Below are 453,206 nucleotides of genomic sequence, written 5' to 3' on the forward strand. Positions count from 1 at the left end.
CACTCATTGGCTATGGACATACAACAACGAAAGACCAAACATGGGGATCGGCGGGATAACCCCGATACAAAAACTGAAGGCAGCTTAGATTCTACTGACGCGCCCCTCTAAAAATGGGGAGATTACCATGCGGGCTAAAGTCTCCTCGCGCTCTTCATAGAGAAGCGGACGATTGGCTGACGTCCCCTTTGTTTCAACAGGTTACCTCAGAATGAAGTCGTCGGTGTCTGCGACGAACTCCGTCGGCCACACTTGTAACCGTTTGACGTGTGGTGATCACGTAAACTCATCATCTATTCCACAGCAACACACATTCAGTCTCGCCATTTTTGGGTAGTCCCATTTAGGATGGATTAACCAAATTCACACAATATCTAGAGTTGTTCACTAAGAAGTGAGCAAGATTTTGCTTACGTTTTCTCTTTGTTTACCATCTGTTAATCGAATCTTTCCATTAGTGGTCCATCAAATTTTAATTGTGTGGAATTGGAAAAATGAAACAAGATTTGCTGCTGAATGCGCGTACGGTTGTAGGTGAGGCGGAGGCGATGGGCTTCCGAAAAACAGCTCAAGCGATGAGGAGTGTGATTAGGGATTTTCTTACTGAAGAGACGTCACAGCTACCAAAAGTTGGGATTGATCTCAGCGCTTTTTACACCTCTGGGTCCTAATGCGATTTTAGCAATATGTTAACTATTGGAGTGCACAAATTCTCCCTGGCTCAATTTAAAGTTGTCTGGGGAGACAGATGAAAGAACATAATTGGTTAATGTCGGTTATCGCGGATTTAAGTGCATATGCGGATGATCAGAAGATAGTAGGGCTTGTCGAAGGTCTTCAAGTTGTTGTTCATGAATACGCTAAAGAGGCTGAGTTAGGTGCCTCCGATAAAGCAGCATTGATGAGGCAATTAGCAGGTTCGAACAAAGCAATTGCAAACATCTGATCTGTCAGATCGCTTGCTCAAGCAGGTAATCGATCACGAAGTTCGTAGTATTTGTCGAGAGCCTTGGTCCGCAATGGACTTGTCGCGCTTTGGTTCCGCCCAAGTGCTCGTTTAAGCCACCTTACGCTTGAATTCGATGGGGCTTTTGCAGCCCAATGCTGAGTGACGGCGGCGTGGATTGTAGAAGCCATTGATGTATTCGAAGATCGCCATCTCTACCTTGCCCCGTGTCTGCCAAGGATGCCGCCAGATCAGTTCAGCTTTGATGGTCTTGAAGAATGTCTCGACGGCTGCATTGTCGTAACAGATTCCCTTCGCAGAAATCGATACCTTAAAGCCATGTTGACTCAGGATCTTCGGATAGTCGTGAGAACAATATTGGCTACCACGATCCGTGTGGTGGATGCAGCCTCTTGGTGGGGCACGGAATTGTAACCTAGACGAACCAGCGGGACACTTTTGGGGTTACTTTAGCTTGTCTCTGAGAGCTTCGTAAGGGGTCTGGCCGTTGTGCGCGCCGTGTGGCCTTGCGAAGTTGTAAAACCGCTCCCATTCGTCGAGCTTGGCTTCGAGATCGACGTCTCCTTTGTAACTGAGAAGCTGATAGAATTCCTGCTGATCAGATCGGTGAGAGCGCTCCACTTTCCCGTTGAGCTGTGGCGTTCCACGTTTGATGTAGGTGTCTCGAATGCCTTTGTCTTCAACATGCCAATGGAATTTGGCTTGGAATTCGTGGCCATTGTCAGTCCGAACTTCGCGAATGCGGAACGGGAACTTCTCAATGATATGATCAATGAAGTCGATCGCGTTTGCCTGCGTGTACTTTTCGTAGATCTTAAGTGCCCTGACACGTGTCGCATCGTCGATCGCTGTGTATTGGAACCGGCGCACCATCTCGCCGTGGTTCCCCTTAAAGGTCAGGAACTTGACGTCTACTTGGATGTGGTGACCTGGAACCTGCTTCTGATATCGCTTGGTGTGAAGCTTTCGCATGCGAGTGCCTCTGGGCGGTCGATTGAGGCCGTTGCGCCTGAGAATGCGGTAGACCCCAGCATCCGAAATCTTGATGTCGTGATAGCGCGCCAAGTAACAGACGATCCGGATCGGCCCAAGGTGATACTTTCGGCGCAGATACAAAATCTTCTCGACGATCTCAGGCGGCGTATGATTGGCAAGATTCTTCGGAATTGACTTGGCGTTCTTCAACCCAGATTCACCATGCTTTTGATATGCTTCGCGCCATCTGTAAAAGCTGGACCTGCCAACCCCGAAATACCGGCAAGCCTTACGGGCATTGCCGATCTTCTCGGCATGTTGGAGCACTCTAAGCTTGCGTTGAATGTCGCGTTCGTCGTTCGTCATGAAAACTTCCTCCACCCCAAATCGGGGAATTTACAGGAAGTGTCCCGAGAGTCCGTACATATCTACAAGAATTGAATCAGTCACTCGTCCGCCAATCAAGAAAGAGTTTTTCAACAAAATCTACCCATGGTGCCCAAATGCTGCAACATGCACGAATGGCCACGAAGCACTGAAAGCCGCGATCCGTGGCGGCGAGGACGGCCCATTGTTACCATTCATCACCATCCTCTTCGCGGCAGCGCAGCTTCCCTGAATCGGTCGTTCGCCGAACAGCCGACCGAATCGTAGAAAAGTACAGTGATCCCGTTTACCAAAATCGCGCAGCTTGTTCTTCTTTCGATGAAACGGACTGTCCCGAGGCACTTTCTTTCCTTGGTTTGTACGAAGTAAACAATGTTTCTGAATTCGAAGGAATATTCGCTCGGGCAGCACACGACACAGACCCTGACGCAGCATATGGGGATTGTGACATTACCTGACTAAGGGATTCCCCAAACCGAAGGGAACCCCTTTGCTATCTGCAATGCTCGCGATTTCCTCAAAGGAAGGAAACAACCCGCGATGCTCAACAACAACAGCAATCCGCTCGCTGGGAGCGGAACCGATGTTACGGCGATCGGTTCGTCAAAGCTCCCGTTCGCAAATAGGCTTAGATCACCGTCAATCGCAGAAAAGACCGCATTTTGATACGGGCCACCGGACTGGAGGGATCCAAAGGTAATCTCGACCATGTCGGTGAGTTCATAATACAAAATTGCCGCACCCGTGGCATCTGACTCTGAGTAGTTGGTACCAAGACCATCAAACCGGACGCTTTCGCTCAAGTCCGTTGCGACCAGCGCCTGAGAGGAGGTGCCCGTTGCATAAGACACCAGACCGTCGTCGCGCCGAACGCTGAAATATTCAGATTGTGATGCCTCGCCATCAACATCGTAAATCGCAAATTCAAGGTTCGACAGGGTCAAAGTTTCAAGAAAACTGCCGGAGAGGCTAGCCGTACCGTCAAAGAACTCCATCGTCATGGTCAGGCCGTTTTCTTCACCGTTGATGCCATTTCCGTAATACAGAAACCCCAGATCTTCCTGCGGGCCGCCAAAGCTGTTGTTGTAATCAGGAATGAACCCAGCGTCGCCAAAGTAGTTTTCAGCATTAGGGTCATTCTGTTCGGCAAAATGTGTTTCGCCAATGATTGTTGTTGTGATGCGGGCATCAACCGTTTGACCGTTCTCAGTGGCAACATCCCTGAAGTAAATTGTGCTGCTGCCTGCTGTCGGGCCGAGCAGGCTTTGGCCTGATGTCTGGCCAATCATCTGATCGAAAGTCAGCGTCGTTGCTTGCGCTGCCATGGGCAAGAATGCCATTAGTGCGCCAGTGAGAAAGTGTTTTGCCACCGAAAAGTTAGTGAGTGTGTTGAGAACGAGTTTCATGGTTAAGGGCTCCTATGTGCGACGGCTTGATTGCCGTTGTGTTTAGCTACGACGGAACCCAGGAATGCGCTTGGTCGCGCTGGGATAGATGCACTCTCAATAGAGGGAAGACCTTGCACTTTTGGGCAAGAGTTGTCTCAAAAGGATAGGCCGTTACGGGCGTCGAGAAATGTCGAATCAGTGAGAAATTTCTAATTCAATATGCCGTCAGTTGCATTGCGAAAGTACCGCAGGCGACGATTATCCTGAGCAGCCCCACTTGAGTGGTCCAAATCGAAAGTTAGTGCATGATTGGCCTTTGGTCCATCAAGACGATGGCTTCAGGCCCAGGCGGGCGGTAGGGGTAGACCACTTCAAAGGGGAAGGCTCAATCCCTTGTTCGGAGGGTTAAAGCTTTTTGGGCTATGAAAGTGTGGCTGATAAGGTAAAGGGCGCAATACCGGTCAGAAGTATCTAACTCTCAGCTGGCATAGGCGATGAACACCGTCTAGCTAATTGAGGCGCGCATCAATGATGGGATTTCGGGATTTCTGGCGGGGCTCATTGGAACTGGGGCTACACGCATAGCGAAAGCTGGCGTTACCAAAATCGCTAGACTTTAACAGCAAGAAACAATCACATTCGTCCACCTTGAAATCGATCCGTTCCCCCACAGAAATCATTTCGGTCTGATCGGCAAAACTAATTAGGAGGCTGCCGCCGGACAGGCCGTTCACACCCAACATCAGCTTGGGTTCGGAGAGCCAGTAGGCGCGGTTGCTGTCGGTGACATCGATGTCTTTGGCCACCACGTAACCGGTGAGCAGTTCTTCACGGATCTGCTGCAATGCGCTCTCCTTGGCCTCAATCGCGGCTTTGGCGCCCTCCAAAAGCTTGGCGTATTTGGCATCCAACACCCGTTGCGCATCGACGAACGCTTGCTGTGAGGGGACCTCACTCGTGCGCGCAGCTTGCAAGGAGGGGCGCAGCGCAATCACGCTAGCGACCGACGCTGCAGTCACGGCGCAAAAGAACAACGCGCAATTTACGGCTAGCAGAATTCTGAGGCCCTTTGAGCGGGTGCGGTTGGACATGTTCAACTCCTTCACTGGACACTACAATTGAATGTGACAAACAAATATCGCGGAAGAACATTGACTTCTGCCAATCAGAGGGATCGCTCAGGTGCTCTTTCGACGTAGTGCCTAGCCTAAAGGATAGTTTGGCCAAAAAACCTAAAGTGTTGCCTCGCTAAAAGAAGCTGGAGACATGCGTCTTATTCGAACCCGGCGTCTTTGGCGATCAACGCTGCCTGTGTTCGGTTCTTTGCGTTCAGCTTTTTGCAAAGCGTGCGCACATGCAATTTGATCGTGACCTCTTGCAGGTCCAGTTCACGCGCGATTTCCTTGTTTGATCTGCCATGGCACAGGCTTCCCAAAACCTGCTTTTCGCGCTGGCTCAGCTTTTTTGTGAATTCCGTCTCAGCCTCAGCACCACTGTCGGCCATCACCGAGGCAGGCACATAGGTTTCACCGGCAATCATAAAGCGCACCGCGTTCACCAGTGACTTAGCGCCCATGGATTTTGGCAGATAGCCAATTGCGCCCCGTTCAACAGCTTCCTGAGCGATACGATTTGGGGCCGTCCCGCTGAGCAGGGCGAAAGCTTGGGTCGGGTGAGCCTTGATCGCATCTGACAAGCTATCAAGCCCGTTCATGCCTGGCATGCTCAGATCCAACAGCACCAAATCAAAGGGGTCTTCTTTGGCCAGAACCTTCATCGCTTGGTGATAATCTTCAACGGCGACAACCTGCGCGCGGCCTTCTGTTTCCAGATAGGCTGAGATCGTGTCGAGTACCATGCCGTGATCGTCTGCCAATAAAATGCGCATTGCTGTTGCCCGCTGAACTCTATGAACCACGCCTAAATCTAGCGCACTCGCATAGGTCGAACCAGTCCGGGCAAAATCTTTTTGTGTTGATGTGATCATCGTGCGCTTCCTCAAAGTGCCAAAGGGTTTAGGCACACCTTATGTGATCTGTTTTATCCCAAAAGTTGGCCACTTGCGCACAAAAGGCCGCACCCTTGGGTCATCGCACCTATCCTAAAGGATAGCTTGATAGCCCTTTGCACCCTGCGAACAATCATCCGCGATAGAGTAAAAGACTTGGGTTGACTTGCCTGTCCGGAGCTTTTCCCATGTTTGCAGCCCTGCGCCGTTCTCTAACTATTCTTATTATGTCCCTCGCCAGGCCGGCAGTTGCCGATGACACGATTCTGCGTGTTTCAGGTGCAGTTGCTCAACCCGACAAAGGCGAGGTCTGGACCTTTGATTTGGCAGCGTTGAAAGCACTTCCTGTCGCAAGCTTTGAAACCACAACGATCTGGACCACGGGCCTGCAGTCTTTCGACGGCGTGTCCCTGATTACCCTGCTGGAACATGTGGGCGCGAGCGGCAGCACAATCCGCGCGGTGGCGCTGAATGACTATGCCGTCTCAATACCTGTTTCGGATGCGGTAGAGGGCGGCCCGATCATCGCCTATGCCAACAACGGTAAAGAAATGTCGATCCGCGACAAGGGACCTTTGTGGATCATTTATCCCTTTGATGATAACGAGGCATACAAATCAGAGGAAACTTACTCTCGCAGTATCTGGCAACTTGATCGGATCGAAATTACCGCACAAGAGTAGAGCGAGGATACCATCGCACCATCCAAAACACCGCACATGATGGGCGGGAGACCCGTCATTTTGTTTGTCTCGCTATTGAGCGCGGGGCTGCTTTTCGTGGCTTATCTTGGGCGCTCGGTGTTGGGCGACCTGGATGCTTTATCGACAGCACGCCATGATGACATCCGCTGGAATATGTCGCAGATGGAAATCGAGACGTTAAACCTCGACAGCGCAGTGCACGATGCGATCCATGGTCATGACACCGATCTTTCAGCCTTCCGCAAACGGTATGACATCTATTTCAGCCGCGTGAACACGCTGAGCCAAAGCGCGTTCTTTGAACTGATCAGTCAAGATCCCGAAGCGCAGGCTTGGCTTGTTGCCACCACAGATTTTCTCGATGAAACCACACCGATAGTCGATGGAACTAACGCTGATCTGCGACGTGCATTGCCGGAAATCCAAGCGCGGATCGAAGTCCTACGCCCCAAAGTCAGGGTAATGTCGCTCGCAGGGATTCAGGTTTTTGCACTAGAAGATGCCAAACGTCGCACAGAATTCTCGCGAACTATGCTGAAGCTCGTTGCTTCGGTCATCGGCCTGATCCTGATCCTTCTGTTGGGGCTGACAACTTTGCTGAAACTACACCGCAGAGGGCAGAATGCTGCTCACGACAGTCAGGTTGTACGGTCCCGATTTGAAGCCGCCATTTCGTCCTCGCTCGATGCGGTTCTGATCGTCGATATCCACGGCAAGGTTGTCGAATTCAATGGAGCGGCTGAGACCGTCTTTGGTTACTCTCGTGCCGAGGCATTAGGCAGTGATATGGCTGAGCTGATTGTACCTGAGCATATGCGCGAGATGCACTCCAAAGGCATGGCTCGCTTTTTGGAAACCGGCCAACAAAAAGTTATCGGTGCGGGACGTGTGAGGCTTGAAGGGCTGCGCAAGTCGGGTAAGATTTTCCCCGTCGAACTGTCAATCTCCCTCTCTGAGGCTAATGGCGAACGAGTGTTCGTTTCATATCTTCGCGACATAACCAAAGAGCTGGAAGCCGAAGAAGAATTGCGTTCCGCCCGCGACAAAGCGCAGGCCGGCGAAAAGGCCAAATCCGACTTGCTGACCGTGATGAGCCACGAGATGCGCACGCCGCTCAACGGGATCCTTGGCTCACTCGCCCTGCTGGATCAGGACAGTTTTGACGAACGACAGAAGCGTCATTTTAATTCAATTTCGGTTTCAGGCGAACTTTTGCTGGCCCACGTCAATGATGTGCTCGACTTGTCAAGCCTGAGTACCGATGCAACTCCGCGCGAAAAAGTGAATTTTGACCTTCTAGATTTATTGCAGCAACTGGCCGATAGCCTCAGAGCAAATGCGCTAGAGCGAGAAAATAAGCTGACGGTGACCCCTTTGTCAGCTGACCTCGGAATCGTTTCTGGCTCGAAGCGTTCATTGCAGCAATGCCTGGTGAATCTGGTGGGCAACGCGATCAAGTTCACTTCAAACGGTCAAGTCGCGGTTGAAGTGGAGCGGCTGAACGATAGTGATCTTGTCGAAATCCGTGTGTCAGATACGGGCGTCGGCATTGCGCCTGAGAACCTCGAACGCATTTTCGATGAGTTTGTGACTATTGACACAGCCTACGCTCGTCAAAACGCAGGCACCGGCTTGGGGCTCGCAATTACAAAGCGTTTGGTTGAAGCCATGGAAGGCGAGATTGAAGCGGATAGTCTGTTGGGAGAGGGCAGCTTATTCACGCTGCGCATTCCTCTGCCGGTCGGACGTTCACTGATGAGCAAAGAGCCAAAACGCCCCGGTCATCAGGCGCAGCTGGCACCATCAGGCCAGCATGCTCTTGTTGTCGATGACAATGAGATCAATAGGATGATCTTGTGCGAAATGCTCCGCAGTGCAGGCTTTTCAGTAGAAGAAGCGGCAGATGGGTTCGAAGCCATTGACCGCGTATTGAAAACCCGGTTCGATATTGCATTTCTTGACATCAGCATGCCGGGAATTGACGGGATTGAGACCCTGAAGCGCATCCGCGAGCTGGACGTGGCGTGGCGCGACCTTCCGGCTATTGCGGTGACAGCCCACGCCGCACGCAAGGATCACGACGCTATCCGAAAAGCACCGTTTTCAGAAATTCTTGTCAAGCCCGTCAGGCCAATAGACTTCCAAACAAAGGTTTTTCCGGTGCTCGGATTCTTCGAGGCCGCCGTGCTACCTGTTTTGGAGGATTCTGGAGGCGACTTCAAAGCTCAATTTGGTGCGCAGAAATACGAGAATGCGCTAAAGGATCTCGCACTTGCACTGGATCACTTTTACGGGCAGCTCAGAGGTACGTCAGAACCCACAACTGAAATAAGGAGGGTAGCACATAAGTTGAGTGGATCCGCGGCCGTTCTGGGTAAGAATGAGATTCATACTCAGCTACAACGCATTGAGTCTTGCAAAACAGAAGAATGGGATGAGCTGAAGAAAGATCTCGCGTGATGACCAAAGTGTGGAAATTTTTTTGAAACAGCTCGCAGAGATACTTGTTCAATTGGTTCCACTTGACGCCAGTATGGGTATGAAATACTAGATCAATCCACTGGGCGGGCGTTGTGTAGTGGTAAGACCTTAGCCTTCCAAGCTAATGACGCGGGTTCGATTCCCGCCGCCCGCTCCAGAAATTCATTTCCTACAAAATACCTGCAAAGTTTCGGGACCGTTTCCAACAAACTACCTACAAAACTACGTTTTCTTGGATTTGACACTTTGCCTTCCAAGCTAATGACAAGGGTTCGATTCCGGCCGCCCGCTCCAAATCCAATGCCCGGTCAGAAAACTATATGACGCCGAAATTATTCGGTGCTTTAAAAATGAGCTTTGCTTTTCCCAAAATGTCGCTCATGAGCATCTGAACATTAGGGTAAGCGGGGCGCAAACTTCCTGATTGGCGTGATAGGCCAGCGCGAAACTCACATCGCAATTTTTTGACAACTTCAGACGTCGTCCGGACCCGGGATGCCTTGACCATAGGCGCTCTGCCCGCCATGACAGGGCAAGATTACGAAGGATTACCCATGGCTGCTTCAAAGCCTCCCGGACCGGTTGCGCCCGGTAAATCGGATGAGCGCGCAAAATCACGTCGCCTTGGAGCGTTAGGCGCATTGGTTCCTTTTCTGATGCCTTACCGTGGCCTGATGTTTGCAGCGATCGCCGCACTTGTGTCCACGGCCATGATATCTTTGGCTCTGCCACTGGCCGTACGCCGGGTCGTCGATAATTTTGACACCGAAAATGCCCATATTCTGGATCAATACTTTGCCGCAGCGCTGGGGATTGCCGGGTTGCTCGCGATTGGGACCGGCCTGCGCTATGCGCTGGTGACGCGTCTCGGTGAGCGTGTCGTCGCGGATATCCGCAAGGCGGTATTTGATCGCGTGATCGGCATGAGCCCGTCTTTTTTCGAGCAGGTGATGACTGGCGAGGTCTTGAGCCGCATCACCACCGATACAACGCTGATCCTGTCGGTCATCGGGTCGTCGATATCCATCGCTTTACGCAACTTGCTGATCTTCATCGGTGGCTTGATCCTGATGCTGCTGACATCGGCTAAGCTGACCGGTCTGGTGCTATTGATTGTGCCTGCCGTGATAGTGCCGATACTGGTTTTGGGGCGACGTTTGCGTGCGCTGAGCCGTGAAAATCAGGACTGGATAGCCGCTTCATCCGGGAATGCCTCCGAGACCCTGAGTGCTGTACAGACCGTGCAGGCCTATACCCACGAGAGCTCCAGCAAAGAGCAGTTTTCAAAGGTCACAGAGCTTTCCTATGATGCTGCGCGGCGCCGTGTTTTTACCCGGGCGATCATGACGGTGATCGTGATCTTCCTTGTTTTTGCGGGTATCGTCGGGGTGCTGTGGATTGGCGCACGGGATGTACGCGCGGGTCACATGACACAGGGGGCTCTGGTCCAATTTGTTATCTATTCGGTCATGGTTGCCGGCGGCGTGGCGGCGCTATCCGAAATTTGGGGTGAACTGCAACGAGCTGCGGGCGCAACTGAACGTCTGGTCGAGCTTTTGCAGACCAGTGACAGTGTCCAGGATCCGGAATCTGCCGAGATGCTTCCCCAGCCCGTCACAGGCCGCATCACGTTGGAAGACGTGACATTCGCCTATCCGGCACGCCCCAAAACCAAAGCGTTGGATGGCGTCAGCCTTGCCATTGAACCAGGCGAAACCGTCGCATTTGTGGGCCCGTCCGGGGCTGGTAAAACAACGGTCATCCAGATGATCCTGAGGTTTTACGATCCGAATGCCGGCAGGATTACACTTGATGGGATGGATTTAAGTGATTTGCGGCGGGACGATTTTCGCAAGGCCATAGCCTTGGTGCCGCAAGATCCGGTGATATTTGCCGCTTCGGCGCTTGATAACATCCGATTTGGACGGCCAGAGGCTTCGGATGAGGAGGTCCACGCAGCCGCAAAAGCGGCGGCAGCGCATGATTTCATCTCAGCCCTTCCCGACGGGTATGACGCGTATCTGGGTGAGCGCGGCGTGATGCTTTCTGGCGGGCAAAAGCAACGCATTGCAATTGCTCGGGCCATTTTGCGGGATGCACCCGTCCTTTTGCTGGATGAGGCCACCAGTGCCCTGGATGCTGAAAGCGAACGCGCAGTACAGTCTGCTGTGGTCACGCTCAGCGAAGGGCGCACAACGCTGATCGTGGCGCACCGCCTTGCCACGGTGAAGAAGGCCGATCGCATCGTGGTGATGGATCAGGGGCGGATCGTCGCCAGTGGTCGACATGATACGCTGGTGGCCGAAGACGGGCTTTACGCACGTTTGGCCAGGTTGCAATTTACCGACGGAATTGCGGCTGAGTAACTCTTCAAAGGACCGGTGTTACGGATGGTATCGTGACCCGCTCGCGGGCGGACAGTTTGTGCCCTCACGTCATTTAATCTTACGCAGCGTCGGGGAAATCCAGACGCCAGTCGGAAACCTTGCACAAAATCTGGTTTAGCCTCATCCTCTCTGCCACATATAACAAGCCCGATGACGGGTGGTTCTGGGAGGAATTGAATGACATTTGCCGGTATCGACGATCGTAATGCGATTGAAGCTGAAATGCCTTGGGCGGATCGTCCATTACCCAAAACGCTCTACGGTTTGCTGAGCGAGACGGCAGGCAAATTTCCGAACCATAACGCCGTCAGCTACCAGATTTTTTCCGGACCGACAGACAAGGCGGAGACGCTCACCTGGTCGGCACTCAAAGATCAGGTGACCCAGGCCGCCAACCTCTTTCGCTCTTTGGGCATCGGCAAGGACGACGTGGTTGCCTATATCCTTCCCAATGCCAACGAAACGGTGCTGACGTTGTTGGGCGGTGCTGTTGCGGGAATCGTAAATCCGATCAACCCGCTTCTGGACGCCGAACAGATCGGCTCCATCCTGCGTGAAACCAATGCCAAGGTGGTTGTGACACTTCGGCCTTTCCCGAAAACGGATGTCGCTGATAAAACCGCCGAAGCGGTGGCCCTTGCGCCGAACGTCAAAACTGTCCTCGAAGTGGATTTGCTGCGGTATCTGACCCCGCCGAAATCCTGGATCGTGCCGCTGATCCGGCCGAAACGGACCGTACAGAACCATGCGACCTATCTGAACCTGCGCGCAGAATTGGCGAAGCAGCCAACATCGCTTGCGTTTGAAGACGTGCAGGAAGACCGCGTCGCATGCTATTTCCACACCGGTGGCACCACGGGCATGCCCAAGGTCGCGCAGCACCGCTATTCCGGGCTGATCTACAACGGTTGGATCGGGACTGAATTGCTCTTTTCCGAAGAAGACAACATCATCTGTCCCTTGCCGCTGTTTCACGTTTTTGCCTGTCATGTGATCCTGATGGCCGCGGTCACATCCGGGGCACATGTCGTTTTCCCGACTCCACAGGGTTATCGGGGCGAAGGGGTGATGGACAACTTCTGGAAACTGGTAGAGCGGTGGAAAATCACCTTTATCATCACCGTTCCGACCGCCATATCCGCCAAGATGCAGCGGCCCATTGATGCGGATGTGAGCACGGTCAAGACGGCTTTTTCAGGCTCCGCCCCATTGCCGCTGGAACTGTTCCGCCGGTTTGAAAAGGCCACGGGCGTGACGCTTGTCGAAGGCTACGGGCTGACAGAGGCCACCTGTCTGGTTTCGTGCAATCCGGTTGACGGCGAGAAGAAAGTCGGCAGTATCGGCGTGCCGTTCCCCTATTGCACGGTCAAGATTTACAAGGGTACACCCGATGGTCCAATCGAGGCGGATGTCGATGAGATCGGCGAAATCTGTGTCTCGAACCCCGGCGTCTATGTGGACAACACCTATACCGAAGTCGAGAAAAACAAGGACCTCTATTTCGGCGACTACCTGCGCACTGGCGATCTGGGCCGGGTGGATCCTGATGGGTATCTGTGGATCACTGGCCGGGCGAAAGACCTGATCATTCGCGGGGGTCACAACATTGACCCGGCAGAGATCGAAGAAGCGTTGCTGCACCATGAAGCGGTCGCTTTCGCCGGTGCCATCGGGCAGCCGGATGCCCATTCTGGTGAAGTTCCTTGCGCGTTTGTCGAACTGGTCGACGGGGCGACGGTTTCGGAGGAAGAACTGCTGACCTTCTGCAAGGAGCATGTGCATGAGCGGGCAGCCCAGCCCAAACATATGACCATCATGCCGGAACTGCCCAAGACGGCTGTGGGCAAGATATTCAAACCTGACCTGCGCAAAATGGCCATCACGCGGATTTATAACGCGGCGCTGGAACAGGCGGGCGTCTCCGCGCGCGTCACCTCGGTTGTGGACGACAAAAAGCGCGGACTTGTCGCGCAGATTAACCCCAATGGGGCGAGTGAAGAAGCCATTTCGGGGGCGTTGAATGCCTTTGTACGCCCGTGGGAATTGGCCAATTCTGCGGTTGCTGCCGAATAATCAGGTCAGAAAGATCGGCGCTTTCATCGTGTCCGCAATCGGTGCGCCCAGGCGAGATAGGATTGTGGGCGCAAGCTGTAACTGGTCGATGACATCGTCCTTCGCCGGGCCCTTTGCAGGACCGAAATAATAGAGCGCGGCCTCCTGTTGCAGCGGGTCGCGCCCGCCGTGATGACCACGCGCATCCTGCCCGTGATCCGCCGTGACGATCACTTCATAGCCCGCCTCCCGCCAGCGTGTGAGGAAAGGGGCCAGCATTTCGTCCATCATGAAACAGGCATGATCCATTTCCTGACAGTCATGAAAGAACCGGTGTCCCATGCTGTCCAGCGTGCAAGTGTGTAACATGCCGTAGGTCAGATCATGGACCTCGCAAAGCCGCGTCAATGTGGCGAAGAGATCGGCATCGGAAGGTGTCATTTGATTGACCAACCCGTAGCCGGTCATCGTATGAAAGCGCCCGTGATTGATCGTGTCGCTGGCAGGTTCATCATATTCAATGTCGCGAACCAGATCGAAGGGTGCGCGGTTGAAAAACTCCGACCAGAAGGAATGGGCAACTGCCCCGGTCACACCACCGGCTGCGCGCACCTGGGCGAAAACATCCTTGTGCTTCAGGCGATGTACGTCATGGTTGCCCGTGCACCCGTGCTCTGCAGGTGCAACGCCTGTATGAATAGAGGCGTAGCAACTGGCAGATGTCGACGGCAACACCGAGCGCAGCTTCCAGACCCGCGCATCACCGCTGTCGACCCAGCCTTCAAGATTACCAAAAAGCCGCCGCCAATTGCGCCAGGGCACGCCGTCGAGGATAATGAGAAGAAGTTTGTTACCCATGCGCCACCTCCTGAGGTCTTGCGCATCTGAACGTAGCTGACGTTCGTGCGCAACGACGAAACCGACCTGCGACGGTGCAATCGCGAAACAGCGTCGGCACTTTCACCCTACGTGCTGGACTTACCTGCCTGGTCGCTTTGTCTTTTCGGGTTTTGGGCGGCAGGGAGCTAGCGCCTCCTTCAGGCCGTGCTAAAGGTCGCTCAGAGCAAGGTGTTTTTTTGGCGTAATTGATGGCAGGCCCGCTCGACCAGCTTGTTCTGGACCTTGGTGAAGGCCGCCTCAAACCTCATCAATATCATGTCGAGCCGCAAGATATCCAGTTCCGACACTTGCCGTGGGCCGAGGGCAACACCGTAACGAACCTGCCGGAAAGCGTGATCGATGCTGGCTGCGCTGTTGGCGCGCGCGCGCCAGCCTTCGCTGGAGCTATAGGCGAAATGGCAGCCCATCAGAAACTCTCTTTGGCCGTGAATTCTGATCGGTCGTATTGCTAGCAGATTCAAGAAAGGCGATCCGTCGTGGCGATAATTGAGCAGACAACAAACGTCGCCTTCTCGACCCTTCAGCGACATCCCAAGGTCAGAGGCAACAGTGACATCGGTTTCCGGTCCTTGAAGGAAGCGGGCGTTCCGGCCAACGATTTCCAGGGCGTCCCACTTCGTCATTTTTTCGAATGCAGCGTTCACGTAGAACAACGGCAGGTCGTGTTCATCAGGATCAGCGATGCTTATGGGGGTGGGAATCGCGTTACAAACCTCGACGATGGATCGCGGCAAAACTTCCGAAGCTATTGATTCGTAGCGCATATTTGTTTAGTTCAGTTGAGTTTGTTAGCATATTTTTAACGAAATAGAACTATCGGGCTGGCGATCAACTCAAGTGTGACTGCGAGAGTGCATCAATGTCCAGTTCGGATTATGCCTGCAGGTTTGGCGATCACGACGTGTTGACGGGAATGTGAGATGTCCGATCATCAAAAGAAATTGCAGCATATATGTGTGACGGGGCAGAATTAACGGGCTCACCCGACGGAGGCATCATGACTAAATCCCGTAAGAATCGCGGCAAAATATCCAGGAAACCCGCAAAAACTGCACCGCAACCGACGCGAAGAGACGTGTTCAAACTTGTGCGCAATGGTGCGATTGGCGCGACCCTTGTCGGCGGAGGAGGTTATCTGGCATTCGGGTCTTTTCAGGCCTACGCCGCCGAGCATGATTTGACGAGGGTAGGGCAGGGTAAGCCGGTCGTTGTGCAAATTCACGACCCGCAGTGCCCCACATGCACGGCTTTGCAGAAGCAAACCAGAAAAGCCTTCAAACAATTCGGTGAATGCGATCTTGTTTACCTGATCGCCGATATTACCACGCCAGACGGGCGCGCCTTTGCGGTACGTCATGGCGTCGGCAACGTGACCTTGTTGCTATTCGATGGCGGCGGCGCGCTTCACCAGACCGTGCAGGGACTACACGATAGCGACGAACTGGATGCCATATTCAAAGCACACCATGGTGCAGTGACGCGGTCTTAGCGGGCACCTTTGGTTCAGTTCCCTGCGCTTTCCATTTTGCGGTTCGCAATCACATCTTCCAGCCACCCCAGCTTCATTTCCGGCACGGAACTGAGCAGAAGGTCTGTGTAGTCGTCGAAAGGCGGGGCCAGAACCTGTGATTTCGGTCCGTAACGCACGACTTCTCCCTGGAACATCACCGCGATGCTGTCGGCAATGGCACGCACCGTTGCCAGATCATGTGTGATGAAGAGATAGGCCACATCCTCGATCTTTTGCAGATTGAGCAGAAGTTTGAGAATGCCATCCGCCACCAGCGGATCGAGCGCCGACGTGACCTCATCACAGATGATCAGCTTGGGTTTGGCCGCCAGGGCGCGCGCGATGCACACCCGTTGTTTCTGACCGCCAGACAGTTCCGCCGGGTAGCGATCCTGAAACCCCTCGCCCAGTTCGATTTCGTCGAGAAGTTCCTGAATGCGTTTCTGCTTTTCCGCCCCTTTGAGGCCGAAATAGAACTCCAGCGGGCGCCCGATGATGGTGCCCACGGTCTGACGCGGGTTCATCGCCGTATCCGCCATCTGGTAGATCATCTGCAGTTCGCGCAGGTCATCCAGCGGTCGCGTGGGCAGGTCCGGCGTCAGGGTCCTGCCGTCAAAGGTGATGGTCCCGTTTGACGGAGGCAGCAGGCCGGTGATCACCCGTGCAAGCGTCGATTTGCCGGAGCCGGATTCGCCCACAACCGCCAATGTCTGACCGGGGTGCAGCTCCACGTTGATGTTTTTCAGAACGTCGAAATCAGTGCCCTTGTAGCGCGCCGTGACGTTCTCCACACGCAGCACCGGGTTGTCGGTCGGCTGCTTTTCCGCGTGGTCGATGGACCGGACAGAGACCAGCGCCTTGGTATAATCTTCCTTTGGCGCATTGATGATCTGATCGGTGGTGCCGTATTCCACGGTGGCGCCTTGCTGAAGCACCATGATGTGATCACTGACCTGTGCCACAACTGCAAGGTCGTGAGTAATGTAGAGCGCCGCGACGCCAGTATCCCGAATGGCCTCCTTAATGGCTGCGAGAACGTCAATTTGCGTTGTCACATCCAGCGCAGTGGTAGGTTCATCAAAGACCACCAGATCGGGCTGCGGACATAGCGCAAGCGCTGTCATACAGCGTTGTAGTTGGCCACCGGAGACCTGATGCGGATAGCGGCTGCCGATGTTTTCCGGATCGGGCAGACCAAGTTTGCGGAAAAGCTCGACAGCGCGGTCTTCGGCCTCTTTCTTGGAAAATTTGTTCTGGAAGATCGCCGCTTCGGTCACCTGCTCCATGATCTGTTTGGCCGGATTGAAAGAGGCGGCGGCGGATTGCGAAACATAGGTCACTTCCGCCCCGCGCAACCGGCGCACGTCACGCATGCCGGAAGACAGAACGTCACGCCCGTTGACCTCGACCGTGCCGCCGGTGATCTCGACGCCCCCCCGGCCATAGGCCATGGACGCCAGCCCAATGGTGGATTTGCCTGCACCGGATTCACCAATCAGACCCAGAACCTTTCCCGGGGCCAAATCGAAATCGACACCATGCACGATCTCAATATCGCGGGATTTTTCGCCGGGGGGAAAGATGGTCGCCCCAATCTTCAGCCCGCGGACTTTGAGCAAAACGTCGGTCATCCGCGACCTCCTTTCAGCGAGGTGGTCCGGTTCAGCACCCAGTCCGCCACAAGGTTGATCGAGATGCAAAGCACCGCGATGGCATATGCCGGGTAGAGCGCTGCGGAGACACCGTAGTTGATGCCTTCCTTGTTCTCCTTCACGATGCCGCCCCAATCTGCTTGTGGCGGTTGCACGCCAAGACCGAGGAAGGACAGGGTGGAGACAAAGAGAACCGCAAAGATGAACCGCAGACCCATTTCCGCCACCAAAGGTGACAGGGCGTTGGGCAGGGTTTCGCGGAAGATGATCCAGCCGATTTTCTCACCCCGCAGGCGCGCGGCCTCGACGTAATCCATGACGGTGATGTCCACGGCCACAGCACGTGCCAGACGATACACCCGCGTGGAATCCAGCAGGCCCATCAAGACGATCAGGATGGTGATGGTTGTGGGCATGACCGACAGAACCACCAGCGCGAAGATCAGCGAGGGGATCGACATGATCAGATCGACAAAGCGCGAAATGGCCTGATCCACCCATCCGCCTGAAACGGCAGCGAAGAATCCCAGCACTGAACCAGTGATGAAGCTGAGCGCTGTCGCGGCGGTGGCGATGAAGATGGTTGTTTGCCCGCCATAGATCATGCGGCTGAGCAGGTCGCGCCCGATGCTGTCGGTGCCCAGCAGGAACTGATCAGAGGGCGCTTCCCAGACGTCGCCGACAACTTCGGCCATGCCGTAAGGCGCGATAAACGGTGCAAATATGGCCACTGCAAAGAAGAGACCGGTGAAGAAAAGGCCGATGAGGGCTGCGAGAGGTATTCTCATTTTGGATGCCTCAATCTTGGATTTGCCAGGATCGACACGATGTCCGCGACGAGGTTCAGACCGATGTAGACGGCCGCAAAGATCAGACCGCAGGCCTGCACGACTGGAATGTCCCGTTTGGCCACGTGATCCACGAGGTATTGCCCCATGCCCGGATAGGCAAAGACCACCTCGACCACCACAACGCCGACCACCAGATAGGCGAGGTTGATCATCACCACATTGACGATGGGCGCGATGGCATTGGGAAAGGCGTGCTTGCGAATGATCTTGAGCATGCCGAGGCCCTTGAGTTCCGCCGTTTCGATGTAGGCCGATTGCATCACGTTCAGGATGGCTGCACGGGTCATGCGCATCATATGAGCCAGCACCACGAGGGTCAGCACCATGATGGGCAGGGTGATGGATTTGATCTTTTCGATCAGGGTCATGCTGTCGTTCATCAACGCGACAGAAGAAAAGCGTAGGTTCGACAGCATCCAGTTGCGCGCGCCGTCAGACAGGAATTCCATCCCGTTGATCAGTTGCGGCAGTTGGATGGACAGGAAGAAGATCAGCACGTAGCCGATCATGAATTCCGGAATGGAAATGGTGGTCAGCGTGACGGCTGAAATCACCTTGTCGGGCCAGCGGTCCTTGTAGCGGACGGCCAGAAGGCCCAGCGTGATCGCCAGTGGCACTGCGATAACGGCGGCCCAGAAGGCGAGGAACAGCGTGTTGGAAAGGCGCGTGCCCAGGCTTTCGGCAATATCGCGTCCGTTGGTCAGCGCCGTGCCAAGATCGCCCTGCATCACACCGCCCAGCCAAGAGAAGTACCGGCTGACCGCAGGTTCATTTAGGCCCAACTCCCGGCGCAGGTTCTCCAGCGCTTCAGGGGTTGCAGATTGTCCGAGGATTTGTTGTGCCACGTCGCCTGGAAGGATCGACGTCCCTGCAAAGATCAGGATGGAGGCGGCGAAGAGCAACAGGAGGCCCAACGCTAAGCGTTGGGCAACCAGTTTGATGATGGGATGCATCTGCTGACCCGCTCTTTACGCGTTGATCCAGCATTTGATCGGCGCTTTGTTGTTCATCAAAGGCCCGTTTGGATCGTCTTCGTAGCCGCCGACGTTGTTGGCGACAGCGCCCACGAAATCGTTGAACATGGGCAGGATCAGGCCACCTTCATCGCGCAGCATCCGTCCCATTTTGGAGTAGATTTCCTTGCGCTTGGCCTCGTCGATCTCTGCACGTGCGGCCAGCAGCATTTCGTCAAATTCCGGCACTTTGAAACGCGTGTCGTTCCAGTCCGCTGTTGACAGATACGCTGTGGAATACATCTGGTCCTGAACCGGGCGACCGCCCCAGTAGGACGCACAGAAGGGCTGGACGTTCCACACTTCGGACCAGTAACCATCGTTAGGCTCACGCTTGATTTCCAGAGGAATACCAGCGGCTTGCGCCGATTGCTGGAAGAGCGCCGCTGCGTCAACCGCGCCGGGGAAGGCGCCATCCGCAGTCCGCAGGATGATGGGCGATCCGTCGTGACCGGACTTCTTGTAATGCTCAGCCGCTTTTTCCAGCGAGAATTCCCGCTGTGGGATCGTGTCGTCAAAGAGCGGGTAGCCGCCATTGATCGGCATGTCGTTTCCGACCGTACCGTAGCCGCGCAGGATCTTATCGACCAGTTCTTCGCGGTTGATCGCGTATTTCAGCGCTAGCCGCAGGTCGTTGTTGTCAAAAGGGGCGGTGTCGACATGCATGATGAAGACATAGTGCCCGCGACCGGCCACGGATTTGACCGCCAGATTCGGTGCGCGGTCCAGCAGGCCAGCAACCTTGGGGTCAACGCGGTTGATCATGTGAACCTGACCGGATTGCAGGGCGGCGGTGCGCGCCGTTGCATCATTCAGCACGATCTGTTCGGAGAATTCGGCGTGTCCGCGGTTCTCGGAATCCCAGTAATCGTCGCGGCGTTTGAAACCGTGGCGCACACCGGGCTCGTCGAATTCAATGGTGTAGGGGCCTGTGCCGATGCCTGCACCAGGATCATCCATGCCGCCGCCGGGCTGGATCATCAGGTGATAGTCCGACATCAGGTAAGGCAGGTCAGCGTTGCCCGCTGCCAGTTCGACCACGAAGTTGTCACCGTCCACGGACATGTTCTCGATGCCGCGCATGATGCCCAGAGCACCTGACTGGCTATCCTCGTTAGAGTGGCGCTGCATGGTTTTCAGCACGTCGTCCGGCGTCATGTCCTTGCCGTTGGAGAAAGGAATCCCCTTGCGGATTTTGAAGACCCACTTTTTCGCGTCGGCAGAGCCTTCCACGCTTTCGGCCATGCGGTATTCGATGCTGCCATCAGCACCCACATCCACCAGCGTTTCACCCCAATGACGCAGATTATAGAGCGGCACTTCGGAAGCGGTCAGCGCGGGGTCTTGCGTGTTCGTGCTTTCACCACCGGAGCACCCAATTTTCATGGTGCCGCCCTTGACGGGACCTTCGGCTTTGGCCGCCGTGGCCAGCATGGAATTGGCAACGGCTGCCGTGACGCCCAAAGCGGCCGCACGACCGACAAATTCACGGCGTGTCATCAGGCCTTTCGCCACACGGGTCGACAGATGCTTGAGTTGATCGTTCATTGATTTCTCCCAGTTGAAGTGTGCGTCTTATGCGCATTTTTTCGTTTATGCCGCAGGCTTGCGCATTTCAGGTCAGGCCGCAAGGCTTTTTAAGCACATTCCATAGGGCCAGTTTCAAACGTGATCCCGGGCGATCTGGTCTGAATGATCGCGCTCGTAGATCAGCGTGTCGTTCTCATAGGCCTCAAGGCGCGCGCTCAGGTAGAAGTTGCTGGCGTCCGACCACATCAGGCAGGTCGTTTCTGTGCGCAGTTTGATCCCGTCGCGCTCCAACTCGTCCGTCCAGTGACAATCACCCCTGGCAGAGAGCGGGTTATCGGGCTGAATTGTCCATCGTTCCCGTGCAATTGATCCGGAAATCAGCCCGTGGTCGGCGTCGCGCACCTTTCCGAAATCGTCTTCGATGACCAGGCTGACCAGCCCTGTGACCATATTTACATGGCGGTAACGGTCATTCGACGCCTCTCGCAGCGTTTCAACTTCCCAAGGGTCCGCAGCAACGGGGGGCTGAAAGCGATATTCGTCTTGGCGCGTTGTGCGCCGCACCGGTAACTGCAATTCGCCGCGATCCAGGGTGAGGGTTCCGGCGACGGGTGCCGGCCAGATCAAGGGCCAGTAACTGTTGGAGATTGAAACCCGCAGGCGATGCCCCTGAGGCACACGATAGGCGATCTGATCGAGCATCACCTCGACCTCGTAAGGCGCGCCGGACTCAAGCGGCGACGGCTGCGCCGGGCCATCGCGGTGCGACAGGTTCAAGACACCATAGGTGATCCGTGTCGTCGCCCCATCGGGATGCACATGACTAAGACGCACGGCGATTTGTGCCTGCGGCTGATCAGAGGCCAGACGCAGCACCACTCTTGCCGCACCGAGAATATCCGTGTCGTGATCCAGGGGGCCAGTATCGAAGCAGGCAGACATTGCATCATCGCCACGTTGATCTCCGGGCATTTCAGGGCCCAGCCAGATGGCGCAGTATTCACCACTTTCTGCGCCGCAGTCTTGCGGTGAGGCAACCTTGGCGTCCAGTTTTCCCGGCGTATCGGACAGCCCCTGATCCGTCAGATGCAATGTCCGGTGCGGGATGTGAGAGGTCGCGCCATCCGCCTCGACGATCCAGCGCCCGGGGCGTTCAGTGTACCAGCGCGCCGGGCGTGCACCATCCATCAAATAGGCGCGGTAGTCGGGGTCATCCTCTACACCCGAGTTTTCCCTCTTCAACCAGTGATCCCACCAGCGCAGCGCTTCCTGCAGGAACCCGATGCGCGGTTCAGGCACGGCAAAATGTGGGTATTTATGCACCCAGGGGCCAACGATCCCTTTGGCGCCGGGCAGCGCCTCGACCAGCTTCGGCACCGCGTTCTTGTAGGCGTCGCCCCAGCCACCGATAGCCAGCACCTTGGCCTTGATCGCGCTATAATCTTCGCAGACAGACCCGTGCTGCCAATAGGCATCGCGGTGCTGGTGCCGCAGCCAGACCGAGGGCAGGAAGGGTTCGTTTTCCAGACGTTGCAACCAAAGATCACGCCAGTTGTCGCGCAGTGCAGGATCGGGAGCGCGGCTGGAATAGGACCACATGGTCGCTCCCCACCCAAGGTTTTCGTTGAGCAGGCAGCCCCCTTTGTAATGGATGTCATCGGCGTAGCGGTCCACGGTCGAGCACAGTGTAATGACCGCCTTGAGCGGCTCGGGGGCGAGCGCTGCGACCTGCAATCCGTTGAACCCGCCCCAGCTTATGCCCATCATCCCGACACTGCCGTTGCACCATTTGGCTGCGGCAAGCTGCGTGATCACCTCCACCGCGTCGGATAATTCCTGCGGCGTGTACTCGTCTTCCATCAGACCTTCGCTGTCGCCATTGCCGCGCATATCCACGCGCACGCAGGCGTATCCGCGTTCAGCGAACCAGGGGTGTGTGAGTGCATCGCGCGCTGTGGTGCCATCGCGTTTGCGGTAGGGCAGGTATTCCAGAATGACCGGAACCGGGTGCGCTTCTGCGTCCCTTGGGCGCCAGATGCGCGCCGACAGGCGGCACCCGTCGCTGAGGGTGATCCCGAAATCTGGGTCTTCTTCGATGTCGCGGAGAGTATTGCCTGTGCTCATAAACGGCACGTTTGCGCCGACCGGAGATTCTGTCAAGCGGGCGTCAGTATTTCAGGGCAATCACCAAATCCATTACATTGGTGCCGGTGGGTCCGGTCTTGAGCAATGCCCCCCGGGCCGCCAGCCAAGTGCCTGCGTCGGCGCGGGCAAGCGCTTCTTCTCCTGATGCATCCCAAATCTGCCCGTCGACGACGGCCCCCGCCGCATCGGTTGGTCCATCTGTGCCATCGGTGCCGGCAACAAGGGTGCGAATGTCGCCGCACCCCGCGATTTCGCGCGCCAGCAGCAGCGCAAGGGCTTGATTGCGCCCGCCGCGGCCCGGATTTTCAGGCAAAACCACAGTGGGTTCGCCGCCAAATACATGTACGCCCGGCGCACCATCGCGCAATATTGCCCCAAGACGCGGGGCAAGCGCATGGATGTCGTCATAAAGGGTCTCGTCGTTTGTCTGTACCGGCACACCTTGCGTTTTACAGGCGTCGGCCACAGCGGCGCGGGCGATGGCGTTGCTTGCGACAATCTGCGGGGAGAAGGCGAAAGGGGCCTCCGTCGCCACATCGCCAATGCCAGAGCCGATCACCGCAAGGCTGTCCCCTTCCACGTCAGAAATCGCCAGTGTCGTGACCTGCGCGCCTTTGAACCGGGCCAGCAATTTACCCCCCTTGATGCGGCTCATTTGCTTGCGCGCGCTGTTCATCGCGTGAATGTCGGCTCCGGATGCCAGCAATTGCTCTGCGCGCGCTTTCAGACCGGCAAGGTTCAGACCCCCGCTCGGGTCTTCTGCCAACGCAGAGGCCCCGCCCGACACCAGCAACAGCAGATGGCCGCCCTTGCCCATGGTGCGGACAATCTCGCCAATCCGCGCACCGGCGCGCAGGCTGTTGTCGTCAAGCACCGGGTGTGCGGCCTCGATGACCTCGGCACTGGCGGGCGCGCCGTCGGCATGGTCGTATTTGGTAACAATCAAAAGCGGGGTGTCCGGGAACCGGGCATGGGCGGCTAGGGCCATGGCGGTCGCCGCCTTGCCGACCGCTATGATCTGGTGCGGTGTCTGGATGGGCGTCTGTTCAAGCGCTTTGGCAACGGCTGCATCACCCCGCACCGCAGCCACGCCCGTTTGGAACAGCGTTTCCAGAAAGTGTTCGGTCTGCATTGATGGGCCTTCCAGATCAGGGGTTTTGTGTATCGAGCCAGAGTGTCACCGGCCCGTCATTTGTCAGGGCGACGGACATATCGGCCCCGAACTGTCCGGTCTCTACGGGGATGTCCAGAGCGCGCAGCGCATCGGCGAAATGCAGGTAAAGCGCTTTGGCGATGTCGGGTTTGGCCGCACCGGAAAACCCCGGCCTGTTGCCGCGCGACGTATCGGCGGCGAGGGTAAACTGGCTGACCACAAGTGCGGCACCACCGGTCTGAAGCAGGCTGAGGTTCATCTTGCCCGCATCGTCCTTGAAAAGCCTCAGCTTGCTGATCTTGGTGGCCAGCGCCTCTGCGGTTTTTTCGGTATCTTCGGGCATCGCGCAGACAAGGATCAACAGTCCCGGACCGATCTGCCCGATAGTCGCATTGTCAACGGACACGGATGCTTGGGCTACGCGCTGGATCAACGCTCTCATGCTTGCCACTCCAATATGTCCGGCACTTTTGCGCGTTCGGTGCGAAAACTGTTTGCGGGATGATCGTGGTCGCCATACCCGAAGGAAATTGCGCATAGGATCAGGCGATCCTGGGGCATCGCGAAATGCGCTCGCACGCAATCGGCATAGGAGGCAACCGCCGCCTGCGCGATGCTGTCGACGCCCAGAGCTTTCGCCGCCAGCATGAACGCCGTCACGAAGCCGCCTGTGTCCATGGCGCCATAGGCGGCCAGCGCCCGTGGGCTGGAAATGATCGCCACATGCGGTGCATCGAAGAGGGCAAAGTTCCGCATCATTTGAGCGCCGGAGGCCGCGCGGTCGCCTTTGGCAACGCCCACAGCGTCATAGAGCTGCCATCCACAGGTCCTGCGTCTTTCACCATACACACCGGGGTATGCGTCAGGCCCTGCAAGGTCGAGTTTCGGCGGGGCTGTCTGCACGGCCTCCTGCAAGGCCACGCGAAACCGGTCGGTGGCATCGGGTCTGGTGACGGTGACCTGCCAGGGCTGCGCATTGCACCACGATGGTACATGGCGCGCGGTCGCGATAATTTGTGCGATGGTGTCATCAGGCACGGGATCGGGAAGAAAGGCCCGACAGGAAAATCTCTCCTGCAAAAGATCGGTGAGTGTTGAAATTCGGCTCATTGATTGAGCGCCATGCCATAGCCCACGGCCGCCGCGATCAACAGGCCGACGATCACGGCAAGGGTTATTTTCAAGGTGGAATAGGGCCGTTCCCCCTGCACTTTGCCCGTCGTGCCGTTGACCACAAATCGAAACGTCCGGCCGCGATATTTGTAGGCGGCAAGCCAGACCGGCAGCAGGATATGCTTGAACGTCACGTCCCGCACGTCGGTATCCACACGGTGGATGCGCTGGCGATCGCCGCCGATGTCGAAGCGAATGTCACGCGCGATCACGCGATCCATGATCTGGCGCGCTTCCACAAAGCCGTCCTTGAGGGGCACGGCATAGCCTTCTGCGCGGAATCCGGCGAGGTATTCCGGCGCGTAGGGTTCCAGCCCGCTTAAATCCCAGGGCTCCAACCCATCGGTATAGGTTTTGGGCAGCGAGGTTGACGCCAGAACAACGACATCATCGAAGAACCGTGCAACACGGCCTCGTTTTGACCGCCATCGGACTTTTGGGACGCGCACCCGCTGGGCCTTGCCATCGCGCATGACGGTGTGGGTTTCGAAATAGACCGTGCCCCGCTCGCCGGAATAGGCGGATTTGGTATCGGCATCGAACGTCCAGTAGGGCACATAGATGCCCTGCATTCGCCGCCCCTTGCGGGCGTATTCCTTCAGCCCATTTGGCGCGAACCACAGCCCGCCCAGCCAGTTTGTCATGGCGCTGCGCGCCGATGCCTCATCCAGCGCAAAGGGCAGAACCGCACGCGGTTTGATATGTCGGTGCGTGCCAGTGTCCGTCACAACAGGCGTGGCGCAGAACGGGCATTCGGTGGCGTGAATATCGGGATCAAATGCGACTTCGGCGGCGCAGTTGGGGCATTTGGAAACGCGCGTTTCCTCCATCTCCATGCTGGGCAACTGCTGGGACAGGGCCTGATCGTAGGACATTTCCCTGATGGCCGCGGCACGCCAGGGTCCGGCATCCATCGGCTCCAGATTGCCGCAGTGATCACAGGCCAACTGGCGACCGGCCGGGTCAAACCGCATATCCCCGCCGCAGTTGTCGCAGGGAAAATGGTGATCCGCTTGGGTGGTTTCGGCGTTTTCGGTCATGATCTACAGATGGAGGTTCACAGGTATTTGTGAAGAAGACGGGGAAGCATGATCCGCAGGGCGTTGTCGCGCAGGTGCAGATGCCGCCATATGTGAAATAGCGCGTGGCAGCCGACCAGAAAGGACAGCAGATAAAACTCGACGGAATGAATTTGTCCTACCAGATCGTTGGCACGTGGCAACCCGAGCGGCGGCGCGATGGGCACGATCCCACCCGCCCAGAGCAAAACAGTCGAGGTCAACCCCAACAGAAAGCCGGTGATGGCCACGCCAAAGAGCCCCCAGATCAAGGTCAGATGCATGATCCGGTGAAATCTTCGAAGTGGACCTGAAAGTTTCGGGCCGGGACGGCTGGCCAGACCACGCCGCAGGTAATCCGCTGTCCAGAGCAAGGCCAGTGTCACGAAGATCAGCCCCAGAACGGAATGAAACATGAATGCCGCTTCGCCAAAGGGGCGAATGTCGCGGGGTTGCACGACTGTGAACCAGATCAACAGCGGAACAAGGCTCCAGTGCAGCCATTTGAGATAGGTGCGTCGCTGGATTTTCATCGGCCATCTCCTGCAAACTCAGGGCTCCTTTCAGATACGGGGCAGGTCGCGCGGAAGTTTCAATGCGTCTCAGACCGGTGGTGGCGGGGGCGGGGGCAGGACCGTGAAAAGCTGGGCCAGTTCGGACACATCCTCTGCGCGCATCCAGCCATCCTGACCCGGTGTCCAGACCAGCGTTTCGCGTGTGACGGCCCCATCGGTGGTCATCCGGCCCAACGCAGCTTTCGAATATGGCCCTTTGGTCGCGCCATTCTCCGCAATATGCCAGACGTGTTCGACGGGCGGCGGTGGCGGTGGCACTGCTGCGGGAGCGCCTGTTGCACGCGCGCCCCATGGTCCCTGCTGGGCTGCCGCATGTCCGATCTGCATGCCCAGACCGGCACCAAGACCTGCCTGAATGGCCGCCGCCCCGCCGCCGTCACGGCCAAGCGCTTCGGCTGCCTGAAACTGCATGTATTCATTCAGATTGCCAATCACACCCATCGAAGAACGCTTGTCCATGACCTCCTCGACCGCAGGCGGCAGCGATATGTTCTCGATGTAAAGCTCGGGCATGCTCAGCCCGTATTCGGCCAGCTGGGCCGCAATCTCCTTGCCCACAAGCTGACCCAGCTCCCGCGTGTTCGCCGCCATATCCAGCACCGGAATCCCCGCCCGGGCAATGGTGCGGGAAAACTCCTGCACCAGAATGTTACGGATCTGGAAACTGATCTCATCCATCGTGAATTCGCCGTCAGTTCCTACGATCTCCACAAGGAACTTGGCCGGATCGCTGACCTTGATCGAATAGGTGCCAAAGGCGCGCAGGCGCACCGGACCAAACTCCGGATCCCGGCAGATAATGGGATTTTTCGTCCCCCATTTCAGATCGTTGAACCGCGTCGTGTTGACGTAATAAATCTCGGATTTGAACGGGCTTCTGAACCCATGATCCCAATGCTGCAACGTGGTCATGATCGGCATGTTGTTGGTTTCCAGCATGTACAGACCGGGCGTGAAGACATCCGCCAGTTGCCCTTCATGCACAAAAACCGCTGCCTGACCTTCACGCACTGTCAGTTTGGCGCCATATTTGATCTCGTGGCCTTCGCGCTCAAACCGCCAAACCATGGTGTCGCGGGTGTTGTCCGTCCAATGAATGACGTCGATGAATTCGCCAGAGAGAAAGTCGAATATACCCATAATATCAGTCCTTTACCTTGCCGGTCCTAAAGAGGTCCGCTTTTGAGTTCGCGCGCGATGATCCGCGTGATAGGGGCGGCTTCGGTCGCCGTCATGCCGGCCTTGAGGCGGGGGTCATAGAGCATTTTCAGCAGCAGCTCATCGTGCCGGGTAAGCAGGGCAAATTCGTCATCATCGTTGAAGATGGAGGGCCGCGCATCCCGGCTATCATTGGCCAGACCAAGGCCCTGTGCCAGTTCTTCGTGAATACAGCTGAGACGCAACAGGCTGGGGTTCTCGGCGCGGATCACGGCAACAGCTGCGGTGTAGGTATTGTCTTTTGATCCCGCGGCATAGGCGGCGACAGCGCAATAGGTGTCACGCGACAAGCTGCGCAGGGCGTTGAGACTATCGCGCGAAATGCCGGGCACGCGGTCAGCGGCGGCGTCAAGCGCCTCTGCGCGGTCATCCTCGCTGGCAACGATAACAATGAAGTTTGGATTGCCAAAGTTGCTGATGGGATGGCCGGTGATCTGACCCAATCTGCGCGCGTAGCTGCGAATGGCCGCCATGTCATCAGAGCGCTGGGAGGGCGGTACACTTGGACCAAAGATCAGGCCCATCCGGACCGGGGAAGCCCATTTCCGCAATGGGCTTTCGCCGCCGCGGCCCTGTAACGCATTTGCATATTCATTGAAAAACACGATGCGCTCAAAGTTCCGCGCCAGCATATCGGCGGTGAACGGTGTATCCGGCCCGCCCGCGTCTTCGCGCAGCAAGCCCTGGCTGAGTTGCGCCGATTGCACCTGCACCAGATAGCTGCGTAAGGCAGCACTTTCTTCGGAGGTGGGGCGCAATTGCGTCTCAACCGGTCGGACCGGGCGTGCGCGGGGCGTGGCAACGGAGGTGGGTTGCGGGACAAGATCGCAAGCAACAAGAGCTGCTCCTGCAATAGCCATCGCGCACCAGCGCAGAAAATCCCGTTGCCTTACCATCCGCTGATCAGCCCGGCACGGCCGTGCCAGAGGTATCGCCAACGCCATCGCCCCGGGCCTTTGCCGATGCAAGTGTGTCACGCAATTTGGTTTCCATCTGCTGCAATTCGGTTTCCGCCGCCGCGCGCCGGGCTTTGCCTTCATCCGCGATTTGCAGAGATTCCTCGATGGTTCCGATCAGATCAGCATTGGCCTGTTTGACGGCTTCGATGTCAAAGACTCCGCGTTCCATCTCTTCGCGCACGATCTTGTTGCTTTCGCGCAGGTTCTTGGCGTTTGCGGTCAACAACTCGTTGGTCAGGTCATTGGCCTGGCGCACCGCCTTGGCCGCTTCGGCGGAACGTTGAATGGTGACCGCCTGTGCCAGTTGCGTCTCCCAGAGGGGGACCGTGTTCACCAGTGTCGAATTGATCTTGGTCACCAACGATTTGTCGTTTTCCTGAACCAGCCGGATCGAGGGCAAGGATTGCATCGTCACTTGACGGGTCAGTTTGAGATCATGCACCCGGCGTTCCAGATCGTCTCTTGCCGCGCGCAAATCGCGCAACTCCTGCGCAACCATGACCTGATCAGCTTCCTCTGCCTGATCCACCTCGGCGGCCTTGGCCGGAATGATTGTTTCGTCAAGCTGGCGCAGCTTTTCTTCGCCTGCCGAAATATAGAGCGCGAGTTCATCATAAAACTGCAATGTCTTGTCATAAAGCATGTCGAGCGATTTGATGTCTTTGAGCAGCGTGTGTTCGTGCTTGAGCAACTCGTCCGTGATACGGTCGATCTGTCCCTGAACCTCTTCGAACTTGGCGGTGAACTTTGCAAATGGCGCGGCCTTGCCCATCAGTTTTTCCCAGAAACTGCGATCCCGTCGAACGTCCAGTTCCGAGATTGAAAAGCCCCGGATGGTGGTGACAATATTGCGCAGTGAATCGCCGGCTGGCCCGACATCCTTGTTGCGCACACCGCCTAACATGGCCTGCGAGATTTCCTGCAACTCGACCTGTGCCCGCGACCCGAAGGAGACAATTGACTGCGTATCAGCCATATCAATTTCTGCGATCCTTTTGGAGATTTCGGCGCCCACGGGTTCATCTGCCTGTGACAGGGGGACGATGGCATTTGCATCGGCAGGCTCCGGCAGCACCACGGCGGTTACTTCCTCCACCAATTTCAGGCTTTCGGCGGCTTTTTCGCGGGTCGTTTCAGTCATGTTGTCAGGTCCTTTCTAATCGGCGGCATCACTCCAGACGCACACCTTCGCGTTGCAGTCGGTCCCGAAGAACCTCAATTTCTATGGCCAAATCGTTGTTGTCATCCAGCAGCAATTTTTTGGTGCGGTTCGAGAAATTTTGTTCCAGGTCATCCAGCAGTGACAGAAAGTCGGCCTTTGCCTTGCTGTCTTGTGTCCGCGCGTAGATGTCAGAGAATTTCACCGTCGCGTCACGCGCACCCAGCAGGTAGACGCCCAGATATTTTCGCGCCGCCGTGAGATCGCGGGGATCTTCCTCCACGGTGCGGATCATATTGCGCACGACCGTTTGGAACTGCTCCATCCTGGAGGACACTTTGCGGTCACCGGCGCGCCTGAGGGCGTCATCCATACCTGCCAGATGGGCTTCAGCTTCGTCCACAACCCGTGCCACACGGTCCTGTTGAAAGGTATCGATCCCTTCCATGCCCTTGTCCGAAAGCGGATCAATGCCAAAGGCGGCGATGTGCAGACCACAGGCAGCCGCGCCAAAAACGGCCGCCGCAACAATACCGCCGTCATGGCTGAGGGCGGCAAGGGCTGTGCCCAGACCAGCAAGGCAGGCTGCCAGAATTTTTCGGGGCATTGCAGGACGGCGCGCCACCTTCCGATCCAGATAGGCGGCCTGGGCAACCAATCCGCCACGTAACAACCACGCGCCCAGGCTCAGAATGCCGGCGCCCACCAATCCAACAGCGAGGCCCAGTGCGTCTTGTGTCAACGACATGAAGACCAAGATGACCGCAGGGAGGAACATCAGGTTCGCGCGCGCGCCAACAGGGTCGACAGAGGCTCCTGTGTAGGTTCCCCGCGGGACCGTGGTTTCAGATTTCGAGCTGCCGTCGGGGCTGTATTTGCCGCCGTATCTTTGCGCCATCGGTTCTAAAGCCCGCCCAATACGCCAGCCGCGACACCGGTCATCAACAGGATCAAGGCCAGATAGGTGATTTTCTGGAAGGTCGTTGGCGTCATGTCTCCCCCGGTTCGAGTTGCAGCGAATATATGCTCATGCGCTGCAGCTTACTAGTTTTCTACGCCGCAAACAGAGGCTTGCACGCTCTGCGCGACTTTTTTCCGTTTTTTTCGCGGTTGATCTATTATCTGAGGCTGCATTGTTTCCGATGCGAGGGGGAGAAAATACGCAAAAGTGTCACATTCGGATCAGCGTTGCTTTCGGGATGGGGGCTTGCTGGTCGGTTTCTGGCGTGGATGACCAGGCCCCGGTTTGCGCTTTCGGGCGACATTCTTTGGTTTCTTTTGGGCGGTTCCCGAGGGGTCCTCTAGTTCAAGCCCCAGTTGGTCCCGCACCAGTTTGCGCCGAACTTCTTCCACCTCCCCGGATTTGAGATCGCCAAGCTGAAAGGGGCCATAGCTGATGCGAATCAACCGGTTAACGGAAAGATCAACATCTGCCATCGCACGGCGGATTTCGCGGTTACGGCCTTCTCGCAGCCCGATGGTCAGCCAGGCGTTTGCGCCCTGCTGGCGATCAAGTGTCACGCTCATCGGCTGGAAGTTCTCACCGTCAACGGCGATGCCTTTGCGCAGGGGTTCCAGTTGATCATCAGTGGGGCGTCCATTGACGCGCACGCGGTAACGCCGCAACCAGCCGGTTGAGGGCAATTCCAGCTTGCGTTTCACACCGCCGTCGTTTGTCAGCAGCAACAGCCCTTCGGAATTGAGATCAAGCCGCCCAACGCTCATGACACGCGGTAGGTCATCGGGCAGTACCGAATAAATCGTGTCGCGCCCTTTTTCATCGTGATCGGTGCTCACAAGACCCGTTGGTTTGTGAAATAGCCACAGGCGCGGCGGCTCGGGTGCCGCGATGTCCTGACCGTCAACCGTGATGCGATCCTTCTGCGTGACGTTCAACGCCGGTGATGTGATCTGATTGCCGTTGACCGCCACGCGCCCGGCTTCGATCATCCGTTCGGCTTCGCGGCGGCTGGCGACGCCGGCGCGGCTGAGGACCTTGGCAATGCGGTCGCCTGCTGGCGCATTTGATGTGGGACTGGACATGCGTTTGCCTTAACCTGTTTGCGGGGCTTGCGAAAGAGCCCGGTTTGCGGGCAATTGGCGGCATGGAATTCAATTCACATATGCAGCAGGCTCTGTCGGAAGCGCGTGCGGCGGCCAAGCGGGGCGAGGTGCCAGTTGGCGCGGTAGTGGTGGATGCATCCGGCCATGTCATTGCAGCAGAAGGCAACCGGACACGGGCCCTGAATGATCCAACCGCCCATGCGGAAATCCTGGCGATAAGGGCGGCCGGTGCAGCTATGGGATCGGAGCGGCTGACCGGTTGCGCCCTCTACGTTACGCTGGAGCCCTGCGCGATGTGTGCTGCTGCGATCGCGGCAGCGCGGATTGCGCGACTTTATTATGGCGCAAGTGATCCGAAATCCGGCGGTGTCGCTCAGGGAGCGCGGGTATTTTCGCATCCCCAATGTCATCACGTGCCTGAGATATTCGATGGAATCGCCGCCGAAGAATCGCAAGCCTATCTGCGGGCGTTTTTTTCGGCCAGACGTTAGCAGTGCTGTCAAAAAGACAACGGCTGCATCACCTCGGGTTCGATTACATTGACCGACGGCAGGGCGTCGATGAGCTCTTTGGCGGATTGTTCCAAAAGTTCAAAAGTCCGGTAGTGACAGGGAATGATGGTCTTGAAGTCAAAGTATTTTTGAGCGGCATAGGCGGCGCCTGCCATATCCATGGTGAAATGCCCGCCGGCGCTCAGGATACCGATATCGGGTTTGTAATAGTTTGCGATCCATTCCATATCGGCCATGATCCCAGTGTCACCGGAGACGTAGATCGTGTGCCCTTCCGCACGCAGAATGAATCCTGCTTCGCGCCCTGCCGGCGCTGCCGGTGCGCTGGAGAAGGTCGTCGAATGCATCGCAGGCACCATCGAGACGGCAACATTGCCCAGTTTCACAGTACCGCCCATGTTGAATCCGATAACGGTGAGGCCATTCGTTTCCTCGAAATAGCTCATCAGATCGTAGATGCCGACAACCGGTGCTGCCAGCGATTTGGACAGCGCTACAACATCAGCGGTGTGGTCAAAGTGACCATGCGTTATGAGGATATGGGTGGCTCCATCTGTGGCTGCGCCATGCTGGTCCTCCGCAAGCATCGGGTTGCCAGTCAGCCAGGGGTCGATCAGCAACACCTGATCCGCGATCTCAATCCGAAAACTACCATGCCCCAACCAAGTGATCTGCATTGAACCTCTCCTAATCTGTCATAGGTGAACACTAACGGGCTTTCTGTGAAGCGGGGAGCCCTTCGTCGATTTTCCTGATCTCGGAGAGGCATTGCATTGGATTGGTTGCATCACATTGACGGTTATTGCGAACGCATGGGGCCGGAATATTGGGCTGAGCCTGTAAATGCGCTCACCAATCTGGCCTTTATCGTCTCGGCGCTCTGGATGTGGCGGCGCAGCCGGGGCGTGGCAGCCGCCCGGCTGCTCTGCGCTTTGCTTTTCATCATCGGGTTGGGCAGTTTTCTGTTTCATACCCATGCGCAGGTCTGGGCGGCCATGGCCGATACGGTGCCGATCCTGCTGTTCATCCTGCTTTATCTCTTTGTGATCAACAAAGATGTAGTGGGCCTGTCCGGCTGGCGTGCCGCAGCGGCGACAGCCCTGTTTTTTCCCTATGCCGCAATCATGGTACCGCTCTTTCAGCGCATACCGCATCTTGGCGGTTCGGCGGGCTATGCGCCGGTGCCGCTGCTGATCCTGATCTACGGGTTTTTTCTGCGCAGACATGCGCCGGAAGTCGCGCGCGGATTTTTCATCGGGGCGGGCATTCTGATCGTGTCGCTGATGTTCAGAACGCTGGATGCGCCGCTCTGTGATGCCCTGCCGCGTGGCACGCATTTTGCCTGGCACGTCCTCAATGCGCTGATGCTGGGGTGGATGATCGCGGTTTACCTGCGCGCAAGGCTTGGCAAGACCCCCTCATAAGGATAAACGGCGCGGCAAGCAGATGAGGAAAAGCCCATGTCAATTGACGAGACAACAGCGGCCCGTGTGGCCAAGCTGGCCCGGATCAAGGTTGAACCCGATGCGTTGCCCGCGCTGGCGGGTGAATTCAACACCATTCTGGGCTTCATCGAACAGTTGAACGAAGTGGATATCGAAGGGGTGGAGCCGATGACCTCGGTGACCCCTCAGATGTTGAAGCGCCGCGTTGACGAGGTGCGTGACGGTGACCAGCAGGCAAAGGTTCTGTCGAATGCACCGGATGCGCGTGAAGGGTTTTTTGCCGTGCCGAAGGTGGTTGAATAATGACCAAGCTGAACGAACTTTCCCTGAGTGCCGCACGCGATGCGCTGCGCGCGGGCGAGACCACATCCAAAGATATCACCGAGGCTTGTCTGAGGGCCATCGACGGCGCTGGTGTGCTCAACGCCTTTGTGCATCACACGCCGGAACTGGCGATGGAGCGCGCCGCCGCTGCCGATGCGCGGATTGCGGCAGGCGATGCCCCGGCTATGTGCGGACTGCCCGTTGGCATAAAAGACCTCTTTTGCACCAAGGGTGTGCCATCGCAGGCCGGATCGCGCATTCTGCAAGGGTTTCTGCCAGAGTACGAATCCACCGTGAGCCAGAACCTCGCCGATGCCGGGGCCGTGATGCTGGGCAAGCTTAACATGGACGAATTCGCCATGGGCAGCAGTAATGAAACCTCCGTTTATGGCAATGCGGTCAACCCCTGGCGGCGCGGCAACGATGACGCGCCATTGACCCCGGGCGGGTCGTCTGGTGGTTCTGCCGCTGCGGTTGCGGCGGATCTTTGTCTGGCGGCAACCGGCACGGATACGGGCGGGTCGATCCGGCAACCGGCGGCCTTCACCGGGACGGTGGGGATCAAGCCGACGTACGGGCGCTGTTCGCGCTGGGGCATCGTTGCCTTTGCCTCCTCGCTCGATCAGGCCGGACCGATGACCAAATCCGTGCGCGATGCGGCCATCATGCTCGAAGCCATGTGCGGTCACGACCCCAAGGACAGCACCTCCGCGGATATCCCCGTGCCCGATTTCGAAGCGGCGCTCACGGGTGATATCCGCGGCAAGAAAATCGGTATCCCCAAGGAATACCGTATGGACGGCATGCCGGGTGAGATCGAAACCCTCTGGTCCGAAGGCATCGCGATGATGAAGGATGCAGGCGCGGAGATTGTCGATATCTCGCTGCCGCACACGAAATACGCTTTGCCTGCCTACTATGTGATCGCACCTGCCGAAGCCTCCTCGAACCTCGCGCGCTATGACGGGGTGCGCTACGGCCACCGCGCCAAGCTGGACCAGGGCGATGGCATCACCGAGATGTACGAAAAGACGCGGGCCGAAGGGTTCGGGCCCGAAGTGCAGCGGCGCGTGATGATCGGCACCTATGTGTTGTCCGCTGGTTTTTATGACGCCTACTACAATCGCGCGCGCCGGGTTCGGACGTTGATCAAACGTGATTTTGAGCAGGTCTTTGCGGAAGGTATCGAAGCGATCCTGACACCTGCCACACCGTCTGCGGCTTTCGGTCTGGGTGAGATGACCGATGCGGACCCCGTTGCGATGTATCTCAACGATGTCTTTACGGTCACGGTTAACCTAGCTGGTTTGCCGGGCATTGCGGTCCCGACTGGGCTGGACAAACAAGGTCTGCCGCTGGGTCTGCAATTGATTGGCCGCCCCTGGCAGGAAGGCGATTTGCTGAACACCGCGCATGTGCTGGAAACGGCGGCGGGCTTTGTGGCCAAGCCGGTGAAATGGTGGTAATCTGGCGCGCAACAATCAACAGCAGGCAAATTTCTCGATGATACAGCGTGCCTTCTTTGCAGGCCTTTTCCTTGCAACCATTTCCGCCTGTGCGCCGCAGGTGCCTGACAGCGGACAGGGCGTCGGGTTCGACAATTCGCTGGAGGCACAACGTCAGCGCGAGGCTGCCTTGGCGCAGGGGGGGTATCGGGTGCCGGATACGGTTTTGCCGCCAGAAGGGTCCGCCGAGGCGACGGCTGCCGAAACCACGCGTATCCTTGAAGCCACTCGCCCAGGTGCCGCAGATAGTGCGGCGTTGAATTCGGGCGTCGCTCCGGTTCAGGCCAGCCCCGCCAATCCGGCCCCGGCAACCGTTGGAAACGCCGACATTTCAGACGAGAACAACTTTGATGCCGTGGCCGAGCGACAGACCATTGAAAGTGACGCCGAACGCATCGCCAATAATGCAGCGCAGTATGAGGTGGTCCAACCCGAGGCCCTGCCGGAGCGGACCGGGGATGACCAACCCAATATCGTGGCATTCGCGCTCTCGACCAAACACCCCAAAGGCCAGAGCGTCTACGCGCGCGCAGGATTTGGCGGTGAAGACCGCGCGCGGCGGAACTGTGCGGCCTATGCCTCTCCTGATCAGGCTCAGATCGACTTTCTGGCACGGGGCGGGCCTGCGCGTGACCGCAAGGGCATTGATCCCGATGGTGATGGCTATGCCTGTGGCTGGGATCCGGCACCCTTTCGCAAGGCCACCCAGGGCTGACGCTCATGCGCGTCCTGCAACATCCTTCACCGAACTTCGGGCCGCGGCGTAACGGCCAAACGCCTTCCGTTGTCGTGATCCATTATACCGCCATGCAAAGTGCGGGGGCGGCGATCACGCGGCTTTGTGATCCGGATGCGGAGGTCTCTGCCCATTACCTGATCGCCATGAGCGGAGAGATCACCCAACTCGTGCAAGAAGATCAGCGCGCCTGGCACGCGGGCGCGGGGCAATGGCGCGGGCAGGCGGATGTGAATTCGCGGTCCATCGGCATTGAGCTTGATAACGCGGGCACGCATCCCTTCTCTGAGCCGCAGATGGCGGCGCTTGAATTTCTGCTCAAGGGCATCATGCGGCGTTGGCCCATTCACCCAGACGACGTTATCGGCCATTCCGATATGGCACCGGGCCGAAAAATCGACCCCGGACCAAGGTTTGACTGGGCGCGTCTGGCGCGTCAGGGGTTGGCGGGACCTGTTGAGGCTGCCGGGAACGGCGATTTTCTAACGGCGGCCAGCGCTGCGGGTTTTACAGCGGATGTGCCAGAGGCGGCCCTGCTGCAAGCCACCCGATTGCGTTTTGCCCCGTGGCGCAGTGGCCCGCTGACCGAAGAGGACTGCGCCTTGTGCCACCGTGTCTGAACGCGCGTCAGCAAAACAATAAAGCGTTTTCGACTTTACCTTGAGATATCGAAAATCGCTTTTCGCGTTCGACTGAAGGAAGAGGCAGCGAACAAGCGATCCAAACTTAAGTCGAAACGCTATAGCACCACCGAAAATCAATGACACAGCCGCATTGACGCGCGCCGCAATTGCGCGCATGACGTTGCGCGCGCGGAAGGCCGGATGGCCGCTTTGTCGGGGCAACCCGATGGGGAGGAAAGTCCGGACTCCAAAAAGCAACGGTGCCGGGTAACGCCCGGGCGGGGCAACCCGACGGAAAGCGCCACAGAAATGAAACCACCTGCCATCAGGTCGGGCAACCGAAACCGATGACGGGAAAGGGTGAAACGGTGGAGTAAGAGCCCACCGCGGGGCTGGCAACAGTTCCGGCAAGGCAAGCCCCACCGGGAGCAATGCCAAATAGGGATCGCGTGTCGCAAGACAGGGCCGCTTTTGCCCCAGCAGATCCGGGTTGGCAGCTAGAGCCTACCGGGCAACCGGGTGGCGAGATGAATGGTCATCGAACCGGGGGCGACTCCGGGGAACAGAATCCGGCTTACAGGCCTTCCGCGCACCTGCCTGTTCGCGATCCTATTTGGCGGTATAGGTGACGCCTTTGCCGCGCTCTTTGGTGACTTTGTGCTGGTTGCCGCTCACTTCCCAGAGTTGGAAATCGGTATTCTTGCTGTCGTTATCAGCGTCCGGCAGAAAGGTCCGCCGCGCCAGGCCCAGGCGCCTTTCAGGGCCTTGCCGCCGAAATCACCGGCCACTTACCGTTTTCTTGGCGGTAACGCATTCTGCCTAATTTTTGGACAATGCCGCCGGATCGCCGCCTAAATTCGAGGCGATAGAAGGATCGCCCGTATTTTGAGCATAATTTCAGGCGCGTGCCCTTTCTTTTGGCACTCCTTTCGGCCACCCCGCTGAAAACTGCACAAAAGGGGAGGCTTCAGAGCCATGAACGGAGCAGATACCGCGTGGATTATTGTTGCGACAGCATTGGTCCTATTCATGACATTACCGGGGCTTGCCCTGTTTTATGGCGGGCTGGTGCGCGCGCGCAACGTGCTCAGCGTGTTCATGCAGTGTTTTTCGATTGCCTGTTTGATGAGCATCCTGTGGCTTGTCGCGGGCTATTCGATCGCATTTGGCGATGGCAATGCCTATTGGGGCGGCTTGGGCAAGATGTTCCTGTCGGGTGTGGACGCGCAAACGCTGTCCGGAACCATTCCTGAAGTTCTATTTTTTGCCTTCCAAATGACCTTTGCGATCATCACGCCCGCTCTGATCGTAGGCGCCTATGTCGAGCGTATCGGCTACGCCTTTGTCCTGCTCTTCTCCAGCCTCTGGATGTTGATCTGCTACGCGCCGGTTGCGCATTGGATCTGGGGCGGCGGGTTGCTGGCCGGTGCGGAATGGTCGCTCTTTTCCGACGGTGTGAATGATTTTGCCGGTGGCATCGTCGTGCACCAGACCGCCGGGATTGCCGCACTCGTTCTGGCCGCCATGTTGGGGCCGCGCAAACGTAAAACCGTGCCACCCCACAACCCCGGCATGGTGATGATCGGGGCCGCGATGCTCTGGGTCGGCTGGTTCGGGTTCAATGGCGGGTCGCAACTGGCCGCGGATGGCGGGGCAGCGATGGCCCTGACGGTCACCCATATTTCCGCAGCAGCTGCCTCGCTGACGTGGGCGGGGTGGGAGAAGTTCCGCTACGGCAAAGCCTCGCTGGTGGGCATGGTCACTGGCACCATTGCCGGGTTGGCGTCGATCACGCCTGCGTCGGGATCGGTGGGCCCGGTTGAAGCGCTCTTTATTGGGTCTGTCGCCGGGATCATGTGCCAAGAGTTGTGCGGCATTGTGAAGAACGTGTTCAAGATCGACGACACGCTCGATGTTTTTGCCGTGCACGGCGTTGGCGGCATGTTCGGCATCATCATGCTGGCGGTCTTTGGACATGCAAGCTGGGTGGCGCAATTGGGTGGGCTGGCCGTGGTCGGTTTCTGGACGCTGCTCACGACCGCTATCATCATTCTTGTGGTCAAAATGATCGTGCCATTGCGGGTTGACGAGGAGGACGAGACCAACGGTCTGGACCTCAGCGCCCATGGGGAACGCGCCTACGACATGACGTCGTAGCAAGCTGCAATCAGGGGCCGGAGGCAGACGCGCTCCGGCCTTTTTTGCGCCTTGCGGGTTCTGAGGCGGAAATTGCGCCTTTTGCAGTTGACTCAAGATCACATCCGGGTAAAAGCCGGATTTCAGGATTTCAAGCAGCCCCTCACCGGAGCCGGGCAGCATCAGGAGACTAAACATGGCCAAGCCAACCACGATCAAGATTCGTCTGAACTCCTCGGCGGGGACAGGCCATTTCTACGTCACAAAGAAAAACGCCCGCACCATGACCGAAAAAATGGTTGTGCGGAAATACGACCCCGTTGCGCGCAAGCACGTGGAGTATAAAGAAGGCAAGATCAAGTAAGATCGCCCCGCCTTTGCTGATTGGAAAGCCGTGCATGCTGCGCGGCTTTTTGCATTTCACCGGCTCACGTGCGCCCAAGGCGCTTGTCCTCTGCGATCAGCGCAGGGTCGCGGTCTTCGGCGCGCCCATACCCGCCGCCTCCGGGGGTTCGGACCCTCACACGGTCCCCGGCCTTCAAGGGGATGTCCTGCTCTTTGGAGAGGTGTTCGGGGATATATTTCTCGCCGCCACGCCAGACCTCCACTTCATTTGGCGCACCATCCGCACCCCCCAGCGCGCCTTGCGGTCCAAATCGCCCGTGATCCATCACGAAACTGGCGCGCGCCTCGCCACGGCGCAGTTCGATCTCGTAATCCAGACCAAGCCCGCCGCGATGCTGGCCTGCGCCACCTGATCGTTCGCGCAGCGCATAGCGCCGGTAGAGCACGGGAAAGTTCTGCTCCATGATCTCCACCGGCGGTGCCTTGGAAATCCCGATGGTGGAGCATCCATTGGCCAGCCCGTCGTGATCGGAATTCCCGCCGTAACCGCCCCCTGACAGTTGATACATCACATAGTCGCGCGCGTTTGCCGGATCATGTCCGCCAAGGGCGAAATTCCCACTGGTGCCAGCGGGGGCGGCGGTGACACGGGCGGGCAGGGCTTCGACCAGTGCCGCAAACACCGCCTCCGCGATGCGTTGGCTGACCTCGGCGGCACAACCGGAGACCGGTCGCGGGTATTGCGCATTAAGGAAAGTGCCGACGGGCCGGATCACCTCCAGCGGCTCAAAAGCGCCCGCACTCATCGGAACTTCGGGAAAAATATGGCGCATGGCGAGATAGACCGAAGACAGGGTGGTTGCGAGCACCGAATTCATCGGACCCAGGCAGGGCGGGCTGCTTTGCGAGAAATCGAATTGCAGGTGGCCGGGCGTCTTTGTGATCTGCAATCTGATCGCCAGCGGTTCATTGACCACGCCGTCACTGTCGACCCACGCCACAGAGGAATAGGCGCCATCCGGTATTTCGTCGATCAATCTGCGCATCTGTTGGGCGGCCCGGTCGCGCAACTCGGCAATGGCGGCGCGCACAACAGCATCGCCGTAGCGATCCAGAAGCGCGTTCAGTCGGTCCTCGCCGACTTTCAAGGCGGCGGCCTGGGCTTTGACGTCCCCAATCCGCTGATCGGCCACCCGGATGTTGGAGCAGATGATGCTGTAAATCTCCCGGTCCATGACGCCCTGTTTGAAAAGCCGCACGGGCGGTAGCCGCAACCCTTCCTGTTCAACAGCCGTGGCGGAGGCGGAAAATCCGCCGGGCACTGAACCGCCGGTATCGGGCCAGTGACCTGTATTGGACAGCCAACAGAAAATCTCGCCATGCCGGTAAAAGGGCCGGGCAAACCGCACATCCATAAGGTGGGTGCCACCTAGATAGGGATCGTTCACGATATAGACATCATCGGGTTTTGGCGCAGCAACGGTGCCGGATTTGATCATCTCGATCAAGGTGCGGGTCGAATATTGCATGGTGCCAACAAAGACCGGCAACCCGCCGGCACCTTGGGCGATCAGCGCGCCATCTTGGGCGGCATATATTCCGTCGGACCGGTCATTGGCCTCGGCAATCACCGGTGAGAAGGCCGCACGCGAAAAGCTGAGGTCCATTTCATCGCAAACCTGCTGCAACCCGGCCTGAATGACCGACAGGGTAATGGGATCAATGCTCATGCCGCCTCTCCGATATGGATGATGAGGTTGCCGTCCGTGCCACCGTCTGCCCTGTCTCCGGGCGGGATCAGAATGGTGCAATCGGACTGCTCGATCAGCGCAGGCCCCTTGAGCGAGACATCTTCGGGCAGGTGATCGCGCCAGTAAACCGGGGTGTCGTGGGGCGCGCCGTCAAAAATCACCGCACGCGTCGTGGTGGGTTGGGCGATGGACTTCCGGCCTTCTGGCGCGATCAGTTTTTCCAGATCAAGCGGTTCGCAATGACCAATCACCGAGCAATTCAAGGACACGATACGAGCATTGATTTCGGCCAGCTCGACCTTGAACCGATCCCAATACACTTTCTCGAACCGGGCGCGCAGCTCCGGGCGGCTCGGGGTGGCAGCGTCAAGCGGGACGCGCACCACATGGCTTTGCCCGACGAACTGCATATCGACACTGAAATCACATCGGGTTTCAAGGATCGCGACTTTTTCCTGTGCAAGGGCCGCGTTGCCAGATGCCACCTGTTGCGCGAAAATCTCGTGCACTCTGTCCATATCCGCCGTGTCCAGCGGCTGATTGACCGTTTGAACGTAGTCGTGCCGCAGATCGGCCACGACGCACCCCAGCGCATTGGTCAGACCGGGGCGCGCGGGGATGATCACGCGCGGCACGCCCAGTTCGCGCGCCAGTGCCGCGGCATGCAGCGGCCCCGCGCCGCCAAAGGCAAAGAGCGCGAAATCCCGCGGATCGGCCCCCAGCGACAGAGAGACCATGCGTATGGCTCCGGACATCTTGGCATTTGCAACCTGAATGACGGCTTCGGCTGCGGTGAGGGCATCGACGCCCAAAGGTGCCCCCAGTTCCGTTGCAAAAACCTGCGCGATTGCCTCCTGATCAACGCCGCCGTCAATCGCGTTCAGTTTCTCCGGGTTGAGCCGTCCCAGCAGCAAGTTGGCATCCGAAATCGTCGGTCGCATGCCGCCTTTTCCGTAACACATGGGGCCCGGGGTTGCACCGGCACTTTCCGGGCCAACTTCCAGCAGACCGGCGGCATTGACCCGTGCAATGGACCCGCCCCCAGCGCCGACCGTGCGCACGTCAACCATGGGCACGTGGATCGGCATGGCGTATTCAACTTCGATCTCGTTTGAGACAGGCGGATGACCGTCGCGGATCAGGGCCACATCCGTTGAGGTGCCCCCCATGTCATAGGTCAGCAGGTTCAATTCACCCGCCCGCCTGCCGGTGTAGGCGGCGGCCATCACGCCGGATGCAGGGCCTGACATGACTGTTTTTGCGGCTTCGCGCGCGACCAGACGGGACGAGACCATGCCGCCGTTGCCGTTCATCACCAGCACGTCGCCGTCATATCCCTGTCCGCTCAATTCGTCGCGCAAACGGGTCAGATAGCGCTCCAGCAAAGGCTGAACGGAGGCATTGACCGCAGCGGTGACACCGCGTTCGTATTCGCGCGTTTCCGACAGCAGGCTATGCCCGGTCGTGATATAGGCGTTGGGCCAAAGTTCCGCGGCAATCTCGGCGGCGCGCAGTTCATGCGCGGGGTTCGCATAGGCGTGCAGGAAATGGATCACCAGAGCTTCGCACCCTGCGTCCAGCAGGTTGGCGATGGCGGCGCGCAGGGCAGGCTCATCAAGGGCGGTCAGCACGTTGCCTTGCGCGTCCATGCGTTCGAGCACTTCCAGGCGCAGATCGCGCGGGATGATCGGCGTGAATTGCCCTTTCATACCATAGGGTTGCGGACGTGTCCTGCGCCCCAGTTCGAGCACATCCCGAAATCCGGCTGTGGTGATCAGCCCGGTTTTGGACAGCTTGCGCTCAAGCACAGCGTTCGTCGTGGTCGTTGTGCCATGCACAATCAGATCGACCTGTGCCAGATCGGCCTGAGCCTCGGCAAGGGCCGTCAAGACGCCATTGGCCTGATTGTCCAGCGTGGTGGGCGTTTTGGCGATGCGCAGGCTATCTGTCGCGTCATCGAGCATCACCAGATCGGTAAAAGTCCCTCCGACATCGATCCCGATTATTCCGCCACGTGTCAAATTGAACCCTCATGAGAGATTGCTTGTGTACAAGTAAAGCGCTGCCCGATTGACCTAGTCAACAACAATCGTGGCGGAGGCCGTGACCGGCACGTCATCGACGACATAGGCGCGGTGATCATTGGTGTTCAGCGTGACGCGGATTTCATGAGACCCTTTTGGCAAGGCGCCAATGCGGGCTTGGGGCGTATATAACCGCCCAAGTCTCATCCCACCAACATAGAGGTGCCCGTGGCCCATGCCGGGGACATGGTAAAGACCCACGAGGTCCTTGGAAAAGGTGAAATCAACGGCGCTGACCCGCACGGCCCAGCCATCACCCTCTGGTAAGACGGATATCGTGATCTCGGGGGCGGGCTCGCCGTCACCCACAATACAGATGTCACCGGCCCCGAATAAACCGACTTCGGTGGCCGCCCCGGCTTTGGCGGGGTCAGACATCCGGGCCTTCAGACTGACCGTTCCGGCGTTTTGGAATGTCAGTTCCAGCGGGATGAGTGCGCCGTCGTCAACGCTGCCCGAAGGCATGGCGAGCTGAATATGCGCGCCGTCCAGCGCCAGAGACGACAGGCCTGACGGGACCGGCAAGCCTGCGGCGTCGACAGGGTTATAGAGCGTGGCGGTACCCGTTGGGCTTGCAACATCCATCAACCGGTCGGGGCCGCCGCCGTTGTCGATGCTCAGCACCACGGCGGCTGTATCGGCGGTCAATGGCCGCACCACCGTTTGCGTGATCCGCATATCCGCCGCCGAATCTTGCCGTGAAAACACTACCCAGAGGGCGGCACAGATAAGCGCGACAAAGACAATTATGCGCAGGCCTTTCATTAGGGCGGATCCCGTTTATTAATGCGCCTATGAGAGTGCGGATATTTCTGTTTTGCGTCAAGTTGATGGTCTGCGCGCCCGGGATCGCAGATGCACATGTGTCCGAGCAGGGGTTCGTTTTGCTGCTGCCGACGGGCATCTATACCTTCGCCGGGGTTTCGGTTGTCGCGCTGACTGTGCTGGCGCTTTTTGCCCTGCCACCGGGTGCCGTCAGATGGTTATTCACCTATCGCGCAATCCGCCCATGGGAGTGTCCGGCATGCAGGCATGTGACCAGTCTGCTGTCTTTTTGTTTCCTTGCTTTCCTGATTTACCTGGGCCTTTTTGGCTCGCGAAATCCCCTCTCCAATCTAATGCCGCTGATGTTCTGGACGGTCGGTTGGGTGGCGCTGGTCAGCCTGTCCGGCGTTTTCGGCAATATCTGGCTCTGGCTCAATCCATGGAGCGGTGTCTACCATCTGATTGGCCCCCAGCGTCCGCTTATGAACCTGCCAAAGCAACTGGATCTGTGGCCATGTCTGGCCCTTCTGGTTGCTTTTGCCGCTTTTCTTCTTGCAGATATTGCACCGGATGACCCGACGCGGCTGGCACGTTTTGCAGCCGCTTATTGGGCGGTGACAATGCTGGGCATGCTGGTCTTTGGCCCGAATTGGCTGATGCAATGCGAAGTGGGTCACGCGGTTTTCAGCGCCTATGCGCGTCTGGCCCCTGTCAGAGTGCAGACCCCGGCAGGGATTGGCGGGCCGGGATGGCAGATCAATCAGGCGGGTGATTACCGACTTGCGGGCCTGTTTGCGCTTTTGCTGCTGGGCATCGGCAGTTTTGACGGTATCAACGAAACCTTCTGGTGGCTTGGCACGATTGGCGTCAACCCGCTGGAGTTTCCGGGCAGATCGGCAGTGGTGGGGCCCACACTGACCGGACTGATTGCCGCCATCACTGCGCTTGTTGCCGTTTTCGCAGGCACCGTCTGGTTGGGCATGAAAATGGGTGGTTGCGGCGTCAAATTCACCACCGCCTTTTCCTACCTTGCTCTCAGTGTCCTGCCGATTGCGCTGGTATATCACATTGCACATTACCTCACGGCGTTTCTGGTCAACATCCAGTATACCGTCGCAGCACTTAGCGATCCCTTTGCGACCGGTGCAGATTGGCTGAGCATTCAACCATTTCGGGTGACCACCGGGTTTTTCAATCAGATAGACAGTGTCCGCATGATCTGGCTCACGCAGGCCGGGCTGGTTGTGCTGGGTCACGTTTGGTCCGTTCTGCTGTCGCACCACATTGCGCTGACGCTATTCAACTCTCACCGCCGCGCGGTCCTTGCCACGCTGCCATTGTCGCTTTTCATGATTGCCTACACGTTTCTGGGCCTCTGGCTGCTGGCCGCGCCAAAAGGGGCTTGAACCGGTCGCCGAAACCGCGTCCAAGCCGTGTATGAAATAAATTTCTGGACAAGTTGCATGTATGCAAACAATCATTGGGCGCAGGAAATACGAGGCCCTGAGATGAATGTGGTCCGACACAAATGCCGCCAACCGGGAGAGTTGAGACAATGCCAAAACTGATGACAAGCCGACGTAGTTTACTGAAGGGCGCCGCCGCGGGCGGTTTGCTGACAGCCTCCCCGCTGGTAGCGCGATTTGCCAGCGCGCAATCATCTGCACCCATCAAGATCGGCTTCCAGCAGCACGCGACCGGTATTGGTGCGGCCTACGGGCGTTGGTACGGGCGCACGACGGATGCGGCGGTCAAAGCCATCAATGAGGCCGGCGGCATTAACGGACGCCCGGTGGAAATCATCGCCGAAGACGATGGCACCGACCCCAAGCGTGGTGCCGAAGTAGTTGAAAAATTTGCCAATCAGCACAAAACGGACGTGGCTTTTGGCACGCTTTTCAGCCATGTGGTCTACGGCTCCGCCCCGGCAGCGGGCGAACAGAAAATGCCCTATTTCGTGGTGTCCGAAGGGCATCACGTGGCCTCGGGCAAGCTCAACCGCTACACGCTGCAACCCGGCATCACGGATGTGAAAAGCCAGGTGCAGGCCATGGCACCCTACGTCAGCCAGAACCTTGGCAAGAAGGTCACGATGATCTTTCCAGATTTTGCCTTTGGCCATGATCACCGCGATTTCTTTACCGCCGCGATTGAGGCACAGGGCGGCGAAGTGCTTGAGCATATCGCGATCCCGCCAACCGAGACATCCTTCACGAAATACTTCCCCAAAATTCCGCGCGACACGGAAGTGCTTTATCATGTGATGGTGGGCCCGGCGGTCCTGACCTTTGTGAAGGAACTGGGCGAGTTTTTCGGCCCCTCCAGCCCTGAAATCTTTGGCTTCATCGACTCGCTGGAAGCGGTCGATCTCAGCTCCCCCGGTCTGGAGTTTCTGGAAGGCACCTATTTCTGGGAGGGCAACCCGCGCTATGCGCAGGCGGATCAGACCAGCTTTGACAAGAATTTTCGCGCCGCTGTGGGTGTTGACGAGAACGGCGCGTCCGTTTCAGACCCTGCGGATGTCTCCACCTATGCCCATATGTTTGGCTGTTGGGAGACCCTGCATGTGATCAAGGCCGGTATGGAAGCTGCCGATTATCAGGGCCCGCAGGACCGCCAGAAACTGATTGAGGCGGTCGAAGCCATGTCCGACATGGCCGAAAGCGACGCGCATCCGCAAGGCCCGAAGGTGTTCAACGGCAAGACGCATCAGGTCTTTGGCAAGCAATACATCAGCCGTGTGGAAGGTGGAGAACTGCTGCGCGTGCATGCAACCTCCATCGAAGACACGCTTTACCCTGACGAGGTCGACTACACCACAATGACGTTCTGAAGGAAAATCGCGGCAGGGCGGGCTGTGCCTTCGCTGCCGCGCCTTGCGCATGGAATTTGGTCCCCATCTCCTACTTGCCACGCTGGAGGGCGCTGTTGGCGCGGCTGTGCTGGCATTGACCGCCTTAGGGTTGTCGCTGGTCTTTGGGGTCATGCGCGTGGTCAATGTCGCCCATGGCGAATTCTACATGCTGGGGGCCGTTGTCGCCTGGTTTGTGGCCAGCACTCTGGGCAGCGCGCCCGCCACCGGGTTTGTCGCCGCACTACTGATCGCGCCGGTATGCGCGGCGGTTGTTGCTATGGCAGCAGACAGGCTGGTGCTCAAACGGCTAAACTATGACCCCGAAGCGACAATTGTTGCGACCATTGGCATTCTCTACATCATGCAACAGACAGCGCTGATGGGTTTTGGCCCCGAAGCGCGCCCCGTAGCACCGCCCTTCAATACAAGGATCGCCCTGCCGTGGGTGGAATGGGGGGAAAACGGTCTGGCGCTTTTCTACCCCTGGGGGCTGAGCACCACATCCTACAAACTTTTTGTCATTGCAGCCGCTGCGGCCATCCTGATCGGTTTTGCCTTGTTTCTGTCACGCTCGCGGTTCGGGCTGATCATGCGGGCCACGCAGCTTGATCGGGAAACAGCCCTGGCCTTTGGCATTCCGGTGGAACGGGTCTATTCACTGGTCTTCGGGCTGGGTGCGGCACTGGCCGCCTTTGCCGCCGTTCTGATCGTGCCGATACAGCAGGCACACTACCTGATGGGCGCGGACCCGTTGCTGCTCAGTTTCATCGTCGTGATCATTGGCGGGTTGGGCTCTCTGCGCGGCACTGTGGTTGCCGCCCTGCTGATCGGCATGTCGGACGGCATCATTTCGGTCTTCTTCAGCCCGACGCTTGCCAAAATCCTCGCCACATTGCTGGTCGCCCTTGTGCTCGTTTTTCGCCCGCAGGGGTTATACGGAAAGAAACGCGCATGAGCCTCTCTGCCCGGTCCATTGTGCTGCATATCGGCTTGATCGCGGCCCTTTTTGTCTTGTGTTTCACGTTGTCTGATTATCATCAGGGCAATCTGGCCCGCATTCTGGTTCTGGCAACCTACGCCATCGGTTACAACGTCCTGTTCGGTTACACGGGTCTGCTCAGTCTGGGCCACGCGATGTTTTTCGCCGCCGGTCTCTACGGGTTGGGGTTGTCGATGCATCTGGCGGGCCTCCCTCCGCTTCCCGCTTTTGTAATCGGGGTACTCTGCGCGGCCCTGCTGTCGGCACTGGTGGCGCTGCTGGCACTCCGGACCATTGGAGTGGCCTTCATGATCGTCACGCTGATGTTTGCGCAATGTGTTTTCCTGAGCATCCTCTATTTCGGCACGTGGACGCGTGGCGATGAGGGGTTCGTCATTCCACAAGCCGCGCGCCAGATCATGGGGCTCGACCTGACGGATCCGACCACGCGCTATCTGGCGGCCCTGTTGCTGTTTTCGACGGCCCTGTTGATCACCGCACGTATGATGCAGCAGCGCTTTGGCCATGTGCTGATTGCCGTGCGCGAAAACGAAGAGCGCACGCAGATGCTGGGCTATGACGTCTTCCGGCACAAGTTTCTGGCGGTCGTGATCTCCGGCAGTATCTCTGGTGCTGCGGGGGCCGCTTATGGGCTGCTCTTTGGCTATGTGGGGGCCACTTTCGCATCCGTACAATATTCGATTTTTCCGTTGCTTTGGGTGCTCCTTGGCGGGGCCGGGACAACGATTGGCCCGCTGGTGGGGGCGGTATTCATGTTCTACCTGATTGATTATTCGAGCGGGTTTACCAATGCCTATATGCTGATCGCGGGCGTCGCACTGGTGCTGCTGGTGCTTTTCGCCCGCTCGGGCATCATGGGCGAAATACGCAAACGCTGGGTGCCATGGTTGCCATGACTGTGCTGGAAACCAAAAACCTGACACGCCATTTCGGCGGTCTGACGGCGGTGGATGCGGTGGATTTCACATTACAAAAGGGCGGCATTCACGCGCTGATTGGCCCCAATGGTGCGGGTAAAAGCACTTTTGTCGGCATGGTCTCGGGCCGCATTCCCGCCAGCGCCGGGGAAGTCTGGTTCAACGGGCGCAATATCAGCGGCTGGCCTGCGCACAAACGCATGCGGCTCGGAATGGCTTACACGTTCCAGATCACCGCGATCTATGCACGCCTCAGCCTTTTTGAAAACATTGCCTTGGCCCAAGGCACGCGAGACCGTGCCGCGGCAACAAAAGCCCTGGCCCGGGTGGATCTGGCCGACCGCATTGACCAGGTGGCGGGCGATCTGTCCTACGGGCATCAGCGGTTGCTGGAAATTGCCATGGGTGTCGCGCAGGCCCCGCAATTGCTGATCCTCGATGAGCCGACACAGGGGCTGTCGGAGAGCGAGATTGCCGGATTCAATAGGCTCATCCGCAGTCTTGCAGGCGACACCACAATCCTGCTGATCGAGCACAACATGGATGTGGTGATGTCTCTGGCCGATGAGATTACGGTTTTGCAGCGCGGCGCGGTTCTGGCCACGGGCACCCCGGATGAGATCAGCGCCAACCGGCATGTGCAGGACGCTTATCTAGGGCGCGAGACATGTTGAAACTGGCGGGCGTCGGCGCGGGATACGGACCGGTTCAGGTGCTCTACGATTTCGATCTGGAAGCCCGTGCGGGAGAGGTTTTATGTCTGTTGGGCCGTAACGGTGCCGGAAAAACCACAACGCTGAAGGCGATCATGGGGCTGCTGCCCCTGTCTGGCGGCAAGGTCATGTTGAACGGGGCCGACTTCACTGCGTTGCCTGCCCATGAGGTACCAAAGCGCGGCATTGGCTACGTGCCGCAGGGGCGGCGGCTCTTTTCGGAACTGACCGTTTCGGAAAACATCGAAATCGGATTGATGGCACGCGGCAACGGAAGGGCCACTAGGGCGCGCGTGCTGGAGATGTTTCCTCGTTTAAGCGAGCGTCTCGACCAGCGCGCGGAAACCCTGTCGGGTGGCGAACAGCAGATGCTGGCCACCGCCCGTGCTCTTTGTCTTGAGCCTTCGGTGCTGCTGCTGGATGAACCAACCGAAGGGTTGCAGCCGTCCATGATCCAGCTCATTCGCGAAACGGTCGAGGCCATGCGTGCACAAGGTGTCGCGATTGTCCTGGTGGAGCAGCGTATTGAGGCGGTTCTGACGCTGTCGGATCGGGTGGCCTTCATCGAAAATGGCCATAGCAGGGAGGTGGTTGATACAAGTGACCTGACCGCCGCCTCACCGCTTTTGAAGAAATACGTGGGTGTCTGAAAACTAAACCAGCTTGCTCAGCAAGGCCTCGAAGGTTTTCGCCTCTTCTTCGGTCAGTGGTGCGAGGGTTTCGGTACGGGCATGAAGGGCCGCCACCAGTTCCGTTTCAAAAACAGCCCGACCTTTATCCGAGAGCTCGACGAGCCGCATACGGCGATCTTTCAAATCCGAACGAGATAGAACCAGACCCTTGGCCTTAAGCCGCTCGACCACACCTTTGATGGTGGCGCTGTCCATTGCGGTCAACCGTCCCAGCCTGTTCTGCGAAATGGCACCATGTTCGTTCAACCGCGCCAGGGCCGCAAACTGAGTGGGCGTCAGACCCTTCACCAATTTCGAGAAAATAGCCACATGTCTCTGGTTCGCGCGCCTGAGGTTGAACCCGGCTTGCTCGGATAACTGGTACGCATCTACGTCTGATCGTTTTGAACTCATGTGATTTTATTGACAGCTTGCGCGCCCTGCCGCAACATCTGTTTGTATACGAGCAATCTCGGTGAATCATGTCGCACCCGGCGAAATACCTAAGACCGCCTGATTTGCAGCAGGCAATTCAGGCGCTGGCTGATGAAGATTTGACGATCGCCGCCGGATGCACGGATCTTTTCCCGGCGACTGACCGGAAATCCCTGCAGGGCCCGGTGCTGGATATTACCGCCATTCCAACGCTGCGCGGAATTCGGCAGGATGGCGAAGGCATTCACATAGGCGCGACGACGACATGGCACGATATCGCCACGGCTGATCTTCCTCCGTCGCTCTTTGGGCTGCAACTGGCCGCACGCGAAGTCGGGGCGCTGCAAATTCAGAACCGGGGCACGATTGCGGGCAATCTGTGTAACGCCTCTCCGGCGGCAGACGGCGTGCCACCGCTCCTGACTCTCGATGCAGAGGTCGGGCTTTGCTCGATCAGAGGCAGGCGCCAGATACCTTTGGGGCAGTTCATCACCGGCCCGCGCCAGACTGAGCGCCACCATGACGAGCTGGTAACACATATCTTCATCCCGAAATCGGCGCTTCAGGGTGCCGGCAGCTTTGTGAAGCTCGGGGCACGGAAATATCTTGTGATCTCCATCGTGATGGTCGCGACACGTATTCAGGTGGCGGATGATCTGATCTTGAGTGCCGCGATCTCGGTCGGGTCTTGCGGACCGGTCGCGACCCGATTGCCTGCCTTGGAAGCGCATCTGACAGGATGCAGAGTTTCGGACGCAACTATCCCCCCTGCGTTGGTTGCAGAGACATTGCATCCCATTGACGACATCCGCGCCACCGCCGCGTACCGGATTGATGCCGCGACGGTATTGTTGCAGCGGATGGTCGGCGACCTGAGGGCACCATCGGGATTGGTCGCATGACCGCGCATGAACAACACATTGAGCTGACGATCAACGGTGAACCCCAGGCGATATTTGTGGCACCGGGCATGCGACTGTCCGATGCATTGCGAGATCATGCAGGTTTGAAAAGTATCAAATCCGGTTGTGATGCTGGTGATTGCGGTGCTTGTACGGTGTTGATTGATGGTGCCCAAAACTGTGCCTGCCTGGTCCCGGCCATTCAGGCTGGCGGCAAAGACATAGAGACGCTGGAAAGATCCGAGCCAGGGTTGCGTGGGCGATTGCAAGACGCTTTTCTGGCGCACGGAGCTGCACAATGCGGTATTTGCACACCCGGGATCATGATGGCCGCAATGGATCTGCTAAGAAACGTGCCCCGGCCCACCGAAGCTGAAGTCGAAACGGCGCTGGGCGGTGTTTTGTGCCGCTGCACCGGATACCGCAAAATCGTCTCTGCCGTGATGGCGGTCAATCTGGAGAGTCCGCCCGGGACAATGCCGGGCATTGGGCAGGCCGTCGGGGCACGCGTAACCCGGCTTGATGGCCGGGCAAAAGTGGATGGATCAGAGGTTTTTGGTGCTGACTATGTGCCGGAAGGCGCGTTGCTTGTCAGGGCGATACGGTCGCCGCATTTTCGTGCGGGATTCAGTTTTGGCGACATTGAAAGTTGGCAGGCGACCCGGCCCGGCGTGGAGGCTGTGCTGACAGCGCGGGATATTGAAGGTGAAAACGCCTTCGGGGTTATTCCACCGCTGGCGGATCAACCCGCACTGGCGGAACATGAAGCGCGTTTTCTCGGTGAACCGGTTGCTCTCGTCGTGGGTGAAGCCAGCATCGTCGAAGCGCTCGATTTGACGGACTTTCCTGTCAGCTGGACACCGCAACCCCACGTGCTGACCGAGCGCGATGGCGCTGCGGCCAGCGCGCCGCAAGTGCATGCAAAGCGGCCGGGCAATACGCTCATCCGCGGGAATGTCGTGTCGGGCCAACCAGAGAGCGCGCTCGAGCATGCAGCCCATGCCGTATCCGGCACTTTCAAGACCTCCTACGTCGAACACGCCTATATCGAAACGGAGGCTGGCGTCGGTTGGCTGGAGGAGGACACACTTGTGGTTCAGGCCTGCACGCAGGCACCTTTCATGGACCGCGATGACACTGCCAAAGTACTGGGGCTGCCGCCAGAGAAGGTGCGGATCATTCCCGCTGCCGCAGGCGGGGGATTTGGTGCCAAGCTTGATCTCTCGGTGCAGCCCCTTATCGGTCTGGCGGTGCTCAAGACCGGGAAGCCGTGCCGCATGGTTTTTACCCGCAACGAATCCATGCGGGCGACGACCAAACGCCACCCGGGCACCATGACAGCGACGATCGGCGCTGACGGGCAAGGCCGGATCACTGGGATGACTTTCCACGGCGATTTCAACACCGGGGCTTACGCCAGTTGGGGCCCAACAGTGGCGACACGGGTCCCGGTGCATGCCTGCGGGCCCTACAAAACGCCAAACTATCGGGCGACCAGCCGGGCAATTCATACCCACGGCCCGACAGCAGGGGCTTTCAGAGGCTTCGGTGTCCCACAGGCGGCAATCTGTCAGGAAATGCTCTATGATGAGCTGGCGGAGAAATGCGGTATAGATCGCCTCGCGTTTCGCCGGTTGAACGCTCTTTCCGACGGGGACCAGACCCCTTGCGGACAGGTGCTTTCTGCGGTTGGGATCGCTGATTGCCTGCAGCACCTCCAAACGCACTGGGATCGGGCGTTGGCTTCCGCCCAGACATTCAACAAAACGGCGAAGGAGAAACGCCGCGGTGTCGGGATCGCCTCGTGCTGGTATGGTTGTGGCAACACCGCGTTGCCAAACCCCTCGACGATCCGCATCGGCATCACGCCGCAAGGGCGTATTCGATTGCATCAGGGTGCCACGGATGTCGGCCAGGGTGCCAACACGGTTATCGCGCAGATTGCGGCCGACGCTCTAGGAGTGCCTCTGGCGGATATTGAACTCCTCGGGCCCGACACAGCCCTGACCCCCGATTGTGGCAAGACCTCGGCCTCGCGCCAGACCTATATCACGGGTAAGGCCGCTGAGGCCGCGGGCAGGGCGTTGCGGTCCCGCATCCTGCGTCAGACAAATTTTTCAGATGCCTCCGAAATCACCCGATCAGAGGGTGTGATCATCGTCCACGAAGGGGCGTCGACCCAGGCGATTGATCTCTCGACGATGCAGGTCGATGCCTTCGGATATGTGTTGAAGGCTGAAGAGACCTATGACCCTCCAACAACGCCGCTGGATGAAGATGGCCAGGGAACGCCCTATGCCGTCTATGGTTATGGTGCTCAGATCGCCGAGGTGGAGGTCGATATCCAATTGGGCACCACCCGGGTCCTCCGCGTAACGGCTGCGCATGATTTGGGGCGGGCGATCAATCCTCTTCTGGCCGAAGGTCAAATCGAAGGGGGCATCGCGCAGGGGCTGGGCCTCGCGTTGATGGAGGAGTTCATACCGGGACGTACCGACAACCTGCATGATTATCTGATCCCGACCATTGGGGATATGCCTGAGGTGGTATCGATACTGGTTGAGAAACCGGACCCTGAAGGCCCCATGGGGGCCAAGGGGTTGGGCGAGCATGTGCTGATCCCGACGGCGCCGGCAATTTTGAACGCCATTCGCCATGCATCCGGGGCCAAGATAACCAAGGTTCCCGCCTTGCCGCATCGGGTTTTGGCCGCCCTGGGGCAAAACACGTGACGCGCCCTGAAAAGATCCGTTGTGATGCCTGCCCGGTGATGTGCTACATCGCCGAGGGTCGGGCCGGTGCCTGCGACCGCTACGCCAATGAGGGTGGCAAGATCATTCGGTGTGATCCGCTGACTATTCTGGATCGGCGCGTCGCAAAGGGGGACGAGATCAAACCCTTTCTCGCGGCGGATTGGGACGGTCGCACAGCCTCTGGCGCGGATGTGGTGGTATCGGCGATTGGGGCCGGTACGACCTACCCCGACTACAAACCGGCCCCGTTTATCGTCAGTCGCGAGATCGAAGGTGTTGATTGCGTCACGGTCGTGACCGAGGCGATCTTTTCCTACTGCGGTGTCAAAGTGAAAATCGACACAGACCGGCATTTGGGGCGCGAAACCGCCCAGGTGCGCAGTGATGGCGAGATCATCGGTCATGTCATGACCTCCGAGTACGGCTCGCAAATGCTGTCATTGGGGGGTGTGGATCATCTGACCGGCGGGTCGAAATCAGAAGGGCGCAAAACCTGTGATGCCCTTTTGCGACTTTGCAACAAGGAAGCGGTGGAGCTGGCCATCGACGGGGGCTCAACAGTGATCGTTCAGGCCGGGGCACCTCCCATTGTGGATGGCACGCCAGAGGATCGCATGCGTGTGGGCTGCGGTTCCGCAACAATCGGCATGTTTGCCTCGCAATGGAAGGGGCTCGTCGACGAGGTTGTCGTTGTGGATGATCACATCACCGGGGTTGTGTCCGAACATCAAGCGGGCAAGGTGATCGACTGGGCGGATACCGGTATTCGCATCCTTGGGCATCGATCAACCCCGGGGCGGTATTTCCGTGTGGCCGCACCGGGGATGGGATGGGGAGGCACCGACATTGATGATCCCCTGAGCATTCTGGGGTCCTGGCGCGAAGCCAAAGGCGCGCGGCCCGGGCTGAGCCTGTTGATGGTCTCCACCACGGGCGAACATTCCGCCTATTTTGTCCTCGATGACGATCTGGAACCCAAAGCCCAGCCGATGCCAACCGAGTTGCAGCAATCGGTCGATCTGATCGCGCAGAACTGTGAGCCCGCTTCATGTACCGTACTGTTCATGGGGGGCGCGGGGGGATCGCTCAGATCAGGTGTGACGCGCAATCCCATTCATCTCACCCAATCTGTCCAACGGGAACAAACCCGCGTGACCGTGGGTGGTGTGCCGGCCTATGTCTGGCCGGGTGGTGGCATCACCCTGATGGTTGATGTCGCTCAGCTGCCGGATGGTGCATTTGGTTATGTGCCGACACCGGCGCTGGTCGCGCCCTTGGAATTCACAACGTCGCGCGCGGAATATGTGGCCTTGGGTGGGCATGAGACAGTGATCCGCGCGTTGGATGATGTTCTCGAAGCGGGTGGCGAATACGGCGCGGATAGCCGGATTTTGGGGGGTGCGGAATGACGGCCCGCCCCCAGGTTCACATGTTGCCGGATTACAGGCGCCTGCATTTGCACCACGGCCCCATTGATCTCATCATCGAAGCCTGGGGCAAGGACTGGCGCGCTGCCTATGAGGCTGCTGCGCATCGCTTTGAAATGGTCTTGTCGGGTCTTGTCTCGGAATTGCCGAACCTGCGGCGCCCCTTGATCGGACATACGCGTTTTGCCGACCCGATTGCCTGGCGCATGGCGAGGGCGGTGGCCCCGTTTGGGGCGGTTTACGTGACGCCTATGGCGGCGGTTGCCGGTGCTGTTGCAGATGAGATGCTCAAAGCCATGGTAGCAGATCGAAGTTTGACCAAAGCCTATGTCAACAACGGCGGTGACATTGCGTTCCATCTTTCCGAAGGGCAGGAATTCTCGTTGATGGGGCCTGCTGGAAAAATTCGCCTGGGGTCTCAGGACGATGCCCGGGGAATTGCAACATCCGGTTGGCGAGGTCGGAGCCATTCCCTTGGCATTGCGGACGCGGTGACAGTCGTTGCCAGCTCCGCAGCCCAGGCAGATGTTGCGGCGACGTTGATCGCAAACGCGGTTGATCTGCCAGGTAACAGGACGATCATACGGCAGCGCGCCTGCGAGTTGTCACCAGATAGCGATCTGGGGAACCGTCTGGTGACCGTGGAGGTGCCCCCTCAGCCTGAAGAAGACAAGAAAACGGCGCTGGACCGTGGCCAGAAGATCGCACGCGCGCTGTGCGATCGTGGTCTGATCGACGGCGCGACCTTGCTGTTTCAGGGGCAGATGCGAAACGTCCAATCTGGGGCTAAGACCCATGCGCAGGAGATATTGACCGATGCCTGAATTCCGAATCCGAAAAATGCAACTCATCGTCGAAGAGGTGCACCATGATGGTGGGCCCGCGCCTGAATCCAAGCGGCGCCTGGGCGCGATGATTGCTTGCGTGCACAACCCGTTCGCAGGCCATTTTGTGCCCGACTTGCAACCTGCCATGGAGGATCTGAAACCGCTTGGATCAGAAATGAGTGAACGCTTGATCGCCGCCTTGGGAGGCAGGGAGGCGATTGATGGCTATGGAAAAGGCGCCATTGTCGGGGAAGCCGGGGAGCTTGAGCACGCAGCACTTTGGCATGTGCCTGGCGGCTACGCGATGCGCGGCCTGTTGGGACAGTCGAATGCGATTGTTCCATCCTGTATGAAACGCGGTGGTATCGGTTCGCGGTTGGATGTCCCGCTGGGGCATATCAATGCCGCTTACGTGCGGAGCCATTTCGACGGAATCGAAGTCGGCTTGCCTGATGGCCCGAAAGCTGACGAAATCGTATTCGCATTGGCGATGTCATGCGGCGGCCGCGTCCATAGTCGCATGGGTGGGTTGGAAAGCTGGCAGGTGACTGGCGAGGACGGGTTGCGGTAACGAGCGTTCATGCGGTGTGAGACGGGTGGACATCTCATCCGATCCGGCGCGATTGACAGACGACCGAACGAACTCCAAGGAACGCAGCAAGAAAAAACCCGCCCAAACCGGAGTTTGAGCGGGTTACTGTCACGAGGATTCGGGGGAGGTTATTCCCGATTTCCAAAGAGAGACAAGAGCATCATGAACATATTGATGAAGTTCAGATACAGGCTCAGTGCGCCCATGATCCCCGACTTTTGCAACCATTCCTTATCACCGTGGTGAGCGTGTGCCAGATAAGTGTTCTTGATGTTCTGAGTGTCATAGGCGGTCAGACCTGCGAAAATCAGCACACCAATGGCCGAAATCGCAAACATGATCGCCGGTGAGCCGAGGAAGATGTTGACGATGGATGCCACGACCAAACCGATAACGCCCATGATCAGGAAACTGCCCCAGCCGGAGATGTCTTTCTTGGTGGTGTAGCCCCAGAGTGAAAGACCGGCAAAGGCAATCGATGTGATCAGAAAGATCTGCGCGATCGAAAAGCCTGTGAAAGCAACGAAAATCCACGCAAGTGACAGGCCCATCACCCCTGCAAAGGCATAGAAAAACAACTGCGCCCCTGCGGCCGACAACCGATTGATTGCCGCACCAAAGGCAAAAACCATACCCAAGGGCGCAAACATGATGATCCAGCCCAGAATGTTGGGTTGCAGAGTGATCGGATCGCGGAAGATACCAAGCAGCCCGGGAGCCGTGCCAACAGCCCATGCGACTGCAAAGGTGATCAGCATGCCTACCGACATCGTCCCGTAGACTTTGTTCATATGGGCGCGCAGACCCTCATCGATTTGGGCGGCGCGGGATCCGGCCGTCGACCGGATTGTGTTCACGTCAGCCATTAAGACCTCCAATAGCAACTTTTTTATGCGCGTCAGACCCTCTGCGCGCTCTGGGCTAAATATCGGGGGCGGGGGCCGGCTTTTCAAGGTTTTTCGGTGAGGAATGTGCCCAAATGAGGCGAATTGCTTAACGTGGGGTTAGCAATTCGCCTCTCGGGCCACATAGGGGGTCAAAATCAAAGGTTTTTCCAGCCATGTGGGACATCCCAGACCGGCCTGCGCGCCTCGTCTTCGGCGGCTTCGGGCGTGATGCCCACGTCTTTCAATTGCCGCACGTCTAGATTCGCCAGATCACGGCGCGATTTGAGGAGCTTTCGCAGAGTGGAAAAGCCGTTGCCAAGAGCTCGGATTTCTCTCGGACGCGGTAAAGAAAAATGATCGATCATCGCCATGGCATATCTCCTTCTTCGTGATGATTAGTTCGTGTTTCATCAAAGTACTTGATGTATATGCGGGATCATGTATCATTTTAAAAACGAATGTTTGTGACTTCCTCCATCAAAGGTGTTGATATGAGAAACTTGGATATCACGACTTTGCGGTCCTTTGTGGCGGTCGCAGATGCAGGGGGGGTCACCCGTGCCGCCGGTTTTCTGCATCTGACACAATCGGCTGTGTCTATGCAGCTCAAGCGGCTGGAAGAGCTTCTGGGGTTGGAGTTACTGGATCGCTCGGGTCGTACCATTGCCTTGACGGCGTCGGGGGAGCAATTACTGGTTTACGCACGCCGCATGGTCGCCTTGAATGATGAAGTTATCGGACGGCTGACAGATCAGGCGTATGAGGGCGAGATCGTGCTGGGCGTCCCGCATGACATTGTCTATCCGGCTATTCCGCAGGTTCTCAAGCAGTTCCATGCGGCCTTTCCACGGGTGAAGGTGCATCTCGTCTCCTCCTATACCAGGGCATTGAAAGAACAGTTCGGCAGGGGAGAATGCGATCTCATTCTGACAACCGAGGCAGGGGCGGAGCCGGGTGCTGACACCCTTTGCCATAAGCCCTTGCGATGGATCGGCGCGCCGGGAGGGGCGGCATGGCGTCAATCCCCGTTGAAATTGGCCTTTGGTCGCCTCTGCACCTTTCGGCCCCGCGTCGTGGAAGCGCTCGACAGCGCGGATATTGCCTGGGATGTGATTGTCGAAACCGAGAGTGATCGCACCATCGAAGCGACTGTAAGTGCGGATTTGGCGATCCATACTATGATCGAAGGAACTGAGCCCCCGCATCTGGAGCGTATCGAACATGGCGGTGCGTTGCCTGAATTGCCTATGCAGTTGATCAATCTGTACGGAGCACAGGTCCAGAAAGACCTCGTTCATGATACGTTGGCTGATTTCCTGAGACGGGCATTTTGCAGTCCCGAGCCTGTGAAGCTCAAGGCAGTTTAGTCAAAATTTCGTGTTTTTGGCGAATATTTTCCTGACCAGATTCGCATTTTCAGGGCTTGATTGTCTCAATAATGTTGAAAATTAACTTTTGAAGTCGGCGATATTTTGCCAAAATTCCAATCTGTTGGACGGTTTTCGCCGATAGTCCTGCGTAGAATTCATGCATTATCATGCGTCTTGGCGTGAGAAAACTGGGCAAAATCGTCACAAGATAAGACTGGCATACAACTATCGAGTGTGCTTAAGTGCCCTTATTGTAGGACTTAAGAAAAATTTTAGACGAAATACTTTACCATTTCATGAAACAGCAAAAACACTGAAAAGACTGGATAAGAAGACTTCAATTTAACAGGCACAGTCATCGCTTCACGGGAATGGGATGGGATTGTTATTGATCGAAACCCGATTTTCACTATTGTTTGTGTACGTAACAGTTCTGTGGTGATCGCGGCTAGGTTGTGCTGAAGACCGAAAGATCGAAAGATCACCTATTTTGACAAGGTAAATGCAAGGAATGCTCAGATGGTACATGTCGTAGATGTTCATGTTGGAAAGCGAATTCGCCAACGCCGTTGGCTTGTCGGGATGACCCAGCAGAAACTCGCAGAATGCGTTGGTATCAAATTCCAGCAGATACAGAAATATGAAACTGGTGCGAACCGCGTAAGCGCGTCCCGTCTTTGGGATATTGCCGATGCGTTGGAGGTCGATGTCGCCTTTTTCTTCGAGGGGCTCAAGGCTGAAGAGAGCGAAGCAACCTCGCATGATGCGGTACCGGCGGATATGATGGGCGACAAAGAAGCCATGGACTTGGTGCGCTCATATTATGCGATCCCTGAGAACCAGAGGCGCCGTTTGTTCGAGCTTGCAAGAGTTCTGAGCGACGTCGCCTGATCAACCTTCTGACGCAGACTGGAAAAACGCAGGCGCGCGGTAGTTTTGCTGCGCGCAAAGCTTGCCACGGGCCGCTCATGCTGGCAGGTCATGAATATGACAAAGCTGACCGATCCTGCCGAACCCGATGACCGTTCCATTGACAAGACGGCACGGCTTTTAGCCGATGCGGCGGGTGATGCGATTTTACCATACTTCCGGCGGATGGACCTCGCGTCGGAAAACAAGCTTGAAGACGGGTTTGATCCGGTTACGCAGGCTGACAAGGCTGCCGAACGTGCGATGCGCGATATTCTTTCCGAAATGCGGCCCGATGACGCCATCCTCGGAGAAGAATTTGGAACAACGGCCGGCACCAGCGGGTTGACCTGGGTGCTTGATCCAATTGACGGCACGCGCGGGTTTGTCAGCGGGACGCCGACCTGGGGTGTGCTGATCGCCGTATCTGATGCGAAGGGGCCATTCTACGGGCTCATTGATCAACCCTATATTGGTGAGCGCTTTGTTGGCACAAATGGCAAAGCCACGATGAGGGGACCACAGGGGGATGCAGTGCTGCGGACGCGGGCAACGCGTGACCTGTCCGAGGCAATTGTCTTCACAACCTTTCCCGAAGTCGGTAGCGCCGAAGAGGGCGCCGCCTTCCATGCAGTGGCAGAGAAAACGCTGCTGACACGTTATGGAATGGATTGCTACGCCTATGCTTTACTTGCCGCTGGCCAGATTGATCTGGTGATTGAGGCCGGGTTGCAAGCCTATGACATTCAGGCACCGATCGCACTGGTTGAAGCCGCCGGTGGCATCGTGACAGATTGGCACGGCGGTCCGGCCCACGACGGCGGGCGTGCAATTGCGGCTGCCAATGAGACGATCCACCAAAAAGCGCTGAACGTGATACAGGCACAGTTCAAATGACTGATTTGTTGCTGCGCAACGTGGATCATCTTTTGACGATGGATGATGACCGCCGCGAACTGGCACAGGTGGACATATTGATCACCGATGGAGTGATCGCCGACATCGGCATCGGGCTCGAAACCTCCGGTGAGGTGATTGATGCCAGCGGTTGTGTTGTCACACCTGGCCTGGTGAATACGCATCATCATCTCTATCAGTCCCTGACGCGCGCGGTGCCTGGCGGGCAGGATGCTTTGCTATTTGGCTGGTTGCAGACGCTCTATCCGATTTGGGCAAAATTCACGTCTGAGCATATGTTTGTCTCGGCGCAGGTCGGTCTGGCGGAACTGGCGCTTTCGGGCTGTACGCTTAGCAGCGATCACCTTTACCTCTATCCAAACGGGTCGCGGCTAGAGGATACGGTTCACGCGGCCGCTGAGCTGGGGCTTCGCTTTCAGCCCACGCGCGGCGCGATGAGCATTGGTCAGTCGGCGGGTGGCCTGCCCCCTGACAATTTGGTCGAAAGCGAAGCTGCAATTCTGGAGGATTGCATTCGGGTCATTGATGGCTTTCATGATGCGTCCCACTCGTCCATGTGTCGTGTTGGGGTGGCCCCCTGTTCACCTTTCTCTGTCAGTCGCGAGCTGATGCGGGATGCAGCGCTTTTGGCGCGCGACAAAGGCGTCATGATGCACACGCATCTGGCCGAAAACGAAGAGGATATTGCCTATTCTCTGGAACAATTCGGCTGCCGCCCCGGGCAATACGCTCAGGATCTGGGCTGGGTTGGCTCAGACGTCTGGCATGCGCATTGCGTGAAACTGGATGCGTCCGAAATCGCACTTTTCGCCCAGACAGGCACCGGTGTCGCCCATTGTCCGTGCTCCAATTGCCGCCTTGGCAGTGGCATAGCACCTGTCAAGGCGATGCGCGCGGCGGGTGTTCTGGTTGGCCTTGGGGTCGATGGGTCCGCCAGTAACGATGCGGGCAATCTGGTTCTGGAAGCGCGACAGGCCATGTTGCTGCAACGTGTGGCAAAAGGGGCCGATGCCATGAGCGCGCGCGACGCGCTGGAAATCGCCACACGAGGCGGCGCGGATGTTCTGGGTCGCCCGGAATGTGGGCGTATTGCTGTGGGATGTCGTGCGGATATTGCCGTTTGGGATGTTTCCGGTATCGAGGCGGCGGGCAGTTGGGATCCAGCGGCCCTGCTACTGGCCGGTCCAACCACGGTACGTGATCTGATTGTTGAGGGCCGTCAGATCGTTCGCGACGGGCAGGTCACGACGCTGGATTTACCTGCTGTGATTGGGCGACAGAACAAACTGGCGCGCGACCTGCGTGACGTCCTGTGATGCGGCTTTTCATCGCTGCATTGATGTGGATTTGGGCTGGTAGTGCACTGGCAGATGCCGTCGCCACACAAACGCTGAACAGCTATCGTGCTGACAATGGGCGCTCTGCCTTGCGGTATTCGGAGCTACTTGAGGTGGCAGCGTCGCGTCATGCGCAGGATATGGCAGCACGGGATTTCTTCGATCATCGCGGCAGCGATGGCTCGGATGTCGCGGCGCGGGTGACGCGCGCCGGGTACACATGGTGCATCGTGGCCGAAAACATCGCCAAAGGGCAGCGCTCCTTGCAGGAAGTCCTGCAAAGCTGGGCCAATTCGCGTGGTCACAGGCGCAACATGCTGTCGCGGGAGGTCGAGGAATTCGCGCTTGTTCAGGCCCCCGGACATATCTGGGTGATGGTGTTGGCCGCGCGCAACTGTTGAGGGCTAATGGTTGGTTTCCGGTCACTTTGGCATGTGCTTTCGTCCCGCAATCCAGACATCGGCAATGGCCCGGTCATCGCCCATCATGATGGTTGGAAACAAGGCTTCCCAAATGTCCGTAGCGCGCTGGCTGCGCTGCGCAATCGCGGGCGTCGAGGCGAGGTCAAGGATGGTCAAATCCGCCTCAAATCGCGGTGCCAAATTTCCGATGTTGTCCTGCAAGTGCAGGCTGCGCGCTGATCCGGCTGTGGCGAGCCACATCAGTTGCGCCGGATGCAGTGCCACGCCGCGCAATTGCGCGATTTCATAGGCGGCGGCCATTGTGCGCAGCATGGAAAACGATGATCCGCCCCCGGTGTCGGTCGCAAGGCCGAGCGGGATGCCGCGTTTCGCCAGACCCATCACATCCATCAGACCGGACCCGATAAAGCTGTTGGACGTCGGGCAATGCACAAGGGCCGCACCGGTTTCAGCGAGGCGGTCAATTTCCCGTTGCGTCAGATGAATGGCGTGACCGTAAACCCCCATGGGCCCCAGCAGGCCATGGTGTTCGTAGGTGTCCAGATAGTCGCGCGCCTGGGGGAAAAGACCGCGCACCCATTCGATTTCGGGCAATTGTTCCGACAGATGCGTCTGCATCAGGCAGTCGGGGTGTTCGGACCAGAGCGCGCCAAGGGCCGCCAGCTGATCCGGCGTGGATGTCGGTGAAAACCGTGGCGTGATCGCGTATTGTGCACGGGCCTTTCCATGCCATCGGTTCAACAGGCGTTTGCTGTCGTCATAGGCGGATTGTGCCGTATCGCGCAGGCCCTCGGGCGCGTTGCGGTCCATGCAGGTCTTGCCCGCCACCGTGCGCAGCTTGCGATCCTGTGCGGCGTGAAAGAACGCATCGACGCTCTCAGAATGGATCGTGGCATAGGAGCACATGGTGGTTGTGCCGTGCCCAAGGGCCAGATCCAGATATCTTGCGGCAATTTCACGGGCATATTCCGGATCGGAAAACCGCGTCTCTTCGGGAAAGGTATATGTGTTCAGCCAGTCGATGAGTTGTTTGCCCCAACTGGCGATGATGGCGGTCTGCGGATAGTGCACATGGGCGTCCACGAACCCCGGGCAAATCAGGTGCGGCCCATAATCATGCATCTGCGCCAGCGGGTGTTTTTTCCGAAGGGTTTCGGCATCTCCGACGGCGCGGATATGGCCGTTTTCGATCAGGACCGCGCCTGCGCTATTGATGGAAATTGCGTCTTGCCATGGCGTTTCAAATGGATTGCCGCGTGTTTCGAATGTCTGGCCGAGAAGAAGATTTTGCTGCGTCATGATCTCTCTCTAGGCGCTGAGGATGCCAAGGACAATGTCAGGCGCGACGGCATTGTAACCTTGCAAGCGGGCACTTATGGTCCGGCCAAGACCAAGGGGAGGCGCCGATGTCAGATCAGACTGCAGAGCTGGAGACAGAGACCGACGACGACGCCTACGTGCTGGACCCCAAGGCGATTGCCGCGATCCTCTATGCGGTCGAGATTGACGATCAGGCCAAACTCACCGAGCTGATGGAGCCGCTGCACGCGGCGGATATTGCGGACCTTCTGGAGCAGATCAACGCCTTTGACCGTGCGCGGCTGGTGCGTCTTTATGATCGCGAGTTCGATGGCGAAATCCTTTCGGAGCTGGATGAGGCGATCCGCGAGGAAGTGATCGCAATCCTGACGCCGCAGGTGCTCACGCAAGCTGTGCGGGACATGGACAGCGACGATGTGGTCGATCTTGTCGAAGATCTTGAAGACGATCAACAGGAAGCCATTCTCGACGCGCTGGAAGATGTTGACCGCGCGGCGGTTGAGCAGGCGCTTGGATATCCAGAGTATTCCGCTGGTCGTTTGATGCAGCGCGAGATTGTCATGGCGCCTGAGCACTGGACCGTTGGGCAGGCGATCGACCATCTACGCAACACGCCGGAAGAGGAATTGCCAGACCAATTCTACCATATCGTAATCGTCGACCCGCGCCTGCACCCCATCGGCAATGTCACTTTGGGCAAGCTGATGCGGTCGAAGCGGGCCACCAGACTGATGGATTTGTTGGAGGAAACCTTCCAGATCATCCCGGTCATGCAGGACGAATCCGACGTGGCCTATGCGTTCAACCAGTATCACCTGATTTCCGCGCCGGTGGTTGATGATGAGGGACGTTTGATCGGGATCATTACCATTGATGATGCCATGGCGGTGCTGGACGAGGAACACGAAGAAGATATCCTGCGCCTCGCCGGTGTGGGCGAGGGGTCGCTCTCTGACCGGGTGATCGAGACCACAAAGCAGCGCCTGCCGTGGCTGGCCGTGAACCTTGTTACCGCCATCGCCGCCAGCATGGTCATTGCTCAGTTTGAGGCGGCCCTCGCGCAAATCGTGGCGTTGGCGGTGCTGATGCCGATTGTGGCGTCGATGGGGGGCAATGCCGGCACGCAGTCGCTGACCGTGGCGGTGCGGGCCATCGCCACCAAGGACCTCACCGGTGCCAACGTCTGGAGGGTGATCCGGCGCGAAGTGCTGGTCGGGCTGGTGAACGGGATTATCTTTGCGATCGTCATGGGAATCGTCGGGGTCATCTGGTTCGGTTCACCGGTTCTGGGGTACGTGATTGCCACCGCCATGGTGATCAATCTGGTCGTAGCGGGACTGGCGGGAACGGTGATACCGGTGGTGCTGGAACGGGTCGGGGTTGATCCCGCACTGGCATCGGGGGCTTTCGTGACGACCGTAACGGATGTTGTGGGCTTTTTCGCATTTCTGGGGCTTGCCGCCATGGTGCTTTTGTGAGCGCGCTGGCCGAGATCAAGGATGCGGCACGCAAAGCCGGTTTTGCGCGCCGCAAAACGGCACATGCCAACGACATCGGCACCGGAGCTGGCGTCCTCTCGGGGCTGCTGGCAGGCTTTCGCGGCGTGCCGCTATCGGGATATATGCCGATCCGGACGGAGATTGACCCGACCCCGGCCATGGCCGAAGCTGCAGCCCATGGGCCTGTCGGCATCCCTGTGATCATGGCGGCGGGACAACCGTTGAAATTTGCCCTTTGGGAGCCGGATATGCCCTTGGTCGCGGGTTCTTTCGGCGCGCGTATCCCAGAGAATCCAGAATTTTTTGAGCCGGAAATCGTGATCGTGCCGCTGGTGGCCTTTGACGCCGCGGGTGGCAGGCTTGGATATGGCGGCGGGTTTTATGACCGCACGCTTGAGCTGTTGCGCGCCAAACGCCCAACGTTGGCCGTGGGATTTGCCTACACGGCCCAGGAGGCTGAATCTCTGCCGCTGGAACCCACCGATCAGACGCTCGATATGATCGTGACAGAGGTCGAGGTGATCGACCTGCGCGCCTAGCCTTTTTCGAAATTGGCAAAGGCTTCCTGCCAGTCGGGATGCCAACGCGACAGTGGCGGGCGGTTTTCCGCAATATCGCCCGCGCCCCAGAGGACACGCCGTGCGTCCGTGGCCTCATCGACCATATTGTCGGGGCACAGAATGTAGAAATCTCCCTGACTGACCCGCTGGAAGAGATAGGTGATACACTCCTTGCTCGTCCAGGCACCGGGGGGTTTTTCCGGCATGAAGGCCGCGATCATCCCGGTGTAGGTGAACCCGGGGACAAACAGATGCGCATCAATTGGCGCACCGGCTTCGCGCAACTCATGGGCCAATTGTTCGGTCAGCACTTTCACCGCGGCCTTGGCGGCATTATAGGCCGGGTTGCCGGGCGGTGTGGTGATGCCCTGTTTTGAGCCGGTATTGATAACGGCGGCAGGTCTTCCCGCAGCAATCATGCGCGGCACAAAGGCCTGGACACCGTTGAGCACGCCAAAGAAATTCACATCGAATGTCTTGCGCCATGCAGCGGAGTCTTCCCATGTGGACGAGCCGATCCCGATACCTGCGTTGTTCATGACAAGCGCCACGTCGCCCAGCCCAAAGGCCTTGTCCGCAAGATCCGAGACGGCTTCTGCATTCGAAACATCTGTGACCTGTGTTTGAACGACGACCCCCGAAGATGCCAAAGCCTCTGCGGCGCGACCCAAGGCCTCCTCGCTGATATCGGCCAGCAGCAGATCAAACCCCGATGCGGCAAGAAATTCTGCGGCAGCAAAACCAACACCATTGGCCCCTCCTGTGATGACCGCCAATCCGCCCGCTTTCTCGATATCTTGCCACGCCATAATCTCCACCCCTTGTGATTTCTGGCTCATGTTATGCGATACGCGCACGCGCGCCTATCGCGAAACGCGCCAGAATTTTGGGTGATCCCCTTGCCCTGAAGCCTTGCGCGCCATAGGCATCGCATATGAAACTCTTGTTCCTTGGCGATGTCATGGGTCGCGCCGGACGGCGGGCGATCACCGAAAACCTCCCCCGTCTGCGGGAGGAATGGAAGCTCGATTTCGTCGTGGTCAATGGGGAGAATGCGACCTCGGGCATCGGGTTGAGTGGCGCGCATGCCAAAACCCTGCTGGAGGCGGGCATAGATTGTCTGACGCTTGGTGATCATGCGTTCGATCAAAAGGATATGCTGCGGTTTGTCGAACAGGAACCGCGCGTGATCCGCCCCCTGAACTTCTCAAAGGCGGCGCCCGGAAAAGGCGCGCGGCTTTTCACTTCCAAGAACGGACGTAAGGTGTTGGTCACGCAAGTGCTGGGACAGGTTTTTATGAAACGACCGTTTGATGATCCGTTTTCAGCGCTTGAGCCGGTCCTGAAAACCCATCCGTTGGGCGGCATGGCGCAAGCGGTGATTGTCGATGTTCACTGTGAAGCCACATCCGAGAAAATGGCGATGGGGCATTTCTGCGATGGCCGCGCCAGTCTTGTGGTAGGCACTCACACACATGTGCCGACGGCGGATGCCATGATCCTGCCGCGCGGTACCGGGTATCTGACGGATGCGGGCATGTGTGGGGATTATCATTCGGTGATCGGGATGGAGAAAAGCGAACCGCTCCGGCGTTTCATCACTGGCATGCCCAAGGAGCGTTTTACGCCCGCCAATGGCGTTGCCACACTGTCCGGCGTTTATGTTGAGACCGATGACCGCACAGGTGCCGCTCAACGGATTGCGATGGTGCGCAATGGTGGGCTTTTGGAAGCTGCCGCGCCGTGAGCCAACACAGCCGCCGGGAGATCATAGTTTTCAGCGCGGTGCTGATCGTCATGGGTGCGGGGTGGGGTGCGACGCAACCCCTGGCCAAGATCGCTGTTTCCACCGGCTACAAGCATTTTGGCCTGATCTTCTGGCAACTCTTCGTTGGTGCCTTGCTGATGGCGGTGATCTGCGCCTTGCGTGGAACGCGCTTGCCGCGGGGTCGTCGCCAGATCGGCGTTTGTCTGATGGTGGCGACGGTGGGTACAATGATCCCGAATACGACCTCCTATCAGGCTGCTGTGCATCTGCCATCCGGCATTTTGTCGATCCTGTTGTCGATGGTGCCGATGTGGGCATTCCCGATTGCGCTGGCGATGAAGCTCGATCAGTTTTCTGCGCGGCGATTCTTTGGTCTTCTTCTTGGGCTTTGTGGTGTTCTGCTGATCGCGGCTCCGGGCGCTTCGGCGCTGAACCTCTCGGTTTTCTGGGTCTTGATCGGTTTGGTCAGCGGTATTTGTTACGGATTGGAAGGCAACCTCGTCGCAAAGTTTGGCACCGCCGGCATGGACCCGTTTCAGGTGCTTTACGGTGCCTCGCTGATGGGAGCTGTGATCATGTTCCCCGTTGCCATTGCGTCAGGTCAGTGGATCGCACCTGTCGAAGGTCTGACACGTGAAGGCAGCGCATTGGTGCTCGCGTCGGTCATTCACGTCGTGGTTTACGCAGGCTACGTCTGGCTGGTCGGACGGGCAGGATCGGTCTTTGCGGTCCAGGTCAGCTATCTGGTGACCGGGTTCGGCGTGATCTGGGCCAAACTCATCCTGGATGAAGCTTATTCTGCGGGCATTTGGGGCGCTTTGCTGCTCATGTTTGCAGGAATGTACCTGGTCCAGCCGCGTGCGAAAGCGGCGCTTGCTCCTGCCTGAGCAATCGGCCAAACTCACCTACGGTAGTAAAGCGCAGAGGCAGGATCCCTGGTGATACCCTTTATCGAACTTACGCCCAACGTAAGCGCCGTGCTGACCCTCACAGTTGTTGTGATCATGTTTATCCTTTTTGTCCGGGAGACTTACCCGACGGAGGTGATTGCGATCACCGGGGCTGCGCTGATGTTGCTTCTGGGTGTTCTACCTTACGAAAACGCGCTGACCGTGCTGTCGAACCCGGCCCCCTGGACCATTGCCGCGATGTTCATCGTGATGGGGGCATTGGTGCGGACAGGGGCGCTGGAAGTGTTGACACAGATGGCTGAGCGCTATGCCAAAACCAATCCGCGCATGGCCGTGGCGGGGGTGATCCTGTCGGTCATGGGGGCCTCTGCAATCATGAACAACACACCTGTTGTCGTGGTGATGATCCCGGTCGTGGTGCAGCTCAGCCAGACCCTTGGGGCGAAGGCGTCCAAATTCCTGATCCCGCTCAGCTATGCCGCGATCATGGGCGGCTCTCTGACGTTGATCGGCACCTCCACGAACCTGTTGGTGGACGGGGTCGCGCGCGGGCAGGGGCTGCAGCCCTTCACAATCTTTGAGATTCTGCCCATTGGTCTGGTGGTCTGTGTTTGGGGCCTTCTCTACATGTCCATCCTCGCGCCCAAATTGCTGCCAGACCGTGACAGCATGGCAAATATGCTCTCTGACCGCTCCAAGATGAAATTTTTCACCGAAGCGGTCATCCCGCCGGACAGCAATCTGATCGGTCGCGAAGTCCTGAGCGTGCAGCTTTTCAAGCGGGAAGGCGTTCGCTTGATTGATGTCGTGCGCGGCGATGCATCCTTGCGGCGCAATCTGCAAAGCGTTGAATTGCAGGTAGGTGACAGGGTGGTTTTGCGCACCCAGATGACCGAACTGCTTGGCCTGCAGGCGAATAAGGAGCTGAGACCGGTCGATCAGGTGTCTGCGGTGGAAACAACCACCGTTGAGGTTTTGATCACGCCGGGGTGCCGTATGGTTGGCCGGTTGCTGGGGTCCATGCGTCTGCGTCGGCGCTATGGTGTGTATCCGCTGGCGGTCCACAGGCGGAATCAGAATATCGGTCGACAGCTTGATGATCTGATCGTGCGGGTAGGGGACACGCTGCTGCTGGAAGGTGCGCCCGCAGATATCCAGCGATTGGCGGCGGACATGGACATGGTCGATGTCTCACAACCCTCCGTTCGGGCTTTCCGGCGCAGTCATGCGCCCATCGCAATTGCGGCTCTGGTCGGGATCGTCCTGCTCGCCGCGTTCAATGTAGCCCCCATTCTCCTGTTGGCCGTCCTTGCCGTTGCGCTGGTGCTGGTGACCGGTTGTATTGATGCGGACGAGGCGTTTTCATTTGTAGACGGTCGGCTGCTGGCGTTGATCTTTGCGATGCTGTCGGTGGGGGCAGCGCTGCAGCATTCCGGCGCCGTCGCGATGATCGTGGATGCGGTCTCCCCTGCTTTGATGTCTTTGCCGCCCAGTCTGGTTGTGCTGGTTGTGTTTTTAATGACCTCGACTTTCACCGAAATCGTGTCGAACAATGCTGTTGCGGTGATCATGACGCCGCTGGCCATCGGGTTGGCAACTGCGCTGGGGTTGGACCCCCGGCCACTGGTGGTGGCGGTGATGATTGCCGCCTCCTGTGCCTTTGCAACGCCAATCGGTTATCAGACCAACACGCTCGTCTATGGTCCCGGTGGCTACAAGTTTACCGATTTTATGCGGCTAGGCATCCCGCTGAACCTGAGCACTGCGCTTATTGTATCGATGATCATCCCGCTGATCTGGCCATTGTGAATGCAAATGCTGCTATGCAGCAATTGCAGGCCTGCTTTTCGTTTTTGTGCGTTGAAGATTGAGGGTTTGGTCATCATGTTTCCGCTATCAGAACATCCGGTTTTGATGAAAGGAAAGTCAGATGACACGTATGATGACAAAACTGAAAGCTGCCGCCGAGAAGCGCGCGCAGTTCACCCGTACCTACAACGAGCTGCGCTCGATGTCGCGCGCGGTCGCATGGGATTTGGGGATGTTTCCCGAAGATGCCTACGAGGTGGCTTACCGCCACGTCTACGGGCGCTAGAAGCCCCAGAATGAGCGTCAGAAGGGCGCTCAACCGAAATTCATTCCGCCCGCGTTTTGCTTAATGCAGAGCGCGGGCGTTTCATTTAGTTTCCACAAATCCCCCTGCTCAAAGCGGCCATACGACCAAGATTACGGGAATGGAAACGGCAACGACGATGACTTCCAACGGCAAGCCCATGCGCCAGTAATCCCCGAATTTGTAGCCACCCGGGCCCAGAATGAGCGTATTATTCTTGTGGCCGATCGGGGTGAGAAACGCGCTGGAAGCAGCGACCGCCACGGCCATCAGGAAAGGATCGGGCGAGACCCCCAGTGACTGCGCCATCTGGATGCCCACAGGTGCGGCGACAATGGTTGTGGCGGTATTGTTGAGCACATCCGACAAGCTCATGGTGACGATCATCAGGACCGTCAGAACCGCCCATGCGGGCAATCCTTCCGTCCAGGATACAAGTGCGCCGGCAATCAATTCTGTGCCGCCTGAGCTTTCCAGCGCAGCCCCCAGTGGGATCATCGACCCCAAGAGGACCACGACGGGCCAGTTGATATGATCATAAAGCTCCGCCAGCGGCACAATGCGGGCTAAGACATAAGCCACAACAACCAGTCCGAGCGCGATTGGCAGATACAGCAGGCCAAAGCTTGCCGCCGCGACAGCGCCGCCAAAGAGGCCAATAGCGAGCCAAACCTTGCGGTTCTCGGTCACCGCCAGACCACGATCCGCCAAGGGCAGACAGCCCAGCCAGTCGGTGACATCGGCACCGGTATCCCGCGGCACCAGCAATAACAGGATATCGCCCGTTTTGATGTTGGTTTTGCGCAGGTGTTTGACGATCCTCCTGCCTTGCCGGGAAATGCCCAGAAGCACCGTGCGTTGCCGCCAGGCCAGCCCGATGGATTGCGCCGTCTTGCCATTGATCCGCGCACTTTCCGGAACGACGACTTCGATGATTTCAACGCCTTCGCCATCGGCGCGCAGAGCTTCTTCGCGTTTGGCGTCGGCTACGGTCAGATCGAGGCTGGTGCGGAATTCATCGAGCGCTTCGGGCGTGGCCTCCAGTACAAGCGCATCACCGGCTCGAAGGACCGTGTTCCGTGCCTGACCGTACCGGCGTTTTCCGTCGCGGATCAGGCCCAGAATCGCGACGTCAGCTTTGTCAGCCGCCTCTGTGAGTTCCGCGACGCGACTACCGATTTGCTTGTTACCCTCGGGCACGGTGAGTTCGGCGATGTATTGCGAAATTTCAGTGGCGCTCCCCTCCGCATCATTGCCCTGTGGGATCAGGCGCCAGCCGATCAGCGCGACAAAGATCAGACCAGCGATGGCTGCGGCCCCCCCGACGGGTGCAAAGTCGAACATCGCAAAAGGTGTTCCCAGGGCATCTTCGCGGATTGATGCGATGATGATGTTGGGCGGTGTGCCGATCAGGGTGGCCATCCCGCCCAGAATGGTGGCAAAGCTCAGGGGCATCAGGCTCAGGCCCGCAGGACGCCCGGCCTTGCGGGCGGTCTGGATATCGACCGGCATCAGGAGCGCCAGGGCTGCTACATTGTTCATGAAGGCCGATAAAACGCCGCCAATCGCCCCCATCAGCGCGATATGCGCGCCCAAGGAACGTGACGCATCCACCAAGGTCCGGGTGATCAGGAATACGGCGCCTGACCGCACCAGACCGGCGGATACGATCAGAACCAGAGCGACCACAAGCGTGGCCGGATGGCCAAACCCCGAAAAAGCATCCTTGGTGGGCACAACACCAAGTACAACGCCGATCATCAGGGCGGTAAAGGCCACGATGTCATAGCGAAAACGCCCCCAGAGCAGCAGGCCGAAAACCGCGCCGAAAAGACTGAAGAGGATAATCTGGTCAGTTGTCAATTGGGTGGCTCCATGCTCTTGATCCGGGGTCTCTTTTTGCCTCAACTGTGGTTATGTCTGATTTGAACTTTTTAATCACCAACGGATTTTCGACAGCCTTGGAAGAGGCCGGAAAGCTGGGGCCAAGGGCGGCTTCGAAAGCCAAACTGCGCATTTTTGGGCTGATCCGGTATCTGCGCGGGATCGAAGGCAGTTGGCGAAACCCGGATCATTTGCGCTGGAATCACGTTCAGGAAGCGCGCCACATCCGGAAAGACTACCCGCCTGCGGAGTTCGGCGCCTTTCTGAGCGACTTGGAGAAACCGGTTCGATTTGACGACATCGAGGGCCTGCAAGATTCCGATGCAGAAGGCTATTTTGCGCGGTTCCGGTCCCGGCGTTTTGAATTGGCTTGCCTGGTTCTCTACACGGAGCTGCCGGATCGGAGGTTGGCTTTTGTGTCGGTGGGCACTCTGGCAGATACCAATCGCAGACTGAAGGCATTGTCTGATGCCAAACATGCAAAGCTGTTGATTTCGCAGGTGCGGGCTTTGCCGAAGCCTTAGGGATGCGTGCGCTGAAACCTTGACAAAAGAGGTTCCGAAGGCTAGGTGTTGTCTTACAAGGCAACATGCATTTTGACGCGATTCAGATATGGTGACTCATGACCGACGTACAAATCAATGCTGGCATCGGTGCTAAATCCGCTAAACGCGCGGCGACCCGCAAACCGGCACGTACAGTGAAAACCGCAGATAAGCCGCTTGCGGTGATGGATGAGGATACCCATTCTGAGGCTTTCGAGGCGCTCGATCCGTCAGAGAAATACGTAGTATTTCGGGACGTGGGTGAAGAGCTTGCGCGGGTTTTGGGGGCGCAGGTGATCGCGCAGATGCTCAATGAAACGCCACTGAGCGGGCGCGAGATTGGCGCCAGGCTCGGGTTTGATCATAGTGCGCTGTCGCGGATCGCGCGCGGTGACTCCAAAACCGGGCCAACCTTGTGGAAGGTTTTCGCGCTTGCCGAAGCGCTCGGCTACCGGATTGAGCTGAACGCCGTCAAAAAGTGAACCTGACCAGTCTGATTTCGGATATTCTGATCCTTGGACCCGCGATCTGGGCATGCTCGCGATTGGTGCGTTCCCGGTGGCATGAGATCACTGCTGAACGTATGGCAGACGAGGGGGCGGCACCGGAACTCGTTCAACTGAAACGCGAAGAGGCCCGGTACTATCAAGATTTCGCCAGAGTGATGCCCAACTGGATGTTGGCGGCCCTCACGATCGGTTTGGCGTTGCGTCTCTATCTGATCCTCAAAGCATTCTGGGTGGTTTAGGCCAAGGGGTTGAGCGCGCCGCTTGGCGGCGATAAACAACGGCAAAATCAAAGAATGGAACCCTCCTATGGCCGGACACTCAAAATGGGCAAATATTCAACATCGCAAGGGGCGTCAGGACGCTGTGCGCGCCAAGTTGTTCTCCAAATTGAGCAAGGAGATCACGGTGGCCGCCAAGATGGGCGACCCGGACCCGGATAAAAATCCACGTCTGCGGTTGGCGGTGAAGGAAGCCAAATCGCAATCTGTGCCCAAGGACGTGATCGAACGGGCCATCAAGAAATCGCAGGCCGGTGAAGGCGATGACTACGAGGAAATCCGCTACGAGGGATACGGCCCCAACGGGGTCGCGGTCATTGTCGAAGCGATGACCGACAACCGCAACCGGACAGCCTCGACCGTGCGCTCAACTTTCACGAAGAATGGCGGCAACCTGGGCGAGACTGGCAGCGTCGGTTTCATGTTCGACCGCAAGGGCGAAGTGACCTATCCCGCAGAAGCAGGCGATGCGGATACCGTGATGATGGCCGCGATCGAAGCCGGTGCGGAGGATGTTGAAAGCTCGGAAGATGGCCATGTGATCTGGTGCGCGGATACCGATCTGAATGACGTGGCAACAGCGCTCGAAGAAGAATTGGGTGAAAGCGAAAGCACCAAGCTGGTCTGGCGGCCGACAACCACGACGGACATGGACCTTGACGGTATGCAGAAGCTGATGCGGCTGATTGATGCTCTCGAAGATGATGACGACGTGCAACGCGTCACAACCAATTTTGAAGCATCCGATGAGGTCATGGCGCAGCTTTGATCGCCAGACAGCCTCGATAACGACATAACGCCGCCCGGTAACAGGGGCGGCGTTTTTTTCGAAATCGTAGGAACGGTTTTAGCGGGGTTGGTTGCAGTCCGTGCAGAAAAGCGACCGCACAAACCAACTCCAGCTTTGAACGGGCTCTGTCGGTGTGGTTCGTGCACTGCGATTGATGCGCTTGATCAAATGCTTGAGGTCAGTGAGTTTACGTCGCGCCCCGCTGCCGCCGGCCTGGCTCTGCACAGACAAAATTTTCTTCTGTGTCTGAAGGGCGGATTCAATCATTTCGATATCTTTCGCCGTCAGGTCGAGATTTTGAGAATTATCCAGCATGAGCCTATCCTTGTTACCTCCCCACTATATGGGGAACATAAAGGGATACGCCAATCATCTTGGATGAGATTTCTGTGAATTAATATTTCTGCTTCACTCTTTCGTGAGGGATATTAACAAGTTGTTCCCGCGCAGCGGAAAAAATCGACTTGCTGAGGGGCTCCAGGGCCTTTGCCATCAGGCGACTGGTTTGCCAGTAAAGCGGCACATCCAGAGGGCAATCCGGCATCAACGTCACAAGCGTTCCGTCGTCCAGGTGGCGTTGCACGATGCTGAGGGGGTTCAGGCCCCACCCCAACCCCAGCAGGCAGGCATCCACAAAGGCATGGGTGGAGGGAAGGTGATGCGCCGGCGGCGTCAGCTTTTCCCCCGTAGCCTTCCTGATCCATCGGTGTTGCAGATTGTCCTTGGCATCGAAATTCATCATCGGTGCCTGCGCGAGCGATTGAGGGGTGACGCCATCGTCAAACCAACGGGCCACAAAGGCCGGGCTCGCCGTGGCCACGTAACGCAACGCCCCCAAAGCGGTGCTGCTGCACCCTACTGCTGCCTGCGCCTGACCCGTGATCGCTGCGCTGACCGCGCCGCGCAGCAACCAGTCGGTGGAATAATCCTGATCGTCAATGACCAGCTCAAAAAACGTACCAGCGTTTCGTGATAAGCCTGAGACAAACCAGGTCGCCAGACTGTCCGCATTGACCGCGATCCGGATGCGCGCCGCAGACCGGTTTGTGTCTGGTGCAATGTCCTGAAGAACCTGGGTTTCCAGCAATGTCACATCGTCGGCGTGACGGGCAAGCCTTGTTCCGGCGTCCGTGGGTGTGCAGGGTGTTCCACGATAGATCAGGATTGCGCCCATACGTTCTTCGAAAGCCTTGATGCGCTGAGAAATTGCCGAAGGCGTTACATTCAACTGTGCGGCGGCACCTTCAAAGCTGCCGTGCCGCACAATGGCAGAAAGTGCTGCGAGCTGAGCAGGGTCCAGCATCATTAGCAAACCTTAATATGCGTTCAGATATTTAATTTGAGTAATCTCGCATAGCAATCTAGTCAATGCAGCGACATCTCAGGAGCCATTTTGTGATTGATACTTTCCTTCCCGGTTATCTGCTCAGCCTGTCGCTGATCGTGGCGATTGGTGCGCAAAATGCCTTTGTGTTGCGTCAGGGGTTGCGCAGGCAACATGTTTTCTGGGTGTGCCTGACCTGTGGTCTTTCCGATGCCATCCTCATTGTCGCAGGTGTCGCGGGGTTTGGCGCGCTAGCGGAGAAAGCGCCCTGGTTTGAGACCGCGATGCGCTATGGCGGGGCAGTTTTTCTGCTGTGGTATGGCTGGCGAAACGCGCGATCCGCCTGGGAAGGCGGCCACGTCCTGCAGGCCGAAAATGGCGCAGGGGCCCCGCTTGTTCCGACGGTGCTGACGCTTCTGGCGCTCACCTGGCTGAACCCGCATGTCTACCTCGACACGGTTGTTCTGATCGGGTCGATCTCTGCACAATACGACAACAGGTTGGTGTTTGGGGCCGGCGCGGTTCTCGCCAGCATCAGCTTTTTCTTTGCGCTGGGATACGGCGCGCGACTGCTCGCGCCGCTCTTTGCACGTGCCTCAAGCTGGCGCGTTCTTGACGGGCTGATCGCACTAACCATGTGGGTAATTGCCGCCGGTTTGTTGTTCGCATAAGCCCTTGCAGTCTGTAGCGAAAAAGTATGTCTATGGCGCATGGCCACACGCACGCCCTCCCGCCCACTGACAGGTATCTTCTGGATGCTCGTGACGGGTTTTTGCTTTGTCGCTGTCACCGCATTGGTCAAATATATGGGCCCTCGCCTGCCACCGGTGGAAATGGCTTTCCTGCGCTACCTGCTCGGGCTGGTGTTCCTGATCCCGGCCATTGGATCGCTACGCGCTGCGCATTTGACAAAACGGCAGTGGGGATTGTTTGGGGTGCGCGGTCTCGTGCACGGCTGCGGCGTGATGCTGTGGTTTTTTGCAATGGTGCGCATTCCGATCGCGGATGTCACCGCGATGAATTATCTGGCCCCGGTTTACGTGACCATCGGTGCCGCCCTTTTTCTGGGGGAGAAACTGGCTTTTCGCCGGATCGCCGCTGTCTGCGTGGCGCTGATCGGCGCGTTCATCATCCTGCGCCCCGGTTTTCGCGAGATCAGCAGCGGTCATCTGGCGATGCTGTTTGCGGCGGTTGTCTTTGGCGGCTCTTATCTGACCGCCAAGGTCATGGCGGATGAGGTGAAACCTGCCGTCGTTGTGGCCATGCTCTCCATTTTTGTGACCATTGTGCTGGCCCCATTCGCGATCCTGCAATGGGTGACGCCAACGATTTCAGATCTTGTGTTGCTCTTCTGTGTGGCCTGTTTTGCGGTGGCTGGACATTATACAATGACGCTGGCCTTTGCGGCGGCCCCCCTGACCGTGACCCAGCCCGTGACCTTCACCCAGCTTGTCTGGGCAGTCTTGCTCGGCTATCTGGTCTTTGACGAAGCCGTTGATATCTGGGTGATTTTTGGCGGCGTTGTCATCCTTGCTTCAGTCGTTTTCATTACCTGGCGCGAAGCGGTGCTGAAGCGTGGGGAGACGACACCGACCGTGCACGCCACCAAAGTCTGACGTCTCTTTTTTATTGATTGACCGATCAATAAAAAACCCGCTATCTGATGCATCGTTGTAGCCGGAGGGGATTCCCGTGCCGAAATTAGGAATGGAACCGATCCGCCGGACGGCGCTTGTTGAGGCAACAATCGCGGAATTGGCCTCAAAGGGGTCGATGGACATCACCGTCGGGCAGATTGCCAAGCGCGCAGGTATGTCCACAGCTCTTGCGCATCACTACTTCGGCGGTAAGGACCAGATATTCCTCGCTGCGATGCGCCAGATTCTCCGCGATTTTGGTGGTGAAGTGCGCCGGGAACTGGCAGCCGCGCAATCGCCAAAGGCTCGGGCCATCGCCCTGATCGAGGCAAGCTTTTCGCCCACCTGTTTTGCACCCGACACAGTGAGCGCATGGATGACGCTTTATGCCCAGGCGCCCACAAACCCCAACATGCAGCGGCTCTTGCAGCTTTACCAGCGCCGCTTGCAATCGAACCTTTGTCATGCGCTGCGTCCGCTGTCGGATCAACCAAATGACCACGCAGAAACCCTGGCCGCGCTGATCGACGGGCTTTATCTGCGTGCGGCCCTGTCGCGCTCGCCCAGCCCGGATGCGGCGCGGGAACGGGCGTTGAATATGCTCAATATCCTGCTGGAGGATCACCCATGACCAAGCCGAACATCCTGATCCTGATGGTGGACCAGCTCAACGGCACGCTTTTTCCCGATGGCCCGGCGGAATGGTTGCATGCGCCAAACCTCAAGAAGCTCGCCGCAAGGTCGACACGGTTTCGCAATACCTATACGGCGTCACCGCTTTGCGCGCCGGGCCGCGCGGCTTTCATGTCGGGCCAGTTGCCATCGGCCACAGGTGTGTATGACAATGCTGCCGAATTTCCGTCGGCCGTTCCGACCTATGCGCATCATTTGCGTCGTGCGGGCTACCAGACCTGCCTGTCCGGCAAGATGCATTTTGTTGGGCCCGAGCAATTACACGGCTTCGAAGAGCGCCTGACCACGGATATTTATCCGGCTGATTTCGGCTGGACGCCCGATTATCGCAAACCCGGTGAGCGGATCGACTGGTGGTATCACAACATGGGGTCGGTGACCGGCGCAGGGGTCGCTGAAATCTCCAACCAGATGGAATATGACGACGAGGTGGCTTTTAACGCCACCCGCAAGCTTTACGATTTGTCGCGCGGTGCTGACGCACGTCCCTGGTGCCTGACGGTCAGCTTTACCCATCCGCATGACCCCTATGTTGCGCGCAAGAAATACTGGGACCTCTACGAGGACTGTGCGCATCTGCTCCCCGAGGTGCCGGCGATCCCCTATGAAGATCAGGACACGCACAGCAAGCGCATTTTCGACGCCAATGACTGGCGCAGTTTTGACATCACCGAAGAAGACATTCGCCGGTCGCGGCGGGCCTATTTTGCCAATATCAGCTACCTTGACGACAAGATCGGTGAGGTCCTGCAAACGCTGGAGGATACCCGGCAGGAAGCGATCATCCTCTTTGTCTCCGACCACGGTGACATGCTGGGGGAACGCGGGCTTTGGTTCAAAATGTCCTTTTACGAGGGATCATCGCGTGTGCCGCTGATGATTTCGGCGCCGCAGATGGCCCCGGGCCTGCAGATCACACCAGTGTCCAATATTGATGTCTGCCCGACGCTTTGTGATCTTGCCGGCGTGTCGATGGACGATGTCATGGCCTGGACGACGGGCGTGTCGCTTGTGCCCATGGGGCAGGGGCAGGACCGCAGCGAACCGGTGGCGATGGAATACGCCGCCGAAGCCTCTTACGCGCCGATGGTGTCGCTGCGCTATGGCAAGTGGAAATATAACCGCTGTGTTCTGGATGCGGATCAACTCTTTGATCTGGAAGCCGACCCGCATGAGTTGACCAACCTCGCGGAAGCTGCCGAGCATCAGGGGACGCTGCAAACCCTTCGCGCCAAATCGGAAGGCCGCTGGGATCTGGCTGCTTTTGACGCCGATGTGCGCAAGAGCCAGGCGCGTCGCTGGGTTGTCTATGATGCGTTGCGACAGGGGGGGTACTACCCGTGGGACTACCAGCCGCTGCGCGATGCCTCAGAGCAATACATGCGCAACCATATGGACCTGAACATTCTCGAGGACAGCAAACGTTTCCCGAGGGGCGAATAACCTGTCCTCGACCAAGTAACCCTGCCGGAGGCAAGACTTCAAATGACTTATCCAACCCAACCGACCGCCAGCCACTTCATCAATGGCGCCTATGTGGAAGACACATCCGGCACGCCGATTGACGTGATCTATCCAGCGACCGGCGAGGTCATCGCAACCGTATATGCGGCGACCCCGGCGATTGTGGATCAAGCCATTGCCAGCGCGAAAGCCGCGCAAGTAGCTTGGGCAAAAATGACCGGCACCGAGCGGGGCCGCATCCTGCGGCGCGCAGCCGACATCATGCGGGAGCGCAATCATGACCTCTCCGTTCTGGAGACGTTTGACACTGGTAAACCCTATCAGGAAACCAGTGTTGTTGATGCCACCAGCGGGGCGGATGCGCTGGAATATTTCGGCGGCATGGCGGCGACGTTGACGGGCGAGCATATCCAGTTGGGAGAGGATTGGGTGTACACCCGGCGCGAACCTCTTGGTCTTTGCGTGGGCATTGGCGCGTGGAACTACCCCACCCAGATCGCCTGCTGGAAAGGCGCGCCTGCGCTGGCCTGCGGCAATGCGATAGTCTTCAAGCCTTCTGAAACGACGCCGCTTTGTGCGTTGAAAGTCGCCGAGATTCTGCATGAGGCAGGGCTTCCCGCAGGCCTTTACAACGTCGTTCAGGGCATGGGTGAGGTTGGGGGCGCATTGGTCAGTGATCCGCGCGTCGATAAGGTGTCTCTGACAGGTTCGGTGCCCACCGGGCGCAAGGTCTATGCGGCTGCCGCTGCCGGGATCAAGCATGTGACGATGGAACTGGGTGGCAAGTCCCCGATGATCGTTTTCGAGGATGCGGACATCGAAAACGCTGTCAGCGGTGCAATCCTCGGGAATTTTTATTCCTCCGGGCAGGTCTGTTCGAACGGCACGCGCGTGTTTGTGCATGAGGACATCAAGGAGGCCTTTTTGGCGTGTCTGAGTGCCCGGCTTGCCGGGGCCGTGATCGGAGATCCGATGCAACCGGAGACCAGTTTTGGCCCCATGGTATCAGAGCGGCAGATGAACATCGTTCTGGATTATATCGCCAAGGGTCAGGCGGAAGGTGCGCGTCTTGTAACCGGTGGCACCCGACTTGATCGCGACGGATTTTATCTGCAACCGACCGTCTTTGCGGATGTGACGGACGAGATGACCATTGCCCGTGAGGAGATTTTTGGCCCGGTCATGGCAGTGCTTGATTTCACTGATGAGGATGATGTGCTTGCCCGTGCCAATGATACTGAATTCGGTCTGGCAGCTGGCGTGTTTACCCGTGATCTGGCGCGCGCGCACCGTGTTGCCGCAGGATTTGAGGCAGGCACCTGCTATATCAACACATATAATGATGCCCCGGTGGAGGCGCCTTTTGGCGGCTCGAAGGCATCGGGTGTCGGGCGCGAAAATTCCAAGGCCGCCATCGAGCACTATAGCCAGCTGAAATCTGTCTATGTGCGCATGGGCGATCTGGAAGCGCCCTTTTAGGCAAATGTGATCCAAAGGGGCGCTGACGCGCACGCCATATTTCATGCGCGTGCCGCGCCGCTTTGAGGCGAAGTGAGACGAGAAAATGCAAGCGGATTTTGTAATCGTAGGTGCTGGAAGTGCCGGTTGTGCAATGGCGTATCGTTTAAGCGAGGCGGGCGCGTCGGTGATTGTCATCGAACATGGGGGCACGGACATCGGGCCCTTCATCCAGATGCCTGGCGCATTGTCTTATCCGATGAACATGAAGCGCTATGACTGGGGATACAGCTCAGAGCCTGAACCGCATTTGAACAACCGAAGGCTGGTGTGTCCGCGCGGAAAGGTTATTGGCGGATCGTCCAGTATCAATGGTATGGTCTATGTCCGTGGACACGCCAGGGATTTCGATCACTGGGCAGAACAGGGGGCGGATGGCTGGTCCTATGCCGATGTGTTGCCCTACTATAAGCGGATGGAGACCTGGCACGACGGCGGTCACGGCGGTGATCCGTCCTGGCGCGGCAGTGATGGTCCTTTGCATGTGAGCCGTGGTCCCCGAAAAAATCCGTTGTATCAGGCATTTGTCGAAAGCGGGCGGCAGGCAGGCTATGAGGCAACCGACGACTACAACGGCCAGAAACAGGAAGGTTTCGGCCCGATGGAGCAGACGGTCTGGCAGGGCCGTCGGTGGTCGACAGCAAATGCGTATCTGCGGCCTGCCCTGAAGCGCGACAATTGTACTTTAGTCAATGCGCTGGCGCAGCGTGTCGTCATCAAGGATGGAAAGGCGACGGGTGTTGAGGTCCTTCGTGGCGGCACCCGTGAAGTGATACATGCAGCGCGCGAGGTCGTCCTGGCGGCCTCGTCCATCAATTCGCCGAAGCTGCTCATGTTGTCCGGTATCGGTCCGGCGGCACATCTGTCCGAGCATGGTATTGATGTTGTCGCTGATCGCGCAGGCGTGGGCCAGAATTTGCAGGATCATCTGGAAGTCTATTTTCAGATGGCCGCCAGCCAGCCGGTGACGCTCTACAAATATTGGAACCTGATTTCGAAAGGGCTGATCGGGGCCCAATGGCTTTTGACCAAGAAAGGGTTCGGCGCGTCCAACCAGTTTGAAAGTGCGGCCTTCATTCGCTCGCAGGCCGGTGTCGACTACCCGGATATTCAGTATCATTTCCTCCCTCTGGCGGTGCGATATGATGGTAAGGTTGCAGCCGAAGGCCATGGTTTTCAGGCACATGTCGGGCCCATGCGGTCGCCCTCGCGTGGCGCCGTTACCCTTGCATCTTCCGACCCGGCAGATGCACCGCGGATTTTCTTCAACTACATGTCGACCGACCAAGACTGGCAGGATTTCCGGCAGTGTTTGCGCCTGACGCGGGAGATATTCGCCCAAGAGGCCTTCAAGCCGTTCGTTAGACACGAGATTCAGCCCGGAGCGGCTGTTCAGACCGATGAGGAACTTGACGCCTTTATCGCGGAACATGCCGAAAGCGCCTATCATCCTTGCGGAACCTGCCGCATGGGGCGCGCGGATGATCCTTTGGCGGTGGTCGACCCGGAAGCCCGGGTGATCGGTGTCGATGGTTTGCGCGTTGCAGATAGCAGCATCTTTCCCCGGATCACAAATGGCAATCTCAATGCACCGTCGATCATGGTGGGGGAAAAGGCCTCTGATCACCTTCTGGGGCGACCTGCTTTGGCCCCGTTAAACGATGCACCCTGGCTTCATCCCCATTGGGACACAAACCAGCGTTAACCGCTCGGTAACCGACGTTAAAACTTCGACTTGTTTCGAGTAAATTTGCGCGTCATAGGAGCGACATGGGTAATTTGTTTTTGGTTTTGTTGGTGGGCACTCTTGCAGTTCCTTTTGGGTCTTACGCGGCGGATACCCTTTCTGGGTCCGTTCGGGTGATCGATGGTGACACCCTTGCTATCGGTACCACACGTGTCAGGATTTTTGGTATCGATGCCCCTGAGGCGGATCAGACCTGCACCACAATGCAAGGTGCAAAGTGGAAATGCGGAGCTTGGGTTTCTGCCGAAGTAGAAAAGCGGTTCGGTGGCCGACAGGCGACATGTGAGCCAATGGCGGTGGACCGCTATGGCCGGACGGTCGCGCGATGCCATGTCAACGGTGAGGATATTGGCGCTACGCTGGTGTCAGAAGGTCTTGCCTTTGCCTATCGGCAGTATTCACAACACTATGTATTGGCCGAAAAGGGTGCCGCTGTCAGAGATGTGGGACTGCATGCGAGCCAGGTTCAGACCCCATCTGAATTTCGCGGATTAAAAGCCGCCTTCCCGGCCACCCCCGGCTAAATCGACGGAGACCGATCCGGTGATCACGGGGCGGTCTCGCGTTTCTGGTTGGTGAGTAAGCGATATTCAGCGTTCGTTTGCGAACCTCATTAGCCAACTTGATAAGGCAAGATGCTTCTTAGGTTGGGATCCACGCGCAGTTTGCGCTCAAGAGGTGGAACGGCGCGTTGATGGCAATGCGCTCTTTCGCAGATGCGACAGGAAATTCCGATGGGTTCAAATGCGCCGTCGCGGTTCAAATCCATGCCATCAGCATAAACAAGATCGCGCGCATGGCGCACCTCACATCCAAGGGCAATGGCGTAGCGGCGAACCGGTGCGCCGAAACGTCCCGCAGGCTTTGAGACATCACGGGCGAGATTGATGTAGCGCACACCGTCCGGTGTCTCGGCCAGTTGCCTGAGGAAACTGCCGGGCTGTTCGAAGGCGCGATGCACGTTCCACAGCGGACAAGCACCACCGAAACGGGCAAATTGCAATCTGGTTGCCGAATGACGCTTTGTGATGGTTCCGGCCTGATCCACACGGACGAAAAAGAATGGAATGCCTTTAGCGCCGGGGCGTTGCAGCGTGGACAATCTGTGCGCCACTTGTTCGATGGACGCGCCGAAATCGCCTGCCAAGGCTTCGACATCGTGACGGCATGCGTGTGCTTTTTGATGAAAGACCGTGTAGGGCATCAAGGCTGCGCCGGCAAAATAATTGGCCAGCCCTATTTTTGCGATGGCGCGCGCTTCGGCGGAATGAAAACGTGCCAGATCAAGCGTCGCCTCCAGCAATGCATCCTGCTTGACCAATGCAACTTGCAACAACAACTGGAACGTCTGGCTCTCAGGGGGCGCGCGACGCGCGAGAGAAAGCTGTTTGGTTGCCGGATCGTAATGCCGCAAATTGTCAGTATCGGAAAAAACGACCTCCACGCCACTGTTTCCCAGCGCTGAAACCGCTGCCACCCGGATGTTGCGGTGCCCGCCCTCTTTATTTGCAAAATGCTCCGCTGCGCGATCTACTGCGTCGATGTAGTTGTCACAGTAGTGGAAAAAATCGCGTACCTCTTCCCAAGGGCTCGGAGTGGCACGCGCATCTTCCCGGCCCAGTGCCTCATCAAGGGACGCCAGACGTTCCTGCATTTGCCGGTAGCTGCGGTGCAATTCCAGAAAGGCATGCGCGAAGGCGGGGGCATTGGACGCGGCCAGTCGCAAATCCGCAAGCGGTGGCAGCGCATCTGCAAAAAGCGGATCGGCAATTGCTTCGCGCATGTCACTGACCAGCCTTTCGCTGTCACCAGCACTTAGCTCAGTCACATCCAGACCGAACTCCTGAGCCAATGCGAGCACCACGGTGGTGGAGACCGGTCGGTTGTTATTCTCCATTTGATTGAGATAGGGCAGGGAAACACCCAACTTGGCCGCGAAGTCTTTTTGAGTATGACCAAGCCGGGTACGCAGTTCGCGTAGCTTAGCGCCAGCATAGAGCTTCTGGGTGGCCATGCCGCATGCCCTCCTTACGTGCATTTTGCAACTTTGCAGATTCGGCAAATCTATATTTGCAAATTCCATGGAGCAAGGTGCCGCGCCGTGGTTAACAATCGGTTTACTATGTTCCGCTCGTAAAGAAGATCGCGAAATACACAAATCCGCCGCGTGCGCGTGTCAGAGCAATGATCGCCTTGTGGGCGTTCAATTTTAGGCCTTCGCCTGGGGTAAACGCGTCCTGAAAGCTGTCACAAGTGCAAGGCAAGCCGCCGCTCGCGGCGATAAACCATCAGAATCGAGATAACCGCCGCCAAGGATGTCGCAACCATGATGTAAAGCAGGGGGAATGCGCCGGTTTCGGGGCCCAATAACGCGCCAGCCAGAACGCTTAAGGCGGCGCCGCCGCCAATCATGATCGCGCTGCCCAGACCTGATGCGGTTCCCGCCAGATGGGCGCGCACAGACAGCATCCCTGCCGTTGCGTTCGGAATAACCAATCCATTGCCAAGGCCGACGAGTGTCATCAGCCCGAAGAAGCTTAAGGGGCTACCTTGTCCAATTAGGAATATGGTCAAGGATATTGAGACACCTGCGAAGTTGATCAGGCAACCGGTCAGCACGAGCTTGTTGATTCCGATACGCCGGGCCAGCATCCCGGTGAACATGTTTCCGAAAAAATAACCGACAGCAGGCGCGCCGAAGAAAATACCGACCAAGAACGGTGACATGCCAAAGACAACTGACCCTACAAAAGGTCCGCCGCCCAAGTAGGCAAAAAAGGAACCTGAGCAGAAGCTGGCGGCAAGAGAGTATCCCCAGAATCGTGGTGATACCAACAATTCAGGATATTCGCCGAACTGTTGTGTGAGGCTCTTGTCGCTTTTTACGGCTGTTTCGCCCATGTCGGCCCAGGTTAGCCACCAAACGAGCGCGCCAAGCATCAAAAGCGCCCAGAAGTTCGATTTCCAACCGTATAGCTCATCCAGAATTCCGCCGAACATCGGGCTGATCATGGGAACGATCGCCATGCCCATGGTTACATATCCGATCATCGACGCAGCCTGGTCTTGATCGAACATGTCACGCACGGCAGCGCGGCTCAGAACCATGGCCACGGCGACAACGGCCTGGCACATGCGGAAAACCAGAAAAACTTCAGCAGTGGGTGCCAGTATGCAGCCGATCGTGGCGACAAGGTAAATTCCGATACCCCATAGGATCACCGGTCTGCGGCCGAATTTGTCGGATATAGGGCCAATAAACACTTGCAGGACAGCGCTGATTCCGAGGTAAAGGCCGACTGATAGCTGCATCAAGCGATAGTCTGTCTGGTAATGCGCAGTCATATTTGGAAGGCTTGGCAGGAACATGTTCATCACCATTGCAGACATGCCAGCCAATAAGATGAGCGTTGCAATGTGAGGTGGTGTTGTCCGATCAAGAAATCGGATGACTGGGGTATCGTTCATTCAGAATAGGTAAGACAGGCGCGATTTGTTGTCCACGCATAGCGGGTATGCTAAACTTGCATGTGTCTAGATTTGCAAATTTGCGATTAGCAAACCAAAGATTGCATAAGATTTGCAAATATTCCAATTTCTGCTTCGATCCTCAACCCGGGTTGGGTATGGTCTCTCAGATCAAGCAGCGAGGGTTCCATGAAAGACATTCTCCATCAACTAGAAGAGCGTCGCGAAACTGCCCGTATGGGCGGTGGTCAACGACGAATCGACGCGCAACACGGTCGTGGGAAGCTGACAGCGCGTGAACGGGTGGATCTCTTGCTTGATGAGGGCAGCTTTGAAGAGTTTGACATGTTTGTCACCCATCGCTGCACGGATTTCGGGATGGAGAGCCAGAAGCCCGCGGGCGACGGTGTGGTGACGGGCTGGGGCACCATCAACGGGCGCCTTGTTTATGTCTTCAGTCAGGATTTCACGGTTTTCGGAGGATCGCTTTCCGAAACACATGCTCAAAAAATCTGCAAGATCATGGATATGGCGGTGCAAAACGGTGCGCCCGTTATTGGGATCAATGATTCAGGTGGCGCGCGGATTCAGGAGGGCGTCGCAAGCCTGGCGGGCTACGCCGAGGTGTTCCAGCGCAATATCATGGCCTCCGGGGTCATTCCGCAGATCAGCGTGATCATGGGGCCCTGTGCGGGCGGGGCGGTTTACTCCCCGGCGATGACGGACTTCATTTTCATGGTTAAGGACAGTTCCTACATGTTTGTGACCGGTCCGGATGTGGTCAAAACCGTCACGAACGAACAGGTCACTGCCGAAGAACTGGGCGGCGCAGGCACCCATACAAAGAAGTCCTCGGTCGCGGACGCGGCTTTCGAAAACGATGTGGAGGCACTGGCGGAAGTGCGCCGTCTTGTCGACTTTCTGCCCTCCAGCAATCGCGAAAAGCCACCTGTCAGGCCGTTCTTTGACGACCCTGACCGTGCAGAGGCCTCTCTCGATACACTTGTGCCAGAGAATCCGAACACGCCTTATGATATGAAGGAACTGATCCTGAAACTCGGCGATGAAGCCGATTTCTACGAGATTCAGGAGGATTTTGCCAAGAACATCATCACCGGCTTTATCCGGCTTGAAGGTCGCACTGTCGGGGTGGTGGCAAACCAGCCGATGGTTCTGGCCGGGTGTCTGGATATAGACAGCTCGCGTAAGGCCGCGCGTTTCGTCAGATTTTGTGATGCGTTCGAAATCCCGCTGCTGACACTGGTGGATGTGCCCGGATTCTTGCCGGGAACAAGCCAGGAATATGGCGGCGTGATCAAACATGGGGCAAAGCTGCTTTTTGCCTATGGGCAGGCCACTGTACCGATGGTCACGGTGATTACGCGCAAGGCTTATGGCGGCGCTTATGACGTGATGGCTTCAAAACATCTGCGATCAGATTTCAACTATGCCTGGCCCACAGCGGAGATTGCCGTTATGGGCGCAAAAGGCGCGACAGAGATCATTCACCGCGCCGATCTCGGGGACGCAGAGAAGATCGCCCAACATACGGCCGATTACGAATCCCGGTTTGCCAATCCCTTCGTCGCCGCCGAGCGCGGATTTGTGGATGAGGTGATCATGCCGCGCAACACCCGTAAGCGCGTTGCCCGGGCCTTTGCGTCATTGCGCAACAAACAGGCGCAGATGCCCTGGAAAAAACACGACAACATTCCCCTGTGAAACGTCGCGATATCATAGCGATTTTTGCGGTATGTTGCGCCATTGCTGGCCCGGTTCTTTGGGTGCAGAGAAAAGCCAATGCCGAACCGCCACTCATCAACGCGATTGGTGGGAAATGGGCCGCGCATGATCTCGACTGGCACGAGACTGACGGGGCGTGGCGTGTCAGAGCTGTTTTATACCCCAAGCGGGTCAGCTTTGAAGGGGCCACTGCCACGGCCTTGTTGCGCAGTTTTTGTGGTGCGTTGGTGACGGCGCTGCCGGGTAAGCCAACCACGATCTCGCGGCATGAAATCTACAGAACGGACCTCAATGTGTATTTGGAGGAGCGCGATGACCCCGATGCCGAAGCTCTGTTCCCGAGCCTGATTCCCGTTCCGGTTCGGGAGGGCACCTGCATTGCAGATGGGGAAGGTCAGATTTATTACCCGACTTACCCTGGTCCATTGGTCGAATGGCAAGTGACTGACGCGGGTGTTGTTGAGGTCGACGAGAAGACACACTTCAATGTCATCTTCGAGAACGGCGAGGCGTTTGAGCCCGAGCTGGCGGAATTCCCGTTTCAACGGGCTTGTCAGGCGGTTCTGGAAGATTCCTTGGTCACCACAGCCGTATTGCCGAAAAAGCTGCGGCCCAAGGTGCCGGCAAAAGGGGAGGGCACGCTATTTGTTACAGCCCGCCTGTCGAAACAGATCGGAAGCAAATGGTTCGGTTTTGCGACGCATCGGTCAAACCGGCTTGGATTTATGGTCTCCTCCGGCGCATGCGTGCCCATGCAGGATGGTAGCGCGACATGACCCGGGCACATCACATGACCATGAACTGTCAGCGGGTGCGTTGAATGCCACTTTTTCACAACTTTAAGGACGCGCCGTCCCATGTCGCCCCTTTCTCCCATGCCGTTGAGGCAGGTGGATGGATCATGTTGACCGGGCAAATGCCCACGGTTCCGGGCGCGCCGGATGCTCCGTTGGCCGAAGGCATTGAAGGGCAGACACGACAAGTCATGGAAAACCTGAAGATCGTTTTGGCCGGGCTCGATCTGGATCTCAGCGATGTGATGCAATGCCGATGCTATCTCACCGCGTTTGAACGGGACTACGACGCCTTCAATGTCATCTACAAGAGCTACTTCCCGGCCGACCGGTTGCCCGCGCGCACGACCATCGGGGTGACGGCGTTGGCAGTTGGTGCCTTGGTTGAGATTGATTGCCTTGCCCGCAGGCGAGAGGTCGAATGACACGCCTCTGGGCAAATCAGGCGTTCACGATCGCCCATGCAGATCGTGACAGCTTTGAAGGCAAAGGATTGCGCCCATTTTTCGAGTATCGCGATCTGGGGATATCTGCTGCCACAAAAGGCGCATTTGGCGCGCATGTGATCCGTGCCGTGCCGGGCATGGAAAGCCCTGCCCAGTGGCACAGCCATGCTCTTGATTTTCAGATGGTCTACGTTACCCGAGGCTGGGTTGTGTTCGAATATGAGGGGAGCGGCGAACATACCCTCAAGGCAGGGTCTTGTGTCTTGCAGCCGCCCGGGATCAAGCATCGGGAGTTGCGTCACTCAGATGATCTTGAGCTGCTTGAGGTGATTTCACCCGCTGAGTTCGAGACCCAGGAGGAAAGTGCCCCATGAGCTTTGCGGCCACGCTTGCCTTTGTTGCCCACGCTGCTGTCCTGCCGGTGACCGATGTGCCTTCGGGTCAGCCGGTAGAACTCTACGAAGTGCTGATTGACGAGGTTGGAACAGAAACCTGGCTGCGATTTCGGTTTCTGGCTCCGGAAATCGCCCGCGACACCGGCAGCATCAGTTTTGCGCAGGCCGAGTCGGATCTTGAGCATTTGTGCGTCGAGGTTGCTCTGCCATACCTCACCGAATTTGATCTGAGGCCGCAAATTGTTGCCGTCACTTTATTGGACCGCCCCGTTGAATTCGGACAGTCTGATCCGAAGGCGACGCAGTTCATCGATGTGTTTCGGGTTTCTTCCGGAAGTTGTGTTTGGGAGGGATTATGACGCAGTCTCAATATGCTGCAGGGCGACGTGAAGGTCGGCGAAAGTTCGCGACCCGGCACCCACAATGCATCGCGTGGCAGACGTTAACATTTCCATTGGCGCGCAACCTGCCTATGATGATGTTGGAGGTGCCGTGGGGCAACCTCAGAAAAGAACCGGTCCAAAGTCGGATTTTATCACGGCGGACCAGCACTGAAAGTGACAGGAGATACAGATGTCCAAGAGCATCAAACTGTTGGCGGCTTTGGGCCTTTTTGCCCTCGTGGCTGCTTGCTCGCATGATGAGGAAGAATTCGTCGTGGTCGATCCGGAGCCGATCTCGACAGAGCCGACTTACACCGGTAAATACAAGTAATGCTGAGGCGGGATGGGTCTTTGGGCCCGTCCTGACCTTACAAACCCCCTTGCAACGGGGGGTAGGATGCTAAAGCACCGCGGATTTCCCGGCCGATTGGCGGGAACAGATTTTCAGTTCACACTTCGCAGGTTCAACCCACGCGGTGTTACCCCGCTGACCGAACGTGCCCGGTTCAAAGACCGCAAACCGGCGGATCGGCGGGCAGATGCGGCGTTCTTTCAGGCGCTTTGGGAGCACTTCGGATCAGAACCCTTTGAGCGGGGCAATCTGGATGCCGGACGGCTGTCCTGGCTCTTTGGCCGCGAAGTGATTCCGGCGGAAGACCCTTTTGATCCCGCGGATTACGCGGCGCTCCTGGTGATCGACGAAAGGGTTGCCCGACAGTCCTTTCCAGAGGCTTTTGAGGGGTGATCGGCATGTTTTCGCCCGAAATAGGCCGCTACCGGCGGTCGATGGCCCATAAAGGGGCGCTTGCAGGAAAAGGGCTGGATTATTCAACCCATGCGGGTATTGTTAATTCTGCAGTCACACGCGAATATCCCCGCACCGTGTCTGTGTACACTATTCGTACCCCTTCCCCTGGCGGGCAGTGCGACGCGTTGGCGTCATCACTGCCCGCCTTTTTCTTGGGTCACGACATGGTGACGGAACCAGGATTTCAGCGGCGCGTTCCCTTCGCAGACGTGCTCAGAAGCAGAGGAAATCGTAGATGTCGATCAAAGGTCTCATATTCGCTGCAACCGCCTGTGCGAGCCTTGCAGCCTGTGGTGATACACTTGGCGAACAAGCTGTTGGTGGGGCGGCCATTGGCGCCGGCACTGCAATTGTCACCGGCAGCAGCGCGCTGCAGGGGGCAGCGCTCGGTGCTGCGGGCAATGTTGCCTACTGTCAGCTTTACCCCGGCAAATGTAACTAAACCCACTTCGCCGACTAAATTGCGCAAAATCTCCGCCGCGTCTGCTTGTCATGCGCGGCGGTTGTTTTGCGCTGCTCAAAGTTCTCAATGCATTTCCAGAAGGTCTCATCATGTTCAATAAGATCCTGATCGCCAATCGGGGCGAAATTGCCTGCCGCGTCATCAAGACCGCCCGCAAGATGGGCATTCAAACGGTGGCGATTTATTCGGATGCAGATAAACAGGCGCTGCATGTGCAGATGGCGGATGAGGCAGTGCATATTGGGCCGCCTCCTGCGAACCAATCCTACATTGTGATCGACAATGTGATGGCGGCGATCAAATCCTCAGGGGCTGAGGCCGTCCATCCCGGGTATGGTTTTCTGTCCGAGAACGCGAAATTTGCAGAGGCTCTTGCAGAAGCTGGCGTCGCCTTCGTCGGCCCCCCCAAAGGTGCGATTGAAAAGATGGGGGACAAGATCACCTCCAAGAAAATCGCCCAGGAGGCCGGCGTTAGCACCGTCCCCGGCTACATGGGGCTGATTGAAGACGCGGATGAGGCCGTCAAGATTTCCAATGAAATCGGGTATCCGGTGATGCTCAAAGCCTCAGCAGGGGGCGGCGGCAAGGGCATGCGGATTGCCTGGAATGATGCGGAGGCACGCGAGGGCTTCCAGTCCTCCAAGAATGAGGCGGCGAGTTCTTTCGGCGATGACCGGATTTTCATCGAGAAATTTGTCACCCAACCGCGACATATCGAAATTCAGGTGCTCTGTGATGCGCATGGCAATGGCATCTATCTGGGTGAACGCGAGTGTTCGATCCAGCGGCGCAATCAAAAGGTTGTCGAAGAAGCGCCAAGTCCGTTTCTTGATGAGGCGACCCGAAAAGCCATGGGAGAGCAGGCCGTCGCCCTTGCGCAGGCCGTGGGCTACACCTCTGCCGGCACGGTGGAGTTCATCGTGGATGGCGACAAGAACTTCTATTTCCTGGAGATGAACACACGCCTTCAGGTGGAGCATCCGGTCACCGAGCTGATCACGGGCGTTGATCTGGTGGAACAGATGATCCGCGTGGCAAATGGAGAAGAGCTGTCGATCACACAGGCGGATGTGAAACTGAACGGCTGGGCGATTGAAAATCGGCTTTATGCGGAAGACCCTTACCGCGGGTTTCTGCCCTCCATCGGACGTCTGACGCGCTATCGTCCACCCGCTGAGGTCACTGAGGCCACGCATGTGGTGCGCAATGACACGGGTGTCTATGAGGGCGGTGAGATCAGCATGTATTATGATCCGATGATCGCCAAGCTCTGTACCTGGGCCCCGACGCGCGGTGAGGCGATTGAACGGATGCGGGCGGCGCTGGACAGTTTCGAAGTGGAAGGAATTGGACACAATCTGCCCTTTCTCTCTGCGGTCATGGATCACCCGAAATTCGTCTCAGGCGATATAACGACGGCATTTATTGCCGAAGAATACCCCGATGGGTTCACCGGCGTGACGTTGGAGGATGCGGAATTGCGCCGGATTGCAGCGGCCTGTGCGGCCATGCACCGGGTTGCCGAGATACGCCGCGCGCGGGTTTCGGGGCGGATGGACAATCACGAACGCAAGGTGGGTACGGAGTGGAACGTCGCACTCCAGCAGCAATCCTATGACATGACCATCGCGGCTGACCAGGAAGGCTCAACCGTGACATTTGCAGACGGGACCGTATTGCGTGTCAGCGGTGCCTGGACCCCGGGCGATCAACTGGCGGAAATGACCGTGGCGGATGCACCGCTTGTGCTGAAAGTCGGCAAGATCAGCGGTGGTTTTCGGATCAGGACGCGTGGGGCTGACATGAAAGTGCATGTGCGCACGCCGCGTCAGGCCGAACTGGCGCGCAAGATGCCCGAAAAACTGCCCCCCGACACGTCCAAGATGCTGTTGTGCCCAATGCCGGGCTTGATCGTGAAACTGGATGTGGCCGTTGGGGATGAAGTGCAGGACGGTCAGGCGCTCTGCACGATCGAAGCCATGAAGATGGAGAATATTCTGCGCGCGGAACGCAAAGGTGTTGTCTCGAAAATCAACGCTTCGGCGGGTGACAGCCTCGCCGTGGATGACGTTATTCTGGAGTTTGAATAAGCCTAAATGCGTCGCCCCGCAGACATATCGCTTGGGCGCTATCGCCCGATTGCGCGCTCTTTCTGCTCGCGGATTTCACGCTGCCGCATCGGCATCTTGTCGATGCTGCGGGAGATTTCGCGCACATCCCACGGAAAGGGTTTGCGCAACTTCACACCACCGTCTTTGCCGATAATGACCAGCATAAACCCGCGCGGCCGCAGCTTGCGCCGTAAATCCGACATCACATCGGGGCTGGTATCAGTGATCACAACAACGTCGCGCGCATCCAGTTCTTCTGCGCGCTCGCGCAGCAATCTGGTTTGTTCGATGTATGCAGGGTTGTCCTCGCTGTCCGCAAAGACAACAACGGGGCGTTTTTTCCACTTAAATTGCTTTAAATCGACGTCTTCCATCGTCACAAACAGCGTTTCTGCCAGATCAGGTTCGGCCGTTTGGGCCATCGTCGCGTTCGCGAAAAAGCACGCCAGAACAAGGGGTAATATCTTCTTCATCACATCTCCTGCTCTGTCCAATATAAGGCGCTGTTCAGGATATGCGATGGGGAATGCGCGCATATTTACCATTAAAATTGCATCAAGGGGTTGGGTGCTATGACGCTGGCTATCCCCTCTTTCAGGCCGGTCGGGGCGGTCGCTGCACATTGGGTCAATCGCGTCATGGACGTTATTCTGCACATTGGTGCTCACCGCACCGGAACAACGAGTTTTCAAGATTACATGCGCCGTCATACTGAGCCGCTTGCGGCGATGGGTGTCGGGTTCTGGGGACCGGGGCGCACCCGTCGCGGGTTGTTTTCGGGTTTGGTTCCGAAAGACGAGGTTTGCACGGGCAGGGACCTGCGCAGGCAGGCTGAAGGGCGGGTTCAGCTGCAATTGGCCGGAGCGCGCGCAAGGGGGTTGAGCACTCTCGTTGTCAGCGACGAAAACATGATGGGCGCGGTACGTGAAAACCTGCGCAGCGGGTCGCTTTACCCCGGGATCGGCGAGCGAATGACGCGCTTCGCCCGCGCGTTTGAGGGGCAGGTTTCGACAATCATGATTTCCGTGCGCAGTCTCGAACTCTATTGGAGCTCTGCGCTGTCTTTTGGCGTTGCACGGGGTTACCCCGTCCCGGACCGTGAAAAGCTTCGGAAGATCGCGCAATCGCGGCGCGGCTGGCGGGATGTGGTGACAGACCTGGCCACTGCCGTGCCCGAGGCCGATATCAGGGTAATGCCCTTCGAAAAATTTTGCGGTAGGCCTGAAGTGCAATTGAGCAGAGGGACGGGCGTATTGGCACCCTTTGACACAGATCGACATTGGTTGAACCGCAGTCCGACTTTGGCCGAACTGCGACGCGTTCTGGATGAGCGCGGCGATGGTGGCAACATTCTGCCCTTTGGCATGGGGCGGTGGAACCCCTTTACACCCGAAGATCATGGCGCGCTGCGCGAGGTCTTTGCCGACGATATGATGTGGCTGATTTCCGGTGCTGATGGGCTGGCCACGCTGACAGAGGATCACGACCGGAAAAGAGCGGGGAAAACCTTGCCATCCGGTGCACAGATAAAAGGACATGGGCATGAGCTCGAAGAAAGACAAATGGCGCGACCTGGCTAAGGCGGAACTGCGGGGCAGATCACTGGATGATCTGACGTGGCAGACCTTGGAGGGTATTGCTGTTCAACCGGTCTATACGGCGGAAGATACCGCTGAACTTGACCATTTGGGCGGCATCCCGGGCGAGGCGCCTTATACGCGCGGGGTCAAGGCCACCATGTATGCTGGCCGTCCCTGGACCATTCGCCAATATGCAGGGTTTTCCACCGCCGAGGAAAGCAACGCGTTTTACCGCCGTGCGTTGGCCGCGGGTCAGCAGGGCGTATCAGTAGCCTTCGATTTGGCGACGCACCGCGGCTATGACAGCGATCATCCGCGAGTCGAGGGCGACGTGGGCAAAGCCGGTGTCGCCATCGACAGCGTAGAGGATATGAAAATCCTCTTCGACGGTATCCCGCTCGACAAGGTTTCCGTTTCCATGACGATGAATGGCGCAGTCATTCCGATCCTCGCCAATTTCATCGTCGCAGGTGAAGAGCAGGGACACGACAAATCCGTTTTATCAGGCACCATTCAGAACGACATTCTCAAGGAATTCATGGTGCGCAACACCTATGTGTACCCGCCCGAACCTTCGATGCGCATCGTTGCGGACATCATCGAATATACCTCAGACACCATGCCGAAATTCAATTCGATTTCGATTTCGGGCTATCACATGCAGGAAGCTGGCGCGAACCTAGTGCAGGAGCTGGCATTCACACTGGCGGACGGCCGGGAATATGTGCGTACGGCGATTGCGCGGGGCATGGATGTGGATAAATTCGCAGGCCGATTGTCGTTCTTCTTTGCCATCGGGATGAATTTTTTCATGGAAGCGGCAAAGCTGCGCGCAGCACGTCTGCTTTGGTCGCGCATCATGGCGGAGTTTGAGCCCAAAAACCCTAAATCTTCGATGTTGCGCACGCATTGCCAGACATCGGGTGTCAGTTTGCAAGAGCAAGACCCTTATAACAACGTGATCCGCACGGCGTATGAGGCGATGAGCGCTGTACTGGGGGGAACGCAATCCCTGCACACAAATGCGCTTGATGAAGCCATCGCACTGCCCACGGAAAATTCCAGCCGAATCGCGCGCAATACCCAGCTGATTTTGCAGGAAGAAACCGGTGTGACCAATGTTGTCGATCCTCTGGCGGGTTCCTATTACGTTGAAAAACTGACCGCTGATCTGGCTGACGCCGCCTGGAAGTTGATCGAAGAGGTTGAAGAGATCGGTGGTATGACCAAAGCGGTGGCCTCCGGCATGCCCAAGCTACGTATCGAAGAAGCGGCGGCCCGGCGTCAGGCTGGTATCGACAGAGGATCGGAAGTGATTGTTGGCGTCAACAAATACCGCCGGGACCGCGAAGACCTGATTGATATTCTCGATATCGACAATGCGGCCGTTCGTGACAGCCAAATTGCCCGACTTGAAAAGATTCGTGCCAGTCGCGACGAGGCGGCCTGCGCGCAGGCTTTGACGGAACTGACACGTCGCGCATCCGAAGGAGGCAATCTTTTGGAGGCAGCAGTCCAAGCTGCACGCGCGCGCGCCACAGTGGGAGAGATCAGCATGGCAATGGAAAAAACCTTTGGCCGCCACCGTGCGGAGGTCAAAACGCTCGCCGGTGTTTACGGTGCGGCCTATGAGGGCGACGAAGGATTCGCCGCGATCCAGAAATCCGTCGAGGAATTTGCCGAGGCCGAAGGGCGCAGACCCCGCATGCTGGTTGTCAAAATGGGGCAGGACGGGCATGACCGCGGCGCCAAGGTCATCGCGACGGCTTTTGCTGATATTGGCTTTGACGTGGATGTCGGGCCGCTCTTTCAGACCCCGGCGGAAGCAGCTCAGGACGCGGTGGACAACGATGTGCACGTGATCGGGATCAGTTCGCAAGCTGCTGGCCACAAAACTCTCGCGCCACAGTTGGTGGCCGCATTGAAAGAGGCGGGTGCCGAGGACATTCTTGTCATCTGCGGCGGTGTGATCCCTCAGCAGGACTATCAATTCCTCTACGATGCAGGTGTGAAGGCCATTTTTGGCCCCGGCACGAATATCCCGAATGCGGCGCAAGACATCCTGAAGCTCATTCAAGAGGCGCGGAGCTGACAACCAAATCTGCTGTTTGCTTGGCTACCTGTCGTGCGCCAATGCGATTGACGAAATTTTGGTGGTTTTGTGAACGGGTCAGCGGGGACGATTTCGGGCTATCAATTGGTCTGGAACAAGTATTCTATCGGGTCGCGCAGGTTGAACAGAGAGGACGACCCCAAATGATGCAACTCGACCATCTGGCCGTCGCGGGCGAGACCTTGGCAGAGGCTTGCAAGCACGTAGAGCAGTCTTTGGGGGTGAAGATGCAACCGGGTGGGCAACATGCGGTTTTCCATACGCATAATGCGCTTCTGGGTCTGGAGGGTGGCCTCTATCTGGAAGCTATTGCCATTGACCCGTCGGCACCCCAACCGCAGCGACCCCGGTGGTTTGACCTTGATCGGTTCGAAGGTCCCGCGCGTCTGACGAACTGGATCTGCCGGTCGGAAGACATGGAACGCACGCTTGCCGATCTTTCCAAGGATCTGGGCACACCGGTGGCCCTCAGCCGAGGGGATTTGCGTTGGCGCATGGCCGTTCCGGGATCGGGTTTGTTGCCTTACGATAATTGTGCCCCGGCGCTCATCCAATGGGAAACGCCAGCGCATCCCGCGACTTTACTAAAGCCATCGGGTGTCCGCTTGACGCGGCTGACGATCCGACACCCCGAGGCGGAGGCAATCAAGGCAAGCTTTGAACCTTTTCTTCCCGACGACCGTATCAGCTATGAGGTCGGCCCCGTTGGCCTCGAGGCCGATTTCGACACCCCCCACGGACCTCGGGTTTTGGGCGGATGATCAGAGCTGCATTGGACAGTGACGCCCAAAACATAACGGCCCTTTGGAACACAATGATTCGGGACAGCCTGTCCACTTTTACGACGCTCGAAAAGACGCCGGATGACATTCTGGACCTGATCGAGAAACGGAGGGGGGCGTTTCTGGTCGCGGAAGTGGCAGATCAATTTGCCGGGTTTGTAACCTTCGGCGGGTTTCGGTCTGGACCCGGATATGCTGCGACTGCGGAGCACACCATTCTGGTGACACCACAAACACAAGGCCAGGGTGTAGGGCGCGCCTTGATGAAGGCTGCCGAAACGGCTGCGCGGGCAAGTGGCACGCATGTGATGATTGCCGGTATCAGCCACACCAACGTCTCCGCCCAGACATTTCACCGCCGATTAGGATATTCGGAGGTCGGACGCTTGCCTGAGGTTGGGCGCAAGGCGGGGCGGTGGCTTGATCTGGTCTTGATGCAGAAAGTGCTGTGATGCGACGCTTCATCCGCTGACATGCCCGCACGCAACAGATAAGGTCTGCGCCATGTCAATCTGGTCACGTATTTCCGAAGCGCTCTCTGCGCTGACTGCCGGTGAAGGCCTGTCGCAGGTTTTCGACCGCCTGCGCTCTCCGCCCGAGCGGTCGGTCGCCTTTGCCATCGCTGTGGTTGCTCTGGGTGCGAAGATGGCGAAGGCGGACGGACAAGTCACGCGTGACGAGGTAACTGCTTTCCGCGAAGTCTTTCATATTGCTGCGAAAGATGAAGCGGGGGCCGCAAAGGTCTTTAATCTCGCCCGTCAGGATGTGGCGGGCTACGAGGATTACGCTAAGCGTATTAAAACGATGTTTTCCTCCCAGCCTGAAACCCTGCGCGACCTGCTGGAAGGGTTGTTTCACATTGCCGTGGCCGATGGCGTTTATCACCCGAATGAAGATGTCTTTCTGGAGCGGGTGACTGAAATTTTCGAATTGCCGCAATCGGATTTCAACGCGTTGCGCATGCGTTTTGCACCAGATGTGCAACAGGACCCCTACACCGTTCTGGGTGTCACGCCGCAAACACCCGTCGCCAAGATTCGCAAGACCTGGCGCAGATTGGTGCGCGAAAACCATCCCGACGCGATGATGGCGCGTGGCGTGCCCGAAGAAGCTATGCAACTAGCGCAAAAACGCATGGCCGATATCAACCGCGCCTGGGACGAGATTGAAAGCGCGCAGAGTTGATGCGCCTGGCGACGTATAATGTCGAATGGTTCACAAACCTGTTTGACCGGGAAGATCGCTTGTTGCCTGATGGCGGATGGTCCGCGCGTTACAAGGTGACCCGTGCACAGCAGGCAGAGGCTCTGGGCGTGGTATTTCGTGAGATGGATGCCGATGCGGTCATGATCATCGAAGCGCCGGATGCAAATGGTCGTCGTAGCACTGTTGCGGCGCTGGAGAATTTTGCGGCGCATTTTGGATTGCGCACCCGGTCCGCCGTGATGGGGTTCACGAACGATACTCAGCAGGAGATTTCGTTGCTCTATGATCCGGACGCCCTTTCTGCGCGCCATGCGCCGCAATCAGGCACCGTTGATGTGCCGCGTTTCGATGGTGTTTTCGAGATCGATCTGGACGTAGATGCAACTAAAGACCGCGTCAGTTTTTCCAAACCGCCGCTGGAGCTGGATGTGGAAACCAAAAGCGGATTTCTTTTTCACATCATCGGTGCGCACCTGAAATCAAAAGCTCCGCATGGTGCGCGCGATGACGCCCACGCCATGAAACTTGCCATCGCGAACCGGCGGAAGCAACTCGCACAATCCATCTGGTTGCGGGCCAGAATTGATCAGCACCTGGGGCGCGGCACCGCGCTGATGGTCATGGGCGATTTGAACGACGGTCCTGGTCTCGATGCCTTTGAGGGGCTCTTTGGCCGGTCGTCGGTTGAGATTGTGATGAATGGTGCGGCAGGTGATCTTTATGATCCGCACGCGCGGCAGGCTCTGACCCATCGATTGGGGGCCGCACCGACCTCGGCGCGCTTCTGGCTAAAGCACGAGAAACGGTATCTGCAGGCGCTGTTGGATTACATCATGGTGACGCCGGAATTGAAGGGTCGAGATGCGGCATGGCGGATCTGGCATCCCACGGATGACCCTGTGTGTTGGGAAAACCCAGCATTGCGTGATGCGTTGCTGACAGCCTCCGATCATTTCCCGGTGACCCTTGATCTCGACATCTGACCTCGAAGAATCGCGGTTTTGTGATTATATTGATCACATGAGACATGTTTTTGCGCCTTTGACCGCTTTGTGCCTCTGGGCCGGAATGCTTGCGGCGCAGGAGGACGACGCGCCATCCATGATGGAGCGTGGGGCACAGCAATTTCTTGAGGGGTTGCTTCTGGAAATGGAACCAGCGCTGGAAGGCATGCGGGGGTTTATCGACGAAATGGGACCGGCCTTGACCAAGCTGATGGGCGAGATCGAAGACTGGTCGGTTTATGAGGCCCCTGAAATCCTGCCAAACGGCGACATCATCATCCGCCGCAAACCTGACGAGCGGCCCGATGCTGAAGTGTCGCCGCAAATCGAGCTATAGACGCCCCGTCAGCGCAGCTTTTTAATCTCGACTTCCGCGTCCAGCGATGAGGCGAGCGACATCAAGCGCGCTTCGGCGACTTCGCCGAAAAGTGGCACCATGTCGGGTGTCAGGCGCAGTTGCAACTGGCGTTTCTTGGGGAACCAACGCAGGGTGCCGCGTTCGGCGTCCTGCGTCATCCAGAGCATGGCCCCGAAACGCATGGCCTTGCCGAGAATTTCCGCCTCCAGTTTTGTCTTGTCGTCAATCAGGTCGTAAAGTTCCTCGAAACGTGTCCCTTGTCGTTTGTTGGAATAGCGATGCAGCAGGGCGAGCCCCAGAAAGACACGTTCGGAATGTTTGAGCCCACCAAGGTTGGCCCGTGTGGCATTGTCAAAACAGGTCTCTGCCCGATAATCGGGATGCGCCCGCCAACTGACGTCATGCAAAAGACAGGCGGCCTTGATCAGGCGTCGCCGTGCCGGGGGGACAGATTTGAAAATCGGGTGAATGAAGGCATATAGCGATTTGCCGAAACCGGGCATGCGCGCATCCTTGGCCTCCGCAAACCGGCAGGATTCAATCAGCGGATCCCTGTCACGCAGGCGCTGCGGCATCTGTTCGTAAAGCATGCCTTCGCGGATGCCATAGCTTGAGATGGCAATGTCTTTTGGCTTGAAGGTTTTCACCAGCCGGCTGAGCACTTCCGCAGCAAGAGGCACAAGGCTCATCCGGGCGGCAGAAATCCCGCAGGCGCCACGCAATTCGTCAATATCCGACTGCTGGATGTATTTGACGGTCGCACTGACGGACCGCGCCGTCATGCGGTATTCATGCAGGACGTGCAGCGGGTAGCCCCGGCGCAGCATGTCGATCCGGGCGATCGCCCGCCATGAGCCACCCACCAGAAAAAGCCGGTCAGGCTGCGGCCCCATCGCGTCGTGCAGCCTGTTCATGGTGTCCTTGATGTGCACCTGTCGGCCTTTTTTTCCGCCTTTGATTTCGCGCAGCTTCAAAGGACCGAGAGAGGAGGTCACGCGGCGCCCGACACGCCCGTCCGATATCTCGGCAAGCTCCATCGACGAGCCCCCAATATCGCATACCAGCCCATAGGATCCGGGCCAGCCGAGCAGAACGCCCTGCGCCGAAAGCCGGGCCTCTTCTTCACCGTCGATCACCCAGATGCGCAAGCCGGTTTCACGTTTGACTTCGTCACAAAAGGCCGGTCCGTCGCTGGCGTCACGCACCGCCGCCGTGGCCACAACCGTCAACTCAGGCAGCCCCATGCCCTGCGCGAGATGTTGAAACCGGCGCAAAGCACTCAATGCGCGCACACGTCCCTGAGGATTCAACACGCCGCTGTCTGATAACCCTGCACCCAAGGCGCACATGATTTTCTCGTTATAGAAATAGGCGGGTGACCGTGCGGCCCCGTCAAAAACCACCAGACGCACAGAGTTAGAGCCCACATCGACCACGCCGACCCTAGACAAGGCGCGCGCACTTGGGTCTTCGAACAGGGGTCTGCCGAAAAAACCCACATCAGGGTGCGTGCCATCCGGCGCTCTCGGCGCAGAAATTTCGCTAGGTAGGCTCATGCAGGCATCCAGTCGATTTCGCGGTCACCCTGAGCAATATTTTGACACGGGTCAATCCATGTAGGTCCAGATTTCCGACACCTGGTCCGCCGTTCGTCAGTCCTCGGTGTGCGTGAGCTTGGGCACGTCTGATGCGCCAGCAGACCCGCGCCCTGATAGCGAGGGGTTTTCCATGAAAAACCGGTGGCAGTTGAACGCAAACGCCCCTTCGGGCAAAGGCGGTCGTTCGAAGGTGCCATCTGGCCCCATGACCCAGCTTTGCGCCACATCGGCGAGGTTTGCTGCCATGATCTGACTGACGATCTGGGCCTTGACGGTGGCGTTCTCTATTTCCACCAGCGTTTCGACCCGGCGGTTGAGATTACGCCCCATCCAGTCGGCAGAGGAAATAAATACGCGCGCTTTCTTGTGGGGCAACCCATGACCATTGCCGAAACAGACGATACGGGAGTGTTCAAGAAACCGCCCAACAATGGATTTGACCCGGATCGTGTCGCTGAGACCGGCAACACCGGGGCGCAATCCGCAAATGCCGCGGATCACGAGGCTGATCTTCACGCCAGCCTGGCTTGCGGCGTAAAGCGCGTTGATGACCTCGCTGTCGATCAGTGAATTCATCTTGGCCCAGATCGCAGCGGGCTTGCCCGCTTTTGCATGTGCGGCCTCCGCGGCGATCAATTCGAGCAGTCGCGGCTTCAGTGTGGTGGGCGAAATTGCAAGATTGTCCAGGCTGTCAGGTTGTGCATAACCTGACAGGTAGTTGAACACCTTGGTGGCATCGCGCCCGAGCCGCTGATCGCAGGTAAATAACGACAAGTCGGTGTAAATACGCGCTGTGATCGGGTGATAATTGCCGGTTCCGTAATGCGTATAGGTCACCAGTTGATTGCCTTCGCGCCGCACAACAGTCGAAATCTTGGCGTGGGTCTTGAGGTCGAGAAACCCATAGACCACATGCGCGCCAGCGCGTTCCAACCTGCGTGACTGTCGGATGTTCGCGGCCTCATCAAAACGCGCCTTGAGCTCGACCAGTGCCGTGACCGATTTGCCGTCTTCTGCAGCTTCACAAAGGGCCTCGACGATCGGGCTGTCACGGGACGTGCGGTAGAGCGTCTGCTTGATCGCCACGACCTGCGGATCCCGGGCGGCCTGTTGCAGGAAACGGACCACCATATCAAAGGTTTCATAGGGGTGGTGCAGCAGCATATCCTTGGAGCGGATGGCCGCCAGCATATCGCCGTCGTGATCGGTCACACGTTCCGGCACGCGCGGGGTGAACATGGGCCACAAAAGATCGGGGCGGCTGTCTAGAACAAGCTCCTTAAGATCAGCGGAGCCAATCATACCGTCGATCTCGATCACCTCTTCGAGGTCGACATCAAGCTCTTCCATGATCACAGCCTTGAGTTTTTCCGGCGCGCCTGCCGAATGGGTCAGCCGGACCACCTCACCTCTGCGGCGGCGTTTGAGCGCCACCTCGAACTCCCTCACGAGGTCTTCGGCTTCTTCCTCGACTTCCAGATCGCTGTCCCGCAACACCCGGAACTCGAAATGCGCCTTCAGCTTATAGCCGGGAAAAAGGCCCGCAATGTTGAGCACAAGTAGCTCTTCCAGAGGCAGGAACCGGGATTTCCCATCTTCTGCGGGCAGGGCGATGAAGCGGTCGATCTGGGCCGGAATGGGCAGTAGGGCCTGCAAGGGGCGCTTGTCGGAGCTACGTTCCAGCTGAAGCGCCAGCGCGTAGCCGGTGTTGGGGATGAAAGGGAAAGGGTGCGCGGGATCAATCGCCAATGGGGACAGAACCGCGAAAACCTGCGTCAGGAAAACATCCTCAAGATAGGTTTTGTCCGCATCCGTCAGGTCGTCACGTCGCAGCACGGAGATGTTTTCCGCTTCCATTTCTTTGAGCAGAGTGACCAACACGCGCTGTTGGGTGACCATCAGTCGACGGGCGTTCTCGTCAATCAGCGCCAGTTGCTCCGCAGGGCTCAATCCGTCGGCGGCGGGTGTCGTGTTTCCGGCCTGTGCCAACTCGCGCAGACCCGCGACCCGGACGGTGTAAAATTCATCGAGATTGGTGGCGGAAATTGACAGGAAACGTAATCTCTCCAGCAAAGGAACGCGGGGATTTTCGGCTTCTTCGACAACCCGCCAATTGAAGCCCAGCCAGCTCAGTTCGCGATTGAAAAACCGCGCCGGTCCCTCTGTATCGAGATCGGACATTTCTGTTGCAGGTGGAAATTTGGACGTCAGGAAGTCGGCTTGTGTCATGCGGCCCTTGTGGTCGAAATGTATGAATGGCGTGTGACAATTATCGCGCGCTCTTTGCCTCATTGTCCAGCAAGCTTGCGGCAAGTACCCGTGATATCGGGCGTTTTTGCGCCAATGACGCTGTGTCCAGGCGATCAACCAGGCCGCGGGCCGCGGCAAATGACCTGTCCATACGGGTGATCAGATAGGGAATGAGGTCGCGTTTAGGGGTGAGCTGCTTGTCCGCAAAAAGCTTGGCCAGAATTGCCGCGAGCAGCGTGTCATCGGGCAATTCAAGAGAGGCGCTTGGTGCTGCGGCAACGCGACTGGCCAGATCAGGCAAGGTGATCCCCCAGTCGCGCACGGCACCACGTCCGGTCAACAGCAGCGCCTTGTCTTCTGCCAGAACCAGATTGTGAAGATGAAAAAGGGCGTTCTGTTTGTCCGCATCGCCTGCAATTTCGGGGACGTCTTCCACGACGATTGACCTCTGCGCCAGCGCCGGAATATCGGCTTCATTCAGATCGATGCTTGATATGATCTGCGCCTTCGCCTTGGTGGCCCAGACATGCGCGAGATGGGTTTTACCGGATCCTTCGGGGCCGGTCAGAACAAGCTTGCCAGCAGGTGCAGCTTCGATCATGGCGACGGCAACGGCGTTGGATGGCGCAACCATGAAATCTGCGCGTCCCAGCGCCGGGACGCTTGGCAAGTCGAAGCTGAGTTGTTCTGGCATGTCAGCCCTCGTCGCGATCCGAAAGGCCGCGATACAGCAGGGATTGCTTGTATTGCGCGATCCCGAAGCGTGCGACGACGCCAATGGCCGCAGCAACCGGAACCGCCACCAACATGCCGACAAATCCGAAAAGCGCGCCGAATACCGATAGGGCGAAGATGAGCCAGACAGGATGCAAACCGACAGAACTGCCCACAAGTTTGGGTGTCAGGATATTGCCTTCGACCACCTGCCCGATCACGAAAACCCCTCCGACAAGACCAATGGAAACCCAGTCGCCCCAGAACTGGAAGAGCGCCAGACCAATGGCCAGAACGCCACCGATCAGCGCGCCAAGGTAGGGAATAAAGGTGACCAGCCCGGCGACAAAGCCAACAACGAGGCCGAACTGTAAACCAACAAGCATCAATGCAATCGCATAGTAGCTGCCCAGTATCAGGCAGACCGTCCCCATGCCCCGGATAAAAGAGGCAAGCGTCGCATCGATGTCTTTTGCCAGCATCCGGATGGTATTGCGATGATCACGGGGTAACAGCTCGTCGATGCGGGCGACCATACGGTCCCAATCAAGCAGGAGGTAAACCGAGACGACCGGAACGACGACAAGCAAAACCACCACGTTCAGAAGGGATGCGACCGAACTCAGTGCAGTTTGCAGGACTTCGGCACCGCGATTCTGGACCGTCTCCCCCAAAGTGTTGATGGATTGCCGCAGTGTCGAGCTCTCGTCGAGCAGGGAAGGGAACCGTTCCGTTAGGAAGGTCGAGATGCTCTTGGCATAGTCGGGAGCGACATTGAACAGTTGCAGGGCCTGACTTGCGAGCGTTGGAATGACCAGAAGCGCCATCAGCACAAAGACCAGGAGGCCTGCAATGGTGATCAGGCCGGTTGCGGCAATGCGGCTTAGCCCAAGATTTTCCAACCGGTCGGCAACCGGATCAAGGAAGTAGGCGATAGCCCCTCCCAGCACAAAAGGCAAAAGCACGTGACCCAGCGACCATAGGACGATCAGAAAAACCGCCGTGGCGATTCCCCAATAGGTCATCTGTTTGTGTACGGGCAGGGCCATCGAGCGCTCCGAAAATCTGATGTCCCTGTGACATCGCCCATGCGCGCTGCCGTTTCAAGCGAATTGAGGCCTGATTACGCGCCCGGGGCGGTGCCGCGCCAATTGACGATGCAAAAAAGGGCCCCGCAACGCGAGGCCCTGAAATGGAATTGTTGATGGATCTAGTGGCAGGCTGGGCGCGTCCCAGGCAGCAGCACCTTGTCGACCACATGGATCACACCATTGTCGGCTTCGATATTCGCGATGACAACGGTGGCTGTCTCCCCTGTCCCATCGGCAATGGAGACCCCATCAGACCCTTTGCTGATGCACAGGCGTTCGGTGGCGAGGACAGGTTTGAAGTAGTTCGATCCGTTCGGGATCATTTCCGCCGTCAGTTTGCGGTCATCGACATGATAGAGCAGAACATCGGTCAACTGGCCTTTGTTTTCAGGCTTCAGAAGTGTTTCCACAGTACCTTCCGGCAGGGCGGCGAAAGCATCATTGACAGGCGCGAAAACGGTAAATGGTCCGGGGCCTTGCAGTGTCTCGACGAGGCCAGCGGCGGAAACGGCTGCCACAAGTGTGGAGAAGCGTTCATCACCGGAAGCGATTTCGACAATGTCGGCTGCTTTGGCGGCCGTTCCGAATGTCAGTGCCGTAGCTGTGATCGCGACGATCTTGCGAAAAGTTGTCATGTTTCATACCTTCGTTGTGTGCATCCATGCCTTTTGACATGTGAAAAAGGTACGGAGGGACGCGGGCGATGGATCACATCGCTCGCGTTTCCGTGAACAACTTTCCGAAAATCTGTCACGGTTCCAATGGATCGTGCTCGACCTCTCGCAGATCGCAAGTTTCAGCGGCTTTCCGGCAGTATTGCCTGATTGCGGGTCGCCGTCGTTTGTCATAGTCAGGCCCAATGAGGATTTTGACCGAAGGACTTATCCATGCGCCTGAGCCGCTATTTCCTGCCCGTACTGCGTGAAAACCCTGCTGAGGCGCAGATTGTGAGCCACCGTCTCATGCTGCGTGCGGGCATGATCAAGCAGAATGCGGCCGGGATCTATTCGTGGCTGCCGCTTGGCTTCAAGGTGCTGCGCAAGCTTGAAAACATCGTACATGAAGAACAGGTGCGCGCGGGTCACATTCCGATGCTGATGCCGACTCTGCAATCGGCGGACCTTTGGCGCGAAAGCGGTCGCTATGATGCCTACGGGCCGGAAATGTTGCGTATTCGGGACCGACAGGACCGTGACATGCTCTACGGTCCGACCAACGAAGAGATGATTACGGATATTTTCCGCAGCCATGTGGGCAGCTACAAAGACTTGCCGATGACGCTCTACCACATTCAGTGGAAATTCCGCGATGAAATGCGCCCGCGGTTCGGCGTGATGCGGGGGCGCGAATTTTTCATGAAAGACGGATACAACTTCGATCTGACCAAAGAAGACGCGCTGCACGCCTACAATCGCCATTTGGTCAGCTATCTGCGCACCTATGAGCGCATGGGGCTTCAGGCCATTCCGATGCGCGCGGATAGCGGGCCCATTGGCGGGGATGACACCCATGAATTCCTTGTGCTTGCTGACACCGGAGAATCAGAAGTTTTCTACGACAGCGCCGTGACCGATTTGAGTTTCGGAGACCGCGACATCGACTATGACAGTGTCGAGCAATGCGCCGGTGTGCTTGAAGAATTCACGTCGAAATACGCGCGTACGGATGAAACCCATGATGAGGTGTTGTTCAATGCCATCCCCGAAGAGCGGCGCCGCACCGCACGTGGCATCGAAGTAGGGCAGATTTTCTATTTCGGCACCAAATATTCTGATGCGATGGGGGCAACGGTTCAGGGGCCGGACGGCAAACCCACGCCTGTCCATATGGGCAGCCACGGCATCGGTGTGAGCCGGCTGGTCGGGGCGATCATCGAGGCCAACCATGATGACAAAGGGATCATCTGGCCCGAAGGCGTGACACCCTATCACTGTGGCATCGTCAACTTGAAGCAAGGTGACGCCGAAGCGGATGCCGCCTGCGAAAGCCTCTATGCCAGCCTGCAGGTGCTGGGGCTGGAGCCGCTTTACGATGATCGCAACGAACGCGCGGGCGGTAAATTCGCGACAATGGACCTGATTGGCCTGCCCTGGCGCATCACCGTCGGGCCGCGTGGTCTGAAGAACGGCGTCGTCGAAGTCACCAGTCGCCGGACAGGCGAGAGCGAGGAACTGCCGCCTGAGCAGGCAATCAAGAAGATCGCCGACGTTTATAACGGCCACACAGCCAGCGAACATGTGCCGATGATGGGCAACAGGTCCTTCCATACCTACATCTGAGGCTTTGCTGGTTCTGCGCTCTCTGCTATGATTTGCGTCGTGCTGCCGGGGGGTGAGCAGGAGCGCCGATATGATCCTTCGCAGTTTGGCATTGGCCGCCGGAATTGCCGGTGCCTTTGGGGCAGCGCAATTCCCCGCATATTCGCAACAATATTTGCAACGTCTTGGTGGAGCTGTCGACGCTCTAGAGCAGGTGGTCGCTGAATTTGATGCATCCGCTGCCGCCGTGGGCCTGACCCGACAAGAGGCCTTGACGCAAATGCGCGGTACGGCCTTCGTCGAACGGCGTCGCGCAGACATGACGCGCGCAATCAGGCGGTATGAGAGTCTGCGAGCAGATTTTTCAGCGCTGACGGGGAAAGGTCCGTTCATGCGGGCATACCATGTGGGCCACCTGTCAGATGCGGAGATTGCGCGGGGCACCTGGGCGGCTTTCCAACCGGCCTTCCCCATGACATTGGCCACATTGCTCTTTGCTTTGGCCGGGTTTATCGCATCGGCACTCGGATTTGGCGCACTTCTGGCCGTTCTGCGATGGCCCGTGCGCCGCAAGCCAAAGCTTGCTTGACGCTCTGTCGTCAAAGCCTCAGGTTGCAGCCAAATCTACGCAGGACGACATATGGCCAGTTCACCACCGCCTTTCGCCTATTTTGAATGGATGATTGCCTGGCGCTACCTGCGGGCGCGCCGCGCTGAGGGCGGCGTCAGCGTGATGACCTGGATCAGTCTGATCGGGATAACGCTGGCAGTATTTGCCCTGATCGCAACGCTTGCTGTGAGGTCGGGTTTCCGGGCCGAGTTTGTGGACACCATTCTGGGCGCAAATGCGCATGTCACGGTTTACTCGCTGGGCGAGGTGACCCCCCAGGGCCGCGTTGACCGCACTATCAAGAATTACGAAGAGATCGCCACCCGCGTCGCCGCTGTGCCGGGTGTGACACGCGCGGCCCCGCTGGTGCGCGGTCAGGTGATGGCCGCCTTTCAGGGCAGCAACGCGGGTGCTGAAATCTACGGGATCGCGCCCGCCGATCTGATGACGTTGCCACGCATCGTGAACCCGGAGGCCTCCATCGGGGACCTCAGCAGATTTGAAGAAGGGATCGCGCTCGGGTCCGGCATAGCGCGGGAATTGGGCGTGGGGCTTGGCGATAAGGTCAAGATCATCTCACCCAACGGCGTGAAAACCGCGTTCGGAACGTCGCCCCGTGTAAATGCCTATGAGGTGACCTACATCTTTACGGCTGGACGTTACGATATTGATCGGACACGGGCGTATCTGCCAATAGCGGAGGCTCAATCATTCTTTAATCGAGAAGGCTTAGCCGACGAACTTGAAGTTATGGTTGAGGAACCTGACTCGGTCGAAAAACTGGCGCCAGCCCTGTTGCAGGCCGCTGGCGAACGCGGGCAAATCTGGACGTGGCGCGATGCGTCGGGTAGTTTTCTGCGCGCTCTTGAGGTTGAGGACAACGTGATGTTCATCATCTTGTCGATCCTCGTATTGATCGCGGCGATGAACATCGTTTCTGGTTTGATCATGCTGGTCAAAAACAAGGGAGGCGATATCGGCATCCTGCGCACTATGGGATTGTCGCAAGGGTCGATCTTGCGCGTGTTCTTCATTTGCGGCGCCTTCACCGGCATTATCGGCACCGTGTTCGGGGTCATTCTGGGCTCACTCTTCGCGCTCTATATCGACCCGATATTTTCATTTGTGAATGTCCTGATGGGTGGCGGGGTATGGGATCCGTCTATTCGCGGTATCTACGCGCTACCCGCAGAGTTACACCTTGACGATGTGTTGTCTGCAATCGCCCTGTCTTTGGGTTTGTCATTCATTGTCACGATCTTTCCCGCCCGACGGGCCGCGCGGCTGAACCCTGTAGAAGCTTTGCGTTATGAGTGACCCCGTGCTGACGCTCAGTGGGATTGAGAAGTCCTACAATCTTGGTTTGCCAAATGAGGTCCGTGTCTTGCGCGGGATTGACCTGACCGTGGAGCGAGGGGAAGTCGTGGCCCTTGTCGCCCCTTCAGGTGCGGGGAAATCCACGTTGCTGCACATCGCCGGGTTATTGGACACCGCGGACAAGGGCCGTGTGGAAATTGCCGGTGCCGACATGACCATTTTGTCCGACAACAGACGCACCGCAGCGCGGCGCACGGATGTTGGTTTTATCTACCAGTTCCATCATTTGCTGCCCGAGTTTTCAGCTCAGGAAAACATTGTGCTGCCGCAGCTTGCCAATGGTGCCTCGCAATCTGTCGCACAGCGCCGTGCGCAGGAACTGCTGGCCAGTGTCGGGGTCGCTGAGCGCGCCGCTCATCGGCCTGCGGCCCTGTCGGGCGGCGAACAGCAACGTGTCGCATTTTGTCGGGCCCTGGCAAATGAACCGAAACTGCTGCTTGCGGATGAGCCGACAGGCAATCTTGATCCGGCCACCTCGGATCAGGTCTTTGCCACTCTTATGACCCTAGTACGGGCCACCGGGCTCTCCGCGCTCATCGCGACGCACAATCTGGATCTTGCTGCGCGTATGGACCGTCAAATCCGTCTTGATGCGGGTCAGCTGGCATCAATCTGATACGACCGCGCTTGACGCTACCGCTTTCTTTTGAGCAACGTTGGCGAAACTTGGCTCAGGAAAGGCGTCTTATGGCCCATCGTTCTCTGGACGAAATTGAATTGTTGACCAAAAAAGCGCTCCTTGCTTATGGCGCGTCCCCGTTTCCCGCGTCGGAAGTCGCGCGGGCCGTGCGTGTGGCAGAAAGTCTGGGTAACAAGATTTGCGGGCTCTACTACGTTGAGAGCTATTGTCTGCAGCTGGAATCAGGACGGGTCCGTGGCGATGTCACGCCCGTTGTGAGCACTCCGCGCCCTGCTGCTGTCCATGTCGACGCCGGTTTTGGCTTTGCTCAACCGGCTTTTGCGCATGGTCTCACGCCAGCTTTGGATGCGGCGCGGCAGTATGGCACTGCGACCCTGGCAATCGGTCATGCGCACACCTGTACGTCTCTGGGCTACTTCACCGAACAGATTGCGTCTGCCGGATGTATCGGCATTGGATTTACCAACGCGTCACCTATCGTTGCCGCACCGGGTGGCAAGACACGTGTGATTGGCACCAATCCGATCGCGTTTTCGGTGCCCGATGGCGCGGGCGGGATTGCCATGCAGTTCGATCAATCGACAACTGCAGTGGCTTTGGGCAAGATCACCATGGCCAAAGCCATGGGGCAGGATATTCCTCTGGGTTGGGCGCTAGACGAACACGGTGACCCCACGACTGATCCCGAGGTTGCCTTGCAGGGGTCACTGGTGTCCATGGGCGGGTACAAGGGATGGGGGTTTGGCCTGATGGCCGAGATTCTGGCCGCAGGGATGACCGGGTCGGTTCTGTCACGCAATGTCAAACCGCTCAAAGCCCGGGACGGCCCACCGCATGATTTAGGTCAGTATTATATTGTGATTGACCCGGACACGTCGCCAGAGTTTGAGGCCCGGGTTGCCGCTCTGGCGCAGACCGCGAGCATGGATGACGGGGCGCGTATGCCGGGCCAAAATCGACAAACCATGGAATCAGTGGAGGTCGTTGAATCCGTTTGGAGGCGGCTGCATGAACTGGCCGAAGGACCTAGGTCTTCTGAGTGACAAAAACGCCTAGCGCCATCAGGGCGATTCCAAGCGCGCGTGTGCCTCCCATCGGCGTGATGCGGGCTCCGAAAAGTCCAAAATGATCAATCAGCGCCGTGCTGATCAACTGGCCCATGAGCACAAAGAAGACCGCGTTGCCGACACCGAAGTGAGGCGCGATGTAAGTGACTGTCAAAACGTAGAATGCGATCAGCACACCGGCCAAAAACAGGTGACGCGGGGCATCGGTAACTTTTGCAAGGGCTTGAGGGCCGGTGACGATCATCACGATCACGCAGCTGAAAAACGCAACGGAAAACAAAACTGTAGCGGCAACCGCTGGAGACCCGATCTTGACCCCAAGGGCTGCATTCAGCGCCGCAAGCACCGGAATTCCTATTCCCGCAAGCAACATGATCACTGCGTAATGGGCCATTCATAAGTCTCCTGTATGCTGTCGAGAAGGTATGGTGACCATGGCGTCGCTGGCCTGATTGAGCAAGGCGGATCGTGCATCCATCACGACACGGTCCAGTAATCGTGAGGGATAGGTCGCGTGATCCGTATTTCATTATTCGCCTGCCTTGTGCTGGGCAGCGTTGCCGCCTGCGGGTCTCTATCAAAGAACCGCGATTTGGACGGTGCCGATCTGTATTTGAGCAACTGCGCCATTTGTCATGGTCTGGACGCCCGTGGCGGTGGGGGCGCAGGTGTTGCCGGGTTGAGTAAGACGCCGCCAGATTTGACCTCGCTGACAGCCCGCAACGGCGGAGAGTTTCCTGCCGATGACGTTCTTGAGGCCTTGGAAGGCTACGCGACCGGTGGTCTGAGGGGGCGTCAGATGACCCCGTTTGACGCGTTGCAAAGCGATCGCAGAAAGCGGGTGCGGCTGGCTTCGGGAAGGGTCCGAACCGCGCGGCCCGTAGGTGACCTCCTGAAATATCTGGAAGCGATTCAAACGCCTTAAAGCCGTTTTCGGAAAACCTGAATCATCTAACGCTGCCTGAAATCACAGATTTTAACGCGTTGGGTGATAAGGTGTGTTTCAAGTTAGTTCGAAAACGCAATAGATCAGCTGCAAATCCCGTTGATCTCCACACCGTCCCAGGGCACGGCGACGTCATAGGCGCGCGATTGGGGCAGTGGGGCAACGGGCATGGCTTGTGAAATAAGGGCATGCAGACGTTCCGTGCGTGGGGCCGCCGGATCGAGGGCACGGCAGCACACGAATTCTTCGACGATGGCGCCTTGCTGCTCGTATCCGAAGTCATCAAATTTCGGCTCGGCATTCAGATCGAAGAGATAGGGGTCGCTGGCCCCGTCGTGCTCAAAGGCCGCGCGCAGTGGCGTGTAGCCTGTCTTCTTGCGGTTCTGCCATTGCCATGCGTGCAGAATTTCATGGGCGTAAAGCATTGATGCAACGAGATTAATCTGATTGGGGTAATCGGGAAGGTAGTCGTCAAGATACCAGTCACGGTCAAACAGGATGTGATTGTAGACGGCAACGGCGGCGGGTTTTGAGGTGACAAATTCATCCGTGATCGGCGGCAGAATACGTTCCCGACAGGTGGTGCGCGGGCGCGGTTTGCGCCGGAAGGTGACGGCGCGGGTGGGCGCGCCATTCACGATGCGGACCCGCTCGACATCAAGTGTGTCACCGTGGATGGTGCGGGCAAAAGCGACTTCACCTTCCGTCAAGGGACGCCCGCAGGACGCGAGAAACCCCAGAGAAACGACAAGACCAATGACCACGCAACGCATGGGGTGAGTGGGCCTGAAACCACTGCCGGGATCAACCGGTTTTTTCACCCGATGGTCGAATTGTGATCTTTTGCGGCAAGCGCGCTGGGGCCCCGGGTCAGCACTGTGCTGAAGGAGCCTTGGGTGGGTAATATGCCGGTATGATATGTGTATGACATGCGTGCACAGGCTGTGCACCGGTTTGTGATCTTTGTGGGCGGAGCCCTGTAAAGGCGCAATAGAGAGTTTTTGAGACAGTTGGGCAGGGCTGTGCTCGACCTCGGGCCGGAGGGCGTCTCGCAATCCTTCCAGTGGAAGGATTGAGCCCGGAGGGATGCGGGAGCATCAGGGCAAACGTAGTGCGCCCTCCCCGGGGGGAGGTCGGGCGCGGCCCGAGGCGGGGCCTCGGGCTTGTCAATCGCGGAGCAAGAAGTCCAATACCGATTCCAAATTCGAGATAACCGCCCCGATTGCCGCTCCAATCAGTAACAATGAAACATTGTCTCTGTTCCGTTGCCAAAAACTTGGCGTCTCGTGGTGGAACACGCGGGGGCGATCTAGCTTGAAACTGATCCACATAAAAACTGATGCGCAGAATAAATATACAAAAATAAAATTCAAAAACTCAGATAACCTGTCGATGCTAGGTAAACCCATGAAAACTATTGTGATCAATGCTGCGGCTGCTACGCCGAAAGTAGGTTTGAAAACAAGTGAGTAAGCGGGCTTGTATTTCGAAAGTCGCTTAGCAACGGTTCGAGCTATGGCTTCGCTGTCTTCCTCAAAGGCAACGCTGCTCGAAAAGTCTGAGATCCGTATCTCGGTTCCTGAAATCTTAACTGTCAGAGGCGTTCGAACCTGGGCCAAATGAGAGCTAATTTCGCCGAAAGATTCCAAGATCAGCCTTTCTTCATTGAAGATATCTCCAATTTGCATTTCAACTTCGTCATCTAGATCAAATGTTGATTGCAATACGTCCAACAGTGCTTCTGTGGAGATGCTAATATTAGGCAGCTTTATTCCTAAAGGAGATGCTCTTTTAATCAGTTTCATTTTCTAACACTCAAACATCCAATTCCTCCACGAACTTCGCGTTCTCCTGAATGTACTGATAGCGCAGTTCCGGCTTTTTCCCCATCAGACGTTCCACCAGATCGCCCGTTTCCCCAGGCATGTCCTCGTCAATTGACACGCGGATCAGTTTGCGGGTCTTGGGGTCCATGGTGGTTTCTTTCAGATCCTTGGCGTCCATCTCGCCCAGGCCCTTGAAGCGGCTCACGTCGATTTTGCCTTTGCCACCCAGACCCTTTTCGAGCCACATGTCCTTTTCGGCCTCATCCAGACAATAGACACGGCGCGGCCCTTGCGTCAGGCGGAAGAGGGGCGGGCAGGCCAGATACAGATGCCCGGCGTCGATCAGGGGCCGCATCTGGGTGAAGAAAAACGTCATCAGCAGTGCCGCGATATGCGCGCCGTCCACATCGGCGTCGGTCATAATGATGATCTTGTCATAGCGCAGATCGTCGAGGTTGAACCGCGTGCCCATGCCACAGCCAAGCGCCTCGCAGAGATCGTTGATTTCCGCGTTGCTGCCCAGTTTCGACGAGGCCGCGCCCAGCACGTTGAGGATCTTGCCCTTGAGCGGCAGCAGGGCCTGGGTTTCGCGGTTGCGCGCGCCCTTGCCGGAGCCGCCCGCTGAATCGCCCTCGACGATGAACAATTCCGTGCCGCTGCGGTCCTTGGAAGTGCAATCGGTCAGTTTGCCGGGCAGGCGGAGTTTTTTCGTGGCGGATTTGCGGGCGGTTTCTTTTTCTTTGCGGCGGCGCAGACGTTCTTCGGCGCGCAGAACGAGGAAATCGAGGATCGCGCCTGCGGATTTTGTATCCGCCGCCAGCCAATTGTCGAAATGGTCGCGCACGGCTCCTTCGGTCATTTTCTGGGCGGCTTCGGTGGAGAGGCGGTCCTTGGTCTGGCCGACAAAAGCGGGCTCGGCAATGAAGCAGGAGACCAGCGCGCAGCCCCCTGACATCAGGTCATCACGGGTGATCTGACCGGCTTTCTTGTTGTTGGCCAACTCTCCGTAGGCTTTGATGCCTTTGAGGATGGCGGCCCAGAAGCCTGCCACATGGGTGCCGCCTTCGGGGGTGGGGACGGTATTGCAGTAGGACTGGATGAAGCCATCGCGCGAGGGGGTCCAATTGATGGCCCATTCGACCTTGCCCGCCTGGCCGAATTTTTCCTTGAAATCGACGGTGCCGGCGAAGGGTTTGTCGGCATAGGTGGTGGAGGCGCCCAGCGTTTCGCCAAGGTAATCGGAGAGGCCGCCGGGGAAGTGGAATGTGGCCTCGGTCGGCGTTTCACCGTCGTCGATGGCGGATTTCCAGCGAATTTCGACGCCGGAGAAGAGGTAGGCCTTGGAGCGGATGGATTTGAAAAGCCGCGCGGGTTTGAAGCGGTGGTGCCCGAAGATGTCCGCGTCGGCGTGGAAAGTGACGGTGGTGCCGCGGCGGTTGGGGGCCTGGCCCACCTTTTCGACCGGGCCGAGGGGCAGGCCGCGTGAAAAGCGTTGTTCATAAAGTTCGCGGTTGCGGGCCACTTGCACGACCATGCTGTCCGACAGCGCGTTGACCACTGAGGCCCCAACACCGTGCAGACCGCCGGAGGTTTCATAGGCCTTGCCGGAGAATTTGCCGCCTGCGTGCAGGGTGCAGAGGATGACCTCGAGCGCGGATTTGTCGGGGAATTTGGGGTGCGGGTCGATGGGGATGCCGCGCCCGTTGTCGCGGATGGTGACGGCGTAGTCGTCGTGCAGTTCAACCTCGATGCGCGTGGCGTGCCCGGCGACGGCCTCGTCCATGGAGTTGTCGAGCACTTCGGCCACCAGATGGTGCAGCGCGCGTTCATCGGTGCCGCCGATATACATGCCGGGGCGTTTGCGCACGGGCTCCAACCCTTCAAGTACCTCGATCGAGGCGGCGTCATAGGCGGGTGCGTCCGTATTGCTGAGCAGATCGTTGGGCATGGGCTCGAACCTCTGATTATTGATTGGCACCAAGTATGGCAGAGGGGTCGGGGCGGGGGAAGGGCCAGCGGACGTTCTGACCCACCCGAAATGTGGCAGCGCCCGTGCTCTGCTGGGTCGATGGCCGGGTTCGTTCCGGAGGCACGCGGGACCGTATAACCGGTCTTGATCACGCGGGCGTACGGTACGCGAATCACCTTGCGTCAAGCCTGTTTCTCGGTTGCGGCGAATTCCCGCGCACCGGGAGTTCGGGTGTTGAAGCAGGTAGAGGCATCGCAGAATTCGGGCGAAGAGGGCGATTGTTCTCGTATAGCGGGAGAACAGGCTGATTTTTAAAGGTTATTGCCGGAAATTATATGGTGTTTGATGCAAATGTGAATAAATTGAGCGCGCGAGAAACCGTTAACGTAGTAACCGATGGTCTGTGGCGATCTGAAAGATCAGGCGCCCCGCCATTCATTTAAAGGGATGAGGGAAGTTAAGAATGAGTTTTAATGTTTTTAAAGGTGGTGCCGTTGCGGTGGCAGTGTCAGCAGCCACATTGTTTGCAGCCGATGTCGAAGCGGCAACCATGTACGAAGGCACCTATGAGGCGACCAGCGTAACGACCAATGGCAATGACCACACGGTCTGGCTGCCCGGCCTGTTCAGCGGTGTGAATGCCTACTGGCAGTTTGTGCCCGGCCCCGGCGAGTTTGTGGTTGGCGCGAACAATGCGACCGCCAATCTGTCCGGAACGATCCAGAACAATGTGACATCGAACTACCAATTTGATCTCGATGTCTCCTACAGCTTGCGTACACCAAACGAGCAGGGCGACCGGATCAAAACCGGCGGTGGGAATAATGATGATCTGACTTGGTCGTTTTTTGATATCAGCTCCGCGACACTGACAGGTGTCGGTGATCTCGAAGGTCTACTGCTGACGCTGACGGCTTTCCCGGATCCGCTGGTTGAAGATATTCCGTTCCAGCTGGGTGACGGCGCAAATGACAAGAACGCCGGACTGGGCGGTGCGGGCTGGTTCACCTGGGTGGCAACAGTTGGCAACAACTATGATGGACCCACAGCGATCGATTCGGCTCTGACACGTGCGCGTCATGGCGATATCAACATCAACCTGACGCCGGTGCCACTGCCAGCGGCTGGCTGGATGCTGCTTGCCGGTCTTGGCGGCATGGGTGCGCTGCGATCGCGCAAGAAGAAACAATCTTGAGCTGACGCCATTCGCAGCCCAAATCTAAGAACGGCCCGTCGATTGAGGCGGGCCTTTTTTGTTGTTGGGTGCCAGGAGCATCGTTGCCCGGCCCGCGAAGGTTCTATTCGCCAGCCAGAAGTGTCTCAAATCGAAGACCCTTGGCGGTCCGTGGCGGAAAACCTGTCCAGTAAGTGTGGTCATCGGTTGGATTGGCTTCTTCATCAAGTGCCAGGATGCCCATATCCGCATTCTCGATCAGGTCCAGATAGGGCCGCCTGCTGACATCCCCTTTCAAATAGAGATCCATGAAAGCAGTGGCAAAATGCTGCGCGATGTTATTCATCCGCGTGGTGTCCCAAACCGGATCGGCGTAATGCTCAAATGGGATGAAATCGAGCCCCTCTGCGGGTTTCCAAGCTTCTATCGGGGCCGGTATCGGTGCCGCGGCGTTGTGGTTGGCCCACTCAAAAGTCAGCAGGTGGCGGTCCGTGCTGATGGCATCGGTGAAGAGCGAGCGGATCGCCTCATAGACAGCGACGTCATCGGAGCCGCCCGCCATGAACAGCGTTGGCACCCGTAATCCAGCCATGCCGTTGGTGTCCCAGAATCCGGCGTTTCGCCCCCAGGGGCCAATGGTGATCAACGCCCGAACGCGGGGGTCCATCTGCGCTTCATGGCTTTCCGATCCAGCGAGGTGCCGGGCCAACAGGCCGTTCGGCGTGCCCCAACTGTATTCCGTAGCGGCCTGTGTCACCCCGGCACCGCCGTAGATCAAGGCCCCGTAGCCGCCCATGGAATAACCGATGATGCCCACGGCATCCGTGTCGATGATGGCACCCAGATCACCTTCTAGTGCAGCCATCTCATCAATTACAAATCGCAAATCGAGAGGGCGGTTGAAAAGGGTCGAGCCAAAGACTTCCTGATCGGAATAGGTGCTGTCGGTATGGTCAATCGAGACGGTCACGAAACCCTTGGAGGCCAGGTTTTCGCCCAGATGGGACATCAGGAAACGATTGCCCGGGTAGCCATGGCTGATCAGGATCAACGGGAAAGTTTCCCCCGATGCGGGTGCTGCATCACGTGCAGCACGCCCGGTCAGGGTGACCTTGGTGGCACCATCGCGCAACGTCGCAAGGTAGCTGCCACCCGGTTGGGTGCCTTCTGCGGCCGGATACCAGATTTCCACCGTCAGCGGCCGATCATAGAGAGGCTGGTCCTCCCCGTTGATATTGACGATGTCGATCTGCCCGGGATTGACCAGCTCAAGCGTTTGCACACCGATGGGCAATGTCCCGAAGTTTGCCAGCTCCGGCGCATCGGGGCGCACCCTGTCTATGGGATTGGCCAGGGCAGGAACGGCCAGCAACGCGGTCAGTGCCGCAACGGCGGGTTTGGTAGTCATCAGTAGGCTCCGCGCGGGGCAATGTAATTCCCGCAATGGTAGAATGGCAGGTTTTCCCTGTCATTCAAGTACTTATGAGGCATAATTTCTGTCAACAGTCCTGAGACGATTAACGGCTTTGTTTACGCCAAAATCGATGTTTTCCTCGAAAATTTCGAAAACCGAACCGAAGACGCCGGGTTTTCACCAAAGAGGGCGGTCTGGCTTTGATGAGGGGGAAGCCGCCGCGCGCTCATCTTCCGCGAGCGACAGGGCGGCGCCCGGTGACACCTGTCGCATCTTTTTTCAGCGATTGAGCACGGAGACCTCTTCCACCGGGTGCCACCTGAGCGTATGGCTCGGACATGCGCAAAACGATGACATATCCAGAACATGGCAGAGCGATTCTGACATTGGGCCTGCCGTTGATTGGCGGACATCTTGCCCAAATGGCCATTGGTGTGACCGACACGGTGATGCTGGGGTGGTACGGGGTTGAGGCGCTGGCGGCGGTGACGCTGGGGTCGACGTTCTTCTTTGTCCTGTTCATTTTCGGGTCGGGTTTTGCTTGGGCGGTGATGCCGATGGTCGCCTCTTTCGAAGCGGAAGGTGACGAGATCGGATTGCGTCGCGCCACCCGCATGGGGCTTTGGCTGAGCTTTGCCTTCGCGCTGATTTCGCTGGTCGTGATGATCTGGTCGAACCCGATCCTGCGGGCGCTGGGACAAAGCGAAGCTCTGGCAGCGGATGCGAGCATGTATCTGCGTGTTGCAGGGCTGGGCATTTTGCCCGCGCTGCTGCTGATGGTGCTGAAATCCTACCTCGCAGCCCTTGAGCGCACGCAGTTTGTGCTCTGGATGACCATTGTCGGGGCGGTGCTGAACGCGGTCATCAATTACGCCCTGATCTTTGGCAATTGGGGCGCGCCCGAGTTGGGAATCACCGGGGCCGCGATTGCGTCCGTCATGACACAAACGGTCTCCATGATCGGTGTCACACTTTATGCCCGATCCGCCCTGCCGGAACATGCCCTGTTCCAGAGGCTCTGGCGGGCAGATTGGCAAATGCTGACCCGCGTGTTTCGTCTGGGATTGCCCATTGGTCTGACCGGCCTGAGTGAAGTTGGCCTCTTTGCTGCGTCTGCCATGATGATGGGCTGGCTGGGCACGGTGCCGCTGGCGGCGCATGGGATCGCCGTCCAGCTCGCCTCGATCACCTTCATGGTGCATATGGGGCTGAGCAATGTGGCCACCATCCGGGCGGGCAATGCATTTGGGCGCCATGATCCGGCGCATATGGAAAAGGGTGCCTGGGTCGTGACGTGGATGTCGCTGGGCATGGCGGCCCTGACGATCGTGGTGTTCGTGTCGATGCCGGAGCCGTTGATTTCGCTCTTCATGCAGGATGACGAGCCGTTCCGCGTCGAAATTCTGCTGATCGGCACAGGGCTTCTGGCGATGGCCGCCCTTTTCCAGCTGGTGGATGGTGCGCAGGTGATTGCTCTGGGCTTACTGCGCGGCGTGCAGGATACCAAGGTGCCGATGATCTGTGCCGCTCTGAGCTATTGGGTGGTGGGCATTCCCTGCTCGTATCTCTTCGGCTTTGTGCTGGGGTATGAAGGCATCGGCGTCTGGCTCGGGCTTGTGGTGGGTCTTGGGCTGGCGGGTCTGCTGCTGTCGGTCCGCTTCTGGGGGGTGGCACTGCGCAACCTCAAAGCCGAACACGCCTGACCGGCGGCATCGGTTTTGTGCGTTGTTTTAGCCCGAGTGCTGACTTAGCCTGACTGCTGAAGTAGGTATCGGGGGATGCATGCACAAAGATCGTTACGACAACACGCTGACAACCACGTCGGGGCGCGCCGCATCGCTTTATCACACCGGGCTTGATCGCCTGCTGGCGGGCGAGGCCCATATGGATGTGCCCTTTGTGGAGGCGATCGAGGCAGACCCCGGTTTTGCCGCCGCCTACGCAGGGCTTGCCCGCACGCGCCAGACCGTGGGGGATACCAGAGGCGCCCGAGAGGCGATGGCATCGGCGCGCGATCTGGCGGGGGGCGTCACGGCACGTGAACAATCGCAGATCAACATGTTGTCGCTGATGATGGAGGGCAAAGGCGCTGAAGCGCTGGAGGCGGTCTATGCCCATATGGATCAGTTCCCACGGGATGCCGTGGTGGCACAGACCAGCTCCTCCATCTACGGGTTGATCGGGTTTTCCGGCCAGCCGGGCAGGGAGGCCCAGACACTTGCCTTCCTGTCGCGTCTGGCCCCGCATTATGGCGACGACTGGTGGTTTGCCAGTCAATACGCCTTCATGTTCTGCGAGACCGGTCAACTCAAACAGGCCGGTGAATGGATCGACCACGCGCTTGCCGCCAATCCCGCCAATGCCCATGCCGCCCATGTGCGCAGCCATGTGTCATATGAGGAGGGTGAGGTCGATCAGGGCATCGCCTTTCTCAAGAACTGGTTGCCGGGCTATTCCAAGGCAGGCATCCTGCATGGGCATTTGAGCTGGCATCAGGCGCTTTGGACGCTGCAAACGGGTGACATCGAGGGAATGTGGGCGCTTTGTGATGATGCGGTCACCCCGGAGGCCGCGACGGGAGGTGCGCCGCTCAGCGTTCTTGTCGACACAGCCTCTTTGCTGCACCGGGCGGAGCTTGCGGGCGTGGAAGTGCCCAAGGCGCGGTGGCAGGCAATCAGCGCTTTCGCGGCAGAAGCTTTCCCCAAAACCGGCAATGCCTTTGTTGATATGCATGCCGCTATTTCGCACGCGATGGCAGGCGAGACGGAAGCCCTCGCGCGGATCATTTCGCAGCCTGCGGGTCCGGCGGCCGATCTGACCCCAAGCATTGCCCGTGGCTTCGAGAGGATGGCCCAATCTGACTGGGCCGGGGCGGCGACGCATCTCAAAGGTGCTATGGCCGATACCGCGCGGATCGGGGGCAGCCGGGCGCAACGTGACCTGGTCGAACACAGCCTGCTGGCCTGCCTGATGCGTCAGGGGCGCAAGGCAGAAGCCAAAGATCTGGCTTGCCTCAGAAGGCCCGTTATTGCAGATGCTTACGTCTAAGACTTAAAGTAATACCTCAATATCGGAAAGCGCTTGTCGGGCCGCTCGGAATTGGTCAGGTCTCTTTCTTGTCATTGACGATGTTCATCTGCGCAAGCCCGCTTTGCCCCAGATCGACGGAAGCAAACGGCCCGCCATGGCACATCTGGCCGGGATCAGTCAGATCGACAGGTCCGTCTTCGGCCAGGATTTCGTTTGCGTATTGCTCGGCATTATCCTTTGGACGGTAGCCGAGGAAGGATGCCTTGGCATTATCAACCGGTGCCCGGTCATTTTTGGAAACGCCATAAACGATGCCGAAACCCACGGACGGTGTGTCGATTGCACGGGTCACCAGTTGGATGAGATCATCATAGCTGAGCCATGACCCCAGGGCGCGCGAATTGGTGACCTGCGCGCAGGAAAGAATACGCAGATGCACCGATTCCAGCCCGCGTTTGTCCCAATACATCCGCCCCAAATCTTCGGTGAAACACTTGGCCAGACCGTAAAATGTGTCGGGTCGGTGTTCGGCGTCGATGCCTATGAAATCGGATTTCAGATGCATACCCACGGCGTGGATCGACGAGGCATAGACGATGCGTTTCACACCAGCCTGATAGCCCGCTTCCCAGATGTTGTAAGACCCCACGAAGTTGGGTCCGAGCAGTTCCTCGAAGGGTTTTTCATCCACAATCGCGCCAAAGTGGATCACCATATCTGCGCCTTCCAGCACCGGGGCAATCTGCGCCATATCAGCCAGATCGGCCTGCACATAGGTTTCGCCCGCGTAGAGATTGCCGATATCCTCAGCGATATCCGTGCTGACCAGCGTATCGCACATCGCCGCAAGCGGTTCCCGCAAGTAGGATCCCAAACGGCCAGCGGCCCCTGTCAAAACCAGTTTCATAGTTGTCCTTCCTGACCGTCAAATGACGGCCTTTTCCAAGAATTTTTCACCGCGCAGAACTCTGTCGACGTAAAAGGGCGTGAGGTCCAGCGTGCGGTATGCGCCATAAGCGATGCGTTCGGCCAGCCCGCGCCCCAGTGCCGGGGCCTGTTGCAGCCCGTGACCCGAGAACCCGTTGATGAACATGAAGTTTTCGACCTCCGGATGTGGGCCGACAATGGCGTTCTGATCGAGCGTGTTAAAGTCGTAGTGACCCACCCACATGTTGATGAGTTTGATCTCTTCGAACTGCGGGATGCGGGTGGCGATGATCGGCCAGAACTTGTTTTCCCATAAGGAATGATCAGCGTTGAAATCATCATGCGCCACGGCCGGGTCGTCATCGGGTGGCCCGCCCGCGAGATAATAGCGCCCGTCGGTGCGCATATGCACGCCCGAGGGGTCGATGGTCAGCGGCAGGTCACGGTCGAGCGGATGGGCAGCATCAAAGATGTAGGTATAGCGTTTGCGCGGCTCGATGGGGATGTCGAGGCCCGCCATCCGCGCGGTCAGCGCCCCGCGTGTACCGGAGGCATTCACGACCGTCCCGCAGGCAACGTCACCCCCCGATTTCAGCGTCACGCCGGTAATGCTGTTGCCCGCGCGCGTGATGCCCACAACCTCGTCGGCCAGATATTCCACGCCGTTCTTGCGCGCCATGCGTTTGAACCAGTCAAACATCGTACCACCGTCGAAATAGCCTTCGTCGATCAGGTTGTGGTTCGCCCCCAGAATGTCGTCGAGCATATAGAAGGGATATTTTTCCGCGATCTCATCGGCGGTCATGAATTTTGTGCCCGCGCCAAGGCTTTCCTGAACTTTCTGGCTTTGCCGCAGGGTTTCGGCAAATTCCGGCGTGTCGGCCATATACATATAGCCGTAGCTTTGCAGCAGAAGTTCCGGCACATCCGGGTCGTCGCCCATGAAGCGCTGGAAATTCTTGATGAATTCCGCCCCGAATTGCGACACGCCGATGTTGATCTTGTTGGAAAATTGCTGGCGGATGCAGCTGTTGGTGTGGCTGGTGCCTGCGAATTCATAGGTCGGGTCTTTTTCCACAACCAGAATGCGGCCCTGAAAACCGGACATCTGTGTCAGCCACCAGGCGACGCTGGAGCCATAGATCGCGCCGCCAATGATGACCACGTCATAGGATGAATGTTGCTGGGTCATAGTCCCCCCGAAAAACCTGCCCTGCCTCTGGAGCATGGCCAATATGGGTTCGTCAAGCTTTGTGATTTCTCAGGCGCGCGCATTGGCCAGAGCGCGGGCGTCACGGGCCATCAGGGCGATGACCTCGCGTAGCCGGCTGGTGTCGCGGGGGTTGGAGGCGTTGCCCTCCAGACCGCGCCGCAGCACACCTTGCAGGATCGCCAGCAGGCGGAAATAGGAGAATACCACATAGAAGGTCCAATTGTCGGGCTGAGCAATGCCGCGGTGTGCGCAATAGGCGGCGACATAGCTGTCTTCGTCCGGCAGGCCGAGGACGGCGCGGTCCACTCCGCCAAGGCCGCGAAAATGCCCCTCATGCGGCAGACGCCAGTGCATGCATTGATAGGCCAGATCGGCCAGCGGATGCCCCAGGGTGCTGAGTTCCCAGTCCAGAAGCGCTACAACCTCTTCGCGGTCCGGGGCGAAGATCATGTTATCAATGCGAAAATCGCCGTGCACGATGCTGCTGGCACCGTCATCGGCGACCATGTTTTCACCAAGCCAGCCCATCAGCCACTCCGCATCCGCCAGCGCGTCGGTGGCGGTATCGCGATACTGGCCGGACCAGCGCGTGACTTGACGGGCGAAATAATTGCCCGGCTTGCCGTAATCTGCCAGCCCGATGGAACCGGGCGCGATACCATGCAGCGCCGCCAAAACCCGGTTCATCGCGTCGTAAATCCGGCCTCGTGCCGCGCGGTCCAGGTCCGGTAGGGCCGGGTCCCAGAAAATCCGCCCCTCAACCATTTGCATGACCATGAACTGCGTGCCCATGGGCGTGTCATCGCCCGAGAGGTGCAGGACCTGCGGCACCGGCACATCCGTGCCTGCCAGCGCCTGCATCACGCGGTATTCCCGGTCCACCGCATGGGCGGATTTCAGCAGCTTGCCGGGGGGTTTGGCGCGCAACACGAACTGCGCCGCGCCGCTGGTGATCCGGTAGGTCGGGTTCGACTGCCCGTCGGAAAATTTCGTCACTTCATCGAGCTTGCCAAATCCGGGCACATGGGTGGCCAGATAGGTTTCCAATGCGCGCGGGTCGTAGGTATGCATCGCGAAATCCCTTATGGCCCATGGACAAGTTGCGCCGATCTAAGCAAGTCTGCGACGGCGGGGAAAGCCCCGATTGCCATCAGGGAGGCACGGTGTGGAGATGAATTTTGGGATGTCGGAGAAAAACCGCGCGTTGCTGGACCGGGTGGCCACGATGATCCGCGATGAGATCATGCCCATGGAGGCCGAATACCACGCTGAAATCGACAAGGGCGATCGTTGGGAATACACCGACCGGCAGGCGGAAATCCTCGAAGGGTTGAAAGCAAAGGCCAAAGCGGCGGGGCTGTGGAATTTCTGGCTGACCGACAGCGAAAAGGGCTTTGGGCTCAGCACCGTCGAATACGCCTATTTTGCCGAGGAAATGGGCAAAACCCCCCTGGCCGCTGAAGTGTTCAACTGTTCCGCCCCCGATACCGGTAATATGGAGGTCTTTGAGCGTTACGGCACGCCCGCGATGAAAGAGAAATGGCTGGCGCGGCTGCTGGAGGGCGAAATCCGCTCCGCCTATCTGATGACGGAGCCGGATATTGCGGCCTCCGACGCCACCAATATCGCCATGTCCTGTGTGCGTGACGGCGATGATTACATCCTGAATGGCGAGAAATACTGGGCCTCTGGCGCGGGGGACCCGCGCTGCGCGGTTTATATCGTCATGGTGCGCACGGGTGATGCGGATGCGCCCAGACACCAGCGCCATTCGATGATCGTGGTGGATGCCGCCACACCGGGCATCAAGGTCTTGCGCCCGATGAAGGTCTTTGGCCATGACGATGCGCCGCACGGGCATATGCATATCCGGTTTACGCAAGTGCGGGTGCCTGCGGAAAACATGCTGCTGGGCGAGGGGCGCGGGTTCGAGATTGCGCAGGGCAGGTTGGGGCCGGGGCGCATCCACCACTGCATGCGCTCGGTCGGGCAGGCCGAAGCGGCGCTGGACCTGATGTGCCGACGGTCACTGCAGAAAGAAGCTTTCGGTAAGCCACTGGCGCAACTGGGGGCCAATTTCGACATCATCGCCGAGGCGCGGATCGAGATCGAGCAGGCGCGGCTTTTGTGCCTGAAAGCGGCCTGGATGATGGATCAGGGAGACGCACGGGCCGCGGCGCCCTGGATCAGCCAGATCAAGGTGGTGGCCCCACGTATGGCGCTCAAGGTGATTGACGAGGCGATGCAGATGCACGGCGGGCAGGGCATTAGTCAGGACACCCCGCTCGCCATGGCCTGGACCTGGCAGCGCGCGCTGCGCTTTGCCGACGGGCCTGATGCGGTGCATCGTCGTCAGGTGGCGCGCGCCGAGCTACGCAAACACACGCAGGAAAAGATCTGAACGTTTCGATAGAGATCGCAGGGGGGGCTGACCCTATCTGAAAGGGTCAGCGTCGTAAGTGACATGCGCCAGATACAACCCCTGCGGCGGGCAGACCGGCCCGCAAGCGGCGCGGTTGCGTCTGGCGAGCGCTTCTGCCACCTGCCCGGCGGGCCATGACCCGGCCCCGACGCGTTCCAGCGTGCCCACGAAACTGCGCACCTGATTGTGCAGAAAGGAGCGGGCGCGCACATCGAAATGCACTTCCGGACCCTGCGGGGTCTCCACGCGGGTCACGTTCAGTTGGTCCAGCGTTTTGACCGGGCTTTCGGCCTGACAGATGGTTGACCGGAAAGTAGTGAAATCATGACGGCCGATGAGATGTGCGGCAGCCGTCCGCATGGCCTGCACGTCAAGATCGTGTTTGACCTGCCAGACGAGCCCGTCCTGATGGGTCGCAGGGGCCCGGCGCATCAGGATGCGGAACAGGTACTGCCGCTCCAGCGCCGAGAACCGCGCATGCCAGTCATCTGCCACAGGCGCGCAGGCCACAATCGCCACGGGGGCAGGTTTAAGGTGGTAATTCAGCGCTTCAGAGAGCCGAAACGGATCCCACTCGCTTTCCATATCGCAATGCGCCACCTGTCCCAGAGCATGCACACCCGCATCCGTGCGCCCCGCGGCGGCGATGGCGTGATCGCGCCGCTCCAGCCGGGCCAGCGCGGTCTCAACCGCGCCCTGCACCGATGTCTGACCCTTTTGCCTCTGCCATCCGACAAAAGGCGCACCGTGATATTCGATTTTCAACGCATAGCGAGGCATGGCGCTGCCCCTAGCCTGCGGCGCGCTTTGCGTCAAACGGGTTTCTTGGGTCTGGCATGCCCGCAGCGCACGCCTTATGTAGTGTGAAAAGAAACCGCAGGGGCACTCAGGCTTTGGTCATTTCATCACTCGCCGATACGGTGCTGCGCCAGATTGAAACGGTGCAGGACACGGTCAACGAGACCCTGTTCGAGCCGGTGATCCGCATTGGCGTGACCGGGCTGGCACGCTCCGGCAAGACGGTTTTCATCACTTCGCTGGTGGCCAATCTGCTGGATCGCGGGCGCATGCCGCATCTTGTCGCGGCCGCCGAAAACCGGATCGAGGCGGCGTTTCTGCAACCGCAGCCGGATGACACGGTGCCGCGCTTTGATTTCGAGACACATCTGTCGCAGTTGACCGCCCGCGCACCCGTCTGGCCCGACAGCACCCGTGCTGTGTCAGAGCTGCGCCTGTCGCTGCGGGTGCAACGCGCGGGGCTGCTGGCGGGGCTTCAAGGACCGCGCACCATCCATGTGGATATCGTGGATTACCCCGGCGAATGGCTGCTGGATCTGGCTTTGCTGGACAAATCCTACGCTGAATGGTCCGGGGAGGTTCTGGGCCGTTTGACCGGTCGCCCGGAGGCTGAAGACTATCTTGCCCGGCTGGCGGAGACCGACCCAGCGGCCAAATTGCACGAACCGGACGCCAAAGCGCTGGCGGAGCAGTTTGCCACTTATCTGACAGCCGCAAGGGATGCGGGTTATTATGATTGCACACCGGGGCGGTTCTTGCTGCCGGGGGATCTTGCAGGCTCGCCGGTGCTGACCTTCGCCCCGATGCAAGGAGAGGGAACCGGGCCGCGCGGGTCCCTGCTGCGCGAAATGAACCGCCGCTATGAGGCCTATAAACGCGAGGTGGTGCGCCCTTTTTTCCGCGATCATTTTGCGCGCATTGACCGGCAGGTGGTGCTGGTCGACGCGTTAGGGGCGATCCACAAAGGGCCACGCGCGGTTGAAGACATGCGCGGCGCCATGGCGGATATTCTGGGAAGTTTCCGACCGGGCGGGAATGCCTTTCTCAGCCAGATTTTTCAGGGCAAGCGGGTGGAGAAAATCCTCTTTGCCGCCACCAAGGCCGATCATCTGCACCACAGCCAGCATGCCAAACTGACGGCGATCATGGAGGCGCTGTTACGCGGTGCGGCGGACAGGGCGCGTTTTGCCGGGGCGGGGACGGCGGCCATGGCCATCGCGTCGCTGCGCGCCACAACCGAAGACAGCGTGACCCACGAGGGGCAAAAACTCGACGTGGTCCGCGGGGTGTTGCTGGATACCGGCAAGGCGGCGGCTTTCTACCCCGGTGATTTGCCGCAAGACCCGGGCCATCTGCTGACGCCCGCGCGCGCAGGCGCACAGAGCTGGCTGGATCAGGATTACCGTGTGATGAATTTCGCACCCTCACCGCTTACTTTGCGCCCCGGTGACGGTCCGCCGCATATCCGGCTTGATAAGGCAGCCCAATTCCTTTTAGGGGATAGGCTATGACGACGACGATCACGATAACGCCTGCGCGCACTCTGGATGCGGGGGCTGTGGGCCACATTCTGTCCGTGTCCAATGATGCGATGCCCTGGCTGCCGCGTCTGCATTCGGCTGCCGAGGAGATCATGTATGCAGGTGACATGATCGAAGCCGGTTGGGTGCGTGTGGCCAAGCTGGACGGCAAGGTGGTCGGATTCATTGCGCGTTGGGAAAGTGACGTGCACGCGCTTTACGTTTTGCCGGACGCGCAGGACAAGGGCGTTGGCACCGCGTTGCTGGACGATGCCAAATCGGAAACCGATTTTCTGGCGCTTTGGAGCTATCAGGCAAACACGCCCGCGACCCGGTTTTACGGCTTGCGCGGCTTTATCGAGACCGCGCGCACGGATGGCAGCGAAAACGACGTGGGTCTGCCCGATATCCGGTTTGAGTGGGCCAAGGGGGCCTTTTGATGGCCAAGGGCCCGGTTCTCATTGAAATCGATCCCGACGATCCGGCCCAAGTTGCGGTCAGCGAAGCGCCCCCGGTGCCTGACGACAGCCCGCGCGTGCCTGCGGGCCACGCCATGCAGATGGCTGCCGGGATCGCCACGCGCAAACCCTCGCGGTTGCTGCGCTGGTTCTGGTCGTCTGCTCTGGCGCTGGTCGGAGCTGTTGTCTCCATCGCGGCATGGGATTTCGTCACGGGCCTTGTGGCGCGCAACCCGATGCTGGGGTGGGGCGTTACGGGATTGATCGCGGTGTTTCTGCTGACGCTTTTGGTGATCTGTCTGCGCGAGATTGCAGCTTTGGGTCGCCTCGGTCGTCTGGACGGATTGCGCCGCGCGGCGGATGAGGCGCTGGCGGCGGATGATCTTGGCGCGGCCCGAGCCGTTTCGGATCGGCTGACGGCGCTTTACAAAAACCGCGAAGACACAGGGTGGGGTCGCGACCGCTTTGCGGAATTGCGCGGCGATCAGATGGATGCGGCAAGCCTGTTGCAGCTTGCGGATAACGAGGTGTTGGGCCCGCTGGATGCGGCAGCAGCGCGTGAGGTCGAAGCCGCAGCCCGTCAGGTCGCCACCGTCACAGCACTTGTGCCGCTGGCGCTGGCGGATGTTGCCGCAGCCCTGGCCGCGAATTTGCGCATGATCCGGCGGATTGCCGAGATTTACGGGGGACGATCGGGGTTTCTTGGCGGCTGGCGGCTGACCCGCGCGGTGATGGCGCATCTTGTGGCCACCGGAGCCGTTGCCGTCGGAGACGATCTGCTGGAGCCCGTGCTTGGCGGGTCGATCCTTGGCAAGCTCTCACGCCGCTTCGGCGAGGGCCTTGTCAACGGCGCTTTGACCGCCCGCGTTGGCGTGGCGGCCATGGAAGTGTGCCGTCCGTTGCCCTTTGCGGCTGGAAAAAAACCAAAAGTGCGCGATATCATCAAAAGGAGCCTTGGCGGATTTTTCTCAGCGTCAAACTCCTGATCGCATCAATCATGCGCGGGCACCCGCCGGGAGAGTTGAATGGAAAGTTTTGCCGCTGATCTGAGTACCATGGTTCGCAGGCCGTTGGAACCTGAGCACATCGCCGCCATGCACAAATGCGGCAAGCTCTTTGAGTTCAAAGCGGGTGACTTCGTGCAGGAACCGGGCAGTGCGACAACGCTGTTTCATTTCGTCATTGAGGGCGAACTGGAAGCGGTTGATCCCAAAAGCCTGCAACGTGTCGGGGCGGCGACCCTTGGGCCCGGCCAGTTTTTTGGTGACCTGCAATTCCTGTCGGGCGGTGTGTCCCTTGTTGGCGCGCGCGCGACATGTGACAGCAAAGTGCTCTGCGTGCCGCGAGAGGACGTGTTGCAACTGATGTCCGATATGCCGGAGATGAGCGACATCATCGTCACGGTGATGGCGGCGCGCCGCCGCCGCGCGGTGGAGCAATCGGATTCCGCCCTCACGCTGATCGGATCGGAAATCAGCCGCGATATCCGCCATGTGGCCAGTTTCGCGGCGCGCAATCGCATCCCTTTCAAGGAAATCGAGGTAACCTCGGATGAGGCGATCGCACTGGCGGCGCAATGCGGCATTGATCAGGCGCAGCCTGGCGTGATCTTCGGGCGCGAGCAGAAGATCGAACCGCCAACGCCACAGGGCGTGGCCAAGGCGCTGGGGCTGTATATTGAAACCGAGAAGGAAAACGCCTTTGACGTGCTGATCGTCGGAGCGGGCCCTGCAGGCGTGGCCGCCGGGGTCTACGCCGGCGCCGAAGGGCTGAGCGCGCTGGTGCTAGAAGACATGGCCATAGGCGGGCAGGCGGGCACGTCGAGCCGCATCGAGAATTACATGGGCTTTCCCACCGGTATTTCGGGGGGCGATCTGGTCGGGCGCGGCGAAGTGCAGGCGATGAAGTTTGGCACGCGCTTTTCTGTCCCGCGCCGTGCCACGGCTCTGCGCCAGTGCAATGAAAAGTGGTTCCATGCGACGCTGGATGACGCGCAGGAGGTCAGTGCCAAGGCCCTGATCGTTGCCACCGGGGTTCAATACCGCCGGCTGCCACTGGAAGGATTGGAACGGCTGGAAGGCGCGGGCGTCTATTATGCCGCAACCGAAGTGGAGGCACGTTATTGCCGTGACAGCGACGTGGCCGTGATCGGTGGCGGCAATTCTGCGGGTCAGGCGGCGATGTTTCTGGCGCGTACCACACGGCATGTCCATGTGCTGATCCGGGGCACCTCTCTTGCTTCATCGATGTCCGACTATCTGTTGCAGCGCCTGAACACGCACCCGCGCATCACCATTCATACCCGCACCGAAGTCACTGAACTGCACGGGCAGGAAACGCTGGAGAAGATAACCATCTGCGACAGGAATTCCGGTCAGGATTGGCAGCTGCGCACATCGGCACTCTTTGTCATGGTGGGGGCTGCGCCCAATACCGACTGGCTTTCCGGGTTGATCAGGCTGGATGACAAGGGTTTTGTGCTGACGGGCACAGAGGCAGGTGGGCGGACGCAGTACGAGACGTCCTGCCCCGGTGTATTCGCCGTTGGCGATGTGCGTGCGGGGTCGGTCAAACGCGTGGCCTCCGCGGTGGGGGAGGGGTCCGTTGTCATGTCGGCGACCTGGGACCATGTGAATGGCTGATGCGGCCAGCGGGCGTAAGGTGTGCGCATTCTGTTGGGACTTGTTCCCCCTCAAAGCTCTGACTATAAGGCGGCCATGACCTACGTCAGCGCGATCGTTATCCGAATTATATCCCCGGCGCTCTGAGATTTGAGACGCCGGGCCAAGGTGTTTGAGCCGCTCGCACCGACCGCTTTTTCCTGTTCCAAGACCCATCCGAAGGACGCCCGCAATGTGCGCCGACACGACCGAAACCGCCGAGAAACTTGACTACAAAGCCACGCTGAACCTGCCCAAGACGGATTTTCCGATGCGCGCGGGCCTGCCCAAGCGCGAACCCGACTGGCTGGCGCGCTGGGAGGAAATCGGCATCTATGACCGTTTGCGGGAAAAAGAAGGCCGTCCCTCTTTCACGCTGCATGACGGGCCGCCCTACGCCAATGGGCATTTGCACATCGGGCACGCGCTGAACAAGACGCTGAAAGATATGGTTGTGCGCTCCCAGCAGATGATGGGATTTGATGCGCGCTACATCCCCGGTTGGGATTGCCACGGATTGCCCATCGAGTGGAAAATCGAGGAGCAGTACCGGGCCAAGGGGCGCGACAAGGATGACGTTGATGTGGTCGATTTCCGTCAGGAATGCCGCAAGTTCGCTGAAGGCTGGGTCGATATCCAGCGCGACGAATTCAAGCGCCTTGGGGTGACGGGCAAGTGGGAAAAACCCTACCTGACCATGGATTTTCACGCCGAGCGGGTGATCGCCGAGGAATTCCAGAAATTCCTGATGAACGGCACGCTCTATCAGGGCTCCAAGCCGGTGATGTGGTCACCGGTGGAGAAAACCGCGCTGGCTGAGGCAGAGGTGGAGTATCATGACCGCCAGACCGATGCGATCTGGGTGCGGTTTCCGGTTGTCGGGGGTGACGCTGTCTTCAGCAATGGCAAGACATGCGTGCTGATCTGGACCACCACCCCCTGGACGATCCCGCAGAACCGCGCGATCTGTTTTGGGCCTGGGATCGCCTATGGTCTTTACGAGGTGATCGGTCGACCCGAAGAATGCTGGGCCCGTATCGGCGAACGTCTGATCGTGGCGGATGCCCTGGCGGAGCAGATCTTCGATCAGGCCCGTCTGGGGGGCGATGACATGGTGCGGCGTCTGGCGGATGTCTCGGCAGAGGATTTGCAGGGTCTGACCTGCGCGCATCCGCTGCGCGGCTGTGAGGGAGCAGCAGGCGAATGGGATTTTGACGTGCCCCTGTTGCCCGGCGATCACGTGACCGATGACGCGGGCACCGGCTTTGTACACACCGCCCCAAGCCACGGCGATGACGACTATGCCATCGGCGTGAAACATAGGCTGCCGATGACCTACAACATCCTCGATGACAGTTCATTCCGCGCCGACCTGCCGTTTTTTGCAGGTGAGCAGGTGATCCGCCCGAACGGCAAACCGGGGGGGGCCAGCAGGGCGGTGATCGAAAAGCTGAAAGAGAACGGCAGTCTGATCGCGATGAAACGTCTGACGATCTCTGACACGCATTCCTGGCGGTCCAAAGCGCCGGTTATCCGGTTGAACCGGCCGCAGTGGTTTGCTGCGATTGATCGTGCGGTGGGGGATGGCCATGACACTTACGGCACGACCATCCGTGAGCGGGCTTTGCGCTCCATCGACGCGTTGGTCACCTGGACGCCGCAATCAGGCCGTAACCGCCTGCATTCGATGATCGAGGCGCGCCCGGATTGGGTGCTGTCGCGCCAGCGCGCCTGGGGTGTGCCATTGACCTGTTTCGTCAGGAAAGGGGCCAAGGTTGATGACCCGGATTACCTGCTGCGGGATGCGGATGTGAATGCGCGTATCCTTGAGGCATTTGAGGCCGAAGGGGCGGATGCCTGGTACAAGGACGGTGCCAAGGCGCGTTTCATCGGCGATGCGGCCAATCCGGATGATTATGAACAGGTCATGGACATTCTCGATGTGTGGTTTGATTCCGGCTCCACCCATGCCTTTACCCTGCGGGACCGCGAAGATGGGTCCGACGACGGTTTGGCCGATCTCTATCTGGAAGGCACCGACCAGCACCGCGGCTGGTTCCATTCGTCGATGCTGCAAGCCTGCGGCACCATCGGGCGCGCACCCTACCGCGCGGTGCTGACTCATGGGTTCACGCTGGATGAGAAGGGCATGAAGATGTCCAAATCGCTCGGCAATACCATTGTGCCGGAAAAGGTCGTGCAGCAATATGGCGCGGATATCCTGCGGCTTTGGGTGGCACAAACCGATTATACGCTGGATCAGCGGATCGGGCCGGAAATCCTCAAAGGCGTGTCGGACAGTTACCGGCGGCTGCGCAACACCATGCGCTACATGCTGGGCTCGCTGAATGATTTCAGCGCGGCTGACCGTGTGGACGCGTCTGAGATGCCGGAACTGGAACGCTGGGTGCTGCACCGCTTGGCCGAGCTCGACAAAACCGTGCGCGAAGGCTATGCGAAATATGATTTCCAGGGCGTGTTCCAGGCAGTCTTTACCTTCGCGACGGTTGATCTGTCGGCCTTCTATTTCGACATCCGCAAGGATGCGCTTTACTGCGATGGCAATACGTTGGAACGCCGGTCTGCACGCACCGTGCTGGATCTGCTGTTCCACCGGCTGACCACCTGGCTGGCCCCTGTTCTGGTCTTCACCATGGAAGAGGTCTGGCTGGAACGTTTCCCGGATGCGGGCAGTTCAATCCACCTTCAGGATTTTCCCGAAACCCCATCGGAGTGGCTGGACGCTGATCTGGCGGCGAAATGGTCGGGCGTGCGGGTCGCGCGCCGGGTCGTGACAGCAGCGCTGGAAATCGAGCGGACCAACAAAGTGATCGGCGCATCCCTCGAAGCAGGTCCGGTTGTCTATGTGGCGGATGCGGATTTGCGCGAAGCATTGGAAAGCCTGCCCTTTGAGGATATCTGCATCACCTCCCAGATCACGGTGAGTGGTGACGCGGCACCGGATGGCGCTTTTGTGCTCCCTGAAATCACCGGGGTTGCCGTCAGCTTTGCCAAGGCAGAGGGCGAAAAATGTGCGCGATGCTGGAAAGTGCTTCCCGATGTCGGTCAGCATGGTCATGCCGGTGTTTGCGGGCGTTGTGATAGCGCAATCGGATAGGTCAGATCGGAAGGCGGCCGCGCTGCCTTCCGGCGCACCCTGATCACTGCGGAAAAGTCAACGTCATTAGGCTCATGATCCGGGTTGTCGCGAGAGCCTGATTGAGACAGACTTGAGGCATGTTTGAAGCAAGTGTTGATACGCAATTCGGAACGCTGGTTGTCGTCGAAAAAGATGATGCCATCGTCACCATTCGCTGGGGTAAGACGGCGCGGAATGATGACACGCCGTTGCTCCGCAGGGCCGTGCGCCAGATTGCCGAATACGATGCGGGAACGCGCGAGGTGTTCGAGCTGCCGCTGCGCGTTGAAGCTTCGAAATTTCAGCGCGATGTTTGTGATGCGATTTACGCCATCCCGTTTGGGGATACCTGCACCTACGGCGACATTGCCAAGGCACTGAATGTGCCAGCGCAATCTGTAGGGCAGGCTTGCGGCGGCAATCCCATTCCGATTGTCATCCCGTGCCACCGTGTCATGGGGGCGAAGGGTCTGACAGGATTCTCCGGCGCTGGCGGCGTTGAGACAAAGGTGGCGCTGCTACGCCACGAAAAGGCTGCGGGCCTGTTGATCTGAAACAACAGCGGCTCCGGAAATCAGATTTCGCGGGTCTTTGAGAGCAGTTGCTGCGCCACGCCCGCCCCCAGCAAATACACTGATGTGGCAACCAGCCCCCAATGCGCCCAGCTTTGCGGGTGAAAATCCACCCAGGCGGCCCATCCGGCAAAGAACGTCCAGGCCATTGCAACGGGCAGGGTCACCGGGCGCCATCTCTCCGTGCGAACCGGGTGCACGAATTTGAGGGGCAGGAACATGGCGACCGCAAGAACGGTTACCAAGGCCAGTGACACCCAGAAGTTAGGTTGCAGGGCAAAGATGACCAGCACCAGCATATTCCAGCAGCCGGGGAATCCTGAAAAGGAATTATCCTTTGTTTTCATCCGCGTGTCTGCAAAATACATCGCCGATGCGAAGGTGATGATGATAATGGCGAACCAGCCTGTCCACCCATCCATCAAGCCGGATTTGAAGAGCGCAAAGGCTGGAATGAACACGTAAGTCAGGTAGTCGATGATCAGATCCAGCAGCACCCCGTCAAATTCGGGCGCATTGGTTTTGACATTATATTGCCGGGCCAGCGGCCCATCGATCCCATCTACGAAAAACGCGACCACCAGCCACAGGAACATCAGATCCCATTTGGCATCGACCGCGGCCAGCATCGCCAGCATCGCAAAGACGGCACCTGTGGCAGTAAGAAGATGCACGCCAAGCGCGCGTAGTCGTAGTGTCATGTCCTGTTCTTGCCGCATGCGGAGATCGGATGCAAAAGGAAAAGGCCCACCGCGCGGAACGATGGACCTTGAATATTCAAAAAATCTCTTGAGTTACTGGCTGATACGCACTTCTTCGAGCGGATAGGCCAGCGAGTCCTGATCTTCCCAACCGGTATGGCAGTCGTGACAGAAGGACTGTTTGAACTTCATCGGTTTGCCGTTGGGCTGCAGACCGCCATAGAGCCAGTCATCCGTCTCGGGCGCTCCACCTGCTGCCAGCTTGGTCATGATGAACAGCGGGCCGGGCCGGGCCGCCTTTTTCTTTTTGCTGATGGTGATGCTTTCCTTGGCGAGAATAGAGCCGACGGGCATTTCCACGCCCTCCTCGGCGAACTTGAGGTATTGCTCGGCGGCAACGTCATTGGCGAATGTCTGAAGCAAACGGTTGCCATGAGGGCCCGCAACGGCGGGGCGTGTCGAGGTCACGGCCCAGCTGCGATAGTTGCTGCCAATTTCGTCACCCTGTTTGGCATAGCCTGTCGCCATCGCGTCTTTCACACAATCATAGAGGGCCACCACCTGTGTCTCATCGAGATCAAAGGCGCTTTCAACATCTACGGGGCAATCCGCAGCGTATCCCGCTGTGGCAGTCAAGGAAAAGGCCATGGCGGAAATGGCTAGGCTGAAACGTGTCATAGGGTCCCTCAGGTGATGATTTTTACATGCGGCCGAATGCCGCGCATCGAGGGTTGCACGATTTCTGCCGTGAATGCAGTAAACGTTCGTGCACAATACTGTGAAAGTCGTTTCAAGCTTTGGGATGCGCCCGGTCGTAGACTTCCATCAGGCGGGCGGTGTCGACGGCTGTGTAGGCCTGGGTTGTCGACAACGAGGCATGTCCCAGCAATTCCTGAATGGCGCGCAGATCGCCGCCCGCATCCAGCAGATGGGTGGCAAAGCTGTGGCGCATGGCATGGGGGGTGGCCGTGGCCGGCAGCCCAAGTTGCATGCGTCCCCGTGCCATCACCTTCTGAATGGCGCCCGGGGCCAGCGGGCCACCCCGAACCGCGCGAAAGAGCGGCGCGCGCGCGCCCATCGGGTAGGGGCAAAGCCTGATGTAGGCATCCACGGCGCTTCGCGCGGCGGGTACAACCGGAACAATCCGTTCCTTGTCGCCCTTGCCGATGATCCTCAAGACATCCGGCAGCGGTGCGTCCCCCCCGGTCAAGCCCAGGGCTTCAGAGATGCGAAGCCCACAACCCCAAAGCAGAGTGACGACGGCCACGTCGCGGGCGGCAACCCATGGCTTTTCAGATTGCATTTCGATGGCGTCGATCAGATCCTTTGCCGCCGACACCGCCAAGGGGCGCGGCAGCTTCTTTTGAAACTTCGGCGCCCGCGTCGAAAGCACCGCGGTGGGCTCGAAGCCTTCGCGCTCCGACAGCCAGCGGTAAAACGCTTTGACAGCAGAGAGCTTTCGGGCGAGCGAACGTGCCCCGATGCCAGCGCCGCGCGTGCGCGCCATCCATGCGCGCATGTCTGTCACACTGATCCGCGCCAAGGCAGACAGTCCCTGACTTTCAGATTTGTATTCGGTGATGAAGGCCAAGAACTCTGTCACATCGCCCTGGTAGGCGATCACCGTGTTTTCGGATGCGCCCTTGAGAGCACGTTGGTGATCCAGCCAGGTGGCCAGAGCATCGCGGGCGGCGGGGCTGATCAGGCTCATGACAGCCAGCGGCGCATCACCCTTTCAAATACGCCGGTGAAAAAGACCAGAAGATCCGTGCCCTGCTGAGGCCCGAACATATGCGGGTCTTCCGCGCCCAGCACCAGCATGCCTGGAAGGCGGCCGTTGCCAAAATCAAGTCTCAGGCAGGCTTCTGATCTGATCCAATCGGATTTCTCCCCGTAAATCTCCGCCGATGCATTCTGTACCTGGCGCAGCGTGACCTGTCGCGATCCGCCGGGGCGGCCCTGAGTGACGTAATCTTCCACGAACCCCGGTTCCGTGGCCGCCACAACCTCCCCAAGGGACTTCAGAACCAGATCCATGTCATCTTGAGCGGTTTCCAGCACGAGCCGAACTGCATCGACGCGCAATATCTCGGCAACCTCACCACTGAGGTTCTCAAGAAAGCCCTCGAATGCTGCTGGATCGAGAAGGCGCAATATAGCGCGGTGAATCTGATTGGTGCCGGCGAGGTTTTCGTAAGCGGCGGCAATGACCGAGCGATGGGTGTCTTCCAGACGGTCCAACCGCGTTTCCATGCGCTCCATCGCGATGCCGCGCAGATCGACAATATTTGCGCCCATGGACCTTTCGTTGGCGGCGACCAGAGCGTTCATCAGGTCCTTGTCGTTGAGAATGACATCGGGTTGCGAGATGATCGCCTCTCGCAGGGCGTCTTCGATTTTTGGGTTGCTGCTCATGACATGCTCTTTATTTTTTCGAGACTTATAGCACGGGCTTCATCTCAAATCTGCCATGAAATTGGAAAGTTGGCGCAACCTGTCCTTGGGTGTTGCCATTCTGTGCCAACGCCCGATGAGGCGTTGGCCGATCTTGCAGCGTTTTGCGGGTTCAGAGGATGTTCTGGCCGGTTTTGGCCCAATCGGCCATGAACTGTTCCAGGCCTTTATCGGTCAGCGGGTGCGACGCGAGTTTCTTGATCACCTCCGGGGGCGCCGTCATGACGTCGGCACCGATCAGGGCAGCTTCCTGTACGTGATTGACGGACCGGATGGAGGCCGCAAGGATTTCGGTCTCAAAGCCGTAGTTGTCGTAGATCGTGCGGATGTCCTGAATAAGGTCCATGCCATCGAGGTTGATATCGTCCAGACGCCCGATGAACGGGCTGATGAATGTGGCCCCCGCCTTGGCCGCCAAAAGCGCCTGATTGGCCGAAAAGCATAGCGTCACGTTGACCATTTTACCTTCACCAGACAGCACTTTACAGGCCTTCAGGCCGTCCCATGTCAGGGGCAGTTTGACGGTGATATTGGGCGCGATCTCGGCCAACTTGCGCCCCTCGGCGATCATCGCTTCGGCTTCCATTGCGACCACTTCGGCGCTTACGGGGCCTTCTACGATCCCGCAAATCTCCTTGGTCACCTCTAGAATATCCCGGCCCGATTTGAGGATCAGCGAAGGGTTCGTCGTCACCCCGTCGACCATGCCCAGATCGTTGAGTTCGCTAATCGCTTGTGTGTCGGCTGTGTCGACAAAGAATTTCATCGGTGCAGTTCCTTTCAAAGAGTTATGTGAACGCTAACATGTTTCACTCTTGCGCTTGGCTTTACCGCATGATCTGCGATGCTTAAACCCTCAATTGCCCATATTTTTCGGAGCGCCCGCGTTGAGTCTGCCGCAATTCTACGATCCTGGAGACCTGGTCGGCGTGCTCACCACGCAGCCTTTGGGGCGTGCGCTGGACTACCGCGCCCCTGAAGGCGGGTGCCATCTGGGCGCTTTTGTAGAGGTGCCGCTGGGCCCGCGCAAGGTCATCGGTGTCGTTTGGGGGGCGGGCAAGGGCGACTACGACCTTTCAAAGATCAGATCGGTGATCCGGGTACTTGATGCGGCTCCCATGCGCGCGGAAATGCGCAGTTTTCTGGAGCGCGCGGCAGATTATACCCTGACGCCCATGCCCGCGATGCTGCGTCTGGCAACCCGTGCGCCGGGCTTGGGTGACCCGCCGTCGATGCGCAAGATTTACCGTCGCGGACCGGGTGAGCCGGATAAAATGACCGCCGCACGCCGCAAGGTTCTGGACGCGCTCAGCGCTTACGGTGATCTGGCTTTCACGCTCAAGGAACTGGCGGAGATGGCCGGGGTTGGCCCTTCGGTGGTCAAGGGGCTGGTGGCGCAAGGGGCGGTCGCGGAAGAGGACAGCCCCCGTGATCTGCCCTTTGCGCGGCTTGATCCTGACCTGCCCGGCAAGGAATTGACCGACGAACAGACCGAAGGTGCCGCACAGCTATCGCACGCGGTACGATCAGAAAAATACGGCACAACCCTGCTGCGCGGGGTGACCGGATCGGGCAAGACCGAAGTTTACCTCGAAGCGGTCGCGGCTGCCTTGCGCGCGGGGCGGCAGGCGCTTGTGCTGTTGCCGGAGATTGCCTTGACGGCGGAATTCCTCACTCGGGTTCAGGAACGCTTTGGCGCCAAACCGGCGGAATGGCATTCCGGTGCTACGATGACAGAACGCAGGCGCATCTGGCGCATGGTCGGGCAAGGTAAAGCGCAACTGGTCATTGGCGCGCGTTCGGCGCTGTTTTTGCCGTTTCAGAATCTCGGTCTGATCGTGGTCGATGAAGAGCATGACACGTCCTACAAGCAGGAAGAGGGCGTGCTTTACAATGCGCGCGACATGGCGGTGCTGCGTGCCTCGATCTGCGGGGCGCAGGTGGTGTTGGCCTCGGCCACACCCAGTCTGGAAAGCTGGGCCAATGCGCAGGCGGGCAAATACAACCGGCTGGAACTGACCTCCCGCTTTGGTCCGGCGGTCATGCCGGAAATGCGTGCGCTTGATATGCGTTCGGAGGGGTTGCCCTCCGATCGCTGGGTGTCTGAGCAGTTGAAGACGCAGGTTGAGGCGCGGCTGGCGGCTGGCGAACAATCGCTGCTTTTCATCAACCGCCGGGGCTATGCGCCGATCACGCTTTGCCGGGCGTGCGGGCACCAGATCGGCTGTGACGATTGTGACGCGCGCATGGTCGAGCACCGGTTCCTCAAGCGGCTGGTCTGCCATCAGTGCGGCGAGACCAAACCCATGCCCACGATTTGCCCCTCCTGCGATGCCGAAGGACGTCTGGCCCCGGTCGGTCCGGGGGTTGAGCGTCTGGGCGAAGAAGCAGCCGCCCTTTTCCCCGATGCGCGGATCGCAACCCTGAGTTCGGACATGTACGGCTCCGCGCGGGCTTTGAAGGCGGAGATCGAAGGGATCGCCGAAGGGGCCGCCGACATCATCATCGGCACGCAACTGGTGGCCAAGGGGCACAATTTCCCCAAACTCACACTGGTTGGGGTGATTGATGCTGATCTGGGCCTGCAGGGGTCGGATCTGCGCGCGGCGGAACGGACATTTCAACTGATGCGGCAAGTGGCGGGCCGGGCCGGACGGGCGGAGAAACCCGGTACAGCGCTTTTGCAGACCTACCAGCCCGAACACCCCGTGATCCGCGCTATTCTGGCGGGTGATGAAGACCGTTTCTGGGCGGCGGAAGCGCGCGAGCGGGAAGCGGCGGGCGTGCCGCCCTACGGGCGCATGGCAGGTATCATCCTCAGCGGGCCGGATGTTGCGAAAGTCTTTGATGCGGGCAATCTGCTGGCCCGTCAGGATGCGCCGCTGCGGTCGATCGGTGCGCAGGTTTTTGGGCCTGCGCCAGCCCCCATCGCGCGCGTGCGCGGGCGGCACCGTGTCAGATTGCTGGTCAAGGCGGAAAAATCGGCACCCTTACAAGACGCGCTGGCCCGCTGGGTCGCGCAGGTGCCGCTGAAGGGCGACCTGCGACTGGCCGTGGATATCGACCCGCAGAGTTTCTACTGACCACAATTGCAGTCTGAACGCCCCGTGGCGACGACCACGCTCTGCCGAAGAGTGCATTTGAGCCTGTTTGGTTGTGCCTTTTTGCACCTCGCCAAAGCGCGGCAAAAGGCATAAGGCTCTCATATGTCTCCGCTTCGTAATATCATGGCGCTGGATGTGGCGCAGGGCCTGCCGCTCTGGCGTCGCCCCACGACGCTTTTGTTCTTGATGGCGTTTGCCATGCCGGTTGCGTTTTACACATGGTATGCGCTGCTGAATAATTTCGTGAAGGAAATGGCGTCATTCGACGGCGCGGACATCGGGTTGCTGCATACGGTGCGGGAAATCCCGGGCTTTCTTGCCGTCGGCGTGATCGCGGTCATCATTTTCATGCGCGAACAGGTGCTGGGCCTCGTATCGCTCATGCTGCTGGGGGCGGCCACGGCTTTGACCGCGCAGTTCCCGCAACTGACCGGCATCCTGATCCTGACCTTTCTCAGTTCGGTGGGGTTTCACTATTACGAGACCGTCAACCAGTCGCTGCAGTTGCAATGGCTGCCCAAGGACCGTGCCCCACAGATATTGGGGTGGATCATGGCCACCGCCTCTGCGGCGACATTCATCGTTTATTTCATCATCATGATCCTCTGGGAGCCCCTGGGGCTGACCTATAACCTTGTCTTCATGGTGGGCGGCGGGATCACCTGCGCCATCGGCCTGTTTGCCCTGCTGGTCTACCCGCAGTTCGAAGCGCCACATCCGCAGATCAAGAAAATGGTCCTGCGGCGGCGCTATTGGCTCTACTACGCGCTGCAGTTCATGTCCGGCGCGCGGCGGCAGATATTCATGGTTTTCGCCGGTTTCATGATGGTCGAAAAATTCGGCTTCGAGGTGCATGAAGTTGTCGGCCTCTATCTCATAAACCTCGTGATCAACATGTGCGTGGCACCTTTCCTTGGGCATATTGTGGCCCGGTTCGGCGAGCGCAACGCGCTCGTTTTCGAATACACTGGGCTTGTCTGCGTCTTTCTGGCCTACGGTGGCGTCTACTTCTTTGACTGGAGCTTTCATGTTGCGGCCTTCCTCTATGTGATCGATCACATGTTTTTCGGCCTCGCATTGGCCATGAAGACCTATTTCCAGAAAATCAGCGATCCTGGTGACATCGCGCCCACTGCTGCCGTGGCCTTTACCATCAACCATATTGCGGCAGTGTTTTTGCCGGTCCTGCTGGGGCTTTTGTGGCTGGTCTCGCCTGCTGCGGTGTTTTTGCTGGCGGCGGGCATGGCCAGCGTGTCCCTGACGCTTGCCACCTTGATCCCCCGCCATCCCGAAAAGGGCAATGAGACGGTCTTTTCCGGCAGAATAACCGCTGCCGCGGAGTGAAAAACCGGCGTTACAAGAGCTGCCTCTCCGGTAATTCCGATGCGCGGGCGCGGCCCACCCGCGGGTTGTCTGCTTGACCTTCGCAAGCGCTGGCCCTAGGCGATCAGGAAAATCCCGGAGACGCTGATGCCAACCTTCACCGCCCTGACCACCGTGACCGGAAAAGCCGCCGCCGAAAAACTGGGCGATGCAATGGCGCATCTGGATCCTGAACCCACCGGGATTGGGGTCTTTGAGGTCGAAGACGATTCTGGCCTTTGGGAAGTGGGCGGGTATTTCACCGAAAGCCCTGACGACACCGCGCTGACCCTGCTGACAACGGCGATGGGTGCCAACCCTTTCGTGATATCCGAGCTGCCGGAAACCGATTGGGTTGCCCATGTGCGTCGTGAACTCGCCCCTGTCGAAGCAGGTCGGTTTTTCGTCTACGGGGCGCATGATGCCGATAAGGTTCCCGAAGGCGTTGAGCCGCTGTTGATCGAGGCCGCAATGGCGTTCGGTACCGGCCACCACGGCACGACGCTGGGTTGCCTGAAGGCGCTGGACCGATTGGCAGAGACCGGGTTTCAGGGGCAGCAGGTTGCAGATATCGGATGTGGTACTGCGGTGCTGGCCATGGCGGCGGCGCGGCTCTGGCCGATACATGTGCTTGCCAGCGATATTGATGAGGTGGCTGTCGAGGTAGCGCGGGCGAACGCCAGCGCCAATGGGCTTGAGGATCGTATTTCCTGCCTTGAAGCCGCCGGGTTTGATCATCCGGATTTGCGGAGCGCGCGTCCCTTCGATCTGGTTTTTGCTAACATTCTCAAAGGTCCGCTGGTCGCGCTGGCACCGGAAATGGCAAATCATCTCAGACCCGGCGGATACGCGATTCTGTCCGGTATTCTGAATGAGCAGGCCGATGATATCATTGCGGTTTATGCGCAAGTTGGCATCAATCTCGTAAGTCGGGATGAGATTGTTGACTGGACAACGCTTACTTTAAGTAGAGAACTGCCTTAATCGCCCCAGTTTTGCCACATTTGGCCAATTTGCCTTGAATTTGTCATGCATTCCAATCAATTTCGATCGTAGTCGGGTGGGGGCCTGATGGTCAGGAGAGTGTGATGTCCGATACATTCGCTCAATTCGAAAAACGCATTGCCGTGGTGAGTGATAAGCACCGTCAGCTGGCACGGGGCTATGTCGCAAAGCTTGGTGATGACGGGTTGATCACCGTTGAGCCCAAACGCGCGAGATTTCCGATCCGGCCCCGCGCAATCGTTTTTACCGTAGCGGGTGTTCTGGTATTTAAATCCCTGATGATGGCGTCGACAGGCCTTGGCATCTATGAAAGCCGGGTCGAAGCCCTCGCCGACGGGACCGTTTTTGAACGCGCAGCCGGATGGGCGATGCAAGCTGACCCCGTTTCGCGCTACCTGGCGGAGAACATTACCAAAGCGCTGCCCTGAATGAGTACGAACGGCTCTCTCGGCTGTTCGAGTGTGTGAACGAACGTCCCTCCAAAGGTGTTCATTTGTTAAAAAAGCCGCTTCTCCGATTGTCGGAGAAGCGGCTTTTCCTTTTAGCGCGTGATTGTTTAGACCTGCGCCTTAGCGAATGATGTTGCTGTCTGCGACATAATCGATGTCGGAACGGCTCAGCCCGATATCGTCCAATTCACGATCAGACAGAGAGCTCAGCGCATTGCGGGTAACGCGCGCATCGTTCCAGGCAACAACCGAAGAGATCGTGTCGTTCAGGAAGCCGAAGAAACGGCTTACAACAGATGCAGTGCCGTATGTGGTGCGGGTGGTGTCAAAAAAAGCCATTGTAGCCGTCCTTAGTTTTGAATGTGAACCGGTCTTGCCGGTGTGTGATGAGGGGCAGATAGGACCTGTCTGAAAGTTGAGCAAGGTGAGAAAACGCATGTTTGATATGCGCTATTTGCATAGGTCGAAAATGCGGTTAACCCATGGTAAACAAAAAGAAATAGATTGACATGACGCGTCGAAAACAGACTTGGAAATGCCGTTTTCCGGCCTCAAGGACGCTGCCAGCGCATAGGTCTTCTCTGCGAGCTGGAAAAAAGGAAGCGCTTGGCCCGTGTTCGCCTTTCGTGCTAATGCGTAAAATAAGAAACAAAATGTCAGGGCAGGGCCTATGATACGGGTAATCGGCATCGATCCGGGGTTGCGAAACCTTGGCTGGGGCGTCGTTGACGTTGTGGGAAGCAAGGTTTCTCACGTCGCGAACGGCATTTGTGTCTCCAAGGGAGATGATCTGGCGCAGCGGCTTTTGTCATTGCACGGGCAATTGACCCGTATCATCGCACAATTTGGCCCACAGGAAGCGGCCGTGGAACAGACCTTCGTGAATAAGGACGGAGCAGGTACGCTGAAACTGGGGCAGGCGCGCGGGATTGCCATGCTGGTGCCGGCGCAGGCTGGGCTGGTCATCGGCGAATATGCCCCCAACAAGGTCAAGAAGGCTGTTGTGGGTGTCGGCCATGCTGATAAGGGCCAGGTTCTGCACATGGTGCGGATGCAATTGCCCGGTGCGGAAATTGCCGGACCGGATGCGGCTGACGCGCTGGCGATCGCAATCTGTCATGCTCATTACAGCGGTGCCGATGGTCTGCGAGCGGCCATCGAAAGGGCGGGCGCATGATTGGCAAGATCGCGGGGCGCATCGATTACAAGAGCACCGATCACCTGTTGGTCGACGTGCGTGGGGTCGGCTATCTCGTCTATTGTTCGGAGCGCACATTGGCCAGCCTGCCCGGCCCGGGTGAGGCGGTTGCGCTTTTTACCGACCTGCTGGTGCGCGAGGACGTGCTGCAGCTATTTGGCTTTGCGACACTGGCGGAAAAGGAATGGCATCGGTTGCTGACCTCCGTTCAAGGGGTGGGTGCCAAAGCGTCGCTGGCAATTCTCGGAACGTTGGGTCCGGACGGTGTGAGCCGCGCCATCGCTCTGGGGGACTGGAATGCGGTCAAAGCGGCGAAAGGCGTCGGGCCAAAGATTGCGCAGCGGGTTGTGCTTGATCTCAAGGACAAGGCTCCGGGCATTATGGCGATGTCGGGGGGATTGACGGCTGCAACCGGCGATGTGCCCGCAGAGGTGATTGAACCAACGATGGTGCAAACGGCATCCGCAGCGCCGGTAACTGCGTCGTCGCAGGCCGATGCTCTCTCGGCGCTGGCCAATCTGGGCTATGCGCCCGGTGATGCCGCGGGAGCCGTTGCGCAAGCGGCGGGAGAAAACCCCGATGCACAGACACCAGCACTGATCCGCGCGGCCTTGAAACTTCTGGCACCAAAGAACTAAGGGGACCTGAGCCTTGCAGGAGAGCAGATGAGCGACATTGATCCCACCGTGCGGCCGGAACCATTGCCAGAGGATGTGGATCGTGCCCTGCGCCCGCAGATGCTGGAGGAATTCGTCGGGCAGGCGGAGGCGCGCGCCAATTTACGTGTTTTTATCCAATCTGCCCGGCAGCGTGGCGAAGCGATGGATCACACGCTGTTCCATGGCCCGCCGGGGCTGGGCAAGACCACGCTGGCGCAGATCATGGCGCGCGAGCTGGGCGTGGGGTTCCGCATGACCAGCGGGCCGGTTCTGGCCAAAGCCGGTGATCTGGCGGCCATTCTGACCAACCTAGAGGCACGCGACGTCTTGTTCATTGACGAAATTCACCGGCTCAATCCGGCGGTTGAAGAGGTACTTTACCCCGCGCTGGAAGATTTCGAACTGGATCTGATCATCGGGGAGGGGCCCGCCGCACGTACCGTGCGGATTGAGTTGCAACCGTTCACGCTGGTGGGGGCCACGACCCGGATGGGTTTGCTGACCACGCCCTTGCGTGACCGCTTCGGCATTCCGACGCGTTTGCAGTTTTATACCGAAGATGAATTGTTCATCATCATTGATCGAAATGCCCGAAAGCTGGGCGCGCCTGCCGATGAAAGCGGCGCGCGAGAGATTGCCCGCCGCGCCCGGGGCACGCCGCGCATTGCAGGGCGGTTGCTGCGCCGCGTGGTGGATTTCGCCATCGTCGAAGGGGATGGTCGGGTGACCCGTGAACTGGCGGATATGGCCTTGACCCGCCTCGGGGTCGATCATCTGGGGCTTGACGGCGCGGACCGGCGTTATCTGCGGTTGATTGCAGAGAACTACGCAGGTGGCCCAGTGGGTATTGAGACCATGAGTGCGGCCTTGAGTGAAAGCCGTGATGCGCTGGAAGAGGTGATTGAACCCTTCCTGCTGCAACAAGGGTTGATTCAGCGGACCCCGCGCGGGCGGATGCTGGCGCAAAAAGGCTGGAGCCATCTCGGCTTGACGCCCCCCAAATCGCAGAGCGACCTGTTTGGACGCTGACTGACCCTCTCAAGAAGAGTGCACCATTGATGCAAGCAGATGACATTGAAGCATTGTTCACCCGTGAAACCGGCGCCTACTACTTTGCGCGCTGGGGCAGACCTATCGCGCCGATTGTCTTTGGTGTGACCGATGAAACGCTGGCCGTGGTCAAGGGCGCCTTGGAGGCGGTCATGGTTCTTTCGGGTCACAAAATGGCCGAGACGGACCCTGAATTGGGCAGCAACCTGATGATCTTCTTTTTCCGCGAATGGGATGAATTGCCCCAGGTGCCCGATCTTGATCGGCTCATTCCCGAACTCGGGCCGCTGCTCGACAAGCTCAAGGCGGCGGATGCCAATCAATACCGGATTCTCCATTTTGACCCGAATGAGGCCATCAAAGCCTGTTTTGTGTTCCTGCGCATGGATGCGGAACTGAGCGCTGTACCTGCGGAAACACTGGCGCTGAGCCAGATCGTGCAATCCATCCTTCTGTGGTCGGATACCGCCTTTCGCACGACCTCACCTTTGGCGGTGCTGGGAGGCAAGACGATCCTGCGACCGGAAATTTCCACGTTGATCCGTGCCGCCTATGATCCGGTCCTGCCCGCTTGCGCGCGCGATCCGAGCCATGCTCTGAGGCTTGCCGCGCGCATCGGGCAAATGCAATAACCGGGATCAACTGTCCGATCACCGGACAAAGGATATCTGATGCACCGGTTTCCCATTCGCGTTTACTATGAAGACACCGATATGGCAGGCATTGTCTATTACGCCAATTATCTGCGCTATATTGAGCGCGCGCGCAGCGATTGGGTGCGTGAGATCGGGATTGACCAACTGGCGATGAAGGCTGAGGGAAACGTTTTCGCGGTCAGGCGCGTTGAGGCTGATTATGTCCAGCCCGCGCTGTTTGATGACGCGCTGGAGGTGCAGACAAGGCTGATCCAGCTCACGCCTGCGCGCATGGTCATGGCTCAGAATGTGCTTCGGCAAGAGGCGCTGATTTTTGCCGCGAAAGTCACAATCGCCTGCATCGGGGCCAATGGAAAGCCCAGCAGATTGCCAGCAAAACTCCGCTCAATGCCGATTAGCGACCCCTCCTGACAGCATAGTGATAGCAATCCTGGTTGTTCTTCGCTAGAATCGCGTGAAATTGAGGTCGGCTAAACGACCCTGAGCGGTGAAAAGTTAAAGAGCAGGCATCATGGAAGCAGAAACGCTAGCATTGGCGCAGGAGATTGATTTCTCCTTCTGGGGGCTGTTTGCCCGCGCAACACTCCTCGTCAAACTTGTGATGATCATGTTGATTGTTGCCTCCTTCTGGTCATGGTCGATCATCGTGATGAAGCTGATCGTCTATCGAAAAGCCCGCGCCGAGGCAGCCGAGTTTGACCAGTCCTTCTGGTCCGGGGAGCCGCTCGATGGTCTGTTTGAAACCGTGGGGCCGGCACCCTCTGGCAGTTCGGAAAAAATCTTCGCCGCCGGCATGACCGAATGGCGACGCTCGCACCGCGATGACGGCGGGTTGATAGCGGGGGCGACCTCGCGCATCGACCGGTCGATGGATGTGGCGATCAACAAGGAAGCGGATTACCTGCGTGGCGGGTTGACCGTTCTGGCAACGGTTGGGTCTTCCGCGCCCTTCATCGGGCTTTTCGGCACGGTGGTGGGCATCATGAATGCTTTTATTGAGATTGCCGAACAGCAGAATACCAATCTGGCCGTGGTAGCACCAGGCATTGCCGAGGCGCTGCTGGCCACGGGTCTGGGGCTGCTGGCCGCGATCCCGGCGGTGATCTTTTACAACAAGCTGAGTGCGGATTGCGACAAGATCCTGTCGGGTTATGAAGCCTTCGCCGATGAGTTCGCCACCATCCTCAGCCGCCAGTTGGACAGTTGACCGATGGGCGCGGGTGTCATCCAGAACCAGGGCGGCGAGGGCACACGTCGCAGGCGTCGCGGGCGCGGCAAGCCGCAGCCCATGTCGGAAATCAACGTCACGCCTTTTGTGGATGTGATGCTGGTGCTGCTGATCATTTTCATGGTCGCGGCCCCGCTGTTGACGGTGGGCGTGCCGGTTGAACTGCCCAAAACCGCCGCAGGCGCGCTGCCTGCCGATCAGGAAGAACCGCTGACCATCACGATTACTGCAGAAGGCAGCCTGCAAATCCAGACGACGGAAACCGCACGGGGCGAACTGATCCCGAAACTGCGGGCGATTGCGGCAGAACGGACAAGTGATCAGGTGTTCCTGAGGGCTGATGGGGCGGTTCCTTACGCGCAGGTGATGGAGGTCATGGGCGCACTGAATGCCGGTGGCTTTGCCAACATCGGTCTGGTCACGGATATCGGCGGACCAACGCTTGACGGTCAGGATGGCACCGCCGGTGGTGCGGGTCAGTAGGGCCGCGGTGCATACCGGTCACTATATCTCAGGCGCGGGGCATCTGGCTTTGATCGGCTGGCTGATCTTTGGGGATGTGTTTGCTGCTGAACCGCTACCCTTCGAGGCCAGCACCGTTTCGGTGATTTCCGGTGCCGAATACGCGGCTATGGTGGCGGCTGGTCGGGCCCCGCAATCGACGACCGAAGTGGCGCAACCTTCAAGCCCGGAAGTGACCCCGGAAGCCCCCGAAATAGCGGCCACCGAAGATAGCGTTGCGGATCAAAGCCCGCCCGAACAGACCGAAGCGCCCAGTAACGAAGAAGCGCCGGATGTCTCGGAGCTCGCGCCGTTGCCACAGGCTGAGGTGAGTGACCAAGCGCCTGTATTGCCTGAACCGCCCGCCGATGTGGCGGTGCTGGTGCCCGAAGTCAGCGACCGTCCCGTGCCGCAAGCCGCCGAACGTGTGGCCCCTGAGGCGGTTGCCCAACCCGAGCCCGAAGCGACACCCGACGCGGTTGAGCAGGAAGCTGTGAGGCCTGACCAAACTGGTGACACACCGCAGGATCCGGTTGAAGCAACGGCACCGGAAGCCGCCGCGACAGAGATCGTCACCGAAGCAGAAGAGCCAAGCGCTGCACCGGTGCCCACCAAACGGCCGCCTGCCCGCCGCCCGGATCCACCGGTCCAACAGGTAGCGCAGCCGACCGAGACCGCCGAACCCTCAGCCCCGGCTGAGGACACAACAGAAGATGCTGTTGCATCGGCGCTGGCCGAAGCACTTGCGACGGAATCGTCAGCACCGTCCACGCCGCAGGGCCCGCCGCTTTCAGCAGGGGAGAAGGATGCCTTGCGGGTTGCCGTATCAAATTGCTGGAATGTCGGCTCGCTTTCAACCGATGCGCTGAACACCACGGTGGTGGTATCGGTGGCCATGACACAGGACGGCAAGCCTGTAACATCGTCCATTCGGATGAACTCAAGCTCCGGTGGAACAGAACAGGCGGCGCGTCAGGCATTTGAGGCGGCACGCCGCGCAATTATCAGATGTGGCGCAAAAGGTTTCGATTTACCCGTAGAAAAATATAGTCAGTGGCAGGATATTGAGATGACCTTCAATCCCGAAAGGATGCGGATCAAATGAGATTTCTGGGTATGGTATTGCTCGCAGCGCTGGGGCTGATGTCCCTTACGGCGGGATTTGCAGGCGCGCAAAGCAGCGGCCCCTTGCGCATCGAAATCACCGAAGGCGTGATTGAACCCTTGCCCTTCGCCTTGCCGGTTTTCCAGGCCGAAACGGGGGATGCGACAGGCGTTGCGGCGCAGATCAGTCAGGTTGTTTCCGCCGATCTCGTGGGTACCGGGCTTTTTCGTGAAATTCCGGCGACGGCCTTTATCAGCACCGTAAGCAATTTCGCTGATCCGGTGCAATATGCCGATTGGAAAGCAATCAATGCTCAGGCGCTGATCACTGGCGCCGTGGCGGTGCAGGGCAACCAGCTTACGGTGAAGTTTCGCCTCTATGACGTATTCTCCGGTGCGGAGATGGGATCGGGATTGCAATTTTCCGGCACGCCTGAGGGCTGGCGGCGTATGGCGCATAAGGTCGCCGATGCCGTTTACAGCCGGATCACGGGCGAGGGGGGGTATTTTGACAGCCGCGTTGTTTACGTATCCGAGACCGGCAGCAAGGACGCTCGCCAGAAACGCCTGGCTATCATGGATTACGACGGTGCCAATGTGCAGTTTTTGACGGACAGCAGCGCCATCGTTCTGGCCCCGAGATTTTCGCCAAATGGCGACCGCGTGATCTATACCAGCTATGAGACCGGCTTTCCGCGCATCTACCTGCTCGACGTCGGATCGGTCCAGCGCCGCGTCCTTGAAAATCAGGAAGGCACGATGAGTTTTGCGCCGCGTTTTGCGCCTGACGGGCAGAATATTGTGTTCTCGCTCAGCCAGGGTGGCAACACCGATATCTACGCGATGAATGTCGGCGGCGGAGGGACACAACGCCTGACATCCGCGCCTTCCATCGAGACCGCGCCCAGTTTTTCGCCTGACGGCAGCCAGATTGTGTTTGAGAGTGACCGGTCCGGATCCCAGCAACTCTACATCATGCCCGCAGGTGGTGGTGAGGCGCGCCGTATATCCTTCGGACCGGGCCGCTATGGCACGCCGGTCTGGTCGCCACGCGGGGATCTGATCGCCTTTACCAAACAAAACGGCGGGCGCTTCCATATTGGTGTGATGCGTACCGATGGGGCCGAGGAACGGTTGTTGACCGCCTCCTTCCTCGATGAGGGGCCAACCTGGGCACCAAACGGGCGGGTCATAATGTTTACCCGCGAATCCCAAGGGGCCAGCGGCAGCTCCACGCTTTATTCTGTTGATATTTCAGGACGCAATCTGCGGCCTGTGCGGACCCCTGATGGCGGCTCTGACCCGTCGTGGTCGCCTTTGCTGAAGTAAGACATCTGAAATCGTTCCCATGGGCGTGCGCCTGTGGTAAAAAGACCCCAAAATAACAATTCCAACACGGAACACATGAGGCAGTGAACATGAAACCAACAGCGAAAATTCTTCTTCTCGTCGCCGGGCTGGCCCTGGCGGCTTGCACCAATCCGGGCCGATTTGGGGCGGATGGATCAACCGGCGGGGTCGGAGGGGGCAGCGGTGGTGCGATTGTCCCCGGCAGCGCCAATGACCCGACCTCAACGGCCTACTTCAACCAGACCATTGGCGACCGCGTTCTTTTCGCGGTGGACCAGTCCGACCTGACACCGGAGGGGCGCGCGGTTCTTGATGGCCAGTCCAGCTGGTTACTGACGAATACCGATTTTACAGCGATCATCGAGGGCCACGCAGATGAACAGGGCACCCGTGAATATAACGTTGGTCTGGGCGCGCGCCGGGCAAATTCCGTGCGGGAATACCTGATCTCCAAAGGGGTGGCGGGTAATCGGTTGCGGACCGTGAGCTACGGTAAGGAACGCCCCATCGAGATTTGTTCCAACGAGGCCTGCTATGCCAAGAACCGCCGCGCGGTCACTGTGCTGGCGGGCGGTCTGACAGGCTGATCCGATGCGCATCTTTGTCGCCCTTGCCCTCGTGATCCTGTTGCAGCCGGTTGAAACGGCCGCGCAGGATCAGCAGACACTTGCGGACATCCGCCAGGAGATGACGGTGCTCTATGTGGAAATCCAGAAACTCAGGCGGGAGCTGTCAACCACTGGGTCACCCTCGGTGCAAACCTCCGGCGGGTCGGTGCTGGATCGCATGAATGTCATCGAAGCAGAGATGCGGCGATTGACCTCAAAAACCGAAGAGTTGGAATTCCGGATCAACCGCATTGTCGAGGATGGCACCAACCGTATCGGCGATCTGGAGTTCCGACTGGTCGAGCTTGAAGGGGGGGACATCGCGGCATTGGGTGAGACTACAACTCTGGGCGGTGATCTGCCTGCCGGGACCGAGACGACTACGGGGGCTGCGACACTGCCCGCGGCCACTGATCTTCCTGGCAACGGTATTCAGCTTGCGGTCGGGGAAGAGGAGGATTTCAAAAAAGCTCAATCTGCTTTGGCGGAGGGCAATTTCCAGCAGGCGGCAGATCTTTTTGCGACCTTCACGCAAACTTATCCGGGCGGACCACTGGCGGCGGGCGCTGATCTGGGACGCGGCGAAGCGCTGGAAGGCTTGGGAGATACGCGTGAGGCAGCACGCGCCTACCTGAGCAGTTTCAGCGTTGACCCAACAGGACCGGTTGCCGCGCAATCACTATTTCGCCTGGGCAGATCTCTGGGCGGGCTGGGACAAACACAGGAGGCCTGCGTGACGCTCAGCGAAGTCGGTGTGCGGTTCCCATCCGATCCGGTTGTCGCCGAGGCTCAGGCAGAGATGCAATCGCTGGGCTGTGCGTAACGGCGCATCGCGAGACCTGAGGGAGGCGGTCGCGCAGCACCTTCCGCCGGACCTGCCAAATCGGTTGGGCGTCGCGGTATCGGGCGGCGGCGATTCCGTCGCTCTGCTTCATCTGCTGCATGAGATTGCGCAAAACCACAGGCTCCAGCTTTGCGCGGTGACCGTCGATCACGGCCTGAGGGCGGAATCAGAGGCCGAGGCCGCTTTTGTGGCGGCGCTTTGCGCTGATCTCGATATTCCACACGAGGTTCTTCGCTGGGACGGCTGGACCGGGCAGGGCAATCTGCAGAACGCAGCACGAGAGGCGCGTTACAACCTGATCGCCGCTTGGGCAAAGTCTCAACAGCTTTCCCATGTTGCTCTTGGCCATACACAGGATGATCAGGCCGAAACGGTTCTGATGCGGCTGGCGCGCGGTGCGGGTGTGGACGGTCTGGCGGCAATGGGTCCAAGCCGCACACGGGATGGGGTCACCTGGCTGCGCCCGTTATTGCAGGTCTCAAGGGCCAGTTTGCGCGAGATGTTGCAGGACCGCGAAATCCGCTGGTGTGAAGATCCCAGCAATGACGACCTGAGCTTTGATCGTATCAAACTGCGTCAGGCGCTTACGGTTCTTGAACCGCTGGGCATCAGCGCCGCCGCGCTTTCGCAAGTGGCCGACAACATGGCGCGGACACGTATCGCTCTGAATGCGCATGCGGTCTCAGCCGCGAGAAGGATTACTACGGAACAGGCGGGCGCGCTTAAGGTCGATTGGTCCGGTTTTGACGCCTTGCCCGCTGAAACCGCGCGCCGCATCATGATCCGCGCCTTGCAATGGATTAGCGGTGCAGGATACGCGCCGCGCGGCAGGTCCGTGCGAAAGCTGATGGACGGTCTCAGGGCTGGTCATAACGGCACGCTGGAAGGATGTCATGTCATCCGGTCCAAGGGGTCCATTTGGATATGTCGCGAGCTTGACCCGGTCCGGCATCTGTCTTGCGACATCGCGGAAGTATGGGACAACCGGTGGCAATTGACCTCAAAGGCGGATGAGATCGACCAGCCAGATGCCGGGCTGCGCATTGCGGCGCTTGGGGAGCGCGGCCTGCGGGATTCTCCGCAATGGCGCGCGTTGGGTTACCCCCGCGAGGTGCTGCTGGTGACGCCAGCGGTCTGGAAAGACGATCAATTGGTTGCCGCCCCCCTTGCAGGAACCGCCACGCGATGGCATGCGACGTTGGTGAAAGGCGAAAAAGCATTCTTTGACGCACTTTTATCGCATTGAACCTCGGCGCGCAGTGTCTATCTTAAGCGCGTGGTGGTATCATTGCGATCCGCACCACGCGCATTTTTAGGAGAATTTCCTTGGGTAACGCACGTAACATCGCCTTCTGGGTCGTCTTGTTCCTCCTGATCCTGGCATTGTTCAATCTGTTCAGTGGTCCCGGCAACACGCTGCAAAGCCGCGAGATCAGCTATTCCGAGTTTGTGAATGCGGTTGAATCAGGAGAGGTCAGCAACGTCACACTGGATGGCGAGCAGGTTCGTTTCCGCCGTGCTGATGGCGCCGACTATATCGCGATCAAGCCGGAAGACGCTGAAATCACGAACCTTTTGATCGACAACAACATTACGGTTCGTGCGGAACAGCAACAGCAATCGGGTTTCCAGACCTTTCTGATGTCGCTCTTACCTTTCCTGCTATTGATCGGTGTCTGGGTTTATTTCATGAACCGGATGCAGGGCGGTGGCAAAGGCGGGGCGATGGGTTTTGGAAAATCCAAGGCCAAGATGCTGACCGAAAAACACGGTCGGGTCACCTTTGACGATGTTGCGGGAATCGATGAGGCCAAGGAAGAGCTTGAGGAAATCGTCGAGTTTCTGCGTAATCCGCAGAAATTTAGTCGATTGGGCGGTAAAATTCCGAAAGGAGCTTTGCTTGAAGGCCCTCCCGGTACCGGTAAAACGCTGTTGGCGCGTGCCATTGCAGGCGAAGCTGGCGTGCCGTTTTTCACAATTTCGGGATCGGATTTCGTTGAAATGTTTGTGGGTGTCGGTGCGTCCCGTGTCCGCGACATGTTTGAACAGGCGAAAAAGAATGCGCCCTGTATCGTTTTCATTGACGAGATTGATGCTGTTGGCCGTCACCGGGGGGCTGGCTACGGCGGCGGCAATGATGAGCGTGAACAGACACTCAACCAGCTGCTGGTGGAGATGGATGGCTTTGAGGCCAACGAAGGGGTGATCATCATCGCGGCCACCAACCGTAAAGACGTGCTTGACCCCGCGCTGCTGCGCCCGGGCCGCTTTGACCGTCAGGTGACCGTTGGTAACCCGGACATCAAGGGCCGCGAGAAAATCCTTGGTGTCCACGCGCGCAAGACACCACTGGGTCCGGATGTAGATTTGCGCATCATTGCCCGGGGAACACCGGGCTTCTCGGGGGCGGATCTGGCAAACCTCGTCAATGAGGCGGCGCTTGGGGCAGCCCGCGTCGGTCGGCGCTTTGTCACGATGATCGATTTCGAGAGTGCCAAGGACAAGATCATGATGGGGGCAGAGCGCCGCTCCATGGTTATGACGCCTGAGCAGAAAGAAATGACCGCCTATCACGAAGCGGGACATGCGCTGGTGGGGATCAAGCTGCCGAAATGTGACCCGGTCTACAAGGCGACAATCATCCCGCGCGGCGGGGCCCTGGGGATGGTGATGAGCTTGCCGGAAATGGACCGTCTGAACATGTTCAAGGATGAATGTCACCAGCGTCTGGCCATGACCATGGCGGGCAAGGCGGCGGAAATTCATAAATACGGCCCCGATGCCGTGTCCAATGGGCCAGCGGGGGACATCATGCAGGCCTCGGGCCTTGCGCGCGCGATGGTATTGCGTTGGGGAATGTCCGACAAAGTGGGCAACATTGACTATTCCGAAGCCGCCGAAGGCTACCAGGGGAATACCGCTGGCTTCTCGGTCTCAGCCAACACCAAAGAGCTGATTGAGGAAGAGGTCCAGAAGTTCATTCAGGACGGATACGATTGGGCGCTTAAGATTATCACCGAAAATGAGACTGAATTTGAACGTCTCGCGCAGGGTTTACTGGAATACGAAACACTGACCGGTGACGAGATCAAGCGGGTGATGAATGGTGAGCCGCCTGTACCGCCTGCGGATGAAGAGGATAAGCCCGACAGCGGCTCGACCCCAAGCGTGACCGGCATTCCAAAGGCCAAAGCCAAAGCCAAGAAAGCGCCACCCTCGGATGATGGTTTGGAGCCGGAACCAACGGTCTGATCACGAAAAACGATTTTTCCTTCACAAAAGATCATAGGGCCCTGCGCAGCGCAGGGCCTTTTCTTTTGCGCCTCTATTTGCTCTGACTTGCAGCAGACCTCAACTGGAGAGAAAACATGCCTGCACTGCTGCCCACCCGTTTTGTTGGAGAGGTTGTTTGGCTCGGGCGGGTCTCCCAAAGCGAAATCACACTGCGCGCCGAAGCATTGCAATCGGCGCAGCTGACCTTTTCGGGCATTGAGGGGGAGTGCCACGGCGGGATGACACGCGCCTCTTGTGTGCGTACCAAGGCGCAATATCCCAAAGGGACAGAAATCAGGAACGTTCGACAGCTTTCGGTTCTGTCATCGGAAGAGCTTGCGCAGATCGCTTCCGAGATGGGATTGTCAGAAATCGACCCCGCCTGGGTTGGTGCTTCCATGGTCATCAAGGGCATCCCTGATTTCACCCATGTACCGCCGTCGTCGCGTTTGCAAATGCCCAGCGGGGCCAGCGTCACGGTGGACATGGAAAACCGTCCCTGTGTTTTGCCGGGGCGTGTCATCGAAGAAGATCGCCCAGGTTTCGGGCAGGCTTTCAAACCGGCTGCCCAGAACCGGCGCGGCGTTACGGCCTGGGTGGAGAGGGGCGGAGCCGTTGCCGTTGGTGATAGCGTCACCTTGCATGTCCCTGATCAACCGGCCTGGGCGCATATCGACAAGGCCCGTTCGTAACATTCGTTTCCAAAAAGAAACGAATGACCCCATCGCCGCCGCAACACGTCGTGGAAATGTCGGAATTACGCTTCTCCCACTGGCGCGTCACTCGTATGCATTGGCCAGCAACTTCGCCGTGCGCGGCACTCAATGGGGATTCTAATATGGCTTACAAGACCGACATCGAAATCGCGCGCGAGGCGTCGAAAAAACCAATTCAGGAAATTGGTGCAAAGCTGGATATCTCCAGTGATGACCTGCTGCCTTACGGTCATGACAAGGCCAAGGTCAGCCAGTCTTTCATCAATTCGGTGCAGGACCGTCCCGATGGCAAACTGATCCTTGTCACAGCGATCAACCCGACACCTGCGGGTGAAGGCAAAACCACGACGACCGTGGGCTTGGGCGATGGTCTGAACCGGATCGGCAAGAAAGCAGCCGTCTGCATTCGCGAAGCCTCCCTTGGGCCGAACTTCGGGATGAAGGGGGGGGCCGCAGGCGGTGGTTACGCACAGATCGTACCCATGGAAGAGATGAACCTGCATTTCACAGGTGACTTCCACGCCATCACTTCGGCGCATTCGCTGCTGTCGGCGATGATCGACAACCACATCTACTGGGGCAATGAGCTTGAGATCGACACCCGCCGTGTCGTTTGGCGCCGTGTCGTGGACATGAACGATCGCGCATTGCGTCAGATCACCGCCTCGCTGGGCGGTGTTGCCAACGGTTTCCCCCGTGAAGCGGGCTTCGACATTACCGTAGCCTCTGAAGTCATGGCGATCCTGTGTCTGGCCAGAAATCTTGACGATCTGCAAAAGCGCCTGGGCGACATGATCGTGGCGTATCGCCGTGATCGCAGCCCGGTGTTTGCCCGCGACATCAAGGCGGATGGCGCCATGACCGTTCTGCTCAAGGACGCGATGCAGCCCAACCTCGTGCAGACGCTGGAAAACAACCCGGCCTTCGTGCATGGTGGCCCCTTCGCCAACATCGCGCATGGGTGCAACTCTGTCATTGCAACAACAACTGCCCTCAAACTTGCCGATTACGTCGTGACGGAAGCCGGTTTCGGGGCCGATCTTGGGGCCGAAAAATTCCTCAACATCAAGTGTCGTAAAGCTGGCCTCTCGCCGTCCTGCGTTGTGGTTGTGGCCACCGTGCGCGCGATGAAAATGAATGGGGGTGTTGCCAAGGCTGATCTGGGTGCGGAAAATGTGGATGCGGTCAATAATGGCTGTTCCAACCTTGGCCGTCACATTGAGAACGTCAAATCTTTTGGCGTGCCGGTCGTCGTGGCCATCAACCACTTTGTCACCGATACGGACGCAGAAGTCCAAGCCGTCAAGGATTATGTTGCAGGGCAAGGCGCCGAGGCTGTCCTGTCGCGTCACTGGGAACTGGGCTCCGAGGGCTCTGCCGATCTGGCGACGAAAGTTGCCGAGGTCATTGATGCGGGGGAGGCCAATTTCGCGCCCATCTATCCCGATGAGATGAGCCTTGCGGATAAGATCAACACCATCGCCACGCGCATTTACCGTGCCGACAGTGCCCAGATGGATCAGAAAATCCTCAACCAGCTCAAGGATTGGGAAGACCAGGGCTACGGTAATCTGCCAGTCTGCATGGCTAAAACGCAGTACAGCTTTACCACCGACCCTAACGAACGTGGGGCACCCACGGGTTTCGACATTCCAGTGCGCGAAGTCCGGTTAAGTGCTGGTGCAGGTTTCGTCGTCGCAATTTGCGGGGAGATCATGACCATGCCCGGTTTGCCGCGAGTTCCCTCCGCGGAAAACATCAAGCTGAACGCGGATGGTGACGTAGAAGGTCTGTTCTGAGGGCCAAACTGTCACAGGGATGTGTGAAGGGGGCAGAGAAAATGATTTGCCCCCTGACCTTCGTGCCGCCAAGCTGAACATCATGACATTCAAGGAGACCATGATGACCAGATTGATTGCCGTGTTTTTCGCGCTGCTGTTCGCAGGCGTCGTTGCTGCCGAAGACCGTTACGTTGGGTATTACTACCCGGAAATTACTTCGGAAGAGGACTTCGACCGGGTTGTTAGGGCCAGTCAGGGTGCCGGCAAAGCCGTCCGTATTGATTTCGTGAACGTCCTCACAGCAGCGCAACTTGAGGCACCGGAAAGTCCCCGCTTTGTCTTCTTTGCCAAGGGGGAAGGTGCAAAGACATTGGTTCTTGTCGCGCTGGATGATGAAATTTTTTCGACGCTTTACCGCGCGCGCGCACTTTTGGCGCAGCTCACTGTCAGCGTCCGGCGTGGCGGATTTTTCCGACAGGAAGAACTTCAATACGTCGCCACTTTCTACGATCTTCTGCAGTTGATGCAGTTTGACGAGTTGGTCATAAGCGACGGAACATCATGGGCCCACAGGGTCAATTTCAAAAGATAACAGGAAGACGCTATGCCAGCCACGATCATCGACGGAAAAGCTTTTGCAGCAAAGGTGCGCGCCCAGGTTGCCGATCATGTGACACGCCTCAAGGACGCTCACGGCATCACGCCAGGGCTGGCGGTTGTTCTGGTGGGAGAAGACCCGGCGAGCCAGGTTTACGTGCGCTCCAAAGGCAAGCAGACCGTCGAGGTTGGCATGAAATCGGTCGAACACAAGCTGGATGCAGAAACATCCGAGGCCGATTTGCTGGCCGTGATTGACCAGCTCAACAACGATCCGGAAATCCACGGTATTCTGGTGCAATTACCGCTGCCCAAGCATCTGGACGAAGATCTTGTGATCAATTCCATCGCGCCCGAAAAGGACGTTGACGGGTTCCACATATCCAACGTGGGGTTGCTGGGGACGGGTCAAAAATCAATGGTGCCCTGCACGCCGCTGGGTTGCCTGATGATGCTACGGGACCATCACGGCTCGATTTCGGGCATGGATGCAGTGGTCATTGGCCGCTCGAACATCGTTGGCAAACCGATGGCACAACTGTTGCTGGGTGATAGCTGCACCGTCACGATCGCCCATAGCCGGACCAAAGATCTCGCCGAGTTGGTGCGCCGGGCGGATATCGTTGTGGCTGCCGTTGGCAGACCCCAGATGGTGCCGGGAGACTGGATCAAGCCCGGGGCCACGGTCATTGACGTGGGCATCAACCGTCTGGATGCGCCTGAACGCGGTGAAGGCAAAACACGTCTTGTCGGTGATGTGGACTATGACAGCTGCGCGGCTGTGGCGGGCGCTATCACGCCGGTGCCGGGCGGCGTTGGCCCCATGACGATCGCCTGCCTGCTGGCCAATACGGTCACGGCCTGCTGCCGTGCAAACGGGCTAGACGAACCCGAAGGTCTGACCGCCTGAGTACTACACAGCAACCGGTACCATGGTGCCTTGCAGGACGGCGATCAGGACCTCGTCGCCGTCTCTGAGTGCGTATACCTCGGAGGTGACGACAATCAGCCTGCGACCGGGTTTGACCACACGACCGGTCGCGCGCAGCTCTTCCCCGATTGCCGGCGCCAGGAGATTGATCTTGATCTCCGCAGTGACAACTTCTGCATCCAGGGGCAGCGTCGTCAGGGCTGCATATCCTGCGGCGCTGTCTCCAATCGAAAAGGTCAGGCCCGCGTGGCCAAATCCCTGCTGTTGCTGGCTGCCGGGCAGGATCGGCGCGGCGATGACAACCTCCCCGGTCCGGACGCTTTGGATATGCGCCCCCAGCGTTGTCATCATGCTTTGGGCCGCGAAGCTCTTGTGAATTCTGTTTGTGGCACTTTCGTCCATGATATACCTGCTTTAACGGGGCATTGGCACACAGGTGGGCACAGGCCCGGTCAAAATGGCAAGGGCTTTTGGGTCCATCAGGCTTTCCAGCACGGTGCTGTTGCTGCGTAACCCGCCGGTATAAGTGCCATAGGCTGGCAGGATCAGCCGCTCCGTATCATACAGGAACGCTGGTCTTGATATGCGCCGTCCGCGCGCCTGAACATGCGCCTTTGGATGGTAATGGCCGGAGACCTCGGCCATCGCGTCAGGCTGGGCAATGTGGCGAAAGATCAAGGGACCGAATTTCGCCTCACGCAGATGATCGCCGCCAAAGGCAATTGGACCGGGATCGTGGTTGCCTTCGATCCAGATCCAGCGACGCCCGGCTTGCAGGCGCGTAATCCACAACCGTTCGGCCTCGGGCAAGGAGGCGGCAGCGGTCAGGTCGTCGAAACTGTCGCCCAGGCACACCACCACCTTCGGTTTGGTATGCGCCACATCAGACGTCAGGCGGTTCAGGGTATCGCGGGTTTCATAGGGTGGCAGGGACTGACCGCTCCGTCGGGCGACCCTTTCGGACTTGCAAAGATGCAGATCGGAGACGCAAAGCAGGCTTTCTTCCGGCCACCACAATGCGCCGGACCCCAGTGCGTTCAACGTTGCCCCGGCAAAGGTGAAAACGTGAGAGTTCATGATTTGTTCATCGCCTATTGCTGCGGTGAGATCAAGCGATTCAGTAGCTCATATCTCCCAGGCTTTAGCTGGATGGCGGTGGTGCGATCCCCGAGATACCCGCACTTTCCATCAAACGCGCGGCCTCGTCGGCCAATAGTTTCTCCTCCGCAGCCCCTTTGACCGGCACCCGGCCCATTTCCAGCAACATCGGGGCGGCAAGGGGGCTGACACGCGAGAGGGTCACGTGATCGATACGTCCCTTGATACGCGCGGCCATTTCTTCGATCCGGCCGAAATCGACAAGTCCGCGCAGCGCTTCTTCGCGTGTGATCTTAAGCAAAAGATGTTCCGGGTCATATTTTTGCAAAGTGTCATAGAGGATATCTGAACTGAAGGTCGCCTGACGCCCGGATTTGCGCGCCGATGGTGTATTGCGTTGGATCAGACCAGCGATTGTCGCACTTGCCCGGAAAGTGCGTTTCATCACGGCATTCCCGGCCAACCAGGTTTCAAGCCCCTCCTGCAACACATCAATGTCAAAGAGCGGCGCGGGATCCTCGACGCGGTTCAGACCCCAGATCAGGGTGGCATAATCCGTGGCCACGAATCCCATCGGATTGAGACCAAGATCCTCCATGCGTTTGGTCAGCAGCAGGCCGAGTGTTTGCTGACCGTTTCGCCCCGCAAATCCATAGACGGCCGTTTGTTCGCGACCGTCATGCGCGAAGCTCTCTACCAGGAGCCGGCCTGGTTCGGGCAATTTGCTGACGTCGCGCTGTAGCTTGAGCCAATCGGCGGTATGCCTGGGCAGGTCCGGCCATGTTTCCTGCTGGAACATCTCCACCACGCGGGCAGAAAGTTGCGTGGAAGTTGCGAATTTCGTGCCTGCAAAGGTCGCGACCTTCGGTTTTTTTGCTGCATTGCGGCTGACCTCGACCGTCATCTCGCGCAGCCCTTCGTAGCGTACGATCTGACCGCCGATCAGGAATGTGTCGCCGGGCGTAAGCGAGGCCGCGAAACCTTCCTCGATTTCGCCCAACGGTTTGCCACCGCGATTGCGCCTCAGTCTGACTTTAAGCGTGTCGGTATCCTGAATGGTGCCGATATTCATGCGAATTTTCTGGGCGGCGCGGGGGTCTCGCAACTGCCACTTGCCATCGGCGCGGCGTTGCAGGCGTTGCCATTGATCATAGGCGCGCAGCGCATAGCCGCCCGTGGCGCAAAATTCCAGGCATGCGTCAAAGGCAGCGCGGGATAAATGCGCGTAGGCGCCGACGGTCGTGACCTCATCGTAAAGCTCGTCTGCATCAAACGGTCCCGCAGCGGCAACGATCAAAATATGCTGGCAAAGCACGTCTCGCGGGCCTTCGCCCCGCGGATCGCCGTCCAGCTCGCCCTCTTTGACAGCTTCCAGCGCGGCGACGCATTCCACAACTTCAAAACGGTTCGCTGGTACGAGCAAGGCTTTGGACGGCGCGTTATAGCGGTGATTTGCGCGCCCGATCCGTTGAACCAGACGTTTGACATTCTTTGGCGCGCCGATCTGGATCACCAGATCGACGTCCCCCCAGTCGATGCCAAGATCAAGACTGCCCGTGCAGACAATGGCGCGCAGATCACCCCGCACCATCGCGGCCTCGACACGTGCGCGCTGCTCTCGATCAAGCGACCCATGATGTATCCCGATAGGCAAACCATCGTCGTTTGCAAGCCATAGATTATGAAAGAAAATTTCAGCCTGCGCGCGGGTATTGTGAAAAATCAGTGTGGTTTTGTGCTGGCGTAACTGTTCCAGAACTGCCGGTATCGCGTAGGCCGCGTTGCCACCTGCCCAGGGAGGGGCCTCTTTTGTTGTGAGCATGGAAATGTCGGGGGCCGGTCCGGGATCGGCGAACAGGATTTCGCAAGGGTCCGGGTGGCGCGCAAGCAGATGCGCAATGGCTTGAGGGTCCTCGACTGTCGCAGACAATCCGACCCGGCACAGATCGGGGCAAAGTCTTTGCAGCCTGCCTAGCGCCAGCATCAACTGATCGCCGCGTTTGGAGTCGGCCAATGCATGAATTTCATCGACAACCACTCGTTTGAGGCCGTCGAACATTCGCGGAGCGTCCTCGTAAGAGGTAAGCAGGGCAAGGCTTTCTGGCGTGGTCAGCAGGATATGTGGCGGATCAGCCCGTTGGCGCTTCTTGCGACTTGCGGGGGTATCCCCGGTGCGGTCTTCGATGCGAATGGGCAGGTCCATTTCGGTGACCGGTGTGGTGAGGTTGCGTCTGATGTCGGCGGCCAGAGCTTTGAGCGGAGAGATATAGAGGGTGTGAAGCCCCGCGCGGGGTTCCTGCGCCAGATCGACCAGAGTGGGCAAGAACCCGGCCAGTGTTTTGCCACCACCCGTCGGTGCAATCAGCAAAAGCGCGGGGTCATTCGCGCGTGCGAGCATCTGTTGCTGGTGCGGATGGATTGACCATCCTCTGGCGTGGAACCAATCTTCAAAAATTGCGGGGAGCTGTTGCATGGCGGCAGCCTATCGCAACATGAAACAAGCGACAGCCCTAATTGCAGTAGCCATTTGGTCAGTGGTTCAATCGCGGTATTTCTAGCGTTCTTGGATTGGTCCTGCCAAACAGCGGGGTCGATCATAGGCAGCGGGTCGCCTGCGCGCCATGAACGAGGCGTTTCAGGTCTTGGGTTTCAGCGCCCTGATCGCGGCCTGAACAGATTTCGGAAGGCTAAGGTCTGCATCAGATGGCGCTGCATCCAGTGCGCTATCAACATCCTTGACCAATATGCCAATGGTGTTTTCTGCGTCCATGCCATCGCGCGAAAATTCGATTGTCTCAAAACCCGAGGCAAACCAGTTTTGACCCGAGGAGGTTTCAATCAAACCAAGCAACTTTCCTTCATCCAGCCCTGCCGTTTCAGCCCAATCGAGGACAAGCCGGGTCATCGCGGTGTTGGAGGCTGCGAGCAGGTTGTTCAGAACCTTGGCCTGCATGCCCATCCCAAAAGAACCCATGCGGTGAAAGTGTTTCCCCATCGCGTCAAAAAGAGGCTGGGCGGCATCGAGGTCCGAAGCGTCCCCTCCAAGCATGAAGCTGAGGTTGGCTTGTTCGGCGGCAATTTTTGCACCCGACATGGGCGCGTCGATCAGGCGAACGGCGGGGGAAACACGCGCCGATAAGGATTTGACGTATCTTGGGCTCAGGGTTGAGCAAATGATGATCCGGCGCAGGTTGGGGGCCTGTGAAAAATTCTGTGCGCCAAACAGCACCTCTTCGGTTTGCGCAATGTCGCGGACAACTGTGATCAGCGTTTCTAGCTTACTTCTGAACGTTGGGGTATCGGTTGTGCAGCGGGGATAGGAAACCCGTCTGATGTCATAACCTTGAGCATTAAACCCGGCTGCCTGAAGGGCGACCAACATAGGGCCGCCCATCCGTCCACATCCGGCGACGCCGATCATTTCACGATATGCTCATCCTTGACGAACATATTGGCCCATGCGCGGTCGATCAGATCGGGGGACATCTGGTAAGGAATGCCCTCAAAATCACAGATGGAAATCATCTGGTCGATCAGAAAGATGGGTTGATAGTTCGCGTAAATGTTGTCGATCTCCGGATATTTCACTTTGAGTAGATGCACCAGGGTGGCCTCATCAAGCGGCATTTTCCGCTTTTTGGCAACCATTGCGAAAATCTTCAGGAAGTTTTCCTGATTGGGTCCGTCAATCTTGATCTTGAAGAAGATCCGGCGCAATGCCGCCTGGTCGAAGATTTCATTGGGATGGAAGTTAGTGGAGAAGATGACCAGTGTGTCGAAAGGAACCTCGAACTTTTCACCTGATTGCAAGGCAAGGATGTCTTTGCTTTCTTCGAGGGGTACAATCCAACGGTTGACGAGACTTTGCGGCGGCTCGGCCTGACGCCCAAGGTCATCCACGATAAAGATGCCGCCGGTTGATTTCAGCTGTAGCGGGGCTTGATACGTTCGCGCCGTTGGGTTGTAGACGAGGTCCAGCATGTCGAGGGAGAGTTCGCCCCCTGTGATCACCGTTGGCCGTTCACATTTGACGTAGCGCATATCGAACTTGGTCGCCCGACGCAGCGAATTGGGGTCGTCCTCTTCAATCGGGACGGCCGCGTGCACAATAGGGTCATAGACCGTAATCACCTGCCCGGCATATTCAATCGCGCGGGGCACGAAGACATTGTCACCGAGAGCGTCGCGGATACCGTTCGAAATGGACGATTTACCATTGCCGGGAGGGCCATACATGAGGATTGAACGACCTGCAGAAACGGCGGGCCCGAGTTGATCAAGCAAGGTATCGGGCAGAACAAGATGCCCCATCGCGCCGGTCAGCTGATCGCGTGTGATCTGCATGTTGCGGACCGATTGGCGTTTGACCTGCTCGCGGTATACGTCAAGCGGTACTGGCATCGCGCCGAAATATTCAGACTGCGCCAGGGCATCAAGCGCACGTGCCTTGCCCTGCTCAGTCAGCTGATAACCCATCTCGTTGCCATTGTTGGCATTGAGCGTACCCGTGGCTTCCAGCAAACGCTGTTCACGCGCCATATCCACCAGTTCCTGCGTGACCGGGATGGGCAAGCAGACCGCCTTGCTGAGTTCACTGACCATGTCCACATTCTTGCGGAACATGGTTTTTAGGATAATGTCGCGCATCATCACGGTTGACAGTTTCATGTCGTCCAGCGTGCGCGGTGGCGGTGGCACCATAACGTTGGCGGTTTGCATATTCATAAGAGGGCCCTCAATAACGCCGTGCTTCATCGGGCGCAAAGCACCCGTTTAGCGTAACGTTAAGGTGTGAAAATGGCGTAAATCAGGCACCATTAAGGGCACCGAGGATCAGATAGAGAGCAAGCGTCATGCCAAGGGCAAGGCCCATGGGGAATTTCTTGCCCTGCTCCCAGCTTTGCCAATCCGGTGCAAGATTTCGAAGGGGGGTGTGGCGCGCGATGCGATGGGTCACGTAGGCCGCGAGAAGCGATGCTGCCAGGAGGGCCATAACAAGGCGCAGATCGCCCAAGGCCACAAAAGGGGCCGCTGCGGCGATGAACTTTGCGTCACCCGCCCCCATGGTGCCGAGTGCATTGAGGATGATGCCCAGAACAAGCATGATTGCCAATTGGGCCAATCGCCAGAGGTATACATCAAGGCTGGGCATGGCGATCAGCCCGATCACCGCGAAGACACCCGCCAAGGCCAGAACAGCCTTGTTGGTGATTTTCATGCGTGAAAGATCTGTATATGCGACATACAGACAAAGTGGCAAAGCAAAGGGCAGGAACCACCACGCGGAATAGGCTGTGATCGCCATGGCTGACCTGCCTTTAGGTCTTGGTGTTTAGCGCGTCCAGAGCCCGAACAGCCGGTTCAAAATGCTGGGGATGCGTCTCGATGGCGTCCCGCAACAGGCTCTTTCCGACACTCACGTCTCCCTGTTTGATCGCTGACAGCGCCATGGTGTGAAGCAATTGCGCCCGCTCGGTCTGATCCATGGGGATGACCGGTAGCGTGTAGTCGCCTTGTGCACCGCGGGCCAGAATAAGATTGTTCTTGGCGGTGAAGAGGGAAGGGTCCTGGCGAATGGCCTCGCCAAAGAGACGTTCAGCCTCTTTGTAATCGCCGCGCGTCAGCTTGGAATAGCCCCAGTTGTTCAGCACACCCGACGGTCTAGTGGTCAGCCCGGTGGCGATTTCATAGAAGCTGTCGGATTTCGTCCATTCCTCGTTGCTGTCAGCGAGCATGGCTTCCAACCGGTAGCGATTGAAGGTCTCATGCGTCGGTGGAAGCGCATCGAGTGTGGCTTCGGCTTTGGCCCAGTCACCGGTGCGGATCAATGCGTCCGCCAGCGCGACACTGTCTTCGGCACTCGCACCTTCCATTTTGGTCACTTTTTCCCAGGCCGGGGCGGCTTCGGCGAACCGCTTGGCACGCACCAGTGAGAAGGCCAATCCACGTTGGAGATCAATGCGTTCGGGATGTGCATTTGCCGTGCGAGTAAAGTGATTGACGGCCTCATTTGGATCCGCGACCGTCAACATCACGTCATTCAGGTTCGATTCGTCTACAACGTTGACTTCCTGAAACGCGCGTTCGACGGCATCTTCGTCTTGCTCGGCGCAGCCTGCAACGAGAACTACACCCGCCAGACAGGCGGACAGAAGGATAGGGTGGCGCATGTTGTGCGTCCTTTTGCTGCTCTTACCTCAATTATGGCGTCGGACGTATCACGAAAGTACTGCTGCCGCGCCGAACCAACTTGTAGTCGTCGGTTTCTACACTCTGTGTAGCAGAAATTTCGGATTTTGCGAGTGCTAAGCGCAAGTTATCCCGAATTGCGACACTTTCGCCATTGTCGAGCGCGAAGGCACGGCGGAAAACCTGGCCTGCCTCCACGGTCTTGCCAGCTTCCATGAGTACCACGCCGAGGTTATTCCAGTCTTCTGGCCGGGCATCTTCAGACTTTATTGCGCGCCGCAGATAACTTTCAGCCTGACCCAGACGCCCCAGCCCAAGGCTTGCGCTACCCAGGCCGGAAAGGATTTCCGCGTCGACCTTTCCCCGGTCCAGAGCCGCACGGTTGAAGGCTTTGAGAGCGAGTTCATATTCGCCCGCAGCCACCAGACGGTGCCCGACTGCCACACCATCAACAGCGTCCGCTTTAAGATCGACGCCCGGAGCATCCAACTGCCCTTCAGAAACGGAATTGCCGCCTGCAGTACAGGCGGCCACTCCGAGCGTTGCAATGAGGAAAGTGGCGCGCGTTCCTGCGCGCCATACCCTTTGGATCATCAGTTTGCGCCCATGTCTCCCAGTTTCGTAATGCCGTGTACCGATGGGCCAACCAGAATGATCAGCAGTGGCGGAACGGTCAGCATCATTGTGGCAAGCGTCATCTTCGTTGGCAACTTGTTTGCGGCTTCTTCTGCGCGCATCACGCGTTTGTCGCGCATTTCAGATGCATAGACGCGAAGGGCTTCGGCAATCGATGTACCAAAGGTTGCCGATTGCACCAGAACGGTGACGAATGAGGACACATCCTGCACGCCACAGCGTTCGCCCATGTCGTTGAGAACGGTCACCTTGTCCTTACCGGCCTTCATCTCGTAGGCGACCATGTCGAATTCCTGCGCCAGTGCGGGGTAGGAAGCATGCAGTTCACGCGCGACGCGTACAATGGACTGGTCAAGCGACTGGCCGGCTTCAACACAAACAAGCATCATATCGAGACTGTCTGGAAAACCACGGGTGATCTCTTCCTTGCGCATCTCGACGCGCCGCGTAACCCAGTAAGATGGCAGATAGTACCCCACCGCGCCGGGGACGATGAAGTAGATCATCATCTTGTTGCTGCTGAAACCTTCGCCGCCGCCCATCAGGATGAGGTAGATGAACGCACCAATCAGGCCAAGAATACCAAGGGCGAATTGCGCGAAATGGAAAATGCGCACCGCATCCTTACTTTGGTATCCGGCCTGCGTCAGTTGCAGCTGCTTTTTGCTGAGCGTTGCGACGTCTTTTGGTTCCAGAAAACTCGCAAATTTCTGCAGTTGTTCGTTGCGTTCACCCTGCCGCAACCGCTGTTGAGGTTCCTTGGCAGAAGAGGGCGACTGAACAGATTTTTTCAACTTCGCCATTGGATCTTCGGGCTGGTGCAGGATCAGAGTGACCGTGATGGCGATCATGATAACACCAATCGACCCCAGAATGATGATCGGTCCCAACGGGCCAAGCATATCAATAACCGCGGCGTTCAGAGAGTTCAAAAATTCCATGAGAATCGGTCCTTACACCTTGATGTCGGTTAAAATGCGCATGACCAGAAGGTTCAGCGCCAGCAGGATGCCGACAGTGAAACAGGCCGGGATAAAGAGCGCGTGGTCGCGCACCTCATCGTAGTAATGCGGGTCGGAGACATTGATGACGATCAGGGCGACAATGGGGAAAGCTGACAGGAATTTGCCTGACCATTTCGCCTCGGCCGTGATCGCCTTGACGCGCCGGAAAAGACGGAACCGCGCACGGATCACCTTGGCCAGACCGGCCAGGATTTCCGCCAGGTTACCGCCGGAGGTCTGCTGGATGGTCACCGCGACCGCCAGGAATCGCAAATCCTGCATGTCCAGACGTTCGGCCATTTCCTTGAGCGCATCACCTACGTCGCGTCCATAAGCCGCCTCATCTGCAATCATCCCGAATTCGGATGCGAGCGGGTCCTGAACTTCCTTGGCGACAATCTGGACGGCCGAAGAAAACGGGTGCCCGACGCGCAGGCTGCGCACCATCAGTTCAACTGCGTCGGGCAGTTGTTCTTCGATCATGCTCATGCGCTTGTTGGCTTTGGACGACACCCAAAAATAGACGGCGCCAACGCCGATACCGACTGAAAGCAGCGCCCGGACCCCGACCTCGGTTTGAGTTCCGACGGTCAGCCCCATAAAGGCGACACCGGCCAGGAGCGCCATGATCATGATCAATTGGCGGGGGGTAAAGGCAATCGCGGCTTTTTGAGCTTTCTCCCCGAGAAGAGAGTAAAGCGGGATCGATCTGCTCTTCATGTGCTGCTGCATTTCCTTGCGCAGCTTTTCGAGCACTTCTTCGCGGCCATTGCCCTTGTCGAGCATTTCAAGCCGACGGTTGACCCGGCTGTTGAGGCTGATCGATTTGCCAAAGGTAACGAGGTATAGGCCCTCGACCAGCACCAGCACGCCGATGAAGATCAAGCCGTAGATGATTGGTTCTGCACTCATAATCTTGATCCTTATTCAGCCGCGATGGGCTCGTAGATGGATGGCGGCAGGTCGTACCCCCACATGCGGAAGCGTTCGGCATAGTTCGAGCGCACACCTGTTGCAGTGAAGTGCCCGATGATCTTGTTGTCCGGGGTCAGGCCCACGCGCTGATATCTGAAAATTTCCTGCATCGAGATAACCTCACCTTCCATGCCAGTGATCTCTGTGATGGAAGTCATGCGCCGCGAGCCATCCTGCAGGCGCGAGGCCTGCACGATCAAGTTCACAGCGCTGGAGATTTGTGACCGTACCGCTTTGAGAGGCATTTCGATGCCCGCCATGGCGATCATGTTTTCGAGGCGTGACACACCATCGCGTGCTGAGTTGGCGTGGATCGTGGTCATGGAACCGTCGTGGCCGGTGTTCATCGCCTGCAACATGTCGATGACTTCCTCGCCCCGCGTCTCACCAACGATGATCCGGTCAGGTCGCATCCGAAGCGCGTTCTTCAGGCAGTCGCGTGGAGAAACCTCGCCTTTGCCTTCGACGTTGGGTGGACGGCTTTCCATGCGGCCCACATGGGTCTGCTGGAGCTGGAGTTCCGCGGTATCCTCGATTGTCAGGATGCGTTCGGCGTTGTCGATAAAGGACGACAGGGCGTTCAGCGTCGTCGTTTTGCCCGAACCGGTACCGCCGGAGACGATGATATTCAGCCGCGTCGCTACCGCCGCTTGCAGGTAGGCCGCCATTTCCTCGGTGAAAGCGCCGAACTGTACCAGATCATCAATACCCAGCTTGTCTTTTTTGAATTTCCGGATCGAAACCAATGATCCGTCAACCGCAACGGGCGGCACCATCGCGTTGAAACGCGAGCCATCCTTGAGGCGCGCGTCCACATAGGGGTTGGATTCGTCGACGCGCCGACCCACGGCAGAGACGATCTTGTCGATGATACGCAACAGGTGGCGTTCGTCTTTGAAAGTAACGTCGGTCAGTTCCAGTTTACCGGCGCGTTCCACGAAAATCTGCTGCGGCCCATTAACAAGAATATCGTTGACGGTTTCGTCTTTCAGGAGGGTTTCCAGCGGTCCCAACCCGGTGACCTCATCATAGAGTTCGGAGGTAAGGTTCTGGCGATCCTCACGGTTCAGAACGATGCTGCGTTCTTCGAGAAACTCGCTGGAAATAGCGCTGATTTCCTGGCGCAGGTCTTGTTCGGTGGCGTGTTCCAGGGCCGAAAGGTTGAGGTTGTCGAGCAACACCCGGTGCAGATCAAGCTTGATCTCTCCCATGCGTTCCTTGCGCTTGCGTTCCTTGTCCATCGGCGTCACCTGAGCCGCCGCTTTTTGCGGTGCCTTGCGTGTAACCCCCGGTGCCGCGGCAGGCGTGACCGCGGCAACATCAGCTGCCGGGGCCTTTTCTGGTGCGGCTGCCGGGGGCGTTGCCGAGGTTTTCTTATACTTGGAGAACATGCGCTTTTCCTTTGGCCGGATCAGGCCGCTTTAACGTCGTTGGTATTTAACTCGTGAATAGATGCCGCCAGTTTCGCGATCTCGCGTCGCAAGGGATTTTTCGGAGCCGAAATTGCCAGCGGCAGACCATGATCGGCACCTTGTGTGATCGGTTTGCCGCCGTCGGGCATGTGAACATCAATGGAGATGCCAAGACTTTCGGCCATGCGCTTCACTCGGCTCTTGCCGCTCAAATCCGTGAATTTAGGGGCCCGATTGATGACGTAACGCAGTTTCTCGACGGGCAGCTCTTCGGATTGCAGGGCGCGTTTGAAGCGAAGGGTGTTCTGGGCCGATCGCATATCAAGCTCGACATTGGCGAAATAGACATGCGCAGCGTTCAGAACCGCTTCGGACCAGCTGACCAGAGTTGAGGGCATGTCAATGACGACATAGTCGAAGTGCCGACGCGCCATGGCGAGAATTCGGTTTACGTCGTCGGCGGCGATAATGTCGAGGGGCAGCATCTCCATCGGTGCGGTAAGCACCTGAAGCTTGTCCTGAAAGGTCAGCAGACATTGCCCGAATATTTCATCGTCCATGCCTTCGGTGTCGGACAGCATGTCGTAGACCACTTCGCGACGGGGCAGGTCGAGATAGGTTGCCACGGCACCATATTGGAAATCGAGGTCCAGAATACAGACGCTCGGGCTGTTTTCCTTGTCGGCGGTCGCCAGTTCCCAGGCGAGGTTCACGCCAAGAGTCGTCGCACCCGTGCCACCCGCAAGACCGTGCACGACAATGACAGCCCCTTCTTTTTGACTATCAGACTGCAATGTTGGCGCCGCAGCAGAGGCTGGAACGGCTTCATCAGCTGCACGCACGCGCTCGATGGCTTCACCCAGTTCATTCTCCGGGAGGGGGTAGGGCACAAACTCATCTGCTCCCTGCCGGAGCAAGGAGTGGAGCGACGCGGGTGTCACGTCTTCGGCGATCAGGATGACCTTGATGTTGCGGGCTTTCGCCTGCGTGATGATTTCCCCCATCAACGCGAGGTTATCTTCATCAGATTCGTCAATGGCTAGTGCAATGAATTCAAGGGCTTGAGACTCGGGTTGTTCGAAGAAAGCGAGGGCCTCCGCAAACCCCAAATCTCCCCAACTTTCGCCAAGTGCGAGCTCCATGTCTTCGATCAGCAGATCGAAGTTTTGTACGTCGCGACTGACTGTGCAGGCGACAATAAGAGATGTATCTGGTTGCGGCATGGTGCTCATTGCCTCGTCTTCCTTTTTGTTTAAGGGCGAAGCAGAGCTAGCTTGGGATATTTATTTTAGTGCCCCAACTTCCCCTGCGACCGCCCATGCCCGGCACTTTTGGCCGGACACAAGTGTCCCTTTGAGAGGAAAGTCGCAGTGAACTTGGGCGAGATTAGGGCTTAATCCGCCCAATTGTTGGGTATCTAGACACAATAACCGTGTTTGAGGGCGGATTTGTAAAGCAGAGCCGGGCGGCTCTACTCTCCAGTGGCTTCTTCGACGACAGGCTTCTCGGTCGCACTTTCCACATATTCGCGATAGATCACCCGCGCATATTTGCCGTCGAGGCGGCCGTCACAATGAACCCGGAAAATAGGCTGCGCAACGGTACTGGCGGGATCGAGGACGACCAGTGGATCCGTCGCTGTCCCACCAATCTTGCCACGACCGCTGCCTGCGACACCGCTTTGATTGCAAATCTGTGCCATCATGTTGATCATCGTGGCGTTGCCGAATTCGCCGGTATCGATTTGCGCGCCTGCTTCGCGAAACCACTGTCCGCCGCTGCCCTGTTCACCGCAGGCGACCAAAGACGTCAATCCGACCGTTAAAGCCATTGCGCGTGAAGTCCGTGTTGTTAGGCTGTGCATCTTGTCACTCCATCACATAGCCATAAGAGCCGCTGAAGTCTTGCTTGGCGACTTCCCCGGCCGCGCCCTTTCTGGGCGTGTTGGCATTTCTTGCGGTACGACCAAAGAGGAACAGGCCTTGCTCTGTTGGTGGCCTGATCCGGTCAGTCGGCAAGGCCAGCGCCTCACCGCGTGTCGGCGTTACAAGATGGGCGGTGATGATAATCACAAGCTCTGTCTGGCTTCGTTGATACTCGGCGCTTCGGAAGAGAGCACCAAGCACGGGAACATCGCCAATCCAAGGCAACTGTGTCGCCTGATCGGTGAAGTTGTCCTCAAGCAGACCGGCGATTGCGAAACTCTCACCATCCCGCATTTCAACGGTTGTGGATGTTTCCCGGCGGGAAAACGCATCCAATACGAAACCGCCGCCCAGGCTGACCCCGTTAGAAGGGTCAATGTCCGAAACGGCTGCGGACAGTTGCAGGTTGATGATATCGTCGCCAACAACGCGCGGCACGAAATTCAACTCCACACCAAAGGGCTTGAACTCAACGCTGATCGAGTCGTTGTCTTGCGCTACCGGCACCGGGTACTCACCCCCGGCAAGGAAGCTGGCCTCTTGTCCGGAAAGGGCAACGAGATTTGGCTCGGCAAGCGTGCGAACGGCGCCCTTACTCTCAAGAGCCTCCAGCAACAGGCCAATCTGCACGGAACCCAGCCCGAAGCTAACGGCTGCGGAGCCTGCGTTCTCGGTAAGCGTCGGGAAAGTCGGACCAGCCAGAATCTGGTTGGCAAAACCCGCAGCTGCCGCTGTTCCACTTCCGATTGCGGCATCCGTCCCGCCAATGGCCAGAGAACTGCTCAGGGATTTGGAAACCGTCCGGTTCATCTCTGCAAAGCGCACTTTCAGCATGACCTGCTGGATGCCGCCGACGCTCATGAGGTTGGAGACACGATCAGGCGCGTACCGTTGGGCCAGATCCAGAGCTTTCTGCAGCTTTTGGGTGCTGGACACGATACCCGACAGGACGATGCCGTCGTTTGCCGTGCGCACTTCGATTTTCTCGCCGGGCAGGATTTGCCCCAAACGCTCTTTGAATTCAGTCACGTCCGGCGCGACCCGAACCTCGACATTCGTGATCAGCTGTCCGGTTGCGTCCAGCAAAGTCAGCGTGGTCATACCTGGTGTCTTACCGAGCACATAGATGCTGCGATCAGACAACGAAGAGATATCGGCGATGCCGGGGTTGGCGATGCTCAACTCTGCGAAAGGAATTTCACTTTCAACGACAACCGCGCGATTCATCGGGACCGCCAGTGTCTTGTTCGTGCCTTTGGTCACCACTCGCAGGGTGTCAGCCTGCACCGGCGCTGGCGTCAACAAGGCCAACGGCGACGCGCTTAATGTCAGCCCCAAGAGGGCCGCCTTCAACATTCCATCAATTTTCATGTGACCTGCCCTTTTTGATCACGCCTCGGTTTCGGGTCTTATTGCCCGCATGCCCGCAGTCTGCGTTGTTTTTGTTTTTTTTGCAAGAATCAATGGGTTCTGCTGTTGACCTTATGTGGATAAATGGCAACACGCCAAAATAGAAAAAGGCGCCGCAAGTGATGCGACGCCTTCGTAATGCGTTGGTTTCGCTTTAGTTTGTGCAGGGAATTGGCACCGCTACGATCTCTGCGCCACGGCGCGTGCGGATGGTGCAAACCGGGGCTTTCTTGGCGACCGGACTCGGTGCGGCCTGTTCCAATCCCAGCAAGGAGACCTGATCAACTTCGATTTCAGACAGAACCGTATCGTCTCCTGCGCCAACCAAGGACAGCGACAGGCTACCTGTCGATTGGGCCTGGGCGAGGGCTGCGACCTGCTCTGGCTTGACCGCCACGGTAACCGTACGGGCAATGCGTGTGCCGTTCATGGAGTTGTCGTTTTGGTCAACGGCAATCAAACTCACCGCAGATTCGATCAGCTTGGTGACGTCGCCACGGCCTTCGCCGATGTCTACGGCACCGGTCCAATAGACGTCAACGCGGTCACCGGGGCGCAAGAAGCCCGACACGCCGGAGGCAACGTCAACGCGAATTGCGAAAGCGCGCATGCCTTTTTCCAGCCGCGTGGTCAGGCCGATGTCTTCACCAGGTTCGGTGATTTTCACTTCCAGAAGCGCTTCATCCTTTTCCATGGCACGGACGATCAGGCGTTCTTCTTCATTTCCTTCCGGGAAAAGAACCGCGAGGTCGTTGAATGTGCCCGCTGGGATCGCATCTTTGGGCCACTTGACGGCCCGGACATCGGCTTGTTGCAGCGTCTCACCGTACTTGAGCGCACGGGTCGCCACGTAGACCGTTTCCGTCGGAACAATCGCACGCTCGTTGGCTTTCGCGCGCGCGAGTTGCGCCTGATACTCGCCGATGTAGTTCTTTGCCATGTATACGGCACCGCCAGCCAGACCTAAACCTGCCAGAAGCACCAATCCGAATACCATTCGCATAATGTTACCTCGTTATTCCAAAATCCGACGTGATGGCGGACCGCTTCGAACGAATATCCCGGTTGATTGTGGCAATTTCAGGATCAACGGATGGCTTTCGCGCGTTTTTTCCAATTTTCGAAACAATGGGGCTGCGAAAATGCCTGGAGGCTCCTTCGGCAGGTGACCGAATAATCCAAAGCAGGCGTCCAGAAGCTATTGATCAGAGAAAGGAGCCGCTCTTATCAGATAAGAGCAGCTCCAATATCTGAAGGATCTGGCGTTAATCGTCTCCGATTTCGCCGACCACCTGTGTATTGAGGAAGGTCTCGGTCCGGTCTGTCAGATCGGATGACCCCCCCCGCAATTCGATGACAAGCGCTGTGGACAAACCCACAACCGCTGCCGTCAAGACTACCCAGTCAACAGTAACAGCCCCGGCCTCGTCGTCTTTAAATTTTTTAAAAGCACGCAACATATGTTTAGCTTTCAATTGAGGAACCTCTATCGGTCCGGGAAAAAAAGGGCCGCTTTCATGCGAGTGAAGGCGGCCCCGGTATTTCACAGTTCCTTGCAAACTCAGGACGTCTTGGTGTCAGGTTTGCGGTTCGGATGAGGATAGAGATTATGGCGCAGCTGGTGCTGCGGCTTCGCCGATGCTGCCAACTTCTTGCTCACCAAGGAACGTCTCTGTTGCTTCGGTCAGATCGGTGGCACCGTCTTCGATGGATTGGTATGCGGCGATTGCCAAGCCTACAACGGCGGCTGTCAGCACAACCCAGTCAACTGTTACGGCACCATCTTCGTCTTTACGAAAGTTCTTGATAAATTTCATCATTGTATGTCCCTCCAAAGGATCACTTAGATTTTCACTTACTAACCTTGCCGTCCTCAGAAACCGTTTCTCTCGTTCGGGTCCGTCCGACTTGGTATGGAGCTATATAGCCAAGGGATTGGGGCATGATTTTGGCGGCAAATGTGACATTTGACGTTTTGGGCGAAAATTTCCGAAGAAAATTAGTAACCTTCTGTTTTTGATATGAAAAAAAAATCACCGCTGTTTACATTTCATTAAAGTGGCCGAAGAATGTGGCAGTATCGCCGCGATCAGGTCCCGGATTTTCTGGCTTGTGAGGGATTTCTCTGCGATGTTGCGAGCAGATAGCGCAGCAAACAAAACAAAAGAGCAGTCCATATGCGTTCTATTCTATTGATCGGGCTATTGGCCTCGGGATTGGCGATGCAGCACGCGGGTGCGCAAGAGCCCGAGCCCTACCCCACATTTGAAGCCAAGCGGGTGTCGGTCCCGCAGGCGGGCCAAAAGCGAATCCGTGTCCAGATTGACCCAGAGGCGCAACAGGCGGCGCTGGCCGCATTGCCAAAACCCTCGATCAACACGCCGCAGACCCCCGATGCTGCGCCGGATAATCCCATCGGGCGCTATGCATGGTTCTGGGATAAGGTTTCGCCTTCCATCTTTGATTCTGGCCCCGGTCGATTGCAGGACGTGATGGATATCATCCTGGGCACGGATGATGTTCCGGCGCCACGCTTGCAGCATATGCAGACCATCGCGCAGGAAAATGGTGTCGATATCCTGAAATCCACCATTGGGACACAAGTATCGCCAGCATTGGTTCTTGCGGTGATTACCGTCGAATCTGCCGGTAAGGCCGACGCTGTAAGCGGAGCCGGTGCAGAGGGGCTTATGCAACTCATGCCAGATACGGCGGATCGCTTTGGTGTCGAAAACAGCCTTGCAGCATCCGAAAATATTGCAGGCGGTGTTAAGTATCTGGATTGGTTGATGGGTGAATTCGCAGGCGATCCGATTTTGGTGCTGGCGGGCTACAACGCAGGCGAGGGCTCGGTTCGTACACATGCCGGCGTTCCGCCCTTTGCCGAAACCCGAGACTATGTGCCGAAGGTCCTTGCCGCATTTCAAGTCGCCCGCGGCCTTTGTCTGACGCCGCCGGAGCTGATCACGGATGGATGCGTATTCGTCGGATTGAACTAGACATTAAATGCATCTGCCCATTCTGGATGACGCCGACGTTGCGCGTTCACAAAGGGACAGAGTGGCACAATCTTGAAACCTTCTTTTCTGGCATCCCTTACCAGTTGCGTGACAAGGGCAAGCCCCGCGCCTGTCCCACGAAGGGATTCGGGAACCTCCGTATGATCGGCGATAACGGTTTCTGGTGAGAGGATCGAATAGGTCAGATCGGCCTCGTGCCCACTTGCGCTCAAAACATACTGCCCCTTGGAGCCCTGGACAGAGCGGCTGATGTCCTGTTCAGACAATCGCTGTAGCCCGACCCAGCGCTTTAGTCTGAGAAAACGGTCTCAGGGCAATTGGTGCAAAGATGCGATACTGGTTGGATGGCATCTGTTATTCCGTCAACGACGCGCCCGCTGGCACGTCGATGGTGATGAAACTGCCCGCTGCACCGCGGCCCAATTGCAGTGTGCCCTCAAGGCCTTCGATCAGGCCATTCACCATTCTGCCGCCAACGGTCTCAGGGTTCGGCCAGGTCATGAAACCCGGTATGCCGACGCCGTCATCAGAGACGGTCAGCCGCAGCCCGCCGCCACTGAGCCGCGACATACGCACTTCGATCAGGCCGGTATCTATGCGGTCGAACGCATGTTGAAACGCATTGGTCAAAAGCTCGGAGACCACAAGGCCGACCCGCGAAGCGACTTCTATCGGCACGTCCAGAGGTTCCAGTTGCAAGTTAAGTCGAATACCGGAGCGTCCGTAGACATGACCAATGGCGCAGGCCAGTCTGGAAATATAGCTGCCGATGTGGATTGTGTCCCGATTCGACTGCTGATCCGCAAGTTTCATCTCTTCATAGAGCAGTTGCAGGGTTTCGATCCGACGGGTGAGGGCGGCATATTCGGAAGGTTGGGCGGTTTGCGTCGATTGCTGCCGAACCATGCCAATGATCATCGACATATCGGTTTCGACACGGTCCTGAATTTCGGCAAGATGCTGGCTGATCGTTTGCGGGTCTTCGCCCGGACGGCCGGTTTCAAGTTCTTTCTGGATACCGACGAAGTACTGTGGATTGCCGTTCTCATCACTCAAGGGAGCGACGAGAAGCCGGTTCATGAACGGCTCACCGCTTGCGCGGTAGTTGAGGATATCGACGGATACGGTTTCGCGCGCTTCAACGCCGGCCCGTAAGCGATCAACAGCAGATTTCTTTGTGTCTTCGCCCTGCAGAAACCGGCAATTACGCCCGATTACAGCGCTGCGCGCATAACCTGTCTGGCGCGTGAAAGCGTGATTGACATACACGATCGGATTGTCCTGGAGGCGCGGATCGGTCACCACCATTGAAACCTGCGTACGGCTAAACCCGTCGAATGACGTGTCCTGCATGAGGACACCTTGAAGTGTATCTGCCATTGGAGACATCCCTAAGCGGCCCTTGTAGTTCTCTGTTCGATACGTTTTTCATGCGTGCCCTTGATGAGGCGGTGCACGTAGATGCCCGGCAGGTGGATGCTGTCTGGGTCGAGCGTGCCCAAGGGCACGATTTCCTCGACCTCGGCCACGCAGATGCGTCCGCACATCGCGGCGGGCGGGTTGAAATTACGGGCGGTTTTGCGGAATACCAGATTGCCGGTTTCATCCGCCTTCCAGGCTTTCACGATCGACAGATCGGCGAAAATGCCCTCCTCCAGGATATAGGTCTCGCCGCCGAAATCCTTGTGCTCCTTGCCTTCCGCGATCACCGTGCCGACGCCGGTTTTGGTGTAAAACCCAGGAATGCCGCAGCCCCCCGCGCGCATCCGTTCCGCCAGCGTGCCTTGCGGGTTGAACTCCAGCTCAAGCTCTCCGCTGAGGTATTGACGCATGAATTCCGCGTTCTCTCCCACGTAAGACGAGATCATTTTGCGCACCTGCCGGGTCTGCAACAGGATGCCGATGCCAAAATCGTCAACGCCCGCATTGTTGGAGGCAAAAGTGAGATCCTTCGTGCCCGCGTCCCGGATCGCCGACAACAGCAATTCCGGAATGCCGCAGAGCCCAAACCCCCCGGCCGCGATCAACATCCCGTCGCGCAACACGTCCTCCAGCGCCTCAGACGCCGAGCCGTATATCTTTTTCATAGCGCTCCCTCGAATCCAGCTGGCGAATGCCGAACTCAGTAATCTGCGCGCGATCCAAAACCGGAAAGGCGCAAATCTCCACTCCTCCTAAGAGGGTATAGGGCGCGAAGAAGGTTGGTCAAACTTGTTTGAGAAAATCTGGTGCGAAGGTGCACTATTTTGCAGAAAATAGTTTATTTCAGCTCTTTTTTGCCACTGCCTTTTTTTTGGCCGGTGCTTTCTTCTTGGGTGACGATTTTCTGCGCCCCTTGCCCTTCTTGGCGGCTTTTTCATCTAAAAGGAGAACCGCTGCTTCCAGCGACAGATCATCGGGCGCGGTTTCTTTGGGAAGGGTCGCATTGATTTTTTCCCACTTCACATAAGGCCCATATTTGCCTTCCATGATGCTGACGGCACCGCCCTGATCCGGGTGCTCTCCCAACTCGCGAAGTGTCTTGGCCGCCGCGCCCCGGCCACCGCGACTGGCAACTTTTTCGGCCAAGAGCTGCACGGCCCGGTTCATACCGACCGTAAACACCTCTTCTATGCTTTCCAGATTGGCATTGGTGCCTCCGCGCTCAGATGTGCTGGCGGCGTGCTTGAGGTAGGGCCCATAACGCCCGATGTTGGACCATACGGTCACGCCATCTTCGGGGTGGGGCCCAATCTCGCGGGGAAGAGAAAGCAATTTGACGGCTTGCGGCAGGTCCACATCCTCTGGCGGCCACTCCTTGGGGATCGATTGGCGCGGGGGCTTCTTATTTTCCTCGGTGACCTCTCCGCGTTGCACATAAGGGCCAAAGCGGCCTTTGTGCACCCAAATACTGTCACCACTGTCTTCGCCCAACAACTTGCCTTCGGGCGGAATCGCGCTGGCTTCGGCTTCGGGATCGGGCGGGCCAAAGGGGCGTGTGTAACGGCACTCGGGGTAATTGGAGCACCCGATGAATGCACCCCCTGAACGCGCCGTGCGCATTGAAAGCCTGCCTGCGCCACAATTGGGACACAGCCGCGGGTCTGTGCCGTCCTCGTTAGGAGGAAAGAGATGCGGCTCTAGAACTTCATTGATCTTTTCCAGCACTTCGGTGATCCGGAGGTCCGCAGTTTCCGCAACTGCTGCCGAAAAATCACGCCAAAAACCCTTCAGGACTTCCTTGTAGTTTGCATCTCCGGCGCTGACATCATCCAGTTGATCCTCGAGATCGGCAGTGAAGCCATATCCCACATACTTGCGGAAGTAATTTTCTAGGAAAGCCGTTACCAGCCGGCCTTTGTCTTCCGGAATCAGCCGGTTCTTATCTTTGCGTACATATTCACGGTCCTGGATGGTGGTCACGATCGACGCGTAGGTAGACGGACGGCCAATCCCGAGCTCTTCCATCTTTTTCACCAGCGTTGCCTCGGTGTAGCGGGGCGGAGGCTGCGTGAAATGCTGCTCTGGCGTGACCGAGCGTTTGTCCATCGCGTCGCCTGCGTCGATCTGGGGCAGACGTTTGTCGTCCTCATCCACCACATCGTCGCGTCCTTCTTCGTAGACCCGCAGGAAGCCGTCAAAGAGCACCACCTGACCTGTGGCGCGCAATTCCACCTGGCCATCTGCGCTTGCCAGATCAACGGTTGTACGTTCCATCCTGGCTGCTTCCATCTGACAGGCGAGCGTCCGTTTCCAGATCAGATCATAAAGCTTGCGCTGGTCGGCGTCAGAGGTTTTCAGATCCTCTGCCTTGGTCATCATATCCGTCGGGCGCACGCATTCGTGCGCTTCCTGCGCGTTCTTGGCTTTATTTTTATACATGCGCGGGCTGGAAGGGACGTATTCCTTTCCATAGAGCGTCTGGATAGCATCCCGCGCGGCCTGCACCGCTTCGGGCGCCATGTCGATCCCATCCGTCCGCATGTAGGTGATGTAGCCTGCTTCATAGAGCCGCTGCGCGGTGCTCATGGTTTGCCGCGCGCCCATGCCGAACTTGCGACTGGCCTCCTGTTGCAGGGTTGAGGTCATAAAGGGGGCAGAAGGATTCCGGTTTGCGGGTTTGGCTTCTACCGATTTTACCGACAGATCGCGGCTACTGATCGCCTGAACAGCCATTTCGGCTTGGGTGGCGTTCTCGATATCGAACTTGTCGAGTTTCTTGCCAGCGAGAACCGTCAGACGGGCCTCGAATTCCTTGCCACGAGGCGTGGCGAGAATCGCCTTGACGGACCAGTATTCTCGATTGCGAAACGCTTCGATTTCCATCTCGCGCTCAACGATCAGGCGCAGCGTCACGGATTGAACGCGTCCCGCGGACCGCGCGCCCGGCAGCTTACGCCACAAAACGGGGCTGAGGTTGAAGCCGACCAGGTAATCCAATGCGCGCCGCGCGAGATAAGCCTCGACCAAGGGCATATCCACCTGACGTGGGTTCCGCATGGCTTCGGTGACCGCGGATTTGGTGATCGCATTGAACACCACCCGACTGACGGGCGTGTCCTTCTTGATGGATTTGCGTTTGGTAAGGGCTTCCTGCAAGTGCCAGCTGATCGCCTCGCCTTCACGGTCAGGGTCGGTTGCGAGGATCAGGGCGTTATCATCTTTGAGCGCATCTGCGATGGCCTTGACGTGTTTTTTACTGTCGCTGGCGACCTCCCAGAGCATCTCAAACTCCTGCTCGGGGTCTACAGAGCCATCTTTTGGCGGCAGGTCGCGCACGTGGCCGTATGATGCCAGTACCGTGTAATCGGACCCCAGATAGGTGTTGATTGTCTTGGCTTTGGCGGGCGATTCGACCACAACGACTGGCATTTACTAGGACACCTCTGGGTAAAAATATTGTGCGTCTATGACCATGCCAGATGTGTTGCGCAAGTAGATTTTGTCAATGCGCCGGAGATTGCCGCACCTATTTTGTCGCAACAAGGATTGTTCACGACGGTATCGACCGGGGCGTTGCACGTTGTCTGGTCCGCACCAATTTCTTCGGGGATGAGCGCACTTTGAATTTGGCTGTTCGCAGCGAAAACCACTCACAAGACGGCCAATTTTCAGGCGCTTTCGGTGCGGGACAACAGACCGCCCGACCGGCGGCTTATGCGACCTTCCATTTCTAGATCGAGCAGTGCCGGAGCCACATCTGCCGGGGCAATCGCGAGGTCTCGTATCAACTGATCTTCGGCAAGCGGTGCCGGACTCAGCCGGGCAAGAATCTTCCGGTGCAAGGCCGCCACTTCCTTCAGCGGGGTCTTGGGTTTAGGGGGCTTGGCAGCTCTGAGCGGAGGCTCCAGTGGCAATTGTGGAGATGCCTCTGCCAAGGGGGCCATCGCCTCCAACACGTCTTCTGCAGAACGGATAAGGGTAGCGCCTTCGCGGATCAGTTGATTGCATCCGGCGGCGCGGGCATCGAAGGGGCTGCCGGGAACGGCCAGGACATCTCTGCCCTGGTCCAGCGCGTCTCTTGCGGTAATGAGGCTGCCGGATTTGGCGGCGGCCTCGACAACCACGGTTGCGCGGCTGAGCCCGGAGATAATGCGGTTTCGGCTGGGGAAGTGGCGCGCCATCGGTTGTAGCCCCATGGGCTGTTCGGACAGCCGCAAACCGGTCTGCGCCAATTCAAGCGCCAGTTCTGTATTTTCGGCCGGATAGACAACATCAACACCGCCAGCCTGTACGGCAACGGTGCCGGTCGGGAGGGCGGCCAGATGGGCGGCGGCATCGACTCCGCGGGCCAGTCCGGAGACGACCACATAGCCTGCGACACCAAGATCGCGCGCCAGAGCCTTGGCCATGCGGGTTCCTAGCGAAGACGCGTTACGCGCGCCAACCAGCGAGATCATTGGGCGTTTCAGGAGGCTTGCGTCACCAAGAACCCATAGAAACGGCGGCGCGTCGTCGATTTCATTAAGATGTGCAGGATATGCGGCGGTGCCCTGCATGATGAGGCGTGCGCCAGCCGCGCGTGCAGCGTTGAGTTCAGCCTGAACAACCGCTTCGGGGCATACTTCGTATTTCTGAACGCCGGCGGCACGCGCTACCTCTGGTAGCGCGGCCAGCGCGTTCTGCGCAGTGCCGTGTTCAGTTAGCAGTCGTTTATACGTCGTTACGCCAACCCGGCGGGATCGCAACAGACGGAGCCGGGAGAACTGTTCAGCTTCCGAGGTGGGTGGGAGTGGGGGGTGAGTGGAAGAAGGATTGTGGTCCTTATCAGTCATCCTCGTCTCCGTCCGTTGCAGAATCAGGTTTAAGGCGAGTTGGTTAACAACGCATGAATCAATGTGGCTTGGACGCCTCGCTAATTATGGGGAGGTGTCCATTTGTCAGGACGCAGACCCACCCACTGTCAGGCCGCCAATCATCAATGTCGGTTGGCCCACGCCCACCGGAACCCATTGGCCAGCCTTGCCGCAATTGCCCATGCCGGGGTCAAGTGCCATGTCGTTTCCGATACCCCGGATATGCTTCAGCGCGGTCGCGCCATCGCCAATGAGTGTGGCGCCTTTGACCGGCGCGCCCACTTCGCCGTTTTCGACGCGGTAGGCCTCCGTGCAGCTGAACACGAACTTGCCATTGGTGATGTCTACCTGACCGCCCCCGAAGCCCACCGCGTATATGCCGTCCTTGAGATCGGCGAGAATATCCTCGGGATCGGCATCGCCGCCCAGCATGTAGGTGTTGGTCATGCGCGGCATCGGGGCATGGGCATAGCTTTCACGCCGCCCGTTGCCTGTCGGGAGAACGTCCATCAAGCGCGCATTTTGCCTATCCTGCATGTATCCGACAAGAATTCCGTCGTCGATCAAAACGTTCTTGGCGGAAGGAGTTCCCTCATCGTCAATTGTGATCGAGCCGCGCCTGTCGGGGATCGTGCCGTCGTCCAGAACTGTCACACCCGCACTGGCGATCCGTTGCCCCATGAGCCCTGCAAACGCCGATGATCCTTTGCGGTTAAAGTCACCCTCCAATCCGTGACCAATGGCCTCGTGCAGCAGGATGCCAGGCCATCCTGGCCCCAGCACAACATCCATGACCCCGGCGGGTGCCGGTACGGCTTTCAGATTGACGCAGGCAATTCTCAAGGCCTCACGTGCTTTGGATTTCCAGTCTGCCGGGTCGAGTAATCCATCCAGCCCGACGCGCCCGCCACCGCCAACGGAGCCGGATTCCCGCCGCCCGTTCTCTTCCACGATGACGGAGACATTGACCCGGGTCATGGGGCGGACATCCCGCAGGGACTGCCCGTCCGGGCGCAGGATTTCAACCTCCTGAAGACTGGCGGCAATGTTGGCCGAAACCTGCACCACCCTTGGGTCGAGGCTGCGGGCGTAGTCGTCGATCTCGCGCAAAGTCTCGATCTTGACCGGGAAACTGGCCCCGGCAATCGGATCGTCGTCGGTATAAAGGCGCCTATTTGTTGGATTTGGGGCATCTGCCCAGGTGCCGCCGCCTTCGCCAACGGCGAGACGCGCGGTTTCCGCAGCCCGCCGCAGCGCTTTGACAGAAATCTCCGAGGAATGGGCGTAGCCTGCGACTTCGCCCCGGACGGCCCGAAGGCCAAACCCTTCGGTGGCATCATAACTCGCGGTCTTGAGCCTGCCGTCGTCAAAGACCAGTGCTTCGGAACGACGACGTTCCAGGAACAGCTCGCCGTCATCTGCGCCCCGGGTCGCTTCGCGCAGCACATTCAGGGCCTCATCGCGGTCAAGCGTTTCGTTAAACGGCATGAAAGGGGCGTCGGTCATTCGCAATATCCTCAAAAGGGGGCGTAAAAGTGCACTCAGCGTCTGTTTGACGCAAGCTCAAGTCTTTATCTCGCGATCAGAATATGATTGTAAGAGCAGGAATTACAACGGACGGGGCGGGCAAGAGGTCCAAACCTTTCCTGCGTGCCCATCAGTGATCCCAAGATCAGGACGACACATGAAACGTTTTTTCACACTCCCAGGTGTTTTTGCTGGCCTTGCAGCAACAGCGGCTCAGGCACAGGACAACCTTGAAATCATCGGTGTGCCGGTTGATGGCAAGATGGGCTTCCAACCTGCCGTGACCGAGCTGGCCTCAGACCTGCAATGGCTGGATGGCATGCTGCTGGTGATCTGCACGGTGATTTCGCTGTTCGTGACCGCGCTGATTCTCTGGGTTGCGATCCGCTATAACGCCAAGCGGAACCCTGAATCGGCGAGCTTCACCCACAATACGCCGGTAGAGATTGCCTGGACCGTGATCCCGATCGTCATTCTTGTCTTCATCGGGGCGTTCTCGCTGCCCATCCTGTTCAAGCAGCAGGAAATTCCCGAAGCTGACGTCACCATCAAAGTGACGGGGTATCAATGGTACTGGGACTACGAATATGTGGATGAAGGTTTTGAGTTTTCGTCCTACATGATCGGCGCGCCCGCAACGGGTGGGAACAACGCGAAATCACCTGAGGTGATCGCGCAGCTGGAAGAGGCGGGATATTCCGAAGCGGAATTCCTGCTGGCGACGGACACGTCTGTTGTGGTGCCCGTCAACCAGACCATCGTGATGCAAGTAACGGGTGGCGATGTGATCCACGCATGGACCATTCCGGCGTTCGGCGTAAAGCAGGATGCCGTACCTGGCCGTCTGGCTGAACTTTGGTTCAAAGCTGACCGGGAAGGTATCTACTTTGGTCAATGCTCCGAGCTTTGCGGGCTGAACCACGCTTATATGCCGATCACCGTGAAGGTCGTCTCCGAAGAGGCCTATGCCGAGTGGCTGGAAGGTGCGCGGGAAGAATACGCCGGTATTCCGCAAACCCGCGTCATCGCGTCAAAATGAACGGGTGCGGCCCTGCCGCGCCACTCCAAGACTGCCAGCGAGGCGCCTGAATGGCTGATGCAAGCTACACAACACCTGCCGGGGAGTACGACACGCAGCTGGGCGATTATTTCGCGCTGCTGAAACCGCGTGTCATGTCGCTGGTGGTGTTCACGGCACTGGTGGGCCTGCTCGCTGCACCGGTGACCGTGCATCCTGTGATTGCGTTTTCGTCGATTCTATTTGTCGCCATCGGCGCGGGGGCCTCCGGCGCTTTGAATATGTGGTGGGACGCGGATATCGACGCCGTGATGCAGCGAACCGCCAAACGCCCGATCCCCTCCGGTCGCGTGCCTGCAGGAGAGGCCCTGTCACTGGGGCTGGCTCTGTCCGGTATGGCCGTGATGATGCTGGGCCTGTCGGCGAATTTGCTGGCGGCGGGTCTGCTGGCCTTCACAATTTTCTTTTACGCTGTCGTTTACTCGATGTGGCTTAAGCGCTCGACGCCCCAGAACATTGTGATCGGTGGTGCCGCGGGCGCCTTTCCCCCGGTGATCGGATGGGTCATCGCGACCGGCAGCTTCTCCATCGAGGCATGGCTGATGTTCGCATTGATCTTCACGTGGACGCCGCCGCATTTCTGGGCTTTGGCGCTGTTCATGAAGTCTGACTACAATGATGCAGATGTGCCGATGCTCACGGTGACCCACGGGCGCCGCACAACCCGTGTTCATATCGTCGTCTACACGATCCTTCTGGCGCTGCTTGCCGTTGGAACAGGGTTTACCGCCATCGGCGGGCCCCTCTATCTGGCCATGGCCGTTGTGCTGAACGCGCTGTTCCTGAAAGGGGCGGTTGACATCTGGCGGCGTGATGAAACGCAGGCCGAGGCCGACAGCTACAAGATTGAAAAGAAGTTCTTCCGGCTGTCACTCTGGTATCTCTTTGCCCATTTCGGGGTGATCCTGATCGAAGCCATGCTGCGTCCTTTCGGAATGGGGGGCTGGTAAGGCATGACCTTTCGTCCCGAACATGAACTGCATGCCCGTCGCAAGGGGCGCAACATCGGGGTCGGCCTGATGCTGGGTGCGTTTGTCGTTCTGGTGCTGGCGCTGACCTTCACCAAAGTCACAAGTGGCGATTTTGAGCTGCCAAAAGCAGAGGAGATTGCAAACTGATGGCGCTCTCCGGTCCCGCCAAAACCGTCACTCAAACCGTCAGCCTGGTCGTGGTGATGGGAGCTCTGGCCTGGGCGTCAGTTCCTTTTTATGACTGGTTCTGCCGGGTGACAGGGTTTGGCGGCGTGACCGGTGTGTCTGATGTTGCGCCCGATGATGTTCTTGAGCAGACCATCAAGGTCCGTTTTGACGGCTCGCTTCACAGTCAGATGCCGTGGTCCTTTGAGCCGGTCGTGCGCGAGATGGAAGTGCGCATAGGCGAGACGGGCCTTGCGTTCTATGAGGCGTACAACCCGACAAACCGCCCCATCGCAGGGTCTGCCAGTTATAACGTTACCCCTTATCAGGCGGGTAGCTTTTTCAACAAGATTCAGTGTTTCTGCTTTGAAGAGCAGGTGCTGCAACCCGGTGAACGGGTTCAGATGCCGGTGACTTTCTATGTCGATCCGGAAATCGTCGAAGATCGCGATGGAAAATATGTACATACCATCACGCTCTCCTATACATTCTACGAAATTGACCTGCCCGAGGGCTATGCCGCCGTGCAGGATTTGGAACCAACCTCAGACGCAAGTCTGAACTGACCAGGACAAGGCAAGGGACGCAGATATGGCCCATGAAAAGAACCACGACTATCACATTCTGAACCCCTCAGTCTGGCCGCTGCTGGGCGCCATCAGCGGGTTTGCGATGCTATTCGGCGCGGTGATTTGGTTTTCGGGTGCGGTAGAAAACAATCACCCCTACCTGTTCCTCGCGGGGCTGGCGGGTGTGCTTTACGTCATGTTTGCCTGGTGGTCCGAGGTTGTCCGTGAAAGCCACGTCGGCGACCACACCCCGGTGGTGAGGATCGGCCTGCGCTATGGCTTTATCCTGTTCATCATGTCGGAGGTTATGTTCTTCGCGGCGTGGTTCTGGGCGTTCTTCAAAAATGCCATCTATCCGATGAGCGAATATGTCGGCACGGAGTACATCCAGCCGGAAATCTACCATGTGGACGCTTTCCACCTGCCGCTGATCAACACGCTGATTCTGCTGCTGTCGGGCTGTGCGGTAACCTGGGCGCACCACGCTCTGGTCCATGAGAACAACCGCAAGGATCTGGTCTGGGGCCTCGCAATTTCGATTGTGCTTGGTGTACTGTTTACCGTGCTGCAGGCCTATGAGTATTCCTATCTGCTCTACAAGGGCTGGGAATTTGGAGGCGACAAGTTCTACTCCAACTTCTTCATGGCGACCGGCTTTCACGGTGCACATGTGATCATCGGGACAATCTTCCTGACGGTGTGTCTTGTCCGTGCGTTGAGGGGGGACTTCACCCCGGAGAAGCACGTGGGCTTTGAGGCCGCTGCCTGGTATTGGCACTTTGTCGACGTGGTATGGCTGTTCCTCTTCTTTGCAGTCTACATCTGGGGCGTGGCGCAGATGCCCGGGGCGCATTAGGCGCAGCGAGAATTTCAAACAAAAAAGCGCGCGGCTCTCGCGCGTTTTTCTTTGGAGCTGAGCAGTCATGCGACGACTGATGTTTCTGGCAACCTTTGGGTTGGGGGGCGCTGCAATTCTGATCAGCCTTGGTATCTGGCAGGTCCAGCGGCTGGCCTGGAAAGAAGAATTGATCGCCGATATCGAAAAGCGGATCTTGGCTGCTCCGATAAAACTACCAGCAGAGTTGAACCCCGAACGGGACGCCTATCTGCCGGTCGAGGTTACAGGCGTTCTGGGCGCGGGTTATCTGCGGGTTCTGGTATCCCAAAAACAGGTTGGCGCGGGCTACCGGATCATTCGTCCGATGCTGCGGGATGAAGGGGCGATCTTGATCGACATGGGGTTCGTCCCGGTGGCAAAGGCCGACGCATTGAAATTCGAGGAAGGTCCGCCGCTGACTCTTGTGGGGAACCTGCAATGGCCACAGGAGACCGACAGGTTCACACCAATGCCGGATGTTGACGAAAATATCTGGTTCGCGCGGGACGTCGAAAGAATGGCGGATGTTCTGGATACCCGACCGATAATGGTTGTGCGTCGCGACGCGCCGCAATCAGGCGGTCCTGTGACGCCCTTGCCCGTAGACACGGCCGCTATTCCCAACGATCACTTGCAATACGCCATCACCTGGTTTTCCTTGTCGGCCATCTGGCTGGCAATGACCGCCGTTTTCCTGCGCCGCAAACCCGGTGCCAACAAAAGCTGAAGCATATGCGTTACATATCGACCCGGGGCACCGCGCCCATTCTGAACTTCGAAGAGGCCATGCTCACCGGCCTTGCCCGTGATGGCGGGCTTTATGTGCCGGAGACGATTCCGCAGATGACGGTCGCGGAAATTTCCCGCCTCGAAGGGCTGAGCTATGAGGCCATTGCCTACCGTGTGATGCGGCCTTTTGTGGGCGATGTCTTCACGGATGCTGAATTCGAGGGCATCATCGCGCGTGCCTATGCAGGGTTCGGCCATGCCGCGCGGGCACCGCTGGTGCAGCTTGATCAGGGGCATTTCCTGCTGGAACTGTTCCACGGGCCGACGCTGGCCTTCAAGGACTTCGCGATGCAACTGATCGGGCAGATGTTCCAGACGGCGCTGGCGCGGCGGGGTGAGCGGGTCACCATTGTGGGGGCGACTTCGGGTGATACGGGCTCGGCGGCGATTGAAGCCTTCCGGGGGCTCGACAATGTGGATGTGTTCATTCTCTACCCGCATGGGCGCATTTCCGAGGTGCAGCGGCGGCAGATGACCACGCCGGTCGAATCGAATGTGCACGCGCTGGCGATGGATGGCGATTTCGACGACTGTCAGGCGCGGCTGAAGGACATGTTCAACGACTTTGATTTCCGCGACGAGGTCAGGCTCGCAGGTGTCAATTCCATCAACTGGGGGCGGGTACTGGCGCAGGTGGTTTACTACTTCTCTTCTGCGGTATCTTTGGGTGCACCGCACCGTCCGGTTAGCTTTACGGTGCCCACGGGCAATTTTGGCGATATCTTTGCGGGCTACATCGCCAAGCGCATGGGGCTGCCCATCGACAAGCTTGTCGTTGCAACCAATCAGAACGACATCCTTGATCGTTGCCTGAAAGGGCAGGGGTATCATAAGGGCGAGACGGTGCCTTCGATCAGCCCGTCGATGGATATTCAGGTCAGTTCCAATTTTGAGCGCGCCTTGTTTGACGCCTATGATCGCGACGGTAATGCGATCGGCCAATTGATGGAAGAACTCAAGGCGGGTGGTTTCGAGGTCAGCCAGGGCGCGATGGAGGTGCTGCAATCGCATTATGTATCCGGCAGGGCGTCGGAAGAGGACACCATGGCCACCATCGCATCTTCGCTGAAGTCCAGCGGTGAGTTGCTCTGTCCGCACAGCGCGGTGGGTGTGAAGGTGGCAGAGGAGTTGCGCGCAACTGACACACCGATGATCACACTCGCGACCGCCCATCCGGCGAAATTCCCGGACGCAGTGGAAAAGGCCAGCGGGCAACACCCCCCCTTGCCCCCGCGTATGGCAGACCTGTATGAACGCCCCGAACGGGTGAGCCGGGTGCCGAACGATCTGGCCGCGCTCACCGCGCATATCAAAGGGCATCGTACTGCGTGACACTGAACCAACACCGCCTGCCTAATGGCTTCCGTATCGTGACCGAAGAAATGCCCGGGCTGGCTTCAGCCTCAATCGGGGTTTGGGTCACAGCGGGTGCGCGTCATGAAATGCCCGACCAGAACGGCATCGCGCATTTTCTGGAACACATGGCCTTCAAAGGCACCAAGCGACGCACTGCCTTGCAGATTGCCGAGAGCATCGAGGACGTAGGCGGCTACATCAACGCCTATACCAGCCGCGAAGTGACCGCCTATTATGCCCGCGTGTTGCAGAACGACGTGCCGCTGGCGCTCGACGTGATTGCGGATATCCTGCTGAACCCGACGCTGGACGAAGCTGAGATCGAAATCGAGCGCGGTGTGATCCTGCAGGAGATCGGGCAGGCGCTCGATACCCCTGATGATGTGATCTTTGACTGGTTGCAGGAAGAAGCCTATCCGGATCATCCCATGGGGCGCACTATCCTGGGGCCCAGCGACCGGGTGGCCAGTTTCAGCCGTACGGATTTGCAAGGGTTCATCGGACAGCACTACGGGCCGGAACAGATGATCCTGTCAGCGGCAGGTGCGGTGGATCACGAGGCCATCGTGAAACTGGCCGAGACGCTTTTCGGGGGTATGCAAGCCAAACCCGCCTTTGACGTTGATGCCGCACGTTTTCTGGGGGGCGAGCGTCGGCAGGTCAAGGAGCTGGAGCAGGCGCATTTTGCCCTGGCCTTTGAAAGCCCCGGGTACCGTGACGATAAAATCTACACCGCTCAAATCTATGCCTCAGCGCTGGGGGGCGGTATGTCGAGCCGCCTCTTTCAGGAAATCCGGGAAAACCGAGGGCTGTGCTATTCGATCTTTGCGCAGGCCGGAGCCTATGCGGATACCGGCATGACGACGATTTACGCCGGGACCTCTGCCGAGCAATTGCCTCAACTGGCCGAAATCACCATCGACGAGATGAAGCGGGCTGCGGCGGACATGTCGCCCGCCGAGGTTGCGCGCGCACGCGCGCAGATGAAGGCAGGATTGTTGATGGGGTTGGAAAGTCCCTCAAATCGCGCCGAGCGGCTGGCCCGTTTGGTTCAAATATGGGGCCGCGTTCCGCCGCTGGAAGAAACCGTGGCGCTGATTGATGCTGTGACCACAGGGGACGTCAGAGAATTTGCCGAAGGCATGGCCTCGGCGGCTCCGGCAGCCCTTGCACTTTACGGTCCCATTGACGCCGCCCCCAGCCTTGCAGAGTTGCAGACGCGTCGAGCGGCGTGATGCTCCGCGGATTTCGGAAACTGAGGATCGAGACGGAGCGGATGACGCTGCGCCCACCGATTCATTCCGACTTTCGACCCTGGACCGCCCTGCGGGCCCAGAGCAAGGATTACCTGACCTCTTGGGAACCCAGCTGGGCACGGGACCATCTGACCAGAAAAGCGTTTACGAACCGGGTCTATTGGGCGCAACGGTCCGTCTCCAGCGGCACCGCGATTCCGCTCTTTTTGATCCGGCGACAGGATGACGCGCTGTTGGGCGCGATTACGCTGGACAATATCAGGCGCGGTCCGGCGCAGGCGGGCACGCTGGGGTATTGGACGGGTCAACCCTTTGCGCGGCAGGGATACATGCATGAGGCCATCAAGGCACTGGTGCACCATGCATTCACGCGATTGGATCTGAGCCGGATCGAAGCCGCCTGTTTGCCCGAGAATGCAGCGTCACGCGGATTGCTCGAAATCTCCGGTTTCAAATACGAAGGTGTGGCGCAGAGCTATCTGCAGATCAACGGTCGGTGGCGCACCCATGTGCTCTATGCCGCTTTGCGAGGGGACAGACGCGGTAAATCCAACGCAGGCTAGCGCCTACCTGCGTCTCTCTTGATGGCCTTTTCCTGAACCTCACAGAATTTTATATCGGAAACTGCGGCTTCGCGTACTAACTTCCTAGGATCAGGGAGGTTGCCATGCTGATCCGCTTTTTCATAACACTGCTGCTTTTGAGCCAGGGCGCGATGGCCCAGGAGCGACAACCCAGCCATTGCATTGCATTAGCTGAAGGAGCACCGGGGATAGAGTATATTGTTCCGGCAAATTTCTCAGCCGTTGCCCCAGAAAATGTGCGCATTCATTATATTTCTCATGCGAGTTTTCTGATCCGCAGCCATGGGGGGTTGAACATGGTCACCGATTTCACCGGCTTTACCGGATCGGCACCATTCATCCCCGATGTTGTTACCATGAACCACGCGCATGACACGCATTGGACGGCCCATCCCGACCCGGCCATTCCGCATGTGCTTCCGGGGTGGGGAGAGTTTGGCGAAGGTATCGACCATCGGCTCGACTTGGGCGAAGTTCTGATCCGCAATGTTTCTACCGACATTCGTTCGCAATTCTCGAGCGTTGAGACCGAAGGGAATTCGATCTTTGTGTTCGAGATGGCCGGGCTTTGTATCGGTCATCTGGGGCATCTGCATCATGAGCCCGATGCCGCCCAATACGCGGCTTTGGGTCGGCTCGACGTCGTCATGGCGCCTGTCGATGGCGGCTATACCTTGGATTTACCGACGATGACCCGGGTTCTCAAACGGTTGAAATCCTCCATTGTGATTCCGATGCACTGGTTTTCGCTGTTTGCCCTTGATGATTTTCTGTCGGGGATGTCCGATGAATTTGCCATCGTTGAGGTTGGCGGACCTTCTCTGGAAGTCTCTTTAGATCGGTTGCCCGGCAGACCGACGATCATGGTGTTGCGTCCGGAGTGGCTGAGTGCCCCCTAGTCGGGGGTTGCATCCGTGAGGCGCGCGGGGGATCAAGGCGCATGTCCTTGAACTCCGTCGATTCCGATTTCCAGTCGCTATTGCAGCAAACCTTGCCAGCGGAGCGCTTTCGCAGCGCTGAACCGCGCCATCTGGAAGAACCGCGCGGGCGATACCAAGGGCGCCAGTCGCTTGTCGCGATGCCCAGAACCGTTGAGGAAGTTGCCGCGATCGTGGGCTGTGCCGCGCAGGCTCAGGTGGGGATTGTGCCATATGGGGGCGGGACCGGCCTCGTGGGCGGGCAGGTCTCCTTCGAGGGACCTTTGCCCCTGATCCTCTCGCTTGAGCGCATGAATGCCATCCGAGAGGTTTTCCCCGAAGAGAACGTTCTGATTTGTGAGGCGGGGGCCGTGCTGGCCAATGTGCAATCCGCCGCAGATGCCGCTGATCGGCTGTTTCCCCTGTCGCTTGCCTCGGAGGGCTCAGCCAGTATCGGCGGTAATCTGGCGACGAATGCTGGCGGTACGGCAGTCTTGCGCTATGGCAACGCGCGGGACTTGTGCCTTGGGCTGGAAGCGGTGTTGCCGGATGGTCAGATATGGCACGGTCTGAAACGCCTGCGCAAAGACAATACCGGCTACGATCTGCGCAATCTGCTGATCGGGTCGGAAGGCAGTTTGGGAGTGATCACCGCAGCGGCTCTGAAACTCAGCCCGAAACCCGCGGTTTCGGGCACGGCGATTTTCGTTGTGCCCTCACCTGCAGCGGCGCTGTCGCTATTGGCCCTCGCGCGGGACCAACTGGGAGAGATGGTCAGCGGGTTCGAGTTGATCAACGGGCAGGGATTGACATTTCTGTCGGAGGTTCTGCCGGAGGTGCGTCAGCCCTTCGAGAAGCACCCGCAATGGTCTGTGTTGATAGAGGTCGGGTTGGCGCGCGGCATGAACGGGCAGGCGGCTCTGGAAGGGCTCTTTGAGGAGGCGGCCGAAACCGGGTTGGCACTGGATGGCGTGATTGCACAAAGCGTGGAGCAGGGGGCCGCCTTCTGGTCAGTGCGAGAGCATATTCCCGAGGCCAATAAACGCGTTGGCGCGATCATTTCGAGCGATGTGTCGGCTCCTTTGAGCTGCATCCCTGAGTTCATCGAACGTGGAAAAGAGGCTGTGGCCAGGTTAGGTGACTTTCGCATCAACTGCTTTGGCCACGTGGGTGACGGTAATCTGCACTACAACCTGTTCCCGCTGCCGGGGGGGCGTTCCTCCGACCATGCTCACCAACGCGCTGAGTTGCAGCGGACGGTGCACGATCTGGCCAACAGTCTGGGCGGATCGGTCAGCGCGGAACATGGGGTTGGACGCATGAAAGTGGCAGACCTTGAACGCTATGGCGACCCTGCAAAGATGGCTGCAATGCGCGCGATCAAGGCCGCTCTTGACCCATTGGGCATCATGAACCCCGGCGCGGTCCTGAAGACATGAGACGCTGACGCGTCACACGATGTTTTTCAAATCCTTCCAGGATTTGGTTGGTTCCTAGAGACCATCGAAGGCGCAAAGTGCGTTAACTTCCATGCCCAAGGCTTCGAGTTTGGCGCGACCACCCAGTTTCGGAAGATCAATGATGAAAGCACAGGAAACGATTTCACCGCCCAGTCTTTCAATCAGCTTGATACCGGCCTCCGCTGTGCCACCGGTTGCAAGCAGATCATCCACCACCAGAACCTTTTCCCCCGGCTGGATTGCATCGTCGTGGATTTCGACAATGGCTTCACCGTACTCCAATGAATAATCCTGACTGATCGTTCTGCCGGGCAGCTTGCCTTTTTTGCGGATCGGCACAAAGCCGACCGAAAGCTGGTGCGCAATGGCACCGCCAAGGATAAAGCCGCGCGCTTCCAGACCCACGACTTTGTCAATTTCAAGCCCGGCGTAGGGATGCAGCATCTGGTCAATCGCCATGCGGAAGCCGCGAGGGTCCGCAAAGAGCGTCGTGACGTCGCGAAACATGATGCCTTCATGTGGGAAATCCACGATCGTACGGATGTAATCTTGAACAGTTTTCATGCGATTTGCCTTCAGGTTGCGCGGCGCAGCGTGGCGGTCAGGAGGCCCATACCAATCAAGGTGGCACCGCCAGCACGGGTGATCCATGTGAGAATATTTGGTTTCGAGATAACGCGGCGCAGCCGATCGGCAAGCAGAGCATAGGCCAAAGCGTTGATACCCGCGAGAGACACGAAAGTTGCGATCAGCAGAATGAACTGAGGGGCAAGGGGCGCATCGGGGCGTAAGAACTGCGGTACGAACGCAATGAAAAAAGCAATGGATTTGGGGTTGAGAGCAGTCACCGCAGCGGCGTGACGGAAGACACCACGCGCATTTACCTCTGCAATCGGCGCCATCTCTTCACGGGGTGCCGACCGGATGAGTTTGAAGCCCAGCCAGACCAGGTAGATGGCTCCCAGCCATTTGAGCATGGTGAAAAGGGTTGCCGAGGCCAGGACAAGCGCGCCCAAACCCGCCAGTGACGCGGTCATGGCAATCAAGTCTCCGACTGCAACACCTGCGGCGGAAGCCACGGCCACGGATTTTCCTTTCGAGAGCGCGTAGCTCAAGACCAAGAGCACCGTCGGCCCGGGGATTAGCAGGAGAGCGGTGGAAGCCGCAACGAACGTCAGCCAAAGATCGAAAGACACCGTTTACTCCTTCACATGCGCCGCAACAGTAGTTCCAGTTTCCAGCGGCAACATCAACCCGGTGTGCCTGTGACTTTGTTCACAGACATTTTCCCGTAAACGTAGAATCATGCAGCATATTCCCGAATTTTATTCAAATGGAGAATAGTCATGCGTGCTATCACTGCTCTAGCAATAGCTGCCTTTTTCGTTTCAACTGCTGCCGCCTATGCTGCCTGTCCTGAAGGTTACTACAATTGCGGCAGCAACCTGTGTTGCCCCCAATGACCGCCCTGGACACTGACGATAAACCCAAACCCGCCAAAAGTGTCGACTACAAGTTCTGGACGATGACGGCGTTGGTTCTGACCGTGTTGGCGTTCAATGTCACCGAGAGTGTGCTGCTGGATGCTGACGAGGCTGATATCAGCTATGCCCGCTTGATTGTGCCTGCCAACCGCATTTCGGATCCCTATCCGGGAGATGTCTTTGTCTACAGCCACAAGAACGAGAAATTTGAAGACAGCAAGTTTTGCTCACTACAGAGTTTCTCAGCGGATCGTCCCCCTATTGAAGACAGGCTCTCTGCGTCCAACATCTGGGGCAGCAGTTTGAACGAGACGCTTGCAACCGTCGGGGAATATGTTCCCAAGAAAATTGCAAGCTGGGTCACCGTCAAAAGCCCTGAGAAGAAATGGACCTACTTCAAACAGCACCGTACGGCCGTCAATGCGCCGATGGATCCGGCTTGTCTGCAAACCGTTGTGGCGGCGTCAACAAACCCGGATCTGACACCTTTTGTCGTGGACTCGATCTACGAGGTTCAGGATACCAATGGGCAATCGAAATGGGTGCGTTTTGCAAATCCCCTGATGATTGACCCCGCGACCTGTTCAGATTGCCCCCAGCCCAAGACCCTTCATGATATCGTGCAGGCGGACGCTTTTACGCGGCTCAAAGCGAAGTTGAACATCGTCAAGATTTACTGATAGTTGCGCCGCATTGATCGCGGCGCGACGCATCAGGGCAAGACGCGCCCCGCCACGCTATCCAGTTTTGCCATGACAGATGGATCGCGCGCCTCCGGGGCGGTCAGGATCGCATATTCGAGCGCGCGATCGCAGCCATGGGCACATGCCGCACGGTCCTTTCCCAGGAGTTTCGGCAAACGCCGTACGAGGTCACGGCCCTTGTCTGCATTGCCCATGAGGGTGGCGATGATCTGGGTTACGTCCACTTCGCCATGATCGGGGTGCCAGCTGTCGTAATCGGTGATCATGGCGACGGAGGCGTAGCACAGCTCGGCTTCACGGGCGAGCTTGGCTTCGGGCATGTTGGTCATGCCGATCACATCCGCGCCCCAGCTTTCGCGATACATGCGGGATTCGGCCAGCGTCGAAAATTGGGGTCCTTCCATGGCGAGATAGGTCCCCCCCCTGTGCACCGTGATCCCCGCGTCCCGGGCGGCGGTTTCGCAGGCATCGCTCAAACGCGGACAGGTGGGATGCGCGACGGAGACATGGGCGACACAGCCCGTACCGAAAAACGACTTCTCGCGCGCGAAGGTGCGGTCAATGAATTGATCTACAAGCACAAAATCCCCCGGCGCCATCTCCTCCCGAAACGACCCGCAGGCGGAAACAGACACCACATCCGTACAGCCCAGACGTTTGAGCGCGTCGATGTTCGCACGGTAAGGCACGGTGCTCGGACTGTGCACATGGCCGCGCCCGTGCCGGGGCAGAAACGCCATCTCAACACCATCCAGAACACCCGTCAGAATGGCATCCGATGGCGCGCCCCAAGGGGTGTCGACACGGGTCCAGCTGGCCTCCTCCAGCCCGTCGATATCGTATATCCCTGATCCGCCGATCACGGCGATCTTTGTCTTGCTCATGTCTGGGAAGGCTCCGAATTTGCACGTTTCTCGGCGGGATGGTGGCGGGGATTTGAGGGGAAATCAAGCGTATGACATCCGTGCACAACCTGTGCACAGGCCGTGCACCGAATTTGTGCATTGTTTGGCTTTAGTCGCGCCGGATGATCCCGGTGATGGCCGCCGCGCCGAGGGCGGTGACGACCCAGCCCGCCAACGTAAAGACCCATCGCAACCACCACAGATGCCAGCCCCAGAAACCGCGTGTGGTCGAGGGGGCCCATGCAGCGGTCTGTCCGATGTCGACAATGGGAATGACCAGATCGGCGGCATAGGCATGGGGGCTGAAGCTCTCCCAATCCTGTCCTTGCGCGCCTTTCTCGGACCATAAGAGCGCGGGGTTGGCCGGGGCAGGCTCAGACGCGAACCGCTGCCAGTCGTCGGAGAGCAGGACCGGGCCGGAATTGGGCGCGAAGGAGCCTTCCTCCCACGCGAGATGGGCAACGGTCGTGGCGCTGAGCCAAAGGACCAATAGCGCCAGCACGCTTCGGAACGGGCGGTGGCCATAGCCCACGACCGCCTGCAGGAAATACGACCACAGGATGGTGAGGTAATGGATATTGGTGACGGTGATGCCTTCTGACACCTCGCCATTATGCAGGCGCCAGCGGGTTTTGAATTTTTCGCGATAGAGCAACCGCTCCCGCTCCGCCAGAACGGTCCGGGCTTGGGCATCATGACCCATCTCGCGCAGGACCTTTGCGAGCTGGGTGTAGGGTTGAGGAGAGAACTCACCATTCCAAGTGCTGCCTTTGGCCAGCCAGTCGAGACGACGCGCGGCATCGGTCGGCGCCCCGCTGATGCGGTCGTAGGTGAATCCGTCGAGGATGAGTCGGCCCGCCCCGGGCCAAGATGTCAAGTCATCGACCAGATCGCCGACATAGGCGGCGGTCAAATTAACACTCCCTTTTGAAAAACTGGCACTCCGCCAGATCAAACCTTCCCTGATATGTGCCCTTTGCATGGTCAACGCATGCCCGTTTGTGGCGGAGAATGCTGCCTCCTCGCAGGAAAGCTGCCCGCCGATCTGCGCACCGGAGAGGGTGACCTCGCCGCTGGCCGTGATGTCGCGCAATAAGACACCACCCCTCACCTTAATCCCCTGGAAGCTTAGCACGTTCAAGGTGCTGCCATTCAGCACCAGCAAGTCAAGTTTGCTTTGCTGAGCGATGATGTCCTCGGCAAATCTGCACCGTATCAGTACCGTCGCCCTGCGGGCTTTTTCAAAGCTGAGATCGAGGGTGCCGGAGACACAAGCGCCGTAAAGCCTGACGCCCCAGCCATGGACGTGGCATGCCTCGCAGCCGCCGAGGATCAGGTAGCGCAGCACCTCGGCGCGGACCTCGCGCGTGGCGTCATCTGCGCGGGGCAGGCCACCCAACGCGCAAGACTCACCTGCCATGCAGGCGGTGAGGAGTTTCTCCTCCGCCTCCGTCGGGCCGCCCAGAAGATCGTCAATGTCTTTTCGGGTGTGGATGAGGGGCAAGGGCGGCTCCGATCTGGGGTGGGCTGATCGTCGCGCGGGGCGGGTTTGAAATCAAGGGCGCGCAGGGGGCAGCACCCTCTGGCATTAGGGATTTGTTAGCCATGCGCGGCTAACGATCCCGAGGGGCAGGGTTTTCATTCCGTCCCAAACCGTCTAGGGAGCGGCGCAAGAGGATTTGGCCCGCGCCTGTCCGCAAAGTGACCCTACATCAGGATTTTCCCCATGGTGCGAACCACGTTCCGCAGCTTTACCAAGAACCTTGCAATCACTGATTTGCGCTGGATGCCCGAAGACGGGTTTTCGCCAGCGCGCCTGCGCATCGAGTTGCTATCGGGTCTGACGGTCGCATTGGCGCTGGTGCCCGAAGCGGTGGCCTTTGCCTTTGTGGCAGGTGTGCACCCGCTGGTGGGGCTTTACGCGGCCTTTCTGGTGGGGCTGATCACGGCGCTGATTGGCGGGCGTCCGGGGATGATTTCCGGGGCCACGGGGGCGTTGGCGGTGGTCATGGTGGCGCTGGTGGCGCAGCATGGGGTGGAATACCTCTTTGCCACGGTGGTTCTGATGGGGTTGTTGCAGGTCTTTGCGGGCGCGATGCAATGGGGCAAGTTCATCCGGCTGGTGCCGCATCCGGTGATGCTGGGCTTTGTGAACGGGCTGGCGATCGTGATTTTCCTCGCGCAGCTCAGCCAGTTCAAGGTGCCGGGCACGATGGTTGATACCGGTCATGGCATGGGCGGGGGCGAATGGCTGAGCGGGCAGCCGCTGTTCTTGATGCTGACGCTGGTGGCGGCGACCATGGCGATCATCTGGGTGATGCCGCGCATGACCAAGCTTATCCCCGCACCCCTGGCAGGTATCGGGATTGTCGCGGCGGTGGTGATCGGTTTCGGGCTGGACGTGCCGCGGGTGGGGGATCTGGCCTCGATTCAGGGCGGGCTGCCGACGTTGCATATTCCGATGGTGCCGCTGAACTGGGAGACCTTCGAGATCATTTTGCCCTATGCGGTTATTCTGGCTGCGATTGGATTGATCGAGAGCCTGCTGACGCTGAACCTTGTGGGGGACATGACCAACCAGCGGGGCGGTGCGAGCCAGGAGTGCATCGCACAGGGTGTTGCCAATACGGTCACGGGGTTTTTCGGCGGTATGGGCGGTTGTGCGATGATCGGCCAGTCGATGATCAACGTGAAATCCGGCGGGCGGACGCGGGTGGCGGGGATCGCGGCGGCGGTGTTTTTATTGCTTTTCATTCTGGTGGGGTCGTCGATCATCGAGCTTATCCCGCTGGCTGCATTGGTGGGTGTCATGTTCATGGTGGTGATCGGGACCTTCGCTTGGAACAGCCTGACGATACTGCGCAAGGTGCCGCTGACCGATGCTTTCGTGATCCTGCTGGTGACCGTGGTCACGGTTTATGAAGACCTTGCCGTGGCGGTGGTTGTTGGCGTGATCGTGAGCGCGCTGGCTTATGCGTGGAACAATGCGCGGCGCATTCATGCCAGGACCCGGGAGTCGCTGACCGAGAAGGGGGCCAAGGTTTACGAGATTACCGGTCCGCTGTTTTTCGGCTCATCCGATGGCTTCATGGAGCTGTTCGATGTGGCGGGAGACCCGGACACTGTGATCGTGGATTTTGCGGACAGCCGGGTTGTGGATCAGTCTGCCTTGCAGGCGATTGAGGCGCTTGCCGCGAAATACGAGGATGCAGGCAAGAACTTGATGCTGCGGCATCTCAGCCGCGATTGCCACAGACTGTTGCAAAAGGCTGGTCAATTGATGATCGACAGCGATGATGATCCTGACTACGAGCTGGCCGTGGATTATTCGGTACGTACCGGCATTCTGGGTGGTCACTGACGGCGTGCGGCGCTGTTGGCCTGCGGCCAAGGCGCCCCGCCCGCCGTCCCGTCAGGGGCATCAGTAGATTTTGAAGCTGGCCACGAAGGGCAGGTGGTCTGAGACGCCTTTGCGGAAAGCTTCGCGGCCCATGTCCATGGTCCAGTGCATCGGAAAGAGGCGCAGGCTCCCCTTGATATAGTCAGTGGAAAAGTTACGGCTGACCGCAAACCCGTCCAGCAGATTGGCGCGGCCCTTTTCGAGAATATGCGAGAAGCGGTCCTGCAGATCCCAGCTTGAGACAAAATCCATTGCGTCATCGCCACCCAAGTAGTGAAAGTTCGATACATCCTGGCCGGGGATCATATTGAAATCCCCCATCAGGAAGATCGCCCGCCGTTTCAGGCCCGGGGTCTGGTGAATTTCCGCAATGTAGTCGCCAATCACCTTGCACTGGCTGTCGCGGGTCTTTTGTTCGTGACGACCGCGCCCGGATTTCAGGTGGACACCGATGACGATGGCCTTGAGTTTGGCGATCTTCACATCCACTGCAAACGCCTGCCGCCCGCCTTTGTAGGCGCCTTCGGAGCCGGGAATGAAGCGCGGGTTGGTCACTTCGATGCCGGGTTTATGAAGAAAGCCGATGTGGATATGGCCGCTTTGCTGGGGCAGCATCGTGTGATTGTATTCGACGCCGTATTTCTTGAGTTTCTCGACCAGCGTCGTGATGTAATTCTCCGGCGATACCTCCACCAGCGTCACGAATTCCGCATCAAGCAGAGCCAGCCCCTCGGCCTGTTTTTCCGCCTTTTTCGAGCGTGCTGAAATGCCCACAGGCTGGCCGGGTCTGGTAAAACCGGCGAGGTTCCAGACCGCCGCGCGAATGATGGAATGGTTGAAATTCGTCATAGTGCCCTCCGCAAAATTGAGCGCGGTCAGCAGCAATACCGAATTCGCAGCCGCGCACCACCCAGTCTAGCACAGGTTGTGACAATGTTGCGTTTTGCGTGATCTGAGGGCTCAGTCGTCCGGGCGCGCAAGCTCAAAAAGGTCGGTCACACGTGTGTAATCACGGTACCCCAGACGGCTGAGCGGCTGATAGGTGCGCACGTCGAACCGCCCGTCGACAAGCGTGTCATCGCGGATATGCACGCCGACCACTTCGCCAAAGACCACGAAATTGCTGGCACCCTCGATTTGCACGATTTGCGTCATCCGGCATTCCAGCGCAGCGGGGGCCCCGGACACGCGGGCGCAGTCGATTTGCGCGCAGTCGGCAGGCTCAAGACCCGCTGCGGCAAATTCATCCACGTCTTTTGGCAGCGCCTCCGATGAGGCATTCATCGCGTCGCGCATCGCGTATTCCACGATATTCACGCAAAAGACGCCGGTGGCGCGGATGTTGGCCACGGAATCCTTGGTATCGCCCTGATCCGGTTTGTGACTGGTGGAGGCGAACATGACCTGCGGTGGCGTATAGGCCACGCCGTTGAAAAACGAATAGGGTGCGAGGTTGTTCTGGCCTGCCGCATTGCGCGTCGAAATCCAGCCGATGGGCCGCGGCGTGACAATGGCATTGAACGGATTATGGGGCAGGCCGTGGCCGTCCTCGGGGCGGTAGAACATTGCTTTCTCCTGATCGTTTGCAGGCCATGTAGCGCATGTGCTAGGGGCGGACCACCGGAAACCCTCAGCGAGACACTGCGGCGGCGCTTGTGTATGAATTAACTGTCGAAACTGCGCAGGATGTGCATGAGGTGGAAGCCCTGTTTGACCTGTGTTTTGCACCGGGGCGCGAAGCTTTGTCCTCATATCGTTTGCGCGATGACATCGCTTCTGTTGCCAGTCTCAATCAGGTAGCGCGCGATCCGGGTGGCATTCTGGCGGGCGCAATCCGTTTCTGGCCCGTACGTGTCGGCTCGGTCGCAGCCCTATTGCTGGGCCCGGTTGCGGTGCATCCGACGCGGCAGGGCGAGGGGCTGGCGGCCCGGCTGATCCGTGACGCGCTGGAGTGCGCCAAATCCCAAGGTTGGGCCCGCGTGATGCTGGTAGGCGATGCCCCCTATTATGCGCGTTTCGGGTTTACCAGGCTCGACGATGTGGTGATGCCACCGCCGACAAACCCGGACCGGGTTTTGGGCCGCGCATTGCAGCCGCAGGCCTGGCAAGGCGTTGTGGGCGAGGTGTCCCGCTGGCAGGGGACTATGCCTTCTGGATTGAAATAACGTCGATTGCGCCCATCTTGAAGGAAAGGGGCACATATGAACGACATTACGAAGTTTCACCCGGTCGACGTTGACAAAGAGCTGGACGCCTTGGCGCATCGCTACAAACGCGCGGGCGGTGGTGCGATTGAACTTTTGAACCTTGTGGGCGGCCGCGCCGAGGGCTTGCTGGAGCGTTTGCCCGCACCTGCGCGTTCGGGATTGCAGGACGCCACGCGCAGCGCGCTGGAGCAAGCGATGAAGCTGGCCCATTCGAGCCGCGACATGGTACCGGATCAGAAAAGCTGGCTCAACACGGCGGTCGGGACTGCAATGGGGGCCGTTGGGGGCGTGGGCGGTCTGCCCACAGCGCTGGCCGAATTGCCGGTCACCACCACATTATTGCTGCGGATCATTCAGGGTGTTGCGGTGGAACACGGGTTTGATCCTACCGAGCAGAATGTGCAATTTGACTGCATTGAGGTTTTTGCCTCAGCCGGACCCCTGTCGAAGGATGACGGTGCTGATCTTGGGTTCCTGTCCGCGCGGGTCACGTTGAGCGGAGCGGCGCTGCAAGGCATCATCGCCCGGGTAGCGCCCCGGTTGGCCACGGCGATGGGGCAGAAACTGGCCGCCCAGACCGTGCCCGTGCTTGGGGCCGTGGCGGGGGCGGCGACGAACTATGCCTACACGAATTACTATCAGGAAATGGCGCATGTGCATTTTGGTCTGCGCAAGCTGGCCATTGATGCAGATATTCCTGTCGAAGATCTGGCCGCGCGCCTGCAATCGCGGATGCAGTCCCGCGATCTGACCTGAACCCGAACGCGGCCGTTGATACCGGTGGCGGCGCATCATTTGTTGGCAACTGCGGGGTTATCGGGCATGATCGGCGCATAGACCGTCCCAAGACGGCAACAAATCGAGTACTGACGTGAACCGGCGATGATCAAGCAGCTTCCCATATCCTTGCAAGGGGCACGCAAAAGCGAGCTGCGCACGCAGTTTGCGGCACTTTGCTACCGGGTACGCAAGGGCGATGTGCAGGTTCTTTTGATCACGTCGCGCGGGTCGCAGCGCTGGATCGTGCCCAAAGGCTGGCCCATGGACGCGATGACCCCGGCGGATTCCGCGGCACAGGAGGCCTGGGAAGAGGCCGGCGTGCGCGGTGCCTCCGATGGGCGCTGTCTGGGCGTTTTTTCCTACAGCAAGGAGACCGTGGCATCGGGTGATTTGCCTTGTCTGGTCATGGTCTTTGCCGTGCGGGTGGAGAGATTGTCCAAGGAATATCCCGAAGCAGGTCAGCGCAAGCGCAAGTGGATGTCCCGTAAAAAGGCTGCGAAACGGGTTGACGAGCCGGAATTGGCGCGGATTTTGCAGGACTTTGATCCGCGCGACTGAAACCGAGTTGCTTGACGTGGCAGTTGGAAAGCCCCATTTCATAATCAAATGTTAACGGCAGCGGGATATTTTGCGCACCATGATCCAATACGCGCTCAAATGTGACAAAGGGCACGGGTTTGACAGCTGGTTCCAGTCGGCGTCGGCTTTTGACGTTCTGGACAAGGCCGGTCATCTGTCTTGCGCGATTTGCGGCAGCGAGGAGGTGACCAAGGCGGTGATGGCGCCGCGCGTGTCGAGTTCTGCCGAAGAGGTGCCGGAAAAACCCCTGACCCAGACCCGCAGTGATCAGGAAAAAGCGCTGGCCGAGATGCGCCGCCATGTGGAAGAAAACGCGGACTACGTGGGCCCGAAATTCGCCGAAGAAGCGCGCTCTATGTATCTGGGGAGTACGCCCGAGCGGGCGATCTACGGCGAAGCCAACGGGGCTGAAGCCAAGGCGCTGATTGAGGAAGGCATCCCGGTCGCACCTCTGCCGTTTCTGCCCAACCGAAAGGCAAACTGATCTTATGAAAATCGTGATTACCGGGGCCAGCCGGGGCATTGGCGCAGGCATGGCTGCGGCCTACCGCGCGCGCGGGGACGCGGTTGTGGGCACGACGCGTGACGGGCCGCATGTGCTGGATGTGACCTCGCCGGAAAGTCAGGCCGATTTTGCCAGATCATTGGCGGATGCGCCAGTTGATTTGCTGATCTGCAATGCGGGCGTGTATCTGGACAAAGGCGACGCGCTGGACACCGGGTTTGGCGCTGATCTCTGGGCGCGGAGCTTTGCCACAAATGTCACGGGCGTTTTCCTGACCATTCAGGCGCTTTTGCCAAACCTGCGCGCGGCTTCGGGCAAGATCGCCATCATCTCCTCGCAGATGGCGTCCCATGAACGCGCGCCGGGCGGCAGCTACATCTATCGCGCCTCAAAAGCCGCCGTTTTGAATGTGGGCCGCAATCTGGCAACCGAACTGCGCGCCGACGGCATCGCAGTGGGCATCTATCATCCGGGCTGGGTGGTGACGGATATGGGCGGCGCGGGAGCTGACATCACGGTCGATCAGGCGGTATCGGGCCTGGTGGCGCGTTTTGATGCGCTGGACATGGCTAGCACTGGCTCGTTTTTGACCTGGGATGGACGTGTTCACCCCTATTGAGCCGGGGCTCTTGTCAAAATGCGGCGGCTGGCGCCGCCACGCGATGCTTTCAGCTGCGTCCCGCAGCTGGTCTGGCGCAGGCTGGTGAAGATTTCAAAATAAGTTGCTTTTGCGAAGCCTTGTGGTTCCGGGCATGAGCGCGTACACCCGCCGCGATTGATGCAGGGGACAAGACATGCCTGTTCTGGTGATGAAATTTGGGGGCACATCCGTTGCCACGCTGGACCGGATCCGCCGCGCTGCAAAACGCGTGGGCGTCGAGGTTGCGAAGGGCTATGACGTGATCGTCATCGTCTCTGCCATGTCGGGCAAGACCAATGAGCTGGTGGGCTGGGTGGGTGAGACCTCGCCCCTGTTTGACGCGCGCGAATATGATGCGGTTGTGTCGTCGGGAGAGAATGTCACTGCCGGTCTGATGGCGCTGACCTTGCAGGAAATGGACGTGCCCGCGCGCAGCTGGCAGGGATGGCAGGTGCCGGTGCAGACGACCTCTGCGCATTCCGCCGCCCGGATCGAGGATATTCCCCCTGAAAACATCATTGCGAAATTCGCCGAAGGCATGAAAGTTGCCGTGGTTGCGGGATTTCAGGGCGTGAGCCCGGAGGGGCGGATCACGACGCTGGGACGGGGTGGATCGGATACCACGGCGGTGGCCTTTGCGGCGGCCTTCAACGCCGAGCGCTGCGACATCTACACGGATGTGGACGGTGTTTACACCACCGATCCGCGGGTTTCCGCCAAGGCGCGCAAGCTGGACAGAATTGCGTTTGAAGAGATGCTGGAACTGGCGTCACTAGGGGCCAAGGTTTTACAGACGCGGTCGGTGGAACTGGCGATGAGATATAAGGTGAAGCTGCGGGTCTTGAGCAGTTTCGAAGAGCAATCTGACGACGCAGGCACGCTGGTGTGCGACGAGGAGGAAATCATGGAAAGCAATGTGGTGGCCGGTGTGGCCTTTTCGCGTGACGAGGCGAAGATGACCCTTGTCTCTGTTGCCGACCGTCCCGGGATCGCGGCCAAGATTTTCACGGCTCTGAGCGATGGCGGTGTGAATGTGGACATGATCGTGCAGAACATCGCCGAAGAGGGGCGCACGGATATGACCTGGTCCTGTCCGACCGATCAGGTGGCGCGCGCGCAAAAGGCTGTTGAGGACGCCAAGACAGATGGCATCATCAACTATCAGGAGGTGATTGCCGACAGGGATGTGGCCAAAGTCTCGGTTGTGGGGATCGGTATGCGCAGCCACACTGGCGTTGCGGCGAAGATGTTTGAGGTGTTGAGCGCTGAAGGCATCAACATTCAGGTCATTACGACATCGGAGATCAAGATTTCGGTGCTGATTGACCGGAAATACATGGAACTTGCGGTGCAGGCGCTGCATGATGCTTTCGAGCTGGAAAAAGCCGCCTGATCCCCGTCTGATCGGGGGCGGGTGTCTTTCTAGGGAGGGAAGCACGCGTGGCTGAACGTCTGGAGACCGGATCGCGCAAGCTGCTGGGGCGGCTGCGGGATGCCATGGCGGGCGATGTCGAAGGGCAGGCGCGCCTCAACAAGATCACCCACCTGATCGGTGACAGCATGGGCTGCGAGGTCTGCTCGATCTACCTGTTCCGGGATGAGGATACGCTGGAGCTTTGCGCGACCGAAGGGTTGAACCCCGATGCGGTGCACCAGACGCGCATGAAACTGGGCGAAGGGCTGGTGGGCCAGGTCGCCAAGAAACGTCAGGTGGTCAACACACCCGATGCGCCACAGGCGAGGGGTTTCCGCTATATGCCGGAGACCGGGGAGGAGATATTCTCCAGTTTCCTGGGCGTGCCGGTGCAGCGGTTGGGCGAGGTTCTGGGTGTGCTGGTGGTGCAGTCGAAATCTGCGCGCGCCTATTCCGCCGATGAGGTCTATGCGCTGGAAGTCGTGGCGATGGTTCTCGCGGAAATGACGGAGCTTGGTGCTTTCGTGGGCGAAGGGGCGGCGATGTCCGCCCGGCACCAGCAACCGGTGATGTTCAAGGGCACCGTGGGTCAGGAGGGGGCCGCCGAAGGCCATGTCTGGCTGCATGAGCCGCGCGTTGTGGTGACAAATCCGATTGCGGATGATCCGCAGCGCGAGCTGGAACGCCTGAACGAGGCGATCGAAGATTTGCGTGTGGGTGTCGACAAGATGCTGGAAATCGCCGGAAATCAGGACAAGGACCAGTTGCAGGTGCTGGAAGCTTACCGGATGTTCGCCAATTCCAAAGGCTGGATGCGCCGGATGGAGGAGGATATCGCCAATGGGCTCTCCGCCGAAGCGGCCGTCGAGAAAGAGCAGTCGCTGGCGCGTGCCCGCATGGGGCAAGTCACCGATAACTATCTGCGTGAAAGGCTGAGCGATCTTGATGACCTCAGCAACCGGCTGCTGCGCATTCTGACCGGGCAGGGGGCCGATACCGGTGCCGAGATGCCTGCGGATCCGATCCTGATTGCCCGTAATATCGGCCCGGCGGAATTGCTGGAGTATGGGCGCGGGCTCAAGGGGATTGTGCTGGAACAGGGTTCGGTTGGCAGCCACGCGGCGATTGTAGCACGTGCGCTCGCCATCCCTCTTGTGGTGCACGCCAACCGGGTCACGACCGAAGCGCTCAACGGGGACCACATCATGGTCGATGGCGAGCAGGGGATCGTGCACCTGCGCCCGGATGACAACGTCGTCACCGCCTTTCGCGACAAGATTGCCATGTTGGCGGCGGCACAGGAACGCTATGCCTCGATCCGGCACAAACCCGCTGAGACGCAGGACGGCGCTGTCTTGTCCTTGCAGATGAATGCGGGCCTGATGGCCGATTTGCCGTCTCTGCAGAATTCGGGCGCGGAGGGTGTGGGGCTTTTCCGGACGGAACTGCAGTTTCTGGTACGCAACCAGATGCCGCGCCGGTCAGAGCTGGTGGCGCTTTATGAACGCGTGCTGGATGCGGCCCAGGGCCAGCGGGTGGTGTTTCGCACGCTGGATATCGGGTCCGACAAGGTGCTGCCCTACATGAAGCCGAATGATGAGCCCAACCCAGCACTGGGCTGGCGCGCCATTCGGGTGGGGCTGGACAAGCCGGGGATCATGCGGATGCAGTTGCAGGCGTTGATCCGGGCTGCTGACGGACGCCCGCTGACGGTGATGTTCCCCTTCGTGGCGCAGTTCGAGGAGTACCGCGAGGCCCGCAAGCTAATGGAAAAGACGCTCGCGGCGGAAAAACGTCTGGGCCATGTATTGCCGGAGACCATCGAAGTTGGAGCCATGCTGGAAACGCCGAGCCTGGCCTTTGCCCCGGCGAAGTTTTTCGAAGAAGTTGATTTCCTGTCGATTGGCGGCAACGACCTCAAACAATTCTTCTTTGCCGCTGACCGTGAAAACGAACGCGTGCGCCGCCGTTACGATACGCTGAACGTTTCCTTCCTGAGCTTTCTGGAACGGATTGTGGAACGTTGCGATGCGACGGGAACCGCCCTGTCATTTTGCGGCGAAGATGCCGGCCGCCCGGTTGAAGCGCTTTGCTTGGCGGCCATCGGGTTGCGCAGCCTGTCCATGCGTCCAGCGTCGATTGGTCCGGTCAAAAGCCTGCTCAGGCGCAGTAACCTCGAGGAAGTTCGAAAAGTGATTGTTGACGCACGTCATCGCGGCGAAATGTCGGTGCGCCCCTCAATCATGGAATGGCTGCGCAACCAGAACTGATCCTGCCTCCGGCCTGCGTAAAATGACCTGACTGGCGTGCTTGTGCCATGACCAAAAGTTGACCAAGGGACGATCCAGTCGACCCTTTTCAGCACCCCCATGCGTCGCGTCTACTGCTTTGAAAAGGTATTCGATCTAGCCGGTCTCGGATATGGTGTTCTAAAGCACCGATAGAGTGATCTCGTCTTGCTTCCGCAAATACAGTGGTTTGCGTGCGGTTGGCTTCGTTCACATCGAAGAGTGCACGGGTTCAGCATTGCACGCCGAAGCAGAGCAAAAAAAGAACGTGAATGGGTGGATATGTGGGTGGAGATCGTTTCTACCCATACTGTGATGCACGCTAAGTTACTGATTTTAAATGGAGGCGAGTACCGGAATCGAACCAGTGTACACGGATTTGCAAGAGTTAGAAAGTTACTGAAAAATCAGTGTTTTATGTTTAGACAGAAGCTGTTCTTTCGCGGAACATAGCATGAATGTTTAGACGAAATCGGGCTGCAATTCTGTCTCAAAGAAGTGGCAATAAATACACGATTTTCCCGGAATGGGAGCCAAGCAAAATCGATTTTAGTGGTGACTTGCCTGATAGGTGCACTTTATAAGTGTGAGGCTAGTGCTAATAAAACCGTGGAGTGGACATGCAGTTCAGAGCGCTGCTCGCAATTGTCTGTATCGTGTCAGGATGTGCGAAAATCCCAGATGCCTCGTCGCGTTACTATTTGACTGAGAGTGCTTTACGGGTCGACGTTACACGCAGCCTTACATGCGACAATGGCGGCAACTTGAGAAATTCTTATACGGTGAGCCCGATGATTTCTAACTCGGCTGATCTGAATGCTGCCTATGAGCTTGATTTTAGCGAAATGAAAGGGCCATTTACCGACCCGACAATTGCTGTGACTTATTTCTCTGATGGAAGATTAAAAGGGATTAATGCCACGCAAACGGGCGTCGCGAAGCAAGTAATTGAATCCTCTTTGAAAACAGTAGCATCGACGCTCCGAGCTGACGTACTCAAAGACAGAGTGGACGACTTTGATCCATGCGCAACGATCAAGAAATTGGGCGTCAAAAATGTGTTAACTTTGGAATACTCTGCCGAAATAGCCGTTTCTTCTGCCGCTCGACAAGAAATCTCGCCTATCGGGTCAAGCCAATATTACCACGATCTTTTTGCTGATAAAATCGGCGATTTGCATGCTCACGTTGAGTGGTCAAAAATCCAGCGCTTGAAACCGCCGATCACACACGACACGGAAAATTCCTTGGTGACGTTGACAGCGCGGCAATTGAGTAAGGTAAGTTTTGGTATTCACACAACGCTGAAAAACAGCGAACGAGACAACATCTGGCAAGGAGCTGTTTTGATGGCGCTGCCGGGAAATGAATATCAAATACCCATCCCAAAGAAACCAGCATTTGGAACGCAGGAATTTGAAGTGTTATTTGCGGATTCGGGAGCGCTTGAAAAACTCAAGTACGCTTCGACTTCTGGTACCAATGAAGCGGCTGGCTTGGCAGGCACAGTTATTAGTGAAATTGAGGGTCCGTCTGCAGCGCAGGAAGCTGCGGCAATCAAGGCCGAGGCTGATCTAATTCAACAGCGTCAGCGATTAGCGAACTGCCGTCTTAATCCGGCGAACTGCTAGCACCCATGTCGGAAATTACTCGCAATCGAAATCGGTTTTCGCTTTGAGGTTCGGTTCACCAATTTACTTAGCATTACGTTATCCCTTGTGCCCGCCCCTGACGGCCAAGATTGGAACGATGTTCTGCAAAGTGGGAAGGCGGCATGACTGTTATTCAACCGCAACCTTTTGTCAGCGAAGGCCCGCAGCCCCTTGTGCGTGAGATACCGCAGGGGGAGGCATACCCCGTTCATGCCCTTGGGCCGCTCCGGGAGGCCGTAGAAGCCGTGCAGCGGGCTACACAGGCCCCTGTTGCCATTGCGGCGCAGTCGGCCCTGTCTGTGGCGTCTCTGGCTGTTCAGGGTCACGCTGATGTTGAGACGTTAGCAGGCTATGCGCCGATATCTCTGTTCTGCCTGACGGTCGCACAATCAGGGGAGCGCAAAAGCGGTTGTGACAAACTGGTCATGTTTGGCCTTCGAGATATCGAGCGGGGGCGCGCGGCTGACTACCGCGAAGCCATGGCGGATTGGGATGTCTCCAACAAACTCTGGTCTGCTAAGCGTGATCGATTCATCAAGGAAGCATCGGGCAAGAATGTTGCAACCGCGTCCAAGGCAGAGGCAGACCTAAGCGCTTTGGGGCCAGCACCGGCGCAACCCACATCGCCCAAAATGACCACATCAGAACCGACGCTAGAGGGGCTGGTGAAGCTGTACCTAACAGGGCAACCGAGCCTTGGCCTGTTCTCCGATGAGGGCGGCGGGTTTCTGGGCGGTCATGCCATGAACTCAGACAACAGGCTGAAAACTGTTGCTGGCCTTTCTGGGCTTTGGGGCGGTGATGCGCTTGACCGTGTGCGTGCCGGTGATGGGGCGACAACGCTGTACGGGCGACGTCTTGCTGCGCACCTTATGGTGCAGCCGGTCGCAGCCCGTCCGCTGCTATCTGATCCGATTGCAAGCGGTCAGGGCTTCCTTGCCCGGTTCCTGATAACCGAACCCCCAAGCGCAATAGGTACAAGGCTCGCGACGAATGCGGGCGCGGAAAGTGAGGCGATTGTCGCCATGTCGGCGCGCCTCTCGACGGTCCTTAGCGCCAGCCTGCCCACCTGCGAAGGCAACCCCCAGGAACTCGACCCGCGCCAGTTGCGGCTTTCCAGCGAGGCCAAGCGGCTTTTGATCGGTTACTATCAAGCCACCGAAAGAGCGCAGGCCCCAGGCGGTGACCTTGAGCAAGTGAAATCCTTTGCATCCAAATCCCCCGAACAGGCCGCGCGGATCGCGGGGGTTCTGGCTCTCTGGTCTGACCTTGGTGGCCATGAAGTAACAGCGGAGCAAATGACCGACGCAATCGAACTGGCGCAATTCTATCTTGGCGAGGCAAAGCGCCTATCAGAGGCGGCCACAGTCTCAGAGGAAGTTGACAAAGCGGAAAAGCTGCGCCGGTGGTTGCTGGATAGCTGGCCGACTATTGCCACCAATAACAACCGCGACCCAAGCAACATTGTCCCTCGTGACGTGGTCTACCATGGGCCGGGGTCACTTCGGGAAACTGCGACCGCACGCAAGCTGATGGCTGTGCTTGCCGCTTATGGATGGCTTATGCAACTCGACACCGGCGCGGTGGTTGATGGTAAGTCCCGGCAAATCGCCTACCGGATCGTGAGGCCAGCATGAAACTGTTTGATCCTCGGGCCGAGTTGGCAAAAATCCAGAATCAAGCCGAAGCCCCTGCGACATCTGCGACATCTGCGACACAGACCCCCGAAAACGCCTCTCATGTCGCAAAAGTCGCAAGTGTCGCAGCCCCTAAGTCCGAAATCCTGAATTTCGCACCGCGTTCCCAGTCCAGCATTCCGAGCGATTGCAGGCATGGTGTTGCGCTGGGCGGGCGGCCCAAGACATGGACCGGTAAGATAGTCTCATTGGATGATTGGCGCACCCTGACCGAGTGGGAAAAGCACGGTCCAAACGGACGGCAATGGAATGGGGTCACCAAGCAATGGGAGGTGTCGGAATGATGCGCACGCCTATGACGACAGATCAGCAAAAGGGAATGGTGATGGCCATTCTGATCGACATGAACCCCGAAGATGTTTGTGGCTATCTTGAGCATGTTGGCTTTGACGTGCTAGCCCTGAGCAACCCCAAGGAATTACCCGATGCATGGTTAGGCCACTATCGGCTTGGGCAGGGCACCTATGACGTGGAACGCGCTGCAATGGACCTCCTCACATGGCCCCCGATATCCCGCCGCGTGTTCGAATTGCAGCAGGCAAAAGGTTAGCCACATGATTTGTGAACACCAAAAGCAGACCTGCATTTCAGACCTGCCTAAATGGGTGGGGCAGACCGTCAGCGTGATGGGGCGTGTCGTAATGATTGACCGGACACCGCAACCCCTTGGCGGTAGTAGGGCATGGTTTCTCTGCCCGGGGTGTGACCGTAGATGCGCTATCCTGTATCCGCTGCATTGCCGCAAATGTCTTGGGTTGCACTACCATTCGGAAACCCTAAGCCCTTCTGACAGAGCAACTCTGAGGGCGATGCGCTTGCGGCATAATCTTGGGCAGACAGAGCGCGGCCTACAACACCCGATACCGACAAAGCCCAAATGGATGCGTTGGCACACCTACTTTGCCCGCCGCGCGCAGATCAGAGAAGCCGACGAAAAACACCTTGTGGGAATGGTCAACTGTCTGAAAGCAATGCGGCGTGTATAATCGGAAGCCAAAAGAGCGAGGCCAACCCTCGCAGCCGAAAACCATTTCAACCGTGACGGGGCCACAACTAAAAGCGATGCGCCGTGCACAGAATTTCAGTCAAACAGAAATGGCGGAGCGTATTGGGTGCAGCCGTTGCGCTATCAGCTATTGGGAAACACAGCTAGAAGTGATGAACACGAAACGGATCAAGCGGGGCGTGCCAGCGCATATGTTAGAGGCTCTGGGTTATCAGGTTTTGAAGAATTATTGCACACCTATGCGCGCACGCGGGGATGGGGTATTAGACGGTTGGCGCGATATCCAGCAAGAGGCGCTTGACCGTGCCGTTGCCCGCGAAAACGAGCGGCTTGCCACCAAGGAAGCGCATGAGGCTTCGCGAGCACGCGTATACTGCTCAGCAAAAACCCGGAAGGGCCACCCATGTCGCTTGAAGTCCGAACCCGGTAAGCGCCGCTGCAAGTTCCATGGTGGCATGTCCACAGGCCCCAAAACAGCAGAGGGCAAGGCGCGGATCGCGGAGGCTCAACGGGTTAGATGGGCGGCCTACAGGGCCGAAAAGCTATCTGATATGATGGAAAGCTCCTTTCCAGCATTCAGGAAAGCAATGCCTGGGTAGTTAGCTCTACGATGCCCAGCAATATCAATCGGCTGACCCGCCTTTGGATACAGATTTATTGGGAGCGCATAAATGCCTGCACCTGAACCAGACACGATATTTTTTGAGGAATACGAGAGGAGGACGCTTGTGTATTTCCAGCGTTATCTATGGTCCGGCAGGTATGCCAACAGAGCCGCACGGGCAAAGAAGATAATGCAGAGGGTGAATCGCGGCACGTGGGCTTGTCGGTGGTGCGGTGATGAACTGGAGGTCCATAAGCGGGCGGACGCGCAATATTGCAGTGAAGGGTGTCGCAAAAGAGCGGCTAGGTCACGACGAAACGATCCGGCCCGAAAGGTTGTTTAATTTCAATAGATGTTCCCGTCTGATGTACTTAGGAAGTCAAGTTGCCTGACCCTGATGAATGCCTGATCTGGATAGATGAACTTGACCCACCCCGTGTGCGGATTTCATGGTCCTATTATCCATGGCAGAACGGCGCACATGTAAAGAAACGTGCCCATCAGCTAACCCTCAGGTATTCAAGAGGATGGCATTGCAAGCGCTGCGGTGAACTAATGCCCGTGTGGAAACGCATCGACGCCACCTATTGCACCGAGAGTTGTCGGAAGATGGCTGCCCGAAAGCGCAGGCAAGACCGGAGGGTGAATAATAACTATTGAGCTTAGAGCGGCAGCCATTGAATCACGCATCGTGCAAGGGTTCGAAGTGTCTGACTAATTCCGCGAGACCCGGTTTTTGACAGAGTTTAACGGCAGTCTTGTGGCTAAAGCCTCGCGTAGAGGTCACCGGGAAGCGCGTCTCACCACGGCTCGCAGACAAAGCCTCTCAGATGATTGCAGTCGCCATTACAGACCCGGAGTTATTCAAGGCATTTCTGACAGGTGCTCAGGCTCCGAAGCTGGAGGTAAGGGTTATGCCTTGGTTGTTGCTGTATTTGGTGGGCGGTGTGCCGGGGGTTGGCCAATAGAGTGGCGTTGACAGTTAACTGCTATCATACAGTGGGATACAATGTATCAGATCGGCACTTGATCCTCATAAGCATAGGTGTGTTTACGTATTGCTTCAAATAGATTTGAAAGATACGCCAGCCCTGAAATGTTTTTGAAAGCGACGACCGTGAATCTAGCAGACGTCATACAAATTGCCGAAAGAGTTGTGACGGAGTCTGAGGAATTGGGCTTTTGCAATACAGCAGATGCCATGCGGCAGGTGTTGAAGGAAATGACGCCGTACAGTCGGCAAGAGATGGCCAACGTCAAGTTTTCTATTAATTTACGTTGATTGAGCCTGCGTAAACTTATGGCACAACATCTAGCGCCGACAACGAGCAGATGCGCGAAATTTTGCCGATACGTGGAATGCAGTTTACCACTTGTTAACGTTGATTAGTCAAATCTGCCGTTGTCGCCCGGCTGTTAATAAAAGAGGAAAAAAGATGGCAGAAGCAGACCTTTTGAACATCATTGAAGTTGTCGCGCAGGACGCTGAGGCACTCGGGTTCCCGAAAACTGCCATGGCATTGTGGCGGATTGTCCAAGAGAATAATGGCCTGCAAAACGGCCGAATTTGCCCGCTGGGCAACACATCTGCAACACACAAATCAAGCACACTTTTAAATTGACTATTTGTTAATCAATGTCGAATCATGGTGTATTCTCATGAAACGAAAGGCGCGCCATGCAGAAGCAAAGTTGGTTGCTGGATCAGATCAAAGAAATTGAAAAGGCAGCAGAGGAGACGGGGCAGGAAAGCCTGACACTTGGACTTAAGCATGCACTTATTGTGTGTGCACAAGAGGCGGATGCTATCACTGAAGATCCAGCGGTCCAAAAATTCCATTCAACTCTGACAAGCGCGAAAAGTCGCACTCTTGCAAACTGAGCTGGCAGCGAACGATAATAGACGCCCCTCACCTTGGAAGGTGTTCGCGTTGAGATTTGTCGTTTGCTTTGGATGGGCGCTGACGACCTTCCACCTTCTAAGATTTGCAGGATTTGTATAAACCCCACTTGGGGTGCTTCATAGGTCGTCAAGAAAAGAGCAAGCCCGACAATTCCATTTCCGAAGCATGCTGATAACGATCAGCGGGCAAGACAGGTCGGACAATGCTACTGAGCCCAAGATTCGCTTTTGCACTCAGTCGAGATTAAGCTGCAAGTAGATGCAGTACTCAGCATTTCCAGCCAAATCTGAGCGTTCGTTGAAACTCCTGAAATTTCGCATTTATCCATTGATGTCGCCGTTTTTGGAGATTATCAACCGCGCGCAATTTCAGGGAATCCTAATGCCGGTAAAAGTCCTAGCTTTAGTTACCATTAATGAGCATCAGCCTCGCGCCTTGGCTTCATATCTGAAGGCTACCGGCCCCCTACTTGAAGCCGTTGGCGCAAAAATAGTTCAACGGTTTACAGTGAGTGAGGCCGTTGTAGGAAAAAAGCCTGCGCAGTCAGTTATGATAGTTGATTATCCCAATCGGGAAGCAGTTGGTCTGGTTTTCGGCAGTCAAATCTATCAGGATATTATCCCTATCCGCGATACAGCCTTTATTGACTATCATGTATCTGTTGTGGCGGATGGCGACGCAGCGACCTCAGAGAATGTTCTGGGTAATTGAGCGCTCGCTCTGGCGCTTCCATTTCGTGCTTTTGCAGCCAGTCTCTCATGGTACTCCAAATGTCAGAGTTGGCGAGTGTGCAGCGCCATCGTTCAAGCTCATCTAATGCCTTGTCCAAGTCATGGGGGATAGCGGGTTTCGTAGACAGTCTGAACCTCGTCTCAGGGGGGTGAGATAGACGTAGGTGGGAACTTATTGGTCCAGACTGCCCGCAAAGGAATATCAGAGAGCAGGGTAAACAAATTGATAATGCGACGAACGGCCAATTAACTGGGCCTCTTAACTTGCCAGATGTTCTATTTTTGTTCTACTTGGCAACATGCCTCAATCAATCCCCCCGATCCGCGCGCATCCCGGCAAACCATTCCGGACTTTGGGCGATGCGGCGCATGACAACCAGCTTGTCTTGATGCGCTGCAATATGTGTCGCCGGGGTGCGACATTTCTGGCGTCTGATTTGGTACAGGTTGTTGACCCCAAGCACCCGGTACATCTGCCGCCGCTGCCCTGCTCTCAATGTAACTCAATCGAATATGTTGACATCCGGGTGAAAGCCTCTGGCTATAAGGATCATGGCGCGCTCGTCGTTCGACGCCTCGTCGGGAGCAAGAAAGTGTGGCTTTGGGAGAACAAAGTGCTGGGGGAATGACATGTGCAATCTGTATTCGAACACTACGGCGGTTGAGGCCATGCGCCAATTGTTCGCCGTGCCTGTGGCGAAAGATCGCTTGGGTAATGCTGAACCACTCAGCGCGATCTATCCCAAGTATGAAGCACCCGTGGTTCGCCTCGATAAAGACGGTGATCACGAATTGATCAACCTCAGTTGGGGATTTCGGACCACGAAGAAGTCAAAGAAGACAGGAAACGTGATCGCCCCTGCTGCATGGAACAATGCGCGATCAGACAAAGTAGCTACGTCTGGGCTGTGGAAGTACAGCTTTCAGCACCGCCGCTGTCTGGTGCCTGCCAGTTCCTATTGTGAATGGCCTCCGGGCGGCAGACCGCAAAACTACCACTGGTTTGCGCTCAAAGGCGACGAACCGCGCCCGCCGTTCGCTTTCGCTGGCATGTGGCAAATGTCGAAATATGAAACCAAAGAAGGGCCAGAAACCTGCGAAACACATACATTCCTGACCACAACAGGCAACGAACTGACCCGCAATGTACACCCTGAACGTATGCCGGTGATACTTAATCCCAAGGAATATGAAGCGTGGCTATATGGGTCTACCGATCACGCACTGGAATTGCTGCGGCCATATCCAGCCGAAAAAATGCAGATTGTCAGGAAGGGTGTGGAAGAGAAAGCAGACCCGGGCTAGAGGCGCTTAACCTGCGCGATCAACCGGCCCAGATGGCGCGTCTTGGCCAGCAGAACGGCGTAGGTTCCGACAATCCAGGGCATATGGGCCAGCAGTCCAAGCATCGGCATGGTGGCGCAAAAGGTCACCATCAAGTCTAGAAACATCCACATGTACCAGAGCATGGCCAGACAGGTGAATGCCATGGCCAGTTCCGCCCAGCGATACCGGTTGCGCTGCTTGGTATCCGGCATGATGCCGGGGTAGCGCGCAACGATTTCCCGGCACAGAAGATGCACAACTGTCAGAGGCAACATGCCCAGAACCATCGAGGCGAAATATGTATGGGCGTCGGTCATATCGATATCTCCTACAAGACCTCGGATAAATGAGGAAACATCATCAGCGCACCAACCACAGCATTCATGACTATCCCCTAAGAAACGGTTACGGCATCATCAGCAGAGGCGCTGGACGTGACGTAGTCGTAGTCGTAGTCGGTTTTGTATCTCAGCCTGACGTTGTAGCTGCCCACCGCAATCGCTGTGTCTTCACTTTCAGTGGTGATCGGGACTGTCATGGGCTGCCAGCCGTTGCTCAGGCGCTTACATGTGGTTCCTGCGTCCGTGGAGTATTCCGTGCGCACAATCCGGCGACCCGATGTGTCGGGTTTGGCGATCATCTGCACATCAATTGCGTTGGCCGTGGCGCTATCGGATGCGGCGAAGTGAGTATCAACCACCGGGGTGGTGATCCCTGCGTCTGTGTTTACGATAAGGAAGTTGATTTTGACTGTTTTGTAGCGGCCTTCTGAATGCAGGAACACTTGCACTTCGTCAGTGAAATTGTCGTCGCGAATGGGTGATCCGCTGCCAGCCGGAGTGTAGGTTACAGTCGTTGCAGCCGCATCGACAACGGTGAGCCTGCCACGCTTCGCTCCGATGAAATCAACAACGCCATCAAGATCAGCTAGAGAGAAGCTGCTGTGACCCGTTCCAGCCGCCGATGACAGGGTTGCAACGTTGATCGTCACTGATCCATCCACATCCACTCTTTGGGTGATGTCATTGGCCGTGATCGGATTTGTATTGTAGTTCAGGGCGCCGTTGTTCGTCCATGAGCTGCCGCTCTGGGTATTGATCGTGGACAGGCTCATGGGCAGGCCATCAGAGGCCGTACCAAGCAGCCAGAGCTTTGCCACCTTGGCATGACGACCTGTGGCGCGGTCAGACAGCATCGTTGTGGTCACGGCGTAGTAATTGTTGTCGCTGTGCTGCCAGAAGCCACGCGTTTCCAAGAAATTCCGCATGTTATTCGCACTGGTTGCCCAAACAACATCGCGCCATACCTTATCGCGCTCAGCAATATCGGAAGAAATGATCCCCTGGCTTGCTCAATCTTGCTGGCGTCCCATCCAGTACAAAGCTTGAATCACAAACAAACCTATCTGGGAATCCTGATTGTCAACATGACCTAGGGATCGAAAAACGACACCTGCCCATGATCGGTATTGATATGCACGTCATAATACCAGAAGACCGGCAACCCCAGCGTTGGCGTATCCGCAAATCCAATATTGTCCAAACCGAGATCCTTGACCGGAAATTTGAGAAACACATCCCAAGGCAGTTCCACAACCAGCTCGGCGTTATGAGGCAGGTCACTGGATGTCAGCATGTCTTGGAACGCTGTGGGCACAATCAGTTGCTGAGTGCCCGTATCGACAATCACATGCGACCCGTCGCTGCCGTCGAATGTGACCTTGTTCGTATGATGCGGCACATTTTGCAGATAGATTTTTATTGGTGTCTGAAGCGCAAACCATTCCGTGACGTTTCTGATCAATGGCGCGGTGCCGACGTAGGTTTTTGTATTCAGCAAAGCCTGCGCTGCGGTGCCGAAAGCCATCAGCGGATATCCGTCATCATCACGGTTCAACCCGACAAAGGCCATTGTGGATGCGCCGACGCCCTGGGTGATCACGCTGTTGAATGTGGTCTGGTAGTTCCAGTCATGGGCCTCGCCGCAGCCTCTTTCATCCTTTGGCACCTGGCGCGCGCTGTTGAAAATTTCATTGCCATCCCGCGCCATGCCGAGGATACCCTGAACGCCCGTCCTGCATATGGCGGTGTTTTCATCATCACTATGGGCGATCCAGGCAAAATCAATGGTCTTGTCGCCCCGTGTGACCTCCGATCCATTCCCGAAAACCATATCGGCCTGAAACCACGTTCCGACCCAGCCGGACTGGTTTTGGTCATCGCCGTAAGCCGCACAGCCGTATTCGACCGGGGTTTTCTGCGGCGCGCTGCCCAGATCGGCATCCGGGCATATGGCCATTTCCGAACTGCCTGTGTCCACCAGCAGCGGGGTGCGGTCCCACGCGCCTTCCAGCAACACATCGGCGGTGATCACATATCTCTGTGTGGGGTCAAAGACCGTGGTCAGCGGCACCACCTGCCAATGGTGGCTTGCAAAGGTTTCGCAACTGCTGGAACACTGGCCGTTCTGATTGGCCAGGATCGTCCCGTTGATATCGGCATCGAACCAGAAATTGCACCCCGCTGCCGGGCTGCCGCTAGCAAAGGAACCGTTTAACGTACACCGCGTGTTCCGATGCGTGAGCGTTAGCTGATCGAAAGGGGCCAGCGGCAGGTATTCGGAGGCATGTTCACGTCCACCCAATTCATATGTCTCGCGGGAAAAAAGGCTTGCATCGTTGAACCTCAGCGAATCCGAATATCCCGTATTCGGAAGCGCCCCGAGAATGATCAGTGCAAAATCGCGAAAAACCGCCCTCATGGTATCGCCTTTCTTTGTTGAGTATCGAATTGTTTTAAATAGATAAATTGTTATGCGGACGGAAAATGGTACGGAATCTTCCCGCTGGAGTTGAATATACCACGTCCGCAAGTGCGCGATCAACTTTTGATTGCCCCATCACCGACCCGACCGTTCCCGCAACGTTGCGGCCATTGTGAACACTTTCGCGTGGACTCCTGACCGAACGCAGCAAATTTTCTGATCGTAAGTCGACCGAGCAGACCTTCACGCGCATCGCAGCATTTGTCGATTAGGGCTCAGGAGCTGACATTCGCTCCAATTCTTTCATCTTCCAATGACGGGAACGCGGACAAAGCGCCATTTCGCTGCGCTTGCGCCAATGCCCGCTTCATGGATTGTACCGCTCTTGGTAACGCAAGTTAGGCAGAGTTGTCGTTCGCTATGTCACCGGCCATACATAAGGTACGCAAACCTTATCCGAGACTGACCATGGGCTATGATCAACAAAACTGGCGCGAAGACGTAGCCCATTTCCTTGCAGAAACTTTGCCAGAAGCTTCGGATCGTCCGGGCTGGAATGACAAGGCGTCTACGGCCTACCAAATCGGCTGCATGGCCTTAGTCAAGCTTGGCTTTGCAAATGCAACGGATTGGGGGGCAGTACCTAAAGATGTTCCTGAACTACCTAAGATCATGCCGCGATGGGATGACGTTTGTATCTCCGTTCTTTGGCTAGCGAACCAGCAGAATACGCTTTCATTCCGCTTACCAGACGGAAGCCTTCCGCCGACCCGCATAGGGAACGGCATCGTTATCGCGATGAAAGATCCACCGCCGCCTCCGGTCCCAAATATAGCTGCTCGTTTTGGATTGGGCTGCGCATTATGCGAAACTGACGTTCTACAATTGCTTCAGCAACTTGACCTTGTCTCGAACGGCACCTGGACGCAACAGGCGGAGTTCATTCTGTGGAGAACTTCGCCTAAGAATTGGTCCTTAGAGTTCCTGCGCGACGAGCGGTTTTTGGATGCGGTTCAAAAGGCTGCAGCCACCATTCCCGATGACATAGCAGCCGAAATTACGAAGTTAACTGAGATCAGCGAAGAACACATCGACGAGCTTATAGCTTGGCATGAGGAGAAGCTTGCAGAGGGTCGAGAGAAGTACGGACGGAAGGCGCGGCTTGGTGAGGTTCCAACAAGAGAGCGAGCCAAAAGCTCCCTCGAATTCTCGCGCAGAAACGAACTAGATTGGGTGTTCTTTCGCCGCTGGAGAATCGACGATGGATGGCTTTCTACAAAAAACGCGGAAGCCGCTCTGGACATCTTTCATGACAGGCTGGCGATTTCGATACGCAGATCAGTAATGAAAGATTTGCACCCCTCAAAGCCTAAGTTTTTTGAATGAACACGCATATCGTCCAGAAGGCTCGATCAGGAGCATTCTGGATTGCCGACGTTCGCGACGAGCGCAGCATCCGGCAAAGTGGGCTCTTTGCTGTCTTCCGACGCTTTCAGTCGGGCTTGTTTGCCCGCCTGTGGCCCTCCAAGGTCGGCTTGGCGGACGAAGCCGACCTACACAGAAAAAGTTCTAATGTCTGCTACAGGAAAAAACATGGGCGCCTCTACAAAAACAACTTGGCAATAATATCAGCCAGCTTCTGCGCGACGTTTGACACCCCTTCTACTCTTTTGAGTTCCACGCTACTCAATCGTCCCATAAGAGTTTTTGGCAACGACTTTGGAATCTCTGCAACTGTGTGATCCTCGAACTGTTTTATGAAGTCTTGAAGGGCTTCGGATGCAGCTCTCACAAACAGAATGTTCGTAGTGATCTTTTTTGGATCGTTTATTTTTCGCAGATGATCATTGAGTTCGTCGATCAAGGTGTGCAATTCTCGCAATAGATCAAAAAGGTCGCGCGGAACGACGACTGTTTCTCTGCTCGCACTGGGAAATTGTACGGCTTCTGCACCCTTCGCCTCTGAACCACCTGCTTCTTCAAGGCCCAAAATATCCATTAGGTTCTCGATAGAACTTGGGAACTGAGGACTACTCGCAGAGAATATGAAGCAGACATTTGATAGGTCGTACTCGATCTGGAGAAATCTGTCGCGAAAATGGGAATTCTGTCTTGGATCAAAAACTTCCAACATCGCATGAACCATATCTGGCTCATGCGGCACAGAGATTTGATCTATATGGTCTACTAGGACAACGGGATTAGATGTTTTGCACCTAGTCAGCGCTTTCAATGCAATGCTCAAGGCGGCTGAATCATGTGTTCTTGGGTTGCCAAGAATGTAACCTTGCTCACTCACACCAAGCATCGAAAGCTCACAAAACTCTCGACCAGTTGCGCGAGCAATTGCCTTTGCGGTTTGAAATCTTCTTCGCGTTGATCCGCCTAATAGCCCTATTGCCTTTGAGGAGGATCCTCGCGTGTTCATGCCTTCTACAATGATGTCGAAAAGGCTCTCAATAAATTCTGGATTCTCGCTGATGTCGTCTTCTAGCAACTCACGAAGGCGCTTTGGGTCCTTTTTTAGCCTCGATTTAGTGCCCCATGGTAGGGACAGAAGGCAATCTATGAATGTGATGACCTCATCGGCTTCAGGCCCCCAATTGCGCAGGTTCTCTAGTGTAGTTAACTCGCGCGACATTGCGTCACGGGCAGATGCATTTAGCTTTGTCGATGAAACTCGTTCTGTGATGTCCTCGATCTTTTTGGCTAAGTTGGCCACCATTGTAATCCATTCTGAAAATTCTTGGTGAGATTGGATATGATACGTTGGTCAGAAAAAATGTCGATCTGAAAGATGTGGACATTCGCGCTGTCTGCAGCATCCGCCGAAGTGGGCTCAAAGCTGACATTGGCATCGCGCCACACCATCCGCTCCTACTATTTGCACCCGTCGATGTCGGCTATGCGGACGAAGCCGCCGTTGGCGCTGCTAGCTCAAATGACCGCTTCCGAATGGCTGCTGAATGTACATCGAGTGCTTTCGGTCGTTTTATTGACAATTAAGGCAGATGCGTCAGTCAAAGACTTTACTCTGAAAACACCAGTCGCTCAGCTATCCACGGAAAGACAACATGTTCCAAGCGGTCAGCAACAAGTTGACGGTGATCGCCCACATAAACATCCAACTGGTGCGGAACGCGTTCTGCGCCTAGACGCTGAGAGAACTCCATTGTTCCCGTCGGGATGTGCAGGAACTGGTCTCCCAGACCAACACCCATCCCGAGTCCTCGGAGGTCACGAAGCGCCCCACGCGCATCGCGTACTTGCCTGACCGGAAACTCATCAACAAAGGTGTCGAAAGCCTCACTATCGAGAACTATCTCTCCTTGAATGATATCAAATGGGAAGTCACCATAAATTGGTTCTGCATCCGGATCAGGGTTGAATGCGGTGACGATGCCCAGAATTGCAATCGGGTAAAAATCTCGATCCTCCAGAAGGTTTTGAATGTCGCCCGGCTCTTTGATGTCAGCAGCCCGCCTCCACGCATCGTTCCCGAGACTGAGGTCTTGTTTGGGTGCGAGACAACAAGGGCTAAGTGCCCAAACAACCGAGAAAACGCCCGGCTTGTTCATCGCTAAATTGAGCGCGCCATAGCCCCCCATTGAATGACCCACTACGGCACGACTTTCGGGATTGCTAAGCGTGCGCCAATTCTCATCGACGTACTCAACGAGATCACTAGCAATGTAGTCTGCCCAGTTTCCACTCACCGGCGAGTTCCGATAGTAGCCTCCCCCGTACTTATTCCCGCCGTTGGGCATTACGACGATCATTTCAGGCAGTTCTCCGTTTGAGATCATTCTATCCAGGATCGTCGGAACTTCGAAATTTTCAACCCACACGCCGTAATCATCAAATATACCATGGAGAAGATACATCACTGGAAAGCGATGACCCGGCTGATTGTTGTAGCTTGGCGGAAGATAGATAGCGGCGGATTGAACACCCTGCGTTCCCAGTAAATTGCCCGAAAGTGACGGAGCGGGCACATCCACTTCGATAATGCGCTCTGCGCCCTCGGTGGCAGATTGAGCCACAAGAATGCCGGGGACCACCAAAAGGACCAACGCTAGTATGTTGTTAAGAAAAAATTTAGCCATCGGCTCTCGCTCCATGTTAATGCAGTTAACTTATAGCTTCGCTTGGTTGTGACGCAACCTTTGGATAAATCCGTTTTTTGAGTTCGCTAAGAAAAAGCGGAAATTCGTGCGGACCGCAGCATCCAACACAAAGGGCTCACAGCAGACTTTGATCAATTACGTCTGCTACAAAGAAAACGAGTTTGGCCGGATCAAGCCTGTCCTTAGGTCAATGCGTTGGTCTGAACCCAGATTGGCTTGAGCGACATTTGCGGCAAGGACGTTTCTGGATGTGAGGTTTTGTCAGGTTTTGTCTAATTGTCAGGTGGGGTGTAGAGGTAAGCAATGGTAAGTTTTTCGTGCTCTTTTCGCGAACTGATAAATGTGTCCCAATCTCCCTAAGACTTACCACTATTTGGCTCGCATTCTTTTCCGTTATCAAGGAAAACTCTTCCAGCCTGCTGGAAAACAAATGGGCGTTTCTTTTCCGCAATGCTGGAAAACAAATCGTGTGATGAATGTAAGGATTTGGCAGGTTCGCGGACCTACTACGCCAGCATAGCAAGTTTAGCACCCCGGCCAGTGGTCCCGCCCGCGCCTCAAGTAGCAGAAGTAGCGGAAATAGCAGCCCCCTGCCTCTGATTTCACAAAACCGCTTATCCCTTTTTCGGAGGTGGTCTTTGAGAGGCGAGCCCAGTGCATATCGTCACTCTTCAGGAGATTGCCCGGAAACGTTTAAGTAATCCAAAAACGGTCAATATCATACACCAATTCAAGGCGCTTGTCCCCCATGTGTCCCCCCAAAGAGGTTTGGCGTCAACATGGATTGGACGCTAAAATCGCTAAGTTATTGATTTTGTTTGGAGGCGAGTACCGGAATCGAACCGGTGTACACGGATTTGCAATCCGCTGCGTCACCACTCCGCCAACTCGCCGCGCATGGTGTGAGCGATGTGCTATCTGATAAGTTTGCGTGCTGCAAGAGCCATAGATTGGCAAAATCCCTCCCATGAGCGTTGCCGCAGGCATTTGAATGTGTCACATCTGACGAAATGGTAACTGAACGGATGAGTTTAGCCGAATGACCAATTTCGCCGCCCGCCGTACGATGATGGTAGATACACAGGTCAGACCTTCTGACGTCACCAAGTTTCCCATCATCGATGCGATGCTCACCATCCAGCGCGAGGATTTTGTGCCGGCTGCAAAGCGCGAAGCCGCGTATATGGGGGAAAACCTGGACCTGGGTGAAGGCCGGGTGCTGCTCGAACCGCGGACGTTGGCCAAGATGCTGGACGCGCTCGATATCTCACGGGACGAAATGGTGGTCGATATCGGTGCGGCCATGGGGTATTCCTCTGCGGTGATTGCGCATATGTCCGAGGCTGTCGTCGCGGTTGAAGAGAGCGAAAGCCTCTCGGCAGAGGCGCAGGATGCGCTGGCCGAGGCTGGTGTTGACAATGTTGTTGTGCATATGGCTCCGCTGACCGAAGGTGCCCCCCAACATGGGCCCTACGACGTGATGATCGTGCAGGGCGGTGTTGAGGAACTGCCGCTCGGATTGCAGGATCAGATCAAGGAAGGGGGGCGTGTGGCCTGCCTGTTCATGGATGGGGCGTTGGGTGAGGTCCGGATCGGTTACAAGCGCGAAGGCGAGATTTCATGGCGTCGGTCATTCAATGCCGGCGCACCGGTGCTGGCAGGGTTTACGCGGGAACAGGCATTCGAATTCTAAAAGCTTCAGTTGGCAGAACTGAAGCGAACAAAATGAGGCGCATTGTTATGGTGGGAACAAAAAAGAAGACCGGAGTGCGAAAATTGCTCCGCGGTGTAGCAATGTCGGTGGGCATGATTGTCGTTTTCACCGGGCAGGGCGTTCGGGCGGAAACACTCGCTGATGCGCTCGTGGGTGCCTACAAGACAAGCGGCTTGCTGGATCAGAACCGCGCTTTGCTGCGGGCAGCGGATGAAGATGTCGCGGCGGCCGTTGCGGCCCTGAGACCAATCCTGAACTACAACGCCAGCATCGCGCGGGATTTTGGGGATCGCCGGTCACAGACTGCCACGGGGTTTAATACAACCACTAATCTTGAGGCCACGACAGGGACCATCGGGCTTTCAGCGTCGCTGTTGCTATATGACGGCGGTGCCACGGGATTGGGCAAAGAAGCGGCGAAAGAAACGGTTCTGGCAACGCGTCAGCAGTTGATCAGTATCGAGCAATCTGTGTTGCTGCGCGCGGTGACGGCTTATCTCAACGTTGTGTCCACCAGAGAGTTCGTTTCCCTGCGGCAGAACAACCTGCGTCTGCTGACCCAGGAATTGCGGGCGGCTCAGGACCGGTTCGAGGTTGGTGAAGTTACGCGTACGGATGTTGCGCAGGCGGAATCGAGCCTGGCAGAAGCGCGCAGCGGTCTAGCAACCGCTCAGGGTGATTTGCTGCAGGCAACGGAAGAATATCGCAACGTGGTTGGCAGAACGCCCGGCCAGCTGTCCCCCCCGCCGTCTTTGCCGCGGATCGACAACAATCTGGAGAATGCCCGGTCTCTGGCGGTTCAGACCCACCCGGATTTGCGGGCCGCTCAGCATCAGGTGGCGGTCACCGAATTGAACATATTACGGGCCAAGGCGGCACTGAACCCGACGGTATCTGCCGTGGGTTCATTGAACCTCACGGAAGATTTCGGCAACAGCGACTACTCCCGCTCCGGCACCGTGGGCATCCAGCTGACCGGTCCGATCTATCAGGGCGGGGGATTGTCATCGGGCATTCGCTCGGCCATGGCATCGCGTGATGCGCAGCGCGGCAATTTGCTTGAGGTGCGCAAGACCGTTTCACAGAACGTGGGCAACGCGTATGCGTCGCTAACTTCGCAGCAGGCCAGTTTGCAGGCCAGCGAAGAACGTATTCGCGCCGCACGGATCGCCTTTGAAGGTGTGCGGGAAGAAGCAACACTGGGCGCGCGGACCACGCTGGACGTGCTGGATGCAGAACAGGAACTTCTGGACGCGGAAACATCGCGTATTTCGGCGCAGGCTAATGTGTACATTGCTGCCTACGCGGTCTTGCAGGCCACCGGGCGCCTGACGGCCAAGGATCTCGCACTTGGGGTGCAGGTTTATGATCCGAATGCTTACTATGATCTGGTCAAAGACGCGCCGGTGCCTTCTTCGGCTCAAGGGCAGAAACTCGACCGGGTTCTGAGGTCATTGCAAAAGAAATAGCCCTCGTGCCACCCATTGTGCGATACGGTCATGAGCGCTAGACTTGTGATCGGGCAAGAGTGGTAAAAAAATGACAGAGCCGGTTTCAAACGCCGATGTTGAGGACGTGTTGTCGTCCATTCGTCGGCTGGTAAGTGACAACAAGCGCCCCGCTTCTGGGGCTTCAGATCCGCAAGCATCAGATCGTCTGATACTGTCGCCGAATTTGCGGGTGGCGCCCGAGGGTGTGCTGCGTTTGCAGCCTGAGCATGCGATAGACGCCGCCGACCAACCGGATACGCCGAAAGGGCATGACGGGGCCGCGGATGTAGCTGATGAGACGCCATCCCATTCGAACGCCGAAGAAGTCAGTGAGGCGACAATCACTGGTGCGGCTGACGATGCTCTTCCGCCTCTGCCGAACCCGTTGAATGATGGTGAAGCCACGGGTCGGTCAGGCGGCAAAGCCTCGCGGATCGAGGCACTAACCGCAAAGATTGCGGCGTTGGAAACCGCGATCGCGCGCACTTCTGACCAATGGGAGCCCGACGGCAACAGCCGGGATGACTATTCCGGCACGCAATCGCAGGCAATGGCGTGGCAGGACAGTGTGGAACTGGATGCGACAGGCGCGCCGGTACCTGTCGAAACGCAGGCCGGCGACAATTCTGCTGATGCAGGTGACGGGCCGGATCGCGAGCAGCTTCTTGACGAACAGGCCCTGCGCGATCTGGTGTCGGACATTGTGCGGTCGGAATTACAGGGTGCACTTGGAGAGCGGATTACGCGCAACGTGCGTAAGCTTGTGAGGCGAGAGATTCATCGGGCACTTGCAGCGAAAGAGTTGGAATAATCTTCCAAAGTTCTTCTAGGCATCTACCCGGGCCGGAATTTCAGCCAGTTTGAGCAACATGTCCAGATCGAGATGCTGTTCCAGGTGCGCGGCCAGGTCGTCAAGCGTTGCCTCCACAAGCTGATCATGCGCGATATGTGAGACTGCACCAAATTCCGACATCCAGGCTTTGCGAAATTTGTCGGAACTGAAAATGCCGTGCAGGTAACAGGCTTTGATCTTGCCATCCGCAGAACCGGCGCCCTGCGGGGAGCCCTCAAGGCTGAGCCACGGGCGGGCGCAGTCGGGTCCCGTGGTTTGTCCCATATGGATTTCATAGCCGTTCAGATCCGCGCCGCTGGCAAGATGTGTCCCATTGCTGATCGTCAGTGTTTTTCGAGGTGTCAAAACCGTATCGACCTCCAGATGGCCCAGCCCCTTGGCGGTTCCCGGGGTGCCTTCGAGGCCCTCGGGATCGGAGATGCTTTGCCCCAGCATCTGGTACCCGCCGCACAGGCCCAGCACGTGACCGCCGCGTCGAATATGGGCGGCGATATCAACGTCCCATCCTTCCGCGCGCAAGGCTGCCAGATCGGCGAGCGTGGCCTTGCTGCCAATCAGCATGATCACATCGGCATCGGCGGGCAGGGGGGTGCCGCGCGCAATGATTTGCAGATCGACCGTGGGCTCTGCGGCGAGCGGATCAAGGTCGTCGAAATTTGAAGTGCGTGGCAATTGCGGCACCACGATTTTCAGCCCCGACCCCCCGGATTGAGATCGTGCAGGAAGGTCCGCGACGTCTTCGGCGGGCAACCTGTGGGCATCGCCAAACCAGGGGATCACACCCAGACAGGGCCATCCGGTGTGCAGACGGATATCATCGCGCCCCTTGTCAAACAGCCTGACATCTCCACGGAACTTGTTGATTGCAAAGGCTTTGATGCGCGCGTTATCCGCATCATCCAGAACCGCCTGCGTGCCGACCACCTGGGCGATCACACCGCCACGGTCGATGTCACCCATCAGAACCACCGGCACGTCGGCGGCCTGCGCAAATCCCATATTGGCAATATCGCGGGCGCGCAGGTTTGTCTCTGCCGGGCTGCCAGCGCCTTCCACGATCACCAGGTCGCATTGCTCGGAAAGACGTGTGAAACTTTCCAGAACATATGGCATCAGGGCGTCTTTGTGTTTGCCGAAGTCGCCCGCTTCCTGAACGCCGCGCACTTGTCCCTGAACGACGATCTGAGCACCTGTGTTGGACTGCGGTTTGAGCAATACCGGGTTCATATCCGTATGCGGTGCAACGCCTGCCGCGCGTGCCTGAAGCGCCTGTGCGCGGCCAATCTCCCCACCATCCGAAGTCACGGCGGCATTGTTCGACATATTCTGCGGTTTGAAAGGACGCACCGAAAGACCTCGATGCGTATAGGCGCGCGCAAGCCCTGCCACGATGATGGATTTGCCGACATTGCTGCCGGTTCCCTGAATCATGATCGCACGCGCCACGCCTCACCCCTTCCTGTTTTCCGCAACCTGCCGCATGATCGCCCGAAGGAAAAGGAGCAATCATGAACACGCCTGCACATTTGCTGATCGGCGCTGCGGTCATGGGGCGCAAAGGCAGCGCCGCCGTGGTCTGGGCGGCCCTGATTGGTGCCCTGTTGCCGGATCTGTCGCTGTACCTTCTGGCGGGTGCGGCGATATATCTTTTCGGCATTGCTCCGCCGATTGTCTTCAATGATCTCTATTTTTCCACATCCTGGCAGGCAATTTTTGCCATCGACAATTCGATGATCCTTTGGGGCGGGCTTCTGGGGGTCGCTATCTGGCGCAGGTCGGCATGGGCAATCGCGCTTACAGGGGCAGCGCTGCTGCATCTTTGCCTCGATTTACCGCTGCACCATGACGACGGGCGGGCGCATTTCTGGCCTCTTACGGGGTGGGTTTTTGACAGTCCGGTCAGCTATTGGGATCGCGACCATGGCGCGTTCTGGGTGGCACCCACCGAAGCAATTCTGGCGACGGTGGCAGCTGTGCTGCTATGGCAGCAGCGATTTGGGATCGGGGTTATGGTCTTGGTGGGGTGCCTGCTGGCGGCCGAGTTATGGATCGTCCGGCAATGGCTGTTTTACTTCACAGACAGCTGAAAACACAAAAGCACGCCCGGGGTGGGGCGCGCTTTTGTTTTTGAAATCAGCTTGTTACTAGGCGGCTTCGGCCTGTTGGGCGGCGTTGCGACGCTCGGATTCTTCACGTGACAGTGCCACAGAAGTCCGTACCCCTTTGCCCACAAATTCCATCAGTCCGGACACAACCCGTTCGTTGGGGTCGATGCCGGCGCAGCTTAGCACTTCGCGGCCATCGCGCGAACGCGCCCAGCGTGCGATTTGCTCAGGACCATTGCCATATTTCTTGTCGTCTGCGATGGCGTCGTCCAACGCAGCCAGTACAACGGCTGCGAAAAGTTTACGTGCACGGTTGCCTTGCTCGTTATTAAAGGCTGTGCCGTCAACGAAATCCTTCATTCGTCGTCCTTTCCATTATTCTTGCTCTTGTCTTTTCGGCGTGACGTTCCTTATGGAGGAGTTTAGTCGATTCGGATACCCCGAAACTGCATAGCTCGCATGCGCCCGGCGCATGGCTTTTCGCAATTGCAGCACGAGATTTCGTTGTCTTGTCACCACCCATCCCGCCAGATATAGGGTGCGTCAACAATTCATCAACCTTTTGTCATGGTTTGGTCATATGCCTAAAATCAACGGAAACGAGATCCGCCCCGGAAATGTTCTGGAGCATAATGGCGGTCTGTGGGCTGCGGTCAAAGTCGATCATGTCAAGCCCGGCAAGGGCGGCGCTTTTGCCCAGGTGGAGATGCGCAATCTGCGCAACGGCTCGAAGCTCAACGAGCGGTTCCGCAGTGCCGACAAGGTAGAACGGGTTCGTCTGGAGCAGAAAGATCAGCAATTCCTCTATGAGGATGCCGGCATGTTGGTTGTGATGGACACGGAAACCTACGAACAGGTTCAGTTGCCTGCCGAACTGCTGGGCGAACGGCGTCCGTTTTTGCAAGACGGCATGACCATTGTCGTAGAGTTCTACGAGGATGAAGCGCTGAACGCGACGCTGCCCCAAAAGGTGACCTGCAAGATCGTGGAGACCGAACCGGTGGTCAAAGGTCAGACGGCGGCGAATTCATTCAAACCGGCGGTTCTGGACAATGGCGTCAAGGTGATGGTCCCGCCCTTTGTCGGGCAGGATGAGGATATCATCGTGAATACCGAGACGATGGAATATTCCGAACGCGCCTGAGGCAGGCTGCGATCAGCTGTCCAGTAAAGTAACCATGGCGTCACCTGCCTGCATGTCGCCCCGGGCACGGTCAAACCGCAGATAGGCGATACCGGCATCCTGGGTGCGGCTGAGGAGTTGGCCTGCGACTTTGCCATTCGCGGTGATGTCGCTGCCGGTTTCCGCGGCACCACTGAGCGCCACCCTCGCCAGTCCTTTGCGCAATTCGGTTTTGTGCTTCATCCGGGCGGTGACCTCCTGTCCGACATAGCAGCCCTTGCGAAAATCGACGCCAGAGAGCCGTTCGAAACCGGCCTCCAGGATGAAAGTGTCTGGGGTCAGTTCAATGCCTGACTGCGGGATCAGATGCGCGACCCTGAGGGCTGTCCAGTCAATGGTGTCTTCCGGGGCTGCCACGTCGCGATACGCCCGCCAGCCCAGAGCGTCATGACGCGGGTCGGCGTAGCCATCGGCGGGAACGGGGCCCAGCCCCCGGTGCAGATGTTTGTCGGTCGGCGTGATGGTGACGTCGGCGCGCAGTTTGTACATGCTCAGGCGTTGCACTAGCACATCCGTGAGGCTCTCATGCACGTCGAGCAGGTAACCCTGTGATGCTTTTGAGAGAAAGAAATCCGCGATGTATTTGCCCTGCGGCGTCAACAGGGCGGCATAGATCAGGCCGGTGTCGGCGCCTGCGATGTCATTGGTGATCAGGCCCTGCAGGAAATCCCGGACATCAGCCCCGGTCAGATGCAAAATGCGGTATGTGCTCATGGGGGGTTCCTCTTCTGGCCTTGCATGACATATAGAAGTTTCGCCGCGAAGAAGAAGGGGCATAACCTATGCGTGCACCGATTTCAGTGATTGTGCCAACTCTCAACGCCGAGCATCAGTTGGGGGCTTGCCTGACGGCGCTGATGCCGGGGCTGGAAGCCGGTCTGATCCGCGAGCTGATCGTTACCGATGGGGGCTCGGATGACGCTACCCTTGCCATTGCGCGCGCCTGGGGGGCGGAGACCGTCGAAGGCCCTGCGTCACGCGGCGGGCAACTCGCACGCGGTTGTGCACAGGCGCAGGGTATGTGGCTGCTGGTGCTGCATGCCGATACGGTGTTGCAGGAGGGTTGGGTGGCGGCTGTCGTCAAGCATCTGGAGACGCATGAAGCAGGCTGGTTCAAACTGCGGTTTGCCCAAGGCGGCACTGCCGGACGGATCGTCGCCGGCTGGGCTAATCTGCGCAGTCGGTTGGGGTTACCTTATGGGGATCAGGGGCTGCTGATCCCGCGTGCCCTTTATTCTGACGTTGGCGGATACCCGGATCAGCCTTTGATGGAAGACGTGGCAATCGCGCGCGCGCTCAGGGGACGTTTGCGCGCGCTTGATGCCATCGCTCTGACCAGCCCAGCGCGTTATCATCGTCAGGGCTGGCTGCGGCGCGGTGCGCACAATATCTGGACGTTAATGCGGTATTTTGGCGGCGCATCTCCACATCAGCTTGCCGAAAGTTACCGTCGCTGAGCGGCCCCGGTTTTTCCGATTTGATACGCACGAAAAGGTGCAATTGACGTCGCCATAACTTGGGCTAGTGTGACGCCAGATCAAAAAGGACAGCCTTTATGCCCCAAAAATCCATCACGCCCTCCGGCACGGGGTATCTGGCCATTCCGGGACCGTCTGTCATGCCGGAGGCGGTGCTGAATGCGATGCACAGGCCCGCCCCGAATATCTACGCAGGCGAGCTGCCTCAGATGATGCCGGGAATCGTTGCGGACCTCAAACGCGTGGCGCGCACGGACGGGCAGGTGGCCATCTACATTGCCAACGGTCACGGTGTCTGGGAGGCTGCCTTGGCCAATGTCATCGCCCCAGGCGAGCGGGTTCTGGTGCCTTCTACCGGGCATTTCGGCAAGGGCTGGGCGGGGATCGCCGAAGGTCTGGGCGCCGAAGCAGAGGTCATTGATTTCGGTAAATCCGCGCCAATGGACATGAGCCGCATCGCTGAGGCGCTGAGTGCGGACACGGCCAATAAGATCAAGGCCGTGCTGGGCGTGCATGTGGACACCTCAAGCTCCGTGCGCAACGACATTGCCGCCCTGCGCGCAACCATGGACGCGGTCGGCCATCCCGCGCTTCTGATGGCCGATTGCATTGCGTCGCTGGGGTGCGACGCATTCGAGATGGATGCCTGGGGCGTCGATGTCATGGTCTCTGCCTGCCAGAAAGGTCTGATGGTGCCCCCGGGCATGGGGTTTGTCTTTTTCAATGACAAAGCCGCCGAGGTGCGTGCGGCAATGCCCCGGGTCAGCGAATACTGGAACTGGACGCCGCGTGCGAATCCGCAGGAGTTTTATCAGTACTGGGACGGCACAGCGCCCACCCATCATGTCTACGGGTTGCGGGCGGCACTGGATATGATCCACGCGGAGGGCATGGAGGCTGTCTGGGCGCGTCACGCGGTGCTGGCCCAGGCGATCTGGGCGGCCTGCGACGCCTGGGCCGCGCAGGGCACGCTGCGCATGAACATCGACGATCCGGCACAGCGTAGCCATGCGGTCACAGCGCTGCATCTGGAAGCGCCCCAGGCCACCGCGCTGCGGGACTGGACCGCTCAGAACCTGGGGCTGACCCTCGGCATCGGATTGGGCATGACCGCCCCCGATGATCCTGAGTGGCATGGGTTTTTTCGGTTGGGTCATATGGGTCATGTGAATGGCCACATGATCATGGGGTTGCTGGGCGGAATGGAGGCGGGGTTCAAGGCTCTGAAAATCGCACATGGCCCAGGTGCTTTGGCGGCAGCGGCCCAGGTGATTGCCAGCGGCTAGAGATTTGGTTTTGCCCGATATCGCCGCTCTGATGCGCGGCGCCGGAAATCAAGCCAGTTCAGCCAGTGATTAACCGTGAGGCATAGGAAAACGGCTGCGATCAGGCCCCAGATCGCAAACAGAAACAGCAGTATCCACGACAGGTTCACACCGAACATCACGATACAGGCACTTGTGTAATTGGGCGCGCGGCCCAGTCTGTGGTTTTCCATAGCGCATCCCATCTCAGGGCAGGTGCGCCAATTATATCCAACCAAAATCAGCCGTCAGCACTTTTCTGCGGCCCTCAGGGCGACAGGCAGAACTTCGGCCAGAATGTCGAGATCGGCAGGTGTGCCGCAACTGACGCGAATGCACCGGTTCTGAGGGGCCACGAAAGGCATGCGGATGAAGACACCGCGGGCCACCATCTCTCGCAGGACCGTCTGGGCGAACGCCGGGTCCCGTCGACAGTCGATGGTCACGAAATTGGCTGCGGACTTAAGCGGGCTCAACCCATTGTTCCGCGCGATGTCCCAGATGCGATTGCGAGAGGCGACAACACGCGCCTGAACCGACCGTAGCCATGTCTGATCTTCCAGGGCGGCCAATGCGCCGGCCTGTGCGGCGCGGTTCATGCCAAAGTGGTTTCGCACCTTGTTGAATGCACAAATCAGCTCCGGGGCCCCGATCGCATAGCCGACGCGCGCGCCCGCAAGCCCATATGCTTTGGAAAACGTGCGCATTCTGATCACGCGCGGATCATCCATGGGCAGCGGCAGCGGCGTACCTTGGGGCGCAAATTCGATGTAGGCTTCGTCAAGTATCAGCAGTGTGCCTTCCGGAAGCAAGGACATGGCGGACACGATGTCCCGCCCCGAGTGCGCCGTTCCCATGGGATTGTCGGGATTGGCCAGATAGACAAGTTTCGCATCCACCTCGGCGGCTTTGGCAAACAGCGCGGTAAGGTCCTCGAAATCCTGTTTGTAGGGGACCTTGTGTAGGACGCCCCCATGCCCTGCCACATGATAGTTGAATGTAGGATAAGCGCCGTCCGAGGTGACGACAGCATCGCCGGGACCAACCATGAGGCGCACCAGATAGCCCAGAAGCCCGTCGATGCCTTCACCCGGCATGATCGTTTCCGGGGTGATGCCGTAATGGGCCGCGAGCGCCTCGCGCAGTTCAAAGCTCTCGGGGTCGCCGTACATCCACTGCGGGGTTTCCGCCATCGCACGGGTCGCAGCGGGCGACGGGCCAAATACGTTTTCATTTGCGCCCAGGCGGGCGTCGAAGATCCGGGCGCGGGCGCGTTCCTGTGTCTCCGGGCCAACAAAGGGAACGGTTGCGGGCAGGGACTGGGCGAGCGGTGTCAATCGAAAGCTGGTCATGGCGTCTCTTAAAACGGCTTGGCGGGTTTGAGCAAGGCCCCGATTGCCCTAACGTTTTTCTGGTCAAAAAGATGCCGTTACGGTCTGATGATCTGAGACAGAGGAGACACAGATGCCCCGCGTTACCGTTAGCCAGATCGACCACGTCGCTCATGTTCAGCTCAACCGCCCCGAAAAGCGCAATGCGGTGGATCAGGACATGTTCACCGCCCTGATTGACGCCGGTCAGCAAGTGGCGGCATCGGACGCGCGCGCGGTGGTCTTGTCGGGTGCGGGCGAGGCGTTTTGCGCAGGTATCGACATCGGCAGTCTCGGCGACATGCTGAGTAAGGACATCGCGCAGGAAATCATGCGCCGCACCCATGGCGCGGGCACAACCAACCAGTGGCAGGAGGCCGCGATGGTCTGGCACCGTCTGGACATCCCGGTCATTGCCGCCCTGCACGGTGTTGCCTTCGGGGCCGGACTTCAAATCGCCTTGGGCGCAGACATCCGGATTGCGGCACCGGACACGAAACTGGCGGTGATGGAGATGAAGTGGGGCATTATTCCGGACATGGGAGGCATGGTTCTGCTGCCGCGTCTGGTGCGTTCGGACGTGCTGCGCCGCCTGACCTATACCGCCGCGCCGATCAGCGCCGAACAGGGTGCGCAATGGGGTCTTGTGACCGAGGTTGCCGAGGATCCGCTGGCGGCCGCGACAGCACTGGCCGAAGAGATTTCGGGCAAAAGCCCCAAGGCAATTCGTGCCGCCAAGTCACTGATAAATATTGCAGAAAGCGAAGTTACAGAGGCAGTTCTGTTGGCTGAATCCCGCTTTCAGGGCGCGCTGCTGGGCAAGCCGGAACAGATGGAAGTGATCGCCGCGCAATTTGCCAAACGCGCGCCGGTTTTCGACTGACTTCCGGCGCTCAGGACATGAATTTGCGCCGGGCCTCGCGGGCGATCTCATAGCGCAGTTCCAGATCGGCAAGATGAGCCATGGCAGATTTGCGTTCGGCCTCTGTCTTGCAGGTGCTGTAGGATTTGCGGGCCGCCTCCAGCGCCTTTTTCAGCGCGAATTCTTCGGGGACCACTCCGGCTTCGGCCATGATCCGCATACCGGTTGACATCGCCGCCTCGTCGCTCGTTTCCACCGGGCGGTCGGGCAGGGGGCGGCCTTCACCCTTCAACCCGCTCAGCGCGCCGGAGGCCCGTGCCTTGGCGATCTGCTGTTCGATGAGGGAGCGAAAACTGCGCATGGTGGCAGTTTACCCCAATTCAGCCAATCGGGCGAGCGCCTCTCTCAACTTGCTCTCTTCCTCTTCGCGCAACGCGAGATTGGCGCGGGTTTCCGCGACCACCTCCGCCGGGGCGGAAGCCGCGAACTTGGGGTTGTTCAGACGCCCACGCAACCCGCCCAATTCCTTGCCAAGCTTATCCAGTGTTTTTTGCAGACGTGCTTTTTCTTCTTCAACATCAATGACATCAGACAGCGGCAGGCCAAAGCTGCCCCCCGTGACCGCCAGCGTGACGGACCCTTTGGGGAAGCTCTGCACCTCGCTCATGCTCTCGACCCGGGCCAGACGTTTGATCATGGTCTCATTGGCGTCAAACGCCGCGCGGGCCGCCGCATCCATACCGACAGCAACCAGCGGCACATAGGCCCCTGCGGGCACATGCATCTGGGCGCGGGCAGAGCGGATCGCCTCGATCAGACCAACCACCCAGTTCAGTTCCTTGTCGGCAGCCTCATCGACCAGATCGGCGGCGCTGTAGCTGGGCCAGTCGGAGACCACAAGCTGGCTGTCGCGGCGGGCGGTGGCGGCCCAAAGCTCTTCGGTGATGAAGGGCATGATCGGGTGCAGCAGGATCATGCATTGATCCAGCACCCAGGCCATCGTGGCGCGGGTTTCCGGCGCGAGATCGGCATTTGCCGCATCCTGCAACAGCGGTTTGGAAAGCTCCACATACCAGTCGCAGACCTTGCCCCAGACAAAGCTGTAGGCGGCATTCGCGGCATCGTTGAACCGGTAGTTTTCGAGGGCCGCGTCGATCTCTTCGCGGACCTTGGCGGTCTCTCCGATGATCCACTTGTTGACCGCTGCGGTGGGGGTCACAGGGCATGCACCACCTGTGCACAACCCGTGCACCGCGGATGCACGCGCCTCGAAAACGCCGTTCATCTCGGCAAAGCGGCAGGCGTTCCAGAGCTTGGTGCCGAAATTGCGGTATCCGGCGATGCGCGCGGTGCTGAGTTTCAGATCCCGCCCCATGGCGGCCATGGCCGTGAGCGTGAAGCGCACCGCATCCGCGCCGTACTCATCAATCATGTCCAGCGGGTCGAGCACATTGCCCAGAGACTTGGACATCTTCTTGCCCTTCTCATCCCGCACCAGCGCGTGCACGTAAACCGTGTCGAAAGGTTTCTGGCCGACCACAGCATATTGCATCATCATCATCCGCGCGACCCAGAAGAAGATGATGTCGAACCCGGTGATCAGCACGGAGGTCGGGAAGTATTTTTGCAGCGCCGCGTTTTGTGCGTCTGCTTCCGCGTCACCGGTCCAGCCCAGTGTGCCGATGGGCCAGAGGCCGGAGGAGAACCATGTGTCGAGGACGTCGGGGTCGCGGAATATGGCCATTCTTTGAACGGTTTCATTTCGAAAGGAATTCAAAGAGATTTCTTTTGCCTCATTGAAGTCTTTTGCTTCGACAGCATCTTGGCCCCACTGACCATAGTAGTCGCGAGCCTGAGCAAGCGCTTTTTCAACTGTAGGAGCACAAAACACGGCGTACTCGCCTTGATTGTGTTTTTTCGTCAACCGGCGGGCTTCTTTTTCATCTGCCGTGAAGGTCGTGCAGTTGTGTTTCGGCCCATACCAAACCGGAATCTGATGCCCCCACCAGAGCTGGCGCGAGATGCACCAAGGCTCGATGTTTTCCAGCCAGTTGAAATAGACCTTTTTGTCCTGTTCGGGGTGGATCGCGACGTCTCCGTTGCGCACCGCGTCAATGGCGGGCTGCACGATTTTCGAGGTCTCGACAAACCACTGATCGGTGAGCATCGGTTCGATGACCACTTTGGAGCGGTCGCCGAAGGGCTGCATGATCTTTTTGTTCTCGACATAAGGCACAAAGCTCTCGACCTCACTGCCCTCGCCGTCGAGCTTGGTGACGGTTTGCATGACGGCAAGCCCTTCGTCGGTGATCTGGGCGACGACTTTCTTACGCGCCTCGAACCGGTCAAGCCCGCGCAGATCGTCCGGCACCAGATTGACCGTATCGGCCTTGGCCTCCGATAACTCCCGCTCCCCCTTGGCCACGGCCATGGCAATACCCGCTGCTTCGGCATAGGGCGCGCCGTCCTCGCGCAGCGCCCCCTTGGTGTCCATGAGCCGGTAGAGCGGGATGTTGCCGCGTTTGGCGACCGCGTAGTCGTTGAAGTCATGCGCGCCGGTGATCTTCACCGCGCCCGAGCCAAAGGTAGGATCGGGGTAGTCATCGGTGATGATCGGGATCAGACGGCGGTGTTCCTTCGGGCCCACCGGGATTTCGCAGAGCTTGCCGACGATGGGGGCGTAACGCGCGTCTGACGGATGCACGGCCACGGCGCCGTCGCCCAGCATGGTTTCGGGCCGCGTGGTGGCGATGGCGATATAGTCGCGGGTTTCGCGCAGGGTCTCGTTCCCGTCCTCGTCTTTTTCCACATATTCATAGGTGGCACCGCCCGCCAGCGGGTACTTGAAATGCCACATATGGCCGTCGACCTCGATGTTCTCAACCTCCAGATCGGAAATCGCGGTTTCAAAATGCGGGTCCCAGTTCACCAGCCGCTTGCCGCGATAGATCAGGCCCTTGTTGTACATGTCCACAAAGACCTTGATGACCGCATCATGGAAGTTGGGTCCCTGGCTTGCGTCCGGATCGCCCGGCGCACCGCCCATGGTGAAAGCCTCGCGCGACCAGTCGCAGGAGGCCCCAAGGCGTTTGAGCTGGCCGATGATGGTGCCGCGGGATTTGACCTTCTGCTGCCAGACCCGTTCGAGGAATTTCTCGCGGCCCATCTCGCGGCGCGAGGGTTCCTGATTGGCGGCCATTTCACGCTCAGTCACCATCTGCGTGGCGATACCGGCGTGATCGGTGCCGGGCTGCCAGAGCGTGTCAAAACCCCGCATCCGGTGCCAGCGGATCAGGATGTCCTGCAGCGTGTTGTTGAAGGCATGTCCCATGTGTAGCGAGCCCGTGACATTGGGCGGCGGGATCATGATCGAAAACGGCGCGGCACCCGGTTTGGCATGGGCCCCGGCCTGAAAAGCACCTGATTTTTCCCACGCGGCATAGAGCCGCGCTTCGGCCTCTTTTGCGTCAAATGTCTTGGTCAGCGCCATGATCACGTCCTTCGTCACTCTGCCCGCGCGGGTCTAACCGAGCTTGCGGAAAAGGGGAAGGTGGCAGCCGGGGATAATTTGCTCCCGGCCTGTGATCAACTGCGTGGGGTTGCGACCAGAGGCTCGCGCTGCCCGCTGCGGATAACCTGCGCGTCATAGGGCGTGCGGGCAAAGACCTCCTCGACCATGGGGGCGAAATGCGCCAGCGGCAGCGTGTCGTAATCGGGATCAAAGCTCGCCTGATCCCAGCGTTCGCAGAAGGCGGCGCAATCTTCGAAATACGGGTGGCCTGCGTATTTGTCGCGCTTGTGCGGATTGGCCCCGACGTGGTGGCCGTAATAGACCATCTGGAAATCGCCATGTTTCTCGACCACCCAAGCGCATTGTTCGCGCACGAAGGGGCGCAGAATGGTGGCGGCATATTCGTCGTGGTTATAAGGCGCATAGATGTCGCCGATATCATGCAGCAACGCAGAGACCATCCAGTCGGTATCCGCACCATCCCGCCACGCCCGTGTCGCCGATTGCAGCGAGTGGCCCAGACGGGTGACCTGATAGCCTGACAGGCTTTCATCGAGATCGACCAGTGCTTTGAGCAACCGCCCGGCGGTGCCCCGCGTGTAGGCGACCTCGTGTTCGGTCAGAAAGGCGTAATCCTCGGCGGTGCCATCTTTCATTTGGGTGAAGCCCACGTGTTTCATGTCACTGGTGCTCATGCGTATAGGCCTTTCTTGCTTTTGGCACCGGCCATCATCACCTTGGCCTGTGCTTGCCGTATCTCTTCATATTGCGCGAGGGCCTGCGGCGCAAAATCCGTTTCAGGCGGATCAAAGCTGAGGAAATTGCCATGCCGGTCCGCGCCCCGCGCCAGCACTGCGTAATCGACATCACCCAAGCGCTGTTTGATGTCTGGCGTGCAGTAGCGGATGACAGCGGCGATGCGACGATCATCGGTTGTGTTGGGGCCGGAGCCATGAATGGTCAGCCCGTGATGCAGCGACATCTGGCCGGGATGGATTTCAATGGGTGTCTTGTCCTCTTCGGCGACATCCACCCTGATCTCCTGTCCCCGGCTCAGCAGGTTGTCCTCGGCAAAGGTATCCTCATGGGGCAGGATCGGGTTTTTGTGGGAGCCTTTGACGAAATCCATACAGCCCGAAGCGGGCGTGGCAGGCGACAGCGACAGCCAGGCGGTGACCAGCCCGTCAACCGCGCCCAGACCCCAATAGGTCAGATCCTGATGCATCGAGACTTTATGGGCCGTCCTCGGTTCCTTGATGAAAAACTCGACGGCGTAAATCAGAATATCCGGCCCCAGAATGCCCTCCACAACGTCCAGAATGCGCGGATCAGACCCGATGCGATGGGCCAGCGGCATCACGCAATGGGCGTTGACACGCTTGTAGGTGTTCAGCGAGAGCGGCAGGTCCGCGGCCAGCCAGGTATCTTCGATCCGTTCCAGTTCCGCGCGCAAGTTCCGCGCCTCATCAGCTGGCATGACCGGGATCGGAAAAAGGTAGCCATCGTCCCAGTAGGATTTGGTCTGGCTCTCGCTGAGACGGCCTTTTTCCAGGGGTAGGGATGAGACCATGTGATACCTCCTCTTTTGCCACAACGATGTCTGAGGCGGCGGCGATCCTCTGTTCTGTTTGCGACCTGGGCGGAGGTCGCATTCCCGCCGATCCGGCAATTGCGTGATCAAACCATCGCTCGCGTGACTGGACAAGCGCGCCCTTGCCGCTAGTGTCCGCGTGACGCGATGGCACAAGATGGCATAAGGAGAAATTCCCCATGGAAAAGTTCGGCAAATCACAATCGATCAGACGTGTGGAAGATGTGCGGTTCCTGACCGGCCATGGGCGTTATGTAGATGATATCGCGCCAGAAAACGCGCTGCGGGCCTTCGTTTTCCGGGCTCCTGTCGCGCATGGTGTGATCACAACGCTGGATGTGTCGGACGCGCGCGAGGCCGAAGGTGTCCATGCGGTTCTGACCATAGATGACCTCGAAGCGGCCGGCATGGATGTCAACATGTATGCGGCGACGGTCAAAAACCACGATGGCACCCCGGGGGCGGCACCCAAGCGCCCCTTGCTGGCAAAGGGGAAGATGCGGTTTGTAGGCGAGCCGGTTGCTTTTGTCGTCGCTGAAACGCTGGATCAGGCGCGCGACGCGGCAGAGCTGATCCTGCTTGATTACGATGATCTGCCCGCCAAGATGGACGTGACCGCCGGGGGTGCGCCCGTGCATGATGACGTGCCGGACAACCAGGCCTTTGACTGGGCAATGGGAGACGAGGCAGCAACCGATGCCGCCTTCAAATCGGCGGCCAGAACTGTCAGCCTGGATGTTGGAGACAACCGGATCATTGTCAATTCGCTGGAACCGCGCGGGTGTTTTGCCGAATGGGACGGCAACCGGGTGCATGTGTCGCTGGGCGGACAGGGGGTCTGGGGCCAGAAGGAATTCATTGCCAAGGCACTGGGGCTCGAAGAAGCCGATGTGCGCGTGACCACGCCGGATGTGGGCGGTGGTTTTGGCATGAAGGGGTTTCCCTATCCCGAATACGCCCTTGCGGCGCATGCCGCACGGCTTGCGGGGCGTCCTGTGCGCTGGATGTCGGAACGCACCGAGGCCATGCTGTCGGACAATGCTGGCCGTGATCTGGTTTCCACGGCTGAGTTCGCCTTTGACGAGACCAACAGGATCATCGCCTACCGGGTGCACACCCGCTGCAATCTGGGCGCCTATAACAGCCATTTCGGACAATTCATTCAATCGCAGCTTTTCAGCCGCGTCATGATGGGTGTCTACGACGTGCAGAAAACCTGGCTGCGGGTTGAGGGGATTTACACCAATACGACCTATGTGGATGCCTATCGCGGCGCTGGGCGTCCGGAGGCGATTTACGTCCTGGAACGGCTGATGGACCGGGCGGCGCGCGAGCTGGGCGTGGACCCCATTGCGCTGCGGCGGCGCAATTTCATCAAGCCGGAACAGTTCCCCTACGACACCACCGTGGGCGAAACCTATGATGTGGGGGATTTCAACAAGGTGCTCGACCGGGCGGTGCAGGAAGCGGCACTTTCAGGCTTTGAGGCGCGCAAAAAGGCTGATGCCGAACGCGGTCTTCTGAGAGGCGTTGGTTTGTGTTACTATATTGAAAGTATTTTGGGTGATCCTTCGGAAGGCGCGAAGGTGACGTTTAATGAGGACGGTACGGTGACGATTTACGTGGGCACACAATCCACAGGGCAGGGGCATGAGACGGTTTTTGCCGCCTTCCTTGCCGATCAGACCGGTATTCCCGCTGAAATGATCTCCGTTGTACAAGGCGACAGTGACCTGATCGCCTCGGGCGGTGGCACGGGCGGGTCGCGATCCGTCACCGTGCAGACCAATGCGACACTGGCCACGGTTTCAGCGATGACCGAGGATTTCTCTGCCTTTCTGGCCGATGAAATGGGCGTACCCGCTTCAGAGATCAGCTTTGACGACGAACGGTTCCGCGCTGATGGGTCGAACCTGACACCAACCATGCTGGAGGTGGCAGAAATGGCCCGCGCGAAAGGGCGCGATGATCTGCTGGTACATGAAGCGCGCGCCACACTGCCCGCGCGCAGCTTTCCAAACGGATGTCATGTTTCAGAGGTTGTGATCGACCCCGAGACCGGTGTGGTCACGGTCGAGCGCTACACGGTCGTTGATGATTTTGGCAATCTTATCAATCCGATGCTGGCCGAAGGTCAGGTTCATGGCGGGGTGGCTCAGGGGATCGGTCAGGCGATCACAGAGCATGTTGTCTACGACGCGGATGGGCAATTGCTCACGGCATCGTTCATGGACTACGCCTTGCCGCGCGCGGATGACATACCCACTATTAGTTTTACATCGGAACCGGTGCCCTCCACCGCCAACATCATGGGTATGAAGGGATGTGGCGAAGCGGGCACGGTGGGTGCATTGGCCGCCGTTGCGAACGCGGTTCAGGATGCGCTTTGGGAGCGGGGCGTACGACAGGCCGATATGCCTTTCACACCGCATAAAGTTTGGGAGCTGTTGAACAGTGAGGTCCTCGCGGCGGAATAACAGATGGCTCGGCTGGCTGCGCAGCAGGTTCTGGCGCCGGCCCGATAGCGATTTTGGCCCCCGCCGTGGCCCCGTTGTCCATGTGGTGATCCTGGATGGCACCATGTCCTCGCTCGAACCGGGGTGCGAGACCAACGCAGGAAGGGCCTATCATCTGTGCCGCGAAGTCGGCAGCGAACTGTCGATCTACTATGAACCGGGATTGCAATGGAATGGCTGGCGCTCGGCCATGGATGTGTTGCAGGGGCGTGGGATCAACCGCCAGATACGACGCGCCTACGGCTATCTGGCCTCGCGGTACCGTCCGGGCGACAAGATTTTCCTGATGGGGTATTCGCGGGGCGCCTATGCGGTCCGCAGCCTTGCGGGCGTGATCGACCGCATGGGGCTCTTGCGTGCAGAAGAGGCAACGGAACGCAATATTCGCGATGTCTACCGCCACTATGAGGGAGATCCGGACAGTGCCTGCGCCCGCGAATTTCGCGCCGCGCATTGTCTGGGCGAGGTGCAGATCGAAATGATCGGCGTCTGGGACACGGTCAAATCACTTGGGTTCAATGCGCCGATTCTGTGGCGCCTGAGCGAAGCGCGTCATGCGTTTCACAACCACCATCTGAGCCACAACGTCAAAGCCGGGTTCCAGGCACTGGCGCTTGATGAAACCCGCGTGGTTTATGCGCCGGTGATGTGGACGTCCCCGGAGGGGTTCGAAGGGCAGGTTGAGCAGGTCTGGTTTCCGGGCACTCATGGCGATGTGGGGGGGCAGCTGGGCGGCTATGAGGAGGCGCGCGAGTTATCCAACATACCGCTTGTCTGGATGCTCGAGCGCGCGCAAATCTGCGGGCTGCCGCTGCCCGATGGCTGGGCGCAACGGTTTGCGCAGGATGCCACAGCACCCTCGACGGGCACTTTCAGAGGGTACGGCAGATGGTTCATTTCCCGTCGCGCCCGCAAAGTGGGCCTCGATCCATCGGAACATCTGCACGACAGCGTTTCCTTGAGAGAGGCCGCAAAACCTCCGGCGCGCGGCTGGGTCCGGTTCAGCAAAACGGTCTAGAGAGCCCCGCCAAATTCTCACCATATTGCCCTGCTATTCACCTTTTGCATATCCTGGAGGTGGTTGATGTTGCGAAAGACTTCATTGATTTGCGCTGTCTGGATGGCGGGGTCTTCGCCCGCCCATGCCGGTCAGCCGATCAGCGAATGCATGATCCAATGCGGTGCGCTCTACACCGTTGCATCCGACCGCGTCAGCACCTTTGATCGCGCCCGACGGCTTCATGCCGCAGCGCAGGTTTGGGCGGACGCAGCACTGGCGCAGGCCGAAAACGAAAGACGCTCCGATACCGAAGGCTATGTCTCCCACCTCTGGGGCGAGAAATGCGCGCAATGGTCGGACAAGGGCGCGCTCTATTTTTTCAGCGAGGATTTTCGCGACTGGACGTCCTATTGCCGGGCGCTGGCACGCAGCCGGGGCCTGCACATCGATCCCGATTGATCCCGTTTGCGGGTCGTGGGTCAGGCTAGCTTCATGATGATGCAGGTCGTGGAGCCCGTAGCGTAAAGCTTGTCATCATCAGCGCCCCTGATCTCAGCATGGGCCACCCCGGTGGAACGTCCGGCGTGATCGACTTCAGCCTTGCAGATCACGCGCGTGCCCAGCGGGATGGCGCGCAGGATGTTCACCTTGAATTCCAGCGTTGTATAGACCGAGCCGCGCGGCACGCAGGTCATCACCGAACAGCCCAAAGCGCTGTCCAGAAGCGCGCCGTACCATCCGCCGTGCACGGTGCCCATCGGGTTGGTCACGTTGAACTCAGGCGTGCCGGTGAAAACCGCGCGCCCTTCGGCCACGTCATGCAGCGTGAAGCCCATGGTCTGGCCAATCGGCGGGCCGGGCGTCTTGCCCTCCAGGATCGATTGCATGAATGCCAGACCGGAGAGCTGTAGCGCCTCGTGTTGGGGCATCAGATCGGCGGGGGATGTGGCGATGGGCATGGGCGTCTCCAGGGCTGCGCTACCCCGGAAGCTAGGATTATTGGTTTTGAGCTACAAGACTTACGCGACGTCCCGCACGCCGGTAACGGCCTGTGTGACCCCCAACGCGTGGCAAATCTCTCGGGTCATTTCGGGCCGGTTCAACGTGTAGAAATGCAGGCTATCGACGCCTTCGTCCAACAGGTCCGAGCACATCTCCGTGCAGATTGCCTTGGCCAGAAGGTCATGCCGGTCATCGCGGATGGCGGTATCAAACGCCTGATCGAGCCAGTCCGGTACGTTTGCGCCGCAACGCAGCGCGAATTTACGCGCATTTGTCCAGTTGATGATCGGCAGAATGCCCGGTGTGATCGGCGCTGTGATGCCCGCTTTGGCGCAGTCATCCCGGAAGCGCAAAAACGTGTCCGTCTCAAAGAAGAATTGGGTGATGGCCTCGTCAGCCCCTGCGTCGATCTTGGCCTTGAGCCAGTCGATATTGGCCTGCTGATTGTCCGCATCGGGATGTTTCTCGGGATAGGCCCCGACACGCAGGGTAAACTGGCCGGTCTGCGCCAGCGCTTCGATCAATTCACAGGAATTTGCGAAACCCTCAGGGTGTGGCTCAAACCCGGCGGCACCTTCGGGCGGATCGCCCCGCAAGGCCACGATGTCGGTCACACCTGCCTTGGCGAAACGCTGGGCCGTGGCCATGGTTTCGGATTTGGTTGCCCCCACACAGGTCAGATGTGCGGCGACCGGCAGCCCGGATGATTTGCGCAGGGTATAGGCGGCATCATGGGTCAGATCGCGAGTGCTGCCACCCGCACCATAGGTGACAGAGAAGAACCGTGGCTCCAGCGGTGCCAGCGCCTGCGCGGTTTCCCACAGCTTGAAAGAGGCGTCGATGGAACGGGGCGGGAAGACTTCAAACGAGACGGATGGCGTGGGCATCAAACAGGATCCTCATGATTTCATGCCTTGTGCCACAGATGTGTTCGTGAGACAAATTCATAACTCTCATCTTTAACATGAGGATCATATGCATATCGAGTTCCGCCATCTGCGCACCATTCAGGCCATTCACGAGGCGGGTGGGCTGGCGCGGGCGGCCGATCAGTTGCACATCACCCAATCGGCACTGAGCCACCAGATCAAGGGATTGGAGGATCAGGCCGGTGTGGAGCTGTTCGTGCGCCGTTCCAAACCACTGAAACTGTCGCCCGCCGGTATGCGCCTGTTGAAGCTTGCCCAACAGGTTCTGCCGCAAGTGCAGGCCTTGCAGGAAGAATTCACCGGCCTGCGAGCGGGATCGACCGGGCGGATGCATATCGCCATTGAATGCCATGCCTGTTTTGAATGGCTTTTTCCGGTGCTGGAATTGTTCCGCAAGAACTGGGGCGATGTGGATGTGGACATTCGCCCCGGGCTCGCCTTTGACGCGCTGCCTGCGCTGCTGAAAGAAGAGGTCGATCTGGTCATCTCTTCCGATCCCGAGGAGCTTCAGGGTGTGGAATTTGTGGAACTCTTTGATTATGCGCCGGTTTTCGTCGCCGCCAGCACACATCCGCTGGCCAAGAAACCCTATGTGGATGCGGCCGATTTCAGAGGCGAGACGCTCATCACCTACCCGGTGGAGCGCACCCGGCTGGATGTGTTCAGTCAGCTTTTGATCCCGGCCAAGGTGGAACCGGCAGCGATCCGGCAGGTGGAACTGACCGCGGTGATCCTGCTGCTGGTTGCGTCAAATCGCGGGGTGTCGGTCTTGCCCGACTGGGTTGTGCGCGAGGTCAAATATTCCTCTGACTACATCACGCGGCCCCTGACCGAAGCGGGTATCACGCGCAGGCTTTATGCCGCTGTCCGGCAGGACGATCTGGAAAAACCCTACATGAAGCAATTGCTAGAACTGGCCGGGACAGAAGCCCGCAAACTTCAAATGCAGTGAGGGACATCCATCAGGCTTTCGCGCGGAGCATTTTCTAGTATAGGTTGCAAGTAATGGATGCTTTCACAGAGAAGACCGAGCCGGCATGAAGGCTGACAAGCAGCGCCGCGCGCCTCGTGAGAGACCGGCCAACCCCATCGCGAAACCGGGTGGTGCAAGACTGAGTGTTCTGGCGCAGAAGGCCAGCACCAGCCAAAGTGTTGTTGCATTGAACGCTATCCAGACCCGCGCCAATTTGCATGCGCGCCCCGATGCCCCGTTGCAACGTGTCGTGGCAGAGGGGCTGGCGCCGGGTACAAGGGTGCGGGATGCCACGGGTCGGCGGGGCCGGATTGTGGTGTCGGACAACAACGACACAGACAGCTACAGCGTTGAATTCGAAGGCAGTGACGGACCCGAGACCGTGGCGCGCACCGATCTTGATCTGGACAGGGACGCCGGTGCCGGCGCGCTGGTCGAGCCGGAGCCCGAAGTGGAGGCTGTGGCTCAGGACGTACCGGAGTTTTTCAGCAACTCTTTGAAGCACGGCGTTTTTTCCGGCACGATCGAAACCGGTCCCAACCGCAACTGGGCGGATCTGCATGTCACGGGCAAGATCGGCGAGCCTGCCAATCCAGGTGACCTGAAGGCCTATTTTCAGGAACTTTACAGCCTGATGGCGGGTCATCACAGGTTTTCGGGCGTTGTCGGCGTGCTGGAATGGCATCCGACAGGGGCCGTCGTGACCAAGCAGATTGTCGAGCTTCTGGGCTCAAGTCTGGGGGGCTGGTTTGAATGGGCCAAGGGTTTCGCAGCGCAGAAACGGCGCAAATCGGCAGCGCAGAAATCCGGGGTGAAACGTCAGAATCTGGCGGGCAAGATCGACCGCGATGTCGTGCCGGAACACATGCACTTCATGAAGTCGCTCAAAGGGGCCGAAGGCGTGAGCATCGGCTACAAGGGCGGGCCCATCTCGGACGAGGACCGTGCCATTCTTTCCAACCCGGAAACCAACGCTGGCCTGACGGATGAACAAATACACACCATGATGAACCCGAACATGCTGGCGGATACCGAGGGCGCAAAGACGGCCATGGATGCCTATGAAGAAGTGCTGATGGACGATCAAAACCCTGTGGGGCCCAGCCTGATCATCACACTGGATTATCGCAAGCTTCCCGATCTGATCAAAAAGCTCTGACATTTCGGCGCCCGGATTTCAGACCAACGGGCCTAAGCAGGTATCCCGCGCAGGCTTTGTGCCGCGGTCCGGCAGGACGATCTGGAAACGCTCTATATGAAACAGCTTCTGGAACTGGCCGGGACCAAAGTGCGCAATTTGCAGGGGCACTAAGGGGCGGAGTTCATCGCGGCGGCAGGCTGTGCTAGGCTGCCTCGGAAGCCAGACGCGGGGGGGAAGCATGGGCACAAGCACGCGATTCTACGCTGATCTTCCGCGCACCGCGAGTTTTGACAGCCTGTGCGATCCCGCCTGTTTCACCGCCATCCCCGAGGATTGGCTGGTGGGGGTGTCCGACGTGGTCAATTCCACGGTTGAGGTGGCCAACGGGCGCTACAAGACGGTCAACATGGTCGGGGCAGCGGTGATTTCGGCGCAGATCAACGCGGCGGGCGGTGCGCCTTTTCCCTTTGTTTTTGGCGGGGACGGGGCCACTTTTGCGATCTGGCCAGAGCAGCGGGGCGTGGCTGAAGACGCCCTGCGTGCGGTGCAGCGCTGGGCTGCGGATGAGTTTGAGATCGGGTTGCGCGCCGGGCTGGTGCCGGTGCGTGACATTCTGGCCGCCGGCCTGAGCATCGGGGTGGCGCGCTATCAGGCCTCGGAAACGGCGGATTATGCCATGTTCAACGGGGGCGGCGTATCCTGGGCGGAAAATTCCCTGAAATCAAAGGACTACGGGTTCGATCCGGCACCTACGGGCACGGTGCCTGACCTGACCGGCCTGTCCTGCCGCTGGTCGCCGACCACGGCGCAGAATGGAACGATCCTGTCGCTGGTGATGCAGCCCGTGGGCGGTGTGGATGGCGCGAGGTTCACGCAAGTGGTGGGCCAGGTCATCGCGTTGACGCAAGGGTTGGCGCGGGGTGGGCATCCGGTGCCCGCAGACGGGCCGGGCAACCGCTGGCCGCCGCCCGGCGTCAAGCTGGAGGCACATGCGACCAAAGGCGACGGATCGTTCAGCGCCACGCGGCGGAAAATACTGCTCGAAACGCTGCTGGCCTGGGTGCTGATCCGCAGCGGTCTGACAGTGGGTGGCTTCAACGGTCACCATTATGCGCGCACCGTTTCGCGCAATTCGGACTTTCGCAAATATGATGACGGGCTGAAGATGACGCTGGATTGCGACCCGGATACCTTGAGGAAAATCAAAGTCTTGCTCGACAAGGCGCAGGCGGACGGGGTGGTGGACTATGGTGTTTTCGAGCAGGATCAGGCGATGATGACCTGCATCGTGCCCTCGGTTTTGACCGATGACCACATCCACTTCATCGATGGTGCTTCGGGCGGGTACACACAGGCGGCGACCATGATCAAGGCACGCAAGCGGGCCTGAGCGGGTGCCTCTAGCGGGCCAGCCGCGCCGCGCGTCCGCTCCGGCGCTTGGTGATCAGGCCGGTGCGGGTCGGCAATTCATCCATGACCGCGCGGCGTGCTTCGGGCGTCATGCGTGACCACTGGGTGATCTCGTCGATGGATCGCAGACAGCCGGTGCAGATGCGGGCCTCCGGGTGCACCACACAGATCTTGATGCAGGGGCTTTCGACCTCCTCGCGGCGCCAGATGTCATCTGTCATGTGCTACCCTTCCATACCCGCCCGGATCACACGGATACGGTCCAGGGTTCCCTGCAAGATATACCCGGCGGCCACGTGATCAATAACCTCGGCGCGACGTTTTCGCGACGTATCCGCCTCCAGCAGCGCGCGTTCGGCGGCCACGGTCGACAGGCGCTCGTCCCAGAAGGTGATCGGGACCCCGATCCCGTTCTCGCGCGCGAGGTTGCGCGCAAAGGCGCGTGTGGACTGGCAGCGCGGCCCTTCGGAGCCGTCCATATTGCGCGGCAGGCCCAGCACGATCCCGCCAATGCGGCGGTCGGCAATGATTTTCGCCAGTTGGGCCGCATCCAGCGTGAATTTGCGCCTTTTGATCGTTTCCAGCGGGGTGGCGACCGACAGGAAGGTGTCTGAGACTGCAACCCCGATGGTCACGGTGCCCAGATCAAGCCCCGCGATGCTCTGCATGGGTGGCAGGCTGGCGGCGAAATCTGCGACATCTTCAAAGATCATTCGACAACCTGAGCGCGTTGGCCGGCACGCAACAACAAATCAAGAGCGCGGGTGTCATCGGCAAAAACCTCAATGGCGTTTTCATAGATTGCGCGCGCCTGATCATATCGTTCAAGGACCCCCAATGCGCTGATGAGCTGCGCCCAGTCCTGAACCGTGCCACCTTCGGTTGCCAGCCGCTCGGAGAGACCCGCGACCATGCTCTGGATCATTTCCATGCGCTCGGCGGGGCTCATGTCCTGCGCGGCTTCGATATCGGCGGCAGTGGGGCCGCGCCCGGTGCCGATTTGCGGCAATTGATAGGTCACGCCTGCGCGAAAGGCCATGTCTTCGATCTGCGACAGGATCGGGGCAATCCAGGGGGCCTCTTCCGGGCCTTCGCGCAAAAGCGCGTCCCAGAGCCGAAACGCCGTGTCGGGCCGCCCGGTCTGGGCCATCATCAGCCCCAGATAGTAGCGTGCGGTGCCGTTGGTTGCATCGAGCGTCAGGGCCGCGCGCAGGGCCTCTTCGGCTCTCGGAGAGACATAGCCGCCTGCCGCCAGCACCAGCATGTCCGCATAATCCACGAAATCGTTTGCCGTGCTCTCATCGCCCTTGATGCGCAGGACGTGGGCCTGTGCGCGAGCCGCTTGCGGGAAATTGCCCAGGTTGGCTTCGTTCTGGGCCAGCAGAATATGGCCTTGCAGATCATCCGGACGCTCGGCAACGGTTTCCCTGAGCTTCTCGACAAGCGCCACGTAATCCGGGCTTGCCTGTGGCGTGGCCCCGGCGGGCAGGCTGGCCTCTGCAGCCTCCTGACTGGGGCGGTTTTCACGCGCGCCTTCGGCCAGGGCAATCCGGCTCTGGAGACCCAGATCGCCATAGCCCGGTGCGCCCAGCTGCGTATAGAGCGCCACGCTGCCACCGATCAGGATCAGAGCCAAGACGCCCGCGACAAGCGCTGGCGCGCCCTTGCTGGCATCCGTTGACAGGTTTTCCGCTTGCAGGGCGGCATCAGCCGATAAGATACGGCGCGAAACTTCGGCACGCACCCTTTCGGCATCCGCCGCACTGACAACACCCCGCGCAAGATCCTTGTCCACTTCGCGCAGTTGATCGCGATAGACACGCAGATCATAGGCAGCGGCCGGTTCAACCAGTCCTTTGCGGGGCGCGCGCAGGCCCGCGGCCAGTACCACCGATACCATCAGCGCCAGCCCCCCGGCTATGATCCAGAATAGTGTCATGCGTAACGGCTCCTTCGACGTCAGATGTAGCCACCATTGCGCCGGTGCAAAAGAGACAAATGATCACGCCTTCGCGTGGCCGCTGTTGCAATAGTGAAAGGTGTCGCAAACTTGTTAGAAAGCGGCGCGCGCAGTATCCTCTTTTTCGGCCAGTGCAGCAGAACGGTGTCATTCTGAATGTCGGGCCGAATCCGCATTCTTTGTCTTGGGGTGGTCTTGCCATGAAACGCTATTCGGTTTTTGCGGTCGCACGGGAAGCTGCGCGCTATCACACGGGCTGGGAACGGGCATGGCGCAAGGCTGAGCCAAAAAAGAAATACGATGTGATCATCATCGGTGCGGGCGGCCACGGTCTGGCGACCGCCTATTACCTGGGCAAGCGTTTCGGCATCAAGAACGTGGCCATTCTGGAGAAGGGTTGGTTGGGCGGCGGCAACACCGGACGCAACACCACCATCATCCGCTCGAACTATTTGCAGGACCCGTCAGCGGCGCTTTATGAGAAGTCCCGGTCGCTTTACGAGACGATGAGCCAGGATCTGAACTACAACGTGATGTTCAGCCCGCGCGGGGTGATCATGCTGGCGCAGACCCATCACGAAGTGCGCGGCTATCAGCGCACCGCCCATGCCAATGCGCTGCAAGGGGTGACAACCGAGTTCATCAATCCCACGCGGGTAAAAGAACTGGTGCCGATCATCAATATCGACGGGCCACGCTACCCAGTGCTGGGTGGGTTGTGGCAGGCGCGCGGCGGCACGGCGCGCCATGATGCGGTGGCCTGGGGTTATGCGCGCGCGTGCTCAGACATGGGCATGGATGTGATCCAGCAATGCGAGGTCACGGGCGTGCGCCGCGAAGGCGGCAAAGTGGTGGGCGTCGATACCTCCAAGGGCGCCATTGACTGCGACAAGCTGGGCATTGTGGTTGCGGGCAATTCCGGCCATGTGGCGGGGCTGGCGGGCTTCCGGCTGCCGATTGAAAGTGTGGCCTTGCAGGCGCTGGTTTCTGAGCCAATCAAACCCTGCATGGATGTTGTCGTCATGGCCAACACCGTGCACGGCTACATGAGCCAGTCCGACAAGGGCGAGATGGTGATTGGTGGTGGCACCGATGGCTACAACAACTACACCCAGCGCGGATCGTTCCACCATATCGAGGAAACGGTGCGGGCGCTGGTCGAGACCTTCCCGATGGTCAGCCGTCTGAAGATGCTGCGCCAATGGGGCGGGATCGTAGACATCACCGGGGACCGCTCGCCGATCCTGTCAAAAACACCGGTCGAGAATGTGTTCATCAACTGCGGCTGGGGCACCGGCGGGTTCAAGGCGACGCCCGGGTCCGGCTGGGCCATGGCGGAGCTGATCGCCAAGGGTCACGGGCCGCTGACGGATGCCTTTGGCATGGAGCGTTTCCGCGAGGGGCGGTTCATCGACGAAAGCGTGGCCGCCGGGGTGGCCCACTGATGTCAGTCTTCAATGGATTTTTTGCCTTCGCCGGCGGCACTGCCAAAGGCGATCAACTGGCTGACGTCGACTTCGCGCCCGCCGCGCGCGGCTTTGCGGGCGGCCATGGCACGTCTTTCCCTGATCAGCATCACAAGCGCCACCGCGCCAATGGCGCCAAAGCCCAGCACCGCGATCATCGTGTCGCTCATATCGGGTCCTTTATTCTCTCGGGTCTGAGGATGTTAACGCGCATCAGCGCCTTTGGCGATACGGAAGATGCGCGCTTGCGCGGGCTCGACCAGGCAATTTCCGGTGGTCTTTCGGCACAATCTGGCCGTCCAAAACAGGGCCAACCGGCTTGCGCGCGCCGAAATTCACCGGGGTTTTCCGCTGATATTGCGACCCGGTCCCTGCCGTACACACTGGCCTCCCGTAACAAGGAGACAGAACCATGGCTGACTATACGACCCACAACGACGGCGTCAGTGGTAAAGGCATCTTCATCGCGCTGGTGGTTATCGGCGCATTTGTCTTCCTGCTGGCAGTGCTTGGCACTGGCACCGTCCCCACTGACCCCGATGCTGCCGGTGATCCTGCAGCCATCGAGTCCGCACCTACAGCCCCCGCTGAAACAGCGCCGGCTGTCGTCGAATAACTCCCACTTCATTGTGCGGACCGCCAAGGGCGGGCGTCTTTTGACGTCCGCCCTTTTGGCGTGCCGTGCCCCGATTGCCGGAGCCTTGCCATGCTGAGCCTTACCTGTCCTGTCTGCGGTGTGACTGCCGAAGAAACCGAATTCCACGGAGGTGGTGAAGCGCATCTGAAGAGATTTGGCCCCGGTGCCACTGACGATGACTTTGAAGGTTATCTCTTCATGCGCGAAAACCCTCGTGGGGTTCATTTCGAACGCTGGCGTCATGCCTATGGCTGCGGCAAATGGTTCCACGCGGCCCGCTGCACGACCACGTTGCAGGTCTTTGGTACCTACGCGGCCCAAACCTATGAACCGCCCAAGGATATCTGTGAGAAAATCAGTGGCGAACGCCCGGGTTGGTCGTGGAGGCTTTTCAAGTGACGCAGCACGCCACTTTCGTTGACAAGAATTTTTCCTGCCCGAGGGCCATGATGCCCCGGCGTTCCGTGAGGACCCTGAAATGAGCACGCGTCTGGTAAAAGGTGGCCGTCTGCTGAACCGGCAAAAGGCGATGAATTTCACCTTCAATGGCAAGCAATTGCGCGGTTGCGAAGGGGATACGCTGGCCTCGGCCCTGTTGGCCAACGACCAGATGCTAGTTGGGCGGTCCTTCAAGTACCACCGCCCGCGCGGCGTGGTGGCATCCGGTGCCGAGGAGCCCAATGGTCTGGTCAACCTTGGTGCAGAAGGCAAATTCGAGCCGAACCAGCGCGTCACGACCACTGAGTTGTTCGAGGGGCTGAGTGCCCAGAGCCAGAACCACTGGCCAAGCCTCGAATTCGACGTCGGTGCAATCAACAGCCGTCTCAGCCGCTTTCTGCCCGCCGGTTTTTATTACAAGATGTTCATCCACCCGCGGCCCCTGTGGAAACATGTCTATGAGCCGATCATCCGTCATTCCGCGGGTCTGGGGCGGGCACCGAAGGCGCGCGATGTAGATACCTACGAGCATTATCATTTCTTTTGCGATGTGATGGTGATCGGCGGTGGTGTCGCAGGGTTGCAGGCCGCAAAGGCGGCCGCTCAGACAGGGGCCAAGGTGTTTTTGGTCGAGCAATCCGCCCATTGGGGCGGGCGGGCACCGGTCGATGGCGGCTCAATTGATGGCGCGCCTGTGGAGAACTTTGTGGAGCAAACCGTCGCCGAGCTGCAATCCATGCCCAATGTGACGATGCGCAATCGCCTGATGGGCGCGGGGGTTTATGACCACGGTTACGTGTTGGGATACGAGCAGCTGCGCGATCATTGCCCCGAAAAACCGGGGCCACGCCAACGGTTATGGCGCATTCGCGCGCGCCATATCGTGACGGCCACCGGCGCCATCGAACGGCCCCTGTCGTTTGCGGGAAATGATATTCCGGGGGTTCTGCTGGCCTCTGCTGTGCGCGATTACGTAGTGAATTACGGGGTCTCTGCGGGCGATCGTACGGTTGTGGTCACCAACAACGATGATGCCTATTTGACGGCATTTTCTCTTAAAGATGCCGGTTTGAGCGTGCCGGTCATCATTGATGCACGAGTGCAGGCCGTGGACAGCCCGGTCATGGAACAGGCCAAGGCCTTGGGTATTCGGGTGATGATGGGCCATGCGATTGCGTCGGTGAAAGGTTCCAAGCGCGTGACCGGTGTCGCCATTTGCAGCCAGGCGGGTGCAGGGGCGGTTCTGGAAGAGATTGCCTGTGACGCCGTGGCCATGTCGGGTGGCTGGTCCCCGGTGGTGCACCTTTGGTCGCATTGTGGTGGCAAATTGGTCTGGGACGTGGCGCAGGCACATTTCCGTCCGGATGTGGACAAAGCGCCGACCGGCGCGGACGGCCAGCCCTTTGTGACCGCCGCTGGTGCTGCCAACGGCAGCCTGCTGCTGGGCGATGCATTGGGGGATGGTGATCAGGCGGGCAAGCTTGCAGCATCAGCGGCAGGGTACAAGATCAAACAAACCGCCTGCCCGGTGGCCGAAAGCCTGGAAGAAGCGCCTATGTCGCCTGTCTGGCTGATGCCGCAAGGGGCCGGGATCGAACTGCGCAGCAAAGCCTGGCTGGACTATCAGAACGACGTCAAGGTCTCTGACGTTCAACTGGCAGCACAGGAAGGTTTTGAAAGTGTCGAGCATGCCAAACGCTACACAACCCTCGGGATGGCAACTGATCAGGGCAAGCTGAGCAATATCAACGGGCTGGCGACACTGGCAGGATCGCTGAATACCACGATCCCGCAAGTCGGCACGACTACCTTTCGCCCGCCTTACACGCCTATTTCCATGGGGGCGATTGCGGGTGAAGCGCGCGGCGAGGTGTTCCAGCCGTTGCGGCGCACGCCGATGCACGATTGGCACGACGCCAACGGGGCGCATTGGGAACCGGTCGGCCATTGGCGCAGACCTTACTGCTATCAGCGCGCGGGCGAGAGCGTGAACGACGCGGTGATGCGCGAAACCAAGAACGCGCGCGAAAATCTCGGCCTTCTGGATGCTTCGACCCTGGGCAAGCTGATCGTCAAGGGGCCGGATGCGGGCAAGTTCCTCGACATGCTCTACACCAACATGATGAGCACGCTGAAACCCGGCAAATGCCGCTATGGGCTGATGTGTTCGGAGAACGGATTTCTCATCGACGATGGCGTGGTCGCGCGGATCGACGAGGACACCTTCCTCTGCCACACCACCACCGGCGGGGCTGAGCGCATTCACGGCCATATGGAAGAATGGCTGCAGACCGAATGGTGGGATTGGCAGGTCTATGTGGCCAATGTGACCGAGCAATACGCGCAGGTCGCCGTGGTCGGCCCAAACGCCCGCAAAGCGCTGGAAAAGCTGGGCGGTATGGATGTCTCCAAGGAGGCATTGGGCTTTATGGAATGGGCCGATGGCGAACTCGGTGGTTTCAAGGTGAGGGTCTACCGCATCTCCTTCTCAGGCGAGTTGAGCTATGAGATTGCCGTGGATGCAGGGCAGGGGCAAGCCTTCTGGGATGCGCTGATGGTCGTGGGTCATGATCTCGGCGTGATGCCTTACGGCACCGAAGCGCTGCACATTCTGCGGGCCGAAAAAGGGTTCATCATGATCGGTGACGAGACCGACGGCACCGTAATCCCACAGGATCTGGGGTTGCATTGGGCGATTTCCAAAAAGAAAGAGGATTTTCTGGGCAAGCGCGCGCAGGAACGCAGTCATATGGCCGATCCGGAACGTTGGAAGCTGGTCGGACTGGAGACGCTTTCGGGGTCGGTGCTGCCGGATGGCGCTTACGCGTTGGGGGATGGCGAAAACGCCAACGGTCAGAAAAACATGATCGGGCGCGTGACGTCCAGTTACTACTCCCCCAACCTTGAAAAAGGAATTGCCATGGGGCTGGTGCTGCATGGTCCCGACCGCATGGGGGAGGTGATCGAATTCCCCGGCACCAATGGCGCAACCTACAAAGCACGGATCGTCGATCCGGTTTTCTATGACAAGGAAGGGGAGAAGGGGAATGTCTGATCCCGTGACCGCCCTCGATGGCGCCGTGTCCGACGCCGGTATCGCAACCATTACCGAAGTGCCTTTGCAGGGCATGATCACGCTGCGCGGCGATCTCTCCACGACGGCTGTCAAGAATGCGGCGACCGGCGTTGCGGCGGTGGATATGCCCGGGCAGGGCGAGGCCAATTGCGTCGAAAATCGCGGTATCTGCTGGATGAGCCCGGATGAACTGCTGGTGCTCTGCCCCTATGAGACAGTGGCCGCGAATATCGAATTGATGCAGAAAACCCTGGGCGATGCCCATGCGCTGGCGGTCAATGTCTCGGACGCCCGGGCGTCCTTTCGCGTTGGCGGAGGCCGGGCGCGCGAGGTCATCGCCAAGCTTTGCCCCGTTGATCTGTCGCCGGATGCATTCAAGCCGGGGATGTTCCGCCGGACCCGCATGGCGCAGGTGCCTGCCGCCTTCTGGATGCGCGATGAAGACAGTTTTCAGATCATCTGTTTCCGGTCTCAAGCACAATATGTGTTTGACCTGCTGACTGTTGCCGCGCAGCCTGGTTCCGAAGTCAATCTTTAGCAATCGTGGGGTTGACGCCCATTAGCGTCAATGCGATTTTCCGCCTGATGATAACGGGGCGTTCAACTGACCCGGGCTTGCGGCTCCGACAATTCGGCGCAACCCGAGGGGCAGAACGTCAAAAACCTGCGGATGAACGATGCACATTAAAACCCTTATGGCACCCCTGGCCGCCCTCGGCCTGCTGACATTGGCACCCGCCGCCCGGGCCGCCTCCGGCGGTGTGCTTTATGACTGTGACATCACGCAGTTGAAGAGGGGCGGCGGCTATATTTCAGAAAAGCTGGCCATTGTTCTGGATCAGAATGGCAAGGCCACGATCAGCGATGGGATGATCCTCCATGTCTATGCGAGCCCGATCGAGGCGGATATGGTCAGGAAGAATGATCGCCGCTTGTTTGTTGGCTGGACGGTCGCTGGCTTTGTGAACTCTCACAATCAACTTGCGCCCATTTTCGAGTATCAGGCGACCATCAAGAAAAACGGAAAGATATCGGTTTATGCCCGCCCAGACGGTTATCCGGATCGGTTTTCCGGAGAGGGCACCTGCAAGAAACGTACCGGCTAGTGACCGGATAACGGCAATAGAACTTCATCAGGCGGCTCCTGCCGCAAGAATGGTTTTCAACGACGCAAATGCCCTATGGCAATGGAAAAGTGGTAAGGAGTGAAGATGTTACGTGGTTTTTTTGTAATCTTATTCGCGGGTTTCATGGCGCAGGCTGGCGCCGCACAGGGGATCCTTTACGACTGCGATGTGACGCAGAAGAGAAAGGACCTCGACTGGATTTCGGATAAGGTCGGTATTGTCGTCAAACCAAATGGTCAGGTGACGGTCATTGATGCTGTCATCCTCTATTTCAACAAGACACCGATGAGCGCCAAGGTCGTGCGCAACGATGCTAAACGTCTCGATGTCCGCTGGACGATCCGCGGTGCCAAGGATGATGCCAACCAGCGGGTGGGCTATTTCGACTATTCCGCGCAGATCAACAAGAAGACCAACAAATTTGCCATCTACGCCAAGCCGGAGAACTATCCCAATCGGTTTTCGGGTAAGGGAAAATGCACGCCGCGCACCGAATAATTGCGCTTCAGGAACTTTTTGCGCCCGTTAACACTTGAACTTATGATTGGGTGAGCTTCATGTCTCTCCATACCCATCTGAATCACCAAAGGGGGCCCAAATGGCTTTTGAACTACCTGACCTTCCATACGCTCATGATGCGCTTGCAGCACAGGGCATGTCGGCCGAGACATTGGAATATCACCACGACCTGCACCACAATGCCTATGTGACCAATGGCAACAAGGCCATTGAAGGCACGGAATGGGAAGGTAAATCCCTCGAAGAGATCATCAAGGGCACCTATGACGGTTCTGCCGTGGCGCAGAACGGGATTTTCAACAACATCAGCCAGCTTTGGAACCATAATCAGTTCTGGGAAATGATGTCGCCGCGCCCGGTTGGCGTGCCGGGTGAACTGGCCAAAGCCATCGACGAGAGCTTTGGTTCAATGGATGAATTCAAATCGCAGTTTGCGGCCGCAGGCGCGGGCCAGTTCGGGTCGGGTTGGGCCTGGCTGGTCAAGGACGCGGATGGCGGGCTGAAGGTCACCAAGACCGAAAACGGCGTGAACCCCTTGTGCTTTGGGCAAACGGCGCTGCTGGGATGTGATGTTTGGGAGCATTCCTACTACATCGACTACCGCAACAAGCGCCCGGCGTATCTCGATAATTTCCTGAACAATCTGGTGAACTGGGAAAACGTCGCCTCGCGCCTCTGATCCTCAATGGACCGCATTCAAAGGCCTCGCCATCTGGCGGGGCCTTTTTGCTTGTTGCGCGGTGATTTTCGGATCACAACCGGCGGCAAGAAGGAGTGCCAATATGTTGAGTGGGCCAGCCAAGGGCGTGGCGGCGATGGTCGGGGCCTGTACCGTCTGGGGGTTGTCCCCCATGTACTACAAGATGCTGTCGCATATCCCGGCTATGGAAGTTCTGTCGCACCGCATGATCTGGTCGCTGGTGTTTTTCGGTGTCGTTCTGGGGGCACAAGGACGGCTGGGCGAAGTCTTGCAGGCCATGAATACCCGCCGCAGTTTTGCATTGGTCGCTGTCGCGTCGGTGATGATCGCGGCCAATTGGGCGCTTTTTATCTGGTCCGTGCAAACCGGGCGCACGACGCAGACCTCTCTTGGCTATTACGTTTATCCGCTGGTCGCCGTCGTCATCGGGCGGGTGATTTTCGGCGAGAAACTGGGGGCGGTGCAGTGGTTGGCGGTCGGATTGGCGGCTGTCGCGGTGATGGTTCTGACGGTTGGTCTGGGCACCGCACCCTGGATTGCCCTGACGCTGGCGCTGACATTTGGGCTCTACGGGATGATCAAAAAACAACTCGACGTTGGGCCCGTGGTATCCGTGACCACCGAAGTGCTCCTGCTGGTTCCCTTTGCCGTGGTCATTCTGTTGCAAACCTATCACAATGGCGGAGCGGTTTTTGGCGGCGATCTGACCACGATGTCGCTGCTTGTTTTTGCCGGACCGATCACCGCCTTGCCGCTGATCATGTTCAGTTTTGCCGCGCGCAGGCTGGCGATGACCACGGTCGGGCTGTTGCAATACATCAACCCGACATTGCAATTCGCCTGCGCGGTTTTTGTCTTCTCCGAACCCTTCGGGCGCTGGCATCTGATCGCCTTTGTCCTGATCTGGACGGCACTGGCGTTCTATTCCGTCTCAGCCCTGCGTCAGGACAATGCGCGGCGCAGGGCGGCACGCGCGGCCTCGGCATCCGGCACGGTGCTGTAGTAGCCGTGCAGGCTGTCATCGGCAAATCCTTGGGTTGTGACATGGGTCAGGAGCGTCACAAGCGGATCCCAGTAGCCATTTGTATTCACAAGGAAAACCGGCTTTTCATGCAGGCCAAGTTGGCGCCAGGTCAGCGCCTCGAAGAACTCATCGAGTGAGCCCGCGCCACCCGGCAACACCACTACGGCGTCGCAGTTCATGAACATCACCTTCTTGCGCTCATGCATGGTCTCAGTAACCACATAGGAGGTCAGATCGGTCTTGCCGACCTCCCAATCGACAAGGTGTTGCGGGATCACGCCAAAGGTTTCGGCGCCCGCGGACTGTGCCTCTCTGGCGACAGCGCCCATCAGGCCCACGTCGCCCGCCCCGTAGACAAGCCGCCAGCCTTCTTCGGCCAGCGCGCGCCCGAGGTCCTTGGCGTCGCGCATATAGGCGGGGTCGGCACCGGGACGGGAGCCGCAGTAGACGCAAACAGATTTCGATCTCATATGGCTATCCCTTGCTGTTGAATTTAAAGGAAATGTGACGCTCTGGGTTTTGACCGGTGATAGAGCAGTTGTTATGTAGGCTCAACGCCTGTCCGTCTGCTCGTGACGGGTGTCTAAACGAGAAGAAGAGACGGTTATGCGCGAAGATGACGCTGCCAGCAAATCCGGCGGTACGGGGCTTGTCACGGCTGGATTGGTGATTGCGGCGGTGATCGCCGCTGGCGCCTATTTCGGATTGCGCGATCAGGGGCCGCCAAACCCGGAGGAACTGGCCGCCATCGTTGCTTCTGACGCAACCGATCAGCCGGTTGCCGAAACCCCGCCAGCAGAGCCCGAGAAAGCCGCCGAGACACCGCAGGAAGAAGCGCCTGCCGAAGAGGTATCAGAACCCGAAGTCCCCGATGAAAACGATCTTGCCGAGGAGGCCGAAGCGGCCGAACCGGCTGCAGAAGAGATTGTGGCGGATACGCCGGAGCCCATCGTTCCCAGCGTGGATGAGGTGCGTCTGGAAGAGGACGGGCTGACGGTCATCGCCGGGCGTGCGGCACCGGGAGCGAAGGTCTCGGTTCTGGTTGATGGTGTTGAGGTGGCGACCGCTGTTGCCGATGCGCGTGGAGCCTTTGCCGCAGTGGGGTTCATTCCGGCAAGCGACGTAGCACAGGTGTTGACTCTGCGGGCCGACGGGCAGGATGTTTCTGTTGCCTCCGTCGATGAGATCATTCTGGCACCGCTGCCGAAGCCCGTGGTGGTAGCCGAGGCGGAAGACGCTCAACAAGACGCGCCCGCGTCGAACGATGCTGTGGTCGCTGAAGAGACCGACGTGGCAGTGCCATCGGTGGCGCAGACCTCACCCGAAGCGCCAACGACCGTGGATGTTGAGGTTGCCGAAGCGCCTCGTGAGTTAACCGAGGTCGTACCCGAAACCGTCGCTGAGGCACCCGAAGTTGCGGAACCAAGCACGGAAGACGTAGCGCGCGCGGAGGAAATTGCGACGCCGAGCGAGGGTACCGCCGCAGAGCCGGAGGCACCTGCCCCCGAAACGCTTGCGCAAAACGCCGAATTGAAGCCTCCGCAAACTGATGTGGCTGAAGCTGATGCCCCCCCTGCGCAGGAGCCCGAGACCGCGCCCGTGCCGGCGGCGGAAACTGACACCGCAGAAGTGGTAGCACCGCAGGTTGCGACCCCGGAGCCAACGCGGCCCGCCGAGACAGGCGCCCCCGCCGAGCCTTCGCAAACCGTCGCGGTCCTGAAGTCGACGCCGGAAGGGGTGGAATTGTTGCAGCCTGCCGAGGCTCCCAAAACCAACATCGCACTCGATACGATAGGGTACTCTGAAACCGGCGATGTTCAGCTTTCCGGCCGTGCGGTTGCGGGCTCGGTGGAGGCGCGCGTCTATCTCGACAATCAGAATGTCGCGGCGTTTCCCGTGGCCGAAGATGGCACCTGGCGTGGGGCAATATCCGGGGTCGACGCTGGCATCTATACATTGCGGGTCGATGAGCTGAACGCGGAAGGTGACGTCACCAGCCGGGTTGAGACACCGTTCAAACGCGAAGCCCCTGCGGTGCTCGCAGCCGCAACCGAGGGCCAGACCGGACCGGTTGCAGCCGTGACAGTGCAGACCGGCGACACACTTTGGGCCATTGCCCGTGACCGCTACGGCGAGGGTTTGCTTTATGTGCGGGTCTTTGAGGCGAACCGCGACGCAATCCGAGACCCGGACCTGATCTACCCGGGCCAGATATTCGATCTGCCGGGCGAGTAACCCGGCCGGTCATTTCGGATCAGACGGGCCGTGGTGCAATTCAGTTTCCGTATTTCGCGGGAGATTTATTTTGCCCCGGAGGCTGGCAAAGGGCGGGCCTGTGCCTTACGTAGCAAGTCTCACAGCAAGCAGGACCTTGGATGCCAGCCGATACCTCAGTCGCGCCTGATGACGCCCGGGACGCGGACGCAAAAGACACCGGATTGCACGACAGGCAGTCAGGCCTGCGCACCATCCGTAAAGTCGCCCCCTACCTTTGGCCCAAAGACCCCGAATGGGTGAAGCGGCGGGTGGTCATGGCCATGGCCTTGCTCCTGATTTCAAAACTGATCTCGGTCGCCACACCCTTCTTCTACAAGGGGGCCGTCGACGCGCTGGCGCAGGACGGCGTGCCGATGCTGGCGCTGGGTGCCGTGGGTCTGACCATTGCTTACGGTGTCGCGCGGTTGATGACGGTTGGATTTCAGCAATTGCGCGACGCGGTTTTTGCGCGTGTCGGCCAGCGGGCGCTGCGAATGCTGGCGCTGGAGACCTTTGAGCATATCCACAGGCTCAGCATGCGCTATCACATCACCCGCAAGACGGGCGGGCTCAGCCGGATCATCGAGCGCGGCGTAAAGGGCGTCGACTTCCTGTTGCGGTTTTTGCTTTTTTCCATCGGGCCCCTGATGCTGGAATTGCTGCTGGTGGGGATCATCCTCGCGGTGGTTTTCGACATCACGTACTTGCTGGTCGTGGCCGTCACCATCGGGCTTTATGTCTGGTTCACCTTTGCGGTGACCGAATGGCGGGTCAAGCTGCGGCGGGAAATGAACGATCAGGATACCGATGCCAATCAGAAAGCCATCGACAGCCTGCTGAATTTTGAGACGGTCAAATATTTCGGCGCGGAAGCGCGTGAAGCCCGGCGCTATGACGCATCTATGGAGAAATACGAAGCGGCGGCAATCAAGACTAACTACAGTCTCGCATTTCTGAACTTCGGGCAGTCCATGCTGATCACCAGCGGGCTGGTCGCAGTGATGGTCATGGCGGCGATCGGCGTGCAGAACGGCACCCTGACGGTGGGCGATTTCGTCATGGTCAATGCCTATATGATCCAGATCACCATTCCGCTGAATTTCCTCGGCACTGTCTATCGCGAAATCCGCCAGGCGCTGGTGGATATGGGGGAGATGTTCGACTTGCTGGAACAACCGGCCGAGGTGACCGACGCGCCGGACGCCACTGCACTGAAGGTCGAGGGGGGACGGGTTGAACTCGACAACGTGCGCTTTGGTTACGATGCGGAGCGCGCCATTCTGAAGGGCGTGTCCATCACGGCGGAACCCGGAGAGATGGTGGCGATTGTGGGTTCAACCGGTTCGGGAAAATCAACCATCGGGCGCTTGCTGTTTCGGTTTTATGACGTCGGCGGCGGTGCGCTGCGGATTGACGGGCAGGACGTGCGGCATGTCACCCAAGACAGTCTGCACGCGGCCATAGGCGTGGTGCCGCAGGATACCGTGCTCTTCAACGACACCATTCGATACAACATCGGCTACGGCCGTGAGGGGGCGACGCAGGACGAGATCGAAACGGCAGCCAGGGCCGCGCAAATTCACGACTTCATTGTGCGGCTGCCCGATGGCTATGACACAACTGTGGGCGAGCGCGGTCTGAAGCTCTCGGGAGGTGAAAAGCAACGCGTCGGGATCGCCCGCACGCTTTTGAAAGACCCGCCGATCCTGTTGCTGGACGAAGCCACCTCCGCATTGGATTCCGAGACCGAGCAGGACATCAAGGAGGCGCTCATGCAGGCCGGACGCGGGCGCACGGTGCTGACCATCGCGCACCGCTTGTCGACGATTGCAGAGGCCGACCGGATCGTTGTGCTGGAAGCGGGTAATGTGGTTGAGCAGGGCACCCACGAAAGCCTGCTGGCCAAGGACGGGCGCTATGCGCAGCTCTGGTATCGTCAACAGGCGGACGACGCGGTCTGAAACTAGTCGCGACCTCGCGCGGACCAAAATGTGCCGTCGTTCCAGATGTTTGCGACCTGTTTTCAGTACGTCTGGATCAGGCAAAGGGCCATGGGGCGGTGACACCTGTGGCGGGGCCACAAAAAATGGGCGACCGTTACGTCGCCCATCGGTGAATTCGGAGAAAACCTGATCTATTCCGCGGCGCTTGCCTTGGCTGTCAGCTTGTTCAAGGCGCCTGCCATCTTCTGGATGAAGGGCGCTGTTGTGTCGATCCCATGGGCATCGGCCATCGCGGCGGGGGCGTGATAGGCGACGACGGTCTCTCCGGCCTCGTTCTCATAAGCCAAAACCCGCAGCGGCAGATCAAGACCGGCCGTCTGAGCCGCCTGCATGGCGGGGGTGCCGATCTTTGGATTGCCGAAAATCAGAACCTGTGTCGGGCGCAATTCGGCGTCAATTTTGGCGGCACCTGCCGCATGATCAATGCGGGCAAAAACAGTGGCACCGGCACCGGTTACGGCTTGCTCCAACCGGTCAATTGTCTCTGAAACAGAGTGCGGGCTGGTGATCTTGATCATGTCGTCTGCCAGTGCTGATGTTGTCAAAAGGGCGATGCTCATCGCAAGGCCGGTGGTAAGGGACCGTATCATTCTGCGCTCCTGTCCTGGAATGTAGGGACATCAATATCAAATTGGCACGCCACGTCAGATCACAACGCTGTGTCCTTGTGTTACTCGGCGGCTTTCAGTCTACCGCTTTGCGTCGAAGCAGAGGGATCGCCCGGGGAGGCCTCCTCCCAGATGATCTCACCCGCACCCAACCGGGCCGCATCCTTTTGCAGCGCCCAGTCCTTTGCGGCCCGCGAGGCGGTGCCCATGGACATTTTCGCCAGCAGCCGGGCAATCCAGCGCACGTAAGTTGTGGCCCAGATGCGGATCGCCAGCATTGACGGGGTGACAATCAGGGTGAGCACCGTGGCAATGCCCAACCCCCAGACCACCGCCGTGGCCAGTTGTTTCCACCACAAAGCCGTCGGGCTGCCGATGGTATAGCCGCCTTCGGCAAAGTTCAGGCTGAGCCCGAACATCATCGGGGCGAGCCCGGCCATCGTGGTGATTGTGGTCAGCAGCACCGGGCGAATACGCGCCTGTGCAGTGCGAATGATCGCCTCGATGCGGGGCATGTACTGGCTGTATTCCTGATAGGTGTCGATCAGGATGATGTTGTTGTTCACCACAATGCCCGCAAGCGCCACGATCCCGGTTCCGGTCATGATGATGGAAAAGGTCTGGTCCATCACCAGCATGCCGATCAACACGCCGGTAGTGGACAGCACCACCGCCAGCAGCACCAGTACCGCGTTGTAAAAGCTGTTGAACTGGGCCAGCAGGATGATGAACATCAGTCCCAGCGCTGCGCTAAAGGCCGATTGCAGGAAAGCACCGCTTTCTTCCTGGTCTTCCTGATCACCGGTCCATTCATGTGCCACGCGGTCGGGCAACGGGCGGGTTTCCAGCCATTCGGTCAGAACTCCGATACGTTCGTTGGGGTTGATTGGCACGAGCCGCAGATCACCTGCGCTGACACCCGTTTGCAGATCGCGGTCCGCAGGGGCGATCCGGTCGGTGATCTTATAGGCGGTCTGGTCGGGCGCTGTGAGATCGGCGTCGGCGCCTGCCGGGCGTAGCACGGCCAGTGTTTCATCCACCTCCACACCGTTGATCCGGCGCGTTTCCACGATCTTCATCATGCCGGGCGCGACATCTGCCTTGACGTCGAAATAGCGTTTCTGGTCGATGCGGTTGATCTCCGCCAGTTTCGGCACCGGCGTGCGGGTAATGAAATTCGCCAGCGGCACGAGGCCATCTGCGGTGCGGACCTTGAGCGTGTCCAGAGTGGACAACACCCGGTCCTCTTCCGGCAAACGCACGCGGATTTCGATTTCCTCATCCGAGCTGTCCACTCGCATGGTGTCCAGCATCAGGCCGCGTGTGACGAGTTGCACCATGGCGCCCACAGTGGCCACATCCGCGCCATAGCGCCCGGCCTTTTCCACATCGACGTCGATTTGCCAATCGATACCGGGCAGGGGGCGGGTGTCTTCGATCAGGGTCAGCCCGGGGGTGCGTTCAAACTGGGTTCGCGCGATTGCTGCGGCTTCGATCAGCGTTCCAAAGTCATCTGCCTTCAGGCGCAGATGCACAGGTTTGCCCGAGGCGGGACCATCGGCCACTTCCAGCACCTCGGTCTTGATGCCCGGCAGCGTTGAGAGCTGCTCCGTCAGTTCGGCGATGACGATGTTGCCATCCAGATCGGGGCGACCGGCGCGCTCCTCCCAGGGGATCGTTTCAAACTGCACCTGTCCGATCAGGTCCTTGGGGCGCGCGCCGCCAGAGGTATCGGTGTTCAATCCGCCCTCTCCGGCGAAGGAGAACGCATTGCTGATGCCCGGATGCGCCAGCACGATGTCTTCGGCCTTGCGCACAAGGCTGTCTTTCTCTTCCAGAGAAAGGTTTCCGCGGGCGAGAACATAGACGATCCCCTGCTCGGGTTCGGATTCCACGAAGAACTCCACGCCGTTGTTGTTGTTCGTAAAGAACATCAGGACGGAGCCGACAAAGACGAAAACGATGCCTGCCATGACCAGGGGCATAACCGGATTGCCGGCAATGCCCTGAATGAAGTATCCGAAGAAAGAGCGCTGATAGCCTGCGTTGATCCCGGTTGGCTCGGCGCGGAACAAGCGGCTGGCGATCTTGCGCCCATAGTGGCCCATACGGGTCAGCACGGCAAACATTGATACCAGCAGCAGCAGGAATCCCCCCAGCGCAACAAAGAGACAGGCCGCCGCGGCGAGGATCAGCAGGAAAACAACCAGGAGCGTCGGGATGACCGATGACAGGATTTGCAGGCTGTTCATTACCGCAAAACGGGCGCCAATCAGGTCAAAGATCGGCCCCATGAGGCCGGAGGTGGCCATCATGATCGCGGCAATCGGAAAGAGCGCTAGGTGCAGGTACCAGCGCAGCGCCGCAATTGCCGTCATATAGTCGGACATCCAACGCTCCAGACGGCCCGTGACCCCGCCCATAACAGGCAGGTAGATCAGGGCGACAACGAGAGACGCGGAGAGAACAAAAATCAACGTGACCGGCAGCATGCCCATGAATTCGCCCGGCACACCCGGCCAGAAAAGCATGGGTAGAAACGCACAAAGCGTCGTCGCGGTGGAGGAGATGATGGGCCAGAACATGCGTTTGGCCGCATCCACATAGGCCTGCATCGGGCCGACGCCTTCCTGCTGGCGCTTGTCTGCGTATTCCACCACCACGATGGCCCCATCCACCAGCATGCCCACCGCGAGGATCAGCCCGAACATCACGATGTTCGAAATGGAAATCCCCATCATGGCGAGGAAAGCGAAGCAGAGCAAAAAGGATGTGGGGATGGCAAAGCCCACCAGCAGCGCCGCGCGGATGCCCAGGGCTGCGAGGACGACGATCATCACCAGGGCCACGGCCGTGAACACCGAGCCCAGAAGCTGCTGCACCATCGCATTCACGATCCGCGACTGGTCGTTGGACGTGCCCATTTCGACGGCAGCACGTAACCCTTCCGGCCAGTCGGCGCGTTTCTCATCGACCATGTTCTTCACGATCTCGGCGGTGTCGATGAGGTTGAAGCCCTTGCGCTTGACCACCTGAAGGGCCAGCGATTTTTCCCCGTTGAAACGCGCGGTGCCAGCACGGTCCTCGAAGGTCGGGTTGATCTGCGCAAGATCACCGAGGGTCACTACGCGGTCGCCATTGGTTTTGACCGGCAGGTTGTATACATCGCGGGCATCATCAAAAGACGAGGGGATTTTTACCGCGAAAGTGCCTTGCGCGGTATCGACCTCGCCGGCAGCGATCAGCTGATTGTTATTGCGGACCGTGTTGATCAGATCGCTGGCGGTGACATTATAGGCCTCCAGCCTCAGCGGATCGATCAGCACTTCGAGCATCTCATCCCGGCTACCTGCGATCCCGGCTTCCAGGATGGCGTCAACAGCCTCCAGATCATCCTGCAAATCCTTTGCCACCCGGATCATGGTGCGTTCGGGCACCGGACCTGTCAGGTTCACGATGATGATGGGGAACTCAGAGAAGTTGATTTCCGTGATCGAATACTGTTCCGCACCTTGCGGGAAATCAGCCTCAGCCTTGCCCATGGCATCGCGCACGTCGGCCAAGATTTTCGTCTTGTCCCAGCCAAACTCGAATTCCAACGCGACACCCGCATAGTTTTCCGCAGCGGTGCCGGTCATGGTTTTCAACCCGTCAAGGTCGGCCAGTTCGGTTTCCATCGGCTTGACCAGCAGGGTTTCGCTATCTGCGGCCGAAATGCCGGGGAAGGGGACCGACACGAAAAGTGCGGGGATTTCGATGTCCGGTTCACCCTCCTTGGGCAGGGTCGTGTAGGCGTATCCGCCAACCACCAGCGACAGCAGTATGAAGGCAAGGACCATCCGCGCGCGGCTTGCGGCCCAATCGACGATGCCGGTCATTGACTGAGCTCCTTATATGTCGGCGCGACCTGCACCCCGGCCACGACATATTCCTGTCCCAGAACGATGACATCCGCCTTATCCGCCAGCCCTGTCACCCAAATGCCTTCAAGCGTGTCGCGCATCAGGGTCACCGGGTGAAACGCGACGATGGCATTGGCATCGATGGTCCGCACGCCCAGGGTGCCTTCGTCATTCAGCGTCAGTGCCGATTGAGGCAGCAGATGCGCGGTCGCACCTTCTGCAGAGATCAGGATTTCCGCCGTCTGGCCGTCCCGGATCGTGTTGTCTGAATTGGAAATATCAATTTCCACGCGGAAGGTCCGGGTGGTCTCATCCGCCGAGCGGGAGAGGAAAGTGACCTGACCGCGCACTTCCTGGCCCCGGCTTTCGGTCACGCTGGCATTGATCGCACCGCTGCCCGACACCAGCCGCGCGGAAGCCAGCGCCCCTTCGGTGACGCGCGCCACCTCGGTTTCCGGAACGAAGGCCACCAGCTTGATCGGGTCGAGCTGGATAATGGTCGCGCAGAGATCACCGGGTTGCAGCAACGTGCCCAATTCCGCCGTATCGCTCTCCAGAAGCCCCGAGAAAGGCGCTTTGATCACCAGCCGCTCAATCTCTTTTTGCGCTGTTGCGACATTGGCTTGTGCGCTCTGGATGCCGGATTGTGTGGCCTGCAAACCGGCCCGCGCACTCTCCACGGCGGCTTCGGCCGTGGCCACTGCGGCATCCGAGTTGGCCAGACGGGTTGTGGAGGCGAACCCACCCTGGCTCAGTTTTGCGGAGGCGTTCTGGTTGATCCGGGCCTCTTCCAGCTGCGCAAGGGCCTGATCCAGCCGCGCTGCGGATTCGGGTACGCGCGCGCGCGCTTCGTCCAACTGCGCCTGCGCCTGTGCAAGCGCCGTGCCACGTGTGCTTTCGTCAAGGCGGCAGAGCGCCTGACCCGTCTCTACACGTGCGCCTTTGCGCAACGGTTCGGAAACAACCACTGCGGATGTTTCGGCCCGTACGTTGACTTCGCGCGCCGCTTTGGTCTCCCCGCGCAGGGAAACCGCAGTGTCGATTTGACGCGCCACCGATTTCTGCACCACGACCTTTACCAATGACGCACTCGCCTGCTCGGTTCCTGCCGTGTCAGCCGCCGTCATCTCTTCGGTGGTTTCCGAATATTCCTTACCAATCAGGGCGTAAAGCCGTGGCCGGTCCAGAATGAACAGCGCCAAGACTGCTGAAACCAGAACGGCAGCAAGGATGGAGAAAAAACGCATATCGATTGCCTCACACTGAACTTTCCGAGCCCCGCCCGAAGGCATTTACCCCGCGGTGTGGCACCGAACCCATACGATAAATACACTGAACTGACCAGTTCAGATTAGAATTTTCTGAGGCTATGTGCAATCGCCCGTCAACGGGTCCGTCCTACCGCGCCCAAAGCGAGGTCTTGGCTTGCCCCGCGACCCGCGCTAAGAGGGGCGGGAATTCAATCCGGCGGGTGCGTATGAGCGACACAGACAGTTTTATCGATGAGGTCAACGAAGAGGTCCGCCGCGACCGTTTGTTTGTCATGCTCAAGCGATATGGGTGGATTGGGATTCTTTTGGTTGTCCTGATTGTCGGCGGCGCTGCCTGGAACGAATACCGCAAAGCCTCCATCCGTGCAGAGGCCGAAGCTTTGGGCGACGGTATGCTGGCGGCATTGGCGCAAGGAACATCGGCTGAGCGCGCACAGGAGCTGGAACAATTGGCCCCGCAAAATGCAGCGGCAAAGGCGATTGTCGCCATGTTGACCGCTTCGGAAGCGGAGCAGGCCGAAGATGCCGCGACTGCGGTGGCGCAGTTGAATGCCATCGCCGTGGATGGCGAGGTTCCACAAATCTATCGCCAGATCGCAAGCTTCAAAGCGCTGACGTTGCAGGCCGGAACACTGGATGCGAATACGCGCCGACAGCAGTTCGAGGCGCTCTCAAATGCAGGCTCTCCCCTGCGGCTGCTGGCGACAGAGCAAATCGCGCTGATTGATGTGTCCGAAGGCAAAACCGACGCGGCCCTTGAGCGCTATCAGGGCATCCTGCAAGACGCTGGCGTGACCTCGGACTTGCAACAGCGGGCCTTACAGGTGATTGTAGCCTTGGGAGGCACGCCCGATCTGGAAAATTTGCCCACGGTGGAAAACTGATCTGCTGGCAAGGTAAAGAGGACGGGTGGCAAGCGGTATGACAGGCAGAGCGATTAAGGCATGATGCAAATTCCGAATTCATCTGTGCGGGGGCGGATGACCTTTTGCCTGCTGGCAGCCGCCACTTTCCTCACGGCGTGCTCCGAGCCTGATGTCATCCTGCCGGGCAAACGTGAAAGCATCCGCTCGGTGGTACAGGAAGAAGACGCGGCCATAGCCGTGGAGGAAGCGGAAAACGAAGCGCGCCCGATATCCCTGCCGCCCGTGCAAGCCAATGCCGACTGGACCCAAGGGGTCGGAACGCCACAGTTCCGGGTCAATCACGCCGCTCTGAGCGCATCCCCGCAGCAAATCTGGAGCGTTGGCATCGGATCGGGCGACAGTCGCAGACAGCGCATCACGGCGGATCCGGTTGTGGGCGGCGGTTTGATCTACACGCTGGATGCGGCCTCACAGGTCGCTGCTGTCTCGACCTCCGGCGCGATTGCCTGGAAAGCGGACCTCAAACCTTTGCGCGATGGTGCCGAAGCCGCGACCGGGGGCGGTCTGGCCTATAAGGACGGCATATTATTTGCCTCGCTCGGCTACGGCTCAATTGCCGCTCTGGATGCCAAGACCGGGACCGAAATCTGGCGTCAGCGACTTGATGGGGTCGGTGTCAGCACGCCTACGGCTTTTGACGAGCTCGTCTATGTGACTTCGGGCGACGACACCGGTTGGGCATTGCGCGCATCAGATGGCCGCATTGAATGGCAACTGGCGGCCTCGCCGGATGGGCACAATGTTCTGGGCTCTCCTGCGCCCGCCGTTGCAGATGGGCTGACGATCTTCGGCTTTGGTTCCGGAGAGGTCCAGGCGGTGTTCCGGCGCGGGGGGCTGCGTCGGTGGGATGCCTCTGCCCTTGGTCAGCGGTTTGGCCGGTCGCTGGGCGCTGTTGGCGATGTCACCGGTGCCCCGGTCGTTTCGGGCAATTCGGTTTACGTTGGCAATCAGTCAGGGCGAATCGTGGCGCTCAACCTTGAAAGCGGCGGACGTATCTGGACCGCGCCGGAGGGTGCCGTTGGGCCGGTAATGCCGGCAGGTGACAGTGTCTTCGTGGTCAACGATTTGGGTGAACTGGTCCGGCTTGATGCGTCGAGCGGTGCGCGCATCTGGGGTGTCCAACTGCCCAACTTTGTAAAGAACCGACCCAAACGTCGCGCCGAGATCATTGCGCATCACGGACCGATTCTGGCGGGCGGACGCATCTATGTCGCCTCAAATGATGGCGCATTACGCAGTTTTGACCCGGTGAGCGGTGCGTTGCTGGGCTCGGTCGACATCGCCCAAGGGGCGACAACCGCGCCGGTGGTTGCGGGCGGTGTGCTCTACGTTGTGTCCACGGGCGGCAAATTACACGCTTTCCGTTGACATAAAGGTAGGGTAAAGCGCGCCTTTATCCCGGCTTTTGGAGCCTTTTGACATGTCTTTCACCCTCGCCATTGTGGGGCGCCCGAATGTGGGCAAATCAACATTGTTCAACCGGTTGGTGGGCAAGCGGCTTGCGCTGGTTGATGATCAACCCGGCGTGACCCGCGATTTGCGCGAAGGGGCTGCACGGCTGGCTGATTTGCGTTTCACCGTCATAGATACGGCCGGTCTCGAAGAGGTGACCGACGACAGCCTGCAGGGACGGATGCGTCGGCTGACCGAACGGGCCGTGGATATGGCGGACATTTGCCTTTTCATGGTGGATGCACGGGTTGGCATTACCCCCTCGGATCTGGTTTTCGCTGATATCCTGCGCAAGCGTTCCGCACATGTCATTCTGGCTGCGAATAAATCCGAAGGGGCGGCTGCGGATGCAGGCGTGATCGAGGCTTATTCATTGGGGTTGGGGGAACCCATCCGGCTGTCGGCGGAACATGGGGAAGGGTTGAATGATCTTTACACCCATCTGATGCCTCTGGCTGATCAGTTTGCAGAGCGCGCCGCAGAAGATGCCCCCGACACCGACGTGACGCTCGATGAAGATGATGGCGACATGGAGGCGGAAATCCCCATGCCCTCCGACAAAAAACCCCTTCAGGTGGCGGTTGTCGGACGCCCGAACGCGGGGAAATCCACGCTCATCAACCAAATTCTCGGCGAAGACCGTTTGCTGACCGGCCCGGAAGCCGGGATCACGCGGGATGCGATCTCATTGCGCACCAACTGGTCCGGTGTGCCCATGCGTATTTTTGATACGGCGGGCATGCGCAAAAAAGCCAAGGTGCAGGAAAAGCTGGAAAAACTCTCCGTCGGGGACGGGCTGCGCGCGGTGAAATTTGCCGAGGTGGTTGTTGTCCTTCTGGATGCGGCGATTCCCTTTGAACAGCAGGATTTGCGCATTGCCGATCTGGCAGAGCGGGAAGGGCGCGCGGTCATCATCGCGGTCAACAAGTGGGATGTCGAGGAAGACCGGCAGGGTAAACTGAAAGAGCTCAAGGAGAGCTTCGAGCGTCTGCTGCCGCAACTGCGCGGCGCGCCCCTCATCACGGTGTCTGCCAAGACGGGCCGGGGGTTGGACCGGCTGCATGAGGCAATCATGAAAGCCTATGACGTCTGGAACAGGCGCGTCACCACATCCCATCTCAATCGCTGGCTATCCGGCATGGTCGAGGCGCATCCGCCTCCTGCACCGCAGGGCAAGCGGATCAAGCTGCGCTACATGACGCAGGCCAAGACGCGACCGCCGGGGTTTGTGGTGATGTGTTCGCATCCCGACAAGGTGCCTGAAAGCTATAGCCGCTATCTGGTGAATGGATTGCGCCTTGATTTCGACATGCCCGGCACGCCGATCCGCCTGTGGATGCGGGGTCAGAACGAAGCCAACCCCTACAAGGGGCGCAAAAAAGCGGCCCCCTCGAAGCTACGCAAGCACACCGACGGGCGCCGACGGGACTAGGAGCCCCGCATGGCTTTGAACGTCGGCATCAGCAAAGCGCCGGCGCCGCCACCCGCAAGGGCGGCCACGGTGGGTTCATCCGCAAGGTTCTGAACAACAATGGCGATCAGCGCCCAGATGGCGGCGATCCCGTAGGTCGGCGCGCGCTTGAGGGTGGACTGGACACCCGAGGCCAGTACGAGCGCCAGAAAGATGAAAATAAGCGCTGCAAGCTGTTCGGTCAGCCACCCATAGCCGGCCGCCAGCAACCCCAGCGAGACGGAGCTGGCGGCACTCAGCCATCCGGTGTAAAGCCCAACGGGCAAGGCCGCCCATAGCTGATCTTGCCGCGGGGCACGGAACAGTGCGAACAAGGCCGAAATCAGCATGGCCCAGATGAGAACCGACGCCCAGACCGGGCTTTGAGTCGCGACCGCGAGCCATATGGTGCCAATGGCCAGCGAGATCGACAGCGGTGCGCGCATGGCGTGCCAACCGGGGTCTTCTGCCCGTTTTATTGCCCCAAAAGCCATGCCCACGATGAGCCACAGGTAGATCACGCCCCAAATGGCGAAGGCATATCCCGCCGGTTGAATGGGGGGATTGTCCTGAGGCATGGGAAATTGATCGGCGTCAAACCCGTTGAAGTCAGACACCAGTAGGGGTGATGCGGCAAAGGCAATGGCCAATAGCGATGCCAGATAAGCGGTCATTTTGGGTGTCGTGGCAGCCGGTCCTTTTCTGCTCCGAGGAGCATTCCATTCGTTAAGGGCGCGCGCGCAGGTTTAAGCGCCTGCGATGATCCTTCTGTCATGTGTAGGGCGCAAAAGGGGATAGGCAAATGGCATATATCGCGATTTTTTGTGACGGAACATGGAACAGCGCCAGCACGGGCGGGCAAACACATGTCTTGCGGCTGTCTGATGTCTGCGCGCAGACAGTTGAGCAAAAGGTCATGTATTTTGAGGGTGTTGGCACCGGATCGGGCATGATGAGCCGCCTGGGGCGTTGGCTGAGCAAGGTTGGCGGGGGTCTTTTCGGCTGGGGGCTGAACCGAAACATCAAGGCGGCTTATCTGGCGCTGTGCCAGACCTATCAGCCGGGTGACAAAATCATGATCTTCGGGTTTTCGCGCGGGGCTTATACGGCTCGGTCGTTGGCGGGCATGATCCGGAAATGCGGCATCCTCGAAAACCCAACCCGGATCAATCTGTATCGCGCCTTTCGGCTCTACCGCAGGCGCGGAGTAAACAATCGGCCCGATGCGGCCCATATCATGAAGGCGCGGCAGAAACTCTCACCCGGATTTGCAACCAGCCAATCAGATGTGATTGCCCGCGCAGATGACAGTTACCTGGTCCGGATCACCTATCTGGGCGTCTGGGACACGGTTGGCGCTCTGGGCATCCCGGCCAGTATTTTTGGCAAGGTGGCAGAGTGGTGGAACGCGCGCTACAAATTTCATGATACGACCCTGTCGCATCTGGTGGAAAATGCCCGCCATGCGGTCGCACTGGACGAACGCCGTGTCCTCTATGAACCGAGCCTTTGGGATAACCTTGAAAACAAGCCCGGCACGCCCGGGCTCAACCAGGGGGATGAAAGTGCCAACAGGCCCTATCAGCAGGTCTGGTTTGTGGGCGATCACGGCATTGTCGGAGGGTCGGCAACGACCCGTGCCTTGAGTGAAATCACGCTGGCATGGATATGGGAGGGGGCGGCAAGGCTCGGTCTGACCCTCAAACCCGGGGTGGAAATTCCGATGGTATCGGTAGACCCCACCATTCAAACCGATGAAATTGATGATCTGGGTCGCCTCTATCGGCTGGCTCCCTGGCTGTTGCAGTGGCGCAAAGGACCGATGCGCACCCTTGATGTGCACGACACGGTGCGCTTGCGATTGGCCAGTATGCCATCCTATCGGCCGGGCAGCTTGCGCAATCTGATGCCCGGCCTGTCGCGCAAGCCGTGACTGGCAGGTCACGCACCTTTGCTCTTGTGAGCCGGTGGCGGTGCAGGATAGGAGGCGTGTGACACCAGATAGAGGCGTTTCACATGCAAGAGACAAGCGACACCGAGGTTTTGGCAACTGTTGCCGCGTCAAATGGTCGGCGGTTCCTTGGCATAGGTCTTTTGGCGTTTCTGGGCGTTCTGGTGATTTACGTGGCGATCGTCGCGCCCCCCAGCTTTGGCTGGCAGCTATTTCTCATCGCCATTGGAGCATCGTCCCTGATGATTGCGGATGCCATGCGCCGGTCCACGGTTCACCGGCTGGAACTGACGAAAACAGAATTGCGCGACAGCGGGGGGCTGACCATCGCCGAGGTCGATAACATCGTCTCGATTGATCGCGGGGCGTTTGCCTTCAAGCCATCCAATGGCTTCTTGCTCCGCCTGCAGGAACCGGTCGAGCGAAAGTGGTGCCCGGGGCTCTGGTGGCGCTTTGGTCGGCGCGTTGGTGTCGGCGGCATGACGCCGGGACGTCAAACCAAATATATGTCTGAAATCATCGCTGTCATGCTGGCAGAACGGTCTTGAGGTTATTGGACAATCTTCAGTCGCAACTGTCCTCAAAACATACCTGCGGTGAATAGCGCGGACGTGTGAAGGTGAAATTGTGCAAGGTCCGTTCGCTCATGCCGATCTTGAACGCGGGCCGAAAACCCGCCCAGGTTTCGACAACCACAACCGTCGCTCCGTCATACATCACCGGCAGCACATCATGCCAGTTTTCGACGTCGTCTGTTGTGAGTTCTCCGAAATCACCGCGAGGTTCGGACCAGAGCACGGAATAAGTACCCAGTGTCTCATCTTCGGGATCATCGTCATTATAGGTCACGCTGGTGACCCGCAAAGCCGTCGGGGTGTTCGAGCGCACCAGCGTATCGAAAACCGTGTGGGCCCCGTCAAGGAAGGCACCGTTGACCGTCGCCTGCCGCGAAATTAGGTCTGCAATTGTAAAGGCGGCTTTCTGGTTCACCGTGTTTTGCCGAAATGCATCGTAGTAGGTCAGCATTGCCATGTACCCCCAAAACAGGAAGGGGCAGATGATCAGGAATTCCATCGTCACAGCACCGCTTTCATTGCCGGTGAACTGTGCGACGCGGGCACGACATCGTTTGTAGAAATCGATCATTCATTCGGCTCCTGTACGAAAGCGGACATGGCAGTCATCCGGGGGAGACCTTCGGCCTGATCCCACTCAAACCCCAGTCCGGAAGTTGGCACGACCGGATTGAAAACCAGACAGGCGCGAATAATCATCAGGTCATGATTGCCACCCTGAACAAAGGTACGGGGCGGGTTCACTTCTTCGTTGGTGTCGACGCAGTCGGCCTGTGCCGGCAGGCCCGCAAAAGCGGTGGGTGAGATCGGCGTCATTTCCAGCTGCAGGCGCGCCTCGCAATTGGGCAGAAAGGGGGCCTGTTCGCATACCATGGTTTTCAATTCACCATGCTGTGGCGCTTCGCCCGTGCTTAACCGTACGGTACGCACCGCGATATCCAGCCCGCGTTCAAGCCACATCTGGCGCATCGAATAGATGCCGGTTTCGATGGAGGTCAGGAAAACCGTGAAGATCAGCGGGACGATGATCACGAATTCGATTGCGATCTGACCCTCCTCGTCACGGCGAAACCGGCGCAGGAGTTTTGAAATATGGTGTCTCAATGTGTCAGCCTCAGTTGTGTGATCTCATGCGCAATCGCATTGAAGGCATCGGCGATTTCCAGACCATCAACATCAAAGTAGTGGCTGACGGAGCTTGCGCAGTTTCTCAACACTGCTTGCCCGTTTTCAGGGGCCTCAAAGCCGATGGTGAAGACGATCACGCCTTCGTCCTTGGCTTCATCGCATATGTTTTCGGTGCGGGTGTTTTTGGTGCCCGAGCTGACATTGTCGAAGGCGTTATAGTACCAACGGTTTGCAGCGGTGCTGTAGTTCATCCACGGGTAGAAGTTGGTGTAGAAGTTTTCCAGGATCGGCGTATGGGCCCAGAGATCGGGGAAACTGATGTTATAGGCGCCACCCGCCGGGGTGCCAGCCGAGCAATCCCAGTCGCTGGAATCGGATGAGTTGGTTGGGTTCAGGCAGCCGTAAGGTGAGACACCCCAGCGTTCGTCATCCCCATCGACATCTGCGTCGCCATCTGTGTCCACGGCACGGGAGTAGTAGAACTCCTCGGTGATGTCGTCGTAAACGGAATAGACGCTTGCATCCGCATTCCACCACAATACGGTCTGACCTTCGCGGTAGCCGTCTTCGATGTAGTACTGGGCAGTGTTTTCACCGTCTGTCATCAGAACGATCACCTTGAGGTTTTCATCCGAATTGTAATCGGCGGGACGTCCCGAGAATTGTGCGGAAACGGTGCCGTCCGAAATCAGACCTTCGACCATCGGGCTCATGCTGGAATCGAGCATGGCAAGACCCCATTTCATGCCGACGTCGATTGAGGTGTTGCCTGCGGCATCCAGCGCCTCGATGTAGTTTTTCAGGACGTCACGGTCTTTTTGAAGTGGCAGAATTTCGCGGTTTGCGTCCGCTTCGCAAACAGGCGATCTGACCAGCTCATGCGGTGTTGACAGGCGCCCGTCCCCGTCGTCCAGCGAACTGCGATAGGTCCATGGGTCAAAGTGCATGGTGCGCTCGTAAGCAACCACGGGTGGCGCGCCCGCCGCAGCTGACGGAACGCGCATGGCCGGTGTCAGGAAATCACTTGCGGCAAAGTTCAGGCAGTTCGAGTGTGGGTTGGTCCCTTCCAACGTCAGCCTGTCCGCCATTGCGTCAGGTATCGACACCTGGGTGGCGTAGGGGACGATCGAGATCGCCATGCGGCCATCCTGGCTGTTGTTGGCGATCTGGTCGACAAAGTCCTTGGCTGCGACCTTGAGATTTACAAGACGGCTGTTGCGGCCCATTGACCCCGACACATCCAGAACCAGTGAAATTTCCAGATTGCTCACCACCTCTTCGGCAGTCCCGGCGACGAACAGGGGAAGATCGTTCACGCCCGTCATCGCCATGTAGGGCGAGGGTGTGCGGGCCCGGGCAGACGCTTCGACAGTGCGGAAGTAGTTCGTGGGCAGGTTGTCCCCCGGCGTGACAGTGATGTCGCCCAGGTATTCAGCGATTCCCGCCTTTTCGAAATAGTCGGTCACGACGACATTGGGATCGAGTGTCTGCTGCAGGTCAGCCGCCGCCAGGATCGCACGATCAAGTGTATTCTGAACCTTGATACGTTCCATTTCATTGCGCATCAGGTCGACGGCGATGCCGCAGACCATCAAAACCATAAACAGCATGAAGATGGTGAAGATCGTGATCACCCCGTCTTCTTCGCGCACAAAACGCTCAAACGGTGCGGGACGCTTGTCTTCAGCTTCGGGTTTCTCCGGCGAAATGCGTGTCATGTTACTACCAACTCGTTGCGTTAAATCTGCCTTGCGGCATGGAAAACTGACTTTCTTGTATGCTTGGGTTTTGTGGCAGAAAGCGGGCGGAAACGCGCCGACGCGCCAGAAAAAGATAAATTTTTATGTTAATTTCAGCAGTTTAAGGGCGTTTTGAGAAACGATGGGGCCCTTTGTTGTCGACTGTTTCAATGTCAGCGACGAAAAACCCGATTCCCGGCGATATCGGGTTTTTCCGTAGTCGCCCAAAAAACTGGCAAAGAACGACTCACCGTCATAGGGTGGCATTGTCGTCGTATGAACAACAATGATCCGCCAACAGGAGAAAGACATTGAACCAGCACACTAGCGAACCGAGCTTTAGAGAAAGCGTTGATCAGATGTTCAACCGGGCCGTGAGCCTGATGGATCTTTCGCCGGGACTGGAGGAAAAGATACGGGTCTGCAATGCAACTTACACGGTGCGGTTCGGGGTTCGGCTGCGTGGCAAGATACAGACGTTTACCGGCTACCGTTCCGTACACTCGGAGCATATGGAACCGGTCAAGGGTGGCATCCGGTTTTCGCTAGGCGTTAATCAGGACGAGGTGGAAGCACTGGCCGCGTTGATGACGTACAAATGTGCTCTGGTTGAGGCACCATTCGGTGGATCAAAGGGCGGGCTTTGCGTCGATCCGAGAGAATACGACGAGCATGAGCTGGAGCAGATCACCCGACGGTTTGCCTACGAGCTGATCAAACGCGACCTGATCAACCCCAGCCAGAACGTGCCGGCCCCGGACATGGGGACGGGCGAGCGTGAAATGGCCTGGATCGCCGATCAGTACAAACGCATGCAGACAACGGATATCAACGGCAACGCCTGCGTGACCGGCAAACCCTTGAACGCAGGCGGGATCGCCGGACGGGTCGAGGCCACCGGGCGTGGCGTGCAATATGCGCTTCGGGCGTTCTTCCGCGATGCGGACGGCATGAAAAAGGCGGGCGTGACAGGAGATCTCGAAGGCAAGCGCGTGATTGTGCAGGGCCTTGGTAACGTGGGCTACCACGCGGCGAAGTTCCTTGCCGAAGAGGATGGCAGCGTCATTACCGGCATCATCGAGCGTGACGGGGCGCTCTTTAATCCCGATGGTCTTGATGTCGACCGGGTACGCGACTGGATCGCCAAACACGGGGGCATTTCCGGCTACTCCGACATGCATCACGTCAAGGATGGTGCGAAGGTTCTGGAAGAGGATTGCGACATTCTGATCCCGGCCGCGCTGGAAGGTGTGATCAACCTTGGCAACGCCGATCAGATTAAAGCGCCCTTGATCATCGAGGCTGCGAATGGCCCGGTCACGGCGGGCGCGGATCAGGTGCTGCGCGAAAAAGGGGTGGTCATGATCCCGGACATGTACGCAAACGCAGGCGGTGTGACCGTCAGCTACTTTGAGTGGGTCAAGAACCTCAGCCACATCCGGTTTGGCCGCATGGGCCGACGTCAGGAGGAATCGCGGCACCAGTTGATTGTCAGTGAATTGGAACGGCTGTCGCGCGACAAGGGACTGAATTGGGAGCTGAGCCCGGATTTCAAGGAGAAATACCTGCGCGGTGCCGGGGAACTGGAACTGGTGCGTTCCGGTCTCGATGACACCATGCGTATCGCTTATCAGTCGATGGCCAACGTCTGGCATTCGCGCGATGACGTGGATGACCTGCGGACGGCTGCTTATCTCGTCGCAATCGACAAGGTGGCGGCAAGTTATCGCGCCAAAGGTCTCTGAAGCGACGGTTCGAAACCAAAGTACAATGCTGATCGCCGGGGCTTGGTGGCCCGGCGTTCTTCGAGACTCAGAATTGGAGGCATGCCGTGACTGAGAATGTCACCTTTTCCTGTGATTGCGGCACCCTCAAAGGTGTGGTGCATGACGTCACGCCCGCTGGAGCCTGCCATCTAATTTGCTATTGCAAAGACTGCCGGGCTTTTGCCCGCCACATGGGGCAGTTGGCCGCGTTGGAACCGGGAGGGGGCAGCCCGCTGGTTCAGGTCTTGCCCGCGCGCGTTGAAATCTCTCAAGGCGCTGATCAGATTGCCTGTTTGCGGCTTTCACCGAAAGGGCTGAACCGGTGGTATGCGGCGTGCTGCAACACGCCACTGGCCAATACTGTGCACAGCTCGAAAATCCCGCTCGCAGGCATGTGGCGGCCGAATTTTGACGATACGGCTGCCTTCGGGCCGGTTGTGACCCACGGTTTTACCAAACACGCGCTGCCAGAAAATGGCGCGCCTCGAAAAGACAAAGGGTTGGCGCGCATGTTGGGCGGTCTGATCAAACGATCATTGGCAGCTTACCTGGCTGGCACCGCGCGGCAGAACCCGTTCTTTGACAAGGCGGGCCAACCGGTTGTTGCGCCGCAGGTTATTTCGCTGGCGGACCGCGAGGCTGCCTATAAGGAGTAAGGCCGGCGCGAAGAGTGCGGTCCCGGAGCGACACTTTTGGTCGTATTCAATTGTAGCGGTGCAGGGGCAGTGTTGTTAGGTTTTGTCCGAACAACAGGGAGAATCTGCGGTGAAATTCTCAGGCCTACGGGTTCTCAGGGAAGGGCTGACAGGCAACAAGGGCTGGACCCCGCACTGGCGCGATCCGACACCAAAAGCAGAATATGATGCGCTGATTATTGGCGGTGGCGGCCATGGGCTTTCAACGGCCTATTATCTGGCAGAGAAACACGGGCTAACCAATATCGCCGTGCTGGAAAAAGGCTACATCGGCAGTGGTAATATCGGCAGGAACACCACGATTGTGCGTGCGAACTATTTTCTGCCGGGAAATTCGGAATTCTACAGCCATTCGATGAAGCTCTGGGAGGGACTGGAGCAGGAACTCAACTACAACGTGATGTTCTCGCAGCGTGGCATCATCAACCTTTTTCATTCCGATGGTCAGCGCGATGCTTTCGTGCGCCGCGGTAATGCGATGATCAATCAGGGGGATGACGCGATCCTGCTCGATCGTGACGGCGTCAGGAAATATCTGCCCTATCTTGATTTCGACAACACGCGTTTTCCAATCTATGGCGGCCTGTTGCATCCACGTGGCGGGTCTGCGCGCCATGATGCTGTGGCCTGGGGATATGCCCGCGGGGCCGATCAGCGCGGCGTTCACCTGTTGCAGAACTGCGAAGTGACAGGGATCGATATCGAAAACGGCGCGGTCAGAGGCGTGCAGACGACGCGCGGGGCCATCAAGGCCCGGAAGGTTGCAATTGTAACCGCTGGCCGGTCAGGGCAGGTGGCCGCGATGGCGGGGATGCGTCTGCCGATCGAAAGCCATGTGTTGCAGGCCTTTGTGTCCGAAGGATTGAAGCCCTGCATTGATCATGTGGTCAGTTTCGGCATGGGCCATTTCTACATCAGCCAATCCGACAAGGGCGGGCTGGTATTCGGTGGCGATCTGGATTTCTACGCCTCCTATGCGCAGCGCGGCAACCTGCCGATGGCCGAACATGTGATGGAAGCGGGGATGACCTTGATGCCGATGATCGGCAAGGCCAAAGTGCTGCGCAGCTGGGGCGGCATCATGGATATGACGCCGGATGGCTCTCCGATCATCGACAAGACCGATACGGCGGGTTTGTATCTGGATTGTGGTTGGTGCTACGGCGGTTTCAAGGCGGTCCCAGCCTCCGGGTTTGCGCTGGCGCATCTGATGGCCACCGATCAACATCATGAGACAGCAACAGGCTTTCAACTGGACCGTTTCCGAACCGGGCGCGGCATTATTGATGAAGAGGGTACCGGCTCTCAGCACAATCTGCACTGAGGGGGAACAGGGGATGAAAGCCATCTGCGGAACTGCTTTTAAAAACTGGCGAAAAGGGGCTGCGCGATGCAGCTGACTTGTCCTTTGTGCGGTGCGCGGGATCGTCGTGAATTCTATTATCAGGGCGATGCTGTGGCGATGACACGTCCGGCGCCCGACGCAGGCGCTGATGCCTGGGACGACTATGTTCATCTGCGTGATAACCCCGCTGGGCAGACGCGTGATTTGTGGCACCACGAGGGGGGGTGTGGTGCCTGGATTGTCGTCACCCGCAACACCGTAACCCATGAGGTGCTCTCGGTAACGCTTGCCGAAACCGAAGCGAGGGCGGCCAGATGAGGGTTGATGGCAAAGGCCTGATTGACCGCTCGAAACCCGTGCGCTTCGAGTTCGACACCATCGGTTACGGCGGGTATTCGGGTGATACGGTTGCATCTGCGCTGCTGGCGAATGGTCAACGTCTGATGGGGCGATCCTTCAAATATCACCGGCCACGCGGCGTACTGACAGCGGGCAGCGAGGAACCCAACGCGCTGGTGACGGTTGGCCGCGGTGCTGCGCAGGAGCCCAACGTACGGGCGACGATGCAGGAGATTTTCAACGGGCTTGAAGTCCGGTCCCAGAATGCCTGGCCCTCCCTGCACTGGGATGTCATGGCCATCAACGATCTGGCCTGGCCGTTTTTGGGGGCAGGGTTCTACTACAAGACGTTCATGTGGCCGCCCGCGTTTTGGGAGAAGCTCTATGAGCCGATCATTCGGCGCGCCGCGGGCCTTGGGGGGCTTAGCGGGCGGAGCAATGAGGACACCTACGAAAAGGCATATGCGTTCTGTGATCTGCTGATCATCGGGGGCGGGCCAACCGGGCTAATGGCGGCACTCGTTGCCGGCCGCGCGGGGGCCGATGTGATCCTTGCAGACGAAGATGCGCTTTTGGGGGGGCGCCTGAACGCGGAAACCTATGTCATCGACGGCGAGAATGGCAGCGATTGGGCTGCTGCCGCCGTGGCCGAATTGCGGGGTCTGGAAAATGTGCGCCTGATGACCCGCACAACCGTGACCGGCGCCTATGACCAAGGCACATATGCAGCTTTGGAAAGAGTGACCGGGCATCGTGCATCGCCGGGTCGTGGCGCGCCATTGGAAACGTTCTGGCGGATCGCCGCCAAGCACGCGATCCTCGCGGCGGGGGCACTGGAACGACCCATTGCTTTTGCAAACAATGACCGCCCCGGGATCATGACTGCCGGAGCCGTGCGCACCTATCTCAACCGATACGGCGTGAGCCCCGGGCAATCTGTGGCCGTTTTTGGCAACAATGATGATGCGCATCGCACAGCCCTCGATCTGGTCGAAGCGGGCGTGGAAGTTGCGGGCCTCATCGACAGCAGACCGGATGCGCAGATCCCGGGTGCGGATTTCCCGGTTTATGCCGGGGCCGTGCTGACGGGCAGTGCGGGTCGACGCGGGCTCCAAGGGGTCACGGTTCAAGGGCCAAGAGGCACCTTCAGGATCGACGCTGATTGTCTGGCCATGTCGGGCGGTTGGAACCCGACCGTCCACCTGACTTGTCACATGAATGGCAGGCCCACCTGGCGCGAGGACATTGCCAGTTTTGTGCCGACGCCAGATAGCATTCCTGGCCTGAAGGCCGCCGGGGCCTGCAACGGCACCTTTGGGACATCAGAGTGTTTTGCAGCGGGGTCTGATGCTGCCAGGACGGTCCTGAAAGAGCTGAAACTGAAAGCCCCCCGTGTCGATCTGCCCGTAGCCAGTGATGCCGATGACGGTTTTGGCATCACGCCGCTTTGGGCCGTGCCCGGCAAGGGGAGGGCCTGGCTGGATTTTCAGAACGACGTGACGGTCAAGGACATCAAACAGGCGGCAACCGAAAACTTCCGCTCGGTGGAGCACATGAAACGCTACACCACCCAAGGCATGGCAACGGATCAGGGCAAGAATTCCAACGTCGCGGCCCTGGCGGTGCTGGCCGACGCAACCGGGCGCGGCATTCCGGAAACGGGCACCACGACGTTCCGCCCTCCCTACGCACCGGTTGCTATCGCCGCGATGGGCGCAGGGGGTCAGGGAGACGGGTTTGCACCGCAACGTTTCACCACCTCACATCAGGTCAGCATCGCGATGGGAGCCCCCATGATCGAGGCAGGTCTGTGGTATCGTCCGAGCTATTTTCCAAAGGCCGGCGAAACCACATGGCGCCAGTCCTGCGACAGGGAAGTGGCCTATGTGCGCGAGACCGTCGGCGTCTGCGATGTCTCCACGCTGGGAAAAATCGACATTCAGGGCCCGGACGCCGGTGCTTTTCTCGATTTCGTCTACGCCAACACCTTTTCCACGCTGAAAACGGGACGTGTCCGATATGGGCTGATGCTGCGCGAAGACGGTCATGTGATGGATGATGGCACCACGGCACGTCTGACGGATCAGCACTTTGTCATGACCACAACAACCGCCGCTGCAGGCAATGTGATGCGACATCTGGAGTTCGTACATCAGGTGTTGCGGCCTGATCTCGATGTGCGTTTCACGTCCGTTACCGAGCAATGGGCGCAATTCGCTGCTGCCGGGCCTCGGTCCCGGGAATTGCTGAATGAAATCCTCGACACCCCCATCGACAATGACACCTGGCCCTTCATGGCCTGTGGCGACGTAACGGTCGCGGGTGTGGCAGGTCGGCTTTTCCGCATTTCGTTTTCGGGTGAACATGCCTATGAGATTGCCGTTCCCGCCCGATACGGGGAGAGCTTGTTTGAATTGCTGGTCAAACGGGCCGAAAGCCTGAGCGGCGGGGCCTATGGAATGGAAGCGCTGAATGTGCTGCGGATCGAAAAGGGCCATATTACCCATGCCGAAATCCACGGGCGCACCACAGGCTTCGATATCGGTTTTGCCCGGATGATCAGCACCAAGAAGGATTGCATCGGTCAGACGATGGCGGCCCGCGACGGGCTGGTCGATCCCGGTCGCGAACGGTTTGTTGGCATGAAACCGGTGGGCGCGGTCAAGGAACTGACGGCAGGGGCGCATGTGTTCGAAAAGGATGCCTCTGCGATACGGGTCAACGATCAGGGCTATGTCACTTCGGTGGCGTTTTCGCCAACGCTGGGCCATTTCATCGGGCTGGGCTTCGTCAAAAGAGGCCCGGAGCGCTATGGTGAGGTCATGCGTGTCGTGGACCATCTGCGCGATCTCGAAACAGAGGTCGAGATTTGCGATCCGGTCTTTTTTGATCCTGAGGGAGGCCGAACACGTGGGTGAGCTGATTGCAAAAAGCGCCTTCGGTGATCTGTTGCCGCTATCTGTAGGCGCGGCGACGCTGAGCGAAGCCGATGTCGGCCATTTGACCTCCATCGCACCGTTTCGCGGGCAGACAACGGCGACATCACAAGCGCTGCGTGCCGCCCATGGTATGGCGCTGCCCGCTGTGAACCGTGCCACTGGAAAAGCAGTCGCGCGGGCCATCTGGTTCGGCAAAGATATGGCATTGCTGGTCGGACCGCCTCCGAATGCCGATCTTGCCAAAACCGCAGCGCTTACCGATCAATCCGATGCCTGGGCTTGTGTAACCCTCGACGGACCCCCTGCCGAAGATATCCTGGCGCGTCTTGTGCCCGTTGACTTGCGCGCTGCCGAATTCAAGCGCGGTCATACGGTCAGGACGCAAATCAGGCACATGAACGGCTCGATCACCCGGGTGGGCAGCGACAGCTTTCTGATCATGGTCTTCCGGTCGATGGCGATCACTTTGGTGCACGACATCAAAGAAGCTATGGAAGCCACTGCCGCCCGCCGCTAATGTGTTGCAAGGGTTACCTGATCGGAGAATGAAAAATGTTGCGTTACGTGTCGGCCTTTGTCTTTTTGCTTACTGCCTCCCCGGTTCTTGCACAGGACGACAAAGAAGTGCTCTGCGGCCATCAGGCAGATATTGTCGCCGCCATTGCCCAGGCTCGCCTTGACCGTGTGAGCGAGCGCAAACTGCCCCAGGCGCTCGCGGAAAACGCTACCTGGCCTGCCAATTACAACGGCATGATCCCGGTGCTTGCGCCCCACATGTACGGGTTGAAACGCAAGGAATTGCGCAATACCGATTGGCGCAGCGCGACCTTCGAGCAGTGCATGGGGGCGGATCTATCCTCTTTGCAGGGCAATTGATCCGCAGCACATAGCTGCGCGTTGCGCCTTGCTTGGGTGGCATGACCCGGTGATCTGGAGATTGAATTTCACTGCGGCGTCTGGACTCTCATCGGGTGCGCGCCGATATATAGATCATGAGCCTTCCACCCGGATTTCTTGATGAGTTGCGCACCCGTTCCAGCCTGTCTCAGGTGGTTGGGCGCAAGGTCATCTGGGACGCGCGCAAATCCAATCAGGGCAAGGGCGATATGTGGGCACCATGCCCATTCCATCAGGAAAAATCGGCCAGTTTCCACGTGGATGATCGCAAGGGTTTTTATTATTGCTTTGGGTGTCACGCCAAGGGCGACGCCATCTCATTTGTGCGTGAAACCGAGAATGTGGGCTTCATGGAGGCCGTCGAAATTCTTGCGCGCGAGGCCGGGATGCCGATGCCGGAACGCGACCCCCAAGCCCAGCAGAAAGCCGACAAACGCAGCCAGCTTGTCGAGATCATGGAGCAAGCGGTCAAGTTCTTCCGGCTGCAACTGAATACCGGTGCCGCCGCTGAAGCGCGGGCCTATCTGGAACGTCGCGGGCTGGAGGGTGCTGCCCTTGAACGCTGGGAAATCGGCTATGCGCCGGATCAATGGCAAGGGCTTTGGGATTACCTGAAAGCCAAGAACGTCGAGGATCAGCTGATACTGGATGCAGGTCTTGCGAAACCGTCGACCAAGGGCGGTAAGCCCTATGATACCTTCCGGGGACGGATCATCTATCCAATCCGGGACGCGCGCGGTCGCGCCATCGCTTTCGGCGGTCGCGCCATGGATCCCAATGACAACGCCAAATATCTGAATTCGCCGGAAACCGAACTCTTCGACAAGGGGCGCAGCCTTTACAATCAGGGCCCGGCACGCACGGCGGCGGGTAAAGGTCAGTCACTGATCGTGGCAGAAGGCTACATGGATGTGATAGCACTTGCCTCCGCCGGGTTCGAGGCCAGTGTGGCCCCTCTGGGTACCGCAATCACTGAAAGCCAGTTGCAGATGCTCTGGCGGATTGCCCCCGAACCGATCATTGCGCTGGATGGCGACACGGCGGGTCTGCGCGCGGCCATGCGTCTGATTGATCTGGCGCTGCCGTTGCTGGAGGCCGGTCAGTCCCTGCGGTTTGCCATCATGCCGGCGGGCAAGGATCCCGACGATCTGCTGCGCGAGCAGGGCGCACCCGCTTTGCAAAAGCTGCTTGATGACGCCATGCCGATGGTTCGGTTGCTCTGGCAGCGCGAAACCGAGGGTCGTGTGTTTGACAGCCCGGAACGCAAGGCGGCCCTTGACAAGGCCCTGCGCAGCAAGATCATGACGATCAAGGACCCGTCCATTCGCAGCCATTACGGGCAGGAGATCAAGGACCTGCGCTGGCAGCTTTTCCGTCCGCAACCCGGGCCGAGGAATACCGCAAAGGGACGCGGAGGCTGGCAAAAACCGCCCGCCGCCGCGCGGGCCACAACGAAATCATCCCTGTTAGCGGCTGCGGAAGACCCGGCCAGCACGGATCATCTGCGTGAAGCGGTGATCCTCGCCGTTCTGGCAAGTTGCCCGGAGGTGATCGAGGAGTTTGAAGGGGGCATCGAACAGATGCGCTGCAATGACCCGTTTCACAGGGAATTGCGACATGTGTTGCTGTGCAACATGGGAATGAGTGCGGACGGCCTGCGGGAACAAATTTCCCAGTCACTGGGGGAAGGGGCTCTTGAAAACCTGCTGTCGCAGCGCCATGTCGCCATCGTACCCTGTATCCGCACGCCGGGAGATCTGGACAAGACGCGGATGACGGTGGCTGAAGAACTTGCCAAATTACAGAGCGCCCAAGGTTTGGACGCGGAAATTGCCGAGGCCGTTGAAGATTTGGGTGGCGTGGCGGATGAAGGCCTGACCTGGCGCTTGTCCGAAGCCGCCAAGGCGGCAGACATGGCGCGGCGCAGTGGTCAGGAAGACCGGGCTGAATATGATGTTGCCGACAATGGCGCTGTGTTGAGCCGCGATGAAAGACGGCGGCTGGATGATCTGTTGGGGCAGATAAAAATTGAAAAACCGCGCAAGAGATGACGCTGTGGTTCATGTCGGGCCGAATCAGTTGTGAAAGGGAGTATGGGGATGCAAATAAGCACCACAAACCGGACGGTTAACCAAATTTGAACGGGAAACCCGCAGAAAAAGAAGGTAAATGGGTGGCCGAATCACCCAAAAACGCTAGATGATTCCCAAGTGATTCGGGCGAGCGAATCACTGAGACCTCTGAGGAGCACCGCATGGCCGCGAAAGACACCAACGAAGACGCAAAATCAGACGATCAGGAATCGGGCCATTCGCTTGATATGAGCCAGGCTGCGGTCAAGAAGATGATCGGTGAGGCGCGCGAGAAGGGCTACATCACTTACGATCAGCTGAACACCGTGCTGCCGCCGGATCAGGTCAGCTCCGAGCAGATCGAAGATGTGATGTCCATGCTCTCTGAGATGGGGATCAACATCATTGAAGATGAAGATGCCGAAGAGGAAGAGGCAAAAGGCTCGACTGAACTGACGACCACCGAAGGCACCCGCGAGGTCACCCTGGGGTCGGGGACAGCTGAAAAACTGGACCGCACGGATGATCCGGTCCGCATGTACCTGCGCGAAATGGGCTCTGTCGAACTGCTCAGCCGTGAAGGCGAGATTGCGATCGCCAAGCGCATCGAGGCCGGTCGCAACACGATGATTGCGGGGCTTTGTGAAAGCCCGCTGACGTTCCAGGCGATCACCATCTGGCGCGACGAATTGCTTTCCGAAGATATTTTGCTGCGCGATGTCATTGACCTGGAAGCCACCTTCGGCAACCAGATGGACGAGGATGGCGCGGTCGATGAGCCGGTTGTCGCCGCTGATGGCAGCACGGTTAAGAAGGAAGATACCGGCCCGGAACTGGATGCCGACGGGAACCCCATCGCTAATGACGACGACGATGACGAAGATGATCAGGCCAACATGAGCCTTGCCGCCATGGAGGCGGCGCTGAAACCTCAGGTTCTGGAGGCGCTGGACATCATCGCAGATGACTATGTCAAACTCTCTGAAATGCAGGACAGCCGGATTTCGGCGACGCTGAACGAAGATGGGACTTTCACGCAGTCAGATGAAGATCTCTACCAGAAACTGCGTGCAGAAATTGTGCTGCTGGTGAACGAACTTCATCTGCACAACAATCGTATCGAGGCGCTGATCGACCAGCTTTATGGCATCAACCGTCGCATCATGCAGATTGATTCCGCCATGGTGAAGCTTGCTGATCAGGCCCGCATCAACCGTCGTGAATTTGTCGATGAATATCGTGGTTATGAGCTTGATCCGAACTGGCTGGAACGTATGGCCGAGAAGTCGGGCCGTGGATGGCAGATGTTCATCGAACGCTCCACCGAAAAGGTTGAAGAACTGCGCACCGATATGGCGCAGGTCGGTCAATATGTGGGTCTTGATATCTCCGAATTCCGCCGCATTGTTCAGCAGGTTCAAAAAGGTGAGAAAGAGGCGCGCCAGGCCAAGAAGGAAATGGTCGAGGCAAACCTGCGTCTGGTGATTTCCATTGCGAAAAAATACACCAACCGCGGGTTGCAGTTCCTTGATCTCATTCAGGAAGGTAACATCGGCCTGATGAAGGCGGTGGACAAATTTGAATACCGCCGTGGCTATAAGTTCTCGACCTATGCGACCTGGTGGATTCGTCAGGCGATCACTCGGAGTATCGCGGATCAGGCGCGCACGATCCGTATCCCGGTGCATATGATCGAGACGATCAACAAGCTGGTGCGTACGGGGCGCCAGATGCTGCATGAGATTGGCCGCGAACCAACGCCCGAGGAGCTGGCTGAAAAACTGCAGATGCCGCTGGAGAAGGTGCGCAAGGTGATGAAGATCGCCAAGGAGCCGATCTCTCTGGAAACGCCGATCGGCGACGAAGAAGACAGCCAGTTGGGCGATTTCATTGAAGACAAGAATGCGGTGCTGCCCTTGGACAGCGCCATTCAGGAAAACCTCAAGGAAACCACCACCCGTGTTCTGGCCTCGCTCACCCCGCGCGAGGAACGCGTGCTGCGCATGCGTTTCGGCATCGGCATGAACACCGACCACACTTTGGAAGAAGTCGGTCAGCAGTTCAGCGTGACCCGCGAACGTATTCGCCAGATCGAAGCCAAGGCATTGCGCAAGCTCAAGCACCCCAGCCGGTCGCGCAAATTGCGGTCATTCCTGGATCAGTGAAAAAACGCCCGGCAGGCGGCATTGCCTGTCGGGGAATTTTCATGCGCACGGGGCCCTCTGTACCAGCCTGTTTGTGCAAAGATACTTTGTGAGTTTGGAAAATCTGTGCCTTGTTCTATGGTCGGCGGAATACCGACGGTAGGGGATGTCATCTTATGAAGGTCTATGTTCCGCTTTTGCTCAGTTTAGCTGTGGCTCTGCCAAGCCTCGCAGCACAGCCTTTTCGGGCGGTAAACCGGCTTTTCGTCTATCCCTTGAGCGCCGATACTTTCGAAGTGATAGAGGACCGAGGCGTGGGTGCGCGGGGCATCTGGTGCGCAGCAGCAGATTACACCAAGGCAGCGGGTCTCGATGGGGCCCGCAAGCGGATGTACATATTGGAGCCGCGCGGGCCTTCCAAAACCGTTCAAGGACGTATGGGGGTGGTCTACACGCTCAACCCGGATGACGCGTTGCGCAACACGCCCACGTCATATTCGGTATCGGTCAAACGGGTAGGTGAGAATCTTCCCGTTGGTCACGCCTATCTTTTCTGCGAGGCGTTCATCGAAGAGCTGTTTGACCGTTTCTGATCAGCAGCAATGCCAATGATGAACTTGGGCCGGGTCCGAAAAGATGAATTGTGAGATACAGATCACGACCTCGGGTCCAGGGCTTTATGAGTTTACGGATCGTCTGCGGGACCGTCTCGAAGGTTGCGGCGATGGCCTCGTGACTTTGTTTATCCGCCACACATCTGCATCTCTGCTCATTCAGGAAAACGCCGATGCCGATGTACAAAGCGATCTGCGAGCCTTCTTTGATAGGTTGGTGCCATCATCGGATGATCCGAAAATGGCCTACCTGCGCCACACCTATGAGGGTCCTGACGATATGCCGGCGCATATCAAGGCGGCGATGATGCCGGTCAGCCTTTCCATACCTGTCCGGAACGGGCGGGCGCTGTTGGGAACCTGGCAAGGTGTCTACCTTTTTGAACACCGCGCGCGACCGCACCAGCGTGCCGTGGCCGTGTCGTTTCTTGGCAACCCTTGAGGCTGGAATGCACCTACCAGATGTGGGTGTACATTTCCCCTCTACCCAAAACTTAGCCTCTCCCCTATAAGTGTGGATAAGTGGGGCGGCGATCCCACAAAAGAGGCAGAGACACAACTAAAGGGGGACGGCCCATGCGCTGCCCGTTTTGCGGAAACATTGACACTCAGGTTAAAGACAGCCGACCCGCCGAAGATCACGTATCGATCCGGCGGCGCAGGTTTTGTCCGGCTTGCGGCGGGCGCTTCACCACCTATGAGCGCGTTCAGTTGCGCGACCTGGTTGTGATCAAATCCAATGGTAAGCGCGAAGATTTTGACCGTGATAAACTGGAGCGGTCCATTCGGATTTCGATGCAGAAACGCCCGATCGATCCGGAACGCATTGATCAGATGATCTCCGGCATTGTGCGCCGTTTGGAGAGCATGGGGGAGACTGACATTGGCTCCAAACAGATTGGTGAGATCGTAATGGAGGCTCTGGCGCGGATCGACACGGTCGCTTATGTGCGTTTTGCCAGTGTTTACAAGAACTTCCAGGCCGCCGACGACTTCGACAAGTTTGTCAGTGAATTGCGGCCAGACGTTCCTTCAGAAGAGTGAGTGAGCCCGGCCGCTTTATGGCGCTTGCGCTGTCTTTGGGACGGCGCGGGCTGGGCAGGACGTGGCCCAACCCGGCCGTAGGCTGCGTGATCGTGAAAGGCCAGCGCATTGTCGGTCGCGGCTGGACCCAACCTGGCGGTCGCCCACATGCTGAGACCGAAGCTCTGGCGCAGGCTGGCACATTCGCACAAGGCGCAGATGTCTACGTCACACTGGAGCCCTGTGCACATCATGGTGAAACACCACCCTGCGCACAGGCTCTGATCGACGCGGGCGTGGCGCGGGTTTTCGTCGGTGCGCGTGATACAGACCCGCGCGTCAGCGGAAAAGGCTCCCAGATGTTGCGCGACGCCGGTATCGACGTGATCTTTGATGCAGCGGAGGAACGGGCGCTCGCCGCAAACGCGGGTTTTTTTGCCCGTATCGAGGAAGATCGTCCCTTTGTGACGCTAAAGCTCGCCAGCAGTTTTGACGGCAGGATTGCCACTGCAACAGGCGAAAGCCAGTGGATCACCGGTCCGGAGGCACGTCGCTTTGTCCATGCTCAAAGATCACGGCATGACGCTGTGATGGTAGGCGGCGGGACGGCGCGCAAGGATGACCCAAGTCTGACGGTTCGCGGTTTGGGCATGAAGCATCAGCCAGTGCGGATCATCGTCAGCAGGCGCCTGGATTTGCCGCTGATGAGCACGCTGGCGCGCACCGCCAAGGAGGTGCCCGTGATCCTTTGCCATGGTCGTGACGCTGATCCGACGCTCTTGCAGACATGGCGCGATCTCGGCGCAGAGGTGTTGGCCTGTTCAGCCTCAGGAGCGCAACTGGACCCGCGCGATGTGATGCGGCAACTCGCGGATCGCGGTCTGACGCGCATTTTTTGCGAAGGCGGCAGCGCCCTTGCCGCCAGTTTGATCGAGGCCGATCTGATTGATGAACTGGTAGGGTTTACTGCGGGTCTGACCATTGGTGCCGAAGGCTTACCATCCATCGGCGCGTTGGGGGTCAGCCGCCTGAGAAACGCGCCGAGATTTTCGCTGGTCGAGACACGCCGCATTGGTGCAGATGCACTGCATATCTGGCGGCGCGACCCACGCTACGTTTCTTAACGCTGCCAAAACCACCGGGCGCTCGCAAAGAGGCCTTGTAGTTTGGAGAGCAGTCGATTGCCAGCCGGGTGGCCGGGCGCTCCCTCTTCCGCCAGACGTTTGATCGCGATTTCAACAGGGCAGGGCATTCCTGTCACCGGATCCAGATATCGCGGGTAATCGATTAACGTTGCATGCGCGAGGCCTGCCAATGACGGGGTTGCCCGCCTGCGCGGCGGCACGTCGTCACGATCCCGCGTCAGCCCCCACCCCGTGTAGAAGGGGGCACCCCATGTGGTGACCGGCAGCCCCCGGATCAGCGCTTCAAACCCCAAAAGGGATGTCATCGTCCAGACTTCCTGAACCTGCTCCAGAAGGTCAATCGCATCAGCCTTGTGGGCAACACAATCTGCCAGAGCCGATGCGTCACAGGCGCCGTCCCTCAAACCGGCTTCGACATCGGGATGGGGTTTGTAGATCAGCACCGCTTCGGGGTTTGCCTGCCGTGCCGCCTTGAGCAGATCAAGGTTGCGGCGCACGGTGCCAGCTCCCAGCTTTACAGAGGCGTCATCTTCAACCTGACCCACCACCAGAATGCGGTGCCCTTCCGGCAGAACGATCTGGTCGCCACCCAGATTGTACTTGTTGACCCGTTTGGAAATCAGCGACCGGATCAGATTTTGTGCGCGCAACTCCTGATCCGGGCGCAATTTTTCGCGTTCCGCAATCATCGTTTCGAGGCGGCTGGGCTTGGTGGGGTCATAATAAATGCCCAGATCATCACAGACCAATGACAGTGGTGGGACAAGTTCGGCACCCAGTCCGCGCGATCTGAGAAACCCGTCCTCGACGCGCGTGGCATCCGATTGACCGATGGTTGCCTTGCTGGCCCAAACCATCCAGGGGCGATCCCCAGCGCGTGCACGCGCGGGCTCATCTTCGAAGATCACTTGTTTGTGCTGGCCATAAAAGCGTTGCAGGTGAGGCCTTTTCCAAAGGCTCATGCCAGAAGCGACCCACCCCTTGTGATCTTCACGCCATGCGCGCGCCAGTGCCGCCATACTCTCAAGAGCTGTCTGAAAATCGCACAACCTGTCATCGTAGGGACAATACCACTTGGGATAGATCATCATCGCGGCGGCAAACAACTGCGCGCGCGTCAGCTTGCGTTGACGGCGTTGCACCGGGAATTCATCCGTGGACAACCCCCAACCGGCATAGAAGGGCTGGCCAAATACACGCGGCTTGTGACCGGCAAAAATGGCTTCGAACCCAAGTTGGGACGACACCGTATAGACGCCGATAGCGCCGTCGAACAACGTCCACGGGCTGATGGGTTCAGTCGTGAAGGTGACCCTGTCCGATGCATCCTGGACCTCGAAATAACCTTTGCGAAACCCCGCGACGGTCTCTGGATGGGTCTTGATGATGATGGGCGCGCCGGGATGCTCTTCCTGCGCGACAAAGAGCATTTCGAGAAAGCGGTTCCGATCCGCACCGGACGCCACCACCGAGGCATCACCATGGGTTTGGTCCAGCACCAGAACGTAGCCCGGCGGCCGCGCGGGAAGGGCAGGATCAACCGCGCTGAACTTGGTCAGATGCGCCTCTTTCATGCGTTCAATCGCCCCGCGCGCCTGATTGAGCAGCGCCGTATCGTCCAAGGGGTGCGTGGCGAGCAACGTCTCAAGATCGGAGGGAGTCGTCGGGTCATAGTGGACGCCGGTTTCGTCTATCAACAAGCCCAGTGGCGGCTCCCCGATGCGTCCGGGATGCAGGGAGCGCACCCAGGCGTCCTCGACCCGCACCAGCTTACTCCCTTTGCGTTCGGCCACGGCTTCACCGCGGTGCGATGTTGGACTGTTGCCCCAGACGCCCACCATGTCATCAGGCCCGGGGGCACCGATCTTCACGTCAAAGCCGCTCAGGTGCAAAATGCGTCGAATGCGCGTTTGGGTGAGAAATCCACCGTTATAAACGTAAAGCCGCCGGGCAGTTTCCTGTCCGGCGGGGTCAAGGTCACGTGACGTGGCCATGGAGGGTGTCAGTTCGCCAGTTGGTCGATTGATGCAGCTGGCGCAACGAGGGAGCCAAAGACGGCTGAGACAGCTTTGTTCCACTGTGCCAGCGGTGCCTCGGTGACATAGAGCGTGTCGCCATCGCGGATCACGAAGTCGCGCGCCACGAACATGCCGTTCGGTTCAGTGAGATCCAGCAGGTAGATCATACGCTGGGCTCCGATCAGATCATCGCGTCCCAGAACCTGGGCGGCAACTTCGGGTGGTTCGTTTCTGAACACAAATACACCCGTTGCGTCGGAAGTGGCTGATACAAGCCCACCTACCTGTGCGATGGCTTCAAGAGCGGAAAGGTTTTGGGAACGGAAGGGGACGCGCGCTTGTGCTCCGGTGGCACCGAGGGAGGTGAAGGAGCGGGTGTCCTCTTCGACGAGAATTCGGTCGCCACCACGCAGGGCGATGTCCAGTTCCGGGTGATTGTACAGATCCTGGAACCATATGCGGCTGCGTTGTGTGCCGCGAATAACGGTGATCTGCGCGACCTCAGGTTCGATGGTGACCCCGCCGGCGCGCGCCAGCATCGTGGAAAGTGTCCGCGTCGGGCGCTCGATCGCGTAAACGCCCTGACCGCCAACGGACCCGACCAGGGAGACAGTCGAACCGTCCCCGGCCTGTCTGCGCACTTCGACCTGCGGGTCGGGGGTCTGCTCTTCGAGCTTGGATGTGATGATGCGGCGAATGGCTTCCGGAGAATTGCCAGCGGCCCGGATGCGACCCGCATAGGGGACAAAAATGAACCCATCGCCGTCGACCTGGACACTTTCGAGAAGGGTTGCATTGCTCGCTTCGCCTGCCAGCAAGCCGTCGTCCACGTTTTCCCAGATGGTCAGCCCCAGAACATCACCGGGTTGGATGGTGTCAGATCCAATCTTGGCTGAGTTTTTGAAGCTTTCCGAAAAGCCCAGAGCCGGTACAACGGCGATGGCGCGGGTTACGCGATCATTTACCGTGACGACAAATGCGTCACCCTCTTTCTGAACGGAGCCTGCGTAAATCTGACGCTTGTTGGGGCCGACATGGGGCAATCCACATGATGCCAGAACGGCCAAAGCCGCCACAAAAGCGATGGGACGCGCCCATCGAAAGCCGGAAGGTGTCACTGCTCGGTCTCCTCGACCTATTCGAAATCTGCCTCGGTTCGCCATCTTTTCGTGGCGCAATTGACGTTAATCTATCGCCAATTCTTTGGAAAATCTACTCTCCGAACGCGCCTGGGTCATTTCACGACACGAAACTGTTGCCCGATGGCCGCGGTTTTGCGGCGCGGGATTTCGTAGGGGTCGCGGTCGGAAAGCATCATATCCACCACCTGGCGCAGCAATTGACGGCGTCCGCGACTGGCATAGAAGCTGCCGGGCAGTTGGCTCGTTTCCAAAAGGAATTGGCGAAAATCGCGGTAATCCTGCACATCTGCGCGCGAGGGTCTGGCAAAAAACTCCGCCAATGGCTGGCTGGAGACAAGTTCTGGTTTGCCGTAAATGGTGTCGCCAAACGTCTTCAGGGGCACACCGCGCCAGAGCGCCTGCTGACCGGATGTTGAATTGACGGTGACAGCGCTGCGCGCCTCGGCAAGCAGTGCTGCAAGTTTCCCGCCGCGCAGATAATGGACCCGCCCGGCAAGACCATGACGGCGGGCAAAACGGCGAATGTCCCGGCGCAAAGGACTGCGTCCGTCTTCCAGCGGGTGGGCTTTGAACACCAGATGATGGTGCGGGGGAGCTCCTGCGGCAAATTGAGAAATTACCAGCTCCAGGAATTCCGACTGAGTGGCAAATGGCGCATGTATCTGGAACGAGCTGTCATGCTCCAACTGCAGGAGGGCGACATGGTAGGGGAAACCGCCGCGTCGCAACCGCCGGGTCGCCAACCGGCGCTCCAACGCCTGAAACGGCATCAGCAGCAGGCGTCTGACATAGAGCCAGAACTCCTGACTTACGTTCAGGGAACGATGCGGCAGGAACTGTCTGTATCCGCGGTTCCAAAACATGACGAACCAATGATAGACGGCACCATAAAAGACATGCTGACGCAGATCACCCCAATGGCTTGGCGGAATCGGAGGATCAGGATCGGCCTGGGCACGTGCATCGCGCATTGCGTCGAGAGGCATATCCATGAGGCGTGAATGGCCGTTAGACCCGTTTCTTTCATAACTGACCCAATAGGGACGCAGGTATCCTTCTTCGAAGACATGAATGCGAATGTTTCTTGATTTTGCCACCGCGACTGCCTTCGCGTGAATCCACCGGGTATCGCCGTATAGAACAATGTCCGTGACGCCTTTTTCAACAAGCGTTTCACTCAGAAAATCGCACCATTTGTCCTGAGCCGCCCGAAAGGGAATGTAGGATTGCCGGTCCAGCCAGAACGCGCGATCCCCTGCGTTGAAGCCGATGCGCCAGACCGTGTTGCCCGCATAGCGCAGCTGTTTTCCCAATTGATGGAAGAACGGTCCGTGAGGACCTTGGAGGAACAAAAACACGCGAGAAGCTGAGAGAGAGTGAAGGGTCAAATGGTGAGCCTCGAACAATTACATGCGCCACTTCCACAAAGAACCCTTCACAATTATTGCAGGATATGCGCGTTGTCGCAAGCTCGGGGTCTTGTCAGAGCAATTCGGCCCCGTTACCTCAGAGGCAAGGTCACTGGGAAGGGCAGCGCATGTTTACGGGCATCATTACCGACATTGGCACGATCATCTCGCTTGAAAAGGAGGGCGATCTGCGTGCGCGTATCCAGACAGCCTATGACACGCAAAGCATCGATATGGGCGCGTCGATTGCATCGGATGGCGTGTGCCTGACGGTGGTGGATTTGGGGCCGGATTGGTACGAAGTACAGATCAGCGCCGAAACCGTGGAAAAAACCAACATCGGGCGCAACAACTGGGGGGGTGGCAAGCGGGTCAATCTTGAACGCGCGCTCAAGGTTGGCGACGAGCTGGGCGGTCATATTGTTTCTGGCCATGTGGACGGAGTGGCAGAGGTGATCGCTGTCACAGAGGAAGGTGACAGCACCCGCGTGACATTGCGTGCACCGCATGATCTGGCGCGGTTCATTGCGCCCAAGGGATCCGTGGCGCTCAATGGCACGTCATTGACCGTCAATGAAGTTTCGGGCTGCGATTTCGGTATCAATTTCATACCACACACCAAAATTGCCACGACCTGGGGGGATGTCGCTGTCGGGGATCTGGTGAATCTGGAAATTGACACCCTGGCCCGTTACGTCGCGCGATTGGCGGAAATGCCCAGTTCATGAGGGTGTCTGCGTCTGGTCAAGATGCGGAAGCTGGGCTAAGAGCCTGCAAGTCTGAAGGAAAGGCAAGCGCGCCATGAGTTTTGAAACACCCGGTCCCGTCGAGACCGATTTGCGCTCCAGTATCGGGGAGATTGACGAAATTATCGAAGAGGCCCGGCAAGGCCGCATGTTCATTCTGGTGGATCACGAAGATCGCGAGAATGAAGGCGATCTGATCATTCCGGCGCAGTTTGCCGATGCGGAGGCAATCAATTTCATGGCGGTGCACGGACGTGGTTTGATCTGCCTGCCGCTGACCGCCGAGCGGATCGAAACTCTGGGCCTGCCGATGATGGCGGTGAACAATTCATCACGCCATGAAACAGCTTTCACTGTCTCGATCGAAGCGCGAGAGGGGGTGGAGACCGGGATTTCCGCCGCAGATCGGGCGTTGACCGTGGCCGCCGCCATTGATGAGACCAAGGGACCTGCGGATATTGCAACGCCGGGGCATATGTTCCCATTGCGCGCCCGGCAGGGCGGCGTGCTGGTGCGTGCCGGTCACACCGAGGCCGCCGTCGACATCAGCCGGTTGGCTGGCCTGCATCCCTCCAGCGTGATCTGCGAGATCATGCGGCCCGACGGCCAAATGGCGCGATTGCCGGAACTGATCGAATTTGCAAAAGAACACGGGATGAAGATCGGCACGATCAGCGATCTGATCGCTTATCGGCACAAGCATGACAACCTGCTGCGTCTGCGCGATGAACGGATGGTTGTTTCGGCCTATGGCGGCGAATGGAACATGCGGGTGTTTGCAGATGAGATCACCGAGACAGATCACGTGATGCTGTCCAAAGGCGATATCACCACCGATGCGCCGGTGCTGGTGCGGACCCATGCGCTCAATGCGCTTGAAGATATTCTGGGGCTTGGGCCGAGCCCTGCAGATGAATTACCACGGGCCATGGAGATCATCGCCGAAGAAGGGCGCGGCGCTGTGCTGCTCTTTCGTGAACCACATCCGAAACTGCGCCTTGATGGGGATGAGGATGATGGCCCACGCACCATCAAACGTACCGGGGTGGGCGCGCAGATCATGTCTTCGCTGGGACTGAGGGACCTCATCTTGCTGACCGACAGTCCGCAAACCAAATACCTTGGGCTTGATGCCTACAACCTGTCCATCGTGGGCACGCGCCCCATCACCAAGGAATAGATCATGGCTGCCAATGAACAGCACTACGTCCTGCCACGGCCCGCGTTTGACAAGCCGGTCAAAATTCTGATCGTGGTGGCCCCTTACTACAAGGACATCGCGGACAGTCTTGTGGCGGGCGCAAAGGCCGAAATCGAGGCAGCGGGTGGCACATGGGAACTGGCCGAAATGCCCGGTGCGCTGGAAGTGCCCACCGCCATCGGGATCGCCGACCGGCGCAGCAATTTTGATGGCTACGTTGCCTTGGGCTGTGTCATCCGGGGAGAGACGACGCATTACGAAACGGTCTGCAACGACAGTTCGCGTGCTTTGCAACTTCTGGGGTTGCAGGGGCTTTGCGTCGGCAACGGCATTCTGACCGTGGAGAACCGCGTACAGGCTGAAGCGCGGGCGGAGGTCAAAGGGCAGAACAAAGGCGGCGGGGCTGCCGCTGCGGCCTTGCATCTGATCGCAATGGCCCGTAAGTGGGCGTCCCAATCCAAAGGCATCGGGTTCAAGCCAGCAGGCCAGAGCTTCCAGATCGCCGGTTCAAACGACGGATCACCAACCGCATGACATCGCTTCACGGCAACCTGTCCGGCAATCAGCGCCGCAAAATGAAGTCCGCCGCGCGGCTATATGCGGTGCAGGCCTTGTTCCAGATGGAACACTCGTCGCAGACTGTTGAGATCGTTCGCGTTGAGTTCCTCAACCACCGATTTGGTGAGGTATTTGAAGGTGAAGAGATGCTTGATGGAGATGTCGAGCTGTTCGATGCTGTGCTGGAAGGGGCGGTGAACTATCAGGCGCCGATTGACCAATCAACAGACCGCGCTCTGGTTGCAAAATGGCCCTTGGGGCGGATCGACCCAACATTGCGCGCCCTATTCAGAGCGGCGGGCGCGGAGCTCAATGGTAAACAGACCCCCCCCAAAGTGGTCATCACCGAATATGTGGATGTGGCCCGGGCGTTTTTTCCGGAAGGTAAGGAACCGCAGTTCGTAAACGCGGTGCTTGATCACATGGCCAGAGAAGCGCAGCCCGAGGCATTCTGAAGCGCGGCTGCCGCAACGTCATGTCGCTTAAAGCGCCGGAATTCGCAAATCCACACGAAATTGTGCTCATTTTTCTTTGGCTTCCTCTGGACTCTACCGATTTAAGTGCCATCTTTAAGGCAGAGGAGAAAAGCAATGCTTGACCTGATCGAACGCATCATTCGCACTGTCTTTCCGGGCGCAGGCCCGCAGCCGCAGCTGATCCCCGTACGCGCAACGCGCAAGCGCAAGCTGACCGAGCGCCGCAAGTAGCCTTAGCTTCTTTACTTAACATTTTGAAAAACCAAGGTTTCGTGCGGGTTCAACGTGATGGGCCCGCTACAACCGTCTTGGTATTTATTCCCGAGGACCTGTATATACAGGTGGGCGCCAGGTAACCAGGCCAGGGCCAGGACAGAGCCAGCTCCCTCGGATTTGCTTAAGGCCACTGGAATGTAACCAGTCACGCGAAGAGCAGCACCCATCACCCAAAGGACTTAAGTTGAGGATCGGCGCACCACAAGGGGCAAAGCGTGACACGGCCATAAAATAACTTGCTTGATGTTCACTATATGTTCATATTTAGGTCATGGCGCATGATGACTTGCAATCTTTCCAGCCGGGGCAACTTTTGGCGCGCGGAGCAGCGCGTTTGTTAAATAGCTATGGCTTTGTAAGTGTTGAGGAACTTGTTCCGTCACGTGGGCTGCGTGTCGATCTGATGGGGGTGGGGCCAAAGAACGAAATCTGGATTGTTGAATGTAAATCAAGTCGGGCGGACTATCAGTCTGATCACAAATGGCAGGGTTACCTGGCGTGGTGTGACCGGTTTTTCTGGGCGGTGGATGAGGCGTTTCCCACTGAGTTGTTGCCCGAAGATACCGGATTGATCATTGGCGATGCTTATGGTGCAGAGATTATTCGTATGGGTCCGGAGGACAAACTTGCCGCTGCCAGACGCAAGGTTATGATACGGAAATTCGCGATAACTGCAGCACGTCGCCTACACGCAATGCGTGACCCGGATGCAGCCATCGATTGGGGCTAGCGACGGCGGGGTTTCATGCCGCGCGCCCGATTGGCGGCGGCCGTGATCTCTTCGGCGATCTCGTCTGCGTCGTCGGGTGCAAAATCCATAGGAATTTCAACTCCGTCCGCCTCGACATAAATGCGAACCATGCCCGCATCGGTCGGCCCGATCTGCAAGTTGGCCTCAATTTCGCGTTCGGTGTCGATGCCCATATTTGATCTCCTAGATAGAGTGGCAGTATCGCTAACGCGAGGAGGCTTGAAACACAAGCTGGCATGCGCTTTGCTGCCGCCATGGATGCTGTCGAAATACGTAAATTCCGCGCTGAAGATCGCGATTGGCTGGTCTCACAGCATGGCTGCCAATACGCTCAGGCCGAAGGGTTTGATGACAGTTTCGGTGTATTGGTCGGTGAAATCATCGATGCCTTTCTCGTCGGCCATGATCCGCAGTGCGAGGCCGGCTGGATGGCCGAAAAAAACGGGCAGCGACTGGGGTCGATATTCTGCGTCAGGTTGTCGGAGACAACAGCAAAGCTCAGACTCTTCCTGCTGGTGCCGGAAGCGCGTGGCAAGGGACTTGGAAAACGCCTGCTGAGTACCTGCATGGGATTTGCCAAGGACCGCGGGTTTTCGGACATGCAGCTATGGACCCATGAAAGCCACGCGGCCGCTTGTGCGCTTTATAAATCGACCGGATGGCACATGATAAGCAGCAAACCAGTGCATTCTTTTGGTCAGGATCTGGTCGAACAGAGCTGGATCTATCGGTTCTAATCCTCTTGCAATCTTTTGTTTGGGGCGATAAATCCCCCTCAGTGCCGCCTTAGCTCAGTAGGTTAGAGCGCCTGATTGTGGATCAGGAGGTCCCCCGTTCGAGCCGGGGAGGTGGTACCACAAATCCCCAATAAAGTTAGTATCTTAGAGAACCCGGTGAAATATTCCCGAGTCTCTATTGGTCGCGTTTATCTTTTGATTTATTGTTAGGGGGCCCTAAACTCCATTTAAAATCAATTAGCTACTGGTCTCCGTTCCAGAAGTGGCCAAATTCAGAGCTTACCTGCGGGCAGAGGTTCGATAAACATCCTCAATTGCGTAGCGTTCTTACTGAAAATCAGTGATGAGTATGCATTCGAGGTGTCATTTCCAAGCGATGCGCTTCGTGGACATACGACATGGCAATTTGCGAAACCTGACGGAACCTCAGCTTGCCAAGGAGTTTGCTGAAATCGCCAGTTTCCTTGACGTTTCTGGTATCCGCCAGCCGGATCAACATATGCCTGTGCTACCATATGGTGGCGAACAGCTTTTCAGCCGACGATCTGTTGGCTCTGATCCTGTCAGAAAAACCTGACTTCAAGAATCGCTACTTTATCGAAATGCGCTGACGCAGTTGCCCGGTTACGCGGTCAAAGATCAGGATTTCGTTGGCATCGGTGACGACGGCGAACCAATCGGGTCCTTGGGTGAAAGAAATGGCCTCTGCGCCGCCGGGTAACGTGATCTCGGTCGGCAATTGGGGCGATCGATCATTGAAGCGGGTGACAATCAACACAATGATCAATAGAAGACCGCCGATCATGGTCGCTGTCAGCACCGTGACTAACCGTCTTAAAAACCGCAGGTTTGCGGGTTCCGCGCTTTCGTCCTCTGGCCTTACATCGGGATTTTCCATGCCACTCCGCCAAATCCGCTTTCTGATCGACGAAACACCGCCGCAGCGCCTTGATAAGGCGCTTGCACGGGATGTGCCAGTGGAGGCTGCATTGTCGCGCACGCGCATCGCCCGATTGATCACCGAGGGTGCGGTTGCCGTCGATGGCCGGATTGTCAAAGATCCCAAAGCGCGGGTTGCTGAAGGGGCCGAGGTTGAAATCGAGATAGAAGAAGCGCAGGAAAGCCATATTCGACCCGAAGACATCGCGCTCGACATCGTGTTCGAAGACAATGATCTCATCGTTGTGAATAAGCCCGCGGGCATGGTCGTGCACCCTGCGCCGGGCTCGCCTTCTGGTACGTTGGTGAATGCATTGCTGGCCCACTGTGGTGAAAGCCTGTCGGGCGTTGGGGGGATGAAACGACCGGGAATCGTGCACCGGATTGACAAGGAAACTTCGGGCCTGCTGGTTGTGGCCAAGTCGGATGCCGCCCATCACGGGCTGGCTGCTCAATTCGAAGCGCATACCGTCGAGCGATATTATCAAGCGCTGGTTTATGGTGTCCCTGACGCTAACGATCCGCGGCTGCGCGGTGTGAAGGGGGCTAATTTTGAGCCCGGCAATATTCTGAAGATTACCACGCAACTGGCGCGTCATAAATCCGACAGGCAGCGACAGGCCGTGCTGTTCCAGGGCGGGCGGCATGCGATCACAAGGGCCCGGACTACCGAGCGTTTCGGATCGCCTGCGGTGATCGCACTTATGGAATGCTGGCTGGAAACCGGGCGCACCCATCAAATCAGGGCTCATCTGGCCCATGCCGGTCACGGGCTTATCGGTGATCCCGTATATGGCGGCAAACGCAAGCTCGCGCGGGCGGCATTATCAGAGGCGTCCTCAGAGGCAGTAACAAAATTTCCGCGCCAAGCCCTTCATGCGGCGGTTTTGGGCTACGCTCACCCAGTGACCGGCGAGAAATTGCGATTTGAAGCGCCGTTGCCGCAAGATTTGGCCGAGTTACTGGGATTGCTGCGCCATGGCTGACACAAATCGCAAGCCTGCGTGAACGCACTGACATGTGAGATGTTAACAGGTGCGCTTCATGTCAGTATTTCGTTAATCCAAAGATTGTAGATGATCCGTTAACAATTTTGGTGGGTCAGACTTGAACTGATCGGTTTAGACCCCATATTGATGTTAAGCCCTTAAACATTGGGAGGCGCTCATGGCAAATTATGCAAATCTACCGGCCCCTACACCGGAAGGCGGGCTGAACCGCTACATGCAGGAAATCCGGAAGTTTCCGCTGCTGGAACCGGAAGAGGAGTACATGCTGGCAAAGGCCTGGGTTGAAAAAGAAGACACAGCCGCCGCGCACCGCATGGTGACTTCGCACCTTCGCTTGGCTGCCAAAATCGCCATGGGATATCGTGGCTACGGCCTGCCGCAGGCGGAAGTTATTTCAGAAGCCAACGTTGGCCTGATGCAGGCCGTCAAGCGATTTGACCCCGAAAAAGGGTTCCGACTTGCGACCTATGCGATGTGGTGGATCCGCGCGTCCATTCAAGAATACATCCTGCGCAGCTGGAGCCTCGTGAAACTGGGCACTACGTCTGGTCAGAAAAAACTGTTCTTCAACCTGCGCAAAGCCAAAAATCGTATTGGCGCCTTGGAAGAAGGCGACTTGCGCCCCGAAAACGTGTCGAGAATCGCAACCGATCTTGGGGTGACCGAAGATGAGGTCATTTCGATGAATCGCCGGATGTCAGGTGGTGATGCGTCTTTGAACGCCACTGTCGGCTCGGAAGGCGAAGGGGCGATGCAATGGCAGGATTGGCTGGAAGACGAAGAGGCCGATCAGGCCGGTGATTATGAGGCGCGAAATGAGCTCGAAGCGCGTCGGGAACTGCTTGGCGAAGCAATGAGTGTGTTGAATGATCGCGAGAAGGACATTCTGACGCAACGCCGTTTATCGGACAAAACGATCACGCTCGAAGACCTGAGCGCTGAATACGACGTGAGCCGAGAACGCATTCGTCAAATCGAGGTTCGCGCCTTCGAGAAATTGCAAAAGAAGATGCGCGATCTGGCCAAGGAAAAAGGTATGTTGGCAACCGCCTGACCCTCCGCGTGAGTAATCTAAAGTCCCTGCAAGGCTCGCCTTGTGGGGACTTTTTAATTTGACCATCTGTGCTGTTCGAACGCACTTGTTTGCGCTAACCTTCCCCGAAGAAATCGGAGGGTTTGACTATGGCGGTATTGCGTTGGGGTATTCTGGGGGCATCCAATTTTGCGGCGACCTATATGGGGCCGGCAATCAACGCCGCAAAGGACGCGCAATTAGCGGCACTTGCAACTTCCAACCCTGAAAAAGCGTCCCGGTTTCAGGCCTTTGCGCCTGACCTGCTGGTACATGACAGCTATGAGGGCCTTTTAGCTGATCCGTCTATCGATGCGGTTTACATTCCCTTACCCAATCACCTGCACGTTGAATGGACCCTGAAAGCGCTTGACGCGGGAAAACACGTTCTGTGTGAAAAACCAATGACCTTGCAGGCGGATGAGTTTGACCGGCTGATTGCGGCTCGTGACAGCACTGGCTTGCTGGCGGCCGAGGCCTTCATGATCGTGCACCATCCGCAGTTCGTCCGTGCCAAGGCTCTGATCGAAGCGGGTGCCATCGGGGAATTGCGCCATGTCGATGCGGTGTTTTCCTATTTCAATACGGATCAGGGCAACATTCGCAACCAGTCTGCCGCTGGTGGTGGGGGATTGCCGGATATTGGCGTCTACACCTTTGGCTCGGTGCGCTTTGTCACGGGGCAGGAGCCAATATCGGTGCCATTTGCCCATATCGACTATGAAAACGGTGTCGATGTCTTCGCACAGGTGGCAGCAAAATTCCCGGATTTCACTTATTCGGCAACGGTTTCCATGCGCTTGTTTAACCGGCAGGAGGTGGTTTTTCATGGCGACAAGGGGGTATTGCGCCTGACCTGCCCGTTTAACGCCGCAGTTCATGACCAGGCTGAAATCAGCATTGAAACCGCGGGGCACACACGGTGTGTCGAACGCTTCCCCGGGGTGAATCACTATGTGCTTCAGGTTGAAGCCTTCGGCGCATCAGTGCGCGACGGCTCCCCCTATGCGTGCCCGCTGGAGTTCAGCCGGGGCACGCAGGCGATGATGGACATGGTGTTCGAAGCGGGCGGCAGACCAGGCTGAGCCTGCTAAGCCTCCATGGCCTCCAGCTCATCAATGAAGCCGGAAATCATCGACAGGCCCTTGTCCCAGAACGCGGGGTCAGAGGCGTCCAGACCAAAGGGCGCCAGCAGTTCCTTGTGGTGTTTGGACCCCCCGGCTTTGAGCATCTCGAAATACTTGTCCTCAAATCCGGCGTCGCCTTCGGCGTAGACCGCGTAGAGGGCGTTCACCAGACCGTCGCCAAATGCGTAGGCATAGACGTAGAAGGGCGAATGCACGAAATGCGGCACGTAGCTCCAGAAGGTCTCATAGCCGTCCATGAACTCAAAGGCAGGTCCGAGGCTTTCGGCCTGCACCGACATCCATAGCGCGTTGATGTCATCAGGTGTGAGTTCGCCGCCCCGACGGGCCGCGTGCAATTTGCATTCGAAATCGTAAAACGCGATTTGCCGCACGACCGTATTGATCATGTCCTCGACTTTGCCAGCCAGCAGAACCTTGCGCTGTGCGTCGTCCTTCGCCCCGTCGAGCATTCTGCGGAAGGTCAGCATCTCGCCAAAGACGCTGGCTGTTTCGGCAAGGGTGAGCGGGGTGGAGGAGAGCATCTCGCCCTGTTCGGCGGCCAAGACCTGATGCACCCCGTGACCAAGCTCATGCGCCAGTGTCATGACATCACGAGGTTTTCCCAGATAGTTCAGCATCACGTAAGGGTGCACGTTGGTCACGGTCGGATGCGCAAATGCGCCCGGTGCCTTGCCGGGTTTCACCGCGGCATCAATCCATCCTTTGCGGAAAAACGGCTCCGCGATCTGCCCCATGCGCGGGTCAAAGGCGTTGTAGGCGTCCATCACCATCTTTTCCGCCTGCGCCCAATCGACGATGCGGTTGTCTTCCAGCGGCAGCGGGGCATTTCGGTCCCAGACCTGCATCTTGTCCAGACCCAGCCATTTGCGCTTCAGCTCATAATAACGGTGGCTCAGCTTGGGGTAGGCGGCGACAACCGCATTGCGCAGCGCTTCGACGACCTCGGGTTCGACCTGATTGCTGAGATGACGGCCAAGCTGGGCTGTTTCCATGCCGCGCCAGCGATCAATGATTTCCTTTTCCTTGGCCTGGGTGTTGTGCACACGGGCGAAGGTCTTGATGTTGCTGGAAAAGACCTCTGCCAGCTCGCGCGCGGCGGCCTCCCGTTTCGAGCGTTCGGGGTCAGTCAGAAGGTTGAGTGTTCCTTCGATGTTCAGGGTCTCGCCATCCACCTCGAATTCGAGCCCGGCAATGGTCTCGTCAAAAAGGCGTTCCCAGGCATCACCGACGACCCCCAGATCGTGCAGGAATTTCTCCAACTCGTCACTCAATTGGTAGGGCTTCATAGCCCGTACGCGGTCAAAGACCGGTTTGTAGCGTGCCAGATCGGCATTCTGCGCATAAAGGCCATCCAGGTGATCATCCGCAAGGCGGTTGATCTCCAGCGTGAAGAACACCAGTGGCGTGGTGAAATTCGTGATCTTCTCTTGTAGATCGGACATGAACTTGGCCCGATCCGCATCGGTGGTCAGTTGGTAATAGCGCAGGCCCGCGAATGACATGATACGCCCGGCGATCTGATTGATCTTTTCGTTGCGCAGCACACAATCAAGGAACCCGCCGGCGTCCAATTCTGCAAGGTTACCTTCGAAATCCTTTGCAAAGCTGGCGCAGGCCTGCTCCAGCCAATCAAGATCACGTTTCAGTTCTGCTGCATCGACACCTGTGTAAAGGTCGTCAAGGTTCCACTCTGGCAGATCGCCCAACGGCGCGGCGGCACCCGCTGCATTTGCGTCACGGACCGGGAAGGGGAGCTGGATCATCTGAAACCTCATTTCTGTTTCGCTATACGTAGGCTGGCGCAGGTTCGGGGACAAGCGGGTGCCCCCGCTAATCTGTGCTAGAAGCCAAATAGTTCTGCCGGATTGTCCACCAGAATGCGGTGGCGCGTCGACGCATCGGATACCATGCGGTCCAGCGCGTTCAGTAAGTCACCCGCCTGGGGCATCTTCGCGTCCGCCAGCATCAGATGTGGCCAGTCCGACCCCCAGAGGCATCTTTCCGGATTGGCGTCAATCAGCGCTTTAACGAGTGGGTCGGCGTCCAGGTATGGAGCCGTGCACATGCGGTAGATGGCGGAAAGTTTCACCCAGGATTTGCCATCCGCCAGCAGACGGCAGAGCGCCTGAAATCCTTCGGAGGAGATCGTCAGCGCATCCTTGGGCCACCCGATGTGGTCAAAGACAATATCCGTGCCCAAAGTGCGGACATCCTGGGTTAGATCTTCCATGTGCTGGTCCGCGTGACACAGCATCTGGATATGCAATCCCCGCTCGGCCAATGCCGGTGCCATGGCGCGCGCGCCCTTCCAACTCAACACCCCGCCATGCACGTAGTTGAGGCGCACGGCACACATGTTCCAGTCAACGAATTGATCCATCTGCCCGTCGGACGCCCCATCCGGCAGCAGACCCACACCGCGAAATCCCGCACCCATCCTACGTACGGCTTCGACGGTCACGCTGTTGTCGGTGCCATAGAGGATGGAATGCACTATGACGCCACGGGAAAACCCGAGCGTTTCAAGGTGCGTTCGGTAGCGCTCCAGCCATCCTTCAAAATCCGGGCCGGGGGCGGGGTTCTCCACCCGTCCGTCCCACAATGGAAACTCATGCGCGCCAGCGATCAGGTGAACATGGGCGTCACAGGCCCCCTCGGGTGCCCGTTGCACGGGCGCAATGGGGGTGGGTGGCATCTGTGCGTCGGGCTTAGCCATAAATCCTCAGCATATCGTTCAGGTCCTCCAGCGTATTCGCTTCCTGCAGCGGTTTGTCCTGTCGCCAACGCGACATACGCGGAAACCGCAGGGCGACACCAGACTTATGGCGCGGGCTGGCCTGAATGCCTTCAAAGGCAATCTCAAACACATGGTGGGGTGTTACCAGCCGCACCGGACCAAACCGCTGCAAGGTGTTTTTGCGCACCCATTTGGTGATCTCACGGAATTCCGCGTCCGTGAGCCCCGAATAGGCCTTTGCAAAGGGGACGAGTTCATTGCCATCCCAGACCGCAAAGGTGAAATCGGTAAAGAGGTTCGCGCGTCTGCCATGACCGGCCTGCGCATAGATCATCACCGCATCGATGGTCAGCGGTGCCAGTTTCCATTTCCACCAATCGCCCTTCTTGCGACCTACAAGATAGGGGCTGTCCGAACGTTTGAGCATAAGCCCTTCGGCGTTTTCGTCACGCGCCACATCGCGCAGATCGGCCAAGGCTTCCCATTCGGCAAATTCAAGCTGCGGTGACAGGCGCACAGGTGCAGCTGCGGGGAGCGGTGCGAAAAGTTCTTCAAGGATCTTGCGACGCTCTGCAAATGGCGCGTCGCGCAGGTCTTCGCCTTGCCACTCCAGCAGGTCGTAAGCGTGCAGCACCACGGGCGCGTCAGTGAGCAGTTTCTTGGGGACAGTCTTGCGGCCGATGCGCTTTTGAAGCGCGTTGAAGCTTGCTGGGCTGTCGGAGTGAGGGTGCCAGACCAGCAATTCCCCATCGAGGACTGTGCCGGGCGGCAGGAAATCCACGGCGCGTGCGAGTTCGGGAAAGCGGTCCGTCATCAACTCTTCACCACGTGACCAGACAAAATACTGACCATCCCGCAGGATGAGCTGACCCCGAATGCCGTCCCATTTCCATTCGGCACGCCAGTTCTCTGGGGCACCAAGCGCGTCGGGGGGCCCTTCGAGCGCATAGGCAAGATAGAAGGGATAGGGGCGCGACGCATCCACCGCCGCATCCTCTGCCTCGATCAGGGCATGCCAGCTCGTGTGATCCGGGTGCCAGTTGCCCATCAGCCGGTGGGCCAGTTCTGCTTCCGCCTTGCCGGTCGCTTTGGACAGGGCACGGGTCATCAGCTTTTGGCTGACGCCCATGCGAAACCCACCCGTTATCAGCTTGTTGAACACGAATCTTTCAGTCCCGCCGAGGGTCTCCCAAGCCTCCAGAACAAAGGCCTTACGGGCAGCATCGTCGGTTTGAGAGACCTCCCGGAGGCGGGTAATCCATTGCGTCAGGCTTCCGTCATTAGTTGTCTCGCTCAGCGGCAAGACGAGCGCGATGGTTTCGGCGAGATCACCGACAATCGGATAGCTCTCCTCAAAAAGCCACAGGGGGATGTCGGCTGTTTCTGCGGCCCATTCACGCAGTTTTGTTGTCGTTACCGCCCGCTTTGGACGCCGTCCGGAAAAAAGCGCCATCGTCCACATCCGATCTTCATCGGGTGCCGAGGCAAAGTAATCCGCCAAGGCCGCAACCTTGGCGTTGGTCTTGGTGCTTTGGTCTATGGCATTGAAGAGGGCAGCAAATCGGATCATTCGGAACCCTCGGCATCGAGGCTTTCCCCTTCGAACTCCGTCGGAACGACCTGCGCATGCCATCCATTTTCATTAAGGTAGCGCGTGAATATATCTGTGTAACCATGTGTCACATATATGTTTTCAGCTCCAGTTTCCCTGATCGCCGTAAGCAGGCCGTTCCAGTCCGCATGATCTGAGATTACAAACCCCCGGTCTCCTGCACGTCGTCTGCGAACACCGCGCAATTGCATCCAGCCGCTGGCAAACGCGGTCTCCTGGGGGCCGAATTTGCGCGCCCATGCGCTGCCCAGAGCAGATGGAGGGGCGAGCACAAGCGCGCCTTTTTGCGCCTTGTGATCAGTCTCTGGCGTGACGCCCAGGGTGTCCGGCAATGGCAGTCCTTGCTGGCGCAGTACCGCATTTGTCGCTTCGACCGCGCCGTGGGTCAGGATCGGCCCGATTTCCGGATCGAGCATGCTCAGCAGTCTTTGGGCCTTGCCCAACGCATAGGCGCCCAGGAAAGCGGTCTTGCCTTCCACCGCACATTTTGCCCACCACGCATTGATCTGCGCGGCGACGTGGGTCTGCGCTTGCCAGCGAAATACCGGCAACCCGAATGTTGATTCGGTAATGAAGTGGTGACACCTGAGTGGCTCAAAGGGCTCGGACAGCCCATCAGGCTCTGTCTTGTAATCGCCCGATGCCACCCAAACTTCACCCCCGACTTCCACACGAATTTGTGCGGAGCCCGGAACATGTCCAGCGGGATGAAAGGAGACTGATGCGTCGCCGATGCGGATGGTTTCGCCGAATGCAATGCCTTGCGCGTCGATCTCGCCCAAACGGTGCCGCATCACCGGGAGAGCTGCGTGCGTAGCGAGGTAATGACCGTGCCCGCTGCGCGCGTGATCGGCATGCCCATGGGTGATCAGCGCCCGGGCGACAGGCCGCCAGGGATCGATATGGAAATCACCAGCAGCGCAGTAAATGCCACGTTCCGTGAATGTCAGAGCCGGAGAGCTGTTCATGACAGGCAATCTAGCGGACGGTCGGAAAATGCCCAGACTTTAGCCGTGCCCACCGCTGAGAAAGAGCGCGGTCATCTGGTCAAAGATCGGCGCTGAAACAGCCTCGCTTTCCATCAACACCTCATGTTCGCCGTTCTCGACGAGTTCCAGATGGCCCCGGTTCCAGGCTTCCATACGTCGATGGATCACCGGAATATCCACAATCCGCTCATTTGTGCCCAGAAAAGTGATGCAGGGAAGGTTTGGTGCCGCCCGATGCGCCAGATGCCGCGTTTCAAGCAAAGCCTCGCGTAGCCAGACATAGCTGGGTCCGCCGAGGGCCAGTTCCGGGTGACGTTCGAGTTGGACGCGCATTTGCTCGAATTGCGCGCGGTCTTTTGTCAGCAGGTTGTCTTCAAATCCTTCCGTCAGGATATGATGCTCCATCTTTGTGCCGGGTGGTAGGCGATGGCCCTGACCGATCATCGGCATGAGATGGCTCAACAACCATGCCATCGGGCGCAGATGTGGCGCCAGCCGGATCCCCCACATGGGGCCGGTGAACGCGAGCGCCTGAACCGGTAACCCCTCCATGGCGGCGCGCAGCCCTATGGCCCCCCCCATGGAATGCCCTAACAGGAAAAACGGCCGTGGCATGCCAAGATCGCGCGCGGCGCGAACCATGCGGTCCACGTCTTTCTGGTAGTCCGTGAAGTGTTCGACATGGCCGAGATCGCGATTGTCGATCAATCGGTCCGCAAGGCCCTGACCGCGCCAGTCAATGGCCATGCTGGCCAGTCCGCGTTTCGCAAAAGCGCCAGCCGTCTGATTGTATTTCTCGATGAACTCCGTGCGGCCGGGAAAAATCAGAACCGTGCCTTTGGCGTTATCAGGCTTCCAATGGCCAATTCTTATGCGGATGTCATCGGATGACTTGACCCATAGCGCGGCCCCGCCCTCGGCCCCAAATGCAATTTCGCTGAGGAAAGGGGCGGGGGTGAGCGCCATCAGGCGAGCGCCGACGCCAGTTGCATCGCAAGTCCCATGTCTCCGTCGACGCTGAGCTTGCCGGACATGAAGGCGCTCGTCGGATTGGTGTCGCCTTCGAGAATGGACTGAAAGGTTTCTGCATCCGCACTCAGCGTCACGTCAGCGGCATCATCGCCTGCGCGCGCGCCGGAGGCATCCATCATCACGGCTCCTTCGCCCTGGATGTCAAATTTTGCCGTACCGCCAAAATCGGCGCCGGCCAATTTTTCATTCAAAACCGCTACAGCCTGGTTCACAATATCGCTCATTCTTGGGCCCTTTTGCCGTGTGGTGCGTGCGGGGTCTGGAATTGCCCGTCGCACCTGTTACATACAATGCTGTTATGGCTATCAAACCACGCATTCTCAAACATGTCGTTACGGCATTTGCATTCCTTGTCATATTTATTGCGCCGTTGCGCGCGCAAGATACGGAACAGGCATTGCTAGACCAGTTGCGCGCGGCCCCGGCAGGCGAAGCAGGGCGGCTGGACCGGGAATTGAACCTGATCTGGGGGCGATCAGGATCGGCGGCGATGGATCTGTTGTTAAAACGGGGCCGCGACGCCTTGGAAGCCGAAGACGTGTCCAAGGCCATTGAGCACCTGACGGCGCTGACCGACCACGCGCCGGATTTCGCTGAAGGCTGGCATGCGCGGGCGACCGCCTACTATCAGGCGGGGCTTTATGGCCCGGCGCTGGATGATCTGGAGCGCGCCCTTGCGCTGAACCCGAACAATTACAACGCCATATTCGGTCTGGGCGCGATGCTACAGGAATTTGGTGATCTGGAACGCGCAGCTGAGGCTTTTGATCGCGTTCTTGCCTTGCATCCTCATCACGAGAACGCGAAAACGGCGATGGAACAGCTCAGACAGAGCGGTGTCGGTCGAACACTCTGACCACAGACAGGCAAGGACAGCGCCGTGACAGGTGACCCCCGCGTAGTGGCCGTATTGGGCCCTACCAATACAGGCAAAACCACCTACGCAATCGAACGTATGTTGGGACACCGCACTGGTGTGATCGGGTTGCCGCTGCGGTTGCTGGCGCGCGAAGTCTACGACCGGATCGTGGCCGCACGCGGCCCGTCCGTTGTGGCGCTGGTGACCGGCGAGGAACGCATCGTGCCGCCCCGCACGCAATATTGGGTCTGCACGGTTGAGGCGATGCCCGAAGGCATGGGCTGTGATTTTCTGGCAGTGGATGAAATCCAGCTCTGCGCGGACCCTGAACGGGGACATGTCTTCACAGACAGGCTTTTGCGCGCGCGTGGGCTGCACGAAACCCTGTTTCTGGGGGCCGATACCATGCGCGGACCGATACGTGCGCTGGTTCCAAACGCTCAGTTTGCGCAGCGCGAGCGCATGTCGACGCTGACCTATCTGGGGCAAAAAAAGATAAGCCGCATGCGCCCGCGCAGCGCGATTGTCGGGTTTTCCGTTGAAAACGTCTATGCAATCGCGGAATTGATCCGTCGCCAGAAAGGCGGGGCTGCGGTTGTCATGGGCGCGCTCAGCCCGCGCACGCGCAACGCTCAGGTGGAGATGTATCAGAACGGTGAGGTGGATTTTCTGGTGGCCACGGATGCCATCGGGATGGGGCTCAATCTTGATGTGGATCATGTGGCCTTTTCCAGTCTCACCAAGTTTGACGGACGCCGCATGCGCCCGCTGGCACCGAATGAGCTGGCTCAGATCGCGGGCCGCGCGGGGCGGGGCATGAAAGATGGCACTTTTGGCGTGACCGGCGAGGCCCCGCCACTGGACGATAGTGTGGCGCAGGCCATTATGGACCACCAGTTCACACCGTTGAAAAAGCTGAACTGGCGCAATCATGCGCTGCAATTCGGATCTATCGACCGGCTGATCAGCACCCTTGAATCGTCGCCAGGTGACGACCTGCTGGTGCGCGCGCGGGAAGCAGACGACCTTTCGGCGCTGAAATCCCTTGGGCAGGTCTCCGAGATCATCGCGCGCTGTACCGACGGACCTTCGGTCAGGCTGCTCTGGGATGTTTGCCGCATCCCGGATTTTCGGGGCATCAGCCATGCTGAACACGCTTCCCTGTTGGAAACCATCTTTTCATTTTTGCATGAGCGTGGCCGCATTCCTGACGATTGGCTGGCGCGCCAGATAAAAAGAATTGATCGAACCGATGGCGATATTGATGCGTTATCCAAGCGATTGGCGTTTATCCGCACATGGACCTACGTTGCGCAGCGCAAAGGCTGGACTGGTGAGATAAGCCATTGGCGGGAGCAGGCGCGTTCTGTAGAAGACCGATTGTCGGATGCGCTGCACGAGCGTCTGACGCAAAGATTCGTAGACCGGCGCACATCCGTGCTCTTGCGCCGGCTCGGCCAGAAGGAAGCCATGGTGGCAGAAGTATCGAATACCGGCGAAGTAACCGTCGAAGGCGAATTTGTGGGACGGCTGGAAGGTTTCCGGTTCTCTCAGGACAAGGGTGCCGGCGGCGCCGAAGAAAAGACGATCAAGACAGCGGCCCTGCAGGCGCTGGCACCGCATTTCCATTTGCGTGCTGATCGTTTCTACAACGCGCCCGACACCGAGATTGATTTCACCGAACAGGGCGGCCTCATGTGGGGCAAGGATGCTGTCGGCAAACTGGTCGCGGGGGCCGATGCGTTGAAGCCGCAGGTTGAAGTGTTCGTCGACGACGTGGCCGGAGCAGACGTGGCACAAAAGGTCCAGCGGCGGTTGCAGCATTTCATTGACCGCAAGATCGCAGCGCTGTTTGAGCCGCTTTTGAACCTGAGCCGCGATGAAACTCTGGAAGGTCTGGCGCGGGGCTTTGCGTTCCAGATGGTTGAAGCACTTGGTGTCTTGCCGCGCGCGAGCGTTGCAGACGATGTGAAGGCGCTGGATCAGGATGCGCGCGGGGCCTTGCGCAAACACGGTATCCGATTTGGACAATTCACGATATTCATGCCGCTTTTGCTGAAACCGGCACCAACGCGCTTGCGGCTGGTGTTGTGGTCGCTGGCTCAGGGCGTGCAGGATTTTCCCGAAGCGCCGCCGCCCGGTCTGGTGACGATTCCGTCTGATACGTCGGCACCGGCTGGCGCAGACACGATGGCGGGCTACCGAAATGCGGGCGAACGCGCGATACGCATCGACATGCTGGAGCGCCTGGCGGACATGTTGCGTGGTGAAAACTCCCGTGCCGGATTCGAGGCCACGGCTGACATGTTGTCCATCACCGGAATGACGCTTGAGCAATTTGCCGATCTGATGCAGGGATTGGGCTACAAGGCGGAGAAAGGTGAACGCGCGAAGGTCAAGGCCGTTGCCCCAGATCCTGCCAAAGAAGCCGTTGCTCCGACGGAGGGCAAACCTGAGTCTGATGCGGGCAGCACCGACGAAGATAAGCCAGAAGAGATACCGGCTCAGGAAACACCAGAAGAGCCATCAACGGCGCCTGCGACGGCAAGTGACGCGAGTGCCGCTGAAGAAAATCAGATACCTGCTGGCGACGCGGTTGAAGAGCAGGATGCGGAACCTGAAATTGAGGTTTTCTATACCTTCACCTGGGGACGTCCGGCGCGTAGTGCGGGGCAGCACCAAAGGCGTTCAGGCGAAGATCGCACGCCGGGCAAAGGCAAGGGCAAACCTGGCGGTAAAGGAAAACGGGGAGGCCCGCGTGGTAACAAGGGCCAAGGCGCACAGAAGTTTTCTGCCCGCCCGCCCAAACCGGAAAAGAAGATCGATCCGGACAATCCTTTTGCTGCGGCCTTGATGGGGCTGAAGGACAACAAGTAGTTGGCGGATAAGCTTCGACTGGACAAGTGGTTGTGGCATGCGCGGTTTTTCAAGACCCGTTCGCTTGCCGCGGCTCGGGTTTCTGCGGGGGAGGTAAGGGTCAACGGGACCCGCACAGAAAAGCGCAGTCAAATGATCGGGCCCGAGGATGTGCTGACCTTTGCGCAGGGCGATCAAGTTCGCGTGATCCGGATAGATGCCATTGGTCAAAGGCGCGGGCCAGCGCCCGAAGCTCAGGCGCTTTATACGGATTTGTCCCCGCCAGAGCCTGAATCAAAGAACACACCTCCTGAAAACCCGGGCTATGAGGGAAAAGGTCGCCCGACCAAGCGTGATCGTCGCATGCTTGATCTTTCTAAGGCGCGCTCTCTTGAATGATACGGGCGGCTGATTTAGCTAGCGCTCTGACACAAGCCGAAAAGAGGGTCCGATGACCTATATCGTGAACGACAGCTGCATTGCCTGCAAATATACCGACTGCGTCGAAGTATGCCCGGTGGATTGCTTCTATGAAGGTGAAAACATGCTGGTCATTCACCCAGACGAATGCATCGATTGCGGCGTGTGTGAACCGGAATGTCCCGCAGATGCGATCCGCCCGGACACCGAACCGGATATGGAAAAGTGGGTTGAGTTCAATCGCAAGTATTCCGAAATGTGGCCGGTGATCATCACCAAGAAAGACCCTCTGCCAGAGGCGGAAGAGCGCGATGGGGAAACCGGGAAGCTTGAGAAGTATTTTTCCGAAACACCCGGCGAAGGCGGCTAGGTCCGTCACCACCGATTCGAGCTTGGAACGCTTCAGTTTTGCGGCCTAACAGCCTTATTTGGCGCGATTTTTCCACAGATGACGCTGCGGCAGCTTTTTTAGGGTCGCTTTTTGTGTTATAATACCGTCGCAAAGTAATAACGGACGACGCAATCGCTCCGCCCCCAGAAGGGGGAGGGCTCTGAAAAATCGGCATGTTCACACTTGGACGCGTGACCTAACGGTCTCCGCTCGGTGTGTTTTTGACTGTCGATTGTCGGGATTGGCGGCGCCGTTTTCTAAGGAACACTGAATGACCAAATCGAAGAAGCTTGATTTCCGCCCCAACGAGTTTGTTGTCTACCCTGCGCATGGCGTGGGTCAGATCATCTCGGTTGAAGAACAGGAAGTCGCAGGCATTTCGCTGGAACTCTTTGTCATCTCTTTTGAGAAGGACAAGATGACTCTGCGGGTGCCGACCCATAAGGCGACCGAAATCGGGATGCGGGCGCTGAGCTCTCCTGATGTCATTACCCACGCGATGAAGACATTGAAGGGGAAGGCCAAGGTCAAGCGGGCCATGTGGTCGCGCAGGGCGCAGGAATATGAGCAAAAGATCAATTCCGGTGATCTGATCGCGATTGCGGAAGTTGTGCGCGACCTGCACCGGACCGATGATCAGCGCGAGCAGAGCTATTCCGAACGCCAGCTTTATGAAGCAGCGCTGGAACGTTTGACCCGCGAAGTAGCTGCTGTAAGTGGTGGCGATGAACTCGCGGCGGCCAAACAAGTCGGGGATGTGTTGGAAAGCCGCGTCGCGGCCTGAGGTACCTCGGATCGAAAACAAAGACCGCGTCAACACTGGCGCGGTTTTTTTATGCCAGTTGGATAACCAGCACGGCCAGGATTGAAACTTCGGTCAATTGCTGAGTGGCCCCCAGCACATCACCTGTCTGACCTTCGATTTTCGCCTTGGCCAGTGCCCCGATGCCGATCGCCACTGCCAGCGTCAGGATCAGGGCGGCGAACACCGGTAACCCGACACAACTGCCTGCAATCAACAAACCAAGCGCCAATCCCAAGATCGCGACGGGCATGGCGGGGCGACCAACGCTGTGGGAAAGCCCGCTGTCACGGGCGTTCGGCAGAGCCGCCATCAGCACGGGCATCGCGCTTCGGGACAGGGCGGTTGCCGCTATAATCGGCAGAATACCCAGAGGCAGGAGCGAGGCATAGGCCAGCCACCGAAGACCGGTCACCAGAAGCAGCGCAAGGAGGCCGTAGGTGCCCAGATGGCTGTCCTTCATGATCTCCAAACGGCGTTTTGGGTCAAACCCGCCCCAAAATCCGTCGGCGCTGTCGGCGAGACCATCCTCATGCATAGCACCCGTGATCAATATTAAAATCGCCAGCAGCCCACCTGCCGCAAAGCTGTCGGGCAGCCCCAGCATCAAGAGCAGATGACCAAACAGCGCCGCCAGACCGCCCAGAGCGGCACCCACAATGGGATAAGTCCAGACTGCATTGCCCATCCGAGCGTAGGACGTATCCGGCAATCGCGGCAACGGCAGCCGTGTCAGAAGCGTCGCGGCGAGCAGCAGGTCGACCAACCATTTGGGCAATCTGTCGGTTTTCATGAAAAAGGGGCCTTTTCGCGTCTTGCCGGTCGGTCAGCATTGGGTAATGAGGTGCGATGAATGTTGCAACCGAGGTAGTCAAATGACAGCAGCTTTTTCCGATCTGGCCGGATTTCGGTCGATTTTATCCGCTCAGCCCGACAATGACGCTGCTGCTGTCTCGGCCGCGCAGGCGCGCAATGACCAGTTGACCAAACCACCAGGCGCTCTGGGGCAGCTCGAAGAGCTTGCAGTCTGGTATGCGGGATGGCGGGGCACCGAGCGGCCGGAAATTACATCACCCCAGGTGATCGTTTTTGCCGGGAACCACGGCGTTGCGGCGCAGGGCGTTTCTGCATTTCCCCCCGAAGTCACCGAGCAGATGGTACTGAATTTCCAGCACGGGGGGGCGGCAATCAATCAACTGGCCAAGACTTTTGGCGCAAAGCTGGACGTCCATGCGCTCTCGCTGGGAACACCGACCGCAGATTTTACCAAGGCCCCGGCAATGAACGACGAGGAGTTTTGCGCGGCCTTGCTGGCGGGCTGGGAGGCCGTTGATGAAAGCGCAGACGTGCTGGTGACCGGAGAGATGGGCATCGGCAATACGACACCCGCCGCCGCGCTGGCGACGGCTCTACTGGGGGGCGAGCCGGAAAGCTGGACGGGCCGTGGCACAGGTGTCGATGACGTAGGTCTTTCAAACAAGATCCGTGTGGTCCGGGAAGGTGTTGCGCTGCATGGCGGTCAGGGGGACGGTCTGGAAATGCTGCGGCGGTTGGGCGGGCGCGAACTGGCCGGCATGGCCGGGGCCATCGCCCGCGCGCGCAGCCTGCGCATTCCTGTCCTGCTTGACGGGTTCATTTGCTGTGCTGCGGCGGCCTGTCTGGAAAAAACGGAAAAAGGCGCGCTCGATCATTGCATGGCCGGACATTTGAGTGCGGAAGGCGCGCATGGGCGGCTTCTTGAGGCTTTGGGCAAAAAGCCGTTGCTGTCCCTGGGGTTGCGTCTGGGGGAAGCGTCGGGTGGTGCCTTGTCCTTGGGGGTGCTCAAGGCCGCCGTTGCCTGTCTGAGTGACATGGCGACATTTGCCGAAGCAGGCGTATCGGAAGGCTGAAAACCAGCGCCGCGGTCTGTTTTATGCAGACGGCGGCGCCTTTACGTCACGCGCGTTTTTTTTCGCTGTCGCGGCTGAGAAATGCCGTCTCCAGCTCTTTTTGCAATTCCTTGGCGCGCGCCAAATAGGCCGGGTTCTGGCTGGCGGGTACTGCCGGGTCCCAAAGCTGCGCCAGTTCCTGCACGGAATGGCGATCATGATGATAGAATATCCGCTCTGCCTCGGCGGCTTCATATTCGCTGAGCCCCATGTTCTCCAATACGTAGCGACCTGCGCGCAGAGAACTGTCAAACAGCTCCCGAACGATGTCGTCAGCACCCGCCTGATAGAGGCGATAAACATGGGTCCGGTCACGCGCGCGCGCCACGATGTGCATATCAGGCCGGAGTTTTCGGGCGTATTTGACCAGCTTGATGGCGGCATCCTGATCATCAAGGGCCACCACAAGTACGCGTGCGGATTCGAGCCCTGCCGCGCGCAGGATGTCCGGGCGGGTAGGGTCGCCGAGAAACCCCTTGAAGCCAAACCGGCGCATTACCGCGATGACCTCCATGTCATGATCCAGAACAACCGTGTTAAAGCCGTTGGCCTGCACCAGACGATTGACGATCTGACCAAAGCGGCCAATGCCTGCGATGATGACCGGACCTTCAATGTCGATTTCATCTTCGGGATGCTGCTCTTTGGCGTCGGCTGACCTTTTGGACAACAGGTCATAGAGCATGAAGAGCAGTGGCGCGATCAGCATCGACATGGCGATCACCAACAGCAGCGTTTCCGCCACATCCACCGGAATGACGCCTTGCACGACCGAGAATGACACCAGCACGAAGCCGAACTCGCCAGCCTGCGCCAGAGCCAGCGCAAAGAGCCATTGGTCTTTGCCTTTCAGCTTGAAAGCGCGGGCCAGGAAATAGAGGATCAGCCCCTTCACGATGATCACCAGCAGCGACATCGCGATGATCGCAGGCATGTTGTCAAAAAGCAGGTTAAAATTGATCCCAGCCCCGACCGTAATGAAAAAGAGCCCTAATAATAACCCCTTGAAGGGTTCAAGGTCAGTTTCCAGTTCATGACGGAATTCCGAGCTTGCAAGGACGACGCCCGCAAGAAAAGCGCCCAGTGCTGGTGAGAGCCCCACAAGCATCATCAGGAATGAAATCCCCACGACAATCAGCAGCGCAAGGGCTGTGTACATTTCGCGCAGACGCGCGGAGTGGATGTATCTAAAGAGCGGCCGGGTCAGAAACACGCCCGCCAGCACGACGGCACCGATGGCGGCGATGGTGACCAGCGTCACGCCCCAGCCGGGCAACCCTTCCACAAGCGACAGGCTGTGATGACCTGAGCCATGCGCCTTTTCTCCGGCACGCAGGATCGAGCCATCCGAGGCCATATGCGCGGGCATGGCAGCAACCAGCAAAGGCAGGAAGGCGAGGATTGGAATCACGGCAATGTCTTGGGTCAGCAGGACCGAAAAGACCGACCGTCCCCCGCTGGTCTGCATCAACCCTTTTTCCGACAGGGTTTGCAGAACGATCGCCGTAGAACTCAGCGAAAGGGTCAGACCAATGGCAAGCGCCACCCCCCAAGGCTGGTGATAGGCCATCGCGATGACCATTATCGCAAGTGTGCTCAGCCCAACCTGCAGGCCGCCTAGCCCGATCAACCGGTGACGCATATCCCAAAGCGCGCGGGGTTCCAGTTCCAGACCGATCAGGAACAGCATCATGACCACGCCGAATTCTGCAAAGTGTTGCAGGTCTTCGGTTTCCGCGCCGACAAGCCCCAACACCGGGCCGATCATGATCCCGGCAGCTAGATACCCAAGCACGGAGCCGAGACCCAGCCGCGCCGCGATGGGTACCGCGATTACGGCGGCAGCAAGGTAAATAGAGGCTTGGAAAAGGAAGCTTTCCATGTCGGCGCGGTCTCCTTTAGGGGCGTCAGGTTGGCAAAGGCCCGTCGGTCTTGAGTTGATCCATCACGATTTGGCTGTGAACGCGGGCCACGGCGGGATGGGGCAGGAGTACGTCGTGTATCAATGCATTTAAGGCGGGCAAATCAGCACAGTAGACCCTCAATAGATAATCTGCATCACCGGTCATTGTCCATGCACTGGTGATCTCTGGGCGTGTATTGACCAGCCGTGCGAAACTTGTGGAGTGATCAGGCCCATGTGTGCCCAGGTGGACCTGCACAAAGCCTTGCACATGTAACCCAAGATGGCCCGGATCAAGACGTGCGACGTAGGCCTGAATGTATCCGTCGCTTTCGAGCCGCTGACGACGGCGTCCTGCCTGACTCGGGGAAAGGTGCAACATCTCCCCCAGTTGTTGCGCGGTCAGATGGGCGTTCTTTTGAAGCGCTGACAACAGGCGGGTGTCCACGGCGTCCAACATCATGCGTGCCTTTTCCAGTATTTTGGCTGATGGTGCGCGAATTCCGCGCAAATTACCAGAACTCACGAGCTCTTTGCGCGGAATTCGCGCAGAATTAGCGGTATGGTGCCTCAAATTGCGCGACATATCGCGACTCACCGCATTCAGGAGCAACACCATGGGTCCCTTTCCGCACGACGCCCCAAAATCGACCATCACCGCAGAAAACCCCGCTGGCACCGACGGTTTTGAGTTTGTCGAGTTTGCCCACCCTGATCCGCAAGAGCTGCGCGATCTTTTTGCGCGGATGGGATATGCCCATGTTGCCAATCACAAAACCAAGCAGATCGAGCTTTGGCAGCAAGGCGATATCACCTATGTTCTGAACGCTGATCCTGACAGTTTTGCTGCACGGTTCGTCGAGGATCACGGGCCTTGCGCGCCTTCCATGGGTTGGCGGGTGGTGGATGCCCAGCAGGCTTTCGATCACGCGGTATCCAAAGGGGCCACGCCATATGAGGGTCCGGGCAAGGCATTGGATGTTCCCGCTATCGTCGGCATCGGCGGGTCGCTGCTGTACTTCGTGGATCAGTATTATGACACCAGCCCCTACAACACGGAGTTCGATTGGACCGATCAGTCCAAACCTGTCGGTGTCGGTTTCTACTATCTCGATCACCTCACGCACAATGTGCACAAGGGGAACATGGATAAGTGGTTCAGGTTTTACGGTGACCTCTTCAACTTCAAGGAAATCCGTTTCTTCGACATCGAGGGTAAGTTTACCGGCCTGCTGAGCCGTGCGCTGACATCGCCTTGCGGTCGCATTCGCATTCCGATCAACGAAGACAGAGGTGAGACCGGCCAGATCGTGTCCTATCTGAAAAAATACAAGGGCGAGGGCATCCAGCACATTGCCGTCGGGTCCAGCGATATCTACGACAGCACCGACGAGATTGCGTCGCGTGGACTGAAGTTCATGCCAGGTCCGCCAGACAGTTATTACAAGCTCAGCCATGACCGCGTTGTCGACCATGAAGAACCGCTCGACCGGATGAAAAAACACGGTATCCTGATTGACGGCGAAGGCGTTGTTGATGGTGGCGAGACGAAGATTCTGCTGCAGATATTCTCCAAAACGGTCATCGGCCCGATCTTCTTCGAGTTTATCCAGCGCAAGGGTGATGACGGTTTCGGCGAAGGGAACTTCAAAGCACTGTTCGAGAGTATTGAGCAAGAGCAGATTGACAACGGCGAGCTTGCGGCTGAGTGATCCCTTGGCTTTGAAGGCGAGCGCTATATACGACGGGTACCGGTCGGCTCTCCGGAGATTGACTGGCCCCGTCGGTGCTCTGCCACAGATCATCGCGCAGTGTCCGAGCCTGCTGTGGCGCTCTGAGCCACGCAGGTCACCAACCAGCACCCCTGCCAGCGCCAAAGCGCTTTTGCCCGAGCGGGTATACCCCTATAGTTCCGGGAAAACCCAGAACCGGGACAGGCAGGATGGTACAAACGCCCAGCAGCTTCAATGTGGTGATCGTCGCTCAGCGCGGTCGCCTGACCTACGAGGCATTGTTGTTTGTCGCATCTCTGCGTTATTCAAGCCCGGGTTTTGCTGGCCGCGTATTCGTTGCCGAGCCGCAACCGGGTCCTCTTTGGCCAAAGGACCCGCGCATCTCCGATACCGCAGCACGTGATATGCTAGAGCAGTTGGGGGCTGAGATCATACCCTTTGAAAGCCAGCATTTTGGTGCCGCCTACCCATATGGCAATAAAATCGAGATGCTGAAAAACCTGCCCGAAAACGAACCTTTTGTGTTTTTTGACACTGACACGATGATCACGGGCGATCTGTGTGATGTTCCTTTCGATTTCGACCACCCCGGTGCCTCGCTGCGCTGCGAAGGAACCTGGCCCAAGCCGGAACTCTACGGGCCGGGGTACAGCGGTCTTTGGCGGTCGCTCTATGACAAGTTTGGCCTGGATTTCGAAAGCTCGCTCGATCTGAGCCAGCCAGACGATTACTGGAAACGCTACCTCTACTTCAACGCGGGCTATTTCTTTTACAATTGTCCGCGAAAGTTCGGCACCCTATTCGAGACATACGCCCTGGGCATCAGGGATGATCCGCCTCAAGCGCTTTGCACGCAGGAAATGGACCCCTGGCTTGATCAGATCGCGCTGCCGCTCGTCATCCACGCCTTGGGAGGGGGGCGGGATGCCTTGCCCGATGGCCTGCTGGATGAAACGATCAGTTGCCACTACCGGGTCTTTCCGCTGCTTTACGCCCGTGAAAGTGATGCCGTCATTGATCTGCTCGAAGAGGTTTGCGCGCCTAACAAGATCAAGAAAGTGCTGAAATCATATGAGCCGATCAAGCGCATGGTCTATCAGGGTCGGGGCGCGAAAGTGCGCGCACTTTTTGATCGTGATCATCTGCCGCGACGGGAAGCCGCGATCCGCAACCGGATCAAATCCGCCGGGTTCTGGATGCGGTGAGCCGGGCTATTCCGGGGGCTGCTCTTGTGCGGCGTGCACCCTTGGCCTAACGATACGGGCAATGAAGTCCTCAGGAGGAACCCAATGACAGACGGCCCAAGCTACGGCTTTGACACCTTGCAGATCCACGCAGGCGCACGCCCTGACCCCGCGACCGGCGCACGCCAGACACCCATTTACCAGACGACGGCTTACGTGTTTCGCGACGCCGATCACGCAGCGGCTCTGTTTAATCTGCAAGAGGTCGGGTTCATCTATTCGCGCCTGACCAATCCAACGGTTGCGGTCCTGCAGGAACGTATCGCGACGCTTGAGGGGGGTGTTGGGGCAGCATGTTGCTCTTCGGGTCATGCAGCCCAGATCATGGCGCTGTTCCCATTGATGGGACCGGGCAAGAACATCGTTGTCTCCACCCGTCTTTATGGTGGCACGGTCACGCAATTTTCCCACACGATCAAGCGGTTTGGTTGGGAAGCGACCTTTGTGGATTTCGATGATCTGGATGCTGTCAAAGCCGCGATCAACGACGACACCCGCGCGGTATTCTGCGAAGCGATTGCCAATCCGGGCGGTTATATCACCGACCTCGATGCCATCTCGGCAATCTCTGATGCCGCTGGCATTCCGCTGATCGTCGACAACACGTCAGCCACGCCCTACCTCTGTCGTCCGATTGAGCATGGTGCGACGCTGGTTGTGCACTCCACCACAAAGTACCTCACCGGGAACGGTACCGTGACGGGCGGTTGTGTGGTGGATTCAGGCAAATTCGACTGGTCTGCCAACGACAAGTTCCCATCGCTCAGCCAACCCGAACCCGCCTATCACGGTCTCAAATTTCACGAGACATTTGGCCCGCTCGCCTTCACCTTCCATTCTATCGCCATCGGTTTGCGTGATCTGGGCATGACGATGAACCCGCAGGCGGCGCATTACACGCTGATGGGGACCGAAACGCTGTCCCTGCGCATGGAGCGCCATGTGGAAAACGCCGAGAAACTGGCGGGCTGGCTCGAAAACGATCCGCGTGTTGAGTACGTTACTTATGCCGGGCTGAAATCTTCTCCCTACAACGCGCGGGTGCAGAAAATCTGTCCCAAAGGGGCAGGCGGCCTTTTCACCTTCGCGATCAAGGGTGGCTATGATGCCTGCGTTAAATTTGTAAATGCCCTGGAAATTTTCAGCCATGTGGCCAACCTCGGTGACACACGCAGCCTGGTGATCCATTCTGCGTCAACGACCCACCGTCAGCTGACAGCAGAGCAGCAGGAAGCTGCGGGTGCTGGTCCGGGCGTGGTTCGCGTGTCTATCGGGACGGAAAATGCCAATGATCTGATTGCCGATCTTGATCAGGCACTTGCCAAGGCGACTAGCTAAACGAAGGGGGCGCTTTCACGAGCGCCCCGTCATATCGGATGTTTGCCGATGTTAGTCGGCGATGGCGAAAACGATGTTGACCTGGGCTCTGATGGTCAACTCACCCGCGGCGATCGGCGCGTCCATTTGCCGGGCGGCAGCCATTTCCAGCATTTGCGGGCGGGCAAACCCACCGCTTTCGCTGATGGATTGAATTGGCCCCAAAGCAACCCCCGCTGCCGATGCAAGTTGCTGGGCCCGGTCGATGGCATCTCGAACGGCCTCGGCACGGGCTTCATCAGCGGCTGGCTTGGGCTCTTGCAAGCCAAAAGACAGCCCGTTGAACGTATTGGCACCGTCACGCACCACAAGATCAAGAAGCCCCCCCAAGGCTGCCAGATCGCGGACCCTTACGGTCAGTGAGTTGCTGGCGACAAATCCGGTAATTTTGGGGGGCGTGTTGTTGTTTGATCCCCGGCCGGACCAGATGGGTTGCAATGAGACATTGTCGGTTTGCATGTCGCGCGGAGCAACGCCGGCCTGCTCCAGACGCGACAGAACATCGCTGACACCTTGCGACGTGGCGGCCATCGCCGCTGCCGCTTCTGCCGCTTCATGGGTCACGCCGAGGCTGAGCGTCGCCATATCGGGTGCCGTCTCAACGTTGCCTTGTCCGGTGGTACTGATGATCCGCGCCTGATCTGCCATAGCCATGCCGGAGGCGCAGATAATCAGCAAGAAAGTCGCAAAAAAAAGTCTCATCGTTATTCTCCTCATTCTTCTTTCAGCAGATACCGCACAACCGCCAAGGGCAAGCGGTAAACCCCTCGTTAACCACTCCTCGGCGAAGACCTGCTATATCGGTGGTATAACGTTTATCCTTCTGTCCAAGCCCTCAAGAGGCTGTTAAACCCAAGGCATGAAACCAAACTTTGCGCTTTCCCTTTCCCTAGAAGGTGTGCGCCTGCTGTTGCGCGCAGCGGGGGGGTGGCGCTTGGTCGGCGAAGTTATGCCGAGCACGTCGGGCTTTGAGGATGAGCTTGCCGTTATGCGAAAAACGGCAACCGCCCTGGCCCCTGACGGTCTGCGCTGCAAGCTTGTTATTCCAAATGAACAGATACGGTATCTGACGATCCAAACACCGGGAATGACACCTCTTGAACGGCGCGATGCAGCCCGTCAAGCACTGGATGGCGCAACGCCTTATACCGTGGATGATTTGGCGTTTGATGTCTCGGAAGATGGTGATGCTACCCATATTGCTGCGGTGGCCTACGAGACTTTGGACGAAGCAGAGGCGTTTGCGGAAACCCATCGATTTCACCCCGTCAGTTTCGTGGCGATTCCCGGGGATAACACCTATTTGGGGGAGCCCTTTTTCGGCCCCTCCAAGGCGGCACGTACTCTGCTGACTACCGGTCAGGTCGTTGAACCGGATGGCGTTTCGATCGTCGTGATCGGCGAAGCGGAAGTCCCTTCTTCCAAGTCGGCAGCTGAACCGGTCGAGACGACGCCAGCGTCAGTCACGTCGCCTCATATTGAGCTTGCCGATGAGACGTCCCTACAGGTCGGCCCTGCGGAATTTGTTGGAAGCGATGGTTTTGCTGACAAACCGGTTTTTGATGTTGCAGACCCGGGTCTGCCGCCTCGCGACGTCATTTCTCAGACGGCTGCATTTGCTTCGCGCCGCAAACCACGAGAAACGGCGGCAAAAGATGTATTGGTCCTGACGGCTGAACCAGAGCCAAACGAACGCCCAATCACGCCACGCCCCGAAGAAATGACCCGGGGTTTCGCAGAGCCACCCGTTTCCGCGCCAAACCAGCGGTTTTCCGAACCGCCAACCGAAGTGCTGACACGCGGGTTTGCAGAAACCGCGGCACCGCCTTTGGTGGCACCCAAAGCCCGTTCAGTGCGGGTGCCACCAGTTCTTGAAAAAGCAAAAAAGACTGCCCCGCAGTCCGACATGGAACGGCTGACCGTCTTTGGCGCTCGTGAACAAAAACCGCGACAAGGGGCGCCCTTATACGTGGCTTTTTTGCTGACCGTCGCGTTGTTGGTGTTTCTTGCGGGCATAGCGGCTTGGGCATCGGGATATGTCCAGGATGGACTGGCCGGGCTCTTTGACCGGAGTGGGCGAGCAAGTATTGAAACGGAAGCCGTGCAGGTTTCGCCGCCGACACTGCAACCGGCTCCCGCCGATGTTCCTGCCGCCCTCGATACAGCGACCGGGAGCGTTGAAGAAGCGAGCCTTTCCGATGAAGACGCAGCGGTTCTCGACGCGTTGCGGACGCCTCTGAACGAAGACCCAGACGATGCGGCATCTCCAAGGGATGAGGATGCGCGCGCCAGCTACGCAGTCACAGGTATCTGGCCGCAGGCACCCCAGGTGCCACAGCCACCGGCATTGGTCGATATTGAAGACCTTTACGTGACAAGCATAGATCCGATCGAGCCCGCATTTGACGCGGTCGCCTTGCCCCCTGTTTCCGATACGCAAAGCGATCTCATGTTCGATGATCCCGGCTCGCCAGCCGCCGCTGGAACAAAATTTTCCCTTGATAACAGGGGTCTAGTTGTGCCGAGCGCGCAGGGAACGCTGTCTCCTGACGGCATTGAGGTGTTTGCTGGTGCACCTCCTTCACGCCCTGATGCCATTCCTGAGAGGGGTGCGCCAGCTGTTGAGGTTGATCCGGCGATTGCCCTTCTTGCGGGTTTTCGTCCGCGCCAACGTCCAGGGGATCTTCAGGAAACGACCGAGCGGGCCACACTTGATGGATTGACGCGCGCCGAGTTGGCACAGTTCCGACCTCCCATCCGGCCGATCTCGGAAGTTGAGACCGCGGCAGCCGCCGCCGCAGCAAGCCTGGTGCCTTTGAGCGATGGCGCCACGCCGCTGGCCGAACAGGATACGCAGAGTGGGCAAGCAAGCGATGAATTGGCTGTCACGGCCTCGCTGCGCCCCGATGCGCGCCCCAGTAACTTCAATCAGATCGTGGCGCGGGCGCAAAAGACCGCCAGTTCCGCTGCCACTGTTGGTGCGGCCAGCATCGCGCCCAGAACGGTCACGCCCAAGATACCTTCAAGCGCATCGGTGACGCGTGAAGCCACGGTGCGCAACGCGATAAACCTGCGAAAGGTGAACTTGATCGGGGTCTATGGCACTCCGTCTGACCGACGCGCGCTGGTGCGCCTCGCAAACGGTAGATACAAAAAAGTTCAGGTCGGAGATAGAATAGACGGCGGTCGCATCTCGGCCATCGGAGACAGCGAATTGAGATACCAGAAAAGCGGTCGCAATCTCGTTTTGAGAATGCCGAAAGGCTAAGCAGGTTGGCGAAGTTGCGCAGCCTAGCTTATCGTTTCATTAGCCGCGGGGCAGCACATACGATCGTTCGATCGTTGATATCCAGCAATGCCAAAAACTACTGCTCAGGAAAGAATGGTGGGCGATCCTAGATCGCCTGCCAGACCGATAAACCATTCATTTGACTGCAACCGCTCGATAGGCAGGTTACGCTTTGTCCCATTTGCATGGCTAACCGGGAGGAACAGGTCAATGCAGGGTACAAAGCTGACCTTCACTGCATAGCGCGTGAGCTTCCGCTAGGTGCAGAGAGCGGGCTTTGCAAAGTGTCGGCGATAGCAACTTCGAGACAATAATTCTTTAGCCCCTACTTATCGCAAATGGCCGCCTTTTTGTCATTTCCAAACTCAGCCACTTGCTAAATTTCTAAACACATTTTGCGCCGTTCGTTCATCAAACTCTGATGAGCATTCGGTATTCCGCAATGAACTTCCCGCTTCCAAGAGGACAACATGACTTCAAGTTCTCCGTTTTCATTCCGTGACCTTGTCAAGGCGACTGGCATACCCGTTGCATTTTTTGTTACTGCAATCGCCACCTGGTTACTGTTGGCTGAGATGGAGTTATTCGAACGGTTTTACGAATACAGTCGAGCTCATGAAGACTGGGATCTGGACGAGTTGGCATTGCTTATCGTGAACTTGACGATTGCTCTTTTGTTTTCAGTCTTTTTCCAGTGGCGCAGGTTGAAAAAACTCACAACTGAACGCGAGTTCCAACGCCAACGCGCAGAAAAAAATGCCAGCCATGATCCGTTGACCGGGCTTTTGAACCGTCGGGCGTTTTCGTCCCTACTTGAAGAAATCGAAAATGGACATCGAGAGCCAGACGAACTGGTCGTCGCGATGGTCGATCTTGACAGGTTTAAACCTGTAAACGACCTGCACGGTCATGCAGCGGGGGACGTGACGCTCCAAACAGTTGCCCAAAGGCTGAAGAACGAAGTCAATGGTGTCGGTAACCTCGCCAGACTTGGAGGCGATGAGTTCGCAGTTGTCTTTCAGGGCGCAGTCGACGCGAAGAGCGCAGAACGTGCCGTTCGACGCATTCTGCACGCCATGGAAGAGGCTGTGGATTTTGAAGGCAGTCAGATTTTCATCAGCAGTAGCATCGGACTGGTAATGTGGAGCACTGCAACGCCTTATGCCGAGGCCATGCGCCGAGCTGACAAGGCATTGTACATGGCGAAGAGCGAAGGCAGAGGTCAGTTTGCCTGGTATGATGCGGAGTTGGATAAACAATCTCATGAGCGGGCAGAAATCGAAGCTGACCTTCGGGAGGCCATTCAGAGGTCAGAAATCGAACCCTGGTTTCAACCAATCATCCAAATTGAATCGAATAAACTCGTTGGATTTGAAGTTCTGGCACGATGGACCCATAAAACACGCGGTAACATCCCCCCCAATGTATTCATTTCGATTGCAGAAGACAGCGGCCAGATCGGAAATCTTGGCATCAGCATATTGCAGCAGGCTTGTATGTCAGCGAAGAACTGGGATCCAAGTCTACTGATTTCTTTCAATGTTTCTCCCTACCAGTTTCATGACCCCAAACTTGTCGATCAGATCAAAGACATCGTGGAAAGCTGCAATTTTGATGTGAGGCGGCTGACAATAGAAGTCACCGAAAGCTCTGTTATCCATGATTTTGAGGTTGCGCGGGAAAAACTGAATGCGTTGAAGAAACTGGGTGTCTCGGTTGCGCTTGATGATTTTGGCACTGGATATTCCAGTCTGGCAAGCCTTCGGCAACTGCCTTTTGACAGGATTAAGATAGACCGGAGTTTTGTAACAAACATCGCGATGGAACCGCAAAACCAGAAAATTGTTACCGGTATTATGGCGTTGGCAAACGGGCTTGAGCTTGACGTGACCGCAGAGGGTATCGAATCGTGCGACGATCTTGGATATCTTCAGTCGCTCGATTGTTCACTGGGTCAGGGCTTCCTGTTCGAAAAGGCGGTTCCCGCCGAGCAAGTTGGCTGGTTGTTGGAAACCAAATGGAGCGAGTGGCAAGTCGATCCGCTAAGGGAGGATACCGAACCGCGCAAAGACATGCGTGACGCGGGCTAACATCACCTCGCGCTCTTGATCGAGAAGCGGCCGATGGGCTGACGTCCCCTTTGTTTCAACAGGCTACCTCAGAATGAAGTCGTCGGTGTCTGCGACGAACTCCGTCGGCCACACTTGTAGCGGCCAAAACGAACCTTTGGCTCGATCATCGCGAAAAGCAGAAGGACCCGCTTTGGGCTAGCCGCAGTTAATGGTGCGTCGCGCGGCTAATGTCGGCGAAGAGCCCTAAATCTACCGAAGACTGTGATTTGTCGAATGTCTGCCGAGCTCAACTCATGGACTACACTTGGCGGCGTTAGGTGGTTGATCGAAACGAACGTCAGCTATGTTTTCAAATAGCTTGGCAACTGAATCGATGTCCGAGAGTTCATTAAGTGGAGCAAGGCGGGCCTTTAGCGCAGAACCGTAGATTCGCCAAATCGCGGCGCGCGCGCGCAGACCTTTCGAGGTAATACGCAACACCCTCCCACGTCGATCCTCTTCGGCAACACAAGTCTTAAGCAATCCAGCAGCCTCCATTCGTCGGGCCATATGAGAAAGCGCAGATGGCTCGAATAGCAACTCATCGACGATCGCAGCGGGGCGCGCTGCTCCTCCCAGTTTTTCGATAGTCCAAAGAACATCGTACCAGGTGAGCGGCGGCAACCCTTCCTCTCGCAGCCTCCGATCAACCCCTCTCATCAACGACAACCTTGCCCGGTTTAGCGCAATCCAGACCGCTACATGAGCAGGGTCAGGATTTGGCAGGGCATCGTCTTCGGTTGCTGCGGCTTTCACGTCTGCGTTATCACTCATACTTCCTCCTAGTATTACCCGCTGCTATCAAATTATATGATGCCGTCAAATAAATAATTTACTCAACTTTGGGAGTTCCTCTATGCGTATTATCTTAGCTACAACGCTTGTGACAGCGCTCGCCCTTCCGGCATTCGCCGAGACCCGCACATTTAAGACAGACGCTGGCCACACCGAGGTGCGCTTCGGCTGGGACCACGCAGGTGTCACGCGGCAACATGGCGAATTCGACCGTGCCGATGGCACTTTGTCCATCGACCTTGATGATCCAACTTCCGCAACACTGGAAGTGACGATTGATGCGGCGTCAGTCTCAACCGGGTTCGGTCCGCTTGATGATCACATAAAAAACGCAGATTTTTTGAAAGTCGATGAGCACCCAAACATTCAGTTCGTCTCAAACTCGATCACACGTACTGGTGAGACAACCGCTGACGTTGTCGGCGATGTGACGCTGCGAGGTGTGGCTGTGCCTGCGACTCTGAAAGTCGAATTGATTCACCAGGGCAAGCATCCCGTTGCGCAGTTTCTCGATTATTACAAAGGGGACTGGTTGGGGTTCCATGCCTCCGCTGAAATCGATACCACACCTTTCGGTTTTGCTCTGCCCGTTGGGACTTTGGCGTTTGATATATCTACAGAGATGAAAGCCCAGTAGCATTGAATTGTCGGACTATATCTTTCTTGAGTTGGAAGGTATAGTTCGGCAATCAGTTTAAGTGTCTAATTGACAGTCCCAAGTCACTTTCATTTGCTTCAAGGGAGGTGGCGAACACCGCTGGCTCCCCAATCTCGGTCAAGTGGTACCCTTCCTGAAAAGCGGTCATCGGTGCAAATGCACCGAAAGGCGGCTTAGGTCCGCGACTCCGACCATTGCCGCTCAAATCCAGTGTCGGCTTCGGGCTGCCAACCGTCAATCGACCAAATCCGTCAGATGTTAGCTCGGAGCGTTGTTTGACCCAATCGGACAAAAGATATCGTCCAGCTGAATACATCTGAGGTGACTTAGATTGGTATTGCGGGGAAAAGAGATCATACGGTGCCATGATCTCCACCTCACTTAGATCCGTTTTACACCACATCAGGTACTTTTCGTTGTGGTCGGCGCCTACTGTTTTACGATGGCGGGGTTTGATCTGCGGTCCGTGGTTTGGGGGCAACATTTGCGGTGCTAAACCCAGGCTGGGGATTACATCGCCATAGCTACAAGTAAAACGGGCGCGTCTGGCTTCGCTTGGGACCTCAGCACTGCTTCGGAAGCTCGCACAGCGGCCATCAGAACATGCAAAGGCAACACAACTGCCAAGTCCAAAGAGTCAGTCGCGCGGGTCGTGTCCGCAAATGAGACAGCGGGTATCTACGAGTGCCGAATATTTGGCACCTTTAGGTAAATCAGCTTCAACGCAAGCTCGACGGTACTGTACTATGTCTGCACTAGTTTTCTAATGCTGCCGCCCAAGAAATTCTAGCATAGTGGTGCATTGTCTGCGCTGCTGACATTCGTCGCCCGCGAAGCTCAAAAACCCAACCGAAATCGCTCGATGTCCGCTGTGAGCCCAGAGTCGACACAACTGCATGGCAAATAAATTAAATGAATTGCATCTTCGGTGTCATTTGGTCTTGCGGAAAACCAGTGTGGGATTGAATTACAGACGTCATAGTTCTCCAAACTTCCGTCTCATTCCATTTGCCGCCTAACGAAACCAATTTCCCAAAATTGACTTCTGCCGCTCTCCTCGACAAATCGGCGATGGTCCCATCAAAGGCCCAAACATGTCTGTCCCGATGTTCTGCAATCCTCCAAAGAGCGTGGGTGAATGAAAAGGTCAAAAAACCAGCAATAATGGAGAGCATGCCAGAAAACACAATTGTGGCTGCGATCCATGTCACGAATTGCAGCAAGAACAGCGCAACGACCCAAGAGCTTATGCGAGTTAGGAATTCAAGACTTAGATTGCTATTGTTTTCTAGGTGCTTTTGGAAAACTTTGGGGCTCGTTCCTGCGCGAAGTTCAAGACGCTCCAACGGTTGTATTTTCCCATGCGCTTTTATTGCTCGGTTCAGCCGGTAGTAGGCCATCGCAGACAAGCATTTGACCTGTTCTTCGTGGTTCTTTGGTATTTTTGAGCAAATAATTTCGTGAGCTTCTCCAAGGGTAAGAATACTCTCAGCTTCTTTGTCAGTAATTGCGATTGCAAATACCGCCTCAAAATCTTCGAGCAATTCTACGTCATCGCCATCACCGACAACGCCCACAGATTTTGGTTTTTGTTTTGTGTGACGATGAGCCATTAAACTCTCCGAAACTAGCGCCCCATTTCCATATTGCCCTGAAAGTAGCCAACATCAAGGCGATGGCCAAAGTCGGCTTCGTCTAAGGTTTGGCTGATTGGCACATGTATTGGATAGATTGCTTGCAGACATTCGTTGATAACTAGTTCCCCGGCTAATTGAAGTTGACATCGATCACGCCTTGATATCGCGTAAATCTCTACCGATGGAGTGCAATACCATGGAAAAAGACGGCCTCTATATGTTCGAAGACCGCATGGTCGGTCAAAGGTGCTTGTCGATTAAACGCAGAGAAAACGATTGGTTGTTTGAGTTTTCGGGCGGTAGTCTTATTGCGTTGAATGTGCCTTGGCGCATTGTGTGCAAGGGGCGAATTCTGTTCGTGGACGAGGACGATGGGCAGCTATTCGGCAATTCGGAACCGGTTGATGGAGAATTAGTTGCCAATAATTCACTCGGCGGGCAATCGATTGCAAAAGCCGCATTGGCTCGAGAGACCGGCGATTTAGCTCTGCATTTCAGCGACAACTTGAGACTAGATGCGTTCAACAATTCATCAGGATACGAAGGATGGACCGCAACTTGTAACTTCGATGGGGTTTTGTTTGATTTCGTTGCGTTGGGTGGTGGCGAAATAATGATCAAGAAGTCAACGCATGGTTTCTTCTGCTGAGGCTAATTCATGTTCGATTTGGGCTCTCTTCCGCCGTTAAATTGGTCGCGGCATGGCCCCAGAACTTGTCCAGATCGCAGCGCCACGGACGGCCCTAATGCCAACCTTGGACGTACTTACGCGATGCTGCGGATGCAGCCAGCTTTCCGGACATTCGCTGCAAAAGCAAAATCTTGACGAGGCCAAAGTCACAAATCGCGGGACAAACCGGATTTGTGCACTGCGGCTATTGCTAACACAGCATATGCTCGCAGATGCGGCGCGCTTTTTGCCGCGTTGCGGCCAACATCACCAGATCGGTCATTCGCGGGTGTTGATTTCACCCAGACCGAGACCTCACTTTCGTGTCATCGAATGAGGTTATCTCCTCGTTATCTCAAGCTTAAAGGTCCGAGGCAAAAGATGACCGGAGCTGTGCGGCCCATACGTCATCGATCCGCGCAATGACCCAGAGCGATTTGAAGGATGTCAAAGGCAAACCGTCTGCGCGGTAGCGATCCACTTGGACAGACAGGTGCACTTTTTCCGAACTGATCTGAAGGGGAGAGAGTTCTCCCCATTTGGTGTAGCCCCATTCTTCGCCAGCACGTTTCCGGAAATCTTCGAAATACACACCCGGCCTATCCCAGATGCGCATTTTGCCGCCGCTTAACCGGTAGTGCGGGAAATGTAGGGTTAGGGCGATGGCTTCCTCGTCACGGGCATTCAGGGCGTCAAGATGAGCCTGCATTACGGCAAGTGCGGCATCCAATTCGGGCGCTTCGGTCATCTTAAGCTCCTTGTAGGTGGTCGGCGAGAATGCGGGCTGGATGGGGCAGTTTTATACCTGCAAAGCGCTTGGCCTGCGAACGACAGGAAAAACCTGTCGCCACCGCTTTCCCCACTTTGTCTTGCAAAGCATCGCGCCAAGACAGATCAAAGATATCTTTAGACATCTGTTGGTGTTCAGTCTCATGACCAAACAAACCCGCCATTCCGCAACAGCCGATTTTTACGATTTCCAGGGACAGACCGAGACCTGCGAAGATACGTTGCCAACGTGGGCCAGTTTGCGGGTCGGCCGTTTTTTCGGTGCAATGCAGAAACAGGCGATAATCACCTGTGGGCTGCTGTGCGCGGTTCTTTTCAGATAGATGCCCATCCAAGAACTGATCAAGGCTCAGCACGTCTTTGCGCCCATAGTCTTTCAGCAACAGGTTATGCACAGCCGGTTCCGCACCAATGGGACAGTTTAGGGCGATTTGATAAGAGATGGTTTCTGGTACATCGTAACCACCAAGGAGTGGAAATGAGACAGAAACCCGGGACACGAAAGAGCCACAGCGAGAAAGTGGTCAAAGACATTCGCCGTGCGACGCGCAACAGTATTCTGCCGAATAGAAGATAAGGATCGTGTTGGATGGCCTAAAGGGTGAGTATTGCATTGCTGGCCTGTGCCGACGTGAGGATATTGCCCAGAGCCTGTATTATAGCTGGTCCAAGGAGTTCCTCGAAGTCGGCAAGAAGTGTCTTACCGATGATACGGCACGTGCAGCGACAAACCTTGCCGCAACCGGGCTGCGCGTACCCATCGAAACCTTCAAGTGGGATCGTAATCTGGCTGGGTGTAGTTCCATTTGGTTGCGGAAAACGGAAGTAAAAATTCTGTGGCGAGAGGCATAGGTATAGGATGCAAGGCGCAGGATGTGTCCCACCATTGTGGACCACCGGCGGTCCATGCAGCCTAAGTCATTGGTTTTGAAGAAATGGTGGGCGACCCTGGAATCGAACCAGGCGTGCGTCTCCGCGAGGGAGTTACAGTCCCCTGCCACACCTTGCGGCCTGTCGCCCACGCCGCTTTGCATTGCATCAGCGGTGGTGGCGTGATTACAAGCGGTGCCAAGAGGCGTCAAGGCGAAATCACCACCTTTTTGACGCGGGCAGCATTGGGACCCGGAAGATGAAAAAACCAAAGTGGGTTGTTCAAAAAGAGCAGGGCAAGAAAGCTCAGACCCGTGAGACGGTCTGGCTGTTTGGATTGCACGCGGTACGGGATGCTCTGGTCAACCCGACCCGCGAAAAGCTACGCCTGATCGTCACTCTGAACGCACAAAACAAGCTGTTGGATGCCATCGAGACAGCGGCTATGACGCCCGAGGTGGTTGATCCCAGAAAGTTCAATGCGCCTCTTGATCCCGGTTCGGTACATCAGGGTGCCGCCCTTGAAGTGAAGCCGCTTGATTGGGGCAGGCTGGAGGATGTTTGCATCGGCGCGCGTTCGCCGCGCGTGATATTGCTGGACCGGGTCACGGACCCGCATAATGTCGGTGCGATTTTGCGATCCGCAGAAGTCCTCGGTGCGTCAGCTGTCATCGGAACGCGCCATCATTCTGCTCCGGAGACGGGTGCACTGGCGAAAACGGCAAGCGGCGCGCTGGAACGACAGCCCTATTTGAGGGTTCGTAATCTTGCGGATGCGATCAAGTCTTTGCAGGGCATGGGCTATCTGGTGCTGGGCCTGGATGGGGAGGCCACCCAGTCGATCGAAGCGGCGGTTGACGGCAAACGCGACCACCCCGTGGCACTTGTTCTTGGCGCAGAAGGGCCAGGTTTGCGTGAAAAAACCAAGGAAACGGTTGATGCCCTGGTGCGGATTGACGCGGCAGGGCAATTCGGATCGCTCAACGTCTCAAATGCCGCAGCAATTGCCCTATATGCTAGTAGAGCATCTTTGTAAGTGCTGGGACGAAGGACATTGAATGGGTTATTCCACTAAGATCGCCACTTGCTGCTATTGCGGAACACGCGCTGCTCTGGTGCTGGGCAGGAATCGCCATGAACTGACCTGTTCTAGTTGTGGCGCCCCTTTGCATGAACTCAAACGCCTGCCGCAATCACATCCCGGCAAGCAGGAATTGGTGAAACCCTCGGCCGTGCGCAATACTGAGCTGCGCGACACCCGGAAAAAATACAAAAAACACAAATCCCACAAAAAATACCGGAAACGACGCAAGGGTTTTATGCAGCACCTGATGGAAGAGGCTTTTGACGTCATCGAGGACATCTTTGACTGACGATGTTTGGGCAATTCGCCCGCTTCAATTAACGCTTCGTTCACAGATTTGCGAGACAGTCTGGATATGCGCTCCAGAGCGCTTACTTACGAGATACATCAATGAGCCCGGAACGCTCGTTGATTTTCAAGACTGTCCCTCGTTCCGTACCTCTTCGCGCCCCTTGCCTCAAAGCATCGGGCGCTCTTTTTTTCCATAGAGTGACAGTGATAGGGTCGACCCCATGCAATATCCTGACGATCTGTTAAAAAACGTGCTCACAAGAACCCGGCGGATTGCCGTGGTCGGGGTGTCCATGAATCCCGTGCGGCCAAGTTACTACGTGGCCCGCTATCTTACTCTGAAGGGTTTCGAGGTTTTTCCCATCAATCCCGGTCATGCAGGTAAGCAACTGTTCGGGCGGACGGTAAAATCCGCCCTGTCTGAAATCGATCAGGAGATCGATATGATTGACGTCTTCCGGCGCTCCGAGGCCGTTCCCGCGATTGTTGATGAAGCCCTGGAGGTGTTTTCGTCCCTGCAAACAATCTGGATGCAGATCGGGGTGACACACGCGGGCGCGGCGTCAAAAGCGCAGGCCCGTGGCGTGACGGTCATTCAGGACCGGTGCCCGAAGATCGAATATCAGCGGCTCTTTGGAGAGTTGCGCATGGGCGGATTTGCGACCGGGATCATTTCGTCAAAGCTGTAGGGGATCAATCCCGGGCGGCTTTCTCGGCAAGGCCGGACTGGCTTTGCCTGCGTTCAAGCTCGGTCATGACGTCTGCCAGGGGGACATCACGGGACGCAAGCATCACCAGCAAATGGTAAAGAACGTCGGCGGCTTCCGATGTCAGTGCCTGCCTGTCACCCTTGATGGCCTCAATGATCGCCTCTATGGCTTCCTCTCCGAACTTTTCCGCGCATCTTTCTGGCCCCTTGGCCAAAAGCTGCGCGGTCCAACTGCTTTTGGCATCGGCAGATTTGCGCGCCTGAATGGTCTGGAACAGATCTTCAAGGGTCATGTCAGCCTCATGGGAATACCTGCGGCGGCCATATGTTCTTTGGCCTGCGCGATTGTGTAGTCGCCGAAGTGAAAGATCGAAGCGGCAAGCACCGCCGAAGCACCGCCTTCGGTGACGCCCTCGACAAGATGATCCAAGGTGCCGACGCCACCTGACGCGATCACCGGAACGGGCACCGCATCCGCGATCGCGCGCGTCAGGGGCAGATTAAAGCCCGCACGGGTGCCGTCCCGGTCCATCGACGTCAGGAGGATTTCGCCAGCCCCCTTTTCGGTAACCGTTCGGGCAAAGGCTACGGCATCAATGCCGGTTGGCTTGCGGCCGCCGTGGGTAAAGATTTCCCATTTTCCAGGGGCGACCGTTTTGGCATCAATGGCGACCACAATGCACTGGCTGCCAAACTGGTCCGCGGCCTGCGCCACCACATCCGGGTTGGCCACCGCCGCAGAGTTGAAAGAAACCTTGTCAGCGCCCGCCAGAAGCAGGGCGCGGACGTCAGCGGGCGTGCGCACGCCACCGCCCACGGTCAAGGGGATATAACAATGCTCAGCGGTGCGGGTGACCACATCGAACATCGTGGCGCGGTTTTCATGGGTGGCGGTGATGTCGAGAAAACACAGCTCGTCTGCGCCTGCCGCATCATAGGCGATGGCGGCATCGACTGGGTCGCCGGCGTCCCGCAGATCGACGAAATTCACGCCTTTGACCACACGTCCGTCAGCGACGTCGAGACAGGGAATAATGCGGGTTTTCAGCATGTCAGGTCATTCGGGCAAGGGATCATATTGGTCTCGATTGTCGACGGTCGCAATACGCATCAAAGCGTTTCGTGCGATCAGGATGTGGAATGGCATGATCGCTTTCAGATAAAGGCGGCCGCCGATGTTGTGTGGATGAACCCAGGTGGCCAGGTAAACGTCGCCCTTCACACTCAGAATATTGACCCGAAAATCGAGGTGCTTGTCGTCAAATCCCGCAACCACCGAGCTCTCGGACATGGTTTCGACCGGGAAGGGGCCGAACTTCTGAACGGCTCCGGAGCCATCGTTCAGAAGCCCGAAAGGGGCGACGACGATATTGCGCAGCAAAACAAGGGCTTTTGCCCAACTTGGGAAGTTAACAATGATCTCAGCGGCTTCTGGTGCCGCCAGATTGCTGACGACCTTGTAGCAATCCAGAAAATCGCCCGGAGCAACCCGGCTGTGCAGCGGGCTTTCCGTCGGCAAATTTGTTTTGTTAACCTGTGGTGCCATTTTGAGTCACGCTTTCAGGGCGGCAAGCGCCTCTTCGAGTTCGATGGCCCCATCATAAAGCGCTCTGCCGGAAATTGCGCCATTCAAATCTGCGCCACAATCGCGCAGGGCGACGAGATCTTTCAGCGACGACACGCCGCCAGAGGCAATGACGGGGATCGTTACGGCCCGCGCCAGATCTGCTGTCGACTGGATATTGGGCCCGCCCATCGCCCCGTCGCGCAGAATGTCGGTGTAGATGATGGCGGCGACGCCGGCATCCTCGAAGGACTTGGCGAGATCGGTGACCTGAACATCTGTCTCTTCCGCCCAGCCCTTGGTCGCTACAAAGCCATTGCGCGCGTCAATTCCCACGGCCACTTGATCTGGGAAGGCTTTGGCGGCAGCCCGAACCAGATCGGGGTTTTCGACCGCTACGGTGCCAAGGATGACCCGAGCCAATCCTTTGTCGAGCCAGCCTTCGATGGTTGCAAGATCGCGGATGCCACCGCCGAGCTGCGTCGGGACCGGGCAGGCCTTCAAAATGGCCTCGACGGGCGCGGCATTGACCGGCGTACCGGCAAAAGCCCCATTGAGGTCAACGAGATGCAGCCATTCGCATCCGGCATCGACAAATGCTTTTGCTTGCGCCGCCGGGTCATCATTGAAAACGGTTGCCTCGTTCATGTCGCCATGCACAAGCCGCACGGCCTGTCCGTCTTTGAGATCAATGGCGGGGTAGAGGATCATCTGGCTTCCAGTCGATAGCAGGGTCTCGGAACATGGGCTGCTTCATGCACGGTAAAATGCCAAAGTGCAACGCGACGCAGGGTCATACTTGCGCCGGGAAACAGTATCTCCAAAGCTGCGCGCAACAGGAGGATGTATCATGAATAAAAACATCATAATGGCGACGCTTTTCGCGACACTGGGAGGTGCCGTCTTCGCGGACCCCATTGAGGGCACTTGGCAGACCCAGGCAGACGAAGGGGCTTTCGCGCTGGTCGAGATCGCGCCCTGCGGCCCGAATTTCTGCGGCAAGATTGACCGTACATTCAATGAGGCGGGCGAATATGCGTCCCCCAACATCGGCAAGACCCTGGTGATTGATATGGCAGCACAGGGCAATGGCAAATACACCGGCAAGGTCTGGCGCCCGTCGAACGACAAGATCTATATCGGCAAGATTGCTTTGAACGGTGATCAGATGAAGCTGTCAGGCTGTATTGCTGGTGGTCTGCTTTGTTCCAAACAGACTTGGGCGCGGGTGAAGTAGCCGACCGCATTGGAGAGGGTCCGGTTGGCGATGATGATGCGGCGTTCAACGCTTCATTAAGAGGTCATGCATTAAGACATTGGCGAAGCCCCATCGGCCGTTTGCGGTTGCTGGGGTCAATTGTCCAAACTCTTACCGGGCCAATAAATGCCGCATCGACGCAAACCAGCCTCTGAAGTGACGCCAGAGTATGAAGACGCGGGCCTGTTCAAGAACAAGGTCGGTCAGATTGCTGTGGAACTCGTCCCACAGACGACGCGGAACTCGCGCAACGATCTTGTTGTGCGCGGATTCGTTCAGGGCAATATCGAGATAGAAGTTTGTTTTGCCGGTCGCCGTACGAAAGAGATCGGACCGCTTGAGGGACAATTGCGCGCCCTGCGCACCCATGCCGTTAGTGTTGCCGCAAAAATGGGTGAAGAGAAACCAGACATCGATGCTGTGCGCCTGCCGGTGATGATCGAAGGGGCCTGGCGGCCACGGTTCCAACGTGATCAGGCCGGTTGGGAAACGCGCAGCTATTACCTCTTCGCCGCGCGATGGTCATTGCGGGACGAGCATGGCAACTCCGTGGCCTATGGTGCCCCGCCGGTGGTGACACCCACCCGGGCGGTGGATTAGCTCGAGCTGCAAAGAACGCGATCACGGCTTCCAATTCAGAAAGTTTGAGATCATGCGCAAGCCGGTCGCCTGGCTTTTTTCGGGGTGAAACTGCAAACCGATCATGGTTTCTGTGCCGACCACCGCCGTGACCTCGGTGCCGAAGTCGACATGCGCAAGCCTTTGTGATGCATGCGTGACGGCCATGTGAAAGCTATGGACGAAATAGGCATGATCCCCGGTGCTGATACCTTCAAATACAGGGTGATCGGTGTCAAGGATCAGATCATTCCATCCCATATGCGGCACTTTGAGGCAGGGGTTATCCGGTGTTATTCTGATCACCTCGCCCGCGACCCAGTCGAGCCCTTGTGTGTCGCGATATTCGCGACCCCACGTGGCCATCAATTGCATGCCCACACAGATACCCATGAACGGGCGACCCTTGTTTTCAATAGCCTCGATCATGGCCGCATAGAGGCCGGAGTGTCCCTTGAGCGTTGCCATGCAGGCCGGAAAAGCGCCATCGCCGGGCAGAACGATCCGGTCGGCGCGGGCAACGACATCCGCGTCTGCGGTTACGATAACCTCTCCGGCTCCGGTTTCACGCGCCATCCGTTCAAAGGCTTTATGTGCGGAATGAAGGTTACCACTTTCGTAGTCGATAATGGCGGTAAGCACGTCAGAGAGCGCCCTTGGTGGAGGGGATGTCATCTGCTTTGCGCGGGTCAACTTCAACCGCGTCCCGCAATGCCCGCGCAACGGATTTGAACGCGGCCTCGGCGATGTGATGACTGTTCAGCCCGTGCAGCAGGTCGACATGTAGCGTGATGCCACCATGGGTGCTCAATGCCTGAAAGAATTCTCGTATCAGCTCACAATCAAAGCTGCCGATTTTCGGTGTCGGCAAATCCACATTCCAGATCAGGAAGGGACGCGCGGACAAATCCAGCGCTGTGCGCACCAGCGCATCGTCCATCGGCAACAGGCAGGATCCGTACCGGCGGATACCGCGTTTGTCGCCGAGGGCGGCACTCAGCGCCTGTCCTAATGCGATGCCCGTATCTTCGACAGTGTGGTGGTCGTCGATGTGCAGATCCCCGGTTGCACGAATGGTCATGTCGATCAGCGAATGGCGCGCCAGCTGGTCCAGCATGTGATCAAAGAACCCAACACCTGTCTGGTTGTCATAGGTGCCCGTCCCGTCAAGATTGATCGCGACGGTGATATCTGTCTCGGCGGTCGAGCGGGTCAGTTTGTGGCTACGCATGTAAGCCTCCGGGCAAGTGCTTTCGCGCGCTCTTATAACAGGCTGTCACAGCAGGCCAAGACGCGACATTCGGGATTGCAGCCCCTGTGCCGGATATGTCAGCTTAAGGGTAGGGCGCAAGGCCCGTTCGAGGAGCATTCATGGCCACCTGCGTCTTTATTCAAATCCGTTGCACGCCCGGCAAAACCTACCGTGTGGCCGAAGAAATCGCGCTGCGCGAAATCCACTCCGAACTATATTCAACGAGTGGAGATTTCGATTTGCTTATGAAACTCTACATCCCCAAGGAGGAGGATGTGGGCAAGTACATCAACGACAAATTGCTTGATATCAAAGGAATCGAACGGTCCTTGACGACCATGACGTTCAAAGTCTTTTGAGACGCGCCCTCCTTTCAGGCCTGACGGTATTGTCGGTCGGGGCCGGTGCGGTTAGCGCCGAGCAGCGAACCTACAGCGGTCAGGAAGCCGCGGCTTTGCGCTGTGCCAATACGCTGGCCTTCACGGCCGTGGCGCTGGAATCGTCGGGTCGTCTGGGTGAAGCGGAAAAAGAGATCATGCTCGATATTACGGTCCGCATTCTGGATCGTCACGTCAGCGGGACGTGGCGGCAGAAAAAGGAAGCGCTGCGGATCGTGCGGGACCGGCGCGATGTTATCGAGACTTTCGAGGATTTCGAACGCTATGCCAACCAGTGTCTTGTGCAGTTTCCAATCAATTGATTGGCGGGTAGGGGGCAATCGGTCGCTTCGACACGGGCCCCAAACGCGGTTTTTCTAGACAGACGCGGGAGATGTACCCTAAGGTTGTTCTATTTTAGGGGGAATTTTCCATGATCAAAAGTTTGCGCTTTCTTACTCTTCTTGCGGCTCTGGGGGCGTGCGGCACGACCGCAGAACGCGTCACAGCCAATTTCCAGTATTCTAACGCTGGCAGTTTGGGGACGCAAAATGCTGGATTGTTCGAGCCGGGTTCGCTCTTTTTATGGAATACGGCGACCAACGAGTTAAGCTTTCTCGACGTGCTGAACCTGACGCCGGTTGGCGGCAGCCCGGCACCTGCCAATATCTCATCTTCTAACGTTTCCGCAATCGAACTCAGCGGTATTCCGGTTGGCAGCAATCAGGATCTGGTTCGCGCGCAGGTCGGAGCGCAGGCAGCGTTCACCGCTCAATCGGCGGTACGTGAGGACTACAAGAACCTCGTCACCGCCTTGGCGAATTACGTCACTGAAATGGTCACAGAAGGCACCGATCCGGATGTCTTGTTGCGCCCGCGGGACCAGGCGTTCCGATTGGTTCTGGTCAGATCGGTCATTCGGGCCGAGGATTCTGAGCTGCGTATCGGCGGGGCAAACGCCTCCGACCCCAACAGCGTTGTAGCGGTCGAAATCGGGTCTGGTGCGTCATTCAATGTGCGCGCAGGCAGCAGCACCTCCTGTGCAAGCGCCGGGGCGTCAGGTGAGGGCCCATTGCCCGCCTGCTTCTTCAATGTTGCGATATTTGATCCGCAATATGTTGAGGGCAATCCACGTCTTCAATTCAACACGGTCGTAGAACCAGCGGACCGTCTGGCGGACGCGTTGCGGGGCCTGCGCTGATCGGATTGGGGCTCTAGGGGCAGTATGCCACCTGCGGTTCCGTCGTATTTGCGCCACGCGCGCAGATATATTGAACTCCGGCGTGGGAGACGAAGTAACGTGATGCGTGTTTTTTCACCAGCATCCGGTAGTTCTCACCGGCAAGACTGTCATCAAGATAGCCTCTGAGATGGAAGTCGAAGAGATAGCCTTTGGGCGTTTTCTCAACGCTCAAAGACATTTCTGTTTCGGCGATATCCACGCCAACAAAGCTTAGGAAATCATCCGCCAGCGCCAGCGGTGTTTGGCTGGAAAGATCAATCTGCGGCAAGGCCACAACCCGGTAACCGTCAAGTACGTCGGTGTCTGCGGCGAGAATGCTACCGGTGCCCAGGACGACGCTGCACACGACCCAGCCGAAAAATTTACGCGTTTTTGGGATCAAGAAAATCTACCTCGTCCAAGTGGCGCACGATTTTCCTACCAGGGCATGCCGTCGCCTTTACATCGCCGTGAGCAAATACTTTTCTGCCGCTGGGCGCAAGAGAGCCGAGATTTTTCATTTCCTTGAACTGCCCGTAATCCGGGTGACTTGGGTCGAACTTAAGCCAACCGAGGAAGAAAGACAGAAGCCTCATCTTACCTTTGAGATCAGCACCATCGACGGAGAGATCCTCAAAATTCCCTGCGAAAGACACCGCAATCGCCTGTGTGTTGTGACCCTTTGTATGAGCGCCGGTGCGATCTTCGCCACGACCCTCGCAAATGTTCAGATCACCGTTATCCATGATGAAGGCCACGAAATTGTAGGGAATATCCAGACCAAGCGTGGGTCGGATGACTTGCAATTTGCGCATCCGATCAAAAATTTCGTCTTCCGTTTCCCAGATGTTGGGAGTGCTATCAGAATCCGGCGTCACAGTGTGGTGGATGAACACATGTGTGCGATCATTGCGGTCAACTTTGCCACCAAGTCTGGGTAACACGTTATTCGTGACCCATTCCTTTCTGCTGAAAAAATTTAAATGCGGTACAATTTCAAACCTGGCCATGGAAAATCCTCCTTAAAAAAAGCCAGATATTGCCAATTTTCCGCATAAAAATCAAGTTAAGGTTGATTTTCGGTGCTTTGTTCGTTCGTGGATAGGGCCTTTCAAAGGCCGTCGTCGGACAAACTGTCGCTGCCGGAAATACTCTCCCAAACGCGGCGCAGGGCGGTTTTCGGGCTCGCAAATACTCCTGCATCGCTTTATCGACCGGCCTCTCTCGGGGCCGCGCAACACGACTGAACAATACATGACAATTGTCGTTTAAATGCCTGAAACTTGCCATTTTCCTTGGATACGAAAACGAAACCTTTGTCAGGCTAACAATAATAAATTTTGAGGAAAGCAGCAGTGACCGATACGGCAGTCCCCACCCAATCATACGCGGAATTACCGTGGATACGTAACGCCCGATTTGATACCGGATTCATCTTCGGGCTTCTGGCTTTATCCTGTATAACGGCCCTCGTCATTCTGGTTGAACCAAGCCTTTTCTATCCCATCCTCGTGATCGATCTGTGGTTTTTGGGGTATCACCATGTCATCTCCACCTTTACGCGGATTTGTTTCGACAAAGAGAGTTTCCAGGAACACCGGTTCTTGATGGTCGGGTTGTTGCCGATTGTGATTGTCGCCACGCTGGGGGTTGTCTGGATCGCGGGGCTTTGGGTCGTCGTGACCATCTATTTCTATTGGCAGTGGTATCACTACACTCGGCAAAGCTGGGGAATTTCAAGAGCTTACCGCGGCAAGGATAGAGAGGCCAGCTATGAGGATGGTTGGCTGGATCAGGCAATTTTTTACGCGGTGCCGGTATTTGGTATTCTGAGCCGATCTGCGGAGCAGCATCCAACATTCATTGGCATGGAGCTTTGGTCGTTTCCGGTTCCTCCCCTTCTGGCGGATCTTTCCGGATATGTCGCGATGGGGCTATTGATCTATTGGCTCATCGCGCGAGTCAGAGCGACCGCGGAAGGACGTCTGGCGATTGTGCACACCATGTACATGATGACGCATTTTGCGATCTTCTATCTCGCCTATGTCGCGACAAGCGACATCACCCTGGGTTGGTTGATGATCAATATCTGGCACAACGCGCAATACATTCTCTTCGTCTGGATGTATAACAACAAACGTTTCAGCGGCGGCGTTGATCCCGATGCCAAATTCTTGTCCTACATTTCCCAATCCGGGCGCCTGTGGCTCTACCTTCTGACCTGCGTGGCGATCACCGGTGTTGTCTATTGGGGTGTTTTAAGGACCATCGACTGGTTGTTTTTTGCAGGGCTGTCCGCGACGATCGTGCTCTATCAGATTGTCAATTTCCATCACTATATGGTCGACAGCAAAATCTGGAAGCTACGCAAACCCAAGATGCAAAAGACGCTCGATCTAGAAGGCTGATCGAATGACACAGGCGCGGCTTATGTCGGAAGGCGCAGCAGGCGGTGGATCGCGGCAAGACGAATTGCCGCTTCCAAATTTTGCGCAAAAACTTCAGGCGCGCGCTGATACCAAAATAAAGAGCAAACGATTTGGTATCGGTCTGCGATTGGCCAGCTTCGCCTGCTTGGCGTTTCTGGCCGCAGGTTTGGTCGATCTCAAACAAGTCCGGGCGCATATCATCGCTGTCTCATGGTCCACCTTTGCTGTGATGATCATACTGCATGTCGTGATCATTTTGCTGGCATCATTGCGGTTCATTATCATTGCCCGTGCTTCGGGCGCCAAAATTGGCGGCATGGACGCAACGCGTCTCACATTCGCCTCCACGTTGGCGAATATGCTATTGCCCACCTCGCTGATGGGAGATGCAGGGCGTATCTGGCTCGTACGCAGATTTGGCCTGACGCTGAAATCTGCCATGCGTGTGGGAGTTTTCGATCGGATAATCGGGCTAATATCCCTCGGCGTTATCGTGTTGATTGGGGCCTTGCTCGAACCAAGCATAATTCCATTATGGATCGTGGTAACAACATGCTTGCTACTATCTGGCGTCGCCGTGTTGGCCTACCCTCGAAGTGGTCTCGCCCCCTCGCGCGACAACGCGCGAGATGCCGTCGCGCCATCCACCAATGGCACCATCTTCCTCGCTTCCATGGCTCTTTCCGTGGCCGCTCATCTTGTTTCCATCGCAATTGTCTGGTCGTTCATTTTAGACCAAGACCTAGCGGTGACGGTTGCTCAGTTGTTAGCCCTGTTTCCGGCAGTGTTGCTGGCAGCGTCGATTCCGGTGTCGGTAGGCGGATGGGGCACACGGGAGATCGCCGCTGTCGCAGCTTTCTCGATGATTGGTCTTCCAGCATCAATGGCGATTGCGATGGCGTTATTATTCGGGCTCACCCAGGTTATCGCGGCGGGACTGGGAACAGCCACTCTCAGCCTTTTTGACGCTAGGCAAGCTGGCGAGAATGGGTGAATCGCGTCTCGATTTAGCTGCGTTTGCGGTTGCCTTGACGGGTGTTTCTGCGATCCTGATCAATTTTCATGACCAATTCTGGTGGCCTGTGGATGAGGGGGTCTATGCCTATGTCGCCCAACGCGCCAATGCAGGCGCAATCATTCATCGTGACATCATTGATCTGCATGGTGGCTACGGCAACCTTTTGAATGCCTGGGCATTTCGCATGTTTGGCGAGGATTTGCTGAGCCTGCGATACCCGCTGGTGTTCATCAGCTTCGTGCAATGCATGATCGTTTACATTTTGCTCCGTTCTCACGGCAATTGGGTTGCGCTTGTCGGGACCGTTACTGTAGCGGCGTTTTCCTTCGTGCAATTCCCGAACCCGAGTGCCAATTGGCACGCTCTCGGAGCCTTTTTCTGCCTGTGTCTGTGTCTAGAGAAAATACCGAAGGCATCGGCCATGCGATTGTTCCTGGCAGGTGCCATCGTTGGGGTTTGCTTTTTTACCAGGCAGCTGAGCGGCGTTTTCCTGGCCCTTGGGTTGATTGCCGTATTGCTAAGCGAAGCCTCGAGAGAGACCGGCCAATCCCGGCTGCCTGCATTCGTTATCGGGAGTGTCTCGGTTGCGGGCCTCTCCGTTTACCTGATCTCCAAGCAGCAGTTGTTCGGTGTGCTCTGGGCTGGTATCTGGCCAATCTTACTTCTCATGATCGGCATGATGCGTGCACAGTTCTCTTGGTCTTTTGCCGGGCGGACGGTCTCGCTTGTTGTCGCGGGGTTTCTGGCCGCCGGGGCACCGCTTGCGCTTGTCGCGCTGTCTCAGGATGCGTTTTCTCATTGGGTGAATGATATCTTGTTCACCGCGCTGCTGATCAATGGTCAGGCGTTCATCGAACAGGCGAGTCTCCTGACGATACTGCAACTGGCCTGGCAGAACATAGTGGAGACCGGGAATCTTGTACCGATCCTGTCAGGCGCGGCATGGCTGGCTCTGGTGTTGTGCGTGCCATCCCTTGGTATTGTCGCGAGTTTGAACCTCTATCTCAGACGGCCCGTAGCGCCCAGTGTGATGCTGGCTATCTTCTGGGGCCTCGGGGCCTTGCACTACCAGATCCCGATCTATCTCTTCTTCGTGCTTCCGGCGGTTATGTTTGCCGTGCTTTTGATACGGCCAACACCGGTTGTCCTGATTTTCCTGGGTGCCATTTCAGGCTGGGCGCTCATATTTCAAGCCGGGCAACCGCTCGAACGCGGCGTGGCGGGTACTGTGAACGGGTATCGAAGCGGATCGAACGTCGCGGCGGATCTACCCGGCGTCAGTCTTCGCATTCAACCCGATGACGCAGCGCTCTATCGCCAGGTCATCGCCTTTATCCAAACCAACGCACAGCCTGACGAGCTGTTGATGACACTGCCAATGAATCCAGAACTGAATTTTATGACCGGGCGTGCAAGCCCTGTTCGGTACTACGGCACACCGTTGGGGTTACGCTCGGACGAGGACGTTCACGCTACGTTGGGCGCACTCGATGATGCTGCACCAATTTACGTCGTCCATAGGCGAAAGGATAAATATCTCACGCCGCTCAGCGCGACACTTCTCGAACAAGTACAGGCCCGCTCGGCGGAACCGGTTCGGCTTGGTCCGTTTGATCTATATCGCTATGAGCCAGCGCCGCCGGAAACTGCGCTCTCTGCTGAACGATGAAACCCGGGCGCTGTTTGACCTCTTCGTAGATTTTCGCGATGTAGATACCAATGATGCCAAGGCCGATCATCAGGATCGATCCAACCACAATTAGAAGCAGGATGACCGTGGAAAACCCGGGGACAGCAGTCCCGGCCATCCAGAGCCAGAAAGTGCGCAAACTAAGGCCCGCTGCCAGGATCGCAAAGCCCGCCCCCAACAACGTCATCAGATGCATGGGCGTTGTGCTGAAGGAGACGATGGAATCCAGTGCGAGACGGATGAGTTTGGTCGATGACCACTTGCCACTACCCGCGACGCGTGGGGCGACATCAAACAGCAAGGTGCGCTGTTCAAATCCAAGCCATCCGACGAGGCCGCGATAGAATCGCTCTCTCTCCGGCAGGGCGTTCAGGCAATCCACCACTTCGCGATCCAGCATCTTGAAGTCTGATGCATTGCCTACGTCAATGCCAGCGAGCCGGTGGAACAGGTCGAAGTAGCGCCGGGTCATCCATGCCTTCAGGGGCCCTTCGTTTTCGCGCGTGCGTTTGACTGTGTTAATGACCTTGGCGCCGGCTTGCCAACACCTGAACATTTCTGGGATCATATCGGGCGGATGCTGAAGGTCGGCATCAATCGTGATGACTGCAGCACCAGTGGCGGCTTTCAGACCGGCTGAAATCGCAGCTTCCTTGCCAAAATTCCTGGACAGGCGCAGGCCCGTTACACAGCTTTGCCGAGATGAAATCTGCTGGATTACCTGCCAGGTCGCATCCGTAGAGCCGTCATCGACAATGATATATTCGACCGAGCCCAGCGAATCCGCAAAATGGCGGATGGCATTAAGCGCTTCAACCAAACCTTCTTGCTCATGATAAGCAGGAATTACGACAGATAGCAGCGGCGTATCTGTCATCCATTGCTCCGATGCTGTGCCCGGAAGCTGATGGTTGTTGCTGGTAGGGTGACATTGATCCTGTCTGTCCAGCGTGGACCGCGAAGGCCAAACTTCGCGAGCACGAGCGACAAGGGGAAAACATGGGGGTAAGGGACGCGTTCCACCACGTCGAGCCCGGCGCGACGAAAGAGATCCGGTAGGGTTTTTTCGTCAAAGAAGGAGATATGTTCCGGGTATTTGAACGACGGCCAGTGTCGCCCCATGATGCGTCGGAAAATGCTTCCCATATGGGGGGCCGCAAGGATAATGCTGCCACCCGGTTTCAAACGTTTGGCGAGGCTTTCGACAAACGCTACGGGCTCATAAATGTGCTCAATGACATGTGTGGCTACGATACAATCGAAAGCCGGGGCGTCTTCGATCTCGTCGATACTCAGGTAAATCCGGGCAGACGTCCTTTGGCGCGCGCTTTTCGCAGCGCTGGCGGAAAGCTCAACACCTGAAAGGGTGTCGAACTGGTCGCGTGCCTCGTCCAGCAGATATCCAGGTCCGCAGCCGACCTCCAAAAGCGAGCCGCCTGTCGCGCCTTGAGCCTCAATTGTATCGAGCAGTTTGCGAAAAGTTGCCCGCAAACTCTGCTCCTGAACTGCGTAGTCATCGTAGCCGGATATGCCGTCGCCGCCTGAAAAATAGGTGTCACTCTGGTAAAACCTGTTGGCTTCTTCGGCCGCGAGACGGGGGCTGAGAAAGCTGAGCGTGCAGGATTTGCAACATTTAACTTTGAACGGGGGTTGAGAATAAGGCGTCTCCCCAGCCTCCGTACCGCCGCACATCGGGCAGGCGGTGTCTTCGATCAGCCACTCCGAATTTACATCGATATCTTTCATTCGCGGCACCTCATCCCTTAACCGTTGCTGCGCCAGTTTCTATTGTGGGTAACCCAACGGAGATCGGCCCTTTGGGCCCACAGGACTGGTTGATGATCGTATGAACCGGTATCGTGGCAAATTCGGGGCCGTTATCAGACAATGATCGGACGCGTTTTCAATTTCACGCATTCCGCAGTCTAAACAGCAGATTACTTCCGTTTCCTTAACGACAAGCAGAGGTTTGCAGCGTGACCTAGGAGAGCAAAGATGTCTTGACTGCTGATGATTTGATATTGATGCCCATGGGTGGCCAAGCGACACTTGATCTCATGCCGACGGCTGAAAGTTATTCGCGCACATCATACCCGCCAGCGGCTCCGCGCTTTCGGAGCTCGCTTGCCAAGCTGTTGGAGATAATTGGGCTATTGCTTTTCAGGCTGACAAAAATGGCAGCATCTGTCTGCATAGTTGATTTTGCAGGAAACCGATTGGAGCGGGCGAGGCGATTCGAACGCCCGACCCTAACCTTGGCAAGGAAAAACGTCTGAAAAATAACGTTTTAAAACATATACTTGAAATCGATCGCTTACATCGATAAAACTTTGACTAAGTGATGCTGCGCTGGGCCGTTGTGGCACCTCGTCGATAGTGAAGCCGACCGGTGGATCATAGTAGATGCCATCCTGATAGCCCGGCGGCGTAAGCCGCCCACTTGCAGTGAATGATGGGAAGGTTGCCAGACGCTCGAGAGGTGGTAGGTAGTCTTTCGCCCCATAATACAGAAACTCGGCTGTATCATCCGGAACGCTCATCTGAGTTTCGATCCCGTCGTCCGTCGTTTTTTGCCAGAGTGACACTAGGTTAAGCCGCTGCTTGTAGGGCTCATACGCCAGCTCTTCGATGTATGCCCGCCCGTTTTCGTCGCGGCATATAGAGACATGTGTCCCGCCTCTTTGGAAAAGGAATGGCTTCGAATCGTTTGCTGCGATCACACGGCCACGCGCATACTCGTTTCTCTTATGAAAGTCGTTTTTGATGTCGACATAGCAGAGTCCGAAGTCCTTCGACTTAGAAAGCGTTCGCTCGGTACCCTTCCAGAGCTTGTCGAGCGCTCTTCGTCCCAGAACTTTTGTTTTGGCGAGCGCCGCGATGATCTTCTCCTTGTCGACGATGTCGACACCGGCCTTGATCTTGTCGGAGAAGAATTTACCGATTTGTACTTCAGTTGGATTGTTTGGCAGGCCCTTGAGCGGACCATTCATGGTTATGTGTGTTGTTGCATTCATCGCTTGTATTTCCTGTACTGTGGTCCGCCCGCAAACTCCTCAAATCAGACGTGTTTGACCGTTGGATATTGGATCAGCATCAAAAATACGGTATAATAATACCGTATTCCTGAACTGAACGGGGCCACGTTGATGGACGTAGGCCCCGTTTTCTATGAAGGACTGAGGATGCCCTAGTCTCATACCAGCACGCGAGCTGAAACGCTGACGCGTTGGTTCGAGTAAGGAAAATATGGCTTTGAATGGGTCGCACTGAAGCGCGACAGGCTCAAGCCAAGAACTTATCTACACCAACGCAATTTGATTGTAAAGCATTGATTTAAATGTGAGAAATTGGCGATGATTTCGCACATCTTAGACGCTAGCTGACATCATAACCATAAACTCTTTCAGAAAGGTTTGTTTTACGGTCAGCGCAATCTGATCCGTCGAGGGCAGGGTATCCCTGTATGCATCTTGGTTCTCAAGAAGTGTAAGCAGCCAGAAGACGTGCTTTTTATCAATGCCAGCGAGCGCTGCGGCAAAGGCAAGAAGCAAAACTACCTAAGGCAGGACGAAAACACTGACGACATAGAAGAGATTTTGTCGACCTATCGAGATAGGCCCGAAAAGATCGATCGCTATGCGCGAAGTGTCTCGATGGATGAGATCGAGAAGAACGGCTACAATCTCAATATCTCAAGGTATGTGAGCACTGCGAAACCTGAAAAGAAAATCGACTTAGCAGAAGTCCACAAGCGATTGGTTTCTTCCTCTACTAAGGCAAGAGAAGCTAGAGACCGCCACAATAAGTTCCTTGACGAACTTGGGCTACCGAGATTGCCTGACTGAACTCGATGCTAATGTGTCATCATGTGGAGCTGGCAAAAACGTCACACAGAACTGCACACATACCTGTGTGACGCTCCCCAAAAAGTACTTATTTTTAATGGGTTGAGGAGGAATTCTGAGAATCGAGTCTTCTCGACCTCTTCGTTGCCAAGACAAAGCTCAGCAGATGCATAGAATGAACTCGTAGTCAGAAACTGACAGCATCGCCAAGGGCTTCGTGGTGGTCTGGAATATGGTGGCTGTAGACTCGAAAGATCGTTTCGAGCGTGGTGTTGGTCCATCTGGATACTGTTTCAGGGTCAATGCCTCTTTGCAGCATGAGAGTAATGGCCGTGTGTTTCATGTCGTGGGGCGTTACTTTTTTATCGATCTTTGCCTCTTTCAGCACATTGGCAAAACCGCCCTTGATGTCAGATATCGGCTGCCCCTTGTAAGTAATGACGAACTCAGGGTGCTTCTTGGGCATTGTGAGATGGGACCACAGACGAAAGTTGCTTGAGATTGGAATTCTGGGACGCCGCTTGTTTCCGCTACCCACGCCGAAATCGAGCCAAGAGTTGCTATCCGATTTTAGGCGCTCATTCGGATCGGGCGAAAATGCACCGATATGTACTTGGTTCCACTTCAAACTAAGAACGGCTTCTTTGCGCGCGCCCGTCGCCACCGAGATTAACAAGAAAAGTTCGATATGCTCGCGGCTATCATCCTCGCAAAGGTCCAACATTTTTTGAACCTCCGAGCGCGTAAGATATTCGTTGCGTGGTAAGCCGTCACTCACCTTGATCTTGAATTTTGGTTCGCAGGCTAGTCCGTGTGTTTCATGTACATGGTTCATCGCAGCGCGAAGCAACCTGAGTTCTTTGCCAATTGTTGAATCTGAGACAGGCTTGTTGACCTTTGGTTCTAGGGTAGGGTGGTTCTCCCAGCGGTTGTGCATGCGCCGCCAGACCACAAAGTCGTTTACAACTGACTGCAAAATCTGGTCAGGGCGGAGTGGTCCCAACTTTTCCTTTGGTCGCGTAGTCTGAGACTTTATCACGTTGTACTGGTGCGGTGTCTTTTCCGGTTTGATGTCGTCTAGGTACGTATCTATGATCCACCCAACCGTCATATCTCAGGGTGGTTTGATCATCCTCGCATCTGCGACAATCTGAGGAAACCTCGCCTCGCCTCAGCTTGGGCGCGGTCTCGGGTCTTTGTACTTTGTCGTTTAGCTGTATGTGTCTTGAGGTCAGTCCACGCAACTTCCCAGATGCCATCACGCCGTGTGCGTAGGCGAAAATTCTCAGTGAGGTTCTTAGGTTTTGCCATGCCAAAAACCATAGAATTTGCACGTTTTCATGCAACTTGCATGAAAACGAAAAGCCTCCCGGTGGGAGGCCTTTGTCGTAACCAACTGGGTTTGTTGGTCTAAATTGGAGCGGGCGATGAGATTCGAACTCACGACCCTAACCTTGGCAAGGTTATGCTCTACCCCTGAGCTACGCCCGCTTCCTTCGGTGGCTGTGAGATAGCGTTGCGGTCTCCGCCCTGCAAGAGGAAAAACCGCAATTAGGTAAAAAACTTCTCACGGATTGTTCCCGTTTCATCGGCGGCTTGGACGGGTCACATGTATTTCTCGATCAAATCCCAACGATTGCCAAATGGGTCGCGGAAAACCGCCACTTTGCCGTAAGTTTCGACGCGGGGCTCTTCTTCAAATACGATGCCCTTGTCCTGCAATCGTGCATGATCTCGATCAAAGTCATGTGTCTCAAGGAAGAGCCAGACCCGGCCGGCGCCCTGGTTCCCGATCATCGTTTCCTGGCGCTTGCCGTCGGCGCGGGCGAGTATGACGGAAGTTTCGGCCCCCGGCGCTTGGACTTCAACCCAACGTTTGTGGCCTTGAGGAATATCGGCAATCAACTCAAACCCGAGCACGTCACAAAAGAACCGGATTGCAGGATCATATTCCGGCACGATGAAGGAGAATGAAGCGATTTTCATAACTCCGGCTCCTCATGGTCGCTGGGGCGCACAGGCCCCGCCCGGTTCATTGTTAGATGCGTCATCATCACCACCGGTTCGTCCGTCAACGCAACTTCCCGGCGCGAACGAATTGCTATTCCAATTCGACCAACAAATCTTTTGCATCAATTTGGCCGCCGGGTGCCACGTGCACAGCTTTAACGATGGCGTCCCGTTCCGCGTGCAGGCCGGTTTCCATCTTCATGGCTTCGATGGTCAGCAACAGATCGCCCGCATTCACCTTGGCACCTGGCGTTGCGGCAACAGAGGCCACGACGCCTGGCATTGGCGCGCCGATATGGTTGGCATTGCCCACCTCAGCCTTGGGGCGTTGTGCGGTGGTGGCTTTGACCAGACGGTTCGGCACCCGGATCACGCGCGGTTGGCCGTTGAGTTCAAAGAATACCTTCACTTCACCATCTTCATTTGTGTCGCCCACAGCCTGCAGGCGAATTTCGAGCGTCTTGCCCGGGTCTATTTCGGCGGCGATCTCTTCACCGGGTTCCATGCCGTAGAAAAACGTGCGCGTCGGCAAGGTCCGCACCGGACCATAAATGCGATGCCGGCCCATATAGTCCAGAAAGACCTTGGGATACATCAGATAGCCGGAGAGGTCCTCGTCATCCACGACACGCCCCTCCATGGCGTCGGATGCCTCGCTGCGCAATGCCTCCAGATCGGCCGGGGCGAGGTGCTTGCCGGGGCGCGCGGTGTTGGGTTTCTCATCCTTGAGAACTTTTTTCACGATGCTTTCCGGAAACCCGCCTGGTGGTTGACCGAGATTGCCGCGCATCATGTCGACAACACTGTCGGGGAAAGACACTTCGGTGTCGGGGTTTTCTACCTCGTCGCGGGTCAGACCCTGTGCCACCATCATCAGGGCCATGTCGCCCACCACCTTGGAAGAGGGCGTTACCTTGACGATATCGCCAAACATCTGGTTCACATCCGCATAGGTGCGGGCCACTTCCGGCCAGCGGTCTTCGAGGCCCAAAGAGGCCGCCTGCGCCTTGAGATTGGTGAACTGGCCGCCCGGCATTTCATGCAGGTAAACTTCCGATGACGGGGCTTGCATGCCGGTCTCGAATGCGGCGTAATGGCCGCGTACCTCTTCCCAGTAATCGGAGATTTCGCGCACCGCCGCCATGTCCAGCCCGGTATCGCGGTCGGAGTTTTTGAGCGCCGCGACCACGGTGCCAAGCGTCGCCTGAGAGGTATTGCCCGAGAGCGCATCCATGGCGCAGTCGACGGCATCTACTCCGGCCTCAGCCGCCGCGAGGATCGTGGCGCAGGCAACCCCAGCGGTATCATGCGTGTGAAAGTGGATCGGCAGGCCGACTTCAGTTTTCAGCGCCTTGATCAACTGCCGGGCCGCCGCCGGTTTCAGCAGTCCCGCCATGTCCTTGAGGCCCAACACATGCGCGCCTGCGTCGCGCAGCTCCTTGCCCATATCGACATAATATTTCAGATCGTATTTGGCGCGATCGGGGTCATTGATGTCCCCGGTGTAGCAGATCGATCCCTCACAGACCTTGCCACTCTCAATGACCGCATCCATGGCCACGCGCATGTTTTCAACCCAGTTCAGACTGTCGAACACGCGGAAGACGTCGACGCCGGTGTTCGCGGCCACGCGCACGAATTCCTGCACAACGTTGTCGGGATAATTCGTGTACCCCACGCCGTTTGAGGCGCGTAGCAACATCTGCGTCATCAGGTTGGGCATGGCCGCGCGCAGATCGCGCAGGCGCTGCCAGGGGCATTCCTGCAGGAACCGGTAAGCCACGTCAAAGGTCGCACCGCCCCAGCATTCCACGGAAAAGAGTTGCGGCAGATTGGCGGAATAGGCGGGGGCCACTTTAATCATGTCGTGGCTGCGCATCCGCGTGGCCAGCAAAGATTGATGCCCGTCGCGCATTGTCGTGTCGGTGATCAGCAACTGGCGCTGCCCTTTCATCCAGTCGGCAACCGCCTGCGGACCTTTCTGCTCCAGCAGATTGCGCGTGCCCATCATGGGTTCCGCCTTGAGGGCTGGTGGTTTGGGGTCTTTGACATGCGCGCCGGGGCGCGGGTGATCCTTGGTTTCCGGGTGTCCGTTAACGGTGATGTCCGCGATATAAGTCAGCACCTTGGTGCCCCGGTCGCGGCGGCGCGTGAACTGGAACAGTTCCGGCGTCTGATCGATGAATTTCGTGTGATAGGTATTGTCGAGGAACGTCGGGTGTTTCAGCAGGTTCTCGACGAAAGCGATGTTGGTGCTGACCCCCCGGATGCGGAATTCACGCAAGGCCCGGTCCATCCGGGCAATCGCGGCTTGAGGGGTTTGCGCCTTGGCCGTGACCTTGACCAGCAGGCTGTCGTAATAGCGGGTGATGACCCCGCCTGAATAGGCGGTGCCGCCGTCCAGACGGATGCCCATACCGGTTGCTTCGCGAAACGCGGTGATACGACCATAATCGGGGATGAAATTGTTCTGCGGGTCTTCGGTGGTGATCCGCGTTTGCAGGGCGTGCCCGGTCAGATGCACGTCCGCTTGCGTCGGCTTGCCCGTGGCCTCGGCGATGGTTTTGCCTTCAGCGATCAGGATTTGTGCTTGCACGATGTCGATGCCGGTCACCTCTTCGGTGACAGTATGTTCGACTTGAACGCGCGGGTTGACTTCGATGAAGTAGAATTTCTCCGTCTCCATATCCATCAGGAATTCGACGGTGCCGGCGCATTCGTAGTTCACGTGTTTGCAGATCTTGTAGCCCAGATCGCAAATTTCGGTGCGCTGTGTGTCGGTCAGATAGGGCGCGGGCGCGCGTTCGACGACCTTTTGATTGCGGCGCTGAACCGAACAATCACGTTCATAGAGATGGTACATCCCGCCGTGTTTGTCGCCCAATATCTGCACTTCAACGTGACGTGCCCTGAGGATCATCTTTTCCAGATAGCCCTCGCCATTGCCAAAAGCGGCCTCGGCCTCGCGGCGGCCTTCGAGCACTTTTTCCTCCAACTCCGCTTCGGCTTCAATGGGGCGCATGCCGCGTCCACCGCCACCCCAGGAGGCTTTGAGCATCAGCGGATAACCGATCTCCTTGGCGTCAACGCGGATGGCTTTCATGTCATCGCCCAGCACTTCGGTGGCCGGGATCACCGGCACACCCGCCTCCATGGCGACGCGCCGCGCACTTGCCTTGTCACCCAGCGCGCGCATTGTCTCCGCGCGCGGCCCGATGAAGGTGATGCCATTCTGATCGCAGGCGTCCACGAAATCGGGGTTTTCGGACAGCAGACCATAACCGGGGTGGATGGCATCCGCGCCGGAGGCTTTGGCGACCCGGATCATTTCGTCTATCGACAGATAAGCCGCCACCGGCCCCAGACCTTCGCCGATCCGGTAGGCCTCATCCGCCTTGAAACGGTGCAGGCCAAGCTTGTCTTCCTCCGCATAGACCGCGACCGTTTTCTTGCCCATCTCATTTGCGGCGCGCATGATGCGGATGGCAATCTCGCCACGGTTGGCGATCAGGATTTTGCGGAATTCGGTCATGAAGGGCCTCGTCGCTGTTGGGCAGTTGCGCCTGTGTAGAAACATTATTGCGCCACGTAAACGCGTAGTATTGGGTAGGAACCCGAGCTTTCTGCTGCAACGCAGCATTTTGAGGCGGAAATGTAAAGTGACCTAGCGGTAACGACGCCGAGATTTTTCCGGCTATTATGCGCGTGTCAGCCTTGGATTTTGTCAGTCGAACCGCAGGGTTGGGGGCAGATCCGCCAGCGATCTGGCTCCCAGTTGGCCCATATTTGCCTCCAGGTCTTTCTTCAGCAGGTCAATGAGATGGTCGAGGCCCGTTGGTCCAAGTGCGGCCAGCGCAAAGTGAAATGCCCGCCCCAGCATCACGAAATCGGCGCCCGATGCGATGGCACGCAGAATGTCCAACCCGCCTTCGATACCGGAATCGAAGATCAAAGGGAGTTTGCTCGCCTTACGCATGCCGGGCAAGACGTCAATGGCTGCAGGGGCTGCATCAAATTGCCGTCCGGCGTGATTGGAAATCCACAGCGCATCAACGCCCAGATCTTCCAGTTTTGCGGCATCCTCAATACGTAACACCCCCTTGATCACAAAAGAGCCTTCCCAGGCGTCGCGCAGCCATTTGACGTAATCCCAATCCGGCGAGGTGCGCAGCAGGTAACCGGCGTGCTGTGTCGATGACAGCGCGGTGGCGGTCTTGGCAGTGTATTTGTCCAGCCCCCGCATGCGCGGCATCCCCAGGGCCCATGCGGGGCAGGCGGCAACCTGCGCCAGCAGGCGCGGTGTCAGGCGCGGCGGTTGCGTCAACCCCGAACGCGTCTGTCGTTCACGGCGCGACGCCACGGGGACATCAACGGTTAACACCAGCGTGTGAAACCCTGCCGAGCGCGCGCGCACCAGCATGTCCCGACGGACATCTTCATCGCGCGGCGGGTACATCTGAAACCATGCCTCGGCACCCAGATGTGGGGCGAGGTCTTCGGGCGACTGACTGGCGACGGTGGAGAGCGTGTAGGGAATGCCAGCCTTGGCCGCTGCCCGCGCTATATGGCCTTCTGCGTCCGGCCACATCAGACCGGACATGCCCACGGGCGCGACACCGAAGGGAAGCGGCAATTCGCGTTTGAGCAGATTGACACTCAAGTCGACGTCGATTTCCCCATGAAGGATCGATGGCACCAGTCCGATCCGATCCAAGGCGGCGCGGTTACGCTGCTTTGTGGCTTCGGTACCGGTAGCGGAATCGAGATATTCCCAGGCGAAACGGGGAATGCGCCGATACGCTGCGTCTCTCAAATCGCTGATCGCAGGGTATTTCGAATGAAGATCGGTCATTTCAGCCGTTTTTATGCGATGATCCACGGCACCCTAGAAGCGTGGTCTGTGTGGTGCAAGCCGGTTGCGCAGAAGGTCCAATGTCGCTCAGGATCGACAACCGCGATCGTTGAGACTGCAAAGGCGCCACTGATCAAATGTCACCGGCGTTTCATGATAGAACAGAAGCCGAACATATCTTTTCTTTCGCGCTTGCCAGAGCTATGCTCTCGAAAATGAGCAGCTTTGATGAAATGGACGCTTTCGAGGGAGCATCGCTGAGCGCGCGCGCGATGGCGGCGCGGCCCCAACCCTATCTGGACGGGTTGAACCCGGCGCAGCGGGCGGCGGTGGAACAACTGGATGGCCCCGTGCTGATGCTGGCAGGCGCAGGCACCGGCAAGACACGTGCATTGACCGCAAGGATCGTGCACCTGCTGAATACCGGTCGCGCCCGTCCGAATGAAATCCTTGCGGTGACTTTTACCAACAAAGCCGCGCGGGAGATGAAAAACCGGGTTGGTCAGATGCTGGGTCATCAGATCGAAGGGATGCCGTGGCTGGGCACGTTTCATGCGATCTGTGTGAAGCTCTTGCGCCGCCATGCGGAACTTGTCGGGTTGAAATCCAATTTCACCATTCTGGACACGGATGATCAGTTGCGGCTGCTCAAGCAGCTTGTTGCGGCGGACGGGATCGACGACAAGCGCTGGCCCGCCCGGCAGCTTGCGGGCATCATAGATGGTTGGAAAAACCGCGCTCTTACACCCGATAAAGTGCCCGCCAGCGACGGCGGGGCCTATAATCACCGTGGCACTGAGCTTTACGCGCAATACCAGCAGCGCCTGAAAGAACTCAACGCAACAGATTTCGGCGATCTGCTCTTGCATATGGTCACGATCTTTCAGGCCCATCCGGATGTTCTGGCGCAGTACCAGCGCTGGTTTGCCTATATCCTTGTGGACGAGTATCAGGACACCAACGTGGCGCAATACCTGTGGCTGCGCCTGTTGGCCGGGGGGCACAAGAACATCTGCTGTGTGGGTGACGATGATCAGTCGATCTATGGCTGGCGCGGGGCAGAGGTGGGCAATATCCTGCGATTTGAAAAGGATTTCCCAGGCGCGCATGTGGTTCGGCTGGAACAGAACTATCGCTCTACGCCGCACATTCTGGCCGCGGCCTCCGGCGTGATAGCAGGCAATGAAAACCGGTTGGGAAAGACACTCTTTACGGAGGTCGAGGATGGCGAGAAGGTGCGCCTGATCGGCCATTGGGACGGCGAAGAGGAAGCCCGCTGGATCGGCGAAGAGATCGAGGGCGCGCAACGTGGGACCCGTGGAATGCCTGCCTTTGGCCTGGATCAGATGGCCGTTCTGGTGCGCGCGTCGCATCAGATGCGGGTTCTTGAAAACCGGTTTCTCAAGATTGGCTTGCCCTATCGGGTGATCGGGGGGCCGCGTTTCTTCGAGCGGCTGGAGTGTCGCGATGCGATCGCTTATTTCCGTCTGGTTGTCAGCGCCGAAGACGATCTGGCCTTTGAGCGGGTCGTTAATGTGCCCAAGCGGGGACTTGGCCCGAAAGCGCAACAGACGATTCAGTTAGCTGCCCGTGCGAACGGTGTCAGTTTGATTGAAGGGGCGCGGCTGGCGGTTGATGGCGGATTGATCAAAGGAAAAGGCGGCGCGGAGCTCAAGCAATTTGTCACCGATATTGCGCGCTGGCACCGTATGCTCAAGGACGACACCATCAGCCATATCGAGGTCGCCGAAAGCATTCTTGATGAAAGTGGCTATACCGCTTTCTGGCAGAATGAGAAGACGCCCGAAGCCCCAGGACGGCTCGAAAACCTGAAAGAACTGGTTGGTGGCCTTGAAGATTACACCAACCTTCAGGGATTCCTCGAAGAAGTCAGCTTGAACATGGACAATGAAAGCGCGGCCGAGGAACAGAAAGTCAGCATCATGACGCTGCACGGCGCCAAGGGTCTGGAATTTCCGATTGTTTTCCTGCCGGGGTGGGAGGATGGCTTGTTTCCGTCGCAGCGCTCTATGGATGAAAGCGGCATGAAGGGGCTCGAAGAGGAGCGCCGGTTGGCTTATGTGGGGATCACCCGCGCCGAGCAGGTTTGTACGATCTCGTTTGTGGGCAACCGCCAGATACATGGCCAGTGGCAAAGCGCCATGCCATCCCGGTTTATTGATGAGCTGCCCGAAGAGCACGTCGAAGTTCTGACCCCGCCCGGCCTTTACGGTGGCAGCTATGGGGCGGCTGCGTCAAGTTCAAACCTGCACGAGGCGGCAGCCGAGGCGAATGTCTACAACTCCCCCGGCTGGCGGCGCTTGCAGGCCCGCAGCCAGGACCGCCCGGTCAGTCAGCCGCGTGAGCATAAAAATACGGTTATCGACATGTCCGCCGTGTCGAGCTTTGTTATGGGGGAGCGGGTCTTTCACCAGAAATTCGGCTACGGGGCCATCCAGGGTATCGAGGGTGACAAGCTGGAGATTGCTTTTGAGAAGGCCGGCGTGAAAAAGGTGGTCGCGAAGTTCGTGACCGGGTGTGACGATATACCTTTTTAGTAAGTTTCATTCCCTAAAAGGGCGGTCGCTTCGAAGCTCTTGACGATGGGACGTGCTGGGCGATGCCCGCGACCGCTGCCCGTGCCAAGCTCAGGGAAAATTGCGACCAATTCGTTGAACGTCGCCCGATCCTCACGCGAGATGTATTCGCCGACAAAAAAGCTCTCTAGTCGCGCGCCTTGAGAGAAGACGATCTCGTGCTTGTCGAACATCAAATGAAAATACGTGACCATGTGGCAGGGTGCGGCAAAAATCTGATCTCCGTCACAGAGGTGCTTTGCGCTGCACAGAACTTCTGGTGTCTGAAGCATCAGCTCGCACCGCCAGCCTGACAATAGCACACGGTGCTGCGGCGACAGTCTGATCTTTTGCCGGTTGCCAATACTACCGGGCATGAAGGTAATGGGCGTGCAGCCGCCCAACCCCGGCACGGTTCTCTTCCCGATCCAACGGATGGCGCGGGGGCCATGATCCAGTGTTTCAACCAGATCACCCACCGCGAGTTTTTCAATGGCCGTGGCTCCGCCAGGCACATCAATTATTGTGCCTGCCGCGAAACAGGCGACTGTAACGTTCGATATGTCGAGATAGGTAAACTGATTGCCATTTGGCAGAAGCACTTCACCGCCGTCTGATCCGGGGAAAAACGGTGTGACGGTGGAGCCGGCGGGAACCGTCAACGAATTGTCGCCGGACCCGCCACGCACGAATGTCGTGTTCAGTCCGGCAAAAATGGTGTCGTCGCCGCCTTCCCCTTCCAGATTGCCACTGCCGTCTTCTGCAAAGAGAACGTCATCGTCTGAACCCCCTCTGAGATTGTTGTTTCCTGACCCACCGCGCAGAATGTCATCGCCTGCGCCGCCCCTGATGTTGTTATTACCTGTGCCCCCGATCAGGACATCATCGCCACGTCCCCCGCGGATCGTGCCGCCCAACGAGCCATCATCAATGAACGTGTCATCGCCAGAGCCACCTCTGTAGCCACGTGCGTTCAGGCCGACGGAGCCGCTGACATTGTTGTTCGCATCATTGCCTCTGAATTCAACAAATTCGCTGAATGAACCACCTGCGATGTCGGTGTCCAGATATGTCGTGACCACGCCATTTTCGGTATCTGTGAACGTAATTGAATTGGCGTTCAGAGTGATTTGGAAGCGATCATTGATGCCACGGGCATCAATCGTGCTGTTGGGCCCTATATCAAGACCTGCCCAGAAAGATGGATCAGTAATGTTTGCGTTTGTTAATCTGATGAATACTGGCATGCCACACGCTCGTCTTTTTCGATTGATGTGGGAAAGCGGGTTCCACAATCGGTTTGTTTCGAGCCCCCGCCGTCTGATGATTTTATAACATGATCTGACCCAAGGTCATATGGACCCTGACAATTTGAGCCGCTTTTAGCCCAGAATGCGCCAGCGCAGGGTTGATGGGCCATAGAATTGATCAAAATGCATCGAATTGAAGCAGAGAATTTTGATCCGCCATCCGATTTTAAAAACTGTTTCTGGATCACGAAGAAAGGAAAAGGCGGCTTCCGGGAGGAGGAAGCCGCCTTTCGCGTTCGTCTGCCGGGTCAGGGAGGAGGCGACCCTTGGACGTATGACATTGAGCCTGTGGCTCGAAAGAAAAGGGACGGTGACATCCGGGAGGAGGATAGATGCCACCGCCTTACCACAGACGCCCCAGGGAGGAGGAAAGGCGCGTCTGATTTCGTTTCCCTGGCCAGTTTTGGTCAGGTGCCCGTAATTTTCGGCGGGCTGGAATTCTTGCGACGACATCAGGGGAGGAGAAGATGCCGCCGCGGGGTCACACACGCCCTAGGGAGGAGGTGGGCGTGTGATCTTTGACGGGCTTATTTGCCCGTATAGGATTGCGCAGTTTCCCAGGCCAAACCTTTGATCATCGAGCGGCTGAGGCCCAGATCATTCAGTTCGCGCTCGCTCAAGCCGGCCAGCTCGTCATAGGTCTGGCGATAGACGCGATGGGTTGCGTAGCGTTGGGCCGCCGCGTTCAGCAGCGATGCGGTGAAAGCCAGAGCCCGTTCGAACAGGCTGGCGGATGCTGTGTTTGTCTGTGTGTAATAGGCCATCTTGGTGCCTCGTACTTTCGTTCGTTACCGTGTCGTGATGGTTATGTAGGCTAATGCTGCATCTGCACAATAGATAGCTCGTCAATGCTGCTATGCAGCAATTGCATGGGCGACCTAGCGTAAATTTATGCGTGTCGCTATAGGGTTAGGCAGTTGGACGCACTAACTAGTGTTAGCGGAAGCGGATGCCGGAAAAATCGGCGCGCATGAGGAGAAATTGAGCATGTCTGTGACAAAGGCCGAAATTGAAGCCGTGCTGGAACGGATCTCGTTGCCGGACGGTAAAAGCCTGCTGGCGCATGATTTGATTCGCGCGCTGACCGTTGACGGCGATAAGGTGCGCTTTGTGATAGAGGCTCCGACACCTGAAGTGGCGCGCCAAATGGGCCCGATACGGGATGCCGCAGAGAAGTTGGTATCGGAACTGCCAGGTGTTGGGCAGGCGTCGGTTGCGTTGACGGCGCACGGCCCCGCCGAAAAACCAGCCCCGCCCAGTCTGAAAATCGGCGGTCATCCTAAACCGCAGGACGGGCCCAGCAAGCCCAGTGGTGTGAAGCGCATTCTGGCCATCGGGTCAGGTAAGGGCGGTGTGGGCAAATCCACTGTCTCCTCCAACCTTGCCGTCGCCTTGGCAAAGGCGGGCCGAAAAGTAGGGTTGCTGGATGCGGATATCTATGGCCCGTCGCAACCGCGCATGATGGGGGTCAACAAACGTCCGGCCTCGCCGGATGGCAAAACGATTATCCCGCTGCACGCACATGGTGTGACGCTGATGTCGATCGGGTTCATGCTGGAGGAAGGTAAGGCCGTCGTCTGGCGCGGGCCGATGCTAATGGGCGCGTTGCAGCAGATGCTAGGGCAGGTGGAATGGGGCGAGCTTGACGTGCTAATCGTCGACCTGCCCCCCGGTACGGGTGATGTGCAACTGACCTTGTGCACCAAATCAGAACTCACCGGCGCCATTGTCGTCTCGACCCCTCAGGATGTGGCTCTGATTGATGCGCGCAAGGCGCTTGATATGTTTGCGACGCTCAAGACGCCCGTCTTGGGACTGATCGAAAACATGTCGATGTTTGTCTGCCCCGATTGCGGCTCAGAGCATCAGATATTTGGTCAGGGTGGGGTCGCTGCCGAGGCCGCGAAAATGGGTGTGCCGCTTCTGGGGGCGTTGCCGATTGATCTCGAAACGCGCCTTGCCGGGGATGGCGGTACGCCCATTGCGGCAGGTGAAGGTCTCATGGCCGAGGCCTATGCCCGTATTGCTGATGGGTTGATCAAGGGCGGCATGGCCTAGTGCCGCCCAAGTGTTTTCACGTCAAAGGGCGACCTTGAACCAAATGACCGTATAACGTGCTCAATACGCTGACGTAGATCAGGGATTGAAGTAACCCCTGCAAGACGGCGAAGAAGATCGCGAGGTTGGGAACGGCGAGTATCAATCCCTGGGCCAGTTGCTCCAGAACCACATTGATCACGCCGAGCAGAACGGCCGTCCAGAAAATATCCCGCGACGATGCTCGGGTTGCTTCCCAACTTTCTGAGTACGTCATGATGTGCCCTGTCGCGGCAGCCGGAAGGATCAGGCTGATCCTCAGCAAAACCCAGGACAAGACGATCGCCAGAACGAGAAACAGGATGATAGAGATCACGGCGCCGACGGGGCCGGTTGCGGCGGCGAGGATTGCCACGACAAAGCCGGTCGCGATTGATCCCAGCAAGGCCACGACGAAGAACACGAAACCGACAATCAAGGCGCATTTGAAATACGCACCATAGATCGCGGAGGTCGGTCGCATGACGTCTTCGCGTTGGTCACCTTCCAAAAGAGCGTGGCGGTGCCAGAAAATTGCGAAGACCATCGCGCCCAGAAGCCCCACTATGATGGCCACAACAACGAGGGGCCAGCTGACCGGTTCAGGGGGCGTCAAATCATTGTCTGACATATTGGCAAGACTGCCGAACAAAAAGGCTGTGGCGACGGCAACAAGGGCCACGCCCGGCGCGATGACTTTCAGCGTCCGACCGGGTTCAGCGAAGATGAGCCTGAAGGATCGGCCGAGGATATCGATGGGTTTACTCACAGATTCGTAACTTTCCGATTTGATTTGCCGACTGCTGTATCGCGTAATCTCTGTGGGTGACACACCCATATGAAGATTCTCTTTCAGCTACCGGTCATGGGAAATGATGGGACGCACCGGCTTTATGTGCGGCGAGATGCCGTAAACAAAGGTTCAAAACGAATCAAACTCCGAATTTTCGGCAAGTAATGCGTTTGAATAACCGCTTGGCTTTTGGAACGTAGTGAGAACATATGTCTGGCTTGCGAAGAATATGGAAATAATTTGGGAAATCGAGGGAAATCAATGCCTCTAAGATGTTGTCTATATTTAGTAGCTTTGGCTGCAGTTTATACAATTTGTTCTCGATATTCGGCGATTTCTTGCAGAAAACATAGCATTTCTTAACGCATGAATTGAGAGTTAGAGGTTTGGTAACCAAAAATCCCTTGCTGTACCATGAATTCCCACGCTATACCTTATGGCATCAGATGAGAACGAGACAGGGGCACCAAACGACCCCAGGCAAGACAAAAAAACTCTAGCAGGTTTCATACAGGCACCTCGCTTTCATCAGACCAAGAGATCCGGCGCGCGAGCGAGCAGACATCCCCCCAGGTGGCGCGCGCAGCTGGACTTCCCCGCAAGTGCGGGACGAGGGCGGCGGGTTGATCAGTGGCAGCAGATCAACCCGCCGTTTCCATTTCACGGCAGGGGGATAAGCGTCAAACCTAATGTGGCGCGAAGGATTGGGATAAGGCAGTGAACCGCAGGTTCAGAGGCGAAAGCCATCATAAGGTCGACACAAAGGGGCGGGTCTCTATCCCGGCCTCTTTTCGGCGTGTGATCGAAGCTGCTGACCCAAATTGGACCTCTGGTGATGCGCCGGAACTGGTTATCGTCTATGGGGACCACCGTCGCAACTACCTTGAATGCTACACCATGGAAGCCATCAACGAGGTGGACGACAAGATCGACGCACTGCCGCGGGGATCAATGGAGCGCAAGATGCTCCAGAGGCTGTTTCACGGACAGTCCTTTCCGACGTCGGTGGATGAAACCGGTCGGCTCGTTCTGCCTGCAAAACTGCGCCAGAAGATCGACCTCGACAAGGAAGCGTTTTTCATCGCTGCGGGCGATACGTTCCAGATATGGCGGCCGGAAACCTATGAAGCGGAAGAGGCTTCCAAGACCGAAGCCTGGCTCGATGATCTGCCGGAAGATTTTGATCCCATGGCGTTTTTGGACGGCAAACAGGGGGCGTAAACCATGGCTGCTGCGGCCTCCTCCGACGCTTCTGCCCCCCACATTCCCGTCCTGTTGTCTGCAATACTGAAAGCTGTTGCGCCAGTAGGTGGCACATGGCTGGACGGCACCTTTGGCGCCGGCGGCTACACTCGGGGACTGCTGGATGCGGGGGCTCAGACTGTCATTGCCGTTGATCGTGATCCTCTGGCTTTTGAAATGGCGGCGGATTGGTCGGCCGACTATGGTGCGCGCCTGATCCAGCAGCCTGGGGTGTTTTCCCAAATGGACAGCTATGCCAGCGATCTGGATGGTGTGGTGCTTGATCTTGGCGTTTCTTCCATGCAGCTCGATTTGGCAGAGCGCGGGTTTTCCTTCATGCGCGACGGTCCGCTGGACATGCGCATGAGTCAGGAGGGCGTTTCGGCGGCGGATATCGTGAATGAAGCCTCCGAAGAGGTGATCGCAAATATCCTTTTTCAATTCGGGGAAGAGCGCGCAAGCCGTCGCATCGCCAAAGCGATTTTGCGGGAACGGGCGTCCGAAAAAATCATCACCACCTTGCGGTTGGCGGGTATCATTGAGGGCTGTTTGCCACGCGCCAAACCCGGTCAGTCGCATCCGGCCACGCGCAGTTTTCAGGCGTTGAGAATCGCTGTGAACGACGAATATGGTGAGCTTTTCCAAGGGCTTATGGCGGCGGAACGCGCTCTGAAACCAAGTGGATATCTTGCCGTTGTCACGTTTCATTCTGTTGAGGACCGGATGGTGAAAAGGTTTCTGACCCAACGGGCCGGTGCAGGCGGAAACGCAAATCGGTACGCGCCGCAGGCCAAGCAGGAACCGGCGGCATTTGCCCTGAAATCGCGCAAGGCGATTGTGGCGGATGCAGAAGAAATTGCCGCCAATCCGCGCGCTCGGTCTGCCAAGCTGCGCGTGGCGATCCGCACGGACGCACCGGCGAAAGATATAGAAGCGAAAGCCATCGGCATGCCGATGGTGAAAGAGGTTATTTGATGCGCACGTTATTATATATTCTCACGACGCTGAGTGTGATCAGCCTGGCATTTTGGGCCTACCGTGAAAACTACGCCACGCAGGCAGCGCTTTCCGAGACCAGAGAACTGCGGCAGGAAATTCGCGAGGCGCATGAACGCCTTGCGGTGCTGCGTGCTGAATGGGCTTATCTGAACCGCCCTGACCGGCTGCGTGATCTGGCGGAAATCAACTACGATCGGCTCGGTTTGCTGGAATTGCATCCGGAACAATTTGGATATGTCGATCAGGTGGCGTATCCGCCTGATCCTCTGCTGCCGATCACAAATCCGGTAGATGTGATCAACCTGACCGGTGAGGCCCGCCCATGATCCGCACACCGCTTCGTCCGCTGGCCCGCATTCTGGAGGCCCGCGCAAAGGGGGAAAACCCCGACGCTATCGAACGCGAAAATATTCGCATCCGCCATGAGCAGATGCGCGATCAGGCCCGTCAGCGCGCCGAAGGCCGCTTGCTGGTTCTGGGGCTGTTTTTCGTGGTTGCCTTCAGCGTGGTTGGCACGCGTATGGGCATGCTGGCAACGGCAGAACCGGTAGAGCCGCAGGTCGAAGCGCCTGGCAGTCGCATACACGCCTCACGCGCCGATATCGTGGACAGGCAGGGCCGCCTTCTGGCCACGAACTTCGAAACCCATTCGCTTTATGCGCAACCGCCCCATATGATTGATCCGGCCCATTCGGCGCGCGAACTCGCAGCGATTTTCCCCGATTTGGAAGAAAAGGAACTGCTCGAAGATTTCACAGGCGCGCGCAAATTCATCTGGATCAAACGCAAGATCAGCCCGGAACAGATGCAGGCTGTACATGAAATTGGCGATCCGGGTCTGCTCTTTGGGTCACGCGACATGCGGCTATATCCGAACGGGCGTCTGGCGGCGCATGTGCTGGGCGGCGCGAGCTACGGTCGCGAAGGGGTGCATGCTGCCGAAGTCATCGGCGTGGCGGGGGTCGAGAAATATTTCGACGATCATCTGCGCGATCCGGCCAATGGCAACAGACCTTTGGCGCTGTCACTTGACCTGACGGTGCAGGCAGCTGCTGAGCGTGTGCTTTACGGCGGTATGAAACTGATGAATGCCAAAGGGGCGACATCGATCCTGATGGATGTCTACACCGGTGAGGTGATCAGCGTTGTTTCCTTGCCGACGTTCGATCCCAATGATCGACCGCGCCCGGCGACCAAAGGGGATCAATCCGACAGCCCGCTCTTCAACCGTTCAGTTCAGGGCGTCTACGAACTGGGTTCGACCTTCAAGATATTTACGGTCGCGCAGGCGATGGATTTGGGGTTGGTGAACCCTCAAACGGTGATCGACACCAAAGGCCCGCTGCGTTGGGGCAAATTCCGCATTCGTGATTTCCGCAATTACGGCGATACGCTCACCGTCTCGAAGATCATAGAAAAATCGTCAAATATCGGCACGGCGCGTCTGGCAATGCAGATCGGTGCCGAAAGGCAGCGCGGTTTCCTCAAAGAGTTGGGCATGCTGGAGGCGACCGGTTTCGAAATCGTCGAGGCGGCGACGGGCAAGCCACTTTTGCCGCGCAACTGGTCGGAGTTGAGCACCATGACCATCTCCTACGGGCATGGGCTGTCGACCTCGCCGATGCATCTGGCGGCAGGTTATGCGGCGATCGCAAATGGCGGGCTGAAGGTCCAGCCGACAATCCTGAGACAGGATGGCCCACAGCTTGGGCAGCGCGTGTTCTCCGAAGCTTCCTCCAAAGCCGCGCGCAAGATGTTGCGGCGCGTGGTGACGGATGGCACCGCCAGCTTTGGCGATGTGGCGGGTTATGCGGTGGGCGGCAAGACCGGCACGGCGGACAAACCGCGCCCGCAGGGGGGGTATTATGACGACAAGGTGATCGCGACGTTTGCCTCGATCTTCCCCGCGCATGATCCGCGATACGTCCTGATTGTCACGCTTGATGAGCCGGTGGATACCATCGGCGACAAGCCGCGCCGCACGGCAGGCTGGACCGCCGTGCCCGTGGCGGCAGAGATGATCAAGCGTGTGGCACCCCTTCTGGGGTTGCGACCAACCGTTGAACCTCAGGAATTGACCGATATAAAGCTCACCAAGAACTAAGCCGACAAAGGCGGGGGCAATGAGCGATCAGGTAAAGACAGTTTCATCCTTGGGGCTCACCGCGATCGGGGGCCGGAACCCCGACATCACCGGTCTTGCCGTGGACAGCCGGGATGTGGCGGAAGGGTTTCTGTTCGCCGCCATGCCGGGTGTGAAAATGCACGGGGCCGAGTTCATTCAATACGCGCTTCGGATGGGGGCTGCGGCGATCCTGACGGACGCGGAAGGTGCCGGGATTGCGGCGGACGTGCTGGCTGAAAGCGATGCAGCCCTGATTGTCACCACCGCGCCGCGCGAGGCCCTGGCGCGCGCGGCCTCGCTCTGGTTCGGGCGTCAGCCGCCTGTCATGGTCGCCGTCACGGGCACCAATGGCAAAACTTCCGTCAGCACCTTCGTGCGTCAGATCTGGACCTTGCTGGGGCATAACGCGATCAATCTGGGCACAACCGGGGTTGAAGGTGCCTGGAGCGCACCGCTGATGCATACCACGCCGGAACCCATAACGCTGCACCGGGCTTTGGCGCAGGCGGCGGACCATGGTGTGACACACGCGGCGATGGAAGCCTCCAGCCACGGGTTGGATCAGCGCAGGCTCGACGGGGTGACACTCAAGGCCGCCGGTTTCACGAATTTCACGCAGGATCACCTCGATTACCACGGCAGTTTCGAGGCTTATTTCGACGCAAAAGCGGGGCTTTTCGCGCGGGTTCTGCCCGAAGACGCCAAGGCCGTCATCAATATCGAAGAAGAACGCGGCGTCGATATGGCCGCGATTGCCACGGCGCGTGGATGTCCGGTGGTCAGTGTGGGGCGGCAGATCGGCGATTTTCATCTGGGCAATATTCAGGTGGATGCCACCGGGCAGACAGTCCGGTTTCTGCATTTGGGCAAATCCTATGTGCGCCGCCTGAACCTGATTGGCGATTTTCAGGCTGAAAACGTGATGCTCGCGGCGGCACTGGTGATTGCCTGCGGCGAAAAACCCAATCACGTCTTTGACACCTTTCAGGATCTCACAACGGTGCGGGGACGCATGCAACTGGTGGCCAAGCGCGACAATGGCGCGACAGTTTTCGTCGATTACGCGCATACGCCCGATGCGATTGCGACTGCGCTCAAGGCACTCAGACCGCATGTGCTGGGTCGTCTGATTGCCATTGTCGGTGCCGGTGGTGACCGCGATGCCACCAAGCGCCCGTTGATGGGGCAGGCGGCGGATGAAAACGCGGATATGGTGATTGTGACGGATGATAACCCGCGCACCGAAGACCCCGAAACCATCCGCGCGGCGGTATTGCTGGGTGCACCCGATGCACTTGAAGTGGGCGACCGGGCGGAAGCGATCCTGCGCGGCGTCGATGCGCTGGGGCCGGGTGATGCGTTGTTGATTGCCGGAAAGGGGCATGAAACCGGGCAGACCGTTGGCAGTGATATTCTGCCGTTTGATGATGCCGAACAGGCCAGCGTTGCGGTGGCGGCTCTTGACAGGAGGATGCCATGAGTTTGTGGATAGCCAGCGCTGCTGCCCAGGCAACCGGAGGGCACGTTCAAGGCGACTGGACGGCAACGGGTGTGTCCATTGATACCCGCAGCCTGCAACCCGGCGATCTATTTGTCGCCCTGAAAGACCAGCGCGACGGTCATGAATTTGTCGCTCAGGCATTGGAAAAGGGTGCCGCAGCCGCCCTTGTCGATCACGTGCCCACGGGGCTGGCCGCAGATGCACCCCTGCTGATTGTCGAGGATGTTCTGGCGGGCCTTGAAGCACTGGGCCAAGCGGCGCGCGCGCGCATGTCCGGCAAGGTTGCAGCCGTGACCGGCAGTGTGGGCAAGACCTCCACCAAAGAAATGCTGCTTGAAATGCTTTCCGCCCAAGGGCGCACCCATGCTTCCGTGGCCAGTTACAACAACCATTGGGGCGTGCCGCTGACCTTGGCGCGGATGCCGGAAGACACTGAATTCGCGGTCATCGAGATCGGCATGAACCATCCCGGTGAAATTGCACCGCTGGCCAAAATGGCGCGGCCCCATGTGGCGCTGGTGACAATTGTCGCGGCGGCGCATCTGGAAGCATTTGACGACATCACCGGGATCGCGGTTGAAAAAGCGTCGATTTTTGAGGGCGTGGAGCCGGGTGGCGTGGCAGTGCTCAACGCGGATATGGACACGGCTGCCATCGTCATGGCCAAGGCGTTGGACTGCAAGTTGCGGGATATCAGTTTTGGCACGGAAGGCTATGATTTCAAACTGATCCGCGCGGATTTGCGTGATGAGACCACGGTTGTTCAGGCGCAGATGGGCGACGCGCCGCTCCTGTTCAAAATCGCCTCGCCGGGGCGGCATTTTGCGATGAATGCGCTCGGAGCGCTCGCCGTGGTAGCCGCATTGAAGGGCGATATGGCGCTGGCCGTCGGTGCCCTGGGCCGCTGGAAGCCCTACAAGGGGCGGGGGCAGAGGGAGCGCATATATCTGGATGCGGTGGACACACGTCTGTCGCTCGATCTGATTGATGACAGCTATAATGCCAATCCGACGTCCATGGCCGCAGCGATCGAGGTTCTGGCAGCCGCACCTGTGACAAATGACATCGGACGTGTCTCCAAGGGACGCCGGATAGCCTATCTGGGTGACATGAAGGAATTGGGCACGGATGAGGTTGCATTGCATGCAGGGCTCGCGCATCTGCCTGCCACTCAAAAACTCGACGTGATCCATTGCATCGGGCCATTGATGCGGTCGCTATATGAATCGCTGCCGGATGCGCAGCGGGGTGACTGGTATGCGACTGCGCAAGAGGCTGCACCGCACCTGAAGCGGCATCTCGACAGCGGTGATGTCGTGCTCGCCAAGGGGTCGCTCAGCACAAAACTGGCGCTGATCGTTGACGCCATACGTAAAATGGGACATGCCCCGCTCGACGTCGAAGAAGGATAACGGATGCTTTATTGGCTTACGCTGCTGTCGGACGGGGGCGATTTTTTCAACCTCTTTCGCTATATCACTTTCCGCGCTGGGGGCGCATTTCTGACAGCGCTTGTGTTCGGCTTTCTCTTCGGCAGGCCCTTGATCGCTGTGCTGCGCAAGCGGCAGGGCAAGGGACAGCCCATTCGCGACGATGGGCCCGAGGGGCATTTTGTCAAAGCGGGCACGCCGACCATGGGGGGGTTGCTGATCGTCGGGGCATTGTTGACCTCCACATTGCTCTGGGCGCGGCTCGACAATCCATTCATCTGGATTGTTTTGTTCGTTACCATGTCCTTTGCCGCCATCGGGTTCATGGATGACTATGCCAAGGTTTCCAAGCAAAGCAGCGCCGGCGTGCCGGGGCGTGTGCGCCTGCTTTTGGGGTTCGCCATCGCAGCCGTGGCCGCATATTGGGCGGCGCAATATCACCCTGACCCGCTGCAGAACCGCCTCGCACTGCCGGTGTTCAAAGACACGCTGCTCAATCTGGGGTATTTCTTTGTGCCGTTTTCCATCATCGTCATCGTAGGGGCGGCGAATGCGGTCAACCTGACAGACGGTCTGGACGGATTGGCCATCATGCCGGTGATGATCGCGGCAGGCACTTTGGGGGTGATTTCCTACGCCGTCGGCCGGGTCGATTTCACCGAATATCTGGACGTGCATTACGTGGCGGGTACCGGGGAAATCCTAATCTTCACAGCTGGTATCTTCGGCGGGGGGCTGGGCTTTTTGTGGTATAACGCCCCACCTGCTGCGGTTTTCATGGGTGACACTGGCAGCCTTGCCTTGGGCGGTGCGCTCGGTGCCATTGCTGTCTCGACCAAACACGAGATCGTTCTGGCGATTGTGGGCGGGCTCTTTGTGGTCGAGGCCATGAGCGTGATCATTCAGGTGCTTTATTTCAAGCGCACTGGCAAACGGGTGTTCCTGATGGCACCGATCCATCACCACTACGAGAAAAAAGGCTGGGCGGAATCGACGATTGTGATCCGTTTCTGGATCATCTCGCTGATCCTTGCGATGATTGGTCTGGCCACCCTGAAAGTGCGGTAGAAAGGCGTGAAGCGCCCTTCGTTGGACTCTCATGCAACTGGCTCAGGATCAACGGATGCTACTTGTTCTTGTTGCGATGGAACGCCAGTGTCGCACAAGGTTTCCAAAAGGAGATAGCAGGTGATTCCGGTTCAGGGGATGCAGGGGCAGCAGGTGGCCGTTCTGGGTTTGGGGCGCTCGGGAATGAGTGCAGCACGCGCCTTGGTTGCTGGTGGTGCGGTGCCGCTTTGCTGGGACGATACTACAACCGCACGGGAACATGCCGAAGCAGAAGGGTTCGAATGCCGTGCATTTCGCGATGCGCGTGATTTCGACGATATTTCTCGGCTGATCGTCAGCCCCGGCATTCCGCATCTTTATCCTGCGGCCAACCCGGTTGTTGCTGCCGCTTTGGCTGCGGGTGTTCCGGTAGACAATGACATTGGCTTGTTTTTCCAATCCTTCGCCACGGCTGCCTGGAACGGTTTTGACGTCTCGCCGCGCGTGATCGCCGTCACCGGTTCCAATGGCAAGTCCACCACCTCCGCATTGATCCATCACATCCTTCAGGAAGCAGGCCGGCCTTGTCAGCTTGCTGGCAACATCGGGCGTGGTGTTCTGGATATGGATCCGCCACACGATAGTGAAGTGGTGGTGCTGGAACTGTCGAGCTATCAGACCGAGTTGGCGCGCAGCCTGACGCCTGATATTGCGGTTTTCACAAATCTCAGCCCCGATCATCTGGACCGACATGGCGGCATGGGAGGGTATTTCGCGGCCAAGAGACGGCTCTTTGCCGAAGGCGGGCCCGATCGGGCGGTGATCGGCGTTGATGAGCCCGAGGGACAATATCTGGCCGGGCAGCTATCCGAAAGCCCGGGCGATGACCGTGTTATTCGCGTTTCTGTCGCTGCGAAACTCAGTGGTCCGGGATGGCATGTCTTCGCCCGGAAGGGGTTCTTGTCCGAATACCGAAAGGGCAAACAGGCCGCGTCCATTGATCTGCGCGCCGTGCCCGGTCTGCCGGGGGCGCACAATCATCAGAATGCCTGCGCGGCCTATGCGGCCTGTCGATCTCTCGGTCTGGCGCCCAAGGTCATTGAAAAGGCGTTTCACAGCTTTGCAGGCCTGCCCCATCGCAGTCAGTTCGTCGGGGAGAAAAATGGCGTGCGCTTTGTCAATGACAGCAAGGCCACAAACGTCGATGCCGCCGCCAAGGCGCTTGCCGCTTTTGAGGCGGTGCGCTGGATTTGCGGCGGGTTGGAAAAAGAAGGCGGATTGGCCAGTCTTGGCGCGGCGTCGTCGGTCAAAAAGGCCTATGTCATCGGGCGCGAGGCGGCGAATTTCGCGATGCAACTGCCGGTGGCGGCAGAAGTTTGCACCACAATGGAGAAGGCCGTGGCGATGGCGATGGCGGATGCGGAGCCCGGCGATGTTGTACTGCTGGCCCCGGCGGCGGCGAGCTTCGATCAATACGACAATTTCGAAAAACGCGGGGAGGCGTTTGTGGCAGAGGTTGAAAAATTCCTCTGATCCAGAGGTTTCGATAGAAGCCGTCTACAGCGCTTGAGCCGCAGCCATCGCCGACGACCACGCCCACTGGAAATTATACCCGCCCAGCCAGCCGGTCACATCGACGGCCTCGCCAATGAAGAAAAGCCCCGGTACCTTGTGCGTTTCCATCGTTTTTGCCGATAGCTCATCGGTGTTTATCCCACCCAAAGTGACCTCTGCGGTGCGATACCCTTCGGTGCCGGTGGGCGTCAGGGACCAGTGTGATAGTGCCGTCGCAATCTGCCGCAAGCGGGTGTCAGACTGATCGGCAAGATTACCGGTCAAATCCATGTGTGTGGCGAAATGCTCGACCAGACGCGCGGGCAGGTATTGCGCCAGTTCCGTGGTCAGGTTTTTCCGTCCCGCCTGCGCGCGCCGTGCTCTTAGGTCCGCCACCAAACGACCGTCGGGCAGTAGATTGACCGTGATATCATCGCCCTCTCGCCAGTAGGAGGAGGCTTGCAGAATGGCCGGTCCGGACAATCCGCGATGGGTGAAAAGCAGCGCTTCGTTAAAACTCTGGCCATTCGCCGTGACACGCGCGTTCGTCGCGACCCCGGCAAGAGCGGCGAACCGGTCCTTGTCAAAGGTGAAAGGGACCAGAGCGGGGCGTGTGGGGGTCACTGATATCCCGAATTGCGCCGCCACATCATAGGCCATGCCGGTGGCACCCATCTTGGGAATGGATTTGCCGCCCGTGGAGATCACCAGCCGTTTGGCGTGGACCTGCGTTTCATTGCCCTCCCGTGACAGCACCAGGGTGAAACCATCGGCGGTTTTGGTGATGCTATGTGCCGCTGTCTGTAATCGCAGATCAACGCCGTTTTGCTGCATCAGCCCGCGCAGCATGGCAATGATTTCCCTGGCGGAGGTGTCACAAAAAAGCTGACCCAGTGTTTTTTCATGCCAGGCGATGCGGTGGTGATCCACAAGATCGATGAAATCCCATTGGCTATACCGCGCCAGCGCTGATTTTGCGAAATGCGGGTTTTCTGACAGGAACGCGCCTGCGTGTGCATGAAGATTGGTGAAGTTACAGCGCCCGCCGCCCGAGATGCGGATCTTCTCACCCGGTGCACGGGCGTGATCGACCAGTAGTATCCGGCCATTTGCATGTGCGGCACACATCATTCCGGCGGCACCGGCACCTATGATCGCTGTATCGACCTGCATTCGCGCCAAGTGGCGTGAAATAAGGCGAATGGCAAGCCTTCAGGCTAGCGCTGTGGATAAATTCAGGCTACTATGCCCGCAGCAGACCCCGAAAATGGGGCGCATCGAGGCAGTGTAACGATATCCAAGGCAGGCACCCATGACAGAAATGGTCTATGGCGCAGTTCCGGTTCGCGATGGTGAACCGATCCTTCCCAAATGGTGGCGCACCATCGACAAATGGGCGATGTCCTGCATTCTGATGCTCTTCGCCGTCGGATTGTTGCTTGGTCTCGCCGCCTCACCGCCGCTTGCCGCGAAAAACGGGTTTGAACCCTTTCACTACGTGCAGCGTCAGGCCGCTTTTGGCACATTGGCGCTGATCGCCATGATGATAATCTCAATGATGTCGCCCGTGCTGGTACGGAGACTGGCTGTTCTGGGGTTTCTGGTCTCTTTTGTCGCTCTGGCGCTTTTGCCCTTCTTTGGTACTGATTTCGGCAAAGGGGCGGTGCGCTGGTATGGGCTTGGGTTTGCCGCGATCCAGCCCTCTGAGTTCCTCAAACCCGGATTTGTCGTCGTAGCCGCCTGGATGATGGCCGCGGCCTCCGATCTGAATGGCCCTCCGGGCAAGACATGGTCTTTCTTGCTTTGCATCGCGATTGTTTCGATGCTGATCATGCAACCGGATTTCGGGCAGGGCTGTCTGGTGCTGTTCTCCTGGGGTGTGATGTATTTTGTGGCCGGTGCGCCCATGGCCCTACTGGTCGGTATGGCGCTGCTGGTCATTTTTGGCGGAACTCTGGCCTATTCCAACTCGGAGCACTTCGCGCGGCGTATCGACGGATTTCTCAACCCGGATGTAGACCCCAGAACCCAGCTTGGATACGCCACAAACGCCATTCAGGAGGGTGGTTTTTTTGGCGTCGGTGTGGGTGAAGGGCAGGTGAAATGGTCGCTGCCGGATGCGCATACGGATTTCATCATTGCCGTCGCGGCAGAAGAATACGGGCTGGTTCTGGTTCTGGTGATTATCGCGCTTTATGCCACGGTGGTGGTGCGGTCGCTCTTGCGGTTGGTGCGGGAGCGCGATCCCTTCATCCGGCTTGCGGGAACCGGCCTGGCCTGCACTCTGGGTGTTCAGGCAATGATCAATATGGGCGTAGCCGTGCGTCTGTTGCCCGCGAAAGGCATGACGCTGCCCTTTGTCAGCTATGGCGGATCTTCGGTCATTGCCAGCGGCATCGCGGTGGGTATGTTGCTGGCCTTCACCCGAACGCGGCCCCAGGGTGAAATCAGCGATCTGCTGTCACGTGGGAGGTCCCGTTGAGCACACAGCCTCTCTTGTTGATTGCTGCTGGCGGCACGGGCGGCCACATGTTTCCCGCACAGGCACTGGCCGAGGCGATGTTGGCGCGTGGATGGCGTGTCAAACTGTCGACCGATGCCCGGGGCGCGCGCTATACTTCCGGCTTCCCGCATTCGGTTGAGATTGAACAGATCCGCAGCGCAACTCTGGCGCGCGGTGGCATGCTCGACAAGATTGCGGCACCTTTTCAGATCGGTCTTGGGGTTCTCGGCGCATTGATCGGTCTTTGGCGCAATAAGCCGGATGTGGTGGTTGGCTTTGGCGGCTACCCGACCATTCCCGCTTTGGCGGCGGCCAATATATTGAAACTGCCGCGCATGATACATGAACAAAATGGTATTCTGGGCAAGGTAAATACCTTCTTTGCGCCACGTGTTGATGCGGTGGCTTGCGGCACCTGGCCCACGGATTTGCCTGACGGCGTCGAGGGGGTGCACACAGGCAACCCGGTGCGCAGTGCGATCCTTGAACGAGTCGAGGCAGGCTACATCTCCCCCGGCGATTATCCGATGGAAATGCTGGTGATCGGCGGCTCGCAGGGCGCGCGTATTCTGAGTGATGTGGTGCCCCCGGCCATTGCCGCGCTGCCCATGAAAATCCTCTCCAACATTCGCGTCAGTCATCAGGCGCGCGAAGAAGATCAGGAACGGGTCGCCTCTTTCTACACCGAGCATGGGATCAAGGCGGATGTACAGCCGTTTTTCCACGACGTGCCGCGCCGGATGACGGAGGCACAACTGGTGATCAGTCGTTCAGGTGCCTCGTCGGTAGCGGATTTGTCGGTGATCGGCCGACCCTCGATCCTGATCCCCTTTGCGGCGGCAGCGGGCGATCATCAAACGGCCAATGCACGCGGGCTGGTAGCAGCAGGCGGGGCGATCATGGTGCCGGAAAGCCAGGCCAGCGTGGATGCCCTGGCGGAACAGATCGCATCGGTGCTGGACAATCCCGATGGCGCCATGCAAATGGCCCGCTCAGCCGGGACGTTCGGCAAACCCGAAGCAACCGAACTTCTGGTAGAGATGGTCGAGAAGCTTGCAGGCAAAGGGCAAGAGATATGAATGCTGCAACAAAACTGCCGGGTGATGTCGGACCGATCCATTTTGTTGGCATCGGGGGTATCGGCATGTCGGGCATTGCCGAGGTCTTGTTGAACCATGGCTATACCGTTCAGGGATCCGACCTGAAGGCCACGCCGATCACCAAGCGCCTCGAAAATCTCGGAGCGCATATTTTCGAAGGCCAGAGTGCCGACAACATCGCCAATGCCGAAGTGGTTGTGATTTCCAGCGCGATCAAACCTGGTAACGCCGAACTGGATGCCGCCCGCAGTCAGGGTCTGCCCATCGTGCGCCGCGCAGAAATGCTGGCGGAACTGATGCGTCTTAAATCCAACATTGCCGTGGCTGGGACACATGGCAAAACGACCACCACCACGATGGTGGCGACGTTGCTGGATGCAGGCGATTTCGATCCCACGGTTGTGAACGGGGGCATCATTCACGCCTACGGCTCTAATGCGCGCAAGGGCGAAGGCGAATGGATGGTGGTGGAGGCCGACGAGAGTGATGGCACCTTCAACAGGCTGCCCGCGACCATCGCCATCGTCACCAACATCGACCCCGAACATATGGAGCATTGGGGTGATTTCGACACCTTGCGGCAGGGGTTTCTGGATTTCGTGTCCAACATTCCGTTCTACGGCGTGGCGGTCTGCTGCACGGATCACGCGGAGGTGCAGTCACTGGTGGGCAAAATCACCGACCGACGCATTGTGACCTATGGGTTTAACGCGCAGGCAGACGTGCGCGCGGTCAATTTGAGCTACAAAGGCGGCATTGCCCATTTTGACGTAGCGCTTCAGGCCGAAGGCATCGTGATTGAAGGCTGCACCTTGCCGATGCCGGGCGACCACAACGTCTCCAACGCGCTTTCAGCGGTGGCCGTGGCGCGCCATCTGGGTATGAAGGGCGACCAGATCAGAGACGCCCTAGCAAGTTTTGGCGGCGTTAACCGGCGCTTCACCCGGGTCGGCGAGATTGAGGGCGTGACGATTATTGATGATTATGGCCACCATCCGGTTGAGATTGCCGCTGTGTTGAAAGCCGCCCGGCAAGCAACCGAAGGGCGTGTGATCGCCGTGCATCAGCCGCACAGGTACACCCGCTTGTCGGGTCTTTTTGATGACTTCTGCGCCTGTTTCAACGATGCGGATGTTGTCGGCATTGCGGATGTCTATGCCGCTGGCGAGGATCCGATTGAAGGTGCCAGCCGGGATGATCTGGTTGCCGGCCTGATCCGCCATGGGCACAGACATGCGCGCAGTGTGATGGGTGAGGACGATCTGGAACGCCTGGTCAGAGAGCAGGCGCGCCCCGGCGATATGGTGGTCTGCCTTGGGGCAGGGACCATCAGTGCCTGGGCCAACGCATTGCCGACCCGTCTGCAAAAAGGAGCCGCCTGATGCTGCTGTGGGCCTGTATCGGATGGGTCTTTGCCTCAGCAATTGTTGCGATGCTGCCCATGCGCCTGCAATATGCGCCGGGCATCGTTTTACTGGGCCTTGCACCGCTCCTGATCCTCTGGGTGGGTATTGATGTCGCGTGGTGGGCTGCGGCCCTCGCGCTTTTTGCTTTTGTTTCCATGTTTCGCAATCCGCTACGCTATTTTCTGGCGCGAGCACGCGGGCAAACCCCGGAGATCCCGAAATGAGCCTGTCTCTCACGCTTGCGGCCGTCTGGGCGCTGATCGCCAATGTTTTGGCCATGACGCCCAGCAAGGACCATCATTGGCGCAACGCATATATCCTGATTACGATTGGCATTCCGATTGTGGGATATGTCACCATGCAACACGGCCCCTGGGTCGGACTGTTGGTTCTGGCCGCCGGGGTGTCCGTCCTGCGCTGGCCGGTGATCTATCTCGGTCGATGGCTGAAACGGCTGACCGTGCGATAAGGATCACGTCATGATGCCGATGCCGCCCGTGCGGGGACGCCTGACGCCCAACCGATCTCTCAATGACCTGACATGGCTGCGTGTCGGCGGCCCTGCGGACTGGTTTTTTCAACCGGCTGATCTCGAGGACCTCTGCGCATTTCTGGCGGCTTTGCCAGAGGATGTTGTCGTTTTTCCGATGGGCGTGGGATCGAACCTCATCGTGCGCGATGGTGGGTTGCGCGCTGTGGTCATCAGGCTCGGGCGCGGGTTCAACACCATCAGCATCGACGGCACGCGGGTTGTCGCCGGGGCTGCGGCACTCGATGCACATGTTGCGAAAAAGGCGGCGGATGCCGGGCGCGATTTGACGTTTCTGCGCACGATCCCGGGGAGTATTGGCGGTGCCATGCGCATGAACGCAGGCTGCTACGGCAGCTACATCGCGGATGTTCTGGTAGAGGCGCAGGCTGTCACCCGCGCTGGTGATGTTGTGACCCTCACCCCAGAAGATCTGGATTTCTCCTATCGTCACAGCCGGTTACCCGACGGATGGGTCCTCACAGGCGCCACCTTCAATGCTCCCGAAGGTCGCGCGGAAGACTTGCACGCTCGCATGGCCGAGCAGGTCGCTAAAAGGGACGCCACCCAGCCCACAAAGGATCGCAGTGCAGGGTCAACCTTCCGAAATCCGGCCGGGTTTTCTTCGACGGGGCGCGAGGATGACGTACACGATCTCAAAGCCTGGAAGGTGATAGATGATGCGGGTATGCGCGGGGCGTGCCTCGGCGGCGCCCAGATGAGCGAGAAGCACTCCAATTTTCTGATCAACACAGGCGACGCCACGGCGGCTGACCTTGAAGGGCTCGGCGAAGAGGTGCGAAAAAAGGTTTACGCCCAAAGCGGTATCACGCTAGAATGGGAAATCATGCGCGTTGGTGAAAATTAAGGGTTCCTTAACCAAGAACGCACCACTGTGCATGGAATACTAAAAGACGGTGAACCGGCGCAAAAGCCGGACATGTACAACGAAAAATGGGCCAAAACGGCCCGATACAGAGGCACCAAAGTGGGTCAGTCGAGCAGGACACCCCAGCGTGTGGCAGTATTGATGGGAGGCCCTTCGGCGGAGCGCGAAGTCTCCTTGTCGACAGGTCAAGCCTGTGCTGCCGCGTTGCGTGGAGAGGGATTTGAAGTGATCGAGGTCGATGCGGGCCACGACCTCTGCGCAGTGCTTCAGGACATATCCCCGGATGCGGTTTTGAATTGCCTGCATGGTCGCTGGGGCGAGGATGGCTGCGTTCAGGGGCTGCTGGAATGGCTGGGCATGCCCTATTCGCATTCCGGTGTGCTGTCCTCCGCGCTGGCCATGGACAAACAACGCAGCAAGGAAGCTTTTGCGGCAGCCGGCCTGCCCATCGTCGACAGCATTCTGGCCCCTGCGGAAGAGGTGCGCGTGCGCCACGTGATGACGCCGCCCTATGTGGTCAAGCCCAATAACGAAGGATCCTCGGTCGGCGTCTATCTGGTGCATGAAGCCAGCAATGGCCCCCCTCAGCTCTCGGATGACATGCCGGAGGAGGTGATGGTTGAAGCCTTCGCACCCGGGCGCGAACTGACTACTACCGTGATCGGTGACCGTGCCCTGACCGTGACCGATATTCTCACAGACGGCTGGTACGATTATGACGCCAAGTACAAACCCGGCGGGTCGCGGCATGTGATCCCGGCGGATATCCCTTCTGAGATTTTTGATCTCTGCATGGATTACGCACTGCGCGCCCATGTTGCATTGGGATGCCGCGGGGTCAGCCGGACGGATTTCCGCTGGGACGAAAGCAAAGGGGCCGCGGGGCTGATCCTGCTGGAAACCAACACGCAACCGGGCATGACGGCCACCTCCCTGACACCGGAGCAGGCGCAGGCTTGTGGAATGAGCTTTGGCCAGCTTTGCGCATGGATGGTGGAGGACGCTTCATGCGATCGCTGAGGCGGCAGAGACCGACGGCCTGTGACCCGGCACCCTCGCGGTGGGCCTGGCGTATGCAACGGTTGATGCTGACGCCTACCTTCCTGTTCATGTTGCGCGCCGGTGTCCCGATGATGCTCACCTTTATCGCCGCAGGCTGGTACCTGTCCGATGAGGGGCGTCGGCAGGCCATCCACGAAACCGTTGCCGAAGCGCGCGCCAGCTTTGAAACACGCCCGGAGTTCATGGTCCAGCTGATGGCGATCGACGGCGTGGATACCGCTTTGGCCGACGATATTCGCGAGGTCGTTCCGCTCGATTTCCCGATCAGTTCTTTCGATCTTGACCTCCAAGACATCCGCCGCACGGTCGCGGCACTTGACCCGGTGCATTCGGCCTCGGTGCGCATCCGTCCGGGGGGCGTTTTGCAAGTGGACGTCACGCCCCGAACACCCATCGCCATATGGCGCAGCAAAAACGGGTTGTCCCTTGTCGATATCACGGGGACCCATGTCGGCACGCTGAACAAGCGCATGGAACGACCTGACCTGATGCTGATCGCTGGCGAAAGTGCGCAGCCGCATGTGAAAGAAGCACTCGATCTTTACCGCGCGGCAGCACCTCTTGGTGGGCGGTTGCGCGGCGTTGTGCGCATGGGGGAGCGTCGCTGGGACATTGTACTCGACAGAAACCAGCGCATCCTTTTGCCGGAAATCGGTGCCGTCGAGGCGCTGGAGCGGGTGATCGCGCTGGATGGGGCCCAGGACATTCTGGCGCGCGATGTTGTTCGGGTCGACATGCGTCTTGGCGCAAGACCCACCGTGCAGATGAGTGAACAGGCCACCGCTCTGTGGTGGGAAATAAAACAGATTTCAGGGCAGTAGTTTCAATGGATTTATACGATAGCCAACGCCAGATGCGGAACATGCGCAAAGCGGCCATGCAACGCGGCGTAGTGGCCATTCTGGATGTGGGCAGTTCAAAGATATCTTGTCTTGTGCTGCGGCTCGACAGCACCGGCGATCTTGGCGATGAGGGCGAGATCGGCTCACTTGCGGGGCAGTCCGGTTTCCGCGTCATCGGGGCGGCCACAACGCGTTCGCGGGGTGTTCGGTTTGGTGAAATTTGCGCGATGCAGGAGACGGAACGCGCCATTCGCACCGCCTTGCAGGGCGCGCAGAAAATGGCGGGTATCCGCGTTGATCACGTGATTGCCTGTTTTGCTGGGGCCGAGCCGCGTTCTTACGGGCTGGATGCCCAGATCGCGCTGGAGGGTGAGGCGGTTGACGAGCAGGACGTGGCGCGGGTGTTGGCGGCCTGCGACGTGCCGGATTACGGGGTCGGTCGCGAGGTGCTTCATGCCCAGCCCGTCAATTTTGCCATCGACCACCGATCCGGGCTGGGGGACCCGCGCGGACAATTGGGTAACGCGCTTTCGGTGGATATGCATATGCTGACAGTGGATGGCTCTGCCGTGCAGCATCTGGCGCATTGCATCAAACGGTGTGATCTGGAACTTGCCGGGATTGCCTCCTCTGCCTACGTCAGCGGGATCGCGGCTTTGGTGGAGGATGAGCAGGAGCTGGGTGCCGCCTGCATTGATCTGGGCGGCGGGTCTACGGGCGTGTCGATCTTCATTAAGAAACACATGATCTACGCCGATACCGTCCGCATGGGCGGGGACCACGTGACAGGCGATATCTCAATGGGGCTGCAAGTGCCGATGGCGATGGCCGAGCGGATCAAAACCATGCACGGCGGGGTACATGCGACGGGCATGGATGACCGGGAGATGATCGAGATCGGCGGGGATACGGGCGATTTCGAACATGATCGCCGTACCGCCAGCCGGGCCGAAGTGATCGGCATCATGCGTCCAAGGGTCGAAGAGATTCTGGAGGAAGTGCGCGTCCGGCTCGATGCCGCTGGGTTCGATCACTTGCCAAGCCAGCAGATTGTCCTGACAGGGGGCGGCAGCCAGATCCCGGGGATGGATGGGCTGGCAAGTCGCATTCTGGGCCAGCAGGTGCGCTTGGGAAGACCTTTGCGCGTGCATGGTCTGCCACAGGCCGCGACCGGCCCGGCGTTTGCTTCCGTTGTCGGGTTGTCGCTCTTTGCCGCGCATCCGCAGGACGAGTGGTGGGATTTTGACATCCCCGCGGAAAGATACCCGCATCGTTCGCTCAAACGCGCAGTGCGATGGTTCCGCGACAACTGGTAATCCAAGATCGAATCACCGTGACGTTAGACGGTGAATGTGATAGAATTTCATTAGGGCCCGACAGAGGCCAAGCGGCGACCGAGCAGGCGTCCTGAAAGTGTTAACTTTTGCTTAGGCAAGTGCCGGGTGCGCAGCATCCGACCGAATCTTTTGCGGCCGCTCTAGCGGTGGAACACGGAATTTGCGCAACATCTTGCCGAGGTCCGCTGTAAGCAGGGGGTAAGTGGCCGAATTAACCTATATTTTGTGGCAAATTTGCGTTTTTTGCGTGACCCTACGGCTCTCAACGGATAGTGTCAGGGCGGAATAGGCACCAAAAACACCCGTGAATGCGGGGAACCAGCACAGGCGGATTTGATCATGACCCTTACTCTTTCGATGCCAGGACAGGCGGACCTCAGACCACGTATCACCGTATTTGGTGTCGGAGGCGCAGGGGGGAATGCGGTCAACAACATGATCGAGAAAGAGCTTGACGGGGTCGAGTTCGTCGTCGCGAACACCGACGCACAAGCGCTCCAGCAGGCCAAATCGGATAATCGGGTTCAGCTCGGCATCAAAGTGACAGAAGGCCTAGGCGCGGGGGCACGGGCTACGGTTGGTGCAGCAGCGGCCGAAGAAAGCATCGAACAGATCGTTGATCACCTTGCTGGCGCGCATATGTGTTTTATCACTGCGGGAATGGGCGGCGGTACGGGCACAGGCGCTGCACCGATCATCGCACAGGCCGCGCGCGAGCTGGGTGTGCTGACCGTGGGTGTCGTGACCAAGCCCTTCCAGTTCGAAGGCGCCAAACGGATGCGTCAGGCCGAAGATGGCGTTGAGGCGCTGCAAAAGGTTGTCGATACGCTGATCATCATTCCCAACCAGAACCTGTTCCGTCTGGCCAATGAAAAAACCACTTTCACCGAAGCCTTCTCCATGGCGGATGATGTGCTTTATCAGGGTGTGAAGGGCGTGACCGATCTTATGGTGCGTCCGGGCCTGATCAACCTCGACTTTGCTGACGTCCGCGCCGTGATGGACGAAATGGGCAAGGCGATGATGGGCACCGGCGAATCCGACGGCGAAGATCGTGCCATTCAGGCGGCCGAAAAAGCCATCGCCAACCCGCTGCTGGATGAAATCAGCCTGCGCGGTGCCAAAGGCGTGCTGATCAACATCACCGGCGGCCATGATCTGACGCTCTTTGAGCTTGATGAGGCGGCCAACCGCATTCGCGAAGAGGTGGATCCGGAGGCCAACATCATCGTTGGATCGACGCTCGACACCGATATGGGCGGTTTGATGCGTGTGAGCGTGGTGGCGACCGGTATCGACGCCACGGATGTGAATACGGAAATGCCAGTGCCGCGCCGGTCCCTGTCCGAGCCTTTGAAGTCGACCGTGGCAATCGAAGAGGCCCCTGTGGCTGCCGAAGTCATTCCCGAACCACAAGAAGCCGTTATGGCAGAAGCTGCCGAAGAACCGTCGCTGTTCGAGTCGTTGGATGCTCAGCAATCTGCGCCGTCCGAAATGGCTGATGATATTTTCGCAGGTGCGGAACAACATTCTTCTGATGATGATCTGCCACCGCCTGCCTACCGGCCTCAGGTGGCTGCTTTTGAACCAAACCGTGACGTGAAACACGTTGAAGCGGAGAGCTTTGTGGCGCCTCAGGCACCAACGCCCGGCACGCCCTCACCAGAAGCAATGGCGCGTCTGCGGGCTGCGGCGCAAAAGGCGGCGCCGCGGGACCCAAGAGAGCAGCGTGTCACACCTGAGGGCGACGCGGCCGCAGATCGCCCACGCTTCGGGATCAACTCGCTGATCAACCGGATGACCGGGCAGGGCGAAGGTGTCACCCAGCCTGCGCCACGCCAGCAACCTCCTGTACAACACCGTGCTGCGGAACCCGCGCCGATGCCGCAGGAGCAAGCAGATCCGGATCAGGAGCGTATCGAAATTCCCGCATTTTTGCGGCGACAAGCGAATTGATTTGATCACGATATACCGAATTGGGGCCGCATTTTTGCGGCCCTTTTTATTTTGATTTTAATGACTTACCCCCGCGCAAGCGCCTTTGCGCTCAAATGTAACAGATGTGTTTCAGTCCGTTGCAAAGATTGAGTTGAGGCTTCCCGGCCCAATCCTTAACTACTGATCCAACCGGGCCACAGGCTCGAGAGTATTGTGGGGCTATTGTGCAGACAACGATCAAATCACCGATCAGCTTTTCCGGCTGTGGTCTACATACAGGCCATAAGGCGACGGTCACGATTCGCCCCGCCACTGCTGAGCATGGCATTTGGTTTTCCCGTACCGATGTCGCGGTTGGGGATCGCCTGATCCCGGCGCGCTGGGATGCGGTGTTGCGGTCTCCGCTTTGTACAAAGATTGAAAATGCGGCTGGTCTGCAGGTTTCTACCGTTGAGCATATCATGGCGGCCTTAGCCGGTTGTGGCGTTCACAACGCCTTGGTGGAAATTGACGGCCCGGAAGTGCCAATTCTGGACGGATCAGCCGTGCCCTTCGTGCGCGGCATCATGCAGCGTGGTTTGCGGGAACTGGCAGCACCGGTTCGCGCCTTCGAGGTTTTGAAAACCGTGACCGTGACCGATGGTCAGGCGTCCGCCACCCTGGCACCCGCTGACACGCTGCGGATCGATTTTGAGATCGACTTTGCGGATGCCGCAATCGGTCATCAACAGAAATCTCTGGTCATGAACAACGGCAGCTTTGCCCGCGAACTTTGCGACAGCCGCACCTTCTGCCGTCAGGCGGATGTGGATGCGATGCGCGCAAACGGTTTGGCCCTGGGCGGGGAGCCCGGCGAGAACGCGGTCGTTTTTGATGGTGACCGGGTTTTGAGCCCCGGCGGCTTGCGCCACAGCGATGAGCCCGTGCGCCACAAGATGCTCGACGCTCTGGGCGATCTTGCTTTAGCGGGTGCGCCATTGATCGGGCACTACACGGGCGTTCGTGCGGGCCATTCGATGACCAACACCCTGCTGCGTAATCTTTTCGCGACGCCCGGTGCTGTTCGCATGGTGGTGTGTGACGAAGAACTGGCGCAGCGCCTGCCGGGCTATGGTCTGATCTGGGATGAAATCCCCGCCGTTGCCTAACGGTTGCGGCGACAACTCGCGTGTTGTGGCAAAATCACCTTTACGTGCTAAACGACAACTGCCTTCACAAAGGGCGCAATGGGCGTTTTGCATCGGAAAATTCTGTGCTACGACCTCAGAGGGGCCGCGTGGATCAAGGCGGGAAGTGGTGCAGAATGAAGGTGACACGGCATGAGTAAGCTTGGGTCGCGGAAGCGGATTGTAGCAGCCGTACTAATTATGGGTGTGGTCGCGGCCTGTGGTAACCGGGATGCGGGGCGCCGTGGCGGAAACTTCTTCAACCCCGAGGAAATTCCGCTGGAGACCTACTCGGCGGAGCAGATATTTGAGCGCGGTGAATATGAGCTGACCCGCAGTCAGCCCGATGATGCCGCCTTTTTCTTTTCCGAGATCGAACGCCTGTATCCTTATTCGGATTGGGCGCGCCGGGCGTTGATCATGCAGGCATTCTCCTATCATCGGGATCAGGATTATCCCAACAGCCGTTCCGCTGCTCAGCGCTTCATCGATTTCTATCCCGATGATGACGACGCCGCCTATGCGCAATACCTTCTGGCACTCAGCTACTATGACCAGATCGACGAGGTGGGCCGCGATCAGGGTCTGACATTCCAGGCCCTTCAGTCGCTCCGGGAGGTGATCGAGCGTTACCCCGATAGCGAATATGCCCGGTCTTCGGTGCTGAAGTTTGATCTGGCCTTTGACCATCTGGCAGGCAAGGAGATGGAGATCGGGCGCTATTACTTGCGCCGCGACCACTATACAGCCGCGATCAATCGGTTCCGGGTGGTTGTCGAGGATTTCCAGACCACAACACATACTGCCGAGGCACTGCACCGTCTGGTTGAGGCCTATTTGTCTCTGGGTCTGACCAATGAGGCGCAAACGGCTGGGGCCATCCTTGGCTACAACTACCAATCCACCGATTGGTACGAGGACAGCTACGCGTTGCTGACCGGTCAGGGGCTGACGCTGGAGGCTGCGGGCGATGGCTGGCTGCGGCAGGTCTATCGCCAGATGATCAAGGGCGAATGGCTCTGATCCGGCACATTTGACGGGTAGGGCCGATGCTGCGCGGGCTTGATATTTCCGACATGCTGATCATTGACCGGTTGGAATTGAGTTTCCAGCCGGGTTTGAACGTTCTCACCGGTGAAACCGGGGCCGGAAAGTCCATTCTGCTGGACTCGCTGGGCTTCGTTCTGGGGTGGCGCGGTCAGGCCGATTTGGTGCGTCAGGGCGCGACGCAGGGCGAGGTCACCGCGTGGTTCGACCTGGCCTCTGATCACCCCGCGCATGCCGTTCTTGATGAGGCCGGATTGCCCGGAGGAGAAGAGTTGATCCTCAGGCGTATCAATGCCGCAGATGGCCGCAAGACAGCGTGGGTAAATGACCGGCGCTGCTCAGGCGAGGTTCTCAGGCAGCTTTCTGAGACACTGGTGGAGCTTCACGGTCAGCACGATGACCGTGGTTTGCTGAACCCCAAAGGACACCGGGTCATTCTGGATGACTTTGCCGGTCTCGCGGCCGCGAAATCAAAATGCCGGTCTGCGTGGGCTGCGAAAGGTGCCGCAGCCAAGAAGCTTGCAGCTGCGGAGGCGGCAATGGCTGCGATCCGTGACGAGGAGGAATTCCTCAGACATGCGGTTGCCGAACTGGATGTGCTCGCGCCAGAACCAGGCGAGGAAGCCGCGTTGGATACGCGTCGCCGCACCATGCAGGGTGCAGAGAAAATCCGCAGCGACGTCATTCGCGCGCATGAAATCCTCGGCTCGCAAGGGGCAGAAGCCGCGCTGGCGGACGCATTGAGATGGCTTGACGGCGCGGCAGAGAAGGCGGAAGGGGCATTGGAAGCGCCCATGGCATCGCTGTCCCGCGCGATGGTTGAACTCGACGAAGCCGCCGAAGGTATCGCGGCTGCGATTGAGGGGCTGTCCTTTAATCCAACCGAATTGGAGGACACCGAAGAGCGATTGTTTGCCATCCGGGCGCTGGCGCGCAAACATGAAGTCCTGGCGGATGATTTGGCTGGGTTCGCGGACATATTGCGAAACAAGTTGGCGGCCCTTGATGCCGGCGACGCGGATTTGTCTCGGCTGCGCAAGGAGATGGGTGCCGCAGAAGAGGTTTACATAGGGGCGGCCGATGCGTTGACAAAGGCACGCCGCAAAGCGGCCAAAGCGCTCGACAAGGCTGTTAGCGCGGAACTGGCGCCGCTGAAAATGGAGCGTGCAGTATTTGAAACTCAGATCAGCCCCGATACCCCCGGACCTGACGGTGCGGATGCCGTGGCCTTTACCGTGGCCACCAACCCCGGCGCGCCTGCTGGTCCTCTCAACAAGATTGCCTCGGGCGGGGAACTTAGCCGCTTCCTTCTGGCCCTCAAGGTTTGCCTGACCAGAGGGCAATCCGGGCTGACCATGATCTTTGACGAAATTGATCGCGGGGTCGGCGGAGCCACCGCGGACGCTGTTGGGCGCAGACTTGCAGCCCTTGCATCGAACGGCCAGATCCTCGTGGTCACCCATTCACCGCAAGTGGCCGCCTTGGGCGCGCATCATTGGCGTGTTGAGAAACATGTGACGTCAGGCATGACGACGTCCACGGTAACGGCCCTTCCGGACCCAGAACGGGTGGATGAAATCGCACGAATGTTGTCGGGTGATACGATCACGGAAGAGGCACGCGGGGCCGCACGTGCATTGCTGGCGGGATAAAACCTCCAAAAGGCTTTCCCCACTGGTCCGCTTGGCCTAGACAGAGATCAGCCAGAGTACGAATTGATGTCCAAGCGATCCTTAGTATCCCAGCAACTCGATTACGCCTTGACCACATGCCGGGATGGATTGCGCCTGTTGCGGCATCGTGGCCCTAACCAGATACAGTTCTGGTTCATTGCTCTTGCGATCGGCATCGCAGCTGGTTTCGCCGCCCTATTCTTTCGTAAAGGCGTGAATGCGTTACAGACCTATTTCTATGGCACCGAAGATGTGCGTCTGCTGCACAGTTTCGCGGAGATGTTGCCTTGGTACATGATCCTGATCATTCCGATTCTGGGCGGTCTGGCGGTCGGCATCATCCTGCATGTTTTCACCAAAGACGGGCGCGCGCGGTCGGTGGCGGATGTGATCCATGGTGCGGCGATGAACGATGGGCGGGTGGAGACGCGCGCAGGGCTGGCCTCTGCTTTAGCCTCCATGATCACGTTGAGTACGGGGGGATCGACAGGCCGGGAAGGGCCAGTGGTGCATCTTGCGGCTGTCATCTCAACCTGGGTCAACCGACGTATCCTGGCCGATGGTGTGACCGGGCGCGATCTTCTGGGTTGTGCGGTGGCAGCGGCTGTTTCCGCCAGTTTCAACGCCCCCATTGCAGGTGCTCTCTTTGCGCTGGAAGTTGTTTTGCGTCACTTCGCGGTGCACGCCTTCGCGCCCATCGTTATCGCCAGCGCCGCCGGTACCGTCATCAACCGTCTGGAATTTGGCGATGTCACGGAGTTTACGCTCGCCACAACCGGCGCCGTTCAATTCTACCAGGAAATGCCCGCCTATCTGCTCCTCGGTCTGATGTCCGGCTTGATCGCCGTGGCCCTGATGAAGGCGATTTTCTGGGCGGATGATTTCGGTAATCTTGTGCAGGAAAAGACGCGCCTGCCACGATGGCTGCGCCCCGCCATTGCCGGGGCCATGCTGGGCGGCATCGCCATTTTTTATCCGCACATCATCGGCGTGGGATATGAGACGACCTCTCTGGCCTTGACCGGACAACTGACCTTGTGGAATGCCATCGTTTTTGCGGTTTTGAAAACGGTCGCCCTTGCCATCACCATGGCGGGTCGCATGGGCGGGGGCATTTTCTCGCCCTCGCTCATGGTTGGTGCCCTCACGGGGTTGAGTTTCGGGCTGATTGCCACCGGGGTTTTTCCGGATGTTTCCAGCTCGCTCACCCTTTACGCGCTCACCGGTATGGGGGCCGTCGCTGCGGCTGTTCTGGGTGCACCGATTTCCACCACCCTCATTGTCTTTGAGTTGACGGGCGACTGGCAAACCGGACTGGCGGTGATGGTGGCCGTGTCCATGTCCACGGCTCTGGCGTCGCGCTTGGTGGATCGCAGCTTCTTTCTCACGCAACTGGAGCGACGGGATATACATCTTGCTGCAGGCCCCCAGGCATATCTGCCGGCCATGCTGCGGATCAGCGGTGTGATGCGCACGAAGGACGACCCCCATGCGGCAAATGAAGACCGATGTTGGGAAATGATTGGCGAGGGTACGTACATCGATGCAAACGCCACGCTGGAAGCGGCGCTGCCCATGTTCGAAACAGGTGTGAATTTCATCCCCGTTGTCACGCTAAGTGCCGATGCGTCGCCGCCGGAATTGCTGGGCGCGCTTTTTCATGTGGATGCTCTCAAGGTTTACAATCGCGCGCTTGCGGCGACTGCGGCTGAAGAACATTCCTAGATTTCTTCCACCGTCACATCGCCATTGGTATAAAAGGCAAGGTGATCCTTTATCCTTGCGACGCCGTCTTTCGGATTTTCATAGGACCATGCGACATCTGCGAGCGTTGTACTTTTGGTAACCACGGAAAAATAGGTTGCGTCACCCTTGTGCGGGCAATGCGAGGTTTTCTCGGTCTGGTCGAGGAAGGCCATCGCAATGTCATCGCGGGGAAAATAGATGACAGCGGGATAATCCCCTTCGACCAGTTCCAACGCCTCCGTTGTTTCGCCCAGCACAGCACCGCCTGCGCGCACGCTCCAGGTGCCATCGGCTTTTCGGATCGTAATATGGTCGGCCATCTTTGAACGTCTCCCCTGCGTCTCACAAATGCTCATGCGCGCATTTCGTAACAAAGCGGTGACATCATCATCGCATGTCAGATTGGCGCAGTCGCAGCATCCAACCATGTTTTTGCGGCAGGGGATAGCCGGGGGGCAATCTTTTCTGCAACCTCAGAGTGATAGGCATTGAGCCAGGCGCGTTCGGCATCCGTCAGCAAAGCGGTCACAATCAGGCGGCGGTCGATGGGCGCGAAGGTTAGGGTGCGCCAGCTCAGCATCTTGCGATGCGCATCAGCACCGGGCAGATGGGTGGCCTGCTGCGCGACGATCAGGTTTTCAATGCGGATGCCAAAGGCCCCTTCGCGATAATATCCCGGTTCATTGGACAAGATCATACCGGCCTCAATCGGCACGTGGCTGATGCGGCTGAGCCTCTGCGGACCCTCATGCACGCTCAGATACGCGCCCACCCCGTGGCCCAGTCCGTGATCAAAGTCCTGACCGGCCAACCACAGCGGCATGCGCCCCATGGCTTCGATGTCGCGCCCTGCCAGCCCCTCGGGCCAGCGCAGGCGGCTCATGGCGATCATGCCCTGTAAAACGCGGGTGAAGGCTTCTGCCGCCTCTTGCGGCGGTGTGCCAATGGCGATGGTCCGCGTGATATCCGTGGTGCCATCAAGGTATTGCCCGCCACTGTCGAGCACGATCAATTGTCCGTCTTCCAGCAGGCTGTCGGTCTCTTCCGTCACCCGGTAATGCATGATCGCGCCATTGGGGCCAGTGCCTGCAATGGTTTCAAAGCTGATGTCCTGCAGGGCGTTGTCGTTGCGCCGAAACCCTTCAAGTTTGCTGACGACATGGGTCTCATGCAGCGTGCCGGATGGTTGCGCATCAAGCCATGCCAGAAGTTCAACAATCGCTGCTCCATCGCGCAGATGTGCGGCGGCGGCCCCTTCAATTTCAGCGCTGTTCTTGCGCGCTTTTGGCAGGGCGCAGGGATCGCCCGCGAAATGCGCCCGCTCTCCCAACACCTGCGCGAGGACGAAGGGAACAGTCCCCTTGTCCACCCGGACGGTGCCTCGAAGACCCTCCAGAAAGGGTACCAGATTATCCGGCGCGCGTTGTGTGACGTCGGGGCCAAGGTGATCACCAATTTCCGTGAGCTTTTCGGCCGCCATGAAGAGATCAACTGCACCGCTGCCGTGCAGCACCGCAAAGCCTTGGGCGATGGGATTGCGTGGAATGTCCGCGCCCCGAATGTTCAGCAACCAGCACAGGGAATCGGGCAGGGTGATCAGGGCGGCACTGTCGCTGTCATCGCGCAATTCCTGTGCCAGACGGGCGCGTTTGTCATCATGGCTTTCGCCTGCGAATTCAAGCGGGTGCACCTTGGCCGGTTGCAGGGGCGGGGCGGGTTGATCCTCCCATATTCGGTCGACCAGATTGTCACAGGCACGCATCTCAATGCCCGACCCTTCCAGCGATTTTTGCAATTTCTCCAACTGACCTGCGCTATGAAGCCAGGGGTCAAAACCAATGACGCCGCCACCCGGCAGTTGTTCGATCAGCCAGCTCCCGAGCGAGGTTTCGGGCCAGGGCACGGGTGTGAATGCCTCTGCCACCTGCGCCTTGACTTGCGTGCGGTAACGCCCGTCGATGAAAACCCCGGCGATTTCTGCAAGTGCCGCACAAAACCCCGCCGAGCCGGTGAAACCGGTCAGCCATGCCAGCCGCTCGTCATGGGCAGCGACGTATTCGCCCTGATGGGCATCCGCGCGGGGGATCAAAAACCCGTCGAGACCCTCTGCCGCCATGCACGCGCGCAGCGCCGCAAGCCTCGGGGGGCCTTGCTCGGGCCGGGCGGTTACCTCGAACGTCTGAAACATATTGGGCCCTTCCACCTCCGTGCATTGTTGCGACGCTTGGCCGCGATCAGCTTGCGCGTTTGATGCCCATGATCCGGGCGCGGGCGCGGGGATCGCTGTCAAAGAGGGCCGCCAGTTGTTCAGTCATCGCCCCGGCAAGTTGATCCACATCCGTGATCGTCACCGCACGGTCATAATAGCGGGTCACATCATGCCCGATGCCGATGGCCAGAAGCTCGACCGCGCGGCGTTTCTCTACCATTTCGATCACATCGCGCAGGTGTTTTTCGAGGTAATTGGCGGGGTTGACGGAAAGCGTGCTGTCATCGACCGGCGCACCATCGGAAATCACCATCAGGATTTTGCGCGCCTCATGCCGCATCAGCATGCGCCGGTGTGCCCATTCCAGCGCTTCACCGTCGATGTTTTCTTTCAACAGCCCCTCTTTCATCATCAGCCCGAGGTTGGGCCGGGTGCGCCGCCACGGAGCGTCGGCGGATTTATAGATGATGTGGCGCAGATCGTTCAGACGGCCGGGCTGTTGTGGGCGGCCATCATTCAGCCAAGCCTCGCGTGCCTGACCGCCTTTCCAGGCCCGCGTGGTGAAGCCCAGGATTTCCACCTTGACGTTGCACCGCTCCAGCGTGCGCGCAAGCACATCGGCGCAGATCGCCGCAATCGAAATCGGACGCCCCCGCATGGAGCCGGAATTATCCAGCAGCAAGGTCACCACAGTGTCGCGAAAATCAGTATCTTTTTCGACCTTGAAAGACAGAGGCGTGGTGGGGTTGGCCACAACCCGCGCCAGACGACCCGCGTCCAGCATGCCTTCTTCGAGGTCAAATTCCCACGACCGGTTCTGCTGGGCCTGAAGGCGGCGCTGCAATTTGTTGGCCAACCGGCTCACGGCCCCCTTGAGTGGCTCCAACTGCTGATCGAGATAGGCGCGCAAGCGTTCCAACTCCACAGGTTCGGCCAGTTCTTCGGCGCCGATTTCTTCGTCATGATCGCTCATATAGACGAGATAATTGGGATCCGCGTCAGAGGCAGGCGGCGGCGCGGGCGGCTCCATCGGTGCCTCACCATCGGGCATTTCCGCCTCTTCGCCCATTTCCTGATCCGCCATGTCGTCCATGGAAACCTGCGCTTGGGCGGCGTCCTGCTGTTCTTCCTGTGATTGTTCGGGTGATCCTTCGGACTCTTCGTCCTCCTGATCATCCTGACCAGTGCTATCGGGATCGGAATCGTCTTCCGACCCTTCCTCAGCCTCATCCTCCTGATCGTCATCAAGCTGGTCCGGGTCATCGCCAAGCTGGTCGCCATACCCCAGATCAGAGATCATTTGCCGCGCGAATTTGGCGAAGGCGGCCTGATCACTGAGCGTCTCATCGAGGTTATCGAGCGTGCCGCCGCATTGTTCTTCGATGAAGCCGCGCCACAACTCCATGACGTTTTGCGCGCCGGAGGGCAGATCACGCCCTGTCGCCAGATGGCGGATCAGATATCCCGCCGCCGTGGCCAGCGGTGCATCGGCGGCCTGAGTGACCTGATCATAGCCCTTGCGCATCGACTCGTGCGCGATTTTGGCATCAATATTTCCTGCGGTGCCGGGCATGTCGCGCGCGCCCATCGCCTCGCAGCGGGCGGTCTCCATCGCCTCATAAAGATCACGCGCCATGTCTCCCTGCGGCTGGTAACGCGCATGGGTCTGGCCGTTATGATAGCGGCGGTTGAGCGCCAGAGCGTCCGCCGTGCCGCGTGCCAGCATCACCTCGTCACGCGTCATTCGGCGGCTGACCTGCGGCAAGCGCATTGAATCGCCCGACATTCCGGCGGGATCGACCGAATAGGAGACGGTCAATTCCGGGTCATGAGCCATGACCTTGGTGGCCTCTGACAGCGCCTTTTTGAAGGCGTCGGCCGGATTGTCTGACGGTTTGCTCATCGCTTACCCTTTCGCCACTTGCGGCAAATCTGCGTCACCGGATGCCAGATCGGCCAGCAGGGCAACATGCACATCCAACGCATCAATCACTTTATAGCCCGGATCGTGGCCGTCAAATGCCAGACCCAGATCGGTGCCCGCCAGCACAATAGCATCCGCGCCCTGTTCGGTGATCATGTGACGTCCGGCTTCAAAGAAAAACATCCGCATGGCATCCGTCGCCACACCGCTCAAGGCCATTTCCAGATAGGTCTTGCCAACCTCTTCGAGATTGCCCTGAGGCGTTACCGCGCGGGTCTGTTTCAACTGCCCGTAGAGAGCGGTGCGCATCACAACTTCAGTGCCCAATAGTCCAACGGTTCCAAGGTCTTGCGCCTGAAAGTAGGTGTCGAGCGGCGTTACACCGCTGATCAGTGGCAAGGGGCTGATCGCTTCCGTTTCAGGATAGCAAAAATGCCCGCCAAGCGACGTGATCGCAGCGCAATCCGCACCGGCGGCCTTCAGGCGCCCGATAAGCTTCGCGTAAATCTCCGCCTGTGCCGTGCGGTCATCGGCCAGATTATTGGCGACAAGCTCATCTGCGCTTGCCTGTACAATTGTCAATTCCAGCTTCTTGCCGCGGTCGCGCATCAGAGCCGTCAGCCGCTGATAGTAAACCAGTGTGGCTGCCGGGCCGATGCCGCCGATCAACCCGATGTGCATGGGCCTATCCCAAACTCACGCTGGCCGCACTTTCCGGCAATTCCTCGTCAAAAAGACGCTGGTAGAATTCCGCCACGGTCTGGCGTTCCAATTCGTCGCATTTGTTGAGGAAGCTGAGCCGGAAGGCATAGCCCACGTTGCGGAAAATCTCGGCATTCTGCGCCCAGGCAATCACGGTCCGGGGTGACATCACGGTGGACAGATCGCCGTTCATGAAGGCGGTGCGCGTCAGATCCGCAACCGTGACCATCTGCTTGACGATCTTGCGGCCTTTTTCCGTGTTGTAATGCGGGTTTTTCGACAGAACGATGGCTGTTTCCGCGTCAATGCTGAGGTAATTCAGTGTTGCCACCAGCGACCAGCGGTCCATCTGGCCCTGGTTGATCTGCTGCGTGCCGTGGTAAAGACCGGTGGTATCGCCCAGACCCACCGTGTTCGCCGTGGCGAAAATGCGGAAATAGGGGTGCGGTTCGATCACCTGGTTTTGATCAAGCAGGGTCAGCTTGCCGTCCACTTCCAGCACCCGCTGGATCACGAACATCACATCCGCACGGCCCGCGTCGTATTCGTCGAACACAATTGCCGTGGGGTTCCGCAAGGCCCATGGCAGGATGCCTTCCTGAAAATCGGTGACCTGCTTGCCATCCTTGAGCTTGATCGCATCCTTGCCGATCAGGTCGATCCGGCTGATGTGGCTGTCGAGGTTCACGCGCACAGCAGGCCAGTTCAGGCGCGCGGCGACCTGCTCGATATGCGTCGATTTGCCGGTCCCGTGATATCCTTGGATCATGACGCGGCGGTTGTGGGCAAAGCCGGCAAGGATCGCCAGCGTCGTGTCAGGGTCAAACTTGTAGGTGCTGTCCAGCGCGGGCACGCGATCGCTGCGATCGGAAAACCCCTTAACCACCATATCAGTATCAATGCCAAAGACGTCGCGGACGTGGATTTCTTCGGTCGGCTTCATGTTTGTGTCCAGTGCGCCGTCGGCCATGAGGTGTCACCTTTGTAGAAAGAATACGAAATCTGGACCGCTCAGGCCCGGATCATCTGGTGCAACATATATCGGACATGTGCAAGGGGAAGGGGCGTGCCAGTTGGCGCAATTCGGTAACGCCATCAATCCTTGAAGTTTCGGCTGCCCTTGATCTGATCCCAGGCCCAGACAACTTCCTGCAATTGCTCTTCCTGGCTGCGATCACCGCCGTTCATGTCTGGGTGCAGAACCTTGATCAGCGCTTTGTAAGCCTTGCGCACTTCGGGTTTGGTCCAGGTATCCTTGGCCTCAAGAATTTCAATGGCGCGTCGCTCGGTCGGGGGCAAACGCCGCCCGGCCTGTGGACCGCGCCCGGGATTTTGGGTCGCATTGGCTCCCAGAACCTGATGTGGATCCTCAATACCCAACCGGGCCCAGGCGCGCGCTTCGGGGTCGCCCATAGGTTTGGTATTGCGCTCCCAAACCTTGTCTTTCGACATCTGAGCGTTCAGCTCGGCCTCGGTTGTGCCGTCGAAAAAATTCCACTTTAGATTGTATTCGCGCACGTGCGCCTGGCAGAACCAGAAAAAATCATCCAGCACGTCCGGCGCTTTGGGCGCACGATACTTGCCAGCCTCGTTGCAGCCCTCGTGATCGCAGGTACGCGTTGACGTTTCGGATGCGCCGGACATGCCGCGCCGACCGCGTGGATTTTTCTTCTTGGAAGAAGAGACGGACATATCGAATCCAAATGGATCTGGTTTTGGCATTTTGGCACCTATACGAGTCGAGGCCGCTTAGTTTAAACTGCACACGGAAAGAGTGAAGGGGGCAGGCAAAAAAAATGTTGAAACGACAGCAGATTGAAGATCGGTTACGGGCGGCCTTCAACCCGCGTGAGCTGGAGGTGGTCGATGACAGTGAAAGTCATCGCGGTCATGCAGGATATCCCGAAGGAGGTGAAAGTCACTTTAACGTGGCGATCCGGTCTGAGCAGTTCAAGAGCATGAACCGTGTGGCGCGCCATCGGGCAATCCATGCGGCCTTGGGCGCGCAGTTGATTTCGGAAATCCATGCGCTTGCCATTGATGTGGATGTTTAAAGCTCTCCGTTAATCTTCTGTTTTGTCCGGGTTTCTGCTGGCGGCCAGCTGTTTCAGAGAGTTGGTCATGCCCGAAACTTCGCTCGCTTCTTCGACGCCGTTGTCGCTGAGCATCCTGCTGGCCCCTTCGCTTTTGGAGGCGTCATCCTCTGGTGTTTTGGGCTGCACGATCACTGGTTCCTGACGGATGGGGGTGGCTGTCTCCGGTTCGACGGCAGGCGCTTTTGGTGCAACGTCCGGGCGCCCCCTGCGGAACACCAGAACATTGCGCCAATTGGTGGTGCTGGAAGTCAAACCGGATCGTTCGACCGAAGGCAGTGTTTCAGCGCGTTGATATTCCCAACCCTCTGATGCCAGTTGGTTGATGACGTCTTCGAGCGCACGGGAAAAGCGGTCTTCCGGCGCCTTGATGCCCTTTGCCCTGATCCCACGTGTGGGCGCGCTGATCACTTTGTATTCATATTGAGGCATGGGTTACTCCGCTGTGCTCGCTGCTCTATAGCAACCTCGATCACGGTCGAAAACCCGTGCTGACACCGGAATTGATGGCGTGGCATTCCGGCAAAACGGATCGCGCTGACGGTCGGTCAATCTTTGCGGCGGATACCGATGCTGCACCCTGCGCGCGCTGGTCTGGGCAGATCACTATGTGCTGCATGGAGCGCTTCCAGACGCGCCAGAATGGCGGACGGCATGGGTGCTACGTGCGGTCCTGACTGATCAACGTGCAGTGTCATCGCTTCGCCGGAAGCTGCACACCATCCGTCCTGATGCCAGATTTCCTGATATGTATGGAAACGTTTCTCATCGTAGTCCAGAACCTGCAATGTCACCGTGACCGCGTCGTCTACATGTAATTCCCGCAGGTAACACAGATGGAATTCGCCGGTATAGGTCGTACAGCCGGATTTTTGATAGTCGGGACCGAACCCCAACTGCTCGTATACTTCATCGGCACATTGATCAAACAGGACATTGTAATAGGCCATGTTGAGATGGCCGTTAAAGTCTATCCATTCAGGTTTGACGGTCATCACAGAGGATCGGAAAGGGGAGGCCAGCTTCATTCCAAATTGCCCGCAGGAGCAGGTGATGGATTTGTGAAGACGCCCGGCATTCCCTAGCCCTTGAGTTTTTGTGCGATCAACTGGTTTACCGCCTTGGGGTTGGCTTTGCCGCCGGTCGCTTTCATCACCTGACCCACGAACCATCCGGCCAGCTTTGGGTTTTCCTTGGCTTTGGCAACCTGTTCAGGGTTGGCGGCGATAATCTCATCTACGGCGGCCTCGATTGCACCGGTGTCTGTCACCTGTTTCATGCCGCGTGCTTCGACGATCTCCGCCGGGTCGCCGCCTTCGGTGTAAACGATCTCGAACAACTCTTTGGCGATCTTGCCCGAAATCGCGTCTGACGCGATCAGGTCGATCACGCCGCCCAATTGCGCGGGGCTCACGGGGCTGTCGGTGATGTCCGTGTCGTCTTTCTTCAGGCGCCCAAACAGCTCGTTGATCACCCAGTTCGCGGCCATCTTGCCATCACGTCCGGCGGCCACGGCTTCAAAATAGCCGGCGGAATCAAGATCAGCGGTCAACACCGACCCATCGTAGTCCGACAGGCCAAAATCACCGATAAAACGCGCCTTCTTGGCATCCGGCAACTCGGGCAGGTTGGCTCCGATCTCATCGACCCACACCTGTTCGATCACCAGCGGCAGCAAGTCAGGGTCGGGGAAATAGCGGTAGTCATGCGCCTCTTCCTTGGAGCGCATCGAGCGCGTCTCGTTCTTATCCGGATCGTAAAGGCGTGTTTCCTGATCAACCTTGCCCCCGCCTTCGACAATCGCGATCTGGCGGCGCGCTTCATATTCGATCGCGGCCTGAATGAACCGCATGGAGTTCATGTTTTTTATTTCGCAGCGCGTGCCAAGGTGACTGAAATCCTGCGTCGCCTGATACTTTTCATAGTCCCCCGGACGACAGATCGACACATTCACATCTGCCCGCATGGCCCCTGACTGCATGTCGCCATTGCAGGTGCCAAGATAACGCAGGATTTGGCGCAGTTTCGCCAGATAGGCCGCCGCTTCTTCAGGGCCCCGAATGTCAGGGCGCGAGACGATTTCCATCAGGGCCACACCGGTGCGGTTGAGGTCAACGAAGGACATATTGGGGTCCATGTCGTGGATGGATTTACCCGCGTCCTGTTCGAGGTGAATGCGTTCGACGCGCACCAGACGTGCGGTACCATCACCCATTTCCACAAGCACTTCACCTTCGCCCACGATAGGGTGGTAAAGCTGCGAAATCTGGTAGCCCTGCGGCAGATCGGGGTAAAAGTAATTTTTGCGGTCAAAGGCGCTTTCAAGATTGATATCGGCCTTCAGGCCCAAACCGGTACGCACGGCCTGCTCAACGCAATATTCGTTGATCGTGGGCAGCATGCCGGGCATGGCAGCATCCACAAAAGAGACATTATTGTTGGGCTCGGCACCAAACTTCGTTGACGCAGCGGAGAAGAGTTTCGCCTGCGAGGTGACCTGCGCGTGCACCTCCATCCCGATCACGAGTTCCCAATCGTGTTTGGCGCCCGCAATGGTCTTGGCTTTGGGCGTATCGTAGGTCAAATCGAGCATGGTGGTCCCTCGTCAGGCAGGTCTGATCACGCCAGAGGTCTTAGGCCAGCGCGCAGGGTGCTGCAACCCCCGTGCGCGCGCCGTTCAGCCGTTGGTCGGCAAATCACGCCAGCGCAGTTGAATAGGTCCATCCGTTGCTTTCGGCAGGTTTGTGCACGGCATCATGCGCGCCTCCGCCTTGAAGTTGTCCTTGATGCGCACGACGATCAGACAGCTGCAGGGTGTTGCCGGATCGAATGTGATCATATCGGTGGCTCCAAGCGGCGGTATCACGATGATACACGGCTGATCAGCGCTGTCCGCAGCGCTGATGTCCTCGTCAAGCGGCAGGTCAAATGCCAGTGCTGCATGAACACGCGCGATGCCCTCGTAGATCGGCAGATGTTGGCCCGAAAGTTCGTGAAACGCGCGCGCGCACTGCAGCATGCGGGTGCGCAATGTGTGTAGCCGTGCCAAAGGGTCTTCGGAGGGCGCGGCACAGGGCGCGGGATCGGGTGGTGTGGCGTTGCGGTGCCAATCGATCCAATCGCCACTGTCCCAATGGATGGCGTCTGCTGGTATTGAAGCCATGATGCGTCCTTTCGTGCAGTCTAACAGTGTTCGGCCACGGGGCCGTCTGCGGTGAAAACAATGCGGTTGCCCTGAGCAATTTCGCGCCGGAAGAGGTCGGCGATAATGCGCAGGGCTTCGGTCCGGCCTGCGGCCGCAAATCCACGGGCAGAGCGAATTCTGAGGTTGTTGTCGAAGCCTGTGGCCGCATGGGCCCAGATAAGAGGATGCAGTTCCGTCATGTGATTGCGCACGATCCAATCGGCGCAACCGGCAATGCGTGTACGGGTCTGATCCGCCGGATCGTAGCCAGTCAGATTGCTGCCAATCGTGTTGGCGCAATAGGCGGCGAGCAGGTTGACGATGTACTGATGCGGTCTCCGGTCAAGGATGTCTTGTAGCCCTTCCACAAAGAACTCGAGATCGAGATTTTCACACGCGGTATCGTCGTCTGAAAGCGCATCAAACATCACCCAGGTGTAAGCCCCTGCGCCCCAGATTTCATGCGTACGGGCCGCGGTTCGCCGCGCTTCCAGTTCAAGCTTTTCATAGGTGCCGAACCAGCGCGGCGAGAGGTAATTGCCCATCGCGCGCATCGGTGCGGGATTGCTTGGATCAAGATCAATCAGATATTCATAATCGGCAGCCAGGTGATCGGGCGTATCCTTCCCGGCACCATACAGGCCGCATTTCGCCGCCGCCAGCGTTGGCGAACTGCACTCATGCATCCTGTAGGGAGACAGAATATCACGCGCGCGGTCAAAATGGGCCTCGAATGCCTCACGATTGCGCTTGGGGATCTGACTATCCCAACCGGTGCCTCTCCAGAACCAGGCAATATCCATATGCGCTTGTGCTACGATGGCACCAAGGATCATGTCCCCCTCAGCATCGACTAGAATCTGTTCAAGAGCCTGGACCCCTTCCAACAGAGGGGCTCCTTTAGCCGGGCGTCCATCGAACAGCGCATGTTCAACAGCCATCACCACGTCCGACCGGGCACCGTAGCCAAGCAAATCAGCTACCGCCATCAAACCGGGTGTAGCGCGGCGGGTATCCTCGGCTTTTCGAATTTCATCAACCAGGTCCGACCACCGTTCCTGGCGCGCCAGAAATTGTCCGCGTGACTGATGCGCATCGCGGATTGATTCTTCTTCGGTGGGATTCGGGCAAGCGATCATCAATGCGTTTTCAGGTCGTAAGTTTCCATGTTTTTGCGCATGTTCTGCGGGTTGATCAACGATTCCAGAACCATTTGGTTGTCGCCGGAAAAGCGACGCAAAAGGGTTCGTTGAGAGCAAGGACCGGAGCGACATTTACAGTATTCCAAAAACAGGTAACAAGAATAAAAATGACGTCTCTTTGGGGCTGAAACATGGCGTCGGCGCGGAGATATCTCGTTGATTGAGCGCGTGGATGTAGACAATTTATATCTTTTGTTCTGAATTGGATAACGATCGCGCACGCATTCCATCACCGGGTGAGCAAACCCCCGCGAATGCGCGCATAACGACGATCAATCTTCTTGCGCCATCGCGTTCTCTCGGCGCATAGCTAGGCCATGAAAAGTTTTATACCCGTGATCGCCGCATTGTTTTGCCTGACAGTCTGGTCTCCTCAAGGGCACGCGCAGTCCGCTAAGGAAGCTGCGCAAAGCCCTGCGGTGCGCTTGCCGCAGATGCGGTGGAGCCACATGCCAAACCACGTGCTGTGGAATCAGGCGGCTTTGCGAGCGCTGCAAACCCATGGCCAGCCTCTGACCAATATGATCCCCGCAGATATTGAGCAGTGGTGTCCATATTATGCGCAGGCGGATGTTCAGGGGCGGCAGGCATTCTGGGTCGGCTTTATGTCTGCACTGGCCAAACATGAAAGTACGTTCAAGCCCTGGGCCGTTGGAGGGGGTGGCAAATGGTTTGGACTACTGCAGATCGCGCCCGCCACGGCACGGGGTTACAGTTGTCGTGCTGGCAGCGGCGAGGCGCTCAAGGACGGCGGCGACAACTTAAGCTGTGCAATACGGATCATGGCTGTGACGGTCCCGCGGGACGGCGTCATCTCTGGCAAGGAAGGGCGCTGGCGCGGGGTTGCGGCGGATTGGGGTCCGATGCGCAGTGCCACCAAGAGACGCGATATCGCGACATGGCTCAAACAGCAGCCCTTTTGTAATGCGCCGCCTGAACCTGTGCGCAAACGCTTGCCGTATCAATCACCCAACAAGTGAAAAGTGGTGTCTTTCGGTGCGAATGCCCCGGGCATGCAAAGCATTTTCAAAGGTTTGATGGGGAGGGGTCGCCTCGTAAGGCAGCCGAACCTTGCCGCCGGACTTCAGCATAATAGTGACCCGCACAGAAAAATCGAGCCGGGTGTCCAGACGCACATGATCCACCTCCGACCACAGAAGTGAGGCCTGCCGCTTGCCACTGAACCATTGAACTGACTGATTATCAAACGTCAGCCCCGCAGCAGGGTCAGCAAACAGATCCCATAGTGCGGGCAGGGTGCAAAGCGCTATGATGCCCATCAGCCAGGGCGCCGCCTCGACCACGATAATCGCCAGCGCCAGAAGCAACCAGATACCCAGAACGATGCAAAGCGTTTTGAGGTTACGTCCGCTGCGCTGGTAGGAAAACGGGTCAGCGACCACCCGTGACGTCCAGCGTCGATCCCGTCACGTAGCTCGCATCCTCCGACAGCAGCCAGACAATCGCCTGGGCGACCTCCTCTGCGGAGCCTTTGCGCTTCATGGGAACCATATGTGCAAGCCTGTCCGCACGCCCCGGCTCCCCGCCCTTGGCATGCAATTCTGTCTCGATCAGCCCGGGCCGCACTGCCATGACGCGGATATTGTCACCAGCGACTTCATCCGATAGTCCCTTGGTAAAGCAGTCGATGGCCGCCTTTGAAGCTGCATAATCCACATATTGATTGCCTGATCCCAGACGGGCGGCGGCGGAGGATACGTTGACGATGACCCCTCCCTCACCCCGGGCCTGCATGCGCAACACCGCCTCTTTGGCAACCAGAATGGCCCCAATCACGTTGATATCGAACATGCGTCTGAGGCGCGCATGATCCACATCGGTGACCTTGGCGGTCTGATCGACCACACCGGCATTGTTGATCAGAGCATCGAGGCGGCCGAAGGCGTCGTCGATGTCATTGTAGACCTGCGCAATCGCGTCGGGGTCTGCGACGTCGCCGGGGCACAGGATGACTTTTGCACCGGTGGCCTCACAATCCTTGGCGACCGCCGCTGCTCCGTCGGTGTCGGTCCGGAAATTCAGCGCCAGATCGAACCCTTTTGACGCCGCAATACGGGCGCAAGCCGCTCCGATACCAGCGGACCCGCCGGTGATAAGCAAGACAGGTTTCATTATTCTTTTCCTCGGATACGGGTCAGCATTTCGGTTGTGTTTCTCGACAGATCCGGCGTGGCCAGCATTCGGTCAAGCTCTGCAGTAACGATGTCCCGACGCTCGGCGCTGTAGCGCCGCCAGGTCTGGAAGGCGACACTCATGCGCGCAGTTGTTTGCGGATTGACCGGATCCAGTTTGAGCAGCCAATCGGCAAGCAGCCGGTAACCTGCGCCACCCGCCGCGTGGAACCCTGCGTGATGCCCGGCCAACGTACCAAAGACGGAGCGGAAACGATTGGGGTTTTTCCAATTGAAATCAGGATGTTCCGTCAGGGCGGCTGCGGTTGCTGCGGCACGCTCGGGTGCTGCTTGCATGACTTGAAGTCCAAACCATTTATCCATGACCAAACGGTCATCTTTCCATTGCTCTTCAAATGATTTCAAGGCGTTATCACCTGCATTCTCGCGCAGCAAAATGGAAAGAGCCGCCAGCTGCTGGGTCATGTTATCGGCCTGATCGAACTGGATTTGCGCACGTTCCGGCCCTTCAAGCCGGCTAAGCAGCGACAGGGCCGCATTTGCAAGGCTGCGCCGCCCGGACTGGTCTGCATTCGGAACGTAGGGTTCGGTTACCTGATGATCGGCAAAAAGCCCCGGGAGGATACCTTTGAAGTGTTGGGCCTGGGCCCGGCGCATGGCTTCGGTAGCGGCCCAAATCGCCCCCGGATCAGGGATGTCGCCCGCATCGTGAAGGGCTGTTGCCAGATCAGATTGGCTGGGCAACCCCAGCATCAATGCACGATAGGTGGGGTCAAGCGATGCATCCGAAATGACGGCCAGAAGACCGTCGAGATACCGCTCATCCGGGTGCGCACCGGTGCGGATCATGTCCAGAAGGCTGGCCTTGGCGAGGCTGCGCCCGGATTCCCAGCGATTGAAGGGATCGGTGTCATGTGCCAGCAAGAAGGCCGTGTGGTTTTGCGCCAGCTCGCTTTCCAGCACGACAGGTGCCGAAAACCCACGCAGGACAGAAGGAATGGGGCGCTCCGACAGGCCCTCGAAGGTGAAGGACTGCGAAGCTTCGGTCAATTCCAGAACCTGACTTGGGACAATCTCCTCGCCTGAAGGCGCCAACAGACCCGTCACGATGGGGATAACCTGAGGTTTGGGGTCAGGTGTCGTCGCCGACGGTTTGAGGTTTTGCGTGAATGTCAGGATGTAAGTACCTGCATACCAAGCATCTTTCACGGTCAGGCGTGGTGTGCCCGCCTGTGAATACCAGCGCTTGAACTGGGTCAGGTCACGGCCGGTGGCATCCTCAAAAACCTGCAGCCAGTCTTCGATTGTGCAGGCCTGCCCGTCATGACGGTCAAAATAGAGATCGAGCGCGCGCGCATAGGCTTCATCGCCGACCAGACACTTCAGCATGCCGATGACTTCGGCACCTTTCTCGTAGACGGTAGCGGTATAGAAGTTGTTGATTTCCTGAAAGCTTTCAGGCCGCACAGGATGGGACAGTGGTCCCTGATCTTCCGCGAACTGGCGTCCCCGCAGGTCGATCACATCCGTTATTCGCTTGACCGGTGCGGAGCGCATGTCAGAGGTAAACTGGCTGTCGCGGAATACGGTCAGCCCCTCCTTGAGGCACAGCTGGAACCAGTCGCGACAGGTGATGCGATTGCCCGTCCAGTTATGGAAGTACTCATGGGCAATGATCGCCTCGACGCGAACAAAATTCTCGTCGGTGGAAGTGGCTTGAGAGGCCAGAACGGCGGAGGAATTGAAGACGTTCAATCCCTTGTTTTCCATGGCACCCATGTTGAAATCGTCGACCGCCACGACATTGAAGATATCAAGGTCATATTCGCGGCCATAAACCTCCTCATCCCACTTCATGCTGTCCTTGATGGCTTGCATGGGGAAGGTGCATTTACCCTCGTCACCGGGGCGCACATAGATGTTCAATGCCACATCGCGCCCCGATTTGGTGGTAAACGCCCCCGGCACGGCGACAAGGTCACCCGCGACCAGCGCAAAGAGATAGGCCGGTTTCGGCCATGGATCATGCCATTCGGCATAGCCCTGGCTGCTGGTGACCGGATTGCCGTTTGACAGCAAAACAGGGTGCGTTCCGTTGATCTTGACCGTAAAGACACTCATCACATCCGGGCGGTCCGGGTAGTAGGTGATTTTGCGAAATCCCTGCGCCTCGCACTGAGTGCAATACATGCCGTTTGACATGTAGAGCCCGTCAAGGGCGGTATTGTTTTCGGGGTCAATCTCGACTTCAGCCTCCCAGAGGAACGGGTGATCGGGCACGGCGCAGGTCAGGCCCTCCGGTGTGAGGTCCGGGGAAATGGCGACACCGTCAATGGCGGCCGAAATCAACTTCAGGCCCTTGCCGTCGAGAAAGAAGGTGCCATCTGTCCCTTCTCTGGGCACAAAGGCGATCTTTGACCGCACGCGCGTCGTGTTCGGGGCCAGATCAAATGTCAGCTCTACCGATGTTACGTCAAAGCCGAAGGGTTTGTAGTCGCTCAGGTATATGGTCTGGGGGGTCGCGTCGCGCATGGGCACCTGCTTTGTTGATTGGAACGGATATGACGCGCAGGACGTTATGGTCCCAAGACGCCCGCCGCAACCCGGCATGGTCATGAAAATCGAAAGGAACGAAAATGTCAGCACCCGACACGAATATCGGCAAACAGAAACGTCATCACCGGCCGGCCCTCTGGGGGCTTTGGGCAGGTCTCTTTCTTGCGCTCGGTTTAGGCGCTGCGATCTACTGGTTTGGCGGTGAAGCCGAGAGCGTTGCCTCGCTTGATGCAGGCTCTTATCTGAACGTCCTCTGAACCTATGACCAGAAAGGGTGATCTGCCCCAGAAGATCTGTGTGACCTGCCAGCGGCCCTTCACATGGCGCAAGAAGTGGGAGCGGGTTTGGGATGAAGTGCGCTATTGTTCGGACCGCTGCCGCCGTGTCCGGCTCAAACCTTCTCGAAGATTGGTAAAGTAACCTTACCAACTCTGTTGCCTATCGGAAACAAACCTCCTAAACCTTTTGGCCATACCCGTAGCGCCATCGTTGAGGAGTGTTTTTGAATGGCCGATTTTCTCCAGAAAAATGATCTTCAGGTGGCTGAGGAGATGGTGGATTTTGTTGAATCCAAGGCTCTTCCCGGTACGGGTATCGAAGCCACGGAGTGCTGGAAGGGGTTGTCCGATCTGGTGCATGATTTTGGGCCGGAGAACCGCGACCTTCTGCAAAAGCGCGAAGACATGCAGGCGAAAATCGACGCGTGGCATGTGGAGCGTCGCGGAGCGCCTCATGATCACGAGGCCTATTGTGCATTCCTGCGAGAGATCGACTACCTGCTGCCCGAAGGAGGCGATTTCGAAATTGACACCGCAAATGTAGATGACGAGATCGCGCGAGTGCCAGGCCCACAATTGGTGGTGCCGATCACCAACGCACGCTATGCACTGAACGCTGCGAACGCCCGGTGGGGAAGTCTTTATGATGGGTTTTACGGGACGGATGCCATGGGCAGCCCCGCGCCCAAAGGGGGATATGATCAGGGTCGCGGCGCGCGGGTCGTGGCGCGTGCGCGGGTCTTCCTCGACGAAGCGTTCCCGATCGAGAAGACCAGCCATGCCGACGCTCGTCGTTACTATGTGCGCAATGGGGCACTGCTGGTCGATGACCAGCCCCTCGTGCATCCTGAGAAATTCGTCGGATACTCAGGCCACCCAAAGGCGCCGACCGCTGTGGTTCTGCGCAACAATGGGCTGCACGTGGAATTGTTTTTTGACCGGACACATGCGATCGGCAGCAGGGATCAGGCCGGATTGGCGGATGTTAGAATGGAAAGCGCCGTTTCCGCGATCATGGATTGTGAAGATTCCGTTGCCTGCGTTGACGCGGAAGACAAGGTTGTTGCTTACGCCAACTGGCTTGGCCTGATGAAAGGCGATCTGAAGGATACGTTTGAGAAGGGGGGGCAGCAGGTGACCCGCACCCTGAACGCTGATCGGGAATACACCGGGCCAGACGGCATGAAAGTCACGCTAAAGGGTCGCGCACTGATGCTGGTGCGTAACGTCGGGCATCTGATGACCAATCCGGCCATCCGTGACCGCGAGGGCAATGAGGTTCCCGAGGGGCTGATGGACGCCATGATCACCACGCTCATCGCGATGCATGATCTGAAGCGGGAGGGCGGCAACTCACTGACCGGCTCGGTTTACGTGGTCAAGCCGAAGATGCACGGACCCGAAGAAGTTGCCTTTGCCGACCGGATTTTTACCCGGGTGGAAGACGTGCTTGGCTTGCCGCAGTTCACGGTGAAGCTTGGTATCATGGATGAAGAGCGGCGCACTTCCGTGAACCTCAAAGAATGTATTCGCGCGGCGAAATCCCGTGTGGCCTTTATCAATACCGGGTTTCTGGATCGTACCGGCGACGAAATCCATACCTCCATGGAGGCCGGTCCGTTCAGCCGCAAGGATTTCATCAAGCGCAAGGCCTGGATCGGCGCCTATGAAAATCAGAACGTGGATATCGGTTTGGAGTGCGGCCTATCCGGACGTGCGCAGATCGGCAAAGGCATGTGGGCAATGCCTGATCTGATGGCCGCGATGCTGGAGCAGAAGATTGAACATCCCAAATCGGGGGCCAATTGCGCCTGGGTGCCAAGTCCGACCGCCGCAACCCTGCACGCGCTGCATTATCACCGCGTGGATGTTTTTGCGGTTCAGGCTGCGTTGCAAAAAAACGGGCGGCGCGCCTATGTGGATACGGTTCTTGATATTCCGCTGGCCACCTATCAAAAATGGACGGACGCGCAGAAAATCCGGGAAGTTGAAAACAACGCGCAAGGCATTCTGGGATATGTCGTGCGTTGGGTGGATCACGGTGTCGGCTGTTCGAAGGTGCCTGACATGAATGACGTGGGCTTGATGGAGGATCGAGCAACCTGCCGGATTTCCGCGCAGCACGTCGCAAACTGGTTGCACCACGGTGTCGTCGATGCCCAGGAAGTTATGCAGGTGATGCGTAAGATGGCCGAGGTGGTTGATGGGCAAAATGCATCGGACCCGCAGTATAAACCAATGGCGCCCGACTATGATGGGGTGGCGTTCCAGGCAGCTTGCGATCTGGTTTTCAAAGGGCGCACGCAGCCGTCCGGCTACACGGAGCCTGTTTTGCATGCCCGCCGCCTTGAACTGAAAGCCACAGGGTAGTGATGAACCGTTCAGGAAAATAACGAAAACAGCAAGGAGCCCTCATGACCGTCTCACTGAAACAAGCCCGCATCATCATCCGCGAAACACTTACCAAAGGACGCGCCGAAGGGTTCAAGCCCTTGTCCGTGGTAGTCTTGGATGCTGGCGGGCATGTCAAGGCGTTTGAACGTGAGGACGGCGCCTCACCGGGGCGTTTTGGCATTGCGCACGGCAAAGCCTACGGATCGATCATGCTGGGCATTGCGGGAACTGCGCAAATGGCGCGGGCTGAAACCCAGGCCTATTTCATGACGTCTGTAAATGGTGTTTTCGGCGGGCAGGTGGTGCCGGTTCCGGGGGGTATCCTGCTCAAAGACGCGATGGAAACCGTTATTGGTGCGGTTGGCGTGACGGGGGATACCTCGGAAAATGACGTGATCGCTGCACGCGCCGGGATTGAGGCCGCTGGCCTGACAGCAGAGGTCTGAGGTGTTGCACAATATGCCGAATTCGGAAAAGTTAAGCAATTCTGCACAGGCCTTTGCGCGGTCATGGGCTGTTAACCCTTGGTGTGCAAGGCTATATCTTGCAAAAGGAAGTTAATTAAGAGGTTCTGATGGCGCGGCCAATCGTTGGTATTTTTTCCAACCCCTACCTGCTTTTTGACGACTATCCCGTGCATGCCGGGGGGGTCATGAACACTGAGGCTGTTTCGGACGTTTCCGGCTGTATTCCGATGCTGATTCCGGCCGACCCGCGGTTCATTTCGGTACAAGAGCTGTTGGACACATGCGACGGGTTTCTGTTCACGGGCGGGCGGCCCAATGTTCATCCGGCCGAATATGGTGAGGAAGCCACTGATGCGCATGGGGAGTTTGACCGGGCGCGCGACGCCGTGGCACTTGATCTGGTGCGGGCTTGCGTTGAACGCGGCCAGCCGTTCCTGGGCATTTGCCGCGGCTTTCAGGAGGTCAATGTCGCCATGGGCGGGACGCTGCATCCTGAAATCCGGGATTTGCCGGGCCGTATGAACCACAGAATGCCGCCTGACGGCACATTGGAAGAGAAATTTGAGCTCCGGCACCCGGTTTCCTTCACCGAAGGGGGCGTGTTCCATCGGTTGATGGGTGCGCAGGAGGTGATGACGAATACACTGCACGGGCAGGGGATCAAATCCTCCGGGGCGCGGGTGATCGTGGATGGCGTGGCACCGGATGGCACGCCGGAGGCGATTTATATTGACGGAGCACCCGGCTTTACACTCGCTGTGCAATGGCACCCTGAGTATGAGGCGGCACGCGATCCTGTGTCACGGCCTCTCTTTGCCGCTTTCGGCGAGGCGACCCATGCATGGGCGAACGGTCGGCAGTTGACCCCGGCTCAGGTGGCCTGAGCTTCGGGCAGCAGAGAGACAGTTCGAGTGCTGCGAACGGATTTGAAGTTCAGATCGCTTAGCTTTCGCGGGGGTTGCGCATTGTGTTGCCTGTGCGAGTCCGCCAGGGTGCGGTGCAGCGAGGTCCACGCCCAGTCTTTTGGATCTTGAACAAGGCCTGTCTGAGCCGGCGCGCTATGGATCAGCTGCCGATGCACCTCCAGATCGTGGGACGAACGAATTTGATGGTCCCACAGCCGCTTGTGCCAGATGCGCTCTCGACGTGTCGTCAAGTCTCCATCCTGCTGCGGGGCTGCTTGCATCAAGGCCCGCGAAAACCGCGATTTCAGAAACCGCCAGCGCGGACGAAAATCAGGGTCTTGCGCTGTCAGCGTCCAGATCGTGTGAAGTGCCGCGGGCAGCACAACGATTGCATCAATTGTGAATGGATAACGTTCGACCGTTTCCCGCACCGCTTGGCGCAACAATGCAACCTCTTTGACCAGCACACTGCTGTTTGGATCAGCAAGCCGTGCCGTGAAAAAATACGTCGGGTTCGGGTTTTTTGAGTGATAGCAGCTGGTCATGGATTTAGGCTAGCGCATTCACGGTTAATGAAACCTGAAGACCGGCAGCGCGACAGAAAATTTGTGACCCTACATCTGACCGCCTGCGATTTCGATGGCTTGGCCGTTGACGCTTTCGGACGCGGGTGACACCAGCCATTTGACTGCCGAGGAGACCTCCTGGGGGGAGATCAACCGGTTGTGCCGGTTTGCCGAGACCATGATCGCCTGGGCTTCCGCTTCGCTGACCCCGGCGCGCTCGGCAATCGACAGGGTATTGCGTGTTACGATGGGGGTGTCGACATAAGCAGGGCAAACGGCGTTGAAGGTGAACGGCTTGCCCAGATAGTCCTCGCTCAACGCCCTGATTAATCCGACCAGCCCGTGTTTCGAAGCGGTGTAACATGATGCGCCCTGCAACCCGCGCAGCCCGGCAATGGAAGATATCGCAATGACGCGTCCCCAATCTGTTTGGCGCATGGAGGTCAGGGATTCGCGTATTGTCAGAAAGGCCCCGTCCAGATTTGTCGCCATCATGTTGCGCCAGAATTTCAGGTCGGTTTTGTGCAAAGCGCGCCCTTCGGCGATGCCCGCATTTGCCACGCATATCTGAAGGGGCCCGCGTGCTTCGACCGCTGCGGCGATGGTGGAGATCACATCTTCTTCGTCGCGCACATCCATGGTCATACCGTGAATGCTCCCTGCCGCGGCAGCATCCAAGGCAGTTTGTCGCCGTCCGGTGATGGTAACGAGACATCCCTCTGCCGAGAGCATACGCGCAATATCGAGACCAATTCCGCTTCCGCCACCTGTGACCAGCGCATGTTTTCCTGCGAGCGACATATCGTTCTCCCTGATTTTGCCATCAGCTTAGTGGGCAGGGGGGCAGACACAAGAGCGTGCGTCGATTGTTTTGAGCGCTCAAACGCGCTACAATCGGAGTGCAGCAAGAGGATGGCATCATGCAGAAAGTCACAGGTATTGGCGGCTTGTTTTTCCGTGCCGACGACCCCAAGGCAACGTCCGCCTGGTATGCGGAGCATCTGGGCATTTCTGAGGTTCCGGTGACCTACGAGGCCGATGCCTGGCAGCAACAGGCCGGCCCGACAGTTTTTGCGCCTTTTGCCGCGGATACTGAATATTTCGGCAATGCCGCGAAAAGCTGGATGCTCAATTTGCGGGTGGATGATCTGGACGCCATGGTCTCTCAGCTGCGCGCAGCGGGCATAGACGTGGAAGTTGATGCAAAACGATATCCCAATGGTCGCTTTGCCAGATTGACTGACCCGGAAGGTAACCCCATTGAACTCTGGCAGCCCATGGCTGCTGATGATGCGGAATGAAATGGCTGGACATGCCGCCCCTTTGGTTGGTCTGTTTCGCGGTTCTGGCCTGGTGCCAGGCAAGGTTTCTGCCTTTCGGGCTTAGCCTGACCCACCCGGTCACGTCGCTGGTTTCCGGCTTGCTTGTGGGCGCGGGCATCGTACTTGCCATGCTGGCCGCGGTTGAGTTCAGACGTCACAAGACAACCATCATTCCTCACGAAACCCCCGGCAAGCTCATCCAGTCGGGTGTATTCGGCAAGTCGCGGAACCCGATCTACCTGGCGGATGTGCTGATTCTGACCGGGCTGTGTTTGTGGTGGGACGCGGTGCTCGGGCTGATCTTTGTACCCATCTTTGTCTGGGTCTTGGAAAAACGGTTCATCATACCAGAAGAAAACCGCATGAGGCGTGTATTTCGGGCCGATTTTGCACGATATGCTCAAAAAACACGCAGATGGGTGTGAATTCTGTGCAACCGTGAGCGCTCACAGTTTCCCGCGCGCTTGTACCTTGCGTGTCGAGAAGATAGGGAAAAAACCATCCATATGCATCAGATTACGCGAAAACGCATCAAACGGGGGAGCTCCAATTGAAGATCGGCACACCAAAAGAGACCTTTGAAGGGGAAGCACGGGTTGCGATGACGCCTGCGTCGGCCCGGGACCTGCAGAAGCTGGGCCATGAATGCGTCATCGAAACTGGCGCCGGGGCGGCGGCCGGTTTTTCAAATGCGGACTACAAGGAAGCAGGCGTTGAAGTCGTCAAAACCGCCGCAGCCTTGTGGAAGGCCGCAGATGTCGTGGCGAAGGTGCGCGCACCCTCTGATGCCGAGGTCAAGCGGCTGCGGGATGGACAGACCCTGGTCAGCTTTTTCAACCCCGCAGGCAATACCGATCTGATGGAAGCCTCTGCACGAAAGGGTTCCACAGTCATTGCGATGGACATGGTGCCGCGCATCAGCCGCGCCCAGAAAATGGACGCGCTGTCGTCGATGGCCAATATCGCTGGTTACCGCGCGGTGATCGAGGCCGGTAACAACTTTGGCCGCTTCTTTACCGGTCAGGTGACCGCCGCAGGCAAGGTGCCGCCCGCGAAGGTGCTCGTTGTCGGGGCCGGTGTGGCCGGTTTGGCAGCGATCGGCACGTCCACATCTCTGGGCGCCATTACTTATGCGTTTGACGTAAGGCCCGAAGTGGCCGAACAGGTTGAGTCGATGGGGGCCGAATTCGTCTTCCTCGATTTTGATGAAGAACAGCAGGATGGGTCCGCCACAGGCGGTTATGCCGCTGTTTCAAGCCCGGAATTCACCGCGGCTCAGTTGGCCAAGTTCCGTGAACTGGCGCCGGATATGGATATCGTGATCACCACGGCCCTGATCCCCAACCGCGAAGCGCCTGAGTTGTGGACCGAGGACATGGTGAAATCCATGAAACCCGGCTCCGTTATCGTGGATCTGGCCGCAGAGAAGGGCGGCAACTGCAAGCTGACTGTCATGGATGAAAAAATCGTGACAGACAATGGGGTTACGATCATCGGTTACACCGATTTCCCCAGCCGGATGGCCGCACAGGCTTCCACGCTTTACGCCACAAACATCCGTCACATGATGGCTGATCTGACACCTGAAAAAGACGGTGTGATCAATCACGACATGGAAGATGATGTCATCCGGGGCGCTACGATTACCCACAAGAAAGAAGTCACCTTCCCACCACCGCCTCCCAAGATTGCCGCGATTGCCGCAGCACCGAAAAAAGAGGCACCAAAGGAACTGACCGCCGAAGAAAAACGCGCGGCCGAAGTGGAGGCGTTCAAACAAGAGACCCGCAATCAGGTGACAATGCTCGCTATCGGTGGTGCCTTGATCCTGGCCGTGGGCCTTGTCGCACCGGCCAGCTTCATGCAGCACTTCATCGTTTTCGTGCTTGCCGTGTTTGTCGGGTTCCAGGTCATCTGGGGCGTTGCGCATTCGCTGCACACGCCGCTGATGGCTGTGACAAACGCCATTTCGTCGATCATTATTCTGGGCGCGCTGATGCAGATCGGCTCGGGGTCATTCCTGGTGGTTCTGCTGGCCGCGCTCTCGATATTTATGGCCGGAATTAATATATTCGGCGGCTTCCTCGTGACACGGCGCATGCTCGCCATGTTCCAGAAATCTTAAAGCACGGGACGGAAAAAATGGACTTCGGATTTACTACAGCAGCCTATGTGGTTGCAGCCGTCCTCTTCATTCTCAGCTTGGGCGGTCTGTCCGGGCAGGAAAGCGCGAAACGCGCGGTCTGGTATGGCATCGTTGGCATGGGGCTTGCGGTTATCGCAACTTTGCTTGGGCCGGGCGAAGGCCGTTGGCTTTTGTCGCTGGTCCTGATCCTCGGTGGCGGGTTTGTTGGCTACGTCGTGGCGCAACGGGTGCAGATGACCGAGATGCCGCAGCTCGTCGCTGCCATGCACAGTCTTGTTGGCCTCGCGGCGGTTTTCGTGGGCTTCAATGCGCATCTGGAACTGGTCCGCGTTCTGGCGATGGATGATGCAGCGCGCAAAAGCCTTGAGGGTTTCGCGGCACTGCTGGCCAAAAAGGACGGCGTGGAAGTCGCCATCCTGAGGGTGGAACTTTTCCTTGGTGTCTTCATCGGGGCGGTGACTTTCACCGGGTCGGTGATCGCCTATGGCAAGCTGGCGGGCAAGGTCGATACGGCTGCGACAAAGCTGCCCGGTGGTCACATGTTGAACGCAGGTGCAGCGGGTCTCTCCCTCATATGCCTTGTCTGGTACTTCAACTCCGGCGGGTTCTTTCCGCTCTTCATCATGACCTTGGCGGCGCTTTTCATCGGTTACCACCTGATCATGGGGATTGGCGGCGCGGATATGCCGGTCGTGGTCTCGATGCTCAACAGCTATTCCGGCTGGGCCGCTGCTGCGATCGGGTTCAGCCTTGGCAATGACCTCTTGATCGTTGTCGGCGCGTTGGTGGGCTCCTCTGGTGCGATCCTGAGCTACATCATGTGCAAGGCGATGAACCGATCCTTCATCTCGGTCATTCTGGGCGGCTTTGGCGGCCCTGCAGGTGAGCAAATGGCCGTGGAGGGCGAGCAGATCGCCATTGAGGCCGACGGTGTTGCAGCCACGCTCAACGAGGCGGACAGCGTCATCATCATCCCGGGTTACGGGATGGCGGTTGCGCAGGCGCAGCAGGGTGTTGCTGAGCTGGTGCGCAAGCTGCGCGCGCAGGGTAAGAACGTGCGCTTCGCCATTCACCCTGTCGCGGGGCGGCTTCCGGGGCATATGAATGTGCTGCTGGCCGAGGCCAAGGTGCCTTATGATATCGTGATGGAGATGGATGAGATCAACGACGACTTCCCCTCAACGGATGTTGCGATTGTCATCGGTTCGAACGACATCGTGAACCCGGCGGCCCAGGAGGACCCGAACTCGCCCATCGCGGGCATGCCGGTTCTGGAGTGCTGGAAGGCCAAGCAGGTCTTTGTTTCCAAACGCGGTCAGGGCACGGGTTATTCAGGCATCGAGAACCCGCTGTTCTTCAAAGAGAATACCCGCATGTTCTATGGCGATGCCAAGGCATCGCTCGACAAGCTCCTGCCAATGATCGACTGAAACTGCGGCGCTTTCCGAAGTATCAGAGAAATCCGGCTCCCCTGACCCGGGGGCCGGATTCTAACCTTCCGCCCCATCGTGATGTCAGCAGATACTAATCCAGTGGGCGCCAGTGGCGAAGTGCCGCTTTAGGCAGAGGTCATCAGGACAGGTTGCACCTCCATGCGCATTCACGTCGAAGCCCGGTATCATGTGCGGCGATTCTGAGGATCGCACTAAAGGGCCGGATGTGTATTTCATTTTGTAGCGCCCAACGAGGGGCACGGGCACCATCAGGTATGAGAGCCTTTTCCGGTCTGCGATCCGGTTGCAAAATCTTCTGGCGTAATTCTTGGGCGGTATGCGAATGTGTACCGCTAAGATAATGAATAAAAAGGGCTTTTTCTTTACTTCCAAGCTGATCCGCCCTAATTGAGCCTAAACCCCTTTGACGAGATATTATGCCGCCCATTACTGATCATCCTCTTCGCTACAAGCTTGCAAACGAATTGCACGCGCGACCTTTTCCGTCGATGAATGCGCCTTGTTCTGCGGTTTACATCGCCATCAAGCAACCCAACGATGCCGTAAGCCGCGACCGGACACTTGATCTGACGCATCTGACAGAACTTCTGGACCGGCATGGCGCCCCGCACCCACAACCGGGGGCCACGCACTACTACGGACAGATCGGGAAATACTGGCTGAAATGGGAACAACACACGGAGTTTGTCACCTACACCGCTTTTGCCGAAGGCGTCTCAGGACGGCCATTTGATCCGGCGCAATTTGATGTTTTTCCGGCTGATTGGCTGGAAGCAGCACCGGGCCAGCGTATGACCTCAGCGTTGCTGCACATTGCGCCCCGGCCGGCGAAGAACGAGGAAGTTACAACGCTTTTGAACGAATGGTTCGTGTCTGAAAGCCTTGCCGTTTCGGAAGTGCTGGACAAAGCTGCGGTTGTGGCAGGTGATTTCCGCATCGACATGAACGGTCATCTGCGCTTTGTGGTTTTTGCCGATGCGGCAACGGACGCCCGGCGCATCGGGCGGATTGTGCAACGGCTGTGTGAGATTGAAACCTACAAGACGATGTCCATGCTCGGATTCGCGCGGGTCAAGGCGCTTCAGCCAAAGCTGAATGATCTCGACACCAAGCTGACCGGGTTGATGGGGGCGATGAGCGACGAGCGGGCATCTGCTGAAAAGACGCTGGATAATCTGCTGGCAATTTCGGCCGAACTGGAGACGCTCTCCGCGCAAAGTTCTTTCCGGTTTGGTGCCACGGAGGCTTATGAGGCGTTGGTCAATCAACGCATCGAGGCGCTGCGGGAGGAGCGTTTTCTGGGGCGGCAGCATTTTGCGGAATTCATGATGCGCCGCTATGCACCGGCCATGCGCACAGTCAGTGCGGCGGAGCGGCGGCTGGAGGCGATGTCGAGCCGGTCCATCCGCGCGTCGAATCTGCTCAGAACCCGTGTGGATGTGGAGCGCTCGGCGCAGAATCAATCGCTGCTGGAAAGCATGGACAGGCGGTCCGATCTGCAACTGCGTTTGCAACGGACGGTCGAAGGGTTGTCGGTCGTGGCGATCAGCTACTATGCGGTGTCGCTGGTGGGGTATCTGCTTTATCCGCTGACGCAATCAACAGGGCTCAGCAAGGGGATGCTGACGGCGATGGCGACTGTGCCCGTCGTCCTGCTGGTCTGGACGATGATCCGGCGATTGCGGAAGTCCGTGGAGTAGGGACGTCGGAACGACGCGCTTGTCGCGGGACGCGCCAAGACGCCCCGCCCGCCGTCCCGTAGCTAGCGCCCTCTGATCCTGGGATCCAAGGCATCCCGCAGGCCGTCGCCGAGGTAATTCACGGACAGGACGGTCAGTGAAATCAGAATGCCGGGCAGCATCACCCGTTCGGGGAATTCTTCCATGCGGGGGACGGCGTCTGACAGCAGTTTGCCCCAGGTTGGGAAATCCGACGGGAAGCCAACACCGAGGAAGCTGAGCGCGCTTTCGGTGATGATGGCCGTGGCCAGCCCCAACGTCGCCGAGACCATGATGGGGGAGACAACATTGGGCAGCAAATGCCGTCGAATGATCTTGAACGGCGTGGTGCCGATGGATCGGGCGGCGAGTATGAATTCGCGTTCCTTGAGAGCGAGGATTTCACCACGCACAATCCGGGCTGTCTGCATCCACGAGGTGATCCCGATAACGCCGACAATCAGAATGAACATCCCCGTTTCCGGTCCAAAGTTTGCCCTGAGCGGTTGTCGGAAGAGCGTCACCGCGACCAGCAGCAGCGGCAGGATGGGCAGAGACAAGAAAAGGTCTGTCAGCCGCATCAGGGGTCCGTCAAGCCGCTTGAAGTAGCCCGCGGAGACACCAACAGCGGTGCCGATAAACAGAGCCAGCACCATCGCCGTCCAGCCCACGGCCATGGAGGCGCGGCCGCCAGCGATCAGTGTCGCCAGAATATCGCGGCCCAGGTTGTCTGAGCCCAGGGGTTTTGCCCAGCTAGTACGCGCGTCTCCGTCCCAGAGCAGGGTGTAGAGCGGGCGCATGTCCTTGTTCCGGATGTCGAGCTTTTTCGGATCCACATCCCATACCAGGGGTCCGATCAGAACAGCGAGGGTGATGAACAACAGGAAACCACCACCGATCAGCGCGCCTTTGTGTTTGCGGAACTGATCCCAGACGTCTTTCCATTGGCTGCGGGGTTCTTTGGGCGGTTCCTTGTCCTTGAGCGCGCCATAGAGTTCGATGTCGGACGGGTCAGATGATTGATCAGTCATAGCGAATCCTCGGATCGAGAATGCCGTAGAGCACATCCGCGATCAGATTGAAGAGAACGATGAGGATGGCGAAGATAAACGTCAGCGTCATCACCATCGGCAGGTCGTTGGCAAATAGCGCCGTCAACAGCAACTGGCCAATTCCATTCACCTTGAAGAGGGTTTCGGTGATGATGGCGCCGCCAAAGATCGAGGGGATGCCCAGGGCGATAACCGTAATGATCGGGATCATGGAATTCCGCAACACGTGGATCAGCACCACGGCGCTTTCTTTCAGCCCTTTGGCGCGCGCCGTGCGCACATAGTCTTGATTGAGATTGTCGAGCATTGACGCCCGCATGAAACGGCTGATCTGGGCCGTGGTCTGAAGTGCCAGAACCATCACGGGCATGATCATTTGTTGGAGTTGAACCTTGAAGCTCGCCCAGTCGGTGACGACGTGGGTGGTATCATAGATGGATGGGAACCAGCCCAGGTTGACCGAAAAGATCACGATGACCAGAACTCCGGAGAAAAACGGGGGGACCGAGAACCCGATCATGGAAACAAAAGTACCCGCCTGATCGAAAAGGGAATACTGCTTGTAGGCCGAATAGATACCGATCGGCAGCGCGATCAGAATGCCGACGATGTAGGACATGCCCACAACCCAAAGCGTCTGGGGCATCCGCTGCATGACGATATCCATCACGGGAGAACGGGTCTGCCAGGAAATCACCCGTAACTTGCCTTCGGCAAAACCTGTCCCAAACCAGTGGTCGATCAGAACCTGCGGTTCGATCCAGAAGAATTGCACCAGCCATTTCCAGTATTGGACATGGGCCGGAGCGCCGAGGCCCAGGGCTTCGCGCATCTTCTGTTTGACTTCCGGAGGGACGGTCAGGGGCACCTGCGCCATGGGATCACCCGGGGCCAGTTGCAGGAGCAGGAAAATCACCAGTGAAATAAACAGCAGCGTCGGGATCGACAGGACCAGCCGTCTGATGGTGTATGTCAGCATGTGCTACGCCTTTATGCGTCAGTCTTGTTATTGGTGGAACTGAACCAGCGCTCAGGATGAGGCTGGAGGCCATGGTTGGGCGAGGCGCAAATGCGCACCCCGCCCGATTTCACCTCAGCTACCGATACGGTACCAGTCAGCTGCGTTCCACAGTTCGCTGTCCCATGTGTTCAGGATCACGCCACCAAGTGTGTTGGAATGCGCCGACACACGACCGCGATCCACCAGCGGCACGATGGTCATCGTTTCGCGGGTGATGATGTCGTTCAGGCGTTTGGCAATTTCGCCGCGCTTGTCCAACTCACCTGTCCGGGCAAGCTCGTCGAGCAACTGGTCGTACTCTTCGTTGCAGAAACGGTTGATATTCTCACCCTGCCATTGGCTCGCAGGCTTGGGCTCATTGCCGCAACGATAGGCAGACAGGTAGGCCTGCGGATCTGTGCCATCGAAGTTGTTGGCGTACATTTCAACGTCCGCATAGAACTTCTGGAAGGTGTCGGGCGAGCCCGGATCACCACCGAAGAAGACGGAAGCGTCAAGGTTCCGCAACTCGGTTTCAACGCCGATCTGGTTCCACCAGTCCTTGATCAGCGCCTGGAAGTCCTGACGCACGGCATTGGTGGAGGTCTGATAGAGGATCGACAGTTTCACGCCGTCCTTGTCGCGCACGCCGTCGCCATCGCTGTCAGTCCAGCCCGCTTCGTCCAGCAGCGCCTTGGCACCGTCAATGTCCTGGGTCAGGCATTCGGTGTTGTCGGAGGCATAGAGTGCCGGGGCAGGGACAAGGTTACAGGTCGCACGACCTGCCTGACCATACCCAATCTCGACCAGCAATTCGCGGTCGATTGCCATTGAGAGCGCTTTGCGAACGTTGAAGTCCGACAGGAAAGGGTGCGGGTGCGCAAGAGTTGAGCGCTCACCTTCCGGCAGGTCAGGCGATGGGTTCGTCAGGTTCATCTCCAGACGTTCCACCAGCGTCCCGAAAGCCGCGATGGGTGTGCCCTTGCCGCCTTCGGCCATTTTCGCCAGCACATCAGGCGCCAGTTGCAGGTTCCAGGCATAATCGAACTCGCCGGTTTCCAGCACGGCACGACCAGCGGCCGTGGCATCGCCGCCACCCTTGAACGTCAGTGAGGAAAAGGCGGGTTTGCCAGCTTCGCGGTAATTCTCATTGGCAACCATCTGGATCACGTCATTTGGACGGAAATCCGTCACCACGAAGGGGCCTGTGCCGATGGGGTTGAAATTTGCGTCCGTGCATTCAGGTGCCTTGGCACCCAGGCAATCTGCAAATTGTGCCTTTTGAATGATCGGGGATTGGCCGCCCATGAAGGGACCATAGGGATTCGGTTTGGCATCCACGAAATTCACTTTGACTGTGAGGTCATCCAGAACCTCAACGCTTTCGACGCCGTCAAATTTGGACGCCTGGGCGCAGCCACCTTCGGGATGCATGCAATATTCTGCGGTAAATGCGACGTCAGCGGAGGTTACGGGCGAGCCGTCAGACCAGACCAGGCCTTCCGTCAGTTTCCATGTGATGGATTTGAGGTCTTCGCTCACGCCACCGTTTTCAACGGTAGGGATTTCGTCGACCAAGTAAGGAACCAAAGCACCATTTTCATCATAGCGACCAAGGGGTTCGATCACCAGGGATGCGGATTCCAGATCCTTCGTACCGCCAGACAGATAGGGGTTCAGGATCGAAGGCGCTTGCCAATAGATGATGTTGACCTGACCGTCGCGACCGCGTTCCCCTTCGTGGCCGTCGGCGAATGCGACGGGTGCCAAAGCAGTTGTGGCGATTGCCCCCATCAATAGGGTTTTGAGTTTCATTTTATACTCCATGTTGGACACATTCGTGCCGTTACGCGCCTCGATTACGTCCTGGGCGCTTGGGTGCCGACCGGAGGTGATGTGAGAACATTGGCCTAACTTTGCGAAAAGACGCAGTTTTTGAGCCGATCCCCCGGATGCATATGCCCATCGAAGCATCTTTTTCGGAAAAAGCAACCCTTGTGATGGACGACTTTGTGGCAACTGTGGCTGACGGGTTTGACACCGGAGGCTGCTTGGCTTTAGCGTCCTGAGACAAGAACTTCAGGGGCGGCGATGCTGGATCAAGAACAAGACACCTTAACCGTGCACCCAATTGCACAAATCAAAGGGCTGCGGGTCGAGTTTCAGACCAAGGACGGGCCGGTTGTCGGGGTGGAAGATGTCTCCTTTGACATCAATCCGGGCGAGACCGTCTGCGTGGTGGGTGAAAGCGGGTCCGGTAAGTCAGTATCGTCCTTGTCCTTGATGCGTCTCGTGGAATTTGGCGGTGGCGAAATCACCGGTGGCCAGCTTTGGTTCGACCGCCCCGGTGCTGATGACGTGGATCTGGCCGATACCGATCCCGAGAAAATGCGCTCCATCCGTGGCAACGAGATTGGCATGATTTTTCAGGAGCCGATGACGGCCCTGAATCCGGTTTTCACAGTGGGGCGGCAACTCACCGAAGGTTTGCGCCTGCACAAGGATATGACAAAGGCAGAGGCCGAAGCGCGCGCACTTGAGCTTTTGCGCGAGGTGCGCATTCCGGAACCGGAGCGGCGGCTGGTTCAATACCCGCACGAATTGTCCGGTGGTATGCGCCAGCGGGTGGTGATTGCGATGGCCTTGGCCTGCAAACCACGGCTGCTCATTGCCGACGAACCCACGACAGCTTTGGATGTGACCATTCAGGCCGAGATACTTGCGCTGATGGACCGATTGAAACGGGAAACCGGGACAGCCGTGATGTTCATTACCCATGATATGGCCGTCGTGGCGCAAATGGCTGACCGGGTTGTGGTGATGTTTCGCGGCAACAAGGTTGAAGAGGGGCCGGTCGCGGAGATATTCGAGAACCCGCAGCACCCTTACACCAAGGCCTTGTTGGCCGCCGTTCCCAAGTTGGGGGAAATGACCGGGAAACCATTGCCGGAGCCGATGAAGCTGCTGGGGTCGGAAAATAACGTCATCCATCCCATTCCCGGGACCGAGGAGGTCTTGCTGTCGGTCAAGAACCTGACGACAAGGTTCCCGGTCAAAGGCGGGTTCTTTCGGCGCACCGTTGCAAATGTACATGCTGTTGAAGATCTGTCTTTCACCATCAACAAGGGCCAGACGCTCAGCCTTGTGGGCGAAAGCGGATGTGGAAAATCCACTGCGGGGCGGTCAATTCTGAGGCTGGTCGATCCTATGTCGGGCGAGGTCGATCTTGATGGCACAGACATCATGGCATTGGACCAGAAAGCGCTGCGAGAAGCGCGATTGGACATGCAGATGATCTTTCAGGATCCATTTGCCTCGCTTAACCCGCAAATGCAGCTCAGCGATCAGGTGGCCGAACCTATTCATAACTATGGTACGCTGAAGGGATCTGCGGTTCACGACCGCGTGGCTATGCTGTTCGACCGGGTGGAGCTGCCGCGCAGTTTCATGCGACGTTTCCCCCATGAGTTGTCGGGCGGACAACGCCAGCGGGTGGCCATTGCGCGCGCGCTTGCGCTCAATCCCAAGCTGATCATTGCGGACGAGGCAGTCTCGGCGCTGGATGTCTCGGTGCAGGCGCAGGTGCTGAACCTGATGATGGAATTGCAGGCCGAAATGGGTTTGTCTTTCCTTTTCATCAGCCACGATATGGCGGTGGTTGAACGCGTAAGCCACCATGTCGGCGTGATGTATCTGGGTCGGATTGTTGAGCTTGGACCCCGACCGCGGGTGTTTGAGAACCCTCAGCATGCGTACACCCAGGCCTTGATGAAAGCGGTGCCCATTGCGGACCCACGCAAGCGCAAGGATGAAAGCGAGCTGAACTTCAAGCCGATCCCGTCACCGATCCACCCCGTCGGCTATACGCCGGAACCCTCCGTCTACAACGAGGTGGAACCGGGCCATTTCGTTCTCGAAACGGACAGCGGATACTGATCTTTCATGGCCGCACGTCTCACCCCGCTGGAAATCATGCGAAGCCTTGTGGCGTTTCCGACTGTCAGCCGCGACACCAACTTGCCCCTTGTCGACTGGGTGGAGGGGTATCTGGGCGATCACGGTATCGAAACGCACCGATATACCGACCCCGGCGCGCAGAAGGCAGCCGTGTTTGCCCACGTAGGCCCCTGGCAGGAGGGTGCCGTGGTGCTGTCAGGCCATACGGATGTGGTGCCCGTCGATGGCCAGCCCTGGGAGACGGACCCTTACGAGGTTGTTGAAAAAGAGGGAAAATACTACGGGCGCGGCACCTGCGACATGAAAGGGTTCGATGCGCTGGCGATCTGGGCGCTGGTCGAGGCGCACCATGCTGGCATCAAACGACCGCTGCAAATCGCCCTGAGCTTTGACGAAGAGATCGGCTGCACCGGGGCGCCGCCGATGATCGAAGCGATGCAGCCCGTGTTGCCCAAAGGCTCTGCGGTGATCGTGGGGGAACCCTCGTCGATGCGGGCGGTGTCTGGTCATAAAGGTGGGACCGGTTTCGACACCCATGTGCAGGGTTTTGAAGTCCACAGCTCATTGATGGATCGCGGCGTCAACGCTATCATGTATGGCGCCAAGCTGATCGAATGGGCCAATGAGATGAATGCCCAGAACAGTGCGCATCCGCCCGGGGATGTGGCGGCGATGTTCGACCCACCCTTTACCACGGTGCATGTCGGCATGATCGAAGGCGGAACGGCCCATAACATCACTGCAAAGGATTGCCGCTTTGCTGTCGATTTCCGCGTTGTTCCCGGAGAAGACAAGGACGCCTGGGAGGCGCGCTACCGGGCGCGTGTTGCGGAAGTCGAGGCGTTGATGCAAGCGGTTGTGCCCGAAACCCGGATCGAGATCACCCCGCGTTTCGATGTCCCTGCATTGCGACCCGAAGAAGCGGGAGAAGCGGAAAGTCTTGCACGTGCGCTAACAGGCGATAACGCCAGCCATGTGGTCAGCTACGGAACCGAGGCAGGGCAGTTTCAGCAAGCAGGGTATTCCGCGGTGATCTGTGGTCCCGGCGATATTGCTCAGGCGCATCAGCCCAATGAGTTTATCTCCGTGGCTGAATTCGAGGCTGGACATGCTTTCGTGCAAAAGCTTGTTGCTCAGTTGGGCTCTTGAAATACGCCAGTGACATGGCGTCCAAGCATAGATATCGCAACATGATTGGCGCAAAGGCCCAAATCTGAAATGCAGCCGTTTCCGATTTCTCTTGAAACACCCGTAAAGTTCCCCGGCCCTCTCCCTGATCAGGCCGATGTGGTGGTGATCGGTGGTGGGATCATTGGCGTCTCATCGGCTCTGTTCCTGGCCCGTGCCGGGAAAAAAACGGTACTTCTGGAAAAGGGACGTGTTGCGGCGGAACAATCCAGCCGGAATTGGGGATGGATCAGGCAGCAGGGGCGTGATCCCGATGAATTGCCGATCATGGTCGAGGCCAACCGGCTATGGCGAGAGCTTGCGACGCAAACCAATCAGGATATCGGACTACGGCAAGCGGGTGTCACATACCTTGCGAAGTCCGAAGCCCAGATGGCTAAATACGCAGCTTGGGCGCCGATTGCCCAAGAGCTTGGTGTCGATACGAGAACGATGGGTGCGGCAGAAACCGCAGCTTTGGTGCCGGGTATGTCGCAAACTTATGCAGGCGCGCTGCATACGGCCTCCGATATGCGCGCCGAACCCTGGGTCGCCGTTCCTGCCCTGGCTGGCATAGCGGCGCGTGAAGGGGCTTGCATTGTTGAAAACTGTGCCGCGCGAGCGCTCGATATTGCGGCAGGGCGCGTGGCGGGCGTGATCACGGAACAGGGCAGAATTTCCGCGCCTGAAGTGATTCTGGCCGGGGGTGCATGGTCCGCTCTCCTGCTGGGTAGTCAGGAGGTTTTTCTCCCGCAGCTTTCAGTGCGCGCAACAGTTGCCGCGACTAGTGCGTTGCCGTTGATCACTGAGGGCGGTGTTGCAGATGACAAGATCGCTTTCAGGCGGCGGGCAGATGGTGGCTATACGTTGGCGCCAGGCGGGTTTCACGAACTCTTCATAGGTTGGAACGCGCTGCGCTCACTGCCAAAATTCCTCACGCAATTACGCGCGGAGCCTTTTGGCACCCGGTTTTATCCAGCGGCACCGCATGGCTATCCTGATGCGTGGACAACGCCGCGGCGCTGGCTTGAGGGTGGTATCAGCCCTTTTGAACGCATGCGTGTTCTGAACCCACCACCGAACAGATCGCGGGCGAATCGGCTCAAGGGTCAGTTTGCCGCTCTGTTTCCGGAATTGCCCGATTTCGACCTCTCCCATACTTGGGCCGGGATGATTGATACGATGCCTGACCTTGTTCCAGTTGTGGATCGGGTAGCGGCTCTCCCCGGACTGACCCTGGGGACGGGAATGAGCGGTCATGGTTTTGGCATCGGTCCGGCCATGGGGCGCATTCTGGCTGATCTCGCACAGGGCAAGGATCCGGGTCATGATCTTGGCCGTTTTCGGTTTTCGCGTTTTGCTGACGGCAGTGCGATGCGCTTGGGGCCCGCGCTATAACGCGACATTTTGCAAAAGCGCCCGGATCAGGTTGAAGCCGCTGCAGGGAGGTTTAAGATGGCTTTCAGGAAGGCAGAATCATGCCCGTTTCTGAGTGCCCCTGTCGGCACATAAGCCCAGTAGCCTGATGTCGTAAGGTCATCTGCCCCGGCAGATCACAACCCACTTGGCACCAACGATATTTCAAGGAGAAATCCCGAATGCCCGTCAAAAACCGTTTTGCCGAATTGCACGATGAAATCACTGCCTGGCGGCGCGATCTGCATGAGCACCCCGAATTGTTGTTCGACACCCATCGCACCTCTGCGCTGGTGGCGGAAAAACTGGAAGCTTTCGGGTGCGACGAGGTTGTGACAGGCATCGGCAGAACCGGTGTCGTCGGCGTGATCAAGGGTAAGACAAATACTTCCGGCAAGGTTGTCGGGCTGCGTGCAGATATGGATGCGCTGCCGATACACGAGCAGACGGGTGTCGCATATGCCTCCAAAACACCGGGTGCGATGCACGCCTGTGGCCATGATGGTCATACGGCCATGTTGCTGGGCGCGGCAAAATACCTCGCAGAGACGCGGAATTTCGATGGCACAGCAGTGGTGATTTTCCAACCCGCAGAAGAAGGCGGTGGCGGCGGGCGCGAGATGTGTAACGACGGTATGATGGCGCGGTTCGACATCCAGGAAGTTTACGGCATGCACAACTGGCCGGGTCATCCGATGGGCAGTTTTGCAATTCGCCCCGGTGCCTTTTTTGCCGCCACGGATATTTTTGAAATCGAGGTGGAAGGTCTGGGCGGACACGCGGCAAAACCCCATGAAACGATCGATACCACAATTGTCGCCAGCCATATTGTCATTGCGGCACAGACCATTGCGAGCCGCAACGCCGATCCTGTCGATCAGATCGTCGTTTCAGTGACGTCTTTTGAGACCTCTTCAAAAGCCTTCAATGTCATCCCGCAGCGCGTTTTGCTCAAGGGAACCGTGCGCACCATGACAACGGAGATGCGCGATCTGGCGGAAACACGGCTGAAGGCGGTTTCGACTGGGATTGCCGCAAGTTTCGGGGCGGAGGCCCGCGTGGATTACACGCGCAACTATCCGGTTATGGTCAATCATGATGAGCAGACGGAATTTGCAGCGAAGGTTGCAGAAAAAGTTGCGGGCGCCTGCGAGGAAGCGCCTCTGGTCATGGGGGGAGAGGATTTTGCCTTCATGCTCGAAGAGAGACCGGGTGCCTATATTCTCGTCGGAAACGGGCCGGGGGCTGCGGTTCATCATCCGGAGTATAATTTCAACGATGAGGCGATCCCAGCGGGGTGCAGCTGGTGGGCAGAAATTGTGGAACAGCGCCTACCTGCTGCCGGTTAGCTGGCGAGCAACTTTCGATAAACGGCGACAATTGCCGCAGCTTCCTGCTCCAGTCGGAAGTTGCCAACGGCCCGGGCGCGCGCTGCTTTGGACATTGCGTCGCGCTTGGCGTCATCGGCCAATATTCCGTCGATCGCTGTCACCATGGCGGGTACATCCTCGATATCCACCAGATGACCGGTTTCGCCTTCTGCAATGAGTTCTTCAAAAGCGCCGACTTTGGTGGCCACTGCGGGTGCACCACACGCCATGGCCTCCAGTGGGGTCAGTCCGAACCCTTCCCAGCGTTGCGGGGCGACATAAAGATCAAGGGCCTGAAAATGTTTGGCGAGGTCTTCTATCGGCACCTCGTCGCGAAAGAGAATGCGGTCAGCCAGACCCGCCTCAGCGACCTCTTCCTTAAGCCTCGTTAGGAAATCCTGATGCTCTGCCGTCGCGCGTCCCATGATCAACGCTTTGGCGGTTTTGTGGGTGGCAAAAACCTCGATCATGGCTGCGACGAAAAGGTCATTACCCTTTTGGTGCCGTATACGGCCGAAACACCCGATCAACGGGCCGTCGCCGGGCAGAGCAAGAGCCTCGCGCAGCGCCTTTCTGTCTGGCACCGTTTGAAACAACGCGCAATCCACGCCGTGTCGAATGACCGTCGCCTCGTGATCAAGATAACTTGCAGACTTTGAAGAGGTCGCGATGATCGCATCCATCTGCCGCAGGAGCCATCGGGTAAATCCGGTATGCCGACGTTGTGCTGCGGACGTAAAAAGCAGTTTCAGACGTTTGCCTGCGAGATATTTCAATGCCAGCCCGGCGACCATTTCAACATTGCGTCTGGCATGCCAGACGCGCGCTCCGGAGGGACCGCTGCGCGGCAGCAGCAGCAGTTTTCCGGGCGCGAGGTTGGGTACCTCGGGTGGCAAATCGGGCGCACAGGCGGCAATGGCGATGTCGCGGGCCTGAAGCGGCACGAGACGGATCACCGTCGATGTCACACCGGAGTGACGCCGTTTGAAATTGGGCGCAATGACGTCGATGTCGCGCAGGGGTGGGAGCGGGGCTGTCATCGGATATCATCCTCCAGCTTGAGCATTCGGATCAGGCGGCTTGCAATACTGCTCAGCTGATCCGCCTTGTCCTGAACATAGTCGCGCGCAGCCTGCAATGCAGTGGCGCGATGCGCACCGTCCTGAAGCATCATTTGAACCGCCTGCGCAAGAGCAGGGCCGTCCTCTGCAATGCGGGCTACGCCCGATTTTTCCATGTCGGAAAACGTTTCAGCGAAATTCGTCACATGAGGCCCTGAAATGACCGCAGCACCCGATTGCACAACTTCAAAGGGGTTATGACCACCAATAGGCAACAATGATCCGCCCAGAAAGACAACATCCGAAAGAGCATACCAATTGCCCAACTCGCCCAGCGTGTCGGCAAGGTAGACGGCTTCACCCGCCTTCGGATGGTCACCTTTTGAGCGAACAGCGCAGCTGAACCCACCACTATTGATCAGTCCTGCGATTTCAGCGCTGCGTTCGGGATGACGCGGCACCAGGATCAGGAGCAGCTCCGGATAATCACGCAAAAGCGTTCTGTGGGCTTCAAGAACAATCGCCTCCTCCCCTTTGTGGGTGGAGGCAGCAACCCAGACGGGGCGTCCCTTGATTGCCGTGCGGGTGGGCGCAAGGACGGCAGGATCGGTCGGCAGGGGAGCCGACATGGACTTGAGGTTTATCCCTCGGGCAACCCGATCGGCGGGCGCATGCATGTTCACCATGGCCTGCGCCATGTCGTCATTCTGCGTGAGGATCAGATCGAAGACATCGAAGATATAGGCCGCCAGACTTGGTTTTTTCGTCCAGGCGGCGCGTGATTTTGAGCTGAGGCGCGCATTCACGAGCGCCATGCTTGCGCCTGTGTTCCGAGTCATGCGCAGCATCTGCGGCCAAAGCTCGCTCTCAACGAAGATTGCCGCGGCAGGTCGCCAGTGTTGCAGAAAACGGCTGACGGGACCACGGGCATCGAGCGGCGCAAACTGGTGCACGGTGCGCGGCGGCAAACGGTCGGCAACCAGCTTTGCCGACGTCGGCGTGCCGGAGGTGATCAGGAATTGGGCGCGGGGCAGCATCTCGCCCATGCGCGTTATCAGCGCCAAAACCGACAGGCTCTCGCCGACCGAGGCGGCATGAAACCAGACGAGTTTTCCGCCCCCCGTACGAGGCTGACTGGCATGGCCGAGTTTCTCATGCGCGCGCAGCACTGAAACGCCCTGGCGACGCATCTTGCGTGTCTGCGTCCAGGCCGCGAAAGGGATCAGCAACGTGGTTGCCGCCACATAGACATGAAAGAGCAGCGGTGCGCGCATTGGCTCAGGTCAGCCGCCGGTATGGCTCATATGGCGAGGCATCTGACCGTCCAGGCGTTGACGGGAATAGTCGAAATCATGCCCTTTGGGCTTTAAGGCGATCGCCGCGCGGATGGCATCTTCGAGGGGTCCGTCATCGGCAGGGTGCGCGCGCAGCGGCGCGCGCAGGTCTGCGGCGTCCTCCTGGCCGAGGCACATGAAAATCTCACCGGTGCAGGTCAGGCGCACGCGGTTGCAGCTTTCGCAGAAGTTGTGGCTCAGCGGTGTGATAAACCCGATTTTCTGTCCTGTTTCCTCCAGCCGGACATAACGTGCAGGCCCGCCGGTACGTTCTGCCAGATCGGTGACGGTGTAATGCTCTGCATACCGCGCGCGCACGTCCTTGAGCGACCAGTACTGGCCCAAACGGTCCTCGTTCCCGATGTCACCCATCGGCATGACCTCGATCCACGTCAGGTCGATATCCCGATCCGCACACCAACGGGTGATGTAGGGTAACTCCTCTTCATTGAAATCCTTGAGTGCAACAGCGTTCAGCTTGACCCGTAGCCCCGCTGACTGCGCCGCATCAATCCCGCGCAACACCTGCGGCAAGCGCCCCCATCGGGTAATGTCAGCAAACTTGCCTTCGTCCAATGTATCAAGAGACACGTTTACGCGCCGCACCCCGGCCGCATAGAGATCTTTTGCGAACCGTTCCAACTGGCTGCCGTTGGTTGTGAGGGTCAGCTCCTTGAGCGCGCCGCTCTCCAGATGTCGTGTCATACCTTCAAAGAACGTCATGATACCCTTGCGCACAAGAGGCTCGCCTCCGGTGATGCGCAGTTTTTCGACACCAAGCCCGATGAAGGTCGAACACATACGGTCCAGTTCTTCCAGTGTCAGCAACTCCTTTTTGGGCAGAAATGTCATGTTCTCGGACATGCAATAGACGCAGCGAAAATCGCAGCGGTCGGTCACCGAGACCCTCAAATAGGTAATTGCGCGGGCGAAAGGATCGATCAATGGAGCATTCATGCTGTCATAGGTAATGCGCTGGCCAAGACGCAGCAAGGGGTTAACGGCATTGATGTGTATCGGCCATCTATGCTTTAGACGTCTCATGAGACATGTTTGCGCTTTGAAGATGTTCCTGATTGTCGCTGCTCTGTCTACGGCGGGTTGCGCTGAACTCAATCAGCTCAATGTGGCCCCGGGGGGCGCAAAGGCACCGTCGGTTGAACCGACTGCGACCGCACAGCCAACCGCTTTGGGCGCCAACGCTCCGCAAACGGCTGACGTTCTGGATACCACGACGGCCTCCGAGAGGGCAGCAGCCAGCGGCGCAGGCGCTACGGGCCGACTGCTGGGTCAGACGGTTGCCTCATTGGGAAGCCCGGCAGAGCCGGGGTTCTGGCTGAAAACGCCGCTTGTTTCAGATGAGACCTTGGGCAAAGTGCGCAATCCTGCAACGGGTAAGACCGTGGCAGTGACGTTGATCCCCATTGCGGGTCCCGAAACCGCCGGCAGCCGTATGTCACTTGCCGCGATGCGCCTGCTCGGCGTCAATCTGACGGATCTGGTGACCGTGGAAGTTAGTCTTTAAGGTGTCTTGGCTTTAAGGTGTTTTGGGGCTCGTGACATAAGTTGGCGCGCCATCAATGGTGTGCTGGTTGCGTGTCTCCCAATAGGTCGCGATCTCCTCGGGCGTCTTGTCTTCGGTCCAATTGCGCAGGACGTCCCGCTCCCCCTGATAGGCCATGAAGGGGACAGCATAACCGCAGCTTGTCTGTACGAGATCGAGTGACACGTCGTAAATTTGACGCGCGCCGTCCGAATGGGGAAACAGCGCGTTCAGGGAGCGAAACGCCTCATCGCGAGGATGTAGCGTTTTCGCGGTTCCATATGTCCTCAAGATCATCGGCTTTGCTTCGAAGCCGCACCACATCAACGTCATGCGATTGAGTTGCGCCAGATGGCCAGCGGTTTCATTTCCCGATCCTGTCAGGTTTCGCCAGACAATTCGGTTGGGGCCCAATACCCGCAAACTGTCCATACCTTTTGGCGAGATGTTGACCTGACCGTCAGGTGCTGCCGACCCGACGAAAAAGATATGTTGCGCTTCGATGAAACGGGTCAGCACCTCGCTCAGGCTGTCAAACTGCTTGGCCATCGCTATTCCACCGTGACAGATTTTGCCAGGTTACGTGGCTGATCCACGTCCGTGCCTTTGGCAACGGCAGTGTGGTAGGCGAGCAGTTGAGCGGGGATAGCATATAGAATCGGTGTGACGGCGTCAGGTACTGACGGTAATTCTATTGTCGCGTAGGCACCGTCGCCGGCCTCTTTCAAGCCTTGCTTGTCTGAAATCAGAATGACGCGACCCTTGCGGGCCATGACTTCTTGCATGTTGCTGACAGTTTTGTCGAACAGCGCATCTCTGGGGGCCATGACAACGACCGGAACGGATTTGTCGACAAGGGCAATCGGGCCGTGCTTGAGTTCGCCGGATGCATATGCCTCAGCGTGTATATAGCTGATTTCCTTCAGTTTTAACGCCCCCTCCAGTGCCAGCGGATACATCAGACCACGCCCCAGAAACAAGACATCGCGCGCTTCAGCGAGCTTCAGGGAGGCTTTTTGCATCGCTTTGCTACTCTCCAGCGCCGTACTCAGAACGCTGGGAATGCTGCGTAGTGCGTTGAGGTGGTCTGCGAGCGTCTTTGCATCTATCTCTCCGCGATCGCGCGCAGCTTTCAGCGCCAGCATGAACAATACCGTCAGCTGGCAACTGAAAGCTTTTGTCGATGCAACACCCACTTCGACACCGGCATGGATTGGCAAAACAAGATCGCTCTCGCGCGCGATGGAGCTTTCTGGCACATTCACGACGGACAGAATGCGCCCCGCCTTGCCCTCACAATACCTCAGGGCAGCCAATGTATCGGCGGTCTCTCCTGACTGGCTGACAAAAAGGGCGGCGGTCCGATCCGGGATCGGGGGTTCGCGATAGCGGAATTCCGATGCCACATCGACATCAACGGGCAGGCGGGCAATTTGTTCGAACCAGTATTTCGCGGTCAGGCAAGCGTAGAATGCGGTGCCGCAAGCGACCATGGTCAACCGGTCGATAGAAGTGAAATCAACCCCGGGGTTCGGCAAGCTGATTTCGCCATCCGCGCTCAGGTAGTGACCCAGTGCCTGGGCAATCACCGTTGGCTGTTCAGCAATTTCCTTGGCCATGAAGTGTTTGTGCCCGGCCTTGTCGATACGCGTGGCCCCCACCTGGACGGTCCTGATGGCGCGGTTTGCCAGGGTGCCGTTGATATCGCGCACCTCGACGGAGTTTCGTGTCACGACCGCGCGGTCGCCTTCTTCCAGATAGCTGATGCGATCGGTCAGCGGTGACAAGGCGATGGCGTCGGATCCAACAAACATTTCTCCCTCGCCGTGACCGATGGCCAGCGGCGAGCCCTGGCGTGCTGCCACAATCAGATCGTCTTCACCGGAAAACAGGAAAGCCAGCGCGAAAGCGCCTTGCAAACGATCAAGTGCCTGATTGGCCGCCGCAACCGGCGCTGCCCCTTGGGACATGTAGTATTCGGTCAGTAAGGCCACGGTTTCAGTGTCGGTTTCGGTGACGAAATCCACGCCTTTTTCCGAAAGCTCTGCGCGCAATTCACGGAAGTTCTCAATGATCCCATTATGCACGACAGCCACGCGTCCGGCCTGATGCGGGTGTGCGTTCAGCACCGAAGGGGCACCATGGGTTGCCCAGCGGGTGTGACCGATGCCGGATTTTCCGGCCAATGGTTCGTGGACAAGCAGATCGGACAGGTTGACGAGTTTGCCAACAGCACGACGCCGATCCAGCGCACCGTTTTCGACGGTCGCAATGCCCGCGCTATCGTACCCACGGTACTCAAGCCTTTTGAGCGCTTCGACAAGAATGGGCGCAACTTCATGATTGCCCAAAACACCTACAATTCCACACATAGATCAGCTGCCTCTTTGAAGTTTGGCTTTCTTTGCCTTGAGTATCTGTATCAGTTTTGCCGCTGTGCCGGGTTTCTCCACCTGCGGCGCGCGGGCGATGGCAAGTGCGTTCGCCTCCACATCGGAGGTAATTACCGAGCCACTGCCCGTCATGGCACCGTCACCGATATGAACGGGGGCGACGAGCATCGTATTTGACCCGATAAAGACATTGTCGCCGATCTCGGTGCGGTGCTTCATCACCCCGTCATAGTTGCAGGTGATCGTTCCGGCGCCTATGTTCGTCTGGGCACCAAGCACGGCATCCCCAATGTAGCTAAGGTGGTTGACCTTGCTGCCTTCGCCGATCTGGGCATTCTTGATTTCGACGAAATTTCCCACGCGGGTGTTCTCGCTCAGTTCTGCGCCCGGACGCAGCCGGGCATAAGGTCCGATAATGGCGCCACGGGCGACATGACATCCTTCCAGATGCGAAAATGCACGTATGGTGGCACCAGATTCCACGGTCACGCCGGGCCCGAAAACAACATTAGGTTCAACAATCGTGTCGCGCCCGATCACCGTATCAAAAGCAAAATGGACGGTTTCCGGGGCTGGTAGCGTGACGCCATCATCAACCGCGCGGGCACGGGCATTGGACTGGAAGGCGGCTTCGGCGCTGGCAAGTTCCGCGCGGGTGTTGATGCCCAGCGTTTCGCTTTCTGCGCAGGTGACAACCGTGGCGCTCAGGTCGCGGGCCCGGGCGATGCCGACGATATCCGTCAGATAGTATTCGCCCGCTGCATTGTCGTTCCCCACTGCGTCGATGAGCTTGAAAAGCAGATTGGCATTGCAGGCGACGACACCGCTATTGCACAGGGTGATGGCGCGCTCAGCCTCCGACGCATCTTTGAATTCGACGATGCGTTCCAACTGATCGTCCTGAACGACAAGGCGACCGTAACGCCCCGGGTCTGCCGCCTCGAATCCAAGAACGACCAGATCATTGCCGGATTGTGCCTCAACCATTGCAGCGAGCGTTTCCGATCGCACAAACGGGGTGTCGCCAAAGATCACGACGGCTGTGCCATCAAAATCGGCCAGGGCTGCGCGCGCTTGCGCCGTGGCGTGTCCGGTGCCCAACTGCTCGGTTTGCTCGACCACAACGGCGGTTTCGTCATGGGTCAGCGCAGCCTTGCGCACCATCTCGGCCCCGTGCCCGGCAACAACGACCGTATGTGCAGGCTCAAGGCTGGCACCAGCCTGCATGGCATGCACCAGAAGCGGTGCGCCCGCCAGCGGGTGAAGCACTTTGGGCAGGTCGGAGTTCATCCGGGTTCCCTTGCCTGCAGCCAAAATGATCAAAGCGGTTGTCATAATGTTTCTCTTTGTGTTCTGTCGCGGCCCTGTTTATCCGTCTGGCAGGGCGGCGCAAGACGTGTGCGGATCAAAGAAGGTTGCGGCTTGCAACATCTTACGGCAACGACCTGTCCCAAGAATGAAGCGCGGAGAAGGCATGAAAACGGTAATTTTTGACCTGGATGGCACGTTGGCCGACACCAGCGGTGACCTGATTGCCGCCGCCAATCACTGTTTCCGCGATATGGGGGCGGGGGACGTGCTGGACCCGTTGTCGGATGCGGGCACCGCATTGCGGGGTGGGCGGGCAATGCTCAACCTTGGCATGAAACGACTTGGCCAGTCCGATGCCGCGGAAATGACGGATCGTTATTACCCCGTTCTTCTGGAGGCCTACAGGTCCGCGATTGATGTCCACACGGTACTCTACCCGCGCGCGATGGAGGCCGTCGAACGGCTGAAGATCGAGGGATACGGTGTTGGGATTTGTACCAACAAGCCCGAAGCGCTGGCGGATATCCTCTTGCAAAGCCTCGGCGTGCGGGACGCTTTTGCCGCCCTGATCGGCGCAGACACGCTGTCGGTGCGCAAACCAGATCCGGAACCGCTTTTTGAGACGGCCCGGCGCGCTGGTGGGGATCCGAAGAAATGCATCCTGATCGGCGATTCAGACACCGATAGAAATACCGCAAGGGCGGCGGGTGTTCCTTGCGTTCTGGTGACATTCGGCCCGGCAGGGGGTGACATGGCGGCCTTGCAACCCGAAGCCCTGTTGCAGGACTACGCGGATCTTCCCGGTATCGTGGACAGCCTGCTGGCTTGACCAGAACGCGATGTCCACCCAAAGTCAGAGCCACGAGGGACATGAAATGACGGAAATTTTCAAAGGCAGCTTTACGCAGCAGGAACCGATCCCCGAAGCGGGTATCGACGCGGCCATGGCTGTGCTGCGTCATGGGCGTTTGCACCGGTACAACACGGCAGCGGGTGAGGTCAGCGAAACCGCGCTGCTGGAGCAGGAATTCGCCGCGTCGGTCGGGGCTAAATACTGCCTCGCGGTGGCATCGGGGGGCTATGCGATGGCCACAGCTCTGCGCGCCGTGGGTGTCAAACCGGGCGATCCGGTGCTTTCCAATGCTTTCACGCTTGCGCCGGTGCCCGGTGCCATCGCCGCCGTGGGGGCAAACCCGGTGTTTGTGGGTGTCACCGAAGCGCTGACCATTGATCTTGACGATCTTCAGTCAAAGTCTCAGGCCGCCAAGGTTCTGCTGCTCAGTCACATGCGGGGTCATATCTGCGATATGGACCGGTTGATGGCCATTTGCGATGCGGCGGGCATCACGGTGATCGAGGATTGCGCGCATACGATGGGCGCGGCTTGGAACGGCGTGCCCTCGGGGCGTCAGGGTGCCGTCGGGTGTTATTCCTGCCAGACCTATAAACATGTGAATTCCGGCGAGGGTGGGTTTTTCGTGACCGATGACGCGGAAATCGCGGCGCGTGCGGTGATCCTGTCAGGCTCCTACATGCTCTATGAGCGTCACCTTGCGGCCCCGCCCAAGGAAGCTTTCGAGAATATCCGCTATGAGACGCCCAATATCTCGGGCCGGATGGATAACCTGCGCGCGGCCATTCTGCGCCCGCAGGTGGCGGATCTTGCAAAGCAATGCGCGCGCTGGAACGAGCGGTACTTTTGCCTTGAAAAAGGGCTGCGTGACACGCCAGGGCTCATGGTGATCGAGCGGCCCGCGCAGGAAACGATTGTCGGTTCCTCCATTCAGTTCCTGCTGTTGGACTGGTCGGCGGAGGATGTCTTGAGCGTCGTGAAGCGCTGTGCCGCGCGCGGTGTCGAGCTGAAATGGTTCGGCGGCGCGGAGCCGGTTGGCTTCACCAGCCGCTATGACAGTTGGCGCTACGCGGAAGCCCCCGCCATGCCTGCAACCGACCGCGTGCTGGCGGGCATCGTTGACATGCGGGTGCCGCTGACGTTCTCGCTGGAGGATTGTGCCTTGATCGCCCGCATCATCCGCGCAGAGGTCAGCGCGGTCTATCAGGGTCAGTCGACGGCAGCTGAATAATCCGAAACGCAAGTCTCGCAGGGAAGGGCGGCTTCGAGCCGCCTTTTTTGCGTCGGAACTATTGCCGGGTTGACCGGATGAGAGGGCTATGTCATTTATGAACATACGTTCAATAAATCGCGCAAGGAGTGCACCGCGATGTTTATGGCAACCATGGCTTTCGATCTGGGCGAAGATGTGAACGCGTTGCGCGACCTGGTGCACAGATGGGCGCAGGATCGTGTCAAACCCCTGGCGGCGGAGATTGACGCCAAAAACACCTTTCCACCGGGACTCTGGGCCGAGATGGGGGAGCTTGGGCTGCTGGGCATTACCGTGCCGGAAGAATACGGCGGTGCGGGCATGTCCTATCTGGCACATACGGTCGCCGTGGAGGAGATCGCCCGCGCAAGCGCCTCGGTGTCGCTGTCATATGGTGCCCACTCCAACCTCTGCGTCAATCAGATCAAGTTGAACGGCACGGACGCGCAGAAACGGAAATACCTGCCCGGTCTGATATCCGGCGAACATGTGGGCGCGCTGGCCATGTCCGAAGCCGGTGCCGGGTCTGATGTGGTTTCCATGAAACTGCGTGCCGAAAAGCGCAACGACCATTACCGTCTGAACGGCACCAAATACTGGATCACCAACGGGCCGGATGCGGAAACCCTGGTTGTCTATGCCAAATCCGATCCGGACGCAGGGTCCAAAGGCATCACCGCCTTTCTGATCGAAAAATCGATGACCGGATTTTCCACCAGCCCCCATTTCGACAAGCTGGGCATGCGCGGATCAAACACCGCTGAGTTGATATTCGAGGACGTCGAAGTGCCTTTCGAAAACGTGTTGGGTGAAGAGGGCAAAGGCGTGCGCGTGCTGATGTCGGGGCTCGATTATGAACGCGTGGTGCTGGCCGGGATCGGAACCGGCATCATGGCGGCTTGCCTCGATGCGATCATGCCGTACCTCTCCGAGCGCAAACAGTTCGGCCAGCCGATTGGCAATTTTCAACTGATGCAGGGCAAGATCGCCGATATGTATACGGCCATGAATTCCGCACGTGCCTATGTTTATGAGGTGGCAAAGGCCTGCGACCGGGGCGATGTGACACGTCAGGACGCCGCGGCCTGCTGTCTTTATGCCTCCGAACAGGCGATGGTGCAGGCGCATCAGGCTGTGCAGGCAATGGGCGGGGCCGGGTTTTTGAACGACAGCCCCGTGGCACGCATTTTCCGCGACGCCAAACTGATGGAAATCGGCGCGGGCACGTCAGAGATCAGGCGCATGCTGGTTGGTCGCGAAATGATGGGGGCCATGGGGTGATCCGTGCTTTGGCCTTGGGATTGGCACTGAGCGCCGCGCCCGCCCTCGCGCAGGGCATTCTGTATTCGGATGCGCAAACCCGAAGCTGTCTGGATGAATTGCCCGTTGGGGCAGCACTGAGTGACTGTGCGGGCCTGTCTTCTGCCATCTGTATGCAAGCCAATGATGCAGGCTACACAACCGTCGGCATGGGCGGCTGTCTTGATGGCGAACTGACCTTTTGGGACGCTCTTCTGAACGAGACCTATCAGGCTGTCCTGCAGGATGCCCGACAGATGGATGCCGAAATGCGGGAGCTTGGCTCGGCCGCACCCGCTCAAGCCCCGGCGCTTGTGGCGATGCAGCGCGCCTGGATCACCTTTCGCGATGAGGCCTGCGCTTACGAGCGCACAAAATGGGGCGGCGGGACAGGCGGCGGACCAGCCACATTACAGTGCCTGATGGAGTTGACAGCGGATCAGACCGATCGGTTGTCACGGCAATGGGGTGAGTGATGCCCCGCTGGCTCTGGTGGACACCGCTGGCGCTGCTGGTGATCTGTCTCGGGGTCTGGGGATTCCGATGGGGCTGGATCGCGGCCACGATCACGGAGACGGATGTCATTTCGACCTATGCTGCGCAATACGTGGCGCAAGCGGGGGGCAACGCCCGTCTGACCGATTGCACGGCGCGACCGGGCGAACGCGCCGGCGTCTGGATCGTGGTGCGCTGTGTGCAGAAACCCGCTCTGCGCTATGACTATGCCGTCGACAGATTTGGGCGTTTGCTGGATATTTCCGCAGACCCTGACCGGCCCGGAGCGCCGCAAACATGATGACCGAAAGGCGGCCAGCTTGCCGAAGAAGGAGATGACATGAAACTGACCTCGCAGGCTTTGCCCTCCTCCGAAGCCTTTAAAACCAACTGCTTAGCGCATCTGGAAGCTTTGGCGGAGATCGCCGCTGCGGCGGATCATGCGGCGCTTGGTGGGGGCGAGAAATCGCGCGCGCGCCACCTCAGTCGGGGCAAGATGCTGCCGCGTGACCGGGTGGCGGGCCTGCTGGATCCCGGCAGCCCTTTTCTGGAGGTCGGTGCCACTGCCGCGCATGGGCTCTATGATGGTGCGGCCCCCTGCGCAGGTGTGATCGCGGGCATCGGTCAGGTGCAGGGGCAGGAGGTCATGGTGGTGTGTAACGACGCCACCGTGAAAGGCGGCACCTACTATCCGATGACGGTCAAGAAACACCTGCGGGCGCAGGAGATCGCGCAGGAAAACCGGCTGCCCTGTATCTATCTGGTGGACAGCGGCGGCGCCAACCTGCCCAATCAGGATGAGGTCTTTCCGGACCGCGATCACTTTGGCCGCATCTTCTACAATCAGGCGCGCATGAGTGCCGAAGGGATCGCGCAGATCGCCGTGGTCATGGGCTCCTGCACAGCCGGGGGCGCATATGTTCCGGCCATGTCTGATGTAACAATTATCGTTCGGGATCAAGGCACTATATTTCTGGCAGGCCCGCCGCTGGTCAAGGCGGCAACCGGCGAGGTGGTCACCGCCGAAGACCTAGGCGGCGGCGATGTGCATACCCGTCTCAGCGGTGTGGCTGACTATCTGGCGGAGGATGACGCCCATGCGCTGGCACTGGCGCGCCGGGCGGTGGGCGCGCTGAACCGCGCCAGACCCGCCGCCGTGCAATGGGAGGCGCCCGAAGATCCGGCCTATGATCCGGAAGAAATACTGGGCGTGGTGCCTGCAGATCTGCGCACGCCCTATGACATTCGCGAAGTGATTGCCCGACTGGTCGATGGCTCCCGTTTTGACGAATTCAAACCGCGCTTTGGCGAAACACTGGTGACCGGATTTGCCCATCTCAAGGGCTGCCCCATCGGCATTGTCGCCAATAACGGCGTGCT

At 58.0% G+C, this 453,206-nt stretch carries 434 protein-coding genes, 5 tRNA genes, 2 other RNA genes and 2 pseudogenes (1 of these 443 running past the window's edge); 262 read left to right on the top strand and 181 right to left on the bottom strand.

The genetic code is table 11. The features are described 5' to 3' along the window. Positions 1–494: 494 nt before the first annotated feature. Together ACOTTU_RS00005 and ACOTTU_RS00010 are read left to right on the top strand one after the other, a co-directional pair. Entirely contained in the window at positions 495–671 is a 177-nt protein-coding gene (locus ACOTTU_RS00005) for a hypothetical protein (protein WP_425655580.1), read from the top strand. 77 nt (positions 672–748) lie between these two features. Continuing rightward, positions 749–946 (top strand): hypothetical protein, encoded by a 198-nt coding sequence (locus ACOTTU_RS00010; RefSeq protein WP_425655581.1) that lies wholly within the window; start codon positions 749–751, stop codon positions 944–946. Between the two features lie 111 nt (positions 947–1,057). Here ACOTTU_RS00010 and ACOTTU_RS00015 read toward each other — a convergent pair. The 5 genes and pseudogenes from ACOTTU_RS00015 to ACOTTU_RS00035 form a co-directional block, all read right to left on the bottom strand. Beyond that, positions 1,058–1,381, bottom strand: a pseudogene (locus tag ACOTTU_RS00015) (IS3 family transposase); the annotation flags it as partial. Between the two features lie 30 nt (positions 1,382–1,411). After that, a complete protein-coding gene (locus ACOTTU_RS00020) occupies positions 1,412–2,308 on the bottom strand; it encodes an IS481 family transposase (RefSeq protein ID WP_425656420.1) in 897 nt (298 codons plus the stop codon). Positions 2,309–2,787: 479 nt separating this feature from the next. After that, entirely contained in the window at positions 2,788–3,735 is a 948-nt protein-coding gene (locus ACOTTU_RS00025; RefSeq protein WP_425655583.1) for a hypothetical protein, read from the bottom strand. 491 nt (positions 3,736–4,226) lie between these two features. Then, positions 4,227–4,712 (bottom strand): hypothetical protein, encoded by a 486-nt coding sequence (locus ACOTTU_RS00030; protein WP_425655584.1) that lies wholly within the window; start codon positions 4,710–4,712, stop codon positions 4,227–4,229. A gap of 278 nt (positions 4,713–4,990) precedes the next feature. Beyond that, positions 4,991–5,605 (bottom strand): response regulator, encoded by a 615-nt coding sequence (locus ACOTTU_RS00035; protein ID WP_425655585.1) that lies wholly within the window; start codon positions 5,603–5,605, stop codon positions 4,991–4,993. A 308-nt stretch (positions 5,606–5,913) separates the two neighbouring features. Between ACOTTU_RS00035 and ACOTTU_RS00040 the strand changes: the two genes are divergently transcribed. From ACOTTU_RS00040 to ACOTTU_RS00060, 5 genes are all read left to right on the top strand, one after another. Beyond that, positions 5,914–6,408: a molybdopterin-dependent oxidoreductase gene (locus ACOTTU_RS00040; protein WP_425655586.1), complete on the top strand. Its 495-nt coding sequence runs from the start codon at positions 5,914–5,916 to the stop codon at positions 6,406–6,408. A gap of 60 nt (positions 6,409–6,468) precedes the next feature. Next, positions 6,469–8,889 (top strand): ATP-binding protein, encoded by a 2,421-nt coding sequence (locus ACOTTU_RS00045; RefSeq protein ID WP_425655587.1) that lies wholly within the window; start codon positions 6,469–6,471, stop codon positions 8,887–8,889. 104 nt (positions 8,890–8,993) lie between these two features. Further along, a tRNA-Gly gene (locus ACOTTU_RS00050) sits at positions 8,994–9,067 on the top strand. A gap of 397 nt (positions 9,068–9,464) precedes the next feature. Next, positions 9,465–11,276 (top strand): ABC transporter transmembrane domain-containing protein, encoded by a 1,812-nt coding sequence (locus ACOTTU_RS00055; RefSeq protein WP_425655588.1) that lies wholly within the window; start codon positions 9,465–9,467, stop codon positions 11,274–11,276. A 198-nt stretch (positions 11,277–11,474) separates the two neighbouring features. Beyond that, entirely contained in the window at positions 11,475–13,370 is a 1,896-nt protein-coding gene (locus ACOTTU_RS00060) for an acyl-CoA synthetase (RefSeq protein WP_425655589.1), read from the top strand. On the opposite strand, the gene ACOTTU_RS00065 is transcribed toward ACOTTU_RS00060, so the two are convergent. Continuing rightward, positions 13,371–14,207: an alkaline phosphatase family protein gene (locus ACOTTU_RS00065; protein ID WP_425655591.1), complete on the bottom strand. Its 837-nt coding sequence runs from the start codon at positions 14,205–14,207 to the stop codon at positions 13,371–13,373. A gap of 200 nt (positions 14,208–14,407) precedes the next feature. Beyond that, the gene (locus ACOTTU_RS00070) at positions 14,408–15,013 is read right to left on the bottom strand and encodes a PAS domain-containing protein (protein WP_425655593.1); all 606 of its coding nucleotides are present in this window, start codon (positions 15,011–15,013) and stop codon (positions 14,408–14,410) included. A gap of 311 nt (positions 15,014–15,324) precedes the next feature. On the opposite strand from ACOTTU_RS00070, the gene ACOTTU_RS00075 reads away from it, so the two are divergent. Further along, positions 15,325–15,738 carry a hypothetical protein gene (locus ACOTTU_RS00075; RefSeq protein ID WP_425655594.1) on the top strand — a complete coding sequence of 138 codons (414 nt, stop codon included), beginning with the start codon at positions 15,325–15,327 and terminating at the stop codon, positions 15,736–15,738. 14 nt (positions 15,739–15,752) lie between these two features. On the opposite strand, the gene ACOTTU_RS00080 is transcribed toward ACOTTU_RS00075, so the two are convergent. The 15 genes from ACOTTU_RS00080 to ACOTTU_RS00150 all read right to left on the bottom strand — a co-directional run bounded on the left by ACOTTU_RS00080 (position 15,753) and on the right by ACOTTU_RS00150 (position 32,288). Further along, positions 15,753–17,390, bottom strand: a complete 1,638-nt coding sequence (locus ACOTTU_RS00080; RefSeq protein WP_425655595.1) for an ABC transporter ATP-binding protein — start codon at positions 17,388–17,390, stop codon at positions 15,753–15,755. Continuing rightward, positions 17,387–18,199, bottom strand: a complete 813-nt coding sequence (locus ACOTTU_RS00085; protein ID WP_298919966.1) for an ABC transporter permease — start codon at positions 18,197–18,199, stop codon at positions 17,387–17,389. The genes ACOTTU_RS00080 and ACOTTU_RS00085 overlap by 4 nt, the downstream gene beginning before the upstream one ends. Then, positions 18,196–19,215: an ABC transporter permease gene (locus ACOTTU_RS00090; RefSeq protein WP_298919964.1), complete on the bottom strand. Its 1,020-nt coding sequence runs from the start codon at positions 19,213–19,215 to the stop codon at positions 18,196–18,198. Before ACOTTU_RS00090 ends, ACOTTU_RS00085 begins: the two co-directional genes overlap by 4 nt. A 15-nt stretch (positions 19,216–19,230) precedes the next feature. Next, a complete protein-coding gene (locus ACOTTU_RS00095) occupies positions 19,231–20,823 on the bottom strand; it encodes an ABC transporter substrate-binding protein (RefSeq protein ID WP_298919963.1) in 1,593 nt (530 codons plus the stop codon). A 114-nt stretch (positions 20,824–20,937) separates the two neighbouring features. Next, positions 20,938–22,929, bottom strand: coding sequence for a CocE/NonD family hydrolase (locus tag ACOTTU_RS00100; RefSeq protein ID WP_425655596.1), 1,992 nt, complete (start codon positions 22,927–22,929; stop codon positions 20,938–20,940). A gap of 43 nt (positions 22,930–22,972) precedes the next feature. Next, a complete protein-coding gene (locus tag ACOTTU_RS00105) occupies positions 22,973–24,082 on the bottom strand; it encodes a glycerate kinase type-2 family protein (protein ID WP_425655597.1) in 1,110 nt (369 codons plus the stop codon). A 16-nt stretch (positions 24,083–24,098) separates the two neighbouring features. Then, positions 24,099–24,545, bottom strand: a complete 447-nt coding sequence (gene dtd, locus ACOTTU_RS00110; RefSeq protein WP_425655598.1) for a D-aminoacyl-tRNA deacylase — start codon at positions 24,543–24,545, stop codon at positions 24,099–24,101. Next, positions 24,542–25,213, bottom strand: a complete 672-nt coding sequence (locus ACOTTU_RS00115; RefSeq protein ID WP_425655599.1) for a nitroreductase — start codon at positions 25,211–25,213, stop codon at positions 24,542–24,544. Before ACOTTU_RS00115 ends, dtd begins: the two co-directional genes overlap by 4 nt. Next, on the bottom strand, positions 25,210–26,316 hold the full coding sequence (locus ACOTTU_RS00120) for a primosomal protein N' (replication factor Y) - superfamily II helicase (protein ID WP_425655600.1): 1,107 nt from the start codon (positions 26,314–26,316) through the stop codon (positions 25,210–25,212). The genes ACOTTU_RS00115 and ACOTTU_RS00120 overlap by 4 nt, the downstream gene beginning before the upstream one ends. 17 nt (positions 26,317–26,333) lie before the next feature. Then, positions 26,334–26,867 (bottom strand): cytochrome b/b6 domain-containing protein, encoded by a 534-nt coding sequence (locus ACOTTU_RS00125; RefSeq protein WP_425655601.1) that lies wholly within the window; start codon positions 26,865–26,867, stop codon positions 26,334–26,336. A 69-nt stretch (positions 26,868–26,936) separates the two neighbouring features. After that, positions 26,937–28,049 (bottom strand): SPFH domain-containing protein, encoded by a 1,113-nt coding sequence (locus tag ACOTTU_RS00130; RefSeq protein ID WP_425655602.1) that lies wholly within the window; start codon positions 28,047–28,049, stop codon positions 26,937–26,939. A 26-nt stretch (positions 28,050–28,075) separates the two neighbouring features. Continuing rightward, entirely contained in the window at positions 28,076–28,987 is a 912-nt protein-coding gene (locus tag ACOTTU_RS00135) for a DUF2927 domain-containing protein (protein WP_298919947.1), read from the bottom strand. Positions 28,988–29,030: 43 nt separating this feature from the next. Continuing rightward, positions 29,031–30,227: a toxic anion resistance protein gene (locus ACOTTU_RS00140; protein WP_298919944.1), complete on the bottom strand. Its 1,197-nt coding sequence runs from the start codon at positions 30,225–30,227 to the stop codon at positions 29,031–29,033. Between the two features lie 28 nt (positions 30,228–30,255). Further along, the gene (locus tag ACOTTU_RS00145) at positions 30,256–31,143 is read right to left on the bottom strand and encodes a 5-bromo-4-chloroindolyl phosphate hydrolysis family protein (protein WP_425655603.1); all 888 of its coding nucleotides are present in this window, start codon (positions 31,141–31,143) and stop codon (positions 30,256–30,258) included. A 284-nt stretch (positions 31,144–31,427) separates the two neighbouring features. Then, positions 31,428–32,288: a pseudouridine synthase gene (locus tag ACOTTU_RS00150; protein WP_425655604.1), complete on the bottom strand. Its 861-nt coding sequence runs from the start codon at positions 32,286–32,288 to the stop codon at positions 31,428–31,430. A gap of 62 nt (positions 32,289–32,350) precedes the next feature. Between ACOTTU_RS00150 and ACOTTU_RS00155 the strand changes: the two genes are divergently transcribed. Next, a complete protein-coding gene (locus ACOTTU_RS00155; protein ID WP_425655605.1) occupies positions 32,351–32,800 on the top strand; it encodes a nucleoside deaminase in 450 nt (149 codons plus the stop codon). Positions 32,801–32,808: 8 nt separating this feature from the next. Here ACOTTU_RS00155 and ACOTTU_RS00160 read toward each other — a convergent pair whose 3' ends face one another. Then, positions 32,809–33,498, bottom strand: a complete 690-nt coding sequence (locus tag ACOTTU_RS00160) for a metal-dependent hydrolase (protein ID WP_425655606.1) — start codon at positions 33,496–33,498, stop codon at positions 32,809–32,811. 96 nt (positions 33,499–33,594) lie between these two features. On the opposite strand from ACOTTU_RS00160, the gene ACOTTU_RS00165 reads away from it, so the two are divergent. From ACOTTU_RS00165 to rpmG, 8 genes are all read left to right on the top strand, one after another. Next, positions 33,595–34,245: a ceramidase domain-containing protein gene (locus ACOTTU_RS00165; RefSeq protein WP_425655607.1), complete on the top strand. Its 651-nt coding sequence runs from the start codon at positions 33,595–33,597 to the stop codon at positions 34,243–34,245. Between the two features lie 36 nt (positions 34,246–34,281). After that, positions 34,282–34,569, top strand: a complete 288-nt coding sequence (gatC, locus tag ACOTTU_RS00170; protein ID WP_425655608.1) for an Asp-tRNA(Asn)/Glu-tRNA(Gln) amidotransferase subunit GatC — start codon at positions 34,282–34,284, stop codon at positions 34,567–34,569. Next, positions 34,569–36,056 (top strand): Asp-tRNA(Asn)/Glu-tRNA(Gln) amidotransferase subunit GatA, encoded by a 1,488-nt coding sequence (gene gatA / locus ACOTTU_RS00175; protein ID WP_425655609.1) that lies wholly within the window; start codon positions 34,569–34,571, stop codon positions 36,054–36,056. The genes gatC and gatA overlap by 1 nt, the downstream gene beginning before the upstream one ends. A 37-nt stretch (positions 36,057–36,093) precedes the next feature. After that, complete coding sequence (locus tag ACOTTU_RS00180; RefSeq protein WP_425655610.1) at positions 36,094–36,810, top strand: hypothetical protein; 717 nt, start codon at positions 36,094–36,096, stop codon at positions 36,808–36,810. Between the two features lie 5 nt (positions 36,811–36,815). Beyond that, positions 36,816–37,451 (top strand): N-acetylmuramoyl-L-alanine amidase, encoded by a 636-nt coding sequence (locus tag ACOTTU_RS00185; RefSeq protein ID WP_425655611.1) that lies wholly within the window; start codon positions 36,816–36,818, stop codon positions 37,449–37,451. Between the two features lie 192 nt (positions 37,452–37,643). Next, an RNA gene (gene rnpB, locus ACOTTU_RS00190) (RNase P RNA component class A) lies at positions 37,644–38,047 on the top strand. Positions 38,048–38,429: 382 nt separating this feature from the next. Continuing rightward, on the top strand, positions 38,430–39,611 hold the full coding sequence (locus ACOTTU_RS00195) for an ammonium transporter (RefSeq protein ID WP_298919927.1): 1,182 nt from the start codon (positions 38,430–38,432) through the stop codon (positions 39,609–39,611). Positions 39,612–39,786: 175 nt separating this feature from the next. Then, on the top strand, positions 39,787–39,954 hold the full coding sequence (gene rpmG / locus ACOTTU_RS00200) for a 50S ribosomal protein L33 (protein WP_011454349.1): 168 nt from the start codon (positions 39,787–39,789) through the stop codon (positions 39,952–39,954). Between the two features lie 64 nt (positions 39,955–40,018). On the opposite strand, the gene ACOTTU_RS00205 is transcribed toward rpmG, so the two are convergent. From ACOTTU_RS00205 to ACOTTU_RS00215, 3 genes are read right to left on the bottom strand one after another with little or no spacing between them, the layout of a single operon-like run. After that, entirely contained in the window at positions 40,019–41,665 is a 1,647-nt protein-coding gene (locus ACOTTU_RS00205) for a hydantoinase B/oxoprolinase family protein (protein WP_425655614.1), read from the bottom strand. Continuing rightward, a complete protein-coding gene (locus ACOTTU_RS00210) occupies positions 41,662–43,707 on the bottom strand; it encodes a hydantoinase/oxoprolinase family protein (protein ID WP_425655615.1) in 2,046 nt (681 codons plus the stop codon). The genes ACOTTU_RS00205 and ACOTTU_RS00210 overlap by 4 nt, the downstream gene beginning before the upstream one ends. 54 nt (positions 43,708–43,761) lie before the next feature. Continuing rightward, the gene (locus tag ACOTTU_RS00215; RefSeq protein WP_425655616.1) at positions 43,762–44,535 is read right to left on the bottom strand and encodes a hypothetical protein; all 774 of its coding nucleotides are present in this window, start codon (positions 44,533–44,535) and stop codon (positions 43,762–43,764) included. A gap of 35 nt (positions 44,536–44,570) precedes the next feature. On the opposite strand from ACOTTU_RS00215, the gene ACOTTU_RS00220 reads away from it, so the two are divergent. The 6 genes from ACOTTU_RS00220 (at position 44,571) to ACOTTU_RS00245 (ending at position 50,669) form a co-directional block, all read left to right on the top strand. Continuing rightward, the gene (locus ACOTTU_RS00220) at positions 44,571–45,941 is read left to right on the top strand and encodes a hypothetical protein (protein ID WP_425655617.1); all 1,371 of its coding nucleotides are present in this window, start codon (positions 44,571–44,573) and stop codon (positions 45,939–45,941) included. A 161-nt stretch (positions 45,942–46,102) separates the two neighbouring features. Continuing rightward, a complete protein-coding gene (locus ACOTTU_RS00225) occupies positions 46,103–47,368 on the top strand; it encodes an ABC transporter substrate-binding protein (protein ID WP_425655618.1) in 1,266 nt (421 codons plus the stop codon). A gap of 49 nt (positions 47,369–47,417) precedes the next feature. Further along, on the top strand, positions 47,418–48,344 hold the full coding sequence (locus tag ACOTTU_RS00230; RefSeq protein ID WP_425655619.1) for a branched-chain amino acid ABC transporter permease: 927 nt from the start codon (positions 47,418–47,420) through the stop codon (positions 48,342–48,344). Further along, on the top strand, positions 48,341–49,285 hold the full coding sequence (locus ACOTTU_RS00235) for a branched-chain amino acid ABC transporter permease (RefSeq protein WP_425655620.1): 945 nt from the start codon (positions 48,341–48,343) through the stop codon (positions 49,283–49,285). The genes ACOTTU_RS00230 and ACOTTU_RS00235 overlap by 4 nt, the downstream gene beginning before the upstream one ends. Beyond that, positions 49,282–49,980, top strand: a complete 699-nt coding sequence (locus ACOTTU_RS00240; protein WP_425656422.1) for an ABC transporter ATP-binding protein — start codon at positions 49,282–49,284, stop codon at positions 49,978–49,980. The genes ACOTTU_RS00235 and ACOTTU_RS00240 overlap by 4 nt, the downstream gene beginning before the upstream one ends. Continuing rightward, a complete protein-coding gene (locus ACOTTU_RS00245) occupies positions 49,974–50,669 on the top strand; it encodes an ABC transporter ATP-binding protein (RefSeq protein ID WP_425655621.1) in 696 nt (231 codons plus the stop codon). The genes ACOTTU_RS00240 and ACOTTU_RS00245 overlap by 7 nt, the downstream gene beginning before the upstream one ends. 3 nt (positions 50,670–50,672) lie before the next feature. Here ACOTTU_RS00245 and ACOTTU_RS00250 read toward each other — a convergent pair whose 3' ends face one another. Further along, positions 50,673–51,104 (bottom strand): MarR family winged helix-turn-helix transcriptional regulator, encoded by a 432-nt coding sequence (locus ACOTTU_RS00250; protein WP_425655622.1) that lies wholly within the window; start codon positions 51,102–51,104, stop codon positions 50,673–50,675. Positions 51,105–51,172: 68 nt separating this feature from the next. On the opposite strand from ACOTTU_RS00250, the gene ACOTTU_RS00255 reads away from it, so the two are divergent. From ACOTTU_RS00255 to ACOTTU_RS00275, 5 genes are read left to right on the top strand one after another with little or no spacing between them, the layout of a single operon-like run. Beyond that, complete coding sequence (locus ACOTTU_RS00255; RefSeq protein ID WP_425655623.1) at positions 51,173–52,027, top strand: FAD binding domain-containing protein; 855 nt, start codon at positions 51,173–51,175, stop codon at positions 52,025–52,027. Beyond that, entirely contained in the window at positions 52,024–54,759 is a 2,736-nt protein-coding gene (locus tag ACOTTU_RS00260) for a molybdopterin-dependent oxidoreductase (RefSeq protein WP_425655624.1), read from the top strand. Before ACOTTU_RS00255 ends, ACOTTU_RS00260 begins: the two co-directional genes overlap by 4 nt. A 38-nt stretch (positions 54,760–54,797) precedes the next feature. Beyond that, complete coding sequence (locus tag ACOTTU_RS00265) at positions 54,798–56,189, top strand: 6-hydroxynicotinate reductase (RefSeq protein ID WP_425656423.1); 1,392 nt, start codon at positions 54,798–54,800, stop codon at positions 56,187–56,189. Beyond that, positions 56,186–57,031, top strand: a complete 846-nt coding sequence (locus tag ACOTTU_RS00270) for a UPF0280 family protein (protein ID WP_425655625.1) — start codon at positions 56,186–56,188, stop codon at positions 57,029–57,031. Before ACOTTU_RS00265 ends, ACOTTU_RS00270 begins: the two co-directional genes overlap by 4 nt. Further along, positions 57,024–57,605, top strand: coding sequence for an amino acid synthesis family protein (locus tag ACOTTU_RS00275; RefSeq protein WP_298919900.1), 582 nt, complete (start codon positions 57,024–57,026; stop codon positions 57,603–57,605). Before ACOTTU_RS00270 ends, ACOTTU_RS00275 begins: the two co-directional genes overlap by 8 nt. Before the next feature lie 149 nt (positions 57,606–57,754). On the opposite strand, the gene ACOTTU_RS00280 is transcribed toward ACOTTU_RS00275, so the two are convergent. Further along, on the bottom strand, positions 57,755–58,492 hold the full coding sequence (locus ACOTTU_RS00280) for a Bax inhibitor-1/YccA family protein (protein ID WP_425655626.1): 738 nt from the start codon (positions 58,490–58,492) through the stop codon (positions 57,755–57,757). A 176-nt stretch (positions 58,493–58,668) separates the two neighbouring features. Beyond that, complete coding sequence (locus ACOTTU_RS00285) at positions 58,669–58,884, bottom strand: DUF1127 domain-containing protein (RefSeq protein ID WP_425655627.1); 216 nt, start codon at positions 58,882–58,884, stop codon at positions 58,669–58,671. Positions 58,885–59,004: 120 nt separating this feature from the next. Between ACOTTU_RS00285 and ACOTTU_RS00290 the strand changes: the two genes are divergently transcribed. The 5 genes from ACOTTU_RS00290 to ACOTTU_RS00310 all read left to right on the top strand — a co-directional run bounded on the left by ACOTTU_RS00290 (position 59,005) and on the right by ACOTTU_RS00310 (position 63,448). After that, the gene (locus ACOTTU_RS00290; RefSeq protein ID WP_298919894.1) at positions 59,005–59,880 is read left to right on the top strand and encodes a LysR family transcriptional regulator; all 876 of its coding nucleotides are present in this window, start codon (positions 59,005–59,007) and stop codon (positions 59,878–59,880) included. 522 nt (positions 59,881–60,402) lie between these two features. Further along, entirely contained in the window at positions 60,403–60,774 is a 372-nt protein-coding gene (locus ACOTTU_RS00295) for a helix-turn-helix domain-containing protein (RefSeq protein ID WP_298919892.1), read from the top strand. Between the two features lie 96 nt (positions 60,775–60,870). Continuing rightward, complete coding sequence (gene hisN, locus ACOTTU_RS00300) at positions 60,871–61,689, top strand: histidinol-phosphatase (RefSeq protein ID WP_425655628.1); 819 nt, start codon at positions 60,871–60,873, stop codon at positions 61,687–61,689. Continuing rightward, positions 61,686–63,026 (top strand): 8-oxoguanine deaminase, encoded by a 1,341-nt coding sequence (locus tag ACOTTU_RS00305; RefSeq protein WP_425655629.1) that lies wholly within the window; start codon positions 61,686–61,688, stop codon positions 63,024–63,026. The genes hisN and ACOTTU_RS00305 overlap by 4 nt, the downstream gene beginning before the upstream one ends. Then, positions 63,026–63,448 (top strand): CAP domain-containing protein, encoded by a 423-nt coding sequence (locus tag ACOTTU_RS00310; protein WP_298919886.1) that lies wholly within the window; start codon positions 63,026–63,028, stop codon positions 63,446–63,448. The genes ACOTTU_RS00305 and ACOTTU_RS00310 overlap by 1 nt, the downstream gene beginning before the upstream one ends. Positions 63,449–63,469: 21 nt before the next feature. On the opposite strand, the gene guaD is transcribed toward ACOTTU_RS00310, so the two are convergent. Next, positions 63,470–64,768, bottom strand: a complete 1,299-nt coding sequence (gene guaD, locus ACOTTU_RS00315; protein WP_425655630.1) for a guanine deaminase — start codon at positions 64,766–64,768, stop codon at positions 63,470–63,472. A 107-nt stretch (positions 64,769–64,875) separates the two neighbouring features. On the opposite strand from guaD, the gene mgtE reads away from it, so the two are divergent. Then, positions 64,876–66,267 (top strand): magnesium transporter, encoded by a 1,392-nt coding sequence (gene mgtE, locus ACOTTU_RS00320; RefSeq protein ID WP_298919882.1) that lies wholly within the window; start codon positions 64,876–64,878, stop codon positions 66,265–66,267. Then, complete coding sequence (locus ACOTTU_RS00325; protein WP_425655631.1) at positions 66,264–66,827, top strand: 5-formyltetrahydrofolate cyclo-ligase; 564 nt, start codon at positions 66,264–66,266, stop codon at positions 66,825–66,827. The genes mgtE and ACOTTU_RS00325 overlap by 4 nt, the downstream gene beginning before the upstream one ends. Here the strand turns inward: ACOTTU_RS00325 and ACOTTU_RS00330 are convergent. Then, positions 66,824–67,687: an SDR family NAD(P)-dependent oxidoreductase gene (locus tag ACOTTU_RS00330; RefSeq protein ID WP_425655632.1), complete on the bottom strand. Its 864-nt coding sequence runs from the start codon at positions 67,685–67,687 to the stop codon at positions 66,824–66,826. The genes ACOTTU_RS00325 and ACOTTU_RS00330 overlap by 4 nt on opposite strands. A gap of 95 nt (positions 67,688–67,782) precedes the next feature. Here ACOTTU_RS00330 and ACOTTU_RS00335 point away from each other — a divergent pair, with 95 nt between their 5' ends. The 4 genes from ACOTTU_RS00335 to ACOTTU_RS00350 all read left to right on the top strand — a co-directional run bounded on the left by ACOTTU_RS00335 (position 67,783) and on the right by ACOTTU_RS00350 (position 71,622). Next, entirely contained in the window at positions 67,783–68,595 is an 813-nt protein-coding gene (locus ACOTTU_RS00335; protein ID WP_425655633.1) for a TIGR00282 family metallophosphoesterase, read from the top strand. Continuing rightward, complete coding sequence (locus ACOTTU_RS00340; protein WP_425655634.1) at positions 68,592–69,503, top strand: DMT family transporter; 912 nt, start codon at positions 68,592–68,594, stop codon at positions 69,501–69,503. Before ACOTTU_RS00335 ends, ACOTTU_RS00340 begins: the two co-directional genes overlap by 4 nt. 51 nt (positions 69,504–69,554) lie before the next feature. Further along, on the top strand, positions 69,555–71,336 hold the full coding sequence (locus ACOTTU_RS00345) for an SLC13 family permease (protein ID WP_425655635.1): 1,782 nt from the start codon (positions 69,555–69,557) through the stop codon (positions 71,334–71,336). 121 nt (positions 71,337–71,457) lie between these two features. Next, on the top strand, positions 71,458–71,622 hold the full coding sequence (locus ACOTTU_RS00350; RefSeq protein WP_298919872.1) for a hypothetical protein: 165 nt from the start codon (positions 71,458–71,460) through the stop codon (positions 71,620–71,622). Between the two features lie 108 nt (positions 71,623–71,730). Here the strand turns inward: ACOTTU_RS00350 and ACOTTU_RS00355 are convergent, their stop codons facing one another. Further along, a complete protein-coding gene (locus tag ACOTTU_RS00355) occupies positions 71,731–73,503 on the bottom strand; it encodes an SLC13 family permease (RefSeq protein WP_425655636.1) in 1,773 nt (590 codons plus the stop codon). 53 nt (positions 73,504–73,556) lie between these two features. On the opposite strand from ACOTTU_RS00355, the gene ACOTTU_RS00360 reads away from it, so the two are divergent. The 4 genes from ACOTTU_RS00360 (at position 73,557) to ACOTTU_RS00375 (ending at position 75,625) form a co-directional block, all read left to right on the top strand. Beyond that, on the top strand, positions 73,557–74,048 hold the full coding sequence (locus ACOTTU_RS00360) for a hypothetical protein (RefSeq protein WP_425655637.1): 492 nt from the start codon (positions 73,557–73,559) through the stop codon (positions 74,046–74,048). Between the two features lie 98 nt (positions 74,049–74,146). Then, positions 74,147–74,551, top strand: coding sequence for a hypothetical protein (locus ACOTTU_RS00365; protein ID WP_425655638.1), 405 nt, complete (start codon positions 74,147–74,149; stop codon positions 74,549–74,551). Continuing rightward, positions 74,548–74,817, top strand: a complete 270-nt coding sequence (locus tag ACOTTU_RS00370; RefSeq protein ID WP_298919860.1) for a hypothetical protein — start codon at positions 74,548–74,550, stop codon at positions 74,815–74,817. The genes ACOTTU_RS00365 and ACOTTU_RS00370 overlap by 4 nt, the downstream gene beginning before the upstream one ends. Positions 74,818–74,884: 67 nt before the next feature. Then, a complete protein-coding gene (locus ACOTTU_RS00375) occupies positions 74,885–75,625 on the top strand; it encodes a YebC/PmpR family DNA-binding transcriptional regulator (RefSeq protein ID WP_298919859.1) in 741 nt (246 codons plus the stop codon). A 415-nt stretch (positions 75,626–76,040) separates the two neighbouring features. On the opposite strand, the gene ACOTTU_RS00380 is transcribed toward ACOTTU_RS00375, so the two are convergent. Next, positions 76,041–76,952, bottom strand: coding sequence for a LysR family transcriptional regulator ArgP (locus ACOTTU_RS00380; RefSeq protein ID WP_425655639.1), 912 nt, complete (start codon positions 76,950–76,952; stop codon positions 76,041–76,043). Positions 76,953–77,044: 92 nt separating this feature from the next. On the opposite strand from ACOTTU_RS00380, the gene ACOTTU_RS00385 reads away from it, so the two are divergent. From ACOTTU_RS00385 to ACOTTU_RS00415, 7 genes are all read left to right on the top strand, one after another. Then, positions 77,045–77,641 (top strand): LysE/ArgO family amino acid transporter, encoded by a 597-nt coding sequence (locus tag ACOTTU_RS00385; protein ID WP_425656424.1) that lies wholly within the window; start codon positions 77,045–77,047, stop codon positions 77,639–77,641. A gap of 39 nt (positions 77,642–77,680) precedes the next feature. After that, entirely contained in the window at positions 77,681–78,586 is a 906-nt protein-coding gene (locus ACOTTU_RS00390; RefSeq protein WP_298919851.1) for a DMT family transporter, read from the top strand. Positions 78,587–78,662: 76 nt separating this feature from the next. Then, positions 78,663–79,238, top strand: a complete 576-nt coding sequence (betI, locus tag ACOTTU_RS00395) for a choline-binding transcriptional repressor BetI (protein ID WP_425655640.1) — start codon at positions 78,663–78,665, stop codon at positions 79,236–79,238. Next, complete coding sequence (betC, locus tag ACOTTU_RS00400; RefSeq protein ID WP_425655641.1) at positions 79,235–80,743, top strand: choline-sulfatase; 1,509 nt, start codon at positions 79,235–79,237, stop codon at positions 80,741–80,743. The genes betI and betC overlap by 4 nt, the downstream gene beginning before the upstream one ends. A 42-nt stretch (positions 80,744–80,785) precedes the next feature. Then, positions 80,786–82,243 (top strand): betaine-aldehyde dehydrogenase, encoded by a 1,458-nt coding sequence (gene betB, locus ACOTTU_RS00405; protein ID WP_425655642.1) that lies wholly within the window; start codon positions 80,786–80,788, stop codon positions 82,241–82,243. Between the two features lie 85 nt (positions 82,244–82,328). Beyond that, positions 82,329–83,987 carry a choline dehydrogenase gene (betA, locus tag ACOTTU_RS00410; RefSeq protein ID WP_425655643.1) on the top strand — a complete coding sequence of 553 codons (1,659 nt, stop codon included), beginning with the start codon at positions 82,329–82,331 and terminating at the stop codon, positions 83,985–83,987. Positions 83,988–84,052: 65 nt separating this feature from the next. Next, on the top strand, positions 84,053–84,553 hold the full coding sequence (locus tag ACOTTU_RS00415; RefSeq protein ID WP_425655644.1) for a thermonuclease family protein: 501 nt from the start codon (positions 84,053–84,055) through the stop codon (positions 84,551–84,553). An 89-nt stretch (positions 84,554–84,642) separates the two neighbouring features. On the opposite strand, the gene ACOTTU_RS00420 is transcribed toward ACOTTU_RS00415, so the two are convergent. Both ACOTTU_RS00420 and ACOTTU_RS00425 read right to left on the bottom strand, forming a co-directional pair. Next, complete coding sequence (locus ACOTTU_RS00420; RefSeq protein WP_298919840.1) at positions 84,643–86,043, bottom strand: helix-turn-helix domain-containing protein; 1,401 nt, start codon at positions 86,041–86,043, stop codon at positions 84,643–84,645. A gap of 233 nt (positions 86,044–86,276) precedes the next feature. After that, a complete protein-coding gene (locus tag ACOTTU_RS00425; RefSeq protein ID WP_425655645.1) occupies positions 86,277–87,497 on the bottom strand; it encodes a multidrug effflux MFS transporter in 1,221 nt (406 codons plus the stop codon). Positions 87,498–87,686: 189 nt separating this feature from the next. Between ACOTTU_RS00425 and ACOTTU_RS00430 the strand changes: the two genes are divergently transcribed. The 9 genes from ACOTTU_RS00430 (at position 87,687) to ACOTTU_RS00470 (ending at position 94,619) form a co-directional block, all read left to right on the top strand. Beyond that, positions 87,687–89,219 carry an acyl-CoA carboxylase subunit beta gene (locus ACOTTU_RS00430; protein WP_298919836.1) on the top strand — a complete coding sequence of 511 codons (1,533 nt, stop codon included), beginning with the start codon at positions 87,687–87,689 and terminating at the stop codon, positions 89,217–89,219. Beyond that, on the top strand, positions 89,216–90,016 hold the full coding sequence (locus ACOTTU_RS00435; RefSeq protein ID WP_425655646.1) for a hypothetical protein: 801 nt from the start codon (positions 89,216–89,218) through the stop codon (positions 90,014–90,016). The genes ACOTTU_RS00430 and ACOTTU_RS00435 overlap by 4 nt, the downstream gene beginning before the upstream one ends. Positions 90,017–90,060: 44 nt before the next feature. After that, complete coding sequence (locus tag ACOTTU_RS00440) at positions 90,061–90,459, top strand: RidA family protein (RefSeq protein WP_425655647.1); 399 nt, start codon at positions 90,061–90,063, stop codon at positions 90,457–90,459. Then, positions 90,456–90,854: a cupin domain-containing protein gene (locus tag ACOTTU_RS00445; RefSeq protein WP_425655648.1), complete on the top strand. Its 399-nt coding sequence runs from the start codon at positions 90,456–90,458 to the stop codon at positions 90,852–90,854. The genes ACOTTU_RS00440 and ACOTTU_RS00445 overlap by 4 nt, the downstream gene beginning before the upstream one ends. Further along, positions 90,851–91,234 carry a DUF6497 family protein gene (locus tag ACOTTU_RS00450; protein ID WP_298919828.1) on the top strand — a complete coding sequence of 128 codons (384 nt, stop codon included), beginning with the start codon at positions 90,851–90,853 and terminating at the stop codon, positions 91,232–91,234. The genes ACOTTU_RS00445 and ACOTTU_RS00450 overlap by 4 nt, the downstream gene beginning before the upstream one ends. 214 nt (positions 91,235–91,448) lie before the next feature. Beyond that, a complete protein-coding gene (locus tag ACOTTU_RS00455) occupies positions 91,449–91,589 on the top strand; it encodes a hypothetical protein (RefSeq protein ID WP_425655649.1) in 141 nt (46 codons plus the stop codon). Positions 91,590–91,655: 66 nt separating this feature from the next. Continuing rightward, positions 91,656–92,003: a hypothetical protein gene (locus ACOTTU_RS00460; protein ID WP_298919824.1), complete on the top strand. Its 348-nt coding sequence runs from the start codon at positions 91,656–91,658 to the stop codon at positions 92,001–92,003. A 298-nt stretch (positions 92,004–92,301) separates the two neighbouring features. Next, a complete protein-coding gene (locus ACOTTU_RS00465; protein ID WP_425655650.1) occupies positions 92,302–92,508 on the top strand; it encodes a hypothetical protein in 207 nt (68 codons plus the stop codon). A 110-nt stretch (positions 92,509–92,618) separates the two neighbouring features. After that, positions 92,619–94,619 carry an acetyl-CoA carboxylase biotin carboxylase subunit gene (locus ACOTTU_RS00470; RefSeq protein WP_425655651.1) on the top strand — a complete coding sequence of 667 codons (2,001 nt, stop codon included), beginning with the start codon at positions 92,619–92,621 and terminating at the stop codon, positions 94,617–94,619. A 38-nt stretch (positions 94,620–94,657) separates the two neighbouring features. Here ACOTTU_RS00470 and ACOTTU_RS00475 read toward each other — a convergent pair whose 3' ends face one another. After that, on the bottom strand, positions 94,658–95,113 hold the full coding sequence (locus tag ACOTTU_RS00475; RefSeq protein ID WP_298919819.1) for a DUF4174 domain-containing protein: 456 nt from the start codon (positions 95,111–95,113) through the stop codon (positions 94,658–94,660). Between the two features lie 99 nt (positions 95,114–95,212). Here ACOTTU_RS00475 and ACOTTU_RS00480 point away from each other — a divergent pair, with 99 nt between their 5' ends. The 7 genes from ACOTTU_RS00480 (at position 95,213) to ACOTTU_RS00510 (ending at position 101,662) form a co-directional block, all read left to right on the top strand. Next, positions 95,213–96,220: a hypothetical protein gene (locus ACOTTU_RS00480; protein WP_425655652.1), complete on the top strand. Its 1,008-nt coding sequence runs from the start codon at positions 95,213–95,215 to the stop codon at positions 96,218–96,220. Next, complete coding sequence (gene scpA / locus ACOTTU_RS00485; protein ID WP_425655653.1) at positions 96,183–98,312, top strand: methylmalonyl-CoA mutase; 2,130 nt, start codon at positions 96,183–96,185, stop codon at positions 98,310–98,312. Before ACOTTU_RS00480 ends, scpA begins: the two co-directional genes overlap by 38 nt. A 164-nt stretch (positions 98,313–98,476) precedes the next feature. Further along, on the top strand, positions 98,477–99,094 hold the full coding sequence (locus ACOTTU_RS00490) for a VOC family protein (protein WP_425655654.1): 618 nt from the start codon (positions 98,477–98,479) through the stop codon (positions 99,092–99,094). Continuing rightward, positions 99,091–99,567 (top strand): GNAT family N-acetyltransferase, encoded by a 477-nt coding sequence (locus tag ACOTTU_RS00495; RefSeq protein ID WP_298919811.1) that lies wholly within the window; start codon positions 99,091–99,093, stop codon positions 99,565–99,567. The genes ACOTTU_RS00490 and ACOTTU_RS00495 overlap by 4 nt, the downstream gene beginning before the upstream one ends. A gap of 52 nt (positions 99,568–99,619) precedes the next feature. Continuing rightward, entirely contained in the window at positions 99,620–100,300 is a 681-nt protein-coding gene (locus ACOTTU_RS00500) for a molecular chaperone DjiA (protein ID WP_298919809.1), read from the top strand. Next, entirely contained in the window at positions 100,300–101,304 is a 1,005-nt protein-coding gene (locus tag ACOTTU_RS00505; RefSeq protein ID WP_425655655.1) for an endonuclease/exonuclease/phosphatase family protein, read from the top strand. Before ACOTTU_RS00500 ends, ACOTTU_RS00505 begins: the two co-directional genes overlap by 1 nt. 37 nt (positions 101,305–101,341) lie before the next feature. Next, positions 101,342–101,662, top strand: coding sequence for a hypothetical protein (locus tag ACOTTU_RS00510; RefSeq protein ID WP_425655656.1), 321 nt, complete (start codon positions 101,342–101,344; stop codon positions 101,660–101,662). 8 nt (positions 101,663–101,670) lie between these two features. Here ACOTTU_RS00510 and ACOTTU_RS00515 read toward each other — a convergent pair whose 3' ends face one another. The 5 genes from ACOTTU_RS00515 to ACOTTU_RS00535 form a co-directional block, all read right to left on the bottom strand. Continuing rightward, positions 101,671–103,239, bottom strand: a complete 1,569-nt coding sequence (locus ACOTTU_RS00515) for a Ppx/GppA family phosphatase (RefSeq protein ID WP_425655657.1) — start codon at positions 103,237–103,239, stop codon at positions 101,671–101,673. A gap of 96 nt (positions 103,240–103,335) precedes the next feature. Beyond that, complete coding sequence (locus ACOTTU_RS00520) at positions 103,336–105,510, bottom strand: RNA degradosome polyphosphate kinase (RefSeq protein ID WP_425655658.1); 2,175 nt, start codon at positions 105,508–105,510, stop codon at positions 103,336–103,338. A gap of 40 nt (positions 105,511–105,550) precedes the next feature. Further along, on the bottom strand, positions 105,551–106,225 hold the full coding sequence (locus ACOTTU_RS00525; protein ID WP_425655659.1) for a chromosomal replication initiator DnaA: 675 nt from the start codon (positions 106,223–106,225) through the stop codon (positions 105,551–105,553). A gap of 1 nt (position 106,226) precedes the next feature. Beyond that, on the bottom strand, positions 106,227–107,294 hold the full coding sequence (locus tag ACOTTU_RS00530) for an AI-2E family transporter (RefSeq protein WP_298919798.1): 1,068 nt from the start codon (positions 107,292–107,294) through the stop codon (positions 106,227–106,229). A gap of 161 nt (positions 107,295–107,455) precedes the next feature. Then, positions 107,456–107,971 (bottom strand): fasciclin domain-containing protein, encoded by a 516-nt coding sequence (locus ACOTTU_RS00535; RefSeq protein ID WP_425655660.1) that lies wholly within the window; start codon positions 107,969–107,971, stop codon positions 107,456–107,458. A gap of 252 nt (positions 107,972–108,223) precedes the next feature. Between ACOTTU_RS00535 and proS the strand changes: the two genes are divergently transcribed. The 5 genes from proS (at position 108,224) to ACOTTU_RS00560 (ending at position 113,264) form a co-directional block, all read left to right on the top strand. Beyond that, a complete protein-coding gene (gene proS, locus ACOTTU_RS00540) occupies positions 108,224–109,615 on the top strand; it encodes a proline--tRNA ligase (protein WP_425655661.1) in 1,392 nt (463 codons plus the stop codon). A 70-nt stretch (positions 109,616–109,685) separates the two neighbouring features. Next, complete coding sequence (locus ACOTTU_RS00545; protein WP_425655662.1) at positions 109,686–110,183, top strand: DUF2937 family protein; 498 nt, start codon at positions 109,686–109,688, stop codon at positions 110,181–110,183. 51 nt (positions 110,184–110,234) lie between these two features. Continuing rightward, complete coding sequence (locus tag ACOTTU_RS00550) at positions 110,235–111,521, top strand: lipoprotein-releasing ABC transporter permease subunit (RefSeq protein WP_425655663.1); 1,287 nt, start codon at positions 110,235–110,237, stop codon at positions 111,519–111,521. Continuing rightward, entirely contained in the window at positions 111,514–112,197 is a 684-nt protein-coding gene (locus ACOTTU_RS00555) for an ABC transporter ATP-binding protein (protein WP_425655664.1), read from the top strand. The genes ACOTTU_RS00550 and ACOTTU_RS00555 overlap by 8 nt, the downstream gene beginning before the upstream one ends. 71 nt (positions 112,198–112,268) lie before the next feature. Continuing rightward, positions 112,269–113,264 (top strand): Ldh family oxidoreductase, encoded by a 996-nt coding sequence (locus ACOTTU_RS00560; protein ID WP_425655665.1) that lies wholly within the window; start codon positions 112,269–112,271, stop codon positions 113,262–113,264. On the opposite strand, the gene ACOTTU_RS00565 is transcribed toward ACOTTU_RS00560, so the two are convergent. Beyond that, entirely contained in the window at positions 113,248–113,682 is a 435-nt protein-coding gene (locus ACOTTU_RS00565; protein WP_425655666.1) for a DMT family transporter, read from the bottom strand. The two genes, ACOTTU_RS00560 and ACOTTU_RS00565, sit on opposite strands and share 17 nt — an antisense overlap. 120 nt (positions 113,683–113,802) lie before the next feature. On the opposite strand from ACOTTU_RS00565, the gene ACOTTU_RS00570 reads away from it, so the two are divergent. Continuing rightward, positions 113,803–114,213: a c-type cytochrome gene (locus ACOTTU_RS00570; protein ID WP_425655667.1), complete on the top strand. Its 411-nt coding sequence runs from the start codon at positions 113,803–113,805 to the stop codon at positions 114,211–114,213. Positions 114,214–114,317: 104 nt separating this feature from the next. On the opposite strand, the gene ACOTTU_RS00575 is transcribed toward ACOTTU_RS00570, so the two are convergent. From ACOTTU_RS00575 to parE, 3 genes are all read right to left on the bottom strand, one after another. Further along, positions 114,318–115,007 carry a hypothetical protein gene (locus tag ACOTTU_RS00575; protein WP_425656426.1) on the bottom strand — a complete coding sequence of 230 codons (690 nt, stop codon included), beginning with the start codon at positions 115,005–115,007 and terminating at the stop codon, positions 114,318–114,320. Positions 115,008–115,400: 393 nt separating this feature from the next. Continuing rightward, positions 115,401–116,039 (bottom strand): hypothetical protein, encoded by a 639-nt coding sequence (locus ACOTTU_RS00580; RefSeq protein WP_425655668.1) that lies wholly within the window; start codon positions 116,037–116,039, stop codon positions 115,401–115,403. A gap of 10 nt (positions 116,040–116,049) precedes the next feature. Continuing rightward, positions 116,050–118,008 carry a DNA topoisomerase IV subunit B gene (parE, locus tag ACOTTU_RS00585; protein ID WP_425655669.1) on the bottom strand — a complete coding sequence of 653 codons (1,959 nt, stop codon included), beginning with the start codon at positions 118,006–118,008 and terminating at the stop codon, positions 116,050–116,052. A 484-nt stretch (positions 118,009–118,492) separates the two neighbouring features. On the opposite strand from parE, the gene ACOTTU_RS00590 reads away from it, so the two are divergent. Next, positions 118,493–119,224, top strand: a complete 732-nt coding sequence (locus ACOTTU_RS00590; protein WP_298919778.1) for a VPLPA-CTERM sorting domain-containing protein — start codon at positions 118,493–118,495, stop codon at positions 119,222–119,224. Positions 119,225–119,327: 103 nt separating this feature from the next. On the opposite strand, the gene ACOTTU_RS00595 is transcribed toward ACOTTU_RS00590, so the two are convergent. Beyond that, entirely contained in the window at positions 119,328–120,611 is a 1,284-nt protein-coding gene (locus ACOTTU_RS00595; protein WP_425655670.1) for an alpha/beta hydrolase family protein, read from the bottom strand. Between the two features lie 344 nt (positions 120,612–120,955). Between ACOTTU_RS00595 and ACOTTU_RS00600 the strand changes: the two genes are divergently transcribed. Both ACOTTU_RS00600 and ACOTTU_RS00605 read left to right on the top strand, forming a co-directional pair. After that, entirely contained in the window at positions 120,956–122,320 is a 1,365-nt protein-coding gene (locus ACOTTU_RS00600; RefSeq protein ID WP_425655671.1) for an MATE family efflux transporter, read from the top strand. 79 nt (positions 122,321–122,399) lie between these two features. After that, complete coding sequence (locus ACOTTU_RS00605; protein ID WP_425655672.1) at positions 122,400–123,665, top strand: tetratricopeptide repeat protein; 1,266 nt, start codon at positions 122,400–122,402, stop codon at positions 123,663–123,665. Positions 123,666–123,720: 55 nt separating this feature from the next. Here ACOTTU_RS00605 and ACOTTU_RS00610 read toward each other — a convergent pair whose 3' ends face one another. From ACOTTU_RS00610 to ACOTTU_RS00620, 3 genes are all read right to left on the bottom strand, one after another. Next, the gene (locus ACOTTU_RS00610; protein ID WP_425655673.1) at positions 123,721–124,554 is read right to left on the bottom strand and encodes an NAD-dependent epimerase/dehydratase family protein; all 834 of its coding nucleotides are present in this window, start codon (positions 124,552–124,554) and stop codon (positions 123,721–123,723) included. Between the two features lie 18 nt (positions 124,555–124,572). Beyond that, positions 124,573–125,766 carry an NAD(P)/FAD-dependent oxidoreductase gene (locus ACOTTU_RS00615; protein ID WP_425655674.1) on the bottom strand — a complete coding sequence of 398 codons (1,194 nt, stop codon included), beginning with the start codon at positions 125,764–125,766 and terminating at the stop codon, positions 124,573–124,575. A 69-nt stretch (positions 125,767–125,835) separates the two neighbouring features. Next, a complete protein-coding gene (locus ACOTTU_RS00620; RefSeq protein ID WP_425655675.1) occupies positions 125,836–126,858 on the bottom strand; it encodes a phosphotransferase family protein in 1,023 nt (340 codons plus the stop codon). A gap of 94 nt (positions 126,859–126,952) precedes the next feature. Here ACOTTU_RS00620 and ACOTTU_RS00625 point away from each other — a divergent pair, with 94 nt between their 5' ends. Beyond that, positions 126,953–128,188 carry an acyl-CoA dehydrogenase family protein gene (locus ACOTTU_RS00625; RefSeq protein WP_425655676.1) on the top strand — a complete coding sequence of 412 codons (1,236 nt, stop codon included), beginning with the start codon at positions 126,953–126,955 and terminating at the stop codon, positions 128,186–128,188. A 33-nt stretch (positions 128,189–128,221) separates the two neighbouring features. On the opposite strand, the gene truA is transcribed toward ACOTTU_RS00625, so the two are convergent. Then, complete coding sequence (gene truA, locus ACOTTU_RS00630) at positions 128,222–128,989, bottom strand: tRNA pseudouridine(38-40) synthase TruA (RefSeq protein ID WP_425655677.1); 768 nt, start codon at positions 128,987–128,989, stop codon at positions 128,222–128,224. 113 nt (positions 128,990–129,102) lie between these two features. On the opposite strand from truA, the gene ACOTTU_RS00635 reads away from it, so the two are divergent. From ACOTTU_RS00635 to ACOTTU_RS00660, 6 genes are all read left to right on the top strand, one after another. Continuing rightward, positions 129,103–130,518: a YcjX family protein gene (locus tag ACOTTU_RS00635; RefSeq protein WP_425655678.1), complete on the top strand. Its 1,416-nt coding sequence runs from the start codon at positions 129,103–129,105 to the stop codon at positions 130,516–130,518. Further along, a complete protein-coding gene (locus ACOTTU_RS00640; RefSeq protein ID WP_298919758.1) occupies positions 130,515–130,967 on the top strand; it encodes a GNAT family N-acetyltransferase in 453 nt (150 codons plus the stop codon). The genes ACOTTU_RS00635 and ACOTTU_RS00640 overlap by 4 nt, the downstream gene beginning before the upstream one ends. After that, positions 130,967–131,971 (top strand): YcjF family protein, encoded by a 1,005-nt coding sequence (locus ACOTTU_RS00645; protein WP_425655679.1) that lies wholly within the window; start codon positions 130,967–130,969, stop codon positions 131,969–131,971. The genes ACOTTU_RS00640 and ACOTTU_RS00645 overlap by 1 nt, the downstream gene beginning before the upstream one ends. Before the next feature lie 39 nt (positions 131,972–132,010). After that, positions 132,011–133,627, top strand: a complete 1,617-nt coding sequence (locus ACOTTU_RS00650; protein WP_425655680.1) for an FAD-dependent oxidoreductase — start codon at positions 132,011–132,013, stop codon at positions 133,625–133,627. 211 nt (positions 133,628–133,838) lie between these two features. Continuing rightward, a complete protein-coding gene (ileS, locus tag ACOTTU_RS00655; RefSeq protein WP_425655681.1) occupies positions 133,839–136,763 on the top strand; it encodes an isoleucine--tRNA ligase in 2,925 nt (974 codons plus the stop codon). 119 nt (positions 136,764–136,882) lie between these two features. Next, on the top strand, positions 136,883–137,338 hold the full coding sequence (locus tag ACOTTU_RS00660) for a methylated-DNA--[protein]-cysteine S-methyltransferase (RefSeq protein WP_425655682.1): 456 nt from the start codon (positions 136,883–136,885) through the stop codon (positions 137,336–137,338). Positions 137,339–137,358: 20 nt separating this feature from the next. Here ACOTTU_RS00660 and ACOTTU_RS00665 read toward each other — a convergent pair whose 3' ends face one another. The 5 genes from ACOTTU_RS00665 to fsa form a co-directional block, all read right to left on the bottom strand. Beyond that, entirely contained in the window at positions 137,359–138,057 is a 699-nt protein-coding gene (locus ACOTTU_RS00665; protein ID WP_425655683.1) for a CDP-alcohol phosphatidyltransferase family protein, read from the bottom strand. Between the two features lie 93 nt (positions 138,058–138,150). Then, positions 138,151–138,735 (bottom strand): cytochrome P460 family protein, encoded by a 585-nt coding sequence (locus tag ACOTTU_RS00670; protein ID WP_298919747.1) that lies wholly within the window; start codon positions 138,733–138,735, stop codon positions 138,151–138,153. Between the two features lie 112 nt (positions 138,736–138,847). Beyond that, positions 138,848–139,768: a tyrosine recombinase XerC gene (locus ACOTTU_RS00675; RefSeq protein ID WP_425655684.1), complete on the bottom strand. Its 921-nt coding sequence runs from the start codon at positions 139,766–139,768 to the stop codon at positions 138,848–138,850. Then, positions 139,765–140,472: a DUF484 family protein gene (locus tag ACOTTU_RS00680; protein WP_425655685.1), complete on the bottom strand. Its 708-nt coding sequence runs from the start codon at positions 140,470–140,472 to the stop codon at positions 139,765–139,767. Before ACOTTU_RS00680 ends, ACOTTU_RS00675 begins: the two co-directional genes overlap by 4 nt. Before the next feature lie 151 nt (positions 140,473–140,623). Next, positions 140,624–141,277 carry a fructose-6-phosphate aldolase gene (fsa, locus tag ACOTTU_RS00685; protein WP_298919741.1) on the bottom strand — a complete coding sequence of 218 codons (654 nt, stop codon included), beginning with the start codon at positions 141,275–141,277 and terminating at the stop codon, positions 140,624–140,626. A gap of 121 nt (positions 141,278–141,398) precedes the next feature. Here fsa and ACOTTU_RS00690 point away from each other — a divergent pair, with 121 nt between their 5' ends. The 4 genes from ACOTTU_RS00690 to ACOTTU_RS00705 all read left to right on the top strand — a co-directional run bounded on the left by ACOTTU_RS00690 (position 141,399) and on the right by ACOTTU_RS00705 (position 146,410). Beyond that, the gene (locus ACOTTU_RS00690; protein ID WP_425655686.1) at positions 141,399–143,594 is read left to right on the top strand and encodes a primosomal protein N'; all 2,196 of its coding nucleotides are present in this window, start codon (positions 141,399–141,401) and stop codon (positions 143,592–143,594) included. A gap of 123 nt (positions 143,595–143,717) precedes the next feature. Then, on the top strand, positions 143,718–144,959 hold the full coding sequence (locus ACOTTU_RS00695; protein WP_425655687.1) for an MFS transporter: 1,242 nt from the start codon (positions 143,718–143,720) through the stop codon (positions 144,957–144,959). A gap of 126 nt (positions 144,960–145,085) precedes the next feature. Continuing rightward, complete coding sequence (locus tag ACOTTU_RS00700; RefSeq protein ID WP_425655688.1) at positions 145,086–145,961, top strand: 50S ribosomal protein L11 methyltransferase; 876 nt, start codon at positions 145,086–145,088, stop codon at positions 145,959–145,961. 104 nt (positions 145,962–146,065) lie between these two features. Then, on the top strand, positions 146,066–146,410 hold the full coding sequence (locus tag ACOTTU_RS00705; RefSeq protein ID WP_425655689.1) for a hypothetical protein: 345 nt from the start codon (positions 146,066–146,068) through the stop codon (positions 146,408–146,410). Positions 146,411–146,551: 141 nt separating this feature from the next. Here the strand turns inward: ACOTTU_RS00705 and ACOTTU_RS00710 are convergent, their stop codons facing one another. Further along, a complete protein-coding gene (locus ACOTTU_RS00710) occupies positions 146,552–146,770 on the bottom strand; it encodes a DUF1127 domain-containing protein (protein ID WP_425655690.1) in 219 nt (72 codons plus the stop codon). A gap of 331 nt (positions 146,771–147,101) precedes the next feature. On the opposite strand from ACOTTU_RS00710, the gene ruvC reads away from it, so the two are divergent. From ruvC to folD, 17 genes are all read left to right on the top strand, one after another. Then, the gene (ruvC, locus tag ACOTTU_RS00715) at positions 147,102–147,608 is read left to right on the top strand and encodes a crossover junction endodeoxyribonuclease RuvC (RefSeq protein ID WP_298919730.1); all 507 of its coding nucleotides are present in this window, start codon (positions 147,102–147,104) and stop codon (positions 147,606–147,608) included. Beyond that, the gene (gene ruvA / locus ACOTTU_RS00720; protein ID WP_425655691.1) at positions 147,605–148,267 is read left to right on the top strand and encodes a Holliday junction branch migration protein RuvA; all 663 of its coding nucleotides are present in this window, start codon (positions 147,605–147,607) and stop codon (positions 148,265–148,267) included. Before ruvC ends, ruvA begins: the two co-directional genes overlap by 4 nt. Positions 148,268–148,294: 27 nt before the next feature. Then, complete coding sequence (ruvB, locus tag ACOTTU_RS00725) at positions 148,295–149,317, top strand: Holliday junction branch migration DNA helicase RuvB (RefSeq protein ID WP_425655692.1); 1,023 nt, start codon at positions 148,295–148,297, stop codon at positions 149,315–149,317. 29 nt (positions 149,318–149,346) lie between these two features. Continuing rightward, positions 149,347–149,970: a hypothetical protein gene (locus tag ACOTTU_RS00730; RefSeq protein ID WP_425655693.1), complete on the top strand. Its 624-nt coding sequence runs from the start codon at positions 149,347–149,349 to the stop codon at positions 149,968–149,970. 36 nt (positions 149,971–150,006) lie between these two features. Further along, positions 150,007–150,405 carry a tol-pal system-associated acyl-CoA thioesterase gene (gene ybgC, locus ACOTTU_RS00735; RefSeq protein WP_425656427.1) on the top strand — a complete coding sequence of 133 codons (399 nt, stop codon included), beginning with the start codon at positions 150,007–150,009 and terminating at the stop codon, positions 150,403–150,405. Between the two features lie 100 nt (positions 150,406–150,505). Then, entirely contained in the window at positions 150,506–151,201 is a 696-nt protein-coding gene (tolQ, locus tag ACOTTU_RS00740) for a protein TolQ (protein ID WP_298919722.1), read from the top strand. A 3-nt stretch (positions 151,202–151,204) separates the two neighbouring features. Continuing rightward, positions 151,205–151,705 carry a protein TolR gene (gene tolR / locus ACOTTU_RS00745; protein WP_298919720.1) on the top strand — a complete coding sequence of 167 codons (501 nt, stop codon included), beginning with the start codon at positions 151,205–151,207 and terminating at the stop codon, positions 151,703–151,705. Then, positions 151,677–152,828 carry an energy transducer TonB gene (locus ACOTTU_RS00750; RefSeq protein WP_425655694.1) on the top strand — a complete coding sequence of 384 codons (1,152 nt, stop codon included), beginning with the start codon at positions 151,677–151,679 and terminating at the stop codon, positions 152,826–152,828. The genes tolR and ACOTTU_RS00750 overlap by 29 nt, the downstream gene beginning before the upstream one ends. Further along, positions 152,825–154,156 carry a Tol-Pal system beta propeller repeat protein TolB gene (gene tolB / locus ACOTTU_RS00755; protein WP_425655695.1) on the top strand — a complete coding sequence of 444 codons (1,332 nt, stop codon included), beginning with the start codon at positions 152,825–152,827 and terminating at the stop codon, positions 154,154–154,156. Before ACOTTU_RS00750 ends, tolB begins: the two co-directional genes overlap by 4 nt. Before the next feature lie 89 nt (positions 154,157–154,245). Then, positions 154,246–154,764 (top strand): peptidoglycan-associated lipoprotein Pal, encoded by a 519-nt coding sequence (gene pal, locus ACOTTU_RS00760; RefSeq protein WP_298919716.1) that lies wholly within the window; start codon positions 154,246–154,248, stop codon positions 154,762–154,764. Between the two features lie 4 nt (positions 154,765–154,768). Then, on the top strand, positions 154,769–155,608 hold the full coding sequence (ybgF, locus tag ACOTTU_RS00765) for a tol-pal system protein YbgF (RefSeq protein ID WP_425655696.1): 840 nt from the start codon (positions 154,769–154,771) through the stop codon (positions 155,606–155,608). Continuing rightward, entirely contained in the window at positions 155,601–156,875 is a 1,275-nt protein-coding gene (gene tilS, locus ACOTTU_RS00770; RefSeq protein WP_425655697.1) for a tRNA lysidine(34) synthetase TilS, read from the top strand. The genes ybgF and tilS overlap by 8 nt, the downstream gene beginning before the upstream one ends. 80 nt (positions 156,876–156,955) lie before the next feature. After that, positions 156,956–158,881 carry an ATP-dependent zinc metalloprotease FtsH gene (ftsH, locus tag ACOTTU_RS00775; protein ID WP_425655698.1) on the top strand — a complete coding sequence of 642 codons (1,926 nt, stop codon included), beginning with the start codon at positions 156,956–156,958 and terminating at the stop codon, positions 158,879–158,881. A 116-nt stretch (positions 158,882–158,997) separates the two neighbouring features. After that, entirely contained in the window at positions 158,998–159,594 is a 597-nt protein-coding gene (locus ACOTTU_RS00780; RefSeq protein ID WP_425655699.1) for an MOSC domain-containing protein, read from the top strand. A 146-nt stretch (positions 159,595–159,740) separates the two neighbouring features. Then, complete coding sequence (locus ACOTTU_RS00785; protein WP_298919707.1) at positions 159,741–161,417, top strand: formate--tetrahydrofolate ligase; 1,677 nt, start codon at positions 159,741–159,743, stop codon at positions 161,415–161,417. Between the two features lie 103 nt (positions 161,418–161,520). Continuing rightward, on the top strand, positions 161,521–161,991 hold the full coding sequence (locus tag ACOTTU_RS00790; RefSeq protein WP_298919705.1) for a hypothetical protein: 471 nt from the start codon (positions 161,521–161,523) through the stop codon (positions 161,989–161,991). A 12-nt stretch (positions 161,992–162,003) separates the two neighbouring features. Further along, positions 162,004–162,906 carry a bifunctional methylenetetrahydrofolate dehydrogenase/methenyltetrahydrofolate cyclohydrolase FolD gene (folD, locus tag ACOTTU_RS00795; RefSeq protein WP_425655700.1) on the top strand — a complete coding sequence of 301 codons (903 nt, stop codon included), beginning with the start codon at positions 162,004–162,006 and terminating at the stop codon, positions 162,904–162,906. A 3-nt stretch (positions 162,907–162,909) separates the two neighbouring features. On the opposite strand, the gene ACOTTU_RS00800 is transcribed toward folD, so the two are convergent. The 17 genes from ACOTTU_RS00800 to ACOTTU_RS00880 all read right to left on the bottom strand — a co-directional run bounded on the left by ACOTTU_RS00800 (position 162,910) and on the right by ACOTTU_RS00880 (position 179,396). Beyond that, entirely contained in the window at positions 162,910–163,329 is a 420-nt protein-coding gene (locus ACOTTU_RS00800) for a PaaI family thioesterase (protein ID WP_425655701.1), read from the bottom strand. Positions 163,330–163,341: 12 nt separating this feature from the next. Further along, positions 163,342–164,004, bottom strand: a complete 663-nt coding sequence (pdeM, locus tag ACOTTU_RS00805; RefSeq protein ID WP_425655702.1) for a ligase-associated DNA damage response endonuclease PdeM — start codon at positions 164,002–164,004, stop codon at positions 163,342–163,344. Between the two features lie 64 nt (positions 164,005–164,068). Continuing rightward, the gene (locus tag ACOTTU_RS00810; RefSeq protein WP_425655703.1) at positions 164,069–166,498 is read right to left on the bottom strand and encodes a ligase-associated DNA damage response DEXH box helicase; all 2,430 of its coding nucleotides are present in this window, start codon (positions 166,496–166,498) and stop codon (positions 164,069–164,071) included. Positions 166,499–166,660: 162 nt separating this feature from the next. Next, positions 166,661–167,446: an NAD(P)-dependent oxidoreductase gene (locus tag ACOTTU_RS00815; protein ID WP_425655704.1), complete on the bottom strand. Its 786-nt coding sequence runs from the start codon at positions 167,444–167,446 to the stop codon at positions 166,661–166,663. Next, the gene (locus ACOTTU_RS00820; protein ID WP_298919693.1) at positions 167,443–168,750 is read right to left on the bottom strand and encodes an ATPase; all 1,308 of its coding nucleotides are present in this window, start codon (positions 168,748–168,750) and stop codon (positions 167,443–167,445) included. The genes ACOTTU_RS00815 and ACOTTU_RS00820 overlap by 4 nt, the downstream gene beginning before the upstream one ends. Positions 168,751–168,832: 82 nt before the next feature. After that, positions 168,833–169,330, bottom strand: a complete 498-nt coding sequence (locus tag ACOTTU_RS00825) for a prepilin peptidase (RefSeq protein ID WP_298919692.1) — start codon at positions 169,328–169,330, stop codon at positions 168,833–168,835. Positions 169,331–169,343: 13 nt separating this feature from the next. Then, positions 169,344–170,195, bottom strand: a complete 852-nt coding sequence (locus ACOTTU_RS00830; RefSeq protein ID WP_298919691.1) for a tetratricopeptide repeat protein — start codon at positions 170,193–170,195, stop codon at positions 169,344–169,346. A gap of 31 nt (positions 170,196–170,226) precedes the next feature. Then, a complete protein-coding gene (locus ACOTTU_RS00835) occupies positions 170,227–170,808 on the bottom strand; it encodes a tetratricopeptide repeat protein (protein ID WP_425655705.1) in 582 nt (193 codons plus the stop codon). Then, complete coding sequence (locus ACOTTU_RS00840) at positions 170,808–171,791, bottom strand: type II secretion system F family protein (protein WP_425655706.1); 984 nt, start codon at positions 171,789–171,791, stop codon at positions 170,808–170,810. The genes ACOTTU_RS00835 and ACOTTU_RS00840 overlap by 1 nt, the downstream gene beginning before the upstream one ends. Before the next feature lie 12 nt (positions 171,792–171,803). Further along, entirely contained in the window at positions 171,804–172,766 is a 963-nt protein-coding gene (locus tag ACOTTU_RS00845) for a type II secretion system F family protein (protein ID WP_298919685.1), read from the bottom strand. Between the two features lie 11 nt (positions 172,767–172,777). Next, the gene (locus tag ACOTTU_RS00850) at positions 172,778–174,220 is read right to left on the bottom strand and encodes a CpaF family protein (RefSeq protein ID WP_298919683.1); all 1,443 of its coding nucleotides are present in this window, start codon (positions 174,218–174,220) and stop codon (positions 172,778–172,780) included. A gap of 20 nt (positions 174,221–174,240) precedes the next feature. Continuing rightward, entirely contained in the window at positions 174,241–175,473 is a 1,233-nt protein-coding gene (locus ACOTTU_RS00855; RefSeq protein WP_298919681.1) for an AAA family ATPase, read from the bottom strand. Positions 175,474–175,712: 239 nt separating this feature from the next. Next, a complete protein-coding gene (locus tag ACOTTU_RS00860) occupies positions 175,713–176,105 on the bottom strand; it encodes a hypothetical protein (RefSeq protein ID WP_425655707.1) in 393 nt (130 codons plus the stop codon). A gap of 4 nt (positions 176,106–176,109) precedes the next feature. Further along, positions 176,110–177,537, bottom strand: coding sequence for a type II and III secretion system protein family protein (locus tag ACOTTU_RS00865; RefSeq protein ID WP_425655708.1), 1,428 nt, complete (start codon positions 177,535–177,537; stop codon positions 176,110–176,112). Positions 177,538–177,730: 193 nt separating this feature from the next. Next, on the bottom strand, positions 177,731–178,579 hold the full coding sequence (gene cpaB, locus ACOTTU_RS00870; RefSeq protein ID WP_298919676.1) for a Flp pilus assembly protein CpaB: 849 nt from the start codon (positions 178,577–178,579) through the stop codon (positions 177,731–177,733). Positions 178,580–178,841: 262 nt separating this feature from the next. Further along, positions 178,842–179,036, bottom strand: coding sequence for a hypothetical protein (locus ACOTTU_RS00875; protein WP_298919674.1), 195 nt, complete (start codon positions 179,034–179,036; stop codon positions 178,842–178,844). Between the two features lie 147 nt (positions 179,037–179,183). Beyond that, complete coding sequence (locus ACOTTU_RS00880) at positions 179,184–179,396, bottom strand: Flp family type IVb pilin (RefSeq protein ID WP_298919672.1); 213 nt, start codon at positions 179,394–179,396, stop codon at positions 179,184–179,186. 357 nt (positions 179,397–179,753) lie between these two features. Here ACOTTU_RS00880 and ACOTTU_RS00885 point away from each other — a divergent pair, with 357 nt between their 5' ends. Then, the gene (locus tag ACOTTU_RS00885; RefSeq protein ID WP_425655709.1) at positions 179,754–180,575 is read left to right on the top strand and encodes a lytic transglycosylase domain-containing protein; all 822 of its coding nucleotides are present in this window, start codon (positions 179,754–179,756) and stop codon (positions 180,573–180,575) included. On the opposite strand, the gene ACOTTU_RS00890 is transcribed toward ACOTTU_RS00885, so the two are convergent. The 6 genes from ACOTTU_RS00890 to tldD form a co-directional block, all read right to left on the bottom strand. Next, positions 180,572–180,847, bottom strand: a complete 276-nt coding sequence (locus tag ACOTTU_RS00890; RefSeq protein ID WP_425656428.1) for a GNAT family N-acetyltransferase — start codon at positions 180,845–180,847, stop codon at positions 180,572–180,574. The two genes, ACOTTU_RS00885 and ACOTTU_RS00890, sit on opposite strands and share 4 nt — an antisense overlap. Before the next feature lie 103 nt (positions 180,848–180,950). After that, complete coding sequence (locus ACOTTU_RS00895) at positions 180,951–181,976, bottom strand: PAS domain-containing protein (protein WP_298919666.1); 1,026 nt, start codon at positions 181,974–181,976, stop codon at positions 180,951–180,953. An 11-nt stretch (positions 181,977–181,987) separates the two neighbouring features. Continuing rightward, positions 181,988–182,683 (bottom strand): CoA transferase subunit A, encoded by a 696-nt coding sequence (locus tag ACOTTU_RS00900; RefSeq protein WP_425655710.1) that lies wholly within the window; start codon positions 182,681–182,683, stop codon positions 181,988–181,990. Positions 182,684–182,861: 178 nt separating this feature from the next. Continuing rightward, a complete protein-coding gene (gene topA / locus ACOTTU_RS00905) occupies positions 182,862–185,447 on the bottom strand; it encodes a type I DNA topoisomerase (protein WP_425655711.1) in 2,586 nt (861 codons plus the stop codon). A gap of 239 nt (positions 185,448–185,686) precedes the next feature. Then, the gene (gene dprA, locus ACOTTU_RS00910; RefSeq protein ID WP_425655712.1) at positions 185,687–186,850 is read right to left on the bottom strand and encodes a DNA-processing protein DprA; all 1,164 of its coding nucleotides are present in this window, start codon (positions 186,848–186,850) and stop codon (positions 185,687–185,689) included. 105 nt (positions 186,851–186,955) lie between these two features. Beyond that, entirely contained in the window at positions 186,956–188,377 is a 1,422-nt protein-coding gene (gene tldD / locus ACOTTU_RS00915; RefSeq protein ID WP_425655713.1) for a metalloprotease TldD, read from the bottom strand. 178 nt (positions 188,378–188,555) lie between these two features. Between tldD and coxB the strand changes: the two genes are divergently transcribed. The 11 genes from coxB (at position 188,556) to ACOTTU_RS00970 (ending at position 198,399) form a co-directional block, all read left to right on the top strand. Then, the gene (gene coxB / locus ACOTTU_RS00920; RefSeq protein WP_425655714.1) at positions 188,556–189,437 is read left to right on the top strand and encodes a cytochrome c oxidase subunit II; all 882 of its coding nucleotides are present in this window, start codon (positions 188,556–188,558) and stop codon (positions 189,435–189,437) included. A 50-nt stretch (positions 189,438–189,487) separates the two neighbouring features. After that, a complete protein-coding gene (gene cyoE, locus ACOTTU_RS00925; RefSeq protein ID WP_425655715.1) occupies positions 189,488–190,426 on the top strand; it encodes a heme o synthase in 939 nt (312 codons plus the stop codon). 3 nt (positions 190,427–190,429) lie between these two features. Next, positions 190,430–190,594: a cytochrome C oxidase assembly protein gene (locus tag ACOTTU_RS00930; protein WP_298913491.1), complete on the top strand. Its 165-nt coding sequence runs from the start codon at positions 190,430–190,432 to the stop codon at positions 190,592–190,594. Beyond that, the gene (locus ACOTTU_RS00935) at positions 190,594–191,178 is read left to right on the top strand and encodes a cytochrome c oxidase assembly protein (protein WP_425655716.1); all 585 of its coding nucleotides are present in this window, start codon (positions 190,594–190,596) and stop codon (positions 191,176–191,178) included. Before ACOTTU_RS00930 ends, ACOTTU_RS00935 begins: the two co-directional genes overlap by 1 nt. Before the next feature lie 25 nt (positions 191,179–191,203). Beyond that, positions 191,204–192,037, top strand: coding sequence for a cytochrome c oxidase subunit 3 (locus tag ACOTTU_RS00940; RefSeq protein ID WP_298913487.1), 834 nt, complete (start codon positions 191,204–191,206; stop codon positions 192,035–192,037). Between the two features lie 67 nt (positions 192,038–192,104). Further along, on the top strand, positions 192,105–192,785 hold the full coding sequence (locus tag ACOTTU_RS00945; RefSeq protein ID WP_425655717.1) for an SURF1 family protein: 681 nt from the start codon (positions 192,105–192,107) through the stop codon (positions 192,783–192,785). 5 nt (positions 192,786–192,790) lie between these two features. Continuing rightward, on the top strand, positions 192,791–194,179 hold the full coding sequence (gene thrC, locus ACOTTU_RS00950; RefSeq protein ID WP_425655718.1) for a threonine synthase: 1,389 nt from the start codon (positions 192,791–192,793) through the stop codon (positions 194,177–194,179). Further along, positions 194,176–195,438: a M16 family metallopeptidase gene (locus tag ACOTTU_RS00955; protein WP_425655719.1), complete on the top strand. Its 1,263-nt coding sequence runs from the start codon at positions 194,176–194,178 to the stop codon at positions 195,436–195,438. Before thrC ends, ACOTTU_RS00955 begins: the two co-directional genes overlap by 4 nt. Further along, entirely contained in the window at positions 195,438–196,022 is a 585-nt protein-coding gene (locus ACOTTU_RS00960; protein ID WP_298913478.1) for a GNAT family N-acetyltransferase, read from the top strand. Before ACOTTU_RS00955 ends, ACOTTU_RS00960 begins: the two co-directional genes overlap by 1 nt. A gap of 104 nt (positions 196,023–196,126) precedes the next feature. Next, the gene (locus tag ACOTTU_RS00965) at positions 196,127–196,942 is read left to right on the top strand and encodes an MBL fold metallo-hydrolase (RefSeq protein WP_425655720.1); all 816 of its coding nucleotides are present in this window, start codon (positions 196,127–196,129) and stop codon (positions 196,940–196,942) included. A 41-nt stretch (positions 196,943–196,983) separates the two neighbouring features. Then, the gene (locus tag ACOTTU_RS00970; RefSeq protein WP_425655721.1) at positions 196,984–198,399 is read left to right on the top strand and encodes an FAD-binding oxidoreductase; all 1,416 of its coding nucleotides are present in this window, start codon (positions 196,984–196,986) and stop codon (positions 198,397–198,399) included. Positions 198,400–198,453: 54 nt separating this feature from the next. Here the strand turns inward: ACOTTU_RS00970 and ACOTTU_RS00975 are convergent, their stop codons facing one another. After that, on the bottom strand, positions 198,454–198,984 hold the full coding sequence (locus ACOTTU_RS00975; RefSeq protein ID WP_425655722.1) for an adenine phosphoribosyltransferase: 531 nt from the start codon (positions 198,982–198,984) through the stop codon (positions 198,454–198,456). An 11-nt stretch (positions 198,985–198,995) separates the two neighbouring features. Beyond that, a complete protein-coding gene (locus ACOTTU_RS00980) occupies positions 198,996–199,616 on the bottom strand; it encodes a LysE family translocator (protein ID WP_425655723.1) in 621 nt (206 codons plus the stop codon). 263 nt (positions 199,617–199,879) lie between these two features. On the opposite strand from ACOTTU_RS00980, the gene ACOTTU_RS00985 reads away from it, so the two are divergent. Further along, entirely contained in the window at positions 199,880–200,584 is a 705-nt protein-coding gene (locus tag ACOTTU_RS00985; RefSeq protein ID WP_298913465.1) for a hypothetical protein, read from the top strand. 32 nt (positions 200,585–200,616) lie between these two features. Here ACOTTU_RS00985 and ACOTTU_RS00990 read toward each other — a convergent pair whose 3' ends face one another. Then, positions 200,617–201,492 carry an S-methyl-5'-thioadenosine phosphorylase gene (locus ACOTTU_RS00990; RefSeq protein WP_425655724.1) on the bottom strand — a complete coding sequence of 292 codons (876 nt, stop codon included), beginning with the start codon at positions 201,490–201,492 and terminating at the stop codon, positions 200,617–200,619. Between the two features lie 130 nt (positions 201,493–201,622). Then, positions 201,623–203,017 carry a hypothetical protein gene (locus ACOTTU_RS00995; RefSeq protein WP_425655725.1) on the bottom strand — a complete coding sequence of 465 codons (1,395 nt, stop codon included), beginning with the start codon at positions 203,015–203,017 and terminating at the stop codon, positions 201,623–201,625. 222 nt (positions 203,018–203,239) lie between these two features. Here ACOTTU_RS00995 and ACOTTU_RS01000 point away from each other — a divergent pair, with 222 nt between their 5' ends. Then, positions 203,240–204,874 (top strand): SulP family inorganic anion transporter, encoded by a 1,635-nt coding sequence (locus ACOTTU_RS01000; RefSeq protein WP_425655726.1) that lies wholly within the window; start codon positions 203,240–203,242, stop codon positions 204,872–204,874. Between the two features lie 60 nt (positions 204,875–204,934). Here ACOTTU_RS01000 and ACOTTU_RS01005 read toward each other — a convergent pair whose 3' ends face one another. Then, complete coding sequence (locus tag ACOTTU_RS01005; RefSeq protein ID WP_425655727.1) at positions 204,935–205,762, bottom strand: endonuclease/exonuclease/phosphatase family protein; 828 nt, start codon at positions 205,760–205,762, stop codon at positions 204,935–204,937. A 111-nt stretch (positions 205,763–205,873) separates the two neighbouring features. Beyond that, entirely contained in the window at positions 205,874–206,479 is a 606-nt protein-coding gene (locus tag ACOTTU_RS01010; protein ID WP_425655728.1) for a flavin reductase family protein, read from the bottom strand. Positions 206,480–206,568: 89 nt separating this feature from the next. Between ACOTTU_RS01010 and ACOTTU_RS01015 the strand changes: the two genes are divergently transcribed. The 18 genes from ACOTTU_RS01015 to ACOTTU_RS01100 all read left to right on the top strand — a co-directional run bounded on the left by ACOTTU_RS01015 (position 206,569) and on the right by ACOTTU_RS01100 (position 222,225). Beyond that, complete coding sequence (locus ACOTTU_RS01015; protein WP_298913452.1) at positions 206,569–207,078, top strand: GNAT family N-acetyltransferase; 510 nt, start codon at positions 206,569–206,571, stop codon at positions 207,076–207,078. Between the two features lie 36 nt (positions 207,079–207,114). Further along, positions 207,115–207,876 (top strand): EcsC family protein, encoded by a 762-nt coding sequence (locus tag ACOTTU_RS01020; RefSeq protein WP_298913449.1) that lies wholly within the window; start codon positions 207,115–207,117, stop codon positions 207,874–207,876. A 126-nt stretch (positions 207,877–208,002) separates the two neighbouring features. After that, the gene (locus ACOTTU_RS01025) at positions 208,003–208,458 is read left to right on the top strand and encodes an NUDIX hydrolase (RefSeq protein ID WP_298913445.1); all 456 of its coding nucleotides are present in this window, start codon (positions 208,003–208,005) and stop codon (positions 208,456–208,458) included. A gap of 79 nt (positions 208,459–208,537) precedes the next feature. Further along, positions 208,538–208,963: a DUF1178 family protein gene (locus ACOTTU_RS01030; RefSeq protein WP_425655729.1), complete on the top strand. Its 426-nt coding sequence runs from the start codon at positions 208,538–208,540 to the stop codon at positions 208,961–208,963. A gap of 4 nt (positions 208,964–208,967) precedes the next feature. Beyond that, positions 208,968–209,603 (top strand): SDR family NAD(P)-dependent oxidoreductase, encoded by a 636-nt coding sequence (locus ACOTTU_RS01035; protein WP_425655730.1) that lies wholly within the window; start codon positions 208,968–208,970, stop codon positions 209,601–209,603. A 175-nt stretch (positions 209,604–209,778) separates the two neighbouring features. After that, a complete protein-coding gene (locus tag ACOTTU_RS01040; protein ID WP_425655731.1) occupies positions 209,779–211,017 on the top strand; it encodes an aspartate kinase in 1,239 nt (412 codons plus the stop codon). 104 nt (positions 211,018–211,121) lie between these two features. Then, entirely contained in the window at positions 211,122–213,308 is a 2,187-nt protein-coding gene (ptsP, locus tag ACOTTU_RS01045) for a phosphoenolpyruvate--protein phosphotransferase (protein WP_425656430.1), read from the top strand. An 800-nt stretch (positions 213,309–214,108) separates the two neighbouring features. Continuing rightward, positions 214,109–214,957, top strand: coding sequence for a hypothetical protein (locus ACOTTU_RS01050; RefSeq protein ID WP_425655732.1), 849 nt, complete (start codon positions 214,109–214,111; stop codon positions 214,955–214,957). Positions 214,958–215,100: 143 nt separating this feature from the next. Next, a complete protein-coding gene (locus ACOTTU_RS01055; RefSeq protein ID WP_425655733.1) occupies positions 215,101–216,615 on the top strand; it encodes a YfjI family protein in 1,515 nt (504 codons plus the stop codon). Next, positions 216,612–216,959 (top strand): hypothetical protein, encoded by a 348-nt coding sequence (locus tag ACOTTU_RS01060; protein ID WP_425655734.1) that lies wholly within the window; start codon positions 216,612–216,614, stop codon positions 216,957–216,959. The genes ACOTTU_RS01055 and ACOTTU_RS01060 overlap by 4 nt, the downstream gene beginning before the upstream one ends. Beyond that, on the top strand, positions 216,956–217,225 hold the full coding sequence (locus tag ACOTTU_RS01065) for a hypothetical protein (RefSeq protein ID WP_425655735.1): 270 nt from the start codon (positions 216,956–216,958) through the stop codon (positions 217,223–217,225). The genes ACOTTU_RS01060 and ACOTTU_RS01065 overlap by 4 nt, the downstream gene beginning before the upstream one ends. 512 nt (positions 217,226–217,737) lie before the next feature. Next, on the top strand, positions 217,738–218,280 hold the full coding sequence (locus tag ACOTTU_RS01070) for an HGGxSTG domain-containing protein (protein WP_425656432.1): 543 nt from the start codon (positions 217,738–217,740) through the stop codon (positions 218,278–218,280). A gap of 1,101 nt (positions 218,281–219,381) precedes the next feature. Next, positions 219,382–219,567, top strand: coding sequence for a hypothetical protein (locus ACOTTU_RS01075; protein ID WP_425655736.1), 186 nt, complete (start codon positions 219,382–219,384; stop codon positions 219,565–219,567). A gap of 154 nt (positions 219,568–219,721) precedes the next feature. Next, positions 219,722–219,907: a hypothetical protein gene (locus ACOTTU_RS01080; RefSeq protein WP_425655737.1), complete on the top strand. Its 186-nt coding sequence runs from the start codon at positions 219,722–219,724 to the stop codon at positions 219,905–219,907. 56 nt (positions 219,908–219,963) lie between these two features. Continuing rightward, on the top strand, positions 219,964–220,167 hold the full coding sequence (locus tag ACOTTU_RS01085; RefSeq protein WP_425655738.1) for a hypothetical protein: 204 nt from the start codon (positions 219,964–219,966) through the stop codon (positions 220,165–220,167). Positions 220,168–220,486: 319 nt separating this feature from the next. Then, positions 220,487–220,900: a DUF1330 domain-containing protein gene (locus ACOTTU_RS01090; RefSeq protein ID WP_425655739.1), complete on the top strand. Its 414-nt coding sequence runs from the start codon at positions 220,487–220,489 to the stop codon at positions 220,898–220,900. A gap of 319 nt (positions 220,901–221,219) precedes the next feature. Continuing rightward, complete coding sequence (locus ACOTTU_RS01095) at positions 221,220–221,549, top strand: hypothetical protein (RefSeq protein ID WP_425655740.1); 330 nt, start codon at positions 221,220–221,222, stop codon at positions 221,547–221,549. A 1-nt stretch (position 221,550) separates the two neighbouring features. Further along, complete coding sequence (locus ACOTTU_RS01100) at positions 221,551–222,225, top strand: SOS response-associated peptidase (RefSeq protein ID WP_425655741.1); 675 nt, start codon at positions 221,551–221,553, stop codon at positions 222,223–222,225. On the opposite strand, the gene ACOTTU_RS01105 is transcribed toward ACOTTU_RS01100, so the two are convergent. From ACOTTU_RS01105 to ACOTTU_RS01115, 3 genes are all read right to left on the bottom strand, one after another. Beyond that, positions 222,222–222,563 (bottom strand): hypothetical protein, encoded by a 342-nt coding sequence (locus tag ACOTTU_RS01105; protein ID WP_425655742.1) that lies wholly within the window; start codon positions 222,561–222,563, stop codon positions 222,222–222,224. The two genes, ACOTTU_RS01100 and ACOTTU_RS01105, sit on opposite strands and share 4 nt — an antisense overlap. Before the next feature lie 77 nt (positions 222,564–222,640). Then, the gene (locus ACOTTU_RS01110; RefSeq protein WP_425655743.1) at positions 222,641–223,513 is read right to left on the bottom strand and encodes a hypothetical protein; all 873 of its coding nucleotides are present in this window, start codon (positions 223,511–223,513) and stop codon (positions 222,641–222,643) included. A 164-nt stretch (positions 223,514–223,677) separates the two neighbouring features. Continuing rightward, a complete protein-coding gene (locus tag ACOTTU_RS01115) occupies positions 223,678–225,006 on the bottom strand; it encodes a hypothetical protein (protein ID WP_425655744.1) in 1,329 nt (442 codons plus the stop codon). Positions 225,007–225,477: 471 nt separating this feature from the next. Between ACOTTU_RS01115 and ACOTTU_RS01120 the strand changes: the two genes are divergently transcribed. Further along, a complete protein-coding gene (locus tag ACOTTU_RS01120) occupies positions 225,478–226,395 on the top strand; it encodes a hypothetical protein (protein WP_425655745.1) in 918 nt (305 codons plus the stop codon). A 217-nt stretch (positions 226,396–226,612) separates the two neighbouring features. Here ACOTTU_RS01120 and ACOTTU_RS01125 read toward each other — a convergent pair whose 3' ends face one another. The 3 genes from ACOTTU_RS01125 to ACOTTU_RS01135 form a co-directional block, all read right to left on the bottom strand. Then, positions 226,613–227,731, bottom strand: a complete 1,119-nt coding sequence (locus ACOTTU_RS01125) for an AAA family ATPase (RefSeq protein WP_425655746.1) — start codon at positions 227,729–227,731, stop codon at positions 226,613–226,615. Between the two features lie 307 nt (positions 227,732–228,038). After that, positions 228,039–229,115, bottom strand: a complete 1,077-nt coding sequence (locus ACOTTU_RS01130) for an alpha/beta hydrolase (protein ID WP_425655747.1) — start codon at positions 229,113–229,115, stop codon at positions 228,039–228,041. Positions 229,116–229,955: 840 nt separating this feature from the next. After that, positions 229,956–230,029: transfer RNA gene (locus tag ACOTTU_RS01135), tRNA-Cys, on the bottom strand. A gap of 146 nt (positions 230,030–230,175) precedes the next feature. Here ACOTTU_RS01135 and ACOTTU_RS01140 point away from each other — a divergent pair. From ACOTTU_RS01140 to ACOTTU_RS01150, 3 genes are all read left to right on the top strand, one after another. Next, a complete protein-coding gene (locus tag ACOTTU_RS01140) occupies positions 230,176–230,829 on the top strand; it encodes a protein-L-isoaspartate O-methyltransferase family protein (protein ID WP_425655748.1) in 654 nt (217 codons plus the stop codon). A 101-nt stretch (positions 230,830–230,930) separates the two neighbouring features. After that, on the top strand, positions 230,931–232,319 hold the full coding sequence (locus ACOTTU_RS01145; RefSeq protein WP_298913593.1) for a TolC family outer membrane protein: 1,389 nt from the start codon (positions 230,931–230,933) through the stop codon (positions 232,317–232,319). A 70-nt stretch (positions 232,320–232,389) separates the two neighbouring features. Beyond that, the gene (locus tag ACOTTU_RS01150; protein ID WP_298913427.1) at positions 232,390–233,151 is read left to right on the top strand and encodes a hypothetical protein; all 762 of its coding nucleotides are present in this window, start codon (positions 232,390–232,392) and stop codon (positions 233,149–233,151) included. A gap of 15 nt (positions 233,152–233,166) precedes the next feature. Here ACOTTU_RS01150 and ACOTTU_RS01155 read toward each other — a convergent pair whose 3' ends face one another. Continuing rightward, complete coding sequence (locus ACOTTU_RS01155) at positions 233,167–234,639, bottom strand: cobyric acid synthase (protein ID WP_425655749.1); 1,473 nt, start codon at positions 234,637–234,639, stop codon at positions 233,167–233,169. 62 nt (positions 234,640–234,701) lie between these two features. Between ACOTTU_RS01155 and ACOTTU_RS01160 the strand changes: the two genes are divergently transcribed. Beyond that, positions 234,702–235,280: a cobalamin biosynthesis protein CobQ gene (locus ACOTTU_RS01160; RefSeq protein ID WP_425655750.1), complete on the top strand. Its 579-nt coding sequence runs from the start codon at positions 234,702–234,704 to the stop codon at positions 235,278–235,280. Between the two features lie 57 nt (positions 235,281–235,337). Here the strand turns inward: ACOTTU_RS01160 and ACOTTU_RS01165 are convergent, their stop codons facing one another. Then, entirely contained in the window at positions 235,338–235,658 is a 321-nt protein-coding gene (locus ACOTTU_RS01165) for a DUF6280 family protein (protein ID WP_089420757.1), read from the bottom strand. A gap of 220 nt (positions 235,659–235,878) precedes the next feature. Here ACOTTU_RS01165 and efp point away from each other — a divergent pair, with 220 nt between their 5' ends. After that, a complete protein-coding gene (efp, locus tag ACOTTU_RS01170) occupies positions 235,879–236,442 on the top strand; it encodes an elongation factor P (RefSeq protein WP_298913408.1) in 564 nt (187 codons plus the stop codon). A 12-nt stretch (positions 236,443–236,454) separates the two neighbouring features. Here the strand turns inward: efp and ACOTTU_RS01175 are convergent, their stop codons facing one another. Then, on the bottom strand, positions 236,455–237,195 hold the full coding sequence (locus ACOTTU_RS01175) for a YgfZ/GcvT domain-containing protein (protein ID WP_425655751.1): 741 nt from the start codon (positions 237,193–237,195) through the stop codon (positions 236,455–236,457). Positions 237,196–237,263: 68 nt separating this feature from the next. On the opposite strand from ACOTTU_RS01175, the gene ACOTTU_RS01180 reads away from it, so the two are divergent. Together ACOTTU_RS01180 and ACOTTU_RS01185 are read left to right on the top strand one after the other, a co-directional pair. After that, positions 237,264–237,938 (top strand): TIGR04283 family arsenosugar biosynthesis glycosyltransferase, encoded by a 675-nt coding sequence (locus ACOTTU_RS01180; RefSeq protein WP_425655752.1) that lies wholly within the window; start codon positions 237,264–237,266, stop codon positions 237,936–237,938. Positions 237,939–238,036: 98 nt separating this feature from the next. Further along, complete coding sequence (locus tag ACOTTU_RS01185; RefSeq protein ID WP_425655753.1) at positions 238,037–239,245, top strand: pyridoxal-phosphate-dependent aminotransferase family protein; 1,209 nt, start codon at positions 238,037–238,039, stop codon at positions 239,243–239,245. On the opposite strand, the gene ACOTTU_RS01190 is transcribed toward ACOTTU_RS01185, so the two are convergent. Both ACOTTU_RS01190 and ACOTTU_RS01195 read right to left on the bottom strand, forming a co-directional pair. Next, positions 239,242–239,457 (bottom strand): hypothetical protein, encoded by a 216-nt coding sequence (locus tag ACOTTU_RS01190; RefSeq protein WP_425655754.1) that lies wholly within the window; start codon positions 239,455–239,457, stop codon positions 239,242–239,244. The genes ACOTTU_RS01185 and ACOTTU_RS01190 overlap by 4 nt on opposite strands. A 54-nt stretch (positions 239,458–239,511) precedes the next feature. Beyond that, positions 239,512–240,615, bottom strand: coding sequence for a pyridoxal phosphate-dependent aminotransferase (locus tag ACOTTU_RS01195; RefSeq protein ID WP_425655755.1), 1,104 nt, complete (start codon positions 240,613–240,615; stop codon positions 239,512–239,514). Between the two features lie 112 nt (positions 240,616–240,727). On the opposite strand from ACOTTU_RS01195, the gene ACOTTU_RS01200 reads away from it, so the two are divergent. Then, positions 240,728–241,516 carry a crotonase/enoyl-CoA hydratase family protein gene (locus tag ACOTTU_RS01200; protein ID WP_425655756.1) on the top strand — a complete coding sequence of 263 codons (789 nt, stop codon included), beginning with the start codon at positions 240,728–240,730 and terminating at the stop codon, positions 241,514–241,516. A gap of 10 nt (positions 241,517–241,526) precedes the next feature. Here ACOTTU_RS01200 and ACOTTU_RS01205 read toward each other — a convergent pair whose 3' ends face one another. From ACOTTU_RS01205 to ACOTTU_RS01220, 4 genes are all read right to left on the bottom strand, one after another. After that, a complete protein-coding gene (locus tag ACOTTU_RS01205) occupies positions 241,527–241,856 on the bottom strand; it encodes a DUF1992 domain-containing protein (protein WP_298913387.1) in 330 nt (109 codons plus the stop codon). 9 nt (positions 241,857–241,865) lie between these two features. Continuing rightward, on the bottom strand, positions 241,866–244,985 hold the full coding sequence (locus ACOTTU_RS01210; RefSeq protein ID WP_425655757.1) for a valine--tRNA ligase: 3,120 nt from the start codon (positions 244,983–244,985) through the stop codon (positions 241,866–241,868). Between the two features lie 95 nt (positions 244,986–245,080). After that, entirely contained in the window at positions 245,081–245,686 is a 606-nt protein-coding gene (locus tag ACOTTU_RS01215; protein WP_425656434.1) for an HD domain-containing protein, read from the bottom strand. Positions 245,687–245,697: 11 nt separating this feature from the next. Continuing rightward, positions 245,698–246,576, bottom strand: coding sequence for a phytanoyl-CoA dioxygenase family protein (locus tag ACOTTU_RS01220; protein ID WP_298913381.1), 879 nt, complete (start codon positions 246,574–246,576; stop codon positions 245,698–245,700). A 200-nt stretch (positions 246,577–246,776) separates the two neighbouring features. Between ACOTTU_RS01220 and ACOTTU_RS01225 the strand changes: the two genes are divergently transcribed. The 3 genes from ACOTTU_RS01225 to ACOTTU_RS01235 all read left to right on the top strand — a co-directional run bounded on the left by ACOTTU_RS01225 (position 246,777) and on the right by ACOTTU_RS01235 (position 250,572). Further along, positions 246,777–249,074: a xanthine dehydrogenase family protein molybdopterin-binding subunit gene (locus ACOTTU_RS01225; RefSeq protein WP_425655758.1), complete on the top strand. Its 2,298-nt coding sequence runs from the start codon at positions 246,777–246,779 to the stop codon at positions 249,072–249,074. Further along, positions 249,052–250,131, top strand: a complete 1,080-nt coding sequence (locus ACOTTU_RS01230; RefSeq protein WP_425655759.1) for a DUF2235 domain-containing protein — start codon at positions 249,052–249,054, stop codon at positions 250,129–250,131. Before ACOTTU_RS01225 ends, ACOTTU_RS01230 begins: the two co-directional genes overlap by 23 nt. Positions 250,132–250,197: 66 nt before the next feature. Further along, on the top strand, positions 250,198–250,572 hold the full coding sequence (locus tag ACOTTU_RS01235) for a hypothetical protein (protein WP_425655760.1): 375 nt from the start codon (positions 250,198–250,200) through the stop codon (positions 250,570–250,572). A gap of 20 nt (positions 250,573–250,592) precedes the next feature. Here ACOTTU_RS01235 and ACOTTU_RS01240 read toward each other — a convergent pair whose 3' ends face one another. After that, entirely contained in the window at positions 250,593–251,072 is a 480-nt protein-coding gene (locus ACOTTU_RS01240) for a PaaI family thioesterase (RefSeq protein ID WP_425655761.1), read from the bottom strand. A gap of 60 nt (positions 251,073–251,132) precedes the next feature. Further along, positions 251,133–252,002 carry a methylenetetrahydrofolate reductase [NAD(P)H] gene (metF, locus tag ACOTTU_RS01245; RefSeq protein ID WP_425655762.1) on the bottom strand — a complete coding sequence of 290 codons (870 nt, stop codon included), beginning with the start codon at positions 252,000–252,002 and terminating at the stop codon, positions 251,133–251,135. Between the two features lie 88 nt (positions 252,003–252,090). Between metF and ACOTTU_RS01250 the strand changes: the two genes are divergently transcribed. The 3 genes from ACOTTU_RS01250 (at position 252,091) to ACOTTU_RS01260 (ending at position 255,548) form a co-directional block, all read left to right on the top strand. Continuing rightward, positions 252,091–252,996, top strand: coding sequence for a LysR family transcriptional regulator (locus tag ACOTTU_RS01250; RefSeq protein WP_298913368.1), 906 nt, complete (start codon positions 252,091–252,093; stop codon positions 252,994–252,996). Positions 252,997–253,081: 85 nt separating this feature from the next. Further along, on the top strand, positions 253,082–254,176 hold the full coding sequence (locus ACOTTU_RS01255) for a hypothetical protein (RefSeq protein WP_425655763.1): 1,095 nt from the start codon (positions 253,082–253,084) through the stop codon (positions 254,174–254,176). A 220-nt stretch (positions 254,177–254,396) separates the two neighbouring features. After that, the gene (locus tag ACOTTU_RS01260; RefSeq protein ID WP_425655764.1) at positions 254,397–255,548 is read left to right on the top strand and encodes a DUF3095 domain-containing protein; all 1,152 of its coding nucleotides are present in this window, start codon (positions 254,397–254,399) and stop codon (positions 255,546–255,548) included. A 10-nt stretch (positions 255,549–255,558) separates the two neighbouring features. Here ACOTTU_RS01260 and ACOTTU_RS01265 read toward each other — a convergent pair whose 3' ends face one another. From ACOTTU_RS01265 to ccmI, 3 genes are read right to left on the bottom strand one after another with little or no spacing between them, the layout of a single operon-like run. Then, entirely contained in the window at positions 255,559–255,789 is a 231-nt protein-coding gene (locus ACOTTU_RS01265; RefSeq protein WP_425655765.1) for a DUF1289 domain-containing protein, read from the bottom strand. A gap of 3 nt (positions 255,790–255,792) precedes the next feature. Then, on the bottom strand, positions 255,793–256,281 hold the full coding sequence (gene ruvX / locus ACOTTU_RS01270) for a Holliday junction resolvase RuvX (RefSeq protein ID WP_425655766.1): 489 nt from the start codon (positions 256,279–256,281) through the stop codon (positions 255,793–255,795). Beyond that, the gene (gene ccmI / locus ACOTTU_RS01275; RefSeq protein WP_298913353.1) at positions 256,278–257,507 is read right to left on the bottom strand and encodes a c-type cytochrome biogenesis protein CcmI; all 1,230 of its coding nucleotides are present in this window, start codon (positions 257,505–257,507) and stop codon (positions 256,278–256,280) included. Before ccmI ends, ruvX begins: the two co-directional genes overlap by 4 nt. A 221-nt stretch (positions 257,508–257,728) precedes the next feature. Here ccmI and ACOTTU_RS01280 point away from each other — a divergent pair, with 221 nt between their 5' ends. Continuing rightward, a complete protein-coding gene (locus ACOTTU_RS01280) occupies positions 257,729–258,973 on the top strand; it encodes a sarcosine oxidase subunit beta family protein (RefSeq protein ID WP_425655767.1) in 1,245 nt (414 codons plus the stop codon). A 2-nt stretch (positions 258,974–258,975) separates the two neighbouring features. Here ACOTTU_RS01280 and ACOTTU_RS01285 read toward each other — a convergent pair whose 3' ends face one another. Beyond that, positions 258,976–259,164 (bottom strand): hypothetical protein, encoded by a 189-nt coding sequence (locus tag ACOTTU_RS01285; RefSeq protein ID WP_425655768.1) that lies wholly within the window; start codon positions 259,162–259,164, stop codon positions 258,976–258,978. 242 nt (positions 259,165–259,406) lie between these two features. Here ACOTTU_RS01285 and ACOTTU_RS01290 point away from each other — a divergent pair, with 242 nt between their 5' ends. The 8 genes from ACOTTU_RS01290 (at position 259,407) to rarD (ending at position 266,494) form a co-directional block, all read left to right on the top strand. Next, positions 259,407–259,610 (top strand): hypothetical protein, encoded by a 204-nt coding sequence (locus ACOTTU_RS01290; protein ID WP_298913344.1) that lies wholly within the window; start codon positions 259,407–259,409, stop codon positions 259,608–259,610. A 90-nt stretch (positions 259,611–259,700) separates the two neighbouring features. Next, a complete protein-coding gene (locus tag ACOTTU_RS01295) occupies positions 259,701–260,030 on the top strand; it encodes a sarcosine oxidase subunit delta (RefSeq protein ID WP_298913341.1) in 330 nt (109 codons plus the stop codon). Between the two features lie 79 nt (positions 260,031–260,109). After that, positions 260,110–263,124, top strand: a complete 3,015-nt coding sequence (locus ACOTTU_RS01300; protein ID WP_425655769.1) for a sarcosine oxidase subunit alpha family protein — start codon at positions 260,110–260,112, stop codon at positions 263,122–263,124. Further along, the gene (locus ACOTTU_RS01305; protein ID WP_425655770.1) at positions 263,117–263,683 is read left to right on the top strand and encodes a sarcosine oxidase subunit gamma; all 567 of its coding nucleotides are present in this window, start codon (positions 263,117–263,119) and stop codon (positions 263,681–263,683) included. The genes ACOTTU_RS01300 and ACOTTU_RS01305 overlap by 8 nt, the downstream gene beginning before the upstream one ends. Before the next feature lie 157 nt (positions 263,684–263,840). Continuing rightward, positions 263,841–264,251: a hypothetical protein gene (locus ACOTTU_RS01310; protein ID WP_425655771.1), complete on the top strand. Its 411-nt coding sequence runs from the start codon at positions 263,841–263,843 to the stop codon at positions 264,249–264,251. A gap of 105 nt (positions 264,252–264,356) precedes the next feature. Beyond that, positions 264,357–264,770: a hypothetical protein gene (locus ACOTTU_RS01315; RefSeq protein ID WP_425655772.1), complete on the top strand. Its 414-nt coding sequence runs from the start codon at positions 264,357–264,359 to the stop codon at positions 264,768–264,770. A gap of 100 nt (positions 264,771–264,870) precedes the next feature. Continuing rightward, positions 264,871–265,470: a superoxide dismutase gene (locus ACOTTU_RS01320; protein ID WP_298913327.1), complete on the top strand. Its 600-nt coding sequence runs from the start codon at positions 264,871–264,873 to the stop codon at positions 265,468–265,470. 103 nt (positions 265,471–265,573) lie between these two features. Next, positions 265,574–266,494 (top strand): EamA family transporter RarD, encoded by a 921-nt coding sequence (gene rarD / locus ACOTTU_RS01325; protein WP_425655773.1) that lies wholly within the window; start codon positions 265,574–265,576, stop codon positions 266,492–266,494. Here rarD and ACOTTU_RS01330 read toward each other — a convergent pair. Continuing rightward, entirely contained in the window at positions 266,434–266,985 is a 552-nt protein-coding gene (locus ACOTTU_RS01330) for a TIGR00730 family Rossman fold protein (RefSeq protein ID WP_298913323.1), read from the bottom strand. The two genes, rarD and ACOTTU_RS01330, sit on opposite strands and share 61 nt — an antisense overlap. A gap of 136 nt (positions 266,986–267,121) precedes the next feature. On the opposite strand from ACOTTU_RS01330, the gene ACOTTU_RS01335 reads away from it, so the two are divergent. Then, positions 267,122–268,750 carry a LysM peptidoglycan-binding domain-containing protein gene (locus ACOTTU_RS01335; protein WP_425655774.1) on the top strand — a complete coding sequence of 543 codons (1,629 nt, stop codon included), beginning with the start codon at positions 267,122–267,124 and terminating at the stop codon, positions 268,748–268,750. A gap of 140 nt (positions 268,751–268,890) precedes the next feature. Further along, a complete protein-coding gene (locus ACOTTU_RS01340) occupies positions 268,891–270,732 on the top strand; it encodes an ABCB family ABC transporter ATP-binding protein/permease (RefSeq protein ID WP_425655775.1) in 1,842 nt (613 codons plus the stop codon). A 173-nt stretch (positions 270,733–270,905) separates the two neighbouring features. On the opposite strand, the gene ACOTTU_RS01345 is transcribed toward ACOTTU_RS01340, so the two are convergent. The 3 genes from ACOTTU_RS01345 to ACOTTU_RS01355 all read right to left on the bottom strand — a co-directional run bounded on the left by ACOTTU_RS01345 (position 270,906) and on the right by ACOTTU_RS01355 (position 276,531). Then, positions 270,906–271,364, bottom strand: a complete 459-nt coding sequence (locus ACOTTU_RS01345) for a DUF302 domain-containing protein (protein ID WP_425655776.1) — start codon at positions 271,362–271,364, stop codon at positions 270,906–270,908. A gap of 80 nt (positions 271,365–271,444) precedes the next feature. Beyond that, positions 271,445–275,260, bottom strand: coding sequence for an efflux RND transporter permease subunit (locus ACOTTU_RS01350; protein WP_425655777.1), 3,816 nt, complete (start codon positions 275,258–275,260; stop codon positions 271,445–271,447). Beyond that, the gene (locus tag ACOTTU_RS01355) at positions 275,257–276,531 is read right to left on the bottom strand and encodes an efflux RND transporter periplasmic adaptor subunit (protein WP_425655778.1); all 1,275 of its coding nucleotides are present in this window, start codon (positions 276,529–276,531) and stop codon (positions 275,257–275,259) included. Before ACOTTU_RS01355 ends, ACOTTU_RS01350 begins: the two co-directional genes overlap by 4 nt. Before the next feature lie 230 nt (positions 276,532–276,761). Here ACOTTU_RS01355 and ACOTTU_RS01360 point away from each other — a divergent pair, with 230 nt between their 5' ends. From ACOTTU_RS01360 to der, 3 genes are read left to right on the top strand one after another with little or no spacing between them, the layout of a single operon-like run. After that, positions 276,762–277,439 carry a hypothetical protein gene (locus tag ACOTTU_RS01360; RefSeq protein WP_425655779.1) on the top strand — a complete coding sequence of 226 codons (678 nt, stop codon included), beginning with the start codon at positions 276,762–276,764 and terminating at the stop codon, positions 277,437–277,439. A 60-nt stretch (positions 277,440–277,499) separates the two neighbouring features. Then, on the top strand, positions 277,500–278,849 hold the full coding sequence (locus ACOTTU_RS01365; RefSeq protein ID WP_425655780.1) for a PQQ-binding-like beta-propeller repeat protein: 1,350 nt from the start codon (positions 277,500–277,502) through the stop codon (positions 278,847–278,849). Positions 278,850–278,901: 52 nt separating this feature from the next. After that, complete coding sequence (gene der, locus ACOTTU_RS01370; RefSeq protein WP_425655781.1) at positions 278,902–280,365, top strand: ribosome biogenesis GTPase Der; 1,464 nt, start codon at positions 278,902–278,904, stop codon at positions 280,363–280,365. Here der and ACOTTU_RS01375 read toward each other — a convergent pair. Continuing rightward, positions 280,362–281,057, bottom strand: coding sequence for a hypothetical protein (locus ACOTTU_RS01375; RefSeq protein ID WP_425655782.1), 696 nt, complete (start codon positions 281,055–281,057; stop codon positions 280,362–280,364). The two genes, der and ACOTTU_RS01375, sit on opposite strands and share 4 nt — an antisense overlap. Before the next feature lie 128 nt (positions 281,058–281,185). Here ACOTTU_RS01375 and ACOTTU_RS01380 point away from each other — a divergent pair, with 128 nt between their 5' ends. Then, positions 281,186–282,316, top strand: coding sequence for a DUF2235 domain-containing protein (locus tag ACOTTU_RS01380; RefSeq protein WP_425655783.1), 1,131 nt, complete (start codon positions 281,186–281,188; stop codon positions 282,314–282,316). 83 nt (positions 282,317–282,399) lie between these two features. Continuing rightward, positions 282,400–282,882, top strand: a complete 483-nt coding sequence (locus ACOTTU_RS01385) for a hypothetical protein (protein ID WP_425655784.1) — start codon at positions 282,400–282,402, stop codon at positions 282,880–282,882. Positions 282,883–282,898: 16 nt separating this feature from the next. On the opposite strand, the gene ACOTTU_RS01390 is transcribed toward ACOTTU_RS01385, so the two are convergent. From ACOTTU_RS01390 to ACOTTU_RS01400, 3 genes are read right to left on the bottom strand one after another with little or no spacing between them, the layout of a single operon-like run. Beyond that, positions 282,899–283,480: a TadE/TadG family type IV pilus assembly protein gene (locus ACOTTU_RS01390; protein WP_298913296.1), complete on the bottom strand. Its 582-nt coding sequence runs from the start codon at positions 283,478–283,480 to the stop codon at positions 282,899–282,901. After that, positions 283,477–284,013 (bottom strand): TadE/TadG family type IV pilus assembly protein, encoded by a 537-nt coding sequence (locus tag ACOTTU_RS01395; protein ID WP_298913294.1) that lies wholly within the window; start codon positions 284,011–284,013, stop codon positions 283,477–283,479. The genes ACOTTU_RS01390 and ACOTTU_RS01395 overlap by 4 nt, the downstream gene beginning before the upstream one ends. After that, entirely contained in the window at positions 284,010–285,755 is a 1,746-nt protein-coding gene (locus ACOTTU_RS01400) for a pilus assembly protein TadG-related protein (protein WP_425655785.1), read from the bottom strand. The genes ACOTTU_RS01395 and ACOTTU_RS01400 overlap by 4 nt, the downstream gene beginning before the upstream one ends. 380 nt (positions 285,756–286,135) lie before the next feature. On the opposite strand from ACOTTU_RS01400, the gene ACOTTU_RS01405 reads away from it, so the two are divergent. The 13 genes from ACOTTU_RS01405 (at position 286,136) to ribD (ending at position 300,734) form a co-directional block, all read left to right on the top strand. Further along, on the top strand, positions 286,136–287,521 hold the full coding sequence (locus tag ACOTTU_RS01405) for a Glu/Leu/Phe/Val family dehydrogenase (protein WP_425656436.1): 1,386 nt from the start codon (positions 286,136–286,138) through the stop codon (positions 287,519–287,521). A gap of 86 nt (positions 287,522–287,607) precedes the next feature. Beyond that, positions 287,608–288,198 (top strand): DUF6151 family protein, encoded by a 591-nt coding sequence (locus tag ACOTTU_RS01410; protein ID WP_425655786.1) that lies wholly within the window; start codon positions 287,608–287,610, stop codon positions 288,196–288,198. Between the two features lie 109 nt (positions 288,199–288,307). Beyond that, positions 288,308–289,561 (top strand): sarcosine oxidase subunit beta family protein, encoded by a 1,254-nt coding sequence (locus ACOTTU_RS01415; protein WP_425655787.1) that lies wholly within the window; start codon positions 288,308–288,310, stop codon positions 289,559–289,561. A 66-nt stretch (positions 289,562–289,627) separates the two neighbouring features. Next, positions 289,628–289,900, top strand: a complete 273-nt coding sequence (locus tag ACOTTU_RS01420; RefSeq protein WP_425655788.1) for a sarcosine oxidase subunit delta — start codon at positions 289,628–289,630, stop codon at positions 289,898–289,900. Further along, positions 289,897–292,839 (top strand): sarcosine oxidase subunit alpha family protein, encoded by a 2,943-nt coding sequence (locus tag ACOTTU_RS01425; protein ID WP_425655789.1) that lies wholly within the window; start codon positions 289,897–289,899, stop codon positions 292,837–292,839. Before ACOTTU_RS01420 ends, ACOTTU_RS01425 begins: the two co-directional genes overlap by 4 nt. After that, complete coding sequence (locus ACOTTU_RS01430) at positions 292,832–293,377, top strand: sarcosine oxidase subunit gamma (RefSeq protein WP_425655790.1); 546 nt, start codon at positions 292,832–292,834, stop codon at positions 293,375–293,377. Before ACOTTU_RS01425 ends, ACOTTU_RS01430 begins: the two co-directional genes overlap by 8 nt. 35 nt (positions 293,378–293,412) lie before the next feature. Continuing rightward, complete coding sequence (locus ACOTTU_RS01435; protein WP_298913281.1) at positions 293,413–293,736, top strand: hypothetical protein; 324 nt, start codon at positions 293,413–293,415, stop codon at positions 293,734–293,736. Between the two features lie 116 nt (positions 293,737–293,852). Beyond that, positions 293,853–295,808 carry a DNA primase gene (dnaG, locus tag ACOTTU_RS01440; RefSeq protein ID WP_425655791.1) on the top strand — a complete coding sequence of 652 codons (1,956 nt, stop codon included), beginning with the start codon at positions 293,853–293,855 and terminating at the stop codon, positions 295,806–295,808. Positions 295,809–296,011: 203 nt separating this feature from the next. Next, positions 296,012–297,994, top strand: coding sequence for an RNA polymerase sigma factor RpoD (gene rpoD, locus ACOTTU_RS01445; protein WP_298913277.1), 1,983 nt, complete (start codon positions 296,012–296,014; stop codon positions 297,992–297,994). A 155-nt stretch (positions 297,995–298,149) separates the two neighbouring features. Next, positions 298,150–298,566 carry a hypothetical protein gene (locus ACOTTU_RS01450; protein WP_425655792.1) on the top strand — a complete coding sequence of 139 codons (417 nt, stop codon included), beginning with the start codon at positions 298,150–298,152 and terminating at the stop codon, positions 298,564–298,566. Positions 298,567–298,609: 43 nt separating this feature from the next. Continuing rightward, a complete protein-coding gene (locus ACOTTU_RS01455) occupies positions 298,610–299,029 on the top strand; it encodes a secondary thiamine-phosphate synthase enzyme YjbQ (RefSeq protein WP_425655793.1) in 420 nt (139 codons plus the stop codon). Positions 299,030–299,163: 134 nt separating this feature from the next. Next, on the top strand, positions 299,164–299,631 hold the full coding sequence (gene nrdR / locus ACOTTU_RS01460; RefSeq protein ID WP_298913271.1) for a transcriptional regulator NrdR: 468 nt from the start codon (positions 299,164–299,166) through the stop codon (positions 299,629–299,631). 17 nt (positions 299,632–299,648) lie between these two features. Then, positions 299,649–300,734: a bifunctional diaminohydroxyphosphoribosylaminopyrimidine deaminase/5-amino-6-(5-phosphoribosylamino)uracil reductase RibD gene (ribD, locus tag ACOTTU_RS01465; RefSeq protein WP_425656437.1), complete on the top strand. Its 1,086-nt coding sequence runs from the start codon at positions 299,649–299,651 to the stop codon at positions 300,732–300,734. Here ribD and ACOTTU_RS01470 read toward each other — a convergent pair. The 3 genes from ACOTTU_RS01470 to ACOTTU_RS01480 form a co-directional block, all read right to left on the bottom strand. Further along, positions 300,731–302,749, bottom strand: coding sequence for a capsular polysaccharide biosynthesis protein (locus ACOTTU_RS01470; RefSeq protein WP_425655794.1), 2,019 nt, complete (start codon positions 302,747–302,749; stop codon positions 300,731–300,733). The genes ribD and ACOTTU_RS01470 overlap by 4 nt on opposite strands. An 8-nt stretch (positions 302,750–302,757) precedes the next feature. Beyond that, a complete protein-coding gene (locus ACOTTU_RS01475) occupies positions 302,758–303,936 on the bottom strand; it encodes a polysaccharide biosynthesis/export family protein (RefSeq protein WP_425655795.1) in 1,179 nt (392 codons plus the stop codon). A gap of 71 nt (positions 303,937–304,007) precedes the next feature. After that, positions 304,008–305,228: a capsule biosynthesis protein gene (locus ACOTTU_RS01480; protein WP_425655796.1), complete on the bottom strand. Its 1,221-nt coding sequence runs from the start codon at positions 305,226–305,228 to the stop codon at positions 304,008–304,010. A 224-nt stretch (positions 305,229–305,452) separates the two neighbouring features. Between ACOTTU_RS01480 and ACOTTU_RS01485 the strand changes: the two genes are divergently transcribed. The 4 genes from ACOTTU_RS01485 to nusB all read left to right on the top strand — a co-directional run bounded on the left by ACOTTU_RS01485 (position 305,453) and on the right by nusB (position 308,284). Continuing rightward, positions 305,453–306,052 carry a riboflavin synthase gene (locus ACOTTU_RS01485; RefSeq protein WP_425655797.1) on the top strand — a complete coding sequence of 200 codons (600 nt, stop codon included), beginning with the start codon at positions 305,453–305,455 and terminating at the stop codon, positions 306,050–306,052. A gap of 73 nt (positions 306,053–306,125) precedes the next feature. After that, complete coding sequence (ribB, locus tag ACOTTU_RS01490) at positions 306,126–307,250, top strand: 3,4-dihydroxy-2-butanone-4-phosphate synthase (RefSeq protein ID WP_425655798.1); 1,125 nt, start codon at positions 306,126–306,128, stop codon at positions 307,248–307,250. A gap of 3 nt (positions 307,251–307,253) precedes the next feature. Beyond that, positions 307,254–307,805, top strand: coding sequence for a 6,7-dimethyl-8-ribityllumazine synthase (locus ACOTTU_RS01495; RefSeq protein WP_425655799.1), 552 nt, complete (start codon positions 307,254–307,256; stop codon positions 307,803–307,805). Next, positions 307,802–308,284, top strand: coding sequence for a transcription antitermination factor NusB (nusB, locus tag ACOTTU_RS01500; RefSeq protein WP_425655800.1), 483 nt, complete (start codon positions 307,802–307,804; stop codon positions 308,282–308,284). The genes ACOTTU_RS01495 and nusB overlap by 4 nt, the downstream gene beginning before the upstream one ends. A gap of 308 nt (positions 308,285–308,592) precedes the next feature. Here nusB and ssrS read toward each other — a convergent pair. Further along, positions 308,593–308,747, bottom strand: a non-coding RNA gene (gene ssrS / locus ACOTTU_RS01505) — 6S RNA. 105 nt (positions 308,748–308,852) lie between these two features. On the opposite strand from ssrS, the gene ACOTTU_RS01510 reads away from it, so the two are divergent. After that, a complete protein-coding gene (locus tag ACOTTU_RS01510; protein WP_425655801.1) occupies positions 308,853–309,311 on the top strand; it encodes an MmcB family DNA repair protein in 459 nt (152 codons plus the stop codon). On the opposite strand, the gene ACOTTU_RS01515 is transcribed toward ACOTTU_RS01510, so the two are convergent. Beyond that, the gene (locus ACOTTU_RS01515) at positions 309,308–309,505 is read right to left on the bottom strand and encodes a DUF6324 family protein (RefSeq protein WP_425655802.1); all 198 of its coding nucleotides are present in this window, start codon (positions 309,503–309,505) and stop codon (positions 309,308–309,310) included. The two genes, ACOTTU_RS01510 and ACOTTU_RS01515, sit on opposite strands and share 4 nt — an antisense overlap. Before the next feature lie 81 nt (positions 309,506–309,586). On the opposite strand from ACOTTU_RS01515, the gene ACOTTU_RS01520 reads away from it, so the two are divergent. The 3 genes from ACOTTU_RS01520 to ACOTTU_RS01530 all read left to right on the top strand — a co-directional run bounded on the left by ACOTTU_RS01520 (position 309,587) and on the right by ACOTTU_RS01530 (position 310,680). Continuing rightward, positions 309,587–310,069, top strand: coding sequence for a GNAT family N-acetyltransferase (locus ACOTTU_RS01520; protein WP_425656439.1), 483 nt, complete (start codon positions 309,587–309,589; stop codon positions 310,067–310,069). Between the two features lie 43 nt (positions 310,070–310,112). Beyond that, a tRNA-His gene (locus ACOTTU_RS01525) sits at positions 310,113–310,189 on the top strand. A 344-nt stretch (positions 310,190–310,533) separates the two neighbouring features. After that, the gene (locus ACOTTU_RS01530) at positions 310,534–310,680 is read left to right on the top strand and encodes a hypothetical protein (protein WP_425655803.1); all 147 of its coding nucleotides are present in this window, start codon (positions 310,534–310,536) and stop codon (positions 310,678–310,680) included. Here the strand turns inward: ACOTTU_RS01530 and ACOTTU_RS01535 are convergent. Continuing rightward, a complete protein-coding gene (locus ACOTTU_RS01535) occupies positions 310,659–310,967 on the bottom strand; it encodes a DUF6476 family protein (protein ID WP_425655804.1) in 309 nt (102 codons plus the stop codon). The two genes, ACOTTU_RS01530 and ACOTTU_RS01535, sit on opposite strands and share 22 nt — an antisense overlap. On the opposite strand from ACOTTU_RS01535, the gene ACOTTU_RS01540 reads away from it, so the two are divergent. The 3 genes from ACOTTU_RS01540 (at position 310,966) to ACOTTU_RS01550 (ending at position 314,175) form a co-directional block, all read left to right on the top strand. Then, entirely contained in the window at positions 310,966–311,994 is a 1,029-nt protein-coding gene (locus ACOTTU_RS01540) for an RluA family pseudouridine synthase (protein ID WP_425655805.1), read from the top strand. The genes ACOTTU_RS01535 and ACOTTU_RS01540 overlap by 2 nt on opposite strands. A 181-nt stretch (positions 311,995–312,175) precedes the next feature. Beyond that, a complete protein-coding gene (gene rpoH / locus ACOTTU_RS01545) occupies positions 312,176–313,072 on the top strand; it encodes an RNA polymerase sigma factor RpoH (protein ID WP_298913241.1) in 897 nt (298 codons plus the stop codon). Between the two features lie 128 nt (positions 313,073–313,200). Beyond that, a complete protein-coding gene (locus ACOTTU_RS01550; protein WP_425655806.1) occupies positions 313,201–314,175 on the top strand; it encodes a Gfo/Idh/MocA family protein in 975 nt (324 codons plus the stop codon). 5 nt (positions 314,176–314,180) lie between these two features. On the opposite strand, the gene ACOTTU_RS01555 is transcribed toward ACOTTU_RS01550, so the two are convergent. The 6 genes from ACOTTU_RS01555 to ACOTTU_RS01580 all read right to left on the bottom strand — a co-directional run bounded on the left by ACOTTU_RS01555 (position 314,181) and on the right by ACOTTU_RS01580 (position 320,832). Continuing rightward, the gene (locus ACOTTU_RS01555) at positions 314,181–316,001 is read right to left on the bottom strand and encodes a M3 family oligoendopeptidase (protein WP_425655807.1); all 1,821 of its coding nucleotides are present in this window, start codon (positions 315,999–316,001) and stop codon (positions 314,181–314,183) included. Between the two features lie 77 nt (positions 316,002–316,078). After that, positions 316,079–316,954, bottom strand: coding sequence for an amidohydrolase family protein (locus ACOTTU_RS01560; RefSeq protein WP_425655808.1), 876 nt, complete (start codon positions 316,952–316,954; stop codon positions 316,079–316,081). Further along, positions 316,947–318,545, bottom strand: a complete 1,599-nt coding sequence (locus ACOTTU_RS01565; protein WP_425655809.1) for an ATP-dependent DNA ligase — start codon at positions 318,543–318,545, stop codon at positions 316,947–316,949. The genes ACOTTU_RS01560 and ACOTTU_RS01565 overlap by 8 nt, the downstream gene beginning before the upstream one ends. Beyond that, positions 318,542–319,555, bottom strand: a complete 1,014-nt coding sequence (locus tag ACOTTU_RS01570) for a ligase-associated DNA damage response exonuclease (protein ID WP_425655810.1) — start codon at positions 319,553–319,555, stop codon at positions 318,542–318,544. The genes ACOTTU_RS01565 and ACOTTU_RS01570 overlap by 4 nt, the downstream gene beginning before the upstream one ends. 39 nt (positions 319,556–319,594) lie before the next feature. Beyond that, entirely contained in the window at positions 319,595–320,542 is a 948-nt protein-coding gene (locus tag ACOTTU_RS01575; protein ID WP_425655811.1) for an alpha/beta fold hydrolase, read from the bottom strand. After that, positions 320,542–320,832 carry an SCP2 sterol-binding domain-containing protein gene (locus ACOTTU_RS01580; protein ID WP_298913220.1) on the bottom strand — a complete coding sequence of 97 codons (291 nt, stop codon included), beginning with the start codon at positions 320,830–320,832 and terminating at the stop codon, positions 320,542–320,544. The genes ACOTTU_RS01575 and ACOTTU_RS01580 overlap by 1 nt, the downstream gene beginning before the upstream one ends. Before the next feature lie 74 nt (positions 320,833–320,906). Between ACOTTU_RS01580 and ACOTTU_RS01585 the strand changes: the two genes are divergently transcribed. The 5 genes from ACOTTU_RS01585 to ACOTTU_RS01605 all read left to right on the top strand — a co-directional run bounded on the left by ACOTTU_RS01585 (position 320,907) and on the right by ACOTTU_RS01605 (position 325,918). After that, the gene (locus ACOTTU_RS01585) at positions 320,907–321,464 is read left to right on the top strand and encodes a tetratricopeptide repeat protein (protein WP_425655812.1); all 558 of its coding nucleotides are present in this window, start codon (positions 320,907–320,909) and stop codon (positions 321,462–321,464) included. A gap of 24 nt (positions 321,465–321,488) precedes the next feature. Next, positions 321,489–324,344 carry a helicase-related protein gene (locus tag ACOTTU_RS01590; RefSeq protein ID WP_425655813.1) on the top strand — a complete coding sequence of 952 codons (2,856 nt, stop codon included), beginning with the start codon at positions 321,489–321,491 and terminating at the stop codon, positions 324,342–324,344. Then, a complete protein-coding gene (locus tag ACOTTU_RS01595; protein WP_425655814.1) occupies positions 324,345–324,722 on the top strand; it encodes an RNA-binding S4 domain-containing protein in 378 nt (125 codons plus the stop codon). Between the two features lie 52 nt (positions 324,723–324,774). Next, on the top strand, positions 324,775–325,113 hold the full coding sequence (fdxA, locus tag ACOTTU_RS01600) for a ferredoxin FdxA (RefSeq protein WP_425655815.1): 339 nt from the start codon (positions 324,775–324,777) through the stop codon (positions 325,111–325,113). A gap of 292 nt (positions 325,114–325,405) precedes the next feature. Beyond that, positions 325,406–325,918, top strand: coding sequence for a CarD family transcriptional regulator (locus ACOTTU_RS01605; RefSeq protein ID WP_298913205.1), 513 nt, complete (start codon positions 325,406–325,408; stop codon positions 325,916–325,918). A 49-nt stretch (positions 325,919–325,967) separates the two neighbouring features. Here the strand turns inward: ACOTTU_RS01605 and cobS (ACOTTU_RS01610) are convergent, their stop codons facing one another. After that, entirely contained in the window at positions 325,968–326,729 is a 762-nt protein-coding gene (gene cobS / locus ACOTTU_RS01610) for an adenosylcobinamide-GDP ribazoletransferase (protein WP_425655816.1), read from the bottom strand. Positions 326,730–326,811: 82 nt separating this feature from the next. Between cobS (ACOTTU_RS01610) and cobT (ACOTTU_RS01615) the strand changes: the two genes are divergently transcribed. Further along, positions 326,812–327,825 (top strand): nicotinate-nucleotide--dimethylbenzimidazole phosphoribosyltransferase, encoded by a 1,014-nt coding sequence (gene cobT, locus ACOTTU_RS01615; protein WP_425655817.1) that lies wholly within the window; start codon positions 326,812–326,814, stop codon positions 327,823–327,825. 46 nt (positions 327,826–327,871) lie between these two features. On the opposite strand, the gene ACOTTU_RS01620 is transcribed toward cobT (ACOTTU_RS01615), so the two are convergent. Together ACOTTU_RS01620 and ACOTTU_RS01625 are read right to left on the bottom strand one after the other, a co-directional pair. Further along, entirely contained in the window at positions 327,872–329,746 is a 1,875-nt protein-coding gene (locus ACOTTU_RS01620; RefSeq protein WP_298913196.1) for a cation:proton antiporter, read from the bottom strand. A 25-nt stretch (positions 329,747–329,771) separates the two neighbouring features. Further along, positions 329,772–330,227 (bottom strand): Lrp/AsnC family transcriptional regulator, encoded by a 456-nt coding sequence (locus ACOTTU_RS01625; RefSeq protein WP_298913575.1) that lies wholly within the window; start codon positions 330,225–330,227, stop codon positions 329,772–329,774. A 157-nt stretch (positions 330,228–330,384) separates the two neighbouring features. Here ACOTTU_RS01625 and hppD point away from each other — a divergent pair, with 157 nt between their 5' ends. From hppD to ACOTTU_RS01640, 3 genes are all read left to right on the top strand, one after another. After that, positions 330,385–331,479 carry a 4-hydroxyphenylpyruvate dioxygenase gene (gene hppD / locus ACOTTU_RS01630; RefSeq protein WP_425655818.1) on the top strand — a complete coding sequence of 365 codons (1,095 nt, stop codon included), beginning with the start codon at positions 330,385–330,387 and terminating at the stop codon, positions 331,477–331,479. A gap of 230 nt (positions 331,480–331,709) precedes the next feature. Next, entirely contained in the window at positions 331,710–332,705 is a 996-nt protein-coding gene (locus tag ACOTTU_RS01635; protein WP_425655819.1) for a hypothetical protein, read from the top strand. An 84-nt stretch (positions 332,706–332,789) separates the two neighbouring features. Further along, complete coding sequence (locus ACOTTU_RS01640) at positions 332,790–334,082, top strand: O-acetylhomoserine aminocarboxypropyltransferase/cysteine synthase family protein (RefSeq protein ID WP_425655820.1); 1,293 nt, start codon at positions 332,790–332,792, stop codon at positions 334,080–334,082. A 51-nt stretch (positions 334,083–334,133) separates the two neighbouring features. Here the strand turns inward: ACOTTU_RS01640 and ACOTTU_RS01645 are convergent, their stop codons facing one another. Then, complete coding sequence (locus tag ACOTTU_RS01645) at positions 334,134–334,823, bottom strand: SIMPL domain-containing protein (RefSeq protein ID WP_425655821.1); 690 nt, start codon at positions 334,821–334,823, stop codon at positions 334,134–334,136. 157 nt (positions 334,824–334,980) lie between these two features. On the opposite strand from ACOTTU_RS01645, the gene ACOTTU_RS01650 reads away from it, so the two are divergent. Both ACOTTU_RS01650 and ACOTTU_RS01655 read left to right on the top strand, forming a co-directional pair. Further along, positions 334,981–337,389 carry a hypothetical protein gene (locus tag ACOTTU_RS01650; protein WP_425655822.1) on the top strand — a complete coding sequence of 803 codons (2,409 nt, stop codon included), beginning with the start codon at positions 334,981–334,983 and terminating at the stop codon, positions 337,387–337,389. A 596-nt stretch (positions 337,390–337,985) separates the two neighbouring features. After that, the gene (locus ACOTTU_RS01655) at positions 337,986–339,500 is read left to right on the top strand and encodes a putative bifunctional diguanylate cyclase/phosphodiesterase (protein ID WP_425655823.1); all 1,515 of its coding nucleotides are present in this window, start codon (positions 337,986–337,988) and stop codon (positions 339,498–339,500) included. A 273-nt stretch (positions 339,501–339,773) separates the two neighbouring features. Here the strand turns inward: ACOTTU_RS01655 and ACOTTU_RS01660 are convergent, their stop codons facing one another. Then, positions 339,774–340,295, bottom strand: coding sequence for a MarR family winged helix-turn-helix transcriptional regulator (locus ACOTTU_RS01660; RefSeq protein ID WP_425655824.1), 522 nt, complete (start codon positions 340,293–340,295; stop codon positions 339,774–339,776). An 82-nt stretch (positions 340,296–340,377) separates the two neighbouring features. Here ACOTTU_RS01660 and ACOTTU_RS01665 point away from each other — a divergent pair, with 82 nt between their 5' ends. Further along, on the top strand, positions 340,378–340,953 hold the full coding sequence (locus ACOTTU_RS01665) for a YceI family protein (RefSeq protein ID WP_425655825.1): 576 nt from the start codon (positions 340,378–340,380) through the stop codon (positions 340,951–340,953). A gap of 929 nt (positions 340,954–341,882) precedes the next feature. Here ACOTTU_RS01665 and ACOTTU_RS01670 read toward each other — a convergent pair. Next, positions 341,883–342,587 (bottom strand): hypothetical protein, encoded by a 705-nt coding sequence (locus ACOTTU_RS01670; protein ID WP_425655826.1) that lies wholly within the window; start codon positions 342,585–342,587, stop codon positions 341,883–341,885. Between the two features lie 220 nt (positions 342,588–342,807). On the opposite strand from ACOTTU_RS01670, the gene ACOTTU_RS01675 reads away from it, so the two are divergent. Next, entirely contained in the window at positions 342,808–343,260 is a 453-nt protein-coding gene (locus ACOTTU_RS01675) for a hypothetical protein (protein ID WP_425655827.1), read from the top strand. 382 nt (positions 343,261–343,642) lie between these two features. Here the strand turns inward: ACOTTU_RS01675 and ACOTTU_RS01680 are convergent, their stop codons facing one another. Continuing rightward, the gene (locus tag ACOTTU_RS01680; protein ID WP_298922209.1) at positions 343,643–344,029 is read right to left on the bottom strand and encodes a hypothetical protein; all 387 of its coding nucleotides are present in this window, start codon (positions 344,027–344,029) and stop codon (positions 343,643–343,645) included. A 1-nt stretch (position 344,030) separates the two neighbouring features. After that, positions 344,031–344,465, bottom strand: a complete 435-nt coding sequence (locus ACOTTU_RS01685; protein ID WP_425655828.1) for a hypothetical protein — start codon at positions 344,463–344,465, stop codon at positions 344,031–344,033. Positions 344,466–344,548: 83 nt separating this feature from the next. On the opposite strand from ACOTTU_RS01685, the pseudogene ACOTTU_RS01690 reads away from it, so the two are divergent. Next, a pseudogene (locus tag ACOTTU_RS01690) lies at positions 344,549–344,823 on the top strand (IS3 family transposase); the annotation flags it as partial. Positions 344,824–345,006: 183 nt separating this feature from the next. On the opposite strand, the gene ACOTTU_RS01695 reads toward ACOTTU_RS01690, so the two are convergent. Continuing rightward, a tRNA-Tyr gene (locus ACOTTU_RS01695) sits at positions 345,007–345,090 on the bottom strand. A 109-nt stretch (positions 345,091–345,199) separates the two neighbouring features. Between ACOTTU_RS01695 and rlmB the strand changes: the two genes are divergently transcribed. The 3 genes from rlmB (at position 345,200) to ACOTTU_RS01710 (ending at position 347,004) form a co-directional block, all read left to right on the top strand. After that, the gene (rlmB, locus tag ACOTTU_RS01700) at positions 345,200–345,976 is read left to right on the top strand and encodes a 23S rRNA (guanosine(2251)-2'-O)-methyltransferase RlmB (RefSeq protein WP_425655829.1); all 777 of its coding nucleotides are present in this window, start codon (positions 345,200–345,202) and stop codon (positions 345,974–345,976) included. A 22-nt stretch (positions 345,977–345,998) separates the two neighbouring features. Beyond that, positions 345,999–346,313 carry a hypothetical protein gene (locus tag ACOTTU_RS01705; RefSeq protein WP_298913146.1) on the top strand — a complete coding sequence of 105 codons (315 nt, stop codon included), beginning with the start codon at positions 345,999–346,001 and terminating at the stop codon, positions 346,311–346,313. Between the two features lie 223 nt (positions 346,314–346,536). Continuing rightward, complete coding sequence (locus tag ACOTTU_RS01710) at positions 346,537–347,004, top strand: CoA-binding protein (protein ID WP_425655830.1); 468 nt, start codon at positions 346,537–346,539, stop codon at positions 347,002–347,004. Positions 347,005–347,008: 4 nt separating this feature from the next. On the opposite strand, the gene ACOTTU_RS01715 is transcribed toward ACOTTU_RS01710, so the two are convergent. The 4 genes from ACOTTU_RS01715 to hisA are packed head-to-tail and all read right to left on the bottom strand — an operon-like array spanning position 347,009 to position 349,299. After that, positions 347,009–347,317: a phosphoribosyl-ATP diphosphatase gene (locus tag ACOTTU_RS01715; protein ID WP_425655831.1), complete on the bottom strand. Its 309-nt coding sequence runs from the start codon at positions 347,315–347,317 to the stop codon at positions 347,009–347,011. After that, positions 347,314–348,075, bottom strand: a complete 762-nt coding sequence (hisF, locus tag ACOTTU_RS01720; RefSeq protein ID WP_298913137.1) for an imidazole glycerol phosphate synthase subunit HisF — start codon at positions 348,073–348,075, stop codon at positions 347,314–347,316. The genes ACOTTU_RS01715 and hisF overlap by 4 nt, the downstream gene beginning before the upstream one ends. 6 nt (positions 348,076–348,081) lie before the next feature. After that, positions 348,082–348,570, bottom strand: coding sequence for a DUF2867 domain-containing protein (locus ACOTTU_RS01725; protein ID WP_425655832.1), 489 nt, complete (start codon positions 348,568–348,570; stop codon positions 348,082–348,084). Between the two features lie 6 nt (positions 348,571–348,576). Continuing rightward, positions 348,577–349,299: a 1-(5-phosphoribosyl)-5-[(5-phosphoribosylamino)methylideneamino]imidazole-4-carboxamide isomerase gene (gene hisA / locus ACOTTU_RS01730; RefSeq protein ID WP_425655833.1), complete on the bottom strand. Its 723-nt coding sequence runs from the start codon at positions 349,297–349,299 to the stop codon at positions 348,577–348,579. A gap of 139 nt (positions 349,300–349,438) precedes the next feature. On the opposite strand from hisA, the gene ACOTTU_RS01735 reads away from it, so the two are divergent. Further along, positions 349,439–349,825 carry a DUF2147 domain-containing protein gene (locus ACOTTU_RS01735; protein ID WP_298913127.1) on the top strand — a complete coding sequence of 129 codons (387 nt, stop codon included), beginning with the start codon at positions 349,439–349,441 and terminating at the stop codon, positions 349,823–349,825. 147 nt (positions 349,826–349,972) lie between these two features. Further along, on the top strand, positions 349,973–350,446 hold the full coding sequence (locus tag ACOTTU_RS01740; RefSeq protein WP_298913124.1) for a hypothetical protein: 474 nt from the start codon (positions 349,973–349,975) through the stop codon (positions 350,444–350,446). A gap of 21 nt (positions 350,447–350,467) precedes the next feature. Here the strand turns inward: ACOTTU_RS01740 and hisH are convergent, their stop codons facing one another. Both hisH and hisB read right to left on the bottom strand, forming a co-directional pair. Continuing rightward, a complete protein-coding gene (gene hisH, locus ACOTTU_RS01745) occupies positions 350,468–351,106 on the bottom strand; it encodes an imidazole glycerol phosphate synthase subunit HisH (protein WP_425656441.1) in 639 nt (212 codons plus the stop codon). Position 351,107: 1 nt separating this feature from the next. Next, positions 351,108–351,695: an imidazoleglycerol-phosphate dehydratase HisB gene (gene hisB, locus ACOTTU_RS01750; protein WP_425655834.1), complete on the bottom strand. Its 588-nt coding sequence runs from the start codon at positions 351,693–351,695 to the stop codon at positions 351,108–351,110. A 140-nt stretch (positions 351,696–351,835) separates the two neighbouring features. Between hisB and ACOTTU_RS01755 the strand changes: the two genes are divergently transcribed. From ACOTTU_RS01755 to ACOTTU_RS01765, 3 genes are all read left to right on the top strand, one after another. After that, positions 351,836–352,075, top strand: coding sequence for an Lrp/AsnC ligand binding domain-containing protein (locus tag ACOTTU_RS01755; protein WP_425655835.1), 240 nt, complete (start codon positions 351,836–351,838; stop codon positions 352,073–352,075). Next, a complete protein-coding gene (locus ACOTTU_RS01760; RefSeq protein ID WP_425655836.1) occupies positions 352,072–352,416 on the top strand; it encodes a hypothetical protein in 345 nt (114 codons plus the stop codon). The genes ACOTTU_RS01755 and ACOTTU_RS01760 overlap by 4 nt, the downstream gene beginning before the upstream one ends. 110 nt (positions 352,417–352,526) lie before the next feature. Further along, positions 352,527–353,294: a hypothetical protein gene (locus tag ACOTTU_RS01765; protein ID WP_298913115.1), complete on the top strand. Its 768-nt coding sequence runs from the start codon at positions 352,527–352,529 to the stop codon at positions 353,292–353,294. A 13-nt stretch (positions 353,295–353,307) separates the two neighbouring features. Here ACOTTU_RS01765 and ACOTTU_RS01770 read toward each other — a convergent pair whose 3' ends face one another. Continuing rightward, positions 353,308–353,682 (bottom strand): hypothetical protein, encoded by a 375-nt coding sequence (locus ACOTTU_RS01770; protein WP_425655837.1) that lies wholly within the window; start codon positions 353,680–353,682, stop codon positions 353,308–353,310. A gap of 16 nt (positions 353,683–353,698) precedes the next feature. After that, on the bottom strand, positions 353,699–354,325 hold the full coding sequence (locus ACOTTU_RS01775) for an N-acetylmuramoyl-L-alanine amidase (protein WP_298913109.1): 627 nt from the start codon (positions 354,323–354,325) through the stop codon (positions 353,699–353,701). A 345-nt stretch (positions 354,326–354,670) separates the two neighbouring features. On the opposite strand from ACOTTU_RS01775, the gene ACOTTU_RS01780 reads away from it, so the two are divergent. Further along, positions 354,671–355,723 (top strand): hypothetical protein, encoded by a 1,053-nt coding sequence (locus ACOTTU_RS01780; protein WP_425655838.1) that lies wholly within the window; start codon positions 354,671–354,673, stop codon positions 355,721–355,723. A gap of 22 nt (positions 355,724–355,745) precedes the next feature. Further along, the gene (locus tag ACOTTU_RS01785; RefSeq protein ID WP_425656443.1) at positions 355,746–356,738 is read left to right on the top strand and encodes a lysylphosphatidylglycerol synthase transmembrane domain-containing protein; all 993 of its coding nucleotides are present in this window, start codon (positions 355,746–355,748) and stop codon (positions 356,736–356,738) included. Between the two features lie 1,571 nt (positions 356,739–358,309). On the opposite strand, the gene ACOTTU_RS01790 is transcribed toward ACOTTU_RS01785, so the two are convergent. From ACOTTU_RS01790 to ACOTTU_RS01800, 3 genes are all read right to left on the bottom strand, one after another. Then, positions 358,310–359,329: a glycosyltransferase family 2 protein gene (locus tag ACOTTU_RS01790; protein WP_425655839.1), complete on the bottom strand. Its 1,020-nt coding sequence runs from the start codon at positions 359,327–359,329 to the stop codon at positions 358,310–358,312. After that, positions 359,326–360,198 (bottom strand): class I SAM-dependent methyltransferase, encoded by an 873-nt coding sequence (locus tag ACOTTU_RS01795; protein ID WP_425655840.1) that lies wholly within the window; start codon positions 360,196–360,198, stop codon positions 359,326–359,328. The genes ACOTTU_RS01790 and ACOTTU_RS01795 overlap by 4 nt, the downstream gene beginning before the upstream one ends. A gap of 503 nt (positions 360,199–360,701) precedes the next feature. Then, positions 360,702–361,466, bottom strand: coding sequence for a hypothetical protein (locus tag ACOTTU_RS01800; protein WP_425655841.1), 765 nt, complete (start codon positions 361,464–361,466; stop codon positions 360,702–360,704). A 399-nt stretch (positions 361,467–361,865) separates the two neighbouring features. On the opposite strand from ACOTTU_RS01800, the gene ACOTTU_RS01805 reads away from it, so the two are divergent. Further along, positions 361,866–362,297 carry an N-6 DNA methylase gene (locus tag ACOTTU_RS01805; protein ID WP_425655842.1) on the top strand — a complete coding sequence of 144 codons (432 nt, stop codon included), beginning with the start codon at positions 361,866–361,868 and terminating at the stop codon, positions 362,295–362,297. Between the two features lie 187 nt (positions 362,298–362,484). On the opposite strand, the gene ACOTTU_RS01810 is transcribed toward ACOTTU_RS01805, so the two are convergent. The 5 genes from ACOTTU_RS01810 to ACOTTU_RS01830 all read right to left on the bottom strand — a co-directional run bounded on the left by ACOTTU_RS01810 (position 362,485) and on the right by ACOTTU_RS01830 (position 369,159). After that, a complete protein-coding gene (locus ACOTTU_RS01810; RefSeq protein ID WP_425655843.1) occupies positions 362,485–363,273 on the bottom strand; it encodes a tyrosine-type recombinase/integrase in 789 nt (262 codons plus the stop codon). A gap of 440 nt (positions 363,274–363,713) precedes the next feature. Further along, positions 363,714–363,788, bottom strand: a tRNA-Gly gene (locus ACOTTU_RS01815). A gap of 114 nt (positions 363,789–363,902) precedes the next feature. Next, positions 363,903–364,283: a VOC family protein gene (locus ACOTTU_RS01820; protein WP_425655844.1), complete on the bottom strand. Its 381-nt coding sequence runs from the start codon at positions 364,281–364,283 to the stop codon at positions 363,903–363,905. A gap of 115 nt (positions 364,284–364,398) precedes the next feature. Then, entirely contained in the window at positions 364,399–367,839 is a 3,441-nt protein-coding gene (locus ACOTTU_RS01825; protein ID WP_425655845.1) for a pyruvate carboxylase, read from the bottom strand. 192 nt (positions 367,840–368,031) lie between these two features. Next, positions 368,032–369,159, bottom strand: a complete 1,128-nt coding sequence (locus ACOTTU_RS01830; RefSeq protein WP_425655846.1) for an alpha-hydroxy acid oxidase — start codon at positions 369,157–369,159, stop codon at positions 368,032–368,034. A gap of 215 nt (positions 369,160–369,374) precedes the next feature. Here ACOTTU_RS01830 and ACOTTU_RS01835 point away from each other — a divergent pair, with 215 nt between their 5' ends. Further along, a complete protein-coding gene (locus ACOTTU_RS01835; RefSeq protein WP_425655847.1) occupies positions 369,375–371,717 on the top strand; it encodes an ATP-dependent helicase in 2,343 nt (780 codons plus the stop codon). On the opposite strand, the gene ACOTTU_RS01840 is transcribed toward ACOTTU_RS01835, so the two are convergent. From ACOTTU_RS01840 to ACOTTU_RS01850, 3 genes are all read right to left on the bottom strand, one after another. After that, the gene (locus ACOTTU_RS01840) at positions 371,714–372,982 is read right to left on the bottom strand and encodes a Hint domain-containing protein (RefSeq protein ID WP_425655848.1); all 1,269 of its coding nucleotides are present in this window, start codon (positions 372,980–372,982) and stop codon (positions 371,714–371,716) included. The genes ACOTTU_RS01835 and ACOTTU_RS01840 overlap by 4 nt on opposite strands. 135 nt (positions 372,983–373,117) lie before the next feature. Next, complete coding sequence (locus tag ACOTTU_RS01845; protein WP_425655849.1) at positions 373,118–373,498, bottom strand: hypothetical protein; 381 nt, start codon at positions 373,496–373,498, stop codon at positions 373,118–373,120. A 74-nt stretch (positions 373,499–373,572) separates the two neighbouring features. Then, entirely contained in the window at positions 373,573–373,809 is a 237-nt protein-coding gene (locus ACOTTU_RS01850) for a DUF1127 domain-containing protein (protein WP_298913080.1), read from the bottom strand. 223 nt (positions 373,810–374,032) lie between these two features. On the opposite strand from ACOTTU_RS01850, the gene ACOTTU_RS01855 reads away from it, so the two are divergent. Then, positions 374,033–375,103, top strand: a complete 1,071-nt coding sequence (locus ACOTTU_RS01855) for an Mrp/NBP35 family ATP-binding protein (RefSeq protein ID WP_425655850.1) — start codon at positions 374,033–374,035, stop codon at positions 375,101–375,103. A 16-nt stretch (positions 375,104–375,119) separates the two neighbouring features. Here ACOTTU_RS01855 and ACOTTU_RS01860 read toward each other — a convergent pair whose 3' ends face one another. Then, positions 375,120–375,890, bottom strand: coding sequence for a hypothetical protein (locus ACOTTU_RS01860; RefSeq protein ID WP_298913073.1), 771 nt, complete (start codon positions 375,888–375,890; stop codon positions 375,120–375,122). Between the two features lie 741 nt (positions 375,891–376,631). On the opposite strand from ACOTTU_RS01860, the gene mraZ reads away from it, so the two are divergent. The 8 genes from mraZ (at position 376,632) to murD (ending at position 385,791) form a co-directional block, all read left to right on the top strand. Next, entirely contained in the window at positions 376,632–377,135 is a 504-nt protein-coding gene (mraZ, locus tag ACOTTU_RS01865) for a division/cell wall cluster transcriptional repressor MraZ (RefSeq protein ID WP_298913070.1), read from the top strand. A 3-nt stretch (positions 377,136–377,138) separates the two neighbouring features. Beyond that, on the top strand, positions 377,139–378,131 hold the full coding sequence (gene rsmH / locus ACOTTU_RS01870) for a 16S rRNA (cytosine(1402)-N(4))-methyltransferase RsmH (protein WP_425655851.1): 993 nt from the start codon (positions 377,139–377,141) through the stop codon (positions 378,129–378,131). Beyond that, entirely contained in the window at positions 378,131–378,481 is a 351-nt protein-coding gene (gene ftsL / locus ACOTTU_RS01875) for a cell division protein FtsL (protein WP_425655852.1), read from the top strand. Before rsmH ends, ftsL begins: the two co-directional genes overlap by 1 nt. Beyond that, positions 378,478–380,259, top strand: coding sequence for a peptidoglycan D,D-transpeptidase FtsI family protein (locus ACOTTU_RS01880; protein WP_425655853.1), 1,782 nt, complete (start codon positions 378,478–378,480; stop codon positions 380,257–380,259). Before ftsL ends, ACOTTU_RS01880 begins: the two co-directional genes overlap by 4 nt. Positions 380,260–380,278: 19 nt before the next feature. Then, positions 380,279–381,760, top strand: a complete 1,482-nt coding sequence (locus ACOTTU_RS01885) for a UDP-N-acetylmuramoyl-L-alanyl-D-glutamate--2,6-diaminopimelate ligase (protein WP_425655854.1) — start codon at positions 380,279–380,281, stop codon at positions 381,758–381,760. Next, entirely contained in the window at positions 381,757–383,193 is a 1,437-nt protein-coding gene (locus ACOTTU_RS01890; protein ID WP_425655855.1) for a UDP-N-acetylmuramoyl-tripeptide--D-alanyl-D-alanine ligase, read from the top strand. Before ACOTTU_RS01885 ends, ACOTTU_RS01890 begins: the two co-directional genes overlap by 4 nt. A 3-nt stretch (positions 383,194–383,196) precedes the next feature. Next, a complete protein-coding gene (mraY, locus tag ACOTTU_RS01895) occupies positions 383,197–384,279 on the top strand; it encodes a phospho-N-acetylmuramoyl-pentapeptide-transferase (RefSeq protein ID WP_298913054.1) in 1,083 nt (360 codons plus the stop codon). 120 nt (positions 384,280–384,399) lie between these two features. Next, positions 384,400–385,791, top strand: a complete 1,392-nt coding sequence (murD, locus tag ACOTTU_RS01900) for a UDP-N-acetylmuramoyl-L-alanine--D-glutamate ligase (RefSeq protein ID WP_425655856.1) — start codon at positions 384,400–384,402, stop codon at positions 385,789–385,791. 24 nt (positions 385,792–385,815) lie between these two features. Here murD and ACOTTU_RS01905 read toward each other — a convergent pair whose 3' ends face one another. Further along, entirely contained in the window at positions 385,816–386,985 is a 1,170-nt protein-coding gene (locus tag ACOTTU_RS01905) for an NAD(P)/FAD-dependent oxidoreductase (protein WP_425655857.1), read from the bottom strand. A gap of 139 nt (positions 386,986–387,124) precedes the next feature. Here ACOTTU_RS01905 and ftsW point away from each other — a divergent pair, with 139 nt between their 5' ends. The 14 genes from ftsW (at position 387,125) to ACOTTU_RS01975 (ending at position 403,029) form a co-directional block, all read left to right on the top strand. Further along, positions 387,125–388,294, top strand: a complete 1,170-nt coding sequence (gene ftsW, locus ACOTTU_RS01910) for a putative lipid II flippase FtsW (RefSeq protein WP_425655858.1) — start codon at positions 387,125–387,127, stop codon at positions 388,292–388,294. Then, positions 388,291–389,394, top strand: coding sequence for an undecaprenyldiphospho-muramoylpentapeptide beta-N-acetylglucosaminyltransferase (gene murG, locus ACOTTU_RS01915; protein ID WP_425655859.1), 1,104 nt, complete (start codon positions 388,291–388,293; stop codon positions 389,392–389,394). Before ftsW ends, murG begins: the two co-directional genes overlap by 4 nt. Continuing rightward, complete coding sequence (murC, locus tag ACOTTU_RS01920; RefSeq protein WP_425655860.1) at positions 389,391–390,797, top strand: UDP-N-acetylmuramate--L-alanine ligase; 1,407 nt, start codon at positions 389,391–389,393, stop codon at positions 390,795–390,797. The genes murG and murC overlap by 4 nt, the downstream gene beginning before the upstream one ends. Beyond that, positions 390,797–391,045, top strand: a complete 249-nt coding sequence (locus tag ACOTTU_RS01925; protein WP_298913039.1) for a DUF2484 family protein — start codon at positions 390,797–390,799, stop codon at positions 391,043–391,045. The genes murC and ACOTTU_RS01925 overlap by 1 nt, the downstream gene beginning before the upstream one ends. Then, on the top strand, positions 391,042–391,290 hold the full coding sequence (locus ACOTTU_RS01930; RefSeq protein ID WP_298913036.1) for a DUF2484 family protein: 249 nt from the start codon (positions 391,042–391,044) through the stop codon (positions 391,288–391,290). The genes ACOTTU_RS01925 and ACOTTU_RS01930 overlap by 4 nt, the downstream gene beginning before the upstream one ends. Before the next feature lie 10 nt (positions 391,291–391,300). Next, positions 391,301–392,218, top strand: a complete 918-nt coding sequence (gene murB, locus ACOTTU_RS01935; protein ID WP_425655861.1) for a UDP-N-acetylmuramate dehydrogenase — start codon at positions 391,301–391,303, stop codon at positions 392,216–392,218. A gap of 162 nt (positions 392,219–392,380) precedes the next feature. Then, complete coding sequence (locus ACOTTU_RS01940; protein ID WP_425656445.1) at positions 392,381–393,259, top strand: D-alanine--D-alanine ligase; 879 nt, start codon at positions 392,381–392,383, stop codon at positions 393,257–393,259. Further along, complete coding sequence (locus ACOTTU_RS01945) at positions 393,247–394,122, top strand: cell division protein FtsQ/DivIB (protein ID WP_425655862.1); 876 nt, start codon at positions 393,247–393,249, stop codon at positions 394,120–394,122. Before ACOTTU_RS01940 ends, ACOTTU_RS01945 begins: the two co-directional genes overlap by 13 nt. Before the next feature lie 32 nt (positions 394,123–394,154). After that, positions 394,155–395,459: a cell division protein FtsA gene (gene ftsA, locus ACOTTU_RS01950; RefSeq protein ID WP_425656447.1), complete on the top strand. Its 1,305-nt coding sequence runs from the start codon at positions 394,155–394,157 to the stop codon at positions 395,457–395,459. Between the two features lie 360 nt (positions 395,460–395,819). Beyond that, positions 395,820–397,436, top strand: a complete 1,617-nt coding sequence (gene ftsZ / locus ACOTTU_RS01955) for a cell division protein FtsZ (RefSeq protein WP_425655863.1) — start codon at positions 395,820–395,822, stop codon at positions 397,434–397,436. 206 nt (positions 397,437–397,642) lie between these two features. Then, positions 397,643–398,566, top strand: coding sequence for a UDP-3-O-acyl-N-acetylglucosamine deacetylase (gene lpxC, locus ACOTTU_RS01960; protein WP_298913022.1), 924 nt, complete (start codon positions 397,643–397,645; stop codon positions 398,564–398,566). Positions 398,567–398,737: 171 nt separating this feature from the next. Further along, positions 398,738–399,607 (top strand): outer membrane protein assembly factor BamD, encoded by an 870-nt coding sequence (locus tag ACOTTU_RS01965; protein WP_425655864.1) that lies wholly within the window; start codon positions 398,738–398,740, stop codon positions 399,605–399,607. Between the two features lie 26 nt (positions 399,608–399,633). Continuing rightward, complete coding sequence (gene recN, locus ACOTTU_RS01970) at positions 399,634–401,283, top strand: DNA repair protein RecN (RefSeq protein ID WP_425655865.1); 1,650 nt, start codon at positions 399,634–399,636, stop codon at positions 401,281–401,283. 66 nt (positions 401,284–401,349) lie between these two features. Further along, on the top strand, positions 401,350–403,029 hold the full coding sequence (locus ACOTTU_RS01975; RefSeq protein ID WP_425655866.1) for a chloride channel protein: 1,680 nt from the start codon (positions 401,350–401,352) through the stop codon (positions 403,027–403,029). Here ACOTTU_RS01975 and ACOTTU_RS01980 read toward each other — a convergent pair. From ACOTTU_RS01980 to ACOTTU_RS02005, 6 genes are all read right to left on the bottom strand, one after another. After that, positions 403,026–403,370, bottom strand: coding sequence for a DUF427 domain-containing protein (locus ACOTTU_RS01980; protein WP_298913010.1), 345 nt, complete (start codon positions 403,368–403,370; stop codon positions 403,026–403,028). The two genes, ACOTTU_RS01975 and ACOTTU_RS01980, sit on opposite strands and share 4 nt — an antisense overlap. Before the next feature lie 77 nt (positions 403,371–403,447). Further along, positions 403,448–405,238, bottom strand: coding sequence for an aminopeptidase P family protein (locus ACOTTU_RS01985; RefSeq protein WP_425655867.1), 1,791 nt, complete (start codon positions 405,236–405,238; stop codon positions 403,448–403,450). A gap of 46 nt (positions 405,239–405,284) precedes the next feature. After that, the gene (gene cobT, locus ACOTTU_RS01990; RefSeq protein WP_425655868.1) at positions 405,285–407,162 is read right to left on the bottom strand and encodes a cobaltochelatase subunit CobT; all 1,878 of its coding nucleotides are present in this window, start codon (positions 407,160–407,162) and stop codon (positions 405,285–405,287) included. A gap of 3 nt (positions 407,163–407,165) precedes the next feature. Further along, a complete protein-coding gene (locus ACOTTU_RS01995; RefSeq protein WP_425655869.1) occupies positions 407,166–407,864 on the bottom strand; it encodes an aspartate/glutamate racemase family protein in 699 nt (232 codons plus the stop codon). A 4-nt stretch (positions 407,865–407,868) separates the two neighbouring features. After that, a complete protein-coding gene (gene cobS, locus ACOTTU_RS02000; protein WP_298912999.1) occupies positions 407,869–408,855 on the bottom strand; it encodes a cobaltochelatase subunit CobS in 987 nt (328 codons plus the stop codon). A 125-nt stretch (positions 408,856–408,980) separates the two neighbouring features. After that, a complete protein-coding gene (locus ACOTTU_RS02005) occupies positions 408,981–409,607 on the bottom strand; it encodes a J domain-containing protein (protein ID WP_298912996.1) in 627 nt (208 codons plus the stop codon). 74 nt (positions 409,608–409,681) lie between these two features. On the opposite strand from ACOTTU_RS02005, the gene ACOTTU_RS02010 reads away from it, so the two are divergent. Beyond that, entirely contained in the window at positions 409,682–409,939 is a 258-nt protein-coding gene (locus tag ACOTTU_RS02010) for a BolA family protein (RefSeq protein ID WP_425655870.1), read from the top strand. Between the two features lie 9 nt (positions 409,940–409,948). Here the strand turns inward: ACOTTU_RS02010 and ACOTTU_RS02015 are convergent, their stop codons facing one another. The 5 genes from ACOTTU_RS02015 to ACOTTU_RS02035 form a co-directional block, all read right to left on the bottom strand. Then, a complete protein-coding gene (locus ACOTTU_RS02015; protein WP_425655871.1) occupies positions 409,949–410,410 on the bottom strand; it encodes a DUF4177 domain-containing protein in 462 nt (153 codons plus the stop codon). 116 nt (positions 410,411–410,526) lie between these two features. Beyond that, positions 410,527–411,006, bottom strand: coding sequence for a thioesterase family protein (locus ACOTTU_RS02020; protein ID WP_425655872.1), 480 nt, complete (start codon positions 411,004–411,006; stop codon positions 410,527–410,529). A 53-nt stretch (positions 411,007–411,059) separates the two neighbouring features. Beyond that, entirely contained in the window at positions 411,060–412,571 is a 1,512-nt protein-coding gene (gene gatB / locus ACOTTU_RS02025) for an Asp-tRNA(Asn)/Glu-tRNA(Gln) amidotransferase subunit GatB (protein WP_425655873.1), read from the bottom strand. An 84-nt stretch (positions 412,572–412,655) separates the two neighbouring features. After that, positions 412,656–413,141, bottom strand: coding sequence for a hypothetical protein (locus ACOTTU_RS02030; RefSeq protein ID WP_425655874.1), 486 nt, complete (start codon positions 413,139–413,141; stop codon positions 412,656–412,658). 20 nt (positions 413,142–413,161) lie between these two features. Further along, entirely contained in the window at positions 413,162–414,301 is a 1,140-nt protein-coding gene (locus tag ACOTTU_RS02035) for a hypothetical protein (RefSeq protein WP_425655875.1), read from the bottom strand. Positions 414,302–414,681: 380 nt separating this feature from the next. Between ACOTTU_RS02035 and ACOTTU_RS02040 the strand changes: the two genes are divergently transcribed. Next, positions 414,682–415,344 carry a transglycosylase SLT domain-containing protein gene (locus tag ACOTTU_RS02040; protein ID WP_425655876.1) on the top strand — a complete coding sequence of 221 codons (663 nt, stop codon included), beginning with the start codon at positions 414,682–414,684 and terminating at the stop codon, positions 415,342–415,344. Here the strand turns inward: ACOTTU_RS02040 and ACOTTU_RS02045 are convergent. The 3 genes from ACOTTU_RS02045 to pepN are packed head-to-tail and all read right to left on the bottom strand — an operon-like array spanning position 415,330 to position 419,049. Continuing rightward, positions 415,330–415,767 carry a hypothetical protein gene (locus tag ACOTTU_RS02045; protein WP_425655877.1) on the bottom strand — a complete coding sequence of 146 codons (438 nt, stop codon included), beginning with the start codon at positions 415,765–415,767 and terminating at the stop codon, positions 415,330–415,332. The genes ACOTTU_RS02040 and ACOTTU_RS02045 overlap by 15 nt on opposite strands. Next, positions 415,757–416,497, bottom strand: coding sequence for an SDR family oxidoreductase (locus tag ACOTTU_RS02050; protein ID WP_425655878.1), 741 nt, complete (start codon positions 416,495–416,497; stop codon positions 415,757–415,759). The genes ACOTTU_RS02045 and ACOTTU_RS02050 overlap by 11 nt, the downstream gene beginning before the upstream one ends. Beyond that, positions 416,497–419,049: an aminopeptidase N gene (gene pepN, locus ACOTTU_RS02055; protein ID WP_425655879.1), complete on the bottom strand. Its 2,553-nt coding sequence runs from the start codon at positions 419,047–419,049 to the stop codon at positions 416,497–416,499. The genes ACOTTU_RS02050 and pepN overlap by 1 nt, the downstream gene beginning before the upstream one ends. A gap of 104 nt (positions 419,050–419,153) precedes the next feature. Between pepN and ACOTTU_RS02060 the strand changes: the two genes are divergently transcribed. From ACOTTU_RS02060 to ACOTTU_RS02080, 5 genes are all read left to right on the top strand, one after another. Continuing rightward, positions 419,154–419,330 carry a hypothetical protein gene (locus tag ACOTTU_RS02060; protein ID WP_425655880.1) on the top strand — a complete coding sequence of 59 codons (177 nt, stop codon included), beginning with the start codon at positions 419,154–419,156 and terminating at the stop codon, positions 419,328–419,330. Between the two features lie 4 nt (positions 419,331–419,334). Then, entirely contained in the window at positions 419,335–419,493 is a 159-nt protein-coding gene (locus tag ACOTTU_RS02065) for a DUF2256 domain-containing protein (protein WP_425655881.1), read from the top strand. A gap of 86 nt (positions 419,494–419,579) precedes the next feature. Next, complete coding sequence (locus ACOTTU_RS02070; RefSeq protein WP_425655882.1) at positions 419,580–421,721, top strand: malate synthase G; 2,142 nt, start codon at positions 419,580–419,582, stop codon at positions 421,719–421,721. A gap of 44 nt (positions 421,722–421,765) precedes the next feature. Continuing rightward, positions 421,766–422,191: a GlcG/HbpS family heme-binding protein gene (locus tag ACOTTU_RS02075; protein ID WP_425655883.1), complete on the top strand. Its 426-nt coding sequence runs from the start codon at positions 421,766–421,768 to the stop codon at positions 422,189–422,191. Between the two features lie 128 nt (positions 422,192–422,319). Further along, a complete protein-coding gene (locus ACOTTU_RS02080) occupies positions 422,320–423,096 on the top strand; it encodes a gamma-glutamyl-gamma-aminobutyrate hydrolase family protein (protein WP_425655884.1) in 777 nt (258 codons plus the stop codon). Here ACOTTU_RS02080 and ACOTTU_RS02085 read toward each other — a convergent pair. Continuing rightward, positions 423,084–423,662, bottom strand: a complete 579-nt coding sequence (locus ACOTTU_RS02085; protein WP_425655885.1) for an REP-associated tyrosine transposase — start codon at positions 423,660–423,662, stop codon at positions 423,084–423,086. The two genes, ACOTTU_RS02080 and ACOTTU_RS02085, sit on opposite strands and share 13 nt — an antisense overlap. A 69-nt stretch (positions 423,663–423,731) precedes the next feature. Beyond that, positions 423,732–424,484 (bottom strand): SDR family NAD(P)-dependent oxidoreductase, encoded by a 753-nt coding sequence (locus tag ACOTTU_RS02090; RefSeq protein ID WP_425655886.1) that lies wholly within the window; start codon positions 424,482–424,484, stop codon positions 423,732–423,734. A gap of 119 nt (positions 424,485–424,603) precedes the next feature. Between ACOTTU_RS02090 and ACOTTU_RS02095 the strand changes: the two genes are divergently transcribed. The 5 genes from ACOTTU_RS02095 to ACOTTU_RS02115 all read left to right on the top strand — a co-directional run bounded on the left by ACOTTU_RS02095 (position 424,604) and on the right by ACOTTU_RS02115 (position 430,305). Beyond that, the gene (locus ACOTTU_RS02095) at positions 424,604–424,984 is read left to right on the top strand and encodes a VOC family protein (RefSeq protein ID WP_425655887.1); all 381 of its coding nucleotides are present in this window, start codon (positions 424,604–424,606) and stop codon (positions 424,982–424,984) included. Next, positions 424,981–425,430 (top strand): methyltransferase family protein, encoded by a 450-nt coding sequence (locus ACOTTU_RS02100; RefSeq protein WP_298912945.1) that lies wholly within the window; start codon positions 424,981–424,983, stop codon positions 425,428–425,430. Before ACOTTU_RS02095 ends, ACOTTU_RS02100 begins: the two co-directional genes overlap by 4 nt. 125 nt (positions 425,431–425,555) lie before the next feature. Continuing rightward, positions 425,556–427,130 (top strand): Re/Si-specific NAD(P)(+) transhydrogenase subunit alpha, encoded by a 1,575-nt coding sequence (locus ACOTTU_RS02105; RefSeq protein WP_425655888.1) that lies wholly within the window; start codon positions 425,556–425,558, stop codon positions 427,128–427,130. A 17-nt stretch (positions 427,131–427,147) separates the two neighbouring features. Next, positions 427,148–428,581, top strand: a complete 1,434-nt coding sequence (locus ACOTTU_RS02110) for an NAD(P)(+) transhydrogenase (Re/Si-specific) subunit beta (RefSeq protein ID WP_425655889.1) — start codon at positions 427,148–427,150, stop codon at positions 428,579–428,581. 440 nt (positions 428,582–429,021) lie between these two features. Then, entirely contained in the window at positions 429,022–430,305 is a 1,284-nt protein-coding gene (locus ACOTTU_RS02115; protein ID WP_425655890.1) for a DUF3422 family protein, read from the top strand. A 62-nt stretch (positions 430,306–430,367) separates the two neighbouring features. Here ACOTTU_RS02115 and ACOTTU_RS02120 read toward each other — a convergent pair whose 3' ends face one another. The 3 genes from ACOTTU_RS02120 to ACOTTU_RS02130 form a co-directional block, all read right to left on the bottom strand. Then, complete coding sequence (locus ACOTTU_RS02120) at positions 430,368–431,354, bottom strand: ABC transporter permease (protein ID WP_298912934.1); 987 nt, start codon at positions 431,352–431,354, stop codon at positions 430,368–430,370. Then, positions 431,347–432,354: an ABC transporter permease gene (locus ACOTTU_RS02125; protein WP_298912932.1), complete on the bottom strand. Its 1,008-nt coding sequence runs from the start codon at positions 432,352–432,354 to the stop codon at positions 431,347–431,349. The genes ACOTTU_RS02120 and ACOTTU_RS02125 overlap by 8 nt, the downstream gene beginning before the upstream one ends. A gap of 114 nt (positions 432,355–432,468) precedes the next feature. Beyond that, on the bottom strand, positions 432,469–434,190 hold the full coding sequence (locus ACOTTU_RS02130; RefSeq protein ID WP_298912929.1) for a peptide ABC transporter substrate-binding protein: 1,722 nt from the start codon (positions 434,188–434,190) through the stop codon (positions 432,469–432,471). A 276-nt stretch (positions 434,191–434,466) separates the two neighbouring features. Here ACOTTU_RS02130 and ACOTTU_RS02135 point away from each other — a divergent pair, with 276 nt between their 5' ends. The 4 genes from ACOTTU_RS02135 (at position 434,467) to ACOTTU_RS02150 (ending at position 440,264) form a co-directional block, all read left to right on the top strand. Next, positions 434,467–436,311, top strand: coding sequence for an ABC transporter ATP-binding protein (locus tag ACOTTU_RS02135; protein WP_425655891.1), 1,845 nt, complete (start codon positions 434,467–434,469; stop codon positions 436,309–436,311). Positions 436,312–436,317: 6 nt separating this feature from the next. Continuing rightward, the gene (argE, locus tag ACOTTU_RS02140) at positions 436,318–437,481 is read left to right on the top strand and encodes an acetylornithine deacetylase (RefSeq protein WP_425655892.1); all 1,164 of its coding nucleotides are present in this window, start codon (positions 436,318–436,320) and stop codon (positions 437,479–437,481) included. 69 nt (positions 437,482–437,550) lie between these two features. Further along, a complete protein-coding gene (locus tag ACOTTU_RS02145; RefSeq protein WP_425655893.1) occupies positions 437,551–438,897 on the top strand; it encodes an NAD(P)/FAD-dependent oxidoreductase in 1,347 nt (448 codons plus the stop codon). Positions 438,898–439,097: 200 nt separating this feature from the next. Further along, positions 439,098–440,264: a M20 aminoacylase family protein gene (locus ACOTTU_RS02150; protein WP_425655894.1), complete on the top strand. Its 1,167-nt coding sequence runs from the start codon at positions 439,098–439,100 to the stop codon at positions 440,262–440,264. On the opposite strand, the gene ACOTTU_RS02155 is transcribed toward ACOTTU_RS02150, so the two are convergent. From ACOTTU_RS02155 to moaA, 3 genes are read right to left on the bottom strand one after another with little or no spacing between them, the layout of a single operon-like run. After that, positions 440,261–441,325: a glycosyltransferase family 4 protein gene (locus tag ACOTTU_RS02155; RefSeq protein WP_425655895.1), complete on the bottom strand. Its 1,065-nt coding sequence runs from the start codon at positions 441,323–441,325 to the stop codon at positions 440,261–440,263. The genes ACOTTU_RS02150 and ACOTTU_RS02155 overlap by 4 nt on opposite strands. After that, the gene (locus ACOTTU_RS02160) at positions 441,322–442,620 is read right to left on the bottom strand and encodes a 3-deoxy-D-manno-octulosonic acid transferase (protein ID WP_425655896.1); all 1,299 of its coding nucleotides are present in this window, start codon (positions 442,618–442,620) and stop codon (positions 441,322–441,324) included. Before ACOTTU_RS02160 ends, ACOTTU_RS02155 begins: the two co-directional genes overlap by 4 nt. 9 nt (positions 442,621–442,629) lie before the next feature. Beyond that, positions 442,630–443,637, bottom strand: a complete 1,008-nt coding sequence (gene moaA / locus ACOTTU_RS02165) for a GTP 3',8-cyclase MoaA (protein ID WP_298913557.1) — start codon at positions 443,635–443,637, stop codon at positions 442,630–442,632. Positions 443,638–443,722: 85 nt separating this feature from the next. On the opposite strand from moaA, the gene ACOTTU_RS02170 reads away from it, so the two are divergent. After that, positions 443,723–444,205 (top strand): hypothetical protein, encoded by a 483-nt coding sequence (locus ACOTTU_RS02170; protein WP_425655897.1) that lies wholly within the window; start codon positions 443,723–443,725, stop codon positions 444,203–444,205. A 12-nt stretch (positions 444,206–444,217) separates the two neighbouring features. Here ACOTTU_RS02170 and ACOTTU_RS02175 read toward each other — a convergent pair whose 3' ends face one another. From ACOTTU_RS02175 to glmU, 3 genes are read right to left on the bottom strand one after another with little or no spacing between them, the layout of a single operon-like run. Continuing rightward, positions 444,218–444,772, bottom strand: a complete 555-nt coding sequence (locus ACOTTU_RS02175; protein WP_425655898.1) for a pyridoxamine 5'-phosphate oxidase family protein — start codon at positions 444,770–444,772, stop codon at positions 444,218–444,220. Positions 444,773–444,774: 2 nt separating this feature from the next. Beyond that, complete coding sequence (gene glmS, locus ACOTTU_RS02180; protein ID WP_425655899.1) at positions 444,775–446,595, bottom strand: glutamine--fructose-6-phosphate transaminase (isomerizing); 1,821 nt, start codon at positions 446,593–446,595, stop codon at positions 444,775–444,777. 3 nt (positions 446,596–446,598) lie between these two features. Continuing rightward, positions 446,599–447,951 (bottom strand): bifunctional UDP-N-acetylglucosamine diphosphorylase/glucosamine-1-phosphate N-acetyltransferase GlmU, encoded by a 1,353-nt coding sequence (gene glmU / locus ACOTTU_RS02185; protein WP_425655900.1) that lies wholly within the window; start codon positions 447,949–447,951, stop codon positions 446,599–446,601. Between the two features lie 139 nt (positions 447,952–448,090). Here glmU and ACOTTU_RS02190 point away from each other — a divergent pair, with 139 nt between their 5' ends. The 6 genes from ACOTTU_RS02190 to ACOTTU_RS02215 form a co-directional block, all read left to right on the top strand. Then, complete coding sequence (locus ACOTTU_RS02190) at positions 448,091–448,756, top strand: HAD-IA family hydrolase (protein ID WP_425655901.1); 666 nt, start codon at positions 448,091–448,093, stop codon at positions 448,754–448,756. Between the two features lie 46 nt (positions 448,757–448,802). After that, positions 448,803–450,011 carry a DegT/DnrJ/EryC1/StrS family aminotransferase gene (locus tag ACOTTU_RS02195; protein ID WP_425655902.1) on the top strand — a complete coding sequence of 403 codons (1,209 nt, stop codon included), beginning with the start codon at positions 448,803–448,805 and terminating at the stop codon, positions 450,009–450,011. 138 nt (positions 450,012–450,149) lie between these two features. Next, complete coding sequence (locus ACOTTU_RS02200) at positions 450,150–451,313, top strand: isovaleryl-CoA dehydrogenase (RefSeq protein WP_425655903.1); 1,164 nt, start codon at positions 450,150–450,152, stop codon at positions 451,311–451,313. Next, on the top strand, positions 451,310–451,807 hold the full coding sequence (locus ACOTTU_RS02205) for a lysozyme inhibitor LprI family protein (RefSeq protein WP_425655904.1): 498 nt from the start codon (positions 451,310–451,312) through the stop codon (positions 451,805–451,807). The genes ACOTTU_RS02200 and ACOTTU_RS02205 overlap by 4 nt, the downstream gene beginning before the upstream one ends. Beyond that, positions 451,807–452,127 carry a hypothetical protein gene (locus ACOTTU_RS02210; RefSeq protein WP_425655905.1) on the top strand — a complete coding sequence of 107 codons (321 nt, stop codon included), beginning with the start codon at positions 451,807–451,809 and terminating at the stop codon, positions 452,125–452,127. Before ACOTTU_RS02205 ends, ACOTTU_RS02210 begins: the two co-directional genes overlap by 1 nt. A 39-nt stretch (positions 452,128–452,166) precedes the next feature. Continuing rightward, a protein-coding gene (locus ACOTTU_RS02215) for a carboxyl transferase domain-containing protein (RefSeq protein ID WP_425655906.1) crosses the window boundary here: on the top strand, positions 452,167–453,206 show its 5' portion. Its footprint extends 565 nt past the window's final position; only the first 1,040 of its 1,605 coding nucleotides appear in the window; the start codon lies at positions 452,167–452,169; its stop codon lies beyond the right edge, outside the window.

The organism is Roseobacter sp. EG26, assembly GCF_049830555.1.
Lineage (GTDB): Bacteria > Pseudomonadota > Alphaproteobacteria > Rhodobacterales > Rhodobacteraceae > Roseobacter.

What these genes read in the sequence shown, in the direction of transcription:
- ACOTTU_RS00005 (WP_425655580.1), top strand. Translation starts at nt 495, where the DNA reads ATGAAACAAGATTTGCTGCTGAATGCGCGTACGGTTGTAGGTGAGGCG.
- ACOTTU_RS00010 (WP_425655581.1), top strand. Translation starts at nt 749, where the DNA reads ATGAAAGAACATAATTGGTTAATGTCGGTTATCGCGGATTTAAGTGCA.
- ACOTTU_RS00020 (WP_425656420.1), bottom strand. Translation starts at nt 2,308, where the DNA reads ATGACGAACGACGAACGCGACATTCAACGCAAGCTTAGAGTGCTCCAA.
- ACOTTU_RS00025 (WP_425655583.1), bottom strand. Translation starts at nt 3,735, where the DNA reads ATGAAACTCGTTCTCAACACACTCACTAACTTTTCGGTGGCAAAACAC.
- ACOTTU_RS00035 (WP_425655585.1), bottom strand. Translation starts at nt 5,605, where the DNA reads ATGCGCATTTTATTGGCAGACGATCACGGCATGGTACTCGACACGATC.
- ACOTTU_RS00040 (WP_425655586.1), top strand. Translation starts at nt 5,914, where the DNA reads ATGTTTGCAGCCCTGCGCCGTTCTCTAACTATTCTTATTATGTCCCTC.
- ACOTTU_RS00055 (WP_425655588.1), top strand. Translation starts at nt 9,465, where the DNA reads ATGGCTGCTTCAAAGCCTCCCGGACCGGTTGCGCCCGGTAAATCGGAT.
- ACOTTU_RS00060 (WP_425655589.1), top strand. Translation starts at nt 11,475, where the DNA reads ATGACATTTGCCGGTATCGACGATCGTAATGCGATTGAAGCTGAAATG.
- ACOTTU_RS00065 (WP_425655591.1), bottom strand. Translation starts at nt 14,207, where the DNA reads ATGGGTAACAAACTTCTTCTCATTATCCTCGACGGCGTGCCCTGGCGC.
- ACOTTU_RS00070 (WP_425655593.1), bottom strand. Translation starts at nt 15,013, where the DNA reads ATGCGCTACGAATCAATAGCTTCGGAAGTTTTGCCGCGATCCATCGTC.
- ACOTTU_RS00080 (WP_425655595.1), bottom strand. Translation starts at nt 17,390, where the DNA reads ATGACCGACGTTTTGCTCAAAGTCCGCGGGCTGAAGATTGGGGCGACC.
- ACOTTU_RS00085 (WP_298919966.1), bottom strand. Translation starts at nt 18,199, where the DNA reads ATGAGAATACCTCTCGCAGCCCTCATCGGCCTTTTCTTCACCGGTCTC.
- ACOTTU_RS00090 (WP_298919964.1), bottom strand. Translation starts at nt 19,215, where the DNA reads ATGCATCCCATCATCAAACTGGTTGCCCAACGCTTAGCGTTGGGCCTC.
- ACOTTU_RS00095 (WP_298919963.1), bottom strand. Translation starts at nt 20,823, where the DNA reads ATGAACGATCAACTCAAGCATCTGTCGACCCGTGTGGCGAAAGGCCTG.
- ACOTTU_RS00100 (WP_425655596.1), bottom strand. Translation starts at nt 22,929, where the DNA reads ATGAGCACAGGCAATACTCTCCGCGACATCGAAGAAGACCCAGATTTC.
- ACOTTU_RS00105 (WP_425655597.1), bottom strand. Translation starts at nt 24,082, where the DNA reads ATGCAGACCGAACACTTTCTGGAAACGCTGTTCCAAACGGGCGTGGCT.
- dtd (WP_425655598.1), bottom strand. Translation starts at nt 24,545, where the DNA reads ATGAGAGCGTTGATCCAGCGCGTAGCCCAAGCATCCGTGTCCGTTGAC.
- ACOTTU_RS00115 (WP_425655599.1), bottom strand. Translation starts at nt 25,213, where the DNA reads ATGAGCCGAATTTCAACACTCACCGATCTTTTGCAGGAGAGATTTTCC.
- ACOTTU_RS00120 (WP_425655600.1), bottom strand. Translation starts at nt 26,316, where the DNA reads ATGACCGAAAACGCCGAAACCACCCAAGCGGATCACCATTTTCCCTGC.
- ACOTTU_RS00125 (WP_425655601.1), bottom strand. Translation starts at nt 26,867, where the DNA reads ATGAAAATCCAGCGACGCACCTATCTCAAATGGCTGCACTGGAGCCTT.
- ACOTTU_RS00130 (WP_425655602.1), bottom strand. Translation starts at nt 28,049, where the DNA reads ATGGGTATATTCGACTTTCTCTCTGGCGAATTCATCGACGTCATTCAT.
- ACOTTU_RS00135 (WP_298919947.1), bottom strand. Translation starts at nt 28,987, where the DNA reads ATGGCTATTGCAGGAGCAGCTCTTGTTGCTTGCGATCTTGTCCCGCAA.
- ACOTTU_RS00140 (WP_298919944.1), bottom strand. Translation starts at nt 30,227, where the DNA reads ATGACTGAAACGACCCGCGAAAAAGCCGCCGAAAGCCTGAAATTGGTG.
- ACOTTU_RS00145 (WP_425655603.1), bottom strand. Translation starts at nt 31,143, where the DNA reads ATGGCGCAAAGATACGGCGGCAAATACAGCCCCGACGGCAGCTCGAAA.
- ACOTTU_RS00150 (WP_425655604.1), bottom strand. Translation starts at nt 32,288, where the DNA reads ATGTCCAGTCCCACATCAAATGCGCCAGCAGGCGACCGCATTGCCAAG.
- ACOTTU_RS00155 (WP_425655605.1), top strand. Translation starts at nt 32,351, where the DNA reads ATGGAATTCAATTCACATATGCAGCAGGCTCTGTCGGAAGCGCGTGCG.
- ACOTTU_RS00160 (WP_425655606.1), bottom strand. Translation starts at nt 33,498, where the DNA reads ATGCAGATCACTTGGTTGGGGCATGGTAGTTTTCGGATTGAGATCGCG.
- gatC (WP_425655608.1), top strand. Translation starts at nt 34,282, where the DNA reads ATGTCAATTGACGAGACAACAGCGGCCCGTGTGGCCAAGCTGGCCCGG.
- gatA (WP_425655609.1), top strand. Translation starts at nt 34,569, where the DNA reads ATGACCAAGCTGAACGAACTTTCCCTGAGTGCCGCACGCGATGCGCTG.
- ACOTTU_RS00180 (WP_425655610.1), top strand. Translation starts at nt 36,094, where the DNA reads ATGATACAGCGTGCCTTCTTTGCAGGCCTTTTCCTTGCAACCATTTCC.
- ACOTTU_RS00185 (WP_425655611.1), top strand. Translation starts at nt 36,816, where the DNA reads ATGCGCGTCCTGCAACATCCTTCACCGAACTTCGGGCCGCGGCGTAAC.
- ACOTTU_RS00195 (WP_298919927.1), top strand. Translation starts at nt 38,430, where the DNA reads ATGAACGGAGCAGATACCGCGTGGATTATTGTTGCGACAGCATTGGTC.
- rpmG (WP_011454349.1), top strand. Translation starts at nt 39,787, where the DNA reads ATGGCCAAGCCAACCACGATCAAGATTCGTCTGAACTCCTCGGCGGGG.
- ACOTTU_RS00205 (WP_425655614.1), bottom strand. Translation starts at nt 41,665, where the DNA reads ATGAGCATTGATCCCATTACCCTGTCGGTCATTCAGGCCGGGTTGCAG.
- ACOTTU_RS00215 (WP_425655616.1), bottom strand. Translation starts at nt 44,535, where the DNA reads ATGAAAGGCCTGCGCATAATTGTCTTTGTCGCGCTTATCTGTGCCGCC.
- ACOTTU_RS00225 (WP_425655618.1), top strand. Translation starts at nt 46,103, where the DNA reads ATGACAAGCCGACGTAGTTTACTGAAGGGCGCCGCCGCGGGCGGTTTG.
- ACOTTU_RS00230 (WP_425655619.1), top strand. Translation starts at nt 47,418, where the DNA reads ATGGAATTTGGTCCCCATCTCCTACTTGCCACGCTGGAGGGCGCTGTT.
- ACOTTU_RS00235 (WP_425655620.1), top strand. Translation starts at nt 48,341, where the DNA reads ATGAGCCTCTCTGCCCGGTCCATTGTGCTGCATATCGGCTTGATCGCG.
- ACOTTU_RS00240 (WP_425656422.1), top strand. Translation starts at nt 49,282, where the DNA reads ATGACTGTGCTGGAAACCAAAAACCTGACACGCCATTTCGGCGGTCTG.
- ACOTTU_RS00245 (WP_425655621.1), top strand. Translation starts at nt 49,974, where the DNA reads ATGTTGAAACTGGCGGGCGTCGGCGCGGGATACGGACCGGTTCAGGTG.
- ACOTTU_RS00250 (WP_425655622.1), bottom strand. Translation starts at nt 51,104, where the DNA reads ATGAGTTCAAAACGATCAGACGTAGATGCGTACCAGTTATCCGAGCAA.
- ACOTTU_RS00255 (WP_425655623.1), top strand. Translation starts at nt 51,173, where the DNA reads ATGTCGCACCCGGCGAAATACCTAAGACCGCCTGATTTGCAGCAGGCA.
- ACOTTU_RS00260 (WP_425655624.1), top strand. Translation starts at nt 52,024, where the DNA reads ATGACCGCGCATGAACAACACATTGAGCTGACGATCAACGGTGAACCC.
- ACOTTU_RS00265 (WP_425656423.1), top strand. Translation starts at nt 54,798, where the DNA reads ATGTGCTACATCGCCGAGGGTCGGGCCGGTGCCTGCGACCGCTACGCC.
- ACOTTU_RS00270 (WP_425655625.1), top strand. Translation starts at nt 56,186, where the DNA reads ATGACGGCCCGCCCCCAGGTTCACATGTTGCCGGATTACAGGCGCCTG.
- ACOTTU_RS00275 (WP_298919900.1), top strand. Translation starts at nt 57,024, where the DNA reads ATGCCTGAATTCCGAATCCGAAAAATGCAACTCATCGTCGAAGAGGTG.
- ACOTTU_RS00280 (WP_425655626.1), bottom strand. Translation starts at nt 58,492, where the DNA reads ATGGCTGACGTGAACACAATCCGGTCGACGGCCGGATCCCGCGCCGCC.
- ACOTTU_RS00285 (WP_425655627.1), bottom strand. Translation starts at nt 58,884, where the DNA reads ATGGCGATGATCGATCATTTTTCTTTACCGCGTCCGAGAGAAATCCGA.
- ACOTTU_RS00290 (WP_298919894.1), top strand. Translation starts at nt 59,005, where the DNA reads ATGAGAAACTTGGATATCACGACTTTGCGGTCCTTTGTGGCGGTCGCA.
- ACOTTU_RS00295 (WP_298919892.1), top strand. Translation starts at nt 60,403, where the DNA reads ATGGTACATGTCGTAGATGTTCATGTTGGAAAGCGAATTCGCCAACGC.
- hisN (WP_425655628.1), top strand. Translation starts at nt 60,871, where the DNA reads ATGACAAAGCTGACCGATCCTGCCGAACCCGATGACCGTTCCATTGAC.
- ACOTTU_RS00305 (WP_425655629.1), top strand. Translation starts at nt 61,686, where the DNA reads ATGACTGATTTGTTGCTGCGCAACGTGGATCATCTTTTGACGATGGAT.
- ACOTTU_RS00310 (WP_298919886.1), top strand. Translation starts at nt 63,026, where the DNA reads ATGCGGCTTTTCATCGCTGCATTGATGTGGATTTGGGCTGGTAGTGCA.
- guaD (WP_425655630.1), bottom strand. Translation starts at nt 64,768, where the DNA reads ATGACGCAGCAAAATCTTCTTCTCGGCCAGACATTCGAAACACGCGGC.
- mgtE (WP_298919882.1), top strand. Translation starts at nt 64,876, where the DNA reads ATGTCAGATCAGACTGCAGAGCTGGAGACAGAGACCGACGACGACGCC.
- ACOTTU_RS00330 (WP_425655632.1), bottom strand. Translation starts at nt 67,687, where the DNA reads ATGAGCCAGAAATCACAAGGGGTGGAGATTATGGCGTGGCAAGATATC.
- ACOTTU_RS00335 (WP_425655633.1), top strand. Translation starts at nt 67,783, where the DNA reads ATGAAACTCTTGTTCCTTGGCGATGTCATGGGTCGCGCCGGACGGCGG.
- ACOTTU_RS00350 (WP_298919872.1), top strand. Translation starts at nt 71,458, where the DNA reads ATGACACGTATGATGACAAAACTGAAAGCTGCCGCCGAGAAGCGCGCG.
- ACOTTU_RS00360 (WP_425655637.1), top strand. Translation starts at nt 73,557, where the DNA reads ATGTCTGATTTGAACTTTTTAATCACCAACGGATTTTCGACAGCCTTG.
- ACOTTU_RS00365 (WP_425655638.1), top strand. Translation starts at nt 74,147, where the DNA reads ATGACCGACGTACAAATCAATGCTGGCATCGGTGCTAAATCCGCTAAA.
- ACOTTU_RS00375 (WP_298919859.1), top strand. Translation starts at nt 74,885, where the DNA reads ATGGCCGGACACTCAAAATGGGCAAATATTCAACATCGCAAGGGGCGT.
- ACOTTU_RS00380 (WP_425655639.1), bottom strand. Translation starts at nt 76,952, where the DNA reads ATGATGCTGGACCCTGCTCAGCTCGCAGCACTTTCTGCCATTGTGCGG.
- ACOTTU_RS00390 (WP_298919851.1), top strand. Translation starts at nt 77,681, where the DNA reads ATGGCCACACGCACGCCCTCCCGCCCACTGACAGGTATCTTCTGGATG.
- betC (WP_425655641.1), top strand. Translation starts at nt 79,235, where the DNA reads ATGACCAAGCCGAACATCCTGATCCTGATGGTGGACCAGCTCAACGGC.
- betB (WP_425655642.1), top strand. Translation starts at nt 80,786, where the DNA reads ATGACTTATCCAACCCAACCGACCGCCAGCCACTTCATCAATGGCGCC.
- betA (WP_425655643.1), top strand. Translation starts at nt 82,329, where the DNA reads ATGCAAGCGGATTTTGTAATCGTAGGTGCTGGAAGTGCCGGTTGTGCA.
- ACOTTU_RS00415 (WP_425655644.1), top strand. Translation starts at nt 84,053, where the DNA reads ATGGGTAATTTGTTTTTGGTTTTGTTGGTGGGCACTCTTGCAGTTCCT.
- ACOTTU_RS00420 (WP_298919840.1), bottom strand. Translation starts at nt 86,043, where the DNA reads ATGGCCACCCAGAAGCTCTATGCTGGCGCTAAGCTACGCGAACTGCGT.
- ACOTTU_RS00425 (WP_425655645.1), bottom strand. Translation starts at nt 87,497, where the DNA reads ATGAACGATACCCCAGTCATCCGATTTCTTGATCGGACAACACCACCT.
- ACOTTU_RS00430 (WP_298919836.1), top strand. Translation starts at nt 87,687, where the DNA reads ATGAAAGACATTCTCCATCAACTAGAAGAGCGTCGCGAAACTGCCCGT.
- ACOTTU_RS00440 (WP_425655647.1), top strand. Translation starts at nt 90,061, where the DNA reads ATGCCACTTTTTCACAACTTTAAGGACGCGCCGTCCCATGTCGCCCCT.
- ACOTTU_RS00445 (WP_425655648.1), top strand. Translation starts at nt 90,456, where the DNA reads ATGACACGCCTCTGGGCAAATCAGGCGTTCACGATCGCCCATGCAGAT.
- ACOTTU_RS00450 (WP_298919828.1), top strand. Translation starts at nt 90,851, where the DNA reads ATGAGCTTTGCGGCCACGCTTGCCTTTGTTGCCCACGCTGCTGTCCTG.
- ACOTTU_RS00455 (WP_425655649.1), top strand. Translation starts at nt 91,449, where the DNA reads ATGTCCAAGAGCATCAAACTGTTGGCGGCTTTGGGCCTTTTTGCCCTC.
- ACOTTU_RS00460 (WP_298919824.1), top strand. Translation starts at nt 91,656, where the DNA reads ATGCTAAAGCACCGCGGATTTCCCGGCCGATTGGCGGGAACAGATTTT.
- ACOTTU_RS00465 (WP_425655650.1), top strand. Translation starts at nt 92,302, where the DNA reads ATGTCGATCAAAGGTCTCATATTCGCTGCAACCGCCTGTGCGAGCCTT.
- ACOTTU_RS00470 (WP_425655651.1), top strand. Translation starts at nt 92,619, where the DNA reads ATGTTCAATAAGATCCTGATCGCCAATCGGGGCGAAATTGCCTGCCGC.
- ACOTTU_RS00475 (WP_298919819.1), bottom strand. Translation starts at nt 95,113, where the DNA reads ATGAAGAAGATATTACCCCTTGTTCTGGCGTGCTTTTTCGCGAACGCG.
- ACOTTU_RS00480 (WP_425655652.1), top strand. Translation starts at nt 95,213, where the DNA reads ATGACGCTGGCTATCCCCTCTTTCAGGCCGGTCGGGGCGGTCGCTGCA.
- scpA (WP_425655653.1), top strand. Translation starts at nt 96,183, where the DNA reads ATGAGCTCGAAGAAAGACAAATGGCGCGACCTGGCTAAGGCGGAACTG.
- ACOTTU_RS00490 (WP_425655654.1), top strand. Translation starts at nt 98,477, where the DNA reads ATGATGCAACTCGACCATCTGGCCGTCGCGGGCGAGACCTTGGCAGAG.
- ACOTTU_RS00495 (WP_298919811.1), top strand. Translation starts at nt 99,091, where the DNA reads ATGATCAGAGCTGCATTGGACAGTGACGCCCAAAACATAACGGCCCTT.
- ACOTTU_RS00500 (WP_298919809.1), top strand. Translation starts at nt 99,620, where the DNA reads ATGTCAATCTGGTCACGTATTTCCGAAGCGCTCTCTGCGCTGACTGCC.
- ACOTTU_RS00505 (WP_425655655.1), top strand. Translation starts at nt 100,300, where the DNA reads ATGCGCCTGGCGACGTATAATGTCGAATGGTTCACAAACCTGTTTGAC.
- ACOTTU_RS00510 (WP_425655656.1), top strand. Translation starts at nt 101,342, where the DNA reads ATGAGACATGTTTTTGCGCCTTTGACCGCTTTGTGCCTCTGGGCCGGA.
- ACOTTU_RS00515 (WP_425655657.1), bottom strand. Translation starts at nt 103,239, where the DNA reads ATGAGCCTACCTAGCGAAATTTCTGCGCCGAGAGCGCCGGATGGCACG.
- ACOTTU_RS00520 (WP_425655658.1), bottom strand. Translation starts at nt 105,510, where the DNA reads ATGACACAAGCCGACTTCCTGACGTCCAAATTTCCACCTGCAACAGAA.
- ACOTTU_RS00525 (WP_425655659.1), bottom strand. Translation starts at nt 106,225, where the DNA reads ATGCCAGAACAACTCAGCTTCGACTTGCCAAGCGTCCCGGCGCTGGGA.
- ACOTTU_RS00530 (WP_298919798.1), bottom strand. Translation starts at nt 107,294, where the DNA reads ATGGCCCTGCCCGTACACAAACAGATGACCTATTGGGGAATCGCCACG.
- ACOTTU_RS00535 (WP_425655660.1), bottom strand. Translation starts at nt 107,971, where the DNA reads ATGACAACTTTTCGCAAGATCGTCGCGATCACAGCTACGGCACTGACA.
- proS (WP_425655661.1), top strand. Translation starts at nt 108,224, where the DNA reads ATGCGCCTGAGCCGCTATTTCCTGCCCGTACTGCGTGAAAACCCTGCT.
- ACOTTU_RS00545 (WP_425655662.1), top strand. Translation starts at nt 109,686, where the DNA reads ATGATCCTTCGCAGTTTGGCATTGGCCGCCGGAATTGCCGGTGCCTTT.
- ACOTTU_RS00550 (WP_425655663.1), top strand. Translation starts at nt 110,235, where the DNA reads ATGGCCAGTTCACCACCGCCTTTCGCCTATTTTGAATGGATGATTGCC.
- ACOTTU_RS00555 (WP_425655664.1), top strand. Translation starts at nt 111,514, where the DNA reads ATGAGTGACCCCGTGCTGACGCTCAGTGGGATTGAGAAGTCCTACAAT.
- ACOTTU_RS00560 (WP_425655665.1), top strand. Translation starts at nt 112,269, where the DNA reads ATGGCCCATCGTTCTCTGGACGAAATTGAATTGTTGACCAAAAAAGCG.
- ACOTTU_RS00565 (WP_425655666.1), bottom strand. Translation starts at nt 113,682, where the DNA reads ATGGCCCATTACGCAGTGATCATGTTGCTTGCGGGAATAGGAATTCCG.
- ACOTTU_RS00575 (WP_425656426.1), bottom strand. Translation starts at nt 115,007, where the DNA reads ATGCGTTGCGTGGTCATTGGTCTTGTCGTTTCTCTGGGGTTTCTCGCG.
- ACOTTU_RS00580 (WP_425655668.1), bottom strand. Translation starts at nt 116,039, where the DNA reads ATGAAACTGATTAAAAGAGCATCTCCTTTAGGAATAAAGCTGCCTAAT.
- parE (WP_425655669.1), bottom strand. Translation starts at nt 118,008, where the DNA reads ATGCCCAACGATCTGCTCAGCAATACGGACGCACCCGCCTATGACGCC.
- ACOTTU_RS00590 (WP_298919778.1), top strand. Translation starts at nt 118,493, where the DNA reads ATGAGTTTTAATGTTTTTAAAGGTGGTGCCGTTGCGGTGGCAGTGTCA.
- ACOTTU_RS00595 (WP_425655670.1), bottom strand. Translation starts at nt 120,611, where the DNA reads ATGACTACCAAACCCGCCGTTGCGGCACTGACCGCGTTGCTGGCCGTT.
- ACOTTU_RS00600 (WP_425655671.1), top strand. Translation starts at nt 120,956, where the DNA reads ATGCGCAAAACGATGACATATCCAGAACATGGCAGAGCGATTCTGACA.
- ACOTTU_RS00605 (WP_425655672.1), top strand. Translation starts at nt 122,400, where the DNA reads ATGCACAAAGATCGTTACGACAACACGCTGACAACCACGTCGGGGCGC.
- ACOTTU_RS00610 (WP_425655673.1), bottom strand. Translation starts at nt 124,554, where the DNA reads ATGAAACTGGTTTTGACAGGGGCCGCTGGCCGTTTGGGATCCTACTTG.
- ACOTTU_RS00615 (WP_425655674.1), bottom strand. Translation starts at nt 125,766, where the DNA reads ATGACCCAGCAACATTCATCCTATGACGTGGTCATCATTGGCGGCGCG.
- ACOTTU_RS00620 (WP_425655675.1), bottom strand. Translation starts at nt 126,858, where the DNA reads ATGCATACCTACGACCCGCGCGCATTGGAAACCTATCTGGCCACCCAT.
- truA (WP_425655677.1), bottom strand. Translation starts at nt 128,989, where the DNA reads ATGCCTCGCTATGCGTTGAAAATCGAATATCACGGTGCGCCTTTTGTC.
- ACOTTU_RS00640 (WP_298919758.1), top strand. Translation starts at nt 130,515, where the DNA reads ATGACGACGACGATCACGATAACGCCTGCGCGCACTCTGGATGCGGGG.
- ACOTTU_RS00645 (WP_425655679.1), top strand. Translation starts at nt 130,967, where the DNA reads ATGGCCAAGGGCCCGGTTCTCATTGAAATCGATCCCGACGATCCGGCC.
- ACOTTU_RS00650 (WP_425655680.1), top strand. Translation starts at nt 132,011, where the DNA reads ATGGAAAGTTTTGCCGCTGATCTGAGTACCATGGTTCGCAGGCCGTTG.
- ileS (WP_425655681.1), top strand. Translation starts at nt 133,839, where the DNA reads ATGTGCGCCGACACGACCGAAACCGCCGAGAAACTTGACTACAAAGCC.
- ACOTTU_RS00660 (WP_425655682.1), top strand. Translation starts at nt 136,883, where the DNA reads ATGTTTGAAGCAAGTGTTGATACGCAATTCGGAACGCTGGTTGTCGTC.
- ACOTTU_RS00665 (WP_425655683.1), bottom strand. Translation starts at nt 138,057, where the DNA reads ATGACACTACGACTACGCGCGCTTGGCGTGCATCTTCTTACTGCCACA.
- ACOTTU_RS00670 (WP_298919747.1), bottom strand. Translation starts at nt 138,735, where the DNA reads ATGACACGTTTCAGCCTAGCCATTTCCGCCATGGCCTTTTCCTTGACT.
- ACOTTU_RS00675 (WP_425655684.1), bottom strand. Translation starts at nt 139,768, where the DNA reads ATGAGCCTGATCAGCCCCGCCGCCCGCGATGCTCTGGCCACCTGGCTG.
- ACOTTU_RS00680 (WP_425655685.1), bottom strand. Translation starts at nt 140,472, where the DNA reads ATGAGCAGCAACCCAAAAATCGAAGACGCCCTGCGAGAGGCGATCATC.
- fsa (WP_298919741.1), bottom strand. Translation starts at nt 141,277, where the DNA reads ATGAAATTCTTTGTCGACACAGCCGACACACAAGCGATTAGCGAACTC.
- ACOTTU_RS00695 (WP_425655687.1), top strand. Translation starts at nt 143,718, where the DNA reads ATGTCTCCGCTTCGTAATATCATGGCGCTGGATGTGGCGCAGGGCCTG.
- ACOTTU_RS00700 (WP_425655688.1), top strand. Translation starts at nt 145,086, where the DNA reads ATGCCAACCTTCACCGCCCTGACCACCGTGACCGGAAAAGCCGCCGCC.
- ACOTTU_RS00705 (WP_425655689.1), top strand. Translation starts at nt 146,066, where the DNA reads ATGTCCGATACATTCGCTCAATTCGAAAAACGCATTGCCGTGGTGAGT.
- ACOTTU_RS00710 (WP_425655690.1), bottom strand. Translation starts at nt 146,770, where the DNA reads ATGGCTTTTTTTGACACCACCCGCACCACATACGGCACTGCATCTGTT.
- ruvC (WP_298919730.1), top strand. Translation starts at nt 147,102, where the DNA reads ATGATACGGGTAATCGGCATCGATCCGGGGTTGCGAAACCTTGGCTGG.
- ruvA (WP_425655691.1), top strand. Translation starts at nt 147,605, where the DNA reads ATGATTGGCAAGATCGCGGGGCGCATCGATTACAAGAGCACCGATCAC.
- ruvB (WP_425655692.1), top strand. Translation starts at nt 148,295, where the DNA reads ATGAGCGACATTGATCCCACCGTGCGGCCGGAACCATTGCCAGAGGAT.
- ACOTTU_RS00730 (WP_425655693.1), top strand. Translation starts at nt 149,347, where the DNA reads ATGCAAGCAGATGACATTGAAGCATTGTTCACCCGTGAAACCGGCGCC.
- tolQ (WP_298919722.1), top strand. Translation starts at nt 150,506, where the DNA reads ATGGAAGCAGAAACGCTAGCATTGGCGCAGGAGATTGATTTCTCCTTC.
- tolR (WP_298919720.1), top strand. Translation starts at nt 151,205, where the DNA reads ATGGGCGCGGGTGTCATCCAGAACCAGGGCGGCGAGGGCACACGTCGC.
- ACOTTU_RS00750 (WP_425655694.1), top strand. Translation starts at nt 151,677, where the DNA reads ATGGCACCGCCGGTGGTGCGGGTCAGTAGGGCCGCGGTGCATACCGGT.
- tolB (WP_425655695.1), top strand. Translation starts at nt 152,825, where the DNA reads ATGAGATTTCTGGGTATGGTATTGCTCGCAGCGCTGGGGCTGATGTCC.
- pal (WP_298919716.1), top strand. Translation starts at nt 154,246, where the DNA reads ATGAAACCAACAGCGAAAATTCTTCTTCTCGTCGCCGGGCTGGCCCTG.
- ybgF (WP_425655696.1), top strand. Translation starts at nt 154,769, where the DNA reads ATGCGCATCTTTGTCGCCCTTGCCCTCGTGATCCTGTTGCAGCCGGTT.
- ACOTTU_RS00780 (WP_425655699.1), top strand. Translation starts at nt 158,998, where the DNA reads ATGCCTGCACTGCTGCCCACCCGTTTTGTTGGAGAGGTTGTTTGGCTC.
- ACOTTU_RS00785 (WP_298919707.1), top strand. Translation starts at nt 159,741, where the DNA reads ATGGCTTACAAGACCGACATCGAAATCGCGCGCGAGGCGTCGAAAAAA.
- ACOTTU_RS00790 (WP_298919705.1), top strand. Translation starts at nt 161,521, where the DNA reads ATGACCAGATTGATTGCCGTGTTTTTCGCGCTGCTGTTCGCAGGCGTC.
- folD (WP_425655700.1), top strand. Translation starts at nt 162,004, where the DNA reads ATGCCAGCCACGATCATCGACGGAAAAGCTTTTGCAGCAAAGGTGCGC.
- ACOTTU_RS00800 (WP_425655701.1), bottom strand. Translation starts at nt 163,329, where the DNA reads ATGGACGAAAGTGCCACAAACAGAATTCACAAGAGCTTCGCGGCCCAA.
- pdeM (WP_425655702.1), bottom strand. Translation starts at nt 164,004, where the DNA reads ATGAACTCTCACGTTTTCACCTTTGCCGGGGCAACGTTGAACGCACTG.
- ACOTTU_RS00810 (WP_425655703.1), bottom strand. Translation starts at nt 166,498, where the DNA reads ATGCAACAGCTCCCCGCAATTTTTGAAGATTGGTTCCACGCCAGAGGA.
- ACOTTU_RS00815 (WP_425655704.1), bottom strand. Translation starts at nt 167,446, where the DNA reads ATGATCGGCGTCGCCGGATGTGGACGGATGGGCGGCCCTATGTTGGTC.
- ACOTTU_RS00820 (WP_298919693.1), bottom strand. Translation starts at nt 168,750, where the DNA reads ATGAATATGCAAACCGCCAACGTTATGGTGCCACCGCCACCGCGCACG.
- ACOTTU_RS00825 (WP_298919692.1), bottom strand. Translation starts at nt 169,330, where the DNA reads ATGGCGATCACAGCCTATTCCGCGTGGTGGTTCCTGCCCTTTGCTTTG.
- ACOTTU_RS00830 (WP_298919691.1), bottom strand. Translation starts at nt 170,195, where the DNA reads ATGCGCCACCCTATCCTTCTGTCCGCCTGTCTGGCGGGTGTAGTTCTC.
- ACOTTU_RS00835 (WP_425655705.1), bottom strand. Translation starts at nt 170,808, where the DNA reads ATGATCCAAAGGGTATGGCGCGCAGGAACGCGCGCCACTTTCCTCATT.
- ACOTTU_RS00840 (WP_425655706.1), bottom strand. Translation starts at nt 171,791, where the DNA reads ATGGAATTTTTGAACTCTCTGAACGCCGCGGTTATTGATATGCTTGGC.
- ACOTTU_RS00845 (WP_298919685.1), bottom strand. Translation starts at nt 172,766, where the DNA reads ATGAGTGCAGAACCAATCATCTACGGCTTGATCTTCATCGGCGTGCTG.
- ACOTTU_RS00850 (WP_298919683.1), bottom strand. Translation starts at nt 174,220, where the DNA reads ATGTTCTCCAAGTATAAGAAAACCTCGGCAACGCCCCCGGCAGCCGCA.
- ACOTTU_RS00855 (WP_298919681.1), bottom strand. Translation starts at nt 175,473, where the DNA reads ATGAGCACCATGCCGCAACCAGATACATCTCTTATTGTCGCCTGCACA.
- ACOTTU_RS00860 (WP_425655707.1), bottom strand. Translation starts at nt 176,105, where the DNA reads ATGCACAGCCTAACAACACGGACTTCACGCGCAATGGCTTTAACGGTC.
- ACOTTU_RS00865 (WP_425655708.1), bottom strand. Translation starts at nt 177,537, where the DNA reads ATGAAAATTGATGGAATGTTGAAGGCGGCCCTCTTGGGGCTGACATTA.
- cpaB (WP_298919676.1), bottom strand. Translation starts at nt 178,579, where the DNA reads ATGCGAATGGTATTCGGATTGGTGCTTCTGGCAGGTTTAGGTCTGGCT.
- ACOTTU_RS00875 (WP_298919674.1), bottom strand. Translation starts at nt 179,036, where the DNA reads ATGTTGCGTGCTTTTAAAAAATTTAAAGACGACGAGGCCGGGGCTGTT.
- ACOTTU_RS00880 (WP_298919672.1), bottom strand. Translation starts at nt 179,396, where the DNA reads ATGATGAAATTTATCAAGAACTTTCGTAAAGACGAAGATGGTGCCGTA.
- ACOTTU_RS00885 (WP_425655709.1), top strand. Translation starts at nt 179,754, where the DNA reads ATGCGTTCTATTCTATTGATCGGGCTATTGGCCTCGGGATTGGCGATG.
- ACOTTU_RS00895 (WP_298919666.1), bottom strand. Translation starts at nt 181,976, where the DNA reads ATGGCAGATACACTTCAAGGTGTCCTCATGCAGGACACGTCATTCGAC.
- ACOTTU_RS00900 (WP_425655710.1), bottom strand. Translation starts at nt 182,683, where the DNA reads ATGAAAAAGATATACGGCTCGGCGTCTGAGGCGCTGGAGGACGTGTTG.
- topA (WP_425655711.1), bottom strand. Translation starts at nt 185,447, where the DNA reads ATGCCAGTCGTTGTGGTCGAATCGCCCGCCAAAGCCAAGACAATCAAC.
- dprA (WP_425655712.1), bottom strand. Translation starts at nt 186,850, where the DNA reads ATGACTGATAAGGACCACAATCCTTCTTCCACTCACCCCCCACTCCCA.
- tldD (WP_425655713.1), bottom strand. Translation starts at nt 188,377, where the DNA reads ATGACCGACGCCCCTTTCATGCCGTTTAACGAAACGCTTGACCGCGAT.
- coxB (WP_425655714.1), top strand. Translation starts at nt 188,556, where the DNA reads ATGAAACGTTTTTTCACACTCCCAGGTGTTTTTGCTGGCCTTGCAGCA.
- cyoE (WP_425655715.1), top strand. Translation starts at nt 189,488, where the DNA reads ATGGCTGATGCAAGCTACACAACACCTGCCGGGGAGTACGACACGCAG.
- ACOTTU_RS00930 (WP_298913491.1), top strand. Translation starts at nt 190,430, where the DNA reads ATGACCTTTCGTCCCGAACATGAACTGCATGCCCGTCGCAAGGGGCGC.
- ACOTTU_RS00935 (WP_425655716.1), top strand. Translation starts at nt 190,594, where the DNA reads ATGGCGCTCTCCGGTCCCGCCAAAACCGTCACTCAAACCGTCAGCCTG.
- ACOTTU_RS00940 (WP_298913487.1), top strand. Translation starts at nt 191,204, where the DNA reads ATGGCCCATGAAAAGAACCACGACTATCACATTCTGAACCCCTCAGTC.
- ACOTTU_RS00945 (WP_425655717.1), top strand. Translation starts at nt 192,105, where the DNA reads ATGCGACGACTGATGTTTCTGGCAACCTTTGGGTTGGGGGGCGCTGCA.
- thrC (WP_425655718.1), top strand. Translation starts at nt 192,791, where the DNA reads ATGCGTTACATATCGACCCGGGGCACCGCGCCCATTCTGAACTTCGAA.
- ACOTTU_RS00960 (WP_298913478.1), top strand. Translation starts at nt 195,438, where the DNA reads ATGCTCCGCGGATTTCGGAAACTGAGGATCGAGACGGAGCGGATGACG.
- ACOTTU_RS00965 (WP_425655720.1), top strand. Translation starts at nt 196,127, where the DNA reads ATGCTGATCCGCTTTTTCATAACACTGCTGCTTTTGAGCCAGGGCGCG.
- ACOTTU_RS00970 (WP_425655721.1), top strand. Translation starts at nt 196,984, where the DNA reads ATGTCCTTGAACTCCGTCGATTCCGATTTCCAGTCGCTATTGCAGCAA.
- ACOTTU_RS00975 (WP_425655722.1), bottom strand. Translation starts at nt 198,984, where the DNA reads ATGAAAACTGTTCAAGATTACATCCGTACGATCGTGGATTTCCCACAT.
- ACOTTU_RS00985 (WP_298913465.1), top strand. Translation starts at nt 199,880, where the DNA reads ATGACCGCCCTGGACACTGACGATAAACCCAAACCCGCCAAAAGTGTC.
- ACOTTU_RS00990 (WP_425655724.1), bottom strand. Translation starts at nt 201,492, where the DNA reads ATGAGCAAGACAAAGATCGCCGTGATCGGCGGATCAGGGATATACGAT.
- ACOTTU_RS01000 (WP_425655726.1), top strand. Translation starts at nt 203,240, where the DNA reads ATGGTGCGAACCACGTTCCGCAGCTTTACCAAGAACCTTGCAATCACT.
- ACOTTU_RS01005 (WP_425655727.1), bottom strand. Translation starts at nt 205,762, where the DNA reads ATGACGAATTTCAACCATTCCATCATTCGCGCGGCGGTCTGGAACCTC.
- ACOTTU_RS01010 (WP_425655728.1), bottom strand. Translation starts at nt 206,479, where the DNA reads ATGTTCTACCGCCCCGAGGACGGCCACGGCCTGCCCCATAATCCGTTC.
- ACOTTU_RS01020 (WP_298913449.1), top strand. Translation starts at nt 207,115, where the DNA reads ATGAACGACATTACGAAGTTTCACCCGGTCGACGTTGACAAAGAGCTG.
- ACOTTU_RS01025 (WP_298913445.1), top strand. Translation starts at nt 208,003, where the DNA reads ATGATCAAGCAGCTTCCCATATCCTTGCAAGGGGCACGCAAAAGCGAG.
- ACOTTU_RS01030 (WP_425655729.1), top strand. Translation starts at nt 208,538, where the DNA reads ATGATCCAATACGCGCTCAAATGTGACAAAGGGCACGGGTTTGACAGC.
- ACOTTU_RS01035 (WP_425655730.1), top strand. Translation starts at nt 208,968, where the DNA reads ATGAAAATCGTGATTACCGGGGCCAGCCGGGGCATTGGCGCAGGCATG.
- ACOTTU_RS01040 (WP_425655731.1), top strand. Translation starts at nt 209,779, where the DNA reads ATGCCTGTTCTGGTGATGAAATTTGGGGGCACATCCGTTGCCACGCTG.
- ptsP (WP_425656430.1), top strand. Translation starts at nt 211,122, where the DNA reads ATGGCGGGCGATGTCGAAGGGCAGGCGCGCCTCAACAAGATCACCCAC.
- ACOTTU_RS01055 (WP_425655733.1), top strand. Translation starts at nt 215,101, where the DNA reads ATGACTGTTATTCAACCGCAACCTTTTGTCAGCGAAGGCCCGCAGCCC.
- ACOTTU_RS01060 (WP_425655734.1), top strand. Translation starts at nt 216,612, where the DNA reads ATGAAACTGTTTGATCCTCGGGCCGAGTTGGCAAAAATCCAGAATCAA.
- ACOTTU_RS01065 (WP_425655735.1), top strand. Translation starts at nt 216,956, where the DNA reads ATGATGCGCACGCCTATGACGACAGATCAGCAAAAGGGAATGGTGATG.
- ACOTTU_RS01070 (WP_425656432.1), top strand. Translation starts at nt 217,738, where the DNA reads ATGCGCCGTGCACAGAATTTCAGTCAAACAGAAATGGCGGAGCGTATT.
- ACOTTU_RS01075 (WP_425655736.1), top strand. Translation starts at nt 219,382, where the DNA reads ATGTTTTTGAAAGCGACGACCGTGAATCTAGCAGACGTCATACAAATT.
- ACOTTU_RS01080 (WP_425655737.1), top strand. Translation starts at nt 219,722, where the DNA reads ATGGCAGAAGCAGACCTTTTGAACATCATTGAAGTTGTCGCGCAGGAC.
- ACOTTU_RS01085 (WP_425655738.1), top strand. Translation starts at nt 219,964, where the DNA reads ATGCAGAAGCAAAGTTGGTTGCTGGATCAGATCAAAGAAATTGAAAAG.
- ACOTTU_RS01095 (WP_425655740.1), top strand. Translation starts at nt 221,220, where the DNA reads ATGCCTCAATCAATCCCCCCGATCCGCGCGCATCCCGGCAAACCATTC.
- ACOTTU_RS01100 (WP_425655741.1), top strand. Translation starts at nt 221,551, where the DNA reads ATGTGCAATCTGTATTCGAACACTACGGCGGTTGAGGCCATGCGCCAA.
- ACOTTU_RS01105 (WP_425655742.1), bottom strand. Translation starts at nt 222,563, where the DNA reads ATGACCGACGCCCATACATATTTCGCCTCGATGGTTCTGGGCATGTTG.
- ACOTTU_RS01110 (WP_425655743.1), bottom strand. Translation starts at nt 223,513, where the DNA reads ATGCGGAATTTCTTGGAAACGCGTGGCTTCTGGCAGCACAGCGACAAC.
- ACOTTU_RS01115 (WP_425655744.1), bottom strand. Translation starts at nt 225,006, where the DNA reads ATGAGGGCGGTTTTTCGCGATTTTGCACTGATCATTCTCGGGGCGCTT.
- ACOTTU_RS01120 (WP_425655745.1), top strand. Translation starts at nt 225,478, where the DNA reads ATGGGCTATGATCAACAAAACTGGCGCGAAGACGTAGCCCATTTCCTT.
- ACOTTU_RS01130 (WP_425655747.1), bottom strand. Translation starts at nt 229,115, where the DNA reads ATGGCTAAATTTTTTCTTAACAACATACTAGCGTTGGTCCTTTTGGTG.
- ACOTTU_RS01140 (WP_425655748.1), top strand. Translation starts at nt 230,176, where the DNA reads ATGACCAATTTCGCCGCCCGCCGTACGATGATGGTAGATACACAGGTC.
- ACOTTU_RS01145 (WP_298913593.1), top strand. Translation starts at nt 230,931, where the DNA reads ATGTCGGTGGGCATGATTGTCGTTTTCACCGGGCAGGGCGTTCGGGCG.
- ACOTTU_RS01150 (WP_298913427.1), top strand. Translation starts at nt 232,390, where the DNA reads ATGACAGAGCCGGTTTCAAACGCCGATGTTGAGGACGTGTTGTCGTCC.
- ACOTTU_RS01160 (WP_425655750.1), top strand. Translation starts at nt 234,702, where the DNA reads ATGAACACGCCTGCACATTTGCTGATCGGCGCTGCGGTCATGGGGCGC.
- ACOTTU_RS01165 (WP_089420757.1), bottom strand. Translation starts at nt 235,658, where the DNA reads ATGAAGGATTTCGTTGACGGCACAGCCTTTAATAACGAGCAAGGCAAC.
- efp (WP_298913408.1), top strand. Translation starts at nt 235,879, where the DNA reads ATGCCTAAAATCAACGGAAACGAGATCCGCCCCGGAAATGTTCTGGAG.
- ACOTTU_RS01175 (WP_425655751.1), bottom strand. Translation starts at nt 237,195, where the DNA reads ATGAGCACATACCGCATTTTGCATCTGACCGGGGCTGATGTCCGGGAT.
- ACOTTU_RS01180 (WP_425655752.1), top strand. Translation starts at nt 237,264, where the DNA reads ATGCGTGCACCGATTTCAGTGATTGTGCCAACTCTCAACGCCGAGCAT.
- ACOTTU_RS01185 (WP_425655753.1), top strand. Translation starts at nt 238,037, where the DNA reads ATGCCCCAAAAATCCATCACGCCCTCCGGCACGGGGTATCTGGCCATT.
- ACOTTU_RS01190 (WP_425655754.1), bottom strand. Translation starts at nt 239,457, where the DNA reads ATGGAAAACCACAGACTGGGCCGCGCGCCCAATTACACAAGTGCCTGT.
- ACOTTU_RS01195 (WP_425655755.1), bottom strand. Translation starts at nt 240,615, where the DNA reads ATGACCAGCTTTCGATTGACACCGCTCGCCCAGTCCCTGCCCGCAACC.
- ACOTTU_RS01200 (WP_425655756.1), top strand. Translation starts at nt 240,728, where the DNA reads ATGCCCCGCGTTACCGTTAGCCAGATCGACCACGTCGCTCATGTTCAG.
- ACOTTU_RS01205 (WP_298913387.1), bottom strand. Translation starts at nt 241,856, where the DNA reads ATGCGCAGTTTTCGCTCCCTCATCGAACAGCAGATCGCCAAGGCACGG.
- ACOTTU_RS01210 (WP_425655757.1), bottom strand. Translation starts at nt 244,985, where the DNA reads ATGGCGCTGACCAAGACATTTGACGCAAAAGAGGCCGAAGCGCGGCTC.
- ACOTTU_RS01215 (WP_425656434.1), bottom strand. Translation starts at nt 245,686, where the DNA reads ATGAAACACGTGGGCTTCACCCAAATGAAAGATGGCACCGCCGAGGAT.
- ACOTTU_RS01220 (WP_298913381.1), bottom strand. Translation starts at nt 246,576, where the DNA reads ATGGTCTCATCCCTACCCCTGGAAAAAGGCCGTCTCAGCGAGAGCCAG.
- ACOTTU_RS01225 (WP_425655758.1), top strand. Translation starts at nt 246,777, where the DNA reads ATGGAAAAGTTCGGCAAATCACAATCGATCAGACGTGTGGAAGATGTG.
- ACOTTU_RS01235 (WP_425655760.1), top strand. Translation starts at nt 250,198, where the DNA reads ATGTTGCGAAAGACTTCATTGATTTGCGCTGTCTGGATGGCGGGGTCT.
- ACOTTU_RS01240 (WP_425655761.1), bottom strand. Translation starts at nt 251,072, where the DNA reads ATGCCCATCGCCACATCCCCCGCCGATCTGATGCCCCAACACGAGGCG.
- metF (WP_425655762.1), bottom strand. Translation starts at nt 252,002, where the DNA reads ATGCCCACGCCATCCGTCTCGTTTGAAGTCTTCCCGCCCCGTTCCATC.
- ACOTTU_RS01250 (WP_298913368.1), top strand. Translation starts at nt 252,091, where the DNA reads ATGCATATCGAGTTCCGCCATCTGCGCACCATTCAGGCCATTCACGAG.
- ACOTTU_RS01255 (WP_425655763.1), top strand. Translation starts at nt 253,082, where the DNA reads ATGAAGGCTGACAAGCAGCGCCGCGCGCCTCGTGAGAGACCGGCCAAC.
- ACOTTU_RS01260 (WP_425655764.1), top strand. Translation starts at nt 254,397, where the DNA reads ATGGGCACAAGCACGCGATTCTACGCTGATCTTCCGCGCACCGCGAGT.
- ACOTTU_RS01265 (WP_425655765.1), bottom strand. Translation starts at nt 255,789, where the DNA reads ATGACAGATGACATCTGGCGCCGCGAGGAGGTCGAAAGCCCCTGCATC.
- ruvX (WP_425655766.1), bottom strand. Translation starts at nt 256,281, where the DNA reads ATGATCTTTGAAGATGTCGCAGATTTCGCCGCCAGCCTGCCACCCATG.
- ccmI (WP_298913353.1), bottom strand. Translation starts at nt 257,507, where the DNA reads ATGACACTATTCTGGATCATAGCCGGGGGGCTGGCGCTGATGGTATCG.
- ACOTTU_RS01280 (WP_425655767.1), top strand. Translation starts at nt 257,729, where the DNA reads ATGAAACGCTATTCGGTTTTTGCGGTCGCACGGGAAGCTGCGCGCTAT.
- ACOTTU_RS01285 (WP_425655768.1), bottom strand. Translation starts at nt 259,164, where the DNA reads ATGAGCGACACGATGATCGCGGTGCTGGGCTTTGGCGCCATTGGCGCG.
- ACOTTU_RS01290 (WP_298913344.1), top strand. Translation starts at nt 259,407, where the DNA reads ATGGCTGACTATACGACCCACAACGACGGCGTCAGTGGTAAAGGCATC.
- ACOTTU_RS01295 (WP_298913341.1), top strand. Translation starts at nt 259,701, where the DNA reads ATGCTGAGCCTTACCTGTCCTGTCTGCGGTGTGACTGCCGAAGAAACC.
- ACOTTU_RS01300 (WP_425655769.1), top strand. Translation starts at nt 260,110, where the DNA reads ATGAGCACGCGTCTGGTAAAAGGTGGCCGTCTGCTGAACCGGCAAAAG.
- ACOTTU_RS01305 (WP_425655770.1), top strand. Translation starts at nt 263,117, where the DNA reads ATGTCTGATCCCGTGACCGCCCTCGATGGCGCCGTGTCCGACGCCGGT.
- ACOTTU_RS01310 (WP_425655771.1), top strand. Translation starts at nt 263,841, where the DNA reads ATGGCACCCCTGGCCGCCCTCGGCCTGCTGACATTGGCACCCGCCGCC.
- ACOTTU_RS01315 (WP_425655772.1), top strand. Translation starts at nt 264,357, where the DNA reads ATGTTACGTGGTTTTTTTGTAATCTTATTCGCGGGTTTCATGGCGCAG.
- ACOTTU_RS01320 (WP_298913327.1), top strand. Translation starts at nt 264,871, where the DNA reads ATGGCTTTTGAACTACCTGACCTTCCATACGCTCATGATGCGCTTGCA.
- rarD (WP_425655773.1), top strand. Translation starts at nt 265,574, where the DNA reads ATGTTGAGTGGGCCAGCCAAGGGCGTGGCGGCGATGGTCGGGGCCTGT.
- ACOTTU_RS01330 (WP_298913323.1), bottom strand. Translation starts at nt 266,985, where the DNA reads ATGAGATCGAAATCTGTTTGCGTCTACTGCGGCTCCCGTCCCGGTGCC.
- ACOTTU_RS01335 (WP_425655774.1), top strand. Translation starts at nt 267,122, where the DNA reads ATGCGCGAAGATGACGCTGCCAGCAAATCCGGCGGTACGGGGCTTGTC.
- ACOTTU_RS01340 (WP_425655775.1), top strand. Translation starts at nt 268,891, where the DNA reads ATGCCAGCCGATACCTCAGTCGCGCCTGATGACGCCCGGGACGCGGAC.
- ACOTTU_RS01345 (WP_425655776.1), bottom strand. Translation starts at nt 271,364, where the DNA reads ATGATACGGTCCCTTACCACCGGCCTTGCGATGAGCATCGCCCTTTTG.
- ACOTTU_RS01350 (WP_425655777.1), bottom strand. Translation starts at nt 275,260, where the DNA reads ATGACCGGCATCGTCGATTGGGCCGCAAGCCGCGCGCGGATGGTCCTT.
- ACOTTU_RS01355 (WP_425655778.1), bottom strand. Translation starts at nt 276,531, where the DNA reads ATGCGTTTTTTCTCCATCCTTGCTGCCGTTCTGGTTTCAGCAGTCTTG.
- ACOTTU_RS01360 (WP_425655779.1), top strand. Translation starts at nt 276,762, where the DNA reads ATGAGCGACACAGACAGTTTTATCGATGAGGTCAACGAAGAGGTCCGC.
- ACOTTU_RS01365 (WP_425655780.1), top strand. Translation starts at nt 277,500, where the DNA reads ATGATGCAAATTCCGAATTCATCTGTGCGGGGGCGGATGACCTTTTGC.
- der (WP_425655781.1), top strand. Translation starts at nt 278,902, where the DNA reads ATGTCTTTCACCCTCGCCATTGTGGGGCGCCCGAATGTGGGCAAATCA.
- ACOTTU_RS01375 (WP_425655782.1), bottom strand. Translation starts at nt 281,057, where the DNA reads ATGACCGCTTATCTGGCATCGCTATTGGCCATTGCCTTTGCCGCATCA.
- ACOTTU_RS01380 (WP_425655783.1), top strand. Translation starts at nt 281,186, where the DNA reads ATGGCATATATCGCGATTTTTTGTGACGGAACATGGAACAGCGCCAGC.
- ACOTTU_RS01385 (WP_425655784.1), top strand. Translation starts at nt 282,400, where the DNA reads ATGCAAGAGACAAGCGACACCGAGGTTTTGGCAACTGTTGCCGCGTCA.
- ACOTTU_RS01390 (WP_298913296.1), bottom strand. Translation starts at nt 283,480, where the DNA reads ATGATCGATTTCTACAAACGATGTCGTGCCCGCGTCGCACAGTTCACC.
- ACOTTU_RS01400 (WP_425655785.1), bottom strand. Translation starts at nt 285,755, where the DNA reads ATGACACGCATTTCGCCGGAGAAACCCGAAGCTGAAGACAAGCGTCCC.
- ACOTTU_RS01405 (WP_425656436.1), top strand. Translation starts at nt 286,136, where the DNA reads ATGTTCAACCGGGCCGTGAGCCTGATGGATCTTTCGCCGGGACTGGAG.
- ACOTTU_RS01420 (WP_425655788.1), top strand. Translation starts at nt 289,628, where the DNA reads ATGCAGCTGACTTGTCCTTTGTGCGGTGCGCGGGATCGTCGTGAATTC.
- ACOTTU_RS01425 (WP_425655789.1), top strand. Translation starts at nt 289,897, where the DNA reads ATGAGGGTTGATGGCAAAGGCCTGATTGACCGCTCGAAACCCGTGCGC.
- ACOTTU_RS01435 (WP_298913281.1), top strand. Translation starts at nt 293,413, where the DNA reads ATGTTGCGTTACGTGTCGGCCTTTGTCTTTTTGCTTACTGCCTCCCCG.
- dnaG (WP_425655791.1), top strand. Translation starts at nt 293,853, where the DNA reads ATGAGCCTTCCACCCGGATTTCTTGATGAGTTGCGCACCCGTTCCAGC.
- rpoD (WP_298913277.1), top strand. Translation starts at nt 296,012, where the DNA reads ATGGCCGCGAAAGACACCAACGAAGACGCAAAATCAGACGATCAGGAA.
- ACOTTU_RS01450 (WP_425655792.1), top strand. Translation starts at nt 298,150, where the DNA reads ATGAAGGTCTATGTTCCGCTTTTGCTCAGTTTAGCTGTGGCTCTGCCA.
- ACOTTU_RS01455 (WP_425655793.1), top strand. Translation starts at nt 298,610, where the DNA reads ATGAATTGTGAGATACAGATCACGACCTCGGGTCCAGGGCTTTATGAG.
- nrdR (WP_298913271.1), top strand. Translation starts at nt 299,164, where the DNA reads ATGCGCTGCCCGTTTTGCGGAAACATTGACACTCAGGTTAAAGACAGC.
- ribD (WP_425656437.1), top strand. Translation starts at nt 299,649, where the DNA reads ATGGCGCTTGCGCTGTCTTTGGGACGGCGCGGGCTGGGCAGGACGTGG.
- ACOTTU_RS01470 (WP_425655794.1), bottom strand. Translation starts at nt 302,749, where the DNA reads ATGGCCACGTCACGTGACCTTGACCCCGCCGGACAGGAAACTGCCCGG.
- ACOTTU_RS01475 (WP_425655795.1), bottom strand. Translation starts at nt 303,936, where the DNA reads ATGGCGAACCGAGGCAGATTTCGAATAGGTCGAGGAGACCGAGCAGTG.
- ACOTTU_RS01485 (WP_425655797.1), top strand. Translation starts at nt 305,453, where the DNA reads ATGTTTACGGGCATCATTACCGACATTGGCACGATCATCTCGCTTGAA.
- ribB (WP_425655798.1), top strand. Translation starts at nt 306,126, where the DNA reads ATGAGTTTTGAAACACCCGGTCCCGTCGAGACCGATTTGCGCTCCAGT.
- ACOTTU_RS01495 (WP_425655799.1), top strand. Translation starts at nt 307,254, where the DNA reads ATGGCTGCCAATGAACAGCACTACGTCCTGCCACGGCCCGCGTTTGAC.
- nusB (WP_425655800.1), top strand. Translation starts at nt 307,802, where the DNA reads ATGACATCGCTTCACGGCAACCTGTCCGGCAATCAGCGCCGCAAAATG.
- ACOTTU_RS01510 (WP_425655801.1), top strand. Translation starts at nt 308,853, where the DNA reads ATGGCGCATGATGACTTGCAATCTTTCCAGCCGGGGCAACTTTTGGCG.
- ACOTTU_RS01515 (WP_425655802.1), bottom strand. Translation starts at nt 309,505, where the DNA reads ATGGGCATCGACACCGAACGCGAAATTGAGGCCAACTTGCAGATCGGG.
- ACOTTU_RS01520 (WP_425656439.1), top strand. Translation starts at nt 309,587, where the DNA reads ATGGATGCTGTCGAAATACGTAAATTCCGCGCTGAAGATCGCGATTGG.
- ACOTTU_RS01540 (WP_425655805.1), top strand. Translation starts at nt 310,966, where the DNA reads ATGCCACTCCGCCAAATCCGCTTTCTGATCGACGAAACACCGCCGCAG.
- ACOTTU_RS01535 (WP_425655804.1), bottom strand. Translation starts at nt 310,967, where the DNA reads ATGGAAAATCCCGATGTAAGGCCAGAGGACGAAAGCGCGGAACCCGCA.
- rpoH (WP_298913241.1), top strand. Translation starts at nt 312,176, where the DNA reads ATGGCAAATTATGCAAATCTACCGGCCCCTACACCGGAAGGCGGGCTG.
- ACOTTU_RS01550 (WP_425655806.1), top strand. Translation starts at nt 313,201, where the DNA reads ATGGCGGTATTGCGTTGGGGTATTCTGGGGGCATCCAATTTTGCGGCG.
- ACOTTU_RS01555 (WP_425655807.1), bottom strand. Translation starts at nt 316,001, where the DNA reads ATGATCCAGCTCCCCTTCCCGGTCCGTGACGCAAATGCAGCGGGTGCC.
- ACOTTU_RS01560 (WP_425655808.1), bottom strand. Translation starts at nt 316,954, where the DNA reads ATGGCTAAGCCCGACGCACAGATGCCACCCACCCCCATTGCGCCCGTG.
- ACOTTU_RS01565 (WP_425655809.1), bottom strand. Translation starts at nt 318,545, where the DNA reads ATGATCCGATTTGCTGCCCTCTTCAATGCCATAGACCAAAGCACCAAG.
- ACOTTU_RS01570 (WP_425655810.1), bottom strand. Translation starts at nt 319,555, where the DNA reads ATGAACAGCTCTCCGGCTCTGACATTCACGGAACGTGGCATTTACTGC.
- ACOTTU_RS01575 (WP_425655811.1), bottom strand. Translation starts at nt 320,542, where the DNA reads ATGGCGCTCACCCCCGCCCCTTTCCTCAGCGAAATTGCATTTGGGGCC.
- ACOTTU_RS01580 (WP_298913220.1), bottom strand. Translation starts at nt 320,832, where the DNA reads ATGAGCGATATTGTGAACCAGGCTGTAGCGGTTTTGAATGAAAAATTG.
- ACOTTU_RS01585 (WP_425655812.1), top strand. Translation starts at nt 320,907, where the DNA reads ATGGCTATCAAACCACGCATTCTCAAACATGTCGTTACGGCATTTGCA.
- fdxA (WP_425655815.1), top strand. Translation starts at nt 324,775, where the DNA reads ATGACCTATATCGTGAACGACAGCTGCATTGCCTGCAAATATACCGAC.
- ACOTTU_RS01605 (WP_298913205.1), top strand. Translation starts at nt 325,406, where the DNA reads ATGACCAAATCGAAGAAGCTTGATTTCCGCCCCAACGAGTTTGTTGTC.
- cobS (WP_425655816.1), bottom strand. Translation starts at nt 326,729, where the DNA reads ATGAAAACCGACAGATTGCCCAAATGGTTGGTCGACCTGCTGCTCGCC.
- cobT (WP_425655817.1), top strand. Translation starts at nt 326,812, where the DNA reads ATGACAGCAGCTTTTTCCGATCTGGCCGGATTTCGGTCGATTTTATCC.
- ACOTTU_RS01620 (WP_298913196.1), bottom strand. Translation starts at nt 329,746, where the DNA reads ATGGAAAGCTTCCTTTTCCAAGCCTCTATTTACCTTGCTGCCGCCGTA.
- ACOTTU_RS01625 (WP_298913575.1), bottom strand. Translation starts at nt 330,227, where the DNA reads ATGTTGGACGCCGTGGACACCCGCCTGTTGTCAGCGCTTCAAAAGAAC.
- hppD (WP_425655818.1), top strand. Translation starts at nt 330,385, where the DNA reads ATGGGTCCCTTTCCGCACGACGCCCCAAAATCGACCATCACCGCAGAA.
- ACOTTU_RS01635 (WP_425655819.1), top strand. Translation starts at nt 331,710, where the DNA reads ATGGTACAAACGCCCAGCAGCTTCAATGTGGTGATCGTCGCTCAGCGC.
- ACOTTU_RS01640 (WP_425655820.1), top strand. Translation starts at nt 332,790, where the DNA reads ATGACAGACGGCCCAAGCTACGGCTTTGACACCTTGCAGATCCACGCA.
- ACOTTU_RS01645 (WP_425655821.1), bottom strand. Translation starts at nt 334,823, where the DNA reads ATGAGACTTTTTTTTGCGACTTTCTTGCTGATTATCTGCGCCTCCGGC.
- ACOTTU_RS01650 (WP_425655822.1), top strand. Translation starts at nt 334,981, where the DNA reads ATGAAACCAAACTTTGCGCTTTCCCTTTCCCTAGAAGGTGTGCGCCTG.
- ACOTTU_RS01655 (WP_425655823.1), top strand. Translation starts at nt 337,986, where the DNA reads ATGGAGTTATTCGAACGGTTTTACGAATACAGTCGAGCTCATGAAGAC.
- ACOTTU_RS01660 (WP_425655824.1), bottom strand. Translation starts at nt 340,295, where the DNA reads ATGAGTGATAACGCAGACGTGAAAGCCGCAGCAACCGAAGACGATGCC.
- ACOTTU_RS01665 (WP_425655825.1), top strand. Translation starts at nt 340,378, where the DNA reads ATGCGTATTATCTTAGCTACAACGCTTGTGACAGCGCTCGCCCTTCCG.
- ACOTTU_RS01670 (WP_425655826.1), bottom strand. Translation starts at nt 342,587, where the DNA reads ATGGCTCATCGTCACACAAAACAAAAACCAAAATCTGTGGGCGTTGTC.
- ACOTTU_RS01675 (WP_425655827.1), top strand. Translation starts at nt 342,808, where the DNA reads ATGGAAAAAGACGGCCTCTATATGTTCGAAGACCGCATGGTCGGTCAA.
- ACOTTU_RS01680 (WP_298922209.1), bottom strand. Translation starts at nt 344,029, where the DNA reads ATGACCGAAGCGCCCGAATTGGATGCCGCACTTGCCGTAATGCAGGCT.
- rlmB (WP_425655829.1), top strand. Translation starts at nt 345,200, where the DNA reads ATGAAAAAACCAAAGTGGGTTGTTCAAAAAGAGCAGGGCAAGAAAGCT.
- ACOTTU_RS01705 (WP_298913146.1), top strand. Translation starts at nt 345,999, where the DNA reads ATGGGTTATTCCACTAAGATCGCCACTTGCTGCTATTGCGGAACACGC.
- ACOTTU_RS01710 (WP_425655830.1), top strand. Translation starts at nt 346,537, where the DNA reads ATGCAATATCCTGACGATCTGTTAAAAAACGTGCTCACAAGAACCCGG.
- ACOTTU_RS01715 (WP_425655831.1), bottom strand. Translation starts at nt 347,317, where the DNA reads ATGACCCTTGAAGATCTGTTCCAGACCATTCAGGCGCGCAAATCTGCC.
- hisF (WP_298913137.1), bottom strand. Translation starts at nt 348,075, where the DNA reads ATGCTGAAAACCCGCATTATTCCCTGTCTCGACGTCGCTGACGGACGT.
- ACOTTU_RS01725 (WP_425655832.1), bottom strand. Translation starts at nt 348,570, where the DNA reads ATGGCACCACAGGTTAACAAAACAAATTTGCCGACGGAAAGCCCGCTG.
- hisA (WP_425655833.1), bottom strand. Translation starts at nt 349,299, where the DNA reads ATGATCCTCTACCCCGCCATTGATCTCAAAGACGGACAGGCCGTGCGG.
- ACOTTU_RS01735 (WP_298913127.1), top strand. Translation starts at nt 349,439, where the DNA reads ATGAATAAAAACATCATAATGGCGACGCTTTTCGCGACACTGGGAGGT.
- ACOTTU_RS01740 (WP_298913124.1), top strand. Translation starts at nt 349,973, where the DNA reads ATGCCGCATCGACGCAAACCAGCCTCTGAAGTGACGCCAGAGTATGAA.
- hisB (WP_425655834.1), bottom strand. Translation starts at nt 351,695, where the DNA reads ATGCGTAGCCACAAACTGACCCGCTCGACCGCCGAGACAGATATCACC.
- ACOTTU_RS01755 (WP_425655835.1), top strand. Translation starts at nt 351,836, where the DNA reads ATGGCCACCTGCGTCTTTATTCAAATCCGTTGCACGCCCGGCAAAACC.
- ACOTTU_RS01765 (WP_298913115.1), top strand. Translation starts at nt 352,527, where the DNA reads ATGATCAAAAGTTTGCGCTTTCTTACTCTTCTTGCGGCTCTGGGGGCG.
- ACOTTU_RS01775 (WP_298913109.1), bottom strand. Translation starts at nt 354,325, where the DNA reads ATGGCCAGGTTTGAAATTGTACCGCATTTAAATTTTTTCAGCAGAAAG.
- ACOTTU_RS01785 (WP_425656443.1), top strand. Translation starts at nt 355,746, where the DNA reads ATGTCGGAAGGCGCAGCAGGCGGTGGATCGCGGCAAGACGAATTGCCG.
- ACOTTU_RS01790 (WP_425655839.1), bottom strand. Translation starts at nt 359,329, where the DNA reads ATGACAGATACGCCGCTGCTATCTGTCGTAATTCCTGCTTATCATGAG.
- ACOTTU_RS01795 (WP_425655840.1), bottom strand. Translation starts at nt 360,198, where the DNA reads ATGAAAGATATCGATGTAAATTCGGAGTGGCTGATCGAAGACACCGCC.
- ACOTTU_RS01800 (WP_425655841.1), bottom strand. Translation starts at nt 361,466, where the DNA reads ATGAATGCAACAACACACATAACCATGAATGGTCCGCTCAAGGGCCTG.
- ACOTTU_RS01820 (WP_425655844.1), bottom strand. Translation starts at nt 364,283, where the DNA reads ATGAAAATCGCTTCATTCTCCTTCATCGTGCCGGAATATGATCCTGCA.
- ACOTTU_RS01825 (WP_425655845.1), bottom strand. Translation starts at nt 367,839, where the DNA reads ATGACCGAATTCCGCAAAATCCTGATCGCCAACCGTGGCGAGATTGCC.
- ACOTTU_RS01830 (WP_425655846.1), bottom strand. Translation starts at nt 369,159, where the DNA reads ATGACCGATCTTCATTCGAAATACCCTGCGATCAGCGATTTGAGAGAC.
- ACOTTU_RS01835 (WP_425655847.1), top strand. Translation starts at nt 369,375, where the DNA reads ATGAGCAGCTTTGATGAAATGGACGCTTTCGAGGGAGCATCGCTGAGC.
- ACOTTU_RS01840 (WP_425655848.1), bottom strand. Translation starts at nt 372,982, where the DNA reads ATGCCAGTATTCATCAGATTAACAAACGCAAACATTACTGATCCATCT.
- ACOTTU_RS01845 (WP_425655849.1), bottom strand. Translation starts at nt 373,498, where the DNA reads ATGTCGTCGCAAGAATTCCAGCCCGCCGAAAATTACGGGCACCTGACC.
- ACOTTU_RS01850 (WP_298913080.1), bottom strand. Translation starts at nt 373,809, where the DNA reads ATGGCCTATTACACACAGACAAACACAGCATCCGCCAGCCTGTTCGAA.
- ACOTTU_RS01855 (WP_425655850.1), top strand. Translation starts at nt 374,033, where the DNA reads ATGTCTGTGACAAAGGCCGAAATTGAAGCCGTGCTGGAACGGATCTCG.
- rsmH (WP_425655851.1), top strand. Translation starts at nt 377,139, where the DNA reads ATGGCTGCTGCGGCCTCCTCCGACGCTTCTGCCCCCCACATTCCCGTC.
- ftsL (WP_425655852.1), top strand. Translation starts at nt 378,131, where the DNA reads ATGCGCACGTTATTATATATTCTCACGACGCTGAGTGTGATCAGCCTG.
- ACOTTU_RS01880 (WP_425655853.1), top strand. Translation starts at nt 378,478, where the DNA reads ATGATCCGCACACCGCTTCGTCCGCTGGCCCGCATTCTGGAGGCCCGC.
- ACOTTU_RS01885 (WP_425655854.1), top strand. Translation starts at nt 380,279, where the DNA reads ATGAGCGATCAGGTAAAGACAGTTTCATCCTTGGGGCTCACCGCGATC.
- ACOTTU_RS01890 (WP_425655855.1), top strand. Translation starts at nt 381,757, where the DNA reads ATGAGTTTGTGGATAGCCAGCGCTGCTGCCCAGGCAACCGGAGGGCAC.
- mraY (WP_298913054.1), top strand. Translation starts at nt 383,197, where the DNA reads ATGCTTTATTGGCTTACGCTGCTGTCGGACGGGGGCGATTTTTTCAAC.
- ACOTTU_RS01905 (WP_425655857.1), bottom strand. Translation starts at nt 386,985, where the DNA reads ATGCAGGTCGATACAGCGATCATAGGTGCCGGTGCCGCCGGAATGATG.
- ftsW (WP_425655858.1), top strand. Translation starts at nt 387,125, where the DNA reads ATGACAGAAATGGTCTATGGCGCAGTTCCGGTTCGCGATGGTGAACCG.
- murC (WP_425655860.1), top strand. Translation starts at nt 389,391, where the DNA reads ATGAATGCTGCAACAAAACTGCCGGGTGATGTCGGACCGATCCATTTT.
- ACOTTU_RS01925 (WP_298913039.1), top strand. Translation starts at nt 390,797, where the DNA reads ATGCTGCTGTGGGCCTGTATCGGATGGGTCTTTGCCTCAGCAATTGTT.
- ACOTTU_RS01930 (WP_298913036.1), top strand. Translation starts at nt 391,042, where the DNA reads ATGAGCCTGTCTCTCACGCTTGCGGCCGTCTGGGCGCTGATCGCCAAT.
- murB (WP_425655861.1), top strand. Translation starts at nt 391,301, where the DNA reads ATGATGCCGATGCCGCCCGTGCGGGGACGCCTGACGCCCAACCGATCT.
- ACOTTU_RS01940 (WP_425656445.1), top strand. Translation starts at nt 392,381, where the DNA reads ATGGGAGGCCCTTCGGCGGAGCGCGAAGTCTCCTTGTCGACAGGTCAA.
- ACOTTU_RS01945 (WP_425655862.1), top strand. Translation starts at nt 393,247, where the DNA reads ATGCGATCGCTGAGGCGGCAGAGACCGACGGCCTGTGACCCGGCACCC.
- ftsA (WP_425656447.1), top strand. Translation starts at nt 394,155, where the DNA reads ATGCGGAACATGCGCAAAGCGGCCATGCAACGCGGCGTAGTGGCCATT.
- ftsZ (WP_425655863.1), top strand. Translation starts at nt 395,820, where the DNA reads ATGACCCTTACTCTTTCGATGCCAGGACAGGCGGACCTCAGACCACGT.
- ACOTTU_RS01965 (WP_425655864.1), top strand. Translation starts at nt 398,738, where the DNA reads ATGAGTAAGCTTGGGTCGCGGAAGCGGATTGTAGCAGCCGTACTAATT.
- recN (WP_425655865.1), top strand. Translation starts at nt 399,634, where the DNA reads ATGCTGCGCGGGCTTGATATTTCCGACATGCTGATCATTGACCGGTTG.
- ACOTTU_RS01975 (WP_425655866.1), top strand. Translation starts at nt 401,350, where the DNA reads ATGTCCAAGCGATCCTTAGTATCCCAGCAACTCGATTACGCCTTGACC.
- ACOTTU_RS01980 (WP_298913010.1), bottom strand. Translation starts at nt 403,370, where the DNA reads ATGGCCGACCATATTACGATCCGAAAAGCCGATGGCACCTGGAGCGTG.
- ACOTTU_RS01985 (WP_425655867.1), bottom strand. Translation starts at nt 405,238, where the DNA reads ATGTTTCAGACGTTCGAGGTAACCGCCCGGCCCGAGCAAGGCCCCCCG.
- cobT (WP_425655868.1), bottom strand. Translation starts at nt 407,162, where the DNA reads ATGAGCAAACCGTCAGACAATCCGGCCGACGCCTTCAAAAAGGCGCTG.
- ACOTTU_RS01995 (WP_425655869.1), bottom strand. Translation starts at nt 407,864, where the DNA reads ATGCACATCGGGTTGATCGGCGGCATCGGCCCGGCAGCCACACTGGTT.
- cobS (WP_298912999.1), bottom strand. Translation starts at nt 408,855, where the DNA reads ATGGCCGACGGCGCACTGGACACAAACATGAAGCCGACCGAAGAAATC.
- ACOTTU_RS02005 (WP_298912996.1), bottom strand. Translation starts at nt 409,607, where the DNA reads ATGCCAAAACCAGATCCATTTGGATTCGATATGTCCGTCTCTTCTTCC.
- ACOTTU_RS02010 (WP_425655870.1), top strand. Translation starts at nt 409,682, where the DNA reads ATGTTGAAACGACAGCAGATTGAAGATCGGTTACGGGCGGCCTTCAAC.
- ACOTTU_RS02015 (WP_425655871.1), bottom strand. Translation starts at nt 410,410, where the DNA reads ATGCCTCAATATGAATACAAAGTGATCAGCGCGCCCACACGTGGGATC.
- ACOTTU_RS02020 (WP_425655872.1), bottom strand. Translation starts at nt 411,006, where the DNA reads ATGAAGCTGGCCTCCCCTTTCCGATCCTCTGTGATGACCGTCAAACCT.
- gatB (WP_425655873.1), bottom strand. Translation starts at nt 412,571, where the DNA reads ATGCTCGATTTGACCTACGATACGCCCAAAGCCAAGACCATTGCGGGC.
- ACOTTU_RS02030 (WP_425655874.1), bottom strand. Translation starts at nt 413,141, where the DNA reads ATGGCTTCAATACCAGCAGACGCCATCCATTGGGACAGTGGCGATTGG.
- ACOTTU_RS02035 (WP_425655875.1), bottom strand. Translation starts at nt 414,301, where the DNA reads ATGATCGCTTGCCCGAATCCCACCGAAGAAGAATCAATCCGCGATGCG.
- ACOTTU_RS02040 (WP_425655876.1), top strand. Translation starts at nt 414,682, where the DNA reads ATGAAAAGTTTTATACCCGTGATCGCCGCATTGTTTTGCCTGACAGTC.
- ACOTTU_RS02050 (WP_425655878.1), bottom strand. Translation starts at nt 416,497, where the DNA reads ATGAAACCTGTCTTGCTTATCACCGGCGGGTCCGCTGGTATCGGAGCG.
- pepN (WP_425655879.1), bottom strand. Translation starts at nt 419,049, where the DNA reads ATGCGCGACGCGACCCCCCAGACCATATACCTGAGCGACTACAAACCC.
- ACOTTU_RS02060 (WP_425655880.1), top strand. Translation starts at nt 419,154, where the DNA reads ATGTCAGCACCCGACACGAATATCGGCAAACAGAAACGTCATCACCGG.
- ACOTTU_RS02065 (WP_425655881.1), top strand. Translation starts at nt 419,335, where the DNA reads ATGACCAGAAAGGGTGATCTGCCCCAGAAGATCTGTGTGACCTGCCAG.
- ACOTTU_RS02070 (WP_425655882.1), top strand. Translation starts at nt 419,580, where the DNA reads ATGGCCGATTTTCTCCAGAAAAATGATCTTCAGGTGGCTGAGGAGATG.
- ACOTTU_RS02075 (WP_425655883.1), top strand. Translation starts at nt 421,766, where the DNA reads ATGACCGTCTCACTGAAACAAGCCCGCATCATCATCCGCGAAACACTT.
- ACOTTU_RS02080 (WP_425655884.1), top strand. Translation starts at nt 422,320, where the DNA reads ATGGCGCGGCCAATCGTTGGTATTTTTTCCAACCCCTACCTGCTTTTT.
- ACOTTU_RS02085 (WP_425655885.1), bottom strand. Translation starts at nt 423,662, where the DNA reads ATGACCAGCTGCTATCACTCAAAAAACCCGAACCCGACGTATTTTTTC.
- ACOTTU_RS02090 (WP_425655886.1), bottom strand. Translation starts at nt 424,484, where the DNA reads ATGTCGCTCGCAGGAAAACATGCGCTGGTCACAGGTGGCGGAAGCGGA.
- ACOTTU_RS02095 (WP_425655887.1), top strand. Translation starts at nt 424,604, where the DNA reads ATGCAGAAAGTCACAGGTATTGGCGGCTTGTTTTTCCGTGCCGACGAC.
- ACOTTU_RS02100 (WP_298912945.1), top strand. Translation starts at nt 424,981, where the DNA reads ATGAAATGGCTGGACATGCCGCCCCTTTGGTTGGTCTGTTTCGCGGTT.
- ACOTTU_RS02110 (WP_425655889.1), top strand. Translation starts at nt 427,148, where the DNA reads ATGGACTTCGGATTTACTACAGCAGCCTATGTGGTTGCAGCCGTCCTC.
- ACOTTU_RS02115 (WP_425655890.1), top strand. Translation starts at nt 429,022, where the DNA reads ATGCCGCCCATTACTGATCATCCTCTTCGCTACAAGCTTGCAAACGAA.
- ACOTTU_RS02120 (WP_298912934.1), bottom strand. Translation starts at nt 431,354, where the DNA reads ATGACTGATCAATCATCTGACCCGTCCGACATCGAACTCTATGGCGCG.
- ACOTTU_RS02125 (WP_298912932.1), bottom strand. Translation starts at nt 432,354, where the DNA reads ATGCTGACATACACCATCAGACGGCTGGTCCTGTCGATCCCGACGCTG.
- ACOTTU_RS02130 (WP_298912929.1), bottom strand. Translation starts at nt 434,190, where the DNA reads ATGAAACTCAAAACCCTATTGATGGGGGCAATCGCCACAACTGCTTTG.
- ACOTTU_RS02135 (WP_425655891.1), top strand. Translation starts at nt 434,467, where the DNA reads ATGCTGGATCAAGAACAAGACACCTTAACCGTGCACCCAATTGCACAA.
- argE (WP_425655892.1), top strand. Translation starts at nt 436,318, where the DNA reads ATGGCCGCACGTCTCACCCCGCTGGAAATCATGCGAAGCCTTGTGGCG.
- ACOTTU_RS02145 (WP_425655893.1), top strand. Translation starts at nt 437,551, where the DNA reads ATGCAGCCGTTTCCGATTTCTCTTGAAACACCCGTAAAGTTCCCCGGC.
- ACOTTU_RS02150 (WP_425655894.1), top strand. Translation starts at nt 439,098, where the DNA reads ATGCCCGTCAAAAACCGTTTTGCCGAATTGCACGATGAAATCACTGCC.
- ACOTTU_RS02155 (WP_425655895.1), bottom strand. Translation starts at nt 441,325, where the DNA reads ATGACAGCCCCGCTCCCACCCCTGCGCGACATCGACGTCATTGCGCCC.
- ACOTTU_RS02160 (WP_425655896.1), bottom strand. Translation starts at nt 442,620, where the DNA reads ATGCGCGCACCGCTGCTCTTTCATGTCTATGTGGCGGCAACCACGTTG.
- moaA (WP_298913557.1), bottom strand. Translation starts at nt 443,637, where the DNA reads ATGAATGCTCCATTGATCGATCCTTTCGCCCGCGCAATTACCTATTTG.
- ACOTTU_RS02170 (WP_425655897.1), top strand. Translation starts at nt 443,723, where the DNA reads ATGAGACATGTTTGCGCTTTGAAGATGTTCCTGATTGTCGCTGCTCTG.
- ACOTTU_RS02175 (WP_425655898.1), bottom strand. Translation starts at nt 444,772, where the DNA reads ATGGCCAAGCAGTTTGACAGCCTGAGCGAGGTGCTGACCCGTTTCATC.
- glmS (WP_425655899.1), bottom strand. Translation starts at nt 446,595, where the DNA reads ATGTGTGGAATTGTAGGTGTTTTGGGCAATCATGAAGTTGCGCCCATT.
- glmU (WP_425655900.1), bottom strand. Translation starts at nt 447,951, where the DNA reads ATGACAACCGCTTTGATCATTTTGGCTGCAGGCAAGGGAACCCGGATG.
- ACOTTU_RS02190 (WP_425655901.1), top strand. Translation starts at nt 448,091, where the DNA reads ATGAAAACGGTAATTTTTGACCTGGATGGCACGTTGGCCGACACCAGC.
- ACOTTU_RS02195 (WP_425655902.1), top strand. Translation starts at nt 448,803, where the DNA reads ATGACGGAAATTTTCAAAGGCAGCTTTACGCAGCAGGAACCGATCCCC.
- ACOTTU_RS02200 (WP_425655903.1), top strand. Translation starts at nt 450,150, where the DNA reads ATGTTTATGGCAACCATGGCTTTCGATCTGGGCGAAGATGTGAACGCG.
- ACOTTU_RS02210 (WP_425655905.1), top strand. Translation starts at nt 451,807, where the DNA reads ATGCCCCGCTGGCTCTGGTGGACACCGCTGGCGCTGCTGGTGATCTGT.